This is a genomic window from Allobosea minatitlanensis, assembly GCF_964020775.1.
This window is the reverse complement of sequence record NZ_OZ224509.1, coordinates 61,014-516,000: the sequence shown is the minus strand read 5'-3', so window position 1 is coordinate 516,000 and position 454,987 is coordinate 61,014. Positions and strand designations below refer to the sequence as shown.

402 protein-coding genes, 4 tRNA genes and 3 pseudogenes (2 of these 409 only partly in view) are annotated in these 454,987 nt (G+C 68.9%); 235 read left to right on the top strand and 174 right to left on the bottom strand.

What is annotated here, in order from left to right; all coding sequences use genetic code 11:
• Window positions 1-738, bottom strand: the 5' portion of a protein-coding gene (locus tag ACWH43_RS02400) for a serine protease (RefSeq protein ID WP_260349373.1). Its footprint begins 690 nt before the window's first position; the window shows 738 of its 1,428 coding nt (coding positions 1-738); the start codon lies at window positions 736-738; its stop codon lies off the left edge, out of view.
• 259 nt (window positions 739-997) lie between these two features.
• On the opposite strand from ACWH43_RS02400, the gene ACWH43_RS02395 reads away from it, so the two are divergent.
• The gene (locus ACWH43_RS02395) at window positions 998-6,256 is read left to right on the top strand and encodes an alpha-2-macroglobulin family protein (RefSeq protein ID WP_448153397.1); all 5,259 of its coding nucleotides are present in this window, start codon (window positions 998-1,000) and stop codon (window positions 6,254-6,256) included.
• A 197-nt stretch (window positions 6,257-6,453) separates the two neighbouring features.
• Entirely contained in the window at window positions 6,454-8,574 is a 2,121-nt protein-coding gene (pbpC, locus tag ACWH43_RS02390) for a penicillin-binding protein 1C (RefSeq protein WP_417281632.1), read from the top strand.
• Window positions 8,575-8,731: 157 nt separating this feature from the next.
• Here pbpC and ACWH43_RS02385 read toward each other — a convergent pair whose 3' ends face one another.
• Both ACWH43_RS02385 and ACWH43_RS02380 read right to left on the bottom strand, forming a co-directional pair.
• Window positions 8,732-11,818: an efflux RND transporter permease subunit gene (locus tag ACWH43_RS02385; protein ID WP_158445910.1), complete on the bottom strand. Its 3,087-nt coding sequence runs from the start codon at window positions 11,816-11,818 to the stop codon at window positions 8,732-8,734.
• Window positions 11,818-12,900, bottom strand: a complete 1,083-nt coding sequence (locus ACWH43_RS02380; protein ID WP_158448294.1) for an efflux RND transporter periplasmic adaptor subunit — start codon at window positions 12,898-12,900, stop codon at window positions 11,818-11,820. The genes ACWH43_RS02385 and ACWH43_RS02380 overlap by 1 nt, the downstream gene beginning before the upstream one ends.
• A gap of 150 nt (window positions 12,901-13,050) precedes the next feature.
• Between ACWH43_RS02380 and ACWH43_RS02375 the strand changes: the two genes are divergently transcribed.
• The 5 genes from ACWH43_RS02375 (at window position 13,051) to phnE (ACWH43_RS02355) (ending at window position 17,508) form a co-directional block, all read left to right on the top strand.
• Window positions 13,051-13,698, top strand: a complete 648-nt coding sequence (locus ACWH43_RS02375) for a TetR/AcrR family transcriptional regulator (protein WP_260349374.1) — start codon at window positions 13,051-13,053, stop codon at window positions 13,696-13,698.
• A 141-nt stretch (window positions 13,699-13,839) separates the two neighbouring features.
• A complete protein-coding gene (gene phnC / locus ACWH43_RS02370; RefSeq protein ID WP_158445973.1) occupies window positions 13,840-14,658 on the top strand; it encodes a phosphonate ABC transporter ATP-binding protein in 819 nt (272 codons plus the stop codon).
• A gap of 60 nt (window positions 14,659-14,718) precedes the next feature.
• Complete coding sequence (gene phnD / locus ACWH43_RS02365; RefSeq protein ID WP_158445974.1) at window positions 14,719-15,633, top strand: phosphonate ABC transporter substrate-binding protein; 915 nt, start codon at window positions 14,719-14,721, stop codon at window positions 15,631-15,633.
• A 142-nt stretch (window positions 15,634-15,775) separates the two neighbouring features.
• Window positions 15,776-16,657: a phosphonate ABC transporter, permease protein PhnE gene (gene phnE, locus ACWH43_RS02360; RefSeq protein ID WP_158445975.1), complete on the top strand. Its 882-nt coding sequence runs from the start codon at window positions 15,776-15,778 to the stop codon at window positions 16,655-16,657.
• Window positions 16,654-17,508 carry a phosphonate ABC transporter, permease protein PhnE gene (gene phnE / locus ACWH43_RS02355; protein WP_375797030.1) on the top strand — a complete coding sequence of 285 codons (855 nt, stop codon included), beginning with the start codon at window positions 16,654-16,656 and terminating at the stop codon, window positions 17,506-17,508. Before phnE (ACWH43_RS02360) ends, phnE (ACWH43_RS02355) begins: the two co-directional genes overlap by 4 nt.
• A gap of 73 nt (window positions 17,509-17,581) precedes the next feature.
• Here phnE (ACWH43_RS02355) and phnF read toward each other — a convergent pair whose 3' ends face one another.
• Window positions 17,582-18,349, bottom strand: a complete 768-nt coding sequence (phnF, locus tag ACWH43_RS02350) for a phosphonate metabolism transcriptional regulator PhnF (RefSeq protein WP_158445976.1) — start codon at window positions 18,347-18,349, stop codon at window positions 17,582-17,584.
• Between the two features lie 116 nt (window positions 18,350-18,465).
• On the opposite strand from phnF, the gene phnG reads away from it, so the two are divergent.
• The 8 genes from phnG to ACWH43_RS02310 are packed head-to-tail and all read left to right on the top strand — an operon-like array spanning window position 18,466 to window position 25,085.
• Window positions 18,466-18,867, top strand: coding sequence for a phosphonate C-P lyase system protein PhnG (gene phnG / locus ACWH43_RS02345; RefSeq protein WP_158445999.1), 402 nt, complete (start codon window positions 18,466-18,468; stop codon window positions 18,865-18,867).
• Window positions 18,867-19,469: a phosphonate C-P lyase system protein PhnH gene (phnH, locus tag ACWH43_RS02340; RefSeq protein WP_158445977.1), complete on the top strand. Its 603-nt coding sequence runs from the start codon at window positions 18,867-18,869 to the stop codon at window positions 19,467-19,469. The genes phnG and phnH overlap by 1 nt, the downstream gene beginning before the upstream one ends.
• A gap of 22 nt (window positions 19,470-19,491) precedes the next feature.
• Complete coding sequence (locus ACWH43_RS02335; RefSeq protein WP_158445978.1) at window positions 19,492-20,646, top strand: carbon-phosphorus lyase complex subunit PhnI; 1,155 nt, start codon at window positions 19,492-19,494, stop codon at window positions 20,644-20,646.
• On the top strand, window positions 20,643-21,695 hold the full coding sequence (locus ACWH43_RS02330; protein WP_260349376.1) for an alpha-D-ribose 1-methylphosphonate 5-phosphate C-P-lyase PhnJ: 1,053 nt from the start codon (window positions 20,643-20,645) through the stop codon (window positions 21,693-21,695). Before ACWH43_RS02335 ends, ACWH43_RS02330 begins: the two co-directional genes overlap by 4 nt.
• 4 nt (window positions 21,696-21,699) lie before the next feature.
• Window positions 21,700-22,506 carry a phosphonate C-P lyase system protein PhnK gene (phnK, locus tag ACWH43_RS02325; protein WP_158445979.1) on the top strand — a complete coding sequence of 269 codons (807 nt, stop codon included), beginning with the start codon at window positions 21,700-21,702 and terminating at the stop codon, window positions 22,504-22,506.
• Between the two features lie 49 nt (window positions 22,507-22,555).
• Window positions 22,556-23,254, top strand: a complete 699-nt coding sequence (gene phnL / locus ACWH43_RS02320) for a phosphonate C-P lyase system protein PhnL (RefSeq protein WP_158445980.1) — start codon at window positions 22,556-22,558, stop codon at window positions 23,252-23,254.
• The gene (locus tag ACWH43_RS02315; protein ID WP_158445981.1) at window positions 23,254-24,393 is read left to right on the top strand and encodes an alpha-D-ribose 1-methylphosphonate 5-triphosphate diphosphatase; all 1,140 of its coding nucleotides are present in this window, start codon (window positions 23,254-23,256) and stop codon (window positions 24,391-24,393) included. Before phnL ends, ACWH43_RS02315 begins: the two co-directional genes overlap by 1 nt.
• Complete coding sequence (locus tag ACWH43_RS02310) at window positions 24,390-25,085, top strand: DUF1045 domain-containing protein (protein WP_260349377.1); 696 nt, start codon at window positions 24,390-24,392, stop codon at window positions 25,083-25,085. Before ACWH43_RS02315 ends, ACWH43_RS02310 begins: the two co-directional genes overlap by 4 nt.
• On the opposite strand, the gene phnN is transcribed toward ACWH43_RS02310, so the two are convergent.
• The gene (gene phnN, locus ACWH43_RS02305) at window positions 25,082-25,684 is read right to left on the bottom strand and encodes a phosphonate metabolism protein/1,5-bisphosphokinase (PRPP-forming) PhnN (protein ID WP_158445983.1); all 603 of its coding nucleotides are present in this window, start codon (window positions 25,682-25,684) and stop codon (window positions 25,082-25,084) included. The genes ACWH43_RS02310 and phnN overlap by 4 nt on opposite strands.
• On the opposite strand from phnN, the gene ACWH43_RS02300 reads away from it, so the two are divergent.
• Window positions 25,683-26,306 carry a chloramphenicol acetyltransferase gene (locus ACWH43_RS02300; protein WP_158445984.1) on the top strand — a complete coding sequence of 208 codons (624 nt, stop codon included), beginning with the start codon at window positions 25,683-25,685 and terminating at the stop codon, window positions 26,304-26,306. The two genes, phnN and ACWH43_RS02300, sit on opposite strands and share 2 nt — an antisense overlap.
• A 128-nt stretch (window positions 26,307-26,434) precedes the next feature.
• On the top strand, window positions 26,435-28,000 hold the full coding sequence (locus tag ACWH43_RS02295; protein ID WP_158445985.1) for a globin-coupled sensor protein: 1,566 nt from the start codon (window positions 26,435-26,437) through the stop codon (window positions 27,998-28,000).
• 165 nt (window positions 28,001-28,165) lie between these two features.
• Here the strand turns inward: ACWH43_RS02295 and ACWH43_RS02290 are convergent, their stop codons facing one another.
• From ACWH43_RS02290 to rpsU, 7 genes are all read right to left on the bottom strand, one after another.
• Entirely contained in the window at window positions 28,166-28,828 is a 663-nt protein-coding gene (locus tag ACWH43_RS02290) for a class I SAM-dependent methyltransferase (protein WP_158445986.1), read from the bottom strand.
• On the bottom strand, window positions 28,825-29,979 hold the full coding sequence (locus tag ACWH43_RS02285) for a glycosyltransferase (RefSeq protein ID WP_158445987.1): 1,155 nt from the start codon (window positions 29,977-29,979) through the stop codon (window positions 28,825-28,827). Before ACWH43_RS02285 ends, ACWH43_RS02290 begins: the two co-directional genes overlap by 4 nt.
• 47 nt (window positions 29,980-30,026) lie before the next feature.
• Window positions 30,027-31,505 carry a S8 family serine peptidase gene (locus tag ACWH43_RS02280; protein ID WP_158445988.1) on the bottom strand — a complete coding sequence of 493 codons (1,479 nt, stop codon included), beginning with the start codon at window positions 31,503-31,505 and terminating at the stop codon, window positions 30,027-30,029.
• Between the two features lie 62 nt (window positions 31,506-31,567).
• Complete coding sequence (locus tag ACWH43_RS02275) at window positions 31,568-32,263, bottom strand: hypothetical protein (protein WP_158445989.1); 696 nt, start codon at window positions 32,261-32,263, stop codon at window positions 31,568-31,570.
• 48 nt (window positions 32,264-32,311) lie between these two features.
• Window positions 32,312-32,872 (bottom strand): sigma-70 family RNA polymerase sigma factor, encoded by a 561-nt coding sequence (locus ACWH43_RS02270; RefSeq protein ID WP_158445990.1) that lies wholly within the window; start codon window positions 32,870-32,872, stop codon window positions 32,312-32,314.
• Between the two features lie 217 nt (window positions 32,873-33,089).
• Window positions 33,090-33,464, bottom strand: coding sequence for a DUF6481 family protein (locus ACWH43_RS02265; protein WP_260349380.1), 375 nt, complete (start codon window positions 33,462-33,464; stop codon window positions 33,090-33,092).
• Between the two features lie 85 nt (window positions 33,465-33,549).
• The gene (rpsU, locus tag ACWH43_RS02260; RefSeq protein WP_158445991.1) at window positions 33,550-33,813 is read right to left on the bottom strand and encodes a 30S ribosomal protein S21; all 264 of its coding nucleotides are present in this window, start codon (window positions 33,811-33,813) and stop codon (window positions 33,550-33,552) included.
• Window positions 33,814-34,081: 268 nt separating this feature from the next.
• Between rpsU and proB the strand changes: the two genes are divergently transcribed.
• The 11 genes from proB to tenA all read left to right on the top strand — a co-directional run bounded on the left by proB (window position 34,082) and on the right by tenA (window position 43,953).
• Complete coding sequence (gene proB, locus ACWH43_RS02255) at window positions 34,082-35,206, top strand: glutamate 5-kinase (protein WP_158445992.1); 1,125 nt, start codon at window positions 34,082-34,084, stop codon at window positions 35,204-35,206.
• A gap of 211 nt (window positions 35,207-35,417) precedes the next feature.
• Entirely contained in the window at window positions 35,418-36,659 is a 1,242-nt protein-coding gene (locus tag ACWH43_RS02250; RefSeq protein WP_158446001.1) for a glutamate-5-semialdehyde dehydrogenase, read from the top strand.
• Between the two features lie 18 nt (window positions 36,660-36,677).
• Window positions 36,678-37,289 (top strand): nicotinate-nucleotide adenylyltransferase, encoded by a 612-nt coding sequence (locus ACWH43_RS02245; RefSeq protein WP_158445993.1) that lies wholly within the window; start codon window positions 36,678-36,680, stop codon window positions 37,287-37,289.
• Between the two features lie 81 nt (window positions 37,290-37,370).
• Window positions 37,371-37,769 (top strand): ribosome silencing factor, encoded by a 399-nt coding sequence (gene rsfS, locus ACWH43_RS02240; RefSeq protein ID WP_375797032.1) that lies wholly within the window; start codon window positions 37,371-37,373, stop codon window positions 37,767-37,769.
• Between the two features lie 6 nt (window positions 37,770-37,775).
• A complete protein-coding gene (gene rlmH, locus ACWH43_RS02235) occupies window positions 37,776-38,255 on the top strand; it encodes a 23S rRNA (pseudouridine(1915)-N(3))-methyltransferase RlmH (protein ID WP_158445995.1) in 480 nt (159 codons plus the stop codon).
• Window positions 38,256-38,431: 176 nt separating this feature from the next.
• Entirely contained in the window at window positions 38,432-39,736 is a 1,305-nt protein-coding gene (locus ACWH43_RS02230) for a murein hydrolase activator EnvC family protein (protein WP_260349382.1), read from the top strand.
• Window positions 39,736-41,124 (top strand): S41 family peptidase, encoded by a 1,389-nt coding sequence (locus ACWH43_RS02225; protein ID WP_158445997.1) that lies wholly within the window; start codon window positions 39,736-39,738, stop codon window positions 41,122-41,124. The genes ACWH43_RS02230 and ACWH43_RS02225 overlap by 1 nt, the downstream gene beginning before the upstream one ends.
• A 115-nt stretch (window positions 41,125-41,239) precedes the next feature.
• A complete protein-coding gene (locus ACWH43_RS02220) occupies window positions 41,240-42,478 on the top strand; it encodes a divergent polysaccharide deacetylase family protein (RefSeq protein ID WP_260349383.1) in 1,239 nt (412 codons plus the stop codon).
• Window positions 42,475-42,984 (top strand): RNA pyrophosphohydrolase, encoded by a 510-nt coding sequence (locus ACWH43_RS02215; RefSeq protein WP_158447035.1) that lies wholly within the window; start codon window positions 42,475-42,477, stop codon window positions 42,982-42,984. The genes ACWH43_RS02220 and ACWH43_RS02215 overlap by 4 nt, the downstream gene beginning before the upstream one ends.
• A gap of 152 nt (window positions 42,985-43,136) precedes the next feature.
• A complete protein-coding gene (locus tag ACWH43_RS02210) occupies window positions 43,137-43,283 on the top strand; it encodes a hypothetical protein (protein WP_260349384.1) in 147 nt (48 codons plus the stop codon).
• Window position 43,284: 1 nt separating this feature from the next.
• The gene (tenA, locus tag ACWH43_RS02205; protein ID WP_158447034.1) at window positions 43,285-43,953 is read left to right on the top strand and encodes a thiaminase II; all 669 of its coding nucleotides are present in this window, start codon (window positions 43,285-43,287) and stop codon (window positions 43,951-43,953) included.
• A 58-nt stretch (window positions 43,954-44,011) separates the two neighbouring features.
• On the opposite strand, the gene ACWH43_RS02200 is transcribed toward tenA, so the two are convergent.
• The 8 genes from ACWH43_RS02200 to ACWH43_RS02165 form a co-directional block, all read right to left on the bottom strand.
• Window positions 44,012-44,605 carry a hypothetical protein gene (locus ACWH43_RS02200; RefSeq protein ID WP_158447033.1) on the bottom strand — a complete coding sequence of 198 codons (594 nt, stop codon included), beginning with the start codon at window positions 44,603-44,605 and terminating at the stop codon, window positions 44,012-44,014.
• A 106-nt stretch (window positions 44,606-44,711) separates the two neighbouring features.
• Window positions 44,712-45,515 carry an HpcH/HpaI aldolase/citrate lyase family protein gene (locus ACWH43_RS02195; RefSeq protein WP_158448357.1) on the bottom strand — a complete coding sequence of 268 codons (804 nt, stop codon included), beginning with the start codon at window positions 45,513-45,515 and terminating at the stop codon, window positions 44,712-44,714.
• Window positions 45,512-46,366, bottom strand: a complete 855-nt coding sequence (locus ACWH43_RS02190; RefSeq protein WP_448153396.1) for an FAS1-like dehydratase domain-containing protein — start codon at window positions 46,364-46,366, stop codon at window positions 45,512-45,514. The genes ACWH43_RS02195 and ACWH43_RS02190 overlap by 4 nt, the downstream gene beginning before the upstream one ends.
• A gap of 85 nt (window positions 46,367-46,451) precedes the next feature.
• A complete protein-coding gene (locus ACWH43_RS02185) occupies window positions 46,452-48,113 on the bottom strand; it encodes a TRAP transporter large permease (RefSeq protein WP_158444628.1) in 1,662 nt (553 codons plus the stop codon).
• Window positions 48,114-48,265: 152 nt separating this feature from the next.
• Window positions 48,266-48,865 carry a TRAP transporter small permease subunit gene (locus tag ACWH43_RS02180; RefSeq protein WP_158444620.1) on the bottom strand — a complete coding sequence of 200 codons (600 nt, stop codon included), beginning with the start codon at window positions 48,863-48,865 and terminating at the stop codon, window positions 48,266-48,268.
• Window positions 48,862-50,235 (bottom strand): FAD-binding oxidoreductase, encoded by a 1,374-nt coding sequence (locus ACWH43_RS02175; protein ID WP_260349360.1) that lies wholly within the window; start codon window positions 50,233-50,235, stop codon window positions 48,862-48,864. The genes ACWH43_RS02180 and ACWH43_RS02175 overlap by 4 nt, the downstream gene beginning before the upstream one ends.
• Before the next feature lie 165 nt (window positions 50,236-50,400).
• Complete coding sequence (locus ACWH43_RS02170) at window positions 50,401-51,147, bottom strand: glucose 1-dehydrogenase (RefSeq protein WP_448153395.1); 747 nt, start codon at window positions 51,145-51,147, stop codon at window positions 50,401-50,403.
• 147 nt (window positions 51,148-51,294) lie between these two features.
• A complete protein-coding gene (locus ACWH43_RS02165) occupies window positions 51,295-52,275 on the bottom strand; it encodes a LysR family transcriptional regulator (RefSeq protein WP_158444617.1) in 981 nt (326 codons plus the stop codon).
• Window positions 52,276-52,517: 242 nt separating this feature from the next.
• Here ACWH43_RS02165 and ACWH43_RS02160 point away from each other — a divergent pair, with 242 nt between their 5' ends.
• Together ACWH43_RS02160 and ACWH43_RS02155 are read left to right on the top strand one after the other, a co-directional pair.
• A complete protein-coding gene (locus ACWH43_RS02160; RefSeq protein WP_158444616.1) occupies window positions 52,518-53,741 on the top strand; it encodes a CoA transferase in 1,224 nt (407 codons plus the stop codon).
• Between the two features lie 8 nt (window positions 53,742-53,749).
• On the top strand, window positions 53,750-55,411 hold the full coding sequence (locus ACWH43_RS02155) for an acyl-CoA dehydrogenase family protein (protein ID WP_158444615.1): 1,662 nt from the start codon (window positions 53,750-53,752) through the stop codon (window positions 55,409-55,411).
• A gap of 151 nt (window positions 55,412-55,562) precedes the next feature.
• Here ACWH43_RS02155 and ACWH43_RS02150 read toward each other — a convergent pair whose 3' ends face one another.
• A complete protein-coding gene (locus tag ACWH43_RS02150; protein WP_448153655.1) occupies window positions 55,563-56,651 on the bottom strand; it encodes a TRAP transporter substrate-binding protein in 1,089 nt (362 codons plus the stop codon).
• A gap of 161 nt (window positions 56,652-56,812) precedes the next feature.
• Between ACWH43_RS02150 and ACWH43_RS02145 the strand changes: the two genes are divergently transcribed.
• The 4 genes from ACWH43_RS02145 to ACWH43_RS02130 all read left to right on the top strand — a co-directional run bounded on the left by ACWH43_RS02145 (window position 56,813) and on the right by ACWH43_RS02130 (window position 62,856).
• Window positions 56,813-58,240 carry an aldehyde dehydrogenase family protein gene (locus ACWH43_RS02145; RefSeq protein ID WP_158444614.1) on the top strand — a complete coding sequence of 476 codons (1,428 nt, stop codon included), beginning with the start codon at window positions 56,813-56,815 and terminating at the stop codon, window positions 58,238-58,240.
• A gap of 29 nt (window positions 58,241-58,269) precedes the next feature.
• Window positions 58,270-59,241, top strand: coding sequence for an NAD(P)-dependent oxidoreductase (locus ACWH43_RS02140; protein ID WP_311734866.1), 972 nt, complete (start codon window positions 58,270-58,272; stop codon window positions 59,239-59,241).
• Window positions 59,242-59,284: 43 nt separating this feature from the next.
• Window positions 59,285-61,981 (top strand): 2-oxoglutarate dehydrogenase E1 component, encoded by a 2,697-nt coding sequence (locus ACWH43_RS02135; RefSeq protein WP_158444612.1) that lies wholly within the window; start codon window positions 59,285-59,287, stop codon window positions 61,979-61,981.
• A 92-nt stretch (window positions 61,982-62,073) separates the two neighbouring features.
• On the top strand, window positions 62,074-62,856 hold the full coding sequence (locus tag ACWH43_RS02130; RefSeq protein ID WP_158444611.1) for an IclR family transcriptional regulator domain-containing protein: 783 nt from the start codon (window positions 62,074-62,076) through the stop codon (window positions 62,854-62,856).
• A gap of 101 nt (window positions 62,857-62,957) precedes the next feature.
• Here ACWH43_RS02130 and ACWH43_RS02125 read toward each other — a convergent pair whose 3' ends face one another.
• The 8 genes from ACWH43_RS02125 to ACWH43_RS02090 form a co-directional block, all read right to left on the bottom strand.
• The gene (locus ACWH43_RS02125; RefSeq protein WP_448153394.1) at window positions 62,958-64,652 is read right to left on the bottom strand and encodes a putative bifunctional diguanylate cyclase/phosphodiesterase; all 1,695 of its coding nucleotides are present in this window, start codon (window positions 64,650-64,652) and stop codon (window positions 62,958-62,960) included.
• 942 nt (window positions 64,653-65,594) lie between these two features.
• Window positions 65,595-66,401: a siderophore-interacting protein gene (locus ACWH43_RS02120; protein ID WP_158444609.1), complete on the bottom strand. Its 807-nt coding sequence runs from the start codon at window positions 66,399-66,401 to the stop codon at window positions 65,595-65,597.
• Entirely contained in the window at window positions 66,398-68,368 is a 1,971-nt protein-coding gene (gene fhuB / locus ACWH43_RS02115; protein ID WP_158448186.1) for a Fe(3+)-hydroxamate ABC transporter permease FhuB, read from the bottom strand. The genes ACWH43_RS02120 and fhuB overlap by 4 nt, the downstream gene beginning before the upstream one ends.
• Entirely contained in the window at window positions 68,361-69,137 is a 777-nt protein-coding gene (locus ACWH43_RS02110; protein WP_260349357.1) for an ABC transporter substrate-binding protein, read from the bottom strand. The genes fhuB and ACWH43_RS02110 overlap by 8 nt, the downstream gene beginning before the upstream one ends.
• 116 nt (window positions 69,138-69,253) lie before the next feature.
• Window positions 69,254-71,920 (bottom strand): TonB-dependent siderophore receptor, encoded by a 2,667-nt coding sequence (locus ACWH43_RS02105; RefSeq protein ID WP_260349356.1) that lies wholly within the window; start codon window positions 71,918-71,920, stop codon window positions 69,254-69,256.
• Window positions 71,865-72,941 carry a FecR family protein gene (locus ACWH43_RS02100; RefSeq protein ID WP_158443968.1) on the bottom strand — a complete coding sequence of 359 codons (1,077 nt, stop codon included), beginning with the start codon at window positions 72,939-72,941 and terminating at the stop codon, window positions 71,865-71,867. Before ACWH43_RS02100 ends, ACWH43_RS02105 begins: the two co-directional genes overlap by 56 nt.
• 50 nt (window positions 72,942-72,991) lie before the next feature.
• Window positions 72,992-73,873, bottom strand: coding sequence for a sigma-70 family RNA polymerase sigma factor (locus ACWH43_RS02095; protein WP_260349355.1), 882 nt, complete (start codon window positions 73,871-73,873; stop codon window positions 72,992-72,994).
• 196 nt (window positions 73,874-74,069) lie between these two features.
• On the bottom strand, window positions 74,070-74,630 hold the full coding sequence (locus ACWH43_RS02090) for a metallophosphoesterase (RefSeq protein ID WP_260349354.1): 561 nt from the start codon (window positions 74,628-74,630) through the stop codon (window positions 74,070-74,072).
• A 51-nt stretch (window positions 74,631-74,681) separates the two neighbouring features.
• Here ACWH43_RS02090 and ACWH43_RS02085 point away from each other — a divergent pair, with 51 nt between their 5' ends.
• From ACWH43_RS02085 to ACWH43_RS02065, 5 genes are all read left to right on the top strand, one after another.
• On the top strand, window positions 74,682-74,981 hold the full coding sequence (locus ACWH43_RS02085) for a hypothetical protein (RefSeq protein ID WP_260349353.1): 300 nt from the start codon (window positions 74,682-74,684) through the stop codon (window positions 74,979-74,981).
• Between the two features lie 271 nt (window positions 74,982-75,252).
• Complete coding sequence (locus ACWH43_RS02080; RefSeq protein ID WP_260349352.1) at window positions 75,253-75,645, top strand: hypothetical protein; 393 nt, start codon at window positions 75,253-75,255, stop codon at window positions 75,643-75,645.
• A complete protein-coding gene (locus ACWH43_RS02075) occupies window positions 75,593-76,141 on the top strand; it encodes a hypothetical protein (RefSeq protein ID WP_260349351.1) in 549 nt (182 codons plus the stop codon). The genes ACWH43_RS02080 and ACWH43_RS02075 overlap by 53 nt, the downstream gene beginning before the upstream one ends.
• Window positions 76,138-76,422, top strand: coding sequence for a hypothetical protein (locus ACWH43_RS02070; RefSeq protein ID WP_260349350.1), 285 nt, complete (start codon window positions 76,138-76,140; stop codon window positions 76,420-76,422). The genes ACWH43_RS02075 and ACWH43_RS02070 overlap by 4 nt, the downstream gene beginning before the upstream one ends.
• A complete protein-coding gene (locus tag ACWH43_RS02065) occupies window positions 76,419-76,640 on the top strand; it encodes a hypothetical protein (RefSeq protein WP_260349349.1) in 222 nt (73 codons plus the stop codon). The genes ACWH43_RS02070 and ACWH43_RS02065 overlap by 4 nt, the downstream gene beginning before the upstream one ends.
• Window positions 76,641-76,734: 94 nt before the next feature.
• Here the strand turns inward: ACWH43_RS02065 and ACWH43_RS02060 are convergent.
• The 9 genes from ACWH43_RS02060 to ACWH43_RS02020 form a co-directional block, all read right to left on the bottom strand.
• Window positions 76,735-76,811: transfer RNA gene (locus tag ACWH43_RS02060), tRNA-Arg, on the bottom strand.
• Between the two features lie 242 nt (window positions 76,812-77,053).
• The gene (locus ACWH43_RS02055) at window positions 77,054-77,998 is read right to left on the bottom strand and encodes an SMP-30/gluconolactonase/LRE family protein (RefSeq protein WP_158443965.1); all 945 of its coding nucleotides are present in this window, start codon (window positions 77,996-77,998) and stop codon (window positions 77,054-77,056) included.
• Between the two features lie 32 nt (window positions 77,999-78,030).
• Complete coding sequence (locus ACWH43_RS02050; RefSeq protein ID WP_260349348.1) at window positions 78,031-79,125, bottom strand: amidohydrolase family protein; 1,095 nt, start codon at window positions 79,123-79,125, stop codon at window positions 78,031-78,033.
• Window positions 79,126-79,240: 115 nt separating this feature from the next.
• Complete coding sequence (locus ACWH43_RS02045; protein WP_158443964.1) at window positions 79,241-80,473, bottom strand: ABC transporter substrate-binding protein; 1,233 nt, start codon at window positions 80,471-80,473, stop codon at window positions 79,241-79,243.
• 39 nt (window positions 80,474-80,512) lie between these two features.
• A complete protein-coding gene (locus ACWH43_RS02040; protein ID WP_158443963.1) occupies window positions 80,513-81,220 on the bottom strand; it encodes an ABC transporter ATP-binding protein in 708 nt (235 codons plus the stop codon).
• Complete coding sequence (locus ACWH43_RS02035; protein ID WP_260349347.1) at window positions 81,198-83,003, bottom strand: branched-chain amino acid ABC transporter ATP-binding protein/permease; 1,806 nt, start codon at window positions 83,001-83,003, stop codon at window positions 81,198-81,200. Before ACWH43_RS02035 ends, ACWH43_RS02040 begins: the two co-directional genes overlap by 23 nt.
• Before the next feature lie 3 nt (window positions 83,004-83,006).
• The gene (locus ACWH43_RS02030; protein ID WP_260349346.1) at window positions 83,007-83,942 is read right to left on the bottom strand and encodes a branched-chain amino acid ABC transporter permease; all 936 of its coding nucleotides are present in this window, start codon (window positions 83,940-83,942) and stop codon (window positions 83,007-83,009) included.
• Window positions 83,943-84,341: 399 nt separating this feature from the next.
• Complete coding sequence (locus ACWH43_RS02025) at window positions 84,342-85,547, bottom strand: acyl-CoA dehydrogenase family protein (RefSeq protein ID WP_158443961.1); 1,206 nt, start codon at window positions 85,545-85,547, stop codon at window positions 84,342-84,344.
• Between the two features lie 13 nt (window positions 85,548-85,560).
• A complete protein-coding gene (locus ACWH43_RS02020; protein WP_158443960.1) occupies window positions 85,561-86,517 on the bottom strand; it encodes a hydroxymethylglutaryl-CoA lyase in 957 nt (318 codons plus the stop codon).
• A 139-nt stretch (window positions 86,518-86,656) separates the two neighbouring features.
• Here ACWH43_RS02020 and ACWH43_RS02015 point away from each other — a divergent pair, with 139 nt between their 5' ends.
• Window positions 86,657-87,847, top strand: coding sequence for an NADH:flavin oxidoreductase/NADH oxidase (locus tag ACWH43_RS02015; protein WP_260349345.1), 1,191 nt, complete (start codon window positions 86,657-86,659; stop codon window positions 87,845-87,847).
• 22 nt (window positions 87,848-87,869) lie between these two features.
• Window positions 87,870-88,757 (top strand): MBL fold metallo-hydrolase, encoded by an 888-nt coding sequence (locus tag ACWH43_RS02010; RefSeq protein WP_158443959.1) that lies wholly within the window; start codon window positions 87,870-87,872, stop codon window positions 88,755-88,757.
• Window positions 88,758-88,782: 25 nt separating this feature from the next.
• On the opposite strand, the gene ACWH43_RS02005 is transcribed toward ACWH43_RS02010, so the two are convergent.
• Both ACWH43_RS02005 and ACWH43_RS02000 read right to left on the bottom strand, forming a co-directional pair.
• Window positions 88,783-89,700: an IclR family transcriptional regulator gene (locus ACWH43_RS02005; RefSeq protein WP_158443958.1), complete on the bottom strand. Its 918-nt coding sequence runs from the start codon at window positions 89,698-89,700 to the stop codon at window positions 88,783-88,785.
• Entirely contained in the window at window positions 89,697-90,518 is an 822-nt protein-coding gene (locus ACWH43_RS02000) for an IclR family transcriptional regulator (RefSeq protein WP_158443957.1), read from the bottom strand. The genes ACWH43_RS02005 and ACWH43_RS02000 overlap by 4 nt, the downstream gene beginning before the upstream one ends.
• Window positions 90,519-90,677: 159 nt before the next feature.
• Between ACWH43_RS02000 and ACWH43_RS01995 the strand changes: the two genes are divergently transcribed.
• The 16 genes from ACWH43_RS01995 (at window position 90,678) to ACWH43_RS01920 (ending at window position 106,177) form a co-directional block, all read left to right on the top strand.
• Window positions 90,678-91,913: a CaiB/BaiF CoA transferase family protein gene (locus tag ACWH43_RS01995; RefSeq protein ID WP_158448185.1), complete on the top strand. Its 1,236-nt coding sequence runs from the start codon at window positions 90,678-90,680 to the stop codon at window positions 91,911-91,913.
• Window positions 91,910-92,431, top strand: a complete 522-nt coding sequence (locus ACWH43_RS01990) for an FAS1-like dehydratase domain-containing protein (protein ID WP_158443955.1) — start codon at window positions 91,910-91,912, stop codon at window positions 92,429-92,431. The genes ACWH43_RS01995 and ACWH43_RS01990 overlap by 4 nt, the downstream gene beginning before the upstream one ends.
• 39 nt (window positions 92,432-92,470) lie before the next feature.
• Window positions 92,471-93,691 (top strand): acyl-CoA dehydrogenase family protein, encoded by a 1,221-nt coding sequence (locus ACWH43_RS01985; RefSeq protein WP_260349363.1) that lies wholly within the window; start codon window positions 92,471-92,473, stop codon window positions 93,689-93,691.
• Complete coding sequence (locus ACWH43_RS01980; protein ID WP_158443953.1) at window positions 93,688-94,581, top strand: alpha/beta fold hydrolase; 894 nt, start codon at window positions 93,688-93,690, stop codon at window positions 94,579-94,581. Before ACWH43_RS01985 ends, ACWH43_RS01980 begins: the two co-directional genes overlap by 4 nt.
• Before the next feature lie 168 nt (window positions 94,582-94,749).
• Entirely contained in the window at window positions 94,750-95,265 is a 516-nt protein-coding gene (locus ACWH43_RS01975; RefSeq protein ID WP_158443952.1) for an acyl dehydratase, read from the top strand.
• 144 nt (window positions 95,266-95,409) lie between these two features.
• Window positions 95,410-96,594: an ABC transporter substrate-binding protein gene (locus ACWH43_RS01970; RefSeq protein WP_158443951.1), complete on the top strand. Its 1,185-nt coding sequence runs from the start codon at window positions 95,410-95,412 to the stop codon at window positions 96,592-96,594.
• A gap of 308 nt (window positions 96,595-96,902) precedes the next feature.
• Window positions 96,903-97,769: a branched-chain amino acid ABC transporter permease gene (locus ACWH43_RS01965; RefSeq protein WP_158443950.1), complete on the top strand. Its 867-nt coding sequence runs from the start codon at window positions 96,903-96,905 to the stop codon at window positions 97,767-97,769.
• Window positions 97,770-97,771: 2 nt separating this feature from the next.
• Window positions 97,772-98,035: a hypothetical protein gene (locus tag ACWH43_RS01960; RefSeq protein ID WP_260349344.1), complete on the top strand. Its 264-nt coding sequence runs from the start codon at window positions 97,772-97,774 to the stop codon at window positions 98,033-98,035.
• The gene (locus ACWH43_RS01955) at window positions 98,032-98,787 is read left to right on the top strand and encodes a branched-chain amino acid ABC transporter permease (RefSeq protein WP_311734867.1); all 756 of its coding nucleotides are present in this window, start codon (window positions 98,032-98,034) and stop codon (window positions 98,785-98,787) included. Before ACWH43_RS01960 ends, ACWH43_RS01955 begins: the two co-directional genes overlap by 4 nt.
• The gene (locus ACWH43_RS01950) at window positions 98,774-99,532 is read left to right on the top strand and encodes an ABC transporter ATP-binding protein (RefSeq protein ID WP_158443949.1); all 759 of its coding nucleotides are present in this window, start codon (window positions 98,774-98,776) and stop codon (window positions 99,530-99,532) included. The genes ACWH43_RS01955 and ACWH43_RS01950 overlap by 14 nt, the downstream gene beginning before the upstream one ends.
• Window positions 99,532-100,224 (top strand): ABC transporter ATP-binding protein, encoded by a 693-nt coding sequence (locus tag ACWH43_RS01945; RefSeq protein WP_158443948.1) that lies wholly within the window; start codon window positions 99,532-99,534, stop codon window positions 100,222-100,224. The genes ACWH43_RS01950 and ACWH43_RS01945 overlap by 1 nt, the downstream gene beginning before the upstream one ends.
• 4 nt (window positions 100,225-100,228) lie before the next feature.
• Window positions 100,229-101,023 (top strand): enoyl-CoA hydratase/isomerase family protein, encoded by a 795-nt coding sequence (locus tag ACWH43_RS01940; RefSeq protein ID WP_158443947.1) that lies wholly within the window; start codon window positions 100,229-100,231, stop codon window positions 101,021-101,023.
• An 8-nt stretch (window positions 101,024-101,031) separates the two neighbouring features.
• The gene (locus ACWH43_RS01935) at window positions 101,032-102,564 is read left to right on the top strand and encodes a class I adenylate-forming enzyme family protein (RefSeq protein ID WP_158443946.1); all 1,533 of its coding nucleotides are present in this window, start codon (window positions 101,032-101,034) and stop codon (window positions 102,562-102,564) included.
• A gap of 172 nt (window positions 102,565-102,736) precedes the next feature.
• Window positions 102,737-104,323, top strand: a complete 1,587-nt coding sequence (locus tag ACWH43_RS01930; RefSeq protein ID WP_158443945.1) for an ABC transporter substrate-binding protein — start codon at window positions 102,737-102,739, stop codon at window positions 104,321-104,323.
• Between the two features lie 22 nt (window positions 104,324-104,345).
• A complete protein-coding gene (locus ACWH43_RS01925) occupies window positions 104,346-105,293 on the top strand; it encodes an ABC transporter permease (protein WP_260349342.1) in 948 nt (315 codons plus the stop codon).
• Window positions 105,293-106,177, top strand: a complete 885-nt coding sequence (locus ACWH43_RS01920; protein ID WP_158443944.1) for an ABC transporter permease — start codon at window positions 105,293-105,295, stop codon at window positions 106,175-106,177. Before ACWH43_RS01925 ends, ACWH43_RS01920 begins: the two co-directional genes overlap by 1 nt.
• An 8-nt stretch (window positions 106,178-106,185) precedes the next feature.
• Here the strand turns inward: ACWH43_RS01920 and ACWH43_RS01915 are convergent, their stop codons facing one another.
• Window positions 106,186-108,474: a CaiB/BaiF CoA-transferase family protein gene (locus ACWH43_RS01915; RefSeq protein WP_158443943.1), complete on the bottom strand. Its 2,289-nt coding sequence runs from the start codon at window positions 108,472-108,474 to the stop codon at window positions 106,186-106,188.
• Window positions 108,471-109,286: an enoyl-CoA hydratase/isomerase family protein gene (locus tag ACWH43_RS01910; RefSeq protein WP_158443942.1), complete on the bottom strand. Its 816-nt coding sequence runs from the start codon at window positions 109,284-109,286 to the stop codon at window positions 108,471-108,473. Before ACWH43_RS01910 ends, ACWH43_RS01915 begins: the two co-directional genes overlap by 4 nt.
• A gap of 506 nt (window positions 109,287-109,792) precedes the next feature.
• Here ACWH43_RS01910 and leuB point away from each other — a divergent pair.
• The 6 genes from leuB (at window position 109,793) to ACWH43_RS01880 (ending at window position 116,439) form a co-directional block, all read left to right on the top strand.
• Window positions 109,793-110,872: a 3-isopropylmalate dehydrogenase gene (gene leuB / locus ACWH43_RS01905; RefSeq protein ID WP_158443941.1), complete on the top strand. Its 1,080-nt coding sequence runs from the start codon at window positions 109,793-109,795 to the stop codon at window positions 110,870-110,872.
• A 290-nt stretch (window positions 110,873-111,162) separates the two neighbouring features.
• The gene (gene dctP / locus ACWH43_RS01900) at window positions 111,163-112,182 is read left to right on the top strand and encodes a TRAP transporter substrate-binding protein DctP (RefSeq protein WP_260349341.1); all 1,020 of its coding nucleotides are present in this window, start codon (window positions 111,163-111,165) and stop codon (window positions 112,180-112,182) included.
• Window positions 112,183-112,301: 119 nt separating this feature from the next.
• Window positions 112,302-112,856 (top strand): TRAP transporter small permease subunit, encoded by a 555-nt coding sequence (locus tag ACWH43_RS01895; RefSeq protein WP_158443939.1) that lies wholly within the window; start codon window positions 112,302-112,304, stop codon window positions 112,854-112,856.
• Window positions 112,849-114,159, top strand: a complete 1,311-nt coding sequence (locus ACWH43_RS01890; protein ID WP_158443938.1) for a TRAP transporter large permease — start codon at window positions 112,849-112,851, stop codon at window positions 114,157-114,159. The genes ACWH43_RS01895 and ACWH43_RS01890 overlap by 8 nt, the downstream gene beginning before the upstream one ends.
• Window positions 114,160-114,168: 9 nt before the next feature.
• Window positions 114,169-115,158 (top strand): quinone oxidoreductase family protein, encoded by a 990-nt coding sequence (locus ACWH43_RS01885; protein WP_260349340.1) that lies wholly within the window; start codon window positions 114,169-114,171, stop codon window positions 115,156-115,158.
• A gap of 60 nt (window positions 115,159-115,218) precedes the next feature.
• The gene (locus ACWH43_RS01880) at window positions 115,219-116,439 is read left to right on the top strand and encodes an MFS transporter (RefSeq protein ID WP_260349339.1); all 1,221 of its coding nucleotides are present in this window, start codon (window positions 115,219-115,221) and stop codon (window positions 116,437-116,439) included.
• Here the strand turns inward: ACWH43_RS01880 and ACWH43_RS01875 are convergent.
• The 7 genes from ACWH43_RS01875 to ACWH43_RS01845 all read right to left on the bottom strand — a co-directional run bounded on the left by ACWH43_RS01875 (window position 116,393) and on the right by ACWH43_RS01845 (window position 124,938).
• Entirely contained in the window at window positions 116,393-117,130 is a 738-nt protein-coding gene (locus ACWH43_RS01875) for a GntR family transcriptional regulator (RefSeq protein WP_260349338.1), read from the bottom strand. The genes ACWH43_RS01880 and ACWH43_RS01875 overlap by 47 nt on opposite strands.
• Window positions 117,131-117,225: 95 nt before the next feature.
• Complete coding sequence (locus ACWH43_RS01870; protein WP_260349337.1) at window positions 117,226-118,245, bottom strand: aminopeptidase; 1,020 nt, start codon at window positions 118,243-118,245, stop codon at window positions 117,226-117,228.
• A gap of 259 nt (window positions 118,246-118,504) precedes the next feature.
• Entirely contained in the window at window positions 118,505-119,284 is a 780-nt protein-coding gene (locus tag ACWH43_RS01865) for a glutaredoxin family protein (RefSeq protein ID WP_260349336.1), read from the bottom strand.
• Between the two features lie 82 nt (window positions 119,285-119,366).
• Window positions 119,367-120,974, bottom strand: coding sequence for an ABC transporter substrate-binding protein (locus ACWH43_RS01860; RefSeq protein ID WP_260349335.1), 1,608 nt, complete (start codon window positions 120,972-120,974; stop codon window positions 119,367-119,369).
• Window positions 120,975-121,022: 48 nt separating this feature from the next.
• Window positions 121,023-121,928, bottom strand: coding sequence for an ABC transporter permease (locus ACWH43_RS01855; protein ID WP_260349334.1), 906 nt, complete (start codon window positions 121,926-121,928; stop codon window positions 121,023-121,025).
• The gene (locus ACWH43_RS01850) at window positions 121,925-122,878 is read right to left on the bottom strand and encodes an ABC transporter permease (protein WP_158443932.1); all 954 of its coding nucleotides are present in this window, start codon (window positions 122,876-122,878) and stop codon (window positions 121,925-121,927) included. The genes ACWH43_RS01855 and ACWH43_RS01850 overlap by 4 nt, the downstream gene beginning before the upstream one ends.
• Window positions 122,879-122,889: 11 nt before the next feature.
• A complete protein-coding gene (locus ACWH43_RS01845; protein ID WP_448153393.1) occupies window positions 122,890-124,938 on the bottom strand; it encodes an ABC transporter ATP-binding protein in 2,049 nt (682 codons plus the stop codon).
• Window positions 124,939-125,277: 339 nt separating this feature from the next.
• On the opposite strand from ACWH43_RS01845, the gene ACWH43_RS01840 reads away from it, so the two are divergent.
• Complete coding sequence (locus ACWH43_RS01840; RefSeq protein ID WP_158448183.1) at window positions 125,278-126,012, top strand: SDR family NAD(P)-dependent oxidoreductase; 735 nt, start codon at window positions 125,278-125,280, stop codon at window positions 126,010-126,012.
• A gap of 33 nt (window positions 126,013-126,045) precedes the next feature.
• Here the strand turns inward: ACWH43_RS01840 and ACWH43_RS01835 are convergent, their stop codons facing one another.
• From ACWH43_RS01835 to leuC, 7 genes are all read right to left on the bottom strand, one after another.
• A complete protein-coding gene (locus ACWH43_RS01835; protein ID WP_158448182.1) occupies window positions 126,046-126,675 on the bottom strand; it encodes a flavin reductase family protein in 630 nt (209 codons plus the stop codon).
• Between the two features lie 144 nt (window positions 126,676-126,819).
• Entirely contained in the window at window positions 126,820-127,668 is an 849-nt protein-coding gene (locus ACWH43_RS01830; protein ID WP_158448181.1) for an alpha/beta fold hydrolase, read from the bottom strand.
• 12 nt (window positions 127,669-127,680) lie between these two features.
• Window positions 127,681-128,085: a Zn-ribbon domain-containing OB-fold protein gene (locus ACWH43_RS01825; protein WP_260349332.1), complete on the bottom strand. Its 405-nt coding sequence runs from the start codon at window positions 128,083-128,085 to the stop codon at window positions 127,681-127,683.
• 11 nt (window positions 128,086-128,096) lie between these two features.
• Window positions 128,097-129,227 (bottom strand): thiolase family protein, encoded by a 1,131-nt coding sequence (locus ACWH43_RS01820; RefSeq protein ID WP_158448180.1) that lies wholly within the window; start codon window positions 129,225-129,227, stop codon window positions 128,097-128,099.
• A gap of 67 nt (window positions 129,228-129,294) precedes the next feature.
• The gene (locus ACWH43_RS01815) at window positions 129,295-130,206 is read right to left on the bottom strand and encodes an SMP-30/gluconolactonase/LRE family protein (protein ID WP_158448179.1); all 912 of its coding nucleotides are present in this window, start codon (window positions 130,204-130,206) and stop codon (window positions 129,295-129,297) included.
• A 248-nt stretch (window positions 130,207-130,454) separates the two neighbouring features.
• On the bottom strand, window positions 130,455-131,045 hold the full coding sequence (gene leuD / locus ACWH43_RS01810) for a 3-isopropylmalate dehydratase small subunit (protein ID WP_158448178.1): 591 nt from the start codon (window positions 131,043-131,045) through the stop codon (window positions 130,455-130,457).
• Between the two features lie 2 nt (window positions 131,046-131,047).
• Window positions 131,048-132,481, bottom strand: coding sequence for a 3-isopropylmalate dehydratase large subunit (gene leuC / locus ACWH43_RS01805; RefSeq protein WP_375797029.1), 1,434 nt, complete (start codon window positions 132,479-132,481; stop codon window positions 131,048-131,050).
• 429 nt (window positions 132,482-132,910) lie between these two features.
• On the opposite strand from leuC, the gene ACWH43_RS01800 reads away from it, so the two are divergent.
• Genes ACWH43_RS01800 through ACWH43_RS01780 form a run of 5 tightly spaced genes read left to right on the top strand, consistent with a single transcriptional unit; the run spans window position 132,911 to window position 136,999 of the window.
• Complete coding sequence (locus tag ACWH43_RS01800) at window positions 132,911-134,221, top strand: CaiB/BaiF CoA transferase family protein (RefSeq protein WP_260349330.1); 1,311 nt, start codon at window positions 132,911-132,913, stop codon at window positions 134,219-134,221.
• Window positions 134,218-134,745 carry a MaoC family dehydratase gene (locus ACWH43_RS01795; RefSeq protein WP_260349329.1) on the top strand — a complete coding sequence of 176 codons (528 nt, stop codon included), beginning with the start codon at window positions 134,218-134,220 and terminating at the stop codon, window positions 134,743-134,745. Before ACWH43_RS01800 ends, ACWH43_RS01795 begins: the two co-directional genes overlap by 4 nt.
• 26 nt (window positions 134,746-134,771) lie before the next feature.
• On the top strand, window positions 134,772-135,542 hold the full coding sequence (locus ACWH43_RS01790; protein WP_158448175.1) for an alpha/beta fold hydrolase: 771 nt from the start codon (window positions 134,772-134,774) through the stop codon (window positions 135,540-135,542).
• Window positions 135,543-135,550: 8 nt separating this feature from the next.
• Window positions 135,551-136,141 carry a DUF4286 family protein gene (locus ACWH43_RS01785; RefSeq protein WP_158448174.1) on the top strand — a complete coding sequence of 197 codons (591 nt, stop codon included), beginning with the start codon at window positions 135,551-135,553 and terminating at the stop codon, window positions 136,139-136,141.
• A gap of 54 nt (window positions 136,142-136,195) precedes the next feature.
• Window positions 136,196-136,999, top strand: a complete 804-nt coding sequence (locus tag ACWH43_RS01780; protein ID WP_158448173.1) for an alpha/beta fold hydrolase — start codon at window positions 136,196-136,198, stop codon at window positions 136,997-136,999.
• Window positions 137,000-137,008: 9 nt separating this feature from the next.
• Here the strand turns inward: ACWH43_RS01780 and ACWH43_RS01775 are convergent, their stop codons facing one another.
• Genes ACWH43_RS01775 through ACWH43_RS01765 form a run of 3 tightly spaced genes read right to left on the bottom strand, consistent with a single transcriptional unit; the run spans window position 137,009 to window position 140,395 of the window.
• Window positions 137,009-138,157 (bottom strand): iron-containing alcohol dehydrogenase, encoded by a 1,149-nt coding sequence (locus ACWH43_RS01775; RefSeq protein WP_158448172.1) that lies wholly within the window; start codon window positions 138,155-138,157, stop codon window positions 137,009-137,011.
• A gap of 32 nt (window positions 138,158-138,189) precedes the next feature.
• The gene (locus tag ACWH43_RS01770) at window positions 138,190-139,296 is read right to left on the bottom strand and encodes a D-2-hydroxyacid dehydrogenase family protein (protein WP_260349328.1); all 1,107 of its coding nucleotides are present in this window, start codon (window positions 139,294-139,296) and stop codon (window positions 138,190-138,192) included.
• Window positions 139,223-140,395, bottom strand: a complete 1,173-nt coding sequence (locus ACWH43_RS01765; RefSeq protein ID WP_448153392.1) for a CaiB/BaiF CoA transferase family protein — start codon at window positions 140,393-140,395, stop codon at window positions 139,223-139,225. The genes ACWH43_RS01770 and ACWH43_RS01765 overlap by 74 nt, the downstream gene beginning before the upstream one ends.
• Window positions 140,396-140,694: 299 nt before the next feature.
• On the opposite strand from ACWH43_RS01765, the gene ACWH43_RS01760 reads away from it, so the two are divergent.
• The 10 genes from ACWH43_RS01760 (at window position 140,695) to ACWH43_RS01715 (ending at window position 152,540) form a co-directional block, all read left to right on the top strand.
• The gene (locus ACWH43_RS01760; RefSeq protein WP_158446555.1) at window positions 140,695-141,699 is read left to right on the top strand and encodes a dihydroxyacetone kinase subunit DhaK; all 1,005 of its coding nucleotides are present in this window, start codon (window positions 140,695-140,697) and stop codon (window positions 141,697-141,699) included.
• Complete coding sequence (locus tag ACWH43_RS01755; protein WP_158446554.1) at window positions 141,696-142,295, top strand: DAK2 domain-containing protein; 600 nt, start codon at window positions 141,696-141,698, stop codon at window positions 142,293-142,295. Before ACWH43_RS01760 ends, ACWH43_RS01755 begins: the two co-directional genes overlap by 4 nt.
• A gap of 131 nt (window positions 142,296-142,426) precedes the next feature.
• Window positions 142,427-143,062: a GntR family transcriptional regulator gene (locus ACWH43_RS01750; RefSeq protein ID WP_158446553.1), complete on the top strand. Its 636-nt coding sequence runs from the start codon at window positions 142,427-142,429 to the stop codon at window positions 143,060-143,062.
• Between the two features lie 344 nt (window positions 143,063-143,406).
• Window positions 143,407-144,597 (top strand): CaiB/BaiF CoA transferase family protein, encoded by a 1,191-nt coding sequence (locus ACWH43_RS01745; protein WP_260349326.1) that lies wholly within the window; start codon window positions 143,407-143,409, stop codon window positions 144,595-144,597.
• 11 nt (window positions 144,598-144,608) lie between these two features.
• Entirely contained in the window at window positions 144,609-145,826 is a 1,218-nt protein-coding gene (locus ACWH43_RS01740) for a CaiB/BaiF CoA transferase family protein (RefSeq protein ID WP_158446551.1), read from the top strand.
• Window positions 145,823-146,989, top strand: coding sequence for a thiolase family protein (locus ACWH43_RS01735; protein ID WP_158446550.1), 1,167 nt, complete (start codon window positions 145,823-145,825; stop codon window positions 146,987-146,989). Before ACWH43_RS01740 ends, ACWH43_RS01735 begins: the two co-directional genes overlap by 4 nt.
• Window positions 146,990-146,997: 8 nt before the next feature.
• On the top strand, window positions 146,998-147,405 hold the full coding sequence (locus ACWH43_RS01730) for a Zn-ribbon domain-containing OB-fold protein (RefSeq protein WP_158446549.1): 408 nt from the start codon (window positions 146,998-147,000) through the stop codon (window positions 147,403-147,405).
• A gap of 162 nt (window positions 147,406-147,567) precedes the next feature.
• Complete coding sequence (locus tag ACWH43_RS01725; RefSeq protein WP_448153391.1) at window positions 147,568-150,156, top strand: CoA transferase; 2,589 nt, start codon at window positions 147,568-147,570, stop codon at window positions 150,154-150,156.
• Between the two features lie 287 nt (window positions 150,157-150,443).
• Window positions 150,444-151,052 (top strand): hypothetical protein, encoded by a 609-nt coding sequence (locus ACWH43_RS01720; RefSeq protein WP_158446548.1) that lies wholly within the window; start codon window positions 150,444-150,446, stop codon window positions 151,050-151,052.
• A gap of 3 nt (window positions 151,053-151,055) precedes the next feature.
• Window positions 151,056-152,540, top strand: a complete 1,485-nt coding sequence (locus ACWH43_RS01715; protein WP_260349324.1) for a M48 family metalloprotease — start codon at window positions 151,056-151,058, stop codon at window positions 152,538-152,540.
• Window positions 152,541-152,651: 111 nt separating this feature from the next.
• Here the strand turns inward: ACWH43_RS01715 and ACWH43_RS01710 are convergent, their stop codons facing one another.
• The 6 genes from ACWH43_RS01710 to ACWH43_RS01685 all read right to left on the bottom strand — a co-directional run bounded on the left by ACWH43_RS01710 (window position 152,652) and on the right by ACWH43_RS01685 (window position 159,821).
• Window positions 152,652-153,248 (bottom strand): CarD family transcriptional regulator, encoded by a 597-nt coding sequence (locus ACWH43_RS01710; RefSeq protein ID WP_158446546.1) that lies wholly within the window; start codon window positions 153,246-153,248, stop codon window positions 152,652-152,654.
• Between the two features lie 378 nt (window positions 153,249-153,626).
• Window positions 153,627-153,962 (bottom strand): ferredoxin FdxA, encoded by a 336-nt coding sequence (gene fdxA, locus ACWH43_RS01705; protein WP_158446545.1) that lies wholly within the window; start codon window positions 153,960-153,962, stop codon window positions 153,627-153,629.
• A gap of 170 nt (window positions 153,963-154,132) precedes the next feature.
• Window positions 154,133-154,441 (bottom strand): RNA-binding S4 domain-containing protein, encoded by a 309-nt coding sequence (locus ACWH43_RS01700; RefSeq protein WP_158446544.1) that lies wholly within the window; start codon window positions 154,439-154,441, stop codon window positions 154,133-154,135.
• 21 nt (window positions 154,442-154,462) lie between these two features.
• Window positions 154,463-157,792: a helicase-related protein gene (locus ACWH43_RS01695; protein ID WP_377785415.1), complete on the bottom strand. Its 3,330-nt coding sequence runs from the start codon at window positions 157,790-157,792 to the stop codon at window positions 154,463-154,465.
• A gap of 419 nt (window positions 157,793-158,211) precedes the next feature.
• Window positions 158,212-158,658, bottom strand: coding sequence for a MerR family transcriptional regulator (locus ACWH43_RS01690; protein ID WP_260348179.1), 447 nt, complete (start codon window positions 158,656-158,658; stop codon window positions 158,212-158,214).
• A gap of 188 nt (window positions 158,659-158,846) precedes the next feature.
• Complete coding sequence (locus ACWH43_RS01685) at window positions 158,847-159,821, bottom strand: KpsF/GutQ family sugar-phosphate isomerase (RefSeq protein ID WP_158447018.1); 975 nt, start codon at window positions 159,819-159,821, stop codon at window positions 158,847-158,849.
• A gap of 171 nt (window positions 159,822-159,992) precedes the next feature.
• Between ACWH43_RS01685 and ACWH43_RS01680 the strand changes: the two genes are divergently transcribed.
• Window positions 159,993-161,522, top strand: coding sequence for an outer membrane beta-barrel protein (locus tag ACWH43_RS01680; protein ID WP_158448171.1), 1,530 nt, complete (start codon window positions 159,993-159,995; stop codon window positions 161,520-161,522).
• A gap of 88 nt (window positions 161,523-161,610) precedes the next feature.
• On the opposite strand, the gene ACWH43_RS01675 is transcribed toward ACWH43_RS01680, so the two are convergent.
• The gene (locus tag ACWH43_RS01675; protein WP_158448170.1) at window positions 161,611-163,467 is read right to left on the bottom strand and encodes a M3 family oligoendopeptidase; all 1,857 of its coding nucleotides are present in this window, start codon (window positions 163,465-163,467) and stop codon (window positions 161,611-161,613) included.
• Window positions 163,468-163,672: 205 nt separating this feature from the next.
• Between ACWH43_RS01675 and ACWH43_RS01670 the strand changes: the two genes are divergently transcribed.
• The 3 genes from ACWH43_RS01670 (at window position 163,673) to ACWH43_RS01660 (ending at window position 169,314) form a co-directional block, all read left to right on the top strand.
• Window positions 163,673-165,169 (top strand): sigma-54-dependent transcriptional regulator, encoded by a 1,497-nt coding sequence (locus ACWH43_RS01670; protein WP_158448169.1) that lies wholly within the window; start codon window positions 163,673-163,675, stop codon window positions 165,167-165,169.
• A gap of 106 nt (window positions 165,170-165,275) precedes the next feature.
• The gene (locus ACWH43_RS01665; protein WP_260348181.1) at window positions 165,276-167,267 is read left to right on the top strand and encodes a L,D-transpeptidase family protein; all 1,992 of its coding nucleotides are present in this window, start codon (window positions 165,276-165,278) and stop codon (window positions 167,265-167,267) included.
• A 313-nt stretch (window positions 167,268-167,580) separates the two neighbouring features.
• Entirely contained in the window at window positions 167,581-169,314 is a 1,734-nt protein-coding gene (locus tag ACWH43_RS01660) for a DUF882 domain-containing protein (protein ID WP_260348182.1), read from the top strand.
• Between the two features lie 55 nt (window positions 169,315-169,369).
• On the opposite strand, the gene ACWH43_RS01655 is transcribed toward ACWH43_RS01660, so the two are convergent.
• Window positions 169,370-170,368, bottom strand: a complete 999-nt coding sequence (locus ACWH43_RS01655) for a LysR family transcriptional regulator (RefSeq protein WP_158447030.1) — start codon at window positions 170,366-170,368, stop codon at window positions 169,370-169,372.
• A gap of 194 nt (window positions 170,369-170,562) precedes the next feature.
• On the opposite strand from ACWH43_RS01655, the gene ACWH43_RS01650 reads away from it, so the two are divergent.
• Complete coding sequence (locus tag ACWH43_RS01650; RefSeq protein ID WP_260348183.1) at window positions 170,563-171,150, top strand: nitroreductase family protein; 588 nt, start codon at window positions 170,563-170,565, stop codon at window positions 171,148-171,150.
• A gap of 125 nt (window positions 171,151-171,275) precedes the next feature.
• On the opposite strand, the gene ACWH43_RS01645 is transcribed toward ACWH43_RS01650, so the two are convergent.
• Window positions 171,276-171,518 carry a DUF2312 domain-containing protein gene (locus tag ACWH43_RS01645; protein WP_047574439.1) on the bottom strand — a complete coding sequence of 81 codons (243 nt, stop codon included), beginning with the start codon at window positions 171,516-171,518 and terminating at the stop codon, window positions 171,276-171,278.
• Window positions 171,519-171,750: 232 nt separating this feature from the next.
• On the opposite strand from ACWH43_RS01645, the gene ACWH43_RS01640 reads away from it, so the two are divergent.
• From ACWH43_RS01640 to pyk, 3 genes are all read left to right on the top strand, one after another.
• Window positions 171,751-173,055 carry a glycerate kinase type-2 family protein gene (locus tag ACWH43_RS01640; RefSeq protein WP_158448167.1) on the top strand — a complete coding sequence of 435 codons (1,305 nt, stop codon included), beginning with the start codon at window positions 171,751-171,753 and terminating at the stop codon, window positions 173,053-173,055.
• Between the two features lie 2 nt (window positions 173,056-173,057).
• Entirely contained in the window at window positions 173,058-173,504 is a 447-nt protein-coding gene (locus ACWH43_RS01635) for a DUF1036 domain-containing protein (protein WP_158447022.1), read from the top strand.
• Between the two features lie 65 nt (window positions 173,505-173,569).
• Window positions 173,570-175,009, top strand: a complete 1,440-nt coding sequence (gene pyk / locus ACWH43_RS01630) for a pyruvate kinase (RefSeq protein ID WP_158447021.1) — start codon at window positions 173,570-173,572, stop codon at window positions 175,007-175,009.
• Window positions 175,010-175,083: 74 nt separating this feature from the next.
• On the opposite strand, the gene ACWH43_RS01625 is transcribed toward pyk, so the two are convergent.
• Complete coding sequence (locus tag ACWH43_RS01625; RefSeq protein ID WP_158448166.1) at window positions 175,084-175,722, bottom strand: tetratricopeptide repeat protein; 639 nt, start codon at window positions 175,720-175,722, stop codon at window positions 175,084-175,086.
• Between the two features lie 137 nt (window positions 175,723-175,859).
• Entirely contained in the window at window positions 175,860-175,985 is a 126-nt protein-coding gene (gene ykgO / locus ACWH43_RS01620; RefSeq protein WP_055726794.1) for a type B 50S ribosomal protein L36, read from the bottom strand.
• Window positions 175,986-176,241: 256 nt separating this feature from the next.
• Here ykgO and ACWH43_RS01615 point away from each other — a divergent pair, with 256 nt between their 5' ends.
• The 3 genes from ACWH43_RS01615 (at window position 176,242) to ACWH43_RS01605 (ending at window position 177,223) form a co-directional block, all read left to right on the top strand.
• Window positions 176,242-176,451 (top strand): hypothetical protein, encoded by a 210-nt coding sequence (locus ACWH43_RS01615; RefSeq protein WP_158448165.1) that lies wholly within the window; start codon window positions 176,242-176,244, stop codon window positions 176,449-176,451.
• A gap of 167 nt (window positions 176,452-176,618) precedes the next feature.
• On the top strand, window positions 176,619-176,999 hold the full coding sequence (gene hisE / locus ACWH43_RS01610) for a phosphoribosyl-ATP diphosphatase (protein WP_260348184.1): 381 nt from the start codon (window positions 176,619-176,621) through the stop codon (window positions 176,997-176,999).
• Between the two features lie 147 nt (window positions 177,000-177,146).
• Window positions 177,147-177,223: transfer RNA gene (locus ACWH43_RS01605), tRNA-Arg, on the top strand.
• A gap of 2 nt (window positions 177,224-177,225) precedes the next feature.
• On the opposite strand, the pseudogene ACWH43_RS01600 reads toward ACWH43_RS01605, so the two are convergent.
• The 10 genes and pseudogenes from ACWH43_RS01600 to ACWH43_RS01555 all read right to left on the bottom strand — a co-directional run.
• Window positions 177,226-177,439: pseudogene (locus tag ACWH43_RS01600) on the bottom strand (transposase); the annotation flags it as partial.
• A 346-nt stretch (window positions 177,440-177,785) separates the two neighbouring features.
• Entirely contained in the window at window positions 177,786-178,271 is a 486-nt protein-coding gene (locus ACWH43_RS01595) for a hypothetical protein (protein WP_260348185.1), read from the bottom strand.
• Between the two features lie 177 nt (window positions 178,272-178,448).
• The gene (locus tag ACWH43_RS01590; RefSeq protein ID WP_158443987.1) at window positions 178,449-178,931 is read right to left on the bottom strand and encodes a hypothetical protein; all 483 of its coding nucleotides are present in this window, start codon (window positions 178,929-178,931) and stop codon (window positions 178,449-178,451) included.
• Window positions 178,924-179,124: a hypothetical protein gene (locus ACWH43_RS01585; RefSeq protein WP_158443988.1), complete on the bottom strand. Its 201-nt coding sequence runs from the start codon at window positions 179,122-179,124 to the stop codon at window positions 178,924-178,926. The genes ACWH43_RS01590 and ACWH43_RS01585 overlap by 8 nt, the downstream gene beginning before the upstream one ends.
• A gap of 33 nt (window positions 179,125-179,157) precedes the next feature.
• On the bottom strand, window positions 179,158-179,403 hold the full coding sequence (locus ACWH43_RS01580) for a hypothetical protein (protein WP_158443989.1): 246 nt from the start codon (window positions 179,401-179,403) through the stop codon (window positions 179,158-179,160).
• A gap of 50 nt (window positions 179,404-179,453) precedes the next feature.
• Window positions 179,454-182,303 (bottom strand): NHLP bacteriocin export ABC transporter permease/ATPase subunit, encoded by a 2,850-nt coding sequence (locus tag ACWH43_RS01575; RefSeq protein ID WP_448153390.1) that lies wholly within the window; start codon window positions 182,301-182,303, stop codon window positions 179,454-179,456.
• Between the two features lie 13 nt (window positions 182,304-182,316).
• A complete protein-coding gene (locus ACWH43_RS01570; RefSeq protein ID WP_158443991.1) occupies window positions 182,317-184,497 on the bottom strand; it encodes an NHLP family bacteriocin export ABC transporter peptidase/permease/ATPase subunit in 2,181 nt (726 codons plus the stop codon).
• Window positions 184,494-185,744, bottom strand: a complete 1,251-nt coding sequence (locus ACWH43_RS01565; RefSeq protein ID WP_158443992.1) for an NHLP bacteriocin system secretion protein — start codon at window positions 185,742-185,744, stop codon at window positions 184,494-184,496. The genes ACWH43_RS01570 and ACWH43_RS01565 overlap by 4 nt, the downstream gene beginning before the upstream one ends.
• Before the next feature lie 49 nt (window positions 185,745-185,793).
• Window positions 185,794-186,063, bottom strand: a complete 270-nt coding sequence (locus tag ACWH43_RS01560; RefSeq protein WP_158443993.1) for a hypothetical protein — start codon at window positions 186,061-186,063, stop codon at window positions 185,794-185,796.
• A gap of 614 nt (window positions 186,064-186,677) precedes the next feature.
• On the bottom strand, window positions 186,678-188,918 hold the full coding sequence (locus ACWH43_RS01555) for a sensor histidine kinase (RefSeq protein ID WP_260348187.1): 2,241 nt from the start codon (window positions 188,916-188,918) through the stop codon (window positions 186,678-186,680).
• On the opposite strand from ACWH43_RS01555, the gene ACWH43_RS01550 reads away from it, so the two are divergent.
• On the top strand, window positions 188,904-189,605 hold the full coding sequence (locus ACWH43_RS01550; protein WP_260348188.1) for a response regulator transcription factor: 702 nt from the start codon (window positions 188,904-188,906) through the stop codon (window positions 189,603-189,605). The genes ACWH43_RS01555 and ACWH43_RS01550 overlap by 15 nt on opposite strands.
• A gap of 425 nt (window positions 189,606-190,030) precedes the next feature.
• Here the strand turns inward: ACWH43_RS01550 and ACWH43_RS01545 are convergent, their stop codons facing one another.
• From ACWH43_RS01545 to ACWH43_RS01525, 5 genes are all read right to left on the bottom strand, one after another.
• Window positions 190,031-190,600: a peroxidase-related enzyme gene (locus ACWH43_RS01545; RefSeq protein WP_158443996.1), complete on the bottom strand. Its 570-nt coding sequence runs from the start codon at window positions 190,598-190,600 to the stop codon at window positions 190,031-190,033.
• Window positions 190,601-190,676: 76 nt separating this feature from the next.
• Window positions 190,677-192,989 (bottom strand): molybdopterin-dependent oxidoreductase, encoded by a 2,313-nt coding sequence (locus ACWH43_RS01540; protein WP_158443997.1) that lies wholly within the window; start codon window positions 192,987-192,989, stop codon window positions 190,677-190,679.
• The gene (locus ACWH43_RS01535; RefSeq protein WP_158443998.1) at window positions 192,986-194,227 is read right to left on the bottom strand and encodes a CaiB/BaiF CoA transferase family protein; all 1,242 of its coding nucleotides are present in this window, start codon (window positions 194,225-194,227) and stop codon (window positions 192,986-192,988) included. The genes ACWH43_RS01540 and ACWH43_RS01535 overlap by 4 nt, the downstream gene beginning before the upstream one ends.
• A 33-nt stretch (window positions 194,228-194,260) precedes the next feature.
• The gene (locus ACWH43_RS01530) at window positions 194,261-195,010 is read right to left on the bottom strand and encodes a CoA transferase (protein WP_158443999.1); all 750 of its coding nucleotides are present in this window, start codon (window positions 195,008-195,010) and stop codon (window positions 194,261-194,263) included.
• Entirely contained in the window at window positions 195,007-195,822 is an 816-nt protein-coding gene (locus ACWH43_RS01525) for a CoA transferase subunit A (protein ID WP_260348189.1), read from the bottom strand. Before ACWH43_RS01525 ends, ACWH43_RS01530 begins: the two co-directional genes overlap by 4 nt.
• Before the next feature lie 257 nt (window positions 195,823-196,079).
• Between ACWH43_RS01525 and ACWH43_RS01520 the strand changes: the two genes are divergently transcribed.
• The 8 genes from ACWH43_RS01520 (at window position 196,080) to ACWH43_RS01485 (ending at window position 204,623) form a co-directional block, all read left to right on the top strand.
• Window positions 196,080-197,222, top strand: coding sequence for an ABC transporter ATP-binding protein (locus tag ACWH43_RS01520; protein ID WP_158444000.1), 1,143 nt, complete (start codon window positions 196,080-196,082; stop codon window positions 197,220-197,222).
• Window positions 197,219-199,000, top strand: coding sequence for an ABC transporter permease subunit (locus tag ACWH43_RS01515; RefSeq protein ID WP_158444001.1), 1,782 nt, complete (start codon window positions 197,219-197,221; stop codon window positions 198,998-199,000). Before ACWH43_RS01520 ends, ACWH43_RS01515 begins: the two co-directional genes overlap by 4 nt.
• Before the next feature lie 34 nt (window positions 199,001-199,034).
• Window positions 199,035-200,126 carry an extracellular solute-binding protein gene (locus ACWH43_RS01510; RefSeq protein WP_158444002.1) on the top strand — a complete coding sequence of 364 codons (1,092 nt, stop codon included), beginning with the start codon at window positions 199,035-199,037 and terminating at the stop codon, window positions 200,124-200,126.
• Window positions 200,127-200,221: 95 nt separating this feature from the next.
• Complete coding sequence (locus ACWH43_RS01505) at window positions 200,222-200,977, top strand: IclR family transcriptional regulator (protein WP_158444003.1); 756 nt, start codon at window positions 200,222-200,224, stop codon at window positions 200,975-200,977.
• Between the two features lie 62 nt (window positions 200,978-201,039).
• Window positions 201,040-202,035: an MDR family oxidoreductase gene (locus tag ACWH43_RS01500; RefSeq protein ID WP_158444004.1), complete on the top strand. Its 996-nt coding sequence runs from the start codon at window positions 201,040-201,042 to the stop codon at window positions 202,033-202,035.
• Window positions 202,036-202,110: 75 nt separating this feature from the next.
• On the top strand, window positions 202,111-202,797 hold the full coding sequence (locus ACWH43_RS01495) for a class II aldolase/adducin family protein (RefSeq protein WP_158444005.1): 687 nt from the start codon (window positions 202,111-202,113) through the stop codon (window positions 202,795-202,797).
• Window positions 202,798-202,872: 75 nt separating this feature from the next.
• Window positions 202,873-203,829: a carbohydrate kinase family protein gene (locus tag ACWH43_RS01490; protein ID WP_158444006.1), complete on the top strand. Its 957-nt coding sequence runs from the start codon at window positions 202,873-202,875 to the stop codon at window positions 203,827-203,829.
• A gap of 47 nt (window positions 203,830-203,876) precedes the next feature.
• On the top strand, window positions 203,877-204,623 hold the full coding sequence (locus ACWH43_RS01485; protein ID WP_158444007.1) for an SDR family NAD(P)-dependent oxidoreductase: 747 nt from the start codon (window positions 203,877-203,879) through the stop codon (window positions 204,621-204,623).
• 30 nt (window positions 204,624-204,653) lie between these two features.
• Here ACWH43_RS01485 and ACWH43_RS01480 read toward each other — a convergent pair whose 3' ends face one another.
• The 4 genes from ACWH43_RS01480 to ACWH43_RS01465 all read right to left on the bottom strand — a co-directional run bounded on the left by ACWH43_RS01480 (window position 204,654) and on the right by ACWH43_RS01465 (window position 210,508).
• On the bottom strand, window positions 204,654-205,487 hold the full coding sequence (locus ACWH43_RS01480) for an ABC transporter permease (protein WP_158444008.1): 834 nt from the start codon (window positions 205,485-205,487) through the stop codon (window positions 204,654-204,656).
• Window positions 205,488-205,518: 31 nt separating this feature from the next.
• Entirely contained in the window at window positions 205,519-206,499 is a 981-nt protein-coding gene (locus ACWH43_RS01475) for an ABC transporter permease (protein ID WP_158444009.1), read from the bottom strand.
• 3 nt (window positions 206,500-206,502) lie between these two features.
• The gene (locus ACWH43_RS01470) at window positions 206,503-208,044 is read right to left on the bottom strand and encodes an ABC transporter substrate-binding protein (protein ID WP_260348190.1); all 1,542 of its coding nucleotides are present in this window, start codon (window positions 208,042-208,044) and stop codon (window positions 206,503-206,505) included.
• A 175-nt stretch (window positions 208,045-208,219) separates the two neighbouring features.
• Complete coding sequence (locus ACWH43_RS01465) at window positions 208,220-210,508, bottom strand: molybdopterin-dependent oxidoreductase (protein ID WP_260348191.1); 2,289 nt, start codon at window positions 210,506-210,508, stop codon at window positions 208,220-208,222.
• A gap of 116 nt (window positions 210,509-210,624) precedes the next feature.
• Here ACWH43_RS01465 and ACWH43_RS01460 point away from each other — a divergent pair, with 116 nt between their 5' ends.
• A complete protein-coding gene (locus tag ACWH43_RS01460) occupies window positions 210,625-211,956 on the top strand; it encodes an NAD(P)/FAD-dependent oxidoreductase (protein WP_158444011.1) in 1,332 nt (443 codons plus the stop codon).
• A gap of 65 nt (window positions 211,957-212,021) precedes the next feature.
• On the opposite strand, the gene ACWH43_RS01455 is transcribed toward ACWH43_RS01460, so the two are convergent.
• Genes ACWH43_RS01455 through metC form a run of 5 tightly spaced genes read right to left on the bottom strand, consistent with a single transcriptional unit; the run spans window position 212,022 to window position 217,503 of the window.
• Entirely contained in the window at window positions 212,022-212,921 is a 900-nt protein-coding gene (locus ACWH43_RS01455; protein ID WP_260348192.1) for an MBL fold metallo-hydrolase, read from the bottom strand.
• An 11-nt stretch (window positions 212,922-212,932) separates the two neighbouring features.
• Entirely contained in the window at window positions 212,933-214,507 is a 1,575-nt protein-coding gene (locus tag ACWH43_RS01450) for a class I adenylate-forming enzyme family protein (protein ID WP_260348193.1), read from the bottom strand.
• A gap of 13 nt (window positions 214,508-214,520) precedes the next feature.
• Window positions 214,521-215,378: a sulfurtransferase gene (locus ACWH43_RS01445; RefSeq protein WP_158444014.1), complete on the bottom strand. Its 858-nt coding sequence runs from the start codon at window positions 215,376-215,378 to the stop codon at window positions 214,521-214,523.
• 29 nt (window positions 215,379-215,407) lie between these two features.
• Entirely contained in the window at window positions 215,408-216,319 is a 912-nt protein-coding gene (locus tag ACWH43_RS01440) for a VOC family protein (protein ID WP_260348194.1), read from the bottom strand.
• The gene (gene metC, locus ACWH43_RS01435; protein WP_158444016.1) at window positions 216,316-217,503 is read right to left on the bottom strand and encodes a cystathionine beta-lyase; all 1,188 of its coding nucleotides are present in this window, start codon (window positions 217,501-217,503) and stop codon (window positions 216,316-216,318) included. Before metC ends, ACWH43_RS01440 begins: the two co-directional genes overlap by 4 nt.
• A gap of 179 nt (window positions 217,504-217,682) precedes the next feature.
• On the opposite strand from metC, the gene ACWH43_RS01430 reads away from it, so the two are divergent.
• The 3 genes from ACWH43_RS01430 to ACWH43_RS01420 all read left to right on the top strand — a co-directional run bounded on the left by ACWH43_RS01430 (window position 217,683) and on the right by ACWH43_RS01420 (window position 221,369).
• Complete coding sequence (locus ACWH43_RS01430; RefSeq protein ID WP_158444017.1) at window positions 217,683-218,483, top strand: enoyl-CoA hydratase-related protein; 801 nt, start codon at window positions 217,683-217,685, stop codon at window positions 218,481-218,483.
• A 90-nt stretch (window positions 218,484-218,573) separates the two neighbouring features.
• On the top strand, window positions 218,574-219,527 hold the full coding sequence (locus ACWH43_RS01425; protein WP_260348198.1) for a LysR family transcriptional regulator: 954 nt from the start codon (window positions 218,574-218,576) through the stop codon (window positions 219,525-219,527).
• Between the two features lie 477 nt (window positions 219,528-220,004).
• Window positions 220,005-221,369, top strand: a complete 1,365-nt coding sequence (locus tag ACWH43_RS01420) for an FGGY-family carbohydrate kinase (protein ID WP_158444019.1) — start codon at window positions 220,005-220,007, stop codon at window positions 221,367-221,369.
• On the opposite strand, the gene ACWH43_RS01415 is transcribed toward ACWH43_RS01420, so the two are convergent.
• Window positions 221,358-222,173, bottom strand: coding sequence for a DeoR/GlpR family DNA-binding transcription regulator (locus ACWH43_RS01415; RefSeq protein ID WP_158444020.1), 816 nt, complete (start codon window positions 222,171-222,173; stop codon window positions 221,358-221,360). The two genes, ACWH43_RS01420 and ACWH43_RS01415, sit on opposite strands and share 12 nt — an antisense overlap.
• A 195-nt stretch (window positions 222,174-222,368) precedes the next feature.
• On the opposite strand from ACWH43_RS01415, the gene ACWH43_RS01410 reads away from it, so the two are divergent.
• The 5 genes from ACWH43_RS01410 to ACWH43_RS01390 all read left to right on the top strand — a co-directional run bounded on the left by ACWH43_RS01410 (window position 222,369) and on the right by ACWH43_RS01390 (window position 229,727).
• Window positions 222,369-224,483, top strand: a complete 2,115-nt coding sequence (locus ACWH43_RS01410; RefSeq protein WP_158448164.1) for a bifunctional rhamnulose-1-phosphate aldolase/short-chain dehydrogenase — start codon at window positions 222,369-222,371, stop codon at window positions 224,481-224,483.
• Window positions 224,484-224,486: 3 nt separating this feature from the next.
• Window positions 224,487-225,782: an L-rhamnose catabolism isomerase gene (gene rhaI, locus ACWH43_RS01405; RefSeq protein ID WP_260348199.1), complete on the top strand. Its 1,296-nt coding sequence runs from the start codon at window positions 224,487-224,489 to the stop codon at window positions 225,780-225,782.
• 78 nt (window positions 225,783-225,860) lie between these two features.
• Window positions 225,861-226,871: an extracellular solute-binding protein gene (locus ACWH43_RS01400; RefSeq protein WP_158446855.1), complete on the top strand. Its 1,011-nt coding sequence runs from the start codon at window positions 225,861-225,863 to the stop codon at window positions 226,869-226,871.
• An 82-nt stretch (window positions 226,872-226,953) separates the two neighbouring features.
• Window positions 226,954-228,036 carry an ABC transporter ATP-binding protein gene (locus ACWH43_RS01395; RefSeq protein ID WP_158446854.1) on the top strand — a complete coding sequence of 361 codons (1,083 nt, stop codon included), beginning with the start codon at window positions 226,954-226,956 and terminating at the stop codon, window positions 228,034-228,036.
• On the top strand, window positions 228,036-229,727 hold the full coding sequence (locus ACWH43_RS01390; RefSeq protein WP_158446853.1) for an ABC transporter permease: 1,692 nt from the start codon (window positions 228,036-228,038) through the stop codon (window positions 229,725-229,727). Before ACWH43_RS01395 ends, ACWH43_RS01390 begins: the two co-directional genes overlap by 1 nt.
• Before the next feature lie 359 nt (window positions 229,728-230,086).
• Here the strand turns inward: ACWH43_RS01390 and ACWH43_RS01385 are convergent, their stop codons facing one another.
• Genes ACWH43_RS01385 through ACWH43_RS01370 form a run of 4 tightly spaced genes read right to left on the bottom strand, consistent with a single transcriptional unit; the run spans window position 230,087 to window position 234,093 of the window.
• Complete coding sequence (locus ACWH43_RS01385) at window positions 230,087-230,479, bottom strand: amidase family protein (RefSeq protein WP_260348201.1); 393 nt, start codon at window positions 230,477-230,479, stop codon at window positions 230,087-230,089.
• Window positions 230,457-231,854: a flagellar biosynthesis protein FlgA gene (locus ACWH43_RS01380; protein ID WP_158446851.1), complete on the bottom strand. Its 1,398-nt coding sequence runs from the start codon at window positions 231,852-231,854 to the stop codon at window positions 230,457-230,459. Before ACWH43_RS01380 ends, ACWH43_RS01385 begins: the two co-directional genes overlap by 23 nt.
• The gene (locus ACWH43_RS01375) at window positions 231,851-232,801 is read right to left on the bottom strand and encodes an amidohydrolase family protein (protein ID WP_158446850.1); all 951 of its coding nucleotides are present in this window, start codon (window positions 232,799-232,801) and stop codon (window positions 231,851-231,853) included. Before ACWH43_RS01375 ends, ACWH43_RS01380 begins: the two co-directional genes overlap by 4 nt.
• Window positions 232,798-234,093, bottom strand: a complete 1,296-nt coding sequence (locus ACWH43_RS01370; protein ID WP_158446849.1) for an MFS transporter — start codon at window positions 234,091-234,093, stop codon at window positions 232,798-232,800. Before ACWH43_RS01370 ends, ACWH43_RS01375 begins: the two co-directional genes overlap by 4 nt.
• A 178-nt stretch (window positions 234,094-234,271) precedes the next feature.
• Here ACWH43_RS01370 and ACWH43_RS01365 point away from each other — a divergent pair, with 178 nt between their 5' ends.
• Window positions 234,272-235,015, top strand: coding sequence for a GntR family transcriptional regulator (locus tag ACWH43_RS01365; protein WP_260348202.1), 744 nt, complete (start codon window positions 234,272-234,274; stop codon window positions 235,013-235,015).
• 125 nt (window positions 235,016-235,140) lie between these two features.
• Here ACWH43_RS01365 and ACWH43_RS01360 read toward each other — a convergent pair whose 3' ends face one another.
• Window positions 235,141-237,309 (bottom strand): TonB-dependent receptor, encoded by a 2,169-nt coding sequence (locus tag ACWH43_RS01360; RefSeq protein ID WP_260348203.1) that lies wholly within the window; start codon window positions 237,307-237,309, stop codon window positions 235,141-235,143.
• 134 nt (window positions 237,310-237,443) lie between these two features.
• Window positions 237,444-238,439, bottom strand: coding sequence for a helix-turn-helix transcriptional regulator (locus tag ACWH43_RS01355; RefSeq protein ID WP_158446746.1), 996 nt, complete (start codon window positions 238,437-238,439; stop codon window positions 237,444-237,446).
• A gap of 283 nt (window positions 238,440-238,722) precedes the next feature.
• Between ACWH43_RS01355 and ACWH43_RS01350 the strand changes: the two genes are divergently transcribed.
• From ACWH43_RS01350 to ACWH43_RS01280, 15 genes are all read left to right on the top strand, one after another.
• A complete protein-coding gene (locus ACWH43_RS01350; RefSeq protein WP_260348204.1) occupies window positions 238,723-241,263 on the top strand; it encodes an ABC transporter ATP-binding protein/permease in 2,541 nt (846 codons plus the stop codon).
• Window positions 241,260-242,981 carry an ABC transporter ATP-binding protein gene (locus tag ACWH43_RS01345; protein ID WP_158447083.1) on the top strand — a complete coding sequence of 574 codons (1,722 nt, stop codon included), beginning with the start codon at window positions 241,260-241,262 and terminating at the stop codon, window positions 242,979-242,981. The genes ACWH43_RS01350 and ACWH43_RS01345 overlap by 4 nt, the downstream gene beginning before the upstream one ends.
• Window positions 242,982-243,602: 621 nt before the next feature.
• Window positions 243,603-245,225, top strand: coding sequence for a cytochrome-c oxidase, cbb3-type subunit I (ccoN, locus tag ACWH43_RS01340; RefSeq protein WP_158446108.1), 1,623 nt, complete (start codon window positions 243,603-243,605; stop codon window positions 245,223-245,225).
• Window positions 245,226-245,234: 9 nt separating this feature from the next.
• Window positions 245,235-245,966, top strand: a complete 732-nt coding sequence (gene ccoO / locus ACWH43_RS01335; protein ID WP_158446095.1) for a cytochrome-c oxidase, cbb3-type subunit II — start codon at window positions 245,235-245,237, stop codon at window positions 245,964-245,966.
• Window positions 245,967-245,976: 10 nt separating this feature from the next.
• Window positions 245,977-246,129: a cbb3-type cytochrome c oxidase subunit 3 gene (locus ACWH43_RS01330; RefSeq protein ID WP_158446096.1), complete on the top strand. Its 153-nt coding sequence runs from the start codon at window positions 245,977-245,979 to the stop codon at window positions 246,127-246,129.
• Window position 246,130: 1 nt separating this feature from the next.
• Window positions 246,131-247,000 carry a cytochrome-c oxidase, cbb3-type subunit III gene (gene ccoP / locus ACWH43_RS01325; RefSeq protein WP_158446097.1) on the top strand — a complete coding sequence of 290 codons (870 nt, stop codon included), beginning with the start codon at window positions 246,131-246,133 and terminating at the stop codon, window positions 246,998-247,000.
• Window positions 247,001-247,089: 89 nt separating this feature from the next.
• Entirely contained in the window at window positions 247,090-248,649 is a 1,560-nt protein-coding gene (gene ccoG, locus ACWH43_RS01320; protein ID WP_158446098.1) for a cytochrome c oxidase accessory protein CcoG, read from the top strand.
• A complete protein-coding gene (locus ACWH43_RS01315) occupies window positions 248,646-249,140 on the top strand; it encodes a FixH family protein (RefSeq protein ID WP_158446099.1) in 495 nt (164 codons plus the stop codon). Before ccoG ends, ACWH43_RS01315 begins: the two co-directional genes overlap by 4 nt.
• Window positions 249,137-251,407, top strand: a complete 2,271-nt coding sequence (locus ACWH43_RS01310; RefSeq protein WP_158446100.1) for a cation-translocating P-type ATPase — start codon at window positions 249,137-249,139, stop codon at window positions 251,405-251,407. The genes ACWH43_RS01315 and ACWH43_RS01310 overlap by 4 nt, the downstream gene beginning before the upstream one ends.
• Window positions 251,404-251,580 carry a cbb3-type cytochrome oxidase assembly protein CcoS gene (gene ccoS, locus ACWH43_RS01305; RefSeq protein ID WP_158446101.1) on the top strand — a complete coding sequence of 59 codons (177 nt, stop codon included), beginning with the start codon at window positions 251,404-251,406 and terminating at the stop codon, window positions 251,578-251,580. The genes ACWH43_RS01310 and ccoS overlap by 4 nt, the downstream gene beginning before the upstream one ends.
• A gap of 302 nt (window positions 251,581-251,882) precedes the next feature.
• Entirely contained in the window at window positions 251,883-252,650 is a 768-nt protein-coding gene (locus ACWH43_RS01300; RefSeq protein ID WP_158446102.1) for an IclR family transcriptional regulator, read from the top strand.
• Window positions 252,651-252,695: 45 nt separating this feature from the next.
• Window positions 252,696-254,009: an MFS transporter gene (locus tag ACWH43_RS01295; RefSeq protein WP_260348205.1), complete on the top strand. Its 1,314-nt coding sequence runs from the start codon at window positions 252,696-252,698 to the stop codon at window positions 254,007-254,009.
• A gap of 226 nt (window positions 254,010-254,235) precedes the next feature.
• Window positions 254,236-255,255, top strand: coding sequence for a ketopantoate reductase family protein (locus tag ACWH43_RS01290; protein ID WP_158446103.1), 1,020 nt, complete (start codon window positions 254,236-254,238; stop codon window positions 255,253-255,255).
• Window positions 255,252-256,004: an SDR family NAD(P)-dependent oxidoreductase gene (locus tag ACWH43_RS01285; RefSeq protein WP_158446104.1), complete on the top strand. Its 753-nt coding sequence runs from the start codon at window positions 255,252-255,254 to the stop codon at window positions 256,002-256,004. The genes ACWH43_RS01290 and ACWH43_RS01285 overlap by 4 nt, the downstream gene beginning before the upstream one ends.
• A 13-nt stretch (window positions 256,005-256,017) precedes the next feature.
• Entirely contained in the window at window positions 256,018-256,923 is a 906-nt protein-coding gene (locus tag ACWH43_RS01280) for a polysaccharide deacetylase family protein (protein ID WP_260348206.1), read from the top strand.
• Window positions 256,924-257,237: 314 nt separating this feature from the next.
• Here ACWH43_RS01280 and ACWH43_RS01275 read toward each other — a convergent pair whose 3' ends face one another.
• Window positions 257,238-259,547 carry a molybdopterin guanine dinucleotide-containing S/N-oxide reductase gene (locus tag ACWH43_RS01275; protein WP_260348207.1) on the bottom strand — a complete coding sequence of 770 codons (2,310 nt, stop codon included), beginning with the start codon at window positions 259,545-259,547 and terminating at the stop codon, window positions 257,238-257,240.
• 298 nt (window positions 259,548-259,845) lie between these two features.
• Here ACWH43_RS01275 and ACWH43_RS01270 point away from each other — a divergent pair, with 298 nt between their 5' ends.
• On the top strand, window positions 259,846-260,073 hold the full coding sequence (locus ACWH43_RS01270; protein ID WP_375797005.1) for a hypothetical protein: 228 nt from the start codon (window positions 259,846-259,848) through the stop codon (window positions 260,071-260,073).
• A gap of 78 nt (window positions 260,074-260,151) precedes the next feature.
• On the opposite strand, the gene ACWH43_RS01265 is transcribed toward ACWH43_RS01270, so the two are convergent.
• Window positions 260,152-260,868: an MgtC/SapB family protein gene (locus tag ACWH43_RS01265; RefSeq protein WP_158446106.1), complete on the bottom strand. Its 717-nt coding sequence runs from the start codon at window positions 260,866-260,868 to the stop codon at window positions 260,152-260,154.
• A gap of 223 nt (window positions 260,869-261,091) precedes the next feature.
• On the opposite strand from ACWH43_RS01265, the gene ACWH43_RS01260 reads away from it, so the two are divergent.
• Both ACWH43_RS01260 and ACWH43_RS01255 read left to right on the top strand, forming a co-directional pair.
• Window positions 261,092-262,327, top strand: a complete 1,236-nt coding sequence (locus tag ACWH43_RS01260) for an alpha/beta hydrolase (RefSeq protein WP_260348208.1) — start codon at window positions 261,092-261,094, stop codon at window positions 262,325-262,327.
• A gap of 16 nt (window positions 262,328-262,343) precedes the next feature.
• A complete protein-coding gene (locus ACWH43_RS01255; RefSeq protein WP_158448163.1) occupies window positions 262,344-263,498 on the top strand; it encodes a lyase family protein in 1,155 nt (384 codons plus the stop codon).
• Here ACWH43_RS01255 and ACWH43_RS01250 read toward each other — a convergent pair.
• A complete protein-coding gene (locus ACWH43_RS01250) occupies window positions 263,480-264,352 on the bottom strand; it encodes a helix-turn-helix domain-containing protein (protein ID WP_260348209.1) in 873 nt (290 codons plus the stop codon). The two genes, ACWH43_RS01255 and ACWH43_RS01250, sit on opposite strands and share 19 nt — an antisense overlap.
• A 127-nt stretch (window positions 264,353-264,479) precedes the next feature.
• Between ACWH43_RS01250 and pobA the strand changes: the two are divergent.
• The 6 genes and pseudogenes from pobA to ACWH43_RS01220 form a co-directional block, all read left to right on the top strand.
• Window positions 264,480-265,649, top strand: a pseudogene (gene pobA, locus ACWH43_RS01245) (4-hydroxybenzoate 3-monooxygenase); the annotation flags it as partial.
• A 150-nt stretch (window positions 265,650-265,799) separates the two neighbouring features.
• On the top strand, window positions 265,800-266,966 hold the full coding sequence (locus ACWH43_RS01240; RefSeq protein WP_158444253.1) for an ABC transporter substrate-binding protein: 1,167 nt from the start codon (window positions 265,800-265,802) through the stop codon (window positions 266,964-266,966).
• Between the two features lie 202 nt (window positions 266,967-267,168).
• Window positions 267,169-268,038: a branched-chain amino acid ABC transporter permease gene (locus ACWH43_RS01235; protein ID WP_158444246.1), complete on the top strand. Its 870-nt coding sequence runs from the start codon at window positions 267,169-267,171 to the stop codon at window positions 268,036-268,038.
• Window positions 268,035-269,045 (top strand): branched-chain amino acid ABC transporter permease, encoded by a 1,011-nt coding sequence (locus ACWH43_RS01230; RefSeq protein WP_375797006.1) that lies wholly within the window; start codon window positions 268,035-268,037, stop codon window positions 269,043-269,045. The genes ACWH43_RS01235 and ACWH43_RS01230 overlap by 4 nt, the downstream gene beginning before the upstream one ends.
• The gene (locus ACWH43_RS01225; protein ID WP_158444244.1) at window positions 269,042-269,815 is read left to right on the top strand and encodes an ABC transporter ATP-binding protein; all 774 of its coding nucleotides are present in this window, start codon (window positions 269,042-269,044) and stop codon (window positions 269,813-269,815) included. The genes ACWH43_RS01230 and ACWH43_RS01225 overlap by 4 nt, the downstream gene beginning before the upstream one ends.
• Complete coding sequence (locus ACWH43_RS01220) at window positions 269,802-270,518, top strand: ABC transporter ATP-binding protein (RefSeq protein ID WP_158444243.1); 717 nt, start codon at window positions 269,802-269,804, stop codon at window positions 270,516-270,518. Before ACWH43_RS01225 ends, ACWH43_RS01220 begins: the two co-directional genes overlap by 14 nt.
• A gap of 82 nt (window positions 270,519-270,600) precedes the next feature.
• Here the strand turns inward: ACWH43_RS01220 and ggt are convergent, their stop codons facing one another.
• On the bottom strand, window positions 270,601-272,277 hold the full coding sequence (ggt, locus tag ACWH43_RS01215) for a gamma-glutamyltransferase (RefSeq protein ID WP_158444242.1): 1,677 nt from the start codon (window positions 272,275-272,277) through the stop codon (window positions 270,601-270,603).
• Window positions 272,278-272,471: 194 nt separating this feature from the next.
• Here ggt and ACWH43_RS01210 point away from each other — a divergent pair, with 194 nt between their 5' ends.
• Window positions 272,472-272,972, top strand: coding sequence for a MarR family winged helix-turn-helix transcriptional regulator (locus ACWH43_RS01210; RefSeq protein WP_158444241.1), 501 nt, complete (start codon window positions 272,472-272,474; stop codon window positions 272,970-272,972).
• 9 nt (window positions 272,973-272,981) lie between these two features.
• Here the strand turns inward: ACWH43_RS01210 and ACWH43_RS01205 are convergent, their stop codons facing one another.
• Together ACWH43_RS01205 and ACWH43_RS01200 are read right to left on the bottom strand one after the other, a co-directional pair.
• Window positions 272,982-275,342, bottom strand: a complete 2,361-nt coding sequence (locus ACWH43_RS01205) for a xanthine dehydrogenase family protein molybdopterin-binding subunit (RefSeq protein WP_260348212.1) — start codon at window positions 275,340-275,342, stop codon at window positions 272,982-272,984.
• Between the two features lie 136 nt (window positions 275,343-275,478).
• Window positions 275,479-276,252: a ferredoxin--NADP reductase gene (locus ACWH43_RS01200; protein WP_158444240.1), complete on the bottom strand. Its 774-nt coding sequence runs from the start codon at window positions 276,250-276,252 to the stop codon at window positions 275,479-275,481.
• 615 nt (window positions 276,253-276,867) lie between these two features.
• Between ACWH43_RS01200 and ACWH43_RS01195 the strand changes: the two genes are divergently transcribed.
• The 4 genes from ACWH43_RS01195 to ACWH43_RS01180 all read left to right on the top strand — a co-directional run bounded on the left by ACWH43_RS01195 (window position 276,868) and on the right by ACWH43_RS01180 (window position 281,626).
• Window positions 276,868-278,085: an ABC transporter substrate-binding protein gene (locus ACWH43_RS01195; protein ID WP_158444239.1), complete on the top strand. Its 1,218-nt coding sequence runs from the start codon at window positions 276,868-276,870 to the stop codon at window positions 278,083-278,085.
• A gap of 189 nt (window positions 278,086-278,274) precedes the next feature.
• Window positions 278,275-280,134, top strand: a complete 1,860-nt coding sequence (locus tag ACWH43_RS01190; RefSeq protein ID WP_158444238.1) for an ABC transporter permease — start codon at window positions 278,275-278,277, stop codon at window positions 280,132-280,134.
• Entirely contained in the window at window positions 280,131-280,916 is a 786-nt protein-coding gene (locus ACWH43_RS01185; protein WP_158444237.1) for an ABC transporter ATP-binding protein, read from the top strand. The genes ACWH43_RS01190 and ACWH43_RS01185 overlap by 4 nt, the downstream gene beginning before the upstream one ends.
• The gene (locus tag ACWH43_RS01180) at window positions 280,916-281,626 is read left to right on the top strand and encodes an ABC transporter ATP-binding protein (protein WP_260348214.1); all 711 of its coding nucleotides are present in this window, start codon (window positions 280,916-280,918) and stop codon (window positions 281,624-281,626) included. Before ACWH43_RS01185 ends, ACWH43_RS01180 begins: the two co-directional genes overlap by 1 nt.
• A 148-nt stretch (window positions 281,627-281,774) precedes the next feature.
• On the opposite strand, the gene ACWH43_RS01175 is transcribed toward ACWH43_RS01180, so the two are convergent.
• A complete protein-coding gene (locus ACWH43_RS01175; protein WP_260348282.1) occupies window positions 281,775-282,101 on the bottom strand; it encodes a hypothetical protein in 327 nt (108 codons plus the stop codon).
• On the opposite strand from ACWH43_RS01175, the pseudogene ACWH43_RS01170 reads away from it, so the two are divergent.
• The 6 genes and pseudogenes from ACWH43_RS01170 to ACWH43_RS01145 form a co-directional block, all read left to right on the top strand.
• Window positions 282,046-282,366, top strand: a pseudogene (locus tag ACWH43_RS01170) (sugar ABC transporter ATP-binding protein); the annotation flags it as partial. The gene ACWH43_RS01175 and the pseudogene ACWH43_RS01170 sit on opposite strands and share 56 nt — an antisense overlap.
• A gap of 206 nt (window positions 282,367-282,572) precedes the next feature.
• The gene (locus tag ACWH43_RS01165; RefSeq protein ID WP_158444235.1) at window positions 282,573-283,790 is read left to right on the top strand and encodes an alpha-hydroxy acid oxidase; all 1,218 of its coding nucleotides are present in this window, start codon (window positions 282,573-282,575) and stop codon (window positions 283,788-283,790) included.
• Entirely contained in the window at window positions 283,787-285,100 is a 1,314-nt protein-coding gene (locus ACWH43_RS01160) for an NtaA/DmoA family FMN-dependent monooxygenase (RefSeq protein WP_260348215.1), read from the top strand. Before ACWH43_RS01165 ends, ACWH43_RS01160 begins: the two co-directional genes overlap by 4 nt.
• Window positions 285,101-285,138: 38 nt before the next feature.
• On the top strand, window positions 285,139-285,981 hold the full coding sequence (locus ACWH43_RS01155; protein ID WP_158444234.1) for an amidohydrolase family protein: 843 nt from the start codon (window positions 285,139-285,141) through the stop codon (window positions 285,979-285,981).
• Window positions 285,982-286,144: 163 nt separating this feature from the next.
• Window positions 286,145-287,101 (top strand): LysR family transcriptional regulator, encoded by a 957-nt coding sequence (locus tag ACWH43_RS01150; RefSeq protein ID WP_260348216.1) that lies wholly within the window; start codon window positions 286,145-286,147, stop codon window positions 287,099-287,101.
• A 34-nt stretch (window positions 287,102-287,135) separates the two neighbouring features.
• Window positions 287,136-288,113 (top strand): flavin reductase family protein, encoded by a 978-nt coding sequence (locus ACWH43_RS01145; RefSeq protein WP_260348217.1) that lies wholly within the window; start codon window positions 287,136-287,138, stop codon window positions 288,111-288,113.
• Between the two features lie 219 nt (window positions 288,114-288,332).
• Here the strand turns inward: ACWH43_RS01145 and ACWH43_RS01140 are convergent, their stop codons facing one another.
• The 7 genes from ACWH43_RS01140 to ACWH43_RS01110 form a co-directional block, all read right to left on the bottom strand.
• A complete protein-coding gene (locus ACWH43_RS01140) occupies window positions 288,333-289,055 on the bottom strand; it encodes a 4-carboxy-4-hydroxy-2-oxoadipate aldolase/oxaloacetate decarboxylase (protein WP_158444231.1) in 723 nt (240 codons plus the stop codon).
• 61 nt (window positions 289,056-289,116) lie between these two features.
• Window positions 289,117-290,073, bottom strand: a complete 957-nt coding sequence (locus ACWH43_RS01135; protein ID WP_158444230.1) for a branched-chain amino acid ABC transporter permease — start codon at window positions 290,071-290,073, stop codon at window positions 289,117-289,119.
• Complete coding sequence (locus ACWH43_RS01130; RefSeq protein ID WP_158444229.1) at window positions 290,070-290,963, bottom strand: branched-chain amino acid ABC transporter permease; 894 nt, start codon at window positions 290,961-290,963, stop codon at window positions 290,070-290,072. Before ACWH43_RS01130 ends, ACWH43_RS01135 begins: the two co-directional genes overlap by 4 nt.
• Window positions 290,960-291,691: an ABC transporter ATP-binding protein gene (locus ACWH43_RS01125; protein WP_158444250.1), complete on the bottom strand. Its 732-nt coding sequence runs from the start codon at window positions 291,689-291,691 to the stop codon at window positions 290,960-290,962. Before ACWH43_RS01125 ends, ACWH43_RS01130 begins: the two co-directional genes overlap by 4 nt.
• Entirely contained in the window at window positions 291,684-292,430 is a 747-nt protein-coding gene (locus ACWH43_RS01120) for an ABC transporter ATP-binding protein (RefSeq protein ID WP_260348219.1), read from the bottom strand. The genes ACWH43_RS01125 and ACWH43_RS01120 overlap by 8 nt, the downstream gene beginning before the upstream one ends.
• Window positions 292,431-292,459: 29 nt before the next feature.
• Window positions 292,460-293,626: an ABC transporter substrate-binding protein gene (locus ACWH43_RS01115; protein ID WP_158444228.1), complete on the bottom strand. Its 1,167-nt coding sequence runs from the start codon at window positions 293,624-293,626 to the stop codon at window positions 292,460-292,462.
• A gap of 600 nt (window positions 293,627-294,226) precedes the next feature.
• Window positions 294,227-294,302 (bottom strand) — tRNA-Ala (locus ACWH43_RS01110).
• A gap of 118 nt (window positions 294,303-294,420) precedes the next feature.
• Between ACWH43_RS01110 and ACWH43_RS01105 the strand changes: the two genes are divergently transcribed.
• The gene (locus ACWH43_RS01105; protein WP_158444227.1) at window positions 294,421-294,711 is read left to right on the top strand and encodes a YggT family protein; all 291 of its coding nucleotides are present in this window, start codon (window positions 294,421-294,423) and stop codon (window positions 294,709-294,711) included.
• A gap of 118 nt (window positions 294,712-294,829) precedes the next feature.
• Entirely contained in the window at window positions 294,830-296,425 is a 1,596-nt protein-coding gene (locus ACWH43_RS01100; RefSeq protein ID WP_260348220.1) for a gamma-glutamyltransferase, read from the top strand.
• 68 nt (window positions 296,426-296,493) lie between these two features.
• Here ACWH43_RS01100 and ACWH43_RS01095 read toward each other — a convergent pair whose 3' ends face one another.
• Entirely contained in the window at window positions 296,494-298,074 is a 1,581-nt protein-coding gene (locus ACWH43_RS01095; RefSeq protein WP_158444225.1) for an ABC transporter substrate-binding protein, read from the bottom strand.
• A gap of 49 nt (window positions 298,075-298,123) precedes the next feature.
• The gene (locus ACWH43_RS01090; protein ID WP_158444224.1) at window positions 298,124-299,617 is read right to left on the bottom strand and encodes an amidase; all 1,494 of its coding nucleotides are present in this window, start codon (window positions 299,615-299,617) and stop codon (window positions 298,124-298,126) included.
• Window positions 299,618-299,734: 117 nt separating this feature from the next.
• Between ACWH43_RS01090 and ACWH43_RS01085 the strand changes: the two genes are divergently transcribed.
• Together ACWH43_RS01085 and ACWH43_RS01080 are read left to right on the top strand one after the other, a co-directional pair.
• Window positions 299,735-300,091 carry a DUF167 family protein gene (locus tag ACWH43_RS01085; protein ID WP_158444223.1) on the top strand — a complete coding sequence of 119 codons (357 nt, stop codon included), beginning with the start codon at window positions 299,735-299,737 and terminating at the stop codon, window positions 300,089-300,091.
• 71 nt (window positions 300,092-300,162) lie between these two features.
• On the top strand, window positions 300,163-300,861 hold the full coding sequence (locus ACWH43_RS01080) for a carbonic anhydrase (RefSeq protein WP_158444222.1): 699 nt from the start codon (window positions 300,163-300,165) through the stop codon (window positions 300,859-300,861).
• A gap of 75 nt (window positions 300,862-300,936) precedes the next feature.
• On the opposite strand, the gene ACWH43_RS01075 is transcribed toward ACWH43_RS01080, so the two are convergent.
• Window positions 300,937-301,866: a site-specific tyrosine recombinase XerD gene (locus ACWH43_RS01075; protein WP_158444221.1), complete on the bottom strand. Its 930-nt coding sequence runs from the start codon at window positions 301,864-301,866 to the stop codon at window positions 300,937-300,939.
• The gene (locus tag ACWH43_RS01070) at window positions 301,867-302,019 is read right to left on the bottom strand and encodes a histidine kinase (protein WP_158444220.1); all 153 of its coding nucleotides are present in this window, start codon (window positions 302,017-302,019) and stop codon (window positions 301,867-301,869) included.
• A gap of 196 nt (window positions 302,020-302,215) precedes the next feature.
• On the opposite strand from ACWH43_RS01070, the gene ACWH43_RS01065 reads away from it, so the two are divergent.
• A complete protein-coding gene (locus ACWH43_RS01065; RefSeq protein WP_158444219.1) occupies window positions 302,216-302,815 on the top strand; it encodes a shikimate kinase in 600 nt (199 codons plus the stop codon).
• Complete coding sequence (gene aroB, locus ACWH43_RS01060; RefSeq protein WP_158444218.1) at window positions 302,812-303,966, top strand: 3-dehydroquinate synthase; 1,155 nt, start codon at window positions 302,812-302,814, stop codon at window positions 303,964-303,966. The genes ACWH43_RS01065 and aroB overlap by 4 nt, the downstream gene beginning before the upstream one ends.
• A 57-nt stretch (window positions 303,967-304,023) precedes the next feature.
• Here the strand turns inward: aroB and ACWH43_RS01055 are convergent, their stop codons facing one another.
• Window positions 304,024-305,844: a glucan ABC transporter ATP-binding protein/ permease gene (locus tag ACWH43_RS01055; protein WP_158444217.1), complete on the bottom strand. Its 1,821-nt coding sequence runs from the start codon at window positions 305,842-305,844 to the stop codon at window positions 304,024-304,026.
• Between the two features lie 142 nt (window positions 305,845-305,986).
• On the opposite strand from ACWH43_RS01055, the gene ACWH43_RS01050 reads away from it, so the two are divergent.
• Together ACWH43_RS01050 and ACWH43_RS01045 are read left to right on the top strand one after the other, a co-directional pair.
• Window positions 305,987-306,757: a motility protein A gene (locus ACWH43_RS01050; RefSeq protein WP_158444216.1), complete on the top strand. Its 771-nt coding sequence runs from the start codon at window positions 305,987-305,989 to the stop codon at window positions 306,755-306,757.
• 14 nt (window positions 306,758-306,771) lie between these two features.
• A complete protein-coding gene (locus tag ACWH43_RS01045) occupies window positions 306,772-307,596 on the top strand; it encodes an OmpA/MotB family protein (protein ID WP_158444215.1) in 825 nt (274 codons plus the stop codon).
• A gap of 166 nt (window positions 307,597-307,762) precedes the next feature.
• Here ACWH43_RS01045 and ACWH43_RS01040 read toward each other — a convergent pair whose 3' ends face one another.
• The 7 genes from ACWH43_RS01040 to ACWH43_RS01010 all read right to left on the bottom strand — a co-directional run bounded on the left by ACWH43_RS01040 (window position 307,763) and on the right by ACWH43_RS01010 (window position 313,332).
• On the bottom strand, window positions 307,763-308,059 hold the full coding sequence (locus tag ACWH43_RS01040; protein ID WP_158448162.1) for a hypothetical protein: 297 nt from the start codon (window positions 308,057-308,059) through the stop codon (window positions 307,763-307,765).
• A 5-nt stretch (window positions 308,060-308,064) separates the two neighbouring features.
• On the bottom strand, window positions 308,065-309,075 hold the full coding sequence (locus ACWH43_RS01035; protein WP_158448161.1) for a WD40 repeat domain-containing protein: 1,011 nt from the start codon (window positions 309,073-309,075) through the stop codon (window positions 308,065-308,067).
• 202 nt (window positions 309,076-309,277) lie between these two features.
• Window positions 309,278-310,240 (bottom strand): CobW family GTP-binding protein, encoded by a 963-nt coding sequence (locus ACWH43_RS01030; RefSeq protein WP_158445445.1) that lies wholly within the window; start codon window positions 310,238-310,240, stop codon window positions 309,278-309,280.
• 173 nt (window positions 310,241-310,413) lie between these two features.
• Complete coding sequence (locus tag ACWH43_RS01025) at window positions 310,414-311,355, bottom strand: metal ABC transporter substrate-binding protein (protein ID WP_158445444.1); 942 nt, start codon at window positions 311,353-311,355, stop codon at window positions 310,414-310,416.
• A gap of 36 nt (window positions 311,356-311,391) precedes the next feature.
• Window positions 311,392-312,267 carry a metal ABC transporter permease gene (locus ACWH43_RS01020; RefSeq protein WP_158445443.1) on the bottom strand — a complete coding sequence of 292 codons (876 nt, stop codon included), beginning with the start codon at window positions 312,265-312,267 and terminating at the stop codon, window positions 311,392-311,394.
• A gap of 154 nt (window positions 312,268-312,421) precedes the next feature.
• Window positions 312,422-313,156 carry a zinc ABC transporter ATP-binding protein AztA gene (gene aztA, locus ACWH43_RS01015; protein WP_158445442.1) on the bottom strand — a complete coding sequence of 245 codons (735 nt, stop codon included), beginning with the start codon at window positions 313,154-313,156 and terminating at the stop codon, window positions 312,422-312,424.
• Window positions 313,157-313,170: 14 nt separating this feature from the next.
• The gene (locus tag ACWH43_RS01010; protein WP_260348222.1) at window positions 313,171-313,332 is read right to left on the bottom strand and encodes a hypothetical protein; all 162 of its coding nucleotides are present in this window, start codon (window positions 313,330-313,332) and stop codon (window positions 313,171-313,173) included.
• A 251-nt stretch (window positions 313,333-313,583) separates the two neighbouring features.
• On the opposite strand from ACWH43_RS01010, the gene ACWH43_RS01005 reads away from it, so the two are divergent.
• From ACWH43_RS01005 to ACWH43_RS00995, 3 genes are all read left to right on the top strand, one after another.
• Window positions 313,584-314,552, top strand: a complete 969-nt coding sequence (locus tag ACWH43_RS01005) for a TAXI family TRAP transporter solute-binding subunit (protein WP_158445441.1) — start codon at window positions 313,584-313,586, stop codon at window positions 314,550-314,552.
• 96 nt (window positions 314,553-314,648) lie between these two features.
• Complete coding sequence (locus ACWH43_RS01000; RefSeq protein ID WP_158445440.1) at window positions 314,649-316,790, top strand: TRAP transporter permease; 2,142 nt, start codon at window positions 314,649-314,651, stop codon at window positions 316,788-316,790.
• On the top strand, window positions 316,787-317,152 hold the full coding sequence (locus tag ACWH43_RS00995) for a DUF1850 domain-containing protein (RefSeq protein ID WP_158445439.1): 366 nt from the start codon (window positions 316,787-316,789) through the stop codon (window positions 317,150-317,152). Before ACWH43_RS01000 ends, ACWH43_RS00995 begins: the two co-directional genes overlap by 4 nt.
• Before the next feature lie 201 nt (window positions 317,153-317,353).
• Here the strand turns inward: ACWH43_RS00995 and ACWH43_RS00990 are convergent, their stop codons facing one another.
• Window positions 317,354-317,593, bottom strand: coding sequence for a hypothetical protein (locus tag ACWH43_RS00990; RefSeq protein WP_158445438.1), 240 nt, complete (start codon window positions 317,591-317,593; stop codon window positions 317,354-317,356).
• 170 nt (window positions 317,594-317,763) lie between these two features.
• Between ACWH43_RS00990 and ACWH43_RS00985 the strand changes: the two genes are divergently transcribed.
• From ACWH43_RS00985 to ACWH43_RS00975, 3 genes are all read left to right on the top strand, one after another.
• Complete coding sequence (locus ACWH43_RS00985) at window positions 317,764-319,353, top strand: gamma-glutamyltransferase family protein (protein ID WP_158445437.1); 1,590 nt, start codon at window positions 317,764-317,766, stop codon at window positions 319,351-319,353.
• A gap of 4 nt (window positions 319,354-319,357) precedes the next feature.
• The gene (locus tag ACWH43_RS00980; protein ID WP_158445436.1) at window positions 319,358-320,554 is read left to right on the top strand and encodes an amidase; all 1,197 of its coding nucleotides are present in this window, start codon (window positions 319,358-319,360) and stop codon (window positions 320,552-320,554) included.
• Between the two features lie 224 nt (window positions 320,555-320,778).
• Window positions 320,779-321,720 (top strand): DUF6454 family protein, encoded by a 942-nt coding sequence (locus tag ACWH43_RS00975; RefSeq protein ID WP_158445435.1) that lies wholly within the window; start codon window positions 320,779-320,781, stop codon window positions 321,718-321,720.
• A gap of 4 nt (window positions 321,721-321,724) precedes the next feature.
• Here the strand turns inward: ACWH43_RS00975 and ACWH43_RS00970 are convergent, their stop codons facing one another.
• Both ACWH43_RS00970 and ACWH43_RS00965 read right to left on the bottom strand, forming a co-directional pair.
• Entirely contained in the window at window positions 321,725-322,747 is a 1,023-nt protein-coding gene (locus ACWH43_RS00970; protein WP_260348224.1) for a nickel/cobalt transporter, read from the bottom strand.
• The gene (locus ACWH43_RS00965) at window positions 322,738-323,388 is read right to left on the bottom strand and encodes a DUF1007 family protein (protein WP_260348226.1); all 651 of its coding nucleotides are present in this window, start codon (window positions 323,386-323,388) and stop codon (window positions 322,738-322,740) included. The genes ACWH43_RS00970 and ACWH43_RS00965 overlap by 10 nt, the downstream gene beginning before the upstream one ends.
• 290 nt (window positions 323,389-323,678) lie before the next feature.
• On the opposite strand from ACWH43_RS00965, the gene ACWH43_RS00960 reads away from it, so the two are divergent.
• The 11 genes from ACWH43_RS00960 (at window position 323,679) to ACWH43_RS00910 (ending at window position 337,909) form a co-directional block, all read left to right on the top strand.
• A complete protein-coding gene (locus tag ACWH43_RS00960) occupies window positions 323,679-327,218 on the top strand; it encodes an indolepyruvate ferredoxin oxidoreductase family protein (protein ID WP_158445433.1) in 3,540 nt (1,179 codons plus the stop codon).
• 95 nt (window positions 327,219-327,313) lie between these two features.
• A complete protein-coding gene (locus ACWH43_RS00955; RefSeq protein ID WP_158445447.1) occupies window positions 327,314-327,991 on the top strand; it encodes a Crp/Fnr family transcriptional regulator in 678 nt (225 codons plus the stop codon).
• Between the two features lie 168 nt (window positions 327,992-328,159).
• Window positions 328,160-328,372 carry a hypothetical protein gene (locus ACWH43_RS00950; protein ID WP_260348228.1) on the top strand — a complete coding sequence of 71 codons (213 nt, stop codon included), beginning with the start codon at window positions 328,160-328,162 and terminating at the stop codon, window positions 328,370-328,372.
• Between the two features lie 84 nt (window positions 328,373-328,456).
• A complete protein-coding gene (locus ACWH43_RS00945; RefSeq protein ID WP_260348229.1) occupies window positions 328,457-328,585 on the top strand; it encodes a hypothetical protein in 129 nt (42 codons plus the stop codon).
• A 418-nt stretch (window positions 328,586-329,003) separates the two neighbouring features.
• The gene (locus ACWH43_RS00940) at window positions 329,004-330,986 is read left to right on the top strand and encodes an AMP-dependent synthetase/ligase (protein ID WP_158445431.1); all 1,983 of its coding nucleotides are present in this window, start codon (window positions 329,004-329,006) and stop codon (window positions 330,984-330,986) included.
• Window positions 330,983-331,798, top strand: coding sequence for an ABC transporter ATP-binding protein (locus tag ACWH43_RS00935; RefSeq protein ID WP_260348230.1), 816 nt, complete (start codon window positions 330,983-330,985; stop codon window positions 331,796-331,798). The genes ACWH43_RS00940 and ACWH43_RS00935 overlap by 4 nt, the downstream gene beginning before the upstream one ends.
• Before the next feature lie 334 nt (window positions 331,799-332,132).
• Window positions 332,133-333,047, top strand: a complete 915-nt coding sequence (locus ACWH43_RS00930; RefSeq protein ID WP_158445446.1) for a branched-chain amino acid ABC transporter permease — start codon at window positions 332,133-332,135, stop codon at window positions 333,045-333,047.
• A gap of 13 nt (window positions 333,048-333,060) precedes the next feature.
• Window positions 333,061-334,140 (top strand): branched-chain amino acid ABC transporter permease, encoded by a 1,080-nt coding sequence (locus tag ACWH43_RS00925; RefSeq protein ID WP_158445429.1) that lies wholly within the window; start codon window positions 333,061-333,063, stop codon window positions 334,138-334,140.
• 101 nt (window positions 334,141-334,241) lie between these two features.
• Complete coding sequence (locus ACWH43_RS00920) at window positions 334,242-335,573, top strand: ABC transporter substrate-binding protein (RefSeq protein WP_158445428.1); 1,332 nt, start codon at window positions 334,242-334,244, stop codon at window positions 335,571-335,573.
• Window positions 335,574-335,660: 87 nt separating this feature from the next.
• Entirely contained in the window at window positions 335,661-336,506 is an 846-nt protein-coding gene (locus ACWH43_RS00915) for an ABC transporter ATP-binding protein (RefSeq protein WP_158445427.1), read from the top strand.
• Between the two features lie 170 nt (window positions 336,507-336,676).
• Window positions 336,677-337,909, top strand: a complete 1,233-nt coding sequence (locus ACWH43_RS00910) for a phenylacetate--CoA ligase family protein (protein WP_158445426.1) — start codon at window positions 336,677-336,679, stop codon at window positions 337,907-337,909.
• A 34-nt stretch (window positions 337,910-337,943) separates the two neighbouring features.
• On the opposite strand, the gene ung is transcribed toward ACWH43_RS00910, so the two are convergent.
• Both ung and ACWH43_RS00900 read right to left on the bottom strand, forming a co-directional pair.
• Window positions 337,944-338,642, bottom strand: a complete 699-nt coding sequence (gene ung, locus ACWH43_RS00905) for a uracil-DNA glycosylase (protein ID WP_158445425.1) — start codon at window positions 338,640-338,642, stop codon at window positions 337,944-337,946.
• A 10-nt stretch (window positions 338,643-338,652) separates the two neighbouring features.
• Window positions 338,653-340,176, bottom strand: a complete 1,524-nt coding sequence (locus tag ACWH43_RS00900; protein ID WP_158445424.1) for a bifunctional metallophosphatase/5'-nucleotidase — start codon at window positions 340,174-340,176, stop codon at window positions 338,653-338,655.
• A gap of 224 nt (window positions 340,177-340,400) precedes the next feature.
• Between ACWH43_RS00900 and hemH the strand changes: the two genes are divergently transcribed.
• A complete protein-coding gene (hemH, locus tag ACWH43_RS00895) occupies window positions 340,401-341,465 on the top strand; it encodes a ferrochelatase (protein WP_448153389.1) in 1,065 nt (354 codons plus the stop codon).
• A gap of 59 nt (window positions 341,466-341,524) precedes the next feature.
• Here hemH and ACWH43_RS00890 read toward each other — a convergent pair whose 3' ends face one another.
• Complete coding sequence (locus tag ACWH43_RS00890) at window positions 341,525-342,418, bottom strand: alpha/beta fold hydrolase (RefSeq protein WP_158445422.1); 894 nt, start codon at window positions 342,416-342,418, stop codon at window positions 341,525-341,527.
• A 45-nt stretch (window positions 342,419-342,463) separates the two neighbouring features.
• Here ACWH43_RS00890 and ACWH43_RS00885 point away from each other — a divergent pair, with 45 nt between their 5' ends.
• On the top strand, window positions 342,464-342,943 hold the full coding sequence (locus ACWH43_RS00885; RefSeq protein WP_158445421.1) for a MarR family winged helix-turn-helix transcriptional regulator: 480 nt from the start codon (window positions 342,464-342,466) through the stop codon (window positions 342,941-342,943).
• 53 nt (window positions 342,944-342,996) lie between these two features.
• Here ACWH43_RS00885 and ACWH43_RS00880 read toward each other — a convergent pair whose 3' ends face one another.
• From ACWH43_RS00880 to ACWH43_RS00865, 4 genes are all read right to left on the bottom strand, one after another.
• On the bottom strand, window positions 342,997-343,863 hold the full coding sequence (locus ACWH43_RS00880) for a TorF family putative porin (protein ID WP_260348231.1): 867 nt from the start codon (window positions 343,861-343,863) through the stop codon (window positions 342,997-342,999).
• A gap of 257 nt (window positions 343,864-344,120) precedes the next feature.
• A complete protein-coding gene (locus ACWH43_RS00875) occupies window positions 344,121-345,539 on the bottom strand; it encodes a L,D-transpeptidase family protein (RefSeq protein WP_158445419.1) in 1,419 nt (472 codons plus the stop codon).
• A gap of 197 nt (window positions 345,540-345,736) precedes the next feature.
• The gene (locus ACWH43_RS00870) at window positions 345,737-346,690 is read right to left on the bottom strand and encodes an acetyl-CoA carboxylase carboxyltransferase subunit alpha (RefSeq protein ID WP_158445418.1); all 954 of its coding nucleotides are present in this window, start codon (window positions 346,688-346,690) and stop codon (window positions 345,737-345,739) included.
• A gap of 216 nt (window positions 346,691-346,906) precedes the next feature.
• Window positions 346,907-347,665, bottom strand: a complete 759-nt coding sequence (locus tag ACWH43_RS00865; RefSeq protein WP_158445417.1) for a class I SAM-dependent methyltransferase — start codon at window positions 347,663-347,665, stop codon at window positions 346,907-346,909.
• Between the two features lie 142 nt (window positions 347,666-347,807).
• Here ACWH43_RS00865 and gloB point away from each other — a divergent pair, with 142 nt between their 5' ends.
• From gloB to ACWH43_RS00850, 3 genes are read left to right on the top strand one after another with little or no spacing between them, the layout of a single operon-like run.
• A complete protein-coding gene (gloB, locus tag ACWH43_RS00860) occupies window positions 347,808-348,572 on the top strand; it encodes a hydroxyacylglutathione hydrolase (RefSeq protein ID WP_158445416.1) in 765 nt (254 codons plus the stop codon).
• Between the two features lie 2 nt (window positions 348,573-348,574).
• Window positions 348,575-349,039 carry a cupin domain-containing protein gene (locus ACWH43_RS00855; RefSeq protein ID WP_158445415.1) on the top strand — a complete coding sequence of 155 codons (465 nt, stop codon included), beginning with the start codon at window positions 348,575-348,577 and terminating at the stop codon, window positions 349,037-349,039.
• Window positions 349,039-349,800 (top strand): GNAT family N-acetyltransferase, encoded by a 762-nt coding sequence (locus tag ACWH43_RS00850; RefSeq protein ID WP_158445414.1) that lies wholly within the window; start codon window positions 349,039-349,041, stop codon window positions 349,798-349,800. The genes ACWH43_RS00855 and ACWH43_RS00850 overlap by 1 nt, the downstream gene beginning before the upstream one ends.
• Window positions 349,801-349,939: 139 nt before the next feature.
• On the opposite strand, the gene ACWH43_RS00845 is transcribed toward ACWH43_RS00850, so the two are convergent.
• A complete protein-coding gene (locus tag ACWH43_RS00845; protein ID WP_158445413.1) occupies window positions 349,940-350,416 on the bottom strand; it encodes a DUF2938 domain-containing protein in 477 nt (158 codons plus the stop codon).
• 181 nt (window positions 350,417-350,597) lie between these two features.
• On the opposite strand from ACWH43_RS00845, the gene ACWH43_RS00840 reads away from it, so the two are divergent.
• The 4 genes from ACWH43_RS00840 to ACWH43_RS00825 all read left to right on the top strand — a co-directional run bounded on the left by ACWH43_RS00840 (window position 350,598) and on the right by ACWH43_RS00825 (window position 356,394).
• Window positions 350,598-351,680, top strand: a complete 1,083-nt coding sequence (locus tag ACWH43_RS00840; RefSeq protein WP_158448160.1) for an ROK family protein — start codon at window positions 350,598-350,600, stop codon at window positions 351,678-351,680.
• Window positions 351,681-351,946: 266 nt separating this feature from the next.
• A complete protein-coding gene (locus ACWH43_RS00835) occupies window positions 351,947-354,547 on the top strand; it encodes a DUF3772 domain-containing protein (RefSeq protein WP_260348232.1) in 2,601 nt (866 codons plus the stop codon).
• 4 nt (window positions 354,548-354,551) lie between these two features.
• Complete coding sequence (locus ACWH43_RS00830; protein ID WP_260348235.1) at window positions 354,552-355,076, top strand: CAP domain-containing protein; 525 nt, start codon at window positions 354,552-354,554, stop codon at window positions 355,074-355,076.
• A gap of 91 nt (window positions 355,077-355,167) precedes the next feature.
• Window positions 355,168-356,394, top strand: a complete 1,227-nt coding sequence (locus ACWH43_RS00825) for a winged helix-turn-helix domain-containing protein (RefSeq protein WP_158446539.1) — start codon at window positions 355,168-355,170, stop codon at window positions 356,392-356,394.
• A gap of 16 nt (window positions 356,395-356,410) precedes the next feature.
• On the opposite strand, the gene ACWH43_RS00820 is transcribed toward ACWH43_RS00825, so the two are convergent.
• The 4 genes from ACWH43_RS00820 to ACWH43_RS00805 all read right to left on the bottom strand — a co-directional run bounded on the left by ACWH43_RS00820 (window position 356,411) and on the right by ACWH43_RS00805 (window position 359,726).
• On the bottom strand, window positions 356,411-356,815 hold the full coding sequence (locus ACWH43_RS00820) for a (deoxy)nucleoside triphosphate pyrophosphohydrolase (RefSeq protein ID WP_260348236.1): 405 nt from the start codon (window positions 356,813-356,815) through the stop codon (window positions 356,411-356,413).
• 11 nt (window positions 356,816-356,826) lie between these two features.
• Window positions 356,827-357,345, bottom strand: coding sequence for a carboxypeptidase regulatory-like domain-containing protein (locus ACWH43_RS00815; RefSeq protein WP_158446537.1), 519 nt, complete (start codon window positions 357,343-357,345; stop codon window positions 356,827-356,829).
• A 105-nt stretch (window positions 357,346-357,450) separates the two neighbouring features.
• The gene (gene argJ, locus ACWH43_RS00810; protein ID WP_158446536.1) at window positions 357,451-358,701 is read right to left on the bottom strand and encodes a bifunctional glutamate N-acetyltransferase/amino-acid acetyltransferase ArgJ; all 1,251 of its coding nucleotides are present in this window, start codon (window positions 358,699-358,701) and stop codon (window positions 357,451-357,453) included.
• 158 nt (window positions 358,702-358,859) lie between these two features.
• A complete protein-coding gene (locus ACWH43_RS00805; protein WP_158446535.1) occupies window positions 358,860-359,726 on the bottom strand; it encodes a peptidylprolyl isomerase in 867 nt (288 codons plus the stop codon).
• Window positions 359,727-360,095: 369 nt separating this feature from the next.
• Here ACWH43_RS00805 and secA point away from each other — a divergent pair, with 369 nt between their 5' ends.
• The 5 genes from secA (at window position 360,096) to serA (ending at window position 366,551) form a co-directional block, all read left to right on the top strand.
• Window positions 360,096-362,885 (top strand): preprotein translocase subunit SecA, encoded by a 2,790-nt coding sequence (gene secA / locus ACWH43_RS00800; RefSeq protein WP_158448159.1) that lies wholly within the window; start codon window positions 360,096-360,098, stop codon window positions 362,883-362,885.
• Between the two features lie 194 nt (window positions 362,886-363,079).
• Window positions 363,080-363,595: an invasion associated locus B family protein gene (locus tag ACWH43_RS00795; protein WP_158448158.1), complete on the top strand. Its 516-nt coding sequence runs from the start codon at window positions 363,080-363,082 to the stop codon at window positions 363,593-363,595.
• A 145-nt stretch (window positions 363,596-363,740) separates the two neighbouring features.
• Window positions 363,741-364,721 (top strand): SPFH domain-containing protein, encoded by a 981-nt coding sequence (locus tag ACWH43_RS00790; RefSeq protein ID WP_158446496.1) that lies wholly within the window; start codon window positions 363,741-363,743, stop codon window positions 364,719-364,721.
• Window positions 364,722-364,737: 16 nt separating this feature from the next.
• Complete coding sequence (locus tag ACWH43_RS00785; RefSeq protein WP_158446495.1) at window positions 364,738-365,184, top strand: NfeD family protein; 447 nt, start codon at window positions 364,738-364,740, stop codon at window positions 365,182-365,184.
• A gap of 107 nt (window positions 365,185-365,291) precedes the next feature.
• Window positions 365,292-366,551 carry a phosphoglycerate dehydrogenase gene (serA, locus tag ACWH43_RS00780; RefSeq protein WP_158448157.1) on the top strand — a complete coding sequence of 420 codons (1,260 nt, stop codon included), beginning with the start codon at window positions 365,292-365,294 and terminating at the stop codon, window positions 366,549-366,551.
• 22 nt (window positions 366,552-366,573) lie between these two features.
• Here serA and ACWH43_RS00775 read toward each other — a convergent pair whose 3' ends face one another.
• Window positions 366,574-366,756, bottom strand: a complete 183-nt coding sequence (locus tag ACWH43_RS00775) for a hypothetical protein (protein WP_158446838.1) — start codon at window positions 366,754-366,756, stop codon at window positions 366,574-366,576.
• 207 nt (window positions 366,757-366,963) lie between these two features.
• Between ACWH43_RS00775 and ACWH43_RS00770 the strand changes: the two genes are divergently transcribed.
• Both ACWH43_RS00770 and ACWH43_RS00765 read left to right on the top strand, forming a co-directional pair.
• Window positions 366,964-367,971: an LLM class flavin-dependent oxidoreductase gene (locus tag ACWH43_RS00770; protein WP_158446837.1), complete on the top strand. Its 1,008-nt coding sequence runs from the start codon at window positions 366,964-366,966 to the stop codon at window positions 367,969-367,971.
• Between the two features lie 104 nt (window positions 367,972-368,075).
• A complete protein-coding gene (locus ACWH43_RS00765; protein WP_158446836.1) occupies window positions 368,076-368,522 on the top strand; it encodes a Fur family transcriptional regulator in 447 nt (148 codons plus the stop codon).
• 16 nt (window positions 368,523-368,538) lie between these two features.
• Here the strand turns inward: ACWH43_RS00765 and ACWH43_RS00760 are convergent, their stop codons facing one another.
• Window positions 368,539-368,811, bottom strand: coding sequence for a GNAT family N-acetyltransferase (locus ACWH43_RS00760; protein ID WP_158446835.1), 273 nt, complete (start codon window positions 368,809-368,811; stop codon window positions 368,539-368,541).
• A 4-nt stretch (window positions 368,812-368,815) separates the two neighbouring features.
• Window positions 368,816-370,492: a glucan biosynthesis protein gene (locus tag ACWH43_RS00755; protein WP_158446834.1), complete on the bottom strand. Its 1,677-nt coding sequence runs from the start codon at window positions 370,490-370,492 to the stop codon at window positions 368,816-368,818.
• A 272-nt stretch (window positions 370,493-370,764) separates the two neighbouring features.
• On the opposite strand from ACWH43_RS00755, the gene ACWH43_RS00750 reads away from it, so the two are divergent.
• The 4 genes from ACWH43_RS00750 (at window position 370,765) to ACWH43_RS00735 (ending at window position 375,578) form a co-directional block, all read left to right on the top strand.
• Window positions 370,765-371,316: a glyoxalase superfamily protein gene (locus ACWH43_RS00750; protein WP_158446833.1), complete on the top strand. Its 552-nt coding sequence runs from the start codon at window positions 370,765-370,767 to the stop codon at window positions 371,314-371,316.
• A gap of 765 nt (window positions 371,317-372,081) precedes the next feature.
• Window positions 372,082-373,227, top strand: a complete 1,146-nt coding sequence (locus ACWH43_RS00745; RefSeq protein WP_158446832.1) for a type III PLP-dependent enzyme — start codon at window positions 372,082-372,084, stop codon at window positions 373,225-373,227.
• Between the two features lie 227 nt (window positions 373,228-373,454).
• A complete protein-coding gene (locus ACWH43_RS00740) occupies window positions 373,455-373,991 on the top strand; it encodes a GNAT family N-acetyltransferase (protein WP_158448156.1) in 537 nt (178 codons plus the stop codon).
• Between the two features lie 150 nt (window positions 373,992-374,141).
• A complete protein-coding gene (locus tag ACWH43_RS00735; protein ID WP_158444830.1) occupies window positions 374,142-375,578 on the top strand; it encodes a homospermidine synthase in 1,437 nt (478 codons plus the stop codon).
• 75 nt (window positions 375,579-375,653) lie between these two features.
• Here the strand turns inward: ACWH43_RS00735 and ACWH43_RS00730 are convergent, their stop codons facing one another.
• The 4 genes from ACWH43_RS00730 to ACWH43_RS00715 all read right to left on the bottom strand — a co-directional run bounded on the left by ACWH43_RS00730 (window position 375,654) and on the right by ACWH43_RS00715 (window position 379,303).
• Window positions 375,654-377,063, bottom strand: a complete 1,410-nt coding sequence (locus tag ACWH43_RS00730; RefSeq protein WP_158444829.1) for an MFS transporter — start codon at window positions 377,061-377,063, stop codon at window positions 375,654-375,656.
• Window positions 377,060-377,731 (bottom strand): LON peptidase substrate-binding domain-containing protein, encoded by a 672-nt coding sequence (locus tag ACWH43_RS00725; RefSeq protein WP_158444828.1) that lies wholly within the window; start codon window positions 377,729-377,731, stop codon window positions 377,060-377,062. The genes ACWH43_RS00730 and ACWH43_RS00725 overlap by 4 nt, the downstream gene beginning before the upstream one ends.
• 17 nt (window positions 377,732-377,748) lie before the next feature.
• Window positions 377,749-378,648 (bottom strand): thioredoxin, encoded by a 900-nt coding sequence (gene trxA, locus ACWH43_RS00720; RefSeq protein ID WP_158444827.1) that lies wholly within the window; start codon window positions 378,646-378,648, stop codon window positions 377,749-377,751.
• A 115-nt stretch (window positions 378,649-378,763) separates the two neighbouring features.
• The gene (locus tag ACWH43_RS00715; protein WP_158444826.1) at window positions 378,764-379,303 is read right to left on the bottom strand and encodes a prolyl-tRNA synthetase associated domain-containing protein; all 540 of its coding nucleotides are present in this window, start codon (window positions 379,301-379,303) and stop codon (window positions 378,764-378,766) included.
• Between the two features lie 339 nt (window positions 379,304-379,642).
• Between ACWH43_RS00715 and ACWH43_RS00710 the strand changes: the two genes are divergently transcribed.
• The 15 genes from ACWH43_RS00710 (at window position 379,643) to ureG (ending at window position 393,339) form a co-directional block, all read left to right on the top strand.
• Window positions 379,643-379,717, top strand: a tRNA-Gly gene (locus tag ACWH43_RS00710).
• A 254-nt stretch (window positions 379,718-379,971) separates the two neighbouring features.
• A complete protein-coding gene (locus ACWH43_RS00705; protein WP_158444825.1) occupies window positions 379,972-381,423 on the top strand; it encodes an NAD-dependent succinate-semialdehyde dehydrogenase in 1,452 nt (483 codons plus the stop codon).
• 430 nt (window positions 381,424-381,853) lie between these two features.
• Complete coding sequence (urtA, locus tag ACWH43_RS00700) at window positions 381,854-383,152, top strand: urea ABC transporter substrate-binding protein (protein ID WP_158444824.1); 1,299 nt, start codon at window positions 381,854-381,856, stop codon at window positions 383,150-383,152.
• Window positions 383,153-383,319: 167 nt separating this feature from the next.
• Complete coding sequence (urtB, locus tag ACWH43_RS00695) at window positions 383,320-384,921, top strand: urea ABC transporter permease subunit UrtB (RefSeq protein WP_158444823.1); 1,602 nt, start codon at window positions 383,320-383,322, stop codon at window positions 384,919-384,921.
• On the top strand, window positions 384,918-386,057 hold the full coding sequence (urtC, locus tag ACWH43_RS00690) for an urea ABC transporter permease subunit UrtC (RefSeq protein WP_158444822.1): 1,140 nt from the start codon (window positions 384,918-384,920) through the stop codon (window positions 386,055-386,057). Before urtB ends, urtC begins: the two co-directional genes overlap by 4 nt.
• Window positions 386,058-386,061: 4 nt before the next feature.
• Complete coding sequence (gene urtD / locus ACWH43_RS00685; RefSeq protein ID WP_158444821.1) at window positions 386,062-386,826, top strand: urea ABC transporter ATP-binding protein UrtD; 765 nt, start codon at window positions 386,062-386,064, stop codon at window positions 386,824-386,826.
• A 223-nt stretch (window positions 386,827-387,049) separates the two neighbouring features.
• The gene (gene urtE, locus ACWH43_RS00680) at window positions 387,050-387,745 is read left to right on the top strand and encodes an urea ABC transporter ATP-binding subunit UrtE (RefSeq protein ID WP_158444820.1); all 696 of its coding nucleotides are present in this window, start codon (window positions 387,050-387,052) and stop codon (window positions 387,743-387,745) included.
• Between the two features lie 47 nt (window positions 387,746-387,792).
• Entirely contained in the window at window positions 387,793-388,629 is an 837-nt protein-coding gene (locus tag ACWH43_RS00675; protein WP_158444819.1) for an urease accessory protein UreD, read from the top strand.
• Between the two features lie 9 nt (window positions 388,630-388,638).
• Entirely contained in the window at window positions 388,639-388,941 is a 303-nt protein-coding gene (locus tag ACWH43_RS00670) for an urease subunit gamma (protein ID WP_158444818.1), read from the top strand.
• 38 nt (window positions 388,942-388,979) lie between these two features.
• Window positions 388,980-389,561: a HupE/UreJ family protein gene (locus ACWH43_RS00665; RefSeq protein WP_158444817.1), complete on the top strand. Its 582-nt coding sequence runs from the start codon at window positions 388,980-388,982 to the stop codon at window positions 389,559-389,561.
• Window positions 389,562-389,565: 4 nt separating this feature from the next.
• Window positions 389,566-389,871, top strand: a complete 306-nt coding sequence (locus ACWH43_RS00660) for an urease subunit beta (RefSeq protein ID WP_158444816.1) — start codon at window positions 389,566-389,568, stop codon at window positions 389,869-389,871.
• A complete protein-coding gene (ureC, locus tag ACWH43_RS00655) occupies window positions 389,871-391,583 on the top strand; it encodes an urease subunit alpha (protein WP_158444815.1) in 1,713 nt (570 codons plus the stop codon). Before ACWH43_RS00660 ends, ureC begins: the two co-directional genes overlap by 1 nt.
• A 7-nt stretch (window positions 391,584-391,590) precedes the next feature.
• Complete coding sequence (locus ACWH43_RS00650) at window positions 391,591-392,055, top strand: urease accessory protein UreE (protein WP_158444814.1); 465 nt, start codon at window positions 391,591-391,593, stop codon at window positions 392,053-392,055.
• Window positions 392,012-392,710 carry an urease accessory protein UreF gene (locus ACWH43_RS00645; RefSeq protein WP_158444813.1) on the top strand — a complete coding sequence of 233 codons (699 nt, stop codon included), beginning with the start codon at window positions 392,012-392,014 and terminating at the stop codon, window positions 392,708-392,710. The genes ACWH43_RS00650 and ACWH43_RS00645 overlap by 44 nt, the downstream gene beginning before the upstream one ends.
• On the top strand, window positions 392,707-393,339 hold the full coding sequence (ureG, locus tag ACWH43_RS00640) for an urease accessory protein UreG (protein ID WP_158444812.1): 633 nt from the start codon (window positions 392,707-392,709) through the stop codon (window positions 393,337-393,339). Before ACWH43_RS00645 ends, ureG begins: the two co-directional genes overlap by 4 nt.
• Before the next feature lie 42 nt (window positions 393,340-393,381).
• Here the strand turns inward: ureG and ACWH43_RS00635 are convergent, their stop codons facing one another.
• Window positions 393,382-395,247 (bottom strand): AI-2E family transporter, encoded by a 1,866-nt coding sequence (locus ACWH43_RS00635; protein ID WP_158448155.1) that lies wholly within the window; start codon window positions 395,245-395,247, stop codon window positions 393,382-393,384.
• Window positions 395,248-395,410: 163 nt separating this feature from the next.
• On the opposite strand from ACWH43_RS00635, the gene ACWH43_RS00630 reads away from it, so the two are divergent.
• A complete protein-coding gene (locus tag ACWH43_RS00630; protein ID WP_158447076.1) occupies window positions 395,411-396,448 on the top strand; it encodes a DmpA family aminopeptidase in 1,038 nt (345 codons plus the stop codon).
• Window positions 396,449-396,463: 15 nt separating this feature from the next.
• Here ACWH43_RS00630 and ACWH43_RS00625 read toward each other — a convergent pair whose 3' ends face one another.
• Both ACWH43_RS00625 and ACWH43_RS00620 read right to left on the bottom strand, forming a co-directional pair.
• On the bottom strand, window positions 396,464-397,714 hold the full coding sequence (locus tag ACWH43_RS00625) for an aminopeptidase (RefSeq protein ID WP_158448154.1): 1,251 nt from the start codon (window positions 397,712-397,714) through the stop codon (window positions 396,464-396,466).
• Between the two features lie 95 nt (window positions 397,715-397,809).
• A complete protein-coding gene (locus ACWH43_RS00620) occupies window positions 397,810-398,703 on the bottom strand; it encodes a GntR family transcriptional regulator (RefSeq protein WP_158446687.1) in 894 nt (297 codons plus the stop codon).
• A gap of 94 nt (window positions 398,704-398,797) precedes the next feature.
• Between ACWH43_RS00620 and ACWH43_RS00615 the strand changes: the two genes are divergently transcribed.
• The 3 genes from ACWH43_RS00615 to ACWH43_RS00605 all read left to right on the top strand — a co-directional run bounded on the left by ACWH43_RS00615 (window position 398,798) and on the right by ACWH43_RS00605 (window position 403,223).
• The gene (locus ACWH43_RS00615) at window positions 398,798-399,940 is read left to right on the top strand and encodes a C45 family autoproteolytic acyltransferase/hydolase (protein ID WP_158446686.1); all 1,143 of its coding nucleotides are present in this window, start codon (window positions 398,798-398,800) and stop codon (window positions 399,938-399,940) included.
• 101 nt (window positions 399,941-400,041) lie between these two features.
• A complete protein-coding gene (locus ACWH43_RS00610) occupies window positions 400,042-401,595 on the top strand; it encodes an ABC transporter substrate-binding protein (RefSeq protein WP_158446685.1) in 1,554 nt (517 codons plus the stop codon).
• Between the two features lie 86 nt (window positions 401,596-401,681).
• A complete protein-coding gene (locus ACWH43_RS00605; protein WP_158446684.1) occupies window positions 401,682-403,223 on the top strand; it encodes an ABC transporter substrate-binding protein in 1,542 nt (513 codons plus the stop codon).
• 15 nt (window positions 403,224-403,238) lie between these two features.
• On the opposite strand, the gene ACWH43_RS00600 is transcribed toward ACWH43_RS00605, so the two are convergent.
• The gene (locus tag ACWH43_RS00600; protein ID WP_158446683.1) at window positions 403,239-403,925 is read right to left on the bottom strand and encodes a GntR family transcriptional regulator; all 687 of its coding nucleotides are present in this window, start codon (window positions 403,923-403,925) and stop codon (window positions 403,239-403,241) included.
• Window positions 403,926-404,031: 106 nt separating this feature from the next.
• Between ACWH43_RS00600 and ACWH43_RS00595 the strand changes: the two genes are divergently transcribed.
• Genes ACWH43_RS00595 through ACWH43_RS00575 form a run of 5 tightly spaced genes read left to right on the top strand, consistent with a single transcriptional unit; the run spans window position 404,032 to window position 410,042 of the window.
• Window positions 404,032-404,916, top strand: coding sequence for an alpha/beta hydrolase (locus ACWH43_RS00595; RefSeq protein WP_158446682.1), 885 nt, complete (start codon window positions 404,032-404,034; stop codon window positions 404,914-404,916).
• Window positions 404,917-404,971: 55 nt separating this feature from the next.
• Window positions 404,972-406,513, top strand: a complete 1,542-nt coding sequence (locus tag ACWH43_RS00590; RefSeq protein WP_260348241.1) for an ABC transporter substrate-binding protein — start codon at window positions 404,972-404,974, stop codon at window positions 406,511-406,513.
• A 57-nt stretch (window positions 406,514-406,570) separates the two neighbouring features.
• Complete coding sequence (locus ACWH43_RS00585; protein WP_158446680.1) at window positions 406,571-407,515, top strand: ABC transporter permease; 945 nt, start codon at window positions 406,571-406,573, stop codon at window positions 407,513-407,515.
• Window positions 407,516-407,565: 50 nt separating this feature from the next.
• Entirely contained in the window at window positions 407,566-408,384 is an 819-nt protein-coding gene (locus ACWH43_RS00580; protein WP_158446679.1) for an ABC transporter permease, read from the top strand.
• Window positions 408,381-410,042: an ABC transporter ATP-binding protein gene (locus ACWH43_RS00575; protein ID WP_158448153.1), complete on the top strand. Its 1,662-nt coding sequence runs from the start codon at window positions 408,381-408,383 to the stop codon at window positions 410,040-410,042. Before ACWH43_RS00580 ends, ACWH43_RS00575 begins: the two co-directional genes overlap by 4 nt.
• A gap of 161 nt (window positions 410,043-410,203) precedes the next feature.
• Here the strand turns inward: ACWH43_RS00575 and ACWH43_RS00570 are convergent, their stop codons facing one another.
• From ACWH43_RS00570 to ACWH43_RS00560, 3 genes are read right to left on the bottom strand one after another with little or no spacing between them, the layout of a single operon-like run.
• Window positions 410,204-411,400 carry an ABC transporter substrate-binding protein gene (locus tag ACWH43_RS00570; RefSeq protein ID WP_158443486.1) on the bottom strand — a complete coding sequence of 399 codons (1,197 nt, stop codon included), beginning with the start codon at window positions 411,398-411,400 and terminating at the stop codon, window positions 410,204-410,206.
• A 35-nt stretch (window positions 411,401-411,435) separates the two neighbouring features.
• Complete coding sequence (locus tag ACWH43_RS00565; RefSeq protein WP_158443483.1) at window positions 411,436-412,470, bottom strand: amidohydrolase family protein; 1,035 nt, start codon at window positions 412,468-412,470, stop codon at window positions 411,436-411,438.
• A gap of 2 nt (window positions 412,471-412,472) precedes the next feature.
• On the bottom strand, window positions 412,473-413,219 hold the full coding sequence (locus tag ACWH43_RS00560; RefSeq protein WP_158443482.1) for a glucosamine-6-phosphate deaminase: 747 nt from the start codon (window positions 413,217-413,219) through the stop codon (window positions 412,473-412,475).
• 132 nt (window positions 413,220-413,351) lie between these two features.
• Here ACWH43_RS00560 and ACWH43_RS00555 point away from each other — a divergent pair, with 132 nt between their 5' ends.
• From ACWH43_RS00555 to ACWH43_RS00505, 11 genes are all read left to right on the top strand, one after another.
• Window positions 413,352-414,536 carry an ROK family protein gene (locus ACWH43_RS00555; protein WP_158443481.1) on the top strand — a complete coding sequence of 395 codons (1,185 nt, stop codon included), beginning with the start codon at window positions 413,352-413,354 and terminating at the stop codon, window positions 414,534-414,536.
• Window positions 414,537-414,679: 143 nt separating this feature from the next.
• Window positions 414,680-415,861: an ABC transporter substrate-binding protein gene (locus ACWH43_RS00550; protein WP_158443480.1), complete on the top strand. Its 1,182-nt coding sequence runs from the start codon at window positions 414,680-414,682 to the stop codon at window positions 415,859-415,861.
• A 12-nt stretch (window positions 415,862-415,873) separates the two neighbouring features.
• Entirely contained in the window at window positions 415,874-416,893 is a 1,020-nt protein-coding gene (locus tag ACWH43_RS00545) for a Gfo/Idh/MocA family protein (RefSeq protein WP_158443479.1), read from the top strand.
• A gap of 155 nt (window positions 416,894-417,048) precedes the next feature.
• Window positions 417,049-418,071 (top strand): Gfo/Idh/MocA family protein, encoded by a 1,023-nt coding sequence (locus ACWH43_RS00540; protein ID WP_158443478.1) that lies wholly within the window; start codon window positions 417,049-417,051, stop codon window positions 418,069-418,071.
• 161 nt (window positions 418,072-418,232) lie between these two features.
• A complete protein-coding gene (locus ACWH43_RS00535) occupies window positions 418,233-419,747 on the top strand; it encodes a xylulokinase (protein WP_158443477.1) in 1,515 nt (504 codons plus the stop codon).
• Window positions 419,748-419,758: 11 nt separating this feature from the next.
• Window positions 419,759-420,580 (top strand): SDR family NAD(P)-dependent oxidoreductase, encoded by an 822-nt coding sequence (locus ACWH43_RS00530; protein WP_260348243.1) that lies wholly within the window; start codon window positions 419,759-419,761, stop codon window positions 420,578-420,580.
• 5 nt (window positions 420,581-420,585) lie between these two features.
• Window positions 420,586-421,542 carry an ABC transporter permease gene (locus ACWH43_RS00525; RefSeq protein WP_260348244.1) on the top strand — a complete coding sequence of 319 codons (957 nt, stop codon included), beginning with the start codon at window positions 420,586-420,588 and terminating at the stop codon, window positions 421,540-421,542.
• A gap of 62 nt (window positions 421,543-421,604) precedes the next feature.
• Window positions 421,605-422,531, top strand: coding sequence for a sugar ABC transporter substrate-binding protein (locus tag ACWH43_RS00520; protein ID WP_260348245.1), 927 nt, complete (start codon window positions 421,605-421,607; stop codon window positions 422,529-422,531).
• A gap of 34 nt (window positions 422,532-422,565) precedes the next feature.
• Window positions 422,566-423,330 (top strand): ATP-binding cassette domain-containing protein, encoded by a 765-nt coding sequence (locus ACWH43_RS00515; protein ID WP_158443474.1) that lies wholly within the window; start codon window positions 422,566-422,568, stop codon window positions 423,328-423,330.
• 1 nt (window position 423,331) lies between these two features.
• Complete coding sequence (locus ACWH43_RS00510; protein ID WP_158443473.1) at window positions 423,332-424,261, top strand: nucleoside hydrolase; 930 nt, start codon at window positions 423,332-423,334, stop codon at window positions 424,259-424,261.
• A gap of 11 nt (window positions 424,262-424,272) precedes the next feature.
• Window positions 424,273-424,794, top strand: a complete 522-nt coding sequence (locus tag ACWH43_RS00505) for a hypothetical protein (RefSeq protein WP_158443472.1) — start codon at window positions 424,273-424,275, stop codon at window positions 424,792-424,794.
• Between the two features lies 1 nt (window position 424,795).
• On the opposite strand, the gene ACWH43_RS00500 is transcribed toward ACWH43_RS00505, so the two are convergent.
• Window positions 424,796-426,616: an ABC transporter ATP-binding protein gene (locus ACWH43_RS00500; protein ID WP_158443471.1), complete on the bottom strand. Its 1,821-nt coding sequence runs from the start codon at window positions 426,614-426,616 to the stop codon at window positions 424,796-424,798.
• 150 nt (window positions 426,617-426,766) lie between these two features.
• Between ACWH43_RS00500 and ACWH43_RS00495 the strand changes: the two genes are divergently transcribed.
• On the top strand, window positions 426,767-427,903 hold the full coding sequence (locus tag ACWH43_RS00495) for a DSD1 family PLP-dependent enzyme (protein ID WP_158443470.1): 1,137 nt from the start codon (window positions 426,767-426,769) through the stop codon (window positions 427,901-427,903).
• A 43-nt stretch (window positions 427,904-427,946) separates the two neighbouring features.
• On the opposite strand, the gene obgE is transcribed toward ACWH43_RS00495, so the two are convergent.
• From obgE to ACWH43_RS00480, 3 genes are all read right to left on the bottom strand, one after another.
• Window positions 427,947-428,990, bottom strand: a complete 1,044-nt coding sequence (obgE, locus tag ACWH43_RS00490) for a GTPase ObgE (RefSeq protein WP_158443469.1) — start codon at window positions 428,988-428,990, stop codon at window positions 427,947-427,949.
• Between the two features lie 190 nt (window positions 428,991-429,180).
• Entirely contained in the window at window positions 429,181-430,047 is an 867-nt protein-coding gene (locus ACWH43_RS00485; protein WP_158448152.1) for a LysR family transcriptional regulator, read from the bottom strand.
• Complete coding sequence (locus tag ACWH43_RS00480; protein WP_158447058.1) at window positions 430,047-430,226, bottom strand: hypothetical protein; 180 nt, start codon at window positions 430,224-430,226, stop codon at window positions 430,047-430,049. Before ACWH43_RS00480 ends, ACWH43_RS00485 begins: the two co-directional genes overlap by 1 nt.
• Between ACWH43_RS00480 and ACWH43_RS00475 the strand changes: the two genes are divergently transcribed.
• Window positions 430,225-431,130: a DMT family transporter gene (locus ACWH43_RS00475; protein ID WP_158447057.1), complete on the top strand. Its 906-nt coding sequence runs from the start codon at window positions 430,225-430,227 to the stop codon at window positions 431,128-431,130. The two genes, ACWH43_RS00480 and ACWH43_RS00475, sit on opposite strands and share 2 nt — an antisense overlap.
• A 22-nt stretch (window positions 431,131-431,152) precedes the next feature.
• On the opposite strand, the gene ACWH43_RS00470 is transcribed toward ACWH43_RS00475, so the two are convergent.
• Genes ACWH43_RS00470 through ACWH43_RS00460 form a run of 3 tightly spaced genes read right to left on the bottom strand, consistent with a single transcriptional unit; the run spans window position 431,153 to window position 436,253 of the window.
• On the bottom strand, window positions 431,153-434,377 hold the full coding sequence (locus ACWH43_RS00470) for an efflux RND transporter permease subunit (RefSeq protein WP_158447056.1): 3,225 nt from the start codon (window positions 434,375-434,377) through the stop codon (window positions 431,153-431,155).
• 11 nt (window positions 434,378-434,388) lie between these two features.
• Window positions 434,389-435,603, bottom strand: coding sequence for an efflux RND transporter periplasmic adaptor subunit (locus tag ACWH43_RS00465; protein ID WP_158447055.1), 1,215 nt, complete (start codon window positions 435,601-435,603; stop codon window positions 434,389-434,391).
• Window positions 435,600-436,253: a TetR/AcrR family transcriptional regulator gene (locus ACWH43_RS00460; protein WP_260348248.1), complete on the bottom strand. Its 654-nt coding sequence runs from the start codon at window positions 436,251-436,253 to the stop codon at window positions 435,600-435,602. Before ACWH43_RS00460 ends, ACWH43_RS00465 begins: the two co-directional genes overlap by 4 nt.
• A 253-nt stretch (window positions 436,254-436,506) precedes the next feature.
• Here ACWH43_RS00460 and ACWH43_RS00455 point away from each other — a divergent pair, with 253 nt between their 5' ends.
• Both ACWH43_RS00455 and ACWH43_RS00450 read left to right on the top strand, forming a co-directional pair.
• Window positions 436,507-437,307: a glutamine amidotransferase gene (locus ACWH43_RS00455; RefSeq protein WP_158471814.1), complete on the top strand. Its 801-nt coding sequence runs from the start codon at window positions 436,507-436,509 to the stop codon at window positions 437,305-437,307.
• A complete protein-coding gene (locus tag ACWH43_RS00450) occupies window positions 437,304-438,545 on the top strand; it encodes an NAD(P)/FAD-dependent oxidoreductase (RefSeq protein WP_158446655.1) in 1,242 nt (413 codons plus the stop codon). The genes ACWH43_RS00455 and ACWH43_RS00450 overlap by 4 nt, the downstream gene beginning before the upstream one ends.
• A 151-nt stretch (window positions 438,546-438,696) precedes the next feature.
• Here the strand turns inward: ACWH43_RS00450 and ACWH43_RS00445 are convergent, their stop codons facing one another.
• From ACWH43_RS00445 to ACWH43_RS00425, 5 genes are all read right to left on the bottom strand, one after another.
• The gene (locus ACWH43_RS00445) at window positions 438,697-439,494 is read right to left on the bottom strand and encodes a succinate dehydrogenase iron-sulfur subunit (protein WP_158446654.1); all 798 of its coding nucleotides are present in this window, start codon (window positions 439,492-439,494) and stop codon (window positions 438,697-438,699) included.
• Window positions 439,495-439,505: 11 nt separating this feature from the next.
• A complete protein-coding gene (gene sdhA, locus ACWH43_RS00440; RefSeq protein ID WP_158446653.1) occupies window positions 439,506-441,338 on the bottom strand; it encodes a succinate dehydrogenase flavoprotein subunit in 1,833 nt (610 codons plus the stop codon).
• A gap of 4 nt (window positions 441,339-441,342) precedes the next feature.
• Window positions 441,343-441,735, bottom strand: coding sequence for a succinate dehydrogenase, hydrophobic membrane anchor protein (gene sdhD / locus ACWH43_RS00435; RefSeq protein WP_260348250.1), 393 nt, complete (start codon window positions 441,733-441,735; stop codon window positions 441,343-441,345).
• Window positions 441,736-441,746: 11 nt separating this feature from the next.
• On the bottom strand, window positions 441,747-442,148 hold the full coding sequence (gene sdhC, locus ACWH43_RS00430) for a succinate dehydrogenase, cytochrome b556 subunit (protein ID WP_260348251.1): 402 nt from the start codon (window positions 442,146-442,148) through the stop codon (window positions 441,747-441,749).
• Window positions 442,149-442,568: 420 nt separating this feature from the next.
• Window positions 442,569-444,278, bottom strand: a complete 1,710-nt coding sequence (locus ACWH43_RS00425; protein ID WP_311734805.1) for a serine/threonine dehydratase — start codon at window positions 444,276-444,278, stop codon at window positions 442,569-442,571.
• A gap of 92 nt (window positions 444,279-444,370) precedes the next feature.
• Between ACWH43_RS00425 and ACWH43_RS00420 the strand changes: the two genes are divergently transcribed.
• The gene (locus ACWH43_RS00420; RefSeq protein ID WP_448153388.1) at window positions 444,371-445,246 is read left to right on the top strand and encodes an HpcH/HpaI aldolase/citrate lyase family protein; all 876 of its coding nucleotides are present in this window, start codon (window positions 444,371-444,373) and stop codon (window positions 445,244-445,246) included.
• Between the two features lie 58 nt (window positions 445,247-445,304).
• Here ACWH43_RS00420 and ppa read toward each other — a convergent pair whose 3' ends face one another.
• Window positions 445,305-445,841, bottom strand: coding sequence for an inorganic diphosphatase (ppa, locus tag ACWH43_RS00415; RefSeq protein ID WP_158446650.1), 537 nt, complete (start codon window positions 445,839-445,841; stop codon window positions 445,305-445,307).
• Window positions 445,842-445,993: 152 nt separating this feature from the next.
• Between ppa and ACWH43_RS00410 the strand changes: the two genes are divergently transcribed.
• The gene (locus ACWH43_RS00410) at window positions 445,994-446,716 is read left to right on the top strand and encodes a fused DSP-PTPase phosphatase/NAD kinase-like protein (protein WP_260348252.1); all 723 of its coding nucleotides are present in this window, start codon (window positions 445,994-445,996) and stop codon (window positions 446,714-446,716) included.
• A gap of 1 nt (window position 446,717) precedes the next feature.
• Here ACWH43_RS00410 and ACWH43_RS00405 read toward each other — a convergent pair whose 3' ends face one another.
• From ACWH43_RS00405 to ACWH43_RS00395, 3 genes are all read right to left on the bottom strand, one after another.
• A complete protein-coding gene (locus tag ACWH43_RS00405) occupies window positions 446,718-448,085 on the bottom strand; it encodes a hypothetical protein (RefSeq protein ID WP_158446649.1) in 1,368 nt (455 codons plus the stop codon).
• Window positions 448,086-448,304: 219 nt separating this feature from the next.
• The gene (gene hutX / locus ACWH43_RS00400; RefSeq protein ID WP_158446648.1) at window positions 448,305-448,826 is read right to left on the bottom strand and encodes a heme utilization cystosolic carrier protein HutX; all 522 of its coding nucleotides are present in this window, start codon (window positions 448,824-448,826) and stop codon (window positions 448,305-448,307) included.
• Window positions 448,827-448,836: 10 nt separating this feature from the next.
• On the bottom strand, window positions 448,837-449,184 hold the full coding sequence (locus tag ACWH43_RS00395) for an antibiotic biosynthesis monooxygenase family protein (protein ID WP_158446647.1): 348 nt from the start codon (window positions 449,182-449,184) through the stop codon (window positions 448,837-448,839).
• A 347-nt stretch (window positions 449,185-449,531) separates the two neighbouring features.
• Here ACWH43_RS00395 and ACWH43_RS00390 point away from each other — a divergent pair, with 347 nt between their 5' ends.
• The 4 genes from ACWH43_RS00390 to ACWH43_RS00375 all read left to right on the top strand — a co-directional run bounded on the left by ACWH43_RS00390 (window position 449,532) and on the right by ACWH43_RS00375 (window position 453,037).
• Window positions 449,532-450,458, top strand: a complete 927-nt coding sequence (locus ACWH43_RS00390) for a heme/hemin ABC transporter substrate-binding protein (protein ID WP_158446646.1) — start codon at window positions 449,532-449,534, stop codon at window positions 450,456-450,458.
• A gap of 23 nt (window positions 450,459-450,481) precedes the next feature.
• Window positions 450,482-451,561: a FecCD family ABC transporter permease gene (locus tag ACWH43_RS00385; protein ID WP_158446658.1), complete on the top strand. Its 1,080-nt coding sequence runs from the start codon at window positions 450,482-450,484 to the stop codon at window positions 451,559-451,561.
• Window positions 451,554-452,378: a heme ABC transporter ATP-binding protein gene (locus tag ACWH43_RS00380; RefSeq protein WP_158446645.1), complete on the top strand. Its 825-nt coding sequence runs from the start codon at window positions 451,554-451,556 to the stop codon at window positions 452,376-452,378. The genes ACWH43_RS00385 and ACWH43_RS00380 overlap by 8 nt, the downstream gene beginning before the upstream one ends.
• A 131-nt stretch (window positions 452,379-452,509) precedes the next feature.
• Window positions 452,510-453,037, top strand: coding sequence for a L,D-transpeptidase (locus tag ACWH43_RS00375; RefSeq protein ID WP_260348254.1), 528 nt, complete (start codon window positions 452,510-452,512; stop codon window positions 453,035-453,037).
• Between the two features lie 102 nt (window positions 453,038-453,139).
• Here the strand turns inward: ACWH43_RS00375 and ACWH43_RS00370 are convergent, their stop codons facing one another.
• On the bottom strand, window positions 453,140-454,087 hold the full coding sequence (locus ACWH43_RS00370; RefSeq protein ID WP_158446644.1) for a 2-hydroxyacid dehydrogenase: 948 nt from the start codon (window positions 454,085-454,087) through the stop codon (window positions 453,140-453,142).
• Window positions 454,088-454,316: 229 nt separating this feature from the next.
• Between ACWH43_RS00370 and ACWH43_RS00365 the strand changes: the two genes are divergently transcribed.
• Window positions 454,317-454,634, top strand: coding sequence for a DUF2853 family protein (locus tag ACWH43_RS00365; protein WP_158446643.1), 318 nt, complete (start codon window positions 454,317-454,319; stop codon window positions 454,632-454,634).
• Window positions 454,635-454,842: 208 nt separating this feature from the next.
• On the opposite strand, the gene ACWH43_RS00360 is transcribed toward ACWH43_RS00365, so the two are convergent.
• Window positions 454,843-454,987, bottom strand: the end of a protein-coding gene (locus ACWH43_RS00360) for a class I SAM-dependent methyltransferase (RefSeq protein WP_158446642.1). Its footprint extends 1,160 nt past the window's final position; 145 of the gene's 1,305 nt are visible here — the last part of the coding sequence; the start codon falls outside the window, past its right edge; the stop codon is at window positions 454,843-454,845.

Below are 454,987 nucleotides of genomic sequence, written 5' to 3'. Positions count from 1 at the left end.
GCTGGCCGCGATGGCGATGACCAGCTTGTCGACCGTCGCGGCCAGCGCCTTGTCGTAGCCGATCGAGAAGCCGCGCAGGCCCTCCGGCCCGGCCGACAGGCGGCGGTAGAAGCGGCCGCCCGGCGTCTCGCCGGTGACGACGAAGAAGTCCGGGCGGAGCAGCTTGTAGGTGATCTTGCGCGGGCTGTTCGGGCTGACGGCGATCGCCTTCTCGAACAGCGCCGCGAGGTCGTCGCCCGGCGGCGAGGCGGAGGTGTCGAGCGTGATCTTCTCGTCGGCGCTCTGCCAGCGGCTGCCGCCGGAGGGCGTCGCGGCGCGCTTCGGCAGCAGCTTCGCCGGAATGCCGATGCGCACCCCGGTCCTGTCGTCATCGAGCAGCCTGAAGCCGGCCGCGTCGCGCGCCGCCTGCGCCGCCTTGGCGAGCGCGGCGCGGTCGGCCGGTGTCAGGATGCCGTCCGCCGGCCCGCGCCCGCCCTTCAGCGCGTTGATCGCCCGGAAGGTCAGCGGGCCGAAGGAGCCGCTGACCGCGCCGTTGAACTGCCCCGCCCAGATCAGGTCGGTCTGGATCGCCTTGCGCTCGGCCTCGGGCAGCGCCTCGAACCGCGCCTGCGCCGCCGCCATCTGCGGATGGGGAGCCTGCGCTCGCGCGCCGGAGAGCGACGCCGCCAGCAGCATCAGCCCGAGCGCGGCGGCGCCGGCCAGCTTGATTCGCGGTCGTCTGTCTCGGGCAGGCAGCATGATCTCGTCCTCTCAGGCAGGCGGAGCGGCTGCATTGAGCGTCAGAACGCGCGGCGCTGCAACCGTGAGACCGCCATTGAAAGCGGCCATTGAAAGCGGATCGAGATCCATAGGCCGGCCCCACGCGCCGGCGCATCCTTTACGCGCATGACTTGCACGCGATTCCCGCGGTGGTAGCCTGCGCGCCGTTCAGCACCGTCATCAGCCCGAAGCCTGCGCCGGCGATGCTGGAGCCTCCGGCCGACGAAGAGGATCGACGATGAGCCTGCTTTCCCGCCTCCTGCTCGCGCTCTGCCTGACCTTCGCGGCGGCGCCGGCCTTCGCTCAGAAGGCCTATGTCCGCAACGATCTCGCTGCCGACGGGCTGAGGCTGGAGGAGCGGCTGAAGCGCGAGGTCACGGCTGGCAACCGTTCGGTCGTCGACCTCGTCCGCGCCGGCGACATCGTGCTCGGACGCGGCGATGCCCGCGGCGCCCTGCCGCTGGCCAATGCCGCCGTCGTCGCGGATTCGAGCAATGCCGCCGCCTGGCGCCTGATGGCGCGCGCCGCCATCGGCATCGAGCCGCGCGACTATCGCGAGCGTTGGGAACTGCGCGAGCGTGCCATCACAGCCGCCTATCTCGCCTACCAGCGCGCCGCCAACCGCACGGAGGAAGCCGCCTCCCTGGGCGTGCTCGCCCAGACCTTCGAGAAATACGAGCTCTGGCGCCCTGCGCTGACGACCTATCGCCTCAGCCTCGATCTCGCCGCCAACGCCTCGCTGCAGAAAAGCTATGAGGAGCTGCGCGAGAAGCGCGGCTTCCGCCTGCTGGCGAACCAGGTCGATTCCGACGCGGCGAGCCCGCGCGCCTGCTTCGAATTCTCCGAGCCGCTCGCCCGCGGCAATCTCGATTTCGCCCCTTACGTCGCGATCTCGGGCGGGTCAGGCGATTTCGCCGTCAGCGGCGAGGAGCGCCAGATCTGCGTCGACGGCCTGCGCCATGGCGAGCGCTACGCCATCGTCATCCGCCAGGGCGTGCCCTCCGCCATCCCCGACGAGACGCTGCAGAAATCCGCCGATTACGAAATCTATGTCCGCGACCGCACGCCCTCCGTGCGCTTCACCGGCAAGAACTATGTCCTGCCGCGCACCGGCCAGCAGGGCATTCCGGTCGTCTCGGTCAACACCGGCAAGCTCGATCTCGAGGTGATGCGGATCGGCGACCGCAACCTGATCAACTCGGTCCAGTCCGAGGACTTCCTGAGCCAGCTCGGCTCCTGGTCGGCCCGGCAGATCGCCTCCGACAAGGGCCAGCGCGTCTGGACCGGAACGATGGAGGTGAAGCCCGAGCTCAACAAGGACGTCGTCACCGCCTTCCCGGTGGTCGAGGCCGTCGGTTCCCTGAAGCCCGGTGTCTATGTGATGTTCGCCAAGCCTTCGGGCGGCCCCGCCCCGGCGCCGAACGACGACGCCAGCGATTCCTATGACGACGGCACCACCCGCGCGACGCAATGGTTCGTCGTCTCCGATCTTGGCCTGACCTCCTTCTCGGGGCCGGACGGCGTGCATGTGCTCGCCCGCTCGCTCGCCGACGCCAAGCCGATCCCGAATGCCGAGCTGCGCCTGATCGCCCGCAACAACGAGGTGCTCGGCACGGCGAAGACCGACGCCAACGGCTATGCCCGCTTCGACGCCGGCCTCGCCAAGGGCGAAGGCGGCAATTCGCCGGGCCTCGTCACTGCGGCGCTGGGGGAGGATTACGGCTTCCTCGACCTGAAGCAGACGGCCTTCGACCTCTCCGACCGTGGGGTGAAGGGTCGCGTCGCCCCCGCAGGGCTCGACGCCTATCTCTACACCGAGCGCGGCGTCTACCGCTCGGGCGAGACGGTCTATCTCACGAGCCTGCTGCGCGACGCCAAGGGCGCCGCCGTCACCGGCCTCCCCCTGACCATCGTGGTCAAGCGCCCCGACGGCGTCGAATATCGCCGTCGTCAGGTCGAGGATCAGGGCGCGGGCGGGCGCGCCCATTCGATCCCGCTGATCTCCGGCGCCGCCACCGGCACCTGGCGCGTGCTCGCCTATGCCGACCCGAAGGGGCAGGCCATCGGCGAGACCTCCTTCCTTGTCGAGGACTACGTCCCCGAACGTCTCGAACTCACCCTGACGCCCAAGGCGCCGGTGCTGCAGGCCGGCGAGCCGGCCGAGCTCGACGTCAACGCCCGCTATCTCTACGGCGCGCCGGGCTCCGCCCTCGACGTCACCGGCTCGATGACGCTGCGGGCCGCGAGCGCCAGCGCCATCCCCGGCTTCAAGGATTATCAGGTCGGTCTCACCGACGAATCCTTCGATCCCGTCCAGACCGAGTTCGAGGAGAGCGCCACCACCGACGCCGCCGGCAAGGCGACGATCTCGAATCCCGTCCAGCAGGCCGAGACCAACCGGCCGCTCGAAGTCGAGATGACCGTGCGCGTCGGCGAGCCGGGCGGGCGCGCCATCGCCCGTTCCGTCACCGTGCCGATCGTGCCCAAGGGCGCCGCCATCGGCGTGAAACAGACCTTCAAGGACGGCGAGCTCGGCAACAACCAGACCGCGACCTTCGACGTCATCATGGCGACCGGCGACGGCAAGCGCATCGCGCGGCCGCACGTCAAATGGGTGCTGTCGAAGGTGCGGCGCAACTATCAGTGGTTCTTCAAGGACGGCCGCTGGAACTATGAGGGTGTCACCACCACGCGGCGCGTCTCGGACGGAGAGGTCGCGGTCTCCGCGACCGAGCCGGCGAAGATCGCCGCCCCCGTCGACTGGGGCAATTACCGCCTCGACGTGACCTCCGACGGCGCCGAGGAAGCCGCTACCGCCGTCTCCTTCAGCGTCGGCTACGAGAGCGACAAGACGGCGGATACGCCCAATGTGCTCGACGTCGCGCTCGACAAGGCCTCCTACGCCAATGGCGAGACCATGCAGGTCCGCCTGTCGCCGCGCTTCTCCGGCAAGGCGACGCTCGCGGTGATCAGCGACAAGCTCGCCGATATCCGCACGATCGACATCGCCGAGGGCGGCACCACCGCCTCGATTCCGGTGAAGTCGGAATGGGGCGCGAGCGCCTATCTCGTCGTGCTCGCGCACCGGCCGATGGACACCGCCGCCAAGCGCCTGCCCGGCCGCGCGATCGGTCTGGCATGGTTCCAGATCGGTAAGGACGAGCGCACGCTCACCGTCGATCTCGGCGCGCCAAAACTGGTGCGGCCGCAATCGACGCTGTCGCTGCCGGTGAAGCTCAGCGGTCTCAAGGCCGGGGAGGACGCCTTCGTCACGGTCGCCGCCGTCGATGTCGGCATCCTCAACCTCACCCGCTACGAAAGCCCGGACCCGAGCCAGTTCTTCTTCGGCCAGCGCCAGCTCGGCCACGACCTGCGCGACCTTTACGGCTACCTGATCGATGGCATGCAGGGCACCCGCGGCACCATCCGCACCGGCGGCGACGCCGCGCCCCAGCTCGATGGCGAAAAGCCGACGCAGGAGCCGCTCGCCCGCTATTCCGGCGTGGTCAAGGTCGGGCCGGACGGCACGGCGAAGATCGATTTCGACCTGCCCGCCTTCAATGGCACGGTGCGCGTCATGGGCGTCGCCTGGTCGGCCGGGCGCACCGGCCAGGCCAGCGCCGACGTGATCGTGCGCGACCAGATCGTGGCGCAGGCGACGCTGCCGCGCTTCCTCGCCATCGGCGACCAGTCGCGCTTCCATCTCCAGGTCGACAATGTCGAGGGGCCGGCCGGCGCCTATACCGTCGATCTCGACGTGAAGGGCCCGGTGCTGGTCGCCGCCGATGCGACGCATCGCACCGTGCAGCTCGCGGCGGGCGCCAAGACGCAGATGACGATCCCCGTCACCGCCGCCGGCCTCGGCCGCGCCGAGTTCGACGTGCGCGTCTCCGGGCCGAACGGCATCGGCACGGTGCAGAACCTCGCGGTCAAGGTGCAGCCCTCGGCCGCGACGCTGGCCCGCCGCATCGTCCGGGCGATCCCCGGCAATGGCGGCGCGATCACCGTCTCCTCCGACCTCATGGCCGATCTCGTGCCGGGCTCGGGGCAGGTCTCGGTGTCGGTCTCGCCCTTCGGCTCGCTCGACGTGCCGGCCCTGCTCAAGGCGCTCGACCGCTACCCCTATGGCTGCACCGAGCAGACCGTCTCGCGCGCCCTGCCGCTGCTGGCGGTCAACCAGCTCGCCTCGATGGAGAACCTCGCGCTCGACGACAATGCCGACGAGCGCGTGCAGAAGGCGATCGAGCGCGTGCTCGCCCGCCAGGGCGGCAACGGCTCCTTCGGCCTGTGGAGCGTCGGCGGCGACGACCTCTGGCTCGATGCCTTCGTCGCAGACTTCCTGACGCGGGCCCGCGAGCGCCAGTTCGACGTGCCGCAGACCGCCTTCAACATGGCGCTGGACCGGCTGCGCAACCAGGTCGTCAACACCGGCGACATCAACAGGGAGGAGGCCGCCGGCATCGCCTATGCGCTCTATGTGCTGGCCCGCAACGGCCGGCCGGTGATGGGCGATCTGCGCTATCTCGCCGACAACAAGCTCGGCGATTTCGGCACCCCGCTCGCCCGCGCCCAGATCGGCGCCGCGCTCTCGGCACTGGGCGACAGGGCGCGGGGCCGCGCCGCCTTCGGCAGCGCGCTCGGCCTGTTGCAGCAGGCGAGCGATGACGGGCTCTCGCGCCCCGATTACGGCTCGCGCCTGCGCGACGGTGCCGGCGTGCTCGCCCTGATCGCGGAATCGAACGGCGAGCGCGCCGATATCGGCCGCGCCGTCTCGATCCTCGACGCCACCCGCAACAGCGCCCGCTACAGCTACACCTCGACGCAGGAGCAGATGTGGATGGTGCTGGCGGCGCAGGCCATGTCCAAGGAGGCCGAGGGCATGTCGCTGACGGTCGACGGCACGGCCCGCAAGGGCGCCTTCTACCGCACGGTCACGGCCGAGGCGCTGGAGGGCAAGCCGCTGACCATCGCCAATCCCGGCGCGGCCAATGCGCAGGCGGTGATCACCGTCGCCGGCATCCCGACCACGCCGGAGCCGGCGCTGAACCAGGGTTTTGGCCTGGAGCGCGTCATCTACACGATGAAGGGCGAGCGGGCCGACCCTGCCCGCCTGCGCCAGAACGAGCGCTATGTCGTAACCCTCACCGTGACGGAGGGCGCGCCGCGCTTCGGCCGGCTGCTGCTGGTCGATCCGGTGCCGGCGGGGCTGGAGATCGAGAACGCCAACCTGACCGAGGGCGCCTCGACCGCCGGCCTCGACTGGCTGAAGCAGGAGGTCTCGCCGGTCCATACCGAGGCGCGCGACGATCGCTTCGTCGCGGCTTTCGAGCGCGCGGGCTCGCGCAACGACAAGCTCTCCTACACCGTCGCCTATATCGCCCGGGCCGTCTCGCCCGGCCGCTATGTCGCGCCGGCCGCCGTGATCGAGGACATGTATCGGCCGGATCGCTTCGGCAGGACGGGCTTCGGCGCGGTGGAGATCAGCGCGGCGCGGTGATGGGTGCGCAGTCGGAAAAGACGGGCGCGACGGAACCCCCTCTCCCACCCATCTCGGGCTCGCCCGAGATGGGCACTTCAGAGTGTCAAAGTCGGCAACAGCCGACTTTGACTGGGGAGAGGGTTGGGGTGAGGCCCGGCGCGACGTGCGTTCGTTTCTCCGCTCGCCTGACAGCCCTCATTCGTCAGCGCTTCGCGCTGCCACCTTCTCCCCCGAGGGGAGAAGGAGAGCCGCGGCCACGTTTTCGCAAGCTGAAAATCGCCAGCGGTATCTGCGCGCTCACGCTCGCCGCAGCCACCACCGCCCTCGCCCTCTACATCCACGCCCTCCCCCCGCTCGACCTTTCGGCCGCAGCCGACCGCTCGACCGTGGTGCTCGACCGCGAAGGCAGGCTGCTGCGCCCCTTCCTCACCGCCGATGGCCGCTGGAAACTTCCCGTCACCAGCGACGATGTCGACCCACGCTACCTCGCCATGCTCAAGGCCTATGAGGACAAGCGCTTCGATACGCATTCCGGCATCGACCCGCTCGGCCTGGCCCGCGCCGCCGCCCAGATGCTGCGGCATGGCCGCATCGTCTCGGGCGGCTCGACGCTGACCATGCAGGTCGCCCGCCTGCTCGAACCGCGCGACGAGCGCAACCTCGCCGCCAAGCTCCGGCAGGCCGTGCGCGCCGTCGAGCTGGAACATCGCTTCGGCAAGAAGGAGATCCTCGACCTCTATCTCAACCTCGCGCCGTTCGGCGGCAATCTCGAAGGCGTGCGCGCCGCGAGCTTCGCCTATTTCGGCAAGGAGCCGAAGCGGCTCTCCACCGCCGAGGCGGCGCTGCTCGTCGCCCTGCCGCAATCGCCCGAGACGCGCCGGCCCGACCGCTTCGCGGAAGCCGTGCGAAAAGCCCGCGCCCGCGTGCTCGCTCGCGTCGAGCGCGCCGGGATCGCCACGGCCGGCGAGGTCATGGCGGCAGGCGAGGAGGAGATTCCGACCGCGCGCCGCTCCTTCCCGAATCTCAGCCCGCATGTCGCGGAACAGATCGTGGCGGAAGCGCCGGCGCAGCGCGTCCATCGCCTCAGCCTCGATGCGCGCCTGCAAAAGAGCCTGGAGTCCCTCGCCCGCGAGCGCAGCATGGGGCTCAGCCCCCAGGTCTCCATCGCGATCCTCGCCGTCGACAACGACACCGGCGCGGTCCGCGCCTCGGTCGGCGGCGTCGACTACTTCGCCGCCGAGCGCGCCGGCTCGCTCGATCTGACGCGGGCGCTGCGCTCGCCCGGCTCGGCGCTAAAACCCTTCATCTATGCGCTCGCCTTCGACAACGGCATCGCCCATCCCGAAACGATGCTGGAGGACCGGCCGGCGCGCTACGGCGCCTATGTGCCGGAAAACTTCGACAGGGAATTCCAGGGCATGGTCAGCGCGCGCAAGGCGCTGCAGCTCTCGCTCAACGTGCCGGCGGTGGAGCTGCTGTCGGCACTCGGGCCGCAGCGCTTCCTGTCGCGGCTGCGCGATGCCGGCATCAGCATCGCCATGCCGAAGGAGGGCGGCGCGCCCGGCCTCGCCGTCGGCCTCGGCGGGCTCGGCATCACCTTGCAGGACCTGACCCGCGCCTATGTCGGCCTCGCGCGCGGCGGGCAGATGCTGCCGCTACGCTTTCGGGAGGAGCCACCGGCCGCCAACGCACCGCCGATCCGTCTCGTCGAGCCGGTCGCGGCCTGGTATGTCGCCGACACGCTGCTCGGCGCGCCGCCGCCGCTCAACGCCGTGCCGGGACGGATCGCCTACAAGACCGGCACCTCCTATGGCTATCGCGATGCCTGGGCGGTCGGCTTCGACCGCAAGCACACCATCGGCGTCTGGGTCGGCCGGGCCGATAACGGCGCCGTGCCCGGCCTCGTGGGCCGCGCAGTGGCGGCACCGATCCTGTTCGACGCCTTCGCCCGGCTCGGCATCGATCCGCACCCCTTCCCGCAGCCGCCGGACGCCATCGTCGCGAGCACGAACCACCTGCCGCCGCCATTGCGGCATCTGCGGCAGGACGTGCCCAAGACCGTGGCGGCGATCGCGACCCCCGCGCTCAAGCTCGCCTTCCCGCCCGACGGCGCCCGCATCGACCTCGCGGCCGACAGCCTCGACAGCCGGGGCCAGCTCAACCTCAAGGCCGCGGGCGGCTCGCCGCCCTTCACCTGGCTGGTCGACGGCGCCCCGGTGACCGGCCCGCTGCGCCGGCGCGAGGCCGCCTGGCAGCCGCCGGGCAAGGGCTTCATGCGGATTTCCGTGGTCGATGGGACGGGAGCGAGCGAGAGCGTTTCTGTCCGGCTGCAGTAGCAGCGCGCTCGCAGCGTCATCCCGCACGCGCTGCGGCACGCGGTGCTGCTGAGCAGATGCGGGACCGTACTCGCATAGGGCGCCCTCTCGGCACGCGGACCCGTGTCTGCGCAGCAGCGCTATGCGCCGCAGCGCGCACGGGATGACGGCGGGTATCCTACTCCGCCGGCTGCGGATGGGCGCCGTGCGCCTCCTCATGCCCGCCATGGCGCGAGGCATGGACCTTGCGCGCCAGATAGCTGTAGGCGACCGGCACCACATAGAGCGTCAGCAGCGTGCCGAAGGTCATGCCGCCGACGATGACCCAGCCGATCTGCGAGCGGCTCTCGGCGCCCGCGCCATGCGCGATGGCGAGGGGCACGGCGCCGAGCACCATGGCGCCCGTGGTCATCAGGATCGGGCGCAGGCGCAGCTCCGCGGCTTCGACCAGGGCGTCGATCGTCTCCTTGCCCTCCTCGCGGAGCTGGTTGGTGAACTCCAGGATCAGGATGCCGTGCTTGGTGATGAGGCCGACCAGCGTGATCAGGCCGATCTGGCTGTAGACGTTCATCGTGCCGCCGGAGAGGTAGAGCGCCGCCAGCGCGCCGGTCAGCGAGAGCGGCACCGAGACCATGATCACCACCGGATCGACGAAGCTCTCGAACTGCGCCGCCAGCACCAGATAGATGAAGCCGAGCGCCAGCAGGAAGACGATGAAGATACTCGCGCCCGACTGCTTGAACTCGCGGCTCTGGCCGGAATAGTCGACCTGCACCGAGGAGGGCAGCACGCGGGCCGCGCCGTCCTCCAGCACCTTGAGCGCGTCGCCGAGCGAATAGCCCGGCGCCGGGATCGCGGTGATCGTCGCCGAGCGGAGCTGGTTGAAGCGCACCAGCTCCTTCGGCGCGACATTCTCCTCGATCTTGACCAGGCTGGAGAGCTGCACCACCGTCCCGCCCCGGCCCATCAGATAGATCGACTGCAGCGCCTGCGGCGTGTTGCGCTCCGTGCCCTCGACCTGCAGCACGACGTCGTATTGCTTGCTGTTCATGTTGAAGCGCGTCACCTGCCGGCCGCCGAGCAGCGTCTCCATGGTGCGCCCGACGATGTCGACGCCGACGCCGAGATCGGCGGCGCGCTGGCGGTCGATCGAGACCTTGATCTGCGGCTTGTCGAGGATGAGGTTGGTCTCGACATTGGTCAGGGCCGGCGAGCCGGCGACCTCGGCCATCAGCCGGTCGACATAGCCCCTGATCTGCGTATAGGGCTCCGACGAGCGCAGCACGAACTCGACCGGCTTGCTGTTGGCGTTTCCCTGGCCGAGCGAGGGCGGATTGGTCGCGAACATGCGGATGCCGGGAATCTGCGACAGCCCCTTGTTGATCTCGGCGACGATGTCCTGCTGCTTGCGCTCGCGCTGCTCCCAGGGCTTGAGCCGGGCAAAGCCGATGGCCCGCGTCACGTCGGGGAAGCCGACGATGACGAGATAGGTTTCGACCTCCTGGATGTTCTTGAAGTAGTTTTCGACCTGCCGGGCGTAGTCGGCGGTGAAGGACAAGGTCGCGCCTTCCGGCGCCACGCCGACGGCGGTGATGGTGCCGCGATCCTCGACCGGCGCCAGTTCCGAGCGCAGATGCGTGAAGAAGAAATAACCGGCCCCGGCGACGCCGACCGCCAGCAGGACGACGAGCGGGCGGACGCTGAGCGCACCGCGCAGCGAGGCCTTGTAGCCGCGCGACAGCGCCTCGAAGCCGCGCTCCAGCAGGTTGAACAGCCAGCTATGCTTGTCGTGATGGCGCAGCAGCTTGGCGCACATCATCGGCGTCAGCGTCAGCGCGACGAAGCCGGAGACCAGCACCGCGCCCGCCAGCGTCAGCGCGAACTCGATGAAGAGCTTGCCGGTGCGCCCGGTCGAGAAGGCCATCGGCGCATAGACCGCCACCAGCGTCAGCGTCATCGCCACCACGGCGAAGGCGATCTCGTTGATGCCGCGGATCGCCGCGGCGGTCGGCTTCATGCCGTCCTCGATATGGCGGTGGACGTTCTCCAGCACCACGATGGCATCGTCGACGACGAGGCCGATGGCGAGCACCATCGAAAGCAGCGTCAGCGTGTTCACGGTGAAGCCGAGCGCATACATCAGCGCGAAGGAGCCGATCAGCGAGACGGGGATCGTCACCAGCGGGATCAGCGTCGCCCGGATCGAGCGCAGGAAGACGAAGATGATCAGCACCACCAGCACGATCGCCTCGAGGATCGTCTGGAAGACCGCCTTGATCGAGCGGTCGATGAAGACCGAGGTGTCGTAGGATTTGGCGATCGACATGCCCTGCGGCAGGTCGTCGATGATGCCGGGCAGCGCCTCCTCGATGCCGGCCGAGACGTCGAGCGGATTGGCCGTCGCCTGCTTGACGATGCCGATCGTCACCGAGGGCGTGCCCTTGAACCAGGCGGCGTTGCGCTCCTCGCGCGCGCCGAGCTCGACCTTGGCGATGTCCTTCAGCTTGACCGGGAAGCCGTTGGCGTCCTTGACGACGATCTCGCGGAACTCCGCCGGCGCGGTCATGCCGGTCTGCGAGAGCACGGTGAATTCGCGGTCGTTGCTTTCGATGCGGCCCGACGGGATCTCGATGTTCTGGGCCCTGACCGCGGCCTCCACATCCTGCACGCTGATGTTGTAGGCCGACATGCGGGCGCGATCGAGCCAGATCCGCATGGCGTATTGGCGCTGGCCGAGAATCCGGACCTCGGCGACGCCGGTGACGTTCTGCACGCGGTCGGAGATGAAGCGGTCGGCGAAGTCGGTGAGCTCGAGCGGCCCGTGCCGCGAACTGGTCAGCGAGAGATAGAGAATCGGCTGCGCGTCGGCCTCGACCTTGGCGATGACCGGCTCGTCGATCTCGTCGGGCATGCGGCTGCGCACGCGGCTGACGCGGTCGCGCACGTCGGAGGCCGCGACGTCGGGATCGACGTCCGGCCGGAAACGGACCTGGATGAAGCTGCGCTCCTGGCGGCTCGTCGAGGAGATGATCTCGATGCCCTCGATGCCGGCGATCGAGTTCTCCAGGATCTGCGTCACCTGCGTCTCGATGATCTCGGCCGAGGCGCCGCGATAGTCGGTCCGCACCGAGACGATCGGCTCGTCGATGTTCGGATATTCGCGGACCGTCAGGCGGCCATAGGAGACGATGCCGATCAGGATGACGAGCAGGCTCATCACCGTCGAGAGGACGGGCCTGCGGACGAAGAGCTCGAACAGGCTCATCAGAGCTGACTCGTCTGGACGACTTTGTCCTTGATCGCGATCGCACTGCCGTCACGCAGCCGCATCTGGCCGGCGGTGATGATCTGCATGTCGGGCTTCAGCCCGCTGACGATCTCGACCTTGCCCGGCAGGCGCTTGCCCAGTTCGACGCTGACGCGCCGCGCCTTGCCGTTGTCGACGACATAGACCATCTTGCCGACCGCGTCGGGCACCACCGCCATCTCCGGCACGACGATCGCGTTCGGGCGCTGGTCGACGGTGATGGCGAGGCGGGCGAAGAGGCCCGGCTTCAGCGCGAGATCGGCGTTCGGGATGTTGGCGCGCAGGCGGATGGCGCGGCCATTGACGTCGACCACCGGATCGATGGCGAAGATCTGCCCGGTGAACTTGCGGTCCGGCACGGCATCGACCCGCATCTGCACCGGCTGGCCGACCTTGAGGCGGCTCAGATAGATCTCGGGCACGCGGAAGTCGATCTTGATCGGGTCGATGCTGGTCAGCGTGATCAGTTGCTTGCCGACCGGGACATAGTCGCCGACGCCGACGGAGCGCAAACCGACCACGCCGTTGAACGGCGCCAGGATGGTCGACTGCGCCAGCTTGGCCTTGGCGAGCTGCACCCGCGCCTCGCTGGAGGCGAGCTTGGCGACGGCCTCGTCGAGCGCGACCTGCGTGCCGGAGCCGCGCTGCACCAGCGCGCGCAGCCGTTCGGCCGTGTCGCGCGCCAGGCCGAGATCGGCCTGGGCCTGCTTGAGCTCGGCGTCGAGGATGGCGGTGTCGAGCCTGACCAGCGCCTGCCCGGCCCTGACCGGCTCGCCTTCGCGGAAGCCGAGCGCGACGACGCGGCCTGCGATCTCGGGGGCGATCACCACGGATTCGTCGGCCGCCAGCGTGCCGAGCGCCTCGACCTCCTCGCTCACCGCCATGACCTCGACGGCGGCGACCTCGACCGGCACGGCCACGCGCGCGGCCGGCGCCGCGCTGGCCTGCGCCTGCTCGCCGCTGGCATGGAGATGGCGATAGCCGTAATAGCCGCCGGCGGCGAGGCCTGCGATCAGGAGAAGGAGGACTAACCGCTTCATAGGACTGGACGCTCCGATACCGCCCGACTATCTTAGACTGGACGGTCCAGTTTGATAAGAGGTCTGGTGGGCGCAGCCATGGCTGAAACCCCCACATTCCGGCACCACCCCGCAGCGCGGAACGGCTCGCCCGAACTCCAAGCAAAAGGCTTGCCGAAGCCCTCGCCGCGAAACGGAGCCGGGTCGCATCCGGCCGAACGCTCCCGCCCCGACAAGCACGACGCCATCACCCGCGCCGCCTCCGAAATGTTCCTCGCCGAAGGTTTCGAGCGGGCCAGCCTCGACCAGATCGCGCACCGGGCCGGCGTCTCCAAGCAGACGATCTACAGTCATTTTGCCGATAAGGAAGCGCTCTTCAAGGCGATTTGTACCGAATTGACCGAGAAGCTGACGATTCCGCTGCGGCAGCCATCCGCCGATATCGACCTGCGCGGCGCTTTGACCCGGCTCGGCGAGGATACGCTCGCGATGATGCTGCGCCCGGCCTCGCTCGACCTGCACCGCCTCGTGACCAGCGCCGCCCATCGCTTTCCCGAACTCGGCCGCGTCGCCTATGAGGCCGGCGGGAAGCGGATGATCGCCGACGTGGCGGCGCTGCTGCTCGCGCGTTCACGAATCGGTGATGGCCTGCCGCGTCCGCTGACCCCGCCGCAGGCCGAGACGCTCGCCGAGCAGTTCGTCGGCATGCTGCGCGGCTTCCACCAGTTGCGCGGGCTGCTGGCGGTGCGGCCGCTCCCCTCGGCCCGGCGCAAGGCCTATGTCGCCGCCTGCGTCGACCTGCTCCTGCGCGGCGCCTGAACCGGCCATCCTGGCGGCCGGGCGGCGTCACGCCCCTGTCATCTGCGGCCGATAGCGCTCTTTCTCGTGCGTGCCCCATGGCTCCGGCGGCTTCGGCCACCGGCGCCAGCTCATGCGACCCGTCATGTGCGAGAACCTTTCATGTTGCGCATCGAAGGCCTGACCAAGCGTTTCGGCGACAGGAACGCCGTCGATACCGTCTCGCTGTCGATCCCCCATGGCGAGATGGTCGGCATCATCGGCCGGTCCGGAGCCGGCAAATCGACGCTGCTGCGCATGCTCAACCGCCTGGCCGAGCCCAGCAGCGGGCGCATCCTCTGCGAGGAGCGCGACGTCACCGCGCTGAAGGGCACGGCGCTGCGGCGCTGGCGCCGCGACACGGCGATGATCTTCCAGCAGTTCAACCTCGTCGGCCGGCTCGACGTGCTCACCAACGTGCTGCTCGGCCGGCTCAACCACCGCTCGGCCGCGCTGACCCTGGTGAAGAGCTTCTCCGAGGACGACAAGATCCGCGCCATCGCGGCGCTGGAGCGGCTCGACATGGGCCATCTCCTCGCCCAGCGCACCGAGACGCTCTCGGGCGGGCAGCAGCAGCGCGTCGCCATCGCCCGCGCGCTGGTGCAGGAGCCGCGCATCATCCTCGCCGACGAGCCGATCGCCTCGCTCGACCCGCGCAACACCCAGGTCGTGATGGATGCGCTGTTCCGCATCAACCGCGAGCACGGCATCACCGTGATCTGCAACCTGCACGACCTCGATATCGCGGCGAAATACTGCGACCGGCTGATCGGCATGGCCGCCGGCAAGGTCGTCTTCGACGACACCCCGCAGGCGCTGACCCGCGAGGTCGCGGCCGATCTCTACGGCATCGAGGCCAAGGACGCCGGGGCCGAGGCCCTGGACGCGCTCGACGCCATCGCGGCCTCGGAAGCCCGGCGCGCCAAGCAGAAGATCGCCTGAGCGGCACCCCGCCGCCGGACGAGCCCGACCCTGAGACGATCCACAGAAGGAGCAACCCGAATGCTGACCCGTCGTCATACCCTGAAGCTGGCGGCCGCCGGCCTCGCCGCCGCCGCTGCCCCGGCCTTCGCGCAGGACTGGAAGGCGAAGTATCCCGAGCTGGTCTTCGCCATCATCCCGGCCGAGAACGCCTCGGGCGTCGTCGAGCGCTACACCCCCTTCGTGCAGTATCTGCAGAAGGAGCTCGGCACCAAGGTCACGCTGCGCGTCGCCAACGACTACGCCGCGATCATCGAGGGCCAGCGCGCTGGCAACATCCACATCGCCTCGTACGGCCCGGCCTCCTTCGCCCGCGCCCGCATGACCGGCGTCAAGACCGACGCCTTCGCGATCGAGACCAATCTCGACGGCACCAAGGGCTATTATTCCGTCTTCTACGTGAAGAAGGATTCGCCCTACCAGAAGATCGAGGATCTGAAGGGCAAGAATCTCGGCCTCGTCGACCCCAACTCGACCTCGGGCAACAACGTGCCGCGCTTCGCGCTGAACGGCATGAAGATCGACCCCGAGAGCTTCTTCTCCAAGGTCGTCTACACCGGCAGCCACGAGAACGCGATCATCGCCCTGCAGCAGGGCACGGTCGACATCGCCGCCAACTGGTGGAACGACGAGCAGGAATCCAACCTGCAGCGCATGGCCCGCAAGAACATGGTCAAGGCCGACGACTTCCGCATCATCTACAAGTCGGCCCAGATCGTGAACTCGCCGCTGGCCTATCTCACCGACCTGCCGGAGGATCTGAAGGCCAAGGTCCGCGACGCGGTGCTCAACCTCGCCACCAAGGACAAGGCCGCCTTCGACAAGATCTACGAAGGCAAGGCCGGCCCGCTCGTCGCCGTCGACAACGCCGCCTACGACCCGATCATCGACCTGAACAAGTTCGTCGACGACCTGCGCAAGAAGAAGTCGTCGTAAGCCAGCACGCCGTCATGCCCGGGCCTGCCCCGGGCATCTCCAGCCGGAGATTCCCGGGCCTGCGCTTCGCCTCGCCCGGGAACGGCGTCCTTGTCCGGAGCCGGCATCGGCCGGTCCCGCGACCTCCCGGAAGCGCGTCTCCATGACCCTCGCGATCGACCGCAACGACCCGGCCATCCGCGCCTATGCCGAAAGCTACCGGCAGGCCGCGGCGGGCAAGCGCCGGCAGACGCTGATCGGCATCGCCGTCTTCGCCGCCTGCATCTGGCTTTCCGCCCTCGGCGCCGAGGTCGATCTCGGCAGGTTGTTCGAGAATATCGGCCGCTTCCCCAACTATCTCTGGCAGACCCTGCCGACCTTGCGCCTTTCCAGCCTCGGCGCCGACTTCGCCGAATGGTACTGGGGCCTGTTCCGCTGGCTGAGGCTGCTCTGGCAGACCGTGCTGATCGCCTATGTCGGCACCATTCTCGGAGCGACCGGCGCCTTCCTGCTCTGCTTCGCCGCCGCCGCCAATCTCGGCCGCGCCCCCTGGCTGCGCTTCGCCGTGCGCCGCTTCCTCGAATTCTGCCGCACCGTCCCCGAGATCGTCTTCGCGCTGATCTTCGTCATCGCCTTCGGGCTGGGCCCGCTGCCCGGCGTCCTCGCCATCGCGATCCACACCATGGGCGCGCTCGGCAAGCTCTTCTCCGAAGTGGTCGAGAACATCGACCTCAAGCCGGTCGACGGCGTCACCGCCACCGGCGGCAATTGGTGGCAGGTGGTGCGCTTCGCCGTCGTGCCGCAGGTGCTCTCCAATTTCGCCAGCTACGCGCTGCTGCGCTTCGAGATCAATGTGCGCGGCGCCTCGATCATGGGCTTCGTCGGCGCCGGCGGCATCGGCCAGGACCTGATCGAGGCGATCCGCAAATTCTACTACACCGACGTCAGCGCCATCATGCTCCTCGTGATCCTGGCCGTGATGCTGATCGATCTCGGCACGGAGCGGCTGCGCCACGCCCTCCTCAGCCTGGAGAGCCGTTCGTGAGCTTCGCCATTCCCGCCGCCGAGCGCGACGATATCCTGCAGCGCCACGCCGCCGCCATCCGCGGCTCGCTCGGGACCAGGCTCGCGACGATCGGCGCCGTCGCCGCCGTCCTCGGCCTGCTCGTCTACGGGCTGACCACGCTGGAGACGACGCTGTGGCGCGTGCTCGCCGGGCTCGGCAATCTCGGCAGCTTCGTCGTGCTGATGCTGCCGCCCGATCCGGGCTCCTGGGCCCGCGCCGGCATCTTCGTCCATGCGCTGTTCGAGACGATCGCCATCGCCTTCCTCGGCACCGTGCTGGCGGCCTTCCTCGCCCTGCCCTTCGGCTTCCTGGCCGCGCGCAACGTCGTCGCCAACCGCATCGTCCATTTCCTCGCGCGCCGCTCGCTCGACACGGTGCGCGGCGTCGATGCGCTGATCTGGGCGCTGATCTGGATCAACGTCGTGGGGCTCGGCCCCTTCGCCGGCATGCTCGCCATCATGACCAGCGATTTCGGCGCCTTCGGCAAGCTCTATTCCGAGGCGATCGAGGCCGCCGACCGCAAGGCGGTCGAGGGCGTCGCCTCGGTCGGCGGCAGCAAGGCCCATCAGATCCGCTTCGGCCTGCTGCCGCAGGTGCTGCCGGTGATCGCCAGCCAGGTGCTCTACTTCATCGAATCCAACACCCGCTCCTCAACGATCATCGGCATCGTCGGCGCCGGTGGCATCGGCCTCTACCTCGCCGAGACGATCCGAACGCTGGAATGGCAGCAGACCTCCTTCCTGATCCTGCTGATCCTCGTCGCGGTCTCCGCCATCGACTTCCTGTCGGGGAAACTGCGCTTCGCGATCATCGGCAGGCGCGCGGTCTGAGGACGGGGCCGCATCGTCATTCCGGCTCGCCCCGCGCGCGCCGGAATGACGGGATGGTTCCTCGTCTCCGGCCTCAATCCCCGAACGGCTCGATCACCATCTCCATGCGCTCGCCGGCGAAGACGCTCGAGACGAGGTGGATCGGCGTCAGATCCGGCAGCGCGTCAATGGCCGTCGAGATCATCACCGCGGAGTCCGGCGCGATCTGGAGCAATTCGGCTTCGGCCTCGTCGGCCAGCCTCGCGGCGAGGCGTGTCGACAGGCGCACATAATCGGCGATGCCGTAGCTCCTGAACGCCGCCGTGATCGAGCCGGCCGCCTCGCGATAGGCCCTGTCGAATTCCGGGAAGCGCTCGACCGCGAGCCAATGCGTGCCGGTGCCCATCGGCACGCCGTCGGCCAGGCTTACGCCGCGCACGCGCCAGAGCGGCGTCCCGGCCTTCAGGCGAAGCGCCGTGCAGGCGGGTGCCTCGCCAACGACGATCTCGGCCGAGAGCATGCGGCTTGTGCCGGTGATGCCGAGCTTGCCCATATTGGTGCGCATGCTGACGCGCCGGCCGATCGGATAGGGCAGGCGCGGCGTCGTCACCTGCGTGCCGCGCCCGCGCGACACCGTCACCAGCCCGAGATCGGCGAGATGACGGAAGGCCTGCCGCACCGTATGGCGATGCACGCCGTAGCGCTCGGCCAGCGCGACCGAGGCCGGCAGCGTGTCGCCGAGCCGGTACTCGCCACGCTCGATCGCGGCCGCCAGCTCGTCGGCGATGCGCCGCCAGACCGTGCCGCCCTCGCCCTCCGGCGCCGCGCCTTGCGCGATGCCCTGCGCCGCTTCTTGCGTCATCAAAAATTCATCCAAAAAGTATAGACATTCATCGCCATCAGCGACATCATAGTCTAGACCTTTGAAGCTGACCAGCGAGCCGGCGGATGAACCCCAAAACACCCCGACAACAATGGATGGCGACCCTGGCGCGCGCCTCCCGCGACGAGATCGCGACGCTTCTCGGCGCCCTTCCCGAGCATGAGGTGCTGAAGGCGCCCGAGACCGGCACGGTGATGGTGGAAGGCCGAGCCGGCGGCGCCGGGCGGCGCTTCAATCTCGGGGAGGCGACCGTGACGCGCTGCGTCGTGCGCCTGCCGAACGGCCGCATGGGCTTCTCCTACGCGCTCGGCCGCGACCACGGCAAGGCGCGGCTCGCCGCCTTGCTCGACGCCCGTCTCCAAGACGAGGCCACCGACGGCGAACTCGCGCAAGGCGTCGCGACGCTGGCCGCGCGGCAGGCCGCGGCCCGCGACCTCGCCTCGCGCAAGGCCGCGGCGACCAAGGTCGACTTCTTCACGCTGGTCAGGGGCGCGTGATGACGGCGCAGGACATGATCTCCCCCGGCTTCTCCGATCCGGTCTTCCAGTCGCAGGCCGCCTTCCGCGCCTTGCTCGCCGCGCTCTCCGAGCCCGGCACAGGGCAGCGCGTCGCGGCCGAGATCGCGCCGCCCGAAGGGCTCGCGAGCGCAACCGCGACCGCGCTGCTGACGCTGGCCGATTACGAGACGCCGGTCTGGCTGCCGGCAGCCCTGCGCGACGGCGCGGCCGGCGCCTGGCTGCGCTTCCATTGCGGCGCCACCCTCGTCGACGATCCCGCCGAGGCAGCCTTCGCCGTCATCGACGGCGCGGCCGACGCGCCGAAACTCTCCGCATTCAATCCGGGCACGGACCAGTTCCCCGATCGCTCGACCACGGTGATCGTGCAAGTCGCCGGCCTGGAAGGCGGCGCGGCCTTCACGCTCTCCGGCCCGGGCGTTCCCGGCAACCGCCGGATCGCGCCGCAGGGCCTGCGGCCCGGCTTCACCGCGGAACTGCGCGAGAACGGTGCGCTCTATCCGCTCGGCGTCGATGTCGTTCTGACCCATGGCGACGGCCTGATCGGCCTGCCGCGCTCGACGCGGATCGGGGAGGCCCGCTGATGCCCCACCGGGAGACCCGCTGATGTATGTCGCCGTGAAAGGCGGCGAGGCCGCCATCCTCGCCACCTATGACCTCGTCGCCGAAGCCCGCCGGGGCGACCCCGCCGTGCCCGAGATCAGCGTCGCCCAGATCCGCGAGCAGCAGGCGCTGGCCTGTGCCCGCGTGATGAACGAGGGCTCGCTCTACGACAAGGACCTCGCCGCGCTGGCCCTGAAGCAGTCGCAGGGCGACGTGATCGAGGCCGCCTTCCTGATGCGCGCCTATCGCACGACGCTGCCGCGCTTCGGCTCCTCGCAGCCGCTCGACACCGCGACGATGGCGATCCGCCGCCGCGTCTCGGCGACCTACAAGGACTTGCCCGGCGGGCAGGTGCTCGGGCCGACCTATGACTACACCCACCGGCTGTTCGATTTCGAGTTGATGGAGGAAGAAGGGCAGTCGGCAATCGACAGTCGGCAGTCGGAACTTGCCGCCGCAGACGACTGCCGACTGCCCACTGCCGACTGCCTCGACGCCACCATGCCGCGCGTGCCCGATATCCTCGGCGCCGAAGGGCTGATGGAAACGGAGGAGCCGCCGGAAGGCGATCCGCGCCCCTTCGACCTGACGCGCGATCCCGTCTCCTTCCCGGCCGACCGCGATGTGCGCCTGCAGTCGATGGCGCGCGGCGACGAGGGTTTTCTGCTCGGCCTCGGCTATTCCGTGCAGCGCGGTTTCGGCGGCACGCATCCCTTCGTCGGCGAGGTCCGCGTCGGCGAGGTCGCGGTCGAGTTCGTGCCGGAGGAACTCGGCTTCGCCGTCGATCTCGGCGACGTCACCCTGACCGAATGCCAGATGGTCAACCAGTTCCAGGGCTCGAAGGAGGTGCCGCCTCAATTCACCCGCGGCTACGGCCTCGTCTTCGGCCATAGCGAGCGCAAGGCGATGTCGATGTCGCTGGTCGACCGGGCGCTGAAATCCCGCGATTTCGGCGAGGCGGCCGACTACCCGGCGCAGCAGGACGAATTCGTCCTCTACCATTCGGACAATGTCGAGGCGGCCGGCTTCGTCGAGCATCTCAAGCTGCCGCACTATGTCGATTTCCAGGGCGAGCTCGAGCTGATCCGCCGCATTCGGCGGGAGCGCGAGGAACGGCTCGCCCAAGAACGGGACGCCATGCCGGAGGCTGCGGAATGACCCTTCACCAGATGCCGGCGGAGGATGCAAAGCCGGCTTACAATTACGCCTATCTCGACGAGCAGACCAAGCGGATGATCCGTCGCGCCTTGCTCAAGGCGGTCGCGGTGCCGGGCTATCAGGTGCCGTTCGGCTCGCGCGAGATGCCCTTGGCCCGCGGCTGGGGCACCGGCGGCATCCAGATCACCGCCGCGATCATCGGCCCGGCCGACACGCTCAAGGTGATCGACCAGGGCGCCGACGACACCACCAACGCCGTCTCCATCCGCAAGTTCTTCGAGCGCACGGCGAACGCCCGCACCAGCGAGGCGACGGAGGAGGCGACGATCATCCAGACCCGCCACCGCATCCCGGAGGCGCCGCTCAAGCCCGGCCAGGTCATGGTCTATCAGGTGCCGATGCCGGAGCCGCTGCGCCGCCTGGAGCCGCGCGAGGCCGAGACCCGCAAGATGCACGCCTGGGCCGAATACGGGCTGATGCAGGTCAAGCTCTACGAGGACATCGCCCGCTACGGCGAAATCACCAAGACCTATGACTATCCGGTCCTGGTCAACGACCGCTATGTGATGGCGCCTTCGCCCATCCCGAAATTCGACAATCCGAAGATGCACATGTCGCCGTCGCTGCAATTGTTCGGCGCCGGTCGTGAGAAGCGCATCTACGCGCTGCCGCCCTATACCAGCGTGAAGAGCCTCGATTTCGAGGATCACCCCTTCCGCATCCAGAGCTGGAGCCAGCCCTGCGGGCTCTGCGGCGCGGCCGACAGCTATCTCGACGAGGTCGTGATCGACGATCGCGGCGGGCGCATGTTCGTCTGCTCCGACAGCCATTATTGCGAGACCCGCCGGGCGCAAGGCCATCGCGGCACCATGCTGGGCGACGCCGCCGCGAGCGGGCTTGTCCAACCCTCCAGCCCTCATCCTGAGGAGGCCGCGGGAGCGGCCGTCTCGAAGGATGATCCAGTTGTCTCCGGAGCCTCGACGAGCATCCTTCGAGACGCGCCTGACGGCGCTCCTCAGGATGAGGGCTCGCGTGAACAGAGGATGTAACCTCATGACCCTTCACGTCGCCCCCGCCGAACTCGACCTCGAACCCGCCCCCCTGCTCTCCGTCGCCGGCGTCGGCCGCTTTTATGGCGAGCGCATCGGCTGCGCCGATGTCTCCTTCGACCTCTGGCCGGGCGAGGTGCTCGGCATCGTCGGCGAATCCGGCTCGGGCAAGTCGACCCTGCTGCGCTGCCTCGCCGGCATCGACAGGCCAGACGAAGGCGAGGTGCTGTTCCGCGGCGGCGCGGAGCCGCTCGACATCTACTCGGTCTCCGAGCAGGAGCGCCGCCGCCTGATGCGCACCGCCTGGGGCATCGTCCACCAGAACCCGCGCGACGGCCTGCGCATGGACGTCACCGCCGGCGGCAATGTCGGCGAGCGGCTGATGGACCGCGGCGACCGGCATTACGGCCAGATCCGCGAGCGCGCCCTCGACTGGCTCCAGCGCGTCGAGATCGCCGGCGCCCGCATCGACGACCGGCCGCGCCAGTTCTCCGGCGGCATGCAGCAGCGCCTGCAGATCGCCCGCGTACTGGTTTCCGAGCCGCGCCTCGTCTTCATGGACGAGCCGACCGGCGGCCTCGACGTCTCGGTGCAGGCCCGCCTACTCGACCTGCTGCGCGTGCTGGTGCGCGATCTCGGCCTCGCCGCGATCATCGTCACCCACGACCTCGCCGTCGCCCGGCTCCTGACCGACCGGCTGATGGTGATGAAGGACGGCCGCGTCGTCGAGCAGGGCCTGACCGACCAGGTCCTCGACGATCCGCACCACGCCTATACGCAACTCCTGACCTCGGCGGTCCTGAGCGTGTGATGGCTCCCGTCACACCCTCGTCACCGCGAATCGGCAAGGCACTGACCCCATGACCACGATGATTCAGGTCGAGAACGTCGCCAAGACCTTCACCCTGCACAACCAGGGCGGAGCGCGTCTGCCGGTCTTCGACAACGTCAATTTCAGCGTCGAGGCCGGCGAGGCGCTGGTGCTGGCCGGCGCGTCCGGCGCCGGCAAGTCCAGCCTGCTGCGCATCCTCTACGGCAACTACAGGCCGACGGCCGGTTCGATCCGCATCACCCATGCCGGCCGGCCGGTCGATATCGTCTCGGCCGTGCCGCGCACCGTGCTCGACATCCGCCGCCGCACGCTCGGCTTCGTCTCGCAGTTCCTGCGCGTCATCCCGCGCGTCTCGACGCTCGACATCGTGCGCGACCCGCTGCTGGCGCGGGGCGCCGCGCCCGAGATCGCAACCGAAAAGGCCAAGGTCATGCTCGCCCGCCTCAACCTGCCGGAGCGGCTCTGGAACCTCGCGCCCGCCACCTTCTCCGGCGGCGAGCAGCAGCGCGTCAACATCGCCCGCTCCTTCGTCGATCCCTCGGCGGTGATGCTGATCGACGAGCCGACCGCCTCGCTCGACGCCGCCAATCGCGACGTCGTCGTCGAGCTCATCGCGGAGGCGCGCGCCGCAGGCTCCGCCATCGTCGGGATTTTCCATGACGAGGCGGTTCGCGAACGCGTCGCGACGCGCTATCTCGACATCACCGCTTTCCGGAAGGCCGCCTGATGCAGACCGTTCTCACCAACGCCAGACTGATCCTCGAGAACGAGGTCGTCACCGGCACCATCGCTTTCGACGAGAGCGGCATCGTATCGGTCGATCAGGGCAAGACCGCCCTGCCCGGCGCCGTCGACGCAGGCGGCGACTATGTCGCGCCCGGCCTCGTCGAGATGCACACCGACAACATGGAAAAGCACTTCATGCCGCGCCCCAAGGTCTTCTGGCCGAACGGGCTGGCGGCCGCGCTCGTCCATGACGCGCAGATGGCCGCGGCCGGCGTCACCACCGTCTACGACGCGGTCTGCGCCGGCACGCCCTTCTCGGCCAAGGACTACCGCAAGGACATCTTCGCCGATGTGATGAAGGCGCTGGCCGAGGGCAAGCGCGAGAACGTCTTCCGCATCGACCACCGCATCCATATGCGCTGCGAACTGACGAGCCCGAACCTGCTCGCCGATATCGCGCCCTATCAGGACGACGCGCTCGTCCAGCTCGTCTCGCTGATGGACCACACCCCCGGCCAGCGCCAATGGCGCAACCTCGAACACCTCAAGACCTATGCGGTCGGGAACGGCAAGACGGTCGCGGAGTTCGAGGAGGACGTCGCGGTACGCCAGCGCGACGGCGCCGCCAACGTCGCCAGGAACTGGCAGGCGGTGGTCGACATCTTCCGCGCGCGCGGCATCCCGCTCGCGACCCATGACGACACCCTTCCCGAGCATGTCGAGGAAGGCATCGCCTCCGGGGCGGTGATCTCGGAATTCCCGACGACCCTCGAGGCGGCCGAGGCCGCCAAGAGGCACGGCCTCGCCACCGTCGCCGGCGCGCCGAACGTGGTGCGCGGCGGCTCGCATTCCGGCGGCGTCTCGGTCGCGGAGCTGGCGGAGAAGGGGCTGCTCGACGGCCTCTCCTCCGACTACGTTCCCGCGAGCCTGCTCCAGGCCGTTGTCAGGCTCCACGCCAGCCACGGCATCGCCCTGCCCGAGGCGATGGGCATGGTGACCTGGAAGGTCGCGGACATCCTCGGCCTGAAGGATCGCGGCCATCTCAAGACCGGGCTGCGCGCCGATCTGGTCCGCTTCAAGGTGCTTGGCAGCACGCCGGTCCTCGCCGCGGTCTGGTCGAAGGGCGAGCGCGCATTTTGAGCAAGCCGCGCTACGCCGTCTATTACGCCCCCGCCGCCGACAGCGCCCTCTGGCGCTTCGGCTCGGCGGTGCTGGGCTATGACGCGCTGACGGGCGAGGATATCCCTTTCCTCGTCCCGCCCGGCTGCGACCCCGCGACATGGCCGGCGCTCACCGAGGAGCCGCGCCGCTACGGCTTCCACGCCACGCTGAAGGCGCCCTTCGAGCTGGCCGGCGGCCGCAGCGAGGAGCAGCTCCGGGCCTTTGCCCGCAACTATGCGGCAGGGCTGGAAGGCGTGACGCTCGCGGGCCTGAGCGTCGCCGCGCTCGGCTCCTTTATCGCGCTCATCCCATCCGAGCCGGGCGAGGAATTGCAGCATTTCGCCTTCGCGCTGGTGCAGGCCTTCGAACCCTTCCGCGCGCCGCTGGCGGAGGCGGATCGGGAGCGTCGCCTCAGGAGCCCGCTCACCCCGGCGCAGCACGCCTATCTCGAAGCCTATGGCTATCCCTATGTGGGCGATGCCTTCCGCTTCCACATGACCCTGACCGGCTCGCTGCCGGACGAACGGGTTGCGCCGGTCAGGCAGGCCCTCGAAACGGCCTCTGCCGCAGCGTTGCCGGCCGGCCCTGTCAGGCTCGATCGCTTCGCCCTGTTCAGGCAGGACGATCGCAAGAGCCGCTTCCGCCTGCTCGATTCCTACGTTTTCGGCTAGGAGCCATGACGCCCGAGCGCGCGCAGGACAGCGAGAAGCTCCTCCGCCGCCTCGGCCACGCTGCGGTCGTTCATGATCGTGACGATCTCGGCGCGCTCCGCGGTCAGCGGCGCCTCGCGCTTGAGGCGGGCCGCGATATCGGCCTCGCTTTCGCGCCCGCGCGCCGCCAGCCGCTGCGCCAGCACCGACACGGGGGCGGTGATGTTGAGCACCACCACGCGCTGCGCCAGCCGCTCCGCCGCCGCGATCGCCGCGCGCGAGACGTTGACGATCACCACCACACCCTCGGCGATGCCGGAAAGTTCCGCCGCCGGAATGCCGTAGCTCAGGCCATGCGCCCGCCAGCTCAGCGCCAGCTCGCCCCGCGCCTCGGCCTGCCGGAAGGCGGCCTCCTCGCAGGAATCGTGGTCCTCGGCGCCGGCCATGGCCGGGCGTGTGATCAGCCGCCGCGCGAAGCGGAAGCGCGGATCGCCGGCGAGCCCGGCCCGGCCCGCCTCCATCAAGGTGTCCTTCCCCGCCCCGGAAGGCCCGACCACGAGGACGAGCGCGCCCGCTGCTGAAACCGGGACCGCGGCGAGATCAGGAGAGTGCAAGGACATGGCTGGAAAGAAACTCGGACTGGAACCGGTGATCGACCCGACGGCGAAGGTCAGCAAGGCCACGCTCGGTCGCTACACCGAGATCGGCGCCCGCACCATCTTCGTCGAGTCGACGCTGGGCGACTACTCCTATGTCGTGAACGACGCGAATGTCATTTACACGACGATCGGGAAATTCTGCTCGATCGCGGCGATGACGCGGATCAATCCCGGCAACCATCCGATGCAGCGGGCGAGCCAGTCGCATTTCAGCTACCGCTCCTCCGCCTATTTCGACGACGCCGAGGACGATGCCGCCTTCTTCGACTGGCGCCGGGCCCATGCCGTGACCATCGGCCACGATGTCTGGATCGGCCACGGCGCCATCGTGCTGGCCGGCCGCAGCATCGGCACCGGCGCGGTGGTGGCCGGCGGCGCCGTCGTCACCAGGGACGTGCCGGCCTACACCATCGTCGCCGGCAATCCGGCCCGCCCGATTCGCCAGCGATTTCCCGGAAATATCTCGGATAGGTTGCAGAGCCTCGCCTGGTGGGACTGGGAGCATACGAGGCTGCGGGCAGCTCTCGACGATTTCCGCACGCTCCCGGTCGAAGATTTCCTCGCGCGGCACGAAGGGCATTGAGAAGAAATCGCCCTATCCCCATGGATTTCGTTCCGGGAAAGGAGTTTTCCGGCAGGGGCGGCGAGATCTCGCCGCATGACGGCCTCAACCGGCGCCGGGGCACACCCTCATAGGTTGTTAACCTCATTATGGGAGGATTTTGCCCTGGGGCGGCCGGATGCTGCCCGCTGGGGACTTTCCACATGTCGGCATCGGATCAACTTTCTAAACGGCTTGCCTTCATGCAGCTCGGCCCGGAGGCGCAGGCGCGCATCCGCGATGTCGGCGATGCGTTGAACGCCTCCGTTCCGGTCGCGCTCGACACCTTCTACGCGCAGTTGCGCTCCTTTCCGGAAACGAAGGCGTTCTTCAGCAACGAACAGCATATCGACAGCGCCAAGCAGCGCCAGAACAAGCACTGGAGCGGCATCGCGACCGGCCAGTTCGACGAGACCTATATCGCCGCCGTCACCCAGGTCGGCAAGATTCACGCCCGCATCGGCCTCGAGCCGCGCTGGTATATCGGCGGCTATGCGCTGATCCTGGAGAAGCTGATCGCCGGGGTGCTCGAAGCGCGCTGGCCGAAGAACGCGCTGGGCAAGCGCATGTCCGGCGCCGCCGCGCGCTCGGCCGAGATCGGCGCCATCGTCAAGGCCGCGATGCTCGACATGGACTATGCGATCACGGTCTATCTCGAGACCTCGGAGGAGGCGCGGCTCAAGGCCGAGGCCGAGGCCCGCGCCGTCGAGCAGGCCCAGGCGGCGGATCGCGACAAGGCGATCGCCTGCGTCAGCGAGAGCATGGCCGCGCTCGCCGATGGCGACCTCACCCACCGCATGAGCGCCGATATCCCCGCCGAATACGCCCAGATCCGCGACCATTTCAACGCGGCGATGGAGCGCCTGCAGGAGATGGTCTCGACGATCAAGGGCACCTCCGCCGCGATCGCCGCCTCCTCCCAGGAGATCAACAGCGGTGCGCAGGATCTGTCGATGCGCACCGAGCAGCAGGCTTCGGCGCTGGAGCAAAGCGCGGCGACCACCGAGCAGCTCGCGGCCTCGGTCAAGACCTCGTCGCAGGCCTCGCGCGATTCCGTGGCGCTCGCCGACGAGGCCGCCAATGTCGCGCGCACCGGCGGCGACATCGTCAAGGACGCGGTCGAGGCGATGGCCCGCATCGAGGGCGCCTCGAAGAAGATCTCCGAGATCACCGACGTCATCGACGGCATCGCCTTCCAGACCAATCTGCTCGCCCTCAACGCCGCCGTCGAGGCGGCCCGCGCCGGCGAGGCCGGGCGCGGCTTCGCCGTCGTCGCCGCCGAGGTCCGGGCGCTGGCCCAGCGTTCCGCCGATGCCGCCAAGGACATCACCGGCCTGATCGCCTCCTCGGATACGGAGGTGGCGGAAGGCGTGAAGCTCGTCCGGCAGGCCGGCGAGACGCTGGACCGGATCGTCGCCGCCTCCGCCAAGGTCTCGAGCACGGTCGAGGAGATCGCCTCGGCCTCCGGCGAGCAGGCCAACGGCATCGACGAGATGAGCCAGACCGTCAGTCATATGGACGAGATCACCCAGCAGAACGCCGCGCTCGCCGAACAGAGCGCGAGCTCGGCCCGCACCCTGCTCGACCAGACCGAGCAGCTCAACGAGCTGGTCGCCGCCTTCCGCACCGAGCAGGGCGTCGCGCCCGGCGGCCAAGCCCGACGGCGCGCGGCCTGAACCTGTGGCCACGGCTCGGATGAAGAGAACCGGAACCGCGCGGTCATCCCGGGCTTGACCCGGATCCATGCCGGAGCCTCTCCGGCAAAGGCTCGGCATGGATCCCGGATCTCCGCTTCGCTGCGTCCGGGATGACCCGCTTTTCTTCAGAAGCGCGGAAAAGCCCTACCCGGCGAGCCGCCAGACGGAACTGCGCTTGATCTCGGCGTCCTCGAGCGCGCGCGTCACCGGCACCTCATAGCTGGCGACGGCCTCGAGCCTGTCCTTGGGCAGGTAGCTGCGGCCGGGATCGCCGATCAGCACCGTCGCCCCCCGCCGGCCCAAGCCGCCGAGCCAGCCGATCACGGCCTCGGCCATGGCGCGCTCGTAGCAGACGTCGCCGGCGCAGATCACCTCCCAGCCCTCGTCGCGGCCGACCAGGTCTTCCAGCCGCGCCGTCACCGCAACGCCGTTGGCTGCGGCGTTGAGGCCGATCGCTGTCGCCGCGAAGGCGTCGATGTCGCAGGCCTCGACGCGGGCCGCGCCCGCCTTCATCGCCGCGATCGCGACGAGCCCGGAGCCCGAGGCGAAATCGAGCACGCGCCGGCCGGCGACGACCTCGGGATGGTCGAGCAGATAGCGCGCCAGCGCCTGCCCGCCGGCCCAGGCGAAGGCCCAGAACGGCGGCGGCAGGCCGATCTCCGCGAGCTCCTCCTCGGTCTTCTGCCAGAGCTCCGTCGCCTCCTCGGCGACATGCAGGCCGATCTCCGGCGCATGCGGCACCGGCAGCAGGCGGGTATGCGCGCGGATGAACGCCACGCGCGCCGGCTCGCCCTCCGGCCCGCTCATGCCGTGACATCCGTCACGGGCCGCTCCAGCAGGCCACGATAGAGCGCCTTCACCGCATTCATCACATCGCGCTCGGTATGGCCGTCGAGCAGCCGCGCGCGCGCATTGGCGCCCATCCGCTCGGCCAGCCCCGGCGCCCGCGCGAAGACCAGCAAGGCCCTGGCCAGGGCCGCGGCATCCTCCGCCGGCACGACCATGCCGTCCTGTCCCTCGCGCACGAAGCTGCGGCAGCCCGGCACGTCGGTGGTCAGGATCGGCCGGCCGCAGGAAGCGGCCTCCAGGATCGTGCGCGGCAGCCCTTCGCCGCCGCGCGAGGGCAGGACGCAGAGGTGATGCGCCTTCCAGACCGCCTCGATGTCGCGCGTCGGCCCGGCCCAGACGATGCCCGGACGCGCCGCCCAGTCCTTCAGCGTCGCCTCGGGAATGGCCTTGGGGTTGGAAGGATCGGGTGCGCCGTGGATGGTCAGCTCGACCTTCGCCCCTTCGGCGCGCGCCAGCCTCACCGCCTCGACGGCGAGGTCGACGCCCTTCGACCACAGCATTCTCGCCACGATCGCGACCTTCAGCGGCGGGGCCGGCGGCATCGGCGCCGGCATCAGGATCAGCGGATCGACCCCCGCCCCGCCGACGATGGCGACCTTGCCGGCATCCTGCGGGTCGAGTCCGAGGGTGACCGGATCGTCCGGGTTCTCGAACAGGAAACGCACCTGCGGGCCGTCGATCGCGCCGCGCAGCCAGGCCACGGCGGCGAAGCGGGCCAAGGCCGCCAAAGCCCCCTGCTTCGCCCCGAGGAAGCCGAGCCCGGTCAGCGCATAGACGCGCCGCTCGACACCGGCGAGCTTGCCGGCGAGGCCGGCGAGCGCGATCGGCTTCAGCGCGATGCAATGCAGGATGTCGGGCCGCTCCGCCGCGACGATGCGCTTCAGCGCCCGGACCTGCCGGAACAGCGCGCGCGGATCGAGGCTGCGCCGCTCGGCCTCGAGCGCGATCAGCCGCGCCCCGGTCGCCTCGATGACGCGGCGGTGGTGACGCTCGCGCGCGACGACCGCGACGTCGAGGCCGAGCTCCCGCGCCGCCCGCGCCATCGGCAGGAAATGCGAGGCGAAGAACCAGTCCTCGGTGGCGACGAACAGCAGTTTCGGACGCGGCATCGCGCCATCAGGCCGATGCGGCGGCGAAGGTCAAGAGCCCCGCGCCGCTAGGGCTGCGCCGTCGCGACCGGCAGCATGCGCGCCACGGCCGCCTCGGCGTCGACGCGCCCGGCCCCGAACAGGGGGTCGCGCCCCTTGGAGCCGAGGTCGACGGCGCTCTCCGCCAGGATCCTGCGGGCGCCGGCGAGGTCGAGATCGGCCTGCTTTTCGACGAGCAGCGCGACGATGCCGGCGACATGGGCCGCCGCGATCGAGGTGCCCGAGGTGAAGGCGTAGCGCCCGCCGGGCTCGGCCGTCAGCACGTCGACGCCGGGCGCCGCCACCGCGACATAGCCGCCGCGGCTCGCTTCCGGGAAAAGCTCGTCATCGGCGTCGGTCGCCGTCACCGCGATGACGTTCGGATCGGCGCCGGGATAGAGCGGGCCGGATTTCGGCCCGCCATTGCCGGCCGCGGCGACCACGATCAGCCCGCGCTCCTTCGCGCCGGCCAGCGCCTTGGACAGCAGCCGGTCCTGCGGGCCGGCGAAGCTGAGATTGATGATTTTCGCGCGCTGCTGCACCACCCAGTCGAGCGCCGTCAGGATCTGGAAGGACTTGCCGTTGGCGGAGGTCGCCTGCGTGCCGCCGAAAGCCCGGCCGACCAGGAGCCGCGCCGCCGGCGCCATGCCGTCCAGCTCGCCATGGGCGACGATCGCGGCCGCCATCGAGGTGCCGTGCGCATGCGGCGTCGCCTGCCCGTCGACGGCGTCGAGATAGCCGACGACCGAGCCGCGCAGCTCCGGATGCTCCATGTCGACGCCGGAATCGATCAGCGCGACGCGCACGCCCCGCCCCTGCGCCAGCTTGTGAGCCTGGGGGAGGTGAAGCTTGCCGACGACATATTGCGACGGCAGCACCCGGCGCGTCGTCATCGGCGCACGCGCCGACGGCGTCGGATCGGACAGCCGCCGCGTCGGCAGCGTCGACTGGCTGCGCGAATCGGAGGATGCGGTGCTCGGGCCCGCCGCGGCGCCCGGCGCCGGCCGGGAGCTCTCCTCCTGCAGGCCGAACAGGAAATTCGGCTGGGCGCCGGCGATGCTGGCGTCGTCGCCCATCTGCGTCAGCACCGCGCGCAGGTCGCGCCCGGCCTCGATCCGGGCGCGGATGACGGTGACGCCCGCGAGCTCGAAGCGCTGCCGGGCGATCACCGTCGCCCCGTAACGGCGCAGCACCGCCTCGGCATCGGCATGCGGCGCCAGCTCGAACAGCACCTCGTCGGGCACGAAGCGGGTCTCCTCGCGCGCCGGCACCAGCGCCCGCGCCTGGCGCGGCTGGAGCCAGGAGCCGGGCGGCACGCGCATCGAGCGGCTGGCTCCCCCGGCGGGAGACGGCTGGGCGTCCGATTCGCCGCGCTGGGCGGGGGCGCCCGCCGGCGCCGGCTGGGCCAGGGCGAGGCCCGAGCCGAGAACCAGCCCCAGGACGAACGGAGCGATGCCCGCGAGTCCGCGCCTGCGGGCGGCGCGCGCCGGCGGGAGGATCCGGTGCACGGCCTCATCCTCCCGGCCCGGCCGCTCCTGCCGCCGCGGGCGGCGGATCCCGAAGCCGGCCGTCACGGCGCGGCCGCGACGAAGCTGACGATGCCGCTTTCCGCCTTCATCCGGGCGGCGATCGCATCGACCTGGGCATCGGAGAGCGAGGCGTCGCCGACCCGCACCTTGAAGAAGCCGTTGGCGCGCGGTCCGTCGACCACCGAGGCGTCGAAACGCTTGAAGAAGGCGGCGATCTCGCCGGCCCGGGCCTCGGGCGCGAAGCTCAGCAGAACATAGCGCTCCGTGGCATGCGAGCCCGGTGCCGACGCCGTCCGGTAGCCGCCGCCGGCGTCGCGCAGCGCCAGCCCGGTGATCGCCACGCCCTGGAGCACGATCAGCGCGGCGGCGCAGGCGCCGGCATAGGCCAGGCGGCGCGGGGCCTGAGCCGCCAGCAACCCGCCGAGCCAGCCGATGAAGCCCTTGCCCAGCCCGTCCGTGGCGCGGGTCAGCAGCGGCGCCGGCTGCGCCTGCGCCTCGATGCCGGCCAGCAGCCTGTCCAGAACCCGCGGCGAGGGCGCGCCGAGCCGCTCGTTGAGCAGCACCGTCTCGGCCATGTCGTCACGGATGATCTCGAGCCGCGCCGCGAGATCGGCGTCCGCGGCCAGGGCGGCCTCGATGCGGGCCCGGTCCGCCGCGGCGATGCGGCCATTGGCGTAGAAGGGCAGCAGCTCCTCGAGCTCGCGGCGCTTCGGGTCGCTTGCGACGCTGTCGGTCATGACGCCACTCCTGCAGCGGCCGGGCCGCGCTTCACCAAGGGTTTCGTTTCACGGCCAGCCGCGGTCGATGCCGGCGGCCTTGAGCATCTCGCCGAGCTTCTTGCGGGCGTGGAACAGCCGGGTCTTGACCGTGTTCTCGGGGATGCCGACGATCCGCGCGGTCTCCTCGACGGAGGTCTCGTGATAATAGACGAGGTCGACGACCTCGCGGTGCTCGGCCGAGAGACGCTCCAGGCAGGCGCGGATGGCGAGACCCTTGTCCTGCTTCTGCAGCACGATCTCGGGCCCGTCCGACTCGTCCTCGATGTTCGCGGCGTAGTCGTCGTCCAGCGCGGCGTCGCGGCGCTTGCGCAATTGCGACCAGGCCTTGTTGCGGGCGATGGCGAGCAGCCAGGTCGCGACCGAGGCGCGGCCCTCGAAGCGATCCGCCTGTCGCCAGAGATCCATGAAGACGTCACCGATCACATCCTCGGCAAGCGTCTCGTCGCGGACGAGCCGCAGCACGAAACGGTAGACCCGCACCTGATGCCGCGAAAACAGCACCTTCATCGCGAGCCGGTCGCCCGAGGCGATCCGCTTGACGAGATCCTCGTCCGATTCCGTATGCATCGCCCCTCGAAGACCAGGCATCCCGGCTCGCACCCATTGGTCGCGGCGAGCGGGGGACAGGTTCAATCGGAGCGCAGATTAATCTGCACGGCCGGATTTGCCGATAGCATGCCGGGCGCTTCCGGTCACGTTTCGGCCATGATGGCCGGCGGAACGGGCGCGTCTCTGTGGAAACGGTAAAGAAAAACGAAAAGGGGCGCCGTGGCGCCCCAAATCATCAGCGGCGTTTGCCGGCCGATCGCATCTGCATGTATTGCACCGCTTCCAGCAGCACCTTGCGGGGACGCTCGGCATCGCGCTTGGCCTGCTCCGCCTTGCGGGCAGCCTCGCGGGCGAGTTCCTCCTGGCGCTTCTCTTCAGCGATGCGCTCGCGCTCGATCGCCTCCAGCCGCTCCTTCTCGGCGCGGATCTTGGCCTTTTCCGCCTCGCGCTCGGCACGGGCCTGCGCGATGGCTTCCCGCTCCGCGCGTCGCTGCACCATGACCGGGTCATCGGCCTTGGGCCGTGCCTTGAAACGCTCCAGGAGCGCCTGCTTGGCTTTGGCGGAGTTGGCCTGACGGTCGGTGAAGCTGCGGTCGTTCGGGTTCTTCAAGGGTGGTCATCTCTCATGTTGTTACAGGCCGTTGCTCGGCCTGCGCGGGCGACGTAATCCAGATCGCGGCGAATTGGTATCGAAATCAACGCGCAGGCGCTGCGCTTCCAGCGCGCGACGGGCGCGGTTTCGGCTTCGGCATCGCGACCAGCCCCTCGCGGCGCGCCTGCTTCAGCGCGGCCTTGCGGGCCCGGCGCACGGCATCGGCCTTTTCGCGGGCGCGGCGCTCGGAGGGCTTCTCATAGGCCCTGCGGCGCTTCATCTCGCGCATAATCCCTTCGCGTTGCAGCTTTTTCTTCAAGACGCGCAGCGCCTGGTCGACATTGTTGTCCCTGACGAGAACCTGCATGGCGGCCTCCTGACCAAAACGGATCGCGCGGCATCGCGCGCAGGGCGGCGGCACGGAGCGGTCCAGAGTGACGGAAAAGTCGCAGGGCACGCAAAAATAAAGCGGCGGGTGCGACCGGAGCGTGAACTCATATGGGGACGACATCCCCTTTCGTCAATCCCGGGCCCCCTATGCGCCGGTCCGGCCCCCGCCATCGCGGCGCCGCGCTTTACAAGCGCGCGGTTTTCCCCAACAGGCTTGGGCATCGCCGCAACCGGTCCCGTCGCCCGTGAACACGCCTGCCCTCTCCCAGTTCCGCCGCATCGTCGTGAAGGTCGGCTCCAGCCTGCTGGTCGACCGCGATCGCGGCCGGCTCCGCCATGCCTGGCTCGCGGCGCTCGCCGAGGACCTGGCCGAGCTGCACCGGCGCGGCGCCGACATCCTCGTGGTCTCCTCGGGCGCGATCGCGCTCGGACGCACCGTGCTCGGCCTGCCGGCCGGCCCGCTCCGGCTGGAGGAGAGCCAGGCGGCCGCCGCCGTCGGCCAGATCGCGCTCGCCCGCAACTGGGCCGCGGCGCTCGGCGCCCACGAACTGACCGCCGGGCAGATCCTGCTGACATTGGCCGATACCGAGCAGCGCCGCCGCTATCTCAACGCCCGCGCCACGCTCGGCCGGCTGCTCGACCTGCGCGCTATCCCCGTCATCAACGAGAACGATACCGTCGCCACCACCGAGATCCGCTATGGCGACAACGACCGGCTCGCGGCGCGGGTCGCGACCATGGCCGGCGCCGACCTGCTCGTGCTCTTCTCCGACATCGACGGGCTCTACACCGCGCCGCCTGCGAAGGACCCGGCGGCGCGGCACATCCCGCTGGTCGAGCGCATCACGCCCGAGATCGACGCCATGGCCGGCGGCGCGGCCTCGGAGCTTTCACGCGGCGGCATGCGCACCAAGATCGAGGCCGGCAAGATCGCCGCGGCCGGCGGCACGCATATGCTGATCGCCGACGGGCGCCCGAAGAACCCCCTCGCCGGCATCGCCGCGGGCGGGCGCTGCACCTGGTTCCTCACCGCCTCGACGCCCGCGACGGCGCGCAAGACCTGGATCGCCGGCTCGCTCGAGCCGCGCGGCACGCTGCATGTCGATGCCGGCGCGGCGCGCGCTTTGCGCGGCGGGGCGAGCCTTTTGCCGGTGGGGGTCAGCCGCATCGAGGGCGAGTTCTCGCGCGGCGACGCCGTGCTGATCCGCGACCCCGAGGGGCAGGTTCTCGGCCGCGGCCTCGTCTCCTACGACGCCTCGGAGGCGGCACTGGTGCTCGGCAAGGCCTCGCGCGACATCGAGACGGCGCTGGGCCATCCCGGCCGGGCCGAGATGATCCACCGGGACGACATGGCGCTCGGACTGGGGTAGGTTATGGCATTCTCCAAAATGCGCGCCGTCATCCCGGGCGACCGGAGGGAATCGGCGCCGCTGCGCGGCTTGTCCGGGACGACTGCGCGTTTTTGCGGGAATCCGCTATGCTTCGATCGACGGGCATCTGTTTGGGCTGAATGAAATGACGAGCGACAGCGCGCTGCGCATTATCGCGACGGGCGAGACCGATCAGGATATCGGCCGCGCCATGCAGGAGCTCGGCCGCCGGGCCCGCGCCGCCGCGCGCAAGGTCGCGCTCAGCTCCGCGCAGCAGCGCAACGCCGCCCTCCGCGCCATGGCCGACGCGCTGCGGACCCGCGCCCCGCGCATCCTCGCCGCCAATGCCCGGGACCTCGCCGACGGCAAGGCCGCGTCCTTGAGCGCCGCCTTCATCGACCGCCTCGCCCTCGACGGGACGCGCCTCGCCGCCATCGCCGACGCCGTCGCCGAGGTCGCGGAGCTGCCCGATCCGCTCGGCCGCGTGCTGGCGCAGTGGACCCGGCCGAACGGGCTGCGCTTCGAGCGCGTCGCGACGCCGCTCGGCGTCATCGCCGTGATCTTCGAGAGCCGGCCGAACGTCACCGCCGATGCCGGGGCGCTCTGCCTGAAGAGCGGCAATGCCGCGATCCTGCGGGCCGGCTCCGATTCCTTCCGCTCCTCGACCGAGATCGCCGCCGCCATGCGCGAGGGGCTGGAGGCCGCCGGCCTGCCCGCCGACGCGATCCAGCTCGTGCCGACGCGCGACCGCGCCGCGGTGGGCGAAATCCTCGCGGGGCTCGGCGGCACTGTCGACGTCGTCGTGCCGCGCGGGGGCAAGAGCCTGGTCGCCCGCGTCCAGAACGAGGCGCGCGTGCCGGTCTTCGCCCATCTCGACGGCAACTGCCATGTCTATGTCGATGGCGCCGCCGACCTCGCCATGGCGCGCGAGATCCTGCTCAACGCCAAATTGCGCCGCACCGGCGTCTGCGGCGCGGCCGAGACGCTGCTGGTCGACGAGGCCTGCGCCGCGACGCATCTCGCCCCGCTCGTCGCCGCCCTGCTCGAGGCCGGCTGCGCCGTGCGCGGCGACGCCGCCGCGCAGGCCGTCGACGCCCGCGTCACCCCGGCGACCGAGGAGGACTGGGCGACCGAATATCTCGACCGCATCATCGCGGTGAAGACGGTGCCAGGCCTCGATGCCGCGATCGAGCATGTCGAGCGCTACGGCTCGCATCACACCGACGCCATCGTCACCGCCGACGGGGCCGCCGCCGCCCGCTTCCTGGCCGAGGTCGATTCGGCCATCGTGGTCCACAACGCCTCGACCCAGTTCGCCGATGGCGGCGAGTTCGGCTTCGGCGCCGAGATCGGCATCGCCACCGGCCGGATGCATGCGCGCGGCCCGGTCGGCGTCGAGCAGCTCTGCTCGTTCAAATACCGCGTCCACGGCTCCGGCCAGACCCGGCCCTGACCAGCGAAGCGCGCGGGCATGGCGAACGAGCATCTGCGGCTGCCGCCCCATGCGCCGGGCCTGCGCATCGGCCTGTTCGGCGGCAGCTTCAACCCCGCCCATGACGGCCATCTGCTGGCCAGCCTGACCGCGCTGCGCCGGCTCCAGCTCGACCGGATCTGGTGGCTGGTCACGCCCGGAAACCCGCTCAAGGACAATGCCCGGCTGCCGCCGCTGGCCGAGCGCATCCGCCAGGCCCGGGACGTCGCCGGCTCGGCCCGCATCGACGTCACCGGCATCGAGGCGCGGCTGCGCACCCGCTACACCGCCGACACGCTGCGCGCGCTGAAGCGGCGCTGCCCGGGGGTGCGCTTCGTCTGGATCATGGGCTCGGACAATCTCGCCGGCTTCCACCGCTGGAACGAATGGCGCGCCATCGCCCGGATGATGCCGATCGCGGTCATCGACCGGCCGGGCTCGACCCACAGCGCCATGGCCTCGCCGGCCGCGAGCTGGCTGTCGCGCTGGCGCGTCCCCGAGAGCCGCGCCGCGACGCTGGCCCGCACCGCGCCGCCGGCCTGGACTTTCCTGCACGGCCGGCGCTCGTCCCTGTCCTCGACGATGCTGCGCCGGCAGGCCGGCCGCGATTGAAGTCCGGACCTTTCCGGCCTATTTTAGCTGCGTCGCGCGAAAGGCGCGTCTGATCGAGAGGATACGTCACTGAACCGTCAAATCCTTGGCGAAGCCGAGCCGAAGCCGCTTCCCCAGGCTGCTATCGCGGACAATCCCTCTGCCGATAGCATCGCCCTCGCCCTGCGCGTCCTGGACGAGATGAAGGCCGAGGATGTCACGGTGATCGACCTCGTGGGCAAGACCTCGCTGGCCGATGCGATGATCATCGCCTCGGGCCGCGTCAACCGCCATGTCGCCTCGATTGCCGAAACCCTGATCGAAGCCCTGAAGGATGCCGGGCTGCCCCCGCCGAAGGTCGAGGGCATGCCGGCCTGCGACTGGGTGCTGATCGATACGGGCGACATCATCGTCCACATCTTCCGGCCGGAAGTGCGCGAGTTCTACAATCTCGAGAAGATGTGGGGCGCCGACCGGCCGAACGAACGCCTCGTCGGCTGACGGGGCGTGCGGCTCGCGGTCATCGCCGTCGGCCGGCTCAAGGACGGGCCGGAACGGGAGCTCTGCGAGCGCTATCGCGAGCGCGCGCTGGCGCTCGGCCGCAGCATCGGCTTGAGCGGCCCCGACCTCGTCGAGATCGCCGAGGGCCGGGGCCGGCGCCCGGAGGAGCGCAAGCGCGAGGAGGCGCAGGCCATCCTCGGGAAGCTCCAGCCCGGGCTGGTCGTCGCGCTCGACGAGCGCGGAAGACATCTCGGCAGCGAGGCCTTCGCCCAGCGCCTTGCCGCCGCGCGCGATGCCGGCACCGGCCATGCCAGCCTGATCATCGGCGGCGCCGACGGGCTGAGCGAGGAGATCCGCGACAGGGCCGACATCACGCTCGCCTTCGGCGCCCTGACCATTCCGCACCAGATCGTGCGGGCCCTCGCGCTCGAGCAGCTCTATCGCGCGATGACGATCATCGCCGGCCACCCCTATCATCGCATATGAGCCTGCTCCGCTCCCTGATTCGCGCTGCCATGATTCCGGCCGTCCGGCTCCGGGCATTTCCGTCGTTGCGGGCCCCCGGGCCTCGCCTTCGGCAAGCCCGAGGACAGGGTCGGCGAAGCCATCCAGGGGGGCGTCGCCCTCTGCCCCTGGATGGCCTCGTCGCCGCGCTCCTCGCCATGACGGTTTGCGTCCTCGCCCTTCCCGCCCAGGCTCAGACCGCCCAGCCCGATCCCGAGGCGCTCCAGCGCGAGGCGATGCAGAAGCTGGTCGAGAAGCAGGCGCGCGAGGCCGAGCTGAAGGCGATCGAGCAGCGGCTGGCCGGCAACAAGGAGGCGCGCGAAAAGCTGGAAGGCGAGATCGCCGCGATCCGCGCCGACCGCGCCGCGCTCAACAAGGCCCTGCTCGACACCACCGCCCGCACCCAGGCCGGCGAGGAGAAGCTCGGCGAGCTCGAGAAGCGCCTGTCGCTGCTGCAATCCAGCGAGGCGGCGATCCGCCGCTCGCTCGAGAGCCGGCGCGGGCTGATCGCGGAGGTGCTGGCGGCGCTGCAGCGCATCGGCCGCCGCCCGCCGCCCGCCGTGCTGGTCCGGCCCGAGGACATCCTCGAGGCCGTCCGGGCCTCGATGCTGCTCGGCGCCGTGGTGCCGGATCTGCGGCAGGAGGTCGAGATCCTCGGCACCGACCTCGCCGAGCTGGTGCGGCTGCGCGACGGAATCGCCTCCGAGAAGGTCGGGATCGGCGCCGAGATGGAGCAGCTCGCCGGCGAGCGCCGGCGCCTCGCCGCGCTGATCGAGGCCAGGCGCGAGCGCGAGGCCAGCGCGGCCAAGGATGCCGAGGCGCAGAAGGCGATCGGCGCCGAGCTCGCCGGCCAGGCCCGTTCGATGCGCGACTTCGTCGAGCGGATCGAGAAGGAGATCTCGGTCGCCAGCAAGGCCGCCGACGACGCCCGCAAGGCGATCGAGCAGGAGACCCGCGAGCAGCGCGAGCGGATGACGGCGCTGGCCTTCCGGGACCCGGCGCGGCTCGCCCCCAAGATCGCCTTCGCCGACGCCCGGGGCATGCTTTCGCTGCCGGTTGCGGGTTCACGATTGCGTGGTTTCGGCGATCCGGACGGCGCCGGCGGCACGACGCGCGGAATTTCGCTGGAAACCCGTCCCGGCGCCCTAGTTTCGGCGCCTTCTGACGGTTGGGTCGTTTACGCGGGTCCGTTCCGCTCCTTCGGGCAGCTCTTGATCCTGAATGCCGGCGGCGGATACTACATGTTGCTGGCCGGAATGCAGCGGATCGATGTCGCCCTCAACCAGTTCGTCCTCGCCGGCGAGCCTGTTGCGGTGATGGGCGAAACATCGGAAGCTGCCGCGACGACAGTGGGAGTGGGAACCGGCCAGCCGGTTCTGTATATTGAATTCAGGAAAGACGGCGCCTCGATCGACCCGGCGCCGTGGTGGACGAAATCGCAAGGCGAAAAGGTTCGCGGATGATGCGCAAGGTTTCTCTCGTTCTCGCCGGCGCCATCATGGGCGCGGGCCTGACCGGACTGGCGACCCAGACGAGGCTCCTGAGTTCGACCAGCGCCGTCGCCGCCTCGGCCGAGGTCTATCGCAGCCTCAACCTGTTCGGCGACATCTTCGAGAAGATTCGCACCGACTATGTCGACAAGCCCGACGAGCAGAAGCTGATCGAGGCCGCGATCAACGGCATGGTCTCCTCGCTCGACCCGCACTCCTCCTATCTCGACGCGAAATCCTTCCGCGAGATGGACACCGACATGCGCGGCCAGTTCGGCGGGCTCGGCATCGAGGTGACGATGGAGGACGGCGTCCTCAAGGTCGCCAAGCCGATCAAGGACACGCCCGCCTCCAAGGCGGGCATCCTCGCCAACGACATCATCCGCCAGATCGACGGGCAGGAGGTCAAGGGCCTCTCCCTGACCCAGGCGGTCGACAAGATGCGCGGCCTGATCAACACCCAGGTGACGCTGAAGGTCGAGCGCCCCGGCAAGCCCGAGCCGCTCGACTTCACCCTGACCCGCCAGACCATCGTCGTCCCGGCCGTGGAGGAGCGCGTCGAGGGCGATCTCAGCTATATCCGCATCGGCACCTTCTCCGAGCAGACCTATGACGGGCTGCGCAAGGCGATCGAGAAGACCACGAGCGAGATCGGCGCCGACAAGATCAAGGGCTACATCATAGACCTGCGCAACAACCGCGGCGGACGCCTCGACCAGTCGGTGCTGGTCTCCGACGCCTTCCTGGAGCGCGGCAAGATCGTCTCGACCCGCGGCCGCAACGCCGAGGAGACCCAGGTCTTCAACGCCAAGGCGGGCGACCTGACCAAGGGCAAGCCGATCGTCGTGCTGATCAACGGCTCGACCGCCTCGGCGGCCGAGATCGTCTCGGGCGCGCTGCAGGACCACAAGCGCGCCACCATCATCGGCACGCGCTCCTTCGGCAAGGGCTCGGTCCAGACCGTGATCCCGCTCGGCTCCAATGGCGGCCTGCGCCTGACCACGGCGCGCTACTACACGCCGTCGGGCAACTCGATCCAGGCCAGGGGCATCACGCCGGACATCGAGGTCCTGCAGGACATCCCGCAGGAACTCAAGGACAAGATCGTCGACAACAAGGGCGAAGCCGCGCTGAAGGGCCACCTCAAGGCCGGCGAGGGCGAGGAGCAGTCCGGCTCCAGCTCCTATGTCCCCAACGATCCCAAGAAGGACACCCAGCTCCTCGCCGCGATCGACCTGCTGCACGGGGTCAAGAGGGACGCGACCGCCGCCGCGCCGAAGCCGGCCGAGGCTCCCGCCGCGACGCCCGCTCCGGCTCCGGCCGCCCCCGCGCCTGCAGCGCCGGAAGCGCCCAAGCCCTGATCGGGCGGGCGCGGCCCCGCTCCCCGGGGCTCGACGGCGGGCCGCCGAGGCGACAAGACTAGCGCGCGGGCCACTGATTCGGGTCCCGCGCGCAACCTTCGAGGACGGCTGACCTTTGGCCGGAACGCCGCTCACGGATCTCAACCGGCCGCTCGGCCGAGACAAACCCGCGCCTGCGGACAGGCCGTGGGCCCGCTGGCTCGCGACCGGCGCCGCCGGAACCGTCGGCCTCGCGGTGCTGGGCCTCGCCCTCGTCGCGGCCCTGCGCCGCGACCCCGACGGCGGCGAGCCGGTCGCCGTGGCCCGGATCGAGACCCGCCCCGCCCCGCCCGCCGCCCTGTCCGGCGGTCCCGACGCCAGGCCCGCCGCGGCCCAGGGCCCCGCCAGCGCCTCGCAGCTCGAGACCGAGGCGGGCGTCACCGTCTACCGGCCCGATGCCGAGGCGCCGGAAGCCATCATCGTCACCGTGCCCGACGAGGCCGGGGCGGTCAGGCTCGCCGCCGCGCCGGACAGCCGCCTCGTCGAGCGCACGCGCTACGGGCTGCTGCCGAAGACCGGCCCGGACGGCGCCACCCCGGCGCAGGTCTATGCCCGCCCGCCCGGCCCCGAGCCCGCGACCAGGCCGGCCGGGCGCATCGCCCTGATCGTCGGCGGGCTCGGCATCAGCCAGAGCGGCACCGCCGACGCCATCGCCAGGCTGCCGCCCCAGATCTCGCTCGCCTTCGCCCCCTATGGCACGGAGCTCGAACGCACCGTCCAGCGCGCCCGCGGCGAGGGCCACGAGGTCTTCCTCCAGTTGCCGATGGAGCCCTTCGACTATCCCGACACCGATCCCGGCCCGCATACGCTGCTGACCGGCCCGAAAGCCTCCGACAATCTCGACAAGCTGCACTGGTCGCTCGGCCGCTTCACCGGCTATGTCGGGGTGGTCAACTTCCTCGGCGGCCGGCTGACGGCGGATGAGGGCGCCCTCTCGCCGATCCTGCGCGATCTCGCCGGGCGCGGCCTGATGGTCGTCGACGACGCCTCCTCCGCCCGCAGCCAGCTCGCCGTCGCCGCCGGCCGCGCCCAGATCCCCGCCCTCAAGGTCGATCGCACCATCGACGCGGTGGCCCGCGCCGACGCCATCGACAAGGAGCTGGCCGGCCTGGAGGCGATGGCGCGCGAGCGCGGCATCGCCGTCGCCGCGGCCAGCGCCCTGCCGGTGTCGATCGAGCGGATCGCGCAATGGGCCCGGTCCCTCGAGGGCAAGGGGATCGTGATCGTGCCGGCGAGCGCGGCGCGCGGCTTCCGCAACCCCAGGACGACCGGCGCGCTCGCCACCGGCCCGGCCTCCCCCGGACCCACGCGATGACCGAAGCCGCTCCCGAAGGCTACCGCCCCTGCGTGGGGCTCGCTTTGTTCAATGCCGAGGGCCTCGTCTTCATCGGCCGGCGCGCCGACAAGACCAAGCGCGAGCATGTCGCGCCCGGCCATGCCTGGCAGATGCCGCAGGGCGGCATCGACAAGGGCGAGACGCCGCTGGAAGCCGCCCGGCGCGAATTGCAGGAGGAGACGAACGTCACCTCGATCGAGCTTCTGGCCGAGGCGCCGGGCTGGCTGAGCTATGACCTTCCCGCCGAGATCGGCCGGGAAGCCTGGAAGGGCCGCTGGCGTGGGCAGGCCCAGCGCTGGTTCGCCTTCCGCTTCACCGGCCCCGAGGAGGAGATCGACATCCTCCACCCGGCCGGCGGCCACAAGGCCGAGTTCGACGCCTGGCGCTGGGCGCCGCTCGCCGAGACGCCGGCGCTGATCATCCCGTTCAAGCAGGGCGTCTACCGCGAGGTCGCCCGCCGCTTCGCGCCCTTCGCGAAAATCTGAGCCGCATCGACCGGGCGTCTCCGAAGCGGCGCCGAGCGGCCTCGAATTGTTGTAATTCCTTATATTGCGCAAAGGGTTGAGCCGGTATCGCGGCAAGCCTAGGCTATTCCGGATTCGCGGGCGCCCCGGTGCTCCCTTCCGGAGACGAAATCATGAGCGAGCGTTTCACCGAGCGTCTGCGGCAGGAGAGCCACCCCGTCTGGTCGCAGGCGACGGAGCATCGCTTCGTGCGGGAACTGCTCTCCGGCACGGTTCCGGACGCCGTGCGTGCCTTCTTCGATTCCGCCGATGAGGACTGAGATGGATATCTTCGCCCGGCTGAAGGCCGCGGCCAGCAGCGACTGGCGCTCCTATGTCGACCACGACTTCGTCCGCCGGATGGGCGCCGGCACCCTGCCGCAGGAGGCCTTCCGCTACTATCTCGTGCAGGATTACCTCTTCCTGATCCAGTTCGCCCGCGCCTATGCGCTGGCGATCTACAAGGGCCGCAACCTGGCCGACATGCGGGCCGCCAAGGCGGGCCTCTGCGCCATCCTCGATCTGGAAATGGACCTGCATGTCCGGCTCTGCGGCCGCTGGGGCCTTTCGCCGGAGGCGATCGAAAGCGCGCCGGAGCACCAGGCCACCGTCTCCTATACCCGCTTCGTCCTCGATTGCGGCATGGCGGGGGACCTGCTCGACCTGCATGTCGCGCTCGCGCCCTGCATCATCGGCTACGCCGAGATCGGCCGCGATCTGGCGCCGGACGGTGTCGAGGCGCTGGCCGGCCATCCCTATCGCGACTGGATCGGCGAATATGCCGGCGCGGCCTATCAGCAGGTCGCGGCCGACGCCCGCAGCCATCTCGACGATCTCGCCGCCCGCGCGATGACGGAGCGCCGCTTCGCCGAGCTCGCCGCCCTCTTCGCCAAGGCCTCCCGGCTGGAAGCCGCCTTCTGGCAGATGGCCCTGAACGAGACCGGGGCCTGAGCCCTCCGGCCCGTATCGCGGCCGGCGGAAGGCCGGGCGGGGCCGTTGCGGCCTCGCCCTATCGGCCGTGCATCGCCGCGAGGATGCGCGCGACCCAGTAGAACTGATAGACGAGGTGGATGACGGCGATGCCGATCTGCAGCCGGCGGTTCGCCCAGATGCTGCCGACGAGGCAGAGCATGAGCCCGATCGGCACCTGCAGGAGGTAGTCGCCGCTAAGCCGGCTCCAGTGCTCCGCCCCCTTGATCAGGGTATCGACGACATCGAGCAGGAAGGCGACGGCGAGCAGCCCGAAGAACCAGCGCCGCCGCTTGATGAAGAAATCCTCGTAGCCGGCATATTCCGAGATGTTGTCCGGGAAGAGCAGCGCCGCGAGCAGATAGAGCACGATCGCGTAGGCGATCAGGAACAGGAAGACCTCGAAGCTCCAGACGGGGATCCGCGACAGGCCGAATTCCCACCACCAGAACAGCACCAGCTCCAGCAGCATCGAGCCGACCCAGAGCATGTGCAGCAGCGAGACGCGCTGCCGGCCCGGATGCTGGACGAAGCTCGCCACCCCGCCGAGCGTGCGCGCGATCCCGAGCCCGACGACCATGCCCATCACGATGCGGACATGGCTGAAAAGCTCCTGGGGCGTTCCGGTGTCCATCGCTCTGCATCGCTTGCCGGCGGTCCGGCGCCTGGAGCCCGTCAGACGGAGGCGGGCCATCGGCTCGGCAGTTTGCGGGAGGAACCTTACGCAAGTCTTGCCGGTCTCAGGGGCCTGCGGCCGGCTCCGCCCGCCGCAGGATGGCGCGCGCCCTGATGCGCACCGGCTCGTCGACCATCGCGCCGTCGACCGCCGCCGCCCCGTCGCCGCTCGCCAGCACCTTGCGCGCCCAGAGGATCTCGGCCTCGTCCGGGGCGAAGCCGGCGCGGATGGCCTCGATCTGGCGCGGGTGGATGCAGAGCTTGCCGCCGAAGCCGAGATCGCGGGCATGGCGCGCATCCTCCGCGATCTGGTCGCCGTCGTCGATCGCCGTCGTCACGCCGTCGATGGGCGCGGCGAGCCCCGCCAATCGCGAGGCCAGGACCAGCTCGCTGCGGGCCGCCAGCAGCGCCTCGCGGCTATGGGCGCAGCCGAGATCGGCGCAGAAATCGATGCTGCCGAAGGCCAGCCGCGCGAGATGGGGCAGCCCCGCGATCCGGCGCGCCTCGGCCAGGCCGCGGGCGCTTTCGACCAGCGCGATCACCGGCAGGGCGGCCTTCGCGCAGAGCGCGGCGAAGGCTTCGCTCGCTTCGGCCTTGGGCACCATCACGGCGGCGAATCCCCTGCCCGCCAGCGCCGCCATGTCGGCCTCGTGCCACGGCGTGCCGATGGCATTGACCCGCACCAGGACCGGCCCTGCGCCGAAATCGCTGCGCAACGCCGCCCGCGCCGCCGGCTTGGCCTGCGCGGCGACCGCATCCTCCAGATCGACGATGACGGCGTCCGCCCCGGCCGCGGCGGCCTTGGCGAAGCGCTCCGGCCGGTCGCCCGGCACGAAGAGCGGCACGGCGAAATCGAGGGCCGCGCTCATGCCCAATGCGCCTCAGCGCTCATGCAGAGCGGACCGTTCTGCCTGGCGCTCCAGAGCCTCAGGCCCTCGCCCTCCTCGCGGGCGTGAAGCACGAAGGCGTCGTCGTCGAAGAGCGGCGCCTGGCCGCGGAAGCTGTAGCGCTGCGGCGGGGCGCCGCGCAGCTCCGTGGCGAAGCCGTAGAGCAGCGCCGCCTGGAGCGGTCCATGCACCACCAGTCCCGGATAGCCCTCGACCTCCTGGGCATAGCGCCGGTCGTAATGGATGCGGTGCCCGTTGAAGGTCAGCGCGGAGTAGCGGAAAAGCAGCGTCGGGCCGGCTTGCATCGCGCGCCGATGGTCGCCTTGCTCCGCCCCCGCCGGCGCCTTGGCCGCGCCGCCGGGCACATCGGCGCCGCGATAGACCAGGTCCTGGCGCTCCTCGAGCACGGGCTCGCCCTCGGCCTCGATCCGATGCAGGACGGTGACGAAGCACAGCGCCCCGGTGCGGCCCTGCTTCAGCACGACATTGGCGATGCGCGACACCCGCCTCACCCGGTCGCCGACCCTGAGATCGCCGGAGAAGCTCAGCGCGCCGCCGGCCCACATGCGCCGGGGCAGGGGCACGGGCGGCAGGAAGCCGCCGCGGGCGGGATGTCCGTCCGGCCCGAGCAGCCCGGTCGGCACGGCCGGTTGCGCCAGGCAGAAATGGATCAGCCGCGGCGCGACCTCGCCGGGCTTCGGCGCCTCTCCGGGGAGCTCCAGCGTCGCATGGTATTTGCGCGCCAGATCCTCGCCGAGGACATCCGTCGCGACCTCCTCGCGGCCGATCCAGCCGCGCAGATGGTCGATATCGAGAGGGGTCTCTGCGCTCATGGCCTCCGCCTTTCCGCGCCGGCCGCCGGGCCGGTTCCGCCGTTGTGTCGCCGCGCCGGCAGCGGCCGCCTCGGATCGCGGCCCGTCACGGCTTTGGCGGGTCGAATGTTGGGGGCGCCGAGAAGTCGAATCCGCCGGGTCCTCCGATGGAGGGAACCTGGATGGAGTCGAACTGCTTGTCGATGGCCTTCTGGTCGAGCTGCACGGCGGAGGCCTTGTAGTGCATGACCATGCTGGGGAAGATCACGACCAGCGCCACCATGATGAGCTGGATCACCACGAAGGGCACCGCGCCCCAGTAGATCTGGCCGGTGGTGACCGGCTCCATCGTCCTGCCGGTGACGCGGTCCTTGTAGGCCGCCTTCGGCGCCACCGAGCGCAGGAAGAACAGCGCGAAGCCGAAGGGCGGGTGCATGAACGAGGTCTGCATGTTCACTCCCAGGATGACCCCGAACCAGATCAGGTCGATGCCGAGCTTCTCCGCCGCCGGCCCCAGCAGCGGCACGATGATGAAGGCCAGCTCGAAGAAGTCGAGGAAGAAGGCGAGGATGAAGACCAGCGCGTTGACCACGATCAGGAAGCCGGTCGACCCGCCCGGCAGCCCGACCAGCAGATGCTCGACCCAGACATGGCCGTTGACCCCGTAGAAGGTCAGCGAGAACACCCGCGCGCCGACCAGGATGAACAGCACGAAGGCCGACAGCTTCGCCGTCGATTCCGTCGCCTGCTTCAGCAGCTCGAAGGTCATCCGCTTCTTGCCCATGGCGAGCAGGATCGCGCCGGCCGCCCCCATGGCGCCGCCCTCGGTCGGCGTCGCCACCCCGATGAAGATCGTCCCCAGCACCAGGAAGATCAGCGCCAGCGGCGGCACCATCACGAAGATCACCTGCTCCGTCATCCGCGACAGCAGCTTCAGCCGCAGCAGCCGGTTCAGCAGCGCGATCGCGAAGGCGATCGCCACCATCAGCGACATCGTCAGCACGACGAAGTCGGAGCCGGCCTTCACCTGCGTGAACTCCTTCATGTAGCCATAGGCCAACGCGAAGGCGATCAGCGTCACCACCAGCAGCGAGACCCGGCGCGTCCTGCCGTCGGCGTCGCGCAGCGTCTGCGCCTCCGGCGGCAGGCCGGGCGCCCGCGACGGCGCCACGATGGTGATCAGGAAGACGTAGAGCGCATAGAGACCCGACAGCACCAGCCCGGGAATGAAGGCGCCCTCATACATGTCGCCGACCGAGCGGCCGAGCTGGTCGGCCAGCACGATCAGCACCAGCGAGGGCGGGATGATCTGCGCCAGCGTGCCCGAGGCCGCGATCACCCCCGAGGCCAGCCGCCGGTCATAGCCGTAGCGCAGCATGATCGGCAGCGAGATCAGCCCCATCGAGATCACCGAGGCCGCCACCACCCCGGTCGTCGCCGCCAGCAGCGCGCCCACGAAGATCACCGCATAGGCCAGCCCCCCGCGCACCGGCCCGAAGAGCTGCCCGATGGTGTCGAGCAGGTCCTCCGCCATGCCGGAGCGCTCCAGGATCAGCCCCATGAAGGTGAAGAACGGCACCGCCAGCAGCACGTCGTTGTTCATCGTGCCGTAGATCCGCTCCGGCAGCGCCTGCAGGAAGTTCTCCTGGAACAGCCCCAGATCGATGCCGATCACCGCGAAGAGCAGCCCGTTCGCCGCCAGCGCGAAGGCGACCGGGTAGCCCAGCAGCAGGAACACCACCAGCGTCGCGAACATCACCGGCGCCATGTTGACCCGCAGGAAATCGCCGATGCCGGCGGCATGGGCGTCGCCGGTATGCAGCCCGAAATAGGCCAGGACGGTCAGGGCCAGAACCAGGCCGGCCAGGCGCGGAAGGCGGGAAGCGTGCATGGGAAGGGTCCGACGGTCTTGCGGGCGGCTCACGAGGCGAGCCCCTGTTCCTTGGCCTGATCGAGCAGCCGCTGGGCTTCCGCCTCCGCCGCCGCGCCATGCCCGCCCGGCCCCTCCTCGTCGTCGAGGTCGCCGCGCATGATCGCCACCTGCTTGATGATCTCCGAGACGCCCTGCAGCGTCAGCATCGCGAAGCCGATCACCACCAGCCCCTTGGCCGGCCATTGCGGCAGACCGCCCGCCGACAGCGACTGCTCGTCGATCTCCCAGGAGCGCAGGAAGAACGGCCAGGAATGGTAGACGATCAGCACGCAGAACGGCATCAGGAACAAGAGATGGCCGAGCAGCTCGATCCATTGCCGCACCCGGCGCGGCAAGAGGCTGTTCACGATGTCGATCCGGATATGCTCCTTCACCTGCATCGTCCACGACGCGCACATCAGGAACACCGCGCCGAACAGCATCCACTGCAGCTCGAGCCACGCATTCGACGACACGTTGAAGATCTTCCGGACCAGCGCGTTCACCGCCGCAACGACGACCGCGACCAGGATCAGCCACGCAACCTTCCGCCCAACAAACCCGTTAATCAGGTCAATCAAACGGCTCAATCCTAGGAACTTCGTCATGCCTCGCCCTCCGCCGCCGCGATGAGGTCGGCGTCCAGCAGCTTGCCGGGATTCATCAGGTTCAGCGGGTCGAAGCAGCGCTTGAGCCGCGCCATCATCTCCAGCTCGAGATCGCTCTTGTAGCGCCGGATCTCGGCGATCCGCAGCCTTCCGACGCCGTGCTCGGCGGTGATGGAGCCGCCGAGCCCCGCCACGATGTCGTGGACGATCAGGTTCACCTCGGGCAAGCGGCCCTGCCAGGCCTCGGCAGGCTCGCCCGCGGCCTGGATCGGGTTGAAATGGATGTTGCCGTCGCCGAGATGGCCGAAGGCGAAGGAGCGGATGCCGGGGAAGCGCTGCGCCAGCGCGGCGTTCGCCTCGGCAATGAAGCGGTCGACCTGGGAGATCGGCACGGACACGTCGTGCTTGAACGATACGCCCTCGCGCCGCTGCCCCTCCGGTGCGCCCTCGCGGATGCGCCAGAGCGCCTCGGCCTGGGCCGCCGAGGAGGCGACGACCCCGTCGACGAGCTCCTGCGCCTCGAGTCCCGCCTCGAACACCGGCAGCAGCCTCTCCTCCAGCTCCTCCGGGGCGCCCTGCCCGGTCAGCTCGACCAGGAGATACCAGGGATGGACCGAGGCCAGCGGGTCCTGGATCCGGTCGTCGTGCTTGCGCGCGACCTCGACGCAGGCGCGCTCCATCAATTCGCAGGAGGTGATGGCCTCGCCCAGCGCGGCCTTGGCCCGCCGCAGCCAGGCAACGGCATGCGACGGCGACGGCGTGGCGAGGAAGGCCGTGACCGTCGCCTCCGGCAGGGGCAGCAGCTTCAGCGTCGCGCCGGTGATGATGCCGAGCGTCCCCTCGGCGCCGATGAAGACCTGCTTGAGGTCGTAGCCGGCATTGTCCTTGCGCAGGCCGCGCAGCCCGTTCCAGATGCGGCCGTCCGGCAGCACGACCTCGAGGCCGGCGACGAGATTGCGCGCCGTGCCGTAGCGCAGCGCCTGCACCCCGCCCGCATTGGTCGAGAGGTTGCCGCCGATCTGGCAGCTCCCCTCGGCGCCCAGGCTCAGCGGGAACAGCCGGCCGGCCTCGCGGGCCGCCTGCTGGATCGTCGCCAGGACGCAGCCCGCATCGACCGTGATGGTGTCGTTGTCGAGGTCGATCGCCCGGATGCGGTTCATCCGCGTCGTCGAGATCACGATCTCGGAATCGTCGCCATGCGGCTGGCTCGCCCCGGTCAGGCCGGTATTGCCGCCCTGCGGCACGATCGGCGTGCGCGTGCGATGGCAGATCGCGACGACCTCGGCCAGCTCGCTGGGGCTCGCCGGCTGCACGACGAGCGGCACCCGCCCGCTCCAGCCGTCGCGCCAGGCGACCATCAGCGGCTGCATCTGGTCGCGGTCGGTGATGACGCCGCGCGCCGACGACGGCGCGGATCGGCTCGAGAACCTCCCGGGCGAACCTCGCCGGGTCGCGCAGCAATCCGCTGCCGTCCTCGGTGCCTGCGATCTCAGACATGCTGTCTCCCTCCGGCAGGAGCGTGCGGAATGCAGGCGTCAGACGCTGCGGCCACCATCGATATCCAGGACGACGCCGGTCAGGAAGGAGGCTTCGTCCGAGGCGAGATAGAGCGCCGCATGGGCGACGTCTTCCGGGCGGCCGAGCCGGCCGAGCGGCACGATCGCGCGCATCTGCTCGCGCTTCTCCGCCGTGTCCTCGCCCAGGAAGGTCGCGAGCAGCGGCGTCTCGGTCGCCACCGGCGCCAACGCGCAGACCCTGATGCCGTCGGGCGCCAGCTCGAGCGCCAGCGTCTTCGTCACATTATGGACCGCGCCCTTGCTGGCATTGTACCAGGCCAGGCCGGGCCGGGGCCGGTTCCCGGCGGTGGAGCCGACATTCAGGATGACGCCGCCGCCCTGCCCGCGCATCACCGGGACCGCCGCGTTGCAGTAGTGGAACACCGATTTGAGGTTGACGGCGAAGATCCGGTCGAACTCGGCCTCGGACACCGTCTCGAACGGCCCCTTGCCATGGCTGGAGCCGGCATTGTTGACCAGGATGTCGAGCCGCCCGAAGACCCCGACCGCCCGCGCCACCGAAGCCTGCACATTGGCGGCCTGCGTGACGTCGGCCCGGACCGCGATGGCGGCGGCGCCGAGGCGGGCCGCTGCGGCGGCTGCCGCCTCGCCGTTCCAGTCGACCAGCGCGACCTTCGCCCCCTCCGCCGCGAACCGCTCGGCCATTGCCAGGCCGAGCCCGGACCCCGCGCCCGTGATGAGCGCGATCCGATCCTTGAGACGCATCGACGTTTCCCTTCTTCCCGCCTCGGGGCGGCTCCCAGCCATCCCGCTTCCGGACACGGGTTTCCCTCATCTGTGGGACGTCCGCGGCGGCGAACCAATCAAGCAGCGCAAATAGCAGCTATAAGGAAAGCGGATGGCGGGCTGCGATCAGCCGATCGGCTCGGGCGCCTCCCGCTCGCCGCGAGGCCGCGGCCGCGCGCCCTCCAGGTTGCGGGTGACGCCGCGCAGCACGTCGAGCGGCACGAGGCGCGCCACCTCGTCCTGCACGATCCGCATCACCGCCCGCGTCAGCGGCGTGAACGGCTTGTTGGCCGGCGTCGCCAGCACCAGCAGCGCCCGCATCGACGCGGAGCGGAAGGGGCGGACGCGCAGGCGCCCGTCGCGGACCTCGCGATGCACCGCGCCGAAGGGCAGCACGGTCGGCCCGACGCCGCGCTCGACCAGTTGCTTCAGCGCCGCGACGCAATCGACCTCGGTCAGCACGCGCGGCCGGACGCCCTCGGCGGCGCAGGCGGCGTCGACCACCCGGCGCAGCCCGTTCTCCGGCCCGGGCAGGATGCAGGCCCGGCTGGCCAGTTCCTGCAATTGCACCGGCTCCGTCGCGCCGCGGGCCGCGGGCGGCTCGATCATGAAGAGGTCTTCGAGCAGCAGCGGCGTCGCGACCAGGCTGGGGCTGCTGCGGGCGTCGTAGAGCACGGCGATGTCGACGCGCGCCGCCTCGGTCCATTCCAGGAGCACGGCGCTAAAGGCCTCGCGCAGCCGCAGCCGCGCCCGCGGGAACTCGGCGGCGAAGCGCAAGGCGAGGTCCGCGCCCATGCTCGCCGAGAGCGAGGGCGGCATGCCCAGCGTCACGCTGCCGGTATCGTCGATGGCGCCGGTGGCGAGCTCGGTGCGGACATCGGCCAGGCGCCGCACCACGTCCCGCGCCACCTCCTCGAAGCGCCGGCCGGCATCCGTCAGCGAGACGCCGCGGCCATGGCGGTAGAACAGGTTCTGCTGCAGCGAGGCCTCGAGATTGCCGATCTGCCGGCTGAGCGCCGGCTGGCTGATGCCGAGGCGGACCGCCGCCCGCGACAGGCTGCCCGCCGCGACCGTCTCCAGAAAATAGCGGATCTGCTGCAGGTCCATGGCCAGGCGTTTCCTCGCAAGCCTCTCCTTGAGAGTTCCTCCGTAGCGGTTATAGCTCTTATCTACCAGCCTGCATGGCCGATCCCGCCAGGATCGCTAGGTTGCGGCAAGGCCCGCCGGCCGGGACGCCCCGCGGCGAAGAACCGGCCGATGAGGAGGAAAACCGACGATGCTTCCCGCCCGCGCCGCTCCGCGCACCGGCCGTTCCCGCGCCGCCCTTTCCCTTTTCGCCGGCTGACGCGATGAGCACGATCCTGAACGGGCTTCGCATCGTCGAGGTCTCGGCCTTCGTCGCCGCGCCGCTCGGCGGCATGACCCTGGCGCAGCTCGGCGCCGAGGTGATCCGCATCGACCCGATCGGCGGCAATATCGACTATCGCCGCTGGCCGCTCGCACCCTCGGGGGCCAGCCTCTACTGGGCCAGCCTCAACAAGGGCAAGCGCTCGGTCGCGATCGCGCTCGACAGGCCGGAGGGCCAGGAACTCGCCCGCGCCCTGATCGCCCGGCCCGGGCCGGATGCCGGCATCCTCCTGACCAACCTGCCGACCAGCGGCTGGATGAGCCATGACGCGCTGGCGCAGAGCCGCGACGACCTGATCACGCTGCGCCTGACCGGCAATCACGACGGCAGCGGCGCCGTCGACTACACCGTGAACTGCGCCTCGGGCTTCCCGCTGGCGACCGGCCCGGGGCCGGCCCCGGTCAACCATGTGCTGCCCGCCTGGGACGTCGCGGCCGGGCTCTATCTGGCAACCGGGCTGCTCGCCGCCGAGCGGGCCCGCCGCCAGGACGGCAAGGGCCGGCAGGTCTCGCTCGCCCTCTCCGACGTCATGCTCGCGAGCGTCGGCAATCTCGGCTACATCGCCGATGTCCAGGTCAATGGCGCGGTGCGCCAGCCGATCGGCAACGATCTCTACGGAGCGCTGGGCCGCGATTTCGCCACCGCCGACGGGCGCCGCGTGATGATCGTCGCGATCTCCAACCGGCAATGGCGCGCGATCGGCCGCGCCACCGGCCTGGCCGACAAATTCGCGCTGATCGGCCCGATGATGGATGTCGATCTCGACACGGAAGGCGGCCGCTTCACCGCCCGCGCGGCGATCTTCGCCGTGCTCGAACGCTGGTGCGCCGAGCGCAGCCTGGCCGAGATCGCGGCGGCGCTCGACGGCACCGGCGTGCTCTGGGGTCCCTACCGGGATTTCGGGCAGCTCGTCCACGAGGACCCGCGCTGCTCGGTGGCGAACCCGATGTTCGCGACGATCGAGCAGCCCGGCGCCGGCCCCGTCCTCGCCCCCGGCTCGCCGCTGGCCTTCTCGGGCGGCACGCGGCTGCCGCCGCTGCCGGCCCCGCAGCTCGGCCAGGACACCGAGGCCGTGCTCGCCGAAGGGCTCGGCCTTTCGACGGCGGCGATCGGCAAGCTCTTCGCGGCCGGCATCGTCGCCGGCCCCTCGTCCCCCGCCTTCTGAGACCGATCATGCCGAACACCACCGACCACGACGCGCTGCTCGCGACCTGCGCCTCCCTGCTCGCGGCGGCCGAGACGCTGCACGCCGCCACCCGCGCCGCCGTCCTGCCGATGCTGGCGCCCGAGGGCCGCGTCGACGCCGGGCGCCTCGAGACGCACCAGTTCGCCGCGCATGGCTTCGCCTGGCAGGCGACCTATGTCGAGGCGCTGCGCCAGACCCTGTCCTGGGCCGACCGCCTCGCCACTAGCGGGCGCCTCGGCGTCGCGGAAGCGGCGATCCTGCATCTCGGCTTCGCCGAATACGGGGCGCAGCTCGCGGGCGGCATCGCCATGAGCCAGACCGAGACCGCGCGACCCACCGAGCTCGGCCTCACGCAGGACGCCGTCGCGGCCTTCGCCGCCGCGCCGGCCCTGGCCCGGCTCGCGCACGGCCCGGCCCTCGAAACCGCGCGGCGCGCGCTCGCCGGGGAGCTGGCCGAAGGCCGCTTCGGCGAGCCCGGCCTCGACGACGACATCCTGGAGGCGACGCGCGAACAGTTCCTGCGCTTCGCCGCCAGCGAGGTCGCGCCGCATGCGCCGGGCTGGCATGCGCGCGACGAGCTGATCCCGCTGGAGCTGGTGCAGAAGCTCGCCGATATGGGCGTGTTCGGGCTGACGATCCCGGAGGACTATGGCGGCACCGGCCTCGGCAAGGTGGCGATGTGCCTCGTCTCCGAGGCGCTGAGCGGCGGCTATATCGGTGTCGGCTCGCTCGGCACGCGCTCCGAGATCGCGGCCGAGCTGATCCGCCTGGGCGGCACCGAGGAGCAGAAGCAGCACTGGCTGCCGCGGCTCGCCTCGGGCGAGATCCTGCCGACGGCGGTGTTCACCGAGCCGAATACCGGCTCCGACCTCGGCAGCCTGCGAACGCGCGCGGTGCGCGACGGCGACGTCTATCGCGTCCACGGCGCCAAGACCTGGATCACGCATGGCTCGCGCTCCGACCTGATGACGCTGCTGGTGCGCACCGACCCGCAGGCCGAAGGCTATCGCGGCCTGTCGATGCTGCTGGCCGAAAAGCCGCGCGGCACCGAGGCCGACCCGTTCCCGGCGCCGGGCATGAGCGGCACGGAGATCCCGGTTCTCGGCTATCGCGGCATGAAGGAATACGAGATCTCCTTCGACGGCTTCGCGGTGCCGGTCTCCGGCCTGCTCGGCGGCGTCGAGGGGCAGGGCTTCAAGCAGCTCATGGAGACCTTCGAGAGCGCCCGCATCCAGACCGCGGCCCGCGCGCTCGGCGTCGCCCAGAACGCGCTCGAGCTCGGCCTCTCCTATGCGCAGAGCCGCGCCCAGTTCGGCAAGGCGATCCTGGCCTTCCCGCGCGTCCACGCCAAGCTCGCCTTCATGGCGACCGAGACGATGATGGCGCGTCAGCTCTCCTATTTCGCCGCCCGGCAGAAGGATGCCGACCGCCGCTGCGACATCGAGGCCGGCATGGCTAAGCTGCTCGCCGCGCGCGTCGCCTTCAGCAACGCCGATTGCGCACTGCAGATCCATGGCGGCAACGGCTACGCGCTCGAATACCCGATCAGCCGCGTGCTCTGCGACGCGCGCATCCTGTCGATCTTCGAGGGCGCGGCCGAAATCCAGGCCCAGGTCATCGCGCGCGGGCTGCTCGGCCGCTCGAACTAGACAGGTCGATCTTACGCGGGAACACGCGGTCATTCCGGTCAGGCCGCGTCCTCCCAAACGCAAAAAGCAAGAGCCGGAAGCGGGTTCCGCTTCCGGCTCTTGCTCAGTCGGGCGTCGCGCGCCCGGCCTTGCGGCCGACGCGCCGGTGCCGTCAGCGGCGGAGCGCCCTCAGCACGATGCTGTCGTAGGAATATTCCGAGACCTGGTTCCAGGTCGCGGAGTCCTGCTGGAAGCGCCGCGCGCTCTCATAGATCTTCTTGAACTCCGCATTGCTGGCGCAGAGCTCCTCATACAGCTCCTGCGACGCCTTGTAGGCGGCGTCGATGATCGGAGCCGGGAAGGGCCGCAGCTTGGCGCCGCTCGCCACCACCCGGCGCAGCGCCGGCGGGTTGAGGTTGTCGTAGCGCGCGACGGCGTCGATGTTGGCGAGCGCCGCGGCGGCGGTCAGCGCAGCCTGATAGTGCTTGGGCAGCTTCTCCCACTGGGCGGCATTGATGAAGAAGTGCTCCATCGAGGTGCCGTCCCAGAAGCCGGGATAGTAGTAATAGGGCGCGACGCGGTAGAGGCCGAGGCGCTCGTCGTCATAAGGCCCGTTGAACTCGGCCGCGTCGATCGTGCCGCGCTCCAGCGCCGGATAGATGTCGCCGCCGCCGACCTGCTGCGGCACCGCGCCGAGCTTGGCCAGGATGCTGCCGCCCAGCCCCGAGATGCGGAACTTCAGGCCCTTGAGATCGGCGACTTCGGTGATCTCCTTGCGGAACCAACCGCCCATCTGGCAGCCGGTGTTGCCGCCGGGCAGCGCGACGATGTTGAACTTGCGGAAGAAATCGTCGAGCAGTTTCTTGCCTTCGCCATCGTAGATCCAGGCGTTCTGCTGGCGCGTGTTGAGGCCGAACGGAACATGGGTGCCGAGCGCGAAGGTCGGGTCCTTGCCGACATAGTAATAGGCCGCGGTATGGCAGATCTCGACCGTGTTGTTCGAGACCGCGTCCATCGCCTGCAGCGCCGGCACGACCTCGCCGGCGGCGAAGACCTGGATCTGGAACTTGCCGTCCGTCGCCTCGGCCAGGTTCTTCGCCATGACTTTGGCGCAGCCATAGAGGACGTCGATGTTCTTCGGGAAGCTGGACACCAGCCGCCAGCGGATCGTGGGCTCGCTCTGGGCGATGGCGGGCGCGGCGATCGCCACGCTGCTCGCGGCGCCGGCCGCCGCCGTTTTCAGAAAATCGCGCTTCCTCATGCCTTCCTCCAGCTCCTCGCTCTCGATGATCGAGAGATTATTCATTGTATGAATTTACAATTCAAATCTAGCATGGTGATCGAGATGGTGCTAGTCGAATTTCATTCCCGGCCGCGCCGAAGCGGGCCGGACGGCGAAACCACCGATGGAGTGCTGCAGCGATGCTCGAGAAGAATCTGATTGGCGGAAACTGGGTCGGCGGCGCGCAGGCTCTCGAAATCCGCAACCCCTCCGACCTCAGCGACCTGATCGCGACCTATGGGCTCGCCGGCACCGGCGAGGTCGAGGCCGCCTTCGCCGCCGCCCGCAAGGCCCAGCCCGCCTGGGGCCGCGCCACGCTGGAGCAGCGCTCGCTGGTCCTCGAGGCGATCGCCCGCGGCATCTTCGACAACAAGGACAAGCTCGCCCAGATCCTGGCCCGCGAGGGCGGTAAGACCGTCCCGGACGCGCTCGGCGAGGTGATGCGCGCCGGCCATATCGCGCGCTTCTTCGCCGGCGAGGCGCTGCGCCTGCCCGGTGAGAAGCTCGGCTCGGTGCGGCCGAACGTCGATGTCGAGATCACCCGCGACCCGGTCGGCGTCGTCGGCCTGATCACGCCCTGGAACTTCCCGGTCGCGACCCCGATGTGGAAGATCGCCCCGGCGCTCGCCTTCGGCAACGGCGTGGTCTGGAAGCCCTCCGAGAAGACGCCCGGCATCTCCGTGGCGATCGCCGAGATCGTCGCCGCCTCCGGCATCCCGGCCGGGGTGTTCAACCTGCTGATCGGCGCCGGCCCGGATGTCGGCGCCGCCGTCATCGCCCAGGCCGACGCGATCTCCTTCACCGGCTCCTCGACCACCGGCCGGCGCATCGCCGTCGCCTGCGCCGAGCGGCTGATCCGCTGCCAGATGGAGATGGGCGGCAAGAACCCGCTCGTCGTGCTCGACGATGCCGATCTCGACCTCGCCGCCGACATCGCCGTCAACGGCGCCTTCTTCCAGCAGGGCCAGCGCTGCACCGCCTCGAGCCGCCTGATCGTGACGAGCGGCATCCACGACGCCTTCGTGAAGGCCTGCGCCGACCGCATCGCCAAACTGCGCGTCGGCCACGCGCTCAAGGCCGAGACCCAGATCGGCCCGGTGATCGACGACGCGCAGTTCCGCAAGAACCTCGGCTATATCGACATCGCCAAGAGCGAGAATGCCCGGCTGGCGACCGGCGGCGAGGCGCTCGAGCTCGACACCAAGGGCTACTACCTCGCCCCGACCCTGTTCGCCGACACCACCAATGCGATGCGCATCAACCGCGAGGAGGTCTTCGGCCCGGTCGCGACGGTGATCCGCGTCGCCGATTACGAGGAGGCGCTCGCCGTCGCCAACGACACCGATTACGGCCTGTCGGCCGGCATCTGCACCACCTCGATGAAGCATGCCCGGCATTTCCAGCGCAATGTCGAGGCCGGCATGACCATGCTCAACCTGCCCACGGCCGGCGTCGACTACCACACGCCGTTCGGCGGCCGGAAGGCGTCGAGCCACGGGCCGCGCGAGCAGGGGCGCTACGCCGTCGAGTTCTATACCCAGATCAAGACCAGCTACCTGCTCGCCTGAGCCCGGCCGACCAGAGCATCGGACCAGCAATGAGATCGATCATCATGCGTCCGAATGGACGCGTGATGATCCAGAGAAACCGGAAGGAAACGCCCATGAGCAACCCGAAAATCGGCTTCATCGGCCTCGGCCGGATGGGCCGCCCGATGGCCTCCAACCTGCAGCGCAAGGGCTTCGCGACGCTGTCCTACGACGTCAACCCGCAGGGCGTCGCGGCGCTCGTCGCCCTCGGCGGCCGCGGCGCAGCCTCCATCGAGGAGGTCGCCCGCGAATCCGACATCGTCTTCACCATGCTGCCGGCCCATCCCGAGGTCCGCTCCGTCGTGCTCGACGGCATCGTGCCTCATGCCCGGCCCGGCACGCTGGTGGTCGACATGAGCACCATCGACCCGCTCGCGACCGACGAGGTCGCGGCGGCGGTCGAGGCCGCCGGGCTCGGCTTCGTCGACGCGCCGGTCGGGCGCCTCGCGACCCATGCGGATCGCGGCGAGTGCCTGTTCATGGTCGGCGCCTCGGCGGAGAACTTCGCCCGCGTCAAGCCGATGCTCGAGGCCATGGGCACGACGATCCATCATTGCGGCCCGGCCGGCGCCGGCATTCGCATGAAGGTGGTCAACAACTACCTCGCTATCGCCGCCTGCCAGCTCAACGCCGAGACGCTGACGCTCGCCGCCCGCTTCGGCCTCGATGTCGAGCGCACCATCGACATCCTCAACGGCACCACGGCGAATAACGGCCATCTCAAGACCAACTTCCCGGTCAAGGTCCTCGCCGGCGACATCGAGCCCGGCTTCCAGATCGATCTCGCCCACAAGGATCTCGGCCTGGCCCTGACCTCGGCCTCGGCGATGAAGGTGCCGCTGGCGATGGGCGCGGCGGCGCGCGAATGCCTGCAGCTCGCCCGCTCGCGCGGCTTCGGCGGCAAGGACTTCTCGGCGCTGCTCGACGCCTGGTGCGACCTCGCCGGGGTCGCGGCGCCGCGCCTGCCGTCCAAGAGCTGACCCCGATCGCCGACGCCGCCACCGCCTCCCGAAAGCCGCCGACATGACTTTGCCCGTCGCGACCGAAAGCGCGTATCTCCTCGACATCTACGCGCGGTATCGGCGCGATCCGCTCTCGGTCCCGGCGGATTGGCGCGTCCATTTCGAGGAGACGGAGCCGGGACGGCCGGCGGCGCCGGCCGATGGCGATCAACTGGCCCTGCGGCTGATCGAGGGCTACCGGCGTTTCGGGCATCTCGAGGCGGCGCTCGACCCGCTCGGCCTCGCCGCGCGGCCGGCCGTCGCCGCGCTCGGGCGCCTGCGCGCCGAGGCGGCCGGACGGCCCGACCTGCCGGTCAGGGCGGTTCTGGCCGGAGCCGAACAGGAGACGACGGCGGCGGCGCTCGCGGCCGAGCTGCAGCGGCTCTATGCCGGCACCGTCGGCCTCGAGGCGCAGCAGGTCGAGGACGACGAGGCCCGCGACTGGCTGCATGCGGCCTTCGAGGCCCTGTTCGCCGCGGAGACGCCGGTCGATCTGGCGAACCGGGCGCTCGACGCCATCGTCCTGGCCGACACCTTCGAGACCTTCATCAAGGTCAAGTTTCCGTCGAAGAAGCGCTTCGGCGTCGAGGGGGCGGAAGGGCTCATCGTCTTCCTGCGCGAGCTGCTGCGCGAGGCCTGCCTCGCCGGTTTCGGCGAGACCGTGATCGGCGGCATGCATCGCGGCCGCCTCGCCACGCTGGCGACCGTCCTCGGCAAGCCGGTCGGCGTGCTGCTGGCCGAGATCAAGGGCCGCGACCTCACCGATGGCGGCCCCGACTTCACCGGCGACGTGCCCTACCATCTCGGCTATGCCGGCGAGGTCGGGCATGACGGCCGGCGCATGCGGCTCTCGATCGCGCCCCACCCCTCCCATCTGATGACCGTCGCCCCCGTCGTCACCGGCCTGGCGCGAGGCAAGCGCAGGCGCGGCGGCGACGACGTGCTGTGCCTGCTTCTCCACACCGACGCCGCCTTCTCGGGCCAGGGACTGGTCAGCGAGGTGCTGCAGCTCGGGGGGCTCGCCGGCTACGAGGTCGGCGGCACCATCCATCTCGTCGTCAACAACCAGATCGGCTTCACGACCAATGCCGGCGAGGGCCGCTCGGCCCGCTATTGCACCGATATCGGCAAGATGGTCGGGGCGCCGGTGCTGCATGTGAACGGCGACGATCCGGTCGCGGTCGCGCGGGCCGCCGCGCTCGCCCTCGCCTGGCGGCGGCGCTACCGCCGCGACCTGCTGATCGACCTCGTCTGCTACCGCCGCAACGGCCATAACGAGCTCGACGAGCCGCGCTTCACCCAGCCGCAGCTCTGGGCCGCGATCGACGGCCGCCCGACGCTGCGCGAGAGCTTCACCGCCGCCATCGCCGCTCTCGACGCCACGGCGCCGGAACGGGCCGCGGCGCTCGCGGAAGCGTTCAAGGCCGAGATGCAGGACGGATACGCCGCCATCGAGAGCCTGCGCCCCAATGCCGGCCCGGCCGGCGAGGAAGCCTGGGCCGGCATCGCGCGGGCCGGCCAGCCGGCGCTGCTTCTCCCGGTCGAAACCGGAGTGCCGGTCGAGCGGCTGCGCGAGATCGGGCGCGCCGCCAGCCGGATCCCGGCCGAGGCCAGGCCTCATCCCAAGGTCGCCCAGTTCTACAAGGCGCGCCTCGAGGCGATCGAATCCGGCACCGACATCAATTTCGCCACGGCGGAAGCCCTCGCCTTCGCCTCGCTGCTGGCGGAGGGCGTGCCGGTGCGGCTCTCGGGACAGGACTGCGTGCGCGGCACCTTCACCCAGCGCCATCTCGCCGTGCACGATGTCGAGACCGGCGAACGGACGCTGCCCGTGGCGGCCGTCGCGACCGGCGATGCCTGGTTGGAGGCCGTGAACAGCCCCCTCTCCGAATATGGCGTGCTCGGCTTCGAATACGGACACAGCCTCGCCGACCCGCATCGGCTGACCCTGTGGGAGGCGCAGTTCGGCGACTTCCTCAACGGCGCCCAGATCATGGTCGATCAGTTCATCGTCTCCGCCGAGGCGAAATGGGAGCTGCGCTCCGGCCTCGTCGTCATGCTGCCGCACGGGCTGGAAGGCCAGGGCCCGGACCACTCCTCCGCCCGGATCGAGCGGCTGCTCCAGCTCTGCGCCGGCGGCAACATCATCGTCGCCAACCCCTCGACCCCGGCGAACCTGTTCCATCTCCTGCGCCGGCAGGTGAAGGCGCCCTGGCGCAAGCCGCTCTTCGTTATCGCGCCCAAGGCGCTGCTGCGGCAGAAGGCCTGCATCTCGACGCTGGAGGCGATGGCGGCCGGGACCGCGTTCCGCCCGGTCGTCGACGAAGCCTCCGCGCGGCCGGCGCGTCGGGTCGTGCTGTGCTCGGGCAAGATCGGCTACGAGCTCGCCGCCGGGCGCGCCAGCCGCGGGCTGGAGCAGGAGGTCGCGCTGCTGCGCCTCGACCAGCTCTATCCCTTCCCGGCCGACGAGCTCGCCGGAGCCCTGTCCCGGCACGGCGACGCGCAATGGCTGTGGTGCCAGGAGGAGCCGGCGAATCAGGGCGCGCTCGCCTTCGTGCAGCAGCAATTGCGCAGCGACGCCCGTTTCGCCGGCCGCGAGCTGGCCGCGGTTTCCCGCCCGGCCCTGCCGGTCGCGGCGGGCGGCTCGATCGAGCGCCACGAGATCGAGCAGGCCGCGCTGATCGCGCGGGCGCTTGACCTGACCGCGGCCGATGCCTGAAGTGCCGGAGATGATGCCCGCCTCCCCGCCGCCGGTCCCGCCGGCGGCAACGATCCGTCCCCTGTCGCCACGAGGAGCCCGTCGACGCGTCCATGGCTTCCTTTGAACCCGTTCGCGCCATCACCCGCGGCCTGACGATCCTGCGCCTCGTCAGCGAGCACGGGCCGATCACCGCCACCGATCTGGCGCGGGCCGCGAAGCTGCCCCAGCCGACGGTCGTGCGGATCCTGGAGACGCTGATCGATGCCGGCTACGCCTATCGCCGCGCCGACAACGTGACCTTCGGCGTCACCGCGCGGACCAAGCTGCTGAGCAGCGGCTACGACGCGACCTCGCGGCTGCTCCAGCTCGCCGAGCCGCTGATCGAGAATCTGCGGGCCGAGATCGGCTGGCCGTCCAATCTGGCGACGCTGGAGGACGATGCGATGGTGATCATCTACACCAATCGCAACGCCAAGGGCCTCTCCATCCCCGGCCGGCTCGGCGCGCGCATCCCCCTGCTCGCGACCGGGGTCGGCATCGTGCAGCTCGCCGGTCTCGCGCCGGAGGCCTTGCAGGCCCAGCTCGCGCGGCTGCGGCAGTCGCAGGAGCCCTGGGACGCTTCGCCCGAGCTCTGGGAAGGGCTCGACGACCGGCTCGCCGCGGCGCGGCGCGACGGCTACGCCTTCGCGCATGAGCGCTATCTCGACGCCGTCTACCAGTCCCAGATCTGGGCCGTGGCGGTGCCGATCGTCGTCGAGGGCCGGACCGAGGCCGCCCTCAGCAGCCTCGTCCTGCGCGGCGCCGGCCCGCGCCAGCAACTGCTCGACAACATCCTGCCGGCCCTGCGCCGGACGGCGGCGACCATCGGCTCGCAGCTCTCCGCCGAAGCCTGATCCCAGGGACGCAGGACGGCCGGAGCGCTGAGCGCGCCTGCGCCGCGAAACCGCGGGCCCCTCATCCCGAAGCGAAGCCGGACAGGCGCGAGGTTGAACGGCTAGCCCATGCTTGTGCGCCGGTCCGAGGACCAGGACCGGATGATCCGCGGCACCTCTGCGCCGGACCGCGGCTCCGCATAGAGGCGGCCCTGGGCGAAATCGCAGCCGGCTTTCCGCAAGCGCTCTGCCTGCTCGATGGTTTCGACGCCTTCCGCCGTGGTGTGCAGGCCCATGGCATGGCCGAGATTGACGATCGCGGTGACGATCGCGGCATCGACGCGGTCGTCGATCAGATTCTGCACGAAGCTCTGGTCGATCTTGATGTGATCGACCGGGTATTGCTTGAGGTGGGTGAGCGAAGTGAACCCCGTGCCGAAATCGTCCAGGGCGATGGAGACGCCGGCCTTGTGCAGCTCGTTCAATATCGAGGAAGCCGTCGCCGTCCTGCGCCCGAGAAAGACCGTTTCGGTGACTTCGACCTCGAAGCAGGCCGGATGGACGCCTGCCTCCTCCAACATGCGAAGGATCCTCACCGCGAGGCCCGGATCGGAAAAATCGGCCGAGGACAGGTTTACCGCCACCAGGCCGCATTCGAGGCCCTGATCCAGCCATGACCGGACATTGGCGGCCGCCTGGCGGATCACCTCCTCGCCCAGCGCGATCGAAAGCTCGTGCTCCGCGAAGACGGAGCCGAAATAATCCGGAGACAGCAGCCCTTTCGCCGGATGCTGCCAGCGCGCAAGGGCCTCGAACCCGGCGATCCGTCCCGTCTTCAGGGAAATCCTGGGCTGATAGCCCGGGCGGAACTGCCGGGCCGCCAGCCCTTCGCGCACCTCGCGCGCGATCGTCACCCGGCGCTCCATCGCCGCTCTGGCCGCGCTGGTGTAGACGGCGGTCTGGCCGCGGCCTTGTTCTTTCGCGCGGTAAAGCGCGATGTCGGCATCCTTCATCAGCTCGACCGGCGCGCGATGATGCTCGGGGAAGGCTGCCACCCCGATGCTGGCGGCGACGGATAATTCCCGCCCCTCGTGGAAGAAGGGGGCTCTCAGGGCCTCCACGATCGCCGAAGCGCGCGTGCTCGCGTCCGAGACCTGGGAGATCTCCGCGAAAATGACGGCGAACTCGTCGCCTCCCAACCGCGCGACGGTGTCGTTCTTGCGGACGAGGCTGCTGAGCCGCAACGCCGTTTCCTGGAGGAGGAGGTCCCCGACCGCGTGGCCGAGGGTGTCGTTGACGTCCTTGAAGTCATCGAGGTCGAGCAGCAGCAGCCCCACCCCGGACCGGCTCGCTTCCGCATTCGCCAGCGCTTCCTCGAGGCGCGACTGGAACAGCGCCCGATTGGCCAGCCCCGTCAATGGATCGTGAGTGGCGGCGCGTCGAATGGCTGCTTCGGCGGATTTCCGTTCGGTTATGTCGGTAAAGGTACGCACCATCCCGCCATTGGGAAGGCGGTTCGTCCGAACCTCCAGAACCGTCCCGTTCGGCCGCTGCCTTTCATAGTCCAGGATTTCGACGTTTATGCCTTCATACTTGATGGCGCGAAGCAGCGATGCCGTGACCGTGCCGAATTCTCCCTGTTCCATCTGCCATCGCTTGACGTCTTCGAACAGAGGATTGGAGCGCATCAGATCAGGCGGCAGGCCCAGCAGGTCGATCGCGCGCTGGTTGCAGACGGCCACGCGGCCATCGGCATCGACCATCAGAATTCCCTGCTCGACATGTTCCAGGACCGCGCTCAGGAGAGCCTTTTCCATGGAAAATGGTGGAGTCATGCAGTCCGCCGTCAAACCTCGGCCCGTTCGCCAGCCGCAGGCTGAGCAGCCTATGACATCGGTGCTTTCAGAGTGCTAAAAATATATGAAGACCTGTCTCGGTAGACGACCGGAGCGGAGCGCGGATCGACTGAGAGCCGTCGCGTTGCTTACGCCCGGTCGGTGGAAAGCTTATCGTCCCAAACCGTTCGTGCCCCGAGCGACTGTCACCTGTGCCGCGGGGTCGATCTACCGATATGATCGGATACTGTCGACCATTGTCAAGTCATCGCATAATTTTCCGAGAATCGTTCTACAATACCAGCTATTGAGAAACGATTAAAGATAAGCTTTACCCAAAGCCATCCCGAATACGTATGTCGTGAAACGATACAGCATTGCCGCCAGATGCTGCGACGGCGCGACAGGCTGCCGATTTCCAACAATCGTGGGAGGTCCAATCGAAACCGCCATTACCAGCTCGCCTTGAGGCCACCTTTCCCAGGTCAGCGGCGTGCCCCAAATATCGGTCATCCCCGGCACCCGCGGCTCGGCTCTGTCATACCGATGATGCGCAGTTCCACGGCGGGATACTCTGCATAATAAACGGCCGCCAGTCCACGCCCGCCCCCCTCGCGGAAGGGTTCACGCAAATGCGTGCCGGCTCGGGACCTCAACTCGGCCATTTCGTCCCCAGCCACGTGATCGCCTCGGCCTAACGTTTGATCGTCGGCTACGATCTCAGGTTCGTCCATCCCTTCGACCCCAGGCGCTATCGCGCGCGCAATGCCATCGAGCTCGCAAGGAACTATCTGGCTTCGCTTTGCCTCGCAGCCCTCATCTCATGCTGGCTGCGTTGATTCTCAACCTTTGGGCACCAATATTGTATCGTAGAAACAGTATATATTGAAATATAATTAATAGCATATAAGTGTATTCAAATAATTATATCATCCGCCAGTAATTCACGATCTCGAACGCGTCGGGCTCAAAGCGTAGTACCTGGCGCACATGTCGGCGAACCGCGCGGGCGGGCGACGCCTCGCCACCGAACCAGATGAAGGGCGAGGTGCCGGCCGGCGGCTGCGTGCTTAGCATATGCTCGCACAGCGTGTGTGGATCGTCGGGCAGCAGCCACACCACCTTCAGATCCTGCGGGCCCACTAATGGCTGCTTCTCGTCCGGGTGGGGAATCTCGACGAAGGCCCGCCCCTGACGATCGGCGGGAAGCCGTTCAAGAATCCAGGCCAGGCCGGGCAGGCCGGTTTGGTCGGCTCCGAGCAGGAACCAATCGGCATCGGGAATACGCCGGCCATGCGGCCACCAGACGCCACAAGGATCGCCGGCGACGGCTCGGGCACCAAAGGACGCTCCAGGGCCGTCGCCATGCAGGACGACATCGATCGCGACCTCCGCCGACGCATGATCGACCCAGCGCAGGCTGTAGACCCGTTCGATCGAGGCGTTCGGTCCAGACGCTTTCCTTACGCGCAGACTGCTGTCGCCACGCAGGCGCGGCCAGAGCGGCGCCGTGATGCCGGGCGGCGGGATTTCGAGATGCACATGCGGAGCGAGACTGTCCGGCGGGCATTCGAAGAAAAAACCGTCCAATGGTGCGCCGCCCAGAACGAGGCGCCGCAGGCGTGGCGTAACCTGTTCGGTACGAACGACGCGCATCACCCGGAAATACGGCGAAAGGGTCTCGTCCTGCGGATTGATCGCCGGAAGCCCGGCTTCATTGGCTGTCATCATCGGTGTGGTGCCTTGTTGAGCAGAATCAGGAATGCGAGCGGCGGCCCGCCGACCAGCGCGGCGAGCAGCCCGGCGGGGATGTCGTAGGGAAACAGCAGGTTGCGGCCGAGCCAGTCGGCGACGACCATGATGCCGCCGCCGACGATCGCGGCCATCGCCGTCTCGCAGCCGGGGTTTCGCATGCCCAGCAGCCGGGCGATGCGCGGCGCAAGCAGGCCGACGAAGCTGAAGGGGCCGACGATGAGGGCCGCGCCGCCCGTCGCCAGCGCTGCGATCGTCAGGATCGTGCCGCGCGCTCGGCTATGATCGAGGCCGAGCGCGCGGGCGCTGCCGCCGAGCGGCAGCAGGCGCAGCCAGCGATCAAGGAGCAGCGTGATGGCGAGCGTCAGCAAGGCGAGCCCACAGAGCAGAGCAGCGTCGCTTGCCTCTGCGCGATAGGTCGAGCCCGACATCCAGACGATGAGCCCCATCAGTCGCGGGTCGCCGCTACTCGTCAGCGCGGTGGTCACGGCTGCCGAAAAGGTCGCGAGCGCAATGCCCGCGAGCAGCATGCGCTCGTCGGAGAAGCCATCACGGCGGCCGAAGGCGAGGAGCGCGGCCAGAACCGCGCCGGCGCCGCCGGCTGCGGCAATGAACCGCTCCGCGCGGCCGTAATCCGCAGCGACCAGCATCAGCAGGATGATGCCGAATGTCGCTCCCGCCCCGAGCCCCAGCAGCTCCGGGCTGGCGAACGGGTTGTTGGTGAGGCGTTGCAGCAGGCTGCCGGCCACCGCTAGCGCCGCACCGGCTCCGAGAGCCGCGAACAGACGCGGTCCGCGCCATGGCGACACGGCGGCCAGCGTCTCACCGAGATCGAGGTGCCAGCCCTCTGTGCCGCGGCCGGCGGCAAGCGATACGAAAATGAGGCCAACTAGGACGGCCAGCGCGATCGGCATGGCCTCCGCGGGGTAGAGGCCGGTCCATCCGCCCCCTGTTTCGACGAGTCTGTCGGCAGGTGACGGCGACCGAACCCTGCGGGTGAGCAGGAGCAGCAGCGGTGAGCCCAGTGCGGCGGTGATCGCGCCAGCTGGGATTTCGGAGGCCGATGGTAGAAGCTGCGCGAGGAGGTCGGCGAGGCTCAGGATCAGCCCGCCCAGAATCGGGGCGAGACCGAGACGGCTGGCATAGCGGCGCGCGCCGAGGGCGCGGGCGAGCTGCGGTGCGAGCAGCCCGACGAAGCCGATGACGCCGACGGCCGCGACGGCAATGGCGCTGAGACCGACAGCAAGCGAGAAGGCGAAGAGCCGCAACGACCCAACGCGGATACCCGCCGCGCGCGCAACCTCGTCGCCGAGCGCGATGAGTGCAAAGGGCCGCGCCGTCAGGAGCGCGGCCATGCAGGCGAGGATGAGCCAGGGGCCCATCATGGCGACGCCGCCCCAGCCGTTCTGAACGAGCGAGCCGGCATTCCAGGCCGAGAAACGCGACAGCGACTCGAAGTCCAGCAGCGAGAGAACGCTGCCGGCCGATCCGCAATAGAGCCCGATCAGCAGCCCGGCGAGGATCAGCGAGAGCGGCGAGAAGCGGCCGCGCCAAGCCAGGGCGAGAACCGCCGCCCCTGTGATGCTTGCCCCGCCGAGCGCGACCGGGCCGCTCCAGCCCGGCAGAAGCTCGGGCGCGAAGCGGGCCGTCAGCACAAGGGCGAGATAAGCTCCGGCCGAGACGCCGATGGTCGAGGGCTCGGCAAGCGGGTTGCGCAGCGCCTCCTGGAAGATCGTCGCGGCCAGCGCCAGCGCCGCCCCTGCGAGGAGCCCGGCCGCGAGCCGGGGCAGGATGGCTTCGGCCAACAGGATCGCTGCAAGGTCACCGGGAAGCGGGATAGCCGCGCCAGGCAAGATACCGATCCGGGCCGCAGCGAGCGCAGCCCAGAGCAGAGCGGCGAGCCAGCATAGCACCCGCAGCATTCCGGTACGCGGCTGCTCAGCCAAGGGATGTCCTGCCCGTCAGCGCTGCGCCGAGTTCGCCCGCGAAACGGCGCGCAGTCGCCAATCCGCCGAAGGCAAGCAGCGGCGGCAGCAACGCGACGCGGCCATGGCGGCTGGCCGGCAGGCTCGACCAGAGCCGGCTCGCGGCGACCTCTGCGAGCAGCGGTGGATGGGTGGGCCGCAGACAGACGATCCAGGCGTCAGGATGGCGCGCGAGCTGTTCGAGGCCGATCGTCACGACGGCATCGCGGTGCCTGCTCCAGGCGTTGACGAGGCCGAGCCGCGCCAGCACGTCGTGGAACAGGCTACCAGCGGCGAAGACCCAGGCATGGCTCTGATCGAGTAGGCTGACGATCTGCACCGAGGCCCCCTGCCGCGAGGCGAGTCTGGCTCGAATTTCGCGAAGCTCCCGCTCCGTAGCCGCAAGCGCCCGCCGTGCCTCGGCCTCGCGTCCGAGCCGGGCGCCGACCGCGAGCAGAGCAGCCTTCGCTTCCGCCAGAGGCGCGACGCTGCCATAAGCCGCGACGCTGAACACCGGAGCGATACGGGCGAGGCGCGGCAGGTCGACGCGCTGCCAGGAGGGGAGCAGGATCAGATCCGGCGCGAGCCGCTGGAGCAGCTCCAGATTGGGCTGGTCCCGGAGCCCGAGATCGACCGTTTCCGGCGGCAGCGCCGGGCCGGGGGTCTGGCGGCAATAGCCGTCCGGCTCCGCCACCGCGGCCACCGTTCCCCCCAGTGCCAGCACCGCATCGAGAATCGCCCAGTCGAGCACCGCGAGACGTGCCGGCGCGGCCGCCCGGCCGGGGCGGACCAGAGCGAGGCCGGCCGCGGCAGCAAGGCATCCTCGGCGCGACCATCCGCCTGCGCCGTGCCGCGGCCGGCAGCCGGTCACCATTTGTAGTTGAGGCTCGCCGTCACCGTGCGAGCGCCACCAAAGTAGCAGACGCCGGAGGAGCAATTGGCGATGAAGGTGCGGTCGAACAGATTGCTGGCGTTGACATTGAGCGTCAGCCCCTTCAGCTCCGGGTTGCGCTTGCCAAAATCATAGCTCAGCGCAAGATCGACGAGCGTGACGTCCGGCACGCGGATGGTGTTGATGTTGTCAGCGTAAAGACTCCCGCGATAGCGGATGCCCGCGCCGAGCCCGAGCCCTGCGAGCGGGCCGCCGCCGAAGGTGTATTTCGCCCAGAGCGCGGCCTGATGCTTTGGGATGCTCGGGACGTCCCGGCCCTGGACGGGAATGCCGCCCACGGTGGTGTTGCTCTGGGTCGTAACCGCGTCGGCGAAGGTGTAGGAGCCGATCAGGTCCCAGCCGTCGAGGAACGAGGCCTTGGCTTCGAGCTCGACGCCGCGCACGCGAATCTCGCCCTCCTGGATCTGGCTGAAGAGCGGTGCGTTCGGCCGGGTGTCGTCGGTGACGACGTTCTGCTGCTTCAGCTCGTAGATGGCGGCGCTCAGGAAAATCTTGCTTCCGGGCAGCTGGAACTTGATGCCGGCCTCGTATTGCTCGCCTGTCGTCGGCTCGAAGGGCTTACCTTCGAAGGTCGCGCCGGTGGCCGGCTCGAAGGAAGTCGAGTAACTGACATAAGGCGCAAGCCCGCTGGCAAAGAGATAGGACAGGCCGACGCGGCCGGTATAAGCGGTATCGGTCGTCTTCACCGGCACGGAAGGGGCCAGCATGCTGGCCGTCTCGGCCTCGGCCCAGTCGCGACGGCCGCCCAGCGTGAGCAACCAGTTGTCGCGCTTGATCTGGTCCTGGACATAGACGCCGAGCTGCCGCTGCGTGATCCTGTTGTCGGTCCAGGGCACCAGCGAGGGCAGGAGGGCACCGCGAACGGGGTTGTAAATGTCGATCGGCGGCGTCGGGCCGGTATCGCCGAAGAACCTGTCGCGGTCCCGCAGCCACTGATAGTCGGCTCCGACCAGCAGCGTATGGCGGGTGGGACCGAGCGCGAAGCGCGCCTCGATGTTGTTGTCCATCGTCAGGTTGCGGACATGGTCGTGGAAGCGCAGCGTCGAGCGGTTGAGCGTGCGCAAATCCACCGGATCAAGGCCGCTCGGGTAGAGGTTCGGCGCATCGACTTCGAGATCGGCATAACGCGTGCGCGAGCGGAAGATCAGATCCGGCGAGAAGCGATGCTCGAACTCGTAGCCGATCGCATATTGGTCGCGCCGGTAATGATCATAGCCAGGCTCGCCGACGAAAGTGCTGCGCGGGAACCGTCCGTTCGGATTGGGGCGCAGTGTACCTTCCATCGGCAGGAAGGTGCCGCTCCAGCCGTCGACATTGTCCTTCTGCAGATGCGAGAGGATGGTCAGCGTCGTATCGGCCGTCGGCGCATAGGTGAAGGACGGCGCGATGAACAGGCGCTGGTCGGTGGTCTTGTCGATCATGGTATCGGCGAAGCTGCCGGCGCCGATGATGCGGTAGAGCAGGGTCTTGTCGGGGGTGATCGCATCGCCGATATCGAAGGCGCCGGCGATGCGACCGGGATGGCCGGTGCCGATCTCGACCTCGCGCACCGGCGTCGCGCTCGGACGCTTGCTGACGAGGTTGATCATACCGCCCGGAACGTTCTGCCCGTAGAGCCCGGAGGTCGGGCCGCGCAGCACCTCGACCCGCTCCAGCCCGAAAGGGTCGATCCGGGCAATCGCATAGCCGCCGGCCGGGAATTTCAGGCCGTCGACGAACTGGAACTTGTCGACCTGGAAACCCCGCACGGTGAAATGGCCAAAGCGGACGTCATTGCCATAGGCTTCGGAATCGATGCCGGGCGTATAGCGCAGCGCCTCGCCGACCGTCGTCGCGCCCTGAGCGCGGATCTGATCGGCAGTGACGACCGAAATCGACTGCGGCGCTTCGATCAACGGAGCATCGGTCTTGGAGCCGGTGGCGCTACGGCTGGCGACGATGCCTTGTACGGGTCCCCAGGCGGATTCTCCCTGTACCTCGATCATGTCGAGCGCGATCGACCCATCCGGCGTGTTGACCGCGCCGGCGCTGCCGGGCTTGGCAATGACCACCGTGCGCGCATCTGTGAGGCGGTAGCCGAGGCCCGTTCCAGCGAGCAGTCGACCGAGTGCTGCCTGAGCCGTCAACGTCCCGGAGACCCCGGGCGAGCTCAAGCCCCGGACCGCCGCAGCGTCGACGGAAACCTGCAAGCCCGATTGCTGTCCAAAAAGCGTCAGGGCGTTCGGGAGCGATTGCGGGCCGATGCTGAAAGGCCTGCCTGCGCCCGCTGCCCGCCGCGATGGCGCCTGCGCCTCAGCGGTCGCCATTCCGGCAAGTGTGGCGAGCGCCGTACCCGCCAGCAGCAGTGCGGCAAGGGCCTTGCCGCCAAACCAACCCAACCCCTGAGCGTGCATTCGCAAGACCTCTTCGTTCCCGGGCGCGAAGGGCGGCGCGTTAGCGCCGCAACAAACCCTCGCTGAAAGAACGAAGCGGTCGCAGCGTTTTTCAGAAAAAGGCCGGAGAGCGATGTTCGCGAAACGACCGGCCTCACCAGCCGGACAGGACGAGCAGCCACGGGCCGACTCGGTGCAGGCGCGCGCCATGTGCCTGCGCGATCGCCTGGAGCGCATCGGCCGGCCGGCGCAGATCATAGACGCCCGTTACGCGCTTACTGGCGATTTCGCCGCCAGCGAGGAGAATCTTGCCGCGATAATGCCGCCCGATCTCCTCGACGACATCGGCGATCGCTCGATCCCTGACAGCCAGCATCCCGCTGCGCCAGCCACCGACCAGTTCCGGAAGATCCTTGCCACGCTGGACCGCGCCGTCCGATGCGACGCGGACCCAGTCTCCGGCGCCGAGGGGAGCCGCCAGTGCCGCCGCGGCGACCGGAGAGGCCACCGCCACGCGGCCGTGATTGACGGCGACTGAAACCGCGTCCGATCCCAGGCGAACGTCGAAAGCAGTGCCGAGCACGGTGCTATCGACTTCGCCGGCGGCAACCTGGAAAGGCCGTGTGGCGTCCGGTTTCACCTCGAAATAGGCTTCGCCAGAGAGCAGCCGCACATAGCGGCGTTTTGGCTCATAGGCCACATCGAGGGCGCTGCCGGCGCCGAGGACCGCAATGCTGCCGTCGTCCAGGCGGATCTCCCGGATCTCGGCAATGCCGGTGCTGTAGTCGGCGCGCAGCCAAACATCGATCGCCGGCTGGAACATCACGGCCAAACAGCCGGCGACGAGGCCGGCCGCCGCCACGACGAGGCGCCCGGATCGCAAGCGTCGCCGTGCCGAGACTGGCGAACGGGCGGTGCGGCCCTGCGGGAAGCGGGAGCGCGATGGCTGCGCCGTTTCCACCGGCCGGCCGGCCGGCGCGCGCGCTTCGCCCAGCACGCCCCACAGATGTTGTGCCTCCGTCCAGGCTTCGGCATTCCTCGGATCGCGCGCCAGCCACGCCCTGAAGCGAGCCTTGACGTCCGGATCATCGGCATCCTCCTGCCGCGCGATCAGCCACTGAAGGGCTTCCCGTTTGGGTGTGCTGTCGTCGTCCGCTCTAATCGGATATCTCCCAGGAGGCCTCGCCATTGCCGACCGACCGAACGATTCGCCGCTGGCGATGACGCTCATTTATAGAACGAATCGAAAGAAGAATTTTTCAGACAAGGTGGCGCCCGGATTCACGTTCCGCGCGACAGCCGCTCGCGACAATGCTCCAGCCCCTCATAGACAAGCGCATGGGCGAGGGCGACGGAGACGCCCAAGCGAGAGGCGATCTCCTTGAGCTTGAGACCGTCGAAACGGTGCATCTCGAGAGCTGCGCGCGTCCGCTCCGGCAGCTCCGCCATGGCCGCCAGCACGATACGCAACTCGTCGCGATGCGCCAGAGCCGCTTCCGGCGACGGGCGCTCCTCGACGATCGCCTCGTCGATGCCCGCCGGCGCCAGGAGCTTGCCTTCCCTCGCCAACCGACGAACCCAGTCTATGGCGAGGTTACGGATGATGCGCCGCAGATAGCCGACGAGCACGTCGATCGCGTCTTCGGCCCACGGGTAACGGGCCTTCAAGTCGAGCATCAGCGCGATCGGGTCGATCTCCAGCCGCTTCAGCGGAAGGGGGACGTTCTCGATCTTCAAGAACTCCGACCGCGGACTGTCCTTCCTGTCGCGCTGCGAGAGCGTCGGCTTGGGCAGGTGGTCAAGCGAGGGCACGACGACCAGCGTCCTCGGCGTCGGCTTGGCGAAGGCCCACGCACCCCGGTCCCGGTCGTCGGCGACGGCCTCGACGAGCGTGATCTCGTCATCGTCCTCGACGAGCACCCTCTCGGTCTCGCCGGCCTTGAGCCGCTCTTGATGCGCGGCCCAGCCTTCCATCCATGACGACATCGACGACTGCGTCGTCCCCGCACGATCTCGCATCTGGACATGGAGAGCGCTATGGCGGATCTGGCGCTGGACTGCTTCGTAAGTCATGCCCGAAGCTGTCTCGATAGCGGTTCGCAGCAGGCCGTCGCGGATCGAGGCGCGGGCTACGTTCGTGATCCGATCGAGAGCGCGAAGCACGCAGCGGCCGGCGGCCGGCTCGTCGCCCAGGTGCCACAGGTAGACATCGACGCGCTCGACGCACTCGTCGAGGCGGGCAGCCGATATTTCCAGCCCGCGCCGAAGACCTCGGGCCCAAGCACCTTGAGGTCGTCTTTGAGAGGCGGAAAAAGATCGCGTAGGACACCCATAGAGTGACCCTACGCGCACATGGTTATCAGACCGTCAACCCACCGGGTGTCACGGTCTCTTCGATATCAGCCGGCTGCTCGGGCCGGGGCCGGGCGTCCAGCCGGGCCTTAATCGTCGGCCAGCTGACGGGGGTAAATCCGTAGACATCTACGCCGACGTCCTCGCTGTGGTAGGTGCCCGGTAGGCTGCCATGCGAATGGCCGTAGAGGTGCACGGCGCCATGGTGGAGGCCAGCCCAGCTGCGGAGCGCGTAGTGGCACATCACGATGCGCTGGCCGTCGACCGAGGTCTCGCGGATCTGCGAGATGTCCGACCACTTCAGTTGCCGAGTATGCTCGTTGTCGTGATTGCCCTCGATCAGAAACTTCTGGCCGTGAAGCTGATTGAACACCTTCCTCGTCGACCGCGGGTCGGCGCGATAGGCGAAGTCGCCGAGGAAGTAGACCTGGTCCGACTTCGCGACGACCGAGTTCCAGTTGGCGATCATGCAGCGGTCCATCTCGTCGACTGACGAGAACGGGCGCTTGCAGATGTCGATGATGCGCGCGTGGCCGAAGTGGGTGTCAGCCGTGAACCAGGTTGCCATGTCGTCCTCCTGGATTCATCATTGAGCGGCGGCAAGCAAGGGACCAGCCCCGTGAACGACGACGATGGCTACGACCCGATGGCGACCCCCCGCTTCGCCGCCCTCGTCCGCGAAAGCAGCGATGACCTGCGCCGCGAGATGGGCAAACCCAGGCTCTCGGTCAACGACGCATTGACCGATTGGCAGGCCGGCAAGATCGACGAGGAGATGGCGCTCGCGATGACCGGCGCCACGACCAAGCGCGAGCTATACGTCTACTGTCTCTGGAGCGACGTCGAGATCGTCGACGAGATCTCCCCTGACGAGCGGCAGGCGATCGAGGCGCTGCGCCGGGAGCTCAGCGCGGCATGACAAATCGCACCCAGGCCGTCGTTTTGGGTGCAAGTTGTCATGTGGTTTGAAATCCGGGAAATTTCGCGAAGCTGAAATAGCCAGTATCTCAGCCACACATGACCCGACCAGAGGCGCACGTGGTGCGCACGTGAGGTGCAGCGGATTCCCCAAACGCATGACGGATCTCCGCGCCATGCATCGGACGCCGAGCCGAGCAGAAAGAAAACGAATCGGTATCATGGGTTGTCGGCAGAGGTCCGACGACGCTGCCCCTGCTTGAGGAGGCAGCATGGACAGGCGCTATTTCGACGACCACGGCAGGCGTTGGTTCCAGCCCGGCGACGAGGTCACCCGCGACGGCACGGACATTCATGTCGTCGTCGATACCAACGGCTGCGATAAGTATGCTCCGGACGGGATGACCGTCCGCTGCACCAAGGAGCCGCTCGGATATCTCAATGACGACGGCACGCGCTCCGACCCGTGGACCAAGATCGGCGAGGAGGAGTTCAATATTTGCTCGCGCTACGATTTCGTAGACCCGGCGATCGAGGCTCTTAAGCCGAAGCCGGAACCGCCTCGTAGAGGATACGACGCGCCTCGACTGGCTCGACGCCCAGACGGACGGCATGAACCGGGGCTACGGCACGACCTATGGCTGGAAATTCCATCGCAGCCATAACGGCATGAACATCAACGACAGCAACCTGCCGGCCCTGACGGTCCGGCAGGCGATCGACACCCAGCGCTTCCCGGGTCGCGAATTCGAGATCCTGCGCAGGTGCGATCGCGAGACCCAGCGGCGGGAGGAGTTCCGCAAGCGCTTCCCCGGCCAGAGCGAGAACGCGCGCAAGCACCTCGATCGCACTTGCGACGAGGATGCCGAGTCGTATGCCGAGACTTCCAACGTAGACCTTGCGGAGATGCTGCGTCGGATATGGCTGAATGCCTCGGGAGAACGGCGTGGGCTCGTCGCGCAGGCGATCCACCGGTTGGCGAAGGCTGACGCCGTGGAGGCCGCTCTGATCGAGGTCGCCGAGTTGTCCAAGGAAGCTGGGGAGAACGACGCGGCTCAGGAAACCGCCGAGGTCATGATCCGGGCCATCCTGGAGCGTGTCGGGCTGGCCTACCGCCTGCCGGGCAACCCGGACAAGGCCGAGGAGGCGGTGGCGTCATGAGGATCATCTCGCAGACCAGCAAGCGCTTCCACGGCACCCACAAGGGTTATGAGATCTCGATCTGGCTGGACGAGGACGACCTCGAAGAGGACGAGGTTCCGCGCTTCTACATCCAGGTCTGGTCGCTGAAGACCGGAGGTCACAACTACGACGGCTGGGCGCCCGAGAGCGTAACGACGATCGCCGAGGCGAAAAAGGAGGCCATTCGCGGTTCCTGCATCGACATGCCGAAATCGTGGTGGGCGAACCTGGGGAAGCCGAGCGCGGAGACGGCGCTTTGATCCGCGACTACCTTCCATGGCTCCTGTCCGCGATCACGATCTGGATGACCGTCCTCGCCGGAAACAAACATCGGTCGGCGTGGCTGGTCGGGCTCGCCAATCAGGCCCTCTGGCTAGTCTGGATCGTCTCCAGCGCTGCCTGGGGCCTATTGCCAATGAACTTGGCGCTCTGGATCGTCTACGCGCGAAATCACATGAAATGGAAAGCGGCCGCCTGAGTCTCCGACGACAATCCTGTCCAAATCCTGTCCAAATGGCCCTTCGCGAGAAATCTCGGAGGGCCATTTTTTGTCAAAAACTGAATGATTTCAATGGCGTCCCGGAAGGGATTCGAACCCCTGACCTACGGTTTAGGAAACCGTTGCTCTATCCGGCTGAGCTACCGGGACGGGAGGCAGGCTCCGAGGGAGGTCTAACGCAAGCGAATGCCGGGTCAAGGGGAAAGGTTGCGCAAACCCTCGGCATCTGCCGCCAGCGAGAGGAAAAGCCAGGGCCTTTCGAGCTGCTGCTGCGACGGAGTCCCGATCGGGCACCCATCGAGATGAACCAAGGCCCGCGGCGGCTCTGCCCCGCCAACAAACGGAGGCGCCCCGCGCGCGACGCGCCCACTTCCACCCCCACGATGTCGATACTAGGCGACTTCCCGGCCTCCCCCTTCGCTGCCGGCGAGCTTCAGTCCCGGCTCCGGCCAGGGCATCGCGATGAGTCGCCCCGTACCGGAAAGCGTGATGTAGGCGGTCTTGAGGTCGGGGCCGCCGAAGCAGATGTTCGTGGTGAAGAGGTCGCCGGTCGGGACCTGCCGGAGCAGTTGCCCTTGCGGGCTCACCACGGAGATGCAGCCGGAGACCAGCGTGGCGACGCAGATATTTCCGTTGGCCGAGACGGCCAGGCTGTCGAAACGCTGATAGCCCGGCAGGGTGCAGAGGATGCGCCCGCCATGCGGCGACGGAAAGGGCGCAGGACGGACCACGCCCGGCGCCTCGAGGTCGAAGGCCCAGAGGCGGCCCGTTTCCGTCTCGGCCGCATAGAGCACCGTCCCGTCGGGCGACAGGCCGGTGCCGTTCGGCATGATCATCGGATAGGCGATCTCGACGATACGCGAGCCGTCGGCCATGGCGTAGTAGAGCCCGCCATTGATCCGCATCCGCGGATAGGTCTTGCCCATATCGGTGAAGTAGAAGCCGCCATGGGTGTCGAAGACGAGGTCGTTGGGCCCGACCAGCGCGGTCTCGTCGCAATGGGTGTAAAGCACGCGCCGCTCGCCGGTCGCGAGGTCGAGCCGCTCGATCCAGCCGCCGATATAGCCGTCCGGCACGCCGGGCTTGGTCCGGTTGAAGCCGGAGAGCTTCTGGAACAGGAAACCGCCATTGTTGCAGATGTAGAGGGCTCCATCCGGCCCTAACGCCAGACCGTTCGGCCCGCCTTCGAGCTCGGCAACGATCTCGATACGCCCGTCGGCATGGACCCGGGTGACGGTCCTGCGCTCGATCTCGACGATCAGCACGGAACCGTCGGAACAGGCGATCGGCCCTTCCGGAAACTGCAGGCCGCTGGCCAGGAGACGTTGCTCGCTCATCCGTCGGGTCCTCTTCCAAGCCGCCTCCCCGCTCAGAGCGCGGGGAGCTCGTCGAGCCGGTAGAAGCTGCGGGCGTTGCGATAGAACATCGCCAGGCGCTCCTCGCCGGAGAAATCGGCGACCGCTGTCTTCAGCGCGTTCCAGAGCACGCGATAGCTGCAGGTCTGCCGGTCGACGGGGAAGTTGCTTTCCATGATGCAGCGTTCGGGGCCGAAGGCGTCGATGCCGGTCATGATGAAGGGCTTCCAGACCCGGGCGAGGGTTTCCGAATCGAGTGGGCCGGGCAAGGCGTGGAAGCCGAAGCCGCCATAGACCATGCCAAGCCCGCCGATCTTGAGATGGACGTTCGGATGCTTCGCCAGCTCCCGCAGCGACGCTTCCCAACGCGCGCGCTCCTCCTCGTAGCGGAAGGCGTAGCTGCCGATGCCGAGACGGCCGCCGACATGGTTCATAACGATCCGCGTATCCGGGAATGCCCCGGCCAGCCGGATGAGCTCGTCGAGCTGCGTATGGAAGACCCAGGCGTCGAAGCTCAGATCCCGCGGCGCCAGTTGCGCGAAGCCGCGCCGGAAAGCCGGGTCTTCGAGAATCCCTCGGTCATGGGCATGCGGCAGATACCGCGACAGCTCCTCCTCGGCGAGCCAGGTGGTGTTCTGGCGGATGCCCCGGAAGCGGCCGCCGCCCGCCTCGATATGGGCGTCGAGCACGGCACCCGTGGCGTCGCCCAACCGGAAATCTGTCTCGCCGACGATGCCCGCACAGACCTGTGCCGGGCCGTAGCCGCCGCTGGCCGACATCGCCGCGACGCCGCGCAGGAACTCGGTCTCGCCGAGGACGCGCAGCTCTGCGGGGCCCTTCGCGCGCAGCATCGAACTGGCCTGAACATGCACCGTGCCGAGGACGCGATGGCCGCCCGCCTCGATATCGGCCGCGATCTCGTGCAGCAGATAGCGGCCATTGGCATTGTCCCAGAGATGGTGATGCGCATCAATGATCGGCAGATCGGGATCGACCACCGCCTCCTTGCCGCCGCTGTCGCCGAGCCAGGCGTCGTTGTCGGTCAGCACGCGCGGGAAGTTGCCCCTGAAGAGCGGGGCGTTCTGCGGAACATAGACGTAATCGGACACGGGACGGGCTCTTTCCAGCGGCTGAGGCAGGGATCGAACGGGAGAGCCGGCGGGTTCCCTTCGCGCCGGAGCGGAAGCGAGGGGAGTCTCCGCCGGAGAGCGGTTTTCGGGCAGCCTATTTCTTCGGCCAATTCGCCTTGGTGTTGGCCCGGTCTGCCGGCGCGATGCTCTTCGGCTCGCCGTCCTGCCACTGGATCAGCACCAGCGGGGCGTCGACCCGGCGGCCCTTCTCGTCGAACTTGATGCCGCCCGGCAGGGAGAGCGCGGCGGGACCGTCCTTCAGATCCATCTTGCGGATCTCCTCCGCGACCTTGACGCGGTCGGCCGTGCCGGCGCGCTCGACCGCCTCCTTGAGGATCCACATCTCGGCGTAGCCCATCAGGCTGTCCTGGGTCATCCAGGGCTCGTTGGTGCGCTTCTTGTAGCGGGCGACGATCTCCTCCTGGCCCTTCATGCTCCAGGTGCCGACGCTGACGATCAGCCCTTCGAGCAGGTCCTTGCCGACGGTCTTGAGCAGTTCGGGCGCGCCCAGCGAGCCGCTGTTACCGACGACGGGCACGACGCCCTTGCCGAGGCGGAATTCGTTCATCTTCTCGAAGAGCAGCTTGTTGTCCGGCACGTTCGAGGGAATGACGAGCAGGAAGTCCGGACGGGTCGAGCGCACGCGCTGGATCAGCGCCGTCGCATCCGCCAGCGGCGGCGTGAACACCTCGTCCACGACGAGCTTGAGGCCGTTCTTCTCGGCTCCGCCCTCGCGCACCCATTTCGCGAAGCTGGCGGCGCCGGCCGTGTTGTCGCTGATCATGCCAACCGTCTTCGGCCGCTTGCCGGTCGCCTTCTCGGCGAAGTCCACAACCGTCGGCAGCGTCAGCTCCGACTGGCGGCTGGCGGTCGGCGAGAGCTGGAAGATGTAATGGAAGCCGCGATCGGTGAGCTGGTCGGAATAGGACAGGGTCAGCCAGGGAAGCTGCGCCCGTTCGGTCACCTCGGTGATCGCCATGGTGAAGGAGCTCAGCCAGGCGCCGGCGCCGCCGATCAGCTCGGGCTCCTGCGAGAGCAGGCGTTGCGCCGCGTTCTTGGCCTTCTCGGTGGTGTCGCCGGCATCGGCGATGACGAGCTGCATCTTCGCGCCGCCGAGCGCCTTGATGCCGCCCTTCTCGTTGATCTCCTCGATCGCCGTTTCCGCGCCGGAACGGACGAGCTCGCCCTGCCGCGCCCAGGGACCGGACAGCGGTGCGATCAGCGCCGCCTTCACGTCCTTCTGCTGGGCCCAGGCAGGTTCCGCTCGGGAGAGGATCAGGCCGGTGGCGAGCGCCGCCCCGGCCAGCAATACCGTGTGCAACTTCATCTGCTTCCTCCCGTCATATCGTTGATTCCTCCCTGCGCCTCAGAGGCCGAGATAGGATTGTTGCAGCCGCTTGTCGTTGAGCAGTTGCTGGTTGTCGCCCACCATCGCGACGCGGCCGGTCTCGAGGACGTAGCCGAGATCGCAGCTCTCCAGCGCTTCCGCCGCTCTCTGCTCGACCAGCAGGATCGTCAGCTCGCGCTCCTTGTGAATCTGCTGGATGCGGTCGAAGATCATGTCGACGACGGCGGGGGCGAGGCCCATGGAGGGCTCGTCCAGCATCAGCAGTTCCGGCACATTGGCGAGGCCTCGGCCGATGGCGACCATCTGCTGCTGGCCGCCGGACAAGGTGCCGGCGAGCTGCGTGCCGCGCTCCGCCAGGATCGGGAACAGCTCGTAGATCAGCTCCAGGCTGCGCTTCCACTGCGCCGCGGCGGCCGGCGCATAGGCGCCCATCTGGAGGTTCTCCAGCACCGTCATCGACGGAAACACCTGCCGATGCTCCGGCACATGGGCGATGCCGAGCGCCGGCCGCTGATGCGGCGGCACGGCGAGCAGATCGCGCCCCTTGTACTCGATCGTGCCGCCGCTGGGCCCGACCGTGCCGGAGATCGCCTTGAACAGGGTCGTCTTGCCGGCACCGTTCGGGCCGACGATCGCGACGAATTGCCCGGCCTCGACGTCGATCGACACCTTGTCGAGCGCGCAGAGTCCCCCGTAATGGACGCTAAGTTCCCGTATGCGCAGCACGTTCCACCCAACGTTTTCCGAGATAGGCCTCGATCACGCGCGGGTCGTTGAGGACCTGCTGCGGCGCGCCGTCGGCGATGACGCTGCCATGGTCGAGAACCGTGAAATGATGTGCCAGGCGTGCCATCGCCTGCATGGTGTGTTCGATGATGACGATGGTGACGCCCTGGTCGCAGAGCTGGCGCACCACGCTCAGGATGCCGTCGAGCTCGGCTTCGGCGAGCCCGGCCAGGGTTTCGTCGAGCAGCAGCAGCTTCGGGCGCGGGGCGAGCGCGCGGGCGAGCTCCATCAGCCGCAACTGCTTGGTGGTCAGGTTGCCGGCGGCGACATGCGCCTCCTTCGTCAGCCCGACGCGGTGGATCGCCTCCCACGCCCTCTGCTCGGCCTCCGCATCGCTCGTCGTGTTCACATAGGAGCCGACGACGATGTTCTGCAGCACGCTCATCCGGGCGAAGGGGCGCACGATCTGGAAGGTGCGGCCGATACCGAGCTTGCAGAGCTGATCCGGCCTCAAGCCGACGACCTCGCGCCCCTCGAAGCGGATCGAGCCGGCACTGGGAGCGAGAAAGCCGTTGATCGTGTTGAACAGGGTCGTCTTGCCGGCCCCATTCGGGCCGATGACGCCATGGATGGTGCCACGCTGGACGTTCAGGGCGACCTCGTTCAGGGCAAGCAGGCCGCCGAAGCGTCGGCTGACCCCGGAGAGCTGCAACATCGGCTCGGCGTTTTCCGACGCCTTGCCCCCGGCCTTGCCGACCGGAAGCGTGATCACCGGAGCAGCCGGCTCGGCCTCCGGTGCAGGGGCCGTTTCCGTAAGCTCCCCGCCGCGTCTGCCGCGCAGATAGTCGCGCACGCGCCAGTAGACGCCCTGCTGCGCGAACAGGATCGTCACGATGATGGCGAGGCCATAGACGACGCCCTGGATGCCCGGCACCTTGTCGCCGAACTCGCCGTGCAGCACCTCCGCCAGCGGGATCAGGATCGAGGCTCCGATCACGGGCCCCCAGATCGAGCCGATGCCGCCGAAGAGGGTCACGATCAGCGCCAGCGACGAGACGGCCACGCCGAACACGGAAGGCGGCGTTACGATCAGCAGCAGCACCGCATAGAGCCCGCCGGCCGCGGCCGCGAAGCCGCCGCTCAGCATGATCGCGAGCATCTTCCACTTCAGCGTGTTGATGCCGGAAGCCTCGGCCGCCCGCTCGTTCTGCTTGATGGCGAGCAGCGACATGCCGAAGCGCGAATGCTCCACCCGCAGCGCCGTGAACAGGCAGGCCGTCAGCAGCACGAGCGCCAGCACGCAATAGACCCGCGGGTCCTGGAACTGCATGTAGGCGACGGGGTTCTCGCGCTTGATCGGCAGCGAGACCTCCTGGAAGCCCATCCACTCGAACAGGTAGAGGATCGACAGCGGATAGGCGAGCATCGCCAGGGCGAAATAATGCCCGGTCAGCCGGAAGGTGATGCGCCCGATGATGGCGGCAGCGGTGACGCCGACGACGACGCCGAGCGGGATACCGAGCCAGGGCGAGATGTTGAAGAACACCATGCCCAGCGCGACGGTATAGGCGCCGAGCCCCCAGAAGACGGCATGCCCGAAGGAGACGAGGCCGCTATAGCCGGAGAGGATGTTCCAGGCCGCGCCGAGCGTCGCCCAGAGCACGACCTGCGCGATGATGAGCTGGTAATAGGAGCTCGGGACGAGCAGCGCGACCGTGAGATAGACGAGCGCGACGGCGACGATGAGCCATTGCTGGCGGCGATAGGACGAGAGCGAGGCCATCGGTCAGGTTCTCTCGCTGACGCGGCCGAACATACCCTGCGGCCAGAAGAAGATGATCAGCAGGAAGACGAGGAAGATCGTCGTGTTCTGCAGTTGGTAGGGCAGGAACAGGGTCGAAAGCTGCTGGACGAGGCCGATGGTCAGCCCGCCCCAGAAAGCGCCCATGATGCTGCCCAGGCCACCGAGCACGACGCCGGCATACATCACGATGACGAAGTCGATGCCGATATAGGGCTGGAACGATTGCGAGCTGGCGAGGAGCCCGCCCGCCACCGCCGTCACCGCGACGCCGAGCGAGAAGGCGATGCGGTGCGCCTTGGTGACGTCGACCCCCATATAGGTTGCGGCGACGGGATTGTCGGCCGCGGCCCGGAGCCCCCTGCCGATCCGCGAATAGGTGAGGAAGAGGTTGACCAGCGCCGCAATCCCGATCGCCGCGACGAAGGCGACGACCCTGGCCTGGTTGAGCAGGACCGTTCCCACCTCCCAGGACTGGCGCGACAGCGGCGTCAGCACCGCGATCGGCGTCGAGCCGAACAGGATCAGGCCGCCATTCTGCAGCACGAGCCCGATGCCGAGCGTCAGGATGAGCTGCGCGTAGCCACCGCCGCCATCCATATCGGCGACACGCGCGCCGGTGACCCGGCTGATCATCGTCTTGTGAAGCAGCCAGCCGAAGGCGAACAGGATCGGCCCCGACAGCAGCGCCGCGACGGCCGGCCCGGCATAGAGGCCGAAGACGCCGACCAGCGCCGATGTCGCCAGATAATAGGTGGCGTACATGCCGAGCATCATGAAATCGCCCTGGGCGAAGTTGATGACGCGCATGGAGCCGAAGATGATGCCGAGGCCGACGCACATCAGCGCGTAGGCCCCTCCGACCAAGATGCCGGTCGCAAGGGCTTGCGCGGCATCTTCGAGGAAGATTCCGAATTCCAAGGGCTGTTCCTCTAGGTGCCGTCTGTCGCGGACAATTTATATAATGCATTATATTTGCATGCTCGGCGCTGTCAATGGCATGCCTCCCCGACCAGGAAACCGACAGCCTCGGCCTCGTATTTCTCGCGAGGCTGCGTGCCGACCGCCGGCCGGGGCCGATCCATCCAGGAAACAGGCAGCGAACGCCGTCCGGCGCCAGACATCCCGCGCCCGCCGCACGGGATCGATGAAACAGCCTAAGGACTTACGCGGCGCGGGGGCATGCTCGCTGCGCAAAGCTGCCATACGGCAGCAGCGCATAGCACCGACAGAGCCGGCCCAAACGAGCGTTGCGCCGGCTGCGGTTTCGTTCCGGCCATCGGGGGCCGGCAACCGTCCGCCCGCTCACCCCACCGCTTTTCAGTACGATCGCGGCAGGCCCAGGACATGCTGGGCGACATAGGCCAGGACCATGTTGGTCGAGATCGGCGCGGTCTGGTAGATGCGGACCTCGCGCCATTTGCGCTCGATGTCGTATTCCTGGGCGAAACCGAAGCCGCCATGGGTCTGGAGGGCGGTGTCGGCCGCCTTCCAGGTCGCCTCCGAGGCGAGCAGCTTGGCGATGTTGGCGTCCTCCCCGCAGGGGCGGCCCGCCGCGAACAGCGCCGCCGCCCGCCGGCACATCATGTCCGCCGCTTCCAGCTCAGCATAGGCGCGCGCCAGCGGGAACTGAATCCCCTGATTCTGCCCGATCGGGCGGCCGAACACGACCCGCTCATTGGCATAGGCCACGCCCTTCTTCAGCAGCCAGCGTCCGTCGCCCACGCATTCGGAGGCCACCAGGATGCGCTCGGCGTTCATCCCGTCGAGGATGTAGCGGAAGCCCTGCCCCTCCTCGCCGATCAGGTTCTCCGCCGGCACCACGAGGTTCTCGATGAAGACCTCGGTGGTGTTGTGATTGATCAGCGCCTTGATCGGGCGGATATCGATGCCCTTGCCCTTCGCCTCGCGCAGATCGACCAGGAAGACCGAGAGTCCGTCGGTTCGCTTCTTCACCTGGTCGAGCGGCGTGGTGCGCGCCAGCAGCAGCATCAGGTCGGAATGGAGAGCGCGCGAAGTCCAGACCTTCTGGCCGTTGACGATGTAGTGGCCGTTGCCCTGCCGCTCGGCCCGCGTCTTGAGCTGCGTCGTGTCGGAACCCGTGGTCGGCTCCGTCACGCCGAAGGCCTGGAGCCGCAATTCGCCGGAGGCGATCCCCGGGAGGTAGCGCCGCTTCTGCTCCTCGCTGCCATGCCGCAGCAGCGTGCCCATGATGTACATCTGCGCATGCGCCGGGCTCGCCGTGCAGCCGCTGGCGTTGATCTCCTCGAGGATCACGGCCGCGGCCCGCAGGGGCAGGCCGGAGCCGCCATATTCCTCGGGGATGAGCGCGCCGAGATAGCCCGCCTCCGTCAGCGCCTTGACGAATTCCGTCGGGTAGCCGCTGCGGTTGTCGAGGTCGCGCCAGTATTCTCCGGGAAAGCCGGCGCAGATCCGCCGCACCGACTCGCGCAGCTCCGGATAGTCTTCCCCCAGCGCGACGACCACGTCGCCATCGAAGGATGTGGAAGGGTGATGGCTGGTCATCGCTCGTTCTCCGTCAGGCGCGGGGCATCTTGAACCGCGTCAGGGTTCCGCCCTTCATCACCTTGCCGGGCAAGGGATGGCCGACGAGATCTTCCGCCAGCTTGGCCGCCTCGACCAGCGCGTCGAGGTCGATGCCGGTCTCGATGCCCATCTCGCCGCAGGCGAAGACCAGATCCTCGGTGCAGACATTGCCGGCCGCGCCCTTGTGGCCGGCGAAAGGACAGCCGCCGAGGCCACCGACCGAGGAATCGAAGGTCGCGACGCCGAGCTCCATCGCCGCCACCGCATTGGCCACGGCGCAGCCGCGTGTGTCGTGCAGATGCAGGCTGATGTCGAGCTCCGGCCATTTGTCGCGGATCTTGCCGACCAGGCTCTTGATCTGGCGCGGCGTGCCCCAGCCCATCGTGTCGGCGAGCAGCAGCTTGCTCAGCGTGCTGTCGTTGTCGGCCATGAGCTGCATGGCGCGCGCGACCAGCCCGACGACCTTCTCCTCCGGGATATAGCCCTCGAAATTGCAGCCGAAGGCGGCCATCACGCCGAGCCCGTCGGTCGCGATGCCGGCCTGCCGGTAGCGCGCGATCCAGTCCGGCATCTCGGCGAAGGTCTCGTCGATGCTGCGGTTGGTGTTGCGCTTCACGAAGGTTTCGCTGGCGGTCAGCGTCAGCTTGCCGTCGATGTCGACCCGGCCGCTTTCGAGCGCCCGCTCGAGCCCCTTCGGATTGAGCCAGAGCGCCGTGTAGCGCACGCCGGGCCGCTTGCCGAGCTGCGCGAAGACCTCGGCCGTATCGGCCATTTGCGGCACCGCCTTGGGATTGACGAAGGAGCCGACCTCGATCTCGCCGAGCCCTGCCCCGGCCAGCGCATCGACCATGCGAAGCTTCTGTTCCGTCGAGAGAATCTTCGGCTCGATCTGCAGCCCGTCACGCGGCCCGACCTCCACCATCTTCACCTGCTTGGGCAGATCGAACATGCCTGATCCTCTTGCGCGCGTTCGTCCCGGGGAGGCCTCGTCGCGGGCCAATTCTCGCAATGCAAATAACCTATTCGCTTATTGAAATCCATCCCCGAAGCGTGTCTATTCGCGAAAACGACAATGACGAGGAAGCGCCGTGGATAGCTTGCTGTTCACCCCGATCGAGCTGCGGGGCATCCGGCTCAAGAACCGCATCGTGCTGTCGCCGATGCTGACCTATTCCTGCGTCGACGGGAATCTGAGCGACTGGCATCTGGTCCATCTCGGCAAATATGCCGCCGGTGGCACCGGCCTCGTCTTCATGGAATCGACCAAGGTCGACCCGCGCGGCTGCACCACCCCGGCCGACCCCGGCCTCTGGGACGACCGCTTCATCGCGCCGATGCGGCGCATCACCGCCTTCATCAAGCAGTTCGGCGCGGTCCCCGGCATCCAGCTCAGCCATTCCGGGCGCAAATCCCGCCATGCCCGCCCCTGGGAGGGGCGCGGCCCGCTGGACATCGTTCCGGACCTACCCGGCGGCGGCCCCTGGGAACTGGTCGCTCCCAGCGCCGTGCCGCACGAGCCCGACCATCCCGTGCCGAGCGCGCTGACGCGCGAGGGCATCCGCGAACTGGTCCAGGCCTGGGGCAAGGCGGCGGTCCGCGCCGACAAAGCCGGCTTCGAGGTCGTCGAGATCCACGCCGCCCATGGCTACCTGATCCACCAGTTCCTCTCGCCCGCGGCCAACCGGCGGGAGGACGAATATGGCGGCTCGCTGGAGAACCGGATGCGCTTCGCCGTCGAGGTGGCGACCGAGACCCGGCGCTGCTGGCCGGAGCACAAGCCGCTCTTCATGCGGATTTCCGCCATCGACAGCGCCGGCTGGGAGATCGAGCACAGCGTCGAACTGGCCAAGCGCCTCAAGGCCGTCGGCGTCGACGTCGTCGATTGCAGCTCGGGCGGGCTCGCCGACATGAACCATGTCGCGGGGACGTCCGGCGCGACCGGCTACGGCTATGGCTATCAGGTTCCGCATGCCGAACGCATCCGCCGCGAGGCAGATGTGATGACCATGGCGGTCGGTCACATCGTCCATGCCGATCAGGCCGAGGCGATCCTGCGCGACGGCCGGGCCGACCTCGTCGCGATCGGCCGCGAGATGCTGCACAACCCGAACTGGCCGATCGACGCCGCCCAGAAGCTCGGCGTGAAGCCGGGCTTCGACCAAATCCCCTCGGCCTATGGCTACTGGCTGGAGAAGCGGGCGCGCGCGCGCGTCGCCGTCCAGCCCTCGACCTGGCGCGCCGGCATCGATGCCCCCGGCGAGCGCCGCCCGTCCCGCTGACCGCTTCGAGAGAGAGATGCAGATGTCGAGACTTCCCGCCCGGCAGGTGCCTGCCGTCCACCATCGCCGCTTCGGCGACTGGCTGGTTTCCACCGTCAGCGACGGCTATGTCGACTCGCCCCCCGGCGCGATCCCGTCCCTCAGCCAGGAGGAGGTCGACCGCCTGATGGTGGCCGCGCAGGGCACGCCCGCGATCCGCACCTCGGTCAACATGTTCGCGCTGCGCGGGCACGGAAGAACCTATCTCTTCGATGCCGGCTCCGGCACCACCATGGGGCCGAGCTGCGGCCGGCTGCCGGAAACGCTCGAGGTCGCCGGAATCGCACCGGAAGACGTCGACGCCATCCTGCTCACCCATGTCCATCCGGACCATTCGAATGGGCTGACCAGTGACGAGGGCGAAGCCCTCTTCCCCCGGGCCGAGGTAATCGTCCACGAAACCGAGCTGTCGCATTGGTTCGACGATGCCGCGATGGCGGTCGCGACCGAGCGGTCGAAGACCCGCTACTTCGCCGCGGCGCGTTTCCGCCTCGCCCCCTATAAGGGCCGCCTTCGCACCTTCCGCGACGGCGAGGAGGTCCTGCCCGGCATCACCGGCATCCTCTGCCCCGGCCACACCCCCGGCCATGCGTCCTATCGCATCGCCAGCGGCCAGGGCGGGCCCGACCTGATGATCTGGGGCGATACCGTGCACATTCCGGAAATCCAGGTGCCGCGCCCCGAGATCACCATGCTCTACGACACCGAGCCGCCGATGGCGGCCGCCTCGCGCCGGATGATCTTCGAGACGGTGGTGCGCGACGGGCTTCTGGTCGCCGGAATGCATGTGCATTTCCCGGGCTTCGCCCGGATGGCGGAGGTCGACGGCCAGTACCGGCTGCTGCCGGAACCCTGGAGCTACGAGATCTGAAGCGGCGCGCTCGGTTTCGGGTGGCTCAGCCCCGACGGGGCGGCGAGGCCGCCGCCTCGAACGCGCGCAGATCGGCCTGCAGCTCGCCGGCCAGCTTCATCAGCTCCGGCACGATCACCTTGCGCAGGAAGGCGGGGCTGTGGGTCGCCGACGAGCCGGCACAGGTCAGCGCATAGGCCGGCAGGCCGTCCCGCCCGTAGATCGGCACGGCCGCCGTATTGTAGCTCTTGTGGAACACGCCGATATTGAGGATGTAGCCGCGTGCGGCGAAATCCTGCATCGCCTCGCGAAAAGCCGGCTCCACCTGGGGCCAGCGCGGGTCCGGCAAGGCGTGGGTCGCGATCAGCTTCTCGCGCTCCGCCTCGGGGAAGCCGGCGAGCAGCCCCCAGCCGGCCGCCGAGGTGATCAGTGACAGCCGCGTCCCGACGCGCAGGTTCATGACGAGCTGCGCCTCGCTCAGGCATTGCTGGACGAAGACGATCCGGCCGCCATCGCGTGCGGCGAGGCCGCTCGCGGACCCCGTGCTGTCGGCGAGCGCCTGCATGCGCGCCCGCGCCTTCTCCGCCAGCGGCACGCAGGCCAGCGCCGCGCGCCCGAGCTTCAGCACCGGAATGCCGGGACGCAGCTTGTCGCCCTCGGCCGGGATCAGATAGCCCATCTTGGAAAGCGTATGGCACAGCCGCCAGACGGTCGGCTGCGGCAGCCCGGTCATCGCCGCGAGCTGCGTGCCGCCGATCTCGGCCTTGCGCGGGCCGAAGCAGCTCAGGATCTCCAGCCCGCGCGCCAGGGCCGTGACGAACTGGCGATCGTTCTGATGGGCCTCGTCGTCGAGCAGCGACTCGCGGCGCTCCGGCACGCTCGCTGCCGCCCTGGCCGCCCTCGTGCCGTTGGCAGCCCCTGCCTTTGCGGGGCGCTTCCGCGGCGGTTTCACAGAGTCCGTCATGGCTTGCGCTCCGCCACGCCTTCCAGCATGCGGGCGAGGTCTTTGAGACGCGGTCCGACCTCGCCTTCGAGCACCGACATCGGCAGCAGCGAGGCCTCGCCGCCGCAATTGATCACGAAGGCGGTACGCCCGTCGCCATCCCGCACCGGGACGGCGGCCGTGTTGTAGCCGGGATGGAAGACGCCGGCATTGATGATGAAGCCATGCTGCCGGTAGCCCTCGCAGGCTTCGAGGAAGGCCGGCTCGGCGGCTTTCCAGCTTCGGCGGGCGACGTCGCTGTCGCCCAGCGCCGCCTCGCGCTCCTCGGGCGACAGATCCGCCAGATAACCCCAGCCGAGGGAGGAGGTTGCCAGCGAGACCCGCGATCCGGTCTGCAGGTTCAGCACCAGTTCGGAACCGCCCTCGCAGCGCATCAGGAGCCGCATGCCCCTGTCTTCGCAGACGGCGATGCCGGAAGCGGCGAAATAGCGGTCGGCGAGGTCCTGGAGATAGGGCTTGGCCAGCTCGGCGGTCGTCAGGTCCGACAGCACCATGTAGCCGAGCCGCAGCACCGCCAGCGCCGGGCGCAGCCGGTCGCCGGCATCGGCCGTCAGATAGCCGAGCTTGATCAGCGTGTGGCACAGCCGCCAGACGCTGGGCTGGGGAATGCCGAGCAGATGGGCGATCTCGGTCACGGTCAGGCTCGGGCGAGCCTCGCTGAAACAGCCGAGAATCTCGAGGCCGCGCGCCAAAGCCGCGACGAATTGCCGGTCCGGCACAGCGCCATGCTGTGCCGACTTCGTACGCCGCGCTTGTTTGGGAAGGTCCGGGCTTCGCATCGATTCGCAGTCCTATCCGCCATTTACAAGCAGCGCAAAAATCAATACGGTCGAAATTAGCGAGTGATCTACTCGCATAGCGAATAAATACCGTCAAGAAGCGGGCCTGAGCCGCCAGCCTCTTCGGCCGGAACAAAAACTACGGAGGAGTGCCAGGGCATGGCGGGGCCCCTTGATCACATCAAGGTCGTGGAGATCAGCGTCGCGATGGCGGGGCCATTCTGCGGGATGATGCTGGCCGATTACGGCGCCGAGGTCACCAAGATCGAGCGTGTCGGCAAGGGCGACGACAGCCGCGAATGGCCCCCGCATTTCGACGGCGAGATGTCGCATTATTACGCTTCGGCCAATCGCAACAAGCGCAGCGTCGCGCTCGACCTGAAATCGCCGGAAGGCGTCGCGATCGCGCTCGGGCTGATCGACCGGGCCGATGTCGTGATCGACAATTACCGCTTCGGCGCCCTGGCCCGGGCGGGGCTGGACTACGAGACCCTGTCGGCCCGCAACCCGCGCCTGATCTACTGCTCGATCAGCGGCTTCGGCGCCAGCGGGCCGCGGCGCGGGGATCCAGCCAACGACCTGTTCATGCAGGCCTTCAGCGGCGGCATGAGCATCACCGGCGAGATCGGCGGCGGGCCGATGAAGATGGGGCTGTCCGTGGCCGATCTCGGCGCCGGCTTCCTCGGCACCACCGGCGTCCTGATGGCGCTGGAGGCGCGGCATCGCACGGGACGCGGCCAGCGCGTCGACACCTCCCTGCTGGAAGGGCAGATCGCGATGCTGTCCTATCACCTGACCCGCTATTTCGCGAGCGGGCGGATCCCGCAGCCGAGCGGCAGCGGCGCTCCGCTCTCCGTGCCCTACCAGGCCTTCAAGGCCACCGACGACTGGCTCGTGATCGCGGCCTTCAACGACCGGATGTGGACGGGCTTCTGCGAGGCCGTCGGACGCCAGGACTGGGAGCGCGACCCGCGCTTCGCCCGCGCCAGCGACCGCGGCGACAACCGCGAGCTGCTGGTCGGCCTGATCGGCGACCATCTCGGCACGCAGCCGGCCCGCCATTGGATCGCGCGGCTCGAGGCCGCCGGCGTGCCCTGCACCCTCGTCAATCGCATCGACCAGATCGTCGAGGACGAGCAGGTGCGGGCGCGCGACATGATCGTCGAGATCGACGTGCCCGAGCTCGGCCGCATCAAGGTCGCGGGCTTGCCGCTGAAATTCTCGCAGACGCCGGGCGAGATCAGGCGCCACCCGCCGCATCTGGGCGAGCACACCGCCGAGGTCCTGCGCGAGCTCGGATACGACGAGACCAAGGTCGCCGCGCTGGCGGAACGTGGCGCGATCGGCCTGCGCAGCCTGCGCCGGCCCTCCCGACCCCGAGGAGAAACGCGATGAGCACCCTGCTGACCGATGAGATCCGAGGCTATATCGGGCTGAGAAGCGAAGCGATCACCGCCTGCGACGGCGTCGAGCCCGGCGCGGTCCGCCGCTATGCCCAGGCGATCATGGACGACGACCCGGACTATGCGCCCGGCGCCGGCAATGCGCGCCATCGCGGACCGGTGGCACCGCCACTCTATCCATCCTTCATGTTCCGTCGCCCCTTCGGCGAGCCCGATCCTCTGACCGAGCACGCCCGGGATCCCGATTTCGACGGGCTGTCGCTGGGAGCCGGCGACGGGCTGCCGGAACTGCCCTTGCCGGGGCTCGCCATGCTCAACGCCGGTTCCGAGGTCGAGTTCTTCCGCTACGCCCGCCATGGCGAGACGGTGATCCAGCGCTCGCATTACGCCGACATCTACGAACGCGTGTCGAAGAGCGGGCCGATGCTCCTCGTGGTCACCGAAACCGAATACCGCGCCGCCGACGGCGATCTGCTGCTGCGCGTGCGCAAGACCGCGATCCGGCGCTGAGCCGCCGAACGCCTTCATTCAGGGAGCGACCCCGTGAACATGCACTCCGCCCATTCGCGCGCCGAGGACGAGATCGGCGCCTTCCAGCTTCCGCCCTCGGTGCGTGAATATCGCGATCTCGCGCGCCGCATCGTGCGCGAGGAGCTGATGCCGCTGGAGCGCGAATTCCTGGCGAGCCCCAACCACGCCTATGGCCTGCCGCCGACGGTCAATATCCGCTCGGTCTTCGACAAGAAGACCGCCGACCGGCTCGAAGGCGTCGCGCGCGACAGCGGCCTGTTCAACGTGCTGGTGCCCGAGGCGTTCGGCGGGCCCGGGCTTTCGCTGCTGGCGCAGGTGGTGCTGGAGGAGGAGTTCAACTACTCGCCCGTGCCCTTCCCCTATGCCAGCGTGCCCAACATCCTCTACGAGTGCCGCGGCGACCAGATCGAGCGCTTCCTGAAGCCGGTCGTCAGCGGCGAATGGACCACCGCCTTCGCCCAGACCGAGCCCGGCGCCGGCTCCGACCCCGGCGGCATGATGACGACGCGCGCGACCCGCGACGGCGATGGCTGGCTGCTCAACGGCACCAAGATGTGGATCTCCAACGCCGGGGACTGCGAGCTGGTCATGGTCCAGGCCGTCACCGATTCCGAGAAGCGCCAGCGCGGCGGCATCACCATGTTCCTGGTGAGACGCGACAACCCCGGCATGAAGGTCGAAGTCCCGGGCATCGCCACCTGGCTCGGCCCGCGCGCCTCGCAGCACATCATCCATTTCGACAATTGCCGCGTGCCCGATTCCGACGTGCTCGGCGAGGTCGGCAAGGGCTTCGTGCTCGGCCAGCAATGGCTGACGATCCATGACCGGCTGATGCGCGGGCCCTATGCGCTCGGCAAGATGCAGCGCGCGCTGGACATGTCGACCGAATGGGCCAAGCAGCGCAGGACCTTCGGCAAGCCGATCGCCGAACGCCAGGCCATCCAGTGGAAGCTGGTCGACATGTTTGTCGACATCCAGGCGCTGCGCTCGATGACCTACGAGATGGCCGCCCGCGCCGATGCCGGCGAGGATGTCCGCGCCGAGGCGGCGCTGATCAAGATGACCTCGACCGAGTGGGGCGCGCGCTGCCTCGACCACGCCATCCAGATCCATGGCGCCATGGGCGAGTCGCTCGAGCTGCCGCTGACGCTGTTCTACCGCGTGCTGCGCCATGCCCAGATCGGCGGCGGCACCAGCGAAATCCAGCGCGTGCTGATCGCCCGCAAGCTGCTGGCATGAGCAGCAGCGTGCAGACCGACCGCCCGCGTAATGCGGCCCCGGACGACCCGGTGCCCTGGGCCGCCCTCGACGCCGCCGCGCGCCGGTTCCGGACGTCCTGCGGCGCAGGCGAGATGGTCTGGCGCTGCTGGGGCGAAGGCGGCACGCCGCTCGTGCTGCTGCACGGCGGCGCCGGAAGCTGGCTCCATTGGCTGCGCACGATCCCCGCCTTCGCGGCGGACCGGATGGTGATCGCGCCGGACATCCCCGGCCTCGGAAGCTCGGCCGCCCCGCCGGACTCCACCCCTGCGGCGATTGCCGGCGTCATTCTCGAAGGTCTCGAGCAGGTTCTCGGCCATGGTGTCCAGGACAAGGACCAGCGAGAGCGCTTCGATATCGCCGGCTTCTCTTATGGTGGCGTGCTTGCCGGTTTCCTCGCCGGGCAGGCCGGAGCGCACGCCCGTTCGCTGACGCTGGTTGGCTCCGGCGGGCTCGGCGTTCCCATCCACAAGATCGCCCTGGAAAGGGTCCGCGACAAGAACGGGGCGGAACGCGATGCCGCCAACCGGACCAATCTGCTGCGCTGGATGATCGCCGATCCGGCCCGGATCGACGCGCAGGCCCTCGCCATCCAGGACTGGAACAGCCGCCACGCCCGCTTCGACAGCCGGCCGATCGGCCGCGGCTCGCTCCTGCCCGACGAATTGCGCAAGCTCGGCATTCCCGTCACCGGCATCTGGGGCGAGCAGGACCATGCCGTGCGCGGCTTGCTGGGCGAGGTCGAGCGCACGCTGCGCGCGATCCGGCCGGAGATGGCCTTCCATACCATTCCCGCCGCCGGGCACTGGGTCGCCTATGAGGCGCCGAACGCCTTCGCGGCAATCCTGCGCGCGGTTCTCGGCCCGTGCTGACGAATTCACGGTGATTCGATCTTGACGATCCGGGCCGAGCATGGGATCGTGACCAATAACGAATGAATAATTCGCAATGCGAATAATGGGAGGCGCCAGGGTGATTGCAGAAGCATTGCCGCTCGGCCAGCCCGGGTTCCGTTCAGGACGAGCCGCAGGAGCGTGGCCATGAACCTCGCCGCCTCGGCTCCATTTGAGGGGACGGCCCGCCCTTTGCGCCGCGTCTTCGAGGACATCGCGGTCGGCGACGAGATCGGTCCGCTGTTCAAGGGGCCCCTGACCACGGCGCATCTCATGCGCTGGTCGGCCGCCATGGAGAACTGGCACAAGATCCATTACGATCTGCCGTTCGCGACGGGGCACGACAAGCTGCCGGGCCTCTTGATCAACGGCTCGCTCAAGCAGCAATTCCTCGCCCAACTCCTGAAGGACTGGGCCGGCCGGGAAGGCTGGCTCTGGAAGCTGCGCTTCCAGTTCCGGGCGATGAACCTCGTCGGCGAAACGCTGTCGGTCTGGGGCAAGGTCACGGCCCTGCGCGAGGCTGCGGAATACGGGCTCGTCGACCTCGATCTCGGCATCAGGAACGAAGCCGGCCTCGAATCCACGCCCGGCGCCGCCATCGTCGCCCTGCCGTTCCGCGACGGCCCGGCGGTTCCCTATCCATTCATGGCCCCGACCGGCTGAGCCGGTCGGCCAAGCGCCTGAAGCGCAGCTTGGCGCCGCATGCCGGCCGCCCGCCAACCAGCAAGGGCCTTTGCCTGGCTCGACAGAGTTCGGCCAATTCCGGCGCCTCCGCAGAAGACGCGCCGACCATCGGGAGGAAGATCAATGAAGTCCTTGAAGAAGACATTGTTTGCCGGCGCCGCCGCAGCGGCCCTGCTCGCCGCGACCCCCGTGCTCGCGGCCTGCGAGCTCAAGATCGGCGTCATCGGCGGCCTTTCGGGCGCGACGGCCCAATGGGGCCTGGCCCTGAAGGGCGCCGCCGAATACATCGCGGCAGAGGCCAATGCCGCCGGTGGCGGCGGCCTCAAGGTTGGGAGCGAGACCTGCAAGGTCACGACCATCGCCGTCGACAGCAAGGCGACGGCGGAAGGCGCCGCCTCGGCGACGAACCAGCTCGTCAGCCAGAATGTGAAGTTCATCCTCGGCCCGGTGGTGACGCCGGAAGCGACCGGCATCAAGCCGATCGCGCTGCGCAACAAGCTGCTGGTCTTCCAGAACAGCTTCGCCAAGGATGCGATCGGACCGCGCTGGCCGCTGGTGTTCCACGAAGGTCCCGGCCCGAGCGTCTGGGCGGGAGCGATCGCCAAGCTCGCCAAGGAGAAGTTCAACATCAAGAAGGTCGTGCTCGTGGCGCCCAACGACCAGGGCGGCACCGACATCACCTCGGTCGATATCGAGGCCTACAAGGCCAACGGTATCGAGGCGACGGAGGAGTTCTACCAGCGCGGCAACCCGAACTTCGCGGCGGTAGTGGCCCGCGTCCTCGCGCAGAATCCCGATACGGTCGACACCTCCTCGACGGCGCCGGGCGATGCCGGTGTGCTCGTCAAGCAGCTCCGCCAGGCCGGCTTCACCGGCACGATCGGCCGCCTCGGCGGCCCGGCGACCGACGAGATCCTGCGCGTCGCCGGCGGGCCGGAAGTGCTGAAGAACTTCTACTGGTACGAGAACGTGCCGCTCGAAGACCCCAACATCCGCGCCATCGCCACCGACTATAAGAAGCTGATGAACGCCGACCCGCCGGAGAACACGATGCTGTATCTCTGGGTCGGCGTCGGGCGCCTGCTGTTCAAGGCGATTTCGGATGCCGGCACGATCACGGATACCGAAAAGGTCGCCGAGGTGCTGCGCAAGCTGCCGATCGACGACAAGAACCTCGGCAAGGGCCGCTGGACCGGCAAGTCCTTCTTCGGCATTCAGCAGGAAGTCTCCTTCCCCTTCGGCATCGGCCTGATCGTCGACGGCAAGGTTCAGCCGATCCTGCGCGCCGAGGTGCCCGAGGTCGACTGACGAGGCGAGGCGCGGCCCGCAATGGCAGCCGGCGAGCCGCGCCAGCGTGTCCTCGCGAAGACGCAACGCCGCGAGCCGGATCGCGAAGCTGGTCTTTGCATCGTAAAAAATGCATGATGCATTAAAAATATCATGCATGCTCCGCCGGTCTGGATCGCCGGAGAGAGCGAGCAGGCCGCCAAGCCGGAGGATGCCGCCGGCCCGAGCGGCGAGAACGTGCCGGAAGAGCGCAGGGAAACGTCGCAACCAGTCCAGCGCCCGCAGCCCGACGCGCACGCTGGTCGAAACGGATCAGGGAGTAACGGCACATGGCCAGCTTCGTGTCGGCCGGCTTGATCGGCATCAGTCTCGGCGCGCAATACGCGCTGCTGGCGCTCGGCTTCACGCTGATCTTCGGCATCCTCGGCGTCGTCAACTTCGCTCATGGCGGCTTCTATGTCCTGGGCGGCTACGCCGCCTATAGCTGCGTCACCTTCCTCGGCCTGCCCTATCCCCTGGCGGTGGTCGCGGCGATGCTCGCCACGGGCGCCCTCGGCTACGTCTTCGAGCTTTTCGTGGTCGAGCGCGTCGTCGACGACCACCTCGCGACGCTGATGCTGACGCTCGGCCTCTACCTGATGATCGGAACCGGCATCCAGGCCGTCTACGGTCCCGAATCGCCGCAATTCGGTTTCCCGGTCACCGGTACGCTGCGCTTCGCCGGCTTCTACATGCCGCTCGAGAACCTCGTCGTTCTGGCCGTCTGCCTCGTCGCGATCGCCGGGGTCTACGCGCTGATGTACCGCACCGATCTCGGACGGGGCTTGCGGGCGCTGGCCGACAACCGCCAGGTCGCAGCCACGCAGGGCCTGCGCCCGAAGCTGCTCTTTCCTCTGGCCTTCGCGCTCTCCTGCGGGCTTGCGGGCCTGACCGGCGCGCTCGTCACGCCGATCCTGTCGCTCGGCCCCCTGGTCGGCGAGCCGGTGCTGGCCATGGCCTTTCTCACGGTCATCCTCGGCGGCTTCGGCTCGATCATCGGGGCGACCGTCGCGGCCTTCCTGGTCGGGCTGATCGAGGCCTATTCGGTCGTCTATCTCGGTGGCTCGAAGGGCGCGCTCGCGCTGTTCGTGCTGGTGCTCGTCGTGCTGATCGTGCGGCCCTCGGGCCTCTTCGGCAAAGAAGCCCGAGGAGCCTGACCATGGCGCGTCTCAATCAGTTCGGCGGCGAGATCGCCGCGATCGCCATCCTGGGCTTGAGCTTCCTCGTCCCCTTCGTCACCGACAGCCCCTTCGTCTACTCGACGCAGAACCTGATCGCGGTCGCGGTGACGGCGGCGTTCAGCGTCTACATCATGCTGCGCATGGACCTGCTGACCTTCGCCGTTCCGGCCTTCATGGCGATCGGCGGCTATGCCGCGGCCATCGCCGGGCTGAAGGGCGGCATCGTCACAGCTTCGCCCTGACGGCGCTGAGCTTCATCGCCCCCGCGCTCGTCGCCCTGCCCCTCGGCATCCTCATCCTGCGCCTGCGCGGCATCTATTTCGTGCTCGTCACCTTCCTGCTGACGCAGATCCTGCAGCTCCTGATCTTCGAGACGCCCGATCTCACCGGCGGCACCAACGGCCTCGTCGGCATGCCGGCGACGACCCTGTTCGGCATCGAGCTCGCCGACAACCGCGCGGTGCTGCTGCTGGCCATCGGCGTCGCGTTCGCCGCCGCCGTCATCACCGCCCTCGTTTCCGTCTGGCTCCGCCGGGAATTCGCGGCGATCGAGGAGAACGAGGTGCTGGCGCAAAGCCTCGGCCTCGTGGTCTGGCGCTACAAGGTGATCGGCTTCGTCGCCGCTGCGGGCCTCGCCGGCATGGCGGGCTTCTCGCTGGTCAACATGCTGCTGACCGCGCATCCGACATCCTTCTCACCGCAATCCTCGGTCAATTACATCGCCTACACCATCATCGGCGGCCGCGGCTCGATGCTCGGGCCATTGGTCGGCGCCACGCTGCTGGTCTGGATGTCGAGCATCTTCAGCACGCATGGCGAGTTCTCCGAAGGGCTCTACGGCCTTTTGATCGTGGTGGTGGTTCTGGCCGCGCGCGGCGGCATCGTCGGCACCCTGGCCGCGGGCTATCGCCGCCTGTCCGGGCAGTGGCGCGCCGGCGGCAGCGCCGCCCCGATCGTCGGCACGGTGAAGGAGGCCGCCCATGAGCGCGGATAACGCCCCGGAGCGGAGCGGCTCCCTCGACGTCAGGTCGATCACGAAGAGCTTCGGCGGCCTGCATGTGTTCAGCGATGTCAGCTTCAGGCTCGCGCCTGGCGAACTGATGGGCGTCATCGGCCCCAACGGAGCCGGCAAGACGACGCTGATCAACGTGATCTCGGGCAAGCTTCCGCCGAGCGCCGGCAGCATCCTGCTCGACGGCCGCGAGATCGGCGGCATGCCGTTCCACACATTGAGCCGGCTCGGCCTGGTGCGCAGCTTCCAGCAGACCAACACCTTCAAGAGCGCGACGGTGCGCGAGAATCTCGCCCGCGCGATCCGCTTCAGCGGCAGCCCGCCCTCGATCTGGGACAAGCTCGACGGCATGCTGAGGCAGTTCGACCTCGCGCCCCGCCTCGACATACCCAGCGACAAGCTGCCCTACGGCCTGCAGAAGATGCTGGGCCTGGTCCTGGCCTACACCACCTCGCCGCGCGTGCTGCTGCTCGACGAGCCCGCCGCCGGCCTGGAGCGGCGCGAGCGCCAGCAGGTCGACGCCTTCGTCCAGGCCGTCCAGGCCGACCATGGCTGCGCCGTGCTGATCGTCGAGCACGACATGGACCTGATCAAGCGGCTCTGCCCGCGCATCCTGGTGCTCGATGCCGGCCGCATCCTGGCCGAGGGCCCGCCCGCCGAGGTGCTGGCGCGGCCGGACGTCATCGCCGCCTATATGGGCATCGTCGAGGACGAGGAGGCCGCCTGATGCTTTCCGTCGAGGATATCGAGGTCCGCTATGGCGGCATCACCGCGCTGCACAAGGTCTCGATCGAGGTCGAGGAAGGCGAGACCGTCCTGCTGATCGGCGCCAACGGCGCCGGCAAGTCGAGCCTGATCAACGCCGTCATCGGCGCGACCCAGACCTGCGGCGGCCGGATCCGCTTCAAGGGGCAGGATATCGGCGGCCTCAGCGCCGACCGGCGGGCGCGTGCCGGCATCGGCTACTCGCCGGAAGGGCGGAAGGTCTTCGGCACGCTCTCGGTCGCAGACAACGTCCTGTCCGGCGCCTTCGGCATGGGCCGCAGGCACCAGAAGGAAGCCTTCGACTGGCTCAGCTCGGTCTTCCCGATCCTGGCGGAGAGAGCCGAGCAGCCCGCAGGGCAGCTCAGCGGCGGCCAGCAGCAGATCGTCGCCTTCGCCCGCGCCATGAGCTCCTACCCGAAGCTGCTCCTGCTCGACGAACCCTTCCTCGGCCTCGCCCCCGTCTGGATCCAGCGGATCAGCGACGCCATCCGCGAGATCCAGCGGCGCGGGACCACCATCCTGATGACCGAGCAGATGGCCCGCCCTGCGCTGAAGCTCGCCACGCGCGGCTACATCATGCGCGGCGGCGAGGTCAGGCGCAGCGGCAGCGTCGCCGATATCGGCGATGCAGCGTTGGTCGAGGAGTATCTTTAGAGCCATGCGCGACGCTTACGAAACGCTTCTGGTCGCCCGGCCGGAGCCGGAGGTCCTCCTCGTCACGCTGAACCGCCCGCAGGCGGCGAACGCCATGAACACCCGGATGGGGCTCGACCTGCTCGACATCTTCGAGACGATGCTGGCGGACCCGTCCGATTCCCGCGCCATCGTCCTGACCGGCGCCGGCGAGAAGGTCTTCTGCGCCGGTGGCGACCTGAAGGAGCGCAACGGCATGACCGATGCGGCCTGGCAGGCGCAGCACCACATCTTCGAGCGCATGGTGCGCGCGATCATCGACTGCCCGGTACCGGTCATCGCCGCCGTCAACGGCCCCGCCTATGGCGGCGGCTGCGAGACCGCCCTGTGCTGCGATTTCATCTATGCCTCGCGCAATGCCCGCTTCGCGCTGCCGGAGGTGACCCTCGGCATCATGCCCGGCGCGGGCGGCACGCAGAACCTGCCGCGCGCGGTGGGCGAACGCCGTGCCAAGGAGCTTCTCCTGTCCGGTAAGCCATGGTCGGCCGAGGAAGCCGCGAGCTGGGGCATGGTCAACCGTGTCTGCGAGCCCGAAAGCCTGATCCCGGAAGCGGTCGCGACTGCGAAGATCATCGCCGACAACGCACCGATCGCGATCCGGCAGGCGAAGCGCGCGATGCATCACGGCCTGTCGCTGAGTCTCGCGGATGGGCTGCTCTTCGAGATCGAGGCCTATAACCGGATGGTGCCGACCGAGGACCGGCGCGAGGGCGTCGCCGCCTTCGGCGAGAGGCGCAAGCCGCGGTTCCGGGGACGCTGACGCGGACCATGCCGGAGACCTTCTGCCACGGCGACAGCTTCGCCACGCTCTGCCAGCGCTTCGGCGACCGCATCGCGATCGAGGACGCCGGCGGCACGATCACCTATCGCGCGCTCGGAGAAAGGGCAGCGGCACTCGGCTTCGCGTTGGGGGAGAAGGGCATCGCACCCGGCGAGCCGGTGGCGAGCTTCGTGCGCAACGGCATTCCGGCCGTCTGGACCAGCATCGGCATCGTCATGTCGGGGGCGGCGGAAGTCGCGCTCAATCCCGGCCTCGCCGATGCCGATCTGCGCCACTGCATCGCGCTCGCCGGCCTGCGCCACATCGTGACGACACGCGCGCAGGCGCCCCGGTTCGAGCGCATGGGCGCGCAGGTGCATGCGATCGAGAGCATCGGCACCGCCACATTCGGCACCGGCAGCTTTCCGCATGTCCGGCTCGACGACTGGGCCCGGATCGGCTTCACCTCGGGCACGACCGGTCCGCCGAAGGGCATCGTCACCAGCCAGGCCGGACGCTTCGCCGCCAACCTGCTGCAGCGGGCAGCGATGCCGCACAAGCCCGGCCCCGACAGCCGCCTGCTGCTGATGACGCCGTTTTCGCACGGCGCCGGGCTGCTGACCTATGCCTATCTCGACCTCGGCGGCGCGGTGACGCTGCTCGACGGCGTCGACACCGATGCCGTGCTCGGCATCCTCGAGCGGGGCGAGGCGGACGAGATGTTCGCGCCGCCGACCGTGCTCGCAAAGATCGTCGCGGCGGCGAAAGGGCGGTCGCTGTCCGGCCTCAAGACGATCTATTGCGGCACGGCGACGCTTTCGCCGACGCTCTATGCCCGCGCCCGTGCCATCTTCGGCCCGGTCATCCGCGTCACCTACGGCAAGACGGAGGTAGTCAACCCGATCACGGTGCTCGAGCCGCCCGAGACGGACGCCTGGTATGCCGAGGGCGGCGCCGACGCTGATGCCTGCGTCGGCTGGCCGGCGCCCGGGGTCGAGGTCGTGATCCGGTCGGACGATGGCCGCCGGGCGGCTTGCGGCGAGGTCGGCGAGATCCTGCTGCGTGCTCACCAGATGATGGCCGGCACGATCACCGCGGACGGGGGCTATGCGGCACTGCCGCCCGACGCGTTCCACGAGACCGGCGACCTTGGCTATCTCGACGAGCGTGGTCGCCTTCACCTCGTCGGGCGCAGCGCCAACATGATCAAGACCGGCGGTTACAAGGTCGCGCCCGAGGAGGTGGAGCGGCCACTCGCGGCGGCGCTCGGCGGAGGCGAGATCGTCGCCTTCGGCCTGCCCTCGGAATATTGGGGCGAGGTCATCGTCGCCGTCGCAGAGAATCCGCCGCCGGGCTGGGAGGACAGGCTATCGGGCACCATCGCGGCGATGACCGGCTACAAGCGCCCGCGCGCCTTGATCGCCCTCGACGAATTGCCGCGCAACGCCATGTTGAAGGTCAGCCACAAGGCGGTTCGGGAACGCGTGCTGGCGCAGTACGCGCTGCTCGACGGCCCTCATCCCAAACTGGTGGCGCGCTAAGCCAGCTTTCGACCGCCTCGCGCGGCCTCCGGTCATGGTGCCGGGCCGCGCTTGACAGCGGCTGCCGCTCCCTCCAATCTTATTTCATATAAAATGCATCATCGAATGTCTGGCCGCCGGCAACGCCGCCCGGGACGGCATCGAACAGAATGCAACATGGGAGGAGTGCTCGATGGTCTTCAAACGCGCCATTCGGAAAATCGCGTCGGCATCGCTGCTGATCGCAGGAATCGCGGCGGCGGCCTGTCCGGCCCTGGCTTCGGACAAGACCTTGCGCGCCGTGGTCAACGCGGACCTCAAGATCATCGACCCGACCTGGTCGACGGCCTACGTCACGATCCGGCACAGCTATCTCGTCTATGACAACCTGTTCGCGCTGAACTCGAAATTCGAGCCGAAGCCGCAGATGGTCGACAGCTACACCGTCAGCCCGGACCGCATGATCTACAGCTTCACGCTGCGGAAGGGCATGAAGTGGCATGACGGTACCCCGGTGACCGCGGCCGACTGCGTCGCCTCGCTCAAGCGCTGGGCGCAGCGCAACGCCATGGGCCAGCACATGACCCGGGCGATGGAAGGCTACGAGATCGTCGACGACCTCACCTTCCGGATCAAGCTCAAGGAGAAGTTCGGCCTCGTGCTGGAAGCCCTCGCCGGCGCCGAGGCGCCGGCCTTCATGATGCCCAAGCGCATCGCCGAGCAGCCGATCGACAAGCAGATCACCGACCCGATCGGTTCCGGCCCCTTCATCATGAAGCGCGACGAATGGCAGCCCGGCGCCAAGGCGGTCTATGTCCGCAACCCGGACTACATCCCGCGCAACGAGCCGGCCGACTATCTCGCCGGCGGCAAGGTCGCCAAGCTCGACCGCGTCGAGTGGCTCTACATCCCCGACAACAACACGACGCTCTCGGCGCTGCAGGCCGGCGAGATCGATTATTTCGAGGCGCCGCCGCTCGATTTCGTCCAGTTGATGAAGAGCGACCCGAACATCACCGTCCTCACCATCGACCTGCTCGGCGTCCAGATGATGGCGCGCCCGAACTCGCTGTTCCCGCCCTTCGACAACTATAAGGCGCGCCAGGCCCTGCTCTACCTGACGAACCAGGCGGAAGCGATGCAGGCCGTTGTCGGCGACCCGGACTACTACCTCAAGAGCTGCGTCACCTATTTCATGTGCGGTTCCGAGAACGAGACCAAGGCCGGTGTCGTCGGGCTGACCGTCGACATCGAGAAAGCCAAGGCGCTGTTCAAGGAGGCTGGCTACAAGGGCGAGCCGATCGTCGTCATGCTGCCGACCGACCGGCCGCAATACCAGGCCGCCGAAAACGTCCTGATCGCCGCGATGCGCAAGGCCGGCCTCAATGTCGACGTCCAGTCGCAGGACTGGGCGACGATCACCGCCCGGCGCGCCAAGAAGGACGCCCCGGACAAGGGCGGATGGAACCTGTTCGTCACCTCGCAGGGCGGGCCGGACCCCGCTTCGCCGCTGGCGAACATCTGGTTCAACTCGCAATGCGACAAGGCCAATATCGGCTGGGCCTGCGACGAGGAGTTGACGAAGCTGGTCTCGGCCTGGGCGCAGGAATCCGATCCTGCGAAGCGCCGCACCATGGTCGACGCCATCCAGACCCGCGCCTTCGTTTCCGTGCCCTATGTGAATCTGGGGCAATACGTCCAGCCGATCGCCTTCCGCTCGAACATCAAGGGCGTGCTGAAGGCCGGCGTGCCGGTCTACTGGAACATCGAGAAGCAGTGAGCGGACGGGGGCCGGCCGTCCGATGATCAACTTCGTCCTGCGAAAAATCGGCTCGACCGCCATCGTCATGATGGTGGTCGCAGTCATCGTCTTCGTGATGATCCGCGTCGGCCCGGGCGATCCGGCCGCGGTGATCGCGGGCGATCACGCCACCAGCGAGGATATCGATCGTATCCGCAGGAGCCTCGGCCTCGACGAGCCCATGCTCTACCAGTTCCTGCATTGGATCGGCCGGCTGCTCGGCGGCGATCTCGGGCAGTCGCTGTTCAGCCGCAAGCCGGTGCTGGAACTGATCGCCGGCCGCCTCGAACCGACACTGTCGCTGGCGGCGACCACGATGACCTTCGCCGTGTGCAGCGCGATCCCGCTCGGCATCGTCGCCGCCTGGCAGGTCGGCCGCTGGATCGACCGGGCCGTCATGGCGCTGGCGACCGTGGCCTTCTCCTTCCCGATCTTCATCATCGGCTACGGGCTGGTCTGGGGCTTCGCGCTGAAGCTGCGCTGGCTGCCGGTGCAGGGCTTCAGGCCCTTGTCGCAGGGGCCGGCGCCGTACCTGACCCATCTCGTGCTGCCGTCGCTGACGCTCGGCCTGGTCTTCATGGCGCTGCTGACGCGCATGACCCGCTCGACCATGATCGAGGTGCTCGGGGAAGATTACATCCGTACCGCCCGGTCGAAGGGCCTCAGCCAGCTCCCGATCCTGTTCAAGCACGCACTGCGCAACGCCGCGGTCCCGATCGTCACCACCATCGGCAGCGGCATCGCCCTGCTGATCGGCGGCGTCGTCGTCGCCGAGAGCGTCTTCGCCATTCCCGGCGTCGGCCGCCTGACCATCGAGGCCGTGACCCAGCGCGACTATCCCGTGATCCAGGGCGTGCTGCTGCTCGCGTCGCTCGCCTATGTCCTGATCAACCTTCTCGTGGACCTCAGCTACGGGCTGTTCGATCCGCGCATCAGGAGCATCCCCTGATGACCAGCGCCGATATCGCAACGCCCCGGCTGGCCTTCTCGCGCACGAAACGGCATTGGCTGCTGCGCGGCGCCCAGCGCCATGTCACGGTCGTGATCGGCGGCATGCTGATCACGCTGCTCGTCGGCACCGCGCTCCTCGCCCCCGTGCTGGCGACGCATGATCCGCTCGCGCTCAATGTCGCGCATCGGCTCCGCGCGCCCAGCGCCGAGCACTGGTTCGGCACGGACAATCTCGGTCGCGACGTCTTCAGCCGCACAGTCTATGGCGGGCGCATCTCGCTTCTCGTCGGCCTCGGGGTCGCCGCGCTGACCACGCTGATCGGCAGCGTTCTCGGCCTGCTCGCCGGCATGTATCGTTGGTTCGACAGCGTGATCATGCGGATCATGGACGGGCTCATGGCGATCCCGGCCATTCTGCTCGCCGTCGCCATGATGGCGCTGGCACGCCCGGGGCTGCTCACCGTCGTCATCGCCATCACCGTACCGGAGGTGCCCCGCATGGTCCGGCTGGTGCGCTCGGTCGTGCTGGTGATCCGCGAATTGCCCTATGTCGAGGCCGCGACCGCGATCGGCGCCCGCATGCCGCGCCTGCTGCTGCGCCACATCCTGCCCAACGCGCTGACGCCGATCATTATCCAGGCGACCTATGTCTGCGCCTCGGCCGTGCTGATCGAGTCCTATCTCGGCTTCCTCGGCGTCGGCATTCCCCCTGAGATTCCGAGTTGGGGCAACATCCTCTCCGACGGCCGCAGCTATGTGCAGCTCGCCTTCTGGATCATCTTCTTCCCCGGCATGTTCCTCGGCTTCATGGTGCTGGCGATCAACATGCTCGGCGACGGCCTGCGCGACATGCTCGATCCAAGATTAGCCCGGCGGTTCTGAGGGGGCCCTCAGGACTTGCGCCAGCACTCCGCCGCCCCGGTCGCAACCAGTTCCGCGATCTCCTGCGCGGAAAAGCCGCCGATCTCGCCGAGCACCCGCGCCGTGTCGGCCCCGACATGCGGCGCATCGGCGAAGATCGACAGCGGCACATCATCGAAACGGAACGGAAAGCCCTTGGCGAGGCGCCGGCCCGGCCCCTCGGCCAGCGCGTCCCGCCAGCTTTCGCCGCGCCGCGCCAGAACCTCGGCCCCGTCGAGTACCGGCGCAGCCGCGATCCCCCGTGCGGTCAGCATCCGCGCGGCCTCCTCGCGGCTCATCGCGGCGATCCTGCCCGCCAGCGCCGCCGTGTCGAGGCCATTTCGCGCCAGTGTCGCGACCTGCTCCGACGACAGGCTGAGCGCGACCCAACCGTCGCGCGCCCGAAAGCAATCCTGCAGCGCATAGGCATTCTCGGCATTGCCGCGGCGCGGTTGCGCGGGAGGGCTCACGAAAGCTTCGCCGACGAGGAAAGCGGTGAGCTCGCGCTGTGAGATATCGAGATGGGCGCCCTGCCCGGTCCGCCGGCGCTGGAGCCAGGCGGCGGCCACCATGCCGGCCGCGAAGATCGCCACGACCTGGTCGGGATAGTTCAGATCCTTGCCGGAAACGACGGGCCCGCCGCCGGCATAGCCGGTGAGCCAGGCGAGGCCGGCCATGGCCTCCAGCGTCGTGCCATAGGAGACGTAGCCCGCCTCCGGACCGCTCTCCCCCTGGCTCGACAGGGAGGCGAAGATCAAGCCGGCATTCACGGCCTTCAGAGCGGGATAGTCGATGCCGAGACGGGCCATCACGCCGCGTCGGAAATTCTCCACCACCACGTCGCACCGGGCTGCGAGCCGGACGAACGCCTCGCGCCCGGCCGGCTGCTTGAGGTCGATGCTGGCACCGATCTTGTTGCGGTTGGTGTAACGGAAGAAGGTCGGCAGATCGCTGTCGACGCCGCCCTCACCGCCCTGCCAGGCACGGAAGGGGTCGCGATAGCCCGGGGATTCGATCTTGATGACCTCGGCACCGAGATCGGCCAGCAGAGCGCTGGTCGCCGCGCCGGCCGTGATGATGCCGAGGTCGAGAACCCGGCAGCCGGTCAGCGGCAGGCTGCGCTTGCCCGGAAGCGGACGCGAAGGTGCCTCCCGTTTCGGCAAGGCGGGCGAACGGGCAAGCGGTGTTCCGTCGCCGCCGAAGGGCGGCACCGGGCCGGGCGCGAGCACCTCGCCATCCCAGAGCACGGGCAGGCGCGGCCTCGTCAGGACGGTGCGCCCTTCGCCGAAACGAACCGTCTGCATGAAATTCCGTGCCACGAGATGCGGATCCGCGATCAGCTCGGCCACGCTGGAGACCGGCCCGAGCGGCAGCCGCGCCGCCCGCGCCAGCGCATGAATCTCGCTCCGGGTGAGCCCGCGCAGATATTCCTCGACGATGCGGCCGATCTCGCCGGTGCGCCCGGCTCGCCCGGCAGCGGTCGCCAAGGCAGGATCGGCCAGGCGCCGATCGTCGCCGGCGAGCTTCCGCAGCGCCGGCCAGTCGGCATCCTGATAGACCAGCGCGACCCAGCCATCGGCGCAGCGCACCACCGGCCAGTCGCCCGACTGGCCCGAGCGATGCGGCACCGGCTCTCCGGCCGCTGCGCAGGCCACGCTTTTCCAGTTCAGCCAGATCGCCGTCTCGAGAAGGCTGACCTGCACCCGTTCCGGAACGCCCAAACCATCCTCGCCGCGCGCCGGCAGGCATAGCGCGGCGACCAGGCCCGTCAGCGCCGAGAGACCGGCCGAATAGGCGAGCTGATGTCCACCCAGCCGCAACGGCTCGCGGGCTGGATCGCCCACGATGTCGAGCAGGCCGCTCAAAGCCATGACGGTGAATTCGCTGGCCGGCGTCTCCGGCGGCACGAGCGGGCCGAGAAGAGAGACCGCGACCATCGCGCCGGGACGATGCGACCGCAGCCCCGTCGCCGCGGCCTGCGCGAGCGCGGGAGAAGCGGCATCGCCGAGAACCGCGTCGGCGGCGCTCAGAAACTGTGCGAGCGTCTCAGGCTGGCCCTCTTCGAGGGGACAGGATTGTTTGCCGGCATTGAGGAAGGCGAAGGACCCATCGCCGCCATCGGCGCGCAGTGGGTCGCCGCCGGCCGGTTCGAGCTTCAGTACCGTCGCGCCGAGATCGGCGGCCAGGCGCCCTGCGAACGCCACGGCCAGGCGCTCGCCGGGCCGGGCCGTCGGCCCGGCGCATTCGACGATGCGCAGGCCGGCCAGCGGGCGCGTCAAGACTGCCTGCCCTGGCCTGGATTCTTTTCGCCGGCGGCGAACCGGCCGAGACCGTCACGCCGGGCGCTGCTCCTCGCACGGATGCCGGCATTCACCGACAGGCCAAGCTCGAAGCCGCCCGCGAGATCGCTGATCTGTCCCGGAACCAGGCCGAGCGCCTTGCGGCTTTCCGCCAGCGCCGTGGTGTCGAACTGGCCGATCCGTCGCGCCAGCGCATCGGCCTCGTCCAGCAGGCGTGCCAGCGGCACGCTCTTGTTGACCATGCCCCAGCGCTCCGCCGTCCGGCCGTCGATGCGGCTCGCCGTCAGGATCATATAGGCGGCATGCTTGGGAAGGAGGCGCAACTGGGTCGCCGGTCCGGCCATGCCGGGATAGGTGCCGAAGCCCATCTCCGGCATGCCGATTTCGGCTTCGTCGGCCGCGATCGCCAGGTCGCAGACATGGATCAGCGAGCTGCCGCCGCCCAGCGCAAAGCCGTTCACGGCGGCGATGAACACGGCCGGATGCCGGTGGATGGCCAGCAGCACCGACATCCATTCGCGCTCCAGCGCCTCGCGGTCATAGTCGGTGCCGGCCGCCTCGGCCGCTGCCGCCTCCTTGAGGTCGACGCCGCTGCAGAAGCCGGGTCCGTTGCCGGTGAGCACCACGACCTTATGAGTGCCGTGAAGCTGCGCCAGCCGCGCCAGAAATGCCTTGCGCGCGGCGGAATTCATCGCGTTGCGCTTGTCGGGACGGTTGAAGCGCAGCAGCGCGTATGCACCCCGATCCTCGAGCTGGATCAGGTCGTCGCCTGCACCCGGAAACTCAATCACGCCGCGCCTCCCCAAGCGCGACCGGAGCAAGGCTGCAATCGCCGCCAGCGCATCCCGCCGCCACCGCGGCGAACCCGATCCTCCATGCGTCGTCCCTCCTCCGTCATGTCGGCGCCCGCCAACTTTTCGATATAATATGCATCATGCATTATAACGAGCAAGCGCATAGCCTGAGCGGAGCGCGCACGGCCGAGCAACGCGGCCTTTGCATGTCAGCGCCGGAGATGCGGGGATAAGATCATCGCTCTCGCAGGGACGCACGGAATTCGATTGCACCTGATGCGCCCCTGACGCAGTCTCGACATAATTTATAAAATGCAATATGAGGCAGCTCAGCGAACAAGACGCCCTATCCGACGATCGGCGGCATGGAACGAAGCAGGCGCCCCGACCCCACGGGCGCGAGCCGCTATCCCGGCGCCCTGATCGATGGCTGGATGGCGCCGAGCGGACGAGCCCTTCCGCAACCGGGTTGCGGACATCATCAACGCCATCGGGAGACGAGCATGAAGATCGCGGTTCTGGCGGGTGACGGCATCGGGCCGGAGGTGACGGCCGAGGCCGTCAGGGTCCTGAAGGCCGTCGTGGGGGATTCCGCCGCGCTGGAACTCGTCGAGGCACCGATCGGTCAGGCCGGCGTCGACGCTGCCGGCGACCCGCTGCCACAGGAGACGCTCGCTATCGCGAGGAAGGCGGACGCCATCCTCTTCGGCGCGGCAGGCGTTCCGGGCGACGAGCAGATTCCCTATGCGATGCGGCCCGGCGCCAGCCTGCTGCGCCTGCGCAAGCATCTCGACCTCTTCGCCAATTTCCGCCCGGCCATCATGTTCCCTCAGCTCGTCGGCGCCTCGACGCTGCGGCCGGAGGTGGTCGAGGGGCTCGACCTGCTGATCCTGCGCGAGCTCACCGGAGACATCTATTTCGGCGAGCCCCGCGGCTTCCGCACCTCCGCCTCCGGCGAGCGGCAGGGCTTCAACACGATGGTCTACTCGGAATCGGAGGTCGAGCGGATCGCCCATGTCGGCTTCCGGGCCGCGCGTGGACGCCGCCGCAAGCTCTGCTCCGTGGAAAAGGCGAACGTGCTCGAATGTTCGCAACTCTGGCGCGAGATCTTCATCCGCGTCGGCCAGGAATATCCGGACGTCGAGCTGACGCACATGTTCGTCGACGCCGCCAGCATGATGCTGATCCGCGCCCCTAAACAGTTCGACGTCGTCGTCACGGGCAACATCTTCGGCGACATTCTCTCGGATTGCGCAGCCATGCTAACCGGGTCGATCGGCATGCTGCCCTCCGCCTCGCTGGCCGGCGGGAGTTTCGGCCTCTACGAGCCCGTGCACGGAACCGCCCCCGACATTGCAGGCAAGGACATCGCCAACCCGCTTGCCGCCATCCTCTCCGTGGCGCTGATGCTGCGCTACTCCTTCGACCGCCCCGATCTCGACGAGAAGATCCAGGCCGCGGTCAGCACGGTGCTTTCGGACGGCTATCGCACCACCGACATTTTCGAGCCGGGTTCGCGCAAGGTCGGGACCAGGGAGATGGGCGATGCCGTGGTCGCAGCGATACGGAATCCTCCGCGCTGAGGTTCTCGACAATCCCTCGCTATAGTGTCGACAGATATATGAACCACCCCCTCAAAGGGCGAGCCGTCGAATCCACGAGAATGGCGCTATTAACCAGAAATATCGCCATCTGCCAGCGTTTCGAGCATCGAGGAAGCAAGATCGGAAGATCAAATCGCCACTTTCGCCGGATTCCTTGCGATTCCAAGCATTTAAATGTCGACAGTTATTGACTGACCCACATGGACCATGAGAACGTCGCAGCACAATCGACCCGGCGGGAACGAACCGGAAGAACAAGGGAGGACAACATGAAGACGACCGCGTCTCTGGCCCTGGTCATAGCTCTCGCCATAGGGCTTTCCAGCACCGCTCAAGCGGAACGCCTTCGCTATGGCGATTATATGCCGCAAGGAGCCAACGAGTATTCCCGCACCGCCGAATGGATGGGTAACGAGATCAACAAGCGGGCGGCCGGCAAACATACGGTCACCATGCTGTGGGGCGGCACCGTCGCGAAAGTCGGCGAAATGCCGACGGCCGTCGAGAACCGAGTCATCGACATGGGCCCGCTCGTCACCCCCTATTTCCCCGACCAGTTCCCGATCAACAACGCCATTCCCTTCTTCTGGCCCCAACCGAAAACGCAGGCTCAGCTCGGCGCGCTCATGCTGAAATGGCATGACAAATATCCCGCCTTCGCCGACGAGCTCGCCAAGTTCAAGCTCAAGCTGGTCAGCGTCCGCCCCCTGCCCAGCTATGGCCTTATCTGCAACAAGCCCGTGCGGAGCATGGCCGATTTCAAGGGCCTGCGCATCCGCTCCTACGGCATCGCACTACCCGCGATGCTCGAGGCGATCGGCGCCGTGCCCGTCTCGATGGCCGATGTCGACGGCTACGAAGCGCTCAGCAACGGCATTCTCGACTGCTCGCCCGGCGATCCGCCTCTGACGGTCGGTTGGAAATGGACCGATGTCGCCAAATATTACATCGACGTCCCGATGGGTGCCTCCTGGGGCCACATCTTCGTGATGAATCTCGACAGATACAACGCCCTGCCGCCGGATTTGAAAAAGATCATCGACGACATGAAGCAGGACTATTTGGCGGAGTTCCTCTCGACTTACGAGAAGTCGATCAAGGACACGCTCGCCGATTGGAAGGCAAACGGCAAGGTCGAGGTCATCAAGATTCCCGAAGCCGAATTCACCAAGGCGACGCTGGAAAACCCAAAGGTTCAGGCCGTACGCGATAGCTGGATCAAGCGCGCGACGGCGGCGGGGATGCCCGAGGCCGACGCCAGACAAGTCGTCGAGGACATCACCCAATAATCCGCTGCGAACGGCGCGGCGACAGATCCGACCCAGATGGAACCCGCCGCCCGCAGCGCGGGCGGCCCCAACCGAATGACCGCGATGCCAGTCGCACCGGCCAGAGGGAGACCTCTTTCGTGAAGCACCACATGCTGGCGGCCCGACGCCTGATGGGCCGCATACTTTACGCCGCATCGCTGGCCGCCGGCGTCATCACCTTCGCCATGATGTGGCTGATCGACGCCAACGCCTTGTCGCGAAAGGTCTTCAACGCGCCCGTTCCGGCCGGCGTCGAGCTGACCCAATCCCTTCTTACCTTCGCGATCATGCTGCCTTTCGGCTACGTCCTGTACCGGCGCGAACATGTGAACACGATCTTTCTCACCTCGAATTTTCCGCGATCGGTCACGCGCTGGCTGCACGCCTTCTGGATGAGCACCGGCTGCATCGTCTTCGCAGCCGTCACCTACGGCACGTTCCTGTTCGCCTTGCGCTCCTACCATATGAACGAGCAGGTCTGGGGGGCGACCATTCGCTTCCCGCTCTATCCGGCCAAATTCGCGGTTTCGCTCGGCACCGCGCTGATTGCGATCCAGTTTGCGCTCGACGCCGTCCTGTCTCTGGTCACCGGTGACGACGGCGACCTGTCCGCGGCGGACCCCGATCCCGAAAAGGCCCTCCTCCATGTCTGATGTCGCCATCGGCTTCAGCGGCATCGCCGTCCTGCTGGGCTCCATCTTCCTCGGCGCTCCCATCATGCTGGCGCTGACGACCACCGGCTTTGTCGGACTGATCCTGCTCACCGCTCTGGGGCCGGCGCTGTCCATCCTTGGAACGATCTATTTCGACACCGTCAACTCGTTCCATTTCAGCGTCATCCCGATGTTCCTCCTGATGGGTTTCTTCGCCATGCAGGCAGGCATCGGCAACGACCTCTTCGACGCCTGCACCAAGTGGCTCGGCCGGTTGCCGGGCGGCCTGGCGGTCGCCACCACCGGCGCCGCGGCCTCCTTCGGCGCCGCATCGGGATCGAGCGTCGGCTCGGCCATGCTGTTCACCAAGCTCGCCCTGCCCGAAATGGCGGCGCGCGGCTATAATCGCGGCTTCGCCGCAGCCTGCATCGCCATCGCCGGCACGCTCGCCGTCCTGATCCCGCCCAGCGCCCTGATGGTCGTCTACGGCATCCTGACCAACTCCTCGATCGGCGAATTGCTGATCGCCGGCATCATTCCCGGCATCATCTTCTCAGCCCTGATCGGATTGACGATTCTCGCCGTCGCCACGCTCCGCCCGGCCTATGCACCCAGGCTCGACAAGCGCTATTCGTTGCGGGAGAAGCTCTGGTCGCTGCGCCTGATCATTCCGCTCTTCATCGTCATCCTGGTGATGATCGGAGGGCTCTACGGCGGCTATTTCACACCGACCGAAGCAGGCGGCATCGGCGCCGTCGTGACCTTTATCATGGCCGTGATCCGCAATCGCGGCCTTAAGCCCCGCATCCTTGTTCAAACGCTGCTCGAAACGGTCAACCTGACGGCGATGATCTTCGCGATCATCATCGGAGGCCTGCTCTTCGCGCGCTTCCTGGCGTTGAGCGGCGTCTCGGACGAGATCAAGAGCCTCCTGACGGATAACGGCCTCGATGTCTGGGTCGTCCTGCTGATCGTGACGGTGATCTACCTGATCTTCGGCATGCTGATGGATGCTCCCTCGCTCCTGGCGATCTCGCTTCCGATCACCCATCCGGTGATGATGAGCCTCGGCTTCGACCCGCTCTGGTTCGGCGTCTACGTCATCGTCCTGGCCGAGATCGGGGCCATCACGCCGCCGGTCGGCATGAACTGTTTCGTCGTCAAGGGGGCTGCCGGGGACCTCGTCCGCCTGGAGGAGATATTCCGCGGGCTCTGGCCGTTCATCGCCACCTGCGCGCTGATGCTTCTGCTGCTGGTGCTGTTCCCGCAGATGGCGACCTATCTTCCGATGTCGATGCGCTGACGGAGTGTCGTGATGAAGGCCGTACGGGTCCACGCCTATGGCGGGCCGGAGCAACTCCGCTATGAGGACATCGCGATCGGCGCTCCCGCCCCGGGCGAGGCGCTTATCCGGCATAGCGCCATCGGGCTGAACTTCGCCGATCTGCACAATCGGGCCGGGCGTTATCCCCTGCCCCACTTGCCCCATGTGCTCGGCGGCGAGGCAGCGGGCGTCGTCGCGGCCATCGGGCCGGGCGTGACGGCCGTGTCCGTCGGCGACCGCGTCGCCTATGCCGCCGGCGGTCCCGACTTCGCTCCCGGCGCCTACGCCGAAGAACGGCTCTTCCCGGCCGACAGGCTGATCCGCATCCCCGACGAGATCGACGATATCGTAGCCGGAGCGCTCTTCACCAAGGGCATCACGGCCCAATATCTGCTCAAGGCCGTGCATGCTGTCCGGCCGGGAGAAACCATCCTCGTCCATGCCGCGGCAGGCGGCGTCGGTTCCTTCATGACCCAATGGGCCCGCCATCTCGGCGCGCGCGTCATCGGCATCGTCTCCTCGGCCGAGAAGGCGGCGCTCGCGCGCGAGAACGGCTGCCACCATGTCCTGCTCGGCAGCGATCCCGAGACCCCCCGCCAGGTGCGGGCCTTGACGGCGGGAGAAGGGGTCCCGGTCGTCTACGATTCCGTGGGCAAGGATACGTTCGACGCTTCACTCGCCTGCCTGCGGCCGCGCGGCCTTCTCGTCTCCTTCGGCTCGGCGTCGGGGAACATTCCGCCTTTCGACCTCTTCACCCTCAACAGCCGGGGATCGCTTTTCGTCACCAGCGCAGCCTTCGCCTGGTTTGTCCGCGACCGCAACGAACTGCTCATGCGCGCCGCCGATGTGCTGGACGTCGTGCTGCGGGGAGCGGTCAAGGTCCATGTCGGCGCCACCATGCCGTTGAGCGAAGCCGCCGAGGCTCACCGGGCGCTGGAAGCTCGTCGCACCCTCGGCGCCACCGTCCTGATCCCCTGAACGATGAAGGCGGATTCCGGATCGGCCGGAGGCGGCAACGACTGGCTTGCGCCTCTGCTGATGACACTCGCGGTCCAGTCCGCCTGCTCGTTCCTGATCCGCCTGCCGCCGGTGGTGGCGCCCATCCTGTTCATGGACCGGGGTATCGACAGTTCGGCCATCGGCTATCTCGCCGGCATCGGCATGGTGGGCTCGATGACGTTCCTGCTGATGGGCGCGCTGCTGATGGCGCGGGTCGGATCGGTCCGCACGCTCCAGCTCGGCCTGGTCGGCGGAGCGCTCGGCGTCGTCCTGATCGCGATCCCCTCGCCCGCCCTGCTCATCGCGGGCGTCTTCCTGATGGGGCTGGGATACGGCCCTTCCGTACCGGCCAGCAGCGACATCCTGCGGCGCGCCGCGCCGCGGGATCGGCAGACGCTGCTCTTCTCGGTCAAGCAATCGGGCGTGCCGATCGGCGGCATGCTCGGCGGGGCGCTGCTGCCGCCGCTGATCGGGCTCGGCGGGCTCGCGGCCTGTCTCGTCGCCTCGGGCATCGTCGCGCTGGCGATCGCCGCCTGCATCGAGCCCGTCCGCAAGCACATCGAGCCGGAGGAGGCTGGCGGAGCCCCGCTGACGCTGCGCAGCTTTCTCTCGGCCGACAACCTGACGGTGCCCATCCGGGTCCTGCTCGGCACCGGCGGCCTCGTCCGCCTGTCGCTCAGCGGGCTGACGCTCGCGATCAGCCAGGGCGTCTGGCTCGCCTTCCTCGTCACGATCCTCGTCGAGAAGCTGGGCCTGAGCCTCGTCGCCGCCGGGACGCTGTTCGCGATCATGCAGGCCGCCGGCATCATCGGCCGGATCGCGCTCGGCTGGGTCTCCGACCGGATCGGCTCCGCCGCCGTGACGCTGAAGGCCGCCATCGCGCTCTCGGCGATCTGCACCCTGATCCTCGCGCTGATCGGACCGGGCACCTCCTGGCCTCTGCTCGTGATGCTCGCCCTCGTGGCCGGCGCGACGGTGACCGGCTGGAACGGGGTGCAGGTCGCGGAGGTGGCGCGTCTTTCGCCTCCCGGCCGCGTCAGGGAAGCCTCGGCCGGCGCGACGCTGCTGCTCTTCTCAGGCTATGTCGTCGGCCCTGCGCTCTTCGCGCTCGCGGTGAAAAGCAGCGGCGACTATACGGCCCCGCTGCTCGCCGTCGCGGCGCTGACGGCGGCTTCCATCCTGCTTCCTGGCGGCGCCAGGCCGCGGGGCTCGCTCACGCCTCTGGAGCCAGATGGCTCTCGAGCGCCGCCAGCGCATTGATGTGGTTGGACTGGATCAGCGCGGCCGCGAGCTGCGCATCGCGATCCTCATAGGCGGCGATCAGCCGGGCGTGATCGTCATAGGAGCGCGCCATCCGGCCCGGGCGCGCCAGGCTGAGCCGGCGTAGCCGCGCCGTGCGCAGCAGCAGTGAATCGAGGATGCGCTTCACCGTCAGATTACCGGCGAGCTGGGTGTTCAGCTCGTAGAAATCGACATTGGCCCAGACGAAGGCGTTGAAGTCGCCTGCCCGGTAAGCCAGCTCCATGTCCCGGAAGCCGGCCCTCAGCCGATCCAGCCCCTTCTGGTCGATCGAGCGCGCGGTCTCGGCGGCGACCATCGCGAAAAGCGTCGCCCTGGCGCGGTAGATTTCGCGGATCTCGTCGAGGCCTGGCGAGGCGACGCGCGGCCGCTTGCGCGGCGGCACGTCGACCAGCCCCTCCTTTTCGAGCAGCATCAGCGCTTCGCGGATCGGCGTCCGGCTGGTGCGGTAGCGCTTCGAGAGTTCGACCGAATTGAGGTCGTCGCCGGGCTGCCTGATCCCCTCGATGATCTCGGCGCCGACTTCGATCGCGATGCGCGAGACCAGCGACGGCCGGTCGTGACGCTCGGCGACGATACGCTGCACGAGAGCCTGGGCATGCGCCAGGGAGCGGCTGTCGATCTGGGCCTGCGTGGCTGCAGCCAGTTCCACCTGCGTTGCTATGACTCACCTCCCCGGAAGCATCGTCCCGACCCTACCAGCCCGAAAGTGCGGGCGGAAGCCGAGGAGCCGCCTCCGGTTGCGGCTCAGCCTTCGATGTCGACCAGGAAGCGGCCGTCCTCGATCCGCTTGACCCCGTCGACATAGAGCGTCGGGTGCAGGATCACGCCGTCCATATGGATCTTGGAGAAGATCGAGCCGCCGACATCGACATTGGTGCCGAGGCCGAAATGCATCGTCCCCATGATGTTCTTGTCCTCGCGCTGAATGCCGCGGATCACGGCCTTCGCGTTAACGCCGACCGAGGCTTCGGCCGGGCACATATAGGCGTTCTCGTCGCCATAGGCTTCGAGGAAGTCGCGCAGGATCCGGGCATCGGCGCCGCCGTCGATCTGGACCACCCGGCCCTTCCTGACGGTCAGCTCGATCGGGGTCGAAAGCCGGCCGAGATGATGCATCGTCAGGTCGATGACCAGCTTGCCCTCGGCGGTGCCTTCGTGCGGGGCGACGTTGAACTCCCCGGTCGGGTACAGGTAATAGTAGAGCTTGCCGGCAGGGCGGTTCTCGTCCTTCTGGAAGTTGATGATCTTGTAGGGATCGTAATCCGGCTTCGGCAGCGGCGGAATCCAGATCTGGCCGTCGACGCTGTAGGTGAAGTCGGTGCCGTAGCGCGAGGTGACGCGGCAGGTCTTCGCGCCCGCCCCGAAGACGCGCTCGCCGACATAATGCTTGCGCACGGCGATCTGGCGCATGTCGTCGGCGATGGCGCCGGACTGCAGCCATTCGAGCTGCATGCCGCCATCCAGGCAGATCGAGGGAATGCCGGCCTCCATCGAGCGCAGGCTCGCGGCGCAATGCAGCATCCCCGTCGATGCGATGAGGATGTTGGCATCCGACTTCATCATCGCCTCGCAGACGGCCGCCGGCGGATCGTAGTAGTCGGCCGGCCGCCGCTCGAAGAGCGTGACCGTCGTATCGGCACCGATCTCCTGCAGAATGCTCATCACCGCCTGCCAGACCCGCGGATCGTGCGCCGTGTCCGAGAGCACGAGCACCTTGTCGCCCGCCTTGATGTTGCGCACGAGCGGGCGACGCAGATGCTCCATGCTTCCCGTCATGAGTGAACCTGCCGACATTTCCGCTCTCCCTGGCCTGTGCAGGATTGCCACTCCGCCATTAATGTCGACAGCCAATCATATTGTGTACTGTTAGTGAAGCAAAATTGAGCATTAACCGACATAAGTGTGGACATTTATACAAACAGCGTCGAGGCGCAGCGCAAAGAAAGACGCCTCGCGCATCGCTTGGGCGAACGATGCGCGAAGAGCTGGAAGGTGCGCGGAAAAGCAGGAGACGGAAGGTAGCTTAAGCCCAAAGCGCCTTCGGCATCGGCAGGCCGTCATAAGCCTTCGGGTCGATCGGCCGCGCGACCGCGACGCCGAAGCCGTCAAGCACATGGTTAAGCTGGCGCGTATGCTGCGCCGAATGCCAGGTGCCGCGTTCGAGGATCTGGTGCAGCGGCTGCTCGCCGTAATAGGTGGCGATCAGCTTCTGTCCGGTCTGGTCGCTGCGCGCCCACCATTGCCGGTGCTGCTCGACGACGCCGCGGCCGAAGTCGAGGATCTGCTCGACCGTGGTCAGGTGGTCATAGATCGCGTTGTCGTAGTCGCGCGAATCGAGCGTGCGCCCCTCGGTCATCGCCATCACGCCCTCGGGAACCTGGAAGATGTGATAGGCGAGGTTGCAGACCGTGCGAGGGCGCCTGGCGATCGGGAACTCCGGCAGCCGCTCCGGCGGGATCTGCGCGATCAGGCCGAGCGCGGTGTCGAGGAAATACTGCCAGCGCTCGTAAAGCGCGGCTGGAGCCAGGCGCTGGACGTCGCGCGTCTTGCCGACGAATTTCGCGACATCCTCCAGCGACTGCGTGAAGAGGATCTCGTCGCCCTTGATCAGGACCGGCACGGCGCGGATACCGCGGCGGGTCAGTTCCGCGAGGCCTTCCTCGTCGTCGAGGATGTTGACGGAGTCGAAGTCGACCGCCATCTCGGTCAGCAGTTCCTTGACCCTGACGCAGCTCGAACAGCCGGGCTGCCAGAAGAAGCGGAATCGGTCGGCGCTCGGCGCCTGCGCTTTGCCTGAAGTCATCAGCCTTCTCCTTCGCTGTGGAAACAAACGCCCCCTGTGCGAAAAGGCCCTCCGCATGATCGCGCGGAAGGCCTGCAGCGGATCAAGCCAGCCAGACTTCCGCCAGATCCTGGTAGAGCATGTGGGTCGGCGACATGGTCCAACCCTTCACGGCGTCCTGCATCACCACGATGCGGCGCCACCACAGGATCGGCACCGTATATGCCTGCTCCATGGTCCGGGCCTCGAAGGCGCGCACCAGCTTGCGGCGCTCGGCCTTGTCGTTCGTCGCGCCCTGCCTGGCATAGAGGTCGTCGAGCTCGGGATCGTTGAACTTCGGCGCAGCGATCGGCCATTTCTCGGCCGACAGGAACTTCGGCAGTCCGGTGGTCGGGTCGTCGGTGTAGTCGGTGTAGCTGTCCATGACGACGTCGAAATTGTCGCCGCCGATCGAGGCGTACCAAGCCGCCGTCTCGGCATCGTGGTTCTCGACCGTCACGCCGATCTGGCGCCATTGGTCGATCAGGTAGATGCCTGCGGTGATGTAGGGCTCGATGGCGCGGTTGAGGAGCTGGATCTTCAGGTTCTCGGCACCCGCTTCCTTGAGCAGCCGCTTGGCCTCGGCGCGGTTCGCCGCCATGTCCTTGCCGAAGCCCGGCAGCTTCTCGAGTTCGGCTTCCGTCGCCGCCCACTGACCGCCCGGCATCATCACGCCGCCGATATCGCGCAGCACCGAGATGCGGCCGAGCGAGCGCGAAGCGCTCCAGCGATCGATCGCCAGCGAGAGCGCCCGGCGCACGCGTGGGTCGTCGAAGGGCTTGCGCTTGGGGTTGAAGCTGATGTCCTGATGGAGCAGCCAGCCTCCTTCCTGGACCTTCGCGTCGGCGCCCATGCCCTTGATCAGGCGATCGCGCTCCGCCGGCGAGAACCCGCGGAACTCCGCCTGGATCTGCTTGCCGACCAACGCGTTGACCGTCGCGGCCGGCGACATGGTGATGGCACGGAAGCCATCCAGGAACGGATAGCCCTGACGGAAATACTTCTCGAAACGTTTGCCGACCCAATGCGAGCCCGCGACGTGCTCGACAAACTCGAACGGCCCCGTGCCCATCACGTTGCGGATCGGCCAGGCGGGATCCTTTTCCAGCCGCGCGGCGCTGTAGATCGCGTTCCAGGGCGAGGCGGCGACCTCGTCGATGAAGGAGGAGGAGACCGCCGACATCTTGAAGACCACGGTCTGGGGATCCGGCGTTTCGATGCTGCCGACCTTGCCTAGCGAAGCCTGCCGCGACGACACCACGCCCTTGGGCGGGTTGCGGATGCGCTCGTAGCTCGCCTTGACATCGGCAGAAGTCATGGGCGTGCCGTCATGGAACAGCACGCCCGAGCGCAATTTGAAGGTGTGGGTCAGCCCATCGGGAGCGCTGGTCCAGCTTTCAGCGAGATCGCCGACGATCTCGGGATAGGCGCCGCCCTTGTAGCGCAGCAGCGTCGAGTAATGCGGTGCCACCCGCTGCATGACCGCGAAGGTCTGCGAGCCATGCAGGTCGTAGGTCGGCGGCTCGGCAGCGATGGCGAAGGACAGGATGCCGCCCCGCTTGGGCGTCTCCTGCGCGAAAGCCTGCGGCCCCGCAGCCATCAGCGCCATGCCCGCCGCACCGGATTGCAGCACGGCCCGGCGGCTCGGCCGGAATGCGGATAGATCGGTCATGATGGGTCTCCTCCTCTTGTTTTCTTATGATTGTCGGTCGTCGGAACCTCAGGTCTTCAGTCGCGGGTCGAGCCAGTCGCGCAACGCGTCGCCGACCAGGTTGAAGCCGAACACGGCAAGCGAGATGGCGGCGCCGGGGAACAGGATCATCCACGGCGCGGTCTGGTAGAAATTGGCGGAATTGCCCGAGAGCATCAGGCCCCAGGCCGGTGTGGGCTCGTTGACGCCCAGGCCGAGGAAAGAGAGCGACGCCTCGAGCAGGATCGCCTGCGCGATATAGGCCGTCAGCAGGATGAGATAGGGTCCGAGCACGTTCGGCGCCATGTGGCGCAGGATGATGCGGGCCGAGGAATAGCCGGCCGCTCGCGCCGCATCGACATAGGGCATCTCGCGGATCGACAGGCCGGCGGAGCGCACGACGCGCGCCGCGCGCGGGATGATCGGCACGGTGATGGCGCAGATCAGGTTGACGTCGATGCCGCCGACGCGGTTGCGGCCGACCATCGCCACCACCACCAGCGCGAGAACGATGATCGGGAAGGAAAGCAGGAGATCGATGCCGCGCTGGACGATCATGTCCCGCCAGCCGCCGTAATAGGCCGAGGCCAGCCCGATGAGCGCGCCAATCGTGCAGCCGATGAAGGAGGAGATGAAGCCGATCGTCAGCGCCGTGCGCGCGCCGTACATGATGCGGGTGAGGATGTCGCGGCCGAAGCTGTCGGTCCCGAAGGGATGCGCCAGCGAGGGCGGCGCCAGCATCGCCTCGAAATCGATCGCGACCGGATCGTAGGGCGCGATGAAGTCGGCAAGGACCGCGGCCACCACCATCGCCAGGACGGCAACCAGCCCGGCGACGCCGAGCGGCTGGCTGACGGCGAAGTCGACGACCGGATTGTCGCGCCAGCGACGGCGGGCTGGGCTGGGCCGAAGGGCGGTCTGGCTGAGCGTCGTCACTGGTTCGTCACCCGCGGGTCGAGCACGCCATAGAGCAGGTCGACGATCAGGTTCACGACGGCGAACATGACCGCGATCATCATCACGAGCGTCTGGATCAGAGTGAAATCGTTGCGCGTCACCGCCTCGACGAAGAGCCGGCCGATTCCGTTCAGGTTGAACACCTGTTCGGTCACCACCAGCCCGCCCATCAGAAAGGCGAGTTCGAGACCGATCACGGTGATGGCCGGCAGCAGCGCATTCGGCAGCGTATGGCGCACGATCACCAGCCGCTCGAACACGCCCTTGGCCCGCGCCGTGCGGATGTAATCTTCCTGCAGCGCCTCCAGCACCGAGGAGCGCAGCATGCGCGCCACGACCGCGGCATAGCGGTAGCCCACGGCCAGCGCCGGCCAGATCAGTTGCGAGAGATTGGCGATCGGATCGGTGAAGAAGGACGTGTAGGTCACCGGCGGCGACCAGTTGAACAGGCTCAGAAGCCCGAGGATGATCAGCATGCCGAGCCAGAAGGAGGGCACGGCCAGGCCTGCGATGGTGACGATCCTGACGAGGTAATCGATCCAGCTATCTCTGAACAGCGCCGAGACGGTTCCGAGCGGCACCGCGATGAGCACCGCGACGATCGCCGCCATCACCGCGACCTGCATCGAGAGCCCCAGCCGGATGCCGATCTCGCGGGAGATCGGCTGGCCGGTCCACATCGAGGTGCCGTAATCGAAGGTGACGATGCCCTTCATCCAGTCGCCGAACTGCACCACCAGCGGCTTGTCGAGCCCGAGCCGGACGCGCTCGCGCTCGATGACTTCCTGTGAGACGTTGCCGCCATCGGCGCGCAGCTTCACCTCCACGATGTCGCCGGGGATGACGCGCAGCAGGAAGAAGGTCAGCAGCGCCACCGTGAACAGCATCGGGATCATCAGGGCGAGGCGCTTGACGATGTAACGCAGCATGGCGGGGCCCCTCAGAGCTTGATGCAGGCGGCGAAATGGCCGGGGCGGACCTCCCGCAAGGGCGGCACGATGCCTGCGCATTCCGCTGTCGCCCGGGGGCAGCGCGTGTGATAGGTGCAGCCGCTCGGCGGGTTGAGCGGCGATGGAGGTTCCCCCTTCAGCACGCGCGCGGCCCGCTGTCTCTCGATCGTCGGATCGGGCACCGGCGCGGCATCGAGCAGCGCCTGCGTGTAGGGGTGCAGCGGCTCGCGATAGAGATCGTCGCAATCGGCCGCCTCGACGACGCGGCCGAGATACATCACCACGATGCGCTGGGAGATGTGGCGGACGACGGCGAGGTCATGGGCGATGAACAGGAAGGTCATGCCCAGCGAATTCTGCAGATCCGTCAGCAGGTTCATGATCTGCGCCTGGACCGAGACGTCGAGCGCCGAGACCGGCTCGTCGCAGACGATGAAGCTCGGCTGCATCGCGAGCGCGCGGGCGATGCCGACGCGCTGGCGCTGCCCACCCGATAGCTGGTGCGGATAGCGCGACGCCATCTCGGGAACGAGGCCGACGCGGCGCAGGAGCTCCGCGCTGCGCTCGTCCGCCTCGCGCCGGTTACGGGCCTTGCGATAGACGAGCTGCGGCTCGTTCAACGTATCGCCGATCGACATGCGCGGATTGAGCGAGCTGAACGGGTCCTGGAACACCACCTGCATCCGCAGGCGCAGCTTCCGCATCGCCTCGGCCGAGGCGGACGCGATATCGGTCCCCTCGAACAGCACCTCGCCGCTGGTCTGCGGCGTCAGTCTCAGGATCATCCGGCCAACGGTCGTCTTGCCGCAGCCGGATTCGCCGACCACCCCGAGCGTCGTCCCGCGTGGGACGTCGAAGGAGACATCGTCGACGGCGCGTACCAGCCCGTGGCGCCCCTGCCCGACCGGAACGTGGAAATCCTTGCGCAGCGCGCGAACCGACAGAAGCGGAGCCTCGCCATCGCTCGGCGCCGCCTCGGGCAGCGGGGGCGCCGCCGGCCGTGCCGCCAGCGCCTGCTCCAGCTTCGCATGGCGATGGCAGGCGCTGCGCTGCCCCTCGGCAAGGTCGAAGAGCGGCGGGTCGGCCTCGCAGGCGGCGGCGCGCAGGAAGCAGCGTTCGGCGAAGCGGCAGCCGGTCGGCGGGGCCAGTAGATTGGGCGGCAAGCCGTCGATGGTGTCGAGCAGGCCGGCACGAGGCCGGTCGAGCCGCGGCACCGAACGCAGCAGTCCCAACGTATAGGGATGGCGCGGCCGGGCGAAGAGCTGCTCGGCCGTGCCCTCCTCCACGACGCGCCCGGCATACATCACCGTCAGCCGGTCGGCGTAGCGGGCGACGATGCCGAGATTGTGCGTGATGATCACCAGCGCGATGCCGAGCTTCTGCGACAGCTCCTTCATCAGCTCCAGGACCTGGGCCTGGATGGTGACGTCCAGCGCCGTGGTCGGCTCGTCGGCGATGATCAGCTTGGGATTGCAGGTGAGCGCAATCGCGATCATCACGCGCTGGCGCATGCCCCCGGAGAACTGATGCGGATACTGGTCGAGCCGCCGCGCCGCATCGGCGATGCCGACCAAGCCGAGCAGCTCGATGGAACGCTCGCGCGCCTCCTGCGCATTCATGCCGAGATGGATCCTGAGCGGCTCGGCAAGCTGCATCCCGATCGACAGCACCGGGTTCAGGCTCGTCATCGGCTCCTGGAAGACCATGGCGATGTCGCGCCCGCGCAGCTCGCGCAACTGCGACGTCGACAGCTTGGTCAGGTCGCGGTCCCCGAACATGATCCTGCCGCCGGCCACCCGCCCCGCGGGCTTGGCCAGAAGACCCATCACGGCAAGGGCCGAGACGGATTTCCCGCAACCCGATTCGCCGACGATCGCCATCGTCTCGCCGGGGTAGACGTTCCAGCTCACGCCATCGACGGCACGGACCCGGCCGCGCGACGTGTCGAACTCGACCCGCAGGTTTTCAACGGACAGAAGCGGGGCCTGGGCCGAGGGCCGAGCCGCCACCGGCCTTGCGATATCGAGCGTGTTCAGCAAACCCGCCACCCTCCGGCCATGACGGAAAAGGCCGCGAGATCCTGCGCACCGACGGTAGACGGAATTCGAGTGTGGTTTGTCCGCACGCGTTCCTCTGCCCTGGCTTCGAGGCGCTCTAACCGACTGGCGCCTCTTGTTTTTCATTGTTTTTGTCAAGAATGTAAAATGCATTATATAAGATGAATTCGCCTCCGACAAGCGGACTCGCGATCCGTGGTCGCCGAGCCGGTCCCTGAAACCGCCGCGGGTTGGAAACGATGGTCGGCGGCACGAGAAGGGCAACGCCCCGGAATGAGTTTTGAGCGCCCGAAATGAGGGCCGATGGGAGAGAACGCAGGCATGGACAAGGTTCTTATCGTCACCGGCGGCAGCCGGGGGATCGGCGCGGCCACCGCGAAGCTGGCGGCCGAGCGCGGCTGGAGCGTCATGACGACCTATCTCGAACGGCGCGAGCCGGCCGAAGACGTGGTACAGGCGATCCTTGCCGCCGGCGGCAAGGCCGCGACCATGCAGGCGGACACCTCGAGGCCGGAGGACGTCAGCAAGCTCTTCGACGAGACGGAGAAGCGTTTCGGCCGCGTGACCGGCCTGGTCAACAATGCCGGCATGAATGGCGGCCCGTCGAACCTGATCGATACCCCGGTCGACGAACTGCGCCGCCTGATCGACACCAACATCTTCGGCTGCATGCTCTGCGCCCGCGAGGCGATCACCCGCATGGCCAGAAGCCGCGGCGGACAGGGCGGGGCGATCGTCAATCTGGGCTCGGTCTCGGCCCGCCTCGGCAGTGCCGGCGAGCGCGTGCACTATTCGGCCTCGAAGGGGGCGGTCCTGAGCTTCACCCAGGGCCTCGGCCGGGAAGCGATCAAGGAAGGGGTGCGGGTCAACTGCGTCAGCCCCGGCCTCACCGAAACCGAGATGAACCCGGCCGCGCGCATCGAGCGCATTCTGCCCGTCGTGCCGATCGGCCGCGTCGCGCAGCCGATCGAGATCGCGCAGGTGATCCTCTTCCTGCTCTCGGACGAAGCCTCCTACGTCACCGGCACGGAAGTCACGGTTTCCGGCGGGCGCTGAACCGCGCTGCTGCCCGGTCCCGCGCAGGCGCGCCTATTCGGCGATCTTGCCGGGGCCGGGGATGATGCGCGGGATTTCGAGCGCATCGGCGGTCCGGACGTACCAGTTGCCCTGCATGCGACCGAGCAGCCGCAATCCGGGCGTGTCGATATGATAGCGCGCAGCGTCGCGCACCGCCTCGTCGACCACATGCATCAGCACGATACGGCCGAGCACCAGGGAGCGATGCGGGCCCAGCTCGACGATCTGCAGCAGCTCGCACTCGAATGAGACCGGGCTGCCGCCGATACGCGGCGCCCTGACCATCTCGGATGGCACCGCCTCCAGCCCGGCCTCCGCGAACTCGTCGACTTCGGGCCGGAACTCGGCGGCGGTGATGTTCATCTCCTCCGCCTGGTGGTCGGCGACCATATTGACGACGAAGTCGCCCGTCTCCCGGATGTTGCGGCCGGTATCCTTGCGGTCGCCGGGGCGGCGGTCGTTGATCGCGAAGCCGAGAACGGGCGGGTCCTCGCCGAAAGCGTTGAAGAAGGAGAACGGGCCGGCATTCGGCCGTCCCTCAGCGTCACAGGTCGAGACCCAGGCGATCGGCCGCGGCACCACCGTCGAGGAGATCAGCTTGTAGCGCTCGATCGGGCTGAGCGTCGAGAAATCGAACTTCATGGCGTCCCCCTCGCCCGCAAATCATTTGCCGGCATAATTTCGTAATCTGCTGGATGCATTTGGAGCCGGCAGATGCGATATCCCATCCGGCACCGCCGATCGGCGGAGGCGAAGCACCCCGGGGAGGCCTTCCCGCAAAAGGAGCTAGTCGATCAGGCTCTCCAGCAAGGCGTTGAAGGCTTCCGGCCTCTCATAGGCGACCCAGTGCCCGGCATCCCGCACGAGGTTGAAGGAGACGTCCGGCCGGATCTCCCTGAGCAGCGCCTCGCGCTCGGCGAAACGGCCGCTGGCGACGACATCCTTGTCGCCCCAGATCGCGTTCAGCCGCCCCGGCCGCGATTGCCTGAGGGCATCGGTCAGCGAGGGCGAGTTGGCGAAGCGGCGGCTCTTCACCCGCGCGAGCCCGACATTGCGCGCCTGGATATCGATGGCGAGCGCGTCGATCCGGCTCTCGTCGGCGATCATCAGCATGGCGAGGTTGGCCCGGTTGGCCTCCCGCCGCGCAGCCTCCGACATCTCGCCGTCGGTCCGTTGCAGCACGATATTGCTGCGCGGCAGGCCGAGCGCGCCCGGCCCCACGAGCGTCAGCGAGGCGAGGGCGCGGGGAAATTGCGTGGCGGCATGGCCGGCGATGAGCGCGCCGAAGGAGAAGCCGACGAGATCGATCGCGTCCCCGGCCGGGATCAGTTCCGCCATTCCGGCGGCGACCGTCGCGCCGATCCCTGCGGGCGTCGGATCGTCGGCGTCGTCCGACTCGCCGAGGCCCGGGATATCGGGCACGAAGAGCCGGTGCGAGCGCTGGAAATGCGGAATGTTCCGGACCCAGTGCTGCCAGGAGCCGTAGCCGCCATGCAGCAGCACCAGCGGGCGTCCGGAACCCCAGATGCGCCAGACCATCCGCCCGGCGCCGCAGGCGGTTTCGGCGCGAGCGGCCGTCGCGTCGAGGCGCTCCAGAATGTCGGCCGGCAGGGCGTCGATGATCGAAGAAGCCATGCGTCGGCCGGCTCAGGCCGCCACGAATTTCGGCAAGGTGAGATGGTCCGACACCGCATCGAAGGCGACGCGCAGCGGCAGGCCCTCCCGCGCATTCTCCGGCCTTGGGCCGAGGAAATTGCTCATCAGCAGCGGCCCTTCCTCCAGCGCGACGAGGCAGACATCGTAAGGCAACTGCGACTGCAGCACGTCCCAATAGGCACGGTGGAACGTCACCCAGGAAATCAGCGTGGCCTTGCCGCTGACGACCTCCCAATCCTGTTCCTCCGAAAGGCAGGACGGGCAGACCGGGCTCGGCGGAAAGTGCCGGTCGCCGCAGTCGCGGCAGCATTGCACCGAGAGCCGGTGCTCGCGGGCGTTCTGCCAGAACGGCTCCATCAGCGGATCGCCGTCCGGAACCGGGGTACCGTAGCTCATCGATGCCTCCTTCAGGCCCGCGTATAGATGATCGAGCGCGTGCAGGGCGTGGTCGCGACATAATGCACGACCTCGCAACCGGGCACCTGGCGGATGCCGCATTCGCCACGCAACTGGCGCACCGCCTCGATGTTCAGCGCCCAGCCCTGCATGTAGGAATTGGAGAGGTGGCCGCCATCGGTATTGGTCGGCAGCGCACCGCCGAGCGCGAGGCGACCGCCCTCGACGAAGGCGCCGCTCTCGCCGCGCTTGCAGTAGCCGAAGCCTTCCAGGCTGAAGAGCACGGTCGGGCTGAAATTGTCGTAGCACATCAGCGCGTCGACATCATCCGGGCCGACGCCGGCCATCTCATAGACCTGGCGCGACGTGTCCTGCGCCTCGGTGAACCACATATCGGGATCGAAGTTCGCCACGGCCGAGCGGCGGAAGGCATCGCGCCCGCCGGCCCCGGTGATCAGCACCGGCGGCTTGCGCAGGTCCTTGGCCCGCTCGGCGCTGGTCAGGATCATGCAGACCGCGCCGTCGTTGATCAGGCAGTAGTCCAGGAGCCGCAGCGGCTCGGCGATGGGGCGGGCCTCCTCATGGTCGTCGATGGTCATCGGCTTCTTCATCACCGCGTCCGGGTTGAGGATCGCGTGCTGGCGGAAGGCGACGGAGACCTCGGCGAGCTGGCGCGTCGTCGTGCCGTAGCGCTGCATGTGCATGCGGAACATCATCGCATGCGCCGCGCCCGGCGAGGTGAAGCCCCACGGGTCCCAGACGCTGGCGGAATCGTCGCCGCCATAGTTCATCCGGCGCGACCGGCCGATATTGGTGTAGATCAGCGCGACATGGTCGGCGGCGCCGCTCTCGATGGCGAGCATCGCCTCGATGATCGCCATGCCGGACATGCGGCCATGGCCCGGCATGGCGAGCGTCCAGCGCGGATCGAGGCCGAGCACCTCGCCCATCCGGGCGTAATACGGAACGCGGCAGGTCACCAGCCCGTCGATCTCGTGCTTTTCCAGGCCGCTATCGACCAGCGCGGCCTTGAAGGCGTCGGCGCCGAGCGCATAGTCGCTCTTGTGCGGGAAATTGCCGTAGGGCGTGTTGCCGACGCCGACGACGGCGACCTTGTTCCTGAGATGGTTCATCGAAGTCATGGCATCGTCCGGGAGGATGGCCCGCGCCGCATGGCAGCGGAGAAGGCGGTTTCGGTCGTGTCCGGGTTCAGGGGTATTGCGCGCCGCGCTGTCCGACATAGACGGCGTAGACGCTCGAGGCGCAGGCGATGAACAGCCGGTTGCGCTTGGGGCCGCCGAAGGTGAGGTTCACGCATTGCTCCGGCAGGCGGATCTTGCCGATCAGCGCTCCGTCGGGCGCATAGCATTGGACCCCGTCTCCGGCGCTCGTCCAGACATTGCCGTCGGCATCGACGCGGAAGCCGTCCGAGATGCCCGGCTCGATCACCGCGAAGACGCGCGGATTGGCGAGCTTCCGGCCATCGACGACGTCCCAGGCCATGATGTGGTGATGACCTTCGGGGTCATGGGTGATCGAGGTGTCGGCGATGTAGAGGATGCTCTCGTCCGGCGAGAAGGCGAGGCCGTTCGGCTTGATCATCGCGGCCGTGGCGGATTCGAGTTCCCCCGTCGCCGGGTCGAGTCGGAAGACATGGTTGGCTCCGAGCTCTCCTTCGCCGCGATTGCCGGTGTAGTCGCTGAGGATGCCGTAGTCGGGATCGGTGAACCAGACCGTGTCGTCGGACTTCACCACCACGTCGTTGGGCGAATTCAGGCGCTTTCCCTGAAAGCGATCGGCCAGGACGGTGATGCTGCCATCGGGCTCGGTGCGCGTGACGCGCCGCCCGCCATGCTCGCAGGTAACGAGGCGACCCTGCCGGTCGCGCGTATTGCCGTTGGCATGGTTGGACGGCGAACGGAAGACGCTGACGCCGCCGCCGTCGACCCAGCGCAGCATGCGATCATTGGGGATGTCGCTCCAGAGATAATAGTCGCCATCGGCGAAGTAGACAGGCCCCTCGGACCAGCGCATGCCGGAATGAATCAGCTCCACGCGCGCATTGGCGACGATGGCCGATCTGAAGCGCTTATGGTCGATGATCTCGAATTCGGGGCTCATTCTGGCGTTTCCATTGGCGCGGGGACCCGGTTCCGGCTTCCGCCATGCGAGGCCGCATGAAGGGCGCAGACCGCAACCCGCGATGCAGGCCGAAACCTGCATTCGGAAGCCGGTCAGGCTCTATTTTATAAGATGCATTCTATTTGTGACCGCCGAACTGTCAAGCGTGCGGGCCGCCGGAGCGACCCCGGAAATGCCGCGCGTCAGGCACGGGCCAGGATCGCGTCGCCGATTCCCCAAGCCGGGGATCAACTCCCGTAAGATCTCTCGAAGGCGGCGATCTCTCCCGCCAGCCCGAGCGTGTAGCCGAGCTCGTCGATGCCGTTGACGAGGCAATGCTTGGCGAAGGGATCGACGGTGAAGGCGTGGCCCGTCCCGTCCGGCAAGGTCACCGTCTGCGCCGGAAGATCGACCGTCACCGATGCGCCGGGATAGGCGAGCAGCCCGGCGATCAGCCCGGTCACGACATCTTCGGGCAGGACGATCGGCAGCAGGCCGTTCTTCAGGCTGTTGCTGGCGAAGATATCGCCGAAGCTCGGGGCGATCACGGCGCGCATACCGTAGTCGTAAAGCGCCCAGACCGCGTGCTCGCGCGAGGAGCCGCAGCCGAAATTGCGCTCGGCCACGACGATCTTCGCCAACGCATAAGCCGGCTGGTTGAACGGCAGCTCGGGCGACGGCGTACCGTCCCTGCCCAGACGGCTGTCGGCGAAGAGATAATTGCCGAAATTGTCCGAGCGCGGCTTCTGCAGATAGCGCGCCGGGATGATCTGGTCGGTGTCGCAGTTGACCTGCGCGATCGGCAGGGCCACGGCCTCGAGACGGTCGAAACGTTCCATGATCAGCCCTTCGCCATCAGCCGGCGCACATCGCTCAGTCGTCCCGTCACGGCCGCGGCCGCGGCCATGGCCGGGCTCATCAGATGCGTCCGCGCGCCGGGGCCCTGCCGGCCGACGAAGTTGCGGTTCGAGGTCGAGGCGCAGCGCTCGCCCGGCGCGACCGTGTCGCCATTGGTGGACAGGCACATCGAGCAGCCGGCGAAGCGCCACTCGAAGCCGGCCCGGACGAAGACCTTGTCGAGACCTTCCGCCTCGGCCTGCGCCCTGACGAGCCCCGAACCCGGCACGACCCAGGCCTCGACGCCCTCGGCGACCTTGCGCCCCTGCACCACCGCGGCGGCCGCGCGCAGATCCTCGATGCGCCCATTGGTGCAGGAGCCGATGAAGACCCGGTCGATCGCCACCTCCTCCAGCGCCGTGCCCGGGCTCAACCCCATATAGGCCAGCGCGCGGCCCATCGCTTCGCGCCGTTCCGCCGTCGCGGCGGCGGCCGGATCGGGCACGCGACCATCGATCGGAGAGGCATCCTCGGGCGTGGTGCCCCAAGTCACCATCGGTGCGATGGCACTGGCGTCGAGCACGACTTCGCGGCTGAAGACCGCGCCCGGATCGGAATGCAGGCCGCGCCATTGCGCGACCGCGCGCTTCCAATCCGCACCCTGCGGCGCATGGGGACGTCCCTGGAGATAGGCGAAAGTCGTCTCGTCGGGCGCGATGACGCCGGCCCGTCCGCCGGCCTCGATCGTCATGTTGCAGATCGTCAGCCGCCCTTCCATCGAGAGCGCGGCAATGGTCGAGCCGGCATATTCGATGGCGTGCCCGGCGGCGCCCGCGACCCCGATATTCGCGATCAGCGCGAGCACCACGTCCTTGGCGGTGACGCCTTCGGGCAATCTGCCTTCGATCAGGACGCGCATCCATTGCGGCTTGCGCTGCCAGAGCGACTGCGTCGCCAGCACATGCCCGACCTCGGTGGCCCCGATGCCGAAGGCCAGCGCACCGAAGGCGCCATGCGTCGAGGTGTGGCTGTCGGCGCAGACGATGGTCATGCCCGGCAGGCTCAGCCCCTGCTCGGGCCCGACCACATGCACGATCCCCTGCCGCGGGTCGCCGAGCCCGAACATCTCGATGCCGGCCTCGCCCGCATCGCGCGTCAAGGCCTCGATCATCGTGCGCCGCTCGGGATGGTTCACCGCCGACATGTCGCGGCTATGGGTCGGCACATAATGGTCGGCCGTGCCGAAGGTCCGCGCCGGGGCATGGGGCTTCAACCCACGCGCACGCAGGATCTCGAAGGCCGGGGCCGTCACGTCATGGATGAAATGCCGGTCGATGAAGAGCAGATCCTGGCCGTCCTCCCGCGCGAGAATGCGGTGCCGATCCCAGATCTTGTCGAGGAGCGTCCGGGGTCCATGATCCGCTGCATCATCCACAATCCTGCCCTCCGGATTCCCGCGGCGTCGCACCGGAAGGCGGAGGCCACCGTTCCGAAAGCGCGATGCGGCGTCGAAGCCCTGTGTCGACAGGCCGGAACGACGTTCCAGCCAGCACCATGGCAGGGCCGCGTGAAAGATTGCATCATGCATAAAATTAGGAGAGACTGAAACGGCTTTTTGAGAATCGACCGGCGGTGATCGGGCCTTACACCCTTTCTCTCCGCTCGTGGGGTAGCTTGAGGGAGCTCTCCAAAGCTTGATAGTGCCTTTTGGGAGCCCTTAAAGTGTCGACACACTATGCGCTTGCCCGCCCAGACGCCAAGCCGCGCGGATGGCGGCGAAACTCCGAACAGGCGGCGAATCGCAGAAAGCGGCATGGCTCCGCCGAAGCCGCCGCAGAGTAGATTCTCCCATTCCGGACATCCCGCCTTGCCTCAGTCCGCACACCCGAACCGCGACGCCCCGGACAAGAGCCCGACCGGCTCGCCGCCACATCGGCCGGGCCCCCTGGCCGGCATCCGGGTTCTCGACATCGCCACCATGATCGCGGCGCCGCTGGCCGGCTCGATCCTCGGCGATTACGGCGCCGACGTCGTCAAGGTCGAGCTGCCGGGCACGGGCGACACCGTGCGCAAGCTCGGCGAGCAGCGCGACGGTGTCGGCCTCTACTGGAAGACGCTGAGCCGCAACAAGCGCAGCGTCGCGCTCGATCTGCGCCGCCCGGCGGGGCAGGAACTCTTCCTGCGCTGGCTGCCGCAATTCGACGTGCTGATCGAGAACTTCCGCCCCGGCACGCTGGATCGCTGGAATCTCTCTGAAGCCCGCCTGCGCGAGGTCAATCCCTCGCTGGTGATCCTGCGCGTCACCGGCTTCGGCCAGACCGGCCCCTACAGCACGCGGCAGGGTTTCGGCACGCTCGCCGAGACCATGAGCGGCGTCGCCTCGGTGCTCGTGCGCGACATGCGCGGCTTCCCGAAGGACCGGCCGGCGCTGACCTCCTTCCCGCTGGGGGACGTCTCGGCGGCGATGATGGCGGTCAACGGAACGCTCGCCGCCCTGGTCCAGCGCGAGCGCACCGGCAGGGGCGAGACGGTCGATCTCGCCATCTATGAATCGCTGCTCAAGTTCATGGAGATCGAGCTGCTGCAGCATGACGAGACCGCGCCGCCTTCGCCGAGCTTCGTCGAGGAGCGCTATGCCGATTCCGCGCCGCGCGGCATGTATCGCTGCAAGAACGACGAATGGATGGCCCTTTCGGGGAGCGCCCAGCCAGTCGCCGAACGCATCCTGACACTGGTCGGCGGCGAGGAACTCGCCCGCGACCCGCGCTTCGCCAACAATGCGCTGAGGGTCCGCAACATCGCCGCTCTCGACGCCATCATCCAGGACTGGTGCGCGCAATACAGCCGCGAGGAGGCGATCGCCCGCATGAGCGCGGCCGGCTGCGCGGCCGGGCCCGTCGAGACCGTCCGCACGCTCCTGTCCAATCCCCAGGTCCTGGCGCGGGAGGCGGTCGTGACCGTTCCCGACCCCGATCTCGGGCCGCTCCGCATGACCGGCGTGATCCCCCGCTTCGAGGGGCATGAGCGGCAGCCGCCGCGACCGGGGCCGACGATGGTCGGAGCCGACACCGCCGCCGTGCTGGCCGCGGATCTCGCTCTTTCCGCCGCGGAGCTTGCCGCGCTCGCCGCACAGGGCGCGATCGACCTCCCTCCTGATCCGCGAAAGGCCGCTCCGTGACCGACACCGCCATAGCCGCCCCGGCAGCCCGCTCGGAGAGCGGGCTCTTCTTCGAGGATTTCGCCGCCGGGCAGGTCTATCGCCATCCCTTCGGCCGCACCCTGACGGAGACGGACAATAGCTGGTTCTGCCTGCTCACCCTCGGCATGAACCAGGTCCATTTCAACGAGGACTATGCGAAACGCACCTCCTTCGGAAAGGCGATCATGCCGAGCCCGCTGACGCTGGCGGTGGTCACGGGGCTCTCCACCATGGATTTCGGCCAGAACACCATGGCCAATCTCGGCTGGAAGGAGGTGACGCTGCCGCGCCCGGTCTTCGCCGGCGACACGCTCTATGCCCGCACCACGATCCTCGCCGCGCGCCCTTCCGCCAAGCGCCCCTCGGTCGGCATCGTCGACGTCAGCACCCAGGGCTACAACCAGCACGGCAAGGTGGTGCTCACCTTCCTGCGCACCATGATGGTCTATCGGCGCGGCCATTCTCCCGCCGCCCACCTGCCGGACATCGTGCCGGACGCCTGACCCCGAACCCGTTCCGGACCATCGCGATGTCATCACCCTTGCTGGAATACGAGGTCACGGGCGACGATCGCCGCCTCGGCCTGCTGCTGCTGCCCCCGCTCGGCGCCGATCTGCGCTACTGGGACGCCTGCATCGCGCAATGGCGCGGCAAGATCAGTTGCCTCGCGCCCAATCTGCGCCACCGCGTCGACGGGCAGAGGCCGCGGCCGGTCACCCTGGAGGAACAGGCTTCCGACCTCGAAACGCTGCGCGCCGCGCTGGGCTTCGAGCGCGTGGTGCCTGTCGGCTCGGCGATCAGCACCATGGCCGCGGCCTGCTATGCCGCTCGCCATCCCGAGCGGACGGCCGCGCTGGTGCTCGCCAACGCGACCGCGCGCTCCCTGCCGCAGGCTGCGTCGATGCTCGCCGAGCGCGCGGAAGCCGTTCGCGCCGGCGGCATGGCCGCGATCCTGCCGCAGGCGGTGGAGCGCGCCTTCCTGAACCTGCCCAAGGACCGTCGCTACGACGCATACCTCGCCGCCTTCGGCCGGCAATCGGCGGAAGACTACGCCTTCGCCTGCCTCGCCAGCGCGACCTTCGACGCCAGCGCGCTGCTGCCCGCGGTCAGGTGCCCGAGCCTCGTCGTCGCCGGCGAGCACGACGTGCTCCTGACGCCGGCGCTCGGGCAGGAAGCCGCCGCGCTGATTCCCGGCGCACGCTTCGAGATCATGCAGGGCGCGGCCCATTTCCTTCCCTACCAGCGCCCCGAGGCCTTTGCCGCGCTGGTCGACAGCTTCCTGGCCTCGACATCCCGATGAGGTAGCCCATGTCCAAGAAAGGCTTTCTGCTGGTGCTGATGCAGCCCCCGGCGGCGATGGAGGAGGAGTTCAACGCCTGGTATGACGGCGAGCACCTGCCGGAGCGCCTGGCCGTGCCCGGCGTCGAGACCGCGAGCCGCTATTCCTCGATCGCGGGCGTGCCCGATTACCTGGCAATCTATGACCTGAGCGACAAAGCCGTGCTCGACAGCGAGGCCTATCTGCGGGTCGCCGGCGATCGCTCCAGCCCCTGGACCAAGCGCGTCACCGGGCGCACCCATGTCTACCGCTCGGTCGGCGACCAGGTCTATCCCGGCAACGCTCTCACGCCGATGGCCGCGCGCGTCACGATCGTCCGTTTCCGCGGCCTCGCCGCGTCCGACGAAGCCGGTGTCGTCGCCGCGATGCGGGCGGCCTTCGAGGACCGGCCCTCGACGGTCGGCGTCCGGGTCTTCGCTTACCCTAACGGCGGAACGGTCGACTATATCGGCTTCGTCTCCGCGGCCGTGCCGGACGACGCCCCCGTGGAGCCGCGCCTCTTCGCCGGGTTCTTCGGCGCGATCGACCTGTTCAACAGCTATGTTCCCCGGCCGCGATAGCAGTCGGAGCGACCCGACATCTCCCTCGTTTCACCGGCCATCGCGGAGGCGACCATGACCGCAGACCAGATCGTCGAGCAGCGCGGCCTCGCCTTCCGCTGCCGCGTCGACGGACCGGCCAGTGCCGATGCTCCCTGGCTCGCCTTCAGCAATTCGCTGATGACCGATCTGACGCTCTGGGACGATCAGGTCGCGGCCTTGTCCGACCGCTATCGCATCCTGCGCTACGATCAGCGCGGCCATGGCCTAAGTTCGGTGCCACCCGGTCCCTGCGATTTCGAGGCCCTGGCCCAGGATCTCGCCGGCCTGTTCGATGCGTTCGGGATCGCCCGCGCCGTTGTCGTCGGCGTATCGCTCGGCGGAATCACCGCGCTGCGCTTCGCCGGCCGCCATCCTTCGCGCGTCACGGCGCTGATGGCCTGCGACTGCACCGTCAAGGCCATGCCCGGCGCCGGCGCCGCATGGGACGAGCGCATCGGCCTGGCGCGGGCGGGAGGCATGACGGCGCTGGCCGGCCCGACGATCGAGCGCTGGTTTCGCCCGCACCATACGGATACGGCAGCCGCCCGGCGCGTCCGGCGCATGGTCGAGACGACCCCGTTCGACGGCTTCGTCCGCGCGGCGGAGGCGCTGCGCGCCTTCGACTTCACTAGCGACCTCGCCGGCCTCTCATGTCCCGCAGCAATGCTGGCGGGCGCCGGGGACGGCGCCCTGCCCGGCGTCATGCAGCAGATGGCCGAGGCCGCGCCCGGCGCGACCTATGTCGAAATTCCCGATGCCGGGCACCTACCCAATGCCGAGAACCCCGCCGCCTTCAACCGCGAGCTCGCCGCGTTCCTGGAGCGCACCGGCCCCTGAAGGGCGGCTTCAGGCCGCTTCGCGCAGGATCGCGCGAATGGCGTCGGCGTCGATGTCCTTGTCCTCGCCGAGCGGCAACTGGCCCGCCTCGGCGATATGCGAGACGACCGCCTCGATATCGACCTCGGCCATGTCCGAGGTCCGGATCGGGCACCCCATCCTGGCAAAGAAATCCGCCGTCGCGGCGATCGCCTTCTCGGCCGCCACGGCCTCGTCCTCTTCCTCGATGCCCCAGACATTGCGGGCGTAGCGCACCAGCATCGGCAGCTTGTCCGCCGCCTTGTGGCGCAGCAGGCTCGGCATCACCATCGAAAGCGTGCGTGCGTGGTCGATGTCGTAGAGGGCGGTCAGCGCATGGCCGATCATATGGGTCGACCAGTCCTGCGGGACCCCGGAGCCGATCAGGCCGTTCAGGGCCTGGTTAGCCGCCCACATGACGTTCTCGCGCGCTTCGGGCGTGTTCTTCTCGACCAGCACCGGACCCCACTCGATCAGCACGCGCAGGATCGTCTCGCTGAAGCCGAACTGCACCGGCGCGTTCACCGGCAGGGTGAGATATTGCTCTATGACATGGGTGAAGGCATCGACCGCGCCGTTCTCCAGTTGCCTGCGGCTGAGGCTCGCCATCGTCGTCGGATCGAGCACCGCGAAGCGCGGGCGCGCGCCGTCCTGCGCGAAAGGCAGCTTGAGATGGCGGCCCTTGTTCGAGATCACCGAAACGGGGTTGCTCTCCGAGCCGGTGGCCGGCAGCGTCAGCACGGCGCCGACCGGCAGGATCGTGGTGACCGCGCCGCCCCTGGCCAGATGCTCCCAGGGGTCCGTCACGTCGAGCGGCGCGACATAGGCGAGGAACTTGGCCGCATCGACGACCGACCCGCCGCCGACGCCCAGCACCCAGTTGCAGCCCGTCTCGCGCACCAGCGCGGCCGCCTTCATGATCGTCTCGTAGACCGGATTGGACTCGATGCCGCCGAACTCGACGACCTCGACATGGGAGAGCGCCTTCGTCACCTGATCATGGACACCATTGGCCTTGATGCTGCCGCCGCCATAGAGCAGCAGCACGCGAGCGCCGGCCGGGACGAGCGTGGCGAGCCCGGCGATCTGCCCGGCGCCGAACAGGATTTCCGTGGGATTGTTCAGGCGAAAACTGATCATGGTCTTTCCCTTTCAAGCGTCCGCTGCCGTTCTCATCGATCCGGTTTCAGCAGGCGGATCGGCGCCCCGTCCAGGAACGCCAGGACGTTCTCGATGCCCTGTCCGTAGAATTCGGCGAAGGTCTCGCGCGTGCCGTAGCCCAGATGTGGAGTCAGCACGGTGTTCGGAAGCCGTCGCAGCGGATGGTCCGAAGGCAGCGGCTCGCGATCGAAGACGTCGAGCGCCGCCACCAGCCGGCCGGCCGCGAGCGCCGCGATCAGCGCGGCCTCGTCGACCAGCGGTCCGCGTGAGGTATTGACGAGAATCGCCCCGGTCTTCATCAGGCCGAGCTCGCGGCTCCCCAGCAGGCCGCGCGTGCGATCCGACAGCACGATATGCAGGCTGACCACGTCCGCCTGGGCCAGAAGTTCATCCCTGCTGCGAAGCCGCGCGCCGGCGGTGGCGGCGCGGACCTCGGTGAGGTTGGGGCTCCAGGCCAGGACTTCCATTCCGAGCGCCTGTCCGTAGCGGGCCATATGCGAGCCGATCCGCCCGAGCCCGATCAGCCCGAGCTTCTTGCCGGCAAGCACCGGCCCTGCGGAGACTCCCTCCTGGAAGGAGCCGGAGCGGATGGCCGCATCGCCGCGCGGAATGTTGCGCGCCGCGGCCAGCATCAGCCCGAGCGCGAGCTCGGCCGTGCCGTTCCCGGTTTCGCTGCCGCTGGTATAGGTCAGGGTGATGCCGCGCGCCGCCATGCCCGCGAGGTCGATCGTCGCACCGCGCTGGCCGGTCATCGCGAACAGCGTGAGCTTCGGCAGCCGCGCGACCAGCGAGGGCGGAAAGGCGGTGCGCTCGCGCATCGCCATGACGACATCGAAATCGGCCAGCTTCGCCGCTGCCTCGTCCTCGCCGGCGAAGGCCTCGTGAAAGAACACCACTTCGGCGCGGGCCTGGAGTGTGCTCCAATCCACGCTGGCCTCGGCAATGCGCTGCCAATCGTCCAGAACGGCAACCTTCATGACCGTTTCCTCGATTCGATTGCTGCCCGGCACCGCCTCGGCATCCGGAGGCAGGCCTTGTTTTGCCTCACTCCTCGAGAACGCCGTTGTGCTGCCCGAGCGCCGGAGCCCCAGAACGCGCGCGCGGACGCTTGCCGTCAAACGATAGCGGCATGCCGACGAGCTCGATGCCGTCGGACGAGGATTTCACAACCATGTCCAGAGCCTGCGTCTGCGGGTGCCCGGCGACCTGGGCGATGTCCAGGAGCGGCGCATTGGGAACGCCCGCCTCGTCGAGGCGCTGGCCGAGCGCCTCGACGGAAAAGCCGACCGTCGCCGCCGCGATCCGGGGGATCAGCCGGCCGCGATTGACGACACGGGCGGCATTGGTCGCGAAATCCGGATCGGTGGCAAGGCTTGGCAGGTTCAGCGCCTCGCACAGCTTGCGGAACAGGTTGTCGTTGCCGGCCGCGATCATCAGCCAGCCATCCGACGTCTCGAAGGCCTGATAGGGCACGATCTCCGCCGTGCCCGAGCCGAACGGCTTGCGCACCTCGCCGGATGCAGCATAGCCCGCGAGCGGCACCGTCATCCAGGCCAGGCCCGTTTCGTAGAGCGAGGTCGAGACCACCCGTCCCTCGCCCGTCTCCCGGCGGGCGATGAGACCGGCGAGCAGGCCGATGACGCTCCACATGCCCGAACCCATGTCGATCAAGGACACGCCGACGCGCACCGGCGGCCGGCCGCCCTCGCCCGTCACGCTCATGATGCCGGTCGAGGCCTGCGCCAGCGGGTCGTAGCCCGGCTTGGCGGCCAGAGGCCCCGTCGCGCCGAAGGCTCCGATATCGCACCAGATCAGCCCGGGCTTCCGGTCCCGCAAGGCCTCCGCCGTTAGGCCGAACCTGTCGAGGATGCCCGGCCTCAGATTCTGGATCACGGCATCGGCCTCGGCCAGGATGAAGTCCTTCAGCGCCCCGACCTTGGCCTCGTCGCGGAAATCGACGCTCACGCCTTCCTTGCCGCGATTCAGCGCGTGGAACGCCGTCGCAATCCCGTTCCAGAACGGCGGCCCCCAGCCGCGCGCATAGTCGCCCAAGCCCGGATTCTCCACCTTGACCACACGCGCACCGAGATCCGCCAGGATCAGCCCCGCATAGGGAGCCGCGACGCTGTGACCGAGCTCGACGACCGTGACACCGCTCAGCGGCTTCTCGGCGAGCATCGAGGAATCCGGCCGGTTCGATGACTGGGCATTTGTCATGGGCACCTTGCAGGGCACTGGTGGCCGAAGCTGCAGGCAGGGGCTCGCGCGGCCATGCATCGACCGGCCCAGCCGCTCGGAGAGGCGCTGCGGATCGGCTGGCGAACCCCATTCCCCTCACAGCCAGCCTCCGAGCGCCAGCCGCTCGATGCAGCCACCGCCGCTTCGCATCCCGGCGTCGCCAGAGCTTGCCTCCCTATCAACTCTACCTCTATTTTTATATAATGCATTATATGTAAAACTATGTTCGAAGGAGCCGTTTTGTCAAACGGCCACTGCGGCTGACGACGGGAGGAACCATGAAGAAACTGCTCAACGAGCCGAACGCCTATGTCGACGAGATGCTGGAAGGGCTCTGCGCCGCTCATCCGCAATATTTCCGCCGGATCGGCGAGGCCGGCCGGGTCGTCGCGCGGACCGACGGCCCGGTCTCCGGCAAGGTCGGCATCGTCTCCGGCGGCGGCTCCGGCCATCTGCCGCTCTTCACCGGCTATGTCGGCCGCGGACTGATCGATAGCTGCGCCATCGGCAATGTCTTCGCCGGTCCAAGCGTCGACGACTGCATCGAAGCGATGCGTGCCGCCGATGGTGGTGCCGGAATCCTGCGCCTCTACGGCAATTACGGCGGCGACCGCATGAACTTCGACATGGCCGGCGAGATGCTCGATATGGAAGGCATCGAAACGGCAACCGTGCTGGGCGCCGACGACGTCGCCAGCGCGGACGCCGCGGAACGGCACAAGCGGCGCGGCGTCGCCGGGCTGATCTATCTCTACAAGATCGCAGGAGCCAGGGCCGACCAGCCGGGCGCCACGCTGCGCGAGGTCGCGGCGGCGGCCGAGAAGGCCGGCCGGGGCTGCGCCACCACGGGCGTCGCGCTCGGTCCCTGCATCGTGCCGGAGGCCGGCAAGCCGACCTTCACCCTCGCCGAGAACGAGATCGAGATGGGGATGGGCATCCACGGCGAGCCCGGCGTCTGGCGCGGTCCGCTCAAACCCGCCGATGCGCTCGCCGGCGAAATGCTGGAGATGGTCGGAGCCGATCTCGGCCTCGGCCGGGGCGAACGCGTCTCGGTCCTGGTCAACTCGCTGGGCGCGACGCCGCATGAGGAACTCTACATCCTCTACCGCCATGTGGCGCGCGAACTCGCCGCCAAGGGCGTCACGGTCGTGCGGCCCCTCATCGGACGCTACGTGACCTCGATGGAGATGGCCGGCGCCTCGCTCACCGTGCTGAGACTCGACTCCGAGCTGGAGGCCCTGCTGGACGCCCCGGCCGACTGCCCGTTCTGGAGCGTGCCATGAGCACGGATTCCCGCATGCTGGTCGAGGCGCTGGGACGCTGGGCGGACCGCATGGAGCTCGCGGCGCCCGAGCTCAACGCTCTCGACGGACAGCTCGGCGACGGCGACCTTGGCGCCACGCTCTCCAAATGCGCCGCCAATATCCGCAAGGCCATCGCGCCGCCGCCCGCCGATATTCCCGGCATCTTCAAGGCCTGCGCCATCGCCTGCACCAAGGCTTCGGGCTCGAGCCTGGGCACGCTGCTGGCGGTCGCTTTCATGACGCTGACCAAGGAAACGGCAGGCAAGAACCAAATCGGCGATGCGGAATGGCCGGGCCTGCTGGCGGCGGTGCGCGATGCCCTTTCGGCGCGCGGCGGCGCCAGGCTCGGCGACAAGACGGTGCTCGATGCGATCGAGGCCGTCCGGCTCGGGCTGGAGGGAACCGGGCCTGAAGGCCGATTGTCGGCGGCGAAGGCCGCGCTGGAGGCCGCGATCGCCGATTTCCGCGGACGCGAGAATAGAATCGGGCGGGCACGCATCTTCGCCGAAAGATCGCGCGGACTCGACGATCCCGGCATGATCGCGGCCCGCCATATGCTGGAGAGCATCGGGTAATCTCGGAGGTCGGAGCGGCTGCATTGCATTGTGCAAACGCGATTGCCCTTCCAATCGACAGATGACATGGTCCGCCAGATTCAGCCTTCCGTCGGGATTCGACGCGGGCTACGACCTTAGCGAGCATACCCATGACATTCGAGACCAAGCAGGACTGGGTCAGCGACATCCTCCGCGAACGCATCATCGTCGGCTATTACGATCGCGGCGCGAAGCTCAAGCAGGCCGAGCTGGCCGAGCAGCTCGGGGTCTCGATCACGCCGGTGCGCGAGGCGCTGCTGACGCTCGAAGCGGAAGGCTACATCAAGGGCGTGCGGCACAAGGGCCTCGTCGTCCCCGAGCTGGTGCCCGAGCAGCTCGGGGAAATCTTCGAGCTGCGGCTGATGCTCGAGCGGGAGCTGACCGCCAAGGCGCTTTCCAAGCTGTCAGCCGACAAGCTCGAGGAGCTGAACGAGATCCAGCGCAGCCTCGCGAAAGCCATCGAGGCCGAAGACCTGCAAGCGGTCCGGACAGCCAATGTCCGCTTCCATTTCCGCCTCTATGAGCTGGCCGAGCGGCCGCAGACATTGCATTTCGTGCGCGTGCTCTGGGCGAAGTATCCCTTCACCCTGCAGGACATCAAGCGTGAGCGGCCGACGAGGATGCGGGCCGAGCACGAAAGCTTCCTTCAAAAGGCCACGCAGGGCGACCATGAAGGCGCCGTCGAAGCCATGGTGGAGCATATCCGCAACGGCTGGCGCGCCGCCAACCTCCCGAAGGCCGGCTAGGCGACCGCTGCCGGCGCCGCATATCGGCGGCGGGCCGTCGTTCCGCTCCCAAGGCGAGCGGCTTTCTCACGGAATCAGGATCACGGGCTGGGCGGCATCGTTCCGGCCTCGCTCCCCTGTGGGAGCCAACCCTCCACCCTCAGCGTCACGATAACCGCTGGGCCGACCGCCCCGCCCTGCGATTCTTCGCCTGCGCGCCGCAACGCGCGAGCCCGGGCAAGGTCGCGGCAGGGTTGCATTTGCTTTTTATATGATGCATTCTTTTGCCCAGAGCGAGAGCGACTCCGGGGCCGACCCCTCACGGCTCGGCGCCCTCGCGGCAAGTCGGGTGGCAAGGAATGGACATGTCTCAGGTACGCCCCTACGGCGGAACCCGCATCATCGACCTCACCCGGGAACTGGGCCTTTATGCCGCGCGCCTCTTCGCCGACCTCGGCGCCGAGGTCATCCGCATCGAGCCGCCTCAAGGCGGGCCGGATCGCCCGGTCCCGGCCGCGACGGGTGGCTCCGAGCAGGCGACCGCCACCGGCGTGCAGTTCGCTTTCCTGAACCTCAACAAGAAGAGCATCGTCATCGACCGGAAGACCCCTTCCGGCCGCGCCGTCTTCGAGGACCTCGTCGCCAGCGCCCAGATCGTGATCTGCGAGCCCGGCCCGGACGAGCCGGACCTCGTCGCCGAGCTGATCGCCGTTCCCGGGCACAGGGTCGTGACGGTCGTCTCCTATTTCGGCACGGACGGCCCTTATAGCGGCTTCACCGGATCCGATCTGGTCGTCCAGGCGCTCGGCGGCATCGCCTATCTCTCCGGCGAGCCGGGCAGGACGCCCTTGGCGCTGCCCGCGCGGCAAAGCCTCTTCGTGACCTCCCTCTACACAGCCGCGGCAACGGCCATCGCGCTCTGGGACAGCGAGCGCAGCGGGGGCAGCCATGTGCTCGACATCTCCGCGCAGGAATGCATCGCCCATTCGCTGCAGAACGCGGTCCAAGTCTACGATCTCGAGAACCGCATCCTGGCGCGCGGCGGCGAAGGGATCCGCGATGCGACGGAGAGCGCCTTCACCTGCAAGGATGGCTATGTCTTCCTGGCAGCCCCCCTGGCGCTGAGCGCCTCCTGGTCGGGCCTGCTGAAATGGATGGAGGAGGAGGGCTTCGACGGGCTGGCGCGGCTGCGCGAACCCGACTGGGCCGACCGGCCGACGCGGGCGCAGGCACCGATGCGGGCGGAGTTCCGCGCATTGTTCGAACGTTTCATCGCCGACAAGACCAAGGCCGAGCTCGGCGCCGAAGCCTTGCGCCGCAAGATCGTGATGGCGCCCGTCAGCCGCATCGCCGACCTGCACACCGACCCGCAGCTCGTCTTCCGCCGCTACTTCCAGAAGGTCGCGATGCCGGGTCTCGGGCGCGAGGTCTCCTTCCCCGGCGCGCCGTATCGGCTGTCCGAACCGGTCTGGCGGATCGACCGCGGCGCACCCGCTCTCGGCGAGCACGACGAAGACATCCTCGGGCGCGCCAGCTCGAAGATCGCGCATCGCTAGAGGCAGCCCTCATGCAACCCGATTTCCTCAAGGGCATCCGCTTCGCGGATTTCACCTGGGCCGGAGCCGGCCCGTTCTCGACCAAGCTCTTCAGCGATTTCGGTGCCGAGATCCTGAAGATCGAAGGCGTCTCCCGGCCCGACCCGGTGCGAGTCGGCGGCCCGTTCAAGGACGGCGTCTACGGCATCAACCGCAGCGGCTACTTCGCCTCCCGCAACACGGGCAAGCGCAGCGTCGCGATCAATCTCAAGAACGGGCAGAGCCGCGAGACGCTCTACGACATCATCCGGCAGTCGGATGTGATCAGCAATAATTTCGGCCCCGGCGCCATGGAGAGGCTCGGCTTCGGCTATGAGGACGTCAAGGCGATCAAGCCCGACATCATCTACCTGGCCATGCCGATGTATGGCGAGGACGGCCCGCTCGCGAACCTGCTCGGCGTCGGCATGACGATCAGCGCCGTGACCGGGCTGATGTGGCAGACCGGCTACGAGGGCGAAGGCCCCATCGGCCCCGGCACCCATTTTCCCGACCATGCGGCGAACCCCTATCACGCGGCTTTCGCCGTGATGGCGGCGCTGCGCTACAAGCGCGCGACGGGCAAGGGCATGAAGATCGACCTCTCCCAGGTCGAGTCGACCATCAACTGCATGGGCCTCGCCTATGTCGAGCACGCCGTCACCGGCGTCGAGCGCGAGCGGCTGGGCAATCGCTCGCCCCATTTCGCCCCGCACAACATCTTCCGCTGCGCCGGCGAGGATGAGTGGTGCGCGATCACGGTGCTGAAGGACAGCCAGTGGGCGGCGCTCTGCGAGGTCATCGGAGACCGTGAACTGGCGTCAGACCCGACGCTGGCCACCGCGAAAGGCCGCCTCGCCCAGATTGAGCGCGTCGAAGCCGCCGTCGCCGCCTGGACGGCCGCGCGCGATCCGGTCTCCGTCATGCAGGCGCTGCAGGCGCGCGGCGTTCCGGCCGGCCTGGTCGCGAGCTGCCGCTACCTGATGGACGAAGACCCGCAGTTGCGCCATCGCGGCTATTGGCAGACCGTCGACCATCCCGAGATCGGCGAAGCCCGCTTCACCTCCCCGCCTTTCCTCCTCGACGGCGAGCGCGTGTCGCTGAAGCGGCCGCCGCTCATCGGCGAGCATACGGAGGAGGTCCTGGCCGAGGTGCTCGGCTATGCGCCCGAACGGATCAGTGCCCTGCGGGCGGAAGGTGTCCTGGAATGACGACCGGCAATCTGGCCAAGGTCGGCGCCGTGATCGGCGTCGGCCAGAGCGACTATGTTTCGGACCATGCGAGGGTCCGCGCCGGCGAGAAGCCGCATGACTCCTATGGCTATGCCGCGATCGCCTTCCGCGCGGCGCTGGCCGATGCGGGGCTGACCCGCAACGACATCGACGGGCTGATCGTCGGCCCCACCGTCGCCTATGAGCGCGTCGGCGAGGTCCTCGGCATCAACCCGCGCTGGGGTTCGCAGGCCGATGCGATGCTCGCCGTGATCGAGGCCTGCGCCGCCATCAAGGCCGGCCTCGCGGAAACCGTCGCGCTGATCTACGGCAACGACCAGCGCTCGGCCGCCGTCCAGTATGGCGGGCCGGAAGCGATGGGCGGCAACCTCTTCCTGTCCTATGTCTACCATGCCCCCTGGGGCTACACCTCGCAGGGCGCGCTCTACGCGATGATGTTCCGCCGCTTCATGGAGGTGACCGGCATCACGGAGGCCGAGCTCGGCGAAGTGGCCGTGGCCCAGCGCCTGGCGGCGAGCCTCACGCCCCATGCCCTGATGCGCAAGCCGATCACGCTGCAGGACTATCTCGACTCGCGCTATATCTGCGAGCCGCTGCACCTCTTCGACTACTGCCTGATCAACGATGGCGGCGTCGCCCTGATCGTGACCTCGGCCGAGCGGGCGAAGCGCATCGCCAAGAAGCCGCCGGTCCTGATCCATGGCGTCGGCCGCTTCGACCTCAACCGCGGCGCGACCAGCCTCGAACCGCGCCTGCTGGACTTCTACCGTCCCGCCCAGGAGGCCTGCGCGAGCCAGGTCTTCAATATGTCCGGGCTTGGTCCGGAGGACATGGACGCCGTCCAGATCTACGACAGCTTCTCCTGCCATGTCCCCTTCGCGCTCGAAGGCTACGGCTATTGCCGCTCCGGCGAGGCCGGCCGGTTCATGCGCGAGGACGGCATCTCGCTGAAGGGCAAGCTGCCGGTCAACACCGCCGGCGGGCATCTCTCCGAAACCTACATGCAGGGCTGGAACCACCAGGTCGAGGCGGTGCGGCAGGTGCGGGGCGAATGCGGCGCCCGGCAGGTCGAGGATTGCCGCTTCGTGCACTACAATTCGGACGTCGCCGGCAAGGCCGTCTCCATCATCTACGGTCGGTGAGGCGCGCCATGGCGAATTCGCGAGCGTTCATCCAGTTCTACGATGAGCCGATGTGGGAGAGCATCCGCGCGCAGCGTTGGGCACTCCAGCAATGCGACGACTGTTCGCAATACCGCTATCCGCCGGGGCCCTGCTGCCCGCATTGCGTGGGGATGTCGGCGAGCTGGAAGCCCCTCTCGGGCAAGGGGAAGATCATCTCCTGGGTGGTGTTTCACCGTCAGTATTTCGACAACTACAAGCCTCCCTACAACGTCGTCGCGGTGCAGCTCGCCGAAGGCCCCCTGGTGATCAGCAACCTGGTCGGCCCGGAGCCGGAAGGCGGCTGGATCGGGCGCGAGGTGACGATCTGCTACGAGCCCGACGCGGAGCAGGGCAGCATTCCGAAGGTGAAGCTTTCCGCCCCGCCGGCGGCATGACCTCGCGGGAAGAGCGACGTCCCCCGGAAGAGCACCCGCCATCCTGAAGACGCCGCGCCCGGGAGCAGCCGGCAGCGCCGGAGCGGAAGGAACATGCCACGCTCGCGGAAGGCGGCAGGCAAGGACGGGCGGGACGATGAGCCCGCCGGCAGGGAGAAGACCATGGCTATGAAGGAAGCGGACGGGCAGGCTCTCAAGCCGGGCATGTTCGCCGGGCTGCGCGTCGTCGAGAGCGCCGACGAGCTGGGGGAATATTGCGGCCTTCTCCTGATGGGTCTGGGCGCGGAGGTCATCAAGATCGAGCCTCTGGAAGGCTCGCCGACACGCCGCTTCGGCCCCTTCCTCGACGACAAGCCCGATCCCGAAGCCTCCCTGCATTTCTGGGCCTATAACCGCGGCAAGAAATCGGTGGTCGCGCCGAACGCGGAGGCTGTGCTGTCGCTGATCGCCGGCGCCGACGTCCTCCTCGTCAGCGATGGCGGCCGCCTGCTCTCGACCTTCGGCATCGCGCTCGCCGAACTGAACAGCCGTTTCCCGCGGCTCGTCACGGCGCAGATCACGCCTTTCGGCGACACCGGCCCCTGGAAGGATTTCAAGGGTTCGGACCTGGTGCATCTGGCCCTTGGCGGCATCATGATGAACTGCGGCTACGACGCCGCCCCGGACGGCTATGACCTGCCGCCCATCGCACCCCAGCTCTGGCACGCCTATCACATCGCCGGAGAGCAGCTCGCCATCGGCATCGCGGCAGCCTTGCTGCATCGGCTGCGCAACGGCGAGGGACAGGACGTCTCGGTGGCCGTCCACGAGGCGGTCTCCAAGAACACCGAGCTCGACCTGATGTCCTGGGTGATGCGGCGGGCACCGCTCTTCCGCCAGACGGCGCGCCATGCCGTCGAGAAGCCCAATCGCACGCCCAATGTCAGCTACACCAAGGATGGCCGCTGGGTGATGAGCTGGGGAGTCTCGGCCAAGGACAAGCTGCAGCTCGTGCCGTTCCTCGACAGCTACGGCATGGCCGCCGACCTGAAGCCGCCGGCCGAGGGAGCAGACCTCACCGCCCGCAGCATCCCCGGCTCGACCGATAGCGACGAGGCCAGCAACCACACGCTCGACGTCATCCAGCGCTTCGTGCGCTCCTATCGCTACGCGGATGTGCCCTGGCGGGAAGCGCAGACCGCCGGGCTGCTCTGGGCCCCGGTCCGCAAGCCGCATGAGAACGCGATCGACGAGCACTGGCTGTCGCGGCAGGCCTTCACCGACATCGAGCATCCGGAACTCGGCCGCAGCTTCCGCTACCCCACCAGTAAATGGCTGAGCACGGCGACCTCCTGGCAGCCCGGCACGCGCGCCCCCCATATCGGGGAGCATACACAGGCGGTCCTTGCCGCAAGCTCGGCCTCCCGCCATGAGGAAACGCCCATCTTCGCGCAGGTCCGCTCCGATTCCGCGCCAGCGCAGACCCTCTCCCCCCACGGCAAGCCCTTCCCGCTCCAAGGTGTCCGCATCTTCGACTTCTCCTGGTTCCTGGCCTCGGCCGGCGGAACCCGCTTCCTCGCCTCGCTCGGCGCGGAAAGCCTCAAGGTCGAATGGAAGGCCAATCCCGATACGCGCCTGGCCGCCATGGCCCCGATCGGCGGCCGGGCGGCACGCGAGGCCGCGACGGCGCCCCTGCCCGGCGTCACCGATTCCGATATGGGCGGCCAGTTCAACAACAAGAACACCGGCAAGCGCGGGCTCTCGCTCAACATCCGCCATCCGAAGGGCCTCGCCATCGCCAAGGACCTGATCCGCGTCTCGGACGTGGTCGCCGAGGGTTTCTCTCCCGGCGTCCTCGAACGGCTCGGGCTCGGCTACGAGGTGCTGAAGGCGATCCGCCCCGACATCATCTACATCCAGCAATCGGGCATGGGCAGCATCGGCAAATACGGCCGCTTCCGCACCGTCGGCCCCGTGGCCGCCTCCTTCGCCGGCACGACCGACATGTCGGGCCTGCCCGAGCCCGCGATGCCGGCCGGCTGGGGCTATTCCTATCTGGACTGGGCCGGCGCCCATGGCTTCGCGCTCGCCATCCTCGGCGCGCTCTATCATCGCGAGCGGACCGGCGAGGGCCAGTGGATCGATTCCTCCCAATGCGAGGCCGGCATCTTCCAGACGGCGGTGCCCGTGCTCGACTGGTCCGCGAACGAACGGGCCTGGCAGCGCATCGGCAATCGCTCGCCCTACAAGCCGGCGGCCCCGCACGGCGCCTATCGCTGCCTCGGCGAGGACCGCTGGATCGCGATCTCCTGTTTCGACGAATTTGAATGGCAGGCATTCACGACCGTATCCGGACTGCAATCTCTGCGGGAGGATCCCCGCTTCCGCACCCTCGCCGACCGGCTGCATCATCAGGACGCGCTGGATGCGGCGGTAACGGAATGGACCCGCACCGTCACGGCGGAGGATGCCATGCAACGGCTGCAGCGCGCCGGCGTCGCGGCAGGGCCGTGCCAGACGGCGCAGGACCGCTGCGATCACGATCCGCAACTGGCGGCGCTGAACTGGATGACCGAGGTGACCGGCACCAAGATCGGCCGCTGGCCGGTGCCGGAATTTCCGGTCAAGCTCGCCGCCACGCCGTCCCATGCGGGCGGTCCGATCGGCCGCGGCGCCCCCTGCTATGGCGAGGACAACGCCATGATCCTGTCGACCATGCTCGGTTATTCGGAGGCGGAAATCGCCGCCCTCATCGAAGAAGGGGTGCTTTGACGGCCTGGCCCTACGCTTGAACCGCCAGAGCCCGAGAATCGCTCTTTCTCCCCGTCACCATCTGAAAGCCAGTCGCTCGGCCATCGAGCTACCCGCAGCCGCGACGCTTCCTGTAGGATATCGCGATGATGGTGAGACGGGTCCTTCTCGCCCTGTCGGTCCTGGGGGCGCCTCTATCCGCCGGCTCGGCGGCCGAGCCTTGCCGCGACGATGCGGCGGAGGCCGTTCCCGCGCGCCTTTCGGGCCTGGATGCGGCGGGGGATCCGCTGCTGGCCGATGGCCGCCCCTTGCGGCTGATCGGCCTGGCGCCCCGCCAGGACACGGCCGAGGAGATGCGCTTCCGGGCGGGCCTCGCGCCGTTCATCGGCCGGGACCTGCTCCTCGCCGTCACCGGCGAGAAGGATCGCTGGGGCCGCTGGCCCGCCCGGCTCTTCCTCGAGGCCGCTCCGGGCGGAAGCCGCCAGGATGTCGCAGCGCTGCTGCAGGCGAGCGGCGCCGCCCTCGCCATGCCCGAAGGGCAGGCTGCGGCATGCCGTCCGGGTGCCGGTCCCGTTCAGACAAAGTTCACCTCGGCCTCGCAACCTTTGGCCCCGCCGGCCGTTGACGGCCATGATCTCGCCGCCGTGAAGGAACAGGAGGGGCGTTACATCGTGCTCGAAGGCCGGATCGCATCCGTCGGCGAACGCGCGCAGCGGACCTATCTGAACTTCTCCCGCCGTCCGGCGGAGGCGGCCGCCATCGTCCTGCCGCGCAAGCTCTGGCGGGAGTTGAAGGCCGCGGGCTGGACCGCGGCCGGGCTCGGCGGTAAACGCTTGCGCGCCTATGGCGTGCTCGGCGGCCGCAACGGGCTTCTGCTCGAAGTCTCCTCGCGCGCCGCCCTGGAACTGATCGACTGAGGGATGCGGGAAGCCTGGCCAATATGGTTCGCGCCACGGGGAAGACGGCTGGCCGCCCTGGCCCTGCCGGCCCTGCTGCTCGCCGGCTGCCTGGGCGACCAGACCTCGCTGCTGCCCGGCAACGCCGCTCATGACGGCGAGATCGCGCCGCCCATCACCACGGTCCAGCGCGCCGCCGACCAGGAGCATCAGCGGCTCCTGGCGGCCTTCGGCGGCGAATACCGCGCGCCGCGCACCCGCGCCGCGCTCGACGAGATCGTCAAGCGCCTGGCCCGGACCAGCGACGGCCAGATCGGCGCCTACGAGATCACCATCCTGAACTCGCCGGCCGTCAACGCCTTCGCCCTGCCCAATGGCCGGCTCTACGTCACGCGCGGATTGCTGGCGCTGGCCAACGACACCTCCGAGATCGCCTCGGTCCTGGCCCATGAGATCGGCCATGTCACCGCCCAGCACGCCGCGCAGCGCGCCGAGAAGGAGGCCGAATCGGCGCTGGTCAGCCAGGTCGCCTCGCAGGTGCTGAAGAATCCGACGCAGGGCGCCGCCGTCCTGGCGGGCTCGAAGCTGTCGCTCGCCCGCTTCTCGCGCCAGCAGGAATTCGAGGCCGACCGCATCAGCGTCACCAGCCTCGCGCGCGCCGGCTACGATCCTTATGGCGCGAGCCGCTTCCTGACCACGCTCGGCCGCAACACCGCCTTCCGCGCCGCCGGCCAGAACCAGAGCGCCGAGGACAAGCGCCTCGACATGCTCGCCACCCATCCGCAGACGCCGGAGCGCATCGCCGCCGTGACCACCGCCGCCCGGCAGATCGCCGCGCCGGGCCTCGGCGAGCACGACGCCGGAAGCTGGCTCAACGCCATCGAGGGCCTCGCCTATGGCGAGGATCCGCGCGACGGCGTGGCCCGCGGGCGGCGCTACGTCAACAGCACGCTGCGCATCGCCTTCACCGCCCCGGAAGGCTTCAGCCTCGAGGCGGCGCAGGACATGGTCATCGGGGTGAGCGCCAATGGCGCCCAGGCGCTGCGCTTCGACTCGGTCAAGCTGAAGTCCGACCAGACGCTGGAATCCTACGTCGCGGCCGGCTGGATCGAGGGCGTCGCGACGACCGGCATCGAGAAGACCGAGATGGGCGGTCAGCCCGCCGTCACCGCCCATGGCAAGGGGACGGACTGGATGTTCCGCCTGGCGGCCGTGCAGTTCGGCGACCGGGTCTACCGCTTCATCCTGGCCGCCCGCGGCAGCAGCGACCCCGAGCGGCAGATGCGCAGCATCGTCGACAGCTTCAGGACCCTGACGCCGGCGGAGGCCCAGGCCGCCCGGCCGCTGCGCATCCGCATCGTTGCAGCCAACGCCGGCGACACCGTGGCGAGCATGGCGGAACACATGCCGGAGCAGGACCGGCCGGTCGAGCTGTTCCAGCTCCTCAACGGGCTCGATCGCGACGCCGCGCTGACGCCCGGACGACGCTACAAGGTCATCGGCGAATAGGGGCCGGGAGAGCCGCCGGCGAAACAGAGGCGCGGCAAAACAGGGGCCCGCAAACGAAAAACCCGGCGGTCGCCCGCCGGGTTCTGCATTTCGGGACCGCGAAGGAGCCGCTCAGGCAGCCTCTTCCTGCAGGTCGTCATTGTCGCCTTCGAGATCGGATTCCTCGGCGGCCTCGGCCTTGCCGGCGCGGCGCGGCGACTTGGCGAGCTGGCCTTCGATCTTCTTGAGCGCCTCGATCTCGGTCACGTCGTCGACGACGGCGATCTCGCGGACCATGCGGTCGAGCGCGGCCTCATAGAGCTGACGCTCGGAATAGGACTGCTCGGGCTGCGCCTCGGAGCGATAGAGATCGCGCACCACCTCGGCGATGGCGACGAGGTCGCCGGAATTGATCTTGGCCTCGTATTCCTGCGCGCGGCGCGACCACATGGTGCGCTTGACGCGGGCGCGGCCGGTCAGCGTGGCCAGCGCCTTGGCGACGGCCTCGCCATCGGCGAGCTTGCGCAGGCCGACGCTGGCGGCCTTGGCGGTGGGGACGCGCAGGGTCATCTTGTCCTTGGAGAAAGAAACCACGAACAGCTCGAGCTTGAAGCCCGCGACTTCCTGCTCCTCGATCGCCGTGATCTGGCCGACGCCATGAGACGGATAGACGACGTACTCGCCCGTCTTGAATCCCTGGCGCACAGCAGCTTTCTTCACAGTGGACATGCCGTTACGACTCCTGACCGGCCCGCCGGGGCGGGCACGCGATGATCCGTCCCCGTCCGGATGGCCGGAGACACTGCCTGACGCGACGCGTTGACGCGGCGCTTCACGCTCCCTCAGTCGATTGGTTCATCTCGTCCACCGACGCGAACAACGAAATGCTCCCGACGCAAGGGCCGCCGGGTCCGGTGCTGTTCGTCGTCTCTGGGGACGCCCCGTTTTGTGGGAACCTCGCAGGGGCATGCGGAACGAATTCGACTGAGCTTGCGTATAGCACAAAAAACACGCCGAATCAAAGGTTCCCGCAGGCAGCCGCCTGCGGCCGCGCCGAGCGCGGTCCCGGTCGGTGCGGGTCTGGTACGCTGGCGGCGGCGGCGCGGCTCAGTCGCCCTCGCCCGGCTCCGGCGAGAACATGGCGAGCTTGTCGGGAACGCCGTCGAACGCCTTCGCGTCGGCGGGCGGCTCCTTCTTCTGCGAGATGTTCGGCCAGCTACTGGCGTATTTCCCGTTGAGCTGGAGCCAGCTCTCGAGCCCCGGCTCGGTGTCGGGCTTGATCGCCTCGGCCGGGCATTCCGGCTCGCAGACGCCGCAGTCGATGCATTCGTCGGGATGGATGACGAGCATGTTCTCGCCTTCGTAGAAACAGTCGACCGGGCAGACCTCGACGCAGTCCATGTACTTGCACTTGATGCAGTTCTCGGTGACCACATAGGTCATGGGCCGGCCCTTCCAATGCTTCTAAACAACCTCATAAACCTCCGACGCGCGCAGGTTTCAAGGGTGTTTTCACCGGGCGCCGCGGAACTCTGCGCCCGTCAGGCAACCACTCGGGGAAATCCGTTCGCCGCAGCGCCGCATACCGGCGGCAGGGACGGCAGCGACCGGATTTAGTCGCCGCTGTCGCCCTCCGCAAGGGCCGTATCGTCGCCCCCGCCGTCCAGGCGCTCATAGAGCAGGCGGGCCGTGGCGAAGGGGCCGCGGCGTTCGGCGAAGGCCTGGATCCGCACCACGACGGTGGCATGCGGCAGGGCGATGGTCAGCACATCGCCGATCTTGATCCCCTGCGCCGGGTTCCCGGCGCGCCGCCCCGCGATGCGGACATGGCCGTCATCCACCAGCCGCACGGCCATGGGGCGCGTCCGGGCGAAGCGCGCGAACCAGAGCCATTTGTCGAGGCGTTGACGGTCATCCTGCAACGGCCGGCGCCTCCCCGGGGCTCAGCTCTTGCTGCCTTCCAACTGCGCCTTGAGCGCCGCGAGCTTGGCGAAGGGCGAATCCGGGTCCGGCTCGCGATTGGCCGGGCGCGGGCGCTGCGGCTGCTGGAAGCGCTCCGCCCCCCGCTCCTCGCGGCGCGGGCCGCCGGGACGGCCGTCGCGCTTGAAATCGGGCCGCGGGCCGCGGCCGCCCTCGGGCCTGCCCTGCCGCGGCTGGTCGTCGCGGCGCGGCCGCTCCTGACGCTGGACCGCAGCTCCCTCCCCGGCCGCGGCGGCCGGGCGGTTGTCGGGGCGGCCGTCGCGGCGCGGGCCCCCGGGACGGCCGTCGCGCTGCGCGCGGTCGCCGCCACGGCGCTCGCCTTCGCGGCGATTGCCGTCATGCCGGCCGCGCTGGCCATGCTCCGGCCGGCGCCCGCCCTGATGGCGATGCGGCCGCCAGACCTCGATCAGCTCGGGCTCGGCCGGTGCGGCCTCGGCGGCGGGCGCTTCCGCCACGGCCGTCTCGGCGGAGGCGGCTTCCGCCGCCGGCTCGTCCTGCGGAGCGGGAAGGACATCGGCCGAAACCGGCTCGCCGGCCTGTCCGCGCGCGGCGTCCGTCGCGGCCGGCGCATCCGCCGCCGCGGCAACGGGCGCGTCGGCGGCCGGGGCTTCGACCTCCGGCACCGTCTCCTCGCTCGGGACTGCGGCCGGCTCGACCGCGGCAGGCGCGTCCGGGGCCGCTTCGGCGGCCCCGACGGAATCGGCCTGCCCGGCCTCCTCGGCCGCGGCTTCTGCGGGCACGGCGTCCACACCCGTCTCGTCCGGCTTGGTCTCGACCGGTTTGGCCGGCTCGGTCGCGGCCGGGGGCGGGGCGAGCGGGACGGTGATCGCCGGGCCGGGGCGCTTCACCGAGACATAGCCGAGCGAGCGCAGGATCGAAGCGAAATCCTCGCCGGCGCAGCCGACGAGCGAGGTCATCGCGCCGGTGGCGACGAAGCCGTCCTGATCGGCGGCCCCGGCCGGCGGCACCCCTTGCGTCACGCCGGGGCGGTAGGCGATCGCCGGGCGGATCAGGTCGGCGAGGCGCTCGAGGATGTCGACGCGCACCGCCCGCTCGCCGCAGACGCGGTAGCCGGCGGCGCGGTAGAGCCCCTTCGGCACGGCCTTGTCGACCGGGAAGGAGGTGCGGCCCGAGGCCGCCAGATGCGCGATGTCGTCGAGCCCGGCCGTCTCCGGCCCGCCATGCTTCAGCGCCCAGAGCTGGGCGGCGAGCGCGCGCGGCGCCGGCTTCAGCAGGGCCGGCATGTAGATGTGGAAGGCGCCGAAGCGGATGCCGAGCTGGCGCAGCGCGGCACGGCCCTCCTGATCGAGCGCCTTCATCTCCTCGCCGACCTTGGCGCGCTCCAGCACGCCGAGCGCCTCGGCCGCCTGATAGGCGATGCCGCGGGCGATGCCGGTGACGCTCTCGGCCGCCTCGAGAATCTGGATGGCGCCGAGCAGGCGGGTGATGTGGTTCTTCAGCCAGAGCGCGAGCCGGGCCTCGACCTGCTCGCGCGCCGCGCCGGTGAGATGCTCCTCCACCAGCAGACGCAGCCGCGGCTCCAGCACCTTCTCGCCGGCGGTCAGCCGGGCCACCGGCTCGCCGGTCCAGCGCACCAGCCCGTCATGCGAGAGCAGGAAGGCATCGTCACCGGCCAGCACGACGCGCGCGGCCCGCGCTTCGATCTCGGAGCCGAGCGCCTTCATCGCCGCGAGGTTGAGGGCCTTGACCTCCGACCCGCCCGCCTTCGGGTCCGCCGTGAAACGGAAGCCCTGCAGCATCCCCACATGCTGGCCCTCGACGAGCACGTCGCCCGTCGCGGTGACCTCAGCCTCCAACATCGCATTCTCCCGCAAGCGGCGCATCAGGACACTGGTGCGCCGATCGACAAATCGGTGGGCCAGGCGCTCGTGCAGAGCGTCCGACAGCTTGTCCTCTACAAGACGCGCCATGCCCTGCCAATGCTCAGGATCGGGCAACCAGTCGGGACGGTTGGCGACATAAGTCCAAGTCCTGACCTGCGCGATCCGCGCGGACAGGGTGTCGATCTCGCCGTCGGTGCGGTCGAGCGAGGCGAGCTGGGCGGCATACCAGTCGGCATCGAGCCGGCCATGGCGCATCAGCCTGAGATAGAGCGTCGTCGCCAGATCGGCGTGCTGCATCGGCGAGATCTTGCGGTAATCGGGCAGGCCGCAGACCTCCCAGAGCCGCTCGACCGCCGCCCGGCCCCTGGCCAGGGCGGCGATGTCGGGGTCCCGCGCCAGCACCTCCAGCGTGGTCATGTCCTCGGCGATCAGCGCCCGCGTCAGGCCCTGCTCCGCCGGCTGGAGATTGAGCGTGTCGATGAGCCCGGCGACCGAGCGCAGGTCGAGATCGGAATTGCGCCACTGCATCTGGCGGATCGGCTCGAAGCGGTGATTCTCGATCGCCTCGACCAGCTCGGCATCGAAGGGCGGGCAGCGCCCGCTGGTGCCGAAGGTGCCGTCGCGCAGATGCCGCCCGGCGCGGCCGGCGATCTGCCCGAACTCGGCCGGGTTGAGCTTGCGGTAATGATGCCCGTCGAACTTCCTGTCCGCGGCGAAGGCGATGTGATTGACGTCGAGATTGAGGCCCATGCCGATGGCGTCGGTCGCGACCAGATAGTCGACGTCGCCGGACTGGTAGATCTCGACCTGGGCGTTGCGGGTCCGCGGCGAGAGCGCCCCCAGCACCACGGCCGCCCCGCCCTTCTGCCGGCGGATCAGTTCGGCGATGGCATAGACCTCCTCGACCGAGAAGGCGACGATGGCCGAGCGCGGCGGCAGGCGGGTGATCTTGCGGTCGCCTGAAAAGGCCAGCTCGGAGAGGCGCGGGCGCGTGACCACGTTGACGCCCGGCATCAACTGCTCGATCAGCGGGCGCATGGTCGCGGCGCCGATCAGCATGGTCTCGGCCCGGCCGCGCCGGTTGAGCAGGCGGTCGGTGAAGACATGGCCGCGGTCGAGATCGGCGGCGAGCTGGACTTCGTCGATCGCGACGAAATCGACGGCGAGGTCGCGCGGCATCGCTTCGACCGTGCAGACCCAGAAGCGCGGCCGCTCCGGCTTGATCTTCTCCTCGCCGGTGACGAGCGCGACGGCGTCGGGGCCGACCTTCTCGACGACGCGACTGTAGACCTCGCGCGCCAGGAGCCGCAGCGGCAGGCCGATCATCCCGGTCGGGTGGGCGATCATGCGCTCGATGGCGAGATGCGTCTTGCCGGTATTGGTCGGCCCGAGCACGGCGGTGACGCCGTTGGCGCGGGCGGCGGGAGGCAACGAACGAAAGAGCTGCAAGACGGGAAGCCGATCTTCTCGCCCGTCCGGCCGCCATGGACTCCGCTGGAGCCCCGGGCTGGCCGGGCGGGGGCGTGGACTGGGTCAGGAGCGGGGCCGGCGAGAACGGGCCCGGAACGAAGCGAGGCCGAATCGCTGACTCCGGCAGAATCGGGGTTTGTTCCCCTCGCCGGGCCGGAAGCCCGCCGACACATGCAATACCGGCATCACCCGCCCTCTTGCCAAACCGAAACGAGGACGGCGCTGAACCGTCCCGGCATGTCCTTTATGTAAGGCTTTCCGGCGCGGAAACGAGAGCAAATCCGTAACCTCCTCCCCCAAGGCGAAAACGCCGGGTCGCGCCGGGCCGAGCGAAGCGCGGACCCGGGATCGCCGCACCATGCGACGCGCCCCCGATGCGTCGGGTCGCAACGGCCGCCTCAATGATGGGCGTGGCTGCATTGCCGGTGGTCGGCCAGCGCCTCGATGATGGCGCAGTCGCAGGCCGCGACGCCGCCCGAGCAGGTCGTGGCGATGCGCTCCAGCTCCGTCTCCAGCGAGCGCAGCCGGGCGATCTTGTCCCGCACCTCCTGCAGATGCGCGACCGAGATCGCATGCGCCTCGTCGCAGGCGATGCCGGGCGTGTCGGAAAGCCTGAGCAGCGTGCGGATGTTGTCGACCGCGAAGCCGAGGTCGCGCGCGTGCTTGATGAAGGCGAGGCGCTCGGCATGGCGCCTGCCGTAGCGGCGCTGGTTGCCCTCGGAGCGCTCCGGCGGCGGCAGGAGCCCGACCTGCTCGTAATAGCGGATGGTCTCGACCTTGACGCCGGTGCGCTCCGCCAGCGCGCCGATCGGCATCACGCGTTCGAGCTTCTGCATCGCCGTCATCGCAGCCTCCAAAGCTGTAGTTCCTGGAGCTTCAGATAGGCAGGAAGGCGCCGGAAGCAAGGCTTCCGTCACGAGCCCGCGCCATGCCCCGCAAGCGCAGCGCCGATCCGGGACTCTCGGGCTGAGCGGGCCGGGGAACCGGCAGCGTCATGCGATGCCCGGGTCGAGCCCGAGCATGGCGGGGCGGGTTACGCCACGCCCATCGCCAGCAGGTCGTGGACATGGACGAGCCCGACCGGCCGCTCTTCCGCATCGGCGACGATCAGCGCCGTGATCCGCAGGCGGTTGACCAGCTCCAGCGCCTCGACGGCGAGCGTCTCCGGCCCGACGCGACGCGGATTGACGGTCATGATGTCGCGCGCCCTGAGCGCGGCTCCGCCCGCCATCGCCGCCTTACGGCGCAGATCGCCGTCGGTGACGACGCCGGCCAGCCTGCCGTCGAGGTCCATCACGACGGCGCAGCCGAAGCTCTTCTGCGAGATCATCGCGATCACGTCCGGCAGCGCGGTGTCGAGTCCGATCAGCGGCAGCTCCGCGCCGCGATGCATGATGCTCTCGACCGTCTTGAGCTGGGCGCCGAGCTTGCCGCCCGGGTGGTAGACGAAGAAATCCTGCCGCGAGAAGCCGCGCGCCTCCAGCAGCGCCACCGCCAGCGCGTCGCCAAGCGCGATCTGCATCGTCGTCGAAGTGGTGGGGGCGAGCCCGTTCGGGCAGGCTTCCGTCGCCTTGGGCAGGATCAGCGCGACATCGGCCTCCCGGCCCAGCGTGCTCTCGGGATTGGCGGTGAAGGCGATCAGCCCGACGCGGAAGCGCCGCGTATAGCCGACGAGCGCGGCAAGCTCCGCCGTCTCCCCGGACCAGGACAGCGCGATCACCACGTCCTCGGGCCGCACCATGCCGAGATCGCCATGGCTGGCCTCGGCCGGATGGACGAAATGCGCGGGCGTGCCGGTCGAGGCCAGCGTCGCGGCGAGCTTGCGCCCGACATGGCCGGACTTGCCCATGCCGGAGACGATCACGCGCCCGCTCGCGCCGAGGATCAGCGCCACCGCCTCGGCGAAGGGGTCTCCGAGCCCGTTGTCGAGCGCCGCATGGAGGGTGTCGAGCCCCTCCCGTTCGGTGGCGATGGTGCGGAGCGCGGAGGCGCGGATCTCGTCGGTCATGGCGGCGCTGTAGCACGGGCCGGCGCCGCATTTCCACCGCCGATGCGCCGGCCGCCGCCGCGTTGACGGGTCGTTAACCCTGTTCGTTCTAACTCCGTTAACCATGCGCCTTCCCCGGGGCGCGTGACCTGCCGCTGGCACTTTCTGCCACTCTGGAGCGCCGCAAAACCCGTGTCCGGCCGCGTCAAGACCCTGCTGATATCCGGCTGCGCGCTGGCGGGGCTGGGGCTCGCCGGCCTGCCGGCGGCCGCGCAGCAGCCGCGCAACGGCCTCCGGACCGGCACGCCGGACTACATCGCCCAGCCCCCGGCCGCGCCCGATCCCCCGCTGGCGCCCGTCTCGGCCGATCCGCAGGCGATCCGCGACCCCGCCTCGCTCATCCAGGACCAGGCCTCCGCCATCTCGTCGCGCCGGCCGCCCTATGCGAGCGTGCCGGTGCAGGCTCCGGCCTTGCGCGGCGTCACGCAGCGCCAGTTCCGGGCGCCGCCCCCCGCCGTGACCACCTTGCCCGTGCCGATGCCGGCCGCCCCGCCCCCGCGCCGGCGCACGGCCATCGAGGAGGATCCCTGGGCGGCGCTCGGCCTGCGCGTCGGCGGCGTCACGCTGAAGCCGGCGATCACCCCGTTCTTCGGCTACGACACCAACCCGGAGCGCAGCGCCACGCCCGGCACCAAGGGCTCGGCCTTCGGGCGCTACGAAGGCGAGCTCGCGGTGCAGTCGGACTGGCGCGTGCACGAGCTGTCCGGGCGGCTGCGCGGCGGCTATACCGACTTCTTCCGTAACCGCGAGGCTTCCCGCCCCGACGCCCAGGGCAATCTCGATCTCAGGCTCGACGCCTCGCGCGACACCCGCATCCTGCTCGAAAGCCGGCTCAACCTCGACACCCAGCGCCCCGGCTCGCCCGACCTCACGGCCAATGTCCAGGGCCGGCCTCTGGTCTGGCAATATGGCGGCTCGGCCGGGGTCACCCACGACATCAACCGGCTGCAGCTCACGCTGCGCGGCTCGGTCGACCGCAGCGACTACGAGGACGCCCGGCTCAGCAGCGGCGCGCTCCTCTCGCAGAAGGACCGCAACCTGACCGATTACGGCCTGCGCCTGCGCGCGGCCTACGAGGTCACGCCCGGCTTCAAGCCCTTCGTCCAGGCCGAGATCGACCGGCGCGATTTCGACGAGACCGTCGACAGCAACGGCTACCGGCGCTCCTCCGACGGCATGACGGCCAGGCTCGGCTCGACCTTCGAGATCAGCCGGCAACTGACCGGTGAGGTCTCCGGCGGCTACCAGAACCGGCGCTACGAGGACGGGCGGCTGAAGGACCTGCGCGGCTTCGTCGGCGACGCCTCGATCCTCTGGTCGCCGACGGCGCTGACAACGGTGACCCTGCGCGGCACCGCCGAGCTCGGCGACACCACCATCGCCGGCTCCTCCGGCACCACGGTCCGGCGCGCCACGCTGGAAGTCGCCCATGCGCTGCGCCGCAACTTCACCATCACCGGCTTCACCAATTTCAGCCGCACAGAATATGAGGGCCAGGGCCTGCGCGAGGACTACACGAATATCGGCGCCCGGCTCGAATACAAGCTGACCCGGACCTTCGCGATCCGCGCCAGCTTCACCCATGAGATGCTGAACTCGTCGGCGATCGGCGCCGATTATACCGCGAATGTCTCGCAGCTCGGCCTGAGGGTGCAGTTCTGAAGAGGGGCGGCCGGCAATAGGCAGCCGACGGTCGATTGCCCTGCGTTCCGCCTCCCGACTGCCGACTGCCCGAGCAGCGGCCGCTGCCCTACTCCATCCCTTCCAGCTCGACGATCATCCCCTCGATCATCCGAAGCCCGATCTGCCAGAAGCCGGGGTCCTTGGCGTCGAGGCCGAACGGCTGCAGCAATTCGCCATAGGGCTTGCTGCCGCCGGCCGCGAGCAGGGCGAAATAGCGGTCCTGGAAGCCCTCCGCCGCGCTCTGGTAGACGCCGTAGAGCGAGTTCACCAGGCAGTCGCCGAAGGCATAGGCGTAGACGTAGAACGGCGAATGGATGAAGTGCGGGATGTAGCACCAATACGGCTCGTAGCCGCTCGACAGCCGGATCGCCGGCCCCAGGCTCTCGGCCTGCACGCCCATCCACAGGTCGCATAGCGCCTCGGCGGTCAGCTCGCCTTGCCGGCGCGCCTCGTGGACCTTGCGCTCGAAAGAGTAGAAGGCGATCTGGCGCACCACCGTGTTGATCATGTCCTCGACCTTCGCCGCCAGCATCGCCTTGCGCTGCTTCGGATCGGTCGTGCCGTCGAGCAGGCGACGGAAGGTCAGCATCTCGCCGAAGACGCTCGCCGTCTCGGCCAGCGTCAGCGGCGTCGGCGCCATCAGCGCCCCGTTCGGCGCCGCCAGCACCTGGTGCACGCCATGCCCCAGCTCATGCGCCAGCGTCATCACGTCGCGCGGCTTGCCCTGGTAGTTCAGCAGCACATAGGGGTGCGCGGAGGGCACCGTGGGATGCGCGAAGGCGCCCGGTGCCTTGCCGGGACGCGGCGGCGCGTCGATCCAGCGCTGGTCGAAGAAGCGCCGCGCGATCTCGGCCATCTTCGGCGAGAAGGCGCCATAGGCCGAGAGCACCGTGTCGCGCGCCTCGTTCCAGGGGATGGTGCGCTGCTCGACCTGCGGCAGCGGCGCGTTGCGGTCCCAGAAATCCAGCGCCTCGCGGCCGAACCATTTCGCCTTCAGGCGATAATAGCGATGCGAGAGGCGCGGATAGGCCTCGCGCACCGCGGACACGAGCGCGTCCACCACCTCGCGCTCGACCCGATTGGCCAGATGGCGCGAATCCGCGACGTCCTCGAACTTGCGCCAGCGGTCGGAGATCTCCTTGTCCTTGGCGAGCGTGTTGGTGATCAGCGCGAAGATCCGCAATTCCTTGCGGAAGACCTTGCTCAGCGCCTCGGCCGCCTTGCGGCGCACCTCGCCATCGGCGTCCTGCAATTTGTTGAGCGTCAGCTCCAGCGTCAGCTCCTCGCCGTCGAGCTCGAAGCGCAGCGCCGCGATGGTCTCGTCGAAGAGGCGGTTCCAGGCGGCGGCGCCCGTCATCGACTTCTCGTGGAACAGCGCCTCCAGCCGGTCGTCGAGCTGGTGCGGCTTGTCCTTGGCGAGGTCGTCGAGCCAGGGCTTCCAGTGCGAGAGCGGCGCCTCCCCCGCGACCTTCGCCAGCACCTCCGGCTCGATCCGGTTGAGCTCGAGCTCGAAGAACAGCAATTCCGTGATCGCCGCGTTGAGCTTGTCCTGCGTGTCGCCGTAGAACTTGGCGCGCTTGGGATCGGTGGTGTCGCCGGAATAGACCAGCCCGGCATAGGCGCCGATCCGGCCGAGCAGATCGCTCAGGCTCTCATAGGCCCGGACCGCCTCGGCCAGCAGCGCGCTGCCGTCGGGCCGGCCGGCCAGTTCGGCGAGCTTGCCGCGATAGCGCCCGGCCAGCGCCTGCGCCTCGGTGAAGGCCCGGGCGAGATCGTCCTTGAAGGCGGCCGACTCCATGCCGGGATAGAGATCGTCCAGATTCCATTCCGGCAGTTCGCCCAGCGCCGCGTCGACGGCAGCGCCGCTGCCCTGCGCCGCCGCCTGGCCGTGAACAATCTGGGCTCGCATCGTCTGGAACAGCATGCTCTCTCCGTCTCGCCGCTCGGGGCCTCTCATCACTTAGGCCGGCATCCGCCGCTCGATCAATCTCGGCGGCGCGCCTCATCGTCCGGGGGCGGCGGATTTAAACTCCGCTTAACCCTTCTGGCCGACGATGCCCCAGAACGGAACAGGCGATTCCCCCGGAGCCATCGTCCCGCCGTCCCGTCGCGCCGTCTTTCGAGGTGTCATGACCGCCACCGTTCTCGTCGTCGACGACGATCCCGTCCAGCGCCGCCTTCTCGACGCGATGCTCAAGCGCTTCGGCTATGACGTCGTCGCGGTGGAGGACGGGCAGGCCGCCGTGACGCTGCTGGCCGGGCCGGACGGCGAGGCGATCGACGCCATCGTGCTCGACCTCAACATGCCGGGGCTGGACGGCATGGGCGTGCTCGCAGCCCTGCGCGAGCGCGAGATCGGCAAGCCCGCCATCGTGCAGACCGCGAACGGCTCGATCGAGACCGTGGTCGCGGCGATGCGCGCCGGGGCGGTCGATTTCGTGGTCAAGCCCGTCGGCGCCGAGCGCCTGCAGGTCTCGCTCAAGAACGCTCTGAAGCTCGGCGCCCTCGAACATGAATTGCGCCACATCAAGCGCCGCGCCTCCAACACGCTCGGCTTCCGCGACCTCACCACCAAGAGCCCGGACATGGCCCGCGTCGTCCGGCTGGCCGAGCGGGCGGCGAAATCCAACATCCCGATCCTGATCGAAGGCGAATCCGGCGTCGGCAAGGAGGTGCTGGCCCGCGCCATCCAGGGCTCGAGCGACCGCAGGGGCAAGCCCTTCGTCACGGTGAATTGCGGCGCGATTCCGCACAACCTCGTCGAATCCATCCTGTTCGGCCATGAGAAGGGCGCCTTCACCGGCGCCACCGAGCGCCATCTCGGCAAGTTCGTCGAGGCCAACGGCGGCACGCTCTTCCTCGACGAGGTCGGCGAATTGCCGCTCGACGCCCAGGTCAAGCTGCTGCGTGCCATCCAGGAGAGCGAGGTCGACCCGGTCGGCGGCAAGAAATCGGTGCGGGTCGACATCCGCGTCATCTCCGCCACCAACAAGAGCCTGCTCGACCAGGTCAAGCGCGGCGATTTCCGCGAGGACCTCTATTACCGCCTCAACGTCTTCCCGATCACGCTGCCGCCGCTGCGCCAGCGTCGCGAGGACATTCCCGACCTCGCCCGCGGCTTCCTCGCCCGCTTCGCGGCGGAGGAGGGCAAGAAGCTCGGCGGCATCACCGACGAGGCGATGACGCTGATCGTGCGCTACGACTGGCCGGGCAATGTCCGCCAGCTCGAGAACGCGATGTTCCGCGCCGTGGTCCTGGCCGACGGCCCCGAGCTCGGCCTCGCCGAGTTCCCGCAGGTCGCGGCGCAGATGGAAGGCTACGACGTCCAGATCCCGGCGGCGCCGGCCCAGCTCGGCCCGGCCGAGGGGCGGGCCGAGGCGCCGCCGCGCATCATCCACATGCCGGTGCGCGACCCGAACGCGCTCGAGCTGGTCGCCGGCTCCGACATGCGCCGGCTCGACGAGCTGGAGCGCGAGATCATCACCTTCGCCCTGCAGCACTATCGCGGCCACATGTCCGAGGTCTCGCGCAAGCTCGGCATCGGGCGCTCGACGCTCTACCGCAAGCTGAAGGATTACGGGCTGCTCGAAAGCGAGGGCAGGTCCGATGAAACCGATGCGGCCTGAGCCGCGACGGATGAAAAGCGGGAGGCTGTTGCGCCTCCGCACCTTGTCGAAGCCGGCCGAGTCACGCAGGAATGAGCGCGATCCGGCCTTTATCGGGAAAGCGACTATGCCTCGTCGCCACTGGGCGAACCTGACCTCGGCATCCGCCCTGGCCATCATGCTGAGCTGCGCCCCGGTGCTGGCCGAAAGCGCTCGCACCGTCGATCCCGCCGCCGGCGTGCCGCTGCCCGAGATGCCACAGCTCAGGCTGCCCGACGGCGAAGGACCCGGCCAGGCCGCGGCCGCCGCTCCGGCGCCGGAGAGCGACATCGTCACCGGCACCGTGGCGAGCGGCGCCAGGCTGCGCGGCACGGCCGAGATCGACGCCACCGCCCCCGTCGAGAACGAAGACGAGCCGGTCGCGCTCGACATCCCGCCGGTCGAGATGCCCGCTCTCGACCCGGCCCTCGTGCCGGCCTCGAAATCGGCCGAGCCGGCGGGCCCCGCCCCGGCCGAGGCCGCGCCCGTCCAGGCGGCTCCGGCCCAGCCCGTCCCGGAAACCGTCGCGCCGGCCTCGGTCGCGCAGCCGCCCGCCGAGGCCGCCCCCGGCCCGCTGCGGACGATCGAGGCGCTGACGCCGCCGCCCGAGCTGCCGAAGGTGGTGATCGCCGTGCCGCCGGGCCTCGCCTTCGCGGCCGACATCGCGGCGCAGGCCAGCGAGGCCGTCGCCGTCCGCCGCCTCGGCGAGCGCGAGCGTGCCGAGATCGTCGCCGCCTACCAGGCCAACGAGAACAAGCCGTTCTGGATCGACGCCAAGGGCTGGACCGCAGCCGGCAAGCAGATCGTCGCGCAGCTCGAGCGGGCCGCCGATGACGGCCTGCGCCCGACCGACTACGCCCTCCCCGTCTTCGAGCTGAGCGACAGGGCCAAGCTCGCCGCCGCCGATGTCCGGCTCTCGGCGCTCGCCGTGCTCTACGCCCGCGACGCGCGCGGCGGCCGCCTCGATCCGCGCCGGCTCTCCAAGCTGATCACGCCGACACTCTACCTGCCCTCGGCCACGGAGGTGCTCTCCGAGCTCGCCGGCGCCGCCGATGCGGGCAAGGTGCTCGCCGCCTACAACCCGCCGCACGAGCAGTACCGCCGCCTCAAGGCCAAGCTCGCCGAGCTGCGCGAGCATCTCGACGACACGCCGCTGGTGCGCATCCCGGCCGGGCCGACGCTCAAGCTCGGCATGCGCGACGAGCGCGTGCCGCTGGTGCGCGCCCGCCTCGGCCTCGGCCCGAGCGACGATTCGGTGTTCGACCGCTCGACCGCGCTGGCTCTGGCCGATTTCCAGAAGAAGGCGGGCCTGCCCGCCAACGGCATCCTCAGCGAGCGCACCGTCGCCGCGCTCGGCAAGCCGGCCGCGGCCCGCGGCGAAGAGGACATCATCGCCCAGATGGAGCGCTGGCGCTGGCTGCCGCCCGATCTCGGCGCCAAGCACATCATGGTCAACGTGCCCGAGATGCGCGTGCGCGTGATCCGCGACGGCCGCACGCTCCTCGACGCCCGCACGGTGATCGGCAAGCCCGGCTCGGCAACGCCGATCTTCTCACACAAGATGGACCATGTCGTCGTCAACCCGTCCTGGTACGTGCCGCCCTCGATCCTGAAGAAGGAATTCCTGCCCGGGCTCGCGGCCGACCCCGATTACGCGGCCAAGCGCGGCTACGTCGTCACCCGCACCAAGGGCGGCGGCATCTCGGTGCGCCAGCCGCCGGGCGAGCGCAACGCGCTCGGCTGGATCAAGTTCATGTTCCCCAACGAGCATGCGGTCTATCTGCACGACACGCCGAGCCGCCGTCTCTTCGGCGCCGACAAGCGCGCCTTCAGCCATGGCTGCGTGCGGGTGGAGAATCCCTTCGCCCTGGCCGACCAGGTGCTCGGGCCCGACTGGACCAGCGAGCGGCTGAAGAAGCTGATCGGCAAGGGCGAGCGCCGCATCAACCTGCCCGAGCCGCTGCCGATCCACCTCGTCTACAACACCATCGTCATCGGCGCCGACGGCCACGTCACGCGCTTCGACGACGTCTACGGCTTCCACCGCCTCGTGCGGCAGGCGCTGGAGCAGCAGGGTTGAGCCTTGTCCGCTCGGCGGAATTGCCACCCGCCGCCGCCGCGGACGACCATGCCGGACTGAAACGGCCCGGCGCCGGAAGGCGCCGTGGACAGCCCCGTCGATGAAGGAGCCGCCACGGAAAAGGCGCCTTTTCGCCACGATCCGCCTTTAGCCAACCACAATCAGAATTTCCTGGCGCGGGGTTCGACGGCTTGCTAACGAGTCGTTAACGCTTCTCCGCAACTGTTCGTTCACGTTCAACGCGCCGCTTCGGCGGGGGCACCGAGACGGGTCAGGCAGATTGGGCAGGATAAACGCCACGATTCCGGGTTGGTTGCGTCTCGGCTCCAGGCCAGCCCGCCATCGCGTCGCGACGCTCGGCCTCGCCGTGATCGCCTCCCTGCTCGGCATCCGCGGCACGCAGAACGCCGTCGCCAATGGCGAGACGCGCACCATCACCATCATGCACATGCATACCAAGGAGGAGACCACCGTCACCTTCAAGCAGGATGGCCGCTACGTCCCCGCCGCGCTGGAAAAGCTCAACTGGGCCCTGCGCGACTGGCGCACCGACGAGCCGATCCGCATGGATCCGCGCCTGTTCGACGTGGTCTGGGCGGTGCAGCGCCAGCTCGGCTCGGAGCAGCCCTTCCACGTCGTCTCGGCCTATCGCTCGCCCAACACCAACGCCATGCTGCGCCGCCGCTCGCGCGCCGTCGCCAAACACAGCCAGCACATGCTCGGCAAGGCGATGGACTTCTACCTGCCGGACGTTCCGACGGCCCGCATCCGCGAGGTCGGCATGCGGCTGCAGCGCGGCGGCGTCGGCTTCTATCCGAACGCCCACACCCCCTTCGTGCATCTCGACGTCGGCTCCGTCCGCTCCTGGCCGCGCATGACCCGCGACCAGCTCGTCAGGCTGTTCCCGGACCAGAAGACGGTGCACATCCCCGCCGACGGGCGCCCCCTCGCCGGCTATGAGCTGGCCAAGGCCGAGATCCTCTCCGGCGGCGGCGCGGTCGCCGGCTATGCGGTGGCCGATGCCGATGAAGGCGCCGTGCAGGCCTCGGGCGGCAAGAGCCTGTGGGCCTCGCTGTTCGGCGGCGACGACGAGGAGGCCGATGCGCGGCCGGTTCGCGGCGGTCGCGGCGGAGCGCGCCAGCAGCCCGCCGTGATGGCCTATGCCAATTCCGGCTACGGCGACAGCAACTCCGCCGATGGCGGCCGCTTCGCCGTCGCCCTCGCCCCGAATCCGGCGGTGCAGGCCATCGCGCGCGAGCGCTCGGAACGCCTCGCCCCGCAACCGGCGACGCCGCCGCCACCGGCCCCCGCGCCCGTCGCCGCCGCGGCGCCGGCACCGCCCGACAATCGCCCGCAGCTCATCGACGCCCCCCTGCCCCTGGCGCGTCCCCGCGGACTCAGCGCCCCGGCCGAGGAAGGGCCGGTCCAGCTCGCTTCCCTCCCCGGCCCGGCCGGGCCGCTCGCCTTCGCCCAGGCGGAAGCGGGCGCCAACCGGCTCGTCCTCGCCTCGCTGCCGCCGCGCCGCCCCGACGCGATGGCCGCCCCGGACGATACGCTCGTCGCCGGAACGCCGGTCCCGGCGCCGCTGCCTCCGATCCGGCCGACCGCCCTCGCCGATGCGGCGCTCGCGGCGCTGCGGCCCACCGCCGATGGCGGCCCGGCCGCCCAGCCGGGCCCAGGCATGCTCGTCACCGCCAGCCTGCCGCCGGCCCGGCCGCGCGAAGGCGGCGTCAGCTACGCCACCGCCACGCAGCGCTCGCTCCCCCTGGCCTCGGAGCCGGAGCAGCCGGACCAACCGGCCGGCATGGACCGCTCCGGCCTGGATGCGCTGTTCGCGACGGTGGCCCGGCCGGTGCGCGCCTCCGGCAAGCCCGTCACCGTCGCGACGGCGCGGACCCGTGCCGCCGCACCCTCGGCCGCGCCGATCGCCGGGCCGAGCCCGGCGGCCGCGCTCGGCTTCAGCCATGCGGACCCGGTCGACGCCCGGCCGGGCCGCTTCAGCGGCCCGGCAGTGCGCCCGCTGCCAACGAACTACGTCCAGAACTGAGCGGCCAGAGCATCGCTCCGGCCGCGGGCCTCGCGAAAGCGCGTGACGCCCCGGATCACGCCGGATGCGGGTCGGAAAGCTCCTCCGCCGGATGGGCTTCGCCGGGCTGTTCCCAGGCCTCCTCCAGGGCAAGCCCGCGTTCCTTCATCGCGTCCTGGCAAGGATCCCAATAGGGCGTAGCGCCGAAGCGCGCGACCAGGAGGTCGATCAACACCCGCACCTTGCCCGGGACGAAGGCTCCGGGCGGCCTCACGACGAAAAGCCCGCGCGCCGGCATCGGATAATCCAGCAGCACAGGCTCGACCTGCCCGGCGCGGATGGCGTCGGAGGCCAGGAAATTCGGAAGAACGGCGAGGCCGAGCCCGGCCGCGGCCCATTCCAGCAGGGTCTCGCCGCTATCGGAGCGCAGCCGCGCCGTCGGCCGGACCGGGACCCAGCGCCGGCCGGCTCGGAAGGTCCATTCCTGCTCGGCGCTGCCGGTGTAGAGCAGGCAGTCATGCTGGGCGAGGTCCTGCGGCGTCCGCGGCCGCCCCTTGCGCGCCAGATAGGCCGGACTGCCCAGCACCGAGGTGTAGACCGGCGCGAGGCGCCGTGCGATCAGGCTCGAATCCTTCAGCGTCCCGATGCGGATCGCCGCATCGAACCGTTCGCCGATCAGGTCGACGAACCGGTCGCTGGCGTGGACGTCGAGCTCGAGCCGCGGATGCTCCAGCGCCAGCTCGCGCAGCAGCGGCGCGACATGGCGGTTGCCGAAGGTCAGCGGCATCGCCAGCCGCAGCCGCCCCGTGACGCCGCCGGCCTGCGCCACCTCCTCGCGCGCCTCCTCCAGCGCCTCGAGGATGCGCTCGCTGCGGGCCTTGAAGACGATGCCGGCCTCGGTCGGGCTGACGCCGCGCGTGGTGCGGCTCAGCAGCCGCGCGCCCAGCTCCTCCTCGAGCTTGCTGACGCGCCGGCTGACGATCGATTTCGACAGCCCGAGAACCTGCGCCGCCCGCCCGAAGCCGCCGGTCTCGGCCACCGCGATGAAGCTGCGGATATCGTCCAGCTCGGCCATGCCGGCGTTCCTCGTGACGCAACAGTCTGGTGCCCAATATGGGCATTCTAGCGGCACAAGTGAACGGCTACCTCTCTCGCACGAACCATTCGGATCCACTCGCGCAGGAAGCGGGCCCCGGGATACGTCCCTCGGGGGAAACGAACCCGTCCCACCGGCCTGCCGGCGCGACCTGTGTCACAAACGAGGAAGTCATGCTCGACAAGCTCAAGAAGCGCCGCACGCAATATGCCCTCGGCAAGAATCTGCCGATCTCCGAAACCCAGGTCGATGCCCTCATCCGGGAGGCGATCCGCCTGTCGCCCTCCAGCTTCAACTCGCAGAGCTCGCGCGCCGTGATCCTGTTCGGCAATGAGAGCGACAAGTTCTGGAACATCGCCCGCGAGGCGCTGCGCGCGATCGTGCCGGCTGCCGATTTCGCGGGGACGAGCAAGAAGATCGACAGCTTCGCGGCCGGCGCCGGCACGGTGCTGTTCTACGAGGACGAGGAGCCGGTGAAGGCCCTCCAGGCCAATTTCCCGCTCTATGCGCACAATTTCCCGATCTGGTCCGAGCATTCGACCGGCATGGCGCAACTGGCGGTCTGGACCGCGCTCGCCGACGCCGGCATCGGCGCGAGCCTCCAGCACTATCATCCGCTCGTCGACGCGGAGACTGCCAAGACCTGGAACATTCCAGCCTCCTGGCAGCTCAAGGCGCAGATGCCCTTCGGCTCCAACGAGACCGGCTTCGCCGAGAAGACCTTCATCGACGACGAGCTGCGCTTCCGCACGCATCGCTGAACGAGGCTTGGGATCGGCCGGCGACGGCGGGCCGGGTCGAAGCACTTCGCCCGAGCGATCGCGCTGACAAGCAAAACGCCGCCCGAGACGTTCTCGGGCGGCGTTTTGGCCTTCTCGACGGAGGCTCAGGCCGTCTCGCCGACCGCCTGGAGATAAAGATCGAGGATCGCCTCCTCTTCCTTGCGCTCGTCGAGGTCGCGCTTGCGCAGTGCCACCACCTTGCGCAGCACCTTGACGTCGTAGCCGTTGCCCTTGGCCTCGGCATAGACCTCCTTGATGTCGTCGGCGATCGTCTTCTTCTCCTCCTCGAGCCGCTCGATGCGCTCGACGATGCTCTTGAGCTGATCGCCCTGAACCGGATCGTCCATGTCCTATCCTTCCGGGATCGAAAAATTCGGCCGGCAGCGTTCGCGCGGATGGGGGCCGGACGTCAAGCCGCATCGTCCCGCCCCCGCCCCGTCCTCAACAGTTGCGATGTCGCAGCACCTCTAAAAAGTATGACTAAATATCCACAAGCCTGATGACGCGGGGCCGGGCCCGGCCTAAGATTCCACCGAAACGGCCGCGGCTCGACCGGCGGCGGGGGAAACGGGACGCGGCGTGCGGCAATCATCCATCGACTTCTCCGGGCCCCGCGCGACGGCGCGGGCGATCTATGACGCCGCCGTGGCCCGCGCCCACCCGGCCGGCTGCCTGCTGCCGCATCTTCCGCCGGCGCCGGCGCGCGGCCGCCTGGTCCTGCTCGCCGCCGGCAAGGCCGCCGGCAGCATGACGGCGCTGGCCGAAGCGCATTATCTCGACGCCGGCCTGCCGACCGGGCGCCTCACCGGCCATGCCGTCGCCCGCCACGGCTATACCGCGCCGACGCGGCAGATTCCGATGGTCGCCGCCGGCCATCCGGTGCCGGACGCAGGGAGCGTCGCCAGCGCCCGGCGCGCCCTCGAGCTCGCAGCCTCCGCCACGCCCGACGATCTCGTCCTCGTGCTGCTTTCCGGCGGCGGCTCGGCCAACTGGGTCGCGCCGGCCGGCGCTCTCACCCTGGCGGAGAAGCAGGCCGTCACCCGGGCGCTGCTGCGCTCTGGCGCGCCGATCGGCGAGATGAACATCGTCCGCAAGCGGCTCTCGCGCATCAAGGGCGGCCGGCTCGCGCTCGCCGCCGCCCCGGCCCGACTGCTGACGCTCGCCATCTCGGACGTGCCCGGCGACGACCCCGCCGCCATCGCCTCCGGCCCGACCGTGCCCGACCCGAGCAGCATGGCCGACGCCCGCGCCATCGTCGCCCGCTACGGGCTCGACCTGCCGCCGGCCGCCCGCGCCTTGCTCGACGACGATGCCAGCGAGACGCCGAAGCCGGGGGACCCCGCCTTCGCCGGCAGCGACTACCGCATCGTCGCCCGCCCGGCCGATGCGCTCGCCGCGGCCCGCGCCGCCGCCGAAAGAGCCGGCTACGCGGTCCTCGATCTCGGGCCGGATCTCGAAGGCGAGGCGCGCGAGGTCGCCGCCGCCCATGCGGAGCTGGCCAGGCGCCTGAAGGCGGAAGGACGGCGCGCCGCCATCCTCTCCGGCGGCGAGCTCACCGTGACGCTGCGCGGCTCCGGCCGCGGCGGGCCGAGCCAGGAATACGCGCTGGCGCTGGCCGTGGCGCTGGCGGGCGAGCCCGGCATCGTCGCGCTCGCCGGCGACACCGACGGCACCGATGGCGGCGGCGGCGAGGCCACCGATCCCGCCGGCGCCATCATCGATCCCCAGACCTTGACGCGCGCGCGCGCAATCGGCCTTGATCCTGCCCGATCCCTCGCCGACAACGATTCGACCGGCTTCTTCGAAGCGCTGGGCGACTTGCTGCAGCCGGGACCGACCCTGACCAATGTCAACGACTGCCGCGTCATCCTGATCGAACCGTGAGAATGCCGGGATATCCTCGAACGGCCGCCTGCCTGGCCGCCGGCTGCGCCGCCGCCCTGCTGCTGGGCGCGCAGCCGGCGAAAGCCGATCTGCGCATGTGCAACACCACCGCCAGCCGTGTCGGCGTCGCGATCGGTTATCGCGACGCGCAGGGCTGGACGACCGAAGGCTGGTGGAACATCAGCCCGCGCGGCTGCGAGACGCTGCTGCGCGGAACGCTGGCCGCGCGCTACTACTACGTGCACGCCGTCGACTACGACAAAGGCGGCGAATGGACGGGAAAATCCGTCATGTGCGTGCGCAACAAGGAATTCACGATTCGCGGCATCGGCGATTGCCTGGCGCGCGGCTATGATCGCGCCGGCTTCTTCGAGGTCGATACCGGGGAACAGAAGAGCTGGACCATCCAGCTCACCGACACCACCGGCGCGGCGCCACCCCGGCCCTGAAGGCGGCCGGAGCAGACAGAAACCAGAGAATGGCGGCAGGGACAGGCCGGCTGCAGGGGAAGACGATGAAGCGCGAACGCCGGATCAAGATCATAGCGACGCTGGGGCCCGCCTCGGCGACCGAGGAGATGTGCGCCAGGCTCTTCGCCGCCGGCGTCGACGTCTTCCGCATCAATATGAGCCACACCCAGCGCGAGACGCTGGCCGAGAAGGTGGCGATGCTGCGCGGGCTGGAAACGAAGTTCCGCCGCCCGGTCGGCATCCTGGCCGATCTGCAGGGGCCGAAGCTGCGCGTCGGCGCCTTCGGCGGCGACGGCGGCGCCATGCTCGAGAAGGACGCCCGCTTCATCCTCGATTCCGACCCCGCCCCCGGCGATGCCCGGCGCGTCCACCTGCCCCATCCCGAGATCCTGAGCGCGCTCGAACCCGGCCACCATCTCATCCTCGACGACGGCAAGCTGCGCCTCGTCGTCGAGCAGGCTTCGCCCGAGCGGGCGGTGACCCGGGTGCTGGTCGGCGGCCGGCTCTCCTCGCGCAAGGGGGTGAGCCTGCCCGACACAACCATCCCCGTCTCGGCCATGACCGAGAAGGACCGCGCCGATGCCGCGGTCGCGGCCGAGGTCGGCGTCGACTGGATCGCGCTCTCCTTCGTGCAGCGGCCGGAGGACATGGCGGAATTGCGCAAGATCGTGCGCGGCCGGGCGCTGGCGCTGGCCAAGATCGAGAAGCCGCAGGCGCTCATCCGCCTGGAGGAGATCATCGACGCGTCCGACGCCATCATGGTCGCCCGCGGCGATCTCGGCGTCGAGATGCCGCTGGAGAAGGTCCCCGGCACCCAGAAGCGCATGATCCGCATGGCCCGGGGCAAGGGCAAGCCGGTCGTGGTCGCGACCCAGATGCTCGAGAGCATGATCACCAGCCCGGTCCCGACCCGCGCCGAGGTCTCCGACGTCGCCACCGCCGTCTTCGAGGGCGCGGATGCGGTGATGCTCTCGGCCGAGAGCGCCGCCGGCCAGTATCCGGTCGAGGCGGTCGCGATGATGAACCGCATCGCCGAGGAGGTGGAGAACGAAGCCGTCTACCGCTCGATCCTGGAAGCCCAACGCGCCGAGCCGGAAGCCACCGGCGCCGACGCCATCGCCAAGGCCGCCCACGAGATCGCCGAGACGCTCAAGCTGAAGGCGATCTGCGCCTGGACCACCTCCGGCTCGACCGCCTTCCGCATCGCCCGCGAGCGGCCGAACTCGACCGTGATCGCGCTGACGCCGAACCGTGCCACGGCACGCCGGATGACCCTCGTCTGGGGCGTGCACGCCATCGTCACCAAGGATGCCAGCGACGCCGACGACATGGCCTTCCGGGCCTGCAAGTTCGCCGTGCGCGAGCACTACGCCAAGCTCGGCGACCGCATCATCGTCGTCGCCGGCGTCCCCTTCGGCACGCCGGGGGCGACCAATATGGTGCGCATCGCCTTCGTCGCGCAGGAACACGTCGCCAAGGCCTGACGGGCTCCGCCAGATGGCCCCGGCCGCCTCGCCGGCCGGTCGTTGCCGGCAGCGGAAACGCAGCCGGCGGTCGCTCAGGTCTCGCGCCCGTCGACCTCGTATCGGAGGGAATCGACGGCTTTCTTGACCGCCTCGAATTCGGGATAGACCTCGAGCGCCTTGCGGAAGGCGACCATGGCGGCCTTGTCGTCGCCCTGCTGGCGCAGGATGAAGCCGAGCCCCATCATCGCGCCGTAATGGCGCGGCTCGCGCTTCAGCGTCTCGCCGATGTCGAGCAGCGAGCGCACCGAATCCCCGGCGAGATAGAGCGCGTTGGCGCGCTGGTTCCAGGCCTCGGCCCAGTCCGGCTGCAGGCTGACGATGCGGTCGAGCAGTTCGATCGCGAGATCGGTCTGCCCGGCCTTGAGCGCCTGCTGCGCCCGCGACATCAGCAGGTCCGCCGTAGCCGAGCCGGAGCGCGCCCAGCGCCGCTGGATCAGATTCGCGACGCCCTTCGCCTCCTCCGGCGACTTGGCGTCGTGCAGGCGCTGGAACAGCCGGTCGAGCGTCGCGGCCGGCGTGCGCGGGGCCTGGCTCTCCGGCTCCGCGGGGTTGTCCATCCTGTCCGAGGGCGCGACCGCTCCCGGCCGCTGAGGCGGCGTCGGCTGTGCCGACGCCCCGGCCGAGGTCAGCGCCAGAACCAGGAAGGCGGAGCTGATGCGGAACAGGCTCATGACCCCGATTCTAAACCGCCAGCCTCCGGCGTCAAATCACGCCGCGGCGAGGCAACGCAAAAAGCGGGAGCGCCGTCGGGCGTCCCGCCTTGCAAAGTCCCGGCCTGCCGCGCGGCATCGCGAGCCGCGCGAAAAGCTCAGCCCTGGCGCGCCTTGAAGCGCTTCTGGACCTTGTTGATGATGTAGATGCGGCCCTTGCGGCGCACCAGCTGATTGTCGCGATGGCGCGCGCGCAGCGACTTCAGCGAATTGCGGATCTTCATCGTACCAACTCCATCGGCCCGCCCTTGCAGGCGCGCCGGTCAAAAACCTACAGTCTGCGAAGCGGGCCTCGCGACCCTCACCGCCCATGACAATGGTGCGACTGATGCGATGCCGGCTGTATACGGATTTTTCCGTCGATCGCAAGGGGGATCCCCGCCCGGCCCTGCGAAAATCCGCTTTTCCTGACCGGAAACCCGGGCGACAAACCAGCCTGGCGATTCCCGTCCCCCGATTCCGCCCCATGGAGAACTCCAGATGCGCCTGTCTCTTCTCGCCTCCGCCCTGACCGCCGCGCTGGCGCTCGCAGCCTGCGGCAACACCGTCGAGCAACGCATCGGCGGCGCCGCGGTCGGTGCCGGCACGGGCGCCGCCGTCGCCGGCCCGGTCGGCGCGGTGGTCGGCGGCGCTGCCGGCGCCGTCTCCGGCCCCAGCGTCGTGCGCGCCACCCGCCGCGCCACCCGCTGACGCGCCGCCGCCCCACCCGCCGCCGCGGCGGCCGGCGTAAGGACCGGGCGAGGCGGAAGGCAGCCTGCCCTCCGCCTCGCCCGGCCCGCGGCGGCGGCCATTGCGGCCCGCTCCGCGCGTTGTGGCGGCACTGTCATCAAACTCTCATCCGGGCGCCTGACGCTCGGATGATGACTGATTCGGTCCAGAGGCTTCACGCCGCCATCGAGCAGGCCCGCGAGGGCGATCCGGCCCGGTCGCGGACGGCGCGCCTGTTCGGCGGCGGCATGCCCAAGATGGCGAAGAAGCTGGCGGAGGAGGCCGTCGAGATCGGCATCGCGGCCCTGCAGGACCAGCGCCGCGAGACGATCCTGGAGAGCGCCGACCTGATCTACAACCTGGTCGCCTTGTGGAGCGCCATGGACATCGCGCCCGACGACATCTGGGCCGAGCTCGATCGCCGGGAGCGGCTCTACGGCATTGCCGAGAAGCTGCCGAAAACCCGCTCACCCGACCGCTCCAAGCGCCAGCGTCCGCTGAAGCTCGCCATCGGCGAGACACGCCGCTGAGAGCCGCCGGCGCGGCCCCCGCCCCCCGGATATCCACAGCGGGAGCGGTCCGCACAGGCTCGTCATTTTCCGGTTGCCAAGACGAAAGCGAGCGGTTATGTCCCCCTTCATCAGGCCGGACGCGCAAGCGTCGTAACGCTCTGAGACGCGCCCGTAGCTCAGCTGGATAGAGCATCAGACTACGAATCTGAGGGTCAGAGGTTCGAATCCTTTCGGGCGCGCCATTCATCTTCCCATGCAGCGTCTTCACGTCGACCGCCAGAGCGGGCGCTGCGGCCTGTGTTTCACCGTCGAAGACGCCCGCAGCCCCGTCGAGAAGCTGATTGCACCACTGCGTGATCTGGCTCGGATGTACGTCGAACTGCCGTGTCAGCTCAGCTTGCGAGGGCCACTTTCGCCTTGAAGGCTGGCGCGTGGTTCCGCCGCGGTCGTTTTGCCATGGTCTCGCCTGTCGCGGCCATCATGCCGCCTTCAGGTAGAAACTCCACTTATCCGCACTGTCCAGTTTTCCCGAGCCAGCTCTGGTTTCAGGACTTTTCGCGACCTGAGAGGCGGGTGCAGTACGAGGCGCCCGGCCTGCTGTTCGGCGAGTCTCTCCGAAGGTTCCGCCTGGGCCGGCAGTCCGGGGATCTCGGCGGTGGAATGCGCTCGATGAGGACGAGAAATCCAATGCCCCAGGGCGGCCGGCGGCGAAAAACGACGGCTTTCGGGCGATTCCAGCGATCTCGGCCGAGCGGCAAGTAACGGGAGCGGCATTGCCGCTCCCGTCTGTTTTATAAACGCGTCTTACGAAAGAGCGTTTTTGATGGTTTGAGCGATGCCGCCAACCGCAGCGCCGCTGCCGGCACCCACAAGTCCGCCTCCGACGGCTCCGATCGTGGCGGTACCAATCACTTCGAAGGCTGCGCCGGCAAGTGCGAGACCAACGCCGCCCGTCACCGCTCCAAGGGCAAGCCCGGCGACCGCGCCGATTGCGACCCAGCCCCATCCCCCGCCGACCACTTCGCCCAATTCATTATCTCCGAGCGGCCGCTCTGCTCCTCCCTGATGGGGCAGCGTCCCGGCGAGTTCGTGCAGGGCTCCGTAGACAGTCTCCGCCTCGCTCGCACTAACGGCGATTCCCTTCTGGGAGAGATAGGAAGCAAACGTCTCTGGGCCATTTACAGTAGAGGCGAATTGCTTTGCTTCATCAGGGTCGGAGGCGAGCTTGGAAAGGACGCCCTGGAACCGGATGAACCGGGGGCTATCGGAAATAGCAGCTTGTTCTGTCATGTGCGGTGAATCCTTCTTAATAGAAAGAATGTTTTGGAGAAGAGGCTTCGTCGGGTGGCCGGTTACGTCGCCTCGACGGAGATCGGTAAACGCCCACTGTTATTGTGGACGTTCTGGAATCTGGCTTCCTGACGCATGAAAGCGAAGGATATCAACTATCCGATCAGGACAAGCGCTTCACGACTTAACGGCGTCGACCACCTTGTCCACGACGAGGCCAGCGCCGCCGCCGACCACGGCACCGGAAAAGGCCATCGCTCCGCCTGTTGTTGCCACGCCGGCAACGACGCCGCCCCACGTCGTGGTACCGGCGGCCACCGCGGCGGCTAAGAACCCGGTCCCCACGCCTGCCGTCAGAACCGTGACAGCCGCGATGCCAAGTGCCGCGCCGACGCCGACGCCGATGGCCGTGAAGCTGATGCCGCCGACCACTTTGTCCAGATCATCGTCACTCAGCTGATTCTGCATCTGGCTATAGGCAGCCCGCCCTTGTTCGAACAATTCCTCGGCCTCGATCTTGTCGAGAGGACAGCCGGCATGCGCGGCATAGGCGACAAGATCATCGGGCGTTTTCACCTGCGTGATAAAGCTTTCCAGCTTCGGCTGATCGCCGGCGATGGAGCGGATATGGTCCTGGAATTTCTCGACGGCTTCAGTCATGATCAACCTCGATTGCAAGTTTTACATTGGCAGGGCGATAGAGCGGGTCCCGTACGGCGTATTTGTGCGCCAGGGCCTCGACATTGACGGACCCGCGCGCTTGACCGACGCCGCCTACCGCGGCCTCCAGATCGTCGTCGGACAGCTTCATATCCAAGCGCTGTTCGTCGATCCTGGCTTTTTCCTTGTCCATGGCCTTCTCCATCAAGCGATTGGCGCCACCGCCTCAGCTCCTGCGGATGGCCGGAGCTTCGCAGTTATTGGCCCGGTCCCAGCGGATGTAGCCGCCATTGCCGTCCGGCCGCACGGAGCTTCTGTTCTCGCTCGGCCCGAAGAAGCCATGGGCGTCGCCGGGCACGGTGGTCACCCACATCGAGGACTTTCCGGTATGGTCCCAATGCCCATTGGCCCCTGCGCCGTGCACGTGGTCGAGCTCGGTCTCCTCGAGCTTGCGGTTGCTGCTGTCGGTCATGTCGGGTTCCTTCTTTGGTTTGCTGCGTTTCCGTCCGGCGGATGCCCGGTTCACGCGACCTGCCTGAGCGCCAGTTGGGCGAACAATCCGCCGCGCTCGAGCAACTCGCGATAGCTTCCCTCCTCGGCGACCCGCCCTCCCTGCAGCACATAGATGCGGTCGGCGTGCTGGATGGTGGACAGGCGGTGCGCAATGACGACTCGGGTGGCGTCGAGCCATTCCAACCCTTCGGAGACGATCTGCTGGGTGCGGTTGTCGAGGGCGCTGGTCGCTTCGTCGAAGAGCAGGATCCGCGGCCGGCGCACCACCGCGCGGGCGATCAGCAGGCGCTGGCGCTGACCGCCTGAGAGAAGTGTCCCGTCCTCGCCGACGAAGGTGTACATACGCATCGGCATGGCCCGGATGTCTGCCTCCAGCCCGGCGAGGCGCGCCGCCTCCCAGGCATCGGCCTCGGTCAGCGCGGCGCCGTTGAGGATGTTGTCGAGGATGGTGCCGCTCGTGGCGCGGCTCGATTGCAGGACGACGCCCATCTGGCGGCGCAATGCCCTCGGGTCGAGGCTGCCGAGTTCCTGGTCGTCGAAGAACACCGATCCGCTTTCCGGCGTCTCGAAGCCGAGCAGGACGCGCATCAAGGTGGATTTGCCGGAACCGGAGGCACCGACGATGCCGACGAACTCGCCCGCCTTGGCCTTGATCGACACGCCGTCGAGAACGGCAGGGCCTTCGCCGCGATAGCGGAACACCACGTCGCGGACCTCGATGCCGCCGCGCAGATCGTGCCGGGCGCCCTGTCGGCCAAGATTCTCCGGCAAGGCGGCGAGCAGCGGCGCGGCTCGGCCGTAAAGCGGCTTCAGCGACATCAAAGCGGGCAGGACGCTGCCCAGGGACAGGGTCGCCGAGACGAACTGGCCGTAGGCTGCGTTGAACGCGACGAAGCGGCCGATCCCGATCTCGATCCCGCCGAGGCCGACGATCCCGACCAGCAGCGCGGTCGAGGCGATGCCGAACGCGGTCCCGAACGCCGAGAAGCCGGACGACAAGGCCCCCTGGCGAAAGCCGAGCGCTCGCCTTGCGATGAACAGCGGCGACCACCTTGCGAAGGCCCGCGCCTCGGCACCGGCGACTTTCAGCTTCGCGATGCCCTGGATCAACTGAAGCGCAAGCGCCTGGAGCCGCCCGTCCGTCTCGAGCGCCTGCCGCTTCCAGCCCAGCATCCGCAGATTGACCGCGACCATCACGACCAGTTGGACGATGACGAGGCCGATCGCGACCAGAGCGAGGCGCCATTCGTAATAGAGGATCAGGGCGAGGCTGGAGACCGAGAACACCGCCGATAACAGCGAGCTGATCGCCGTGCCGCTCACCGCGTCTCGCATCTGGTTGATCGCCGCGGCCCGCAAGGCGAGATCGCCGGCGGTGTAGCTTCGGAAAAATCCGGCTGGCAAACGCAGAAGGCGGTCCCAGACGGCGCCTTCGAGGTCGGTGTTCAGCAGCGTGGACAGCCGCAAGACCAGCAAGCTGCGGACGAGTTCGAAGACCATGCCGCCCAGGCCCAGCGCCGCGATGCCGGCCGTGAGCTGAACCAGCTCGGCATGCGAGGCCGCCGGAATGACCGTCTCGAACAGGATCTCGGTCGCCATCGGCGTCACGAGCCCGAGCAGGCTTCCGGCCAGGCCGATGATGACGATCGCAACCAAGGCAGGCCAGGCCAGCGGGGCGGCGAAACGCAGCAGGCCGCGGCCATCCATCGCCGTATCCGGCAGGCGGCGCTGAACGATGTAGCCGTCCTGAGCCAGGGATGCCGCAACTCGGGCGTCGACAGGCCGATCGCGGCCGGCCTCGCGGATGCGATATCCGCCTCGCCAGCCGGTGCCCGCGATCAGCGCGACCGGCCCGCCACCATCCCGCCGGAAACCGATGATCGATTGCCCGCCCCGGCGCCACCAGCCCGGCTCCAGCCGGATGCGCCGAGCCCGCACGCCGGCCCAGCCCGAAAGCGCGTCGATCTGCTGCTCGACCGGCTGGCGCTCGTATTCGTCGGATGCGGACCAGGGCGTGTTGGGCAAGCCGACCGCAGAGGCCCGGGCGACGCTGCTGAACACCGACGCCAGCGAAGCGCCGTGCAGCGAGCCTGCCGCGGCGGGAGCCAGAAGCGGCGCGACCGTCGCAGCCAGGACAGCGCGATCGCGGTCGCCCTTGCCGGCGATGTACGCGGCTTCCTCGTCTTCCCGGCCGGCTTCCGCGAAGGCGAGCGCTTGCTTCACCCGCTCGTGATGGGCGAGGACGCCCCGCGAGAGCCCGCCCTCCAAGGCCAGCGCGACACTCGAGCGGCAGGTAATCGCCGCCGCGCGATCGACGGCCACGCCGGCCGCCGTCACCGGAACTGCGGGCATGGCCGGAAGAACCGGCGCGGCTCCCGGCAGTCCGGTCAGCAGCGCCGCATCGGCGGCCGAGGCCCAGAGAATCCCTTGCGCCGGCCGCGCCACGCGACCGGGTACCAGCGTCGCCTCTCCGGCCTCGAGGAGATGCATGGTCCCCGCCAATGGCCGGCCGGCGGCCTGAGCGGTGCGCTCGATCCAGCGCTCCGCCGCTTCGATCGCGGCGGGCTCGCCGGCATCGAGGCTTTTCAGAAACGGTTCGATCGCGAAGGAAGACAAGCGCGAGCCCGGCGCTGGAAAGGCGAGAAACCGCGCTTCCGCCGGCAGTTCCGAGAGGGGCGGCGTGAGCGAAAGCGGCAGGGCGATGTCATGGGCGTCAAGAGAGGCAATGCGTCGCCGCCGCCCCGCCCGGCCGGGCCAATCGAGATACAGATCGGCCGAGCCAACGTCGACGCGCAGCCCGGCGACCGAGACCGGGACGGCTCCGCACCGCTCGATGGGCGTCGTGCCGCTGCCGGCCATCCGCTGAGGGGCTTCATGCAGCACGGATGAGTTCTCCATAGGTGCCCGGCTGGTCGTAGAGCGCCTCATGCGATCCGCGCTGAACGATGCGGCCGCGATCCAGCACGAGGATCTCGTCGCAGTCGCGGATAGCGCTGAGGCGATGGGTGACCAGGATGATGGTGCAGCCCCGGCGTCGGAGGTTTTCGAGGATGGTCGCTTCGGTCGCGGCATCGAGAGCGGAGGTCGCCTCATCGAGCACGAGGATGCTCGGTTCGCCCACCAGCGCCCGGGCGATCTCCAGCCGCTGGGCCTGGCCGCCCGACCAGTTGCTGCCGCCTTCGCTGACCGGGGCATCGTATCCGCCGGGGCGCGCCGCGATGGTTTCGTGCAGGCCGGCGTCGCGGGCCGCCTCGACGATCGTGCGCTCGCTCACCCGCGGGTCCCACAAGGTCAGATTCTCGCGGACGGTGCCTTCCATCAGGACGACCGACTGCTCGACATAGGCGATGGAAGCCGCGCGGACGCCGGGCAGGATCCGGTCCCCCGGCTGGCCGTCGAACGCGATACTGCCGCCCCAGGGCTCGGCCAGCCCGACGAGCAGCCGCGCGATCGTGGATTTGCCGCTGCCGGAGGGGCCGACCAGAGCGATGCGGGAACCCGGCGCCACCTTCAGCGAAAAGCCATCGACCAGCGGTGGATCGAGCGGGTTGTAGCCGTAGCTCAGATCGGCGACATCGACGGCGCCGGAGAGACGACGCGGCGGCCCCTCGGCCTCGGGCGCGCATTTCGGGTCCAGGCGGCGGTCGAGCGGATAGCGCAGCACGTCGTCGACGCGCTCCATCGCGACCCGCAGTTCGCGCATGCCCGACGCGACGCCGACGAGACCGCCGACCTGCGACAGGAAGCTCGACAGGACGGTCTGGAAGGCGGCGAGCGTCCCGACGGTGATCAGGCCCTCCATGACGCGCCAGCCGCCGACGCCGAGGATCGCCGCCATCGTCAACGCGCCGAGCGCACGGGGGATCAGATCGAGGAATTGGAGCGGCAGTTGCGAGCGGTGCACCGCGTTCATGGTGCGCGCCTGAGCGTTGGCCCAGCGATTCAGGAAATCGTCCTCGGAAGCCGTCGCCTTCAAGGTCTCGATCGACTGGATGCCGCTGATGGAAAGGCTGCCCAGGGCCGCCTGCTCCCGCATGACGGTGCGGGCGGCATTCTCCTGCCGGCGCGCCATGAGGCGGGCGAACACGGCATTGAAGAGGGCAAGCGCCAGGCCGATGCCTGCCAGCACAGGGTCGTAGACCGCCATCAACGCCCCGTAGAACAACGCCGCGAGCCCTGTGACCAGCAGGGCGGAAACCTGGCTGCCGATCAGGTCGCAGGCCCGTTCCGTGGTCGCGAGCCGGCTCGCGATGTCGCCCGCATAGCGCTGCGCGAAGAAGCTCGGCGACAACCGCAGCAGATGCCATGTCAGTTTCAGGCCCAGCGACACGCCGAGCTTCCATTGCAGGCGCGCGAGGAAATAGCCCTGCAGCCAGTTCAGCAGCCCGCCGAGAAGGGCCGCGCAGGTGAGGCCAAGGAGCAGCGGCCGCATCCAGTCCGTCAGATGGCGAACGAGAATGTCGTCGACGAAGACCTTCGTCGCCGCCGGAACGAAGACGCCGGGCACGAGGGCGGCGATGCCGGCCAGAACCAGGAAGACGACGGCGCCGCGCGAGGGCGCGAGCTGGTCGCGCACCGCCCCCCAGACATTCGCCCGCGCGCCTGAAGGCCGAAACTCCGGCCCTGGCGCCATGGTCAGTATCACGCCGGTGAAGGCGCGGTTGAATTCATCATGCGTGACCGTGCGCGGGCCGCTGGCGGGATCGTTGATGTAGACGACCTTGCGGCCGATCCCCTCCAGCACGACGAAATGGTTGAATTCCCAGAACAGAATCGCCGGCAGCCGCTTGCCGGCGAGCTTGTTCGGCTCGGTGCGCCAGCCCTCGGCCGCCAGGCCGTAGCGCCGCGCCGCCTGCACCAGGTTCTTCGCCTTGCTGCCGTCGCGCGAGACGCCGCAGGCGACGCGCAGCTCCTCGAGCGGCACCCATTTGCCGTGATGGGCCAGGACCATGGCGAGACAGGCGGCGCCGCATTCGACGGCCTCCATCTGCAGGATGGTCGGGACCCGCTTGCGGCCGGTCTGCGGGAAGCGCAAGGGAGGCACCTTGCTCATAATCCGACGAACCTGCGCAGCGCCGGGATGAACAGGCTGATCGGCCGGCCAGACTTCACGGTCACCTGGCCCTCCAGAAGGGTGGTCGAGGCGAGCTCGACCTGCTCGCCGCGCTTGGAGGTCCAGGCGTAGCTGTCGGGGCCGTCGGAACCGGGATTGATCCGCACGACAAGCTGGAGCGGCGGCCCGGCGCGGGTGAAGAGGCGCGCGAGATCGGGGTTGCCGAGGCGCTGGGCCAGCGCCGCCTCGTTCTCCGGGCTGTCGTCGACCTGGATGACCGTGCCGATCAGCGAACCGTATTCCTCCTTCTTGGCGGTGGAGGGCGACAGGCGCACCTCCATGCCGAGCTTGACCTCCTTGCCGCTGTCCGCCGGCACATAGAGCAGCGCGTCGAGCCGCGGGCCGCCCTGCTCGATCACCATCAGCTTCTGGCCGGCGCTGACCAGCGCGTGGTCGCCGGCCTCGTTGGTGGTGATGGTGCCGTCGGAACGGGCGACGATAGTCGTCGCCAGGTTCTCGCTGAGATGGGTCTGGGCGCGCTGGCCCTCCGCGTCGCGCAACTGGCGATCGAGCGCCGCGCGCTCCTGGTCGGTCTGGTGGCGCAGGGTCTGGAGCGAGGCGTCGAGCGATAACAGCTCCGTCCGGGCCCTGGATATCGATTCGCGGGCGGCGAACAGCCTCTCGCGCGTCTCGATGATCCGGTCGGAGGGCATCAGCCCTTTCGAGAGCAGGCCTTCGCGCTGACCGAGCAGGGTATTGAGCGCCTCCACCCGAGATTCTCCGAGATCGATCGTCTCCTGCAGCGCCTCGCGCTTGCGCTGGGCCGCGATCGTCTCCTTGCGGATGCGATCCTCGATCTGCGCAGCGAGCGCTGCGCGCTGTTCCGTGAGCTGGGTGACGCGGCTATCGACGTCGGCGAGACGGGCTGCGTCCTCGGGCGCGCTGAGACGGGCGATCAGATCACCCTTCTTCACCTTGTCGCCGCGCTGTCGATAGCTGTCGAGCCACCCGGCCTTGGGAGCGTAGACGCTGACGAAGGCGCCTCCGGCCGGGACGAGCAGGCCCTGGCCGGAGACGGTGGTGCGATAGCTGCCGAAGATCGACCAGCCGAGACAGCCGGTTACGATCAGCAGCGCCGTGCCCAGCGCGGCCCAGCCCTGCGGAGAGGTGACGCGCACCATCTCGTCGAGCCGGTCAGGGCCCGCGAGATTGTCGAGCGCTTCCTTGCGGTAGAGAGCCGCCGTCATGTCGCGTTGTCTCGGAACGAAGGGTCGAACGAGGTGACCTCGATAACGATTATAGACCGCTGACCGGACCGTCTGAGTCCGGCGCGAATGCGCCCATGATCGCCCCGCCGATCACGCCGACAGCGCCCAACACCCCGGCCCCGACGGGGCCGCACATGGCACCCACGCCCGCAAGGCCGAGGCCGCCCGCGACGGCCCCCTTGAATGCATTGCCGACACCGGCGCCGTTCAGCGCCTCGAGTTCCTGCTCGCTGAGCTTCACGTCGGAGCACGGCGGCGGCTGCACAGAAGCATTGTCGGGGATGTCGTTATTGTTCATCGATCGAGTCTCCGGCTGATTATTGCGTGTTGAAGGTGATGTTCGAGAGGGGCGCATTCTTGAGGCTTATTCTGGCGTAATCGCATACTGGTAGTAGAGAAAACTTACAGAAGAACCATTTTACTTAGTATTAAAAATCGCCAATTTATTTGAGATTGCGCAATTATAACCAAATAATTGTGAATTATTTATTCAATTTAGTTTGGATACTACCTAATGCCGTTTACCGAAGCCGGTGCCTGCACCGTTTCGAGGGCAAGGAACCGAACTGACCAAAACAGCAAGGCAAAAAAGAAGTGCGGCGCGCATGTCGTCGCGCGAGACTCCATCTCATTTCCGAATTGGCGCGGTCTTTCGGACGGCGCTATCGCACCAGCTCCCCAGTGTGTTTCTGTGGAGATGACGTTCGTACGGGTGTCGCCCGCAATCAATATCCGAAAATGTAACGCTTTTTCCGCGATGTAATGCGATGTAACGATTTGCTTCGTCTGGGCGCTGCTTCTTTGAGGGACGGCGAAAAAAGTGTTAACTGAGCCCGGCTGGGAAGTGGACTGCGCGCCGTAAGGTGATTTTGGACGCCGCAGCCACCGGGCTGCCCCTGGTCAAAGATCTGTTCAGGGCTCTGTCGGCAGGACGACCCGCACCGTGGTGCCCACGCCTTCGCTGCTTTCGATCGAAACCCGGCCGTTATGGGCGGTGACGATCTTCTTCACCAGGAACAGGCCGAGGCCGGATCCTTCGACGGCCTCGGAATGCCGCCCGCGCGCCCCGAGCGCGAAAACCTCGGGAAGCTCGGAGGCCGGGATGCCGCAGCCGCGATCCGTGACGGTGACGACGACCTCTTCGCCCGCCATGGCCAGGGTGAGTTCGATCGGCTCGCTGCCCTTCAGCGCGGTGAATTTGACGGCATTTTCGAGCAGATTGATGATGACGAGTTCCATCATGCCCTCGTCGGCCGCGATCGTCGCCTGCGCGGCCCGCGGCTCGAGCAGCAGCTCGATCGTCGGGCCGCTGAGCAGGTCGCAGGCGCGCTGGTGGGCGGCGCTGACAAGGGCGCCGGCATTGATGCGGACGATGCGAGGGCGGAAGGACGGTCCCTGTATCCGGCTGCGCGCGAGATTGATCTCCAGCATCTCGACGAGCCGCGCAATGGCTCTGCGGATGCGCTCGATCCGGCCCTGGTTGGCGCCGTCGTCGGACGGCAGGGCCAGTCCGATGCTGTCGATGCTCGAGCGGATGGCGGCGAGTGGCGTCCTGTACTGATGCGACACCACTTCGAGGAAACGGACCTGCTGGAGTTGGGACTGCTTTTCGAGACGAAGCGCTTCTTCGGCGATGCGTCTGGCATCGACCAGCTCGCGCGTTCTCTCCTCGACCAATCCCGCCGCGATGTTCTCCGCAAGCTGCGCATGCCGCAGCGCCTCGTCCTTCATCCGCAGCGTAAGCGCCTCGGCGGCCCGCAGCCGAACCGCGAGGGCCCCCGTCAGCAGCACCGTGAGAAACAATCCGGCGATGCCGTAGCTGTGAACGGTCCAATGCGGCAGCCAGCTTGCTCCGAGACGCTGCGCCATCGTCAGAACGGCGCCGAGGCAAAGCGCCGCGAATGCCGCGCCCCTGAGACGGCTCGCAGTCCCTTCCTCGCTCCATTGCCGCAGGCCCTGCACCATGTTCACGCAGGCCATGACGATGGTCAGCACCGAGCCGATCGGTCCGAAGATCATGTTCTCGCCGGCAAAGGCGAAGCCCACACCGACGAGTCCGGCCAGGGCAGCGGCCTGATAGAGGCGACGCACCAGCGGCGCCCGATGGCGCAGATCGAGGATGTGCATGTAGGCGATCGCGCTCGCCGTCAGGCCGGCCCAGGCGTTGAAGCCGAGAAAAGCGTCGTTGGCGGCACCGTTGTCGGGAAAGAGATAGAGCCGGCTGTAGCCGAGATTGCCCATATAGATCAGCATGATCCCGAGCGTGCTGGCCGCCAGCAGCGGATACTGCGCCTTCCTGTCGAAGTAGAAGAAGACGAGCTGCGTCACCAGCAGCACGCCCATGCCGCCGAACCAGACGCCATAAAGGCTCGCACTCATGACGACCCGCGAGGTATGGTCTTCGATCGAACCGAGTTGCAGAAGCAGATAGGTCGCCGTGTTGCTGTTCAGGATGCGGATGAAGACGCGCGTCGTCGCGCCCTCGGTGAAATCGAGACGAACGGCATAGTCGAGCGCCGAAATGCCGTCCTGCGGCAGCGGGCGGCGGTCCCCCATCGCGTGTCGGACAAACCGTTCCGCGGAAAGAGGGGCATCTGGCGGGGCTGTGTAGATATCGACCTCGTCGAGGAAGTTCGGCGAGAGCGAGAGGATCGCCTGCGCGGATGTTCGGCTGGGCAACTCCAGCCGGATCCAGACCGGGGTACGGATGAAGCCGAAGTTGACACTTGTTCCCGGGATCGTTCGAAACTCGGCCTGCTTGGCCGAATCGAGTATCTCAGCCAACGACAGTGTCGAAGCGGGATCGCCCAGGATGGAGACCGTGCCGTGCAGCGAGGGCAGGGAAGCGGGCTCGGGCGGATGGTCCGCCGCCAAGGCAAGATGGATGATGCCGAAGACGAATAACGCCGCCAGCAGCGAGAAACACCGCCGGAGCCGGCCGCGTGGCGCCGCCGGGCTTCCGGCAGCCTCGCTGCCGGAACGCTTCGCTGTGGCCTCGCCGGCCGCAGATCGGGGCGCCGGAGCCGGCATCAACGGAATCTCGTCGCGATGGGGTGGATGCACATTATGATGGCGGAAGCGGCGGCCGGCCCGAAAGGTGCTGCACAGGAGTTCTCGCGAGACTTCAAAATCATTCTCGTGGAGGACGACCACGATCTCCGTCAGAGCCTTGCCGACTATCTAAGGCTGCGAAACATCCATGTCACCGAGGCGCCGTCCGGCATCGCATTCTACAAGGCGCTGCGGCAGGAGCGCTATGACATTGCCGTGCTGGACGTCAACCTGCCGGACGTCAGCGGGTTCGAGCTGGCCCGGGACCTGGCCGCGCAGCCGGGGATGGGCATCATCCTGCTGACCGCGCGTACCGGTCGCGACGATCGCGTGCGCGGCTATGCCGAAGGGGCCGATCTCTATCTCACCAAGCCCGTCGACACCGAGGAGCTGGCGCTGGCGATCCTCAACCTCGGCCGACGGATGCGCCGCGGATCGGACGAACCCGCAGGCGGGCGAGGAGCCACCGTCGTCGAGGCACCCGACGGGGCAGGCTGGCGGCTCGATCGGCAGACGCAGATGCTGCGCTCTCCGGACACCAGATCAGTGAAGTTGTCGGTTCGGGAGGTGATCCTGATCGAGCATCTGGCGGCGCGGCCGGACGAGACGGTTTCGCGGGATCTGATCATGGGCTTGTTCGGGCACGCCCGGATCGACCCCGAAAGCCGGCGTTTCGATGCGCTTCTGGCGCGCCTGCGTTCGAAGCTGAAAGCGGCGGGAATGGAGTGCCCCTTGCAGGTGGTCCACAGTGCGGGCGTGAGGCTGGTCAAGCGGATAGACATCGTCTGAGGCGCCCCGGACGATCTCGCGCTTCTCTCTCCTGCGTGCCGAGCTTAGTCATGGCGATCAGCTTGGCCGCCCGCGGGGCTCGTCCAGGCTGTTGGGCGGGGTCGGTCCCCGTTCACTCCGGAAGCCCCGCCTTGCGTCGAGCCTCTCGTAAACGCCGAATTACCCAGCGATCGAAGTGCCCTTCAATGTCTGGTCGGGCGCGCCATTTTTCCGCTCCTTCCGGAGCGCCGATCATCCTGCGCACCGCCTTGCGTGAGGCTCGGGAGCGCCGCGCGGTCCCTCGCACCGGAACGGCCGGACCAAGGGCGCCGGCCCGGCCAGCCAAACCCTCTCCGCCAGCCGCCCGCCCCTCGCCCCGCCACGAAAAGGACCGGCACTGGCACGTCCCCCGAAACGCTCCTTCTGTCCGGCCGGCTCCCGGACGCCTATCTCCCCAGCGTGTAGAACTCGTCGTTCGGGCGCATGCTCGTCACATTGGCGAGGCGGTTCGACATGCCGAAGAAGGCTGCGATCGCGGCGATGTCCCAGATATCCCCCTCGCTGAAGCCGTGCTCCTGCAGGGCGGCGATATCGTCGTCCCCGACCTCATAGGCCCGCGCCGAGACCTTCATGGCGAAGTCGAGCATCGCCTTCTGCCGGGGCGTGATGTCGGCCTTGCGGTAGTTGACCGCCACCTGGTCGGCAATCAGCGGGTTCCTGGCCCGCACGCGCAGGATCGCGCCATGGGCGACGACGCAGTACTGGCACTGGTTGGCATTGCTGGTCGCGACCACGATCATCTCGCGCTCGGCCTTGGTCAGGCCCTCCGCCTTGTTCATCAGCGCATCGTGATAGGCGAAGAAGGCCCGAAACTCGTCGGGGCGGTGCGCGAGCGTCAGGAAGACGTTCGGCACGAAACCGGACTTCTCCTGCACGGCCAGAATGCGTTCGCGGATATCGTCCGGCAGGGCGTCGATCGCCGGAACCGGAAAGCGGCTGATGGCAGGCTGCGTCATGTCTTCGATTCCTTCTTGCGCGAACTTTTCAGGTGCGGCGGGGAGCGCGGCTCTCCCTGCCCGGCGAGGGGGGAAGCTAGACGGCGACCAGCCGCTCCATCTGCTCGCGATACTGCTCGACCGCGTCTCCCGCCCGGCCTTCATAGGGCTCGACCCTGACCAGGCAGGTATGGGCCGAGCAGCCCTGGCCGAAGCGGGAGGTGCCGATGTCGACGGTGAGCACGTTCGGGTTGCCGGCGATGTCGAGGCCGCTATTGCCGGTCGGCGTGAACCAGGCGCCGGTCGGCAGCACGACGACCCTGCGCCGCACGTCGCCGGTCAGCCGGGCGGTGGCCAGACAGGCCCCGCGCTCGTTCCAGAGCCGGATCGTCTGGCCGTCCGCGATGCCCAGCGCGGCGGCGTCCTCGGGATGGAGGCGGGCCTGCTCGCGGCCGCCCCGCTTGGCGGCCATGCTGGCCGGGCTCGTCTCGAGCTGGCTGTGCAGCCGGCCCTCCGGCTGGTGCGAGATCAGGTGGAACTGCTCGGCCGCCCCGGCGGCGCCGAGCCATTCGATCGGCTCGATCCAGGCCGGGTGAGCCGGGCAGTCCTCATAGCCGAGCGCGTCGAGAGTCCGGCTGCCGAGGACGATGCGCCCGCTCTCGGTGCCCAGCGCATGCTCCTCGGGCCGCTCGCGGAACTTCGCGAGATAGGTATGCTCCGCCTCCGTCGGGCAGCGGGCATGGCCCTGGGCCCAGAAGGCGTCGAAATCCGGCATGGTGAAGCCAAGGCGGGCGGCGGCGTCCGCCCGCGTCGCCTCGTAGAGATGGCGCAGCCAGCCCATCTCGTCCCGTCCCTCGTCGAAGGCCCGGCCGACGCCAAGCTTTTCAGCGATGGCGCGAAAGATATCGAAATCGGAGCGGGAATCGCCGACCGGCCCGATCGCCTTGTGCATGGCGATGACGAAGTCCGAGCGCTTGTTGCCGGCGATGTCGTTGCGCTCGATCGAGGTGTTGGCCGGCAGCACGATATCGGCGCGCTGCGCGGTGGCCGTGAACATCGGGTCCTGGACGATGATCGTCTCCGGCCGCGTCCAGGCCTCGGCCAGACGGTTCAGGTCCTGGTGGTGATGATAGGGGTTGCCGCCGGCCCAGTAGACCAGCCGCGCATCCGGATAGGTCCGGGTTTCGCCCTCGTAGCTGTATTCGCCGCCGGGGTTGAGCAGCATGTCGCTGATCCGGGCGACAGGGATGAAGCTCTCCAGCGGCTTGCGCAACTGCGGCAGCGCCGGCGACTTCAACAGGTTGATCGGCGCCCCCACCCCGCCGAGCGAGGCATAGCCATAGCCGACGCCCCCGCCCGGGAGGCCGATCTGGCCCGTCATCGCCGCCAGCGCCAGGGCCGCCCAGAAGGGCTGCTCGCCATGATGGGCCCGCTGCAGGCTCCAGCTCACGGTCAGCATCGAGCGGGTTTCGACCAGGCGCAGCGCCAGATCGGCGATCCATGCGGCGTCGAGCCCGGTGATGCCGGCCGCCCAGGCCGCATCCTTGAGGATCCCGTCGCTGCTGCCGTCGAGATAGCCGATCAGCCGTTCCGCGCCGCTGGTGCAGCGTTCGAGGAAGGAGCGGTCGTGCCGCCCGTGCTTCAGGATTTCGCCGGCGAGCCCGAGCATCAGGGCGGTGTCGGTGTTCGGCCGGATCGGCCACCATTCGGCCCCGACCCAGTCCGGGATGTCGTCGCGCAGCGGCGAGACCAGGACGACCTTCACGCCCCGCGCGGCGATCCTGCGCAGATGCGTCTCGAGCGCGTGGCTCGCAATGCCGCCCGCTTCGTTCTGCGCGGTCCGCGGCGAGAGCGCGCCGAAGACGACCAGGGTTTCGGTATGCTCCGCGACGGTGTCGAGGGTGTTAGCCTGGCCGCCGCAGGCGCCGTCATCGCCCAGCGTGTGGCGCAGGATCACGGGGCCGGCCGCGATCGAATAGGTGTCGACATGGCCCGTATAGCCGCCGACGAGGTTAAGCATGCGCTTGAGCTGCGAGGGAGCGTGATGGAAGCGCCCGCAGCTCGTCCAGCCATAGGAGCCGGCGAAGATCGAGGCGTTGCCGAAACTCTGCGAGACCCGCCGGATCTCGCCGGCGACGAGCGAGGTCGCCTCGTCCCAGCTCACCGGCACGAAACGGTCGCTTCCCCGGCCGCGGCGGTCGCTCTTTTCGCGGCGCTCCAGCCAGCCCGAGCGGACCAGCGGCGTCAGGACGCGGCGCTCCGGGCTCGCCCAGTCGCGTACGGACTGGTTGATCGGCGACGGCGAAGGATCGTGCGCGAAGGGCTCGATCCCGACGATCCGGCCGTCCTCGACCAGGATCGTATAGGCGCCCCAGTGGCTGCAATGCGGGAAGCGCTGAACCCCGCTCATCCGCGCACCGCCGGCCTGCCGGCCGTCTCCGCGCCGATTTCGGGACCTTGCGCCTCGTCCGGCGGCGCGAAGCCCGGCAAGGCATCGGCGAAGAGCTCGCCCTGCACGCCGGCCTCCGCGAGGATCGCCGCAGTGTGCTCGCCGAAGCGCGGCGGCGCCATACGGTAGCTGGCCGGGGTCCGCGACAGCTTGATCGGGCTGCCGGTGCCCCGGTAGCTTCCGATATCGACCACCATTTCGCGGTGATGCGTATGCGGATCGGCCATCACCTGGTCGATGCTGCGCACGGCGCCGCAGGGCACGCCGGACTTGACCAGGCGCTCCGCCAGCGGGCCGCCGTCGAAACCGGCCATCGCGGCTTCGAGATCGACCTTCAGGGCATCGCGGTTGATGTTGCGGTCCTTGTTGGTCGCGTAGCGCGCATCCTCCGCCAGCTCCGGCCGGCCGACGACCTCGCAGAGCGTGGCGAACTGCCGGTTGTTGCCGACGGCGAGGAAGAGCGGCACGTCGCGCGTCGCGAAGACGTCATAGGGGGTGATGTTGGGATGGGCGTTGCCGGAACGCCCGGCGACCTTCCCCGAGAGATAGTAGTTCGGCAGATGCGGGTGCAGCAGCGAGACGCCGCAATCATAGAGCGTCGCCTCGACGAACTGGCCCTTGCCGCTTGAGGCCCGCTCCTGCAGCGCCATCAGGATGCCGATCACGGCGTTGAGCCCCGTCACCATGTCGACGACCGGCAGCCCGACCCGCAGCGGCGCGCCGCCGCGCTCGCCATTGACGCTCATGATGCCGGCGCTGGCCTGGATCGCGGCGTCGTAGCCGGGCAGGCCTCCGAGCGGCCCGTCCGCGCCGAAGCCCGAGACCCGGCAATGGACGAGCCGCGGGAAGCGGCGCTCCAGCTCCTCCCGGCCGAGACCCCAGCGCTCGAGCGTGCCGGTCTTGAAGTTCTCGATGAAGACGTCGGCGGTCTCCAGCAGGCGCAGCAGCAATTCCCTGCCGGCCGGCTGCGTCAGGTCGAGCGCCATGCCGCGCTTGTTGCGGTTGAGGCCGAGGAAATAGCTCGCCGCGCCGTCGAGGAAGGGCGGCCCCCAGCCGCGCGTCTCGTCGCCCGCCGGCGGCTCGATCTTGATGACGTCGGCGCCATGGTCGCCGAGGATCTGGCCGGCATAGGGCCCGCCGAGAACGCGGCTGGCGTCGATCACCTTGATGTCGGCGAGGGAGCCGGTGCGAGAAGTCATGTCCTGTCCTGCTGTCTCGGGCGGATCGTCGCGTCACGCATGGATCTCGCGCCGCATCTGGCTGGCGAATTCGGGATAGGTTTCGGCGAGCTCGTCCATGACCTGGCCGCGCAGAAGCTCGAGCGTCGCCCGGTCGGGCAGCGCGGTCTGGGGCGGCTGGCCGGCATGGTCGAAGCTGAAGCCCGTCGCATCGCGGACCTCCGCGAGCGCATGGCCGGGATGGAGGCTCTCCAGCGTGAAGCCGGGGCGGGCCTTGTCGAAGCGGAACAGGGCCTTGCCCGTCAGCAGCGCCACCGGCCCGCCGGTCCGGTGGATGCCGGGCTCGCTGACGCCGGGCGCGCTGGTGAAGTCGACCGTCTCGACGAGGACGCGCGGGCTGTGCTCCTCGCGGAAGAGGATGACGCGGGGCACGACGAAATAGAGATAGGCCGAGCCGAAGGAGCCCGGCCAGCGGGGCGCCGATGCCGGGTAGTCGCCGATGCCGACGAGGTTGATGTTGCCATGCCCGTCGATCTGGCCGCCGCCGAGGAAGAAGGCGTCGATCCGCCCCTGTCCGGCGCAGTCGAACAATTCGGCCGAGCCGTTCGTGAAGAAATTGTGCTCGACCGAGCCGAGGATCGAGATCCTGACCGGCGGCGCGCCGGCGCGCTGCTTCAGGGCGCGCAGCAGCATGGCGCCGGCGGCGGGGATCGGCGAGGAGGCGCCGACCGCGACATGCCGGACGCCGTCGAGCAGGCGCGCGATCGTCGTGATCAGGATCTCGCGGGGGTGGATGTCCGTCATCGTGCGGCTTCCTGCATCTCCCCGGCCGGCGCGGCGGCCATGTATCCGGCGAAGCCTTCCGGCGTGCGCGCGGCCTTGGCGTAGCGCTGGATCTCGGCCGTGTCGGTCGCGTACTCGCCCCACAGACCATAGGGCCAGGCGCCGCGGGGGGCCACCGCGATCCCGCTGACGTAAAGCGCCGGCAGGGTTCCGGCGGCGCTCATCTCGTTGCCGAGCAGGTTCTCCTCGACGATGCGCTCGACCGTGACCAGGGTCTGCGCCGCGGCATAGGCCATCGCGGCGAGCTCGCGCCGCCGCCCGATCCAGACATTGCCGTGCCGGTCCGCCGTCGGCGCATGGAAGATCGCGACGTCCGGCCGCGCGGCCGGGATCAGCACGATCGGGTCGCCGCCCTCGGCGAAGGGGTTGTCGATCACCCGCCAGTCCGGCCGGAAGCGGAGGATGTCGCTGCCGATGATGCCGCGCAGGGGCTGGAACGGATTGCCCTTCTGGGCGGCCATGAGCCCGGCATGGATCGCCGGGCAGGTCGCGTCCCTGACGACGATGCGCCCTTCCGCGATCGCCTGGTTGAAACGCGGGGCGCCGCCGGCCTCGCCGAGCGAGACGGCGCTGGTCTCGACCGACCGGACGAGCCCGGCGCCGACCAACTGGTCGACCTGGAGGCCGCCGGTGGGAACGCAGAAGAGATCGAGATCCCCCGCGCCATGCGCGATCAGGGCCCGGGTCATCGCCATCGAGACCCCGGCATAATCGACCGGCAGAGCCAGTTGCATCCCCGCCTCGACACGGCGCGCCATGCCCTGCAGGTCCATCGCGTCCCTCCGTCCCCCCGCGGAACCGCCCTCGGAATGCGGGTTCGATTGTGTTCTGAATTATAGAACAATATTCTGAAAAATAACGTAACGGCCTGCCCTTCGCCCTGTCAATACGGCGTTGGGCAAGGCCGTGCGGCGCCGCCCGCCGGCCGTCGGGGGCTGGTGACGAGACCGCTTGACAGCGACCCGATCAAGCTGATTATTGAAAGAAAACAGAATAGCGTTCTACATTTCAGAACATGGGAAGAAACGCGATGGTGACTGAACTGGCGTCTCTCGCCGAGCCGTCGGCGGATGCGAGGATGTCCGGGGCGGCGCGGACGCAGGGTGCGATCGGCGCCGGCATCACGCTGCGCGACGTGGTCAAGAACTACGGAGACTTCCGCGCGGCCGACCGCATCTCCCTCGACATCCGGCCGGGCGAGTTCATCACCCTGCTCGGCCCGTCGGGGAGCGGGAAGACGACCCTGCTCAACCTGATCGCCGGCTTCCAGAAGCTCGACGGCGGCGAGATGCTCGTCGACGGCGCGCCGATCGACCATGTGCCGACGCATAAGCGCGGCTTCGGCATGGTCTTCCAGAGCTATGCCCTCTTCCCGACCATGACGGTCGCGCAGAACGTGGCCTTCCCGCTGCGCATGGCCGGGATCGACCGCGCCACCGCGGAACGCCGCGTCGCCGAGACGCTCGAGATCATGCGCCTCTCGGAGCATGCGGCGAAGACGCCCGCGCAGATGTCGGGCGGGCAGCAGCAGCGCGTCGCCATCGCCCGCGCCATCGTCCGCCGCCCCCGGATCGTCCTCATGGACGAGCCGTTGAGCGCGCTCGACCGGCGGCTCAGGGAATCCATCCAGATCGAGATCCGCGAGCTGCACCGCGCCATCGGCAGCACCATCCTGTTCGTCACCCACGACCAGGGCGAGGCGCTGACGATGAGCGACCGCATCGCGGTGATGGATGCCGGGCGGATCGTGCAGATCGGCACGCCGGTCGACATCTACCGGCACCCCCGGAACCGCTTCGTCGCCTCCTTCGTCGGCGAGAGCAACCTGATCGAGGCCGAGATCGTCCAGCGCCGCGGCGCGACGATGGCGCTGCGCAACCGCGCCGGCTACGTCTTCGAGGCCGATGCCGGGCACGGCATCGAGGTCGGGCGCGCGACGGTGCTGGTGCGGCCGGAACGGATCGCCATCGCCGACGGTCCCGGGCCGCATGCGATGCCGGTCACGGTGACCTCGGCACTCTTCCTCGGCGAAATCCTGCGGATCGAGGCGCGGGCGGACAGCGGCGAGACGCTGCTGATCCGCTGCATGGACGCGGCCGGCCGGAGCCTGCCCGCCGCCGGGGAGCGCCTGCATGTGAGCTGGGGCGCGGCGGATTGCTGGGTGCTCGCGTGACCGCCGCCGCGACCGGCTTCGCCGGCCCAAGGCGCGGCAGCCTGCGCGGCAGGCTCGCCAGCCCGGTGCTGCTCCTGCTGCCGGCCGGCCTCTTCCTCGGCTTCATCTATCTGCTGCCGGTCATCGACCTGGTCCGCCTCAGCGTCAGCGGGCCGAGCTGGTCGAGCTTCTTCGAGCGGGTGTTCTCGGTACCGCTCTACTGGGATTCGCTCGTCAGGACGATGCAGATATCCCTCACCGTCGCGACCCTGTGCCTGCTGCTGGGCTATCCGACCGCGCTCCTCATCCGGCGCAGCTCCGGCATCACGCGGATCCTGGTCACGGCCGCGGTGATCCTTCCCTATTTCATCGCGATCCTGATCCGCACCTATGCCTGGATGGTGCTGCTCGGCCGCAACGGTCCGGTGAACAAGCTCCTGACCGGGCTCGGCCTCCTCAGCGAGCCCGCTCAGTTGCTGTTCAGCCGCGGCACGGTGCTGCTCGGCATGACGGCGGTGCTGCTGCCGATCATGGTGCTCAGCATCTATTCCAGCGTGTCGCGCCTCGATGCGGCGCTGCCCCGCGCCGCCCAGGCTTCCGGCGCAGGGCCGATCGCCACCTTCTGGCGCATCATGCTGCCGCTCACCCTGCCGGGGATGGGGGCGGGCTTCCTGCTCGTCTTCGTGGCCGCGCTCGGCTTCTTCATCACGCCGACCCTGCTCGGCGGACCGGGCGACCAGATGTTCGCGATGCACATCGTGCAGCAGGCCGACTTCATCAACAGCGAGGGCTTTCTCCAGGCGCTCGCGGTGGTGCTGCTCGTCATCACCCTGCTCTTCGTCGGCGTCGCCGGCCATTTCCTCGGCTTCGAGTTCATCTGGGGCGGCGGCAAGGCCGCCGGCCCCGCGGCGAAAGCTGCCGGCGCGGGCGCGGCCACGCCGCGGCGCAGCCTGCTGAGCGGTCTCGCCGACCGCATCGGCTGGCCCGTCCTGCGGCTGCTCGGCCGGCTCGGCCCCGCCTGGGGACGCTGGACGGTCCTCGTCCTCGCCGGCGCCGTGATCGCCACGCTGATCGTGCCCATCCTGGTGGTGATGGTGATCTCGTTCAGCAGCGCCTCCTACCTCACCTTCCCGCCGCCGGGATTCTCGCTGCGCTGGTACGAGAAGTTCTTCTCCGACCCGAACTGGATGGACGCCTTCCGGCATTCCGCGGTGATCGCCGCCGCCTCGGCCGTGATCTCGGTCCTGCTCGGAGCCTCCGCCGCGATGGGCATCGTCCGCAGCGAGATCCGCGGCAAGTCGGTGATCATGCTCCTGCTGGTGAGCCCGGTCATCGTGCCGCCGGTCGTGCTCGGCCTGTCGCTCTACGGCCTGTTCCTGCGCTTCGATCTGGTGGGCTCCGTCTGGGGCCTGGCCTCGGCGCATGCGATCGGCGGCATCCCGCTCGTCGTGATCATCGTCGCGGCCGCCCTGCAGGGCGTCGACCGGCGCCTCGAACAGGCGGCGGCGCTGCACGGCGCCTCTCCGCTCACCGTCTTCCGCACGGTGACCTTGCCGGCGATCGCGCCCGGTCTGGCGGCGGCGGGCTTCTTCGCCTTCCTGCACTCGTTCGACGAGCTGGTGCTGTCGCTGTTCCTGTCGAGCGCCCAGCTCAAGACGCTGCCGCTGATGCTCTGGGCCGACATCAACTACCAGCTCAACCCGGTCCTGGCGGTGGTCTCGTCGCTCGAGGTCCTGCTGGTCGTGATCGGGCTCGCGCTCGCGGGCCCGGTGCTCGCGCGGACGCGCGCCGGCGCCTGATCCGCATCCGATGAAAGAGGGAGGGAGGAAAGACATGGTGCAACGCATGACGATCTGGCGGGCGCTTCCCGCCTTGGCGGTCCTGGCCCTGCCGCTCTGCTTCGCGCAGGGCGCCGCGGCCCAGAGCAAGGAGGTGATCGTGCAGGATCCCGGCGGCGCCTATGGCGAAGCCCTGCGCAGGATCATGTACGGGCCGTTCGAGAAGGAGACCGGCATCAAGGTCGTGACCGTCCAGGAGGCGCGCAGCGGCCCGCGGCTGAAGGCCCAGGCCGAAGCCGGCAAGGCCTCCTGGGACCTCGCCTTCATCTTCGACCAGGAAACCAAGATCCTCGGCGACTGCTGCCTGGCGGAGATCGACTACAAGAAGCTCTCCGAATCCGCGCAGAAGACGCTTGCCGCGATGCCGGACAACCTCAAGCGGCCCAAGGGCGTGGCGCTCCAGGTCATCGGCGTCGGCCTCGCCTGGAACAAGGACAAGTACAAGGCCGGCGCCGAGCCGCAGAGCTGGGCCGATTTCTGGGACGTGAAGAAGTTCCCGGGGCGCCGCTGCATGCCGGCCTGGTCGCGCTTCACCTTCGAGGCGGCGTTGATGGCGGACGGCGTGCCGAAGGACAAGCTCTATCCGATCGACATGGAGCGGGCGCTGAAGAAGCTCGCCGAGATCAAGCCCCATGTGACCAAATGGTGGACCACCGCCGCCCAGCCGCCGCAACTGCTGCTCGACGGCGAGGCCGACATGTGCATGGCCTATACCGGCTCGATGAGCAAATTCGCGCTGGAGGGCGCGCCGGTCGCGATCTCCTGGAACCAGGGCTTCGTCTATTACGACTTCTTCTCGATCCCGAAGGGCGCGCCGAACTACGACAACGCGCTGAAGGTGCTGTCCTGGCGGCTCGACCCCAAGCGCGCGGCGGAGCTGACCTCGAACTTCCCGGTCGCGCTGCCCTCCTCCGTCGTCTTCGATGCCGCCGATCCGAAGATCAGCGGCTCCTGGGCCAACAACCCGAAGAATCTCGCCCAGGCGATCGAGTGGAGCCCGGACTATTGGGGCGCGATCTCGCCCGATGGCCGCTCGACCAACGAGGAGCACGGCCAGGAGAAGCTCAACGCGCTGCTGGCGCAGTAGCCGATCGCGCGGACGGCCGCCGGCGGGGCGGCCGTCTTCCCGCGCCGCACGGCCGGGAATAGAGGTAGCCAGGCTCAGGAGACCGGGTTTACACGATGGACAAGGCGTTCACGAAGGGGCTGCGGCTCCTCGAGGTGCTGGCGCGCAGCGACAAGCCTCGCGGGATCACCGATCTCGCGAAGGAGCTGGAACTCACCAAGAGCAATGTCCACCGCCTGCTCGCGACCCTGCAGGCCCAGGGCTTCGTCCGGCAGGTGCCGCCGAACAGCGCCTATGAGCTGACCCTGAAGATCTGGGAGCTCGGCAACCGCGTGGTTCGGCGCTTGGACCTCGTCGCGGTCGCCCGTCCGGCGATGGAGCGCCTGGCCCAGGCCACCGGCGAGACGGTCCATCTCTCGGTGCTCGACGACACCGACGTGGTCTATGTCGACAAGATCGAAAGCAAGCATCAGATCCGGGCCCATACCAGCGTCGGCATGCGGGCGCCGGCCTTCGCGATGGCGACCGGCAAGGCGATGCTGGCGCATGAGCCCGACGAGGCGCTCGAGCGCTTCCGGCCGCTCTTCAAACGCTACACCGACACGACGCGCGTGACGCTCGAGGAGCTTCTGGCCGACATCCGGCAGATCCGCCAGCAGGGTTACGCCACGGTCCTGCAGGGCGAGTGGCGCGACGGCATCGCGGCCTGCGCCTGCGCGATTCTCGGCCAGGCCGGGCATGTCGCCGGCGCGATCGGGATATCGGGCCCGGATTCCCGGCTGAAGCGCAAGGAGCTGAAGCAGTTTTCGGAAGCGGTCCGGGAGGCCGCCCGCACGATCAGCCTGGCGCTCGGACACCTGCCGCACCCCTGAACGCAACCCGGGCGCCCGGCGCGCCTTCCAGTCAAATCATCGCACAGCGACGAGGTCGAGCCATGAACGATAGCTTCCGCGCCATGATGATCGTCGATCGTGACGGCCGCCCGCATGCGGAGTTCCGCGATCTCACGACCGCCGATCTGCCCGATCACGACGTGCTCGTCGAAATCGCCTTCTCGACGCTGAACTACAAGGACGGCCTGGCGATCACCGGCAAGGGGCGGATCGCGCGCCGGCTGCCGATGGTCGCGGGGATCGATCTCGCCGGCACGGTGGTCGAAAGCCGCTCGCCCGACTGGGCGCCGGGCGACAAGGTGCTGGTCAATGGCTGGGGCCTGTCCGAGACGGAATGGGGCGGCTATGCCCGCTTCCAGAAGCTGAAGCCGCAATGGCTGACGCGATTGCCCGACGCCTTCACCTTCGAGGAGGCCATGGGGATCGGCACCGCCGGCTATACCGCGGCGCTCTGCGTCGACGCGCTCGAGGATTGGGGAGCGATCTCGCCCGGCGGCCGCGAGGTGCTGGTGACGGGCGCCGCCGGCGGCGTCGGCTCGACGGCGATCAGCCTGCTCGCCCGCAAGGGCTATGCCGTCACCGCGGCGACCGGCCGGCCCGAGGCGCACGCCTATCTGTCGGAGCTCGGCGCCACGGCCTTCGTCGATCGCGCCGCGCTCGCGGAGAAGGGCGGCGCGCTGCAGAAGGAGCGCTGGGGCGGCGCGGTCGATTCCGTCGGCTCCACCACCCTGGCCAACGTGCTGGCGCAGACGGCCTATGGCGGGGCCGTCGCGGCTTGCGGACTGGCGGGCGGCATGGACCTTCCGGCGACCGTCGCGCCGCATATCCTGCGGGGCGTGAGCCTGCTCGGCATCGACAGCGTGATGGCGCCGGCCGCCAGGCGCGAGCGCGCCTGGAAGACCCTGGCCGCGCATCTCGACAAGGCCCGGCTCGGCCGCATCGCCCGCGTCGAGCCGATGTCGGCCCTGCCGGCGCTGGCGGAGGAGATCGTCGCCGGCAAGGTCCGCGGCCGCGTGATCATCGACGTCAGCCGCTGAGCAGGGTCGGAGCACGGGCGAGGCGCGGCCCCGCCGCGCCGATGGAACGGCATTCTGACCAGGGAAGATGAGGCAATGAGCAGCCGGGACGATCGCGCATTGCGGCAATCCATCGTCATGGCCTGCCGCGAGATGACCGCGGCGGGCATCAACCAGGGCACGTCCGGCAATATCAGCATCCGCGTCGAGGGCGGCATCCTGCTGACCCCATCCGGCCTGGCCTATGACCAGATGACGCCCGAGGACATCGTCTTCATGGACTGGGACGGCGGCTGGACGGCGCGGGACGGCAACGTGCCCTCCACCGAGTGGCGCTTCCATCTCGACATCCTGAAGGCGAAGCCGGAGGCGGGTGCGGTCGTCCACGCCCATCCGACCTACTGCACGACCCTGGCCATCATGCAGCGCGGCATCCCCGCGATCCACTACATGATCGCCGCCGCCGGCGGAAACGACATCCCCTGCGCGCCCTATGCCCAGTACGGCACGGCCGAGCTGTCGCGGCTGGCGCTGGAGGCCCTGGCCGATCGCCGCGCCTGCCTGCTCGCCCATCACGGCCTGATCGCGACGGGGGCCAGCCTGCGCAAGGCGCTCTGGCTCGCGGTCGAGGTCGAGACCCTGGCGAAGCAGTATCACGGCTGCCTCCAGATCGGCACGCCGCCGCTGCTGCCGGACGCGGAGATCGACAGCATCCTGAAGCGCTGGGGCCAGTACGGCCTGCGCGAACGGAAACCGCAGGCCGCCCCGGCCGGCGGGGACTGACGCGACGCCGTCGCCGCAGCCTCCGCCATCGCCATCACCTCCCGCCTCCCGATTCGACCGCCCGAGAAACCAGCCATGTTGCCCACCCACGATGTCAGCGTCTGCGGCTCCTACATCCTCGATATCCTTGGCGTGCCGGTCAGCGACATCCCGCCCGGCGGCACCCGCTCCCTGATCGACGAAATCCGCCTCACCGTTGCCGGCACGGCCGGCGGAACCGTCGTGCCCTGCGCGCGGCTCGGCCTGAAGGCGCTCGCGGTCGGCGCGGTCGGCACCGACGAGAAGGCCGATTGGGTGCTCGACGCGCTGCGCCGCGAGGGCATCGACATTTCGATGATGGAGCGCATGGCAGGCAGCCCGACCTCGGCCACGATCCTGCCGATCCGCCCGGACGGGTCGCGACCCGCCCTCCACGCCCGCGGCGCCTCCGCCCGCTGGCGCATCTCGGAGGCCGCGCAGGCCCGTGCCTGCGAGGGGAGGATCGTCCATCTCGGCGGCGTCGGCTCGCTGCTGGCGATGGATGGCGAGCCTTCCCGGGCGCTGCTCGCCGACGCGCGCAAGGCCGGCCGCACCACGACGCTCGACCTGATCTCCGCCCGCCCCGAAACCCTGGCGCTGCTGGAGCCGCTCCTGCCCGAGGTCGATTTCTTCATGCCGAGCATCGACGAGACCGCCGCCATGGTCGGGACGGATGATCCGGCCGCCTGCGCCCGCTTCTTCCTGGTGCGCGGCGCCGGAGCCTGCGCGATCTCGCTCGGGGGCGAAGGGTCCTTCGTGATGACGCGGGATGGCCGGCACTTCACGATGCCGGCCTTCGAGGTGCCGGTGCGCGACACCACCGGCTGCGGGGACGCCTATTCCGGCGGCTTCATCGCCGGCCTTGTCCGCGGCTGGGAGCTCACCGCATGCGCCCGGCTCGCGACGGCGACGGCGGCGCTCGTCGCCACCGGACTGGGCTCCGGAGCGAACCTCGTCTCCTTCGACGACACCGTGCAGGCGATGAACAGCCTGCCGGTCCGCAAGGCCGCCTGAGCGCCGCGGCCGTCGCCATCCCTTTCCCATCTGAAGCGAGAACCGACATGACCAGACACGCCATCGTGACGGGGGCCAGCCGCGGCATCGGCCGAGCCATCGCCCTCGGACTAGCCGAGCGCGGTTACGATCTCGCGCTCACCGACATCTCCCCGCAGCAGGCCACCCTCGAGGCGGTCGCCGGCGAGGTCGCGGAACGCGGCCGGCGCTGCGTCACCATCCTGGCCGATGTCAGCGACCCCGAGGATTGCCGCCGCTCGGCCGCCGAGGCGGTGCGCGGGCTCGGCCATGTCGACGCTCTCGTCAACAATGCCGGCATCCTGAAGCTCGCCTCGATCGAGGAGCTGACGCCCGCGCTCTGGGACGCCACGCTCGCCGTCAACGCGCGCGGCGTGTTCCAGATGACGCAGGCGCTGATCCCGCATATGCGCGAGCGGCGCTACGGCCGCATCGTCAACATCGCTTCGCTCGCCGCGCGCACCGGCGGTCCGGGCCAGTCCCACTACGCCGCGTCGAAATCGGCGGTGGTCGGCTTCACGCGCGTCTCGTCGATGGAGCTCGGCCAGTACGGCATCACCGTGAATGCGGTCTGCCCCGGCATCATCCAGACCGAGATGGGAATGAACAACCTGCGCGATCCCGAGCGCGTCGCCTATTTCGAGAAGGTCACGGACCTGCACCGGCTCGGCAATCCGGAAGACGTGGTCGGTCCGGTCGCCTTCTTCGCCTCGGACGATTCGGCGTTCGTGACCGGCCAGGCGCTGAACGTGGACGGCGGCATTTTCTACAGCTAGCCCTCGGCACGGCTCGCCGCGCCGGGCGGGCTAGCGTTCCCGCCGCCTTGGATTGAGCGCATCGTTCAAGGCGTCGCCGATCAGGTTGAGCGCCAGTACCGTCGCGACGACCGCCGCCGCCGGCACCAGCGTCATGTACCACGCCGTGCGCAAGGACGGCCGCGCGGCGCCGATCATGGTCCCCCAGCTCATGGCGTTGGGATCCCCCAGGCCGAGGAAGGAGAGGCTCGCCTCGATGATGATGGCGGTCGCCACCAGCACCGAGGAGGCGACGATGATGGGCGCCACGCAATTCGGGAGGATCTGGCGAAAAATGATCCGCGCATCGGACATGCCCATCGTCCGGCACGCCAGGACGAAATCCAGGCTGCGCAGGCGCAGGAACTCGGCGCGGACGAGCCGGGCGACGGTCGGCCAGGACACCAGCGCGATCGAGCAGATGATCGTCAGCAGCGACGGCGTCAGCACCCCGACGATCACCACGGCGAAGAGAAAGGAGGGGATGGTCTGCATCGCGTCCGTGAAGCGCATCAGAGCATCGTCGATCCAGCCGCCATGGTAGCCGGCGAGAGCGCCGGCGGTAACGCCGACGAGCAGGGCGACAGCCGTGGCGGCAAGCCCGATCGCGAGGGACACCCGCGCCCCGTAGAGGAGGCCTGCCAAAAGGTCGCGCCCCATCGCATCCGTGCCCAGGAGATAGGCCCGCTCCTCTCCCGGCCACAGCGTCGGCGTGCCGTCCATCGGCCACGGGCCTTCGGGATACGCCGTGCCGGCGCTGGCGGCCATGATCAGGATCCCCGCCAGGAGGACAAGACCGACGAGGCCGCTCGGATGCTTCAGCAGCGCCTTGAATGTCCGCCTCATATCCGTTCCCCATCCGCTTTCGGCGATTGTTTCAAGCGAGCTCTACGCGCGGGTCGACCAGGCGGTAGATCAGATCGACCAGAAGGTTCACGCAGACGACGCCCAGCGACGACATGAAGAGAACGCCGAGCAGCATGTTGGTGTCGCGCTCCATCACCGCGTCGAAGGCGGTGCGGCCTATGCCGGGCAGGCCGAAGACGGTCTCGATCAGGACCGCGCCGCCCAGAAGCGAGCTCACCTGCAGGCCGGCCATGGTCACGATCGGCATGAGCGCATTCCGCAGGGCGTGGCGCCAGAGCAGGCTGCGTTCCGGCACGCCCTTGGCTCGGGCGGTCCTGATGAAATCCTGCGACAGGACCTCCAGCATGGCGGCGCGGCTCAGGCGCCCGTAGATGGCGGTGTAGAAGGTCGACAGGGCGATGACGGGAAGGATGAAGTGACGCCCGATGTCGAGGAGCTTCGCGAACCCTTCCAGATCCAGCCCCGGCGTGGAAATGCCCGCGGAAGGTAGCCAGGGCAGATAGACCGAGAAGCCGAGAATAAGCAGCAGGGCGATGATGAAGGACGGCGTCGCATAGAACAGCAAGACCACCAGCGACAGCCCGAAATCGGCGACGGTCCCGGCCCGGCGGGCGGCAAGAACGCCGACGGCGGTGCCGATCGCCACGGACAGGAAAAGCGACAGGAAGACCAGGGCCAGCGTCGTCGGCAGGCGCTCGAGCAGCACATTGACGACGGGTGCGCCCTGCCGGGGAGAAAACCCGAGGTCGAAATGCAGCAGGTTGCCGGCATAGCGCAGGAACTGCATCAGGAGCGGCTGATCGAGGCCGTAGCGCTGGCGCAGGGCGAGCGCCTGCTCCGGCGAGAGGTCGGTCGTCCCGCCGAGGACGTCGACCAGGTCGCCGGGCGCGAGCCGAATCAGCAGGAAGTTGCCGAGCACGACCACGAACATGACGAGCACCGCCTGCGACAGGCGGCGCAGGAAGTAGGACAGGCCGGGGCTGCCCGACATCGCTCAGGCCGCCAGCCAGGCTTTGGACTGGCTGTCGAACGGGCCGACGCCGCCCACCGTATGGTCGCGCAGCGTCTTGCGGGTGACCGTCACGCGATCGTTGAAGACCAGCGGCAGCGACGGCAGGTCGGCCATCGCGATCTGCTGGAACCTGACGAAGAGATCGCGGCGCTTGGACGGGTCGAGCTCGGTCTGGGCCGCTTCCAGAAGCGCGTCCACCGCGGGATTGGCGTAGTGCGAGCCGTTTGAAAACGCCACGCCCTTGATGAAGTTCTTCGACCAGTAGAAGCGCTGTACGCCGATCGTCGGATCGGCCGTCGTGCTCGCCGAGACGATGTTGATGTCGAAATCGCGATCCGTGTAGACGCGCTTGACGAAGGCGCCGAAATCCTGCGTGCGCACCGTCATCGCGATGCCGATCCTGCGGCATTGCTCGCGAATGTATTCCGCGGCGCGCAGCGGCTCGTCGCCATAAGGGAGCGGATCGATGGTGATGGTGAAGCGGACGCCGCCGGCGCCGCGCTTGAAACCCGCCTCGTCGAGCAGCGCTTCGGCCTTCTTGATGTCGTACGGATAGGCGGGCACGCCCTCGGTCGTATAGAAATCGGTCTGCTTGACGTGGATCGGCCCGGTCGCCGCCTTGCCGAAATTGCTCCAGACATTGCGCAGGATCCAGTTGCGGTCGATCGCGTGGGCGAGCGCCTGGCGCACCTTGAGATTCGCCAGATGCGGGTTGTCCAGGTTGAAGTCCATGAGCTGCATGCCGCAGGAATGCTCGTAACCGCGGCTTTCCAGCTCGATATCGGGCAGCTTGCCCAGCCGTGTGATGTCGGGAGCGTTCAGAAGCCCGTTCGGGACGATCTGTGCCTGGCTGGATTCCAGCATGGCGGCGCGCGTCGCCGCGTCGGGAACGAAACGGAACACGAACCGGTCGACATAGGGCAGCTCCTTGTCCCAGTAGTCCTCGTTGCGCGCCAGCACGAGATTGTCGCCGCGCTCGAAGGAGACGAACTTGTAGGGCCCGGTCCCGACCGGTTTCAGATTGAACGGGTTCTGCAGAATGTCGGTGCCGTCGTAGAGGTGAGCCGGCAGGATCTGCGATTCCGCCGAGAACAGCGCCTTCATGATGGCCGGCGCCGGGCGTTTCAGCACGAAGACCGCCGTGTTGTCGTCGGGTGTCTGCACCTCCGTGACATCGGCGAACGTGGAACGCCCCCGCCCATGCAGGACCTTCCACACCTTGAGCAGCGAAAACGCGACATCCTTGCTGGTGAACGGCGTGCCATCGTGCCAGCGCACGCCCTTGCGGAGATTGAACGTCATGCGCAGGCCATCGGCGCTGATGTCCCAGCTCTCGGCGAGCAAGGGCTGGGGCCGCATGTCGAAATCATAGCCGCAAAGCCCGTCGAAGATCTTGGCGCTGACCAGCATTTCGGTGCCTGCCGTGGTCGCCGCGGCGGTCAGCGTCTGGGGCGCGGGCCAGAGCACCGCAGTCAGGATTCCGCCGCGCCGCGGCGCGGCGCCAAGGGCGGCGGGAAGGCTCATGTCGAGAGACATTGCCGCACCTGCCAGAAGCAGATGACGGCGGTTCAGGCCAAAGCTGCTCATCCTCGTTCCCCTTTTATGACATAACATTTTTGCAGATTTAGCTGGCAAGATATGATTTATGTCAAGGCCAATTCATCCTCTTCCCCTCCCCGCTGCGGAGCACGCTGAGCCTCTACGCGGCCCCCAGCGGCGGAGGCGCGAAGATCGACAGCGCCGGGAGAGGACCGTCGAAGCGCTCGACCTCGACCAGGCAGGATTGCGCCGCGCATCCCTGTCCGAGCTGCGAGGTCCCCTTGTCGAGCGTCAGCACGTTGGCGTTGCTCGAGGCGTCGAGATACCCGTCCTGCGGATCGAAGCCCGCCCCCGTCGGCAGGCGCGCCACGCCCGGCAGCAGGCCGTCGTCGAGTTCGGCGCAAGCGAGGCAGGCTCCGCGGGCATTGTAGATGCGCACCATGTCGCCATCACCGATTCCCCTCGCGCGCGCATCGGCCGGGTGCAGGGTCACGACCTCCCGGTCATGCCGCTTGCCGGCGCGGCTGTGACGGCTGGCTTCCATCTGGCTGTGCAGGCGCCGCGGCGGCTGCGGCGTCAGGAGGTGCAAGGGGTAGCGTCTCGCCAGATCCGCCCCGAGCCATTCCTCGGGGTCGCGCCAGACCGGGTGGCCGGGCTGTTCCGGATCCTCCATCGCGGCCACAGACGGGCTGAAGACCTCGATCCGGCCGGAGGCGGTGTCGAGCCGCGCACCATCGGGATCCTCGCGGAAGCGTTGATACATGGTATAGGCGGCCGGCGGCTCCGGGACGCGGAAGTATCCATCTTCCCAGAAGCGGTCGAAATCGGGCGCCTCGATGCTGCGGCGTCCCAGCGCCGCGCGGCATCTGTCCCACATCACATGCAGCCAGCCGGTTTCGTCGCGCCCCTCGGTGAACGCTTCACGCGACTGCAGGCGTTCCGCCAAATCGGCGAAGATGTCGTAGTCGTTCCGGGATTGGCCGACGGGCGCGATGCCTTGGTGCATGGCGAGGACGAAGGCGTCGCGTGACGAGCCGCCGATGTCGTTGCGCTCGACGGGGGTCGTCGCCGGAAGGACGATGTCGGCGTGGCGGGCCGTCGATGTCCAGAACGGCTCCTGAACGATGACCGTTTCAGGCTTCCGGAAGGCGCGCCGCAACCGGTTCAGATCCTGGTGATGGTGGAAGGGATTTCCGCCGGCCCAATAGACCAGCCTGATGTCGGGATAGGTCAGGCTGCTGCCGTTGAACCGGATCGTCTCGCCGGGCGATAGCAGCAGATCCGCGACGCGCGCCACCGGAATGGCGATCCCGACCGGATTGCGCCCGGTCGAGAGGCCCGAGATCGGCGTCTCGTATCGGGGATTTCCCAATGCGTTGATCGAGCCGTAGCCGAAGGCGAAACCGCATCCCGGCTGACCGATTTGCCCCAGCGCGGCGGCGAGCGCGGCGATCGCCCAATAGATCTGCTCGCCATGCCGGGCCCGCTGCAGGCTCCACGCTGCCGTCAGCATGACCTTCTTGCCCGCCAGGCTGCGCGCGAGCGCGACGATGGCCTGTGCCGGCACCCCGGTGATCCCTTCCGCCCACGCCGCGTCCTTGACGACGCCGTCGCTCTTGCCGTTGAGATAGGCGACATAGGCGGGAAAGCCGACGGTCAGCCGATCGATCGCCGCTGTATCTTCCAGGCCTTCGGCGAACAGGATCTGGGTCAGCGCCATGACCAGGGCGGCGTCGGTATTGGGGCGGATCGCGACCCATTCCGCCGGATAGCCCTCGGGAAAATCGCGCCTGAACGGCGAGATATTGACGACCCTGACGCGGGACTCGGCGAGTTGCCGCAGATGCTCGGGATAGAGATGCCGGCCGAAGCCGCCGGAAATGACTTCCCAGTTCTTTTCGGGAATGCCTCCGAAGGCGAGCATGACGTCCGCATTCGTGCAGATCTCGTCCCACCCGGTCAGCAAGGCCCCGATGGCTTCGGCGTTGCCGAGCACCCGCGGCAGGAAGGCCATGGCCGCGCCGTAGCTGTAATTGGTGACCTGGCCGGTGAACCCGCCGATCGCATTGAGGAAGCGATGCGTCAATGTGCGCGCGTGATGCAGCCGGCCGGCGCTCGACCACCCGTATGAGCCGCCGAAGATCGCCTGGTTGCCGTGATGGCTGCTGACTCGCCCGAGCTCTCCGGCAACCAGGTCGAGCGCCTTGTCCCAATCGACCGCGACATAGTCATCCTCGCCGCGCTTCGCGCCGCGGTCCCCGTTCAGCCAGCCGCGGCGCACGAAAGGGGCGGCGATCCGCAGGGGCGAGGTGACCATTTCGGCCCATGCCTCGATCAGCGGCGTCGGATGGGGATCGTGCTCGAAGGGCTGGACCCCGACGAGTCGGCCATCCTCCACCTGCATCCGAAAGGCGCCCCAATGCGAAGCCGAACGAAGGATGCGTGCCACGGCGCCTCTCCCTGATGCGTTCTTTTATGAAATCACATTTATGGCTTAAATGCGAATAGAAAATTCTTGATGTTTATATCTTATGCGCTAGCGTGGCCCCCCGGTAGGAGATCGCGATGGTCCAGAATCTGCAGCCGGTCCTCTCGGATACCGAACAGCCCGCCGCTGTCGACGTCGTCGTCATCGGGGGCGGGATCATGGGGGTCTGCACCGCCTGGAACCTCGTCCGGGCCGGCGTGTCCGTGCTGCTTTGCGAGAAGGGCGTGATCGGCGGCGAACAATCCAGCCGCAACTGGGGCTGGGTCCGGAAAATGGGTCGCGACCACCGCGAGATGCCGCTGATGCTGCGCGCCATGGAGATCTGGGCCGGATTGAACGACGCGATCGACGGCGAGACCGGCTTCCGCGTCACCGGCATCACCTATTTTGCCGGAGGCGCGTCGGATATCGAGAAGTACCGAGGCTGGCTGGCGCGCATCTCCGAATTCGATCTCGACACGCGCGTGCTGTCCTCGGAGGAGGCCGCGCACCATGCCCCCGGGGCGACCCGGCGCTTCTATGGCGCGCTCCACACCCCGAGCGACGGCATGGCCGAACCGACGCTGGCGACATCGGCGATCGCGAGCGCGGCGCGGCGCGCCGGCTGCGTCATCCTTCAGCACTGCGCCGTCCGGACCGTCGAGATGCAGGGCGGACGGGTCGCGGGCGTGGTGACCGAGCGCGGCCGCGTCGCCTGCAGGCGGGTCGTGCTGGCGGCGGGAGGCTGGTCGAGCCTCTTCCTCGGGAATCTCGGCCTGCGCTTCCCCCAGCTCAAGATCCTGTCGCAGGTCATGCGCAGCGCGCCGATCGAAGCCGGCCTGGCGGGATGCGGCTCGGGCCCCGGCTTCGGCTTCCGCAAGCGGCTGGACGGCGGCTACAACATGTCGATGCGGACCGGCTATCCGGTCGATGTGGTGCCGGACAGCTTCCGCTTCTTCAAGGACTTCCGGCCCTCCCTGTTTTCCGAGCACAGCTCTCTCAAGCTGCGCCTCGGAAAGCGCTCCCTCGAGGAATTCGTCATGCGCCGCCGCTGGCGCGGCGACCAGGTGACCCCGTTCGAGAAGTATCGCGTCTATGACCCTGCACCGGGACGCCATGTCCTGGAAGGAGCCCGCAAGAGCTTCGACGCGATCTTTCCGGCGTTCCGGGACGCCCGGATCGTCGAAAGCTGGGGCGGGCTGCTCGATGCCACGCCGGACGCGATCCCCGTCATCTCGGGCATCGATAGCCATCCCGGCCTTTTCGTCTCGGCGGGATACTCAGGCCATGGATTCGGGCTAGGCCCGGCCGCCGGCCAGTTGATGGCCGAACTCGTGCAGGGAGCGAAGCCTTGTGTCGATCCCTCTCCATTCCGCTTCGGCCGCTTCAGTGACGGCACGAAGATCCAGTACTGGCCGATCGGCTTCTGAAGGGCGCGCGGAGCCGCTCCCGTGATCGCCCGCTCGACCCATCGTCGTGGAACGTCCGCCGGATGCTACCAGCGCGCAGTCGGAAAGGCGTCGAGCGGAATTTTCAGATAGCGGCATCCATTGGCCTCGGGCTCTGGAAGGCGCCCGCCACGCAGATTGACCTGGAGCGCCTGCAGCATGAGCTGGGGGATCGGCAGCGCGCGGTCGCGCGCCTCGCGCAAGGCGATGAACGCCTCCCGCCCCTTGCCGGCGATGTGCGGGTTGAGCCGCTTTTGCTCCGCGACGGTGCTTTGCCACAGAGCCTCGCGTCCGCCCGGGCGATAATCGTGCCCGGTGAACAGGCGGGTCTCGTCCGGCAGCGACAGGATCGTCTGGATCGAATCCCAGAGCTTCGCCGCGCTGCCGCCGGGGAAATCGGCGCGGGCCGTGCCGCTGTCGGGCATGAACAGCGTATCGTGGATGAAGGCGGCATCGGCGAGGCAATACGTCACCGAAGCGAGGGTATGCCCTGGAGAATGGATGACGCGCGCCTCGAGCCTCCCGATCGTGAAACGCTCGCCATCCGCGAAAAGCCGATCCCAGCCGTCGGTCTGCCCCGCCAGATCCGGCAGGTTGTAGATGTCGCTCCAGAGTTCCTGCACCTCGGTGACGCGCGCGCCGATCGCGGTCGGCGCCCCGGTGCGCTGCCGCAGATAGGCCGCGGCCGAGAAGTGATCGGCGTGGGGGTGGGTGTCGAGAATCCAGTCGATGGTGTAGCCGCGCGCGGCGATGTGAGCGAGGATCGCGTCCGCGCTGGTCGTCGCGACGCTCCCGGATTTCGGATCGAAATCGAGGACCGGATCGATGACGGCGCAGCGCCCGGTCCGCGGATCGGCTGCGACATATTGAAGGCTGCCGGTGCGGCTCTCGAAGAAGGCGGCGACGTCGACCGCAGGCGCTGCCTTCGCTCCCCGGCTCTCGCGCATCCTGTCCTCCCTCATCGTCCGGGTTTGGGGGGCGCGCTGAAACGCGCCCTCAGCTCGTTCTTCAAAACCTTGCCCATGGGATTGCGCGGAAGGCTATCGAGGACCAGCCATCGGCGCGGCACCGCATAGTCGGCGAGCGCAGCGGCGCAATGGCTGCGGAGCTCGGCCTCGTCCGCTCTTTGCCCCGGGCGAAGCACCACGGCCGCCCCGACATCCTCGCCGAGCTTGGCATGCGGCACGGCGACGACAGCCGCTTCGCTCACCGCCGGATGCGCGTGCAGCACATCTTCGACGGCGATGGAAGCGATCTTGAGCCCGCCCCGATTGATCACATCCTTCTTGCGATCCGCGAAGTGAAGGAAGCCCTCGGCGTCGAGCCTGCCAAGGTCGCCGGTCAGCACGCGCCTGCCGGAGAAGGCCTTCCGCGTCGCTTCGGGATCCCGGAAATAGCCGACCGCAACCGCCGGGCCGGTGATGGCGATCTCGCCGGTTTGGCCGGTTTCGACCGCCTGCCCGTCATCGCCCAGGATCTCGACCACGCAGCCCGGCATCGCCCGCCCGATCGAGCCGCGGCCCGCCTGCGCCTCCTCCGGCGCGAGAACCGTCCCGGTCGGGCCGCTTTCGGTCAGGCCGTAGATCTGGACGAGGTCGGCATGCGGCCAGGTTTCCGCCAGGCGGGCCGCGAGATCCGGCGGCAGGGCCGCGCCTCCGCTGGCGATCCGCCGCAAGCCGGACAGGTCGTGCCGTGCGGGATCGAAGCTGTCGAGCATGAAGCCCAGGACCGAGGGTACGCCATGATAGATGGAGGTGCCCTCGGCCGCGATGGCGGCAAGACGCCCCTCGTCGTTCAGCACGGATTCCAGGCAGAACCCGGCACCCGCTACCCAGCAGGCCATGCAGGCGATGTTCAGGGCCGCCGAGGTGAAGACCGGAAAGCCGGCCTGATAGACGTCGCCGGGGCGCAGGCCCAGCGCCGCCGCGCAGCAGGCCCCCGATGCGATCATGCCGGCATGCGAAGCCATCACCGCCTTCGAGCGGGCCGTCGTGCCGGAGGTGAAGAGCAGGGCCGCGATATCGCCGGCGCGAGGCGCCGCAGTTCCGGGCCCCCTTCCGGGATTCGACGGCGCCTCCTCTCCCGGACCCGAAGCGAAAACGTCTTCGCCGGCGACGGCGAGGCGCGTTCCCGCAGGAGCAAGGCCGCGAAGCCTTTCCGCGTGGGACGCCTCGACGACCACGAGGCCGGGCTCGGTCAGCGCGAAGGCATGGCGGATCTCTTCGTCGGAGGCGCGGGTATTGAACGGCACCACGATCGCGCCGCGCGCCACGGCGCCGAGCGCGGTCATGACGAATTCATACCCGGCATCGTTGGTCAGGAAGGTCGCCGCGCGGTCTCCGGCCGCCAGGCCGAGCGAGGCCAGTTCGACCGCCGCATGGTCCATGTCCCGCACGAGCCCGGCATAGCTGCGGCGCAGCCGCGCTCCTGAGACGGAGCGCGCCGAAAGCGCCAACTGATCGGGATATCGCCCTGCACCGTTCCGCAGCAGCTCCGGGACGGTCGCGGCACCAGGCAGTTGCAGAGGCGTCACGGCCTTGCCGACCTCAATCCGTCGTCGCGGGCAGATCGGAGCGGTGGCCCCATTCCTCCCACGATCCGTCGTAAACCGCGCATGGCTGGCGGCCGGTCAGTTCCAGCGCGAGCGCGAGAATGCAGGCGGTCACGCCGGAGCCGCAGGAGGCGATGATCGGACGATCCGGGTCGACGCCTGCCTTGCGGATCGCGTTCTCGATCGCTTCCGGCGGCGGAAACGTATCGTTGGCAAGCAGGAATTCGTTGCGGGGCAGGCTGATCGCGCCGGGGATATGGCCGTCCCGCACGCCGGGATAGTTCGCGGCCGTGCTGCCGCGGAACTGCTCCGGGGGGCGGACATCGACGAGCTGCGCTTCGCGCGTCTCGATGTTGCGCAGCACGGCCCGCCAGTCGCGCACGCCCTGATTGGCGGGTCGGACCGGCCAGGCCACGGCATCGCGCCGCCTCGGCGCGCCGGACTCCATCGGCCCGCCTGCCGCGTTCCAGGCCGGCAGGCCGCCCTCCAGAACCGAGATCGCCCGGTGACCGAAGGTCCTGAACATCCACCAGACCCGCGCCGAGCTGTACATGCCGACGGCGTCGTAGACGACGAGATGGGCCTCGGGCCTGAGACCGAGCAACCCGACCTGCTCGGCAAAGCGCTCGGCCGAGGGCAGCATCCGGCCCGGCGGCGGCGGTGCCGGATCGGCGACCGTATCGATGTCGAGCGGGATGGCGCCGGGGATATGGCCGGCGACATATTCCGCCGCCGCATCGCGCTTGCGGACCGGCAGATGCCAGCTCCCGTCGATGACCTGAAGATCCGCCTCGCCGAGATGCGCCTTCAGCCAGGCCGCGCTCACGACCGGCCCGACTCCTGCATTCGCCATGAAGACCTCCCTCTTCGACCCGCGCCGCCTCAATGCCAGGGCAGCTTTGCGCCGGGTTCTGCGAAATAGATGTGGCTGCCGAGCGCCTCGCCGCCGGCAACCGCGAGCCAGCCGGCACCCTGCCCCGAGAGCGCGACGCTCCTGGCCTTGAGGAACTGCACAAGCGCGTCCAGGTCATCGGTACCGAGCACATAGCCCGCGGTGCAGGGCGCCCCGGGCAGCGGGGCGAACAGCGCCGCCGCCTGTCCGGCCGGGAGAACGCTCAAACGACCGCGGGCCAGCGGGAGCGCCATCCCGATCGTCCCGGGCTGCGGCTCCACGCCGACATAGCGCGAGAGCCGTTCCACCGAGGCCGGCAGGTCGGCGGCGGCGTAGACAACCTCCTGCAGGCCGGTCACGCCGTTCGGATGGCCGAGCCAGCGCTCCTGCCACAGCAGCTCCGGGGTCTCGTGGCGGACCGTCAGAAGGCGCGCTTCCGGCACCAGCTCGCGCGGGGCGAAGGCCAGCGTGAAGCGGGCGAGCTGCTCGCTCCTGTCGGCGGCCTCGACCAGGCGCTGGTAGTTCATCAACGTGGCGGGCGCGAAGCCGGCCTGTGGCAGCCGCTCGGCCTGGAACGCAGGGTCGGGCGTCCCCAGCGCCAGCAGATGGACCCCGACATGGCGGGCGAGCGTATCCCGCAGGCCGCGCACGGCGGGCGTGTCGTCGAGAATGGCGCCGGACAGCTCGATATAGCCGCGCCCGAGCATGACGCAGTGATTGGCCATGCCGGTGCGGACGAGCTTGCCGTCGGCATCCGGCGCAAGCTGGTCCGAGCGCGGCGTCACCAGGAAACCGAGCGCGACCATGCGATCCCGGGCCCGCTCCAGATCGGGCACGGAATGATTGACGTGGTCCGGCCAAAGATCGCCCGGCCGCTCTCCGGCTTGCGTCGCGCTGCTCATGCCGCCTGGCTCTTTCCGCCGGCCTTCCTCAAGGCGGCCATGCCCTCCGCCAGGTCGGCGATCAGGTCGTCCGGGCTTTCGAGCCCGGCATGGATCCGGATCGACGGTCCTTGATACGGCCAGGACGTGTTCGGATGCAGCTTCCGCGGATCGGTCGGCAGGATGAGGCTCTCGAAACCGCCCCAGGAAAAGCCGATGCCGAACAGCCGGCGATGGTCGACGAGCGCGCGGATGCCTTCCTCGCTCACGCCGTCCCTGAAGACGACGCCGAACAGCCCGCTCGCGCCGCGGAAATCGCGCTTCCAGAGCGCGTGCCCCGGCGCGCCGGGAAGCGCCGGGTGGAGGACGGTCTCGACCTCTGGCTGCTGCGAGAACCAGCGAGCCAGGGCCAGGCCGGTTTCCTGGTGGCGCGGCATGCGCGCCGCCAAAGTGCGCAACCCGCGCAGCGCGAGATAGCAGTCATCGGCGCTGACGCAGATGCCGAGCCGCATGGCCTGCTGCTTGATGGCCGGGAACACCGCTTCGGTGCAGATGATCGCTCCCATCTCGCAATCGGAATGGCCGACGATGTATTTCGTCGCCGCCTGCAGGGAGACATCCACCCCATGCTCGAAGGGCCGGAAATAGAGCGGGGTCGCCCAGGTATTGTCCATCATCACCACCGCGCCGGCGGCATGGGCCGCTGCTGCGATCGCCGGAACGTCCTGGACCTCGAAGCTGTGCGAGCCGGGCGACTCGCACAGCACGACGCGGGTTTCCGGCCGGATCAGATCGGCGATGTCGCCGCCGAGGGAGGGCGGATAATACGTCACCTCCACGCCGAAGCGGGCCATGGTCTGGGCGAGGAAGGCGCGAACCGGATCGTAAACCGTGTCGACGACCAGGATGTGATCGCCCGTCTTGACCAGCGCCATCAGCGCGACGGCGATGGCGGCCATACCCGAAGGGCAGGCGATAGCCGCATACCCCCCCTCGACCTCGGCCAGAGCATCCTGAAGCGCGAAGGTCGACTGGGTGCCGAGGCGTCCATAGAGCAGGTTGCGGACGGGGTCCTTCTGAGCTTCCCGCAGAGCGGCAAGGGTCGAGAAGAGAACCGTCGAGGCCCGGTGGACCGGCGGGTTGACGATGCCGGCCGCCTTCGCTGCGTCGCGGCCGCTCGTCACAATTCGGGTTTCGAGGGTCAAGCCCGGCTCTCCTTCGAGGGATGCGATGGCGCAGGCTATGAAATAGTATTGAGGCAGTCAATGAGTATTGAAATGATTTTATATTATATCTAGGTTCGGCAGGCGCGGCGGGGGCGCCGCAGCATCGGGAATGTCGTCCCTGCCGCCTGTCGGCCGGGATCAGCGGGAGGGATAATCTGATGAGATTCACGCGTCTGAAGACGATCCGAACCGAGGCGGGGGTTCTCGAGGTCCGGCTTGCGAACGGCCCGGTGAATGCGGTCGACCAGCCAATGTACGCGGAAATCGCCACGCTGTTCCGCGATGTGGATGCCGTCGCGGCCGACATCCGGGCGATCGTGCTCTGCGCGGACGGCAAGCATTTCTGCGGGGGCAACGATCTCGACGAATTCGCCACGATGACCTCCGCGAATGGCGGGCAGCGGATGTGGCAGGTGCGCGAGGCTTTCTTCGCCATCTCCGAATGCGCCGTGCCGGTGGTCGCAGCCGTTCACGGGGTCGCGCTGGGGACCGGCCTCGCCATCGCCGGCTCCTGCGACGTCATCGTCGCCGCTCCCGATGCGCGCTTCGGGCTGCCCGAACTGACCGTCGGCGTCATGGGCGGGGCGCGCCACCTCGCCCGCTTTGCGCCGCAGCCGGTTGTCCGGCGCATGTTCTTCACCGGCGAGCAGTTGACGGCGAGCGAACTCCGGGCGGCAGGCGGCGCCGTGATCGTCGCGGCCGACGGCAGCCCTCTCGACCATGCCCACCGGATCGCCCTGCGCATCGCCGCGATGAGCCCGACGGCGGTCCGGGTCGGCAAGGCCGTGCTCGACCGGATCGAATGGATGGACCTGCGCAGCGGCTATGAATTCGAGCAGGCGGCGACCGTCAGGATGGCCGGCTTTGCCGATTCGAAGGAGGCGCTGGCGGCGTTTCGCGAGAAGCGAGAGCCGCACTATCTCCCGCTCAGCCGCAGCAACCCGCTCTATCCGGCGTGAAGCGGATTGCCGAGCGGCTAGCTCAGGGAACCCCTCGGTGTTATGAGCAAAGGTAATAATTCCATTGCTTCGCGGAAGGAAGCTATCGAGATGCCGCCGCCTCTGGCGATCGCCGAAACGCAGTCGTCCCGATCCGTTCCCCATCGCCTCAAGCCGCGGCAGATCGAAGCGTTCAGGGCCGTCATGCAGCTCGGCAACATGACGGCGGCCGCCAGGCAGTTGGGCATTTCCCAGCCCGCCGTCAGCCGGCTGCTGGCCGATCTGCAGGAGTCGCTCGGATACTCCCTTTTCATCCGCCGCCGCCATGGCATGGTGGCAACGGCGGATGCCCAGCGGCTGCATGCCGAGGTGGAAAGCGTCTTCATCGGGCTGGACGAACTCAGCCGGCGCGCGCTCGCCATCCGCGACCTCGAAGTCGGCGAGGTCCGCATCTGCGCCGTGAGTCTCTACGGCAACGGCCTGCTGCCGCAGATCATCGCCGAATTCGTCCGCAGGCATGCGGGCATCAACATCACGCTGGAAATCTGCCCGCACGACAAGGTCGTCGACTGGCTGATTTCACGGCGATGCGACATCGGCCTGACGACCGGCGGAGACGAAACGCCGGAGCTCGAAAAATACGTGGTCGCGGAAAGCCCCGCCGTTTGCGTGATGCCGGTGGACCACCCTCTCGTCGGCAAGAGCAGCATCCAGGCCGCGGATCTCGCCGGACTATCCTTCATCAGCTTTCCCAAGGACGCGATCTTCCGCTATCGGACCGACAATGTCTTCGATCGCCTCGATATCGAGCGCGACATGCGTGTCACGGCCGGCACGCACGAAGCTGTCTGCAACCTGGTTTCGTCAGGGCTCGGCCTCTCCATCATCAGCCCGTTCTCGCCTCACCTGCGGAACAATCCACGCCTGGCGTTTCGGCCGTTCAAGCCTTCGATCGATCTTGAAATCGGGGTGCTTTGCGACAGCGACCGGCTTTCCCTGGCGGCGCGGCATTTTCGCGAATTCACGATAAACTGGTTCAGGGACAACCGGGTTTCGATCCTTTAGCCGGCATCGCGACCGAAACGGGTTTCAAGAACCGGAGACAGGCGCACAGGCGCGTGCTTGCCTTCGGATGAATTCGCCGCGCGGCCCGACCTCCCCGATCTGGTGATGCGTCGGAACGCCGGCGGCACCGGACAACCGCGCCGCAGATGCGATGGAAGCCGTCGGGCGATGAGTGTGACGCAGAAAGCGCAGATGAATCTGCGGGCGGCGGAGACCGCACGGATTCTCCTGGAGGCGGCTCTGCCGTTTGCGGCGAGACCGGCCGCAAGCGGCCCGCTCTCTCCGCGCCCGTCAAAGGACCGGCCGCAACGACGTCGCGCCGAAACTCACGCCGAGACCCATGGCGCCTGTCGAGGATTCCGATACCCTGCCGGCCAAAAGGCGTTCGAGGCGGATCGGTTCCGCGAGGATCGGATCGGGATCGGCCCGCATAGGACAGTGTGCGGCATCCGTTTCGATGTCGCGGGGGGAGCGACCATGCATTCCGGCGTCACCGCCGTGCTCGACATCGGCAAGACCAACAGCAAGGTCCTGGCGCTCGACTCCGGTCTCGACCTCGTCGCGACCTACGACACAGCCTCGATCAGCGACGGCGCGCATCTCGACACGGCGCATGGCTGGGCCTTCATCCTGGCGAGCCTGAAGGAGATCGCGAAGCGGTTCCGCCTCTCCGCGATCGTTCCGGCGACGCATGGCGCGGCTTTCGCCGTTATGGGCAGGAACGGGCTGGCTCACCCCATCGTCGATTATGAAAAACCCGTTCCCGCGGCCGCTTCCGCCGATTATGACCGCTTGCGGCCGGATTTCGCGGAGAGCTTTTCGCCCGGCCTGCCTCTCGGCCTCAATGCCGGCCGGCAGCTTTTCGCGCTCGATCGCTCCGCCCCGGGTCTCTTCGACGAGGCTCGCGCGCTCGTCGCCTATCCCCGGTACTGGGCGTGGAAGCTCGGCGGCGAACTGGCTTCGGACGCCTCCTCGCTCGGCTGCCATACCGACCTCTGGGCCCCCTTGAAGGGCGCCCCGTCCTCGCTTGCCGCGGCCATGGGCTGGGACCGGCTGCTTCCGCCGGTCGCGCCGGCCTGGACGACGCTCGGCGAGCCCCGCCCCGCGCTCGGCCTGCCCGGCCGGTGCCGGGTTCTGGCCGGCATCCATGACAGCAACGCCGCCCTCCTGCGCTATATCGCCGGGTCGCGGGAGCCCTTCGCGCTCGTGAGCACGGGCACCTGGTTCGTCTGCTTCAACACGGCAGGCGACGTCTGCGGCCTCGCCGACGGGCGCGACACGCTGGCGAATGTCGACGCACTCGGCCGGCCCGTCGCCTCGGCCCGCTTCATGGGCGGGCGCGAATACGCCGCGATCGCGGGGCTCGAGGGAAAGGCGCGCATCGAGGATCTGCGCGCTGTCGTGGCCAAGGGCCTCTTCGCGCTGCCGTCCTTTGCCGCGGGCGGCCCTTTCCCGACAGCGCGCGGAAGCATGCGCGGAACGCCCTCCGGGCAGGCCGAGGTCGCGGCGCTGGCCGAACTCTATTGCGCCCTGATGACCTGCGAATGCCTTGCCCTGACCGGCCCCGTCCGCAAGCTCTACGTCGACGGCCCCTTTGCGACCCGCCCGCTCTACCTCGGGGCGCTCGCGACGCTTCTTCCCGGGACCCACATCCTTGCCGCGCAAGACCGGCACGGCACCGCGATCGGTGCGGCGCTGCTCGCTCATTGGCCGTCCGAGGCCGGGCTGCTGCCCGGCTACACCCTGGCGGCGCGGGACATTCCGGCGCTCGATCTCGATCTCGGCCCGTATCGACAGGCTTGGCGCGGAATGAGCGCCGAGCGGATGATTTCAGGAGGTTGAACGCATCGCCGAGGCCTTGCCGCCTGCTGCCGCTTCCATCACCCGCACATCGGGGCAGAGGCTGCGCAGCAGCGCGATCTCGGCCTCGCCGGCGCCGCTGTCGGTGATGACGATGTCGATGTCCTCGAGCGGGGCGACGAGCATCGAGGACCGCATCCTGAGCTTCGAGCTGTCCGCCAGCACCACGACGCGCTCGGCCCGGCGCACCAGCTTCTGCGCCGCGCGGGCGATGAGCGGGTCCATCTCGGTCGCTCCGGCGCGGCCGAGCCCGTAGCAGCTCATGAACAGGATTTCGCCGGCGAAGCTCTCGGTGCCGTCATGCTCGAAGGAGCTCAGGATGATGTTGTGCTCCGGATAGACGGTTCCGCTCGGGATCGTCACCCGGCAGCCCGGACGCGCAGAAAGCAGCTCGCTCGCGATCGAGAACGAGTTGGTCAGCACGTCGAGGCTGCGTCCGCGCAGCAGCCGCGCCAGCTCGAAGGTCGTCGAGCCGGCATTCAGGATCACGCTCATGCCGTCCTCGATCAGCATCGCCGCTTCGCGCGCGATCGCCTCCTTCTGCGCGACATTGACGTCGCGGCTCATGGCGAAGGGCACGCCGGCGAGCTGATGCTGGTGGCGCGGCCGCAACGCTTCCGCCCCGCCGCGAACCCGCCGCAATTCGCCGTTGCGGTCGAGCGCGGCGATATCGCGCCGGATCGTCGCCTCCGACGCATCCAGCATGTCGACGAGGTCGGATAGCGCGATGATCGATCGTTCGTTGGTCAGCTTGACGATCAGCCTGTGCCGTTCGCGTTCGAGCATCTTCTTCCGCTTTCTGCCCTCTCATGACGCCGGCCACGGTCGCCCGCGGCTTTATTTTATCACCCGCATACCCGTCTTGGGCTGCAAGACGATGACAGAAATTGATCGAACTTGACAATTCTTGATGGTTTACGATGAGATCATGGCAAGGCGGCCGCAAGAGCCCCTGCCGGAAACGTCGAAGCCGAGGATCTCATGGCCGATCACGCCAGTTCGGGCGGTTCGCCGCGCCTGCTCGCCAGCGCCTGGGACGAGAGGCTGGCGGAGACGCTTTCGCCGCAGGACCTGCTGGTCTATCGCTCGAACCTCCTCGGAGCCGACCGGCGCATCACCAATTTCGGCGGCGGCAACACCTCCTCGAAGCTGAGCCTGCCCGATCCCCTGACCGGCGCTCCCGTCGAGGTGCTGTGGGTCAAGGGCTCGGGCGGCGATCTCGGCTCGATCCGCCTCGACGGTTTCGCGACGCTCGACATGGCGCGCTTCCGCAGCATCCGTGAAAACTATGCCGGACCGGCGAGGGAGGACGAGGTCGTCGCGCTCTACCCGCATTGCACCTTCGGCCTGAATCCCCGCGCCGCCAGCATCGACACCCCGCTTCACGGCCTGATCGCCCATCCGCATGTCGACCATGTCCATCCCGATGCGATCATCGCCATCGCCGCCTCGGCCGATGGCGAGACGATCACGCGCGAAATCTTCGGCGACGATGTCGGCTGGCTGCCCTGGCGGCGCCCCGGCTTCGAGCTCGGGCTGATGCTGGAAGGCTTCGTGCGCGACAATCCGGACGCGCGCGGCGTGATCCTCGGCAGCCACGGCCTGTTCACCTGGGGCGGGACACAGCGCGCTTGCTACGAGACCACGATCGAGGTCATCAACCGGGCCATCGCCTGGCTGGCCGCGCAAGAGGCCGGAAAGCCCGCTTTCGGCGGCCCGGCGGTCGCCATCCGCCCGCCGGAGGAGCGCCGCGCGGCGGCCGCCCGCCTGATGCCCCTCCTGCGCGGCCTCGTCTCGGAGGGGCGCTCGAAGGTCGGCCATTACGACGATCGGGCCGCGGTGCTGGATTTCGTCTGCAGCAAGGACCTCGCCGCGCTCGCGCCGCTCGGAACCTCCTGCCCGGACCATTTCCTGCGCACCAAGATCCGGCCATTGGTGCTGGATGCCGGAGCCCTCCCGCCTGATGACGAGGAGCTGGCCGTCGCTCTGCGCCAGGCGATCGCGGCCTATCGCGCCGATTATCTCGGCTATTACGAGCGCTGCCGGCGCCCCGATTCGCCGCCCATGCGCGACGCCAATCCGGTCGTCGTCCTCGTGCCGGGAATCGGCATGCTCACCTTCGCCGCGGACAAGGCGACGGCGCGCATCGCCGGGGAGTTCTACGTCAACGCCGTCAACGTGATGCGCGGCGCCGAGGCGGCCTCGACCTATGTCGCGCTGCCCGAGCAGGAAGCCTTCGACATCGAATACTGGCTGCTCGAGGAAGCCAAATTGCAGCGTCTGCCCAAGAGCAGGCCGCTCGAGGGCCGGGTCGCGCTCGTGACCGGCGGGGCCGGCGGCATCGGCCTCGCCAGCGCCCGGCGGCTGCTCGGCGAAGGCGCCTGCGTCGTGATCTGCGACATCGACAGGGCCGCCCTCGACGAGGCCGAAGCGGCGCTGGTCGGGAGCCATGGCCGCGACCGCGTCGCCGCCTTTCCCGTCGACGTGACCGACGAGGGCAGCGTCGCCGCCCTGTTCCGCGAGGCGGCGCTCGCCTTCGGCGGGCTCGACATCCTGGTGTCGAATGCGGGGATCGCCTCGGCCGCGCCGCTCGACGAAACCAGCCTCGAACTCTGGCAGCGCAATCTCGACATTCTCGCCACCGGCTATTTCCTGGTCTCGCGCGAGGCTTTCCGGCTGATGAAGACGCAATCGCGCGGCGGCTCCATCGTCTTCATCGCCTCGAAGAACGCGCTGGTCGCCTCGCCCAACGCCGCGGCCTATTGCACCGCGAAGGCGGCCGAGATCCAGCTCTGCCGCTGCCTCGCGCTGGAGGGGGCCCCTCACGGCATTCGCGCCAATGTCGTCAACCCCGACGCGGTCCTGCGCGGCTCCCGCATCTGGGAGGGCGAGTGGCGGGCGCAACGGGCCGGCGCCTACAATGTCGCGCCCAACGATCTTGACGAGGTCTACCGGCAGCGCAGCATGCTGAAGCTGAACGTCTTCCCCGAGGACATCGCCGAGGCCGTCCACTTCTTCGCCTCGGAGCTTTCGGCGAAGTCCACCGGCAACATTCTCAACGTCGATGCCGGGCACGCGCCCGCCTTCACGAGATAGATCATGACGGAGCATCTGATCGATCCCGGCATTGTCGAAGCGCATAACCGGCGGAACGGAGACGAGCTCGCCCAGGACTACGAGGCGCTCGCGCGCGCGCTGTCCCGGCGGGGTCTCGATTGCGAGGCGCTTCTGGCGCGGGTCTCAGCGCTGGAGGTGGCGGTGCCGTCATGGGGCGTCGGCACCGGAGGAACGCGCTTCGCGCGCTTTCCAGGCCCGGGCGAGCCCGCCGACATCTTCGACAAGCTGGAGGATTGCGCCGTCATCCAGCAGCTCGGCCGGGCGACGCCGCGCGTCTCGCTGCATTTCCCCTGGGACGATACGGCAGAGATGGCTTCAGTGAAGGCGCGCGGAGAGGAGCTCGGCCTCGGCTTCGACGCGGTGAACTCCAACACCTTCCAGGACCGGCCCGGCCAGAAGCTCTCCTACAAGTTCGGCAGCCTGTCCCATGTCGATGCGGAGGTGCGGGCTCAGGCGATCGCGCATAATGTCGACTGCATCTCCAGGGGGCAGGCGCTGGGCGCGCGGGCGCTGACGATCTGGCTCGCCGACGGCAGCAATTTCGCGGGACAGAGCCATCTCGCGCAGGCTTTCGAGCGCTATGTCGAATCCGTCCGCGCGATCGAGGCCGCCCTGCCGGATGAAAGCTGGCGGCTGCTGCTGGAATACAAGAACTTCGAGCCGGCCTTCTACGCGACGGTGGTGCAGGACTGGGGCTCGTGCCTGCTGGCCGCCCAGGCCGTCGGCCGCCGGACGCGCTGCCTGGTCGATCTCGGCCATCACGCCCCCTCGACCAATATCGAGCTGATCGTCGCGCGATTGATCGCCGCCGGAAAGCTCGGCGGCTTCCACCTCAACGATTCCCGCTTCGGCGACGACGATCTCGATGCCGGTTCGGTCGATCCGTTCCGGCTCTTCCTCGTCTTCAACGAGCTTGTCGACGCCGAACAGCGCGGGGCCTGGGACGAAGCCCCGGCGCTGATGCTCGACCAGTCGCACAACGTCACCGACCCGATCGAGAGCCTGATGCTGAGCGCCGATGCCGCCCGGCGCGCCCATGCCCAGGCGCTTCTGGTCGATCGGGAGCAGCTCGCCGCATGCCAGGCGCGGAACGATGTCGCGATGGCGGCCGAGACCCTGCGCCGCGCCTACCGCACCGACGTGACGCCCCTGCTCGCCGAGGCGCGCCGCCGGATCGGCGGAGCGATCGACCCCGTCGGCGCCTACCGCGTCTCGAACTACCGCAAGACCGTCGCCGCCCGGCGCCCGCAAGCCACGGGGAGCGGCGGAATCGTCTGAACCTCGCAGGAACGAAGCGCCGCCGGATCGTTCGGCCGGCCGGCGCGCCATACAGAACGAACGCAGCGGAGGGACACCATGAACTCAGTCGTCAAAGCGATCATCGCGGGGGCCGTCGCCTCGCTTGCCCTCGGGGCGGGGGCGCTTGCGCAGGCCCCGGCCACCGAAGGCAATCTCGTCGTCTACGCTTCCCATCCTTCCGAGATGGTCGATCATTTCACCAAGATGTTCGGCGACAAGTACGGCATCCGCGTCACCACCGTGAAGGCGGGCACCGGCGAGCTCCTGAACCGCATCCGCGCCGAGCGCAACCGTCCGGCGGCCGACATCATGTGGGGCGGCTTCTCCGATACCGGCGCCTCCGCGCCCGACCTGTTCGACAAGTACAGCTCGCCCGAACTCGCCGATATCGAACCCAAGATGCTCGATGCCAGCGGCTACAACACGCCGTTTGCCGCGAGCACCATGGTGATCATGTACAACAAGAGCCAGGTGAAGCCCGAACAGGCGCCCAAGACCTGGGCCGATCTCGCCAAGCCGGAATGGAAGGGCAAGATCGTCCATGCCGACCCGTCGAAGTCGAGCTCCGCGCTGGCCGCGCTCAACACCTGGCTGCTGATCTACGGCCGCGACGACAAGGGCTGGGCCATGGTCGAGAACATGACGAAGAACATGAACATCATCCTCAAATCGAGCCTGGTGTTCCAGCAGGTGGGCCGCGGCGAATATCCGCTCGGCGTGACCTATGAGGAAGGCGCGTTCAACTACGTGCTCGCCGGCACCGCCGGCATCGTCTACCCCGCCGACGGGACGCTGCTGGAGCCGGAGGGCATGTTCATCGTCAAGGGCGCGCCGAACCCGAAGGCCTCGAAGCTGTTCGCCGATTTCCTGCTCTCGGCCGAGGCGCAGAAGGAGCTCACCGCCAAGTTCCCGGGCCGGCGGCCGACCCGCAAGGGCACGCAGACCCATGCCGAGATGAAGCCCGCCGCCGAGCTCAAGGTCATCGACTACGACTCGAAATGGGCCGCCTCCAGCCGCGCCGAGGTGCTCGACAGGATGCAGAAGATCATCGTCAGGACGCAGCAATAGACGCTGCCGCCGAGCCGATCCCGGGCGAGGGCACGAGCCCTCGCCCGCCTTTCATGACCAGCGCGACCGACCGGGTTTCCAGATGGCTTCCACCTCCGTCCGCATCGACACGGTGACGAAACGCTACGGCGATTCCATCGCCGTCGACGGCGTCTCCCTCGCTATTGCCAAGGGCGAATTCTTCACCCTGCTCGGCTCGTCGGGCTGCGGAAAGACGACCCTGCTGCGCATCGTCGCCGGCTTCCTGAAGCAGACGGGCGGGCGCGTCCTGTTCGGAGACACATGCATCGACGATCTGGCGCCTCAGCACCGCAATACCGGCATGGTGTTCCAGAGCTACGCGATTTTTCCCCATCTCAGCGTGGTCGACAACATCGCCTACGGGCTGCGCGCCCGCGGCCTCAAGGCCGCCGAGATCAAGCGGAAGGTCGACACCTATCTGGAGCTGACCCGCCTTTCCCATCTCGGCCACCGCAAGCCCCGGGAGCTTTCCGGCGGCCAGCAGCAGCGTGTCGTGCTCGCACGCGCCATGGTGATCGAGCCCGATGTGCTGCTGATGGACGAGCCGCTCTCCAATCTCGACACCGAGATGCGCATCCATCTGCGCACCGAGATCCGCGCCCTGCAGCGCAAGATCGGCGTGACCACGATCTATGTCACGCATGATCAGGAAGAGGCGCTGCTGATGTCGGACCGGATCGCGGTGATGCGCGGCGGCCGGCTGGAGCAGGTCGCCAGCCCGCACGACATCTACAACAGGCCGGCCACGCGCTTCGTGGCGAGCTTCATCGGCGAGAACAACTTCCTGCCGGCGGTGCATCGCGGCGAGGCCGGCCCCGGCCATGTCCGCCTCGAACTGCCGGGCGGCCAGTTCACGGCAAAGCTGCGCGGAGACCTGCCCGCCGGCGCGCTGGAAGCGGCTTTTCGCCCGCAGGATATCGAGCTGTGCCCGCCGGATGGCGGCGGCGACGGCCTGGTCGGCACACTGGCGGATATCCAGTTCCTCGGCGGCACCGTGCGCTACGCCGTCGATCTCGGCGGCGGCCACCTCGTCCAGGTCGCGGGCTCGAACCGCTCCGGCGTCGCGCTTCCGGCGATCGGGACCCGCTATCGTCTCGGCGTCTCGCCAGCGGCCATCGCGCTGTTCGCCCCCGAGGTCGCCTGATGAGCGCCTTGACCGATACCGCCGGCCCGCCGCGGCGCGGCGGCCTGGCGCGCCATCTCGGCTTCTGGCCGGTGGTCACGGCGATCGTGTTCGTCCTCATCGCCGGGCTCCTCCTGCTGCCGGTCGCCAATATCGTCGGCGTCAGCCTCTCGGCGGGGGCGAAGACGGGCGGCGTCTTCGAGAACTACGTCAGTTTCTTCTCGGAGCGCTTCTACTACCAGACGCTGCTGAACAGCTTCTGGGTCAGCTTCTGGCCGATGGTCTTCGCCGTCTGCCTCGGCGTTCCGGCCGCCTATTTCGTCAATCGCTACGAGATCTGGGGGCGCGGCTTCGTGCGGGCCGCGGTCGTCCTGACCTTCGTCTCGCCGCCCTTCATCGGCTCCTACTCCTGGGTGGTCCTGTTCGGGCGCAGCGGCGTCCTGACCCAGTTCTTCAGCTCGCTTGGCATCCCGCTGCCCTCGATCTACGGCGCGCCGGGCATCATCTTCGTCTTCACGCTGCAATTCTTCCCCTTCGTCTTCCTGCTCGTCTCCTCGGGCCTGAAATCGATCGACCAGAGCGTCGAAGACGCAGCCCGCAATCTCGGCTCCAGCGAGTTCCGCACCTTCCGGACCGCGATCGCGCCCCTGCTCGTCCCCTCGATCACGACGGGCGCGCTGCTGGTCTTTATCGCCTCCTTCACCGATCTCGGGACCCCGATCATCCTGGGCGAGCGCTTTCGCGTCCTGCCCGTCCTGATCTATGGCGAGTTCGTCAACGAATTCGGCGGCCGCCCGGTCCTCGCCAGCGCGCTCTCGGTGCTGCTCCTGCTGGTCACGACGGCGGCGCTCCTGCTCCAGCGCTGGCTTTCCGCGCGCTTCTCGCATGCGACGGCCGCGATCCGCCCGCTGCAGGTGCAGGAACAGCCTCTGGGCAAGCGCATCGCCGCGACCGCCTTCGTCTTCCTGCTGATCGGCTTCGCGTTGCTGCCGCTGGCGAACATCGTCGTCTCGTCCTTCCTGAAGTCGAACGGGCCGGTCCTGGTCGCGAGCTTCACGCTCGACAACTATGCGCGGATCATGGACCGGCTCGCGCTCCCCCTCTGGAACACGCTGTTCTACACCACCGTCGCCACGCTGCTCTGCGCGCTGGTCGGGACGGCGGTCGCCTATATCATCGTGCGCCGTCCGGGGCCGGTTTCGAGCCTGCTCGATACGGCGGTGATGTTCTCCTATGCGGTCCCGGGCATCGTGCTCGGCGTCGGGCTGGTCGTGACCTATCACGAACCGCCCTTCGCCCTGACCGGGACCGCGGCCATTCTCATCCTGGCCTATTTCATCCGCCGGCTGCCCTTCTCGGTCCGCTCCTCGGTCAGCATGCTCCAGCAGATCTCGCGCGATACCGAGGACGCCTCGATCAATCTCGGCGCCGGCCCGGGCCGGACCTTCCTCAGGATCACCGTGCCCCTGCTGGCGACCGCGATCCTGTCGGGCGCGCTCCTGACCTGGTCGAACACGATCCGCGAGCTCAGCGCGACGCTGATCCTGCAATCGGGAACGACGGCGACGGTCGCGATCGAGATCTTCAATGAAGTCGTGAACGGCAATTTCGGCGTCGCCTCGGCGCTCGGCACGGTGCTCATCCTGCTGACCTTCCTGCCTTTGGTCGTGCTGTTCACATTGCTCGGCAAGAAGGAGGAGGCCCTTGTCTGAGGGCTGGGCGGCCATCTGCGAAGCCGGCATGCGGCAGCGCAGGGGCTGACGCCGGTCCGGAACCTGAAGGCCGGCCGGGAAGGGGCCGCTCTGCCGGGCCCTTCCACTCCGGGCGCAAGCCTCTAATGGAGGGGCCGCGAAGCGCGGCCACCCGGGTTCGGTCGTCGCCAAGCTTCCAAGCAAGGATGAGGCCGTTGCTCACCCGGCAGCGCTGCCACCGGCACGACGCCGCACCCCCGTAAGCCGCGGCGGCTCTCCCGCTTCAGCCCCGCCGCCTCAGGTAACGCGGCTCCCACCGCGGTCCCGACGTCCTTCCGCCGGACGGTTTCGCACCGCGCGGCATGCCGACCGAATGCGCGCTACGGCGCCCAGAGGCTTTCCAACGATCGGGCAGCTTGCAGCAGGGCTCCGTCGCGGTGCGCGTCTGCCACGATTTGCAGCCCGAAACCCGGCGCTCCCTCGGCGACCGGAAGCGAAAGCGCCGGCACGCCCAGAAAGCTGAAAGCCGGCGTATAGGCCCCCAGGCGTGCGTTGAAATCGAGGATGGCGCCCGTATCGCGCCGCTTGTCATATTCGTCGCGCCTCGGTGGCAGAGACGGGCAAGTCGGCAGCAGAATGACGTCGACCTGCGAAAAAACGCTCCGGCTCAACGTCTCGAGATGCGTCTCTCCCATAATTTCAAGGTTGTTCGCTCCCGGCGACTGTTCGCTTCGGGTTTCCCGTTGGCGCTTACCCGGAGCGGTCTGCGGCAAAGAACAGCGCATCCTGCTCGCGGCGCATCCTGTAGAGCGGGGCCGCTTCGTCGATCCCGACATCCGCGAGGGTGACCGGCGCGTTCGCCGGGAGGTCTCGCAGAAGCCTGCGGTTGGCGATGAGATAATAGGGCGCGGGCCTGGCAGGGCCGAGGGGGGCTGCGTCGACCAGCTCCGGCCCGACCCCGTCGATGGTGTGGTGATGCCCCTCGGCCTTGAGCAGCGTGCCCTTCGCCAGCGCCTTCGTCGTCCGCCCGACCAGGTCCACCACCGGCTTCGGGCTGCCGGCCACCGAGACGCCGTTGACGACCGCGTCCAGCATGCTGATCGGCGCCTCGAGGCCGAGCAGATGCCGCGGCAGCCAGAGCATCGCCGCCTTGCCGTTCCGGCTGAGCGTGTGACCCTTGCCGGCCAGGACCTTCCAGGTTTCGGCGTCCTCGCAGCGCACGACGATGAAGACGCCGCCGGCGAAGGAGAGATCGCCTTCCGCCCGAAGGCAATTGAAGACATCGAGCCGCCGCTCGCCGCCCAGCAGGCCGCCATCGGCGCCGGTCGAAAAGATATCGGCGACCTCGACGATGCGCGCGATCGGCGCGTGGAAGGAAGCGACGTCGGGCTTCAATCCGGTCGCATTGGCGACCACCGCCATCTCGCACAGATCCGGCACCGCGAGCTGGGGCAAGGCCGCAGCCAGGCGGGAGCGCATCGCCAGCGTGTCGCGCAGCCCCTCCGCGCCGATCTCCCAGAGCCGCGCAAAGCCCGGCACCGGCGCCTGGCGGCTCTCGCTGCGCATGAGCTCGGCCGTCGCGTCGAAGACGAAGTCGTACTCGCTCGATTTGCCGGCCGCGATGATCGGCAGGCCGAGCGTTTCCGCCCAGGTCACCAGCCCGATGAGCAGCGCCGGCTGATCGCCGTCGACGGTGGTGCAGACGAGGTTGCGGTCGCGCGCCATCCTCGCGAGATAGGGGCCGACGACGGAATCGGTTTCCTTCGTCACCAGCGCGACATGCTTGCCCGCCTCGAGGCTCGCCCGCGCATGGACGGCGCCCGCCTCCGGATGGCCGCTGGCTTCGACGACGATGTCGACCGGCAGGCCCAGGACCACGTCGAGCGACCCGGCGGCCACCAGCTTGCCCGCCTCCCAGGCTGCGGCGGCTTCGCCGGCGCTGCCGCACAGCGCGATGCGCGCCGCTGCGCTGCCCGTTGCGGCGAAGGCGGCCGCGGCCTGCTCGGCCGTCAGATCGACCGCGACGCGGACATTCATCAGGGGCATCCGGGCGCCCTGCCCGAGCAGGGAGCGCCCGAAGGCGCCCGCCCCGATCAAGGCGACTTCAATCGGGCGCGTGGCCTTGGCGAAACGCTGATGGCTGTTCATGCGGTCGGCATTCCACGGTTGGCGTCGGAGAGTTCGGGGCGGTAGATGCGCAAGCCGGTCTCCCAGAACATCGCCCTTTGCTCGGCCGGGCTCCAGGACGAGGCGATCCGGCGAAAGCCGTCGAAGATCTCGCCGAAGCTGGCGCACAGCCCGTCCACCGGGAAGTTCGACCCGAACATCACGCGCTGCGGGCCGAACAGCCGCAGAATCGTGGCGACAACCTCGGCATTGTCGTCGACCGACCAGGCGCGCCCCGGAAGGCACAGGCCCGAGATCTTCACGACGACGTTCGGCCGCGCCGCCAGCGCCTCCATGCCCGCACGCCAGCCCGCCAGCGTCTCCGGCGAACGATCGCCCGGGACGCCGGCATGGTTCACGATCAGCGTGGTGCGCGGAAAGTCGCGGGCCAGCTCGGCCGCCTCGGCCAGGTTCCACCACGGCGTCTGCAGGTCGAAATGCAGGCCGTGGCGCTCGAGCAGCGCATAGCCGGAGCGCCAGCGCTCGTCGGACATCAGCGTCCGGCGGCCCGCCGCGACCTCCGCCGGAGAGGCCGCCCCTTCCGGCTTGTGGCGCACGCTGCGCACCAGGCCGAAGGCCGCCTGCCCGGCCAGGACCTCGCCGGCATCGTCGCGATGCAGCCAGGCCTGGGCGACGATCGCGTTCGGCAGGCCGTGTTCCCGCGCCAGCCCGCTGACATAGCGGGTCTCGCCGAGGGGATCGGCCGGGTCCCACTCCGCCTCGACATAGACGGTCGCGGCGATGTTCACGCCCTCGGCGTCGCGCCGGTAGTCGGCCGGCAGGTAGTCGCGCTTGACCGGCGTGTAGTCGCCATAGCGATGCGGGACGAGCAGCGCGCCGGAAAGCCAGGGGTAATTGTGCTTCCGCGGTTCCCAGACATGGTGATGGGCGTCGATGATCGGCCCGGTGTAGAGCTCGGCCCCGCTCATGCCGCGGCCCTCCCGGCGGCGGCCTGCGCCGGACGGAAATCGATCAGCAGCGAGCCGATCAGATAGACCACGGCGCAGCCGGTGAAATAGGTGATGACCGCATCGAAGCCGCCGGTCCACTGCACCAGGAACCCGATCAGGATCGGCGCCGCGATGCCGCTCGAGGTTCCGGCGAAGTTCATCACGCCGCCGACCAGGCCGATGCGCTCGCGCGGCGCCAGCATGGCGGGGATCGTCCAGTAGAGGCTGCCGAAGAAGTGGAAGAGCACGGTCACCGCGAGCAGCGCCACCGCGGTCACCGCGTCGCTGACATAGGGCAGGGCCAGCAGGCCGCCGAGCGCGACGAGGCCGGACAGGCCGAACAGCACCTTGAAGGCGAGGTCGCGCGGCAGATGCTTCTGGAGCCAGTCGGCGAGGGTGCCGGCGAAAACGGCGCCGACCGCGCCCGCGGCGAAGATGACGAAGGTCGCGTAGCCCATCGCCTTCAGGTCGAAGCCGCGCGCCGAGGACAGATAGTTCGGCCCCCAGGTCACCAGCCCGAAGAAGATCATCGTCCAACCGATCCGGCCGACGATCATCGCCGCGAAGGTCCGCCCCGACATCCGGCGCTTGCCATCGTCATCGGCGACGGCCTCGCTCTTGGCCGCGATGACCGCGAGCTCGGCCGGATTCACCTCCGGGTGCTCGTCCGGCCGGTTGCGCAACTGCCAGATCACATAGGCGCCGAACAGCAGCGTCAGGACGCCGACGCAGAGGAAGGCGAGCCGCCAGGAATCGAAGAAGACGATCAGCGAGGAGATGATGAGGCCGCCGAAGGCGGAGCCCAGCGGCGCGCCGGAATCGATCAGGGTGATTCCGCGCGACCGCTCGGTCGGCGGCAGCCAGGCGGCGACCAGCTTGCTCGCCGTCGGCATATAGGGCGCCTCGAACACGCCCAGGCCGATGCGGGTGAGCATCATCGAAATGCCGCCGACCGCGGCCGCCGCGAGGCATTGGAACGAGCCCCACAGGGCGGTAGACCAGCCGAGGACGCGCCGGCCGCCCCAGCGGTCCGCCGCCCAGCCACCGGGAATCTGGAAGCCGCAATAGGTCCAGAAGAACGCGGAAAGGATCAGCCCTTGCATCGCCGGCGAAAGCTCGAATTCCTTGCCGATGACGGGCAGGCCGACGGAAAGGGCGATGCGGTCGATGCAGTTGATCGTGTAGAGCACGAACATCAGCGCGACGACGCGCCAGCGGATGTTCGACGGCTTGGCGCCTGCGGACGCGGTTGAGGTGAAGGTCGTTGCCACTGACATAAGCTCCCATGCCTCGCGGGTTGCGGTCCCAGAGGGCAGTTTTGGTATACCAACATAAGGCAGGAACCGATGAAGCCGTCAAGGAATCAAATAAATCATTGTTTTTATTCGAATTTATCCCACACAGATTATTGTAAGCCACATCATTTTGGTATTCCAACGAGCCTGAACCATGGGCGAGCGGGATAACGGGCGGCGCGGCATGACCCATGTCGAACAAGGCATCGCAGCTCCGCCGGCGGCGCTCCTGTCCGAGACGATCGCCGACCGATTGCGGGATCTGATCGTCACGGAGGAGCTCCCGGCCGGGACCCCCCTGCGCGAACGGGCCCTGGCGGAACGGCTGGGCGTCTCGCGAACCCCTCTGCGCGACGCGCTGAAGGCGCTGGCGGGCGAGGGGCTCGTCGATCTCCAGCCCAACAGGGGCGCGGTGGTCGCCACGCTCTCCGAGGCGCTCATTGCCGAGAAGCTCGGCGTTCTCGCCGTCCTCGAGGGCTATGCCGGAGAGCTGGCGGCCGTCCGGGCTAGCGACGCCGAAATCGCGGAAATCTCCGCATTGCAGCACGAGCTCATGGCGGCCTTCGCCCGGCGCGATCGCGCCGCCTATTTCCGGCTGAACCAGGCGATCCACCACGCCTTCCTGGAAGCGGCCGGCAACGGCACGCTGACGGCGCTGCATTCCCGGTTGAACCACCAGCTCTTCCGCTATCGCTGGCAAGGCAGCGCCGATATTTCGCTATGGCAGACGGCCATCGCCGAGCATGCCCAACTGCTCGAGCTGCTGACGAAGCGCGACGGCCGGGCCCTTGCGGTCGCGCTGCGCGACCATGTCGGCAGCACCTGGAGGCAAATGCATCTGCGCCGGACCGATCCCGGGCAGGACGGGCCGCCGGACGCGGCCGACGGGCGCGGCTGAGAGCGCCGGCGCGCTCCGGCCGCGCGGCTCCGGGGGCTCCGGCCAAGCCGCGGCCGGAAGCGGCGAGACAGGGCTTCCGCGTCGCCGCCCCGATGCGGAGGCGGCCGGTCCGGCGACGCGGCCTCCTACCAGGTGACGGAGGTTCCGACGCCGATGACGCGCCCGCGCCCGACATAGGCCACCGTGGCGCCGGGCGCGTAGCTGAAGCTGTAGGAGAGCGGGCGCTCGTCCAGCAGGTTACGGCCGAAGGCGTAGACCTTCACAGTGTCGTTCTCCCAGCCGATCTGGCCGTTGACGATGTTGTACGCCTCCATCTTGGCGCCCTGGCTGTTCTGCACGTCGGCATAGCGGCTGCCGACGAACTGGTAGTCGGCCTTGACGGTGAAATAGCCCGGCAGGCCGACCGCGCCCGCGGCGACGCGGTACGACAGGCCGATATTGGCGGTGAAGGCCGGCACCTGCGGCACCTCGTTGCCGGCGTTGACGCCGCTCAGCAGCGAGGCCAGCGTCACGTCGACGATGCGGGACTTGATCCAGGCGCCGCCCGCGGTGAGCTCGAGCCCTTCCGCCAGCCGGGCATTGAGGCTGCCCTCGACGCCGTAGCTGCGGAAGGCCTGGTTGGTCAAGAAGGGCAGGAAGGTCGCGGGGTCGACGCCGGTGAGCTGGCCGTCCTTGACGTCGTTGTAGAACAGGGCGCCGCTCAGCCGCACGCCATCGGCGATCTCGGCCTTGGTGCCGAGCTCGTAGGTCCAGGACTTCGCCGGGCGGAACGGCGTCGAGAGCATGCCGAAGCCGGCATAGGAGGTGGTCTTCTCGAAGCCGCCCGAGGCATAGCCGCGCGCCGCCGAGACATAGCTCATCACCTTGTCGTTCCAGTGGTAGGACAGGGCGAGGCGGCCGGTCAGATAGGTGTCGTCGAAGCTGTTGCGCTGCGTGAGCGACGGGACCGTGCCGGGATAGCCGTTGGTGAGGTAGTTGCCGCGCAGCTTCTGCCGGTCGTGGGCGATGCGCAGCCCGCCCGAGAGGTCGAAGCCATGGCCGATCGGCACGGTCGCATCGGCGAAGGCGGCGATGGTCTCGCTCGCGATCTTGTTGTCGAAATGGCCGTTCAGCGTCGGCGAATAGGCCGTGCCGGCGTCGCGCTTCGTCTGATAGTCGGACCGGAAGTAGCTGGCGCCGACCACCCACTGGATCGGCGAGCCCTCATGCGAGTTCAGCCGCAGCTCCTGGTTGAAGATGTGCTCGCGATCCTCGAAATGGATCTTGTCCGTGTAGGGATTGTTGAAGATGAAGGCCGGCAGCCCGGTCGCGCGGCTGAACAGCATCGAATCGGTGAAGTCGCCGCGATTGGTGAGCGAGACGTCCTGGTAGCTCGTGGTCGAGGTCAGGATGAAGGGCGCGAAGCGCTTGGTGATCTTCAGCGAGCCGCTGGCGATCTCCTGCTGGTTGCTCGGCCGGATATCGGCGCTGCTGGTCGGGAAATGCGCCTGCTCCCGCAGGATGAAGGCGGAGTTGGTCCGCCGGTCCCGGTTGTAGTTGCCGGTCAGGTCGATGGTCAGGCTGTCATCGGGCGTGAAGCGCAGCGTGCCGCGCGCGGCGCTGAGACGCGCGCCGTTCTCGCGCCCGCCCACGATGATGTTCGGGATGTCGCCATTGTAGTTCTGCACGCGGATGGCGGCGCGGCCGGCGAGCTTGTCCTCGATCAGCCAGCCGCCCACCGTGCCCTGCACGAAGCCGTAGCCATGGCTGCCGCCCTCGGCGTCGATCTTGAACACGCGCTTGCCGTCGGCGGGAGCGCTGACCACGTTAATCGCGCCGGCGAAGGCGTTGCGGCCGAAGGTGGTGCCCTGCGGGCCGCGCAGCACCTCGATATGGTCGACGTCGAGAAAGGGCGCGCCGATGGCGGAGAGCGTCGTCGGCACGCCGTCCACCGAAAGACCGATCACGCTGTCGAGCGAGTTGAGCGCCGTGCCGAGCGTGCCGACGCCGCGCATCGTCATGTAGCTCTCGCCGAAGCGGCCGAAATCCATGAAGTTGGTGCCGGGCGACTGGCGCGCCACATCCGCGACCGCGTCGAGCGAGGATGGCGGCACCGCCTCCGGCGTCAGGACGGTCGTCGCCATCGGCAGGTTCGCATCGGCCTGCGGGCGCTTGGTGGCCGTGATGGTGATGGTGTCGAGCTCGATCGTTCCGCCGGTCGCCTGCGCCTGCGCCGCGCCCGACAGCCCGATATGGGCGGCGATCAGCGCCATCGCCGTACCGCCCACCCATCTTGCCCGAACAGCCCCATTCATCGTCGTCATCCCGGATTCGCGAACCTCAGCGACCAATACAGGCGCGACGCCGGCGACCGCCATGGCGGGACTGTCGTTCGAACGCGAAAAACATTCGCGAAAACAAATATATATTAGAGCGCTTCCAGAGTTCTCTAGGCGCCTTTACCTTGCCTGATCTCGGAGCGCGGCGAGCAGCCGAAGTATTTCCGGTAGGCGGCACTGAAGGCGGACGGGCGCGAGAAGCCGACGCGATGCGCGGCCTCGGCCACGCCCAGCCCATGCTCCTGCAGCAGGACACGCGCCATCAGCAGCCTCTGGTCGCGGACATGGCCGAAGATCGTGGTGCCGAACACGGCCTTGAAATTGGTCTGCAGCGTCGTGACGTTGACGCCGACGCGGCGCGCGAGCTGCAGGCTCGTCGGCGTGTTCACCAGGTCGGAATCGAGGATCTCGCGCGCTTCCAGCACCCGCTCGTACTGGCGCCGCCCCATCAGCGCGATCATGCGGCGTTCCCGCTTGAGGAGCTCCGCGACCTCGACGACATAGGACAGGGCGTTGCTTTCCAGGAAAAGCTCTCCGAGCTGGCCGCGATAGGGATGCTCGTGGCACAGGCGGGCGATCTCCAGCAGTCGGGCCGAGCGCGCCAGCGTCTCCATCCGGAATTCGCCGGTGACGAGCTCCTGCAGCGTCGCCAGCCCGTCATCCGCCAGGTCGTCTCCGAAACGCGCGAAGAAGGCCGGCTTCAGGAAGAAGCCGGCGGTCAGGAAGCGCTGGCCGCTGACGACGGGGCTGCGATAGCGCATCGGCACGCCGAACCCCATCAGATGGACCCGTTCGGGGCAGCGCGTGACGCGCCCGTAGCCGATCACCTCGGTCTCGGTGGTGCAGCCCTTCAGCATGACGCCGCAGAGCAGGGTCGGCTCGATATCGACGGTGAGGTCCTGGTTCGTGACATAGGTGATGTCGCTCGCCGTCACCGTCAGCCCGGGCTGCACCTCATGGGCCAGCAGGCGCCCGGTATAGAGCGGCGTGTCGAGCTCGCGCGGCGAGACGTCGACCGGCTGGGCCCCGAGCGAGAAGGCGGCGCCGAGGCGAACGATATCCGATGCCGTCATGCCGCCTGAGGGGATCAGATTCTGCAAGGCCATGGTAGCGCAAGGTCTTTCTTGATTAAGAACAGTTCCATCCTAGCGTATTCTCCAAGCAGCCTACCTCATTTTGGCGCATCGTGAAAATAGTCAATCGTGAAAAAGAGGCAAAACCCAGTCTTTCCCACCGTCTATTATTTGCGTTTACGATTGCCGGGGCCGACGCCGCCTGATTTGACAGGGCCAGCCGGGCTGTGCACCCAGCGACCGGCATTTGGAGGCAGTCGTGGCCGGTGGTTTTCAGAAGACGATGATGAAGGCCTTCGGGGCCACGGATCATCTCATGACCGTCGTTTCGGTCACGGACATCACGCCGGGCTTCCGGCGCATCCGCTTTTCGGCCCCGACGATGATCGACGGCCGCGAGACGCCGACGGCGAGCTATATCCGGCTCTGGGCGCCCGACCCGGCCGAGCCGGGCAAGGTGCACCAGCGCGGCTATACGCTGGTCGAGCCCGACGCGACGACGGGAGAGGTCAGCTTCGACTTCGTGCTGCACGAGCCGATGGGCCCGGCCTCGGGCTGGGCGGCGGCGGCGAAGCCGGGCGACACCATCGCCGCCTCCTACTACATGTTCCACAAATTCGACCCGCCGGAGGACCCGGAGGGCTACCTGCTGATGGGCGATCCCGCCGCGATCCCGGCGATCAACGCCATCCTCGGCGTGCTGCCGCCGGAGGCGCAGGTCGTGGTGATCCTCCAGGCGCATGCGCCCGACGACGCGCTGATCCCGATCGGGAAGCATCCCGGAGCCGAGGTGATCTGGACCGGCCCCGGCACCGGCGCCCTCGCGGCCGCCGTGCCGGTGCGCGACTGGTCGAACTGGTACGCCTGGTGCGCCGCCGAGAACGCCGCGATCAAGGAATTGCGCGCCGCGCTCAACCGCGTCCACGGCTTTCCGCTCAGCGACATCAAGCATGCCGCCTACTGGATCCGCGGCAAGGCGATGCGGCTGCGCAAGGAGACGAGCGGGCGAACCGACGAGGAGGCCGTCGAGGCGGCTCCCTCCGCATCCGCCGTGCCGTCGACCGCCGCCGCGCCATCGGCCGCCGCCGCGACGCGGTCCGGCCCCGCCCGGCGCCCGCGCTGGCGTTCGCAGGGGGGCGAGGAACTGCTGGCCTCCCTGCGCTGGAAGCTCCGCGCCGCCGGCCTGATGCAGGCGCTGGTCTCGCTGATGCAGCTCGCCCCTCTCCTCCTGATCGCCGAACTCGGCCGGCGGCTCCTGGCCGGCGAGACGCGCTGGGAGGCTCTGGCGCCGCTGATCTTCTGGGCGGTCGGCCTCTTCGGCGCGGCGGCGATGCTGTCGGCCGGGCTGATGCTCTGGCTGCATGCCGTGGATGCCCGCTTCGGCTACACGCTGAGGCTGTCGATCGTCGGCAAGCTGGTGCGGCTGCCGCTCGGCTGGTTCAGCGAGCGCAATGCCGCGGCCGTCCACCAGGCCGTGCAGGAGGATGCCGGACGGCTGCACTACATGGTGACCCATGCCGTGCCCGACATCGTCGCCGGCATCGTCACCCCGCTCGCGGTGATACTCTATCTCTTCACGGTCGATGCCGGCCTCGCGGCGCTGCTCTTCCTGCCGCTGATCGCCTTCGTCGCCCTGCTCAGCCACATGATGCGCGGCGTCGCCGACAAGCTCGCCGCCCATGCCGAGTGGACGAAGCGGGCCACGGCGGCGGCGAGCGCCTTCATCGAGGCCCTGCCGGTCGTGCGCGTCTTCGGCGGCGACGGGCGGGCCGTGCGGGGGGTGCTGGACGGGCAGGCCGCCTTCCTCAACGGCTGGCAGCGCCCCATGGCCGGGCGCAAGGTCGCCTCCCAGCTCGCGATCCAGCCGCCGGCCTTCCTGCTGCTGATCATGGCGGTCGGCTGCTGGCGCGTGGTCTCCGGCGGCCTGGCTCCGGCCGATCTCCTGCCCTTCCTTTTCCTCGGCACGGCCTTCGGCACGCAGATCATGGCGGCGATGTACGGCTTCGTGCCGATGCGCGAGGCCAGGCAGGCGGCGCGGCGCATCGGCAAGCTGCTGGAAGAACGGGAGCTCGACCGCAGCCTCGCCCATCGCGACCTGCCGCCGGGGCCGCTCGGCCTGCGCTTCGACGCGGCGAGCTTCGGCTACCGCCCGCGCAGGCCGGTGCTGCACGGGATCGACCTGCTGCTGGCGCCCGGCACGCTGACGGCGCTGGTCGGCCCGAGCGGCGCCGGCAAGTCGACGCTCGCCGGCCTGCCCGGCCGCTTCCACGACGTCACCTCGGGCGCGGTCCGCATCGTCGCCGGTGCGGAGGAGATCGACATCCGCGAATTGAAGCCGCAGGCGCTGCAACGCGCGGTCGGCTTCGTCTTCCAGGACGTGCGGCTGATCCAGGCCTCGCTGCGCGACAACATCGCGCTCGCCCGCCCGGGCGCGACGATGGCCGAGATCGAGGCGGCCGCCCGCGCCGCGCAGATCCATGAGCGCATCCAGGCCGCGCCGCGCGGCTATGACAGCGTCGTCGGCGAGGATGCGCGCCTTTCGGGCGGCGAGGCGCAGCGTCTTTCCATCGCGCGCGCCCTGCTCGCCGATCCGCCGATCCTGGTGCTGGACGAGGCCACCGCCTTCGCCGATCCGGAATCGGAGCATCTCGTCCAGAAGGCGCTGAGCGCGCTGCTCGGCCAGCGGACCGTCCTGGTCGTGGCGCACCGGCTGCATACCGTGGTGCAGGCGGATTGCATCGCGGTGATGCAGGCCGGCCGCATCGTCCAGCGCGGGCGGCATGCCGAGCTGCTGGCCCGGCCCGGCCTCTATCGCGACCTCTGGCAGGCCGGCGGCGAAACGAGGAAGGCATCATGATCGTCTCCGCCCTGCTTCCGGCGGAGGCCCGCCCCCGCCTCGTGCCCTATCTCCTCTTCGCCGCCGCCGCCGCGATCCTGCGCGCGGCCGCGGCGCTGCTGCTGGTGCCGCTGCTGGGCGAGCTGTTCTCGCCGGATCCGCGCGGCGCCTTGCCCTGGCTCGGCGCCCTCGCGGCGAGCGTCGTCGCCGGCTGGGTGCTGGAGCGCCATCTGGTGATGCGGGCCTTCGATCTCGGCTTCGCGATGATGACCTCGATGAACCGCCGCCTCGTCGACCACCTGCTGGCGGTGCCGATCGGCTGGTTCGGCGCCGAGCGCCAGTCCCAGGCGAAGCGGGCGCTCGCCGGCGCGGTGCCGGAACTGTTCGCCAGCACCGTCAACCTCGCGACCCTTGCCTCGATCAGCGTCATGCTGCCTCCGGCGATCGGCATCGGCCTGCTCTTCGTCGCCTGGCCGCTCGGGCTCGCCGCGCTCGCGGCGGTGCCGCTGCTGTTCGGCGCGCTGCTTCTCGCGGGGCGGCTGCTGCGCCAGGTCGAGGCGGATTACGCCGCCGTCTCGGAAGCCGCCGCAGCCCGCACCGAGGAATTCGCCCGCTCGCAGCTCGTGCTGCGCGCCGCGGGACGCATCGGCGTCGACGGCACGCCGCTCGGCGAGGCCCTCGCGGCGCAGCGCCGCAGCGGCCTGCGCCTGCTCTGGTTCACCGTGCCGGGAACGCTCGTCTTCTCGCTCGCGATGCAGATCACCCTGCTCGCGCTGGTGGCGATGCTGGCCTGGATGTTCGCCAGCGGCATGACCGACGCCGCGCGCACGGTCGCGCTGATCGTCGTGGTGCTGCGCTTCCTGGAGCCGCTCAACACGCTCTCGGAGCTGTTCCCGGCGCTGGAGGGAGCCTATGGCGCCGCGGGCCGCACGCTCGCCATCCTCGACGTGCCGGCCCAGACCAGGCCACAGATCGGCGCCAGGCCGGGGCCGCCGGCGATCGCGTTCACCCATGTCGGCTTCAGCCCGGACGGGCTGCGGGTCCTCGCCGACATCTCCTTCACCGTGCCCGCCGGCAGCACCACCGCGATCGTCGGCCCTTCGGGCGGGGGCAAGAGCACCATCCTGTCGCTGGTCGCGCGGCTCCACGACGCCGATGTCGGCGAGGTCCGCGTCTGCGGCCACGACGTCCGCAGCTACGATCCCGCGACGCTGATGGACCAGCTCGCCATCGTCTTCCAGAACGTCCAGCTCTTCGAAGGCGGCATCGCCGAGAATATCCGCGTCGCCCGGCCGGAGGCCAGCGACGCGGAATTGCACGCCGCGGCCGCGGCTGCCGGCGTCGTCGAGATCGTCGAGCGCCTCGGCGGCTGGGACGCGCCGGTCGGCGAGGGCGGCGCGGCCCTTTCCGGCGGCGAGCGCCAGCGCGTCAGCATCGCCCGCGCCCTCCTGAAGGACGCGCCGATCCTGCTGCTCGACGAGGCGACGAGCGGGCTCGATGCCTTGAACGAGGCCGCGGTGGTGACGGCGCTGAGCCGGTTCGGGCAGCGCACGGTTCTCATCGTGGCGCACCGGCTGGAGACCATCGCCCGCGCCGACCGGATCCTGTTCGTCGAAGAGGGGCGCGTGGTCGAGGCCGGTTCCCGCGATGAGCTGATCGCGGCTGGCGGGCGCTTCGCCGCCTATTGGACGCATCGCCAGGCGGCTCGGAACTGGACCTTCGCCCAGGAACATTCCTGAGCCGCCGAAGGTCAGCGCGCGAAACCCCACCCGCAGGCGGCCCCGGCGTATCGGCGATCGGCAGGGGCGCCCTTCGCGCGCGCCCTGATCAAGCGATCGGCTTGTCCCGGGGACCGCGACCTGCCGCCGAAGCGTCAGCGCCTGTCCTCGGTCTGCCGGCGAACCGCCTGGCGCAAGGCCTCGACGCCGCGCTCCGGCGCCGCACGGTCCTCCGGCGCCATCGCCCCCAGGATCGTCTCAGCCCGCGGCCCTACTCGGCGAAGGCCTGCTGGGACGGCGCCGGCCCCCCGACAAGCCTGGCGCAGGACGGATCATCGGGAGGTAAAACGGCCTCGATCCGGGGCAAGCGCTCCTTGTTGCCGCCGAGCGTCGCCAGTGAAGCCGCTCGCCGCGATAGCCCCGGCGCCCGCCGCGGCAGAGGGCCGCGGCCGCATTCCGCGCAGGTTTGATCTCGATCAAGTCCAGCCTGAGCGCCGGAACTATACCCTCGCGCCCAGGCGGGATCGGAAGGACGGGACATGGGCCCTCTGCGTGAGAGCGCCCTGGCAGTTTGGAAGATCTGACGAAAGGCCGGCACCGCGCGGTGCCGGCCATGAGGCATTTAGGCTTGGGGGCCGCTTCATGAAGCATGGCATAGGGATCGTCCTTTCCGGGGCGCTGGCTTTCATCGCCTTTCTGGGCGCCGCATTCGCGGTCGACGACCTGTTCCGGCAGCATATGTGGATCGTCTTCTTCGTGCTGATCGGCTTCACCGCCCTGCTGATGCGCAACGCCGATTTCGCGCCGGCCTCCCCCGCCGACGAGACGGCCTATCTCGACGAGCCGATCCGCTACGGCGTGATCGCCACCGTGTTCTGGGGCGTCGTCGGCTTCCTCGTCGGCGTGCTGATCGCCTTCCAGCTCGCCTTCCCCGACCTCAATGTCGAGCCCTGGTTCAGTTTCGGCCGCGTCCGCCCGTTGCACACCTCGGCGGTGATCTTCGCGTTCGGCGGCAATGCGCTGATCGCCAGCTCGTTCTACGTCGTGCAGCGCACCTGCCGCACGCGGCTGTTCGGCGGCGACCTCGCCTGGTTCGTGTTCTGGGGCTACCAGCTCTTCATCGTCATGGCCGCCACGGGCTATCTGCTCGGCATCACCCAGTCGCGCGAATACGCCGAGCCCGAATGGTATGTCGATCTCTGGCTCACCATCGTCTGGGTCGCCTATCTCGTCGTCTTCATGGGCACGATCCTGCGGCGCAAGGAGCCGCATATCTACGTGGCCAACTGGTTCTTCATGTCGTTCATCATCACGATCGCCATGCTGCACGTGATCAACAACATGGCGGTGCCGGTCTCGATCTTCGGCGCGAAGAGCTATTCCGCCTTCTCCGGCGTGCAGGATGCGGTCACGCAATGGTGGTACGGCCACAACGCGGTGGCCTTCTTCCTGACCGTGCCCTTCCTGGCCATGATGTATTACTTCGTGCCCAAGCAGGTGAACCGGCCGGTCTATTCCTACCGCCTGTCGATCGTCCATTTCTGGTCGATCATCTTTCTCTACATCTGGGCCGGCCCGCACCATCTGCACTACACGGCCGTGCCCGACTGGGCCCAGACGCTGGGCATGGTCTTCTCGATCATGCTGTGGATGCCCTCCTGGGGCGGCATGATCAACGGGCTGATGACCCTGTCGGGCGCCTGGGACAAGATCCGGACCGACCCGATCGTGCGCCTGATGGTGGCCGCCATCGCCTTCTACGGCATGGCGACCTTCGAGGGGCCGATGCTGTCGATCAAAGCGGTCAACGCGCTCTCGCACTACACCGACTGGACCATCGCCCACGTCCATGCCGGCGCGCTGGGCTGGAACGGCATGATCACCTTCGCCGCCGTCTACTTCCTGACGCCGAAGCTGTGGGGGCGCGAGCGCCTCTACTCGATCCGCATGGTCAACTGGCACTTCTGGCTGGCGACGCTGGGGATCGTCCTCTACGCCGCGGCGATGTGGGTGTCGGGCATCATGCAGGGCCTGATGTGGCGCGAATACGACGAGCAGGGCTTCCTGATCTACTCCTTCGCCGAAACCGTCGCCGCCATGCACCCCTACTACGTCATGCGCGCCACCGGCGGGCTGCTCTACCTCGCCGGCGGCTTCCTGATGGCGTGGAACGTCTACCAGACCATCCGCGGGCGCGTCCGCGACGAGGCGCCGATGGGCAGGGAACAGCCGGTGAGCGGCCTGGCCGCGCAGCCTGCCGAGTGAGTGTGATCCATGTCGATTCTGAAGAACCACGCCAAGCTCGAGAAGAACGCGACGCTGCTGCTGATCGCCTCGCTCGCCGTCGTCACGGTCGGCGGCATCGTCGAAATCGCGCCGCTCTTCTACCTCCAGAACACCGTCGAGAAGGTCGACGGCATGCGGCCCTACACCCCGCTCGAACTGGCCGGGCGCAACATCTACATCCGCGAGGGCTGCTATGCCTGCCACTCGCAGATGATCCGGCCGTTCCGCGACGAGGTCGAGCGCTACGGGCATTACAGCCTGGCCGCCGAGTCGATGTACGACCACTCCTTCCAGTGGGGCTCGAAGCGCACCGGCCCTGACCTCGCCCGCGTCGGGCAGCGCTATTCCAATGAATGGCATGTCCAGCATCTGGTCGAGCCGCGCTCGGTCGTGCCGGAATCGGTCATGCCGAGCTACGCCTTCCTCAAGGACAAGCCGCTCGACACCGCGGGCATCACCGGCCATCTCGTGGCCAATCGCCGGGTCGGCGTCCCCTATACCGACGACATGATCGCCAATGCCGAGTCGGACATGCGGACCCAGGCCGACCCGGACGCCGACGGCAGCGGGCTCGAATCCCGCTATCCCAAGGTCAAGATCGGCAATTTCGACGGCAAGAAGCAGGAGCTGACCGAGATGGACGCGCTGGTCGCCTATCTCCAGATGCTCGGCACGCTGGTCGATTTCTCCACCTATGACGAAACCGCGGGCTATCGCTGAGGGGGCTGCGATGGAGACCTACACCGCCATGCGGCATTTCGCCGACAGTTGGGGCCTGCTGGGCATGGCCCTGTTCTTCGTCGGCGCCGTGATCTTCGCCTTCCGCCCCGGCAGCCGCGCCAAGGCCGACGAGGCCGCCCGCATTCCGCTTCAGGATGACTGAGATGAGCGAAAAGGAAGTCGACCAGGTCACCGGCGTCTCCACGACCGGGCATTCCTGGGACGGGATCAAGGAACTCGACACCCCGATGCCGCGCTGGTGGCTGATCACCTTCTACGCGACCATCGTCTGGGCGCTGGCCTATATGGTCGCCTACCCCGCCTGGCCGCTGCTGCGCACGGCGACGACCGGCCTGCTCGGATATTCCAGCCGGGGCGAGATCAAGAAGGAGCTGAACGCCGCCCAGGAGGCCAAGGCCGGCTATATCGCGGCGATCTCCTCGAAGACGATCGACGAGATCATGGCCGACGACACGCTGCGCAGCTTCGCCGCCGCGGCGGGCGCCGCCGCGTTCAAGGTCAACTGCGTGCAGTGCCACGGCTCGGGCGCGCAGGGCTCGCCGGGCTATCCCAACCTCAACGACGACGAATGGCTCTGGGGCGGCACCGCCAGGGACATCCAGCAGACCATCGCCCACGGCATCCGCTACACCGAGGATCCCGACACCCGGATCTCCGAGATGCCGGCCTTCGGCGGCATGCTCGACTCCCGGCAGATCGCGCAGGTCACCTCCCATGTGCTGTCGCTGTCGGGCAAGGCGGACGGGGCGGCCCCGGCCGATCTCGCCGCCGGCAAGGCGGTGTTCGCCCAGAACTGCGCCGTCTGCCATGGCGAGGCCGGCAAGGGCAATCGCGAGCTCGGCGCCCCGGACCTGACCGACGCCATCTGGCTCTACGGCGCGACCCCGGCGGCGATCGCCGCGCAGATCAGGGCGCCGCGGCACGGCGTCATGCCCGCCTGGGCGGGCCGCCTCGGCGACACGCTCGTCAAGGAGCTGACGGTCTATGTCCACTCGCTCGGGGGCGGCAGGTAGCGGCGCGCGCGAGGCGATCGGGTCCCGCGCGGCCCCTGGAACGATGGCCGGCGCCTCCCGGGAGGAGGCCCGGCTAGGAGATCACGGACATGCTCAAAACGTCGGATATCGAGACGTTTGACGCAACGGCGGTCAATTCGGCGCGCGTGCGCCAGCCGCTCTACGCCGCACGCAAGAAGATCTTCCCCAAGCGGGCCGAGGGTCGCTTCCGGCGCTTCAAATGGCTCGTGATGCTGGTCACGCTCGGCATCTATTATCTGACGCCCTGGCTGCGCTGGGACCGCGGCCCGCACGCGCCCGACCAGGCGGTGCTGGTCGATCTCGCGAACCGGCGCTTCTACTTCTTCCCCATCGAGATCTGGCCGCAGGAGCTCTATTTCGTCGCCGGACTGCTGATCATGGCCGGCTTCGGGCTCTTCCTGGTGACCTCGACCATCGGGCGCGCCTGGTGCGGCTACGCCTGCCCGCAGACGGTCTGGGTCGATCTCTTCCTGGTGATCGAGCGCGCCATCGAGGGCGACCGCAATGCCCGCATCAGGCTCGATGCCGCGCCCTGGTCGGCCGGGAAGCTGGCGAAGCGGGTCTCCAAGCACGCGGTCTGGCTGGCCGTCGCGATGGCGACGGGCGGCGCCTGGATCTTCTATTTCGCCGATGCGCCGACATTGCTGCACGCGCTGGTGACCGGAAGGGCCGCCGCGGTGGCCTACATCACCGTGGCGATCCTGACCGCCACCACCTACGTCTTCGGCGGGCTGATGCGCGAGCAGGTCTGCACCTATATGTGCCCCTGGCCGCGTATCCAGGCGGCGATGCTCGACGAGAACTCGCTCACCGTCACCTATAACGACTGGCGCGGAGAGCCGCGCACGCGCCATGCGAAGAAGGCCGCCGCAGCCGGCCAGGCGGTCGGCGATTGCGTCGACTGCAATGCCTGCGTCGCGGTCTGCCCGATGGGCATCGACATCCGCGACGGCCAGCAGCTCGAATGCATCACCTGCGCGCTCTGCATCGACGCCTGCGACAGCGTCATGGACAAGCTCGGCAAGGATCGCGGGCTGATCGCCTATGCGACGCTGGCGGAATACGATTCCAACATGGCGCTGGCGACCGCGGGCGGAACCTCCGCCGTCGACCCCCGCCGGGTGCGCGGCGCCGGCGGCAGGCTCTCGGACAAGGTCGCCACCTTCCACCTCGGGAATCTGCTGCGGCCGCGCACGCTGATCTATCTCGGCGCCTGGTCGCTGGTCGGGCTCGGCCTGCTCTTCGCCCTGCTGACGCGGGACCGGCTGCAGATGAGCGTCCTGGCCGACCGCAACCCGCAATTCGTCGTCCTGGCCGACGGCGCGATCCGCAACGGCTACACGGTCAAGCTCCTGAACATGGTCCCCGAGCTGCGGACCATCACCATGTCGCTGGAGGGACTGCCTGGAGGCGAGATGACCATCGTCGGCATGAACCAGCCGGCCGGGCGCTCCTTCATCGTCGAGCTCGAGCCGGACAGGCTCAAGACCCTGCGCGTCTATGTGCGCCAGCCGCGCGGGGAGGTCGCCGGCGCGACGCAGCACGTCCGCTTCTCGGTCCAGGACAAGTCGAGCTCCGAAAGCGACCATTACGACGCCACCTTCGACGCACCGGAACCGAGCCCATGAGCCCTGTCGGCGGACGACGCGAACTGACCGGCCGGCATGTGCTGGCCATCATGGTCGCCTTCTTCTCGGTCATCATCGCCGTGAATCTGACGATGGCCTTCCTCGCCCGGTCGAGCTGGACCGGCCTCATCGTCGAGAACACCTATGTCGCCAGCCGCGACTTCAACGAGAAGGCCGCGGCCGGCCGCGCGCAGGCGGCGCTGGGCTGGACCTCCGCGCTCGCCATCGCCGACGGCCGGGTCAGCTACCGGCTGACCGACGGCCAGGGCCGGGCGGTGCCGGCCACCCGCGCCGCGGCGAGCTTCCGCCGCCCCGCCTACGAGTCGGAGGACCAGGACGTCACCCTGACCCTACAGCCGGACGGCGCGCTGGCGGCCCCGGTCGCCCTGCGCGACGGCGTCTGGATCGTCGAGATCCACGCCGAAGCCGGGCTCGACCGGCCCTATCACGACCGGAAGCGCCTGACCGTCCGCGGCGGAACGATCCGATGAGCTGCTGCGCGCCGGGTGCCGAAGCCTTCGCGGATGCCGGCAGCCTGTCGGCGGACGAACTGCGCCACGCCGCCCGCAGCCTCGGCGACGGGACGGCACGGATCGAATTGTCGCTTCCGGCGGTGCATTGCGGCGCCTGCATCCGCACCGTCGAGCAGGGGCTGTCGCGCCTGGAGGGCGTGACCGACGCCCGCGTCAACCTCTCGACCCGGCGCGTCACCATCCGCTTCACGGAGGACCGGCCGCCGCCGCTGGTCGAAACCCTGTCGGGGCTGGGCTATCCGCCGCATCTGTTCGACGAGGCCGATCTCGGCAAGGAGCGGACCCTCTCGGAGCTGCTGCGGGCGGTCGCGGTCTCGGGCTTCGCCGCCAGCAACGTCATGCTGCTGTCGGTCTCGGTCTGGTCCGGCGCCGACGGCCCCACCCGCGACCTGTTCCACTGGATCTCGGCGCTGATCGCCCTGCCCGCCTTGGTCTTCGCCGGCCGCATCTTCTACCGCTCGGCCTGGAGCGCGCTGCGCCACGGCCGCATGAACATGGACGTGCCCATCGCCATCGGCGTGACGATGTCCTATGCGATGAGCCTCTACGAGACCTTCAACCACGCCGACCACGCCTATTTCGACGCTGGCGTCTCGCTGCTGTTCTTCCTCCTCGTCGGGCGCACGCTCGACCATGTGATGCGCGACAAGGCCCGCTCCGCCGTGCTCGGCCTCGCCCGCCTCGCACCCCGCGGCGCGATCGTGATCGCACCCGACGGCAGCCGCGACTATCGCGAGACCGGCGAGATCGAGCCCGGCATGCGGCTGGCGGTGGCGGCGGGGGAGCGCATCTGCGTCGATGCGCGGGTGGTCGGCGGCGCCTCCGATCTGGACTGCTCGCTGGTCAATGGCGAGAGCTGGCCGAGGCGCGTCGGGCCCGGCGCGCCGGTGCAGGCGGGAACGCTCAACCTCACCGGGCCGCTGACGCTCGAGGCCACGGCGCGCGCCGAGGATTCCTTCCTGGCCGAGATGCTGCGCATGATGGAGGCGGCGGAGGGCGGGCGCACGCGCTACCGGCGCATCGCCGACCGTGTCTCGTCGCTCTACGCGCCGGTCGTCCATCTCGCCGCCTTCCTGACCTTCCTCGGCTGGATGCTCGTCGACGGCGACTGGCACAAGGCCATCACCATCGCCATCGCGGTGCTGATCATCACCTGCCCCTGCGCGCTCGCCTTGGCCGTGCCGATCGTCCAGGTGGTCGCGGCCCGCCGCCTGTTCGACCGCGGCGTGATGGTCCGCGACGGCGCGGCGATGGAGCGCCTGACCGAGATCGACACCGTCGTCTTCGACAAGACCGGGACGCTGACGGCCGGGCGCCCGAGGCTCACCAATGCGGTCGACATCGAGCCCGGCATGCTTGCCATGGCCGCCGCCCTGGGCGCACATTCGCGCCATCCCCTGTCGCAGGCGATCGCGCGGGCCGGTCGAGGGCGCCTCGGCGCCCCCGGCTTCGTCGCCATCGCCGAGCATCCCGGCTTCGGCATGGAAGGCCTGTGCGAGGGCGCCGTCTGGCGCCTCGGCCGCGCCGATTGGGCGCTCGCCGGCGGCGAGGGCGAACCGGGAGCCGCACGGCCCGGCACCGTTCTGGCGCGGGACGGCCGCGAATGCGCGCGCTTCCGCTTCCAGGATGCGCTGAGGCCCGGCGCGGCGCAGTCGGTCCAGGCGCTCGAACAGGCCGGCATGACGGTGGCGATGCTCTCGGGAGATACCGAGGCCGCCTGCCGCGAGGTGGCGGACAGCCTCGGCATCCGCCGCTATGCGGCCGCCCTGCTGCCCTCGCAGAAGGTGGAGCGCATCGCCGCAATGGCGGCCGACGGCCACCGGGCCCTGATGGTCGGCGACGGGCTGAACGATGCGCCGGCCCTCGCTGCCGCCCATGTCTCGATGGCGCCCGCGACCGCCGCCGATATCGGGCGCAACGCCGCCGACTTCGTCTTCCTGCACGACAGCCTGGAGGCCGTGCCCTTCGTCATCGCGATCTCCGCGCAGGCCGGACGGCTGATCCGGCAGAATATCGGCCTCGCCCTGCTCTACAACGCGCTGGCGATGCCGATCGCCATTCTGGGCTATGCCACGCCCCTGATCGCGGCCGTCGCCATGTCCGCCTCGTCGCTGGTGGTCATCGGCAACGCCTTGCGGCTGCTCCGCACGCAGCCGGCGGCCGCCGGGGACGCCAGCCCCGCAGCCGCGACCCCTGCCCTCGCAGCGACGGCGGAGCGGGCATGACCGTCCTGCTCTACCTCGTCCCGATCGCCCTGTTCCTCGGCTTCGCCGGCCTCGCCGCCTTCCTCTGGGCGCTGAGGAGCGGCCAGTACGACGACATGGACGGCGCCGGCGAGCGCATCCTCCTCGACGACGAGCCGCCGCCCGGCAAGCCCTCCTCCTGGCGGGGCGGGTAGGCGCAACAGCCTCCGGCCTTCGTCGCCGAGCGCGGCCGGCCATCGGCTTCTTCCGCCTTCCATTCGCCGCATCCGCATCCCGCCCGGTTCCCCGGACAGGGCACCTGCACGCATGAATGCGCCTCTCGCGAAAGCATGCGTCCGGATCCCGGGGCCGCGGCCGGCAAACCGCCTTGAACGATCACCCACGGCACGCCACCGGCCGCGCGGCTTTCCCGAGTCGGAACGCCTGCGCCCGGCCGGTTTGACATCGATCCGGCGCCGGCCTAGGAAGTTCACTATTCTGAATAAGGGTCATATATATGACCAGCACAGTCCGATCCGCCGCGCGGGTGCTCGACCTCCTGGAATATCTGTCCGGGCAGGAGGCCGGCGCGTCGCTGAGCGAGAGCTGCGAGGCGCTCGGCCTGCCGAAGAGCAGCACGCTGATGCTGCTGCGCACGCTGCTGGTGCGCGGCTACATCGTCCGCGACGAGGCCGACCGCTACCGCCTCAACGAGACCTTCCGCCGCCACGGCTTCGGCTGGGGCGGCCACCGCTATGCCCGGCTGATCGCGCTGGCCGAGCCGGTGATGGAACGCCTATGCGCGGAGGTCGAGGAAACCGTGCTGCTCGGCGCCGCCGATCAGGGCGCCGTCAAGATCCTGGCCAAGATCGTCGCCCAGCAGCCGATCCGCTACGACGTCGAGCTCGCCTCGACCTCGCCCTTCTACTGCACGGCGATGGGGCGGGTGCTGGCGGCCTATTCCTCGCAGGAACGCTGCGACGCGATGCTCCAGGCGGTTCCGCGCGCCAGGCTGACGCCGCTGACCGAGACCCGGCTGGACGCCCTGCGCAAGATCGTCGCCGCCGTGCGCGAGGCCGGCATCGCCGTCGTCGAGGAGGAGTTCGCCCTCGGCGGCACCGGCATCGCCGCGCCGATCTTCGCGCCCGACGGCTCCATCCTCGCCAGCCTCGACATCGGCTGCGTCACGCCGCGCTTTCAGATCAAGCGCGCCGCCATTTCCGCCGCGCTCTCGCAGGCGGCGACGACCCTCACCCGGAAATTGGCGCTTCAGGAGGCCCGCTGACGGCGTCCGGCGAACCAACGCGACCCCCAAGGAGGAAATAATCACATGACGGCAATCAGCCAGGCCGCCAAGCCCCCCGCACACGACACCGAGGCCGTGATGTCCGCCGGCAAACGGCGCCGCCAGCTCGTCGCGGCGTCGATCGGCAACGTCCTCGAATATTACGATTTCGTCGTCTACGCCTTCCTCGCCTCGACGATCGCCACCAAGTTCTTCCCGAGCGAGAACGAGGTCGCCGCCCTGCTCGCCTCCTTCGCCGCCTTCGGCGTCGGCTTCCTGGCGCGCCCGCTCGGCGGCGCGATCATCGGCCGGATCGGCGACAAGCGCGGCCGCAAGATCGCGCTGCTGATCACCATCTTCGGCATGGCCGTGGGCACGGTCGGCATCGGCATCCTGCCGTCCTATCAGTCGATCGGCATCCTCGCCCCGATCCTGCTGGTGGCGATGCGGCTGATCCAGGGCCTGGCCGCCGGCGGCGAATGGGGCGGCGCCACCGCCTTCATCATCGAATCCGCTCCGGAGGGTCGCCGCGGCCTGTTCGGCGGCATCGGCCAGGCCTCGATCGCCAGCGCCAGCCTGCTCGGCAGCCTCGTGGTCGCGATCGTGGCCGGCATCTTCACGCCTGAGCAGATGAACGACTGGGCCTGGCGCGTTCCGTTCCTGCTGGGCGCCATCCTCGTCCCGGTCGGCTTCTACATGCGCCGGAACATCGAGGAGACCCCGGCCTTCACGGCGGCGCAGGCCGAGCCCGCGGCCCGCAGCCACGATCTCGGCAGCCCGCTCGTCCTGATGGCGAAGGCCTTCGGCTTCACCATCATCTGGACGGTCTCCTACTACATCATGCTGAACTACATGCCGACCTTCCTAACCAAGCATGCCGGGATCAGCCAGAGCCAGGCGCTGTGGGGCAATTCGATCGCGCTGGTGGTGCTGGTGGCGACGACGCCGCTCTTCGGCGCGCTCTCGGACAGGATCGGCCGCAAGCCGCTGCTGCTGGCCTGCTGCGTCGCCTTCGTGGTGCTGCCCTACCCGCTGTTCCAGGTGATCCTCGCCTCGCCGTCCCTGGTGACGATCGTCGCGATCCAGATCGTCTTCAACCTGTTCATCGCCGCCTTCTCGGGAGCCGGACCGGCGGCCCTGTCCGAGCTGTTCCCGACGCATTCGCGCACCACGCTGATGTCGGTCGGCTACAGCGTGTCGGTGGCGATCTTCGGCGGCTTCGCGCCCTTCATCGCGACCTGGCTGATCGGCGCCACCGGCTCGCCGATCTCGCCGACCTATTATCTCATCCTCGCCGGAATCGTCTCGGCGGTGGTGATCTGGAACTTCCGCGAAACAGCGCATGAGCGCCTGCGCTAGATCATCGCGCGTCCTTACGGACGCGGCAACGACGATCTATCTCATTGCTGGTGCATCGGATTTTCCCGAAAAGGGGAGTCCACTTTTCGGCCCGATGCTCCAGCGCCCGACCCGGCCGGCTCGCCCGGCGGGCCGGCCGCGCCATCCGGCGCGATGATCGTCCCGCCGGCCGCCTTGCCGCGGCCGGCGGGACGCGCGACCATCCAAGCCTCTGGAGAAATACCCCATGTCCGAACCGATCCTGATCTGGGGCGCCGGCGCCATCGGCGCCACTTTCGGCGCCGCGCTGAAGCGGGCCGGCCGCGACGTGACCTTCGTCGACCTCGTCGAGGACCATGTCGCCGCGATTCGCGATCCCGCCCGCGGCCTGCGCATCACCGGCCCGGTCGATCCGATGACGGTGGTCGCGCCGGCCTTCATCCCGGCCGGGCTGTCGGGGCGCTGGCGGCGCATCTATCTCGCCGTGAAGGCCCACCACACCGAGGAGGCCGCGCGGGCGCTGGCCCCCCATCTCGCCGATGACGGCCATGTCGTCTCGCTCCAGAACGGGCTGTGCGAATCGCTCATCGCCGGGGTGGTCGGCGCGGAGCGCACCGTCGGCGCCTTCATCAATTTCGGAGCCGACTGGATCGGCCCCGGCGAGGTCCATTACGGCAACCGCGCCGCCTTCGTGGTCGGCGAAGTCGACGGGCGGATCACGCCGCGGCTCGAGGAGATCCTGGCCGAGGCGAAGCTGTTCGAGCCGGACGCGATCCTGACCGAGGACATCGGCTCCTATCTCTGGGGCAAGCTGGCCTATGGCTCGCTGCTCTTCGCGCAGGGGGTGGGCGAGCTCGGCATCGCCGACTGCCTCGCGCGGCCGGAGCTGCTGCCGCTCTGGCGCGGCCTGGCGACCGAGGTGCTCGCCGTGGCGAAGGCGGAAGGCGTGACGGCCCGCGGCTTCAACGGCTTCGACCCCGCCGCCTTCCAGGCGGATTCGACGGAGGAGGCCGCCCGGCGCAGCGTCGCGGCGATGGTCGCCTTCAACCGGCCCAACGCCAAGACCCATTCCGGCATCTGGCGCGATCTCGCCATCCGCAAGCGCCGGACCGAGGTCGACGCGCAGCTCGCCCCGATCGTCGCGCTCGGCGCGAAACATGGCATCGCCTGTCCCAAGCTGACGGCGCTGGTCGAGACGATCCACGCCATCGAGGACGGCAAGCGCCCGATGTCCGACGCCAATCTCGACGAGATGGTGCGCGCATGAGCCTCGACTTCACCGGCAAGGTCGTCGCGGTCAGCGGCGCGGCGATCGGCTTCGGGCGCGCCATCGCCCGGCGCTTCGCCGCAGCCGGCGCGACGGTCTATGGCTGCGACATCCTCGCCGACGATCTGCGGGCCGTCGCCGCGACGAACATCCATGCCGACGTGGTGGACCTGATGGACCGCGCGGCCGGCGGGGCCTGGATCCGCTCGGTCGAAGAGCGCGCCGGCAAGGCGATCGACGTGCTGGTCAGCAATGCCGGCGGCGTCGCGGGCCAGGGGCCGGTCCCGATCGAGGCGGTCGCGGACGCGGATTTCGACCGCGTCCTCCAGATCAATCTCGGCTCGGCGCTGACGCTCTGCCGCGCCGCCGCGCCCGGCATGAAGCGGGCCGGCGCGGGCGCGATCGTCACCATCACCTCCGGCGCGGCGCTGCAGGCCTCGCTCACCGGCGTCCAGGCCTATTGCGCCGCCAAGCATGCGCTGCTCGGCCTGACGCGCCAGCTCGCGCATGAGCTCGGCCCCGACGGCATCCGCGTCAACAGCGTGGCGCCGGGCTTCGTCCGCACCAATCCGGCGACCGAGCGCCAATGGGCCTCCTACAGCCCCGAGCGCCAGCGCCAGATCGTCGAGAGCGTCGCGCTCAAGCGGCTCGGCACCGCCGATGAGATCGCCAAGGCCGTGCTCTTCCTCGCTTCCGATCTCGCAAGCTTCGTCAACGGGCAGGTGCTGTCCGTCGACGGAGGCAAATGAGGAGACCTCAAAGATGACCGCAGACAACCCCGCCCGGATGGAACCCTGGCAGTGGCCGGAGCCGCATTGGCGCGCGCTCGTCAACCAGGTCCGGGCCGGCCGCAGCTATCGCCCGGCGAAATGGGCGAACGGCGCGCGCTGCGCCTTCGCGCTGTCCTTCGACGCCGACCACGAGACCAACGAGCTGCGCGACGGCGGCAAGTCGATCGGCCGACTCGCCTGGGGCCAGTACGGCCCGCGCGTCGGCGTCCCGCGCATTCTCGACCTGCTGCAGCGCCACGACGTCCCGGCCACCTTCTACGTCCCGGCCGTCGCCGCCTTGCTGCACGAGGACGAGCAGCGCCGCGTCGTCGCGGCGGGGCACGAGATCGGCATCCATGGCTGGATCCACGAGCTCAACTCGGTGCTGCCCTACGAGGCGGAACGCGACCTGATGCTGCGCGCCACGGATACGCTGGAGAAGATCACCGGCATCCGCCCCGTCGGCCTGCGCACGCCGTCCTGGGATTTCAGCCCGAACACGCTGCGGATCGAGAAGGAGATGGGCCTCCTCTACGATTCCTCGCTGATGGCCGACGAGGATTGCTACGAGCTGCTGCTCGACGGCGAGCCGACCGGCATCGTCGAGCTGCCGGTCGAATGGGTCCGCGACGACGCGGTCTATTTCATGATGCACCGGTTCCAGTCGCTGCGGCCCTACACGCCGCCCGAGGCCGTCTTCGACATCTTCCGGCGGGAGTTCGACGCGGCCTATGAGGAGGGCGGCCTGTTCCAGCTCACCACCCATCCGCACATCATCGGCTACCGCTCGCGCATCTGGATCCTCGACGAGCTGATCCGGCACGCCAAGTCCAAGGGCGATGTCTGGTTCGCCACCCACGCCCAGGTCGCGGCCTATGCCCGCGACAACGCCGCCTGACGCGGGCGGGCGCGCCAGCGGAGCACCCCTCGCCTCGACGGCTCGCGACGGGTCTCGTCAGGTCAGCGCCGCCCGGTTGCCCGGCGCGGCGCCCCGGCCCAGGAGCTCCGCCGTGTGCTCGCCATGTCCTTCGCACCGCAGACGGTGGGCAGCCATGTGCTGGCGATGCCGCGCGAGCGCGCGCTGGCCTGCGGTGGCCCGGCCCCTGCGCTGCCTGAGGCGCCCGCCCTGTCCCCTCCGGCCGCAGGAAGGGAAGGGGCCTCCCGGCGACCCCAGGCGGCGGCGGGCACAGCGCTCGCCGGCGCCCGCGACGCTCAGGCGAGGGCCGGCGGGTCGTAGGCCTGGATCGGCGGCAGATTGCCGTCGAAGCGCTCCACCTGCACCGTGGTGAGCTGGCCGGTGCAGCCCTGCGCCAGCGCCGAGGTGCCGATGTCGCGCGTCAGCACGTTGGGATTGCCGTGCACGCAGAGGGGCTTGTCCTCCTCCGGATCGGCGGGGTCGTACCAGGCGCCGGTCGGGAGCTGGATCACGCCGCGGCGGATGCCGTCGGTCAGGGCGACCCCGGCGAGGCAGGCGCCGCGCTCGTTGAACAGGCGCACGATGTCGCCCTCGCGGATGCCGCGCGCGGCGGCGTCGTCGGGATGCATCCGCGCCACCTCGCGGCCGCGATGCTTCGAGGCGCCGCTATGCCCGCCGAAATCGAGCTGGCTGTGGAGGCGCGTGCGGGGCTGGTTGGCGACGAGCACATAGGGCGCCGCCTCGTCCGGGACATGGACGGGGCCGAGCCAGGCCGGATGGCCGGGGCAGTCGGCCTCGCCGAAGCCGGCGATGGTCTCGCTGAAGATCTCGAGCTTGCCGCTCGGCGTCGCCAGCGGGTTGCGCTCCGGGTCCTGGCGGAAGGCCCGCAACCGGCCGCCATCGTCGGGCTGCTGCGGCAGCTCATAGCCCTCGCTTTCCCAGAACTCGGCGAAGCGCGGCGCCGGCAGGCCCCTGGCCGCCAGCGCCGCGCGCGTCGGCTCGTAGAGATGCTCCAGCCATTGGCGCACGCTGCGCCCTTCCGTGAAGGCCTCGCGCGCGCCGAGGCGCTCGGCGAGGTCGGCGAAGATCGCGTAGTCGTCGCGGGCCTCGCCATAGGGCGGCACGACCGGACGCATCGGCAGCAGCAGCGGATCATTCGAGCTGGCGCCGATATCCTCGCGCTCCAGCGTCATCGTGCAGGGCAGGACGATGTCGGCATGGCGGGCCGTCGCGGTCCAGGCCAGCTCGTGGACGACCAGCGTGTCGAGCCGGGCGAAGGCTTTGCGCAGCCGGTTCAGGTCCTGGTGATGGTGGAAGGGGTTGCCGCCGGCCCAGTAGACCAGCTTGATCGCGGGGTAGGTCCGGGTCTGGCCGTTGTAGCGATAGGGCGTGCCCGGATGCAGCAGCATGTCGGAGATGCGCGCGACCGGGATGTAGTCGCAGACGCCGTTGCGCCCCTGTGAGAAGGTCGGCACCGGCACGGCGTTGAAGCGGCGCCCGTAATAGGCGATCGCCCCGAGCGCATAGGCATAGCCGCCGCCGGGCAGCCCGATCTGCCCCAGCGCCGCCGCCAGCACCATGCCCATCCAGACCGGCTGCTCGCCATGCTCGGCCCGCTGCAGCGAATGCGAGACGACGACGACCGCCCGCTTGCCGGCGAGGCGCCGGGCCAGCGCGACGATCTCGTCGGCCGGCAGGCCCGTGAGCGGCGCCGCCCAGGCCGCATCCTTAGGCTGGCCGTCGGTCTCGCCCAGCAGATAGCGCTCGAAGACCGGCCAGCCGACCGTGTAGCGGTCGAGGAAGGCCCGGTCGTGTAGCCCTTCCGTCACCAGGGTGTGGACGATCGCCATCATCAGCGCGGTGTCGCTGGCCGGGATGCAGGACACCCACTGCGCCCGCACCTCGTCCGGCAGGTCGGAGCGCAGCGGGCTGACCAGCACGAATTCGCAGCCGCGTTCGGCCGCGCGCTGCATCGCGCCGCGCTCGACATGCTTGCTGACGCTGCCGCCGGCGACCATCGAATTCTTCAGCGCCATGCCGCCGAAGGCGATCACGATCTCGCTGTGCTCGGCGATCTGCTCCCAGGAGACGTTGCGCTTGGTCAGGTCCTCGTATTCGCCGATGATATGCGGCACCAGCACCTGCGAGGAGCCCGAGGAATAGCTGTTGACCGACTTCACATAGCCGCCGCAGGCGGTGTTGAGGAAGCGGTGGATCTGGCTCTGCGCGTGATGGAAGCGGCCGGCGCTGGCCCAGCCATAGGAGCCGCCGAAGATCGCGCCGGGGCCGAAGCCGTCGCGCACGCGCATGAGCTCGCTGCCGAGCAGGTCGAGGACGGCCGGCCACGCCATCGGGACATAGTCGTCGCGCCCGCGCCTGTCGTCCGGCCCGGGGCCGTTCTCCAGCCAGCCGCGCCGCACCATCGGCCTGGCGATCCGGGCGCGATGCCGCAGCGCCGCCGGGAAGTTCTCGAGGATGCCGTTCGGATCGGGATCGCCGGGATGGGGCCGGACCTCGAGCTCGCCATCGCGCATCCGCGCCGAGAACACGCCCCAATGGGAGGTGTGCGGCAGGAACCCGGCTTCGCCGGCGTCGCCCAGGGACATGTCGGTCGGCTCCATTCTATCGACCCCCGACGCGTCGAAGCGTGAGACGGCCGCGATGTCAACCGCCAGGCGCCGGCGGGGCCGGCGCCGCGACGGGAAAGAGCCTGAGCTCATCCGCCAGCCAGGCCCTGACGCCCCGTAAGGTCTGAAGCGGTGGGAGGCGATCGACGATAAATGGTTTGTCGGGAAGCCGGCGGCTGCCTAAGGGATCAGGTGGCCGCCGCACGCATTCGCCGCACGGAAACCCCAGACGGCGATACCGCCCCGCCCGATCCCTTCCTCCGGAAGCTTCGCGGCGATGCTGCTGCTGGCCCTGATGTGGGGCGTCTCGATCCCGATCACGAAGCTCGGCCTGCTCTCGCTGCCGCCGCTGACACTGACCGCCCTGCGCTTCGCCATCGCCGTGCCGCTGATGTTCGGCGACGCGCTCGGTCTCCTCTTCGTCCTGGGCGTCGTCCTGGTGCTCGGCGGCCTGGCGCTGACCGTGACCACGTCCCGCGGGCGCGAGGCTGCCGCCGCGCCGTGAACGCCGCCCGGCTCTTTGATTCTGCGATTCTGCGCCGGCTTTTCCCGAAAACCGCGTTCCGCTTTTCGGGCCGATGCGCTAATCCGACGTGCTGCTCTCCCAGGTCGCATGGGCGACGGCCGGCAGCCTCTCCAGCTTTTCCACGACGAGGTCGAGCTCCTTGCGGTCGACCGCGGTACTGATCAGCCGGGCGACGATGTCGACGGCCTCCTCGCTCCGCTCGATCGTGGTCACGTCGCTGACCGGGTACTGCGCCGCCTCCAATTGCTCGATCAGGACGTCGCGCGTTTCAGCGAGCGCGGCCGGCCTGGTGGTGACGACGACCTCATAGGTCGCCTCCAGCGCGCGCTCGTTCAGCGGGATGCGGTTGATCGCGTTGACCAGCGGGCGCAGCAAGGTGTTGCCGGCGATCACGAACAGCGTCACCAGCGCCGCTTCCGCGGCCATGTCGGCGCCGGTGCAGGCGCCGACCGCCGCCGAGCACCACAGCGTCGCCGCCGTGTTGAGCCCGCGCACATTCATGCCTTCCTTCATGATCACGCCCGCGCCGAGAAAGCCGATGCCGGAGACGACATAGGCGATCACGCGGATCGCGCCCTCCGCGCCGGCGAGCCGCATGGCGAGGTCGACGAAGGCGGCGGCGCCGACCGCCACCAGCACCGTCGTGCGCAATCCCGCGGTGCGCTGGCGGTATTGCCGCTCGGCGCCGATCAGCGCCCCGAGGACGAACGCCGCCAGCAGGCTGAAGCAGGTGTCGAGAAACGGAAAGAGCTCGAAAGTCTGGACGAAACGCATCAGGGGTCTCCGGCGCGATGCGAGACGCGGTCTCGCCCGGCAACATCGCGCCCGCATGAAGCCTGCGGGCGCGATGCCGGCCCGCTTTATCGCGCGCCGCGCCGGTTGTCGCCAGCCTTGCGAACGGGTCTGCGCGCTTGAGTGTGCGGATCAGCCCTGCCAAGAAGGAGAGGCGGCCTCCGCGGGCGGCCGCCTCGTGATGGCTCACGGCGAGAGAACGGTGATGACAGGACGCCTATCCGTTTCGGCTCTCGCCGGCACCCTGCTCCTGCTCGCCGGCTGCGCCGGCGACCCCAAGGGCACGCTGGTCCCCGTCGCCGCGGTTCCGCGCGACACCAGCAAGGTCTCGATGCTGGTCGTGACCACCCGCGCGCCCGACCAGGACCCCGGCGTCCTGTTCTCCGGCGAGCGGGGCGAGATGTCCTTCGCCGAGATCGTCGTCTCGATGCCGCCCGACGCGCGCCGGAAGGCCGGCGAGGTGCAGTGGCCGAGCCGCCTGCCGGGCAATCCGGAGACGGATTTCGTAACCGCGAAGGTGGAGAAGCTCGACCGCCGCCAGGCGGTGGCCCTCTTTCACAACGCCGTGCAGAAGGTGCCCAAGCGGCGCGTCCTGGTCTTCATCCATGGCTTCAACAACCGTTTCGAGGACGCGGTCTACCGCTTCGCCCAGATCGTCCACGATTCGCGCGCCGAGGCCGTGCCGGTACTGTTCACCTGGCCTTCGCGCGGCTCGATCTTCGCCTATGGCTATGACCGGGAGAGCGGCAACTACTCCCGCGACGCGCTGGAGAACCTGCTGCAGACGCTGGCGCGCGACCCCGCCGTAGGCGAGGTCTCGATCCTCGCCCATTCGATGGGGAACTGGGTGACGCTCGAGGCGCTGCGCCAGATGGCGATCCGCAACGGCCAGATCCCGGCGAAGATCGCCAATGCGATGCTGGCCGCCCCCGATGTCGATATCGACGTCTTCCGCAAGCAGGTCATGGAGATGACCGGCCGGCGGCCGCGCTTCACCATCTTCGTCTCGCAGGACGACCGCGCGCTCGCCGTCTCCCGCCGCGTCTGGGGCAGCACCGCCCGGCTCGGCGCCATCGACCCGGATGCCGAGCCCTACCGCACCGCGCTGGCCAGCTCCGGCATCACCGTGCTGAACCTGACCAAGCTGCAGACCGGCGACCGCCTCAACCACGGCAAGTTCGCCGAGAGCCCGGAGGTCGTGCGCCTGATCGGCTCGCGCTTGATCGAGGGGCAGCCGATCACCGATTCCCGCATCGGCCTGGGCGACCGGCTGATCCAGGTCACGGCCGGCGCGGCGAGCGCCGTCGGCACGGCCGCGGGCCTCGCCGTCTCGGCCCCGCTCGCCGTCATCGACCCCCAGTCGCGGCAGGGCATCGCCGACCATACCGAGGAGCTCGGCCGGTCGCTGCGCGACGCCTCCGACGCGGTGACGGCACCGTGAGGCAAGCGAGGCCGGAATGAGCCAGTTGCTGCGCACCCGCCCGGCGACCACCGACGCCATGCTCGCCGTCTTCGACGACGCCGCGACGCTGCGGCACGCACTGGCCTTCGAGGCGGAGCTCGCCCGCGCCGAGGCGGCCGAAGGGCTGATCGGCGCGGCGGAAGCGGAGGCCATCGCCGCGCTCTGCGCCGGCATCGCGCTCGACCCCGCCGCGCTCGCCGGCGAGGCCGCGCTCGCCGGCACGCTCGCCATCCCGCTGGTGGCGCGGCTGCGCCGGGCCCTGCCGGAGGCCGCGGCCGGGAGCCTGCACAAGGGCGCGACCAGCCAGGACGTCGCCGATACGATCCTCGTCCGGCAGATCCGCGAGGGACAAGCCTTGCTGGACGCCGATCTGGCGCGGACGGCCGGCGCCCTCGCCGCCCTCGCCCGGCGGCACGCGGCGACGCCCGCCATCGGCCGCACCCTGCTGCAGGATGCCCTGCCGATCGGGTTCGGCCTGCGCATCGCGCAATGGCAGGCCGGCATCGCCGATGCGGCCGAACGCCTGCGGCGGGAGGTCGAGCAGGGCGCCGTGCTCCAGTTCGGCGGCGCCGCCGGCACCCGCGCCGGCCTCGCCGGCAGGGGCGCGGCCGTGGCCGCCCGCCTCGCCGCCGCGCTCGGCCTGCCCGATGCGGCGCCCTGGCATGCCCGCCGCGGCGGCATGGCCGGCATCGCGGCCGCGCTGGCGATCGTCATCGGCGCGCTCGGCAAGATGGCGCGCGACGTCTCGCTGCTGGCGCAGAACGGCGTCGGCGAGGCGCGCGAGCCGGCCATTCCCGGCCGCGGCGGTTCCTCGGCGATGGCGCATAAGCGCAATCCGACCGGCTGCCAGGTCGCGCTCTCCGCTGCGCTGCGCGCGCCGGGCCTCGTCGCCGGCCTGCTCGCCGGGCTGCCGGCCGAGGAGGAGCGCGGCCTCGGCGGCTGGCAGGCCGAGGGTCCCGCCCTGGCCGAGCTCTTCCTGCTCGCAGCCGGCGCGGCCGAGGCGATGGCTGTCATCGCGGAGGGGCTGGAGATCGACGAGGCCGCCATCGCCCGCAATCTCGCCGCCGCCGGGCCGGGCGTCGACATCGGCGAGAGCGAGGCCCTGACCGAAAGCCTGCTGACCGCCCGGCCTCAGCCATTCGCCCGGTAGTCGGACGGCGCGTGCCCCGCCCGCTTGGCGAAGAAGCGCGAGAAATAGGCGGGGTCGGAAAAGCCGAGGCGGAACGAGATCTGCGCGATCGTCAGCGAGGTGTAGACGAGGTCGCGCCGCGCCTCGATCATCAGCCTGTCCTGCAAGACCCGCGATGCCGAACGGCCAAGCGCCTCGCGGCAACTGCGCGACAGATGCGGCACCGAGACGCCGAGCGCACGCGCATGCTCGCTCAAGGGCTCGTGGCTCTGGAAGCGGGTTTCGACCCGCTCGATGAAGCGCCGCACCAGCCCGGCGCGCCGGTCCTTCGCCGGCTCCGCGCCGGCATGGGCGCCGCGCGCCGCCCGCGAGAACCAGGCGGCGATCAGGTCGGCATAGGCGGCGAGGGCGAAGGCGCGGTTCGGCCGGTTGGCCCCGAATTCGCGCATCGCCAGCCGCATCAGCGTCGCCAGCGCCTGCGTCTCCGCCGCCTCCGGCGTGGTCTGCAGCAGCGCCGGCGCCGCGAGCAGCGAGCGCGCCTCGGGCTCGGCGTCGAACAGCCGCCTGAGCGAGGTTTCCGCGACGCTGGCGACGAAGCCCTCCGTGTCGACGATGAAATCGAACTGGTGGATCGTCGAGGGCGGCAGCAGCAGGGCCGAGCCCGGGCGGAGCTCGCGCTCGCGCCCGTCGATCCGGGTCCGGCCGCCGCCGCCGATGACGAGGAAGAACTGGAAGAGCTGGTCGTGGAAATGCGGCTGGATCGTCCAGCCATGCAGGGCGCTGCGGGCGACGATCGGCTCGATATGCAGCGCATCCGGGAAGCGGTCCGTCAGGCGCTCGCCGTAGAGCCAATAGGCGGGAATGGTGGCCGGCATGCCCCCTCGCGATCGATTTGTCCAAGAGACTGCGCGAATCCTCCATTCCGTCAACCCTGCCGGCATGCGTAGCCTGCGGCACGAAATGGCGGCACCAGATCGCCATCGCCGCGGGGGAACGCGAAGAATGCGCACGCAGGTCGCCATCATCGGCGCCGGGCCGGCCGGGCTTCTGCTCGGGCAGCTCCTGTCGCGCGCCGGGATCGATAATGTCATCCTCGAGCGCCGGAGCTGCGCTTACGTGCTGTCGCGCATCCGCGCCGGCGTGCTCGAGCAGGGCATGGTCGACCTGCTGCGCGAGGCCGGCGTCTCGGACCGGCTCGACCGGGAGGGGCTGGTGCATGAGGGCGTCAACCTCGCCTTCGGCGGCGTGCTCCACCGCCTCGACCTGAAGCGGCTCACCGGCGGCAGCACCGTCACCGTCTACGGCCAGACCGAGGTCACGCAGGACCTCGTCGAGGCGCGCCGGGCCCTCGGCCGGCCGACGGTCTACGAGGCGGAAGAGGTCGCCCTGCACGGCATCGACACGGCCGCGCCGCGCGTCAGCTTCCGGGCGAACGGCACGCAGCAGGAGCTGCGCTGCGACTTCATCGCCGGCTGCGACGGCTATCACGGCGTCTCGCGCGGCGCGATTCCCGCGGGCGCCCTCGCCACCTTCGAGCGCGTCTACCCCTTCGGCTGGCTTGGCCTGCTGGTCGACCGCCCGCCCGCCGCCGAGGAATTGGTCTATGCCCGGCACGAGCGCGGCTTCGCGCTGTGCTCGATGCGCTCGGCCGCGCGCAGCCGCTATTATCTCCAGGTCCCGCTGGAGGAGCGCGCCGAGGACTGGACCGACGAGGCCTTCTACGACGAGCTGCGCCTGCGGCTGCCGGCCGAGGTCGCGGCAGCCCTGCGGACCGGCCCCGCGCTGGAGAAGAGCATCGCGCCGCTGCGCAGCTTCGTCGCCGAGCCGATGCGCTTCGGCCGGCTGTTCCTCGCCGGCGACGCCGCCCATATCGTGCCGCCGACCGGAGCCAAGGGCCTCAACCTCGCGGCGAGCGACGTGCGCTATCTGTTCGACGCCCTGCGCGAGCATTACCGCGACGGCTCCGACGCCGGCATCGCGGCCTATTCCGCCCGCGCCCTCGCCCGGGTCTGGAAGGCCGAGCGCTTTTCCTGGTGGATGACCGGGCTGCTGCACCGTTTCCCCGGCAGCAGCGCCTTCGAGGACCGCATGCAGCAGGCCGAGCTGGACTATCTGGTGAGCTCGCCGGCGGCCTCGGCCGCGCTGGCGGAGAACTATGTCGGCTTGCCTTACCACGGGGAAGCGGGCATTGGCCCTCTGCAGCCTTTCCGAGACGGCTCCGGGCCGCCCGGCAGGTGACGGCAGGAGCCGAACGCGCGACAAAAGCAGGGTCAGGGAACGGGAGGACGGCAGATGATGAACAGGCGCATTTTCGGCAGGCTCATGCAGGCGGGGGCTCTGGTGCTGGCGGGGGGCCTCGGCCTCGCCGGCGCGGCCGCGGCCGACACCGTCAAGGTCGGCATCATCGGGCCCTTTTCCGGCCCCTTCGCCCTGCAGGGCAAGAACTTCCAGGCCGGCGTCGAGGCCTGGCTGGCGCAGAACGGCAAGTCGGTCGCCGGCCATGACGTCGAGATCGTCTATCGCGACCTGCCCGCCGCCAATCCGCAGCAGGCCCGCGCGCTGGCGCAGGAGCTGATCGTCCGCGACAAGGTGCAGTATCTCGGCGGCGTCTACTTCACGCCGGACGCGATGGCGATCACGCCGCTGCTCAAGCAGGGCAACGTCCCGCTGGTGATCTTCAACGCCGCGACCTCGGCGATCATGACCTCCTCGCCGCTGGTGGTGCGGACCTCCTTCACCACGGCCCAGACCACGACGCCGCTCGGCAAGGCGGTGGTCGATCGCGGCGTCAGGAAATTCGTCACCGCCGTCACCGATTACGGCCCCGGCGTCGATGCCGAAATCGCCTTCAAGAAGGCGGTGGAAGCCGCCGGCGGGCAGGTCGTCGAGACCATCCGCATGCCGCTCAACACCACCGAGTTCAGTCCGATCATGCAGCGCATCCGCGATGCCGGCGCGCAGGGCGTCTTCGCCTTCCTGCCGTCCGGCCCGCCGACGCTGGGCTTCGTCAAATCCTTCAACGACACCGGGCTGAAGCAGGGCGGCGTCAAGCTCTTCGCCACCGGCGACCTGACCCAGGAATCCGACCTGCCGGCGCTGGGCGAGGCGGCGAGCGGCATGATCACCGGGTTCCACTACGCCGTCTCGCACGATTCCGACGCCAACCGGCGCTTCGTCGCCGCCGCCGAAAAGGCGATCGGCGGCCCCGGCCAGCTCTCCTTCCCGGCGGTCGGCGCCTATGACGGCATGTATGTGATCGCGAAGATGATCGCCGCCACCGGCGGCAAGCAGGATGCCGAGAAGGCGGTCGAGGCGGTGAAGGGCCTCGCCTGGGAAAGCCCGCGCGGCCCGGTCAGGATCGACCCCGAGACCCGCCACATCACCCAGACCATCTATCTGCGCGAGGTCGCGAAGGACGACAAGGGCCACTGGATCAACAAGGAGATCCAGAGCTTCCCCGAGCAGGCGGACCCCGGCCTGGCGAAGTAAGGCAGCCCCCGCAGCCTCCGTCACTCCGGGCGCGGCGAGGCGAAGACCGGGATCCATCGTGGAGCGGCAGGCCCTTCGATGGATTCCGGAGCGGCGCCGCGGAGCCTTTCCCGGGCCGACCGAAGGAAGGCCGGGCCCGGAGGCGGCTTGCCCGCAATGACGCCATGCACCTGTTCGACGTTCCGACGAGGCCCGACCATCCATGCAGACGGCCCTCAGCATCGCCCTCGACGCCTTCGCCTACGGCATGGCGCTGTTCATCATCTGCATCGGCCTGTCGCTGACGATGGGGCTGATGCGGCTGGTCAATCTCGCCCATGGCGCCTTCGCCATGATCGGCGGCTACATCGCCTCCTATGCGGCGCGCGATCTCGGCCTCGGCTACGGCTACGGCTTCGGCATCGCGCTCGCCGTCGCCGGCACGGTGCTGATCGCGGTGCCGCTCGAACGCCTGCTCTTCCGCCGCATCTATGACCGCAGCGCGCTCTCGCAGGTGCTGATGACCATCGGCATCACCTTCTGCGTCATCGGCATCACCAATTATGTCTTCGGCCCAACGCTGAAGACCATCCCCCTGCCCGCCGATCTGGCGCGGCCGATCGATCTCGGCTTCCGCAGCATCGCCGGCCACAGGCTCTTCGTCATCGCCAGCGGCCTCGCCGTCGCCGGCGGACTCTGGTTCCTGATCGAGCGCACCGGCTTCGGCATCAAGCTGCGCGCCGCCGTCGAGAACGCCCCGATGTCGCGCGCGCTCGGCGTCCGCACCGAGCTGATCTACGCCGCGAGCTTCGCGCTTGCCGTGGCGCTCGCCGCCTTCGGCGGCGCGGTCGGCGCCGAATTCCTGCCGATCGAGCCCTATTACGCCCTGCGCTACATGGTGACCTTCCTCGTCGTCGTCTCAGTCGGCGGGGCGGGCTCGATCCCCGGCGCGCTCGCCGCCTGCCTGCTGCTCGGTGCGATCGACGTGACCGGGCGCTACCTCATGCCCGATTTCGGCAATTTCTTCTTCTACCTCGCGGTGATCCTGGTGGTCTGCGCCTTCCCGCGCGGCCTGATGGGACGGGCCCCGTGATGGCGCAGGCTTCCGCCCCCATGGCAGCCGCCACGCCCGCCCGCGACCTCGGCCGCGACCTCGCCGGGCTCGCGCTCATCCTCGCCGCCGGACTCGCGGGCTACTGGCTCTTCCCCGACAACCTCTCCTTCCTGACCCGCCTGATCTCGGTCGCGCTGCTGGTGCTCTCGCTCGACCTGATCGTCGGCTATTGCGGCATCGCCTCGCTCGGCCAGGCGGCCCTTTACGGCGCCGGCGCCTATGCCGCCGGCATCGCCTGCCTGAACGGCGTGACCGAGCCCTTCCTGCTGATCCTGATCGGAGCGGCGGCCGGCGCCGTCACCGGCCTGCTGATGGGGACGGTGATGCTGCGGGCACACGGGCTGCCGCAGCTCGTGCTCTCCATCGCCATCGTCCAGCTCCTGCACGAGGCCGCCAACAAGGCCGCCTGGCTGACCGGCGGCAGCGACGGCCTCGCCGGCATGGTCCCCGCCCCGCTCTTCGGCCTGTTCGAATTCGATCTCTGGGGCCGCGCCGCCTATCTCTTCGGGCTCGGCCTGCTCGTCGCCGTCTTCGTCGCGCTGAAGCTCCTTGTTCGCTCGCCTTTCGGCATGGTCTGCCGCGGCCTCAAGGAGGACCCGCTGCGGGTGAGCGCGCTCGGCATCTCCGCTTTCCCGGTGCTGCTTCGGATGTTCGTGATCTCGGGAGCCGTCGCCGGCATGGGCGGCGCGCTCGGCGCGATCTCGACCCAGGTCGTCGGGCTCGACAGCGTGAGCTTCGAGCTCTCCGCCAACGCGCTGGTCATGCTGGTGCTCGGCGGGCTGGGCAATCTCTACGGCGCGCTGATCGGCACCGTCGTCTTCATGGCCGTCGAGCATGTCGTCGCCGCGATCGACCCGTTCCACTGGATGACGCTGGTCGGCGCGCTGCTGATCGCCATCGTGCTCTTCGCCCCGCGCGGTCTCTCCGGCACGCTCGACGAGGCCGCCCGCATCCTGGCGCGCCGCCCGCGGAGGGCAGGGCCATGAATCCGGCTGCCGCCAGCCCCGTCTTCGCGGTCGCGCATCTGTCGAAGTCCTTCGGCGGGCTCAAGGTCAACCACGACGTCTCGATCGCCATGGCGCCGGGCGAGCGCCTCGCCCTGATCGGTCCTAACGGCGCCGGCAAGACCACCTTCGTCAACCTCGTCACCGGCCGCATCCGGCCGAGCGCCGGCACGGTTCGCCTGGGGGACGAGGACATCACGCGCCTCGGCGCCGTCGCGCGCGTCCGGCGCGGCCTCGTGCGCACCTTCCAGGTGACGCGGCTCTTCCCGGATATGACGCCGGAGGAGCATGTCGTCATGGCGATCCTGCAACGGCAGGGCCGCGCCACCCGCATCCTCGCCCGCTTCCACGGCGCCGGCGCGGCGGCCGACGAGGCCGCCGACATCCTCGCCACGCTCGGCCTGACGGAGGTCGCCCGCCGCAAGGTGGTCGAGATCGCCTATGGCCAGCAGCGGCTGCTCGAGATCGCCATCGCCATGGCGCAGCGGCCGAAGGTCTTGCTGCTCGACGAGCCCGCCGCCGGCGTGCCCTCCACCGACACGCCGCTGATCGAGCGCGCGCTGGAGCGCCTGCCGGCCTCGCTCGCCGTGCTGATGATCGAGCACGACATGGATCTGGTCTTCCGCTTCGCCCGGCGCGTCACGGTTCTGGCGGCCGGCGAGCTGATCTTCCAGGGCCTGCCGGCCGACGTCGCCAGGGACGACAGGGTCCGCGAGGCCTATCTCGGGAGCTATGCTCATGCCGGCCGCTAGCCTCGACGTCCGCGGCCTGAGCGCCGGCTACGGCCAGACCCATGTGCTGGAGGATGTCTCCTTCTCCGTGCCGGCCGGCGGGCGCCTCTCCATCCTCGGCCGCAACGGCATGGGCAAGACCACGCTGATGGCGACGCTGATGGGGCTGACCCGGCGCTATGCCGGCAGCATCGGCGTCGATGGGCGGGACGTGACGGGCCTGCGCACGACCGGCCGCGCGCGCGGCGGCATCGGGCTGGTTCCGCAGACCCGGGAGATCTTCAAGGGGCTCACCGTCGAGGAAAACCTCTTCGTCGGGCTGAAGGATCGCCCGCGCCGGGCGATCGAGGAAGCCTATGCGCTCTTTCCCCGGCTCGGAGAGCGCCGCCGCAATCTCGGCTCGCAGCTCTCGGGCGGCGAGCAGCAGATGCTGGCGACCGCCCGCACCATCCTCGGCCAGCCCTCGATCCTGCTGCTCGACGAGCCGCTGGAGGGCCTCGCCCCGGTGATCTGCGACATGCTGATGGCGGCCTTCGCGCAGCTCGCGTCGAGCGGCGCGATGACGATCCTCTTCGTTGAGCAGCGGCTCGAAAGCGCCCTCGACTTCGCCGAGGAGGTCATCATCCTCGAACGCGGGCGGATCGTCTGGGCGGGAGCGTCAGCGGCCCTGCGCGCCGATGGCGCCGTGCTCGAACGCTATGTCGGCGTCGGCGGGCTGCACTAACACAGCAGCCTTCGAGACGGCCCTTCGGGCCTCCTCAGGATGAGGGCTCGGATGGGACGTCGGACCGCCGAATCGCTGCCCGTCAAAGACTGAACCGCGCCCCGGCCCGCGCCAGCCCGCCCGAGATCGCGACCGGCGTGCCGTCCGCCCGCCAGCAGGCGGCGCCGGTCAGCGTGCCGTCCGCGTTGAAGGCGATGGCGTTCATGCCGCCGGCCACGCGCGGCGAGCGCATGATCCTGTGCCCGCGCGCCGCGAGGCCCTCGGCCACCGCCTCGGGAATCGCCTCCTCCAGCTCCAGCACGCCGCCCTCGGTCCAGACGCGCGGCGCCTCGACCGCCTCCTGCAGGCTCATGCGGTGGTCGATCAGGTTGACGATCGCCTGCAGGGCCGAGGGGAAGATGCGCAGAGCGCCGGGCAGGCCGAGCGCATAGGCGATCCGCCCCTCCTTCAGCACCATCATCGGCGCCATCGAGGTGAAGACGCGCTTGCCCGGCGCGATCGAGAGCGCGCGGCCGGGATGCGGATCGAAATTGAACATGTAGTTGTTGGCGATCATGCCCGTGCCGGGGATCTGCACGCAGGCGCCGAACAGCCCGTTGATCGTCTGCGTCGCGCTGACGACGTAGCCGTCGGCATCGGCCACGGTGACATGGGTGGTGTCCGCCGATTCCCCGCCCGAAAGCCCCGCCGTCCAGCTTTTGGCCCGGCCCGTCTCGATCAGCGCGCGCCGCTCGGCGGCATAGCCCTTGTCGATCAGCCGCGCGACCGGGACCCTGACGAAGGCGGGATCGGCCGTCGCCACGGCGCGGTCGGCGAAGGCGATCTTCAGCGCCTCCGCCAGCAGATGCACCGCATCGACCGAGCCGAAGCCGAGCGCGCCGATCTCGTAGCCTTCGAGGATGTTGAGCATCTGGGCGATGTGCACGCCCGAGGAGGAGGGCGGGGGCGGGCCGACGATCTCGTAGCCGCGATAGGAGCCGCGGATCGGCTCGCGCGTCTGGGTCCGGTAATCCGCCAGATCCTCCGGCCCGATCAGGCCGCCATGCCTCGCCATGTAGCCGGTGAGCGCCGCCCCGAGCGCGCCGCCATAGAGCGCCCGCGCCCCCTCCCGGGCGATGAGCCGCAGGCTCTGCGCATAATCGCCCTGGACCAGCCTGTCGCCCGGCTGGAGCGGCGTCCCGCCCGGCAGGAGCATCGCCGCGAGACCCGGATCGCGGGCGAGATCGGCGGCTTTGTCGGCGATGCAATTGGAAAGATAGGGCGTGACCGTGAAGCCCCGCTCGGCCAGCGCGATCGCCGGCTGCAGCACATCCGCCAGCTTCAGGCTGCCGAAGCGCTCCAGCGCCTCGCACCAGCCCTTGAGCGCCCCCGGCACCGCCACCGCCTTCGCCCCGACGAGATTCTCGCGGTCGCGCGTGTCGCGCTGCCTGCCGATCTCGTCGGAGAGGCAGTCATACATCCCCGGCGTGGCCCGGCCGGGCGCGGTCGAGAGATTGTCGATGATGCGATGGCTGCCATCGGCGAGGCGGATATGGCTCAGGCCCCCGCCGAGGACGCCGACCATCATCGGCTCGGCCACCGTCAGCGCGAACAGCGCGGCGACCGCGGCATCGACGGCGTTGCCGCCGGCCAGCAGCATCTGCGAGCCCGCGGCCGAGGCGAGCGGATGGTTGGTGACGACCATGCCGCGCGAGCCGGTGGCCGGCTTCTTCTCGCAGGTGAAGTCGGCGACGCGGCGGGCGGGAGCGGAGAGGGTCATGCCCGCAATTGAGCGCGTGTCGCGGCACAGGTCCAGACGGCTTCCCGCGGGACGGTCCACGCGCGGGCCGCATGGCGCCTTTTCCCCGGATCCCGTTCACCCGGCGGCACCCGGACGTTGCGCCGGCCGCCGATCCGGATATCACGAGGGACAGGCTGCGAGACGCCCCGGAAGAACAGGGCTCGAGGACACCGATGAGCGCAGAGAAGCGCCCTGCCAAGGTCCGGAGGAAACCGGCCGCCAGATCCGCTCCGCCGGAGCCGGACGGCATCCAAGCTCCGTTCGGCTATGTGCTGGAGGAGCAGTACGGCTTCCTGCTCCGGCGGGCCCAGCAGCGCTATCTCCCGCTTTTCCAGGAGATGATGGGTCCCGGCGGACCGACGCCGACGCAATTCGCGGCTCTGTGCAAGCTCGCGGGCGGGGCGGAGATCTCGCAGAACCGGCTCGGCCGCCTCACCGCCATGGACCCGGCCACGATCAAGGGCGTGATCGGCCGCCTCGCCGAGCGCGGGCTGGTCGAGCGCCTGCCGGACCCGAACGACCAGCGCCGCCTGCTGATCCGGCTGACCGAAGCGGGGCACGCGGCCATGCCGGAATTGTTCGCGAAGGCGAAGGCCATCACCATCGCGGCGCTGGAACCGCTCTCGCCGGCCGAGGCGAGGCAGATCGTCGCCCTGCTGACCCGGATGAGCTGATTCGGCGCCTCAGGCGGCCGCGCCCTGCCGGTGGATGGCGCGCCAGATCGCCAGCGGCGTCGCCGGCATGTCGAGATGCGTCACGCCATGGGGCGCGAGCGCATCGACGATCGCGTTCATCACCGCGGGCAGCGAGCCGGCGCAGCCGGCCTCGCCGCAGCCCTTGGCGCCGACCCGGTTGGTGCCGGTCGGGACGCCCTGGCTGATGAAGGAGAAGAACGGCACGTCCGACGCGCGCGGCATGGCGTAGTCCATATAGGAGCCGGTCCTGAGCTGGCCGTCCTCGTCATAGGAGGTCAGTTCGCAGAGCGCCTGGCCGATGCCCTGCACCACGCCGCCATGGAGCTGCCCCTCCACGATCATTGGATTCACCAGCGTCCCGAAATCGTTGACCATGACGTAGCGCGCGATCGCGACCTGCCCGGTCTCCGGGTCGATCTCGACCTCGGCGATATGGCAGCCATTCGGATAGGCCGAAGGCGCCGCCTTGAAGACGTGGTCGACATCGAGCGTCTGCGGCAGGTTCTCGGGCAGGGCCGGTCCCGTCCGCAGCCTTTCCGCCAGCTCCATGATGCCGATGCCGCGGTCGGTCCCGGCGATGCTGAAGCGGCCGGCGGCGAACTCGATATCGCCGACGCCGGCCTCCAGGACATGCGCAGCGAGCAGCTTGCCCTTCTCGACGACCTTGTCGCTCGCCTCGATGATCGCCGAGCCGCTCGCCATGATCGACTTCGAGCCGCCGGTGCCACCGCCGGCGATCAGCCGGTCGCTGTCGCCCTGCGCCAGGCGGATCCTGTCGAAGGGCACGCCGAGCTGGCTGGTCAGCACCTGGGCGAAGGGCGTCCAGTGCCCCTGTCCGTAATCGAGCGTGCCGGTGACGATGGTGACCGAGCCGTCCGGCTCGAAATGGATGCCGCCCATCTCGTTGCCCGGCGGGGCGGTGACCTCGAGATAGCAGCCGATGCCGCGGCCGCGCAGCTTGCCGGCCCTGCGGCTGGCGCGCTCGCGGGCCCGGTAGCCCTTCCAGTCCGCCGCCTCCAGCGCGCGGGCGAACAGCGCCGGGAAGTCGCCGCTGTCGTAGAGCGTCCCGACCGGCGTGGCCCAGGGCAGCGCCCGGGCCGGGATCAGGTTGCGCCGGCGCAGCACGGCCCTGTCGATCCCCATCTCGCGGGCGGCCGTGTCGATCAGCCGCTCCATGAAATAATTGCCCTCGGGGCGCCCGGCGCCGCGATAGGCCGAGATCGGCACGGTGTTGGTGACGGCGCAGCGCGTCCGCACCTCGACCAGCGGCGTGCGGTACATGCCGACGCTGTTCTTGCCGATGTTGAGCGTCGCCATCATCGGCCCGACCGGGGTGAGGTAGCCGCCCAGATTGCCGAAGCCGGTGAAGCGCGTCGCCAGAAAGCGCCCGCGCGCATCGAGCGCGAGCTCCGCCTCGAACACCATGTCGCGGCCGTGATGGTCGGAGACGAAGCTCTCCGAGCGCTGGTCGGTCCATTTCACCGGCCTCCGCAGCAGGCGGGCCGCATGCAGCAGCACGACATATTCCGGGAACACCGAAGCCTTCATGCCGAAGGAGCCGCCGACATGGCCGGTCACCAGCCGCATCCTGTCCTGCGGCACCCCCATCGCCGCCGCGAGGCTGTTGCGCATGCCGAAGGCGCCCTGGCTCGGGGCGTGAAGCGTGTAGCGTCCGCTCTTGCGGTCATGGCTGGCGATCGCGGCGCGCGGCTCCAGCGGATTGACCACGATGCGGTTGTTGACGATCCGGAGCCTCGTGACATGCGCGGCCGCGGCGAAGGCGGCGGCGACCTTGCCGGCATCGCCGGACTGATAGTCGACGATCAGATTGCCCGGCACCTCGTCGAAAAGCTGCGGCGCGCCCGGCGCCAGCGCCTCTTCGACCGCGGTGACGGCGGGCAGGACCGCGATGTCGAGCCCGACCGCCTCGGCCGCGTCGCGGGCCTGGACGGCGGTGCGGGCCACGACCATGGCGACGGGATCGCCGACGAAGCGGACCTTGCCCGCCGCCAGCGCCTGCCGCGGCGGGCGCCGCATCGGCGTGCCGTCGCGGCTGGGCAGGTCGACATTGCACTTCAGCGGGCCGTAGCCCTGCCCTTCGAGGTCTCCGGCCGTGTAGACCGCGACGACGCCCTTCATCGCCCTGGCCGCCGCGACGTCGATCCCCTCGATCACGCCATGGGCGTAGGGGCTGCGGACGAAGGCGGCGTAGAGTTGTCCCTCCACGGCGAGATCGTCGGTGTAGCGGCCGCCGCCGCGCACGAGAACGGCATCCTCGTTGCGCGGAAGCGACTGGCCGATGCCGGCCTGCGCCGCAGGCGGGCGGGGCTGGGAGGCATGCATGTTCATGACGGGCACCGCGGTCGAAACTGAGCGCGGCTACACTGACCGAAAACCGCCGTCCCCGCTGTGCAGATGCCGCATGGTCGATATCCGCATGGCGGGTGCAGGCCCGGCTCGCCCCGTCAGGCTCGTTTCTCCGGGCTCACTTCTCGACGAAGGCCTTCTCGATGACATAGTCGCCGGGCTCGCCGTGATTGCCCTCCGCGAGCCCGCGCTCGGCGAAGATCGCCTTGAGGTCGACCAGCATCTGCGGCGAGCCGCAGAGCATGAAGCGGTCGCCGGCGGCATCGAAGCCCGGCTCGCCGATATCGGCATAGAGCTGGCCCGAGGTCATCAGATCGGTGATCCGGCCGCGGTTGCGGAAGGGCTCGCGCGTCACCGTCGGATAGTAGACGAGCTGCCGGCGGATCATCTCGCCGAGGAACTCGTCCTGCGGCAGATCCCGGGTGATGCGCTCGCCATAGGCCAGCTCGGCGACCTGGCGGCAGCCATGGACGAGCACGACCTTCTCGTAGCGCTCATAGGTCTCGGGATCGCGGATCAGCGAGAGGAAGGGCGCGAGGCCCGTGCCCGTGCCGAGCAGGAAGAGCCGCCGGCCGTTCTTGAGATTGTCGAGGACGAGCGTGCCCGTGGCCTTCTTGCCGACGATGATCGCGTCGCCGACCTGGAGATTTTGCAGACGCGAAGTGAGCGGGCCGTCCGGCACCTTGATCGAGAAGAATTCGAGCGTCTCGTCGTAATTCGTGCTGGCGACGCTATAGGCCCGCACCAGCGGCCGCTCGCCGACCTTGAGCCCGATCATGGTGAACTGGCCGTTCTTGAAGCGGAAGGAGGTGTCGCGCGTCGTCGTGAAGCTGAACAGCGTATCCGTCCAGTGATGGACGCTGAGGACCTGTTCCTCGTAGAAGTTGCTCATCGCATCGTCCTTGGCGGCTCGGTTCCGGCTGTCTAGCGGAGATATCCGGCCGCCGGCGCCGGTGGATAAGCAGAAATCCGCGCCGAAATCAAAATATTCCTCTTTCTTCTCATTGGAGGCATTCCAACGGAACGTTCCGAATGCGCATGCGGATCGCGGGAGAACTTTCAACCCCGCCGGCGAGAATCCGCACCGCCCATTGGCGCCGCGCTTCGGGAGGCGCTTCCCCCGCGTCCCGCGCCCGCCCCGGCCGCTCCCGGCCCCGCATGCCCGGCGAGCAAGGCCGCCCGGCTTTTTCGCATCGCCATGCCGGACGGGAGGGGGTACAGATGTTTGCTGCGCTGCGCCATGGAAGCGCATTCGCCTCCGTCGGGGGCCGGCGGAAGGACCCTCGCGGCCCTGCCCCCGTCCGGGCCGGCCCTGGCCGCCGGCACCGGCTCCGCCGCCCGGCAGTTGACAAGCCTTCCGGCTCCTCGCAAATTCATATGTGTACAAACAATCTTCCAGCGACCGGCGCCATCCGGGCACCGGCGTGGAACGATCGTGAAACGGGTCCGGTAAGGCGATCGGGGCGACCCGGGCGCCGCGCAGCCGCATCCCTCGAGGACGACAGCGATGACAATCGACCGCAGGCGTTTCCTGGCAGCCGCCTCCGGCGGCGCGGTGGCGCTCGCCGCTCCCTCCCTGGTCCGGGCGCAGGGCGCCGGCGCGATCCGCATCGGCGAGATCAACAGCTACACCGCGCAGCCGGCCTTCCTGAAGCCCTACCGCCAGGGCTGGGAGCTGGCGCAGGCCCAGGTCAACGCCGCCGGCGGCGTGCTCGGCCGCAAGATCGAGACGATCTTCCGCGACGATGCCGGTAAGCCGGAAGACGCCGTGCGCCATGCCGGCGACCTGATCAATGCCGAGAAGGTCGATCTCCTCTCCGGCGGCTATCTCTCCAATGTCGGCCTCGCCATCGCGGATTTCGCGGCACAGAACAAGCGGCTCTACGCGGCATCCGAGCCGCTCTCCGACGCGCTGGTCTGGTCGAAGGGCAATCGCTACACCTTCCGCCTGCGGCCCTCGACCTATATGCAGGCGGCGATGCTGGTCGAGGAAGCGGCCAGGCTCAAGGCCCGCAAATGGGCGCTGGTGGCGCCGAACTACGAATACGGCCAGTCGGCGGTGAAGTGGTTCAAGGAGCTGCTGAAGAAGGCCAGGCCCGATGTCGAGTTCGTCGCCGAGCAGTATCCGGCGCTGGGCCGGATCGACGCCGGAGCGACGGTCCAGGCGCTCGAAGCCGCGAAGCCCGACGCCATCTTCAACGTCACCTTCTCGGCCGACCTGACCAATTTCGTCCGCCAGGGCAATACCCGCGGCCTGTTCGAGGGGCGCGACGTCGTCTCGATGCTGACCGGCGAGCCGGAATATCTCGACGCGCTCGGGACCGAGACGCCCGAAGGCTGGATCGTCACCGGCTATCCGCATGCGGATCTGGCGACGCCGGAACATGTCCGCTTCCGCGACGCCTACCAGGCCCGCTACAACGACTATCCGCGGCTGGGCTCGGTGGTCGGCTTCGACACGATGAATTCCATCGCCGCCGCGCTCGCAAAGGCGGGCACGACCGACAACGAAGCGCTCGTCGCGGCGATGGAGGGGCTGACATTCCCCTCCGCCTTCGGCTCGGCCGAATATCGCGCCATCGACCATCAGGCGACGCTCGGCGCCTTCGTCGGCAGGACGGCGCTGAAGGACGGCAAGGGCGTGCTGGTCGACTGGCGCTATGCCGACGGCGCCAAATACCTCCCCTCCGACGACGTCGTGAAGACGCTGCGCCCGGCCGGCTAGCGGTCACCGTCAGCGCGAGGAGCGCGGCGACGAGGCCATCCAGGAGCGGCAGGGCTGAACGGTCGCGCCAAGCTCCCTGGATTGCTTCGCTGCGCCCGCGATGACGGCCCGGCTTGATCCTGCCGGTTCCCCGGTTAAGCCTGCAAGCGTGCCGGCGGCGTCCCGCGCCCGGCCTCGATACGGGTTCGCATGCTCGATCTCATCCTCACCCAGACGCTGAACGGGCTCGCCTCGGCCTCCTCGCTGTTTCTCGTGGCGTCGGGGCTGTCGATCATCTTCGGCGTCACCCGCATCGTGAACTTCGCCCATGGCTCGCTCTACATGCTGGGCGCCTATCTCGGCTGGACGCTGGTCGCCTGGCTCGGGCCGGCGAGCCCGCTCGGTTTCTGGGGCGGCGTCGTGCTGGCGGCGCTGCTCGTCGCCGGCATCGGCGCCTTGATCGAGATCGCGATCCTGCGGCGGATCTATCCGGCGCCGGAGCTGTTCCAGCTTCTCGCCACCTTCGGCGTCGTGCTGATGATCCAGGACATCGCGCTGGCCGTCTGGGGACCCGAGGACAAGCTCGGCCCGCGCGCGCCGGGCTTCAGGAGCTTCGTCATCCTGTTCGACAGCCGTTTCCCCAGCTATGAGCTCCTGCTGATCGCGATCGGGCCGGCGGTGCTGGCGCTGCTCTGGTTCCTGTTCCGGAAGACGCGCTGGGGCACGCTGGTCCGGGCCGCGACGCAGGATCGCGAGATGGTCGGCGCGCTCGGCGTCAACCAGCGCCTGCTCTTCACCTCCGTCTTCGCCTTCGGCGCCGGGCTCGCGGGCCTCGGCGGCGCGCTTCAGCTCCCGCGCGAGGCGGCGACGCTGCATATGGACCTGTCGATGATCGCCGAGGTCTTCGTCGTCGTGGTCGTCGGCGGCCTCGGCAGCGTCGCCGGCGCCTATCTCGCGGCGGTGCTGATCGGCGTTCTGCATGCCTTCGGCATCCTGATCTTCCCCAAGATCACGCTAGTCCTGGTCTTCCTCGTCATGGCCGTCGTACTGGTGGTCAAGCCCTACGGTTTGCTGGGCAGGCGTCCGGCCGGACAGCCGCGCGCGACGGCGGTCGAGCCGCTGCTGCGGCCGGCCGACCGGGCGACGAAGCGCGCGGGGCTGCTCGCTCTCCTGCTGCTCGCCGCCCTGCCGCTGGCCGCGCCGGACTCCCTCCTGCTGATCCTGACCGAGCTCCTGATCTTCACGCTCTTCGCCGCCTCGCTGCATTTCATGATGGGGCCGGGCGGCCTGGCTTCCTTCGGCCACGCCGCCTATTTCGGGCTCGGCGCCTATGGCGCGGCGCTGGCGGTGAAATGGCTCGGCGCGCCGATGGAGCCGGCGCTGCTCTTCGCACCCTTCCTCGCCGGCATCGCCGGCGTGGTCTTCGGCTGGTTCTGCGTCCGGCTGTCGGGCGTCTATCTCGCCATGCTGACGCTGGCCTTCGCCCAGATCGCCTGGGCGACCGCCTTCCAATGGGTCGAGCTCACCGGCGGCGACAACGGCATCCTCGGCGTCTGGCCTTCGGCCTGGGCCGTGTCGAAGACGGCCTTCTACTATCTCGCGCTCGCGATCTGCGCGGCTTGCGTGCTGCTGCTGCGCGTCATGATCTTCTCCCCGCTGGGCTATGGGCTGCGCGCCGCGCGCGACAATGCGCTCCGGGCCGAGGCCATCGGCATCGACACGATGCGCGTGCAATGGGCCGCCTTCGCGATCGCCGCCCTGGCGGCCGGCGTCGCGGGCGGGCTCTTCGCCTTCTTCAAGGGCTCGGTCTTCCCGACCTATCTGGCGATCCCGCGCTCGGTCGACGCCCTGCTGATGGTGCTGCTCGGCGGGGTCCAGACCGTCTCGGGGCCGATCGTCGGCGCCTTCGCCTATGCCGGCCTCAGCGAGCAACTGGCGAAGCTCACCCTGTACTGGCGCTTCGCGCTCGGGCTCGCGATCGTGCTGCTGGTCATGCTCTTCCCGCGCGGGCTGGTCGGCGGCTTCCTCGCCTGGCGCGAACGGCTCGGCCCCGGGGCGGGTGCGCGATGAGCGCCCCCGCCCCCTCCGCGGCCGCCCCCGTGCTGGCGGTACGCGATCTCGCCAAATCCTTCGGCGGCGTGCATGCGGTGCAGGGCGTGTCCTTCACCGTCGAGGCCGGCCGGATGGTCGCGCTGATCGGGCCGAACGGCGCCGGCAAGACGACCTGCTTCAACATGCTGGGCGGCCAGCTCAGGCCGGATCGCGGCGAGATCGCCCTGAAAGGCCGGTCGATCGCCGGACTCCGGCCCCGCGAAATCTGGCGCCTCGGCGTCGGCCGCACCTTCCAGATCACCGCGACCTTCTCCTCGATGACCGTGAGGGAGAACGTGCAGATGGCGCTGATCTCGGATGCCGGGGGCATCTGGAGCCCGTTCCGGGCGGCGCGGGCGCAGCATGCCGCGGCCGCGGAGGCGCTGCTCGCCCAGGTCGGCATGCTGGAGCAGGCCGAGCGCGCCTGCGGCGTGCTGGCCTATGGCGACCTGAAGCGCGTCGAGCTCGCGGTCGCGCTCGCCAACCGGCCCGGCCTGCTGCTGATGGACGAGCCGACCGCCGGCATGGCGCCGCGCGAGCGCGTCGCGCTGATGGCGCTGACCGCGCGGATCGCGTCCGAGACGGGCATCGCCGTGCTGTTCACCGAGCACGACATGGATGTGGTCTTCGCCCATGCCGACCGGGTGATCGTGCTCGACCGCGGCCGGCTGCTCGCCGAGGGGCCGGCCGAGGCGATCCGGCAGGACCCGCAGGTGCGCGCGGTCTATCTCGGCTCCGGCACGGTCTCGGGAGGCCATTGATGAGCGCGCTTCTCGCGATCGCCGGGCTCGATGCCTATTACGGACGCGCCCATATCCTGCAGGGCGTCGGCTTCGACATGGGCCGCGGCGAGGTGCTTGCCCTGATGGGCCGCAACGGCGCCGGCAAGTCGACGACCATGAAGGCGGTGATGGGGCTGGTGCCGCCGGCAGGCGGCACGATCCGCTTCGACGGGCAGCGCATCGAGGGGCGCGAGCCCTTCGCCATCGCGCGGCTCGGCATCGGCTATGTGCCGGAGGAGCGCCGCATCTTCTCCGAGCTGACGGTGATGGAGAACCTCGCCGTCGGCCGGCGCCCGCCGCGCGAGGGTGCGCCGCACTGGACGCCGGACAGGCTGTTCGCGCTCTTTCCCAATCTCGGCCGCATGCGCGACCGGCCGGGCGGGGCGATGTCGGGCGGCGAGCAGCAGATGCTGACCATCGCCCGCACGCTGATGGGCAATCCGCGGCTCCTGCTGCTGGACGAGCCGTCCGAGGGCCTTGCCCCGGTCATCGTCGAGGCGATGGCGGCGACCATCCTCCGGCTGAAGGAGGAGGGCATGAGCATCCTGCTCTCCGAGCAGAACCTGCATTTCGCCGGCAATGTCGCCGACCGCGCCGCCATCATCGAGAAAGGCGTCATCCGCTTCACCGGCACGATGGACGCGCTCAAGGCGAACGAGGCTGTCCGGACGCAGTATCTCTCGGTGTGACGGAGCGTGGCGGCCGGCGGAGCCTTCTCGGGCCGGTGCTGGGCCGACCAGATCTGGCTGTCCGAGGTCGAGCGGACATGCTGGACGAGGAATTCGTTGAACACCCGGATCTTGGCCGGCAGGTCGTCGCGATTCTGATAGGCGATGTTCATCGTCGGCATCGGCAGTTGCCAGTCGAGCAGAACTGGCACCAGCCGCCCGCCTCGATATCGGCCTGCACGATGTAGAGCGGCTGGATCAGGATGCCGAGGCCGGCGATCGCCGCCTGGCGGATCACCTGCCCGTCATTGCATTCGAGGGCGGCGCTGATCGCCGGCCTCGGCGAAACCGATCTCGACACCAATGCAGGGAGGCTCGAATGAGGAATTTCGACCAGAACAGCATCACCCATGCGGTGCTGGAGCGCGTCGCCGCCGCCGAACCAGAGCGTCGGGCTGCTCTCCAGCGGCAACCAGCAGAAGGTGGTGATCGGCAAATGGCTCGCGGCCGGAACCCGACTGTTCATCTTCGACGAGCCGACCCGCGGCATCGATGTCGGCGCCAAGTCCGAGATCTTCGCGCTGATCGACCAGCTCGTCGCCGACGGCGCGGCGGTGCTGATGATCTCCTCCGAACAGGCCGAGATCGTCCATGTCTGCGACCGCGCCTACGTCATGCGCGGCAAGCGCATCGTCGGCGAACTCTCCCGCGCCGAACTCTCCGAAGAGAACATCGTCAGAATGGGGATGCATGAAGAATGATCAGGCCGTCTCCTCTGCCGCGCCGCGGCGCGAACACGCCCGCGATCGGAACCTGCGGCTTTCCCGGAACGCCCCGGCCGCCGCGCCACAACCATCGGATAAAAAGACAGGAACTATCAGAATAAAGCGTTTTCTATCACCCCTGTCGATAGATAGATTTTTCCGGCAGATGCTCGAAGGCATCAAGAATTCGCCGGACAAGATCCATGAAAATCGAGAGCGCGATCAATATAGACGACGTCGCCAAGCTCGCACGAAGCTATCTCCCCAAGATCGCCTATGACTTCATCGATGGCGGCGTCGACGGCGAGGACGGCCTGATCCGCAACCGCGATGCTTTCGGGCGCTATCGCCTCGTCCCGCGCTATCTGGTCGATGTCGAGAAGCGCCACCAGCGCGCCACCCTGTTCGGCCACGACTATTCGTCGCCCTTCGGCATCTGCCCGATGGGGATCGCCGGCTTCTTCCGGCCCGGCGCGGATCTGATGCTGGCGCGCGCCGCCGCAGCCTTCGACCTTCCCTACATCATGTCGAGCGCGAGCTGCGATTCCATCGAGGCCGCGGCGGCGGCCGGCCCGAAGACGACCTGGTTCCAGATCTACGGCACGCGCAGCCCCCATATCACCGCCGGGCTGGTGCAGCGGGCCAGGGCGCTCGACGTCAAGGTCCTGATCCTGACCGTCGACACGCCGGTCATGGGCAAGCGCGAGCGCAACATCCGCAACGGCTTCCGGCGCCCGATGAAGATGACCCCCCGGGTGATCCTGCAGGGGCTGAGCCGCCCGGCCTGGACCTATCGCTACCTCACCGGCGGCGGCATTCCGATGATGGAGAACTGGCGCCCCTATGCCGGCAAGGACGCCGACGCCAACGCGGTCGCCGATCTCTACGGAAGCGAGACGCCGGCGCCGGCCCAGAGCTGGGACGTGCTGCGCGCCGTGCGGAAGGCCTGGCCCGGCCCGCTGGCGGTCAAGGGCATCCTGCACCCGGACGATGCGCGGATCTGCCTGGAGCTCGGCGCCGACGGCCTCCTGGTGTCGAACCATGGCGGGCGCCAGCTCGACAGCGCGCCCGCGCCGCTCGACATGCTTCCGCTGATCGCCGACGCGGTCGGGCACAAGATGGAAATCCTGATCGACAGCGGCTTCCGGCGCGGCGCCGATATCGCGAAGGCGCTCTGCCTGGGAGCCAAGGCCGCCTTCTTCGGCCGGCCGGCGATGTTCGGGGTCGCGGCGGCCGGCGAGGCCGGTGCCCGCAAGGTCCTCGACATCTACCGGCAGGAGCTGAACCTCGCGATGGGCCAGATGGGCTGGACCGATGTGGGCTGCGCCGGCCCCGAAGCCATCGTCGACCTGAGCGATCCGAGGCTGTTCCGCGAGCGCCCCCGCAGCGCGCCCATTCGCCTCGAGCGAGCAGAGGGATGACGATGACCAAGCGGATGCATCTGATCAGCTTCAACATGCACAGCCCGATCAACCACAGCGTCATGAGCTGGGCCGATCCGGAGGACGAGCGCCTCGAGGGCCTGGCCTCCTTCGACCATTGGAAGCATCTCGCCAGGACGCTCGAGCGGGGCCGGTTCGACGCCATGTTCTTCGCCGACACCCCCGGCGGCTTCGATCGCTACAAGGACAGCTTCGACGACTATGTCCGCTACGGCGTGTGCTGGCCGTGCCACGACCCGATGGCGCTCGCGGGTGTCATGCTGGCGGAGACCAAGCATCTCGGCCTGGCGGTGACCCTGTCCACCTCCGGCACCTATCCCTACATGACCGTTCGCCGGCTCTCGACGCTCGACTATATCAGCGGCGGCCGGGTCGGCTGGAACATCGTCTCCGGCCATCTGCGCGGGGAGCATCGGGCGCTGGGCGTGCCGCAGCTCGAGCATGACGAGCGATACGATCATGCCGACGAATATATGGAGATCTGCCACGCGCTCTGGAACGGCGTGAAGCCGGGTGCGATCAAGGCGGACAAGCAGCGTGGCATCTATGCCGACCCCGCGCAGGTCGATGTCGTCGCGTTCGCCGGGCAGCATTTCAACTGCCGCGCCGTGCCCCCCACCCTGCCCTCCGCCCAGGGCCGGCCGGTCCTGTTCCAGGCCGGCTCCTCGGGGCGCGGGCAGCAATTCGCGATGAAGCACGCCGACGTCGTCTTCGCGATCCAGCCGCGGCTGAAGGAAATGGCGAATTTCGTGAAGAAGCTCGGCGAGGCGGCCGCCGCGGCCGGCCGCGACGCGGCGCCGAAGGTCGTGTTCGGCGTCCAGTGCATCCTCGGCGGAACCGAGGCCGAAGCCAGGCGCATCCAGGCCGAGATGACCGAGCGCATCCCGCTCGATGCCGCGCTGAGCCGCATGTCGGGGACGCTCGGCATGGATTTCAGCAAGATGGATCTCGACCAGCCGCTCAGCGGCAACGACACCCAGGCCTCGCGCGGCATGCTGCAGATGCTCGCGAACCTCACGGGCGACGGAAACTCGACGATCCGCGACGCCGCGAAGGTCTTCGGCGCCTCGACCGGCATGACGCAGATCGTTGGCACGCCCGAACAGGTGGCCGACAGGCTCGAAGAGCTCTGGCGGGAAAGCGGCTGCCACGGCTTCAACATGACCCCGGCGACCAACATCCGCAGCGTCGAGGACTTCGTCGACCAGGTCGTGCCGCTGCTGCAGAAGAAAGGCATCTTCCGCCGCGAGTACGAGAGCACGACGCTGAGCGGCAACCTCGCGAACTGACCGCTCCCCCCAAGTCACGCAGCAGGAAAGAGGCGACGATGTCCACGACGCCCAAGCGAGCCCCCCGGCTCAAGGCGCCTGCCGGCGCTTGCGACACCCATATGCACGTCTACGACAGCGCCTATCCGACCTCGTCGAAGGCGTGGTTGTTTCCGCCGGACTTCCTGCTGGCGGATTACAGGAAGGTCCAGGAGCGGCTCGGCCTTGAGCGGATGGTCCTGGTCCAGCCGGTCAGCTACGGCTTCGACAATCGCTGCATCCTCGACGCCGCCGCGGCGATCGGCGACGCCGCGCGCACCGTCGTGACGGTGCCGACCACGATCTCCGACGCCGAGCTCGACAGCCTCTGGAAGCGCGGCGCCCGCGGCGTGCGCTTCCACCAGATGCGCGGCGGCATGATGGAATGGCGCGAATTGCCGGTGATGGCGCAGCGCCTCGCCGGCAGCGGCTGGCACGTCCAGGTGCAGCTCGACGGCATGGAGCTGCCGCAATACGAGGCGTTGATCGCGCGCCTTCCGGGAACCGTCGTGCTCGACCATATCGGGCGCTACTCGCAGCCGGTCCCCCCCGATCACGAAGCGTTCCGCTCCCTGCTGCGGCTGGCCGCTCAAGATAACGTCTACGTCAAGATCTCGGGCGCCTATCACATCTCCAGGCGCGGCGGCCCGGACTATGCCGACGTCGTTCCGCTGGCGGCCGCGCTGGTGCGTCAATCCGCCGAGCGCCTCCTCTGGGCATCGGACTGGCCGCATCCGACGCATCTGAACGAGCATGCGCCCGACGATGCGGACCTGCTCGACTTCTTGCTCGCCTGCACCGATTCCGACGCCGATCGCAAGGCGATCCTCGCCGATAATCCGGCGCGCCTCTACGGCTTCTGAGGAGCGATCGCGGATGCGGACGGTTCCCCACACTGCGAAGCCTGCGACGGGAATCCCCGGCGGAAACGGCGCCGCCGGGCCTCGCGAGCGCCGGCAACTTCCTCGTGGCATGCCGGATCGTTCGCGCTATCACCGTGCCCGGTTCTTTGGAGGGAGCACGGACATGATCAACAGGATGACCCTGGATCAGCTCCTGATACTCATCACCGTGTCGGAGCTGGGCAGCTTCTCGGCGGCGGCGCGCAAGCTCAACCGGGTCCAGTCCGCGGTCAGCCAGTCGGTGCAATCGCTCGAGGATGCGCTCGAGCTGCAGCTCTTCGACCGCTCGCACAAGCTTCCGCAGCTCACCGACGCCGGAAAGGCGATCCTTGCCGATGCCAAGCGCATCGTCAGCAGCGCCGACGCCCTGCGCGCCCGCGCGAAAAGCATCGGCACCGTCGCCGAGCCGGAGATCAGCCTCGCGATCGAGCAGGTCTTCCCGAACGACGTCCTGATCGCCGCGCTGGACGATTTTCGCGCCAAATACCCACTCGTCTCCGTCACCCTCTTCGCCGAGGGGCTGGGAGCGCCGGAGCAGTCGCTGCTGGAAGGCAATGCGCGCCTCTCGATCTATTCGCCGGCCTTCAATGGGCTCCCCGGCATCCAGTTCCAGTTCCTCGGCAACGTGCCCGTGTCGCTGGTCGCCTCGTCGCAGCACCCGCTGGCCTCGATATCGGGACTGATCCCGCAATCGGAGCTCGACGAGCATGTCCAGCTCACCCTGACGGACCGCACCCGGCGCTATCAGGGCGTCGTGATGGGAACGAAGTGCTGGAGCTTCGTCGACCAGTTCAACCGTCTGGATTTCGCGCTGAACGGCTTCGGCTGGTGCGTGATGCCGACGCATCTGGCCCGTCCCCATCTCGAGGCCGGCCGGCTCGTCGAGCTGCGGCTCGCGATCCACCAGGACCGGCCGCTGCTCTTCCCGCTCTATGCGGCCTACCGCGTCAACGAGCCGCCCGGGCTGGCGGCCCAATGGCTGCTCGACAACCTTCGCGAGCGGTTTTCCCAATGGCTGGAACGGCAGGCGCGCCGGACCGAGAACGGCATCCAGATCAGGATCACCCCCGCAGCGCGCTGAAACGACGCCGCGGTCCGACCAAAGGACGGCAACGATGAAATCACCCGTTGAAAGCGGCACTCCGGCGGCGGATCGGGGCGCCTTCCGGCGCACGCTCGGAGAGTTCGCGACCGGGGTGACGGTCATCACCACGACGGTCGATGGCGCCTCCTACGGGCTGACCTCCAACTCGTTCAGCTCTGTCTCGCTCGACCCGCCGCTGGTTCTCTGGTCGATCCGGCGCGAGAGCCAGAGCTTTGCCGCTTTCGAGGCCTGCACGCATTTCGCCGTCAACGTGCTGGCCGACGACCAGATTGCGCTTTCGCAGCTCTTCGCCAAATCGGCGCCGAACAAGTTCCAGGACCTCGTGCACGGCAGGGGCCGCGGCGACGCGCCGCTGCTCCACGGCATCGCCGCCAGCTTCGAATGCCGCCGGACCTGCGCCTATGAGGGCGGCGACCACCTCATCCTGGTCGGGGAGGTCGAGACATTCTCGCGCTATGATCGCGCGCCGCTGATCTTCTCCAAGGGACGCTACGCCGTCACCGCGAACCATCCCGATATCGAGGCGCTGGCGGTGGAGACGCGCGCGTCGAGCCAGGAGGGCGAGAGCGAAGTCCTGTCGAATCTGATGATCCGGGCCTATTCGCTGATCGCCGCGGAGGTGGAGAGAGCGCGGATGAAGGCCGGCCTCGGCCTGACCTTGATGCAGGCGCGCCTGCTGCGCGCCTGCGCGGCGAACCCCGGCAGCACCCTCGAAGCGCTGCTGCCGGAACTGCTGCTTGACTTCAACGCCAGCCAGAACGTCCTGGGAGCGCTGATCTCGCTGGGGCTGGTGACGGCGGACAGCCAAGGGCGCGTCCGGCTCACCCCTGCCGGCGAAGTGCGCGTGAAGGAGATCATCGCGCATGCGCGCCAATGCGAGGAACTGCTGTTCCGCAACGTGCCGGCGGAGGAGCTGGCGACGATGAACAGCACGCTCTCGCGCATCATCGACGGCAACGAGGCGGCCCGGCGGGCCGCGGCGGGCTGAAGGAAGCGCTCGGAAAACGAAACGCCCGGATCGCCATGCGATTCGGGCGCCTCTGTCGCTGAAACCCGTCGGAACCGGGATGGCAGGCCCCCGACCGCCGGGTGGCCCCTGATCCTGCACGCTAAGGGGCGGTTCATCTCGACGAGGCCGCGCGGGCGGCCGCGATGGGAACCGCCGTCCGGAGCGTTCTCCAGCCGATCGCCCGGTCGGAAGCGGCGCTCAGCGCTGGCCGCCGGCCAGGCCCGGACAGACCCCGTCGACCACGGCGATATCGGCCGCATCCACGTATTTCTGGATGTTCATGATCTCGAACAGCGTCTTGCCCGCCCTGATCTGCTTGCGGACCTCCTGCTCGGTTTCGTTGCGGCGCCTGGCCCGCGCGGCGGTTTCGGCCGCCAGGCGGACCGGGATGACGAGGACCCCGTCGTCATCCGCCGCGATGATGTCGCCGGGCTCGATCAGCACGCCGTCGCAGACGACCGGAATGTTCACCGATCCCGGTCCGCGCTTTTCCGGATGAGCCGGCGAGACGATCGTCGACCAGACGTTGAAGCCCATCGACCGCACCGCATCGGTGTCCCGCACCGGGCCGTCGGCGACGACGCCGGCGATGCCCTTCTCCATCGCGAAGGTGGTCGCGACATCCCCCCAGAGGGCGCCTTGCGATACGCCGCCATTGACCAGCACGAGCATGTCGCCGCGCTGCGCGACCTTGAGCGCGGCATGGATCATCAGGTTGTCGCCGGGGTAGTTATAGGAGGTCACCGCCTGGCCGACCGCCCGCTGCGACACGCCGATCGGGCGCATCCGGGGGCTGAGCAATCGCATCCGGCCCTCGATCGCGCCCAGCGCCTCGTGCAGGTCGGCGACCGGAAAGGCGGCGATCTGGTCGAGAAGGTCGCGAGCGCATCGCGGGATCTGCGTGTAAATCACGGACGACATCCTGGGTCTCCTTCGTGCAAGACGGCCTGGGTGAAAGCGCGCCGGCCGGGGCCGCAGCCCCTCAGCCGGAGCGGAGCCTGCTCCCCGTGCCCTTGAGCCGCGCCGCGATCTCGCCGACCGCGCCGCGCGGCAGGAACAGCAGGGCGCCGCCATAGAGCACGCCGAAGATGAGCTGGCTGTATTCGGCGTAGCTGCCGAGGCTGTGCGAGACCCAGACCAGCAGCACGGCCCCGACCAGAGGCCCCCAGAGCGTGCCGATGCCTCCGACGACGAGGATCGCCATCAACTGGATCATGACGCTCAGGTCGAAGAAGGTGCCGTTTACATAGTTCAGGAAATGCGCGTAGAGGCTCCCCGCCAGGGCCGCGTAGACGGCGCTCAGCACGAAGATCTGGATGCGGCACCGCACCACGTCGACGCCCAGCGAGGCGGCGGCCGCCTCATGGGCGCCCAGCGCCCGCAGCGCCCGGCCGAAGCGGGAATCGACGATCCTGAACGAGAGCAGGAACAGCACGATCGTCACGAACCAGATGAGATAGTACATCTTCTGCTTCGTATCGAAGGCGAAGCCGAGGATGCTGAAATCGGGCACGCCGGGGATGCCGGTCAGCCCGCCCGTGACCTCGGTCCACCGCGTGCTGACGATGATGACGATCTGGGCGAAGGCCAGCGTGATCATCGCCAGATAATGCCCGCGCACGCGCAGGATTGGCGCCCCGATCACGAAAGCCACCAGCCCGCTGCCGGCGGTGGCGGCGAGCATGGCCGCCAGCGGCGACCAGTCATAGGTCACCGTCAGAATCCCCGAAGCATAGGCTCCCAGCGCCATGAAGGCGTTGTGGCCGAAGGAGATCTTTCCGGCGTAGCCGACCAGGAGATTGAGGCCGATCGCGACGATGGCGTAGAGGCCGCCCAGCGCCATCACCGTCGTCGCGGAGGCGCCCCCGAAAAACGGGAAGGCCACGACGGCGGCGATCAGGACGAACACGCTCTGCGTATGGTTAGGACGCCAGCTCATATCTCTTCATTCTTCAGTTCGATGAGAGGGCGGAACAGTCCGTGCGGCCAGACGACCAGGAGGCCGAACAGCACGGCGTAGGTCACCGCGTCGCCGTAGACCGACGAAATGAAGGCCGTGCTGATCGACTGCAGGATGCCGATCACCAGGCCGCCGACGATCGCGCCGCGCATGTTGCCCATGCCGCCGATGATCGCGGCCGCGAAGCCGTTGAGGGTCATCGAGACGCCGGCGTCGAACTGCGTGCTGATCAGGGGCGTGAAGACCACGCCGCCGATGGCGCCCAGCAGCGCGGCGAGGCCGAACGACATCGCGACCATCTGCTCGACGGCGATCCCCAGCCAGGCGGCGACGCGGCGGTTGATCGCCGTCGCCTTCATGGCCTTGCCCAGCAGCGTGCGGTCGAAGAAGCCCTGCAGGGCGAAGAACACGGCCACCGTCACCAGCAGCACCCAGAGGGCCTGGCTGCTCAGGGTCACCGACCCCAGTTGTACCGCGGGCAGCCCCCCGAAGGTGGGAAAGGTCAGGGGATCGCGTCCCACGCCCAGCATCACCAGATTGGGCAGCACGGTGGCCACCGCGAATAGCATGAAGACATAGGTCCAGTCCTTCGCGCCGCGCCGCCACAGCGGCCGGATGAAGAGCCGTTCGGTCAGCAGGCCGACGACGACGGTCAGGGCCACGCCGCCGATGATCGCGACCAGCAGAGGCAGGCCGGCCTGGCCGTAAAGGCAGGCCGTCAGCATGCCGCCGAGCATGATGAACTCGCCCTGCGCGAAGTTGATGATCCCCGTCGTGTTGTAGACGAGGCCAATGCCGATGGCATTGATGGCGTAGATTGCGCCGAACACGACGCCGTTGACCAGCAGAACCGGCAGCAGGTCCATCATGAGGATTTTTCTCCCGAGCCGAGATAGCTCTCCTCGACCAGAACCAGGCCGCCCTCTCGCAATTCGGAACTCGATCCTTCCATGATGACCTGACCGGTTCGAAAAACGTAGCTTCGGCTGGTGGTTTCCAGCGTGACATGCGCGTCCTGCTCCACCATCAGGCAGGCCAGCCCTTCCGCATGCAGCCGCCGCAAGGTGGCGAGGATCTCCGCGAAGACCATCGGCGCCAGCCCGAAGGAGGGCTCGTCGAGAAGCAGGAGGCGCGGCCGGCTCATCAGCGCGCGGCCGATCGCCAGCATCTGCTGCTCGCCGCCCGAGAGCGTCGCCGCGAGCTGCCGGGCGCGCTGGCGCAGGATCGGGAACAGGTCGAGGATCATGTCCCGGTCCCTGGCGATCACCGCCCGGGCTTCGGCGCGGCGCTGATAGGCGCCGAGCTCCAGATTCTCCATGACGGTCAGCGGGCCGAGCACCTGCCGGCCTTCCGGCACGATGGCGATGCCGCGGCCGACGCGCAGATGCTGCGGGAGGTGCGTCACCTCCTCGCCGTCGAAGACGACGCTGCCGCCGCCGGCCCGCACCGCCCCCGAAAGCGCCATCAGAAGCGAGGTCTTGCCGGCGCCGTTGGCGCCGATCACCCCGACGAACTCGCCGCGGCCGACCTGGATCGAGACGTTCTTCAGGGCTTCGATCTGACCGTAGGAAATTTTAAGATCCCGGACCTCAAGCACGATGCTCACCGCTCCCGAGATAGGCTTCGATCACCTTGGGGTTGCGACGGACTTCGTCCGGGCTGCCATTGGCCAGCCTGCGGCCGAAGCTGAGGACGGTGATCTGATCGCAGATCTTCATGACCAGGCTCATGTCGTGCTCGACCAGCACCAGCGTTTTTCCCTGTGCGCGAATGGCGATCAGCAGATCGGCGAGGCGCGCCGTCTCGTTCGCATCCAGCCCGGAGGCCGGCTCGTCCAGCAGCATGACGCGCGGATCGGTGACCAGGCCGCAGGCGATCTGCAGCAGGCGCTGATGACCGAGCGGCAGGGCGTCGGCCGGCGCTTGCGCCTGCCTCCCCAGCCCGACGAAGGCCAGCGCGGCCTCGGCCGCCTCCCGAAAGCGCCGCTCCTCGGCCTTGACCGCGGGAAGGCGCAGCATCGCCGACAGCATCCCGGCGCCGCCGCGCGTATGGCAGCCGACCATCACCGATTCGAGGACCGTCATTCCGTGGAAGGGGTGGATCTTCTGAAAGGTCCGCACCATGCCGAGGCGCACCCGCGCATGCGGCTGGAGCCCGTTCAGCCGCTTGCCGTCGAAGCGGATTTCGCCGCCATTGCCGGGAAGCACGCCCGTCAGCACGTTGAAGAAGGTCGACTTGCCGGCTCCGTTGGGGCCGATCAGCCCGGCGATCCGGCCGGGCGCCACGGAGAAGTCGACCTTGTCCAGGGCCGTGACGCCGCCGAATGTCTTGGTCAAGCCCTGTACGTCGATCAAAAGGCTGGGGGTCACTTCGACACCAGAGCCACGTTTCCGTTCCTGATCTGCGCGACCACCACGCCGCTGACGCCGGAATGGTGCCCGGGCGCGTAGCTGTAGGTGACGCCGAGAACGCCCTGCTGGCTCTGGATGTCCTCGAGCGCCTTCTTCAGCGTCTCGCCGGTGACCTCGGGACCCGCGCGCCTGATGCCCTCGGCGAGCAGCATGCCGATGTCGTAGTTCTGCGCCACCCACCACTGGGCCGGCTCGGGATACTGGCCGTACTTGGCCTTGAAGGCTTCGCGGAAATCCCCGATCGTCTTGGCGCGCGGATCGTCGCTGGGGAAGGTGTCCCAGACCGAGAAGGGCACGGCGGCGAAATAGGTGCCCTCGACGGCGGCCGGTCCGCCGATCTGCATCAGGGCCGAGAGCCCCGCCACCGGGAAGGTCGTGCTGCCGAAGACCTTGGCGGCGTAGCCGATTTCCGCCTTCTGCTTCAGGATCAGGCCGGCCGCGGGGCCCGCGCCGGTGACCAGGATCCAATCGGCGTTGGCCGCCTTAAACTTGGACAATTGCGGGATGAAGTTCTTGTCGGTGGCGGAGTTGTAGCTCTCCGCCGCGACCACCGTCAGACCCTGCTTCTTCGCCTCGGCGGCCCAGACCTGCCCCAGCGTCCTGGCCCAGACGTCGATGGCGCTCAGGATGGCGACCGACTTGGCCCCCTGCTGCTTCAGGAAGGCGATGGCGACGGGGGCTTCCTCTTCGGGTGTCGGCGCGGTCGCGAAGGCGTAGTCGGACTTGGTCGGCAGGATCGTCGAGCAGACCATGTTCACGACCCGGTTCTTGATCATCATCGGCGCCACGGCCTCGACGATGTCGCTGCGCACCGGCCCGACGACCGCCAGCGTCTTCTCGCCCTCGATCATCTTGACCGCAAGCGGAACGCCCTTCGTCGCGTCCGATTCGTCGTTCAACTGGACGACCTCGACCTTGCGGCCGTGAATGCCGCCGGCGCTGTTGATCTGGTCGATCGCCAGCATCAGGCCGTCACGCCCGCCGAGGCCCATATTCGCGACATAGCCCGACAGCGACGTCAGCATGCCGATCTTGTAGGTATTCTCGGCAGCCTGAATGCTGCCGGCAGTGAGGCCCGCGGCCACGCCCAGCAGAATCCCCGAAATACTGCGAACCCTCATCCTCTGTCTCCTCCGGATTTCTTGTTCGCTCGCCTCGCCGGTTGGATCCGACCTTGTTGCGAGCCGTTTTTGTGATGAATCGCGATTCCGATTCGGTAAAAATGGAATTCGCCGGGGCGAAATCTGCGTCTGTCGGGCCTCTCGCCCCGCAATCGGAAGTAATGAATCCCCCTCTGACTCACGCAAGACCGCGGCGACGCGGGCGAAGGTTCAAGAAACGAGCACGAGACCGGGCATCGCGCCGGTGCCGGTCGAGGCATATCGCCCGCGCCGGCATATTGCGGCCCTGTTCGGCCCTTGAACCCAACTAAGCTATGACGAAGCCGGAGCGCGCGAAAACCGGCCAAATGTTGATATGACGTATCAGGAAATCCGATGAAACAAGCCTGAGCATGATCGACAAAGGCGAGGCTCGACCGAAGATGCCCGGTTCTGGCCGCCCGGCGGGATCTGGCCGCCCGACGGGCGCAGCCGGCCCCGCCTTCAACGGAACCGGATGCAGGCGCGTCATTCCGAACGGGTCCACATGCGCGGACCGCGGCGAGCACCCGGATTTCTCATATGCTGGCTTGCCGGACCGTCAACCACGCAGCGGGTGGCTGGTGGAGCTGAGGGGATTCGAACCCCTGACCTCTGCAGTGCGATTGCAGCGCTCTCCCAACTGAGCTACAGCCCCAAGGCGCTGGCCTTCTAGGCCGTGCGTCGCGTGGATGTCAATCGCTTCCGTTGCCTCTTTCGGCAGGTCTCGACGATATTCTGCGGCAACTCCCCGTACCGGCCCAAAAGGAAGACCGATGCGTGCCGTTCTCGACGTGGTCCTGCTCGCGCTGCAGATCTATGTGTGGATCCTGATCGCCTCGGCCGTTCTGAGCTGGTTGATCGCCTTCAACGTCATCAACACCCGCAACCAGTTCGTCGCGACCGTCTGGGACATGCTCTATCGCCTGACCGAGCCGCTGCTGCGGCCGATCCGCGAGCGGCTGCCCAATCTCGGCGGCATCGACATCTCGCCGATCATCCTGCTGCTAATCATCTACTTCATCCAGAGCGTGATCATCCGCTACATCTACCCGAACGTGTTCTGAGGCAGGCCGCGCGCCCGCGCCCTGCGCGGGACGCGACCCGAACGCGGGCAGGACGCATTCGACCTCGCATGCCCGCCCATGCAGTATGCCGCCGCCGACAAACCGCGGAGGCCGCCTCGTGTATAAGCCCGCCACACCCTATCGCACCCAGAACTGGACGCTGACCAAGCCCTCGGCCAGCGGCCGGAACGGCATCGTCGTCTCCCAGAGCCGGGAAGCGGCCGAGGCGGGCGCCGCGATCCTCGAGCAGGGCGGCAACGCCGCCGACGCCGCCGTCGCCACCTGCTTCGCGCTGGCGGCGGTCGAGCCCTGGAACAGCGGCCTCGGCGGCATCGGCTTCGCGGTCGTGCTCAAGGCCGGCGAGAGCCGCGCGCAGGTCGTCGATTTCGGGCCGGTCGCGCCGCGCCGGGCCAATCCCGCCGACTACCCCCTCACCGGCGAGATGAAGAAGGACCTGTTCACCTGGCCGGAGGTCGCCGACGACCGCAACATCCACGGCCCCCTCTCCTTCGTCACGCCCTCCTCGGTCGCCGGCTATGCCCGGCTGAAGGAGGCCTTCGGCTCGAAGCTGCCGCTCGCCGATCTGCTGGCGCCCGCGATCGCCCTGGCGAAGCGCGGCCTGCCGGCCGACTGGTACACGACGCTGAAGATCGCCTCCTCCGCCGCCGTCCTGCGGCTCTATGCGGAAAGCGCGCGGATCTATCTGCCCGGCGGCCTGCCGCCGGTGCCGCCCTATCAGGGCTCGCCGGGCTTCATGGTGCTGGGTGAACTGCCCGCGACGCTGGAGCGCCTGGCCCAGGCCGGGCTCGACGATTTCTACCGCGGCGACATCGCCCGGCGCATCGCGGCGGACATCGCCGCGGCCGGAGGCGTGGTCGATGCCGAGGACCTGGCGAACTGCCGGGCCGAGCTGCGCGAGGCGCCGACCATCGCCTGGCGCGACAGCCATCTGATCCACACCGCCGGCGGCCTGACCGCGGCGCCCACGTTCGAACGCGTCGTCGCCGGCATGGCCGATGCGCCCGTCGACGCCGCAGGCCCCTCGGCCGCCTGGTTCGCCGCGCTTTCGCGCGTGATGCGGCAGGCCTATCGCGAGCGGCTCGACGGGCTCGGCGCCGCGGCGGCGGCGAAGGAGCCGGGCGATACCTGCACGACGCATCTCACCGTCGTCGACCGCGAGGGCAACCTCGTCTCCGTCACCACCACCCTGCTGTCCTCGATGGGCAGCCGCGTCGTGCTGCCCGCGACCGGCGTGCTGATGAACAACGGCATGATGTGGTTCGACCCGCGCCCCGGCAGCGCCAACGCCATCGCGCCCGGGGCCCGGCCGCTCTGCAACATGCTGCCGGTCGTGGTCACGCCGAAGGATGGCGGCTGGCCGCGCCTCGCCGCCGGCTCCTCCGGCGGGCGGCGCATCCTCGCCAGCGTCTACCAGACCCTGGCCTGGCAGCTCGATTTCGCCATGGACACCGAGCGGACCGCGCACCAGCCGCGCATCGACGTCTCCGGCCCCGATTCGACCAGTGCCGACCAGCGCCTGCCGGCCGCGATCATCGCCGCGCTCGAAGCCGCCGGCCCGACCCTGCTCGCGGAGCATGCGGTGCTGCCGATCAACTATGCCTGCCCCAACTTCATCCGCGTCGGCCGCGACGGCGCCGAGGGGTCGAGCGACGCCGCCTCGCCCTGGTCGGCCGCGGTCGCGGCGCAGCGCTGACCCCGAACGCACCGGATCATGCAAGAAGGGCGGCCCCGCGGCCGCCCTTTCCCGTTCCGGCGCCGCGTTCAGGCGCGCTTCAGCCCCCAGGGATAGGGCGCCGAGCCGGGCAGCATGCCGGTCAGGGTCTTGCGATAGGCCGTGCGGATCACGAACTGGCCGAGCGGGATCGTCCCGACCTCCTCCAGCGCCAGCCGGCCGAGCGCGATCGCCTTCTGCTTCTGCGTCGCCTCGTCGGCGCCGTAGAGCCACTCCTCGGCCAGCGCTTCCGCCTTGTCGCTCTTCCACCAGCCGAACCAGCCCTTCTCGCCCTGGCCGCGCACGAGGTTCGACAAGGCGGGGTTGCCCCAGCCCGTGGCCGAGCCGGTGGTGTGGAAGATGCTCCAGCCGCCCTTCTCAACCGGCTCGCGGCTGTTGCGGCGCTGGATCACCGTGCCCCAGTCGCTCGCCGCCATCTCGACATTCATGCCGAGCTGCTTGAGCAATTCGAAGGTCACCTCGCCGAGCGGGCCGATATCCGGGAAGTCGGTCGGGTTGATGATCACGACCTTCTCGCCGTTATAGCCGGATTCCTTCAGCGCGGCCCTGGCCTTCTCCAGGCTCTGCGGCATCAGGTCCTCCTGCTCGCCGGTATAGTACGGTGTGCCGCGCCACCACAGGTTGCGGCAGGTCTGCCACATCGAGGTGTCGTCGCCCTGGGAGGCGCGCATATAGTCCTCCTGCTTCACCGCCATGCGCACGGCTGCGCGCACCTTCGGATTGTTGAAGGGCGGCTGGAGATGGTTGAGCCGGATGATCGCGCCGCGCCCGGCCGTGTCGATGACCTCGCGCTTGATGTCGGGGCTCTGCGCCAGCATCGGCTGGAGATCGGCCAGGGGCCGCTCCCACCAGTCCACCTCGCCGCGCGTCAGCGCCGCCGCCGCCGTCGCCGGGTCGGGCAGCACGTTCCACTCGATCCGCTTGAAATGCGCGACCTTGCCGCCGGCATTGCGGCTGGGCGCCTCGCTGCGCGGCTTGTAGCCGTCGAACTTCTCGTAAACGACCTTGCTGCCGGTGACGAACTCGCCCGCGACGAACGTGTAGGGGCCGGAGCCGACGACCTCCGTGACCTGCTTGTTGGCGTCGGTCTGGGCCAGCCGCTCGGGCATGATGAAGGGCGGGTTGTCGGCCTTGGACAGCAGGTCGAGCATCATCGGGAAGGGCCGGGTCAGCTTGATCTCGATGGTCCGGTCGTCGGCCGCGTTCCAGGCCTCGACGACCCTGGCGAGGAGCTGGCCGTAGGGATCGCGCTGGCACCAGCGCTTCATGCTCTGGATGCAGTCAGCGGCCCTGACCGGCGCCCCGTCATGGAAGGAGAGGCCCTCGCGCAGCCTGATCCGCCAGGTCTTCTGGTCGGCCGAGATCTCGTGGCCCTCGGCCATCTGCGGCTGCGGCTTCAGATCGAGGTCGCCGCCATAGAGCGTGTCGAAGACGTAGTAGCCGTGGTTGTTGGTCACCGTCGCCGTCGTCCAGATCGGATCGAGCGCGGTGAGGTTGGCCTGCGGCACGAATTTCATCAGATCCGCGCTTTGCGCCTGCGCCGTCCGTATCAGCGCCGGCCCGGCCAGGGCCAGCGCGCTCGTCCCCTTCAGAAAATCGCGTCGTTTCATGATCCCTCTCCTTGTTGTTGTGGTGGTGAAACGGGTCGCGGGCGCGCCGTCAGGCGAAGCCCATGAAATTCGGGCTCTCGCTGATCGGGCGCGCCCGGGCGAGCCGGTCGAGATCCGGCACCGGCCGCGCCGTCAGCGGATCGCCGGCGAGCGCCGCCTCCAGCGCCGCCGCCACCGCCAGCACCTTGGCGTCGCCGCCGCGCGGCCCGACGATCTGGAGGCCGAAGGGCATGCCGTTGCGGTCGAGCCCGACCGGCAGCGAGATCGCCGGATGGCCGACGATGGTGACGGCATAGGCGAGCGCGAGCCAGTGGAAATAGGTGCGGGTCGGCTTGCCGTCGATCTGCGCCGGGAAGAGCTCGGTCCAGGGCCGCGGGCTCAGCGTCACGGCCGGCGACAGGATGACGTCGTAATCGGCGAAGAAGCCCTGCCAGCGCTGATAGATCGCCGTCTGCTGCTTCATCGCCCGCGTCACGTCGAGCGCGGAATAGCCCAGGCCCTCCTCGACATTGGCGCGGACATTCGGCCCGACCATCTCGGGCGTATCGCGCACTTTGTCGAGATGGCTGGCGAGGAAATAGGCCGCGCGCAGGATCTCGAAGACTTCGTCAGCGCCCTCGCAATCCGGCGTCGCTTCCTCCGCCGCATGGAAGAGATGGCTGAAGGCGCCGGTCTTCTCGAAGAAGGTCTCGCGGATCAGCCGCTCGGTCGGGGCGAAGCCGAAATCCGGCGTCAGCGCGACCTTGAGCGAAGCCAGGTCGATCGCCTCCGGCCGGACGAAGTCCTCAGGCCGCCGCACCGTCTTGCCGTGGATCGTGGTGGCGAGCGCATCGGCTCCGTCGTCGGAGACCATGGTCGAGAGCAGCAGGCACAGATCCGGCACGTTGCGCGCCATCGGCCCGAGCACGGGAAGCGGGGACCAGCCGAGCAGCCGCTTCTCGCTCGGCACCAGGCCGGGCGTCGGGCGGAAGCCGACGATGCCGTTGAAGGCGGCGGGATTGCGCAGCGAGCCGCCGGTGTCGGAGCCGGTCGCGAGCGGCACCATGCCGGTCGCCAGGGCGACGCCCGAACCGCCCGAGGACCCGGCCGCGCTCTTCGACGGGTCGAACGGGTTGCCGGTCGCGCCATAGACGGCGTTGCGCGTATTGGCGCCGGCGCCCCATTCGGGCGTGTTGGTCTTGCCGGCGATGATCGCCCCGGCCCGGCGCACCGAGGCGACGACGCGCTGGTCCTGCTCCGGCACGAAATCGCGATAGAGCGGGCTGCCATAGGTGGTGCGCAGGCCCGCCGTGTTCTCCAGGTCCTTGATCCCGATGGGCAGGCCGTGCAGCACGCCGAGCCTGTCGCCGCGCGCGGTGGCCTCGTCGGCGGCGGCCGCGGCCTTGCGGGCGGCCTCGTCGTCGCGCGCCACCATGGCGTTGACGGCCGGGTCGACCGCATCCATGCGGCGGATGCAGCTTTCGAGCAGCTCGCGGGCCGAAAGCTTCTTCGCCCCGATCAGGGCGCGGGCGGCGACGGCGCCGAGGTCGCAGGGTTCGGTCAAGGCAGGCTCTCCATTGCGCGCGCGGCCTCCCAGGCGGTATGCCGGATCGGCCCGGGGCCAGCCTAGAGGCTGGGATCACGGCTGGACAAGGCGCGGACGCGACATAGGGGGCAAGACATGGGCACCCTTCCCCCTGCGGGAACGGCCGGGCACGAGCCGGCCCCGCCCTGGCGGGAGACCAGGGACGGCCTCGCCGTCGCGGTGCGGCTGACGCCGCGCGGCGGGCGCGACGCGCTCGACGGGCTCGAGACGCTCTCGGACGGGCGCTGCGTGCTGAAGGCGCGCGTCCGGGCCGCGCCGACCGAGGGCGAGGCGAATGCCGCCCTGATCGCCCTCATCGCCAGGGAATTGAAGCTGCCGCGCTCGCAGGTCGCCATCGCCGGCGGCGCCACCGCGCGGCTGAAAACGGTCGCCCTGCAGGGCGAAAAAGCGGCGCTGCTGGCGCGGCTGGAGCAGCGTTTCGCCGCGCGCTGAGCCGTATTTTCACCTGCCGCAGCGCAGCATTCCGCTTGACGGCTCCCTCGCTTTCCTGTTCCACAATGGCCATGGACAAGCCTGCGACGCCCTTTCCCCAGCGGCTCACGGAAGGCTATCGCGCCTTTCTCGACGATCGTTTCGTCCGCGAGCAGGACCGCTACGAGGAACTCGGCGAGCACGGCCAGACGCCGAAGATCATGCTCATCGGCTGCTGCGATTCGCGCGTCTCGCCGGAGGTGATCTTCGATGCGCGCCCGGGCGAGATGTTCGTGGCCCGCAACATCGCCAATCTGGTCCCCCCCTTCCAGCCGGACGACCAGCTCCACGGCACCTCCGCCGCGCTCGAATACGCGGTGCAGGCGCTCAGGGTCCAGCATATCGTCGTGCTCGGCCATGGCCGCTGCGGCGGCATTCGCGCTTTCGCCGACGACAGCCAGAAGGCGCTGTCCCCGGGCGACTTCATCGGCAAGTGGATCACCCTGATCGCTCCGGCGGCCGAGCGCACCGGCGGGCGCGGCCGCAACGAGAACTTCGACGACTATCTGCACCGGCTCGAGCTGGCCTCGATCCAGCAGTCGCTGATCAATTTGCGCACCTTCCCCTGCGTGAGGATCCTCGAGGAGAAGGGCAAGCTGCATCTGCACGGCGCCTTCTTCGCGGTGGCGACCGGCGTGCTGATGATCCTCGACCCCGCCACCGGGCAGTTCATCCCGGCGGTCGGCGAGATGCCCAAGCGCGTCCAGCAGATCCGCTGCGTCGAAAGCTGAGGCCTTCCGCGAGCCGTCATCGCGAGGAGCGAAAGCGACGAAGCCTCGCTCGCAATGACGGGCCGGCAAGCCGCCTCAGCCTTCGTCCGCCAGCGGGTGGAGGTCGCGCACCATGCTCTTCAGCCTTTCGTCGAGGACATGGGTGTAGATCTGCGTCGTGGCGATGTCGGCATGGCCGAGCAATTCCTGCACTACCCGGAGATCGGCGCCGTTCTGCAGCAGATGGCTGGCGAAGGCGTGGCGCAGCACATGCGGGCTCAGGCCCGCCCCCGGAATCCCGGCCGCCCCGGCCAGCGCCTTGAGTTCGCGCCCGAAGACCTGGCGCGCAAGATGGCCGCTCTCCCCCTCGGCCGGAAACAGCCAGCGGCCCTCCGCCTGCCCGGCCTCGCCCAGCGCCTCGAGCCAGGCGCGGGCGGCGGCGCGCGCCGCCTCGTTCAGCGGCACCAGCCGTTCCTTGTCGCCCTTGCCGCGCACGATCAGGAAGCGCTCCCGCGTCGTCGCGGCCGAGAGCGGCAGGGCGATCAGCTCCGAGACGCGCAGACCCGTCGCATAGAGCATCTCGACAAGGCAGCGCATCCTGAGCGCCCGCAGCCGGGCGGCCGGTGACAGCCCCTCCCGCTCGCAGGCCTCGCGCGCCGCGGCCAGCAATCGGTCGACGGCCTCCACCGAGATCACCTTCGGCAGCGGGCGCCCCTGCCGCGGCCCCTCGATCGCCGCGGCCGGATCGCTGCCGCAGAGGCCTTCGGTGTAGAGGAAGCGGTGGAACTGCCGCACCGCCGAGAGCCGCCGTGCGGCCGAGGACGCCTTCAGCCCGCGCGCCGCGAGATCGGCGATCCAGCCGCGGATATCGGCCGACGTCGCCTGCTCCAGCGGCTTGCCGGCGAGGAAGACGAGATAGTCGGAGACGTCGCGCTCATAGGCCTCGAGCGTGTTGCGCGCCGCGCCGCGCTCGGCCGCCAGCATGTCGAGGAAGGCGCTGAGGCGCTGGCGCGGAACCCGGCTCATCTAGGGTGTCTTGGGCTGCAGCCGGGCCGGCGGCACGATCTCGACCATCTCGCGCTGCACCGGCTGGACGAAGGTGACGAGCGCGACCATGCCCGCAAAGACCAGCCCGGCCAGGACCGCGAGGAAGAACAGGAACCGGAACAGGGTCGGCACGTCTGGCGAACTTTCGCTCTGGCCCGAACGAGGATGTCGGCGCCGATCGGTTATCCGCGATGCCGCTCGGCCGGCGCAAGAGGGGCCGCGCTACAGCGCTGCGCAAAACGCGCCGCCGCTGACGGCGGCAGGCGTGACAGAGGCATGACGGATGCTGCCGGTGATGCTACATCCCGCCGCGAGGATAAGAGCCAGCATGACCGCCGCAGCCATTCAAGCCCCGGAGACTGCCGATCTGCGCCATGCGCTCGGCGGCCGCGCCGTCGTGCTGGTCGGCATGATGGGCTCGGGCAAGAGTTCGGTCGGCCGGCGGCTGGCGGCCCGGCTCGGCATGAGCTTTCTCGACGCCGACACCGAGATCGAGACCGCCGCGGGCATGACCATCCCCGAGATCTTCGCCCAGCGCGGCGAGACCGAATTCCGCGACGGCGAGCGGCGCGTCATCGCCCGCATCCTGGCGACGCAGGCCCCGCTGGTGCTCGCCACCGGCGGCGGCGCCTTCATGAACGCCGAGACCCGGGCGCGGGTGAAGGAGCTCGGCGTCTCGGTCTGGCTGAAGGCCGAGCCCGACGTGCTGATGCGCCGGGTGCGCAAGCGCTCGAACCGCCCGCTGCTCCAGACCGCCGACCCCGAGGGCACGCTGCGCGCCATGCTGGCGCAGCGCGAGCCGGTCTATGCGCTGGCCGACCTCACCATCCAGTCGCGCGACGAGCCGCATGAGGTCATCGTCGGCGATATTGTCGCCGCATTGGAGCGCCATCTTGGCCTCGCGGCTGGCGGAGTCGCTGCATCATGAACGCTACCACCCCCGCCCGGACCGGGGCCCGCATCACCGTCCCCGTCGCGCTCGAGGGGCGCGGCTACGACATCCATATCGGCCGCCACCAGCTCTGCGAGGCGGCGGCCCTGATCGCCTCCCTCGCGCCGGGCGCCCGCGCCGCGATCGTCACCGACGAGAGCGTGGCCGCCCTCCACGGCGCCGCCTTCGAGACCTGTCTCGCCCAGGAGGGCATCGCCGCCACCCGCATCACCATCCCGCCGGGCGAGGCCTCCAAATCCTACGCCCGGTTCGTCGCGCTCTGCGATGCGCTGCTGGCCGCGAAGATCGAGCGCAACGACCTCGTCATCGCCTTCGGCGGCGGCGTCGTCGGCGACCTCACCGGCTTCGCCGCGGCGGTTCTGCGCCGCGGCGTGCGCTTCGTGCAGGTGCCGACCACCCTGCTCGCCCAGGTCGATTCCTCCGTCGGCGGCAAGACCGGCATCAACTCGCCGCATGGCAAGAACCTGATCGGCGCCTTCCACCAGCCCGCGATGGTCATCGCCGACACCGCGCTCCTCGACACGCTGAGCGAGCGCGAGTTCAAGGCCGGCTATGCCGAGGTGGTGAAATACGGGCTGATCGACGATCCGGGCTTCTTCGACTGGTGCGAGACGAACTGGAGCCGCGTCATCGCCGGCGGGCCGGAGCGCGACCATGCCGTCGCCGTCGCCTGCCGGGCCAAGGCGGCGATCGTCGCCCGCGACGAGCGCGAGGAAGGCGACCGCGCCTTGCTCAATCTCGGCCATACCTTCGCCCATGCGCTGGAGCGGCTGACGCATTACGATTCGAGCCGCCTCGTCCATGGCGAGGCCGTCGCCATCGGCCTCGCCCTGGCCTTCCGCTTCTCGCAGCGGCTCGAGCTCTGCCCGGGCCAGGATGCCGTCCGCGTCGCGCGCCATCTCGACCATGTCGGCCTGCCGAGCCGGCTGCAGCAGGTGCCGGGCGGGGCCGGCAGCGCCGAGGAGATCCTGGCGGCGATGGCGCAGGACAAGAAGGTGAAGCGCGGCGCGCTGACCTTCATCCTCGCCCGCGGCATCGGCAAGAGCTTCATCGCGCCGGGCGTCGCGGCCGAGGAGGTCAGGAGCTTCCTGGAAGCCGAGCTCGCCGCCAACGGCGCGGCGCACTGACCGGGGTGCCGGGAAGGGCCGGGGACGATCGGCTCGGGCCGCCGAGCCGGGACTGCGCTATCGCTCCGCCGAGAGCTTCTGCGCCAGCGGCCTCGGGGTTTCCGCCGCCGGCTCGGAGGCCGGCTTGTCCGCGACGAGATACTGCGCCCGCGCCAGCGCCGCGAAGCGCCCGCCCTTGGCGACCAGCTCGTCGAAGGTGCCCATCTCCTCGACCTGCCCCTGCTCGAAGACCAGGATGCGGTCGGCGTTGCGGATCGTCGCCAGCCGGTGCGCGATGACGAAGGTGGTGCGGCCCTTCATCACCTCCTCCAGCGCCTTCTGCAACTTGACCTCGGTCGCGGCGTCGAGCGCCGAGGTCGCCTCGTCGAGGATCAGGATCGGCGGGTTCTTCAGCAGGGCGCGGGCGATCGAAAGCCGCTGGCGCTCGCCGCCGGAGAGGGTGCGGCCGCGCTCGCCGACCAACGTGTCGAGCCCGTCCGGCTGGCGCGCCATCACCTCGGTCGCCTGGGCCCGGTCGAGCGCCTGCATCATCTCGGCATCGGTCGCGTCGGGTTTGCCGACCTGCAAATTCTCGCGGATCGAGCGGGCGAACAGCATCGGCTCCTGGAAGACGACGCCGATATTGCGCCGGAGCGACAGCAGCGAGATCTCGCGGATGTCGAGGCCGTCGACGGTGATCCGGCCCGATTGCGGGTCGAAGGCGCGGTGCAGCAGCCCCAGCGTCGTCGACTTGCCCGAGCCGGTCGAGCCGACCACGGCGATGGTCTCGCCCGGCCTCACTGCGAAGGAGACGTCGCGCACCGCCGCGCGCTTGCCGTCATAGGAGAAGGAGACGTCCTCGAAGGCGACCGCTCCGGTCAGCCGGCCGGGGTCGGGAGCGTTCGGCCGGTCCCGCACGGTCGGCAGCGTGTCGACGACCTCGAAGAACTCGCGCATCTTCGGCGCCTGCATGAAGATGAAGTTCACGAAGGAGACGATCTGCTCCAGCCGCCCGACCAGCATGGTGGCGAAGCCCATGAAGGTGACGATCTCGCCGACCGTCGTCTGGCCGTGCATCAGCAGCCAGGTGCCGACGATGAAGATCGCCAGCACCGTCAGCGTCGCCGAGGCGCGCGTCGCGACATTGGCGACGGCCCACCAGGACAGGACCGGGATCTGCGCCGCCAGCACATTGGCGATGGTCGAGCGCAGGCCGCGCACCTCGGCCTCGATGCGGGTGAAGCTCTGGATCACAGGCACGTTGCCGAGCGCGTCGGAGGCCTTTTCCGCCAGGCTCGAATGATAGGATTCGACATTGCGCTGGAGCTGGTCGGTGCGGCGCAGCACGAAGCCGGTGAGCGAGCCGAACAGTACGACGAGGACGATCAAAAGCAGCCCGAGCTGCCAGTTCAGCCAGAGCGTGAAGGGCAGCAGCACGAACAGCGCGAAGATCGAGGCGCAATGCTCGCGGAAGAAGGAGAGCCACAGGCCCCACATCGCGCTGGCGCCGTCGAGCATCACCTTGAGCACGCGGCCCGAATGCGTCTGCGTGTGATAGGCGAGCGGCAGCGTCAGCGCATGCTCGAAAAAGCGCGCCATCACCGCCAGCCGGCGCCGATGCGCCAGCCTGTCGGCATGCAGCGCGACGAAGACGCCGAGCCCGATATTGGCGAGGCCGAAGCCGACCCAGGCGAAGATCAGCGGATTGATGCCGCCCCAGGTCAGCGTGCCGCCGGAGGACTGGATCCTGGTCAGCCGGTCGATCAGCGCGCCGAACAGCATCGGCTCGGCGAAGGCGACCGCTGCCAGCAGGATATTGGCGAGCGCCAGCACGACGCCGAGCCGCTTTTCGGGGCCGAGCTCGCCGAGGACGCGGGCATAGAGCGAGAGAAGCGACATCGTCCGATCCCTGTACCGCAAGCCGCGCGCGCCGCGAAGCCAACAAGCTTAACGCTTCGTTCAATCCATGACTCTTATGGTTACCGCAACTGCGAATATTGAGGCGCCCCGGCTGCGGCGGCGGTCCCGCGAAGGTGGTGTCATGGATATCGCAACCGGCATCGGCATCATCGGCGGCATCGCCACCATCTGCGGGCTGATCATCATCGACGGCGGCAATTTCGCCGCCTATTGGGACAAGCACGCCGCGATCATCATCTTCGGCGGCTCGGCCGCGGCGACGATGCTGCGCTTCCCCTTCTCGGTCATCGCCCACGGCCTGCCGATGGGCGCCCGCTTCGCCTTCACCATGAGCGCGAGCCATCCGCGCGACCTGATCGAGGAGATCACCCGCGTCGCCGAGATCGCCCGCAAGAGCGGGCCGGTCGCGCTCGAGAACGTCGAGGTCTCGGACCCTTTCCTGGCGCAGGGGCTGCGCTACATCGCCGACGGCTACGACAAGGACTTCATCCGCGACACGATGGAGCGCGACCGCGACAATTTCCTGCAGCGGCTCGAAGAGGGCTCCAAGGTCTACCGCGCCATCGGCGACTGCGCCCCGGCCTGGGGCATGATCGGCACCATCATCGGCATGGTGACGATGTTCGCCAACATGTCGGACCCCTCGCGCCTCGGCCCCGCCATGGCGACCGCCCTGCTCGCCACGCTCTACGGCGCGATCGTCGCCAACATGCTCACCCTGCCGCTGGCCGACAAGCTGCACGTCAAGCTGGAGGAGGAGGAGATCTCCCGCACCCTGATCATCGACGGCGTGCTGCAGATGCGCGACGCCAAGTCGCCGACCCTGGTGCGCGAGATGCTGCTCGCCTATCTGCCCGACCACCACCGGGCCGAGATGGCGGAAGCGGCGTGAGCGGGCGCTAGGCCATGGCCAGGAAGAAGCGCGGCGGCCATGGCGGCCACGGCTGGTTCGTCACCTTCGCCGATCTGATGGCCCTGCTGATGAGCTTCTTCGTCATGGTCGCCGCCTATTCGAGCCAGGACAAGCAGAAGCTCCAGATCGTCGCCGGCTCGATGCGCGAGGCCTTCGGCACGCAGACCGATGTGCGCCTCGCCGGCATCGTCGAGCTCGACGGCATCCCGACCAAGACCCACATCAAGAACGCCTATATCCGCCCACTCCAGGACGCCTCCGACAACACCGCGCCCAACCACAACAACCAGAAGGAGGACGGGCTGATCTCGGCGACCTACGACCGAGGCTTCGCGCTCGCCGCCGCCTCGCTGCGTCAGGCGCTGCGCGACATGCCGGAGATCGCCGAGGTCTCGCGCAACGTCCTCGTCGAGGTCACCGAGGCCGGCATCGACATCCAGCTCGTCGACCAGGAAGGCCGCGCCATGTTCGCCGAAGGCTCGGCCCAGCCGAACGAGCGCATGCGCAAGGTGCTCGCCGCCATCGCCCCGACGCTGCGGCGGATGCCGAACAAGATCGCTATTTCCGGCCACAGCGCGACGCCGCGCCCCGGCCAGCCGCCGGAAGGCGATCTCTGGGGGCTGTCCATCGCCCGCGCCAACGCGGTGCGCGAGATCCTCGCCAATGCCGGCGTTCCCAACGAACGCTTCCTCTCCGTCACCGGCAAGGGCGACACCGAGCCGCTGATCAAGGACAACCCCTATCTGCCCTATAACCGCCGGGTCGAGCTCGTGCTCAAGGCCGACGCGCCGGTGCTGCCGCAGGGGCTGAAGCCCTGAGCGGAAGCGTCCGTTCCCGGAAAAACGCCGTCATCCCGGGCGCAGCGAAGCGTAGACCCGGGATCCATGCCGGAGCGTTTCCGATAAGGATCAGGCATGGATCCCGGATCGGCGCCGCTCACGCGGCTTGTCCGGGATGACACCGCATTTGTACCCGATCGCCTTGTCAGCGACCCGCGGGCATATCCAGCGCTTCCGCCAGCGCCTCCGCCAGCGCCTCCGCCGTCACCTCGGCCATCGCCATCTGCAGCTTGAAGGCCTGCGTCTTCGCGCCGGGCTTCATGACGAGGATCACCGTCTCCGTGCCGGGGCAGCCCGGATCGGCGCAGAGGATTTCATTGACCGCGATGGCGACCGTCTCGGACAAGCCGAGCAAGGCGCGCACCTGCCCTTTCAGGCTTTCGGCTGCGGCTTTCGTCTCGGCCTTCGCCGCATCGCCCCTGCCGAAGAGCCCGAAGCGCATCGCCGTCAGCCCGGCAGCGTCAGCACGCCGGCGGCGCCGTCCTCGGCCCCGAAGGCGAGGCGCTTGCCGGCCTGGTCCCAGGCGAAGGCGCTGATGCCGCTGTCGCGCGCGGCCGGCCGGACCAGCAATTCGGAACCGTCCGTCAGCCGGACCAGCAGGATGCAGCCGTCGTCATAGCCGATCGCCAGCACCAGGGCGGCGGGATGGAAGGCGACGCGGGTGACCCGCGCCCGGCGCACGCCGCATTCGCGCGGCGCCTTGCCCTGCGGGCCCTCGCCCTGGAAGGGCCAGACGATGGCGCCGTCGGCGCCGCTGGAGGCCAGCCAGAGCCCGTCATGCGACCAGGAGAGCGAGCGGGGCTTGGCCGGGTAGCCGGTCATCCGCATATGGCCCGGCCGGTCGCCGAGCTTCCAGCCATGCAGGGCGTTCTCCTGCATCGAGGAGACGATGAAGCGCCCGTCCGGCGACCAGGCGACGTCGAGATGCGAGCCCTTCCATTCGAGGAATTCCGGCTTCGCCTCGGTGTTCGGATACCAGAGCGAGACACCGTTCATCTGGGCAATGGCGAGGCGATAGCCCTTCGGCGCGAAGACGAGCCCCTGCGGCGTGCTCGCCGCCTCCAGGATGCGGACACGGCCCTTCTCGTCGCGGGCGCTGACGGTCTTGCCGGTATTCCAGGCGAGATGGCCGGCCGGCGACAGCGCGATCGCGTCGACCCAGCGGCGCTTCGGGTCCCTGGCCAGCTCTTCCGGCGCGCCCGCGATGCGGGTCGCGACGATGCGGCCGTCGTCGCCGCCGCTGACGATGCGCTCGCCGTCGCCCACAGCACAGAGGATGCCGCCGGCATGGGCCTCGACGGTATCCGCCGCGCCGTCGCGCCAGCGCAGCACCCGCCCGTCGGCGAGCGCGAGGACGAGCCCCTGCTTCAGCCAGCGGGCCGCGACGACATGCGCTTCCGCGGCGATCGGGACGACATGCTCGCGCAGCGAGACGGGTTGGGCGGCGGTGGTATTCATGCGAACGGTCTAGCGCAGCTTTCCTGCGCGGGGAACCACGCCGTCATTCCGGGGCGCGCTGAAAGCGCGAGCCCGGAACCCAAGAACACCGTCCGGCATAGAAAAGGGCGATCAGGCAGCAGCTTCATAAGGCGCTGGCGTGTTCATGGGTTCCGGGCTCTTCGCTGCGCGAAGCCCCGGAATGACGGCAGTGGATGACCCCTCACGCCGCGCAGGCTTCGAAGCCCTTGCGCAATTCGTTCTCGTTGAGCCCGCGCCCGATGAAGACGAGGCGGCTCTCGCGCCTCTCGCCGGGCTTCCAGTCGCGCTGGAGGTCGCCGTCGAGGATCATGTGCACGCCCTGGAAGACGAAGCGGCGCGGCTCGTCCTTGAAGGCGAGGATGCCCTTGGAGCGCAGGATGTTCGGCCCCTGGATCTGGGCGATGTCGTTGATCCAGGGCATGAACTTCTCGGGATCGACGTCGCCCGGCACGGTCAGCGAGATCGAGCGCACATCCTCGGCATGGTGATGGTGATGGCCGGCCTCGAGGAAGTCCGGCTCGATGTCGAGGATACGGTCGAGATCGAAGGCCTTGCGGTCGAGCAGGGCCGCGATCTCGACATTGCAGCGCTCGGCCTTCTCCAGCCTGGCATAGGGGTTGATGGCGCGGATCGCCGCCTCGACCTCGGCCAGCTCCTCCGGCGTCACCAGGTCGGTCTTGTTGAGGATGATGACGTCGGCGAAGGCGATCTGGTTCTTCGCCTCGGGCGCGTCCTTCAGCCGGTCCTTCAGCCACTTGGCGTCGGTGACGGTGACGACGGCGTCGAGGCGGGTGGCGTCGCCGACATCCTGGTCGACGAAGAAGGTCTGGGCGACCGGCGCCGGATCGGCGAGGCCGGTGGTCTCGACGATGATCGCGTCGAACTTGCCCTTGCGCTTCATCAGCCCGTCGAGGATGCGGATCAGGTCGCCGCGCACGGTGCAGCAGATGCAGCCGTTGTTCATCTCGAACACTTCCTCGTCGGCGCCGACGACGAGGTCCCCGTCGATGCCCGCCTCGCCGAACTCGTTGACGATGACGGCGAACTTCTTGCCGTGATCCTCGGTGAGGATGCGGTTCAGAAGCGTGGTCTTGCCGGCGCCCAGATAGCCGGTGAGCACCGTGACGGGGATTTTTTCGGACATGGTCTGACCTGATTTCCTGATCGCAAATCCGTCCTCGGCCTTGCGGGCGAACGACCTGGGCCATCCCGGCCGGAGCGCAGCGGAGACCGGGGATCCGTGCCGGAACGGTTCAGGCAAGGATCCCCGGTCGACCTGCAGTCGCCCGGGATGACCGGCGGTTCACGCGAAAGCCCTTAGGCCGGGCCGGCGGCGAGCGCCTTCTCGATCTCGCTTATATTGTGCTTCATCATCCGGATGTAAGTCCCCGCCGGCCCGCTGGCGTCGGAGAGCGCGTCGGAATAGAGCTTGCCGCCGACCTTGGCGCCGCTCTCGCGCGCGATCTGCTCGACCAGGCGGGGATTGGTGACGTTCTCGAGGAAGACGGCCGGGATCTTCTGCGTCTTCACCTGCCGGATGATGCGGGCGACGTCCTTGGCGGAGGCCTCGGCCTCGGTCGAGACGCCCTGCGGCGCGATGAAGTCGATGCCGTAGGCCTTCACGAAATAGCCGAAGGCGTCATGGGTGGTGATCGCCTTGCGCCGCTCGGCCGGGATGCGCGCCACCGCCGCCTTGACCTCGCCTTCGAGCGCATCGAGCTGGGCGAGATAGGCCGCGGCATTGGCCTCATAGGCCGCCTTGCCGGCCGGGTCGGCGGCGCTCAGCGCATCGCGGATATTGGCGACGTAGACCTTGGCGTTGGCGATGCTCTGCCAGGCATGCGGATCGTCATGGCCATGCGCATGACCATGGCCCGCCTTGCCGTGATCCTCGTGATCGTCATCGGCCGCCAGCGGCGTGATGCCCTTCGTCGCCTCGGCCAGCGGCGCCTTGGTGCCGGAGGATTTGACCAGCCGGGGCAGCCAGCCCTCGAAATGCAGGCCGTTCACGACGACGAGCTTCGCCGCCGCGAGGGCTTTGGCGTCGGCCGGCGTAGGCGAGTAGACATGCGCGTCGCCGTCCGGGCCGACCAGCGTCGTCACGCCGACGCGGTCGCCGCCGACCTGCTTCACGAAATCGGCAAGCACCGAGAAGCTCGCCACCACCGGCAGCTTCTCCTGCGCGAAAGCCGCCGAAGGGAGCATGGCGAGGGCAAGCCCGGCAGCGAGATAGGCGGCGAGGTCGCGACGATTGGGCATGGTGGTCTCCGCTCGGAATGAAACGATATAACGTTTCTACCGTTCGAGATGTGACCAGATCAAGGCACGCCGCGCAAGACCGCCCTGCGAGCCGAGCAGGAGCGACAGGAGATAGACCACGCCCGCCGCCAGGATGACCGCAGGCCCCGCCGGCAGGCTCGAACCGGCGGCATAGGAGACGACGAGGCCGGCATAGCCGGAGAGCATGCCGAAGCCGGCGGCGAGCATGAGCAGCCGGGTGATGTCGGCGGTCCAGAAGCGGGCGGCGGCGGCGGGCAGCATCATCATGCCGACGGCCAGCAGCGTGCCGAGCGCGTTGAAGCCCGCGACGAGGTTGAGCACGACGAGGGCGAGGAAGGTGAGGTGCACGAAGCCGCCCGAGCGGCTGACCGAGCGCAGGAAGCCGGGATCGACGCATTCCAGCACCAGCGGCCGGTAAAGCGCCGCCAGCGCCAGGAGCGAGACGGTCGCCACGCCCGCGAGCAGGATCAGCACGCCGTCGTCGAGCGCCAGCACATTGCCGAAGAGGACGTGCAGCAGATCGATGGCCGAGCCGCGCAGCGAGACGATGGTGACGCCGAGCGCCAGCGAGATCAGATAGAAGGCGGCGAGCGAGGCGTCCTCCTTCAGCACCGTCGCCCGCGCCACGGCGCCGGCCAGCAGCGCCACGGCGAAGCCGGCCGCAAGCCCGCCGATGGTCATCGCCGGCAGCGAGAAGCCGGCGACGAGATAGCCCAGCGCCGCGCCGGGCAGGATGGCATGCGCCATGGCGTCGCCGGTGAGGCTCATCCGCCGGAGCATCAGGAAGACGCCGATCGGCGCGCCGGAGACCGACAGCGCCATCACGCCGACGAGCGCACGACGCATGAAATCGAATTCGGCGAAGGGGCCGATGAAGAGATCGTAGAGCATGGAGTCAGCTATCCAGCGGCCGATCGCAGCGACGTCATTGCGAGGAGCGAAGCGACGAAGCAATCCAGGAGGACTGGGTCCAACATCTCACCCAATCCTCCTGGATTGCTTCGCTGCGCTCGCAATGACGGAAAACCGGATCGCCGAGACTGTCTTAGGCCGCGTCGCGACGGCAGGGAGCGGCGTGGCTGTCGAAGGATTCGACCATGCGCCGCGCCGCGAGCAGGTTCTCCGGCGTCAGCACATCGGCGGTCGCGCCCCAGGCCACGGCCTCGCGCGCCAGCAGCAGCGTCTGCGGGAAGGCTCGGCGCACCGTCTCCATGTCGTGCAGCACGGCGACGACGGTGCGGCTCTCGCCATGCCAGCGCCGCACCAGCGCCAGCAGGTCGGCGGTCGTGCGCGCATCGATCGCGGTGAAGGGCTCGTCGAGCAGGATGATTTCGGCGTCCTGCAGCAGGAGCCGGGCGAAGAGCGCGCGCTGCATCTGCCCGCCGGAGAGCGTGCCGATCGGCCGGCGCTCAAAGCCCGTCAGGCCGACGGCGGCGATGGCATGCTCGACCTTGTGGGCGGCCGCCGCGCCGATGCGTCCGAAGATGCCGGCCCGGTTCCACAGGCCCATCGCGACGAGATCGTAGACATGGATCGGAAAGGAGCGGTCGAGCTCGGCCGATTGCGGCAGATAGGCCAGCCGCTTGCCCTTGGCGAGGGCAATGCCGCCGGAAAGCGGGGCGAGCGTGCCGGTGATGCCCTTGAGCAGCGTCGACTTGCCGGCGCCGTTCGGCCCGACGATGGCGATCAGGCTCCCCGCCGCGATCTCGCCGGAGAGATGATGCACCGCCGGGTGGCGGTCATAGCCGAGCGTCAGATCGGTGAGGCGAATGGCGGACAACGCGGACTTCCCTCTCAGACGATCACGGCCAACGTCGCGATCCACAGCAGCGCGACGACGATACCGGCCAGCCCCACGCGGCTCCAGGCCGACAGACGCAGCAGCGACCAGCCCGGATCCTCCGAGACGGCGTGCAAGCCGGCGTGACTGTGGCCATGGTCGTGCGCGTGAGCCATGTGCGACGATATAATATTACATCGAGGCCGGCACAAGCGGACTTCGCAGGCTTATGCACGCCGGCATCCGGCCGCGGCGCCGCGGCTCGATCCCACCGGCTCTCCGCGCATGGTCGAAAGCCGGCAGCGCTCGCCGATTGGGCTAAAGACGAAAGAGAAAGCGAAGTCTTGCGCTTTTCCTTCGCGGCGAACCTGCTCTACAACGTCAGGCAAACCGGCCGCTCAAGCCGGGGCCGTCCAGGGAGTTTCTCATGAAAACGCTGTTCCGTGCCCGGCGCCTCGCCGGTCTTGCCGCCGCTGTTCTCCTCGTTGCCGCGCCGGCGGGCGCCCGCGCCCAGGAGTTCATCAATATCCTCACCGGCGGCACCTCGGGCGTCTATTACCCGATGGGCGTCGCGCTCTCGAAGATCTATGGCGAGAAGATCCCGAATGTCCGCCCGACCGTGCAGGCGACCAAGGCCTCGGTCGAGAACCTCGTGCTGCTGCAGCAGGGCCGCGGCGAGATCGCCTTCACGCTCGGCGACTCGCTCGACGCCGCCTGGAAGGGCGATGAGGAAGCCGGCTTCAAGGCCCCGTTGAAGAAGCTGCGCGGCATCAGCGCGATCTATCCCAACTATGTCCAGATCGTCGCCTCGAAGGAGAGCGGCATCAAGACGCTCGCCGATCTCAAGGGCAAGCGCCTCTCGGTCGGCGCGCCGAAATCGGGCACCGAACTCAATGCCCGCGCCATCCTCGCCGCGGCGGGGCTCTCCTACAAGGACCTCGGCAAGGTCGAATACCTGCCCTTCGCCGAGTCGGTCGAGCTGATGAAGAACCGCCAGCTCGACGCCACGCTGCAATCGGCCGGCCTCGGCGTCGCCTCGCTGCGCGACCTCGCCACCTCGGTCGAGATCAACGTCGTCGAGGTGCCGAAGGCGGTGATCGACAAGGCCGGCGCCCCCTTCGTCAGCGCGACCATTCCGGCAGACACCTATACCGGCCAGACTGCCGCGGTGAACACGGCCGCCGTGGTCAACTACCTCGTCACCCATGAAGGCGTGAAGGAGGATCTGGTCTATCAGATGACCAAGAACATCTTCGAGAATCTCGGCGATCTCGCCGCCTCCCATGCGGCCGGCAAGGAGATCAAGCTCGACAAGGCGCTCGAGGGCATGCCGGTGCCGCTGCATCCGGGCGCGGCCCGGTACTTCAAGGAAAAGGGCCTGAAGGTCGGCTCGTAAAGGCGTGCATGAAGCGCGTCATCCCGTGCGCGCCGCAGCGTGCAACGCTGCGGCGCAGATGCGGGGCGACACCATGACACCGGCAGGATCTGGACGATGACCACCACCGCCGAAACCGACCAGTTGGAAGCCCTCTCCGGCGCCAGGCCGGGCGAGGTCGCGCATGCCGATCTCGACAATTTCGAGCACGGCTTCCCGCCCGGTTTCGGCCCCGGCGGCTGGGGCATCCTCGCCTATGTCGTCGGCCTCGCCTTCGCCGCCTTCCAGATCTTGATCTCGGCCTGGAACATCCTGCCGAGCCAGGCGGCCCGCGGCATCCATGTCGGCTTCCTGCTGCTGCTGACCTTCGGCCTGATCGCCAATTTCAAGGCGCGCAACGCGGCCGGCCGGGCTCTCGGCTGGATCCTGGGCCTCGTCGGCTTCGGCGTCGGCCTCTATCAATGGGTCTTCTACAGCGACCTGATCCTGCGCGACGGCGATCCGTCCACGATGGACCTCGTCGTCGGCACGCTGCTGATCGTGCTGATCTTCGAGGCGGCGCGCCGGCTGATGGGCAATGCCCTGCCGATCATGTGCGGAATCTGCCTGCTCTACTGGTTCTTCGGACAGTACCTGCCGGCGCCCTTCAACCATCGCGGCTACGGCTTCGACCAGATCATCGGCCATCTCTCCTATGGCACGGAGGGTTTCTACGGCACGCCGATCTACGTCTCCGCCACCTATATCTTCCTGTTCATCGTCTTCGGCTCCTTCCTCGAAAAGGCCGGGATGATCCATCTCTTCAACGACGTCTCGCTCGGCATCTTCGGCGGCACGCGCGGCGGCCCGGCCAAGGTCGCGGTGTTCTCCTCCGGCCTGATGGGCATGATCTCCGGCTCCGGCGTCGCCAATGTCGTCACCGTGGGGCAGTTCACCATCCCGCTGATGATCAAGTTCGGCTACCGGCGCGCCTTCGCCGCCGGCGTCGAGGCCACCGCCTCGATGGGCGGCCAGATCATGCCGCCGGTGATGGGCGCCGTCGCCTTCATCATGGCCGAGACGCTGGGCGTTCCTTACGCCGAGATCGTCAAGGCGGCCGCGATTCCCGCGATCCTTTATTTCGCCTCGGCCTTCTGGATGGTGCATCTGGAGGCCGGCAAATACGGGCTGAAGGGCGTCGAGCGGGCGCTGCTGCCGAGCCCGCTCAAGGCGCTGCGCGAGCGCTGGTATCTCGCCTTGCCGCTCGCCGTACTCGTCGTCATGCTGTTCCATGGCTTCACGCCGCTCTTCGCCGGCACGATGGGCCTGGCGCTCACCGTCGGGCTGCTGCTCGGCGCCGGCTTCGCCGCGGGCCTGAGCACGCAGACCCTGCGCATCGTCTTCTGGATCGGGCTCGGGCTCATTGCCGCCGCGCTCTTCCGCGAAGGGCTCGACATCCGCTATGTCGCGGGGCTGATCGCGCTGCTGGTGCTCGCCAACGCCTTCACCCTGGGCGGGCGCACGACGCTGGCGATCAGCCGCGATGCGCTCGCCGACAGCGCCAAGACGGCGCTGCCGGTCGGCATCGCCTGCGCCATCGTCGGCACCATCATCGGGCTGATGACGCAGACCGGCATCGGCACCACCTTCGGCGCCTGGATCATCGGGCTCGGCCAGTCGAGCCTGTTCCTCGCCCTGATCCTGACGATGATCCTCTCGATCCTGCTCGGCACCGGCATCCCGACGATCCCGACCTACATCATCGTCGCCGCGCTCGCCGCCCCGGCGCTGGAGAAGCTCGGCGTGCCGCTGATCGTCAGCCACATGTTCGCCTTCTACTACGGCATCATGGCCGATCTCTCGCCGCCGGTGGCGCTCGCCGCGCTCGCCGCCGCGCCGATCGCCAAGGAAAACCCCGACAAGATCGGCTGGGAGGCGATGCGCGTCGCGCTCGCCGGCTACGTCATCCCCTTCATCGCGGTCTATGCGCCGGCGCTGATGCTTCAGCCGGGCGATCCGATGGCCAATGTCATCGGCTTCTGGCCGGCGGTGATCTACGCCACCTTCAAGGCCTCGGTCGCGATCGGCCTCTTCGGCATGGTGGCGATCGGCTACCTTTTCGGGCGGCTGACGCTGATCGAGCGGGTGCTGTGCTTCGTCGCGGCGGTCATGCTTTTCGGCGAGTTCGCCTATAGCGACCCGCTCGGCTATCTGCTGGCGGCGGCGATCGTCCTGCGTCACTGGTTCGCCGCGCGCAACGCCGCGCCCGCGCCGGCATGAGCCTGTGCCTCGCGGCCGGCGCGCTCGTCGTGGCGCTGGGCCATGGCGAGATCACGCTCGGCTGGCGTCATTCGGTGCAGAAGACGCTATGGGAGGAAGTCTGGCGCGAGACGCCGAAAGGGCTCGCGCTGGTCGAGGCCCGGATCGAGGGCTCCGGCGCCGGCATGGACCCGCCCGACGGCGCGCAGTTGATCAACGGCTTCTGGCGCTGGCATCCGGACCTGCCGGCGCTGCGCGAGGTGGTGATGCGCCGCTCCGGCGCCACCGCCGACTGGCGCATCTGCATGGACGGCGCCTGCAAGCCGATGGGCGCTTACCTGCCGGCCGAGGCCGATCCGGTCACGCTGAAGATCTGCCGGTAAACGGGACCGATAGCGTGAAATCACGCCGTCATTCCGGGGCGGCCCGTAGGGCCGAGCCCGGAACCCATGAACACCGCGGCGGCCAGGGAAGGCTGTTCCGAAGGGGCGCTCAACAGGGCAGGACGGTGTTCATGGGTTCCGGGCTCATCGCTATGCGATGCCCCGGAATGACGGCGGCGTTGCGTGATCGCGCGGGCAGCTTCAGTCGACCGTGGTCAGATGTTCGATCTTCAGGACCCGGCGCATCAGATTGACCATGCCATAGGCGGCGAAGATCGAGAACACCGCCATCATGATATATTCGAATATCGTGCCGAGCTCGAACAGGCCGGCGATGGCCCAGCCGGCGGCGAGCGCAACGCCGAACAATTCGACCGCGATCAGGATGCCGAGCGAAACCACGATGGTCAGGCTGCGCCAGTTGGTGTGCCGTCCGGCCATGCTGTCCTTCCTTCGCATGCCTGCTTCCTGCAGGCACATTCCGCGCGCACCCCGTCTCGGGGCCATGCGCTCAACGCACCTAGCGGAGCCTGCCGCTCCATGCAACAAAATCGCGCCCGACTGGCGCCTTTCGGCCAGATGGGGATGGCCCGGGAGATTGCAAAGTCCTGATGATCGAGACGCCTGCCTTCGCTTCGGCCGCGGTTGCGGCGCCCCACCACCTCGCCTCCGAGGCTGGCCGCGCCATCCTGGCCGAAGGCGGCAACGCCATCGAGGCGATGGTCGCCATGGCGGCGACGATCGCGGTGGTCTATCCGCATATGAACGGCATCGGCGGCGACGGCTTCTGGCTGGTCCATGAGCCCGGCGGCCGGATGCACGGCATCGAGGCCTGCGGAGCGGCCGGGTCGCTGGCGACGATCGAGCGTTATCGCGCCAAGGGCCATAACGGCATCCCGGCGCGCGGACCCGAAGCCGCGCTGACGGTCGCGGGAGCCGTCGGCGGCTGGCGCCTCGCCCTCGACCTCGCCGCCGCGCTGGGGGGGCGCCTGCCGCCGCGCGAATTGCTGGCCGATGCGATCCGCCATGCCCGCGAGGGCTATGCCATCTCGGCGTCGGAATGCGCCGGCAAGCCCCATGAGCTGGAAGCGCTGAAAGCGGCGCCGGGCTTCCTGGAGACCTTCTGGCCGGAGGGCGAAGCGCCCAAGCCCGGCACGCGGCGCAAGATGCCGGCGCAGGCGGAGACGCTGCAGCAGCTCGCCGATGCCGGGCTCGACGATTTCTACCGCGGCGATGTCGGCCGCGAGATCGCCGCCGATCTCGAACGCCTCGGCGCCCCCGTGACCCGCGCGGATCTCGAACGCTACCGCGCCCGCTCCGTCGCGCCGCTCTCGCTCGCCCTGCCCGGCCTCACCGTCTGGAACCTGCCGCCGCCGACGCAGGGCCTCGCGGCATTGCTCATCCTCGGCCTGTTCGAGCGGCTCGGCCGGGCCGGGCTCGATTCCTTCGAGCACCATCATGGGCTGATCGAGGCGACGAAGCGCGCCCTCGCCATCCGCGACCGCCACGTCACCGACCCCGCCCATGCCGCCGGCGACCCGGCGCGCTTTCTCGGCGAGGCGGCGCTGGCGCGCGAGGCTGCGGCGATCGGCGCCGGGCGCGCCGCGCCCTGGCCGGTTCAGCAGAGCCATGGCGACACGGTCTGGATGGGCGCCATCGACGGCAGGGGCCTCGCCGTCTCCTACATCCAGTCGGTCTACTGGGAATACGGCTCGGGCTGCGTGCTGCCGGCGACCGGCATCCACTGGCAGAACCGCGGCACCTCCTTCTCGCTCGACAGGGCTTCGGCCAACCCGCTGATGCCGGGCCGCAAGCCCTTCCACACGCTGAACCCGGCCTTCGCCCGCTTCGAGGACGGGCGCATCCTCGCCTATGGCGCGATGGGCGGCGACGGCCAGCCGCAGTTCCAGGCGCAGATCCTGACGCGCTACCGCCTCGGCCAGAGCCTTGCAGATGCGGTCGACGCGCCGCGCTGGCTGTTCGGCCGGACCTGGGGCTCGGCCTCCACCGCGCTGCGGGTCGAAAGCCGCTTCGACCCCGGCCTGCTGGCGCGGCTCGCTGCGGCCGGCCACCCGGTCGAGGAGAGCGGCGCCGCCTATTCCGAGGGTTTCGGCCATGCCGGCATGCTGGTGAAGCAGGCCCGCGGCCCGGTCGAGGCGGTGCATGATCCGCGCTCGGACGGCGATGCGAGGGGGATCTGACGCGATGACCTATGACGACCCGTTCCGCTGCTTCCTGCCCTATCCGGACGCGCCGGTGCGGCACAGCCCGACCGGCGCGCTCGCGGGCCTCACCCTGGCGGTGAAGGACCTGTTCGACGTCAAGGGCTACCCGACCGGCGCCGGCTCGCCGATGGTGCTGGCGCAGTCCGGCATCAAGGCCAAGACCGCGCCGATCGTGAAGGAGCTGCTGCGCGCCGGCGCTCGTTTCGTCGGCAAGACCCATACCGACGAGCTCGCCTTCTCGCTCAACGGCAAGAACGCGCATTTCGGCGCCCCGGTGAATCCGGCCGCGCCGTCCCGCATCGCCGGCGGCTCCTCCTGCGGCTCGATGGCGGCGGTCGCCGGCCGCCTCGCCGATATCGCGCTCGGCTCCGACACGGGCGGCTCGGTCCGCGCGCCGGCGAGCTATGGCGGGCTCTTCGGCATCCGCCCGACACATGGACGGCTCTCGCTGAAGCGGGTCTGGCCGCTCGCGGCGAGCCTCGACACGCCGGGCTGGTTCGCCCGCGACGGCGAGACCTTCGCCCGCGTCGGCCATGTCCTGCTGGGCCGGGACCGGACGGAGCTGCCCGCCACGCCGCGGCTTCTCCTCGCCGAGGACATGTTCGCCCAGGCCGTGCCGGAGGCCGAGACGATCCTGCGCAACGTCGTCCAGCGCGCCCTGCCGAGCGTCGGCCAGCCGGAGAGCCTGAAGGTCGCCCGCGACATCGACGCGCTCTACTGGGCGTTCCGCTGGATCCAGGGCCGCGAGGCCTGGATCGCGGACGGCCCGATGATCGAGCGCTTCGCCCCGCCGCTCGGGCCGGGCGTCAGGGAGCGCTTCGCCTTCTCCCGGGCGGTGACGGACGCCGAATACGCCAGGGGCGAGGCGGTGCGGAAGACGTTCCGGGCGCGGCTGGCCCGGCTGCTCGGCCAGGACGGCGTATTGATCCTGCCGACGGTGCCGGACATCGCGCCCCTGGTCAGCGCCGAGGAGGCCGAGCTCGAGGACTTCCGCAACCGGGCGCTGCGACTGCTCTGCCTCGCCGGGCTCTCCGGTTTTCCGCAGGTGACGATTCCGGTCGCGCAGCGGGAAGGCGCGCCGCTCGGCCTCTCGCTGATCGGCCCGCGGGGCTCCGACAGCTCGCTGATCGCCTTCGCGCTCGCCTATGAGCACGCCACGCGGGTCAGGATCGCCTGAGAGCAGGACGAGCCGCGAAGCCGGTTCCAGCCCGGCTTCGCGCATCGGCGCGACCGCGGCCGGCCGCGCGACAGGCGACATTGGCGCCGAAACTGCTATCCTGAGCCGGCTCGATATCGAGGCCGGTGCATCGCTGTGTCCGGGGAGGCCGCCTCCGCGGGGCCGTCGATCATCAAACTGAAAAAGAACGCCGGCATGGCGTCGTCGCAACCTGGGAGAGCCCGATGAAGACGAACCTCGCGACCGGACTGCTCGCAGCCGCCCTTTTGACCGCCAACGCGGGCCTCGCCGCCGACCCGGCCCTCGACGATCTCGTCCCGAAGCTGACGCGCGCGACGCAATGGCAGCGGAAGGCGGCGGTGACGCTGCAGTTTCCGACATTCCACCCTCAGGGCATGGTCAAGGTCGGCGACGCCTTCTTCGTCTCCTCCGTCGACATCCGCAAGCAGACGAACCGTTTCCCCTCCCCTCAGAACGGCTATGACCGCGACACCGGCGAGGGCGTCGGCCATCTCTTCAAGTTTGACGCCGAAGGCCGCCTGCTGGCCGACCTCACGCTGGGCGAGGGATCGATCTACCATCCCGGCGGCATCGACTATGACGGCCGGCACATCTGGGTGCCTGTGGCCGAATACCGGCCCAACAGCCATTCGATCATCTACAAGGTCGATCCGACGACGATGAAGGCGACCGAGGTCTTCCGCTTCAAGGATCACATCGGCGGCATCGTCCACAACACCGACGACGCTTCGCTCCACGGCGTCAGTTGGGGCTCGCGGCGCTTCTACAAATGGCCGCTCGACGCCGAGGGCCGGATCACCAATGCCGATGCGGCTCCCGAGGCGCTGCGCGTCGCCAATCCGGCGCTCTACATCGACTACCAGGACTGCCATTTCATCGGCCGCGGCCGGATGCTCTGCTCCGGCCTCAACACTTACCGCACCGGCCCCGACGCCCCCCTCTTCCGGCTGGGCGGGCTCGAGATCGTCGACCTGCGCGACAACCGGCCCGTCTACCAGCTCCCGGTCGAGCTCTGGGCGCCCTCGGGCCTGCCGATGACCCAGAATCCGTTCTGGGTCGAGCCTGCGGCAGAGGGCGTGCGGGCCTATTTCATGCCGGACGACGACAAGTCGACGCTGTTCGTCTACGAGGCAGCGGCGCGCTGAGCGCTCAGCTCCCCATCCCGCCGATCCAGAGGCCGGCGAAGAGCGCGGCGCCGAGCACCGCGACGAAGGCGGCGGCGAGCAGTTCCAGCCCGGCGAGCAGCCGGACCGAGCGCAGGCTGCCGCCGCTGGCGAATTTCAGCGCCGCGAACTTGAAGAAGACAGCGAGCGCCGCCAGCGCCCCCGTCGTGATCGCCGTGCCGAGCCCCATGGCGAGCGCGGCGGCGATGCCGGCCCAGTAGAGCCCCTGCGTCGCGGCGAAGACGAGGATGATCAGCGCCCCCGCGCAGGGCCGCAAGCCGGCCGCGAGAACGACGCCGGCCATGTCGCGCCAGTCCCGGAGGCGGGCGATCTCCTGCGCATCCGGCAGGTGGACATGGTCGCAGGACGCGTCATGCGCGGCGCCGTCCTGCCCGAGCGCGGCGAAGCTGCCCGCCTTGCGCCAGAGCACCAGCAGGCCGACCAGCGCGACGAGCAGGAAGCTGCCCTGCTCGATGGCGCTGGTCGCCATGTTCATCTGCGCCGCCGTGGTGCGGAAGATCAGCGTCGCGACCGAGACGATCGCGATGGCGACGAGCGCCTGCAGGATCGCCGCCGCGAAGCTGAGCACCAGCCCGCGCCCGAGGCTGCGGTTGTCGGCGACGATGTAGCCGGAGATCACCGCCTTGCCATGGCCGGGGCCGGCCGCGTGGAAGACGCCGTAGCCGAAGGAGAGGCCGAGCAGCCCCCAGATCGCGGCGGGCGTCTGGGCGATCGCCTTCAGCGTCGCGGTGAGCTCCCGGTAGAAGCTCGACTGCCAGGCGATCAGCACCGCGCCGATGCCGGTCGTCGAGGGCAGGGCCTCGCGCGGCAGCGCGGTCCCGAACGGGTTGCGCGGCGGCGGCGGCGCCGGCGGGCTCCAGAGCGAGACGGCGAAAGCGAGCAGCGCGAGTCCGCCGGCGACGACGGCCAGGGCCAAGGCGCAGAGCAGCGCGCGGCGCACCCAGCCCGGCCCGACCGGCATCGCGCTCTCAGCCGGGTTCAGGGACATGCCACCAGCGCCCGGGTCGTGACCTCGTAGCCGCTCATGTCGGGCGTCGCGGTGATGTCCTCCTGCGCCAGCTTCTGCGCCACGTCGTCGTCGAGCTTCGGCGGGCGGTTGACCCGGACGATGCAGCCGGCCGGCGCATCGCGCGTCACCACGGCGTCCGGCGCTTCGACGATCTCGAAGGCGACGAAATAGGTCGGGTCGCCGATCTCGATGCCGAAGGAACGGCTCTTCGGCGGCGGGTTCTTCAGCGGCAGGGTGTAGGTCAGCGTCAGGATCTTGTTGTCGAAGACGAGGCCGGCCTCGTCCGGCGTGCCGAATTCCTGCTTGCGGCCATTGATCTTGGCGATGGTGAAGAACTCGACCTCGGGCAGCGAATCCATGTTCACCTTGGCGAGCTCGGCCAGCTCGTCCGGCGTCAGCTTGCCGTCGCCGTTCTTGTCGAGCCCCTGAGTGATATAGGCCGAATAGGCCTCGTCGAAGCTCCAGTGGTGGCGGATCGCCCGCACCCTGCCGTCAGGCGCGAACAGGATCTCGGCCTTGGCCTTCACCCAGACATGCGGATGCGCCTGTGCCGGCCCGGCCAGGAAGGCGCAGAGCAGGCCGATGCCCGACAGGGCCGAAAGAAGCGCGCGTCCCGTCAAGAACGGTATCCTCCACAGATCCGGGGCCGAGAGCGATACGGCCGCCGCGCGACGATCGCGCGACCGGGCCGCGAAGCCATCGCCGCGAATCGGGGCCAAATCGCGGCGCAGGCATTTCGCGCAGCCCGGCCCGCGCCGGCAAGCCTGGACCCGCGGAGAAAAACTGGAACAATGCCAATCTGATTGACCGCCACCGGCAACCATGTCAGCCTTGCTGACATATCTTGCAGCGAGACAGGTCGCGAGGCCGGATCAACCGGCCCGAGGGAACGTTGATCGGGAGGCCGGCCATGGCCGAGGCAACGCGCAGTTCCGGCGCCGGAGCGGATGGGCTCCGCCCCGTCGCGCTCGACGACAAATACGACCTGGCCAAGCGCGAGGTCTTCCTCACCGGGACCCAGGCCGTCACCCGCATGCTGCTGATGCAGCGCGAGCGCGACCGGCAGGCCGGGCTGAACACCGCCGGCTTCGTCTCGGGCTATCGCGGCTCGCCGCTCGGCGGGCTCGACCAGCAGCTCATGCGCGCCGGCAAGGCGCTGAAGGCGGCGCATATCGTCTTCCAGCCCGGGCTGAACGAGGACCTCGCCGCCACGGCGGTCTGGGGCTCGCAGCAGGCCGAATTGCAGGGCGAGGGCCGATATGACGGCGTCTTCGCGCTCTGGTACGGCAAGGGGCCGGGCGTCGACCGCTCCGGCGACGTCTTCCGCCACGGCAACATGGCCGGCACCTCGCCCCATGGCGGCGTGATCTGCCTGATGGGCGACGACCACACCGCCGAATCCTCGACCAACGCCCACCAGACCGAATTCGTCCTGGTCGACCGGATGATGCCGATCCTCAACCCGGCCGGCGTGCAAGAGATCATCGATTACGGCCTGCACGGCATCGCGCTCTCGCGCTTCGCCTCGGTCTGGGTCGGCATCAAATGCGTCAAGGACAACATCGAATCGACCGCCTCGGTCGACGGCGCGCTCGACCGCGTGAAGATCGTCACGCCGACCGATTTCGCCATGCCGCCGGGTGGTTTGAGTATCCGCCGCGAGCTCGACTTCATCGCGCAGGAGCGCCGGCTGCATATCGACAAGCGCGAGGCGGTCCTGGCCTATCTGCGCGCCAACCGGCTGAACCAGACGATCACCTCCGGCGGCCAGGCGCCGCGCCTCGGCATCATCACCGTCGGCAAATCCTATCTCGACGTCCGCCAGGCCTTCGAGGATCTCGGCCTCGACGAGGTCCGCGCCAACGATCTCGGCATCCGCCTGTTCAAGCTCGCCTGCCCCTGGCCGCTCGACCCGCAGGAGCTGAAGGATTTCGCCAAGGGCCTCGACCTCGTCATGGTCGTCGAGGAGAAGCGCTCGCTGATCGAGGTCCAGCTTCGCGAGGAGCTCTACGGCACGCCGCACCAGCCCATGATCGTCGGCAAGAAGGACGAGAACGGCGAATGGCTCTTCCCGCCCCATGGCGCGCTCGACCCCAACGACATCGCCATCGCGCTCGCCGCGCGCCTGCTGCAATACCGCGACGACCCGGCCCTCCGCGCGCGCCTGGAGGAGATCGCCAAGGCCCAGGGACGGCTCGCCGAGGCGCAGGAGATCGCGCGGCGCACGCCCTATTTCTGCTCGGGCTGCCCGCATAATACCTCGACCGTGGTGCCCGAGGGCTCGCGCGCCTATGCCGGCATCGGCTGCCATTTCATGTCGCTCTGGATGGACCGCGACACCGCCGGCTTCACCCAGATGGGCGGCGAGGGCGCCAACTGGATCGGCGAGGCGCCGTTCTCGACGCGCGGGCACGTCTTCCAGAATCTCGGCGACGGCACCTACACCCATTCCGGCTCGCTCGCGATCCGCTGGGCCGTCGCCAGCGGCGTCACCATCACCTACAAGCTGCTCTACAACGACGCCGTCGCCATGACCGGCGGCCAGCAGGCGGAAGGCCATCTCTCGCCCGACCAGATGGCCCGCCAGGTCGCGGCCGAGGGCGTGAAGCGCATCGCCGTCGTCACCGACGAACCCGGCAAATACCCCGCCACCACGCAATGGCCGGCCGGAACCACGCTGCACCACCGCGACGAGCTCGACGCCGTCCAGCGCGAGCTGGCGGCGACCTCCGGCGTCTCTCTCCTGCTCTACGACCAGACCTGCGCCACCGAGAAGCGCCGGCGCCGCAAGCGCGGCGCCTATCCCGATCCCGACAAGCGCGTGATCATCAACGAACTTGTCTGCGAGGGCTGCGGCGATTGCGGCGTGCAGTCCAACTGCGTCTCGGTGCAGCCGCTGGAAACCGAATTCGGCCGCAAGCGCCAGATCGACCAGTCGAACTGCAACAAGGATTTCTCCTGCGTGAAGGGTTTCTGCCCTTCCTTCGTCACCGTCCACGGCGCCAGGCCGAAAAAGGCCGAGCCGATGCGGCTCGATGCCGGCGCGCTCGCGGCCGGCGACATCCCCGAACCGGCCGTCCCGGCCCTCGATCGCAGCTTCGCCGTCATCGTCACCGGCGTCGGCGGCACCGGCGTCGTCACCATCGGCGCCATTCTCGGCATGGCCGCGCATCTCGAAGGCAAGGGCTGCGGCATGATCGACATGGCCGGCCTCGCCCAGAAGGGCGGCGCCGTCTTCAGCCATGTCAAGCTCGCGCCCCGGCCGGAGGACATCCACGCCATCCGCGTCGCGGCGGGACAGGCCGACCTCGTCCTCGGCTGCGACCTCACCGTCACCGGCTCGAAGAAGGTGCTCGGCGCGATCCGCCCCGCGGGCGGCACCGTCATCGTCAACACGGCCGAGAGCCTGCCGGGCGACTTCACCCGCAACGCCGATTTCTCGCTGCCGACCGAGCGGCTGAAGCGCGCCATCCTCGCTACGGCGGGGCGCGACCACACCCGTTTCCTCGACGCCACCGCCGCGGCCGTCGCCTTCCTCGGAAACGCCATCGCCGCCAACATGCTGATGCTTGGCCATGCCTGGCAGCTCGGCGCCGTGCCCTTGTCACGGGAATCGCTGCGCCGGGCGATCACGCTCAACGGCGAGGCCGTGGCGATGAATCTCGAGGCCTTCGAGCTCGGCCGCCGCGCCGCGCACGACCCCGCCGCGCTCGAGGAACTGCTGGCGCAGGCCAAGGCCCCGACGGCGGCGCGCCATCTCTCGCAGAGCCTCGACGAGATCATCGCCCGCCGCGCGGCTTTCCTCACCGCCTATCAGAACGCCGCCTATGGCGCCCGCTACCGCCACCTCGTCGCCCGCGCGCAGACGCGGGAGGCGGCCGTGACGCCGGGCCAGAGCGGGCTCAGCGAGGCCGTCGCGCGCAACCTGTTCAAGCTGATGGCCTACAAGGACGAATACGAGGTCGCGCGCCTCTACAGCGACGGCGCCTTCCGCCGGCAGGTCGCCGCGACCTTCGAGCCGGAAGGCGCGGGAGGCGGGAAGCTGCGTTTCGAGTTCCATCTGGCTCCGCCCCTGCTGGCGCGGCGCGACCCGAACACCGGCCTGCCGCGCAAGCTGAGCTTCGGGCCGTGGATGATGGGCGCCTTCGCGCTGCTGGCGAAGCTCAAGGGCCTGCGCGGCACTGTTTTCGACCCCTTCGGCCACACGCGGGAGCGCCGCACCGAACGCAAGCTGATCGCGGATTACGAAGCCCTGCTGAACGAGCTCCTGACCCGGCTGACGCCGGAGAACCACGCGCTCTGCGTCGCGCTCGCGGCGATCCCGGACAGGATCCGCGGCTTCGGCCACGTCAAGGAGCGCCATCTCGCCGCCGCCAAGGCGGAGGAGGCGGCGCTGCTCGACCGGCTGCTGAGCGGCTCCGCCGCGGCCCTGCCACAGGCGGCGGAATAGGGTGCGGCGCCCCGCGCCCTCTTTCGTCCAACTTGAGCCGGGATGCCGTCGCGGCCCATACTGCCCCGAGCAGCTCCATTGCCGGAACCACCGCCATCTCGATCGCCCCTGAAGAACTGCGCGCCATCGCCTCCTGGTCCCGCGATCTGTCGGAGGCCGAGTTCGAGGAAGCGCGGCGCGGCATCGCCTTCAAGAGCTATGGCAAAAACGCCTCGATCTGCCATGTCGGCGACCGGCTGGAATCCTGGACCGGCGTGGCCGAGGGCCTGGTCAAGATGGCGACCACCTCGAAATCGGGCAAATCGGCGACGCTGGCCGGGCTGCGCGCCGGCGCCTGGTTCGGCGAAGGCACCGTGATCAAGGCGGAACCGCGGCGCTACGAGCTGGTGGCGCTGCGCGACACCCGGCTTGCCCTGATGCGGCGGACGACCTTCCTCTGGCTGTTCGAGCATTCGGCCGCGTTCAACCGCTTCCTCGTCCACCAGTTCAACGAGCGCCTCGCCCAGTTCATTTCGCTGGCGGAGACGGAGCGTACGCTGGATTCGACCGGGCGCCTCGCCCGCAACCTCGCCTGGCTGTTCAACCCGATCCTCTATCCCGATCTCGACCGGACCCTGACGATCTCGCAGGAGGAGCTCGGCATGCTCGCCGGCATCTCGCGGCAGATGGCCAATCAGGGGCTGGCGAAACTCGCCGCGCTCGGCCTGATCGAGCTCGGCCATGGCAGCGTCACCATTCGCGACCTCGAGCGGCTGGCCCGCTACGAAGCCTAGAGCATCGGTCCGGAAAGCGGAGCGCGGTCTTCGGGAAAAGCCGATGCAAGATCACAGCGGTGGACCAAGGCGGGATGCCCGGCCGCTTGCGCAACGGCGCGACGGCACCAAATCCCGTTTCGCGCGTTGATATGGAAAGCCGCCGCGGGCGGAGGAGGATCGACCGAGATGTCCGGCCTTTTGGGAAAGATCGTGAAGCGCATCGACGACCGGCTGGCGGCCTATGCCGCACGGCAGGCGCAGATCGTCCGGCACGCCTTGGCGGCCTGGCATGAGGCGATGAAGCCGGTCAGGCCGGTCAGGGTCCGCATCCTCTCCCTGCGCGAGGCGCAACTGCACCGGCTCGCCTGGCAGAGGGCAGCCGCCCGCCACGACGGCTGAACGCCGGCCGAACGCGGCGTTCAGCTCCCTTCCGCTCCGGCCTGCTTCCTGCGCGGACCGAAGGATGCAAGGAAGAAACGTTCGATGCGCAGGCTTCTGATTGCCGCCGGCCCGGCCCTGGCCGCTTTCGCCGCGAGCCCGGCCAGCGCCGCGCCGCAGAGCGCGCCGCCGGCGGCGCTCGGCGCCACGCTGGACAAGCTGCCGGCCGCATAGGCGCGCCACCGCATGGAGCACCGGCGCGTCTATCGTCATCATGGCTCCTGCAGCCACCGGCACCATCGCCGCGGACCGCCGCACCACGCCCAGCGCCGGCACCATCACCGCGACGGAACCGGCCCGATCCGGTTTCCGAAAGCCCGCCGCCCTTCCCGGAGGGCGGGCTTTGCACATGAGCAAGCGGCGCCGGAGCGGCGAACCAAGAGGCTGAAAAGATTGAAGGAAAAGCGCTCGTTGCGCGAGAATAATTCTCCGGCGCGAACTTCGGCGGGACAATAGTCACCAAAAGGAGAATTGTCTGTCAAGCACCTCCTTGCGAAGATGCGGGGCGCCTGCAAGGCTTGCATGAGAACGAGGCCTCAACGGCCCGCATTGAAGTCGCCGCGACGGACGGCGACTCGACAGGGAGAACGCAATCGTGGCGAACGGAACCGCCGGTGAGGCGGATACCTTTCCGAAATTGCTGTTGCGCAACGCCCGCGAACGCGCCGGGCGCGTGGCCTATCGGCACAAGGATCTCGGCATCTGGCAGTCCTGGACCTGGGCCGAGGTCGCCGATCATGTCCGCAGCTTCGCCAAGGGGCTTCAGGATCTCGGGCTGAAGCGCGGCGAGAAGGTCGCGATCGTCGGCTACAACCGTCCGCGGCTCTACTGGTCGATGTGCGCGGCCCAGTGGCTCGGCGCCATCCCCGTGCCGGTCTATGCCGACAGCGTCGCCGATGAGATGGCCTATGTCCTCGACCATGCCGAAGCCGTCTTCGCCGTGGTGCAGGACCAGGAGCAGGTCGACAAGATCCTCTCCATCGCCGACCGCCTGCCGCATCTCAGGCACATGCTCTATGACGAGCCGCGGGGCCTGCGCGACTACGACCACAGCAAGCTCCACGCCATCGAGGCGGTGATGCAGGCCGGCGCCGGGGCGCTGCGGGACCCGCAGGCCGCGGCCGCGCTCCAGAGCGAGATGGAGCAGGGCCAGGGCTCCGATCTCGGGATCATCCTCTATACCTCGGGCACCACCGGGCGGCCGAAGGGCGTGATGCTCTCGCATTACAACGTCCTGATCGCCGCCGAGATCGGCTGCGGCTTCGACGGGCTCAACGACAGCGACGAGGTCATCGCCTATCTGCCGATCGCCTGGGTCGGCGACCACGTCTTCTCCTATGCGCAGGCGATGCTGGCGGGCTTCTGCGTCAACTGCCCGGAGAGCCCCGACACCGTCATCGACGACCGCCGCGAGGTCGGCACCACCTACGCCTTCGCTCCGCCGCGCGTCTTCGAGACGATGCTGACCATCACCATGGTGCGCATGGAGGATGCGGGCCGCCTGAAGCGCAGGATGTTCCACTATTTCCTCGATGTGGCGAAGCGCTATGGCGAGCAGATCCTGAACGGCGAGAGCGTGCCGCTGAAGGGCCGGCTGCTCTACAGGCTCGGCGACATCCTGGTCTACGGGCCGCTGCGCAACCGCTTCGGCCTGACCAACATCAAGGTCGGCTACACGGCGGGCGAGGCGATCGGCCCCGAGCTCTTCCGCTTCTACCGCTCGATCGGCGTCAACCTGAAGCAGCTCTACGGCCAGACCGAGGCCGGGGTCTACATCACCATGCAGCCGAACGGCGAGATCAAGGCCGACACGGTCGGCAAGCCGGCGCCGCTGGTCGAGATCCGCATCGACGACAATGGCGAGGTGCTCTACCGCTCGCCCTCGATCTTCGGCGGCTACTACAAGGACCCCGAGAAGACGGCGGAGACCATGACGGCCGACGGCTATGTCCGCTCCGGCGATGCCGGCTTCTTCGACGAGGGCGGCCACCTCAAGATCATCGACCGCGCCAAGGATGTCGGCAAGCTCGCCAGCGGCGAGCTCTTCCCGCCGAAATACATCGAGAACAAGCTGAAATTCTATCCGAACATCAAGGAGGCGGTCGCCTTCGGCCAGGGCCGCGACTACGTCACCGTCGCGCTCAACATCGACCTGACGGCGGTGGGCAACTGGGCCGAGCGCAACAACGTCGTCTACGCCTCCTATCAGGAGCTCGCCGGCCACGACCTCGTCTACGACATGATCGCCAGGCACGTCGACGAGGTGAATCGCTCGCTGGCCAACGAGCCGATGATGGGCGGCGCGCAGATCAAGCGCTTCCTCATCCTGCACAAGGAGCTCGACGCCGACGACGGCGAATTGACCCGCACCCAGAAGGTCCGCCGCGGCTTCATCGCCGAGCGCTACGCCCCGCTGGTGACGGCCCTCTATGACGGCTCGGAAGCCGCCGACATCTCGACCGAGGTCACCTTCGAGGACGGGCGCAAGGGCGTGATCTCGGCCCGCGTCAAGGTCCGCGAAGCCAGGACCTATCCCGTCGCTCAGGAGGCGCCGGCCTCGGCGAGGGCAGCATGAACGCGGAACCTATCAACGTGACCGGCACACCGATCCGCGAGAAGGGCGAGGTCCTGCTCTCGGTCGAGAACATCTCGCTGCGCTTCGGCGGCGTGAAGGCGATCACCGACGTCTCCTTCGACATCCGCAAGGGCGAGATCCGCGCCATCATCGGCCCCAACGGCGCCGGCAAGACGTCGATGCTCAACTGCATCAACGGCTTCTACCAGCCGCAGGAAGGCCGCGTCGTCTTCAAGGGCGAGCGCCGCGCCAAGATGCGCCCGCATCGCGCCGCCGCCGGCGGCATCGCCCGCACCTTCCAGAACGTCGCGCTGTTCAAGGGCATGTCGACGCTCGACAACATCATGACCGGGCGCACCCTCAAGATGCGGAAGAACTTCTTCTGGCAGGCGCTGCGCCACGGCCCGGCGATGCAAGAGGAGATCGCGCATCGCCGCGTCGTCGAGGACATCATCGACTTCCTGCAGATCGAGCACATCCGCAAGCTGCCGGTCGGCAAATTGCCCTACGGCCTGCAGAAGCGCGTCGAGCTCGGCCGCGCGCTCGCCATGGAGCCGGAGCTGCTGCTGCTCGACGAGCCGATGGCCGGCATGAACCTCGAGGAGAAGGAGGACATGTGCCGCTTCATCCTCGACGTGAACAACCAGTTCGGCACAACCATCGCTTTGATCGAGCACGATATGGGGGTGGTGATGGACCTCTCCGACCGCGTCGTCGTGCTCGAATACGGCCGCAAGATCGCCGACGGCACGCCCGACGAGGTCAAGCGCGACCAGAAGGTCATCGACGCCTATCTGGGAGTGGCGCATTGATGAGCCTCTCCGGTCTTCAAACCCATGCCGTCATCCCGGGCGAAGCGAAGCGCAGACCCGGGATCCATGCCGGAGCCTTTCCGGAAGGGCTCAGGCATGGATCCCGGATCGGCGCCACTTCGTGGCTTGTCCGGGATGACCGCGCGTTTGGGTCGAGGCGCAAGGAAGCGAACCCATGAGCGACATCGCCACCCGCCCCGCGCCGAATCTCCTCGCCAGCCCGCTGGTCAAGTTCGCCCTGGTCCTCGTCGCGATCGTCGCGGCGCTCGCCATCGGCATTCGCTTCGATTCCTCGAACACGCTCTACGCCATCTTCGTCGACCCCTTCCAGCAGATGGCGCAGGCGCCGGACCTGCTGGTGCAGACGATCTGGGAGGGCCTCGTCGCCGGCGTGCTCTATGCCCTGATCGCGCTCGGCTTCGTGCTGATCTTCAAGGCCTCGGGCGTGTTCAACTTCGCCCAGGGCATCATGGTGGTGTTCGCGGCGCTGACGCTGGTCGGCCTCTACGAGAAGGGCGTCCCGGCCTTCCTCGCCGTGATCCTGACGCTCGGCGTGATGTTCGTGCTCGCCCTCGCCATCGAGCGCGTCGTGCTCAGGCCACTGGTCAACCAGCCGGACATCATCCTGTTCATGGCGACCTTCGGCATCACCTATTTCCTGATCGGCTTCGGCGAGGCGCTGTTCGGCGGCAATCCCAAGCAGATGATCGCCGATCAGCTCTATCTGCCAAGGGGCGCGCTCGACCTGCAGATTCTCGGCGGTCTGGTCTCGCTCCAGAAGATCGACATCGCGGCGGCCGTCATCGCCTCGCTGATGATCGGACTGCTCGCCCTGTTCTTCCAATACACCCGCATCGGCCGCGCCCTGCGTGCCGTCGCCGACAGCCACAAGGCGGCGCTCTCGGTCGGCATCTCGCTCAACCAGATCTGGGTCATCGTCTGGTTCACCGCCGGCATCGTCGCGCTGATCACCGGCATCATGTGGGGCGCGCGCTCGGACGTCTCCTTCGCGCTGGAGATCGTGGCGCTGAAGGCCCTGCCCGTGCTGATCCTCGGCGGCTTCACCTCGATCCCGGGCGCCATCGTCGGCGGCCTGATCATCGGCATCGGCGAGAAGCTCGGCGAGTTCTACTGGGGGCCGCTGGTCGGCGGCGGCATCGAGAGCTGGCTCGCCTATTTCATCGCCCTGGGTTTCCTGCTGTTCCGGCCGCAGGGTCTCTTCGGCGACAAGATCATCGAACGCATCTGAGGAGCCGGACGACATGCTCTACCGCGAGGCCGGCCAGTACAAATCCAGCTATGCCGCGGACATGGCCGTCTTCCCGCTGCGGGAAGACCGGATCGGCATCGCCGTCATCCTGGCCATCGCCTTCGTCGCGATCCCCTTCTTCGGCAGCGACTTCTTCATCGCCTCGGTGATGATCCCCTTCCTCGTGCTCTCTCTGGCGGCGATCGGGCTCAACATCCTCACCGGCTATACCGGGCTGATCTCGCTCGGCACCGCCGCCTTCATGGGGGTCGGCGCCTATGCCTGCTACAAGCTGACCACGCTCTTCCCCGACGTGAACATCATCGTCCTGATCCTGCTCTCGGGGCTGTTCTCGGCCGGCATCGGCGTGCTCTTCGGCCTGCCCTCGCTGCGGATCAAGGGCTTCTATCTCGCCGTCGCGACGCTCGCCGCCCAGTTCTTCCTGCAATGGGCCTTCGTGCGCATTCCCTGGCTGTTCAACTACAACGCCTCGGGCGCCATCGAGGTGCCGCAGCGCACGCTGTTCGACATTCCGCTGACGGGCGCCTCCGCGACGCCGGAGACGCGCTATTTCGTCTGCCTCGGCCTCGTCGTGGTGCTGACCTGGTTCGCCTCGAACCTGGTCCACGGCAAGCTCGGCCGCTCCTGGATGGCGGTGCGCGACATGGACATCGCCGCCGAGCTGATGGGCATCAAGCTGCTCAACGCCAAGCTGATGGCCTTCGCCGTCTCCTCCTATTTCGCCGGCGTCGCCGGCGCGATGATGATTTTCCTCTGGTACGGCGGCGGCGAGGCGGCGGACGTGTTCTCGATCCGCCTCTCCTTCAGCATCCTGTTCATGGTCATCATCGGGGGACTCGGCTCGCTGATCGGCTCCTTCTTCGGCGCGGCCTTCCTCTCGGTGCTGCCGACGGCGCTGAAATTCGGTCTGCCGGCGCTCGGCATCCCGCTCTCGGGCGCCACCGCCGAGCATGTCACCTACATGCTGGTCGGCGGGCTGATCATCTTCTTCCTGATCGTCGAGCCGCACGGCCTCGCCCGGCTCTGGCAGATCGGCAAGCAGAAATTGCGGACATGGCCCTTCCCGTACTGAACCGGGACGGAGCCCAAGAAACGACCGGCACGACAGAAGCGCCGGCGGAAAGCAGAACGGGACGGCTGGAACCGCCCGGAGGAAACGAACGGAGAGAACCGATGACAAGCAGGAAGCTGATGAAGGGTGCGGCGCTCGGGGCCTTGCTGGCGGCGACCGCCCTCGCCGCCCCGGCCATGGCGCAGGACAGCGTCTATTTCGCCAACAACGCCTATCGCACCGGCCCGTTCTCCGGCTCCGGCATCCCGATCGGCGACGGTATGCGCGACTACATCACCATGATCAACGAGCGCGACGGCGGCGTGAACGGCGTCAAGATCGTCTATGAGGAGTGCGAGACCGGCTACGACACCAAGAAGTCGATCGAGTGCTACGAGCAGGCCAAGTCGAAGAACACGATCCTCTACTCGCCCTGGTCGACCGGCGCGACGCTGGCCGCGATCCCGCGCGCCCATGTCGACAAGATCCCGATCCTGTCGATGGCCTACGGCCTTTCGGCCTCGGCCGACGGCAACAGCTTCCCCTGGGTCTTCATCCCGCCCTTCACCTATTGGGACGGCGCCTCCGTCATGGTGAAGTACATGGCCGACCAACTCGGCGGCTTCGACAAGCTCAAGGGCAAGAAGCTCGGCCTGATCCATCTCGACGCGCCCTTCGGCAAGGAGCCGATTCCGGTGCTCGAAAGCCTCGCCAAGAAATACGGCTTCGAGCTGAAGCTCTATCCGGTGCCCGCCGCCGACATGCAGAACCAGAGCTCGCTCTGGCTCGGCATCCGCCGCGACCGGCCGGACTTCATCTACAACCAGGGCTGGGGCGCGATGAACCCGACCGCGGTGAAGGAGGCGATCAAGAACAACTTCCCGATCGGCAAGATGGTCGGCGTCTGGTGGGCCGGCGGCGACGACGACGCCCGCGCCGGCGGCGACCAGGCCAAGGGCTACAAGTCGCTGAGCTGGGCGCTGAGCGGCACCGACGCCCCGGCGCTGCAGGACATCCTCAAATACGTGGTCGACAAGGGCAAGAGCACGACGCCGAAGGACAAGGTCGGCGAGGCGCTCTACAACCGCGGCGTCTACAACTCGATGCTGGTCGTCGAGGGCATCCGCAACGCCCAGAAGATCACCGGCAAGAAGGTGATCAACGCCGAGGACATGCGCCGCGGCCTGGAATCGCTCAACCTCACCGAGGCGAAGCTGAAGGAGATCGGGCTCGGCGGCTTCGTCACGCCGACGACGATCACCTGCACCGACCATTCCGGCCACAGCAAGATGTTCGTCTCCGAATGGGACGGCAAGAAATGGACGAAGAGCACGGACTGGACCGCGCCGCTGGAGGACCAGGTCAAGCCGCTGGTCGACGCCAACGCCAAGGACTATGTCGAGAAGGCCGGCAACTGGCCGAAGCGCACCGAGCCCTGCGAGAAGTCGTCCTGATCTGACGGCAGTCGGCAGTGGGCAATCGGCAGTAGACCCTGCCGATCCCGACTGCCGACTGCCTATTGCCGACTGCCGGAGGCACCGATGTCCACCTCTACCCTCGAGAAGCCCGCCGCGACGACCACGAGCGACACCATCCTGTCGCTCAACAACATCGAGGTCATCTACGACCATGTCGTGCTGGTGCTGAAGGGCGTTTCGCTCACCGTGCCGCGCAAGGGCATCGTCGCGATCCTCGGCGCCAACGGGGCCGGCAAGACCACGACGCTGAAGGCGATCTCCAACCTGCTCAAGGCCGAGCGCGGCGAGGTCACCAAGGGCTCGATCGTCTTCGACGGCGAGCGCGTCGACACGCTTTCGCCCAACGAGCTGGTGCGGCGCGGCTGCATCCAGGTGATGGAAGGCCGCCATTGCTTCGGCCATCTCTCGATCGAGGAGAATCTGCTGACCGGCGCCTTCACCCGCCGCGACGGCAACGCCGCGATCCGGCGCGACCTCGAGAAGATCTACACGCTGTTCCCCCGCCTGAAGCAGCGGCGCTCCTCCCAGGCCGGCTACACCTCCGGCGGCGAGCAGCAGATGTGCGCCATCGGCCGGGCGATGATGTCGAACCCCAAGATGATCCTGCTCGACGAGCCCTCCATGGGGCTGGCCCCGCAGATCGTCGAGGAGATCTTCGAGATCGTCCGCCGGCTCAATGCCGATGAGGGCGTCTCCTTCCTCGTCGCCGAGCAGAACACCAACATGGCGCTGCGCTATGCCACCTATGGCTACATCATGGAGACCGGCCGCGTCGTCATGGACGGCGAGGCGAGGATGCTGCGCGAGAACGAGGACGTGAAGGAGTTCTATCTCGGCGTCGCCGAGGGCAACAAGAAGTCCTTCCGCGAGGTGAAGAGCTACAAGCGCCGCAAGCGCTGGCTGTCATAGCGGCACGCATTGTCCCTGGCCGTGCCATCCCGGGCAGGCGGCGAAGCCGCGCCGATCCGGGAGCCGTGCCGGGACATTGCCGACGAGAGTTCAGGCATGGATGCCGGGTCTGCGCTTCGCTTCGCCCCGGACGGCCACGCCGGTTTACAGGTGACCCGAGGACGCTTCCGATGACCGAGCATGACGACGCGCTCGAAACCCGCTCGCCGGCGGAGCGCGAGGCCGATCTCTTCGCGCGTTTGCCCAAGCTGCTGAAGGCGGCGATGCAGGCGCCCGCCTATGCCGAGCGGCTCGCCGGCATCGAACCGGACGCGATCACCGACCGCAAGGCGCTGGCCGGCCTGCCGGTGTTGCGCAAGGCCGATCTGCCGGCGCTGCACAAAGCGTCTCTGCCCTTCGGCGGCCTCGTGCCGGGGGCGCCGGGCAGCTTCGGCCGGCTCTTCACCTCGCCCGGGCCGATCTTCGAGCCGGAAGCGGCGGCCGGGGATGCCTGGGGCGCGTCGCGCGGCCTGCGGGCCGCCGGCTTCCGGGCCGGCGAGATCGTACTCAACACGCTGAGCTACCATCTGACGCCGGGCGGCTTCATCATGGACTCGGCCGCCCGAGCGCTGGGCTGCGCCGTCATCCCCGCCGGGCCGGGCAACACCGAGCAACAGATGGAGGTGATCGGCGCCTACCGGCCCGCCGCCTATGCCGGCACGCCCGATTTCCTCAAGATCCTGATCGAGGCGGCGGAAGCCCGCGGCGTCGACATCTCCTCGATCCGGCGCGCCGTCGTTTCCGGCGCCGCCTTCCCGCCCTCGCTCCAGGCCTGGGTCCGGGAGCGCGGCATCGACGCCTACCAGCTCTACGCCACCGCCGATCTCGGCGTCATCGCCTATGAGACCTCGGCGCGCGAAGGCATGGTGCTGAACGAGAACCTGATCGTCGAGATCGTCCGGCCCGGCACCGGCGACCCCGTGCCCGAAGGCGAGGTCGGCGAGGTCGTCGTCACCAATCTCGACCCGCACCATCCGCAGATCCGGCTCGCGGTCGGGGATCTCACCGCCGTGCTGCCGGGGCTGAGCCCCTGCGGGCGGACCAATACCCGCATCAGGGGCTGGCTCGGGCGCGCCGACCAGACCGCGAAGATCAAGGGCATGTTCGTGCGCCCGGAGCAGGTCGCCGAGATCGCCCGGCGCCACGCCGAGATCGCCAAGCTGAGGCTGGTCGTCGGCCGCGCCGACGAGACCGACACCATGACCCTCAAGGCCGAGATCTATGCCGAGCCGGCCGGCTTCGTCGACGCCGTCTCCTCGACCCTGCAGCAGGTGACCAAGCTCAAGGGCAAGGTCGAGGTGCTGCCGCTCGGCGCCCTGCCCAATGACGGCAAGGTCATCGCCGACGAACGCCCGGTGGGCTGAACATCGGGCGCCGCCCGCCGGGCCGGCGGCGGCCTCACCAGTCGACGGGCTTCTCCCCCTGCGCCGACAGCCAGGCATTCGCCCGGCTGAACGGCTTCGAGCCGAAGAAGCCGCGCCGCGCCGAGAGCGGCGAGGGATGCGCGCTGGCGATGACCAGATGCCGGCTCTCGTCGATCAGCGGCCGCTTCGCCTGCGCCGGCCCGCCCCAGAGCAGGAAGACGACATGCGGCCGCTCGCGCGAGACGGCGGCGATGATCTCGTCGCTGACCTTGCCCCAGCCGAGCCTGAGATGCGACCCCGCCTTGCTGGCTCCCTCGCGCACGGTCAGCGCCGTGTTGAGCAGCAGCACCCCCTGCGCGGCCCAGCGCGTCAGGTCGCCATCGGCCGGAGGAGGCTTTCCGAGATCCGCGGCGCGCTCCTTGTAGATGTTGACGAGCGAGCGCGGCAGCGGCGGCGGACCGACATAGGAAAAGGCCAGGCCGTTGGCATGGCCCGGGGTCGGATAGGGGTCCTGCCCGAGAATGACCGCCCGGACCGCGGCGAGCGGCGCCAGGGCCAGGGCGGCGAAGACGCGCTCGGGCGCCGGAGCGACGACATGCCCGGCCGCGCGCTCGGCGTCCACCGCCGCGCAGGCGCGGGCGGCCGGCCCGCCCGGCGCGAAGGCAGGCAATGCGCGCCAGCCTTCGGCGCCCGGCGAGGCGAGAAAGGCGGCGAGCGCCGCGACGCAGGTCACGCGGACGGCCTCACTTGATCACCGCCCGCCCCTCGACCCTGGCCTCGACCGTCCCCAGCCTGCGCAGATAGACCATCATCTCATTGGCCATCAGCTTACCGTCGGTGGCGCCGATCAGGGTCCTGCCGCGCCCGAGCGCGGCATAGCCGTCGCCGCCTTCCAGCATGAAATTGTTCGTGGCGACGGTGTATCGGCCGGCGGGATCGATCGGCGTGCCGTCGCTGAGGGAAAGCGCGACGACGCGGGAGCCGGCCGGCCGCTTCACATCCGCCTCGAAGCGCAGGCCGGCGACGACGGGAAACTTGCCGGAGCCCTGGGGCGCCGGCGAGAGCCCGTTCTCCAGCGCGTCCCTGACGTCCTTGCCGGTGATCTCGACCATCGCGGTGGCGTTGCCGAAGGGCAGTTCGTTCAGCACGTCGCGCCGCGTCAGGGTATAGCCGGCCGGATATTGCCTGTTGGCGCGGATGCCGCCGGCATTGGTGATGGCGAGCTGCGCGCCGGTCGAGGCGCGCAGCGCGTCGGCGACGAGGTTGCCGAGCGCCGTCTCCTGCGTGCGGATGACGCCGGTGCGGGAATCGAGCGGCACGGCGAGACGGGCGAGGTCGACGTCGAGCTCCTTCGACAGCTCGGCCTCGTAGCCCCTGACGATGGCGGCGACCTCCGGGTCCGGCGTCGCCGAGCGGGAATCGTTGACGCGGAAGGTCGGCGTCCAGCTCACCTGCCGCGCCGCCCCCTCGCCCTTGACCGTGGCGGCGATGTCGATGGCGGTGACGTAATTGCCCTCCTCGTTCGACTCCACCATCACCACCTTGCCGTCATAGGCGATGGCGAGGTCGTGGTCGTGCCCGGTGAGCAGGATGTCGACGATCCGCGAGCGGACGATCTCGTTGTCCGTCGCCCGGTCGGCATGGACGACGGCGACCAGGATGTCGGCGCCCTGCCCCTTCAGGGCCTTGGCCTCGCGCCTGAGCGCCTCCAGGGTCGAGGAGAATGTCAGATCGCCCGGAAACGAGATCTGCGGCGTCAGGTCGTAGGCCGTGCCGATCACGCCGACCCGGATGCCGCCGAGATCGAAGATCTGGCTGTCCCTGTGGCCGGGCAGGGGCTCGCCGTTCGCATCGCGCAGATTGGCGGCGAAGGTCGGGTAGGTCTGCGCGGCGGAGAGCTTGAGGTAGTTCTCCTTGCCGAAATCGAACTCGTGGTTGCCCGGCACGAAGACGTCGATGCCCATCCGGTTCTGCATCGCGACGATATGGGCGCCGTGGTCGAAGCCCGACATCAGCGAGGGCGAGTAGCAGTCGCCGGCATGGCAGAACAGCAGCGGCACGCCTCTGGCCCGCTCGGCTTTGGCGATGCCGGCCGCGCGGGCGAAACCGCCGCGGCCCTTGTCGTCGCTCATCTTGTAGATGTCGTTGAGCAGCAGCAGGGTGAAGCTCGGCGCCGGCTGCTGCGCCAGCGCGACCGGGGCGGTCGCGGCGAGAGTCGCAGGAGCGGCGAGGACGCCGAGGGCCTTGCGGCGGGTCAGCTTGGTCATGGCGGCCCCCTGTCCGGAACGACTCCAGACTAGCAAGAGAGCCGTCGCGCTGCCAGAGCCGTTCCGGGCCGGCGGCCGCGGTCGGCAGTGTCGCACCCCGCCTTCCGGACGGCTTCAAGGCTGGACGAAAGCGCGAACTCGTCTAAATCACGAACGCGAGACCTTTGAATTAGAGACGGATTCCCCGACCCGGTCGGCTCCGGCTCTAAGGAGAGCCTGCGCCCATGACTGCTGACATCGCCGCGGCCCCGGCCGGCCAGGCCGTTCCGCTCCCGCCGGACCATCCGAAAGCCGGTTCGGGCCGCATCGGCGTGCTGCTGATGAATCTCGGCACGCCGGAAGGCACCGGCTACTGGCCGATGCGCGCCTATCTCAAGGAGTTCCTCTCCGACCGGCGCGTGATCGAGGAGCCGCGCTGGAAATGGTGGCCGATCCTCAACCTGATCGTGCTGTCGACGCGGCCCGGCCGCAAGGGCAAGGACTACGCCACCGTCTGGAACAGGGAGCGCGACGAAGGCCCGCTCAAGACCATCACCCGCTCGCAGACCGAGCAACTCGCCGAACGGCTGAAGCCGCTCGCCGGCGACCGCATCGTCGTCGACTGGGCGATGCGCTACGGGCTGCCCAACGTGAAGAGCCGGCTCCAGGCCCTGCTCGACCAGGGCTGCGACCGCATCCTGATGGTGCCGCTCTACCCGCAATATGCCGCGCCGACCTCGGCCACCGCCTGCGACCAGGCCTTCCGCGCCCTGATGCAGATGCGCTGGCAGCCGACGGTGCGCGTCTCGCCGCCCTATCACGACGACCCGGTCTATATCGACGCGCTCGCCCGCTCGATGCGCGCCTCGCTGGCGAAGCTCGATTTCGAGCCCGAGGTCATCCTCTGCTCCTTCCACGGCATGCCCAAAGCCTATCTGCTCAAGGGCGACCCCTATTACTGCCAGTGCGTCAAGACCTGGCGGCTGCTGCGGGCCGAGCTCGGCCTTTCCGAGGAGCGCTTTCCCCTGACCTTCCAGTCCCGCTTCGGGCCGGACGAATGGCTCAAGCCTTACACCGACGAGACGGTGAAGGCGCTGGCGCTGGCCGGCCGCAAATCCATGGCGATCGTGGCGCCCGGCTTCTCGGCCGACTGCCTCGAGACGCTAGAGGAGCTCGACGGCGAGAACCGCGAGATCTTCCTGCACAATGGCGGCGAAAGATTCGCCTATCTGCCCTGCCTCAACGATTCGCCCGAAGGCATCGACGTCATCGCCGCCGTCGTCCGGCGCGAATTGATGGGCTGGATCTGAGGCGGGCCGTGGCACGTCGATAGATCGCCGCGACCGCATCCCGTCGGACCCGCGCCGATCTACGGCGCCTCGGCGCGGACGAAGCGGGTGACGCTGTCGATCACCGGCTTCGCCTGCAGGATGCGCCGGTGCCCGAAGCCCTGCGTCTCCTCCAGCCTTGCGAAAGACCCCGCCGCCGCCAGCGCCTCGGCATGGTCGAAGGCGAGCTCGCGGTCCTGCCGGTCATGGACGATCAGCGTCGGAAGCCGGATCGCGGCAAGCTGGGCGGAGCCGTCGAAGACCTCGACCGGATTGCCGGCGACGGCATGGATGCGCCGTTCCAGCGCCGCCTGGCCGCGCCGCCCGAGCCCGATTCCGGCCCCGAACCGCCGCGTGATCCGCTTCACGGAGGACGGCGCCGCGATCATCGCGAGGCGCCCCGCGCTGACCGGCGGCTGGCCGGGAACCGAGCCCGCCAGCGCCGCGAGCGCGATCAGCCCGCCGAAGGAATGGCTCACCACCGCATGGATCGGCCCGAACGCCCGCGCCACCGCCGCAAGGCTGGCGACGCCGAGCGGCATGTCCAGCACCCGCCCGGTCGAGGCGCCATGCGCCGGCAGGTCGAAGGCGACCACCCGGAAGCCGGCCTCGCGCAGCGGGCTGACGAAAGCGGTCATGAAAGCCGCCTCGCTGCTCCAGCCATGCACCAGCAGCACCGTGCCGCGCCGCCCGGCGCCGTCCGGGTCGAAGACATAGGCCTGCGCGCTGCCGCAGGGGAACGGGACCGACGCCGCCTGCGCCCCGGCCAGCCGCCTGCCGGGGCCGGCCGCGCCGCGCCCGGCGTTTTCACGTCGCACCCGGCGGCGCGGCGGGGTACAGAAGAGGCGAAAGGCGAGCTTGCCGGCCGGGCCGGGCGCCAGGAAACTGGCGGCCCGGACCAGCGGGCGCAGCAGATGGAACGCGGAAACGGTCATGGCGTCGACCCCGATCTGTTCAACCCTGAACGAATATGTTCAGCCATGAACAAAAAGCAAGCTTCTTCCGCCCTCTCGCCGGAACGTGAACGCCTGCCCTGGGATCTGCCGCGCTTCCGCAACTGGGTCGCGGTCGCCCGCGTGCACACGCTCTGGGAGAAGGCCTTCGGCGAGGCGCTGGCGCCGCTCGGCATCCAGGTCGCCCATTACGACGTCCTCGCCAATATCTTCCACCAGCCCGGGCTGACGCAGCAGGCGCTGGCCGGAAAGCTGCTGGTCGGGCGCAGCGCCATGAGCATGCTGCTGCCGGTGCTGGAGCGGCGCGGGCTGATCGAGCGCCATGGCGACGACGCCGACCGGCGCGTGCGGCGCCTCTGGCTGACGGCGGAGGGCGAAGCCCTGACCCGCAAGGCCATGGCGATCCATGTCGCCGAGATCGAGGCGATGATGACGGTGCTGAGCGATGCCGAATGCAACGCCATCGGCGAGATGATGCGGCGCGTCGCCAAGGCGCTCGAGCCCTGAAAGCCGGCAGGACCGCCCGTGCGGGCGGCCCCGGGAGCGCCCGGCAGAACCGCTCACGGCTGCGCGAAGACGCCGAGGCTGCTCGCCGTGATGTCGAAGGAGAGCGTGCCGACCACGGCGGCGCCGCACCATTTCGAGCGGCCGGAGCCTGAGGCGATGCCGCCCGGATCGGCGGTCAGCGCGAAGCATTCCGTCTTCGACAACGTGGTGTCGTGGTAGCGCAGATCCGCCGTGACGTTCTTCCAGTTATAGGACAGGCCGGCGTTCCAGTAGGTGTAGTCGGGCAGGTTGGTCGGCGGGGTGGTCGACCAGATCGCCTGGTTGGTCCGGCCGAGCCAGTAATGGCCGAGCTCGCCCGACACCGAGAGGCCCTCGAGGAAAGGCAGCGCATATTTGGCGGTGACCGAGGCATAGGTGCCGTCCGCCCCGGTGCCGAGCCAGTCCCAAGCGTAGAAGACGTTGCCGCCGAGCGTCAGACTGCCGGCGAACACGTAGGAGACCTTGCCGTAGACCTCGGTGAAGTCGGTGTTCTTGGGCGTCCAATAGACGCCGGTCCAGTCGATGAGCTGCTTCTCGCGCGGATAATAGTACTGCATGACGCCGAGATCGAAGGCGAGATCGCCGAATTTCGGGCGGATGCCGCCGTAGAAATCCACCTCCGCGCTGGGGCGGGTCGCCAGGTCGACGCTGGAGCCGTAGATGCCGGCATAGAACAGGTTGTCGTAGATCTGCAGCTCCGCGCCGCCGCCGATGCCCGGCTTGCGATCCGTCTGCGAGATACCGCGGAAATTGTAGTCGGTCTGCCCCTTGATGTTCACCGCGATGTCGAACCAGGTCACCGTCGGCACGGCCGGCGGCGGCGCCCCCTTCTTGTCCGCCAGATCGGCGCCCTGCGCGGCGGCGGCCAGCGAGGCCGACAAGGCAAATCCCAGAATCGAAGACCGGAAACCATCCGAAGCCATGGCCAGAACCCCTCTGTCGCGCTGTGATCGCGCTTTCATCGCGATCAAGCGGGCCGAAGAGGCATTTCGGCAAGGCGAGCTTTTCGGCAGCCTGCCCGGGCCATGAGCAAAGGCCCCCGAAACGGGGGCCTTCGCGCCTGCAAAAAAGGCAGGTCCTATTTCGCCGGGAACTGTTGCAGTTCCGTCACATCGCGCAGGCGCCGCGGGACGCCCCGTCAGCGCGTCGCGGGCTGACTGGCATAGGCCGCCGGCGACTCGTCAAGCCTGCTGGTGCGCAGATTCGTCGCCCGGCGCGGCGGCAGCGGCGCGCGGATATTGGTCTGCGTCGCCGGCGCCGACACCACGACCGGCGCCTCGGCCGAGGCCGTGGCCTGCCCCTCCGAGCTGGAGGAAGAGGAGGAGCCGAACATCGGCATGAAGCTCAGGGCGCGCTGCAGGAAGGGCTTGCTCTCCTCGGCGGGCATCGACGACGCGCTCGCCAGCACCGGAGCCTGCTCGGCCTTGCCGGGCTGGATCCGCGCGATCTGCGTCGTCGCGGGGGCCGCCGCAGGCCTGGCCGGCTCGGATCTGGCCGGCTCGGGCTTGGCGGCCTCCACCGGCGGGGCGGCGGCGATGGCGGCCATCACCGCGCTGTCCTCGGCCGAGGCGGCGCGCACCGTCTCCCGCACCTTGCCGCGATCGTCGAGCACGACCACGCGCGGACCGGCCGCCAGGGCGTCCTCGCGGCTGATGCCGACATCCCGGGAGGCCCAGGAGGCCGAGCGGTTCAGCGCCGCCGAACCGCCGGACATCAGCGTCTGCTTGAACGAGGAATGCTGGTCGCCGTCGTCATAGACGAGCTGGATCGCCGGCGTGCCCTTGGCGACGAGGGAAGCCACCTCGACGGCGTCCTGGCGCTGCTTCTGCGCCACCGCCGCCGGCGCCGCGCCGCCATTGAAGACATAGCGCCCGCCGGCCACCGAAACGGCCGGCTCGTCATGCGTCACCTCGAAATAATCCGAGCCTTCCTTCAGGTTCTTCCAGAAGGCGATGTTCGGGTCGAGCCGGTGCTGGGCGAAGTTCTTCGCCGTCATGCGGAAGGGGAAGGCCTGCATCTGCACGGCCCGCTGGCCGGCGTTCTGCGCCTCGCGCACCAGCGCGTAGATCTCGCCGATCTGGTCGTCGGTCATCGAATAGCAGCCGGCCGAGGAGCAGGCGCCATGCACCATCAGATGCGCGCCGGTGCGGCCGAGCGAGCGGTCATAGGCGTTGGGATAGCCCATGTTGAACGAGACGTAATAGGCCGAGTTCGGGTTCATCTGCTGGGGCGTGATGGCGTAGAAGCCCTCCGGCGCCATGCGGTCGCCCTCGCGCTTCTTCGGGCCGAGCTGGCCCGACCAGCGGCACATCGGATAGGTCTTGAGCAGCGCGTACTGGCCGTCGGCCTTGCGCTTCCACACCTCCAGCTCCGATTCCTTCTTGTAGGAGCGGATCAGGATCGGCTGGTCCTTGCTCATGCCCTTCTCGGACATCAGCGCATAGGTCGCCGCTGGGATCGGGATGTTGTGGCGGGCGGAGCCGCGATAGCGCTCCTCCTCGCAGGCCGCCAGGGTCAATGCAACAAAAGCCACGAGCGCGAGTTGCTTGAGTGCCACGTCGTCATTCCCATCGAACGGCAGGCCGGATGAGCGACCTGTGACTTTGCAAGACGGCCAAATTGTGCCCGTCGCCCTGTTGTAGAAGCGTTAGGCTTGAGGGTTCCTTACCATAGGCTCCCTGAGTTTGGCCACATGGTCAATGGCCGGTAAAAGGCGACCCGTTTCGCAAGCGCGAAATTAACCGGCGGCCCCGCTCAGAGGTGGCGGCCGATCCCGAGGAACTTCTCGGCCCGCTTCTCGGTGATCGCGGCCGCGTCCATGCCGGAGAACTCCGCCAGCGCCGCCGCGATGGCGTCGCCCGCCCGCATCATCGCCAGCGCCTTGTCGCGATGCGCTCCGCCGGTGGGCTCGGCGACGATGGCGTCGATGACGCCGAATTTGAGCAGGTCCTGCGCCGTGATCTTCATGCCGGTCGCGGCGTCCTGGGCGCGGGCGGTGTCGCGCCAGAGGATCGAGGCCGCGCCCTCCGGCGAGATCACCGAATAGATCGCATGCTCCATCATCAGCACGCGGCTCGCCGCCGCGATCGCGATGGCCCCGCCCGAGCCGCCCTCGCCGATCACCAGCGCGACGCTCGCCGTCGGCAGGCCGAGCCAGGCATCCGTCGAGCGGGCGATCGCCTCCGCCTGGCCGCGCTCCTCGGCGTCGATGCCCGGATAGGCGCCGGCGGTGTCGACGAAGCTCAGCACCGGCAGGCCGAAGCGCCCGGCCATCTCGACCAGCCGCGCCGCCTTGCGATAGCCCTCGGGCTTGGGCATGCCGAAATTGTGCCGGATGCGGGTCTCGGTCGAATCGCCCTTCTCCTGGCCGATGACGCAGACCGCCTCGCCGCGGAAGCGGCCGAAGCCGCCGACGATGGCCTCGTCCTCCCCGAAGGCGCGGTCGCCGGCGAGAGGCGTGAACTCCTCGATCAGCGCGGCGCAGTAATCCTTGAAATGCGGGCGCTGCGGATGGCGCGCCACCAGCGTCTTCTGCCAGGGCGTCAGCGCCGCGTAGATCTCCTTGAGCGCCTGGTTCGCCCTGGCGTCGAGCTTGCCGATCTCCTCGGACAACGAGATGCCGTCGCCGCGCGCCTCCAGCGCCCGCAGCTCGTCCGACTTCGCCTCGAGTTCGGCGACCGGTTTCTCGAAATCCAGATAGCTACGCATCGTGATCCAGTTCAACTTCCGCACCGAGATCGGCGCGGATCGGCGGTTTCGGGGGAAACCGGGGCTAGAGCATTTTCGAGCGAAATGGGCACCGGTTCGCGTGAAGAAAATGCGACAAGACAAGGACCTAATGGATTTCCGCATCTCCGGGAAACGCGGAAATCCATTAGAAAAGCGGCGGACCTTGGCCGCGCCCCGGCGAAATTGTCAACCCGTTCACGGCGCTTCCGGCGGGTTTGCCGCGCGCGGCGTCGGCGCCGGCTGCGGCAGCAGGACGGGCCTGAACGCGAAGCTGCGCCGCGTCGCGCGCAGGGGCGCGCGCCGGTAGAACTGCTTGGTCGCGTCGATGACGTGGACCCCGGCGAAGGGCAGGGACAGGCCGAGCCCGACCCGCTCCCAGACGGACGCCGAGCGCATCAGCAGCCGCCGCTGGAGCGGCGGCACATAGAGCACCTCGGCCCAGTGCTCGGGCGAGAACTCGGCGGCGCGCAGCAGCGCCGAGAGCTGCCGGCGGCTGAAGGGACGGCCCTGGCCGAAGGGCGTGCCGTCCATCCGCGCCCAGAGGCCGCGCCGGTTCGGCACCACCAGGATCATCCGGCCGCCGGGATTGAGCACGCGCGAGACCTCCTCCAGCAGGTCGTCCGGGCTTTCCGTCTCCTCCAGCGCATGGACGAGCACGGCCCGGTCGATCGAGGCGGTCGGCAGCGGCAGCAGCGTCGGCTCGACCAGCGCCGAGGCGGAGAATCCCGGCGAGGGCCAGTTCACCACGCCCTGCGCCGCCGGCATGAAGGCGATGGTCCGCTCCGCCCGCATGCCGAGCACGGAGAGATAGGGCGTCGAGAAGCCGAGCCCGAGCAGACGCTGGCGCGCGCAGTCGGGCCAGAAGCGCAGCATCGCCCGGCCGATGAAGCGCCGCGCCACATGCCCCAGCGGGCTGGCGTAGAAGGCGCGCAGGTCGACGACGTCGAGAGGCATGGCGCCTGACATGGAACGCCGGAGGGGCGAAGGCAAGGGCAGCCCCGGCGGCAGCGCACGGCGACCGTGCGCTGCCGCCGGGTTGATCGACGCTGCCGCATGGCTCATGCAGGAGGTCCGCCCGCTTCCGCAGGAGTCCGCCATGCCGCTCGACCTCCACGTCTTCCGCACGCTCAGCGACAATGCCGGAGCCCTGCTCCACGACCCCGCCACCGGCGCCTGCGCCGCCGTCGACGTGCCCGATGCCGGCGAGATGCTGGCCGCGGCGAAGGCGAGGGGCTGGACGATCAGCGACGTCTTCGTCACCCACGCCCATCACGACCACACCCAGGGCGTGGCCGCGCTGAAGCAGGCGACGGGCGCCACGGTGGCCGGCCCGGCCGATGCGCGCACCATGGCCCCGCTCGACCGCGTCGTCGGCGAAGGCGACAGCGTGACCCTGGCGGATGAGCGCTTCGAGATCTGGCACACGCCCGGCCATTCCGACGGCCATCTCAGCTATGTCGGGCTCGGCAGCAAGATCGCGCTGGTCGGCGACGTCGTCTTCGTCATGGGCTGCGGCCGGGTCCAGCCCGGCCAGATGGGGCGGATGTGGACCTCGCTCTCGCGCATCATGGCGCTGCCGGGCGATGTCCGCCTCGTCACCGGCCATGACTACACGCTGGCCAATGCCCGTTTCGCCCGCTCCGTCGATCCGGCGAACGCCGCGCTCGCCGCCCGCTTCGCCGAGGCCGAGAGAGCCAGGGCCGAGGGGCGCTTCTGGGCGCTGACCACGGTCGCCGAGGAGCAGGCGACCAACCCCTTCTTCCGGGCCGGCGACCCGGCGCTGGCGGCGGCCGTCCACCTCGCCGGGAAACCGGCCGACCAGGTCTTCGCGGCGCTGCGCGAAGCCAAGAACAGGTTCTGACCATGCCCCATCGCCTCGACGGGCTGACGGCGGCGGAGGTGATCCGCCTGCTCGGCCTCCAGACGCACCCCGAAGGCGGGCACTATCGCGAGACCTTCCGCGACCCGGAAGGGCCGGAAGGGCGCGGGCATTCGACGGCGATCTACTATCTGCTCGATACGGCTGAGACCTCGGAATGGCACCGTGTCGACGCCGCCGAGATCTGGCATCACTATGCCGGAGCGCCGCTGGTCATCACCGTCTCGCCCAACGGGCACGACGCCTCGGCCTATCATCTCGGCACCGATCTCGCCGCCGGCCAGCGCCCGCAATTCGTGGTGCCGGCGGGCTGGTGGCAGAGCGCAACCTCGCTCGGCGCCTGGACGCTGGTCGGCTGCACGGTGGCGCCGGGCTTCGCGTTTTCGGGCTTCGAGATGGCGCCGCCGGGCTGGCGGCCGACGCCGCGCAAGCCCTCCGGGAGACGTTGATGCCGACGACGAACGAGGACGCCCGGCTCGCGCAGGAATGCGAGCGGCGGATCATCAATGCCTGGCCGGCGCTGTCGACGCTGGTGGTCGGCGACTGGGTGCTGCGCTTCGCCAACGGCTATTCCGGCCGCGCCAATTCGGCGACGCCGCTCGCCTACGGGGCCGAGCTCGACGACGCGATGCTCGACATGCTCGAGGAGCTCTATCGCGCCGACGGCCTGCAGCCGGCGATCCGGCTGACCCCGCTCGTCGCCGAGGCGACCCGCGCGGCGGTGCTGGCACGCGGCTACAGGGTCCGGGACCGCTCCTTCGGCATGATCGCCCCGCTCGCCGACATCCCGGTCTCGGAAGAGGCCGCGTTCCGGATCGAGGCCCGGCCCGAGGCCGAATGGGTCGCCGGCGTCGCCGCGCTCCAGAGCGGCATCAAGAGCCATGCCGGCAATCTCGCCGCCATTCTCGAGCGGATCCGGCTGCCGGCCGCCTTCGCCTCCTGGCTGGTGGAAGGCGAGCCGGTGGGCTTCGGCATGGCGGTGGCGGAACGCGGCATGGCCGAGATCGGGCTGATCTGCCTCGATCCCGCCCATCGCGGCAAGGGCATCGGCCGCAGGATCGTCGCCGGACTGATGGGCTGGGCCGGCGCCACCGGCAGCCACAGCGCCTATCTCCAGGTCGAGCAGGGCAACGCCGTCGCGCTCAACCTCTATCGCAGCCTCGGCTTCCGCCGGCTCTACGCTTACGAGACGCGCCTCCTCGAAGGCTGAGAACCGCCAGCCTGCCTTCGTCGTCGCGAGGAGCGGCGAGCGACGAAGCAACCCGGGGCGGCAGGGCCGGGCCGTTCAACCCGGTCTTCTCGGGGTGCTTCGCTGCGCTCGCAAGGACGAGCCGCGCTTCGTCGCGCGATCAGCGGATCAGCAGCGCCGTGCCGTAGAGCCCGATGGCGAAGACCGTATGCCCGACGATGTTGAACAGGCGGATCTGGCCGGCATTCGGCTTCTTCGCGGCGGCGACGCCCATTCCCATCCCGGGCTGCAGGATGAACCAGCCGCAGCCCACCGTGGCGAGCCCGACGATCAGCGCCGGCAGGAATGTCGGGTTGCGCGCCCAGCCCATGCCCCAGACCGCCAGCACGACCCCGGCGAAGACGATGCCGACGAGATAGTGGAAGAGCCAGCCCAGCGCGACCTCGCCCGCGACCGGCGCCGCCTTGCCGATGTCGTCATGCAGGAAGCGCCCGCGCAGCGCATGCGCGAACCAGCGTCCCGGCGGCCCCCAATTCGGCTTCGGCATGCCGAAGAGCCTGAGGAATTGCGCCCAGAGGTCGAACAGGATCGTCGCCCCGACCCCGATGACGACCGCATGCCAGATCAGATCCGCCAAAATCCCCTCCCCCCGGACCGCCGCGCTTCGTTTCCGTTGGAGCGGCGATCGCCCCTCCGGTCAACCGCCCGGAAACGCCTCCAGCGCAGCGGCGGCCTGCGGGCGGCGCATTCGCACCCGCGTCGGAACCTCGCGGCCGCTCCGGCCGTTGCCCCCGGAAGGCATGGCGAGAGGAGCGGGAATGGCTGGGTCGACGACGGACAAGGCGCGCAGCGCGCCCGGAGCGGGAGCGCATGGCGCGGCGGAGCTGCCTTCCGTCATCGTCACCAGCTACAATCTCGAGGTCCGCGACGAGGACGGCTTCGTCGGCGACAAGGCGAGCCGCAGCGCCTTCATCGGCCATCTCGACACGCTGCGGACCCATCTCAAGCGGAACGGCGAGGATCCGCTCGATGGTGCGACGGCCGCGATCGGCAAGAAGGAGCTGGACGCGCTGCTGAAGGATGGCGATGCGGCCGAGGCCGCCCTGGTGCTGAGCGCGGTCGAGGACTTCGCCCAGTCGCTCGCCTTCGTCATCCGCCGCTTCGCCCGGCTGAAGAGCTGGGCCGAGATCGCGCGCATCGTCGTCGGCGGCGGCTTTCGCGAGAGCCGGATCGGCGAGCTCGCCATCGCGCGCGCCGCCATCATCCTGCGCGTCGACGGGCGCGACATCGACCTCGTTCCCATCAGCCACCATCCGGACGAGGCCGGGCTGGTCGGCAGCGCCCATCTCGCGCCGAAATGGATCTTTTCCGCCTTCGACAGCCTCGTCGCCGTCGACATCGGCGGCTCCAACATCCGCGCCGGCATCGTCGAACTGCGGCAGAAGAAGGCGCCGGATCTGAGCAAGGCCCGGGTCTGGGCCTCGGAGCTCTGGCGCCACGCCGACGAGGAGCCGGGCCGCGACGAGGCGATCGAGCGCCTCGGCAAGATGCTCAGGGCCCAGATCGCCGAAGCCGAGAAGAAGGGGCTCAGCGTCGCGCCCTTCATCGGCATCGGCTGCCCCGGCCTGGTCGAGCCCGACGGCAGCATCGAGCGCGGCGCCCAGAACCTGCCGGGCAACTGGGAGAGCAGCCGCTTCAACCTCGTCGACAGCGTGCGCGAGCTGGTGCCGCAGATCGGCGGGCACGACACCGAGATCGTCATGCACAACGACGCCGTCATCCAGGGGCTGAGCGAGATGCCGGCGATGCAGGACGTCGAGAACTGGGGCGTCCTCACCATCGGCACCGGCCTCGGCAATGCGAGCTACCGCAACCGGGAGACGGCGCGGAAAAAGCGCTGACCGCCGGCGGCGCTCCGTCCGGTCGCGCGCCATTCGGCGAAGCTTCGCCATCTTCAGGTCGCCTTTGCCGGTGAAGAGGCGGCACCGCTCCCGCTCCGGGCGCGGAGCAGCGCAGGAAACGCAGGAGTCTGACCTTGCCGGCAGCGGAAACGCCGTCTTCGTCTTGCACCCGGCCCGATCCTGTGTCGAGGGTCGGCAGGAAGCCGAATCACCTGGGACGGGGCGGCCCGCGCATGGCAACACGTCTGATACGAGCATCGGCCCGGATGGGACGGAGCGGCCGCAGCCTCGCGGCGCTGTGCCTCCTGATCCTGACGCTGGCGGCCGGCGTCGCCCACGCGCCGGCCCAGCAGCCGCCGGCGGCCCCCGCAGCCGCGCCGGCCGCGCCGGTCGATCCGAAGAGCCCGCGCGGGCGGCTCGATTCGGTCAGGCTCGAGCTCTCGCAGATCGAGACCGTCCTCGCGCGGCCCGACCTCGGCGACGACGAGCTCATGCGCCAGCGCCTGCGGCTGCAGCCGTCGCTCGACCAGCTCCGGCTGATCGTCGATCAGCAGGCCCCGCTCGTCGAGCAGGCCAAGCTCAAGCTCGACCAGCTCGGCGCCAAGCCCGACGACAAGGCCCCGCCCGAATCCGCCGAGATCGCCCGCGAGCGCGAGCTCCGCGCCAAGGCCTATGCCGATGCCGACGAGACGCTGAAGATCGCCCGCGCCTCCCTGCTGCAGGCGGAGCAGTTGCAGAGCACGATCGCCGACAAGCGCCGCGACATCTTCGCAGCCCAGCTCTTCGCCGCCGGCCCGTCGGTGCTCAGCCCCACGGTCTGGAGCAACGCGGTCGCCACCGCGCCCGAGGATCTGCGGGCTTCGGGCTACGTCTTCGGAAGCTGGCTCTCGGGCGTCACCGACTCGCTGACCGGCGCGCGCGGCGGCATCCTCGCGCTGTCGCTGGTCGGAACCGGCCTGCTCTACTGGGCCCGCGCCCGCTACATGCCGCGCTTCAAGGCCCGCTACGCCGTCATCCAGGAGACCAGCACCGGCAGCCTCCACGCGCTCTATGTGGCGCTGGCGCGCATCATCGCCGGAGTGGCGCCGCCGGCGCTGGCGAGCTGGCTGATCTACAAGGCGCTCAGCACCACGGGACTGCTGCCGGAGCGCGTCCGGCCGGTGATCTGGACTGTCGTCGTCGGCCTGGGCTTCGTCGCCTTCGTCAAGTCCCTCGCCAATGCGCTGTTCGCGCCGACGAGCCCGCAGCGCCGCCTGATCCGAGTCATGGACGACACCGCCCACAGCGTGGTCTGGATCGCGAGCGCCCTCGCGCTGGTCATGGCGGTCGGCAAGGTCTTCGAGGCCTGGCTCCAGGCGATCGCCGCCGGGCTTTCGATCTCGATCATCGTCAAGGCTCTGTTCGCGATCCTTTTCGCGCTGGCGCTGATTGCCGGGCTCTACCGCATCCGCGACGACGAGGACGTCGAGCAGGAGGCCTGCCTCGGCCCCTATGTCCCGGTCGACGGGGCGAGCCTCGGCCCGCTGCGCGTCCTCGGCTGGCTCATCGGCCTCGCCATCATCGGCGCGGCGCTCAGCGGCTATGTCGTCTTCGCCTCCTTCATGGCCCAGCAGACCCTCTGGCTCGGCATCGTCGCCTGCCTCTATCTGCTGGCGCACCAGTTCATCGAGCTCGGCATCCCGCATCTCCTCACCGGCCGGGGGCGGCTGGCGCTGACCCTGCGCGCCGGGGTCGGCCTGCGCGCCGCCACGCTCGACAAGCTCGCCGTGCTGACCGCCGGGCTGCTGAAGCTGCTGCTGCTCTTCGTGACGCTGCTGCTCGTGCTGGCGCCCTGGGGCCTCGAATCGGCGGATTTCCTGGCCTCGCTGCGCGCCGCCTTCTTCGGCTTCCAGGTCGGCGGCGTCACCATCTCGGTGTCGACGATCGTGATCGCCGCGATCATCTTCGCCCTCGGCATCGCCGCGACCCGGACCGTCCAGCGCTGGCTCGACAGCAAGTTCCTGCCGACGACGCAGCTCGACCCGGGCCTGCGCAACTCGATCACCACCGCCACCGGCTATGTCGGCTACATCGCCGCCGTCGCGCTGGCCGTCTCGGCGGTGGGGCTGAGCCTCGAGCGGCTGACGCTGGTGGCCTCGGCGCTGTCCGTCGGTATCGGTTTCGGCCTGCAATCGGTGGTGTCGAACTTCGTCTCGGGCCTGATCCTGCTCTGGGAACGGCCGATCCGCGTCGGCGACCAGGTCGTGATCGGCGATGTCGAAGGCATCGTGAAGCGCATCAATGTCCGTTCCACCGAGATCGCGACCTTCGACCGCGCCAGCGTCATCGTCCCCAACTCGAACCTCGTCTCCGGCGTCGTGCGCAACCGGGTGCGCAACGACCGCAGCGGCCGCGTGCTGATCTCCCTTTCGGTGACGCGCCTGACCGATGCCGGCGCGGTGCGGACCATGCTCCAGGAGGTCGCCGACAACCATGGCGACGTGCTGAAGAAGCCGCCGCCGGCCGTGCTGTTCAAGAAGCTCGGCACGGCGACGATGGATTTCGACCTGATCTGCGTCGTCGAGGATCTCGACCAGGCCGGCCGCGTGACCAGCGACCTGAATTTCGCGATCCGCAAGCGGCTGGCCGAGATCGAGGTCTTCGGCACGCCGCAGCTCGAGGTGAAGGGTCTGGCCGGCGTCGAGCAGTCGCTCGACGGCATCGCCGGCGCCGTCGAGCGCGCCCGCAAGGCCGCCGCGCGAAAGCCCGAAGCCCCGGCCGCCCCGCAGCCGCGCCGGAAGGCCGAGGCGCCGGCGGAGAAGTCCGAAAAGACAAAGGCCGCGCCGGCCGCTCGCCCGAGCAGGACGGCCGGGAACGACAAGGAATGACCGGATGCCGAAGCTTCTGCGCCGCCTCGCCGGCCCGCGCGCCATGACCTGCCCCGCCGCCCTCGCCGGCGCGCTCGCCCTGTTCGGCATCGCCGGCTGCACCGAACCGCAGCGTCAGGCCCAGCCGGCCTTCTACCGCGACCTCGGCTCGAGCACGGCCCGGGTCGATGCCGAGCAGGCCCGCGCCATGATCTCGGCCTATCGCATGAACGCCGGCCTCGGCGCGCTTGCGCTCGACCCCGCCCTCGACGCGGCGGCGCAGCGCGAGGCCGCCATGATGGCGCGCTCGGACAAGCCGGCCCAGGCCGATGCGGTGAAGGCGCGCCTCGCCGGGGCGGGCATTCCCGGCGCGGAGGCCAATCTGTCGGCCGGCTACCGGCGGCTCGCCGAGGCCTTCTCCGGCTGGCGCGACTCGCCCCAGCACGACCGCGTCATGAAGGATGCGAAGGCGAAGCGCATGGGCATCGCCACCGCCTATGCCCCGGGCTCGAAATACCAGGTCTACTGGGCGCTGATCGTCGCGCCCTGAGACGGCGCGGCTTCGGGCTCCCGCCAGCCCCTGTCAGCGGTCGCGCGCCCGCCCTCTTACGCGGCGCGGGCGAGGGGGCTAGCCTTCGGCCATGCCCCCTCGCCCGCGCAAGCCGCCTTCCCTTTCCGCCGAGCAGGCCCGCCGCCTCTGGCTCCACGCCCAGCGGCTCGACCGGCGCGAGCCCTTCGGCGCCGGGCCGGCGGCGACGCGCGCGGCGGTCGAGCATCTCGGCTATGTCCAGATCGACACGATCAACGTGATCGAGCGCTGCCACCACCACATCCTCTACGCCCGCATTCCCGCCTATCGCCGCAGCGACCTCGCCCGGGCGCAATCGGTCGAGAAGAGCGTGTTCGAATACTGGACGCATGCGCTCTCCTATGTGCCGACCCGCGACATCCGCTATTTCCTGCCGGAGATGAAGGCGCATCGCGAGGAGCCGAAGCGCTGGTCCGCCGTCGGCGCGCGCGAGGAGACGCGCAAGCTGCTCCGCCGCATCCGCAGGGACGGCGCGCTGACCATCCGCGACATCGAGGAGGAGCTGGTCGAGAAGGCCCATCTCTGGGCCAGCAAGAAGCCGTCCAAGGGCCTGCTGGAGCGCGCCTTCTACGATGGCGACCTCGCCATCTCCGCCCGGTCCGGCATGGTGAAGACCTATGAGCTCTTCGACCGGCATTTCCAGTGGGAGAAGCGCCCGGCCCCGGCGAGCGAGCGGCAGGTCACCGCCTACAAGCTCGACCGGGCGCTGAGGGCGCAAGGGTTGGTCAGCCTCGATTCCGCCTGCCATCTCGACGCGCCGAGCAAGAAGGCCGCGGCGGCGCTGATCGCGGCCCGGGTGAAGCGCAAGGAACTCGTCCCCCTCGCGATCGAAGGCGCCGGCAAGACGATCCACTGGGCGCGGCCCGCAGCGCTGGAGGCGGTGCCGGAGCCCGAGCCCGATCTCATTCACATCCTCTCGCCCTTCGATCCGCTGGTGATCCAGCGCAAGCGGTCGAAACTGTTCTTCGACTACGCCCATGTCTTCGAGGCCTATCTGCGCCCCGAAAACCGCGTCTACGGCTATTTCGGCCTGCCGGTCCTGGCGGGCGACCGCATCGTCGCCGTGCTCGACCTCAAGACCGACCGGGCCGCCGGCAAGCTGCTGATGCAGCGCTGGACCTGGCTCGACGGCTACGAGACGCCGGCGCTCAAGGCCGCCATCGAGGACGAATTGCAGCGTTTCGAGCGTTTCCAGCTCGGCCGCGACGAGACGGTTCCCGCGGTCCCGGCCCCCGAAGCGCCTCGTTCCGGACAGGCCGCGTCAGCACCGCCGCTATAGCCGCCGGGAAGCGGCCTCACGCCCCCAGCAGATCGACCAGCGGCGGGATCAGCGGCTCGTCGGCCGGCGGCATGGCGAGATCGCGCAGCTTGCCGGGGCGCACCCATTTCAGCGCCTGCGCCTCTTTCGATGCGGGCGTGCCCTCCCAGCGACGGCAGATATAGAGCGGCATCAGCAGGTGGAAGTCCGGATAGGCGTAGCTGGCGAAGGTCAGCGGCGCGAGGCATTCCTCCTTCACCGCGATGCCGAGTTCCTCATGCAGCTCGCGGATCAGCGCCGGCTCCGGCCGCTCGCCGGCTTCGAGCTTGCCGCCGGGAAATTCCCACAGCCCGGCCAGCGCCTTGCCTTCGGGCCGTTGGCTGACGAGGACGCGGTTGTCGGCATCGATCAGGGCGCAGGCGACGACGAGGAGGAGCTTCACGGGAAGGGGACTCAATTGCCGGAGAGGATGACGTCGATGGGCTCGCTCTCCTTGCCCGTCACGGTGACGAGGTCATAGACCGAGCCGCCCTGGCGGGTGAAGGCCGCTTCATCGCCCCAGACCACCTGGGTCGTCACGAAATAGCGGCCGGGCGCGACTTTGTCGAAGCTGAAGCGGCCGTTCGATTCCGCCTTGGTCGTGCGGGTGTATTCGGCATAGGCCGGATCCGCCTTGTCGTCGCGCGGATAGTTCTGGTACGGCACGAACTTGCGGTCGCCATAGAGCTGCTGGAAACGCTCGCGCGCATAGGCTGTCGCCGGAACGAGGCGAACCACCTCGCCGGCCGCATGGACGACCGTTCCGCTCGGCCTTGTGCGGAAGGCGTGGCCGGTGATCGTCGCGGCCCCGGGCTTCCTGATGAAAGCCGCCTCCTCGGCCGAGAAGGCGACGGTCGCGGGCGGGCGGCTCGCCTGGCAGCCGCCGATGATGGTGCCGGCCAACGCCGCCGCCGCGAATATCCCGGTCCTCATGCCGCCCCCACCCTGCGCGGCGCCATCATCACGATGACGCCGGCCGGGATGATGCAGCCGCCGAGAGCTGGCCGCAACTCCGGAACCTGCGCCGGGGCGAATGCCTCAGGAGCGATAATCGCCATTGATCTCGACATAGGCCTTGGTCAGGTCGCAGGTCCAGACCGTGGCCTTGCCGCGTCCGAGGCCGAGATCGGCGGTGATGACGATGTGGTCGCCCTTCATATATTCGGACACCGCGGCCTCGTCGTAAGAAGGAGCCCGCGCGCCCTGCTTCGCCACGAGGATGTCGCCGAAGCCGATATCGAGCCTGTCGCGATCGGCCGGCTCGCCGGCCTTGCCGACCGCCATGACAACGCGGCCCCAATTGGCGTCCTCGCCGGCGATCGCGGTCTTGACCAGCGGCGAATTGGCGATCGAGAGCGCGACCCGCTTGGCCGAACGGGCGGAGGCCGCGCCGGTGACGCGCACCTCGACGAATTTGCGGGCGCCCTCGCCGTCCTTGCAGACGAGATGGGCGAGCTCCAGCAGGATGGCATTCAGCGCCCGCTTGAAGCCGGAGAGACGGGCATCGTTGACCTCGCCGATCTCCGGAACCCCCCGCGCGCGCGCCTTGCCCGTCGCGAACAGCATCAGCGTGTCGGAGGTCGAGGTGTCGCTGTCGACCGTCACCGCGTTGAACGAGCCCTTGACGCCCTTCGACAGCAGCGCCTGCAGCACGGGGGCGGCGATCGGCGCGTCGGTGAAGACGAAGGAGAGCATCGTCGCCATGTCCGGCGCGATCATGCCGGCGCCCTTGGCGATGCCGGCGATGACCACCTCCTTGCCGTCGATCTTGGCTTTGCGGGTCAGCGCCTTCGGGAAGGTGTCGGTGGTCATGATCGCGCGGGCGGCGTCGATCCAGGGACCGTCCGCGGCGCGTCTGGCGCAATCGTCGAGCACGCCCTTGAACTTGCTCGCATCGAGCGGCTCGCCGATCACGCCGGTCGAGGCGACGAAGACTTCTTCAGGCTTGCATCCCGCGGCCTTGGCGGCGATCTCGGCGGTGAGCTTCACCGCCTCACGCCCCTTCAGCCCGGTGAAGGCGTTGGCATTGCCGGAATTGACGACGACGGCGCGGGCCGAGCCCTGCTTCAGGTTCTCGCGGCACCAGTCGACCGGTGCGGAGGGGCACTTGGAACGGGTGAAGACGCCGGCGACCTGCGTGCCCGGATCGAGCAGCGCGAACCAGACATCGGTGCGGCCCTTGTAGCGGATGCCGGCCTCGGCGGTGGCGAAGCGCACGCCCGGGACCGGCGGAACCTTGGGCTGGCGCTTCGGCGCGAGCGGGGAAACGGGAACATCCTTGCCGGCCATCGGGGCTCCTCCTGCGGGACACGGCTCGCAGGACCGGCGAATCGTCCGCCCGCCGCGCCATGCGCCTTATCCAGCAGCCTCTGCCGCAGGCCGATGACGAAAACAAGAAGGGCGGCCGCAAGGGCCGCCCGCAAAATCGCCTGACGCGAGGCGAAAGCTCAGTTCTTCTTCGGCTCGGCGGGCTTCGCCGCATCCGGGGCAGGCGCCACCGGGGCGGCAGGCTCCGCCGGCTTGTCGAGGCGCTCGACCTTGGCCTTCTCGCGCAGCGCCAGCACGGTGTCCTGCTGGGCCTTGCGCTCGAGATACTGCTCGATCTGCGGCTTCACGGCGGAATATTCCGGCAGCGGCTTGGTGCGCTTGTCCTCGAGCTTGATGACGTGCCAGCCGAACTGGCTCTTCACCGGGTCGGAGACCTCGCCCTTCTTGAGCTTGAAGGCGGCCTCGGCGAATTCGGGCACCATGCGGTCCTTGGTGAACCAGCCCAGATCGCCGCCCTCCTTGCCGGAGCCGGGATCCTTCGAGACGTCGGCGGCGACCTTGGCGAAATCCTCGCCCTTCTTCAGCCGCTCCTCGACCGCCTTGGCCTGGTCCTCGGTCTCGACCAGGATGTGGCGGGCATGCGCCTCCTCCTCGGGAGCCATCGCCTTGGTGGTGTCCGCGTAGAGCTTCTTCGCGGCCTCCTCGGTGACCGCCTTCTTGCCGATGCCGGTGAGATACTGGTCGAGCAGCACCTTCTCGCGGTAATAGGCGAGGCGGGCGGCGAAATCCGGCGTCTCGGCGATCTTGGCCTCGGCCGCCGCCTTGGCGCCGAGCTTGAGGTCGACAAGATAGTTGATCACCTCGTCGCGCTTGCGCTCGTCGGGAAGCTGGGCGAGGCGCTCGCCCAGATCCTCGGTCGCGAGGTCGACCTCCTGCTGCGTGATCGGGATGCCGTCGACCTTGGCGACGACCTTGTCGGCCTGGGCGAAGGCCGGCCCCGCCAGCAGGACGAAACCGAGAGCGGCGATAAAACGGGTGGACTTCATGAAGACGGCCTTTCCAAGGAGAGCCGAAGACGCGGGGGTCGCGCGCTGCACTGCCAGTTGAACACGGCAAAGGCAAGGCGATTCAGGGCCATCCGGCGCTGCGGGCCCGGCGCCGGTCGAGGCCTGCCTCGCGGCGGCCGTGCCGCCTCCGGGCGGGCACCTCCCTTGGCAGCGGCGCCGCGCCACCCCACATCCACGGCGGATTCCTGGCCGCTTCGCCGAAGATCGGGCGAAACGCGCGCTGGACCCTGCCCGCGCACGCGTCTAAACACGCGGTCGCAATTCGAGAATACCGCGGCCTTTCGGCCCGGGCGCGACACCCAGGACCGCGCCGGCCGTCAGACCCAGACATCACCTGAAAGGCCCAACATGCTTGGCGCGCTCGCAAAGAAACTCTTCGGCTCGTCGAACGACCGCCGCGTCAAGGGCTACCAGCCCCGCGTCGCGGCGATCAACGCGCTGGAAAAGGAGGTGGCGGCGCTCAGCGACGAGGCGCTGAAGGCGCGTACCGACGAATTCAGGCAGCAGCTCGCCAACGGCGCCAAGCTCGACGACCTGCTGGTGCCGGCCTTCGCCACGGTGCGCGAGGCGGCCAAGCGCGTCCTCGGCCAGCGGCCCTACGACGTCCAGCTCGTCGGCGGCATGGTGCTGCACGAGGGCGCCATCGCCGAGATGAAGACCGGCGAGGGCAAGACCCTGGTCGCGACGCTCCCGACCTATCTCAACGCGCTCGAGGGCAAGGGCGTCCACGTCGTCACCGTCAACGACTACCTCGCCAGGCGCGACGCCGAGTGGATGGCGAAGCTCTACAACTTCCTCGGCCTGACCGTCGGCATCATCGTGCACGGCCTCGACGACGAGGAGCGCCAGCGCGCCTATGCCTGCGACATCACCTACGGCACCAACAACGAGTTCGGCTTCGACTATCTGCGCGACAACATGAAGTACGAGACCGCGCAGATGAGCCAGCGCGGCCACCACTTCGCCATCGTCGACGAGGTCGACTCGATCCTGATCGACGAGGCCCGCACGCCGCTGATCATCTCCGGCCCGCTCGACGACAAGTCCGAGCTCTACGTCGCGATCGACAAGGTGCTGCCCGGCCTCGTGCCCTCAGACTATGAGGTCGACGAGAAGCAGCGCACCGTCGCCCTGACCGAGGACGGCAACGAGCATATCGAGGAGCTGCTGCGCCAGGCCGGCATCCTGACCGAGGGCGACCTCTACGACGCCAACAACGTTACCATCGTCCACCACGTTAACCAGGCGCTCAGGGCGCATACGCTGTTCACCCGCGACAAGGACTACATCGTCCGCAACGACGAGGTGGTGATCATCGACGAGTTCACCGGCCGCATGATGCCGGGCCGGCGCTATTCCGAGGGGCTACACCAGGCGCTCGAGGCCAAGGAGCACGTCACCGTCCAGCCCGAGAACGCGACGCTGGCCTCGATCACCTTCCAGAACTATTTCCGCCTCTACAGGAAGCTCGCCGGCATGACCGGCACGGCCGCGACCGAAGCGGACGAGTTCTTCCAGATCTACAAGCTCGAGGTCGTCGAGATCCCGACCAACCTCCCCGTCTCCCGCAAGGACGAGGACGACGAGGTCTACCGCACCTTCGAGGAGAAGGTCCGCGGCGTCATCCGCGAGATCAAGCAGGCGCAGGAGAACGGCCAGCCGGTGCTCGTCGGCACCACCTCGATCGAGCGCTCGGAGCTCATCGCCGAGATGCTGGAGAAGGCGGGTTACAAGCTGCTCGACTTCACCGACCCGAAGGCGCTGGAGCCGGTCTACGCCGCCGCCCGCAAGGGCGAGACCGTCAAGGCCTTCGCCGTGCTGAACGCCCGCTTCCACGAGCAGGAGGCCTATATCGTCGCCCAGGCCGGCGTGCCGGGCGCGATCACCATCGCCACCAACATGGCCGGCCGCGGCACCGATATCCAGCTCGGCGGCAATGCCGAGATGCGGATCAATCACGATCTCGCCGGCATGGAGGAGGGCCCCGAGCGCGACGCCAGGGCCGCCGCCATCCGCGCCGAGGTCGCCGATTTCAAGCAGCGCGTGCTCAAGGCCGGCGGCCTCTACATCGTCGGCACCGAGCGCCATGAGAGCCGCCGCATCGACAACCAGCTCCGCGGCCGCGCCGGCCGCCAGGGCGACCCCGGCCGCTCGAAGTTCTTCCTGTCGCTGCAGGACGACCTGATGCGCATCTTCGGTTCCGACCGGATGGACGGCATGCTGCAGAAGCTCGGCCTCAAGGAGGACGAGGCGATCGTCCATCCCTGGATCAACAAGGCGGTCGAGAAGGCGCAGGGCAAGGTCGAGGCGCGCAACTTCGACATCCGCAAGAACATCCTGAAATACGACGACGTCATGAACGACCAGCGCAAGGTCGTGTTCGAGCAGCGCCGCGACTTCATGAACCAGCCGAGCGTGCGCGAGACCATCGACGACATGCGCCACGGCGTCGTCGAGGACCTCGTCGCCCGCCACATCCCGGAGGAGGCCTATCCCGAGCAATGGGACACCGCCGGCCTCAAGCAGGAGGTGATCCAGTACCTCAATCTCGACCTGCCGGTCGAGGACTGGGCCAAGGAGGAGGGCATCGCCGATACGGAGCTGCGCGAGCGCATCCGCAAGCTCGCCGACGAGGACTATGCGGCCCGCATCCAGCGCAACACCGAAGAAGTGATGACCTATGTCGAGAAGCAGGTCCTCCTGCAGACCCTCGACCATCTCTGGCGCGAGCACCTCGTCACGCTCGACCATCTGCGCCAGGTCATCGGCTGGCGCGGCTATGCCCAGCGCGACCCGCTGCAGGAATACAAGGCCGAGGCCTTCGAGCTGTTCGGCGGGCTGATCGGCCAGTTGCGCCAGCAGGTCACCGGCCATCTCTCGCGCGTCGAGGTCCGCTTCGAGCAGCCGGAGGAACAGGCGCCGCTCCAGGTTCTGGACGGGGCCGCCGCCCCGGCGGGCGGCTTCGGCAGCGGCGACTATGGCGGGGGCGGCGTGCAGTTCGCCGCGCTCGACGCCGATGCGGCCGTGCTCGAGCGCGACCCCGCCGATCCCGCGAGCTGGGGCAAGGTCGGCCGCAACGAGCCCTGTCCCTGCGGCTCGGGCAAGAAATACAAGCACTGCCACGGGCAGTTCGCCTGAGACCCGGCCACCGCTTTCTCCCTCGATGCCCGGCCTCGCGCCGGGCATCGTCGTTTCGGAGGCGCCTCCTCCGCCGCCCTTCCTCGGGGCTCCGGCCGGCCTGCGCCGGATCGACGCACAGATTCGTGAGGTCTTGTTTACGCCTCGGTAAGGCTCTGCTTTCCAAGTTGCGCGCTGCGAAAGGAGATGAACGGATGATCAAGACAACGCTTTCGGCTGTCTGCCTGGCTCTGCTGGCAACCACCGGTGCTGAAGCGGCTTCGGCCAAATCGCTCGGCCAGTTCAACGCCTGGAGCGCAGCCACCTATGAAAAGGGCAATCTGACCCATTGCTTCATCATGAGCAGCCCCGCCTCCCAGGAGCCTTCGAGCCTGCGCCATGGCGAGGTGTTCTTCTTCGTCCAGACCGGGAATGACGGAGCGAATACCGAATCGAGCTTCCAGACGGGCTACGACTTCGCCGCGAACTCGACGGTCACCATCACCATCGGCGACGAGGAGTTCCGCATGCTGACCGAGGGCAACAACGCCTGGCTCGAGAAGATCGAGCGCGAGCCGGCCCTGCTCGCCGCGATGCGCGCCGGCAACGACATGGTGCTCCAGGCGCGCTCCGGCCGCGGCAACAGCACGCGCTACACCTTCTCGCTCACCGGCGTCACCGCCGCCTCGCGCCTGCTCCAGCGCTGCAACGCGGCCGCGACGCAGAGCTGAGGCCGGCCGCGCGCGTCCGGGGCGGGCCTGCCGCGCCGGGATTCGGTCGGCGGTCGCGGCTCTGCGCTTGCATCCGCACGCCCGAGCCGCCAGTTTGGGCGCCGCGGGCAAGGGCGGGCCTCGCGGCCGCCGCTAGGGGAACGGAATGGATCTGTCGGGTTTCAACATCGCCGTCATCGTCGTCGTGGCGCTGGTCATCCTGACCATCGCGCGCGGCGTCCGCACCGTTCCGCAAGGCTACAACTACACCGTGGAGCGCTTCGGCCGCTATTCGCGCACGCTGAGCGCGGGCCTCGGGCTGATCGTGCCCTATATCGACCGCATCGGGCACAAGGTGAACGTCATGGAGCAGGTGCTCGACATTCCCTCGCAGGAGGCGATCACCAAGGACAATGCCGGGGTGCGCATCGACGCCGCCGCCTTCTTCCAGGTGCTCGACGCCGCCAAGGCCTGCTACGAGGTCCACTCGCTCAGCGAGGCGCTGATGGTCCTGACCATGACCAATATCCGCACCGTCGTCGGCTCGATGGACCTCGACCAGCTTCTCTCCCATCGCGACGAGATCAACGAGCGGCTGCTGCGCGTCATGGACGCCGCCGCCTCGCCCTGGGGCGTCAAGGTCACGCGCATCGAGATCCGCGACATCATCCCGCCGGCCGACATCGCCGGGGCGATGAACCGCCAGATGAAGGCCGAGCGCGAGAAGCGCGCCGCGATCCTGGAAGCCGAAGGCCTGCGCCAGGCCGAGATTCTCAAGGCCGAAGGGCAGAAGCAATCGCAGATCCTCGCCGCCGAGGGCCGCAAGGAATCGGCGCTGCGCGACGCCGAGGCCCGCGAGAGGCTGGCACAGGCGGAAGCAGCGGCGACCGCCGTGGTGTCGGAGGCGATCGGCAAGGGCGACATCCAGGCCGCCAACTTCCTGATCGCCGAGCGCTACACCGACGCGCTGAAGGCGATCGCCGGCAGCCAGAACAGCAAGGTCGTGATCGTCCCGATCGAGGCCGCCGCGCTCGCCGGCACGGTCGGCGGCATCGCCCAGCTCACCAGGGCCGTCTTCGGCGAGGAAGCCGCGACAGCCCGGCGCAACCCCGGCTCAGTGCCGTTGTCCGGCCGCACGAGCGGTTAGGCGGGCGCAAACGATCATGTCGAGCTGGCTGGGGATTCACGGCGGATGGCTCTGGGCCATCCTGGGCCTGCTGCTGATCGGCGGCGAGATTCTCGCGCCCGGCGTCTTCCTGATCTGGCTCGGGCTCGCCGCGCTGCTGACCGGCGCGGTCGTCGGCCTCGCCGGCCTCGGCTGGCAGGCCGCCTGCATCGTCTTCGCGGTCTTCGCCGTCGCCTGCGTCGTCGCCGGGCGGCTGCTGACGCGCCGCCGCGGCGAGGAGCCCGACGCCGCGACCGGGCTCAACGACCGCGGCCGCCAGCTCGTCGGCAAGGTCTTCCGGCTGGAGGCGACGATGACCGGCGGCGAGGGCCGCATCCGCGTCGGCGATTCCTCCTGGCGCATCACCGGGCCGGAGCTGCTGGCCGGCACGGAAATCCGGGTCGTGCGCGTCGAAGGCGCCACACTCGTCGTCGAGAAGGCATGAGGTTTTTGCATCCGCTGCGACGTTTTGTGCGTCCGCATTGCGTCTAAGGCGTTGGACTCGCGCGCCGCGAGGACTATAGCAACCGCTCCCTCACGAGCGCGACCTCCATGACCTCTGCCAGCGAACGCCTCTCCCTTCCCAAGAACCGCATCAAGGTCCTGCTGCTCGAAGGCATCAACGACTCCGCCGTCGCGCTGCTGCAGCAGGCCGGCTACACCAATCTGGAACGGCTGCCCAAGGCGCTCGACCGCGAGGCGCTGGTCGCCAAGATCAAGGGCGTGCATGTGCTCGGCATCCGCTCGCGCACCCAGCTCACCCCGGAGATCTTCGCCGCCGCCGACCGGCTCTTCGCCGTCGGCTGCTTCTCCGTCGGCACCAACCAGGTCGATCTCGAAGCCGCCCGCCATCGCGGCGTGCCGGTGTTCAACGCGCCCTTCTCCAACACCCGCAGCGTCGCCGAGCTGACCATCGGCGAGATCGTCATGCTGCTGCGCCGCATCCCGGACCGCTCGCGCGCGGCGCATGACGGCGACTGGGACAAATCCGCCAACGGTTCCTTCGAGGTGCGCGGCAAGACGCTCGGCATCGTCGGCTACGGCAATATCGGCAGCCAGCTCTCGACTCTGGCCGAGGCGATGGGCATGCGCGTGATCTACTACGATCACACCGACCGCCTGCGCCATGGCAACACCGAGCCGGTCGACAGCCTCGACACCCTGCTCGCCGGCGCCGACATCGTCTCGCTGCACGTGCCCGAGACCCCGCAGACCGCCGGCATGATCGGCGCCGCGCAGATCGCCCGGATGAAGCCCGGCGCCTATCTCATCAACAATTCGCGCGGCACCGTGGTCGACCTCGACGCACTGGCGGCGGCGCTTCGGGAGGACCGCCTCGCCGGCGCCGCCGTCGACGTCTTCCCGGTCGAGCCGGCCTCCAATGCCGAGCGCTTCGTCTCGCCGCTGCAGGGCTGCGCCAACGTCATCCTGACGCCGCATATCGGCGGCTCGACCGAGGAGGCGCAGGAGCGCATCGGCGCCGAGGTGGCGCGCAAGCTGGTCGATTATTCCGATGTCGGCTCGACGGTCGGCGCGGTCAACTTCCCGCAGGTCCAGATCCCGGCACGCGCCGTCGGCACGCGCTTCATCCATGTCCAGCGCAACGTGCCCGGCATGCTCCGGCGCCTCAACGACGTCTTCGCCGACCGCCAGGTCAACATCGCCGCGCAGAACTACCATACCGACGGCGAGGTCGGTTACGTGGTCATCGAGGCCGACGGCGTCACCAGCGCGGAAGCGCGCGAGATCCTGCGCGAGATCCGGGCGCTCGACGGCACCATCCGCGCCCGGCTGCTCTACCAGCGCGATTGAGAGCCGGGGCGCGACCGGCACCTCAGCCCTTCTTCCGGCCCCCGGGCTTGATCGGCGTCTGCGTCGCGACCGGGTCGCTGGCCGGGAAGGTTTCCTTCAGCGCCTCGTCCAGCGCGTCGTCCCCGTCGCGCTTGCGCGCGGCCTCGCGCTGCTGCTTCTGCTCCTTGCGCAGGCTCTCCTTGGCGGGATTGGGCGTCGCGGTCATGGGGCTCCCCCTTCTGCTGCCGCCGCGCCGATGCGCGGCCGTTGGCCGAGCAACGCGGCAGCCCCCGCCGGCGTTCCGCCAGAACGCCAGCGCAGCCATGCCATGAGGCGGCGCGCCCGCCTCTGGACCCCGGGGCCGATCCTTCCCATCTGGTGAAGCCACGCCATCGCCGCCGGCGCGTTCCGGCGCCAACCAGCAGAGGCCGCCATGGTCGCGATCTCCGTCCTCGATCTCGTTCCCGTCATCGAAGGGGAAGGGCCGCGCGACGCGCTGCTGAAATCGATCGAGCTCGCCCGCCACGCCGAGGCGCTCGGCTTCACCCGCTACTGGGTGGCGGAGCATCACAACATGGTCGGCATCGCCAGCGCCGCGACCGCGGTGGTGATCGGCCAGCTCGCCGCCGCGACCCGGACGATGCGGATCGGCGCCGGCGGCATCATGCTGCCGAACCACGCCCCCCTGGTCATCGCCGAGCAGTTCGGCACGCTTGAGGCGCTGTTCCCCGGCCGCATCGATCTCGGCCTCGGCAGGGCGCCCGGCACCGACCAGCTCACGCTCAGGGCGCTGCGCCGCAATCCGATGTCGGCCGACAGCTTCCCGCAGGATGTGCTGGAGCTGCAGGCCCTTTTCGCCCCGTCCGGCCCCAACCAGGCGGTCCGCGCCGTCCCCGGCGAGGGGCTCCAGGTGCCGCTCTGGATCCTCGGCTCCAGCCTGTTCGGCGCCCAGCTCGCCGCCGAGCTCGGCCTGCCCTATTCCTTCGCCTCGCATTTCGCCCCCGACGCGCTGATGCAGGCGCTCGCCATCTATCGCGAGCGCTTCAAGCCGTCCGGGCAGTTGCAATCCTCCTACGCCATGCCCGGCATCAACGTCGTCGCGGCCGAGACCGACGCGGAGGCGCGCTATCTCGCCACCTCGCTCCAGCAGCGCTTCGTCGGCATGGTGCGCGGCGCCCGCGGCAAGCTCCAGCCGCCGATCGACGACATCGAGCCATACTGGTCGCCGGCCGAGAAGGCCCATGTCTCGCAGATGCTGCGCTATGCCTTCATCGGCTCGCCGGAGACGCTGCGGCGCGAGCTCGGCGCCTTCGTCGCCAAGACCGGCGCCGACGAAATCATGGTCACGGCCCCGATCTTCGACCATGAGAAGCGCAAGCGCTCCTACGAGATCGTCGCCGGCCTCGCGCCCGAGCTGGGGAAAGCGCGCGGCGCGGCCTGACGGGGCGCCGCCCGGCCCGGAAGGGGCGCCTTCGCATTTGCAGCAATAATGCAAATGAGAAGCCGCTTTTTGCAAAGCGCCGCGCCGGTTGCTATGGGCTTGGCATGAGCGAGACCGACCGGCGCGTTGCCGTTTTCGAAGCCCAGCTAAAGGATGCGGGGCTGCGCATGACGCAGCAGCGCCGCCTGATCCTGCGCGTGCTGGCCGAGGCCGACGACCATCCCGATGCGAAGGGCATCTTCACCCGTGCCTTCGCGCAGGACCCGACGCTGTCGCTCTCCACGGTCTACCGCACGATGAAGCTGCTCGAATCGCAGGGCGCCATCGAGCGCCACGCCTTCGAGGACGGCATCTCGCGCTACGAGCATGCCGCGCAGGAGCATCACGACCATCTCATCGACGTCGACACCGGCGCCGTGATCGAGTTCTCCTCGGATGCGATCGAGGAGCTGCAGCGGCGCATCGCCGCCGAGCTCGGCTACGAGCTCGTCCGGCACCGGCTCGAGCTCTACGGCCGCAAGAAGCAGCCCGCGCGCAAGGGCCGTTCCTGAAGGGGCGCCGCGCCCGTCAGCCGTCGATGATGTCGTCGTATTCCCCGTGCCTGGCGACCCAGGCCTTCAGGAACGGGCAGCGCACCACCGCCTTGCGCCCGCTCGCCCGGATCAGCTCGAACACGCCCTTGGCGAGCCGCGAGCCGACGCCCTGGCCGGCGAACCGCTCGGGCACCTCGGTATGGATCAGCACCAGCCGGTCGCCATCCCTGCGATAGGCGACGACGGCGGTGCCGCCCTCGAGGGCCAGCTCGAAGCGATCCTGCGCGGGCTTCTCGACGACATCCATTGCATCACTCCTTGGCGGGCGGCTGGGACGGTTGCGGGGCGGGAGCAGGAGCGGAGGCCGGCTCGGCGGGGGCAGGCGCAGGCGGCGGCTCCTTCGCCTCCGCGCGCCAGGGATAGCTCCAGGTCTCCGTCAGGGTCTTGTTGCCGCGCTTCAGGAAGGCGCGCATCTCGGCGAGCTGCCCGGGCTCGCCGGTCACGTCGATGAAGGCGCGGAACCCGTCGATCCGCGGATTGGGCACGAGGAAGGCCCGGTCGACCTTGCCGCGGGTGATCGACGGCACGATCTCGACCTTGTCCGGCTGCTTGAGATGGTAGTCGAGGTCGCCGCCGGCGAAGTCGACGATGAAGCGGCGCGCGCCCTCGGCGACGGCCTCGGCGGAACCGAGCGCCTTCGGCGCGGCCTGATAGGTGTTGACCACCCGCCCGCCGGGGTGGAGATCGCCGGAATCGAGCATCGCCGTCAGCCGGTAGCCGAAGGAGAATTCCTTGCCCGGCTCCAGCGGCGTCTTCGGCGTCCAGAGCGCAACGACATTGTCGTTGCTCTCGTCCGCCGTCGGCATCTCGATCAGCTCGATCACCCCTTCGCCCCAGTCGCCCTGCGGCTCGACCCAGTAGGAGGGGCGGCGCTCATAGGCGAGGTCGAGATCCTGGTAATGGTCGAAATTGCGGTCGCGCTGCATCAGGCCGAAGCCGCGCGGGCCGCGCTCGCCGAAGGAGGACACCGCCTGCTGCTTCGGGTTGCGCAGGGGCCGCCAGAGCCATTCGCCCGAGCCGGAATGGATCATCAGCCCATCGGAATCGTGCAGTTCCGGGCGATAATCCTCGAAGAAGCGCCGGTCGTTCTCGCCGGTGAAGAACATCGAGGTCAGCGGCGCGAGCCCCAGCTTCTCGATCGGCTTGCGCGGGAACAGGGTCGCGGCGACCTCGACCACCGTGTCGACCTCCGGATAGATGGTGAAGCGGTAGGCGCCCGTCAGCGACGGCGAATCGAGCAGCGCGTTGACGACGATGCGCTCGGCCGCCGCCGCCGGCTGCTCGACCCAGAATTCGCGGAAGACCGGGAATTCCTCGCTCCCGGTGCCGGCGCCGATGGCGATCCCGCGCGCCGAGAGCCCGTAGCGCTGCTCGCGCCCGAGCACCCGGAAATAGCTCGCGCCGATGAAGGAGATCAGCTCGTCGAGGACGCGCGGATCGTTGAGCGGATAATGCAGGCGGAAACCGGCGAAGCCGAGATTGACCGGCAGCGGCTTCTCGAACCTGACCTTGCCGTAGTCGAACAGGTTGGCGGCGTAGGGCACCGGCGTCGGCACGCCGTCGCGCACAACATTGACCGTGATCGGCCGGGTGAACAGGAAGCCGGGATGGAACATCTGCATCCGGAAGGGCGAGCCGTTCTGCGCGAGCAGCGCCCGGTCCGGCCGGAAGCGGATGTCGCGCCAGGAATCGTAGTCGAGCCGGGCGAGCGGCTCCGGCAGGGCGGCCGGCGGCTCATAGGCCACCGCGGCGACCTCGCGCGCCCGGCGCTGCACATCCTCGAAGCCGAAGCGGGGCTGCGGCGGCGTCTGGGGCGGCGGCGGATTCGGATTCTGCGGCTGCTGGGCCAGCAGGATCGACGGCGCGGCGGAAAGGCTCAGCGCGGCGGAAAGCCCGGCCAGGACTCGGCGGCGGTCCAGCATCGTCATCTTATGTCCGTCTTCTCGTCGCCTGCTGCGACAAACATGCGTTGCCCCAGCGACTTAAGGCCATGAAATGAGGCCCGTCTAGGGCAGCCCGATTGACAATGCATGAAGATGCGGCATCCTGCCGCCCGGCCGGATGCGGCCAGCCGCTCGCGCCCTCGGGGCTAGGTGAACGCATCCCTTCAAGTCCCTGTCCTGATCCCGATCGTTTCGTGGACGGATATCGGCAAGGCGAGCCCCCGATCCCACCCGTCCGCACGAGAAGGATCGAGACGATGCGAAGCTTCCGCGACGCGAAACTCATGGCCCGGAGCCTGCGCGAGGCAATGGCCGCCCGGCAGGTGCCGCTCTCCCATGCCGAAACCCTGGAGATCGTGGCGCGGCAATTGGGCTGCCGCGACTGGAACGTGCTGGCCGCGCGAATCGGCGAGGACGTCCCGCCCGCCCCGCCGGACGAGGCGGTCAGGCTCCGGCAGGGCATCCCGATCCTGCGGATCTTCGACGAGGCCAAGGCGAAGCAGTTCTATCTCGACTTCCTCGGCTTCCGCATGGACTGGGACCACCGCTTCGCGCCGGACCTGCCGCTCTACATGCAGGTCTCCCGCTCGGGCCTCGTGCTCCATCTCTCCGAGCATCACGGCGACGCCAGCCCCGGCTCGACCGTCTTCGTCTGGATGGAAGGCATCGACGCCCTCCATGCCGAGCTGATCGCCAAACGCTACACCTATTCCCGGCCGGGCATCGAGGAGGACGGGCCGGGCGGCCGGACGCTGCAGGTTCCCGACCCTTTCGGCAACCGCATCCGCTTCTGCGAGAAGCGCGACTAGGCCGCTCCCGTTTGTGCCGGAATCACACCGTCATTCCGGGGCGCCGCGCAGCGGCGAGCCCGGAACCCATGAACACGACAGCGATCGACATGCGCCGGCCCGAAGGGTTTCTCGTCCGATCCGATGTGCATGGGTTCCGGGCTCTTCGCTGACGCGAAGCCCGGAATGACGGCGCGGTTCCCGACCATCCCTTAACCCATAGCCGGCGAAGGGTTTTCGCCCGTTTTTCGTTCGCGGAATCCCGCGGATCGGCCCTGCAAAAAAATCGGACCCGGGCGCGCAAAAAACTCTTGTGGTCGCGCCCGGCCATCCGTATATCGCGGTCACCCAATTCGCACGTGCCTGTGGCCGCGTGCCGGTCGGTGGGCATCCGGACAAGAGGCCGGACAGCCGCCAGGGGTCGGAAGACGGATGGAGGGGATGGATATCCCTCGAATCACGCTTCCCGGTTCTCGCAAGGGAACCGCTCCCCGACACAGACCGGCAGCCGGAGGCAAAACCGGCGAACCCCGCATCTCCACGGGGGACGCAGCTTAAAGCAACGACGGAGCGGGCTTTTTTGGTCTCGTTGGCTTTCCAAAGGCCAACACCGAAGAGGCTTGTCCTTCATTGCCGGCCGTGCGGGGTCTTCCCCAATCGAACGGTGTTTCGGGTCCGGACGTTTCGTCCGCTGTCGCAGGCGTCTCCAAAGCGCCGCGCGAACGCGACGTTTCTTCCGGCGATACATCGCATCGACGCCGCTTGCGTCGTAGGGGAGTCGCGCCGATGACCGAGCGCATCCGTGAGTTTCTTCGGGCCCGACGCGAGGACGGCCCCTGCGTCGTCATCGACCTCGATGTCGTGCGCGACAACTACCAGGCCTTCTCCCGCGCCCTGCCCGACACCCGCGTCTTCTACGCGGTGAAGGCGAACCCGGCGCCGGAGGTGCTTGCCCTTCTGGCCAAGCTCGGCTCCTGCTTCGACTGCGCCTCGGTCGTCGAGATCGAGCTCGCGCTCGCGGCCGGCGCCACCGCCGACCGCATCTCCTTCGGCAACACCATCAAGAAGGAGCGCGACGTCGTGCGCGCCATGGAGATCGGCGTGCGCCTCTTCGCCGTCGACTGCGTGGCCGAGGTCGAGAAGGTCGCCCGCGCCGCCGAGAAGACCGGCGCCCGGGACGCGCGCATCTTCTGCCGCATCCTCTGCGACGGTGCCGGCGCCGACTGGCCGCTCTCGCGCAAGTTCGGCTGCGTGCCCGAAATGGCCGCGGACGTGCTCGAGCACGGCCATCGCCTCGGCCTGCAGGCCTATGGCATCTCGTTCCATGTCGGCTCGCAGCAGGCCAATGTGAACGCCTGGGATTCGGCCCTGGCCTCGGCCTCGGCGATCTTCAAGGAATGCGCCACCCGCGGTCTCTCGCTGTCGATGGTCAATCTCGGCGGCGGCTTCCCGGCGCGCTACCTGAAGCCGATTCCGGGCGTGCCGTCCTATGGCGACGCGATCTTCCGGGCGCTGTCGAAGCATTTCGGCAACCGTCTGCCCGAGACGATCATCGAGCCGGGCCGCGGCATGGTCGGCGAGGCGGGGCTGATCGAGGCGGAGGTCGTGCTGATCTCGAAGAAGGCCGAGGCGGACGAAGTCCGCTGGGTCTATCTCGACATCGGCAAGTTCAACGGCCTGGCCGAGACCATGGACGAGGCGATCCGCTACCCGATCCGCACCCTGCGCGACGGCGATGCGACCGTGCCTTGCGTGCTCGCCGGCCCGACCTGCGATTCGGTCGACGTCCTGTACGAGAAGACCCCGTACATGCTGCCCTTCTCGCTGGAGATCGGCGACAAGGTGCTGATCGAGGGCACGGGCGCCTATACGACGACCTATTCGGCCGTCGCCTTCAACGGCTTCCCGCCGCTGAAGCAATACGTCATCTGACGTTGGAGGGAACGCGAGTTCCCTCCTGACCAATCGGGTCCGGCGAAGCGCCCTGTCGGAAACGGCGGGCTGCCCGGGAAATCGGGCGGAGCGTCCGCGTCTCCAGAACAGAGCGCGCGGGCGTGGCTCCCGCCGGACCCTCTTCCCACATCCCCGATTGCTTGTGGCCGCCCTCGGGCGGCGCCGGGAAGGCCCGTGAGAATGGGCGCTCCGGCAGGAGGTGCGTCATGATCACGATCCGCGACGAGATCGCCAGCGACATTCCCGCCCGCGAGGCGCTGCTCGACCGCTGCCTCGGCGAGCGCCGCACCGCCAAGTCGAGCGAGCGCCTGCGCGAAGGCCGCCTGCCGGCCGAAGGGCTGGCGCTGACGGCGGAGCGCGACGGCGAGGTCGTCGGCACGGTCCGCCTCTGGCATGTCGCCGCCGGCGGCGTGCCGGCGCTGCTGCTCGGCCCGCTCGCGGTCAAGCCCGAATTGCAGGGCGAGGGGCTCGGCAAGGCGCTGATGCGCGAGGCGCTCTGGCGCGCCGCCTGCCGCGGCCACGGCGCCGTCCTTCTGGTCGGCGACGCGCCCTATTATGCCCGCTTCGGCTTCGACGCCGGGCTGACGCGCGACCTCGCCATGCCCGGCCCGGTCGAGCGCGGGCGCTTCCTCGCCGTCGCCCTGCGCGCGGGCGCGCTCGACGGCGCCAGCGGCGTGCTGGTCGCGACCGGCACGGTCCTTCCCACGGTCACCGCATCCGAGCCGGTGGCCCAGGCCGCCTGACCCTTTCGTTCCGCCGTCATCGCGCCGTCATCGCCGGGCGCCTTCCATGTGCCGGCCACATGGAAGGCTCTCGTCGCGATTGACGGCGCAAAGGCGCGCCCATACGAGCTTTTCCACCTTTTTGTTCCCGGAACCCAGGAGTTTGGAAGAATGACGAATTGGCCCGTCTACGGCGAGATCACCGGCCCGGTCGTGATGATCGGTTTCGGCTCGATCGGCCGCGGCACGCTGCCTCTGCTCGAGCGGCACTTCAAGTTCGACAAGAGCCGTTTCGTCGTCATCGCTCCGGACGATACCAACCGCCATCTGCTCGACGAGCGCGGCATCCGCTTCATTCAGAAAGCGCTGACGCCGGCGAATTACAAGGAGATCCTGGAGCCGCTGCTGACCGCCGGCGGCGGCCAGGGTTTCTGCGTGAACCTGTCCTGCGACACCGGCTCGCGCGACCTGATGGAATTCGCCTCCAGCCTCGGCGCGCTCTATATCGACACCGTCAACGAGCCCTGGCTCGGCTTCTATTTCGACGACAGCAAGGGCCCGGCCGAGCGCTCGAACTACGCGCTGCGCGAGATGACGCTCGCCGCCAAGCGGGCGCGGCCGGCCGGCACGCCCACCGCGGTCTCCTGCTGTGGCGCCAATCCCGGCATGGTCTCCTCGCTGGTGAAGCGGGCGCTGATGAACATCGCCGCCGATATGCGCCTCAACGCGCCGGAGCCGACCAGCCGCGAGGAATGGGCCGGGCTGATGCAGCGCGTCGGCGTCAAGGGCATCCACATCGCCGAGCGCGACACGCAGCGCTCGAAGAACCCGAAGCCGCCGGGCGTCTTCGTCAACACCTGGTCGGTCGAGGGCTTCATCGCCGAAGCGGTGCAGCCCTCCGAGCTCGGCTGGGGCACGCATGAGAAGTGGCTGCCGGCGAACGCCCATGGCCACGAGACCGGCTCGCAGGCGGCGATCTACCTGATGCAGGCCGGCGCCGAGACCAAGGTCCGGAGCTGGTGCCCGACGCCCGGCGCCCAGTACGGCTTCCTGGTGACGCATAACGAGTCGATCTCGATCGCCGACTACTTCACCGTCCGCGACGAGACCGGCAAGGTTGTCTACCGGCCGACCTGCCACTACGCCTATCACCCGCCGAACGACGCCGTGCTCTCGCTGCACGAGATGTTCGGCAATGCCGGCCGGCCCCAGACGGAGCACCACATCCTCGAGGAGGACGAGATCGTCGACGGCATCGACGAGCTCGGCGTGCTGCTCTACGGCCATGAGAAGGGCGCCTACTGGTTCGGCTCGCAGCTCTCGATCGAGGAGGCCCGCGCGCTCGCGCCCTACCAGACCGCGACCGGCCTGCAGGTGACCTCCTCGGTGCTCGCCGGCATGGTCTGGGCTTTGGAGAACCCGCGCGCCGGCATCGTCGAGGTCGAGGAGCTCGACCACAACCGCCTGCTCGCGATCCAGCAGCCCTATCTCGGCCCGGTGAAGGGCTACTATACCGACTGGACGCCGCTCGACGGCCGCCCGGGACTGTTCCCGGAGGATATCGACGAAAGCGACCCCTGGCAGTTCCGGAATATCCTGGTTCGCTGAAGCGCGTCATATGAAGGGTGTCATCCCGCATCTGCGCAGCAGCACTTCGTGCTGCGGCGCGCGCGGGATGCCCCCTTACGATCGACGGACGACCCTCACCCCCGCCAGCAGCCAAGCACCGGCCAGGAAGAACAGGATCAGCACGGCCAGCCCGGCCCGCTGGCTCGCGAAGGCGCTCGTCGCCAGCGCGACCAGCGTCGGCCCCATGAAGGAGGTGACCTTGCCCGACAGGGCGAACAGCCCGAAGAACTCGCCGATGCGCCCCTCCGGCGCGAGCCGCGCCATCAGGCTGCGCGAGGCCGCCTGGAGCGGGCCGGCGACGAGGCCGATCAGCAGGCCGAGCCCGAGATAGACCTTCTCGGGCAGCGAGTCGTAGAGTCCGCCGCCGGGGACGGAAGGCGCGGCCGGGACGACGAAGAGAATGTGGTCGGCTCCGAGCGAGAGGATGCCGAGGCAGGCGACGAGCAGGCAGGCGATCGCGCCCAGGATGACCGGCTTGCCGCCGATGCGGTCGTCGAGCTTGCCGCCGAGCCAGGCGCCGAGCGTGCCGGTGACGGTAAGCAGGATGCCGAACACGCCGAGCTCGATGGTCTGCCAGCCGAAGACGCCGGCCGCATAGATGCCGCCGAAGGCGAAGAGCGCGACCAGCGCATCCTGATAGATCATGTTGGCGAGCAGGAAGCGCCCGAGCGCGGGCAGCTTCGGCAGCTCCGCCAGCGTCGCCCTGAGCCGGCCGACGCCGCCCTGCGCCGCCTCGGCGAGCCTCAGCCCGGTCGGCGGCGAATCCGGCGTCAGCAGGAACATCGGCGTGACGAAGACGACGAACCACAGCGCCGTCAGCGGCCCCGAGAAACGATCGCCCTCGCGCGCCGCCGCATCGAGCCCGAGGATCGGCGCCATTCCCGCCAGCGTCTTGCCGGTCTGCGGATCGGCGGCGAGCAGGCCGAGCGTGATCGCCAGCGAGAGCAGGCCGCCGAGATAGCCCACCGCCCAGCCCGTGCCCGAGAGCCAGCCCAGCCGCTCCGGCGGCACGAGGCGCGTCATCATCGCATTGTTGAAGGTCGTCGCGAACTCGGCGCCCACCGTCGCCAGGACGAAGCCGGCGAGCGCGACCGACACCGCCCAGGGCGAGCCGGGCACCGCGAACCAGAGCATCGCCGAGCCGATCACCAATAGCGCCCCGAAGGCCGCGATCCACGGCTTGCGCGGCCCGGTCCGGTCGGCGATGCCGCCGAGCAGCGGCGAGAGCAGCGCGATGCACAGGCCCGCGAGCCCGGTCGCATAGCCCCACAGCGCCTGCCCCTGCGCCGCGTCGCCGGCGAGAGCGGAGGCGAAGAACGGGGCGAAGACGAAGGTGGTGATCAGGGTGAAGAAGGGCTGCGTCGACCAGTCGAAGAGGATCCAGGCCGCGACCGCGCGGCGCGGCGGCCAGGCGGCCGAAGGCGCGGCCCCGGCCGGCGCGCAAGGGGATGCGGCGGCAGTCACTGCAGGGTGGTGTCCGGATCGCCGCCGCCGCGCGCCAGCTCGATCTCGGTGATCGCGACCAGGACCGCGGCCCGCTCCCGCAGGCTCTCCGCCTCGAGCAGCGCCTGCTTCTCGCGCGGCCCGAAGGGGCACATCATCGCCAGCGCATTGACCAGCGCCTCGTTCGGCGCCTCGTTCACGCCCTTCCAGTCGATCTTGAGGTCGTTGACCTTGGCGAAATCCCGCAGCGCCCGCAGCAGCCCGTCGCGATCGACCTCCTCCTCCCCGGCCCGCGCGACGAAATCGCGGGCGAAGGGCGCGTAATCCACCCGGGCCTGGCGGTAGGGCGTCGCCACGGAGAGTTCCTCGGCGACGCGGAAGCGGCTGATCCCGGTCAGGGTGACGATGTAGCGGTCGTCGCCGGTCTCGGCGAACTGGGTGATCCGGCCGAGGCAGCCGACCTTGAGCAGTGGCGGGATCTCGGGGCTGCGCCCGTCATCCGGGACGGGCTGGATCATGCCGATGACGCGGTCGCCCCGGATCGCGTCGTCGATCATCGCCAGATAGCGCGGCTCGAAGATGTTGAGCGGCATCTGCCCGCGCGGCAGCAGCAGCGCGCCGGTCAAAGGGAAGAGCGGAATCACCTGCGGGCAATCCCCGGCCCCTTTGTACACGGCGTTCATGCTCATCCGCAGCTCCTCCCGCGTCAGGAAAACAGCAGGGTCGACAGTTTCCGGCGCCCGGCCACGCTCGCCTCGTCCATCGGGCCCCAGGCCTCGAAGAACTGCAGCAACTGCTTGCGGGCGCCGTCCTCGTTCCAGGTCCTGTCGGCCCTGATGATGGCGATCAGATGGTCGACCGCCTCGTCGCGCCTGTCCCTGGCGTTCAGCGCCAGCGCCAGGTCGAAGCGAGCCTGGTGATCCTTCGGGTCGGCGGCGACCTTCGCCTCCAGCTCCGCCGTGTCGCCGAGCGAGGCGGCCTGCTCGGCGAGCTCGATCGCGGCGCGCACGGCCGCGATCGCCGGGTCGCCCGCCTTGTCCTGCGGCGCCATGGCGAGGATGCCCTTGGCACCCTCGACGTCGCCGGTGTCGAGATGCAGCCGGGACAGCCCGGCGATGGCGGCGAGGTTGTCCGGCTCCATCTGGAGCACATGGGCGTAGAGCTCGCTCGCGCCGGCAGCGTCGCCCGCCGCGATGGCCTCCTGCGCCGCCGCGACCAGCGCTTCGGCCTCGCCCGGCCCGACCGGCCCGACGAGGCGCTCGATGAAGGCCTTCACCTGGCTCTCGGGCTGCGCGCCCATGAAGCCGTCGATCGGCTGGCCCTGCTTGAAGGCGATCACGGCGGGAATCGACTGGATGCCGAGCTGGCCGGGGATCTGCGGGTGCTCGTCGATGTTCATCTTGACGAGCTTGACCTTGCCGCCGGCCGCCTTGACCGCCTTCTCGATGACGGGGGTGAGCTGCTTGCAGGGGCCGCACCAGGGCGCCCAGAAATCGACCAGCACCGGCTGCTGCATCGATTCGGAAACGACGTCCTGGCGGAAGCCCTGGGTGGTGGTGTCCTTGATCAGGCCGGATTGCCCGGCCGCCTCGCCATTGACCAGCATGGGTCGCCCTTCGTGATGCCGTCGTTCCGGATCCCGGGCCTGCGCCGACCCGTTCGGAACCCTGTGTCTGCGTCCTTGGCCCGCCGCGGCAGGCCGCCATCATAGATGGGGAGCTTTAGCCGTTCTGTCCATCGGGCGGCACCGGCAAATCCACGATCAGCGGCTCGTGCCCGGTGGCGCGCAGGAAGGCGATGAGGTCGTCGCGCGCCAGGCGCAGCGTCGCGGTATTGACCAGCGGGTGGAAATTCACCTCCTCGCCGGTCGTCAGCGCCGCGTCGAGCACCATGGTGACGGCCCGTTCGCGATCGTTGATCACGGCGAAGGCCGTGACGGAGCCGGGCGTCACACCGAGCTTCTCCAGCAGCAGCTCGGCCGAGCCGAAGGAGAGCCGGCCGCTGGCGCCGATCGTCTCGTGCAGGCGCTTCAGGTCGATGCGGGCATCCGACCGGGCCGAGACCAGGAAGAGCCTGCCCTTCTTGTCCTTGAGGAACAGGTTCTTGGTCTGCAGCCCCGTCATCGCCGCGCGATGCGGCGCGGTCTCGGCCACCGTGAACACGGCCGGATGATCGGTCCGGTGAAAGGCGATGCCGCTCGCGGCAAGGCGCGCGCAGAGTTCCTCCGGAGTGAGAGGGGCGATGCGGGGCGGAGCGCTCATGACGGATTCGGACAGACCAGGCGGCGCGGGAACAGGCGGATGCGGGCAGCGGCCCTCGCCGCGCCTGCGACGGCCCGATGCGCCACCGGACCGGATCCTGCTCTAGATCATCGGCGCAAAAAACGAAACGCCGCGCCCCGTCGGCGGAGACAGTCTTGGTAGGTGCGCCGCCACGGCGATCCGGGTCTCGGCCAGTTCCGCCGCGGTTCCGCTGACAGGAGAAGGGCGTCCGCCAGGGCTTTATCGACAGGCGGCAAAAAACTTTGCGCAGACGCTTGCGCTTCGCAACGCTTTGAGGCAATAACCCGACCGCGCCGCCACGGCGCGACTGTCTCGGATGCGGGTGTAGCTCAGGGGTAGAGCACAACCTTGCCAAGGTTGGGGTCGAGGGTTCGAATCCCTTCGCCCGCTCCAGACAATCTCAAGGCTTGAGAGGCACGCAAGCGTCGGATCTTCCGGCGCTTTTTGCTTTTCGGCCGCGGTCGCTCCAGGACACTGCCGAGAGGCGCCATCTCGCGGACCCAGTTCGGCTCTCGCAACGATCGCGCGGTTCCGGGCGAGATCGCGTTTTCCCGGCTGACACGCCCGGCATCGCGACAACCCTCTCGACAACCCTGCCGAAAGCGGCTTTGTCCTCTCCCGCCCGAGCCCCCCACCGGATATCCGATATGCTGAAGCTGAACGACACCTCCCTGCTGAAAGCGCAATGCCTCATCGACGGCGGCTGGACCGGCGATGGCGTCGATGCGGTCGAGAATCCGGCGACGGGCGCGGTATTGGCCAAGGTGCCGCGCTTCGGCGAAGCCGAGACGACCGCCGCCGTCGAGGCCGCGGCGCGCGCCTTCAAGCCCTGGGCGAGGAAGAGCGCCAAGGAGCGCTCGCAGATCCTGCGCAAATGGTTCGGGCTGATCATGGCCAACCAGGAGGACCTGGCCCAGATCATGACGGCCGAGCAGGGCAAGCCGCTGGCGGAAGCGCGCGGCGAGGTCGCTTACGCCGCGTCCTTCGTCGAGTTCTATGCCGAGGAAGCCAAGCGCATCTATGGCGAGACCATTCCCTCGCCCTTCCCCGATTCCCGCATCATCGTCCAGAAGCAGCCGGTCGGCGTCTGCGCCGCGATCACGCCCTGGAACTTCCCGGCCGCGATGATCACCCGCAAATGCGCGCCGGGCCTGGCCGCCGGCTGCACCTTCGTGGTCAAGCCCGCGCCGGACACCCCGCTGACCGCGCTGGCGCTGATGGAGCTCTCGGTCCGCGCCGGCTTCCCCGAGGGCGTGCTCAACATCGTCACCGGCGACGCGGTCGCGATCGGCAAGGTCATGACCTCGCATCCGGCGGTGCGCTTCATCGGCTTCACCGGCTCGACGCCGGTCGGCAAGCTCCTGATGCAGCAGGCCGCCTCGACCGTGAAGAAGGTCGGGCTCGAGCTCGGCGGCAACGCGCCCTTCATCGTCTTCGACGACGCCGATCTCGATGCCGCCGTGCAGGGCGCGATCGCGGCGAAGTTCCGCAATATGGGCCAGACCTGCGTCTGCACCAACCGGCTCCTCGTCCAGGACGGCATCCACGACGCCTTCGTCGAGAAGTTCGCCGCGGAGGTCGCCCGCCTCAAGGTCGGCAACGGCATCGAGGTCGGCGTCGTGCAGGGGCCGCTGATCAACGCGCGCGCGGTCGAGAAGGTCGAGCGCCACGTCGCCGATGCGGTGGCCAACGGTGCGAAGGTGGTGGTCGGCGGCCAGCGCCACGCGCTCGGCCGCAGCTTCTACGAGCCGACCGTGCTGGCGGGCGTGACGACCAAGATGCTGGTGACGCGCGAGGAGACCTTCGGGCCGATCGCGCCGGTCTATCGCTTCACCAGCGAGGACGAGGTGGTCGCCATGGCGAACGACACGCCCTTCGGCCTCGCGGCCTATTTCTACACGAAGGATCTCGGCCGCGCCTTCCGCGTCGCCGAAGAGCTGGAATACGGCATGGTCGGCATCAACGCGGCCATTCTCGGCACCGAGGTCGCGCCCTTCGGCGGCGTCAAGGAATCGGGCCTCGGCCGCGAGGGCTCGCTCCACGGCATCGAGGAGTTCGTCGAGATCAAGTACATGCTGATGGGCGGCCTCGGCCGGTAAGCCCGACGAAGCCGGAGGCAGCCGCCCTTGGCGGCGGCCGCCTCGCGGTTGCGTTCCCGCGCGTTTTTCTGCGAGTCGGTGCTACCTCCCGATCGCGCTCGACCCTGAAAACAGCGAGCCGGGCGCATCGCCTTGGCGGTTCCGGCGGCATGGGCATCGCCGCGCGGCGCGGCAGCCAAATCTGCCCAAAACAGCAGCAATTGCGTCCGCACGCTCCATGTAGGTCAGAAAATAGGCAATATCCGCATGGCGATCCGCAGCCGGCGCTGCGTCAGAGCTTTCGACGCCGCGGCGGAGCCCTGAAAACCGCCGTCCTGGCGGCGGGAGCGCGCCTGCGCGCGCGGTTGGCACATCGCTTGCGAAGCATGGTTCACGGGCCTTGAGGCACGTCGGCGTCAAGGGGGCGCCGTCAGCAACCTTCCTTCGGGAGATGGCCGTGAACAGCAACCGTCGCGAATTCCTCGGCACCGCTCTGGCCGGCGCCGCTTTCCTCGGCTCTTCCTGGCGACCTGCGGCGGCGCAGCAGGAGACCATCAAGATCGGCATCCTTCATTCGCTTTCGGGGACGATGGCGATCTCCGAGACGACGCTGAAGGACGTCATGCTCATGCTCGTGGAGGAGCAGAACAAGAAGGGCGGCGTGCTCGGCAGGAAGCTCGAGGCCGTGGTCGTCGACCCCGCCTCGAACTGGCCGCTCTTCGCCGAGAAGGCGCGCGAGCTGATCACCAAGGACAAGGTCGCGGCCTGCTTCGGCTGCTGGACCTCGGTGTCGCGCAAATCGGTGCTGCCGGTCTTCAAGGAACTCGACAACATCCTGTTCTATCCCGTCCAGTACGAGGGCGAGGAGAGCGAGCGCAACGTCTTCTACACCGGCGCCGCGCCGAACCAGCAGGCCATCCCCGCCGTCGACTATCTCGCCAAGGAGGAGAAGGTCGAGCGCTGGGTGCTGGCCGGCACCGACTACGTCTATCCGCGCACGACCAACAAGATCCTCGAAGCCTATCTCAAGTCCAAGGGCGTGAAGCCCGACGACATCATGATCAACTACACGCCCTTCGGCCACTCCGACTGGCAGACCATCGTCTCTGACATCAAGAAGTTCGGCTCGGCCGGCAAGAAAACCGCCGTGGTCTCGACCATCAACGGCGACGCCAACGTGCCGTTCTACAAGGAGCTCGGCAACCAGGGGATCAAGGCGACCGACATTCCGGTCGTCGCCTTCTCGGTCGGCGAGGAGGAGCTCGCCGGCATCGACACCAAGCCGCTGGTCGGCCACCTCGCCGCCTGGAACTATTTCGAGTCGATCGACACGCCCGAGAACAAGGCCTTCATCAAGCAGTGGCAGGCCTTCACCAAGAACCCGAAGCGCGTCACCAACGACCCGATGGAGGCGCATTACATCGGCTTCAACATGTGGGTGAAGGCGGTCGAGAAGGCGAAGTCCACCGATCCGGACAAGGTCATCGACGCCCTGCCCGGCATCGAGGCGCCGAACCTCACCGGCGGCACCTCGAAGATGCTGCCCAACCACCACATCACCAAGCCGGTCTTCATCGGCGAGATCAAGGATGACGGCCAGTTCGACGTGGTCTGGAAGACGGACGGCCTCGTCGCCGGCGATGCCTGGTCGAAGGAACTCGAAGGCTCCAGGGACCTGATCGGCGACTGGGTCGACAAGAAATGCGGCAACTTCAACGTCAAGACCAACAAATGCGGCGGCGGCGCATGAGGTCATGAGGGGAAGGGGCGGCACGGGAAACATCCCGGCCGCTCCTCGTTTTTCGCTGCCCGAGAAGCGGCCATTCATTCGAGCCCTCGTCCTGAGGAGCGAGCAAGGCTCGCGTCTCGTCAGGATGAGGGCTGGAGCCAAGCCCAGCCGTGAAGCGGACCGATTTGATGTCCTTCTTTTATCGCCTGCTGCATCTGGGAGTGATCCTCGTCGCGCTGGTCGCGGCCTCGGTCGCCTCCTTCGCGCAGAATGCCGACGAGGCGTTCCGGCGCCTCGCCGCCGACAGCTATTCCGACACGACGCGGGCGGTCGAAATCCTCGTCGCGAGCGCCCATCCCAACGCCGGGCTGATGGTCGAGGCGCTGGGCGACGGGAGGCTGCTCGCGGGGCCGGGCGGCGTCGTGGTGAAGACGGCCGCCGGCGGTCTCGTCGATGCCCGCACCGGCCAGACGCTGGCCGCCGCGCCGGAGGGGCTGAAGGCGGTGCGCCTCAACAACTCCGTTCGGCGCGCCGTGCAGGCGGCGCTCGGCGGCTTGAGCCTCCTCAATCCCGATCCGGGCAAGCGCGCCGCGGCGGCCGAGGCGGTCTTCAAGTCGCGCGACGCCGGCCTGCTGCCGATCGTCGAGACCGCGATCGGCAAGGAGAGCGACCCGCGCGCCCTCGCCGCGCTGCGTCAGGCGCAGGCCGCGATCCTGGTCGCCAAGCCCGATGCCCAGCCGCTCGACCGGCTGGCCGCCATCGACGTGCTGCGCGAGCGCGGCGACCAGGAGGCGCTGGCGACGCTGCGCGCGCTCTCCGGCGAAGCGACACCGGCCCTGAGGGATGCGCAGGCCAAGGCGATCTCCGCCATCGAAGGCCGCCTGCGGCTCTGGGATATCGCGCAGAACCTCTGGTACGGGCTCTCGCTCGGCTCGGTGCTGCTGCTCGCCGCGATCGGGCTTGCCATCACCTTCGGCGTGATGGGCGTCATCAACATGGCCCATGGCGAGATGGTGATGCTCGGCGCCTATACCACCTTCGTCGTGCAGGAGGCGATCCGCGCCAACGCGCCCTGGCTGTTCGACTGGTCGCTGGCGATCGCGTTGCCGGCGGCTTTCATCGTTTCCGGCGCGGTCGGCATCGCCATCGAGCGCGGCGTCATCCGCTTCCTCTATGGCCGCCCGCTGGAGACGCTGCTCGCGACCTGGGGCATCAGCCTGATCCTGCAACAGACGGTACGCACCGCCTTCGGCCCGACCAACCGCGAGGTCGGCGCGCCCGCCTTCATGTCCGGCGCCTTCGATCTCGGCGGTCTGGCGATCACCTATAACCGCCTCTGGATCATCGTCTTCACGGCGCTGGTCTTCCTCGCGCTGCTGGCGATCCTGAAGCTGACGCCGATGGGCCTGCAGATGCGCGCCGTCACCCAGAACCGGCGCATGGCCTCAGCCATGGGCATCCGCACCGGCCGCATCGACGCGCTGACCTTCGGGCTGGGTTCGGGCGTGGCGGGGCTCGCCGGGGTCGCGCTCTCGCAGATCGACAATGTCAGCCCCAATCTCGGCCAGAGCTACATCATCGACTCGTTCATGGTCGTGGTCTTCGGCGGCGTCGGCAATCTCTGGGGCACGCTGGTCGGCGCCATGACGCTCGGCGTCGCCAACAAGCTGCTGGAGCCCTATGCCGGCGCCGTGCTCGGCAAGATCGCGCTGCTCGTCTGCATCATCCTCTTCATCCAGAAGCGCCCGCGCGGCCTGTTCGCGCTCAAGGGCCGGGCGGTGGAAGCATGATCGCCCGCTTCTTCCTCCAGAACATGGACCGACGCGGTGGCATCTTCCTCGCCATCGTGCTGGCCTTGGCTCTTCTGGTGCCGCTCTCCAACCTGCTGATGCCGGCAGGCTCGGCCTTCCATGTCCCGACTTCGACCATGTCGCTCTGGGGCAAGTATCTCTGCTACGCGCTGCTGGCGATCTCGCTCGATCTGGTCTGGGGCTATTGCGGCATATTGAGCCTCGGCCACGGCGCCTTCTTCGCGCTCGGCGGCTATGCCATGGGCATGTACCTGATGCGCCAGATCGGCTCGCGTGGCGTCTATGGCAATCCGGTCCTGCCCGATTTCATGGTCTTCCTGAACTGGCAGGAGCTGCCCTGGTACTGGTACGGCTTCTCCTCCTTTCCCTTCGCCATGCTGATGGTGCTGGCCGTGCCGGGGCTGCTCGCCTTCATCTTCGGCTGGTTTGCCTTCCGCTCGCGCGTCACCGGCGTCTATCTCTCGATCATCACCCAGGCGCTGACTTATGCGCTGCTGCTCGCCTTCTTCCGCAACGATATGGGCTTCGGCGGCAATAACGGGCTGACCGATTTCAAGGACATCCTCGGCTTCGAGGTCCAGGCGCAGGGCACGCGCGCGGCTCTGTTTTCGATGACCTGCGTGATGCTCGCCGCCGGCTTCCTGATCGCGCGCGGCATCGTCGTCTCGAAGCTCGGCAAGGTGGTGATCGCGATCCGCGATGCCGAATCGCGGATCCGCTTCCTCGGCTACCGGGTCGACCGCTTCAAGCTCTTCGTCTTCACCGTCTCGGCCTGCATGGCGGGGATTGCGGGCGCGCTCTACGTGCCGCAGGTCGGCATCATCAATCCCAGCGAGTTCGCCCCGGCCAATTCGATCGAGACCGTGATCTGGGTCGCGGTCGGCGGGCGCGGCACGCTGGTCGGTGCCGCGCTGGGGGCGGTCGTCGTCAACTGGGCCAAGACCGTCTTCACCTCCGGCTTCATGGCGCCGTATTGGCTGTTCGCGCTGGGCGGGCTCTTCGTCGTCGTCACCCTCTTCCTGCCCAAGGGCATTTTGGGCACGGCCGAGGCGCTGTGGGCGCGCCGCCGCAGGCCAGCCAGCGCCCCGGCCGCCGAGCCGGCCCCGGCTGAGTGACGCGATGAACGCTCCCGTGCCCGGCGCGTTGACCTCCTCGCTGCTCTATCTCGACGGCGTCAGCGTTTCCTTCGACGGCTTCAAGGCGATCCGCGGCCTGTCGCTGACCATCGCGCCCGGCGAGATGCGCGCCATCATCGGCCCCAACGGCGCCGGCAAGACCACGATGATGGACATCATCACTGGCAAGACGAAGCCCGATCTCGGCACGGTGATGTTCGCCGGCACGGTTGACCTGACCCGGCTCGACGAGGCGGCGATCGCCAATCTCGGCATCGGCCGCAAGTTCCAGAAGCCGACCGTCTTCGACTTCCACAGCATCGAGGACAACATCCTGCTGGCGCTGAAATCGAAGCGTACGGTCGGCAGGACGCTGTTCTGGAAGACGGAAAGCGCGCAGCAGAAGCGCATCGACGAGATCCTCGGCATCGTGAAGCTCGCCGACAGGCGCGACCGGCTCGCGGGCTCGCTCTCGCACGGGCAGAAGCAATGGCTCGAGATCGGCATGCTGCTGGCGCAGGACCCGAAGCTCCTGCTCGTCGACGAGCCCGCCGCCGGCATGACCGATGGCGAGACGGCGCAGACGGCGGTCCTGCTCAAGGAGATCGCGCAGGATCATTCGGTGATCGTGGTCGAGCACGACATGGGCTTCATCCGCGAGCTCGGCGTGAAGGTCACGGTGCTGCACGAGGGCTCGGTGCTGGCGGAAGGCCCGCTCGACCAGGTCAGCGCCAATGAGCGGGTCGTCGAAGTGTATCTGGGGCGGTGAGGATGGCTGCGTCTCGCCCCTCGGTTCTCCTCCGCCGTCATCCCGGACAAGCCGCCCTCGGGTCCGACCTTCGGTCGGCCCAAGGACAGGCTCCGCGGCGCCGATCCGGGATCCATGCCGGAACGCATCCGAAAGAAGTTCAGGCATGGATCCCGGGTCTGCGCTGCGCTTCGCCCGGGATGACCCGCACCTTTTCCCGCAAGGTCATGGCGGAGGTGACTTCATGCTGACCGTCGACACCATCGACCTGCATTACGGCGCCGCCCGGGCGCTGCGCCATGTCTCGCTTCACGCCGAGACCGGCAAGGTGACCTGCGTGATGGGCCGCAACGGCGTCGGCAAGACCTCGCTGATGCGCGCCATCGTCGGGCATCAGCCGATCTCGTCAGGCCATATCCGCCTCGATGGCGAAGACATCTCCGGCCTGCGCAGCGAGGACCGTGCGCGGGCCGGCATCGCCTATGTGCCGCAGGGGCGGGAGATCTTCCCGCTGCTGACGGTGAAGGAGAATCTGGAGACCGGCTTCGCGCCGCTGAAGCGCCGCGAGCGCTTCGTCCCGGATGAGCTCTTCGACCTCTTCCCCGTGCTGAAGACCATGCTGGGCCGGCGCGGCGGAGACCTCTCGGGAGGCCAGCAGCAGCAGCTCGCGATCGCGCGGGCGCTGGTCACCCGACCCAGGCTGCTGGTGCTGGACGAGCCGACCGAGGGCATTCAGCCCTCGATCATCAAGGATATCGGCCGCGCCATCGACTATCTGCGCCAGAAGGGCGGCATGGCGATCGTGCTGGTCGAGCAGTATTTCGATTTCGCCCGCGAACTCGCCGATACGATGTTCGTGATGGATCGCGGCGAGGTCGTGCTGTCGGGGCCGATGAACGAACTCGACGGCGCGCAGGTCCAGCGCTTGATTCAGGTCTAGATGCAGCGTCTTCTGCAAGCCCCGCTGCCTGGAAAACGGCCCTGACGATGCTGGCGATCGACCATCTCCAGAATCCAACGCCGACACGGATGCAGCGCGCCCACGGGCAGGCGCGCGTCTCCTTCCGCTCGCGCGACGGCCGGACCGGCCTCGACCGCCTGTTCCAGGAAGGCTGCGCCAAGCTACGCTTCCCCCGGCCGCTCGGAGCCGACGATCCCCAGGCGATTCTCATCAACACCGCCGGCGGGCTGACCGGGGGAGACCGCTTCGGCGCGGAGGTCGAGCTTGCGGCAGGGACCCGGGCCTGCCTCACCACGCAAGCCTGCGAGCGCATCTATCGCTCGACCGGCGCCGACGCCGTCGTGACCAACCGCCTGCGGCTCGCGGCCGGGGCGCGGCTGGACTGGCTGCCGCAGGAAACGATCCTCTTCGACGGCGGCAGGCTGTCCCGTCGTCTCGATGTCGATCTCGAAGGCGATGCCGAGCTGGTCGCGGTCGAGGCCGTGCTGTTCGGCCGGCAGGCGATGGGCGAGACGCTGCGCAGCGGCCATTTGCACGATCGCTGGCGCATCCGGCGCGGCGGACGCCTGCTCTTCGCCGACGATCTGCGCGTCGAGGGGGATATCGCCGCGCGCCTTGCTCCGCAGGCGGCGCTGGCCGGCCATCATGCCATGGCGACGGTGCTGTTCGCCGGGGCGGCACCGGAGCGCTTTCTGGATCAGGCCCGCTCGATCATCGGCCCGGCCGGCGGCGCCAGCGCCTGGAACGGCAAGTTTCTCGCGCGGCTGGTCGCGGAGACCGGGCTCGCGCTCAGGCGGCGGCTGGAGCCGCTGCTCACCTTGCTCATGGGCGGCCGGGCGCTGCCCAAGGTCTGGCAACTCTAGGATGGCCCGATGAACCTGACACCGCGCGAGAAGGACAAGCTCCTGATCTCCATGGCGGCCATGGTCGCCCGGCGCCGGCTCGAGCGCGGGGTGAAGCTCAACCACCCCGAGGCCATCGCCCTGATCGCGGATTTCGTCGTCGAGGGCGCGCGCGACGGCCGCAGCGTCGCGGAATTGATGGAAGCCGGCGCCCATGTCGTGACCCGCGCGCAGGTCATGCAGGGCGTCGCCGAGATGATCCACGACGTCCAGGTCGAAGCCACTTTCCCGGACGGCACCAAGCTCGTCACCGTCCACGAACCGATCCGTTGAACCTGCCGATCCGTTGAGAACCCGAGCCGGAGGCCGCCATGAAGAGACTGTCGATCGCCCTGATTCTGAGCGTCGGAGCCGCGAGCCCGGCCTTCGCCCATCTCAACCCGGCGGAGCACGGCTCGTTTGCCGCCGGCTTCTCGCATCCGCTCTTCGGTGCGGACCATATCCTGGCGATGGTCGGCGTCGGCCTCTGGGCCTTCCTCGTCGGCGGACGCGCCGTCTGGGCGATCCCGCTCGCCTTCGTCGCCACGATGATGCTGGGCTTCGGCGCGGCGCTCGCGGGCGTCTCGCTGCCCTTCGTCGAGCCGGTGATCGCGGCTTCGGTCGTCGTGCTCGGCCTGCTGGCGCTGGTCGCCTTGCAGGTGCCGACGCCGGTCGGCATGGCCATGGTCGGCTTCTTCGCGCTGTTCCACGGCTATGCCCATGGCGGCGAGATGGGCGCGGCGACGAGCCTGCCCTTCATGGTCGGCTTCGCGCTCGCCACGGCCTTGCTGCATGCGGTCGGCGTCGGCATCGGCGTCGCCGGGAATGCGCTCTCGCATCGCGGGCGGATCGCGGCGCGCATCGCCGGCGGGCTGACCGCGCTCGGCGGGCTCTGGCTGGTCGCGGGAGCCTGAGGCCATGATCCCCGGAGAGGTTTTCCCGGCTGCCGGGGATATCGTCCTCAATGAGGGGGCGGAGCCGGTCACGCTGCTGGTCGCCAATACCGGCGACCGGCCGATCCAGGTCGGCTCGCATTACCACTTCTTCGAGACCAATGCGGCGCTCGACTTCGACCGCGCGCAGGCGCGCGGCATGCGGCTCGACATCGCCGCCGGCACGGCCGTGCGCTTCGAGCCCGGCCAGCAGCGCGAGGTCCGCCTCGCGCCGTTCGGTGGCGGGCGCGCCGTCTACGGCTTCCAGCAGAAGGTGATGGGAAAACTCTGATGCCGGCCACGCTCTCCCATGCCGCTTACGCGCAGATGTACGGGCCGACGGTCGGCGACCGGGTCCGTCTCGCCGATACGGACCTGATCATCGAGGTCGAGAAGGATTTCACCCGCTATGGCGAGGAGGTGAAGTTCGGCGGCGGCAAGGTCATCCGCGACGGCATGGGCCAGAGCCAGGCGAGCCGGGCCGAGGGCGCGGTCGACACCGTCATCACCAATGCGCTGATCGTCGACCATTGGGGGATCGTGAAGGCCGATATCGGCCTGAAGGACGGGCTGATCGTCGCCATCGGCAAGGCCGGCAACCCGGATACGCAACCCGGTGTCACCATCGTCATCGGACCCGGCACCGAAGCGATCGCCGGCGAGGGCAGGATCCTCACCGCCGGCGGCATCGACGCCCATATCCATTTCATCTGCCCGCAGCAGATCGAGGAGGCGCTGATGTCCGGCGTCACCACCATGCTCGGCGGCGGCACCGGCCCGGCCCATGGCACGCTGGCGACGACCTGCACGCCCGGCCCCTGGCATCTGGCCCGCATGATCCAGTCCTTCGACGCCTTTCCGATCAATCTCGGCCTTTCCGGCAAAGGCAACGCCTCGAAGCCGGCCGCGCTCGTCGAGATGATCGAGGGCGGCGCCTGCGCGCTCAAGCTCCATGAGGACTGGGGCACGACGCCGGCGGCGATCGACAACTGCCTCAGCGTCGCCGACGATCATGACGTCCAGGTGATGATCCACACCGATACGCTGAACGAGAGCGGCTTCGTCGAGGACACGGTCGCGGCCTTCAAGGGCCGCACCATCCACGCCTTCCACACGGAAGGCGCAGGCGGCGGCCATGCGCCGGACATCATCAAGGTCTGTGGCTTGAGCAACGTCATCCCCTCCTCGACCAACCCGACCCGGCCCTATACGCAAAACACCATCGCCGAGCATCTCGACATGCTGATGGTCTGCCATCACCTGTCGCCCTCGATCCCGGAGGACATCGCCTTCGCCGAGAGCCGTATCCGCAAGGAAACGATCGCGGCCGAGGACATCCTGCACGATATCGGCGCCTTCTCGATCATCTCCTCCGACAGCCAGGCCATGGGCCGCGTCGGCGAGGTGCCGATCCGGACCTGGCAGACCGCCCACAAGATGAAGCTCCAGCGCGGACGCCTGGCGGACGAGACCGGCGACAACGACAATCTGCGCGTGCGCCGCTACATCGCGAAATACACGATCAACCCCGCCATCGCGCAGGGGCTGTCGAAGCATGTCGGCTCGGTCGAAATCGGCAAGCGCGCCGATCTCGTGCTCTGGAACCCGGCCTTCTTCGGCGTGAAGCCGGAAATGGTGCTGGTCGGCGGCATGATCGCGGCGGCGCCGATGGGAGACCCCAACGCCTCGATCCCGACGCCTCAGCCGATGCATTATCGGCCGATGTTCGGCGCCTATGGCCGCGCGCCGGCCGCCTCTTCCGTCACCTTCGTCAGCCAGGCCGCCATTGCCAACGGGCTGAAGGACAGGCTCGGCGTCGCCAAGGGCATGGTCGCGGTCGAGAACACGCGCGGCGGCATCTCCAAGGCCTCAATGATCCTCAACGACGCCACGCCGCGGATGGAGGTCGATCCCGAGACCTATGAGGTGCGCGCCGATGGCGAGCTCCTGACCTGCGAACCCGCGACCGTGCTGCCGATGGCGCAGCGCTATTTCCTGTTCTGAGGCCGCCATGCTCCGCGCCGTTTCCCACAGCCATGGCGGAGGCGAAGAGCCTGCCGGCACGATCAGGCTCGACCATGCTGCTCGCCATCTGCGCCGCAAGCGCGTCACCACGGATCAAGGCGAGGAGGTGATGGTCGACCTGCCGGAGGCCGTTCTCTTCGCCGATGGCGATCGGCTCGTGCTGGAGGATGGTCGCAGCATCGCCATCGTCGCGGCCGAGGAAGAGCTTTACGAGGTGCTGCCGGGAACCTGCCCGCTGCGCCATCTCGCCTGGCATCTCGGCAATCGCCACCTGCCGGCGCAGATCGACGAGGGCCGTATCCTGATCCAGCGCGACCACGTCATCCGGGCGATGCTGGAGGGGCTCGGCGCTTCCGTGCGCGAGGTCGTGGCTCGCTTCCAGCCTGTGCATGGCGCCTATCACGCTCATGGACACGCGCATGGTCACGATCACCACCACCATCATGACTGAGACCGCCACGCTCGCCCGGCTGATGACATGGCTGTCCCCGGCCTTTCCGGTCGGAGCCTTCGCCTACAGCCATGGGCTGGAGCGGGCGATCCATGACGGGTTGATCCGGGATCGCGCGAGCCTGACCGCATGGCTCGAAACCCTGCTGGAGCAAGGCTCCGCCTGGAACGATGCGGTGCTGCTGACCGAGGCCTGGCGCCGCGCGACCGTGGGCGAGAGCATCGGTGCCGTCGCGGAGCTTGCCGAAGCCATGTCCGGCTCGCGCGAGCGCCATATGGAGACGACACTGCAAGGCGCTGCCTTCGCTGATGCCATGGCCGCCTGGAGCGGCGAGCCGTCGCGGGGCGGGGAGGGGGCTGTCGCCTATCCGGTCGCCGTCGGCGCGGCTGCCGCCCGCCACGGCGTCGGGCTCGACGATGCGCTCGTCGCCTATCTCCACGCCTTCGCCGCGAATCTCGTCCAGGCTTGCGTCCGCCTCGTCCCGCTCGGCCAGCGCGACGGGGTGGCGACGCTCGCCGCGCTGGAGCCGGTCGTCCTGCGCAGCGCCCGGCGCGCCGCCGGCTCGACGCTCGACGATCTCGGCGCCTGCACGATCCGCGCCGACATCCTGTCGATGAACCACGAAACGCAGTATTCGAGGATCTTTCGCTCGTGAACTCCCCCCATGGCCCGCTCCGTGTCGGCATCGGCGGCCCGGTCGGCGTCGGCAAGACGACCCTCACCGAAAAGCTCTGCAAGGCGATGCGGGACCGCTATTCGGTCGCGGTCGTCACCAACGACATCTTCACCAGGGAGGACGAGCTGATCCTCAACCGGCTCCAGGCCTTGCCGGAGGAGCGCATCATCGGCGTCGAGACCGGCGGCTGCCCGCATACCGCGATCCGCGAGGACGCCTCGATCAACCTCGCCGCCATCGCCGAGATGCGCCGGCGCTTTCCCGATCTCGATGTGGTCTTCATCGAATCCGGAGGCGACAACCTGGCCGCGACCTTCTCGCCCGATCTCGCCGACCTCACGCTCTACGTCATCGACGTCGCCGGCGGCGAGAAGATCCCGCGCAAGGGCGGGCCCGGCATCACCCGCTCGGATCTGCTGGTCGTCAACAAGATCGACCTGGCGCCCTATGTCGGCGCCGATCTCGAGGTGATGCGGGCGGACACCGAGAAGCAGCGCGCCGGAAGGCCCTTCGTCTTCGCCGATCTGAACCGCCTCACCGGAGTGGACGAGATCGTCGCCTTCATCGAAAGGCATGGCGGCCTCCTGCCGCGATCCCGGGCCGGTTGAGCGAGCCGGCTCGTGCAGGCGCGTTTCGCCGGCGGCACGGCCTCAGGCCACCCGCTCGCTGCGCTCCGGCGCACCGCCGCCGGCGATCGCCGCCGCCAGCGCGCCGAGACCCTGGGCGACGAAATCCGCTTCCGGGATCGGGGCAGGCCCGGCGGCGGGCGCCTGCCCGGCCGGGTCGGGCCAGATCAGCAGCCCGACCCGCGCCTGCGGCCATTGGCGCTTCAGCCGCCGCACCAGGAACCGGCCGCTGCGGATCGAGGCCGGATTGAGCAGGCAGACGGCGATCGTGGCGATGTCGGAATGGCGGTCCGCGGGGGTCGAGCCGACCATGCCGCGGGTCGTCGCGACGGCGCGGTGGCCCTCCACCGCGAGGAGCTGGGCCAGCATCGTCGCGCTGACGTCGTCGAGCGCGCTGCGGCCGCCGACGCAGAGCACGGCCCCGGCCCGCTTGTCCGGGCGGCTCCCCGCCGGCGCAGGCTCCCCCTCCTCCGCCGGCTCGATCTCATCCGCGAGGTTGTCGACCACTTTTCGCGCCGCCGCGGACACCGTCCTGAGCTGGTCCTCGGCCATCACCCCGCGCTGGCGGTCCCGGTCCGCCAGGACCAGCGCCGGAATCGCCACCTCGCCATAGATCTGCGGCAGGGTCCGCTCCTCCAGCAGCTCCTCGAGCTGGTCTGTGGCCTCGTTCGGATCGTTGGCGAGCAGCCGCTGGTAGAGCCGCATCTCGGGGTCGAGCACCGGCTCGTTGCCGAGCAGCACCTCGAAGAACTGGAATTGCGGGACATGCTTGCCGAGCACGACCAGGCAGACGGTCAGCGGCGTCGACATCACCAGCCCCACGGGCCCCCACAGCCAGGTCCAGAAGATCGCCGCCACGATGATGGCGAGCGGCGACAGCCCGGTGCGGGAGCCGTAGAGCCAGGGCTCGACGACATTGTTGATCACCAGCTCCATGACGAGGAAGAGCGCCCCGACCCAGAGCAGCAGGCTCCAGCCCGGCGAGACAGCGACGGCCAGGAAGAGCGGCAGGACCATCGAGACGGCCGGCCCGATATAGGGCACGAAGCGCATCACGATGGCGAGCGCGCCCCAGAGCGCCGCATTGGGGATGCCGATCCACCACAGCCCCAGCGCGACCGGCACGCCATAGGTCACGTTGACGACGAGCTGCATCAGCAGATACCGGCCGACGCGGCTGCCCGCCTCCTGCAGCGCCTCCGTCGTCCGGTGCAGGTCGCTGTAGCCGACGAGGCGGATGAAGCGGTCGCGCAGATCCTCGCGCTCCAGCAGCATGAAGATCACCACCACGATGACCAGGCCGGCCGTGGCGAGCGGGCCGACCAGCGGCGCGATCATGCTGGTCAGGATCTGGATCGGCTGCTCGGGCGAATAGATCTGCACCAGCATCGGGCCGTTGCCCTCGCCCTCGCGCTGTCCCGGGGCGGCATCGCCGGCACGGCCGATTTCGCGCCCGACCCGCTCGACTGCCTCGGTGATCTGCGCGACGAGGCCGTGGCCGGCGCCGGCATCCTTGAGGCTGCGGACCTTCTCCAGGATGTTGGCCTGATAGGTCGGCAACTGCCCGGAGAGCTCGCTCAACTGGCTGACCACGAGGAAGCTGAAGGCGGCGATCCCGATGAAGGCCGCTGTGACCACCGCCAGCACGGCCGGGGTGCGCGGGACGCCGACGCGGCGGATCAGCGAAACCAGCGGCGCCAGCGCGAAGGTCAGCAGAACCGCGATCGCGAGCGGAATGAAGACCTCCCGCGCGACGAAGAGCACGGCGACGACGCCGAGCAGGGCAACGATCTGCGGCCAGTTCGCCGGAAGCCCGGCATGGACGCCCGCGCCGCCCTCAAGCTTCGGCCGCCCGGCGGCATCGGCCTCCATCGCCTGGTCCGGTTTCATGGTCTCTCCCTTTTCGCGCCAAGCTTAACGCGCCCGGGCGCCGTTTGATCCGAAGCCGGCCGCGACGCCTGGCGAAACCTCCGGCGGGGCATGCGGCAGCCCGGCTCCCCTCGGCGGACGGGATGGTCTATGGCCGTCGCGTCAGTCGTTCAGGATCGCTTCCATGACCCAGCGCGCGCGCGATTTCGGCCTCATCTGCGGCGTCATGCGGCCGGGCCCGCTCAACGCCATCACCGATGTCGCCGGCGTGACGCTCGGCCACCGGACCCTGAGGAAGGGCGGCCTTCTCACCGGCTTCACGGCGCTCCTGCCGCATGAGGGCAACCTCTTCCGCCAGAAGGTCCGGGCCGCGGTCGACGTCATCAACGGCTTCGGCAAGAGCGCGGGGCTGATGCAGCTCGCGGAGCTCGGCCAGATCGAGACGCCGCTGCTGCTCGGCAACACGCTTGCCGTCGGCACCGGCTTCGACGCGCTGGTGACGCGCGCGCTCGCCGCCAATCCCGACATCGGGCGCGAGACCGGCACCGTCAACCCGGTCGTTCTCGAATGCAATGACGGCTATCTCTCCGACATCCGCGCCCGCGCGCTGACGCAGGAACACGCCTTCGCCGCGCTCGACGCCGCGGCGCCCGGCCCGGTCGCGGAAGGCGCGGTCGGCGCCGGCGCCGGCATGAGCGCCTTCGGCTTCAAGGGCGGCATCGGCACCGCCTCGCGCCGATTCGATCTCGACGGCGCGGCCTACACGCTCGGCGTGCTGGCGCTCGCCAATTTCGGCAATGCCGGCGACCTCGTCCTGCCCGACGGCCGGCGGCCCGTCCCGCCGGAAAGCCGGCCGCAGGGCGAGCGCGGCTCGGTCATCCTCGTCGTCGCGACCGACGTGCCGCTGGAATCGCGCCAGCTCCACCGCATCGCCCGGCGCGGCGGCGCCGGCCTCGCCCGGCTCGGCGCCTTCTGGGGCAATGGCAGCGGCGACATCGCCGTCGCCTTCTCCACCGCCGATCCGATCGCGCACGACCAGCCGGCCGACCTCGTCCCGCTGCGGGCGCTCAACGAGAACCGGATCGACACGCTCTTCCGCGCGGCCGCCGAGGCGACGCAGGAAGCCGTGCTCAACGCCATGATCGCCGCCCCCGCCACGACCGGGCGGGACGGCCATCACCGCCCCTCCCTCGGCGATTGGCTGCGCGCGAACCCGGCTTGAGGCGAGGCGGCCCGCTCAGGCCCACTCGCCCTTGCGGAACACCGGCACGCGGCGCCCGTCGGCGTGGACGCCGTCGATATCGACCTCGCCCGAGCCGATCATCCAGTCGATATGGATCAGGCTCTTGTTGCCGCCCTGCGCCGCGATCTGCTCCGGCGTGAGATTGGCGCCGTCGACGAAGCATTTCGAATAGCACTGCCCGAGCGCGACATGGCAGGAGGCGTTCTCGTCGAAGAGCGTGTTGTAGAACAGGATGCCGCTCTTCGAGATCGGCGAGGAGTTCGGCACCAGCGCCACTTCGCCGAGCCGGCGCGCGCCCTCGTCGGTGTCGAGCACCTTGCTCAGCACCGCCTCGCCGCGCGAGGCCTTGGCCTCGACGATCCGGCCGCCCTCGAAGCGCACGCGGATGTCGTCGATCAGCGCGCCCTGATGGGAGAGCGGCTTGGTGCTCGAGGCATGACCCTCGACCCGGCGCGCATGCGGCGTGGTGAAGACCTCCTCGGTCGGAATATTCGGATTGCAGACGATGCCGTTCTTGGCCGGCGAGGCGCCGCCCTGCCAGTCATGCCCGTCCGCCAGCCCGACCGTGAGATCGGTGCCCGGCCCGGTGAAATGCAGCGCCGCGAAGCGCTGGCCGTTCAGCCAGTCGCGCCGGCTGCGCAAGGCGGCGTTATGGGCCTTCCAGGCCGCGACCGGATCGGCCTCGTCGATGCGGGAGGCGGCGAAGATCGCCTCGGCCAGCTTGCGCACCGCGACATCCTCGCCATCGTCCGGGAAGACCTGGCGGGCCCAGGCCGCGCTCGGGAACGCGACGATGTTCCAATTGATGTCGAAGCCGGCGATCTTTTCCAGCGCCGGCTGATAGGCGAGCGAATTCGCCTTGGCGGCGCGGCCGACCTTGGCCGGATCCTCATTGGCGAGCAGCATCGGGTTGTCGCCGACGATGGCGAGCCGGGCGGTATTCTCCGTGAAGGCCCTGGCGACGCCCTGATAGAGCCAGCCCGGCGCCTTGTCGAAGCTGGCATCCTGCGCGTGGCGATAGCGCGCCAGGGTCACCCCCTCGTCGGAGAGCAGCGGCGTGACGATGCCGGCCCCGGCCTTGTAGGCGTGCTCGGCAATGCGCCGGACCAGCGGCAGCGCCGCGACCGGCGCCGTCAGGAACAGGTCCTGCCCCGGCTGGAGATTGAGGCCGACGCGGATGGCGACCTCGGCCAGCTTGTCGAGCCTGGTGGAGTCGATGGCTTCGGGGTGTTGATGAAGGGTCATGGCGGTCAACCTGTCGGATTCGCGATTGCCGCCATTGCTCGCCCAAATCGCGGCCGGGTCAACCGCCGCGGCGGCGGCACCGCCTCGCGATGGCGTCACGACGCCGCGGCGCCGGCCAGCCGCAGGCCGAGATCGAGCTTGCTCGCCCGCAGCAGATGGCTGCGCATCAGCGCCGAGGCGACCTCATTCTCCCCCGCCTCCAGATGGTCGAGCATGGCGATATGCTCGGTGCAGTTCACCTGCACGCGCTCGAAGCCCAGGCCCCAATCATAGTTCGACAGGCGCCGGAGCTGGTTCTGCCGCCGCACCGCCGAATGGAAGAAGCGGTTCTGCGTGGCGGCGGCCAGGCCCTCATGGAAGGCGGCGTTCATTTCGTAGAAGGCGATGCTCGAGGAATCGCGCCAGGGCCGCTCCAGCGCCTCGACATGCCGCGCCCGCATCTCCGCGATCCAGCCGGGCTCCAGCCGGAAGCCCGGCTCGAGCAGCCCGAGCGGCTCGATCACCAGGCGGAAGCGGTAGCTTTCGTCGCGCAGCCGCCGGTCGCGCGGCGCGTGCAGGAAGCGCCAGCCATAGCCGGGCTTGCGCTCGACCATGTCGAGACCGGCGAGCCGGGCGAGCAGCTTCTGCGCCTCCGGCCGGCCGAGGCCGTAGCGCCGCATCACCTCCTGCTCCGAGACCTCGTCCGGCAGGAGCCCATTCTCCCGCTCATGCGCGAGGCGGACCATGGCGAGCTCGATCTCTTCCGGCGGCAGGGCGGTGTCGGCCGCCACCGGCAGGCTCAGGATCTCGATGCCCTTGTTGAGGTGGCGCCGCACGACCCCCTGCGCGGCCAGATGGTCGAGCGCGGCGCGAACCGGCGTGCGCGAGACGCCGAGGCGGCGCGCCGTGGCGTTCTCGTTGAGCCAGGCCCCCGGCGCGAGTGCATCCTCGCGGACGAGGTGCAGGATGCGTTCCGCGATCTCTTGCTGGAGCCGTGTCGGCGCTGTCATCGGAGGGCCTTGATTGTTTTAGCTGACGATGAAATACAATAAACCATGACCGTTCGCCAGCGTTCCTGGCCAACATACCGGAAAGGCCCCCGTCATGGTCCAGCCCTGCCCTTTCGTCGACGTCTCCGGCACGCCCTATGAGCGCGGCCGCCAGCACGGGGCGGCCGTGCCGCAGCGGGTCAGGCGCTCGATCGAGCTCTATGGCGGCCAGCTCGGCGAGCTCGGCTACGACGCTGCGGCCAAATCCGCGCTGATCGGCGAGTTCGCCCGCGAGATCGAGGCCTTCGGCGCCCATTACATCGAGGAGATGCGCGGCATCGCCGACGGCGCCGGCGTCGCGCTCGAAGACATCATCATGATCAATGCCCGCACCGAGGTCATCGCCAAGGCGCGGCTGGTGAAGAACCGGCCCGTCGAGGCCACGGACGAGCATGACGACGGCTGCACCGGCGCCATCATCCTGCCCGAGCGCAGCGCCAGCGGCGAACTGATCCACGGCCAGAACTGGGACTGGCGCGCCGAATGCGCCGAGACCGCCATCGTGCTGCGCGTGCGCCGCGACGACGGCCCGGATTTCCTGACCTTCGTCGAGGCCGGCGGCCTCGCCCGCTGCGGCATGAACGCGGCCGGCATCGCGATCACCGCCAACTATCTCGAATCCGAGCGCGACTTCACCCGGACCGGGGTGCCGCTCGCCCTGATCCGCCGCAAGGTGCTGGAGCAGGAGCATCTCGCCTTCGCCATCAAGGCCGTCGCGACGACGCCCAAGGCCTGCTCGAACAACATGATGCTCTCGACGGTGAAGGGGTTCGGCATCGACTTCGAATGCGCCCCGGACGAGGCCTTCCCACTCTATCCGCAGGACGGGATGATCGTCCACGCCAACCACTGGGTCGGCCAGATCGCGCTGACCAAGATCAGGGACACCGGCACCCCGCGCGTGCCGGAGAGCTTCTACCGCGACTGGCGGGTGAAGAAGCTGCTCGACGAGGCCGGCCGCAAGCTGACCGTCGACGATCTCAAGCAGGCCTTCTTCGACGATTTCCTCTCGCCCTATTCGGTCTGCCGCCCGGCCCGCCCGAACGAGGCCGGCAATCTCTCCGCCACCGTCGCCATGGTGATCATGCAGCCGGCGAAGGGCATCATGGAGGTGGCTCCCCTGCCGGCGCAGAACCGCGTCTTCACCCGCTACAGCCTGACCGAGGATCCCGTCCTGCTCGCCGAAGCGGCCGAATAGGCCGGGCGCGCCGCATTTTCGAGCGAAGCGACCTCCGCTCCGCATGAAAAAATGCCCAGCAAAGCCACCGCGTCACAACCGAAAAACAACAGGGGAACATGATGCGTCGAACCACCGTAACCGCCCTCGCCGCCGCGCTCCTGTGCGGCGGCCTCGGCCAAGCCGCCGCGGCGAGCACGCTCAGGATCCAGTTGCGCGCCGACATCCGCTCGATCAATCCCGGCGTCAACCGCGACGCCAATACCGACGGGGTCGTGCTGCAGATGGTCGAGGGCCTCGTTGCCTATGGCGAGGACGCCCTGCCGAAGCCGCTGCTGGCCGAGAAGATCGCGATCTCGCCGGACGGAAAAACCTACAGCTTCACCCTGCGCCAGGGCGTGAAGTTCCATAACGGCGCGCCGCTCACCGCGGCCGACGTGCTGTGGAGCTGGAACCGCTACATGGACCCGAAGACCGACTGGCGCTGCCTCTCGGAATTCGACGGCCGTGGCCTGGTCAAGGTCGAGAAGGTCTCGGCGCCCGACGACAGGACGGTCGTCTTCGCGTTGGACAAGCCGAGCGCGCTCTTCCTCTCCTCGCTCGCCCGCACCGACTGCGCCATGACCGGCATCCTGCACCGGGATTCGGTCAAGGCCGACGGCTCTTTCGACAAGCCGATCGGCACCGGCCCGTTCAAGTTCGCCGAATGGAAGCGCGGCGAATACATCCGGCTGGAGCGCTTTGCCGACTACGCCTCCCTGCCCGGCAAGATCGACGGGCTGACCGGAGCCAAGAGGCCGCTGGTCGACGAGGTGCGCTTCCTGGTCATTCCCGACAACGCCACGGCCAAGGCGGCGCTGCTGCGCGGCGACATCGATATCGTCCCCGACATCGCCAACACCGACATCGCGGAGCTGAAGAAGAACGACAAGGTCGGGACCTCGGTCGTCACCAGCATGGGGCTGGTCGGGCTGATCATCCAGACCCGCGACCCGCTGCTCGGGAACGTCAAGCTGCGCCAGGCGATCGCCGCCGCGATCGACACCAGGGAGCTGGTCGCGACCATCACCGACGGCATCGGCACGCCGAACAATTCGATCGTGCCGGCGCTCTCCGCCTATCACGGCCCGGTCGAGAAGCAGGGCTGGACCTATGATCCCGCGGCCGCGAAGAAGCTGATCGCCGAAGCCGGCTACAAGGGCGAGAAGATCGTGATGCTCGCCAACAAGCGCTATCCCGAGAGCTTCGACGCCGCCGTCGTCGCCCAGCAGATGCTGCAGGCCGTCGGCCTCAATGTCGAGATCGAGGTGCTGGAATGGGCGACGCAGCTCGACCGCTACAGCAAGGGCAACTACACGATGCAGGCCTTCCCCTATTCCGGCCGCATGGACCCGGCGCTGAGCTATGAATCGATGACGGGGCCGAAGGACAAGCAGCCGCGCAAGCTCTGGGACAACCCGCAGGTCCAGGCCCTGCTCGACAAGTCGATGGTCGTCAACGACCGCGCCGAGCGCCAAAAGATCTTCGACGAGCTGCACCGGCGCTTCCTCGCCGAGGTTCCGATGGTGATGCTCTATAACGGCATCGTCGGCGGCGCGATGAGCGCCAAGACCAGGGGTTATATCTCGACGGTGATGTCGCTGCCGCGCGCCTGGGAAGTCTCGCTCGGCGAATAGCGGCCTCGCGGCCCGCCCGGCGGGCTGCCGCGCAACCGCATGCCCGCCCAGGGCATGCCCGACGACCAAACCATAGGGGAACGGGAATGATCCGCTTTTCGGCCGCCGCCCTCGCGCTCGCCCTGATCGCTGGCGGGGCGCAGGCGCAGACCGTGAATGTCGCGCTGAACGCCGACATCCGCAGCACCAATCCGGGCGTCAACCGCGACGACAACACCGATGCCGTCGTTCTGCACATGGTCGAGGGCCTCGTCGGCTACCGCGAGAACGGCGCCGTCGCGCCGCTGCTGGCCGAGGCCGTCGACATCTCGCCGGACGGGCTGACCTACAGCTTCCGCCTGCGCAAGGGCGTCAAGTTCCATAACGGCGCCGAAATGACCTCGGCCGACGTGCTGTGGAGCTGGAACCGCTACATGGACCCGAAGACCGACTGGCGCTGCAAGGCGGAGTTCGACGGCCGCCTCGGCCTCAAGGTCACGGAAGCCTCGGCCCCCGACGCCGCGACCTTCGTGATGAAGCTGGAGAAGCCGAGCGCGCTCTTCCTCGACACCATGGCCCGCACCGACTGCGCCATGGTCGCGGTCCTGCACCGGGATTCGGTCAAGCCCGACGGGAGCTGGGACAGGCCGATCGGCACCGGCCCGTTCCAGCTCGCCGACTGGCGCCGCGGCGAATATGTGCTGCTCAAGCGCTTCGACGGTTACGTCTCCCCGCCGGGCGACAAGCGCGACGGCTATGTCGGCTCCAAGCGCCCGCTGGTCCCGGAGGTCAAGTTCCTCGCCATCGCCGATGGCGCGACCGTCAAGGCCGGGCTGGTCTCCGGCGCCCTCGACGTCGCCGACATCCCGGACGAGGAAGTGGCGGAGATGAAGAAGAGCGGCCTGCGCGTCCTGACCGCGCCCAGCGCGACCAAGCACGCCATCCTGCTCCAGAGCCGCGATCCGCTGCTGTCCAACGTGAAGATGCGGCAGGCCATCGCCGCGGCGCTCGATCTCGACGAGATCGTCGGCTCCGCCTCGAACGGCCTCGGCCAGACCAACAATTCGGCCGTCTACGTCACCTCGCCCTTCTACGACGACGTCCAGAAGCAGCGCTACACGCACGACCCGGCGCGGACGAAGGCCCTGCTGGCGGAGGCCGGCTACAAGGGCGAGACGATCAGGCTGATCGCCAACAAGCGCTCGACCGTACCGAGCTATCCGGTCGCGATCATGGCGCAGGCGATGCTGCAGGCGGCCGGCATCAAGGCCGAGATCGAGATCCTGGAATGGGCGACGCAGCTCGACCGCTTCGCGAAGGGCAACTACCAGATGATGTCCTTCAGCTACTCGGCCCGGATCGACCCTGCCCAGAGCTACAACCAGTTCTCCGGCCCCAAGGACAAGCTGCCCTCCAAGGTCTGGGACAACCGCGAGGCCGACGCGCTGATCGAGAAGGCGACGCTGGTCGGCGACCCGGCCGAGCGCAAGGCGATCTTCGACCGCCTCCACAGGATGATGCTGGCCGATGTGCCGCTGATCTTCCTCTACAACCAGGTCGACACGGCCGTCGTCTCGAAGCGCCTGCAGGGCTTCGCGCCCTGGGTCGCGTCCAAGCCGCGCCTCTGGGAGGTCGGCATCGCTCCGTGACGAGGCCCCTGCCGGTCAGGCCGAGAGCTTCGGCGCCGCGGCCGGCTCGGCCGGGCGGGCCGCCGGCACGGCCCCCTTGGTGACATGCCTCGCCACCAGCGCCGCGAGCCCGGCGGCATCGCCGGCCCTGAGGGCCGCCATCATCGCGTGATGCTCGCGGTCGCTGGCCAACAGCGCCTCATGCGAGCTCCAGACCGTGATCTGCGAGCCGCGCCCGCGATCGCGCAGGGCCCAGATCGTCTCCTGCAGCACCGCATTCCCGCAGAAGGAATACATGAGCTGATGAAATGCGCGGTTGATCTCGCTCTGCTCGGTGCGGCTGCCGGTCAGCACCGCCGCCGAGAATTGCGCCGCCAGCGCGTCGAGCCGCGCGATTCCCGCGCCGTCGATGCGCGCCGCCGCGCTCTCCGCCGCCGCCGTCTCGAGCATGACCCGGATCGCCAGGATCTCGCCATAGGTCTTCAGGTCGATCTCGGCGACGCGATAGCCGCGATTGGGGACATGCTCGATCGTCTTGCGCACGGCGAGCTCGTCGAGCGCGCGGCGCACGTCGAAGCGCGTCGCCTGGAAGCGCTCCTCCAGGTCGATCTGGCGCAGCCATTCGCCGGGCCGGAACAGCCGCAGCCGGATCGCCTCGGCGATCTCGTTGGCGAGGTCGGCCCGCCGGGTGCTGGTGTTTCTGCGTTTCCGCTTCGGCGTCATGGAAGGCTCTCTAGCAGGATTCCGCCGCGCCACAGAAGCTGGTTGCAGGGCGAACCATCATGTGCAACATAATTGGCGCCAATATTTTTACCAGAGGAGAAGGCCCGTGAGCGCCGTCGCGAACCAGACCGGCAAGCCGGAAGACGAGGCGGCCGCGCGCGGCAGGGCGCTCTACGAATACGGCCCGACCTCGATCTACGCCTCGCGGCACGATCCGCGCTTCCCCTATTGCCTCTATGTGCCGCCGAATCTCGGCCAGACCGGCGAGAAGCCGGAGCTGATCGTCGCGATGCACGGCACCGGCCGCGGCTTCACCGGCTATCGCGACGCCTTCTCGGCCTTCGCGCGCTGGCACAACTGCGTCATCCTGGCGCCGCTCTTTCCGATCGGCGTGATGGGCGACGGCTATCGCGACGGCTTCAAATACATGCGCGAGGGCGATCTCCGCTACGATCACCTGCTGCTCGCCATCGTCGATGAAATCTCCGAGCGCTATCGTCTCTCCTTCGAGCGCTTCGGCCTGTTCGGCTATTCCGGCGGCGGCCATTTCGCCCATCGCTTCCTGCTGCTGCAGCCGCACAGGCTCTGGGGCGTCTCGATCGGCGCGCCGGGCTCGGTCACCCTGCTCGATCCGACCCGCGACTGGTGGGTCGGCACCCGCAACATCGGGGAGCTTTTCGGCCAGGAGCCCGACATTGCGGCGATGCGGCAGGTCGCGGTGCAGATGGTCGTCGGCGCCGCCGATCTCGAGACCTGGGAGATCACCCACAGGCCGGGCGGCCGCAACTGGATGCCGGATGCCAACCATGCCGGCCGGAACCGGCCCGAGCGGCTGGCGGCCCTGCGCGATTCCTTCACGCAGAACGGCATCTCCGTGCGCTTCGACCTCGTGCCCAACACGCCGCATGACGGGCTGAAGGTCGTGCCGACGGTCGAGGACTTCTTCGCCGCCGAGCTGGCGAAGCTGCGCGGCGCCCGCAAGGCCGCCTGACGGCGGCACGGAAAAGAATGTCGATCACGACAGCAACGACAACAGGGGAAAACCGATGAACCGTCTGCTCGTCTCCGCCCTCGCGCTCGGTCTCTCGGCCGGCGCGCTCCACGCGCAAACGCTGACCGCCGTGCTCAATGCCGACATCCGCTCGACCAATCCGGGCGTGAACCGCGACGGCAACACCGACGCCGTCATGATGCACATGGTCGAGGGCCTCGTCGGCTACGCCGAGGACGGCTCGGTCGGCCCGCTGCTCGCCGAAAAGGTGGAGATCTCGCCGGACGGCAGGACCTACACCTTCCATCTGCGCAAGGGCGTCAAGTTCCACAACGGCGCCGAAATGACCTCGGCCGACGTGCTGTGGAGCTGGAACCGCTATATGGACCCGAAGACCGACTGGCGCTGCCTCTCGGATTTCGACGGGCGCAACGGCCTCAAGGTCGTCTCGGCCAAGGCGCCCGACGCCGACAGCTTCGTCATGGAGATCGACAAGCCGAACGGGCTCTTCCTCGACTCGCTCGCCCGGGCCGATTGCGGCGGCACGGCGGTGCTCCACAAGGATTCGGTCAAGGCCGACGGGAGCTGGGACAAGCCGGTCGGCACCGGCCCCTTCATGCTCGGCGAATGGAAGCGCGGCCAGTCGGTCCAGCTCCTCGCCTTCGACCGGTACGTCTCCCCGAAGGGCGACAAGCGCGACGGCTATATCGGCTCGAAGCGCCCGCTGGTGAAGGAAGCCCGCTTCATGGTCATCCCCGACGCGGCGACGGTGAAGGCCGGCCTGCTCGCGGGCTCGCTCGACATGGCGCTGATGCCGGCATCGGACGTGCCCGACCTCAAGAACGCGCCGAATGTCGCGCTCGCCATCGCGCCGAACCCGGTCCGGCACAGCCTGATCATCCAGACGCGCGACCCGCTGATGAAGAACCAGGCCCTGCGCCAGGCGATCGCCGCGGCGATCGACTTCCCCGAGCTCGTCGCCAATGTCTCGAACGGCCTCGGCAAGCCCAACAACTCGCCGATCTACATGACCTCGAAATATTATGGCGAGGTCGAGAAGCAGGGCTTTACCTACGACCCGGCCAAGGCCAAGGCCTTGCTGCAGAAGGCCGGCTACAAGGGCGAGAAGATCACGATCCTCGCCAACAAGCGCTCCAGCGTGCCGAGCTTCAACACCGCCGTCATCGCCCAGGCGATGATGCAGGCGGTCGGCATCAATGCCGAGATCGAGGTGCTGGAATGGGCGACGCAGCTCGACCGCTACAACAAGGGCAACTATCAGATGCAGGCCTTCTCCTATTCGGCCCGCTTCGACCCCGCGCTCGGTTTCGAGCAGATCGCCGGCCCCAAGGACAAGCAGCCGCGCAAGATCTGGGAGGACCCCGAGGCCCTCGCCTTGATCGACAAGTCGATGGTGGCGACCGACCCGGCCGAGCGCCAGAAGATCTTCGACGACCTCAACAAGCGCTTCATCGAGCAGGTGCCGAGCATCTTCACCCATAACGATCTCGACATCATCGCCCACAACAAGCGCGTGACCGGCGTGACGCCCTGGGCCTCGCAGTTGCGCCTCTGGGAAGTGAGCGTCGCCAGGTAGGTCGGCAGTCCGGCTCCGCGCGGCGCGGGGCCGGCACGAGGCTTGGGAGGGCCTTCGATGTTTCGCTTTGCGCTGACGCGGATCGGGATGGCGCTGCCGACGCTGCTGATCGTGGCGGTCTCGGTCTTCGTCCTGATCCGGCTGATCCCGGGCGACCCCGCCCAGTTGATGCTGGGCGATCTCGCGACGCCGGCGAGCCTGGCCGATCTGCGGGCCCGGCTCGGGCTCGACCAGAGCCTTCCCGTCCAGTTCGGCATCTGGTTCGGCAATGTGCTGACCGGCGATTTCGGCCAGTCGATCTCGTCGCAGCAGGCGGTGCTGCCGCTGATTTTGCAGCGCTTCGCGGTCAGCGCCCAGATCGTGCTGGCCGCCGTCTTCCTGGCGAGCCTGTTCGCGGTGCCGGCCGGCGTCGTCGCCGCCTGGAAGCAGGATTCCGCGCTCGATATCGGCCTCGTCGGCGCGGCGACGCTGCTGCTCTCGATCCCGACCTTCTGGCTCGGCCTGCTGCTGCTGCTGTTCTTCGGGCTGAAGCTCGGCTGGCTGCCGGTCGTCGGCTATGTCTCGATCGCCGACGACTGGAAGGCGGGGCTGCTCTACCTCGTCATGCCGATCATGACGCTGTTCCTGCACGAGATGGGCGTCATCCTGCGCATGGCCCGCGCCTCGACGCTGGAGGTCTTGAGGCTCGACTACATCACCCATGCCCGCGCCAAGGGCCTGTCGGAAGGCGCGGTGCTCTGGCGCCACGCCTTCAAGAACGCCTTCGGCCCGACCTGGACCCTGATCGGCCTCGTGCTCGGCAACCTGCTCGGCGGCATAGCGGTGGTCGAGACGGTCTTCACCATCCCGGGATTGGGCCGCCTGCTGGTCGATGCGATCTTCGCCCGCGACTATCCGGTGATCCAGGGCTGCATGCTCTTCGTCGCCTTCACCTATGTGCTGGTGAACCTCGTGATCGACCTCTGCTATCCGATCTTCGACCCGAGGGTGGCCGCACAATGAGCAGCGACAGCACCGTGAGCGCCGGCGGCGCCATGAAGAGGGACCGCCGCATGAAGCTGCCTGCCCCCAACGCGCTGGTCGGCGGCACGCTGATCGCCATCCTGCTCGCCGCCGCCGGCACCGGGGCGCTGTGGACGCCCTACGATCCGCTCAAGCTCTCCTTCCGCGAAAAGCTCGCGGCGCCCTCCGCGCTGCACTGGCTCGGCACCGACGAATTCGGCCGCGATGTGCTCTCGCGCCTGATGGCGGGCGCGGCGACCTCGGTCTGGATCAGCATCCTGACCGTGACGCTCGCCGTGGTGATGGGCACCGCGATCGGCCTCGTCTCCGGCTATCTGCGCGGCTGGGCCGACCGCGTCATCATGGCCTTCAACGACGCGCTGCTCGCCTTCCCCGGCATCCTGCTGGCGCTCGGCCTGCTCGCCGTGCTCGGCGCCAACAAATACGGCATCATCGTCGCGCTCGGCATCGCCTACACGCCCTCGGTCGCCCGCGTCGTGCGCGGCACGGTGCTGTCGCTGCGCGAGCGCGAGTTCATCGCCGCCTCGCGCGTCATGGGCAATGGCGAGGGCTTCACCATGCTCCGCCACATCCTGCCGAACTGCATCGCCCCGCTGACCGTGCTCGCCACCTCGATGTTCGGCTATGTGCTGCTGGCCGAGAGCGCGCTCTCCTTCCTGGGCCTGGGCGTGCCGCCGCCGGCCCCGACCTGGGGCAACATGCTGGCGGGCTCTCGGCCCTATATCGACCAGGCCGCCTGGCTCGGCATCTTCCCCGGCCTGTGCATCTCGCTGACCCTGCTCGGCATCAACCTGCTCGGCGACGCGCTGCGCGACAAGCTCGACCCGCGGATGAGGGGCGCACGATGACCACCACGGCCCCTCTCCTCGACGTCGCCCATCTCACCCTGACGATCGGCACCGCCGGCCGCCGCGTGGTCGACGACGTCTCCTTCCAGGTCTTCCCGGGCGAGATCGTCGGCATCGTCGGCGAATCCGGCTCGGGCAAGACGCTCGCGGCAAGGGCCGTGATGGGCTTCGTCCCGCCGGCGGTCCGGCTCGCCGGGGGGAGCATCCGCTTCGAGGGCCGCGACGTGATGGCGATGTCGGGCAAGGAGCTGCGCGCCATGCGCGGCGCCAAGGTCGGCATGGTCTTCCAGGAGCCGATGACCTCGCTCAACCCCTCGATGCTGATCGGCCGCCAGCTCGACGAGGGGCTGGCGCTGCACCGCGGGCTCGACGCCCCCGCCCGCCGGGCGCTGATCCTCGACATGCTGGAGCGCGTCGGCATCCGCGATCCCGAGGGCGCGCTCGACGCCTATCCGCACCAGTTCTCCGGCGGCATGCGCCAGCGCATCATGCTGGCCTCGGTGATGCTGCTGAAGCCCGCTTTGCTTCTCGCCGACGAGCCGACCACCGCGCTCGACGCCGTGGTCCAGCGCGACGTGATGGAGCTGATGGTCGAGCTGACCCAGGCCAACGACACCGCCGTGCTGCTGATCTCGCACGATCTCGGCATGGTGGCGCGCTATTGCAGCCGCATCGTCGTGATGTGCCGGGGCGAGGTGGTCGAGCAGGGCACGGCCGAGGACATCCTCGCCCGGCCGCGGCACCCCTATACCCGCAAGCTGCTGGCGGCGATGCCGCAGCGCCTGCCCGCCCGCTTCCTGCCGCAGGGCGAGACCCCGATCGTCGCCGTGCGCGACCTCGTCGTCGACTATCCCGGCCGGCAGGGCTTCTTCCGCAGGAGCGCGCCGAAGCGCGCGCTGCACGGCATCAGCATCGCCGTGCAGCCGGGCGAGGTCGTCGCGGTGGTCGGCGGCTCGGGCTCGGGCAAGACCACGCTCGGCCAGTCCATCGCCGGGCTGGTGAAGCCTGCCGGCGGCGAGATCCTGTTCAACGGCAAGCCGATCGCGAAGAGCGACACGGCCTATTGGGACTACCGGCTCAACTGCCAGATGGTCTTCCAGGACCCCTATTCCTCGCTCGACCCGCGCATGACGATCCGCCAGCTCGTCGGCGAGCCGCTCAGGCTGGTCGAGGATATGGACGCCTCCGCCAGGCAGGCCCGCATCGCCGAGGTGCTGGCCGAGGTCGGCTTGAGCGACGGCTTCGCCGAGCGCTTTCCGCACGAGCTCTCCGGCGGCCAGCGCCAGCGCGTCGCCATCGCCCGCGCCATCGTCCGCCGGCCGAGCTTCGTCATCGCCGACGAGCCGGTCTCCGCGCTCGACGTCACCGTGCGCGCCCAGGTGCTCGCCCTCTTCGACGAACTCCAGAAGAAGCACGGCTTCTCCTGCCTGTTCATCAGCCACGATCTCGGCGTCGTCGAGCAGGTCGCCGACCGCGTCGTCGTCATGCAGGACGGCCGCATCGTTGAGGAAGGCCCCCGCGACGCCATCTTCGACGCCCCCCGCCACCCCTACACCAGGAAGCTCCTCTCCGCCGTCCCAGGACTCGAAGCCACCGGCGACGGCGGCGTCAGGCTGTTCTGGCGGCTCGGCGAGGGCGAGGCGACGGCGCCGGCGTGAACCGCCGCGCTCCGCGGAATCGCGCGTCATCCCGGACGAAGCGGAGAGCCGGGATCCATGCCTGAGCCGTTGCCGGAAGGATTCCGGCATGGATCCCGGGTCGAACCCGGGATGACCATATGGTGTTGCGCCGGATCACCGCCGGCAGCAGGAGCGGAGGGTCAGCCCTTGCGCTGCTTGGAGCCGACCAGCTCGTCCCATTTGCGGAAGGCGACGACCATCCTGTCGGGCTTCAGCGGCAGCTCGATCGGGTTGTTGGCGATGAGGTCGGCATATTCCGGCCGGCCGAACTCGGCGATGACCTCCTGGCTGCGCTGCGGCGCCAGCGAGAGCGGCACGTTCTTCACCGCCGGGCCGGGATAGAGATAGCCCTCGTCGTAGGAATAGGCCTGCATCTTCGGCTGCAGCACATGCTTCATGATGTCGAGCACCACGGCGAGCCGGTCGTTCGGCAGCCCCTTCGGGACGCACATGAAGAAGGCGTCCGAGACCCAGTGGAAGCCCTTCAGTGTCTGGATCTTGGCTTCCTTCGGCACGATGCCGAGCGCGCGCGGATTGATGTCCCAGCCCGTGGTCGAGATGATGATGTCGCGCGAGCCGTCGCCGAACTCCTTCATCGTCGCGCCGGTGCCGGCCGGGTAATACTCGATGTACTGGCCGAGCTCCTGCAGATAGGCCCAGGTCTTGTCCCAGCCGCCGACCGGGTCCTGCGGATCCTTGTCGCCGAGGAGATAGGGCAGGCCCATCATGAAGGTGCGGCCGGGGCCGGAATTGGTCGGGCGCGCATACATGAACTTGTTGGGGTTGGCCTTGGCCCAGGCCAGCAGCTCCTCAGCCGTGGTCGGCACCTGTTTGACGCGATCGGGCATGTATTCGAGCAGCGGGCCGGAGGGATAGTAGTTCACCACCACGCCGAAGCCCGCGCCCTGCGCCTTGTGCAGGTTGAGCGCCGCCGGCTCGTAATTCTCCTCGATGCCGGGGAAGACCTCGGCGAAATCGGGGAAGATCTTCAGCCAGAGATTCTGCTCGAGCCCGGCGGCGAGGCCGTCGCTGCCGGTCAGAACGAGGTCGAGATCGGAGCGGCCGGCATCCTGCTGCGCCTTGATCTTGCTGGCCAGCTCCGGCGCCGGCGCCTTCACATAGGTGATGCGCGAGGCGCGCTTCGGGTTGGCGGTGCGGTAGTCGTCGAAGGCCTGCTGCATCAGCGCCAGCGCCCCGCCGACATCGATGATGCTGATCGCCACCGGCGCCGAAGGCAGCGCCGGAGCCGCGGCGAAGGCGCCGCCCGCGCCGGTCGCCAGCGCGCCGAGGCCGCCGAGCACCGCGCGGCGGTCGATTCCCGTCTTGAACTGCGTCATGGTCATTCCCCTCTCTTGCTTTGATAGTGACGTCTTCAGGCTGCCGCGGTGGCGGCGAAGTCGCGGGTGACGTCGCCGACACGCAGGCGCGCGACCCGCAATTCCGGCGACCAGTCGATCGCGCTTTCCGGCAGGACGATGCCGGCCGTCTCCAGCGCGCCGGCGATCGCCGCGAGCGCATGGGTCGAGGCCATGGCGACCGCCTCCTCCGGCGTGGCGATGCCCCAGGCGACGACGTTGCGCACGGCCTCGTCGAGCCTGAGCGCCGAGCCGGCGAGCGAGACGCCGCCGGGCTGGCGCACCGAGCCGTCGGCGGCGAGATCGACCGGCATGCCGGCGAAGCTGTAGCGTCCGGGCGCGGCGCCGGCCGCGACCACCGCGTCGGTGACCAGGATCGAGCGCGCCAGGCCCTTGGCCCGGATCAGGCTCTTCAGCGCCTTGGGGTGGATATGGATGCCGTCGGCGATGAAGCCGGCCATCAGGCGGTCCTCGGCGAGCTGCGCGAAGAGCGGATTGACCAGCTTGTGCATCTGCTGCGGCAGGCCGTTGCCGAGATGGGTCGAGAGCGTGGCCCCCGCATCGGCCGCCGCCGCAACGATATCGAACTCCGCCGCGGCATGGCCGATCGCGACGACCTTGCCCCGCGCCGCCAGCGCCGCCGTGGCCGCGATCCCGCCGGCCATCTCCGGGGCCAGCGTCACCATCAGGATCGGGCGCCGCAGGCCTGTCTCCAGCCGCGCGACCAGCTCCGCATCGGCCGGCGTCATCGCCCCGGGCGGATGGCAGCCGGCATAGCCGCCGGCCGGGTTCAGGAACGGCCCTTCGAGATGGTAGCCCGGGCACATCAGCGGCCCGAGCCGGCTCTGCGACACCGCCGCGTCGAGCGCCGCGAGGCGCGCCTGCAGCTCGTGCGGATGGGCGGTGATGACGGTCGGCAGGCAGGTGACGACGCCGGTCGCCAGCATCGCCTCCAAAGCCCGGTCGAGCTCCGCCGCGGTGATCGCGGCGGAATTGAAATCGACCCCGGCGAAGCCGTTGACCTGGAGATCGACGAGGCCGGCGGTGCGCATCCTCAGCCCTTCCGCGTCAGCAGCGAGGCGGCCGGCGGATCGATGAAGAGCACCGTGCGCGGATGGTTCTGCAGGATCGAGGCCGGAGCGAGGTTGCTCACCGGCCCCTCCAGCGCCGCCTGCGTCGCCTGCGCCTTGCGGGCATCGGAGACCGACAGCACGATCAGCTCGCTCTTCATGATCTGGCGGATGCTCATCGAGATCGCCTGCCGCGGCACGGACTCGAAGTCCGGGAACCAGCCCTCGCCGAGCTGCTGGCGCCGGCAGGCCTCGTCCAGCGTCACCACGATATAGGGGTCCTCGGTCTCGAAATCGGCCGGCGGATCGTTGAAGGCGAGGTGGCAGTTCTCGCCGATGCCGGCGAAGCAGACCGCGATGCGCCGGCCGGCGAGCAGTCCGTTGAGCTTCGCCACATTCGCCTGCGCGTCGCCCTCGCCGTCGACCGGCACGAAGCGCGGCGCATCCTTCAGCGGCGCCAGGAAGCGCTCGCGCAGATAGCGCCGGAAGCTCGCCGGATGCGTCTCGGGCAGGCCGACATATTCGTCGAGATGGAAGGCCGTGACCTTCGACCAGTCGATGCCCTCGGCCGCGACCAGATGCGTCAGCATCTCGAACTGGCTCGCCCCCGTGGCGACGATGATCGAGGCCGCGCCGTCGCGGGCGATCGCCGCCCGGATCGCCTCGGCGCCCAGCGCCGCGGCCTGGCGGCCGAGAACGTCCTTATCGGCGGCGACATGCATCTCGATCATGGATTTTTGAACCTTTTACGCTGGGAATTTTCCGATATTCTGGAACCGAGCTTCACCAAGGTCTCCCGGAAACGCAATGATTAATTTTGAACGAAACCGTTCCGAAAGATCGGGCCGCGCCGGGAAGAGCCGATGAGCCTGGTCGCGCTCGACGAGACGCGCTTCGCATCGGCGCATCAGCGCGACCGGGCCCGCGCCTATGGGCTGATCCTCGCCGGCCGGGCGCATTCGCGCGGCGAGCTCAGCCGCCTGCTCGGGCTGCGCTCGACCAGCACCTCCCGCGTCGTCGCCGATCTGGTCGCCAGCCGCCTCGTCATCGAGACCACCGGCGAGACCGCCGGGCGCGGCCGGCCCGCGGCGATCCTGCTGGCCCATACCCGGCGGATCGGCGCTTCCGTGATCCATGTCGCGAGCCGGTCGCTCTCCGGCGCCCTGGTCGACCTCAACGGGCAGATCGTGGCGGAGCGGCGCAGGCTGGTCGAGGCGCAGGCCGGAAACGCGGCCATCGCCGAGGCCATGGCCGACCTCGCCCGGAGCCTGCTCGACGCGATGCCGGCCGGCATGAGCCATGCCGGCACCGCCGTCTCCCTCTCCGGCCTGATCGACCTGCGCCGCGGCCAGTGGCTGCTGGCGTCGCGGTGGCCGCGGATGCGCGGGCTCGATATCGCGGCGGTGCTGGCGCCGATCGCCGGCCCGGTCGAGATCTGCCGCAATCTCGACGCCGAACTGCGCGCCCGCGCCGCGCGCGAGCCGGAGCCGTTCAGCGGCGGCACCCTGCTGCTGCACTGGGGCTGGGGCATCGGCCTGGCCTATGCGCAGGACGGCAGGCCCTTCGCGCCGGCCGGCTCCTTCGGCGAGCTCGGCCACTGGCGGCTCGCCGCGCTCGGCGGCCGGCAATGCGGCTGCGGCAACACCGGCTGCCTCGAGACCGGGGCGGCGCTCTGGGCCCTGCTGCCCGCCCTGCGCCGCCACTGGCCCGCTCTCGACGAGGACGAGAAGCGGCTGGCGCGGCAGCTCGCCCCGCTCGACCTCGTCGCCCTGCCGGAGATCGACATCGCCTGCCGCTCCCTGGCCCGGGCGCTGGCCAATGCCTGCCGCCTGCTGTTTCCGGCCCGCATCGCGGTGAGCGGCCCCTTCGCCGCCAACCCGCAGCTCTGGGCGCATTTCAACGCGCTGTTCCGCGCCGAGGGCACCATGGACGGGTTTTCGGTCCCGGACCTCGTCAGCGTCGATGCCGGCCAGCTCTACGAGATCCACGGCGCCGCCGCCCCGCTGCTCGGCCGCGCCGCCGAAGCGCTCCTGCTCGCCCGGGGCTGACGCCCGCCGGACGCCCGAAAGCGGGCAGCGGCCATGCCGTCGATAGCGCTTGGCATCCGTGAAAGTGGTGCACTAGTATCCCAGGAAAGGCCGACGGCGCCCCTGACGGCGCCGGAAGAGAGCCGCGAACCCAGGGAGAGATCATGACCCATCCGACACGACGCGCCCTCATGGCCGGCGCCGCCGGCCTCGCCGCCCTGAAGACGGGGGCAGCCTTCGCGCAGGGGGCCGCCGGCCCCGTCGCGCTCAACATCATCGACGTCGCCGGCAATCTGCAGCTCACCCAGGCGGCGATCGAGCGTTTCGCCAAGGAGAACCCGAAGCTCGTCTCGCGGCTGAATTTTTCGCGCGCGCCTTCTCCGGAACTGCCCGGCAAGCTCAAGGCGCAGCAGGCGGCCAACCGCGTCGACATCGACCTGGTCCTGACCGGCCCCGGCGCGATGTCGGACGGCATCCAGCAGGGCCTCTGGGTCGATGTCTGGAAATCGCATGCCGCGAGCCTGCCGAAGCAGGAAGAGGTCTATCACGAGCAGGCGCTGATGATGCAGCGCAACTTCGGCCAGAACGAGGGGGTCGCGGTGGTCTACTCGCCCTCCGGCCCGCTGTTCGAATACATGCCCGATCGCCTCAAGACCGTACCGAAGACGGCCGCGGAACTGCTCGCCTATGTGAAGCAGAATCCCAACCGCTTCACCTATGCCCGGCCTGTCAATTCCGGACCCGGCTGGACCTGGCTGATGGGCCTGCCCTACATCCTCGGCGATTCCGACCCGGGCGACCCGATGAAGGGCTGGGACAAGAGCTGGGCCTATCTCAAGGAGCTCGGCACCGGCATCGACTATTACCCCGGTGGCACGACCGGAACGATGAAGGAGCTCGGCGAGGGCACGCGCGACGTCATCGTCTCGACGCTGGGCTGGGATATCAATCCGCGCGCGCTCGGCATCGTGCCGAAGGAGGCCAAGGTCTTCGTCCTCGACAACACCCACTGGATCCCGGACACGCAGTTCATGTGCGTCCCCAAGGGCGTCCCGGCCGAGAAGATGCCGGCCCTGCTGGCCCTGATGTCCTACATGCTGAAGCCGGAAGCCCAGGCCTACACCTTCGACAAGGGCTATTTCTATCCCGGCCCGGCGGTGAAGGGCGTGACCCTGGCCCAGGCGCCGCAGGAGAGCCGCGACGTGCTCGCCGAATTCGGCCGCCCCGAATACGACAAGCTGATCGAGAGCCTGCCAACCCGGCCGCCATTGACGCCCGAACGCCTCGTCGCCGCCTTCCGCCGCTGGGACCAGGAGATCGGCGCCGGCCACGGCGCGCCGCAATAAGGGCTGTCCAGCATGCGTTTCGCGGCCATCGGCCTCGACCATCGCCATGTCTACCACATGGTCGGCGGTCTCCTCGAAGCCGGCGCGCAATGCGTCGGCTTCGACCCCGCGACCAGCGACGAGCGGGTGCTCGCAGGCTTCCGCGAGCGCTTTCCGGCCCTGCCGGAACGCAGCGCGGAGCGGCTGATCGAGGATCCCTCGATCGACCTCGTCCTCTGCGCCGCCATCCCCTCGGAGCGCGCCGCCATCGCCATCCGCGCGATGCGGGCGGGCAAGGACGTGATGGTCGACAAGCCCGGCGTCACCGATTTCGACCAGCTCGCGGCGGTGGAGCGGGCGGTTGCCGAAACCGGCCGCATCTTTTCCGTGTGCTTTTCCGAACGCTTCATCGTTCCCTCGACCATCATAGCCGGCAAACTGATTGCGGATGGCGCGATCGGCCGCGTCGTCCAGACGATCGGACTCGGACCGCACCGCTTCAACCGCGCGATCCGGCCGGGCTGGTTCTTCGACAAGCGCCATTACGGCGGCATCCTGACCGACATCGCCTCGCACCAGATCGACCAGTTCCTGCACTTCACCGGCTCGGACGACGCCGGAATCGTCGCCTCGGGCGTCGGCCATTTCGGCGATCCGGATTTCCCCGATTTCGAGGATTTCGGCGAGGTCCTGCTGCGCAGCGACCGGGCCGGCGGCTATATCCGCGTCGACTGGTTCACCGCCGACGGCCTGCCGACCTGGGGCGACGGGCGCCTCGCCATCCTCGGCACCGAAGGCACGATCGAATTGCGCAAATATGTCGACGTCGCCGGCCGTCCCGGCACCGACCACGTCTTCCTCGTCGACAGGGCCGGCACCCGCCATATCGACGCCTCGCAGGAGCCGCTGACCTACTTCCGCGACCTGATCGCGGATATCGGCGCCCGCGGCGAAACCGCCATGAGCCAGCGCCACGCCTTCACCGTCTGCCGCCTCGCGCTGGAAGCCCAGGCGAAGGCGGCCTGGCTGCCGGCGCGGCCGCAGCCAGGCTGAACCCGCTCGTCCCGGGCGACCGAGGGGAGCCCGGGACCCATGCCTGCCCCCGCCGGAAACGCTCCGGCATGGGTCCCGGATCGGCGCCGCTGGCGCGGCTCGTCCCGGATGACCGCGGTGGAAACCGATCGAGCCACAATTGGGAAGCGCCTGACATGACACGCAAGCTCGGCATCGCCGTGATCGGCCTCGGCCCCGCCTCGCTGCCGCATTCCAAGAGCCTTCTCGACCTCGCGGACCGCGCCGAAATCCGCTGGGCGGTGAGCCGCACCCCGGACCGCGCGAAAACCTTCGCCGCGCAGTTCCCGTTTCCGACCACGACCGATCTCGGCACCGTTCTGGCCGACCCCGCTGTCGACGCCGCCATCGTCCTGACGCCGCCCTCGAGCCATCTCGACGTCTCGGCGCTCTGCCTCGAAGCCGGCAAGCATGTCCTGGTCGAGAAGCCTCTGGAACTGACCAGCGCGCGCGGCCGGCGCCTCGTCGACACGGCCCGCCGCGCCGGCAGGACCTTCGGCGTCGTGCTGCAGCACCGTTTCCGCCCGGCGAGCCTGCGCCTCAAGGCGGCGCTCGATTCCGGCGAGCTCGGCAGCATCGAAGCGGCCTTCCTCAACGTGCCCTGGTGGCGCCCGCAGAGCTATTACGACGAGCCCGGCCGCGGCACGCTTGCCCGCGACGGCGGCGGCGTGCTGCTGACGCAGGCGATCCATTCGCTCGACCTGTTCCGCGCGCTGGTCGGCGTCTCCAAGGTGGTCGCCGCGCAGGCCCGGACCACGGCGCTGCACCGGATGGAGACGGAGGACTACGTCTCCGCCCTGCTCGAGACCGGCCATGGCGCGCCCGCGACCCTGATCGCCACCACCGCCGCCTATCCCGGCTATCCCGAGCGCATCGAGATCACCGGCACGAAGGGCTACGCCTCCCTGATCGGCGGGCGGCTGCGGCTCGCCTTCCTCGACGGGCGCGAGGAGATCGTCGAGGCCGAGGGCTCGACCGGCAGCGGCGCCAACATCATGGACTTCCCGCACGACGCCCACCGCGCCGTCATCGCCGACTTCCTCGATGCGATCGAACAGCGCCGCGACCCCGTCGTCACCGGCGAGGAAGCCCTGGCCTCGCAGGAGCTCGTCGACGCCATTCTGAAGGCGGCGCAGGCAAACGCGCCATCGCGTCCTTGACTTCGCCGCGATTTGGGGTGTGTTGCGGGTGATGAACCGCCGTCATTCCCGGCTCGGCCCGGAATCCATCGCAACGCGCTGCGCCCTATGATGGATTCCGGATCGGTGTCGCTTTGCGGCTTGGCCGGAATGACGAGCGTCCTGCAATCCCCATGGTCCCGATGAGCGTCGTCCTCGCCTGCGATCTCGGCGGCAGCAGCTTTCGCGCGGCGCTGATCGACCGGCACGGCGAGACCCGCGCCGAGCAGGCCGTCTCCGGCCCGGCGCTGGACGACCATCTCGATCGCTCCGAAGTCGCGGCGGAGGCCTGGTGGGCGCTGCTGCTCGAAGCGGCGGGCCGCCTCGCCCGCGAGGCCCCCGCCCTCTTCGCCCGGATCGAAGGCATCGCGATCTGCGGCGTGACGCGCACCCAGATCTTCATCGGCCATGACGGCCGGGCGCTGCGCCCGGCCCTGACCTGGAAGGACGCCCGCGCGGGCGAGGCCGCCGCGCGCCTGCGCGGGAAGCTGGGCGATCACCCCGAGGCCGGCCGCATCAACGCCTTCCACCCGCTGGCCCGCCTCGCCTGGCTCGCCGAGGCCGAGCCCGAGCGCTTCCGCGCGCTCGCCCGCGTGCTCGAGCCCAAGGACTATCTGAACGACCGGCTGACCGGCCGGCAGGCGAGCGACCCGGTCTCGATGGCCCGGCTCGTCGCCTGCGCGCGGCCGGGCGCGGCCTCCCCGCTCGCGACGCTCGGCCTGTCCGCCGCCGTGATCCCGACGCTGCTCGCCGCCTGCGATCGCGTCGACCCGGTGCGCGCGGGCCTGCCGGCCCCGTTCGACGCGCTCGCCGGCATACCCGTGTTCTGCGGCGGCAACGATAGCTGGGCCGCCGCCGCCGGCCTCGGCGCGCTGCGGGCAGGCTATGCCTACAACATCTCCGGGACCACCGAGGTGCTGGGCGTTCTAGGCCCGGAGGAGGTCGAGGCCGAGGGCCTGATCACGGTCGACTGGGGCGGGCTCTGGCATCTCGGCGGGCCGAGCCAGAACGGCGCCGACACCGCCGCCTGGCTCGCCGGCCTGCTCGGCGGCTCCGGTCCCGTCGGCGCGCGCATCGAGGAACTGCTCGCGGGCTCGCGCGATCCGCAGCCGCTGATCTTCCTGCCCTATCTGCAGGGCGAGCGTGTGCCCTACTGGAACCCGGACCTGCGCGGCGCCTTCATCGGCCTCAACCGCCGGCACGGCCCGACCGACCTCGCCTATGCGGTGCTCGAGGGCGTCGCCTGCCTCAACCGCATCGTGCTGGAGCGGGCCGAAGCGGCGCTCGGCCGGAGCGTGGGCGAGATCCGTTTCGGCGGCGGCGCCGCGGCCAATCCGGTCTGGGCGCAGATCAAGGCCGATCTCTGCGGCCGCCCCGTCGTCGTCGGCAAGGCCCGCGAGGCCGGCCTGCTCGGCGCGGCGATCATCGCCTGGACCGGGCTCGGGCATTTCCCCTCCCTCGCCGCCGCGCAGGAGGCGCTGGCCGGCACGGACCGGCGCTACGCGCCCGATCCGGCCCGGAAGCCCGCCTATGACGCGCTCTACGCGCTCTTCCGGCGCAGCGAGCAGGCGCTCGCGCCGATCTCCGCCGCTCTCGCCGCGCTGGCGCAGGACCCCGGCCCGCTGCCGGGCCTCGCCGCTGCCCGGCCGATGCCTTAATGGACCCTGCCATGGCCGCCGCCCCGCTCAGCCCCTCCGCGGGCACACCCGCCCCGAAAGCGCCCGTGACGCTGCTCACCGGCGCGTCCGGCGGCATCGTCGGCGCGCTCGCGGCGATCCTGGCGCGCGCCGGCCACCGCCTCGTGCTGTCCGGGCTCGACCAGCCCGGCCTCGATGCCGTGGCCGCCGGGGTCGCCGCCGCCGGCGGCGCATGCGTGACGCTTGCCGGCGACCTGCGCGAGCCCGGCTTCGCGCACACCCTCGTCGCCCGCGCCGTCGAGGCCCATGGCCGCCTCGACCATCTCGTCAGCGGCGCCGGCGCCTCCCGCCCCGTCCCGCTGGTCGAGATGGAGGACGAGGAATGGGACAGGCTGGTCGACCTCAACCTCTCGGCCGTCTTCCGCCTCTCGAAAGCCGCCGCCCGGCAGATGATCGCCCAGGGCGAGGGCGGCGCGATCGTCCACATCTCCTCGATCGCCCACAGCAATGGCGGCGCCAATCTCGCCTATGGCGCGGCCAAGGGCGGCGTCGCGACCCTCACCTACGGCATGGCCCAACAGCTCGGCCCGCATGGCATCCGCGTGAATGCGGTTGCGCCCGGCATCATCGATACGCCAATGGTGCGCCATGGATTCGCTCGGCAGTTCGACGCGCTGGTCGAGGGCGCGGCGCAACGCACGCCGCTGGGGCGGCTGGGACGGCCGGAGGATGTCGCCAACGTGATCGCATTCCTGCTTTCGGAGGGCGCCGCCTTCGTCACCGGCGCGCTGATCCCGATCACCGGCGGCATCGAGATCCTGTCGCCGATCTCGACCATCGCGAAAGGGACCTGAGCCGCATGGGGGGTCTCGACCTGCGCGAATTGATCGGCCGCTACGGCACGGCGATCGCCGGGCTGGCGCTGATCGCGTTCTTCCTGATCTTCGCGCCGAACTTCGCCACCGCGACCAACATCGTCAATGTGCTGAAGGATACGAGCTTCCTCGCCATCCTCGCGCTCGGCTTCACCCTCGCCTTCATCGTGGCGGAACTCGACCTCTCCGTCGCCGAGGTCGCGAGCCTTGCCGCGGTGGTCTGCGGCTGGCTGATCAAGCTCCAGTATCCGCCGGCCGCGGCGGTCGCGGCGGCGCTGGCCGTCGGCGTCGTCTTCGGCACGCTCAACGGCCTCGGCATCACGAAGCTTCGCATTCCCTCGCTGATCATGACGCTGAGCACCGGCGCCATCGCGCGCGGCTGCGCCTTCATGATCACCCAGGGCGTCGCCTTCACCGGGCGCTGGCCGGTCTCCTTCACCGGGCTGGCGCGCGGCGTCACCTTCGGCATCCCCAATCTGGTGCTCTGGCTCGCCGGGGCGACGCTCTTCGCCTGGGGGCTGGTCAAATGGACCCGCACCGGCGCCCATATGGTCGCGACCGGCGAGGCCGACGAGGCGGCTCGCCTCGCCGGGATCGCCACGGCGCGGATGAAGCGCATCGGCCTGCTCCTCGCCGGCCTCTTCGCCGGCATCATGGCGGTGCTGCTCGCCGCCAACCTGTCCTCGGCGGCGCCGAACATGGCGGGCGACTACCTGCTCTATGCCATCGCAGCCGTCCTGCTCGGCATGACCATGTTCGAGCCCGGCAAGCCCAATGTGCCGGGCACGGTCTTCGCGGCGCTGGTCTTGAAGGTGCTCGGCAACGGCTTGGTCCTGCTCGGCGCCGCCTATTACGTTCAGGACATCATGCTCGGCGCGATCATGATCGGCTCGGTCGCCTTCTCGGCCAGCGCGATCCGCAAGGTGGCGTTCAAGGTCTGATGCCCGGACATCACGGTCGCAGAAACGAAAGAAGGGGAGTTCACATGTTCGGTTTGCGGAAAATGCTGGTTGCCGCCGCGGCGCTGCTGGCGCTCGGCCAGTCCGCCGGCGCCTTCGAGCTCGGCATCATCGGCTTCCAGTTCTCGTCGGAGACGCATGCCCGCGTCGCCAACGCCGCGGCGGCCGCCGCCAAGGCCAGGGGCTGGAACGTCACCCTGCTGAACTCGGAAGGCGCGCTGCCCAAGCATGCCGAGCAGTTCGACGCGCTGATCGCCAAGAAGGTCGACGCCATCGTCATCGCCATGGGCAAGCCGGTCGAGGCCGACGCCCAGTTCAAGGCGGCCAGGGACGCGAAGATCCCGGTCATCACCGTGCAGTCGGGCTCGAGCCCGCATGCGCTCTTCGACATCCAGTCGAACGAGTACAAGATCGGCGCCGATGCGGCGCTCTACCTGCTCGGCCAGCTCGGCTATCGGGGCAACATCTTGACCTCGCGCTTCGACCTCAACGTCGCCTCGCGCATCCGCGGCAAGATCCTCGACGCCGTGCTCTCCGAGAACCAGGCGGTGAAGGAGCTCGGCAAGTTCTCGATGGGCCGCACCCAGAGCTGGCGCGACGACGTCCGCTCCGGCATGCAGGCGCTGCTCCTGCAGAACCAGGGCAAGGTCAACGGCATCTGGGCCTCCTTCGACGGGCAGGCCTACATCATCGACGACCTGCTGCAGGCGCAAGGGGTGAAGAAGGGCGAGATCCCGCTCGTCTCGGTCGATGGCGGGCAGGAGAGCTACGAACGCATCGCCGATCCGGCCTCGACCTTCATGGCGACGGTCTCGATCCCCTTCGAGGAGATGGGCAAAAAGGCGGTCGACGCGATCCAGGCCATCGTCGTCGACAAGCAGCCGAAGGAGAGCGTCGCGAGCGGCCCCTATCTCTTCCTGGACGCCGTGCTGGTCGACAAGAACAACGTCCAGCAGTTTTTGAAGAAGTGACGGCGCCGCCGTCATTGCGAGGCGCGAAGCGACGATGACCTCTCCCACCCCCCTCCTCTCGCTGCGCGGCATCGGCAAGAGCTACGGCGCCGTCGTCGCCGTGCGCGAGGTCGATCTCGACATCTTCCCCGGCGAGGTGGTGGCGCTCTGCGGCGACAACGGCGCCGGCAAGTCGAGCCTGATCAAGGTGATCTCCGGCGCCGAGGAGGCGACGAGCGGCACCATCCGCATGCGCGGCGAGCCGGTGGTGTTCGGCTCGCCCCATGACGCGCTGGAGCATGGCGTCGCCACCATCTACCAGGACCTCGCGCTCGCGCCCCGCCTCTCCATCGCCCAGAACGTCTTCATGGGCTCGGAGCTGACGAAGCCGATGCTGCTGCCCTTCCTGCGCGTGCTCGACAAGAAGCGGATGATCGCGGAATCGCGGCGCTACCTGTCGCAGCTTTCCGCCGCCGTCACCGACATGACCCGGCCGGTCGAGCGGCTCTCCGGCGGCCAGCGCCAGGCGGTGGCGATCTCCCGCGCACTGCGCTGGAACGCCGAGATCATCATCATGGACGAGCCGACGGCGGCGCTCGGCGTCAAGGAAAGCGCCCTGGTCCTCGACCTCATCCGCAAGCTCAAGGCGAACGGGCGCACCGTCATCCTGATCAGCCACAACATGCGCGACGTGGTGGCGCTGGCCGACCGCGTCGTCATCATGGGCGCGGGCCGCAAATATGTCGACCGGCCGCTCGGCGACCTCCAGCCCGACGACATCGCCCATATGATCATGGCCGGCAACGCCAAGGCCGCCTGACATGCGCGAGGCCATCGTCATCGACACCGATCCGGGGCAGGACGACGCCGTCGCGCTGCTCCTCGCCTTCGCCAGCGCCGACCGCCTTGAGCTGAAGGCGATCACCACCGTCGCCGGCAACGTGCCCGTCGCGCAAACGACGACCAACGCCCTGCGCATCCGCGACCTCGGCGGGCGCGGCGACATCCCCGTCTTCCGCGGCGCGGAACGGCCGCTCGTCGTCGCGCTCGAAACGGCGGAATTCGTCTGCGGCCCGGATGGCCTCGCGGGCGCGGATCTTCCCGCCCCGGCGAGCGAAGCCGCACCCGGCCACGCCGTGCAGGCAATCGTGGACCTCTGCCGCGCCGCGCCCGATGACGGCATCACGCTCTGCCCGCTCGGACCGCTGACCAATCTCGCGCTCGCCTTCCGGCTCGCCCCCGACATCCTGCCCAAGGTCGGGCGCATCGTGCTGATGGGCGGCGCCGTCGGGCTCGGCAACATCACCCCGGCGGCCGAGTTCAACGCCTATGTCGACCCGCATGCGGCGGCGGTCGTCTTCGGCTGCGGCCGGCCGATCGTGATGTTCGGCCTCGGCGTCACGCTGCAGGCCATCGCCAGCCACGACCAGATCGCCCGCATCGGCCGTCTCGGCAACGCGGCCGGAAAAGCCGTCCACGGCATGCTGACGCGCCCGCGCCCCGGCGGGCTCGGCAGCGACGGCCACCCGATGCACGACCCTTGCGTGATCGCTTACCTGCTCTGGCCCGCGCTGTTCGAGGGGCGCGACTGCTTCGTCGCGGTCGAGACCGGCGACGGTCCCCTGCGCGGCCGCACCACCATCGACTGGAACGGCCGGCTGAAGCGCGCGCCCAACGCCCATGTCGTCGCGACCGTGAAGGCCCATGAGCTGTTCGAGCGGATGATCGAACGCCTCGCCACCTTGCCCTGAGGAACCGCCCCATGCCGCATTTCGTCGAAGCCTTGCAGCAGGAGGCGACCGAGGCCATCGCGCAGATGCGGGAGGCGGCGCTGCGCGCCCGCCACGCCCATGCCCGCGCCGAACTGATGCGCCACATGCTGACCACCGCCCGCAAGGTCAAGGACCGGCCCCGGGCCGAGGCGATCGAGACCGTGGTGCGCGAATGGATGGAGGCCTGGAACCTCGCCCGCAGCGACTGGCCGCATATCGCCCGCGAGATGGAGGCCTTCACCGCGGCCTTCCACGACTATGCCAACGATCCGAGCGACGCCCATGACGCGCATTTGCGCGAGGCCTGCGCCGCGCTCGATGTCGTGCTGGAGCAGGAAGGCACCTCGATCTCCGACCAGATGGCCTTCCGCTCGCAATGCGCCCATGGCTGGTGGGAGCTGGTGAAGCCGGTGCCCGCCGGCCTGCCCGGCCGCAAGCCGCGGCCTTCGGTTCCCCTTCTTGAATCCGGCAAAGCATTCTGGGAAGCCGGCTGCGCCGATTTCTGCCGGTAGCTCAGCTCTCGACGAACTGCATCCGGTGCAGCCGCGCATAGGCGCCGTCGCGCGCCAGCAGATCCTCATGGCTGCCGGTCTCGACGATCTTGCCCTCGTCCATCACCACGATCAGGTCGGCCTCGCGGATGGTCGAGAGCCGGTGCGCGATGACCAGCGTGGTGCGGCCCTTCATCAGCGTCGCCAGCGCCTGCTGCACCAGGCGCTCCGATTCGGTGTCGAGCGCGCTCGTCGCCTCGTCGAGCAGCAGGATCGGCGCATCCTTCAGGATCGCGCGGGCGATCGCGATGCGCTGGCGCTCGCCGCCCGAGAGCTTGTGGCCGCGCTCGCCGACCGAGGCGCCGTAGCCGCCCGGCATCGCCATGATGAAGTCATGCGCCGCCGCCGCCTGCGCCGCCGCGACGATCTCGCTCTCGCTGGCGCCCGCCCGGCCGAAGGCGATATTGGCGCGCACCGTGTCGTCGAACAGCACGACATCCTGGCTGACCACGCCGATCTGGTGGCGCAGGCTCGCGAGCGAAACCTCGCGCAGATCCTGCCCGTCGATCTCGATGCGCCCCTCGCTCGGATCGTAGAGCCGCGGCACCAGCGCGAGCAAAGTCGACTTGCCCGAGCCCGAGCGGCCGACCAGCGCCGTCGTCCTGCCGCCCTGCGCCACGAGGTCGACGCCTTCCAGCGCGCGCTGGTCCTCGCGATAGCGGAAGCGCAGATGCCGGAAGGCGATCTCGCCGGAAGCGACGGCGAGCGTCTTCGCGCCGGGCCGGTCGACGATCAGCGGCTTCTCGTCGAGCAGCGCGTAGTAGCGCTTCAGCGAGGCGCCGGCCTCCTGCACGATGGCGTTGAGATTGCCGAGCGAGCGCAGCGGTTGGGCGGCGAGCAGCAGCGCCGAGACATAGCCGGTGAAATCGCCGACCGTGGAGGCGCCCGAGGTGATGCGCACGCCGATCGCGGCGAGAACCCCCGCGACGGCGATGCCGCCGCCCACTTCCAGCAGCGGGTCGAGCCGGCCGCGTGCATTGGCGGATTTCATCTTCAGCGCCCGGATCGTCTCGAAGGCGCTGGCCGCCCGCTGCTTGAGGTAGGGCTCGAGCGAATCGGTCTTGGCGACGCGCGCGCCCTGCAGGCTCTCGGTGACGAGGCTCGCCATGATGCCCGTCTGCTCCTGCTGGGAATTGGCCATGCGCCGGAGCTTCTTGCCGATCCGCCCGATCGGATGGGCGATCACCGGCGCGATCAGCAGCACGACCAGCGTCATCTGCCAGTCGATCCAGAACAGAGCGCCGATCAGCGCGATCGCCGTCACCACGTCGCGGATGGCGATGTTGACGATGCGCGTCAGCGCCTCCTTCACGAAGGTGAAGTCGGTGGTGAAGCGCTGGGTGAGGGAGGCCGGATTTTCCTTCTGGAGCTGGGCGAGGTCGGCGTCGATCAGGTGGCCGTAGAGCTCGGTCTGCATGTCGGCCTCGATCCGGCTGACAACGGTGTTGGTCATCACCGTCTGCGCCAGCAGCGAGAAGCCCTTGATGGCGGTGACGATGACCACCACGGTCGCGACCGCGTTGATGACGCCGATATCGTAGTTGATCGATTTCGAGACCAGCCGTTCCATGCGCCGCACGAAGCCGGTCGATTCGGCCGTCAGCGGGTCGGCGAAGGCGTCGAAGGCCGCCTTGATCAAGAGCGGATAGAAGCTCGTCGTCGCCGCGATGACCACGACCAGCGCCAGGATCATCGCCATCTGCGGCAGGTAGCGGCTGATCTGCTCGCGCCAGACGCGGGCGAAGAGCGCGAGGGTGTCGTCGGTGACGCGGCCGATCTTCATGGGCGGCGACGTAACATGGCGAATGGCGAGTGGCGAGTGGCTTCGCGCCACCCATTCGCCATTCGCCATTCGCTACTCGCCACTCGCCCACAGGGTCTTGCTCCCGACACGAAGCTGTCATCCCATGGGCGCAACGACTCAGGAGACTCCATGCCTTCCACCCCGCCGGCGCAGCCGGGCCAGAGCTTTGCCGAAATCGACACCCCTGCCCTGGTGCTGGATCTGGACGCCTTCGAGCGCAACCTCGTCGCCATGGCGGCTTTCAGCGAAGCGCGCGGCATCCGCCTGCGCCCCCACGCCAAGACGCATAAGAGCCCGGAGATCGCGCTGCGTCAGATCGCCCATGGCGCCGTCGGGCAGTGCTGCCAGAAGGTTTCGGAGGCGGAAATCCTCGTCGCCGGCGGCGTCGGCGACGTGCTGGTGACCAACGAGATCGCCAGCCCCGCCAAGCTCGACCGCCTCGCCATCCTCGCCCGCACCGCACGGATCGGCCTCTGCGTCGACCATCCCGACGGCGTGCGCGACGCGGCCGAGGCCGCCGCCCGCCACGACGTGGTGCTCGACGTCATGGTCGAGATCGATGTCGGCGGGCGCCGTTGCGGTGTCGCGCCGGGCGAAGCGGCGGTGCGCGTGGCCGAGGCGGTCGCGCGCTCGAACACGCTGCGCTTCGCCGGGCTCCAGGCCTATCACGGCGCCGCCCAGCACATGCGCTCGATCGACGAGCGCAGCGAGGCGATCGAGCGCGCCGGCCTCGCCGCGCGCAACACCGCCGAGCGCCTCGCCCAGGCCGGCCTCGAATGCCCGATCATCAGCGGCGCCGGCACCGGCACCTACGAGCTCGAGACGCAGTCGGGCATCTGGAACGAATTGCAGTGCGGCTCCTACATCTTCATGGATGCCGATTATGCCCGCAACCGCCAGGCCGACGGCTCGCCCTTCCGCAGCTTCGAGCACGCGCTCTTCATCCTCGCCGGCGTGATGAGCAAGCCGGTGCCGGACCGCGCCATCCTCGACGCGGGGCACAAGAGCGCGGCGGTCGATTCCGGCATGCCGGTGCCGTTCCAGCGCGAGGGCGCGATCTACACCAAGCCCTCCGACGAGCACGGCATCCTGACCGGCGACCCGATCGCCCTGCCGCATCGCGGCGACCGCGTGCTGCTGATCCCGGGCCATTGCGACCCGACCGTGAACCTGCACGACTGGTATGTCTGCGTGCGCGGCCTGCACGGCCCGGACGCCCATGTCGAGGCGGTCTGGCCGGTCGCGGCGCGCGGCGCCGTGACCTGAGCGCGGCCGCTCCCGGGTTTCGGGGCCGCGGACCGGCGAAGGCTCAGGGCCGCCAGCCCTCTTCCGCGGCCGGCGCCGTCTCCGCCTCTTCCTCGCGGCGCGCCTGCTCGACCACGGCGAAGAGCGCCCTGAGCGCGGCGTCGACGCCCTCGCCCGAGGCGGCCGAGAGGATGATCGGCATGCGCTTCGCCGCCCGCTTCAGGCGCGCCACCTGCTCCTTCAGCAGTTCCGGCGTCAGCGCATCGGCCTTGGAGAGCGCCACGATCTCGGGCTTCTCCGCCAGGCCTTCGCCATAGGCCTCCAGCTCCTCGCGCACGGTCTTGTAGGCCTTGCCCGCATGCTCGCTGGTGCCCTCGACCAGATGCAGCAGCACGCGGCAGCGCTCGATATGGCCGAGGAAGCGGTCGCCGAGGCCGTGGCCCTCATGCGCGCCCTCGATCAGCCCCGGAATATCCGCCAGCACCATCTCGTGCCCGTCGACGCGCACGACGCCGAGACCTGGATGCAGGGTCGTGAAGGGATAGTCCGCGATCTTGGGCTTGGCCGCCGTCACCGTCGCCAGGAAGGTCGACTTGCCGGCATTGGGCAAGCCGACCAGCCCCGCATCGGCGATCAGCTTGAGCCTGAGCCAGACCCAGCGCTCCTCGCCCGGCAGGCCGGGATTGGCGTGGCGCGGCGCCTGGTTGGTCGAGGTCTTGAAATAGGCGTTGCCGAAGCCGCCATTGCCGCCCTTGCACAGCACGAAGCGCTGGCCCGGCTCGGTCAGGTCGGCGATCCTGGTCTCACCGTCCTCGTCGAGGATCTCGGTGCCCGGCGGCACCTTCAGCACCACCGCCGGCGAATTGGCGCCGTGGCGGTCCTTGCCCATGCCGTGCTCGCCGGTCCTGGCCTTGAAATGCTGCCGGTAGCGATAGTCGATCAGCGTGTTCAGCCCCTGCACGCATTCGACGACGATGTCGCCGCCGCGCCCGCCATCGCCGCCATTGGGGCCGCCGAACTCGATGAATTTTTCGCGGCGGAAGGAGACGCAGCCGGCGCCGCCGTCACCCGCCTTCACATAGATCTTGGCCTGGTCGAGGAATTTCATGCCTGTCAGTCTTCAAAAATTCCGCCGTCATCCCGGACAAGCCGCGTCAGCGGCGCCGATCCGGGATCCAGGCCTGAACCGTTCCGGCATGGATCCCGGGTCTCCGCCACGCTACGCCCGGGATGACGCCAGAGGGGAATAGGGTTCCTTAGGCTTTAGGCCCATGCAGGCTGCCGGGCAATGCGTCACGTCACGCCGCCGCGCGGAAAGCGCTCATCTCCTCGCGCAGGGCATCCGCGAAGCGCTGCGCCGCCAGCCCCGGCCGCGGCGCCATCAGCAGGCCGACGGTGAGCTCGAACAGCGGCGGCAGCCCCTCCGCCGCGCCGAGGCGGCGCAGCGAGGGCGGCACCGCGCTCTCGGTGATCGCCGTGACGCAGAAACCGCCCTCCACCGCCGAGAGCACGCCGGAGGTGTGCGAGCAGGAGAACACCAGCCGATAGGGCTTGCCGGCGCCGTTGAGCGCCGCGAGGATGCGCGCGCGCGCCCGGCAGCCCTCGGAGAACAGGGCGAGCGGCAGCGTCTCCTGCAATTCCGGCCGATGCCCGCGCGCCGCCACCCAGATCATCGGCTCGCGCCGCAGCACCTCGCCCACCGGCCGGCTCGGATCCTGCGACACCACGGCGAGATCGAGCTCGCCCGCCTTGAGCGCCGGCTCGATCCATCGCGACAGGTCGCAATGCACCTCGAGCTCGACCTTGGGATGCTCCACCGCGAAGCGCGCGATCAGCGGCCTGAGATAGGCGTCCATATAGTCGTCGGGAACGCCGATGCGCAGCCGCCCGGACGGGGTCGCGCCGCCGAGATCGGCCAGCGCCTCGCGCTCGACCGCGAGCAGGCGCCTGGCATGGGCGATCAGGCGCTCGCCGGCATCGGTCGGCGTGACGCCGCGCCGCGAGCGCTCCAGCAGCTTGTGGCCGAGCTGGCGCTCCAGCTCCTGGATGCGCACCGAGATCGCCGATTGCGTGCGGCCGAGCCGCGCGCTCGCCGCGGTGAAGCCGCCGGCCTCGGCGACCGCGACCAGCATGCCGAGCGCGGCGAGGTCGAAATGACCGTTCATCAGGGAGCCTCCGCGAGACGCAGATCGTCCATCGATTTTAAGAATGGCTGAATCAATATAATCCGTTTTTCCAATGCCAGAAAGCGCTCTATAGCAGCGCGGAAGCGGCAGGCCGGCCGATGCGGGAGGGCGAAGGAAGCTCTCCGGGTCAGGCCGCCGGCGCAGAAGCTGTCGACCATGTCCGCTCCCGCCATTCCCGTCCGCCCGGCCTCGCCGGCCTTCGCCATGTTCGCCGCGCTGCTCGCGGGCGCGACCTTCATCGGCTTCTCCGGCATCTTCGTGCGCCTCGGCGATGTCGGCCCGGCCGCCGCCGGCTTCTGGCGGATGGTCTTCGCCATGCCCGTCCTGTTCGCCTGGACCGCGTTCGAGCGGCGCGGGCCCTCCCGCCGGAAGCCGCTGCGCGGCGGCGCCTTCGGCGCGATCGCGCTGGCCGGGCTGGCCTTCGGCGTCGATGTCGCGCTCTATAACGGCTCGCTCGGCTACACCACGATCGCCAACGCCTCGCTGCTCGGCAATCTCGCCCCGGTCGGCGTCGTTCTCGGCGGCTGGCTGTTCCTCGGCGACAGGCCGTCTCGCCGCATTCTCGGCGCGCTGATGCTGGCGATCGCCGGCGCGCTCCTGCTGGTGCTGCCGAAATTCACCGGCAACCCCGCCGCATCCGGCAATCTGTTCGGCGATTCCCTCGCCTTCGGCGCGGCGATGTCCTACGCCGCCTATATCCTCGCCGTCGGCCGGGCGCGCCACCATGCCGATGCCGGTCTGGTCAGCCTGATCTCCAGCCTCGTCTGCGCCGCCTTCTGCCTGCTCGCCGCGCTGGCCCTGCGCGAGCAGATCCTGCCGGCGAGCTTGCAGGGCTGGCTCGCGGTGATCGGTCTCGGCCTCGTCTCGCACGCGCTCGGCCAGGGCCTGATCACGCTCGCGCTCGGCAGCTACGGCGCCGGAGCCGCCTCGCTGGTCATGGTCTGGCCGGCTTTGGTCAGCGTGCTCGCCGCCTGGGCGATCTTCGGCGAACAGCCGACGCCGCTGCAGACCTTCGGCGGCGTCGCCATCCTGGCGGCGGTGCTGATGGTGCGGCGCGGCTGAAAGGCCGGCGCCCGGCCCTCGCTCACTCCGCCGCGAGCCGCGGCATCTTGCGGCCCATCGCCTCCGCCGTCGCGGCGCCCGGCGTGGCGTGCTCGGCCTCGTGGATCGGCTCCCAGGTGCTTTCGTCCTCGGCCTTGCTGAAGAAGCGGCCGAACAGGCGCCCGACGAGCTGCGAGAGATCGTCCATCACCGCATAGAAGGACGGCACGAAGACGAGCGAGAGCACCGTCGAGACGATCAGCCCGCCGATCACCGCGATCGCCATCGGCGCGCGGAACTCGCCGCCGTCGCCGACGCCATAGGCCGAGGGCATCATGCCCGCCGCCATGGCGATGGTCGTCATCAGGATCGGGCGGGCCCGCTTGCGGCCGGCCTCGAGCAGCGCCGTCATCCGGTCCTTGCCGCGGCCGACCTCCTCCACCGCGAAATCGACCAGCATGATCGCGTTCTTGGTGACGATGCCCATCAGCATCAGCAGCCCGATATAGACCGGCATCGAGACGGCGTTGTGCGTCGCGAGCAGCGCGATCACCACGCCGCCGAAGGAGAGCGGCAGCGAGAGCAGGATGGTGATCGGCTGGAAGACCGAGCCGAACAGCAGGATCAGCACCGCCAGCACCAGCATCAGGCCGGTCGTCATCGCGGTGATGAAGCCGTCGACGACCTCGCCCTGGATCTCGGCATCGCCGGTCGCGGCGACGCGGACGCCGGCCGGCAGCCCGACCTCCTTGACGATCTCCTCGAACACGTCCTGCGCCGTTCCGAGCTCGAAGCCGCGCTTCAGGTCGGCGCCGATCTGGGCGCGGCGCAGCCGGTCGTAGCGGTCGATCGAGCTCGGGCCCTCGCCGAAGCCGACATCGGCGACGGCGGTGAGCGGGATCGAGACGCCGCTGGCATTGGTGACGCGCAGCGCCGCTATGTTGCGCATATCGGTGCGCGCCGCCTCGTCGAGCTGCACCCGGATCGGCACCTGTCGGTCGCCGGCGTTGAACTTGGCGAGGTTGGCGCCGACATCGCCGATGGTCGCGACGCGCACGGCTTCCGAGATCGCCTCCGGCGTGACGCCGAGATTGGCGGCCTCCTCCAGCTTCGGCGTGACGCGCAGCTCCGGCCGGCTCAGCGAGCCGGCGGTCGCGACGTTGAGATAACCGTCGACCTGGCGCATCCGCGCCTCGATCTTCGCCACCGCCGCGTCGAGCGCATCGCCGTCCTTGGAGAGAAGCGAGAAGGCCATCTCGCGCTCGCCGCGCTCGTTGACGTACCAGGCACGGACATCGGGCACGCTGGCGAGCTTGTCCGCGATGGTGACCTTGAGCTCCTTCTGCCGGATATCGCGCTCAGCCTTGGGTTTGAGCAGGATGAAGACGGCGGCGCGCCGCACCTCGCGCTGGCCCGTCGGCGAGGAGCCGCCGAGCACGAAGACGTCGCGCACCTCGGGGATGGTCTCCAGCGCGTCGACGATGCGGTCGGTGGTGGCGGCGGTGTCGTCGAGCGTGGCGCCCGGCGGCAATTCGACCGAGGCGACGACGCGCGAGGTGTCCTCGTCCGGGACAAAGCCGGTCGGCAGGAGCTGCGTCGCCTGGATCGAGCCGAACAGGAAGAGGAAGCCGATGATCAGCGTCGCATAGGCCGTGTTGAACGGCAGCGTCCGCCACCCGCCCGAGCCGTCGAAGCGCGGGAAGAACGGGATGCGCCGCCGCTTCAGCGTACTCTTCAGCAGCCCGACATAGGCGCCCATGATGGCGCCGTCCCTGGCGTCGGCATGTTTCACCGGCCGCATCAGATAGGCGGCCATCATCGGCGTGATCAGCCGCGCCACCAAAAGCGAGAACAGCACGGCGACCGCGACGGTCAGGCCGAACTGGCGGAAATACTGCCCGGCGATGCCGCCCATGAAGGAGACCGGCGCGAAGATCGCGACGATGGTCAGCGTGATCGCGATGACGGCGAGCCCGATCTCGTCGGCCGCCTCCATCGCGGCGCGATAGGGCGATTTGCCCATCTTCATGTGCCGGACGATGTTCTCGATCTCGACGATCGCATCATCGACCAGGATGCCGGTGACCAGCGTGATGCCGAGCAGGCTGACGAGGTTGAGCGAGAAGCCCATCAGCTCCATCGCCCAGAAGGTCGGGATGGCCGAGAGCGGCAGCGCGATCGCGGTGATCAGCGTGGCGCGCCAGTTGCGCAGGAACAGGAAGACGACGATGACGGCGAGCGCCGCGCCCTCCAGCAGCGTCTCCATCGCCGCCTTGTAGTTGCCGTGGGTATAGGCGACGGCGTCGTCGATCGGCGTGATCCTGATGTCGGGATAGCGCTTGTTGAGCTCGTCGATGCGCTGCTGCACGACCTCCTTCACCGAAAGCTCGCTCGAGCCCTTCGAGCGGAACACGGCGAAGGTGACGACCGGGTTCTTGTTGAGGCGGCCGAAGGCGCGCGGCTCGGAATTGGAATCCTCGACGCGGCCGAGATCCTTCAGCCGGACCTCGCGGCCGCCGCTGAGCGTGATCTTGGTCTCGGCCAGATCGGCGACCGTCTTCGCGCCGGCGAGCGTGCGGATCGCCTGCTCCTGTCCGCCGACCTCGCCGCGCCCGCCGGCGAGGTCGACATTGGTCGCCCGCACCTGCCGGTTGACCTCGCCGGCGGTGATGCCGAGCGCCAGCAGCCGGTCGGGATCGAGTGAGATCCGGATCTCACGATCGACGCCACCATAGCGCTCGACCCGGCCGACGCCCTTGAGCCCCTGCAATTCGCGCGCGATGACATCGTCGACATGCCAGGAGAGCTGCTCCAGCGTCATGCCGGGCGAGGCTGCGCCATAGGTCAGGATCGACTGGCCCTCGACATCGATGCGCTGGATCACCGGCTCGTCGATGGTGAGCGGCAGATCGGCCCGGATCTTGGCGATGGCGTCCTTGACGTCGTTGACGGCGCGATCGGTGTTGGTTTCGAGCCGGAACTCGATCAGCGTCAGCGACTGGCCGTCGGTCAGCGTCGAGGTGACGTGCTTGACGCCGGGAACATTGGCGACCGAATCCTCGACGCGCTTGGTGACCTGGCTCTCGAGCTCCGCCGGGGCGGCGCCCGACTGCGTCACCGTCACCGAGATCAGCGGGATGTCGATGTTCGGGAAGCGCGTCACCGGCAGCTTCGAGAAGGCGAGCAGGCCGAGCACGCACAGCACGACGAAGAGCAGGATCGCGGGAACCGGCTTTCGGATCGACCAGGCGGAGAAATTGATGCGCATCGCCCGGCCCGTCAGTTCATCGCGACCGGCGTGATCAGGTCGCCGTCGCGCACGAAGGTGCCGGCGCGCGCCACCACCGTCTCGCCCGCGGCAAGTCCCGTGGCGATCTCGGCCCGCCCGCCGCCGCTGAGGCCGAGCGTGACCTTGCGGGTCGCGATCTTGCCGTCCTTGACGGTCTGCACCGTCGGCCCGCTGCGCGTATAGGTGATGGCCGAGAGCGGCAGCGTCACCGCGTGCTTGCGGCCGGTCTCGATGGTGCCGCGCGCGAAGGAACCGATCGCGACGGGCGGATTGCCGTCGAGCGCGACCCGCACGCGGCCGAGCCGCGAGGCCTTGTCGACCTCCGGCGCGATCAGGCGGATCGTGCCCTTGAGCGCCTCCTTGGCGCCGGCCGGCATCACCGCGACCGGCTGGCCGGGCTTCAGCGACGGAATATCGACCTCGGCGACCTGCGCCTCCAGCTCGACGGCGCCGTCGGCGATGATCCGGTAGAGCGGCTCCGAGGTGGGCAGCATGCTCGCCGTCGCGCCGAGCTTGGCCGTGCGGCGGCTGACGATGCCGCCCTGCGGCGCCTTGATCTCGGTGCGCGCCAGCCTGACCTCGATATCGCGGCCCTGCGCCTTGGCCAGAGCGAGATCGGCCGTGGCGATGGCGAGCGCCTGGCGGGCGGAATTGGCGCGGGCCTGGGCCGAACGGGCGGCGGCGGCGCGCTGGTCATAGGTCTCGGCGCTGGCATTGCCGCTGTCGCGCAGCGATTTCGTCCGGTCGAAGGCGTTGTTGGCCTGCACCAGATTGGCGTCGGCCTCGGCGATCTGGGCGTTGGCCTGGGCGATGGCGGCTTCGGAGCGGGCGATCTGGGCGTCGTTCTGGGCCTTCTGCACGTCGAGGCTGGTGCGGTCGAGGCGGGCGAGCACCTGGCCCTGCGCCACCCGGTCGCCTTCCTCGGCGAGGATCGCGACGATCGACAGCCCGTCGACCTGCGGCGAGACCAGCACCTCCTCGCGCGCGATCATCGAGCCGGCGACGAGGACGCTCTGGACGATCTCGGTCGTCCTGGCTTCGGTGACCGTCACCGACGGTCCCGCGGCCGCGGGCTCGGCCAGGGCCGGTCCCGCCGCAACCGCGATGACGGCCGCCGGCGGCAGCGCGCCGGCGACGGGGAGGAAGAGCTTCGTCAGCGCGGCCGCAACGGCGAGGCGGCGTCCGAGGCTGGGCGCGCGGGTCACGACTGCGTCTCCGTGGCGGGCGCCGCGGCGGCCGGAAGCGGCATGGCGCGCGCCAGAGCGCGCATGCTGCGGAACAGGACCTCGCCGCCGGCTACGGCGTCGAAATCCGGCTCGATGGCCCGGCGGCAGTAGAAGCCGTCGGCCATCATCGAGATCGCCAGCAGGAAGCGCTGCTCGTCGAGATCGGCCGGAAGCTCGCCGTTCCGCTTGGCTTCCGCCAGCGCGGCAATCAGCCCTCCGATCAGGGTTTCCTCGATCCCGGCGCACATCCGCGCCATCTCCTCGTTGCGGGCTGCTTCCGCCCAGATCTGCAGGGCGATCACCGCCTTGTCGCGGGGCTGGCGGATGAGATGCTTGCGACCGATCTCCTCGAGCTGGTCGAGCAGCGCCCCGCGGCTCGGGCAGAGCGCGGCGAAATCGGCGGCGATGGTGGTGCGGTCGCGCTCCGCCATGCCGGCGATGATCGCGTTCTTGGAGCTGAAATAGCGGTAGAGATTGCCCGGGCTCATCCCGGCCGCCGCGGCCACGTCCTGCATCGTCGCGGCATGGAAGCCGGCCCGCGCGAAGACCTCCTCGGCGGCGTCGAGGATGCGGATATGGCGCTCCGAGAGCGTGGTTTCGGGCTGTATGGCGGCGGCGGATGACGACATGGGCGGCCCGAAACGAGAATGAACGTTCATTTTCATCGCAAGCGATTGTGGCGAGGTCAAGGAAGCGCCTCCGTCGCGGCCCGGCCCCTTCGCCGCGCCGGATGCGCGAAAGCCGCAGCCGTCAGGCAGTCCGAACCGGAAGGCCACGCATAAATCGCTTGCTTCGTTCCGTCTGGAACTTCATGCTGACCGTGTCCGCCACGACTGCGCGCCCCTGCCGGTGGACCGCGCGCAAGCGAGCCCGACGCTGGTGATGAACGACCACGCCTTTCCTCCCCCCTCGGCCCGCTGCGCCCGCCCCCTCGCCGGGGCCGCCCCGGCCCGGCCGCCGAAGCCCGTCCTGATCGTGCTCCATCAGGAGCATTCGAGCCCCGGCCGCGTCGGCCGGCTGCTCCAGGCGCGCGGCCATGCCCTCGACATCCGCAAGCCGCGCTTCGGCGACGCGCTGCCCGGGACGATGCGCGACCATGCCGGCGCCGTGATCTTCGGCGGCCCGATGGGCGCCAACGACCCCGATGATTTCATCAAGGCCGAGATCGACTGGATCGGCACCTGCCTGAAGGAGGATGCGCCCTTCCTCGGCATCTGCCTGGGCGCGCAGATGCTGGCGAAGCATATGGGCGCGCGGGTCTACACCCATGGCGAAGGCCGGGCCGAGGTCGGCTATTACCCGCTCGCGGTGACCGAGGCCGGCCGGAACCATGCCGAGTCCGCCGGCTTCGTCTGGCCCGAGACGGTCTATCAATGGCACCGCGACGGCTTCGACTGCCCGGCGGGAGCCGAATGCCTCGCCACCGGCGGCGACTTCCCGACGCAGGCGATCCGCGCCGCCTCGCGCGTCTACGGCATCCAGTTCCACCCCGAGGTCACGCCCGCGATGATGTATCGCTGGTCGGTGCGCGGCCATGAACGCACCCTGATGCCCGGCGCCCAGCTCGGCCACACCCATGTCCCGGGCTGGTTCCTGCACGACCCGGCGATCCGGCTCTGGCTCGACGCCTTTCTCGACCACTGGCTGCAGCAGCCGGCCGATACCGCCACGGAGCCTCTGTGACCCGCACAGCCCTCGTCCTCGGCGCCGGCATGCTCGGCGTCTCCTGCGCGCTCGCGCTCCAGAAGCGCGGCATCGCCGTCACCCTGATCGACCGCAGGGAGCCCGGCAGCGAGACCTCCTATGGCAATGCCGGCGTCCTCGCCAGCTCCTCGATCGTGCCGCTCAACAATCCCTCGCTCTACGCCAGGATCGCCGGCTATCTCGGCAACCGCGACGCCGCGCTCAACCTGAGCTGGCGCCGCGCCCTGACCCGCCCGGGCTGGCTGCTGCGCTTCCTCTGGGAGGCTCGCCCCTCGCAGGCGGCCGCCCGCATCGCCGCGCTCCAGGCGCTGACCGAAAGCACGGTCCCGCGCCATCGCGCCCTGATGGCCGAGGCGGGCGTGAGCCACCGCCTGCGCGAGAACGGCACGCTGAAGCTCTGGCGCAGCGAGGCCGGCCATGCGGCCGCGCAGGCCGAGCACGATTTCCTCAGGCGCCACGGCATCGCCTCGCAGATCCTCGACCGGCAGGGCATCTCGGCGGTCGAGCCGGGCCTGAACCCGATCTTCCCGGTCGGGCTCCTGATTCCGTCCGTCGGCTCGGTCGATTCCCCCGGCGCCGTCACCGCCGCCTATGCCGCCCTCTTCGTCGCGCGCGGCGGGCGCATCGAGCAGGCCGAGGTGACCGGCCTTGCCCGGCGGGGCGCGGTTTGGCAGGCGAGCACGGCGGCAGGCGCCTTCGCGGCCGATATCGCGGTGGTCGCGCTCGGCCCCTGGAGCGGCGACCTGCTCAAGCCGCTCGGGCTCGATCCCTGGCTCGACGTCGAGCGCGGCTATCACCGCCACCTGCGGCCGCAGGACGGCGCGCGGCTGGCGCGGCCCGTCTACGATGTCGACGGCGCCTATTACATGGCGCCGATGGAGCAGGGCCACCGCATCACCAGCGGCGTCGACCTCTCCTTCCGCGACGCGCCCGACGACCACCGCCAGATCGACAGCGCCACGGCCTCGGCCCGCGAGGCGTTTCCGCTCGGCGAGGTCGTTGGGGAGACCTGGCGCGGGGCGCGGCCGACCTTGCCGGATTCCTTGCCGATGATCGGCGAGGCGCCGCGCAATCCCGGCCTCTGGCTGGCCTTCGGCAGCCAGCATATCGGCTTCTCGACCGGCCCGATCACCGGCGAGATGATCGCCGCCATGGTCTGCGGCGAGGAACCGCCGATCGACCCGACGCCGTTCCGGCCGGGGCGGTATATTCGTTGATGTCAGGTGTCATCCCGCACGCGCTGCGGCACGAAGTGCTGCTGCGCAGATGCGGGACCGTCATCAGAAAAGGCGCCTTCTTGTCATACGGTCCCGTGCCTGCGCCGCGGCATTCCCATGCCGCAGCGCGCACGGGATGGCACCTTCATCATCAGACCTGGCGCGCCACCATCATCTTCTTGACTTCCGCGATCGCCTTGGCCGGGTTCAGGCCCTTCGGGCAGGCATTCGCGCAGTTCATGATGGTGTGGCAGCGATAGAGCCGGAACGGGTCTTCCAGATTGTCCAGCCGCTCGCCGGTCGCCTCGTCGCGCGAGTCGATCAGCCAGCGATAGGCCTGGAGCAGCGCGGCCGGGCCGAGATAGCGGTCGCCGTTCCACCAGTAGCTCGGGCAGGAGGTCGAGCAGCAGGCGCAGAGGATGCACTCATAGAGCCCGTCGAGCTTCTCGCGGTCGTCCTTGGCCTGGCGCCACTCCTTCTCGGGGGCCGGCGTCGTGGTCTGGAGCCAGGGCTCGATCGAGGCGTGCTGGGCGTAGAAGCGCGTCAGGTCCGGAACGAGGTCCTTGACCACCGGCATGTGCGGCAGCGGGTAGATCGTGACCCGGCCCGCAGCCTTGCCGGTGCCGCTGCACTCGTCGATGCCGGTGGTGCAGGCCAGCGCGTTCTTGCCGTCGAGATTCATCGCGCAGGAACCGCAGATGCCCTCGCGGCAGGAGCGGCGGAAGGTCAGCGTCGGGTCGACCTTGTTCTTGATCCAGATCAGCGCGTCCAGAACCATCGGCCCGCAATCGTCGCGGTCGACGTAATAGGTGTCGGTGCGCGGATTGGCGGTGTCGTCCGGGTTCCAGCGATAGATCTTGAACTCGGTGACGTTCTTGGCGTTGGCCGGCTTCGGCCAGGCCTTGCCCTCGGTCAGGCGGGAGTTCTTCGGAAGATTGAATTCAGCCATCGCAAGAGTCCTCAGTACACCCGCGCCTTGGGCTTGATGTACTCGATGTCGTTGGACATCGTGTAGGTGTGCACCGGCCGGTCATCGAGCGTGACCGTGCGCTTCTCGTCGTCGATCCAGGACAGGGTGTGCTTCATCCAGTCCTTGTCGTCGCGGTTCGGATAGTCCTCGCGGGCATGGGCGCCGCGGCTTTCCGGCCGGTTCAGCGCCGAATCCATGGTGACGACGGCCTGGGTGATCAGGTTGTCGAATTCCAGCGTCTCGACGAGGTCGGAGTTCCAGATCAGCGAGCGGTCGCGGGTGCCGATATCGGCGATGCCGGCCCAGACCTCGTGGATGAGCTTGGAGCCTTCGGCGAGCGTGTCGCCCTCGCGATAGACGGCGCAGTTGTTCTGCATCGTCCGCTGCATGCGGTCGCGCAGCACCGCGGTCGGCGTGCCGCCCGAGGCGTTGCGGTACTTGTCGAGGCGGGTCAGCGCGAGGTCGGAGGAGCCCTTCGGCAGCTCCGGCTGCTTCTCGCCGGCCGTCACCGTCTCGGCGCAGCGCAGCCCGGCGGCCCGGCCGAAGACGACGAGGTCGATTAGCGAGTTGGAGCCGAGTCGATTGGCGCCGTGCACCGAGACGCAGGCCGCCTCGCCGAGCGCCATCAGGCCCGGCACCACCGTGTCCGGATCGCCGCCGACCTTGGTCAGCACCTCGCCGTGGAAGTTCGTCGGGATGCCGCCCATGTTGTAATGCACCGTCGGCAGCACCGGGATCGGCTCGCGCGTCACGTCGACGCCGGCGAAGATCTTGGCGCTCTCCGAGATGCCCGGCAGGCGCTCATGCAGGATCTTCGGATCCAGATGGTCGAGATGCAGGTAGATGTGGTCCTTGTTCTTGCCGACGCCGCGGCCGGCCCGGATCTCCATCGTCATCGAGCGCGAGACGACGTCGCGCGAGGCGAGGTCCTTGGCCGAGGGGGCATAGCGCTCCATGAAGCGCTCGCCCTCGGAGTTGGTCAGGTAGCCGCCCTCGCCGCGCGCGCCTTCGGTGATCAGGCAGCCGGCGCCGTAGATGCCGGTCGGGTGGAACTGCACGAACTCCATGTCCTGCAGCGGCAGGCCGGCGCGCAGCACCATGCCGCCGCCGTCCCCGGTGCAGGTATGGGCCGAGGTCGCGGAGAAATAGGCGCGGCCGTAGCCGCCGGTCGCCAGGATCGTCTGCTGGGCGCGGAAGCGGTGCAGCGTGCCGTCATCGAGCTTGAGCGCGATCACGCCGCGGCAATGGCCTTCCTCGTCCATGATCAGGTCGATGGCGAAGAACTCGATGAAGAACTCGGTGTTGTAGCGCAGTGCCTGGCCGTAGAGCGTGTGCAGCATGGCGTGGCCGGTGCGGTCGGCGGCGGCGCAGGTGCGCTGGGCCGGCGGCCCCTCGCCGAACTCGGTGGTCATGCCGCCGAAGGGGCGCTGGTAGATCCTGCCGTCCTCGGTGCGCGAGAAGGGCACGCCCCAATGCTCCAGCTCGTAGACCGCGGCCGGCGCGTTGCGCACCAGATATTCGATGGCGTCCTGGTCGCCGAGCCAGTCCGACCCCTTGACGGTGTCGTACATGTGCCACTGCCAGGTGTCCTTGCCCATGTTGCCGAGCGAGGCGGCGACGCCGCCCTGGGCCGCGACGGTGTGCGAGCGGGTCGGGAAGACCTTGGTGATGCAGGCGGTGCGCAGGCCGGCCTGCGAGCAGCCGACCGTGGCGCGCAGCCCGGCGCCGCCGGCGCCGACGACGACCACGTCGAAGGTGTGGTCGGTGATGGGATAGGCGGTGCCGGTATAGGCCGGGACCGGACGGGATTTTGTGATCGCCATCGGATCAGCCTCCAAAAGACAGCTTCAGCACCGCGTAGACGCTGGCCGCGCCGACCGCGATGGCGAAGAAGGTGTTGGCCATGACGGCGAGAATCTTCATCCCCTCCTCATGGACATAGTCCTCGATGATGACCTGCATGCCGAGCCGCATATGGATGCAGGCGGAGAGGATGAAGAGCAGCATCAGGATGGCGACGAGCGGGTGCGACAGCAGCGCGATCGCGGCCGGGTAGGGCTTCCCGACGAGCGCCACGACGATGAAGACGAAGATCACCGTCAGGATGAGGTTGGCGACGGCGGTCAGCCGCTGCAGCCAGAAATGCCCGGTGCCGGACTTGGCGGAGCCGAGGCCGCGGACGCGGCCGAGCGGGGTGCGCATCGAGGAGTTGGATTGCATCGCAGGTCTCCTCAGCGGGTCGCCAGCACGACGACCCAGATCAGGATCGTCAGCGCCGCCGAGATGACGAGGGTGAACTTGGCCATGGCCATGCGCGTCTGCGGCTCGTAGCCCTTGCCCATGTCCCAGACGAAATGGCGCAGCCCCCCGACCATGTGGTGCATCAGCGAGAAGCTGTAGAGGAAGAGCACGAGCCGGCCGAGGATGGAGCCGGCGATCCACTGCGCCGTGTCGAAGGCGGCGGGGCCGGAGGCGGCGGCGACGAGCCAGGCGGCGATCAGAACCGTGCCGAGATAGAGCCCGGTCCCGGTGACGCGGTGGGCGACGGACATCGCCATCGTCCAGGACCAGCGATAGATCTGCAGATGCGGCGAAAGCGGGCGAGCTGCGGGCTTGACCTCGGCCAATATCATTCTCCGATCAAGCGGCCCGTCGGACGGCGGCGGACCCATTTGGGATCATTCTAGAGTGACTGGTTCTCTAGCGAAACCATCCCCGCGCTGCAATGCGGCATGCGCGGAACAAAGTTACAGATTCTGAAATTCGTCATTTTATCGGAAAAGCCGGACCGGGCGGCAGCGCCCGGCCGTCGCGTCCGGAAATCGTCCCGGCCGCATCCTGCACGCCTTGCATGCGGGCACGAGCCGCGCAAGGCAAGCCCCGAATGGCCGGGCGCCGGAACCGGAGCGGGGCGGCCTCGCCGCCCGCCCCGGAATCGCGGCGCATGCCGGCCTCCCGCTGAGGTCATGCGCGGTGGCGGCAACCGGCGCCGCCCGGCGCCGATCCCGGATCGCGATGATGCGAGCGCCCTCGCCCCGCCGGCCGCGGCACGTTCACCCCGCGATCGCGGCGAGCTTCGCCAGATCGACATTCGCCCCGCAGACCAGCACGCCGAGGCGCTCGCCCTTCGCCGGCCTGTAGGCGCCGCTCGCCAGGGCGGCGAAGGCCGCCGCCCCGCCCGGCTCGACGGCCAGGCGCATATCGCGCCAGAGCGCCGCCTGCGCCGCCGTGATCGCCGCATCCGGCACCAGCGCGACGTGGTCGACCGTGCCGTTGCAGGCCTCGTAGACGAGCCCGCCGACATTGCGCGCGCCGAGCGAGTCGGCGGCGACCGAGGCGACATTGACCTCGACCGGCCCCTTCGCCTCCAGCGCCGCCTGCAGGGCGCGCGAGCCTTCCGGCTCGACGCCGACGACCTTGACCTTGCTGCCGGCGAACCAGCTCGCGATGCCCGAGATCAGCCCGCCGCCCCCGACCGCGACGAGGACCGTATCGAGATCGGACTCCTGGAGATCCCATTCGCGGCCGAGCGTCCCCTGCCCGGCGATCGTCTCCTTCGCGGCGAAGGGATGGATCTTGAGCGCGCCGGTCTCGGCGACGAAACGGTCGCAGGCCGCCTGGGCGTCGTCATATTGCGCGCCGCCGACCACGACCTCCGCGCCGAAGCGGCGGATCGCCTCGATCTTGGCCGCCGGCGAGATCTCAGGGACGAAGATCGTCGCCTTCACGCCGCGCTTCATCGCGGCATAGGCGACCGCGGCGCCATGATTGCCGCCCGACGCGGCGGAGACTCCCGCCGCCGGGACCGCGAGCGAAAGCAGGTTGTTGAAGGCGCCGCGCGTCTTGAACGAGCCGGCATGCTGCAGGCATTCGAGCTTGAGCGAGACATCCGCCGCCGTGCCGAGCGCCCCGGGCCCCAGCCGCATCACGGGGGTGACCCGGGCCTGGCCGGCGATGCGGGCGGCCGCCTCCTCGATCATCGGGCGGGTGACGGGGCGTTCGCTCATGGCTCGGTCCTGTGTCGGCCGCGGCGCGGACGAAAAGGTCCAGATCGCGACGGGCAGCCCGTGGCTATCGCGTCCCGGCGGATCGGGGAAGGGCTTTCCGCGCCCGGCGGCAATGTGCCGGGCGACGACCAGCGCGGCCAGCGCATCGAGCAGGTCGTCGGCCGCCGCCCCGCGCGGCGGGCGCGCATCTACGGCCGCCGGCGCGATTCCGGCCGCCCGCAAAAGGGCCTGCCGCTCGGCCATGCCCGCCGGATTGACCACGCCCCCGATCTTCTTCGGATGGGCGAGCGGCTCGCCCTTCATCGTCCGGAAGGCCAGTTCGGGATGGACCTCGAAGACCCGCTCGCGCCATGCCGGCTCCGCCCGCAGCAGCGCATCGATCTCGCGGATCTTCGGGAAAAGGTGGAAGCCCTGCTTGGAGACCTTCCGGGGCGGCTGCGAATGGGCGAGCGCCAGCGCGCAGGCCTGCGCGTAATCGCCAGCCTCCACGGCCCGGCGCGCGGGGATCGAGAACACCGAGGATTGCCGCTCGCCCAGCAATGCCCGCACCGCCTGCTCCGGCCCGCGCCCGGAGCCCGTCACCCGGTCCGGCAATCCGATCGGCATGTCGACGGCGAGGAGAGCGGGCACGATCTCGCCCGCGAACAGATCGGCGAAGCGCGCCGCCACGCGGATCAGCGGCACTTCGCCTTCCGTCGCCGCGATGGCCGCGATCCAGCCCGCCTTGCAGCCGTCGACCCCGGCCAACCACACCATGCCCCGCCTCCTCCGCCCGCGCCGCGCTGGCCTCGCCCCCGCATTCGGCTATTCTGCGCCGCCGCGGGAAGCCGGCCCCGCCAGGAGAGACCATGACCGACATCCGCCCCCGCCGCAGCGCCCTCTATATGCCCGGATCGAATGCCCGCGCGCTGGAAAAAGCACGCGAGATCGCGGCCAACGTCCTGATCCTCGACCTCGAGGACGCCGTCGCCCCGGACGCCAAGGCGATGGCGCGCGCGCAGGTCTGTGCCGCCGTGACGGCCGGAGGCTATGGCCGGCGCGAACTCGTCATCCGCGTCAACGGTGCCGACACGCCCTGGTTCGCCGAGGACCTCGCCGCGGCGGCGCAGGCGCGGCCGCAGGCGATCCTGATCCCGAAAGTCTCGGCGCCGGACACGCTGCACGCGATCGGCGGGCGATTGACCGGCCTCGGGGCCGATCCCGCCATCGCGCTCTGGGCGATGGTCGAGACGCCGCTCGCCATCCTCGACGCCGAGCGCATCGCCCGCGCCGCGCGCGACCCGGCCACCCGGCTCGCCTGCTTCGTCATGGGCACCAACGACCTCGCCAAGGAGACCCGCGCGCGCTTCGTGCCGGGCCGCGCGACCATGCTGCCCTGGCTGACCGGCGCGCTGCTCGCCGCCCGCGCCCATGGCATCGACATCCTCGACGGCGTCTACAACGACATCCGGGACGAGGCCGGCTTCCGCGCCGAATGCGAGCAGGGGCGCGATCTCGGCTTCGACGGCAAGACCCTGATCCATCCCGCGCAGGTCGGGCCGGCGAACGCGGCTTTCGCGCCCGACGCAACGGAGCTGGAGCGGGCGCGGGCGATCATCGCCGCCTTCGACTTGCCTGAGAATGCGGGCAAGGGCGCGATCCAGCTCGACGGCCGCATGGTCGAGCTGCTCCATGCGGAGATGGCGCGCCGCACCGTGGCGCTGGCGGAAGCGATCACAGCCTGAAATGAAAAGGGCCGCCCATGGCGCGGCCCTCAACCCTGGTCGGGGTTCGGAACGCCGCTCAGCCTTTGGCGGCCTTGGCCCGATCGATCGCCTCGACGATCAGCTTCTTGGCCATGGCGGCATCGCCCCAGCCCTTGAGCTTGACCCATTTGCCGGGCTCGAGGTCCTTGTAATGCTCGAAGAAGTGCTGGATCTGGTCGAGCGTGATCTTCGGCAGGTCGGTGTAGTCGTGGACGTGCTCATAGCGCTTGGTCAGCTTCGGCACCGGCACGGCGAGGATCTTCTCGTCGCCGCCGCTCTCATCCTCCATCAGCATCACGCCGATCGGCCTGACCGCGATATAGGAGCCGGGCACGAGCGGGCGCGTATTGGCGACGAGCACGTCGCAGGGGTCGCCGTCTTCCGAGAGCGTATGCGGGATGAAGCCGTAATTCCCCGGATAGCGCATCGGCGTATAGAGGAAGCGGTCGACGAAGAGCGTTCCGGCCTCCTTGTCCATCTCGTACTTGATCGGCTCGCCGCCGATCGCCACCTCGATCACAACATTGACTTCTTCGGGCGGGTTCTTGCCGATAGAGATGGCGTCGATGCGCATGGTGGAGCCTGTCGCTTGGATATTTTGCCGGGCCTTATGCAAGTTCGCGGCGAAAAGTCCAACCCCTTCCGGCATCGCGGGCCATCAGACGATTTGCGCATGGGCGCCGCCGCTGCTATCGGGCGCCCCATGAACAGCCCCGAGACCAGGCCGTGCTGAGCCGCCTGCGCCCCGATGAAGAACGCTATGCCCGCCGCATGGCCCGCATCGCCCGCTGGGACCGGCCGATCGAGGGCCGCGGCCAGCGCCTGCGCGCCTGGGCCAACATGCTGCTGGTCGACCATGGCATCTTCCGGCTCGCCTATCTCAACGCCCATCGCGTCACGCCGCGGCTCTGGCGCTCGGCCCAGCCGGCGCCGGGCCAGATCGCGGCCTTCGCCCGCAAGGGCGTCAAAACCATCGTCAACCTGCGCGGCGGGCGCGAGCACGGCTCCTGGCCGCTCCAGAAGGAGGCCTGCGAGCGCCACGGCATCGCCCTGGTCGATTTCGTGCTGCGCTCGCGCGGCGCGCCGGAGCGCGAGACCATCCTCGGCGCCAAGGCCTTCTTCGAGAGCCTTCGGGAGCCGGCGCTGGTCCATTGCAAATCGGGAGCCGACCGCGCCGGCTTCTTCTCGGCGCTCTATCTGCTGATCCGCGAGGAGCGCCCGCTCGACGAGGCGATGCGCCAGCTTTCGCTGCGCTACGGCCATTTCCGCTTCGCCAAGACCGGCATTCTCGACGCCTTCTTCGAGGCCTATCGCCGCGAGGGCGAAGCCCGCGGCATCGCCTTCCTCGACTGGGTCGCGACAGCTTACGATCCGGCCCGCCTCGAGCGGGAGTTCAAGCCCGGCCTGCTCTCCTCGCTGATCGCGGACAGGCTCATCCGCCGCGAATAGCTCAGGGCTTCGCGGCGGAGGCCGCGAGCGCGTCGTCGGCATGGCTCTCGGCCTCGCCGAGATGCAGCCAGATGAAGGCCACATAGAGCAGCATCCGGCCGATGGAGACCAGTCCGATCGCATAGAGCAGCGCCGGCGTCAGCGCGCCGTGCCAGAGCATCACGCCGAGCATCCCGGCGAGCGCGAGCGCATTGATCAGCACCTGCCACAGGGGCTGGCGCGAGAGGCTCGCGATTTCCTGCAGCGGCCCGACCAGGGCGATCCCGCAATAGAACAGGCTCATGATGGCGACGACGTCGCCGACCCCGCTCCATTGCGATCCGTCGAGGAAGCTGTCGCCGACCGAGCCGACGAGCGCGATCGCCGCGAACAGGACCGCGGAAGCCGCGACGAGCCCCAGCATCATCACCCGCACCCAGAAGCGCCGGCGCATGCCGGCATAGCCGCGCAGCCGGTTCAGCGCGAGCGGGATCGAGACCGTGCCGAACATCTGGGTCGGCATGTCGAGCAGGCGCATCGCCAGCGCGACATGCGCCGCCAGCAGCGCGTTGGAGGCATAGGGCAGCGCCAGAATCGGGGCGATGCTGAAGCCATAGGCGAGGAGCGCCGCCGGCAGCAGGGCGCGCGGCGCATCGCGCCAGCGGTGGCCTGCCGCCACGAGGCTCCCGACGCTCCAGGCGCCGGGCTCGACCAGGGGCAGGAGCGGGCGGAAGCGGCGGCGCAGCAGATAGAGCGCGGCCAGGACATGGCCGCAGGCATCGGCCATGAAGAGCGCCAGCGCCTTCGGCCCGAACAGGCCGATCAGGACGAGCATGAGCACCGGCTGGACCAGCGCCTGCACGACGTTGCTGTTGCCGATGGCGCGGAAATCGCCTTCGGCGGTCGCCTCGGCCCAGATCAGGCGCAGCACGGAACGGGCGGCCAGCGAAACCAGAAAGAGGAATGCGACCGCCGGGGCGACCCAGCCCGCCAGCGCCAGCCCGGCCAGGACGAGCGCGCAGATCACGAGAAAGGCGGCACCGACTGCTGCGGCGAGCCGAAAGGCCAGGCCCAGGCGAACCGGATCGCTGCTCCGGAAGAACACGGCCTCGAGCCTGAGCAAGGAGGCGGTCGAAACAAAATTGACGGCGGCGGAGAACACCGCGAAGGCGGCGAAGACGGCAGGCGGGCATAGCGCCGCCGCGACCACCAGCCCCCAGACCGAGATCAGCCGCGCCTGCACGAAGCGCATGCCCAGCAGGATCGCGGAGCCGAGGCTCGAGCGCAGGATCGGCGCCCGCGCCGCGACGAAGCGCCGGCCCGCGGCCAGCGACAGAGACGGCCGGCTCGGTGGGAACGTCGCCCTTTCCATGACGACATGCGCGGCCATATCGACATCCACGGCTGGAGCATCGGGCAAGCCGGCCTCGCGCGCGGCCGCATGCCCATGCTGATGGGTGCGATCGGCCGACATCACGAGAACGCGGCTCTCAGGCGGTCAGGCTGCGCCTTTATGGTTAACGAATGGTAAACGAGGCTCATCGCGGATCGTCGGTACGGGCCCGCCGCGCGGGCGCGACACGGCAATCGGATCGCGCCCCCGGCAGCCTCAGACGAAGCTCGTCTTCAGGCCCTCGAACCGCTTTAGCTGATCGGGCAGCAATGCGCGACTGGCATCTCGCCGCACGAAGATCTTGAACATGACCTCGCCTGCGGCATTGAAGAACTGCACGGAGCAGGCTCGCCGCCCCTGCGCCGTGGCGCGGTCGACGAGATAGATCGCCCGGCAGTTCCCGGCCTTGATGTGCCCGCCGATCGGGCTGTCGCCATGGATGTTGTAATAGCCATGGCCGAAGCTTCCGACCGGCAGCGAGCCTTCGACCTCGAGCACGATATCGGGCGTGTGCATCAGGAACAGCACCGTGCCCCAGCTCGCCAGCTCCTGCCACAGCGCTTCGAAGCGCTCCGGCGCCACGAAAAGCCGCTGCTCCGCCGGCAGCAGCTCCAGCGCGGCCTGCGTCGAAACGCCCGCCTCGCGGGCGATCGCCTCGATCAGCCCGTCCGGCTTGGCCGCCAGCAGGGCTCGGGCCTGCTCGATCGGGTCGCGGGCCGCGACCTCCGCCGTCGTCATCGGCCGCTCCTCACTCGGCCGCCTGGCGCGGCTGATGCGGATTGACCTCGCTCAGCACGGTCTCGAAGCCCTCGAACTCGGGATGGCCGAGATAGATCGGCTTCGGCCGCGGCTGGCCGGCATTGCGGTGCGACTCGCGGAACTGTTCCGACTTCGTCCAGGCGAGGAAATCCTCCTTCGAGGCCCAGCTCGTATGCGAGGAATAGAGGGTATGGTCCTCCTTCTCCGGCCCCTTCAGCAGGTGGAAGGACAGGAAGCCCGGCATCTCGTCGAGCCGGCTCTTGCGCGAGGACCAGACCGCCTCGAAGGCGGCCTCCTCGCCCCTGACGACCTTGAAGCGATTCATGGCGATGAACATCGGACGATCCTGCACTGAAAAGGCCATCGCTGGCCGAATGGAACGGCATCGACGGCAGACGGCTTCGGCCCGTCGAAGCGACGCGGAGCCGGCATGACCATCCGTCGGATATCACGATCCGGCCATGCAGCGCGATGCCGCGGAGGAAACCGACACCGCCTCGCGCGCTGCCCTTGACCGCTTGTAGTAAAGCCTAATATCTGCGTCAATAACGGTCGAAACGATGCTAGTTTTTAACGATTAAAAACTGGCATTTACTCGATTGGAATAGCTTTAAGCTACCCGAAGCAACGGATCTTCACATGCGGCAGCGGACAGGCCCGGGACGCCCGGCGGGAGTCGCATCCATGTCTGGCGAAACCTCCCTCGTGACCTCTTCCTCGCAGCCGAGCCGCCGCCTGTTCCTGGCGGCTTCCGGCTTCGCGCTTCTCGGCGGCGCCGGCCCGGCCTTCGCGCAGGCCGCGGACAGGATCGTCGTCGCAGGCGGCGTCGTCACCGAGATCCTCTACGCCCTCGGCCTGCAGGACCGGATCGTCGGCGTCGACTCGACCAGCCAGTTCCCGCCCCAGGCGCTCAAGGACAAGCCGAATATCGGCTATGTCCGCGCCCTCTCGGCCGAAGGCGTCCTGTCGCTGAAGCCCTCGCTGATCATGCTGATCGACGGCGCCGGCCCGCCGGACGCGGTTGCGCTGCTGAACGAGTCCGGCGTCAAGGTCGCGCATATCCCCGACGGGCTGACGCCGCAGGGCGTCGCCGCCAAGATCGTCGCGATCGGCGCGGCGGTCGGTGCGCAGGAGCCCGCGGCGAGGCTGGCGGCGCGGACGAGCGCCGGCTTCGCCGAGCTTTCCGCGTTGCGCGCCGGGCTTCCGAAGCCGAAGCGCGTGCTGTTCGTGCTCTCCCTGCAGAACGGACGCACCCTGGTCGGCGGCCGCAACAGCTCGGCCGACGCCGTCATCTCCCTCGCCGGCGGCGTCAACGTCGCCACCGAGATCGAGGGCTACAAGCCGATGACCGACGAGGCCGTCATCGCCGCCGCCCCCGATGTCGTGCTGATGATGGGCAATGCCGGCGCCCACGCCATCCCGCCGGAGGAACTCTTCGCGCTGCCCTCCTTCTCGCAGACGCCCGCCGCGGCGGGCAAGCGGCTGCTGCGCATGGACGCGCTCTATCTGCTCGGCTTCGGCCCGCGCGCGCCGAGGGCCGCGCGCGACCTGATGGCCGCGCTCTATCCCGAGGCCGCCATCCCGCCGCTGAAGGCGGCCGACGCCCCGTGACGCTCGCGGCGCCCGTGCCCGCCATGGCCGCCTCCCTGTCCGGGCTGATCGCCGGCCGCCGGCGGATCGGCCTGTACGTGCTGGGCGGGCTCGCCTTGGCCTGCCTCCTGCTCGCCGTGGTCGCCATCGGCCAGGGCGCGATCGGCATCCCGCCGGGACGGGTGACCGAGATCCTCTGGGCAAGGCTCACCGGCGACGGCGCCCTGCTCGAAGGCCGCGATGCCCTCGTGGTGCTGAACATCCGCCTGCCGCGCGTCCTGCTCGGCCTGCTGGTCGGCGCCGGCCTCGCCGTCTCGGGCGCGCTGATGCAGGGCCTCTTCCGCAATCCGCTGGCGGATCCCGGCCTCGTCGGCGTCTCGGCCGGGGCGGGGCTCGCCGCGGCGGCGACCATCGTGCTCGGCGACCGCTTCCTCGCCGGCACGCTGATGAAGCTGCCCTTCGCCATGCTGCCCTTCGGCGCCTTCTGCGGCGGGCTGATCTCGACGCTGGTGCTGTATCTCATCGCGACCCGCGACGGCCGCACCTCGGTCGCGACCATGCTGCTCGCCGGCGTGGCGCTGGGCGCGCTCTCCGGGGCGCTGACCGGCCTGCTCGCCTTCGTCTCCGACGACCGCCAGTTGCGCGACCTGACCTTCTGGTCGCTCGGCAGCCTCGGCGGGGCGAGCTGGTCGAAGCTGTCGATCGTGGCGCCGATCATCCTGCCGCTGCTGCTGACGATGCCGCTGCTCGCGCGCGGGCTGAACGGGCTGATGCTGGGCGAGGCCGAGGCCTATCACCTTGGCATCCCGGTCCAGCGCATCAAGGCGCTGGCGATCCTGCTGGTCGCGCTCGCGGTCGGCGCCAGCGTCGCTGCCGCCGGGCTGATCGGCTTCGTCGGCATCGTCGTCCCCCATCTGATCCGGCTCTCCGTCGGGCCCGACCACCGCCTGCTGCTGCCGCTTTCGGCGCTGGGCGGCGCGATCCTGCTGGTCGCGGCCGACATCGTCGCGCGCCTGATCGTCGCCCCGGCCGAGTTGCCGATCGGCATCGTCACCGCCGCCATCGGCGCGCCGTTCTTCCTCTGGCTGCTGCTGCGCCGGGCGGGGGGAGCGCTCGATGTCTGAGGCCGCGCCCGTCCTGTCCGCCCGGAATCTCGGCTTCCATGCCGGCGGCCGCGCGCTGGTCGCGGAAGCCTCCCTCGACCTCAGGCCCGGCTCGACCACGATCCTGATCGGCCCCAACGGCGCCGGAAAGTCGACGCTGCTGAAGCTGCTGACCGGCGAGCTCGCCGGCTCCGGCGGCGGCGTCCGCATCGGCGACGAGGCGCTCGGCGCGATTCCCGCCTGGCGGCTGGCCTGCCTGCGGGCGGTGATGGCCCAGCACAGCCGCCTCGCCTTTCCCTTCAGCGTCTACGAGGTGGCGCGGCTCGGCGTCGACGGCGTCGGCCGGGCGCTGACGCGGCAGCGGCGCGAGGCCATCGTGGCGGAAGCCCTGGCGGCGGCCGGGGTGCTCGACCTCGCCGCGCGGCGCTACCAGACGCTTTCCGGCGGCGAGCAGCAGCGCGTGCAGTTCGCCCGCGTGCTCTGCCAGCTCGAGGCCGGGCGCAGCGTCGCCGAGCGCCAGATCCTCTTCCTCGACGAACCGATCGCGAGCCTCGACCTCTGCCACCAGCTCGCCCTGCTCGACATGGCCCGCACCATCGCGGCCCGCGGCGTCGCCGTGCTGGTGGTGCTGCACGACCTCAACCTCGCCGTCACCTATGCCGACCACCTCGTGGTGATGGACCGGGGCCGGATCATCGCGCAGGGGCCGCCGGCCGAAACGCTCGACGACGCCCTGCTCCGGCAGGTGTTCCGCGTCGGGCTGTCGCTGAGCCGCGCCCCGGCGCCGGGCCTGCCCTTCCTGCTGCCCCAGCAGCATCGCAGCCGGCAGGCGGGCTGAATCCGCCGGCCTGCCGCTTCACCATCGATTCATGGTGAATCCCGGCGACACGCGTCTTCACCATATCGCTCAACCGCCGGTTCACGGCTGCGGCACGATGGCTCCCGCCAGTTCCAACGGGAGGCTCCGCCATGTCGAGACAGGTTGCGACCATGCGCTTCGCCCTGGCCGCGCTCGCGCTTTGCGCCGCCGGGCCGGCCGTGACGCCGGCGGCGGCGCGCGAGGTCGTCGAGATGCCCGATACGCGCTACGATCCCGGCACGATCGTGATCCGCACCAACGAGCGCAGGCTCTACTACGTCGTCGCGCCGGGCGAGGCCATCCGCTACACCATCGCCGTCGGCAAGGCCGGCAAGCAGTGGCGCGGCGTCAAATATGTCGAGGAGATGCAGGTCGACCCGGCCTGGAGCCCGCCGGCCGAGGTGAAGCGCGACAATCCCCGCCTGCCCGACGTCATCCCCGGCGGCTCGCCCCGCAACCCGATGGGCGCGCGCGTCATCGGGCTCGGCCCCGGCGGCGAATACGCCATCCACGGCACCAACATGCCGCGCACGGTCGGCACCGCCGCCTCCTATGGCTGCTTCCGCATGCACAACAGCGACGTGATCGACCTCTATGCCCGCGTGCAGATGGGCACACCGGTGGTGGTGCTTCCCTAGAATATCGGACCGAACATCGCATTCATTCCGATACTCCAGCTCTTCGATTCTGCATCGGCTTCATGGTCACGGAAGCGGCGCTCCGGAACCGGAACCGGGCGATCAGAGCGGAACGGGCGACGGCAGCGGCTCGCCGGCGAAGAAGGCCCGCAGATTGCCGAGCAGGACCTCCTGCTGCGCGGCCTGCGCCGAATCGGAAGCGGCCGCGATATGCGGCGTCAGCACGACATTGTCGAGCGCCTTGAGCCTGTCGGAGATCTGCGGCTCGTTCTCGTAGACGTCGAGCCCGGCCCCGGCGATGACGCCGGCCTCCAGTGCCGCGCACAGCGCCTCCTCGTCGACCGCGATGCCGCGCGAGACGTTGACGAGATGCCCGCGCGGGCCCAGCGCCTCCAGCACGGCGGCGTCGACGGCATGGCGGTTCTCGGCGCTGGCCCTGGCCGACACGACCAGGATATCGGCCCAGTCCGCCAGGCCGAGCAGGCTGTCATGATAGCGATAGGGCATATCGGCGCGCCGGCTGCGGTTGTGGTAGCCGATTTCCATCTCGAAGGCCTCCGCCCGGCGCGCGATGCGGCTGCCGATCGCGCCGAGCCCGTAGATCCCCAGCCTGCGCCCGGCCAGCCCCGGCACCGCCGGCATGCGCTCGACCGAATTGCCTTTCCAGCGTCCGGCCCGGACGAAGCGGTCGGCCTGCGGAATCCGGCGGGCGGTGGCGAGGACGAGCCCCATGGCGAATTCGGCGACGCTCGCGGCATTGGCCTCGCCGGCATTGCCGAGCGCGATGCCGCGCGCCTTTGCACGAGCCCGGTCGACGCCCTCGACGCCGGTGCCGTAGCAGCAGATCAGCCGGAGCTTCGGCAGCGCCTCGATGAGGGCGGCGCCGGTGCTCAGGCTGCCCATGGTGAGCAGTGCCTCGGCGTCGGCCGCGCCGGCAGGAAGCGCCTCCGGCGTCGAACGCTCCATCGGGCCGAGCACGGTGTAACGTTCGCGCAGCCGGGCGACGAGCGCCTCCGGCATCCGCGGCACCATCACGATGGTCGGCTTCATGGATCGGCTCCGAGCGATGCCGCATCGCACCATCGGTCCGGCGTCCGCTCAAGCCCGTCTGCGGCAGGGCCGCCATCCGCCGGATGCAGGGCGCGCCCGCCGGCGGCCCGCCAAAAGGCCAAAGATCGGCGGACGCCATTTCCCTCGCCTGCGGCGAGAAAGCGCGTTAGCTTCGTCCCGCGACACGCAACGCGCCCGCGCGCGAGCCGGGCCAACAAGGGGCTACCCGATGGATCACCTTGCCGACGTCAAGAAGTTTGCCAAGAAGCCGCTGAACGAAGCCGCCTTCGCCGGGATGGCGAAAGCCTATGCGCTCGTCATGAGCAAGCCGGACACGCGCTACGTGGCCTGTTCCGATCCGGCCGAGCTCGAGCGCGTCCGCGAGAATTTCCTGAAGAAGAAGCTCGGCCTGAAATCCGGCGATCTCGACGGCTCGATCAAGACCGTCTGCGAGCAGATGAAGGACGACCGGACCAAATCCCGCCTGACCTTCTACTACCTGCTGGCCGAGCACCACGGAAAGCTCGACCTCTTCGTCAAGAAGTAAGACCGGCCCGTCTTCCGGACGGGTTCCCGGGGGGACCTTCCCAACCACGGCGAACGATGCGGCCGGCCTGCGATCGCCAACGCGCCCGGCCGGGCGCGGCAGCCGCGATCGATGGCTCTGCCGTTCTATCGGAGCTTTCCGAAAAGTGGATCCCACTTTTCGGTCCGATGCCGTGGAGGCCGGCCCGAGAGCCTGCCTCTCCGAACGGTCAGTCGCGATAGAGGTCTGCGCGCGTCAGCGGCAGGCCGGACGGCCCCTTGCGCCGCTTCGAGACCAGCGTCTGGTTGATCAGCGCCCCGCCCCGCTCGAAGGCGAGCGAGCAGCCGGCGAGATAGAGCAGCCACATCCGGGTC

Coding starts and splice junctions, on each gene's coding strand:
- ACWH43_RS02395 (WP_448153397.1), top strand. CDS start 998: ATGAGCCTGCTTTCCCGCCTCCTGCTCGCGCTCTGCCTGACCTTCGCG.
- ACWH43_RS02385 (WP_158445910.1), bottom strand. CDS start 11,818: ATGAGCCTGTTCGAGCTCTTCGTCCGCAGGCCCGTCCTCTCGACGGTG.
- ACWH43_RS02380 (WP_158448294.1), bottom strand. CDS start 12,900: ATGAAGCGGTTAGTCCTCCTTCTCCTGATCGCAGGCCTCGCCGCCGGC.
- phnC (WP_158445973.1), top strand. CDS start 13,840: ATGTTGCGCATCGAAGGCCTGACCAAGCGTTTCGGCGACAGGAACGCC.
- phnD (WP_158445974.1), top strand. CDS start 14,719: ATGCTGACCCGTCGTCATACCCTGAAGCTGGCGGCCGCCGGCCTCGCC.
- phnE (WP_158445975.1), top strand. CDS start 15,776: ATGACCCTCGCGATCGACCGCAACGACCCGGCCATCCGCGCCTATGCC.
- phnF (WP_158445976.1), bottom strand. CDS start 18,349: ATGACGCAAGAAGCGGCGCAGGGCATCGCGCAAGGCGCGGCGCCGGAG.
- phnG (WP_158445999.1), top strand. CDS start 18,466: ATGGCGACCCTGGCGCGCGCCTCCCGCGACGAGATCGCGACGCTTCTC.
- phnH (WP_158445977.1), top strand. CDS start 18,867: ATGACGGCGCAGGACATGATCTCCCCCGGCTTCTCCGATCCGGTCTTC.
- ACWH43_RS02335 (WP_158445978.1), top strand. CDS start 19,492: ATGTATGTCGCCGTGAAAGGCGGCGAGGCCGCCATCCTCGCCACCTAT.
- ACWH43_RS02330 (WP_260349376.1), top strand. CDS start 20,643: ATGACCCTTCACCAGATGCCGGCGGAGGATGCAAAGCCGGCTTACAAT.
- phnK (WP_158445979.1), top strand. CDS start 21,700: ATGACCCTTCACGTCGCCCCCGCCGAACTCGACCTCGAACCCGCCCCC.
- phnL (WP_158445980.1), top strand. CDS start 22,556: ATGACCACGATGATTCAGGTCGAGAACGTCGCCAAGACCTTCACCCTG.
- ACWH43_RS02315 (WP_158445981.1), top strand. CDS start 23,254: ATGCAGACCGTTCTCACCAACGCCAGACTGATCCTCGAGAACGAGGTC.
- ACWH43_RS02300 (WP_158445984.1), top strand. CDS start 25,683: ATGGCTGGAAAGAAACTCGGACTGGAACCGGTGATCGACCCGACGGCG.
- phnN (WP_158445983.1), bottom strand. CDS start 25,684: ATGTCCTTGCACTCTCCTGATCTCGCCGCGGTCCCGGTTTCAGCAGCG.
- ACWH43_RS02295 (WP_158445985.1), top strand. CDS start 26,435: ATGGGAGGATTTTGCCCTGGGGCGGCCGGATGCTGCCCGCTGGGGACT.
- ACWH43_RS02290 (WP_158445986.1), bottom strand. CDS start 28,828: ATGAGCGGGCCGGAGGGCGAGCCGGCGCGCGTGGCGTTCATCCGCGCG.
- ACWH43_RS02285 (WP_158445987.1), bottom strand. CDS start 29,979: ATGCCGCGTCCGAAACTGCTGTTCGTCGCCACCGAGGACTGGTTCTTC.
- ACWH43_RS02275 (WP_158445989.1), bottom strand. CDS start 32,263: ATGACCGACAGCGTCGCAAGCGACCCGAAGCGCCGCGAGCTCGAGGAG.
- ACWH43_RS02270 (WP_158445990.1), bottom strand. CDS start 32,872: ATGCATACGGAATCGGACGAGGATCTCGTCAAGCGGATCGCCTCGGGC.
- rpsU (WP_158445991.1), bottom strand. CDS start 33,813: ATGCAGGTTCTCGTCAGGGACAACAATGTCGACCAGGCGCTGCGCGTC.
- ACWH43_RS02250 (WP_158446001.1), top strand. CDS start 35,418: ATGCAGGAGCTCGGCCGCCGGGCCCGCGCCGCCGCGCGCAAGGTCGCG.
- ACWH43_RS02245 (WP_158445993.1), top strand. CDS start 36,678: ATGGCGAACGAGCATCTGCGGCTGCCGCCCCATGCGCCGGGCCTGCGC.
- ACWH43_RS02230 (WP_260349382.1), top strand. CDS start 38,432: ATGACGGTTTGCGTCCTCGCCCTTCCCGCCCAGGCTCAGACCGCCCAG.
- ACWH43_RS02225 (WP_158445997.1), top strand. CDS start 39,736: ATGCGCAAGGTTTCTCTCGTTCTCGCCGGCGCCATCATGGGCGCGGGC.
- ACWH43_RS02215 (WP_158447035.1), top strand. CDS start 42,475: ATGACCGAAGCCGCTCCCGAAGGCTACCGCCCCTGCGTGGGGCTCGCT.
- ACWH43_RS02210 (WP_260349384.1), top strand. CDS start 43,137: ATGAGCGAGCGTTTCACCGAGCGTCTGCGGCAGGAGAGCCACCCCGTC.
- tenA (WP_158447034.1), top strand. CDS start 43,285: ATGGATATCTTCGCCCGGCTGAAGGCCGCGGCCAGCAGCGACTGGCGC.
- ACWH43_RS02200 (WP_158447033.1), bottom strand. CDS start 44,605: ATGGACACCGGAACGCCCCAGGAGCTTTTCAGCCATGTCCGCATCGTG.
- ACWH43_RS02195 (WP_158448357.1), bottom strand. CDS start 45,515: ATGAGCGCGGCCCTCGATTTCGCCGTGCCGCTCTTCGTGCCGGGCGAC.
- ACWH43_RS02190 (WP_448153396.1), bottom strand. CDS start 46,366: ATGAGCGCAGAGACCCCTCTCGATATCGACCATCTGCGCGGCTGGATC.
- ACWH43_RS02185 (WP_158444628.1), bottom strand. CDS start 48,113: ATGGCGCCGGTGATGTTCGCGACGCTGGTGGTGTTCCTGCTGCTGGGC.
- ACWH43_RS02180 (WP_158444620.1), bottom strand. CDS start 48,865: ATGACGAAGTTCCTAGGATTGAGCCGTTTGATTGACCTGATTAACGGG.
- ACWH43_RS02175 (WP_260349360.1), bottom strand. CDS start 50,235: ATGCAGCCGCTGATGGTCGCCTGGCGCGACGGCTGGAGCGGGCGGGTG.
- ACWH43_RS02170 (WP_448153395.1), bottom strand. CDS start 51,147: ATGCGTCTCAAGGATCGGATCGCGCTCATCACGGGCGCGGGGTCCGGG.
- ACWH43_RS02165 (WP_158444617.1), bottom strand. CDS start 52,275: ATGGACCTGCAGCAGATCCGCTATTTTCTGGAGACGGTCGCGGCGGGC.
- ACWH43_RS02160 (WP_158444616.1), top strand. CDS start 52,518: ATGAGCACGATCCTGAACGGGCTTCGCATCGTCGAGGTCTCGGCCTTC.
- ACWH43_RS02155 (WP_158444615.1), top strand. CDS start 53,750: ATGCCGAACACCACCGACCACGACGCGCTGCTCGCGACCTGCGCCTCC.
- ACWH43_RS02150 (WP_448153655.1), bottom strand. CDS start 56,651: ATGAGGAAGCGCGATTTTCTGAAAACGGCGGCGGCCGGCGCCGCGAGC.
- ACWH43_RS02145 (WP_158444614.1), top strand. CDS start 56,813: ATGCTCGAGAAGAATCTGATTGGCGGAAACTGGGTCGGCGGCGCGCAG.
- ACWH43_RS02140 (WP_311734866.1), top strand. CDS start 58,270: ATGAGATCGATCATCATGCGTCCGAATGGACGCGTGATGATCCAGAGA.
- ACWH43_RS02135 (WP_158444612.1), top strand. CDS start 59,285: ATGACTTTGCCCGTCGCGACCGAAAGCGCGTATCTCCTCGACATCTAC.
- ACWH43_RS02130 (WP_158444611.1), top strand. CDS start 62,074: ATGGCTTCCTTTGAACCCGTTCGCGCCATCACCCGCGGCCTGACGATC.
- ACWH43_RS02125 (WP_448153394.1), bottom strand. CDS start 64,652: ATGGAAAAGGCTCTCCTGAGCGCGGTCCTGGAACATGTCGAGCAGGGA.
- ACWH43_RS02120 (WP_158444609.1), bottom strand. CDS start 66,401: ATGATGACAGCCAATGAAGCCGGGCTTCCGGCGATCAATCCGCAGGAC.
- ACWH43_RS02105 (WP_260349356.1), bottom strand. CDS start 71,920: ATGGCGCGCGCCTGCACCGAGTCGGCCCGTGGCTGCTCGTCCTGTCCG.
- ACWH43_RS02100 (WP_158443968.1), bottom strand. CDS start 72,941: ATGAGCGTCATCGCCAGCGGCGAATCGTTCGGTCGGTCGGCAATGGCG.
- ACWH43_RS02090 (WP_260349354.1), bottom strand. CDS start 74,630: ATGGCAACCTGGTTCACGGCTGACACCCACTTCGGCCACGCGCGCATC.
- ACWH43_RS02080 (WP_260349352.1), top strand. CDS start 75,253: ATGGACAGGCGCTATTTCGACGACCACGGCAGGCGTTGGTTCCAGCCC.
- ACWH43_RS02075 (WP_260349351.1), top strand. CDS start 75,593: ATGAACCGGGGCTACGGCACGACCTATGGCTGGAAATTCCATCGCAGC.
- ACWH43_RS02070 (WP_260349350.1), top strand. CDS start 76,138: ATGAGGATCATCTCGCAGACCAGCAAGCGCTTCCACGGCACCCACAAG.
- ACWH43_RS02055 (WP_158443965.1), bottom strand. CDS start 77,998: ATGAGCGAGCAACGTCTCCTGGCCAGCGGCCTGCAGTTTCCGGAAGGG.
- ACWH43_RS02045 (WP_158443964.1), bottom strand. CDS start 80,473: ATGAAGTTGCACACGGTATTGCTGGCCGGGGCGGCGCTCGCCACCGGC.
- ACWH43_RS02035 (WP_260349347.1), bottom strand. CDS start 83,003: ATGGCCTCGCTCTCGTCCTATCGCCGCCAGCAATGGCTCATCGTCGCC.
- ACWH43_RS02025 (WP_158443961.1), bottom strand. CDS start 85,547: ATGACCAGCCATCACCCTTCCACATCCTTCGATGGCGACGTGGTCGTC.
- ACWH43_RS02020 (WP_158443960.1), bottom strand. CDS start 86,517: ATGTTCGATCTGCCCAAGCAGGTGAAGATGGTGGAGGTCGGGCCGCGT.
- ACWH43_RS02010 (WP_158443959.1), top strand. CDS start 87,870: ATGTCGAGACTTCCCGCCCGGCAGGTGCCTGCCGTCCACCATCGCCGC.
- ACWH43_RS02005 (WP_158443958.1), bottom strand. CDS start 89,700: ATGACGGACTCTGTGAAACCGCCGCGGAAGCGCCCCGCAAAGGCAGGG.
- ACWH43_RS02000 (WP_158443957.1), bottom strand. CDS start 90,518: ATGCGAAGCCCGGACCTTCCCAAACAAGCGCGGCGTACGAAGTCGGCA.
- ACWH43_RS01995 (WP_158448185.1), top strand. CDS start 90,678: ATGGCGGGGCCCCTTGATCACATCAAGGTCGTGGAGATCAGCGTCGCG.
- ACWH43_RS01990 (WP_158443955.1), top strand. CDS start 91,910: ATGAGCACCCTGCTGACCGATGAGATCCGAGGCTATATCGGGCTGAGA.
- ACWH43_RS01985 (WP_260349363.1), top strand. CDS start 92,471: ATGCACTCCGCCCATTCGCGCGCCGAGGACGAGATCGGCGCCTTCCAG.
- ACWH43_RS01980 (WP_158443953.1), top strand. CDS start 93,688: ATGAGCAGCAGCGTGCAGACCGACCGCCCGCGTAATGCGGCCCCGGAC.
- ACWH43_RS01975 (WP_158443952.1), top strand. CDS start 94,750: ATGAACCTCGCCGCCTCGGCTCCATTTGAGGGGACGGCCCGCCCTTTG.
- ACWH43_RS01970 (WP_158443951.1), top strand. CDS start 95,410: ATGAAGTCCTTGAAGAAGACATTGTTTGCCGGCGCCGCCGCAGCGGCC.
- ACWH43_RS01965 (WP_158443950.1), top strand. CDS start 96,903: ATGGCCAGCTTCGTGTCGGCCGGCTTGATCGGCATCAGTCTCGGCGCG.
- ACWH43_RS01960 (WP_260349344.1), top strand. CDS start 97,772: ATGGCGCGTCTCAATCAGTTCGGCGGCGAGATCGCCGCGATCGCCATC.
- ACWH43_RS01950 (WP_158443949.1), top strand. CDS start 98,774: ATGAGCGCGGATAACGCCCCGGAGCGGAGCGGCTCCCTCGACGTCAGG.
- ACWH43_RS01945 (WP_158443948.1), top strand. CDS start 99,532: ATGCTTTCCGTCGAGGATATCGAGGTCCGCTATGGCGGCATCACCGCG.
- ACWH43_RS01940 (WP_158443947.1), top strand. CDS start 100,229: ATGCGCGACGCTTACGAAACGCTTCTGGTCGCCCGGCCGGAGCCGGAG.
- ACWH43_RS01935 (WP_158443946.1), top strand. CDS start 101,032: ATGCCGGAGACCTTCTGCCACGGCGACAGCTTCGCCACGCTCTGCCAG.
- ACWH43_RS01930 (WP_158443945.1), top strand. CDS start 102,737: ATGGTCTTCAAACGCGCCATTCGGAAAATCGCGTCGGCATCGCTGCTG.
- ACWH43_RS01925 (WP_260349342.1), top strand. CDS start 104,346: ATGATCAACTTCGTCCTGCGAAAAATCGGCTCGACCGCCATCGTCATG.
- ACWH43_RS01920 (WP_158443944.1), top strand. CDS start 105,293: ATGACCAGCGCCGATATCGCAACGCCCCGGCTGGCCTTCTCGCGCACG.
- leuB (WP_158443941.1), top strand. CDS start 109,793: ATGAAGATCGCGGTTCTGGCGGGTGACGGCATCGGGCCGGAGGTGACG.
- dctP (WP_260349341.1), top strand. CDS start 111,163: ATGAAGACGACCGCGTCTCTGGCCCTGGTCATAGCTCTCGCCATAGGG.
- ACWH43_RS01890 (WP_158443938.1), top strand. CDS start 112,849: ATGTCTGATGTCGCCATCGGCTTCAGCGGCATCGCCGTCCTGCTGGGC.
- ACWH43_RS01880 (WP_260349339.1), top strand. CDS start 115,219: ATGACACTCGCGGTCCAGTCCGCCTGCTCGTTCCTGATCCGCCTGCCG.
- ACWH43_RS01870 (WP_260349337.1), bottom strand. CDS start 118,245: ATGGAGCATCTGCGTCGCCCGCTCGTGCGCAACATCAAGGCGGGCGAC.
- ACWH43_RS01865 (WP_260349336.1), bottom strand. CDS start 119,284: ATGACTTCAGGCAAAGCGCAGGCGCCGAGCGCCGACCGATTCCGCTTC.
- ACWH43_RS01860 (WP_260349335.1), bottom strand. CDS start 120,974: ATGACCGATCTATCCGCATTCCGGCCGAGCCGCCGGGCCGTGCTGCAA.
- ACWH43_RS01850 (WP_158443932.1), bottom strand. CDS start 122,878: ATGCTGCGTTACATCGTCAAGCGCCTCGCCCTGATGATCCCGATGCTG.
- ACWH43_RS01840 (WP_158448183.1), top strand. CDS start 125,278: ATGGACAAGGTTCTTATCGTCACCGGCGGCAGCCGGGGGATCGGCGCG.
- ACWH43_RS01835 (WP_158448182.1), bottom strand. CDS start 126,675: ATGAAGTTCGATTTCTCGACGCTCAGCCCGATCGAGCGCTACAAGCTG.
- ACWH43_RS01830 (WP_158448181.1), bottom strand. CDS start 127,668: ATGGCTTCTTCGATCATCGACGCCCTGCCGGCCGACATTCTGGAGCGC.
- ACWH43_RS01825 (WP_260349332.1), bottom strand. CDS start 128,085: ATGAGCTACGGTACCCCGGTTCCGGACGGCGATCCGCTGATGGAGCCG.
- ACWH43_RS01820 (WP_158448180.1), bottom strand. CDS start 129,227: ATGACTTCGATGAACCATCTCAGGAACAAGGTCGCCGTCGTCGGCGTC.
- ACWH43_RS01815 (WP_158448179.1), bottom strand. CDS start 130,206: ATGAGCCCCGAATTCGAGATCATCGACCATAAGCGCTTCAGATCGGCC.
- leuD (WP_158448178.1), bottom strand. CDS start 131,045: ATGGAACGTTTCGACCGTCTCGAGGCCGTGGCCCTGCCGATCGCGCAG.
- ACWH43_RS01790 (WP_158448175.1), top strand. CDS start 134,772: ATGTCATCACCCTTGCTGGAATACGAGGTCACGGGCGACGATCGCCGC.
- ACWH43_RS01785 (WP_158448174.1), top strand. CDS start 135,551: ATGTCCAAGAAAGGCTTTCTGCTGGTGCTGATGCAGCCCCCGGCGGCG.
- ACWH43_RS01780 (WP_158448173.1), top strand. CDS start 136,196: ATGACCGCAGACCAGATCGTCGAGCAGCGCGGCCTCGCCTTCCGCTGC.
- ACWH43_RS01775 (WP_158448172.1), bottom strand. CDS start 138,157: ATGATCAGTTTTCGCCTGAACAATCCCACGGAAATCCTGTTCGGCGCC.
- ACWH43_RS01765 (WP_448153392.1), bottom strand. CDS start 140,395: ATGACAAATGCCCAGTCATCGAACCGGCCGGATTCCTCGATGCTCGCC.
- ACWH43_RS01760 (WP_158446555.1), top strand. CDS start 140,695: ATGAAGAAACTGCTCAACGAGCCGAACGCCTATGTCGACGAGATGCTG.
- ACWH43_RS01755 (WP_158446554.1), top strand. CDS start 141,696: ATGAGCACGGATTCCCGCATGCTGGTCGAGGCGCTGGGACGCTGGGCG.
- ACWH43_RS01750 (WP_158446553.1), top strand. CDS start 142,427: ATGACATTCGAGACCAAGCAGGACTGGGTCAGCGACATCCTCCGCGAA.
- ACWH43_RS01745 (WP_260349326.1), top strand. CDS start 143,407: ATGTCTCAGGTACGCCCCTACGGCGGAACCCGCATCATCGACCTCACC.
- ACWH43_RS01740 (WP_158446551.1), top strand. CDS start 144,609: ATGCAACCCGATTTCCTCAAGGGCATCCGCTTCGCGGATTTCACCTGG.
- ACWH43_RS01735 (WP_158446550.1), top strand. CDS start 145,823: ATGACGACCGGCAATCTGGCCAAGGTCGGCGCCGTGATCGGCGTCGGC.
- ACWH43_RS01730 (WP_158446549.1), top strand. CDS start 146,998: ATGGCGAATTCGCGAGCGTTCATCCAGTTCTACGATGAGCCGATGTGG.
- ACWH43_RS01725 (WP_448153391.1), top strand. CDS start 147,568: ATGGCTATGAAGGAAGCGGACGGGCAGGCTCTCAAGCCGGGCATGTTC.
- ACWH43_RS01715 (WP_260349324.1), top strand. CDS start 151,056: ATGCGGGAAGCCTGGCCAATATGGTTCGCGCCACGGGGAAGACGGCTG.
- ACWH43_RS01710 (WP_158446546.1), bottom strand. CDS start 153,248: ATGTCCACTGTGAAGAAAGCTGCTGTGCGCCAGGGATTCAAGACGGGC.
- fdxA (WP_158446545.1), bottom strand. CDS start 153,962: ATGACCTATGTGGTCACCGAGAACTGCATCAAGTGCAAGTACATGGAC.
- ACWH43_RS01690 (WP_260348179.1), bottom strand. CDS start 158,658: ATGACGGCGATGCAGAAGCTCGAACGCGTGATGCCGATCGGCGCGCTG.
- ACWH43_RS01685 (WP_158447018.1), bottom strand. CDS start 159,821: ATGACCGACGAGATCCGCGCCTCCGCGCTCCGCACCATCGCCACCGAA.
- ACWH43_RS01675 (WP_158448170.1), bottom strand. CDS start 163,467: ATGCTGTTCCAGACGATGCGAGCCCAGATTGTTCACGGCCAGGCGGCG.
- ACWH43_RS01670 (WP_158448169.1), top strand. CDS start 163,673: ATGACCGCCACCGTTCTCGTCGTCGACGACGATCCCGTCCAGCGCCGC.
- ACWH43_RS01665 (WP_260348181.1), top strand. CDS start 165,276: ATGCCTCGTCGCCACTGGGCGAACCTGACCTCGGCATCCGCCCTGGCC.
- ACWH43_RS01655 (WP_158447030.1), bottom strand. CDS start 170,368: ATGGCCGAGCTGGACGATATCCGCAGCTTCATCGCGGTGGCCGAGACC.
- ACWH43_RS01650 (WP_260348183.1), top strand. CDS start 170,563: ATGCTCGACAAGCTCAAGAAGCGCCGCACGCAATATGCCCTCGGCAAG.
- ACWH43_RS01645 (WP_047574439.1), bottom strand. CDS start 171,518: ATGGACGATCCGGTTCAGGGCGATCAGCTCAAGAGCATCGTCGAGCGC.
- ACWH43_RS01635 (WP_158447022.1), top strand. CDS start 173,058: ATGCCGGGATATCCTCGAACGGCCGCCTGCCTGGCCGCCGGCTGCGCC.
- pyk (WP_158447021.1), top strand. CDS start 173,570: ATGAAGCGCGAACGCCGGATCAAGATCATAGCGACGCTGGGGCCCGCC.
- ACWH43_RS01625 (WP_158448166.1), bottom strand. CDS start 175,722: ATGAGCCTGTTCCGCATCAGCTCCGCCTTCCTGGTTCTGGCGCTGACC.
- ykgO (WP_055726794.1), bottom strand. CDS start 175,985: ATGAAGATCCGCAATTCGCTGAAGTCGCTGCGCGCGCGCCATCGCGAC.
- ACWH43_RS01615 (WP_158448165.1), top strand. CDS start 176,242: ATGCGCCTGTCTCTTCTCGCCTCCGCCCTGACCGCCGCGCTGGCGCTC.
- hisE (WP_260348184.1), top strand. CDS start 176,619: ATGATGACTGATTCGGTCCAGAGGCTTCACGCCGCCATCGAGCAGGCC.
- ACWH43_RS01595 (WP_260348185.1), bottom strand. CDS start 178,271: ATGACAGAACAAGCTGCTATTTCCGATAGCCCCCGGTTCATCCGGTTC.
- ACWH43_RS01590 (WP_158443987.1), bottom strand. CDS start 178,931: ATGACTGAAGCCGTCGAGAAATTCCAGGACCATATCCGCTCCATCGCC.
- ACWH43_RS01585 (WP_158443988.1), bottom strand. CDS start 179,124: ATGGACAAGGAAAAAGCCAGGATCGACGAACAGCGCTTGGATATGAAG.
- ACWH43_RS01580 (WP_158443989.1), bottom strand. CDS start 179,403: ATGACCGACAGCAGCAACCGCAAGCTCGAGGAGACCGAGCTCGACCAC.
- ACWH43_RS01575 (WP_448153390.1), bottom strand. CDS start 182,303: ATGGCCGGCAGCGGCACGACGCCCATCGAGCGGTGCGGAGCCGTCCCG.
- ACWH43_RS01570 (WP_158443991.1), bottom strand. CDS start 184,497: ATGAGCAAGGTGCCTCCCTTGCGCTTCCCGCAGACCGGCCGCAAGCGG.
- ACWH43_RS01565 (WP_158443992.1), bottom strand. CDS start 185,744: ATGACGGCGGCTCTCTACCGCAAGGAAGCGCTCGACAATCTCGCGGGC.
- ACWH43_RS01560 (WP_158443993.1), bottom strand. CDS start 186,063: ATGAACAATAACGACATCCCCGACAATGCTTCTGTGCAGCCGCCGCCG.
- ACWH43_RS01545 (WP_158443996.1), bottom strand. CDS start 190,600: ATGACGCAGCCTGCCATCAGCCGCTTTCCGGTTCCGGCGATCGACGCC.
- ACWH43_RS01540 (WP_158443997.1), bottom strand. CDS start 192,989: ATGAGCGGGGTTCAGCGCTTCCCGCATTGCAGCCACTGGGGCGCCTAT.
- ACWH43_RS01535 (WP_158443998.1), bottom strand. CDS start 194,227: ATGACTTCTCGCACCGGCTCCCTCGCCGACATCAAGGTGATCGACGCC.
- ACWH43_RS01530 (WP_158443999.1), bottom strand. CDS start 195,010: ATGACGGACATCCACCCCCGCGAGATCCTGATCACGACGATCGCGCGC.
- ACWH43_RS01525 (WP_260348189.1), bottom strand. CDS start 195,822: ATGGACCTGCAGGGCATGGCGCGCCGTGTCGAGGCGGGGATGCAACTG.
- ACWH43_RS01520 (WP_158444000.1), top strand. CDS start 196,080: ATGGTGACTGAACTGGCGTCTCTCGCCGAGCCGTCGGCGGATGCGAGG.
- ACWH43_RS01510 (WP_158444002.1), top strand. CDS start 199,035: ATGGTGCAACGCATGACGATCTGGCGGGCGCTTCCCGCCTTGGCGGTC.
- ACWH43_RS01505 (WP_158444003.1), top strand. CDS start 200,222: ATGGACAAGGCGTTCACGAAGGGGCTGCGGCTCCTCGAGGTGCTGGCG.
- ACWH43_RS01500 (WP_158444004.1), top strand. CDS start 201,040: ATGAACGATAGCTTCCGCGCCATGATGATCGTCGATCGTGACGGCCGC.
- ACWH43_RS01495 (WP_158444005.1), top strand. CDS start 202,111: ATGAGCAGCCGGGACGATCGCGCATTGCGGCAATCCATCGTCATGGCC.
- ACWH43_RS01490 (WP_158444006.1), top strand. CDS start 202,873: ATGTTGCCCACCCACGATGTCAGCGTCTGCGGCTCCTACATCCTCGAT.
- ACWH43_RS01485 (WP_158444007.1), top strand. CDS start 203,877: ATGACCAGACACGCCATCGTGACGGGGGCCAGCCGCGGCATCGGCCGA.
- ACWH43_RS01480 (WP_158444008.1), bottom strand. CDS start 205,487: ATGAGGCGGACATTCAAGGCGCTGCTGAAGCATCCGAGCGGCCTCGTC.
- ACWH43_RS01475 (WP_158444009.1), bottom strand. CDS start 206,499: ATGTCGGGCAGCCCCGGCCTGTCCTACTTCCTGCGCCGCCTGTCGCAG.
- ACWH43_RS01470 (WP_260348190.1), bottom strand. CDS start 208,044: ATGAGCCTTCCCGCCGCCCTTGGCGCCGCGCCGCGGCGCGGCGGAATC.
- ACWH43_RS01460 (WP_158444011.1), top strand. CDS start 210,625: ATGGTCCAGAATCTGCAGCCGGTCCTCTCGGATACCGAACAGCCCGCC.
- ACWH43_RS01455 (WP_260348192.1), bottom strand. CDS start 212,921: ATGCGCGAGAGCCGGGGAGCGAAGGCAGCGCCTGCGGTCGACGTCGCC.
- ACWH43_RS01445 (WP_158444014.1), bottom strand. CDS start 215,378: ATGGCGAATGCAGGAGTCGGGCCGGTCGTGAGCGCGGCCTGGCTGAAG.
- ACWH43_RS01440 (WP_260348194.1), bottom strand. CDS start 216,319: ATGAGCAGCGCGACGCAAGCCGGAGAGCGGCCGGGCGATCTTTGGCCG.
- ACWH43_RS01430 (WP_158444017.1), top strand. CDS start 217,683: ATGAGATTCACGCGTCTGAAGACGATCCGAACCGAGGCGGGGGTTCTC.
- ACWH43_RS01425 (WP_260348198.1), top strand. CDS start 218,574: ATGCCGCCGCCTCTGGCGATCGCCGAAACGCAGTCGTCCCGATCCGTT.
- ACWH43_RS01420 (WP_158444019.1), top strand. CDS start 220,005: ATGCATTCCGGCGTCACCGCCGTGCTCGACATCGGCAAGACCAACAGC.
- ACWH43_RS01415 (WP_158444020.1), bottom strand. CDS start 222,173: ATGCTCGAACGCGAACGGCACAGGCTGATCGTCAAGCTGACCAACGAA.
- ACWH43_RS01410 (WP_158448164.1), top strand. CDS start 222,369: ATGGCCGATCACGCCAGTTCGGGCGGTTCGCCGCGCCTGCTCGCCAGC.
- rhaI (WP_260348199.1), top strand. CDS start 224,487: ATGACGGAGCATCTGATCGATCCCGGCATTGTCGAAGCGCATAACCGG.
- ACWH43_RS01400 (WP_158446855.1), top strand. CDS start 225,861: ATGAACTCAGTCGTCAAAGCGATCATCGCGGGGGCCGTCGCCTCGCTT.
- ACWH43_RS01395 (WP_158446854.1), top strand. CDS start 226,954: ATGGCTTCCACCTCCGTCCGCATCGACACGGTGACGAAACGCTACGGC.
- ACWH43_RS01390 (WP_158446853.1), top strand. CDS start 228,036: ATGAGCGCCTTGACCGATACCGCCGGCCCGCCGCGGCGCGGCGGCCTG.
- ACWH43_RS01380 (WP_158446851.1), bottom strand. CDS start 231,854: ATGAACAGCCATCAGCGTTTCGCCAAGGCCACGCGCCCGATTGAAGTC.
- ACWH43_RS01375 (WP_158446850.1), bottom strand. CDS start 232,801: ATGAGCGGGGCCGAGCTCTACACCGGGCCGATCATCGACGCCCATCAC.
- ACWH43_RS01365 (WP_260348202.1), top strand. CDS start 234,272: ATGGGCGAGCGGGATAACGGGCGGCGCGGCATGACCCATGTCGAACAA.
- ACWH43_RS01360 (WP_260348203.1), bottom strand. CDS start 237,309: ATGAATGGGGCTGTTCGGGCAAGATGGGTGGGCGGTACGGCGATGGCG.
- ACWH43_RS01355 (WP_158446746.1), bottom strand. CDS start 238,439: ATGGCCTTGCAGAATCTGATCCCCTCAGGCGGCATGACGGCATCGGAT.
- ACWH43_RS01350 (WP_260348204.1), top strand. CDS start 238,723: ATGACCGTCGTTTCGGTCACGGACATCACGCCGGGCTTCCGGCGCATC.
- ACWH43_RS01345 (WP_158447083.1), top strand. CDS start 241,260: ATGATCGTCTCCGCCCTGCTTCCGGCGGAGGCCCGCCCCCGCCTCGTG.
- ccoN (WP_158446108.1), top strand. CDS start 243,603: ATGAAGCATGGCATAGGGATCGTCCTTTCCGGGGCGCTGGCTTTCATC.
- ccoO (WP_158446095.1), top strand. CDS start 245,235: ATGTCGATTCTGAAGAACCACGCCAAGCTCGAGAAGAACGCGACGCTG.
- ACWH43_RS01330 (WP_158446096.1), top strand. CDS start 245,977: ATGGAGACCTACACCGCCATGCGGCATTTCGCCGACAGTTGGGGCCTG.
- ccoP (WP_158446097.1), top strand. CDS start 246,131: ATGAGCGAAAAGGAAGTCGACCAGGTCACCGGCGTCTCCACGACCGGG.
- ccoG (WP_158446098.1), top strand. CDS start 247,090: ATGCTCAAAACGTCGGATATCGAGACGTTTGACGCAACGGCGGTCAAT.
- ACWH43_RS01315 (WP_158446099.1), top strand. CDS start 248,646: ATGAGCCCTGTCGGCGGACGACGCGAACTGACCGGCCGGCATGTGCTG.
- ACWH43_RS01310 (WP_158446100.1), top strand. CDS start 249,137: ATGAGCTGCTGCGCGCCGGGTGCCGAAGCCTTCGCGGATGCCGGCAGC.
- ccoS (WP_158446101.1), top strand. CDS start 251,404: ATGACCGTCCTGCTCTACCTCGTCCCGATCGCCCTGTTCCTCGGCTTC.
- ACWH43_RS01300 (WP_158446102.1), top strand. CDS start 251,883: ATGACCAGCACAGTCCGATCCGCCGCGCGGGTGCTCGACCTCCTGGAA.
- ACWH43_RS01295 (WP_260348205.1), top strand. CDS start 252,696: ATGACGGCAATCAGCCAGGCCGCCAAGCCCCCCGCACACGACACCGAG.
- ACWH43_RS01290 (WP_158446103.1), top strand. CDS start 254,236: ATGTCCGAACCGATCCTGATCTGGGGCGCCGGCGCCATCGGCGCCACT.
- ACWH43_RS01285 (WP_158446104.1), top strand. CDS start 255,252: ATGAGCCTCGACTTCACCGGCAAGGTCGTCGCGGTCAGCGGCGCGGCG.
- ACWH43_RS01280 (WP_260348206.1), top strand. CDS start 256,018: ATGACCGCAGACAACCCCGCCCGGATGGAACCCTGGCAGTGGCCGGAG.
- ACWH43_RS01275 (WP_260348207.1), bottom strand. CDS start 259,547: ATGTCCCTGGGCGACGCCGGCGAAGCCGGGTTCCTGCCGCACACCTCC.
- ACWH43_RS01270 (WP_375797005.1), top strand. CDS start 259,846: ATGCTGCTGCTGGCCCTGATGTGGGGCGTCTCGATCCCGATCACGAAG.
- ACWH43_RS01265 (WP_158446106.1), bottom strand. CDS start 260,868: ATGCGTTTCGTCCAGACTTTCGAGCTCTTTCCGTTTCTCGACACCTGC.
- ACWH43_RS01260 (WP_260348208.1), top strand. CDS start 261,092: ATGACAGGACGCCTATCCGTTTCGGCTCTCGCCGGCACCCTGCTCCTG.
- ACWH43_RS01255 (WP_158448163.1), top strand. CDS start 262,344: ATGAGCCAGTTGCTGCGCACCCGCCCGGCGACCACCGACGCCATGCTC.
- ACWH43_RS01250 (WP_260348209.1), bottom strand. CDS start 264,352: ATGCCGGCCACCATTCCCGCCTATTGGCTCTACGGCGAGCGCCTGACG.
- ACWH43_RS01240 (WP_158444253.1), top strand. CDS start 265,800: ATGCAGGCGGGGGCTCTGGTGCTGGCGGGGGGCCTCGGCCTCGCCGGC.
- ACWH43_RS01235 (WP_158444246.1), top strand. CDS start 267,169: ATGCAGACGGCCCTCAGCATCGCCCTCGACGCCTTCGCCTACGGCATG.
- ACWH43_RS01225 (WP_158444244.1), top strand. CDS start 269,042: ATGAATCCGGCTGCCGCCAGCCCCGTCTTCGCGGTCGCGCATCTGTCG.
- ACWH43_RS01220 (WP_158444243.1), top strand. CDS start 269,802: ATGCCGGCCGCTAGCCTCGACGTCCGCGGCCTGAGCGCCGGCTACGGC.
- ggt (WP_158444242.1), bottom strand. CDS start 272,277: ATGACCCTCTCCGCTCCCGCCCGCCGCGTCGCCGACTTCACCTGCGAG.
- ACWH43_RS01210 (WP_158444241.1), top strand. CDS start 272,472: ATGAGCGCAGAGAAGCGCCCTGCCAAGGTCCGGAGGAAACCGGCCGCC.
- ACWH43_RS01205 (WP_260348212.1), bottom strand. CDS start 275,342: ATGAACATGCATGCCTCCCAGCCCCGCCCGCCTGCGGCGCAGGCCGGC.
- ACWH43_RS01200 (WP_158444240.1), bottom strand. CDS start 276,252: ATGAGCAACTTCTACGAGGAACAGGTCCTCAGCGTCCATCACTGGACG.
- ACWH43_RS01195 (WP_158444239.1), top strand. CDS start 276,868: ATGACAATCGACCGCAGGCGTTTCCTGGCAGCCGCCTCCGGCGGCGCG.
- ACWH43_RS01190 (WP_158444238.1), top strand. CDS start 278,275: ATGCTCGATCTCATCCTCACCCAGACGCTGAACGGGCTCGCCTCGGCC.
- ACWH43_RS01185 (WP_158444237.1), top strand. CDS start 280,131: ATGAGCGCCCCCGCCCCCTCCGCGGCCGCCCCCGTGCTGGCGGTACGC.
- ACWH43_RS01180 (WP_260348214.1), top strand. CDS start 280,916: ATGAGCGCGCTTCTCGCGATCGCCGGGCTCGATGCCTATTACGGACGC.
- ACWH43_RS01165 (WP_158444235.1), top strand. CDS start 282,573: ATGAAAATCGAGAGCGCGATCAATATAGACGACGTCGCCAAGCTCGCA.
- ACWH43_RS01160 (WP_260348215.1), top strand. CDS start 283,787: ATGACGATGACCAAGCGGATGCATCTGATCAGCTTCAACATGCACAGC.
- ACWH43_RS01155 (WP_158444234.1), top strand. CDS start 285,139: ATGTCCACGACGCCCAAGCGAGCCCCCCGGCTCAAGGCGCCTGCCGGC.
- ACWH43_RS01150 (WP_260348216.1), top strand. CDS start 286,145: ATGATCAACAGGATGACCCTGGATCAGCTCCTGATACTCATCACCGTG.
- ACWH43_RS01145 (WP_260348217.1), top strand. CDS start 287,136: ATGAAATCACCCGTTGAAAGCGGCACTCCGGCGGCGGATCGGGGCGCC.
- ACWH43_RS01140 (WP_158444231.1), bottom strand. CDS start 289,055: ATGTCGTCCGTGATTTACACGCAGATCCCGCGATGCGCTCGCGACCTT.
- ACWH43_RS01135 (WP_158444230.1), bottom strand. CDS start 290,073: ATGAGCTGGCGTCCTAACCATACGCAGAGCGTGTTCGTCCTGATCGCC.
- ACWH43_RS01130 (WP_158444229.1), bottom strand. CDS start 290,963: ATGATGGACCTGCTGCCGGTTCTGCTGGTCAACGGCGTCGTGTTCGGC.
- ACWH43_RS01115 (WP_158444228.1), bottom strand. CDS start 293,626: ATGAGGGTTCGCAGTATTTCGGGGATTCTGCTGGGCGTGGCCGCGGGC.
- ACWH43_RS01105 (WP_158444227.1), top strand. CDS start 294,421: ATGCGTGCCGTTCTCGACGTGGTCCTGCTCGCGCTGCAGATCTATGTG.
- ACWH43_RS01095 (WP_158444225.1), bottom strand. CDS start 298,074: ATGAAACGACGCGATTTTCTGAAGGGGACGAGCGCGCTGGCCCTGGCC.
- ACWH43_RS01085 (WP_158444223.1), top strand. CDS start 299,735: ATGGGCACCCTTCCCCCTGCGGGAACGGCCGGGCACGAGCCGGCCCCG.
- ACWH43_RS01080 (WP_158444222.1), top strand. CDS start 300,163: ATGGACAAGCCTGCGACGCCCTTTCCCCAGCGGCTCACGGAAGGCTAT.
- ACWH43_RS01075 (WP_158444221.1), bottom strand. CDS start 301,866: ATGAGCCGGGTTCCGCGCCAGCGCCTCAGCGCCTTCCTCGACATGCTG.
- ACWH43_RS01065 (WP_158444219.1), top strand. CDS start 302,216: ATGACCGCCGCAGCCATTCAAGCCCCGGAGACTGCCGATCTGCGCCAT.
- aroB (WP_158444218.1), top strand. CDS start 302,812: ATGAACGCTACCACCCCCGCCCGGACCGGGGCCCGCATCACCGTCCCC.
- ACWH43_RS01055 (WP_158444217.1), bottom strand. CDS start 305,844: ATGTCGCTTCTCTCGCTCTATGCCCGCGTCCTCGGCGAGCTCGGCCCC.
- ACWH43_RS01050 (WP_158444216.1), top strand. CDS start 305,987: ATGGATATCGCAACCGGCATCGGCATCATCGGCGGCATCGCCACCATC.
- ACWH43_RS01045 (WP_158444215.1), top strand. CDS start 306,772: ATGGCCAGGAAGAAGCGCGGCGGCCATGGCGGCCACGGCTGGTTCGTC.
- ACWH43_RS01040 (WP_158448162.1), bottom strand. CDS start 308,059: ATGCGCTTCGGGCTCTTCGGCAGGGGCGATGCGGCGAAGGCCGAGACG.
- ACWH43_RS01035 (WP_158448161.1), bottom strand. CDS start 309,075: ATGAATACCACCGCCGCCCAACCCGTCTCGCTGCGCGAGCATGTCGTC.
- ACWH43_RS01030 (WP_158445445.1), bottom strand. CDS start 310,240: ATGTCCGAAAAAATCCCCGTCACGGTGCTCACCGGCTATCTGGGCGCC.
- ACWH43_RS01025 (WP_158445444.1), bottom strand. CDS start 311,355: ATGCCCAATCGTCGCGACCTCGCCGCCTATCTCGCTGCCGGGCTTGCC.
- ACWH43_RS01020 (WP_158445443.1), bottom strand. CDS start 312,267: ATGCTCTACGATCTCTTCATCGGCCCCTTCGCCGAATTCGATTTCATG.
- ACWH43_RS01010 (WP_260348222.1), bottom strand. CDS start 313,332: ATGGCTCACGCGCACGACCATGGCCACAGTCACGCCGGCTTGCACGCC.
- ACWH43_RS01005 (WP_158445441.1), top strand. CDS start 313,584: ATGAAAACGCTGTTCCGTGCCCGGCGCCTCGCCGGTCTTGCCGCCGCT.
- ACWH43_RS01000 (WP_158445440.1), top strand. CDS start 314,649: ATGACCACCACCGCCGAAACCGACCAGTTGGAAGCCCTCTCCGGCGCC.
- ACWH43_RS00995 (WP_158445439.1), top strand. CDS start 316,787: ATGAGCCTGTGCCTCGCGGCCGGCGCGCTCGTCGTGGCGCTGGGCCAT.
- ACWH43_RS00990 (WP_158445438.1), bottom strand. CDS start 317,593: ATGGCCGGACGGCACACCAACTGGCGCAGCCTGACCATCGTGGTTTCG.
- ACWH43_RS00985 (WP_158445437.1), top strand. CDS start 317,764: ATGATCGAGACGCCTGCCTTCGCTTCGGCCGCGGTTGCGGCGCCCCAC.
- ACWH43_RS00980 (WP_158445436.1), top strand. CDS start 319,358: ATGACCTATGACGACCCGTTCCGCTGCTTCCTGCCCTATCCGGACGCG.
- ACWH43_RS00975 (WP_158445435.1), top strand. CDS start 320,779: ATGAAGACGAACCTCGCGACCGGACTGCTCGCAGCCGCCCTTTTGACC.
- ACWH43_RS00970 (WP_260348224.1), bottom strand. CDS start 322,747: ATGTCCCTGAACCCGGCTGAGAGCGCGATGCCGGTCGGGCCGGGCTGG.
- ACWH43_RS00960 (WP_158445433.1), top strand. CDS start 323,679: ATGGCCGAGGCAACGCGCAGTTCCGGCGCCGGAGCGGATGGGCTCCGC.
- ACWH43_RS00950 (WP_260348228.1), top strand. CDS start 328,160: ATGTCCGGCCTTTTGGGAAAGATCGTGAAGCGCATCGACGACCGGCTG.
- ACWH43_RS00945 (WP_260348229.1), top strand. CDS start 328,457: ATGCGCAGGCTTCTGATTGCCGCCGGCCCGGCCCTGGCCGCTTTCGCC.
- ACWH43_RS00935 (WP_260348230.1), top strand. CDS start 330,983: ATGAACGCGGAACCTATCAACGTGACCGGCACACCGATCCGCGAGAAG.
- ACWH43_RS00930 (WP_158445446.1), top strand. CDS start 332,133: ATGGCGCAGGCGCCGGACCTGCTGGTGCAGACGATCTGGGAGGGCCTC.
- ACWH43_RS00925 (WP_158445429.1), top strand. CDS start 333,061: ATGCTCTACCGCGAGGCCGGCCAGTACAAATCCAGCTATGCCGCGGAC.
- ACWH43_RS00920 (WP_158445428.1), top strand. CDS start 334,242: ATGACAAGCAGGAAGCTGATGAAGGGTGCGGCGCTCGGGGCCTTGCTG.
- ACWH43_RS00915 (WP_158445427.1), top strand. CDS start 335,661: ATGTCCACCTCTACCCTCGAGAAGCCCGCCGCGACGACCACGAGCGAC.
- ACWH43_RS00910 (WP_158445426.1), top strand. CDS start 336,677: ATGACCGAGCATGACGACGCGCTCGAAACCCGCTCGCCGGCGGAGCGC.
- ACWH43_RS00900 (WP_158445424.1), bottom strand. CDS start 340,176: ATGACCAAGCTGACCCGCCGCAAGGCCCTCGGCGTCCTCGCCGCTCCT.
- hemH (WP_448153389.1), top strand. CDS start 340,401: ATGACTGCTGACATCGCCGCGGCCCCGGCCGGCCAGGCCGTTCCGCTC.
- ACWH43_RS00890 (WP_158445422.1), bottom strand. CDS start 342,418: ATGACCGTTTCCGCGTTCCATCTGCTGCGCCCGCTGGTCCGGGCCGCC.
- ACWH43_RS00885 (WP_158445421.1), top strand. CDS start 342,464: ATGAACAAAAAGCAAGCTTCTTCCGCCCTCTCGCCGGAACGTGAACGC.
- ACWH43_RS00870 (WP_158445418.1), bottom strand. CDS start 346,690: ATGCGTAGCTATCTGGATTTCGAGAAACCGGTCGCCGAACTCGAGGCG.
- ACWH43_RS00865 (WP_158445417.1), bottom strand. CDS start 347,665: ATGCCTCTCGACGTCGTCGACCTGCGCGCCTTCTACGCCAGCCCGCTG.
- gloB (WP_158445416.1), top strand. CDS start 347,808: ATGCCGCTCGACCTCCACGTCTTCCGCACGCTCAGCGACAATGCCGGA.
- ACWH43_RS00855 (WP_158445415.1), top strand. CDS start 348,575: ATGCCCCATCGCCTCGACGGGCTGACGGCGGCGGAGGTGATCCGCCTG.
- ACWH43_RS00850 (WP_158445414.1), top strand. CDS start 349,039: ATGCCGACGACGAACGAGGACGCCCGGCTCGCGCAGGAATGCGAGCGG.
- ACWH43_RS00840 (WP_158448160.1), top strand. CDS start 350,598: ATGGCTGGGTCGACGACGGACAAGGCGCGCAGCGCGCCCGGAGCGGGA.
- ACWH43_RS00835 (WP_260348232.1), top strand. CDS start 351,947: ATGGGACGGAGCGGCCGCAGCCTCGCGGCGCTGTGCCTCCTGATCCTG.
- ACWH43_RS00830 (WP_260348235.1), top strand. CDS start 354,552: ATGCCGAAGCTTCTGCGCCGCCTCGCCGGCCCGCGCGCCATGACCTGC.
- ACWH43_RS00825 (WP_158446539.1), top strand. CDS start 355,168: ATGCCCCCTCGCCCGCGCAAGCCGCCTTCCCTTTCCGCCGAGCAGGCC.
- ACWH43_RS00815 (WP_158446537.1), bottom strand. CDS start 357,345: ATGAGGACCGGGATATTCGCGGCGGCGGCGTTGGCCGGCACCATCATC.
- argJ (WP_158446536.1), bottom strand. CDS start 358,701: ATGGCCGGCAAGGATGTTCCCGTTTCCCCGCTCGCGCCGAAGCGCCAG.
- ACWH43_RS00805 (WP_158446535.1), bottom strand. CDS start 359,726: ATGAAGTCCACCCGTTTTATCGCCGCTCTCGGTTTCGTCCTGCTGGCG.
- secA (WP_158448159.1), top strand. CDS start 360,096: ATGCTTGGCGCGCTCGCAAAGAAACTCTTCGGCTCGTCGAACGACCGC.
- ACWH43_RS00795 (WP_158448158.1), top strand. CDS start 363,080: ATGATCAAGACAACGCTTTCGGCTGTCTGCCTGGCTCTGCTGGCAACC.
- ACWH43_RS00790 (WP_158446496.1), top strand. CDS start 363,741: ATGGATCTGTCGGGTTTCAACATCGCCGTCATCGTCGTCGTGGCGCTG.
- ACWH43_RS00785 (WP_158446495.1), top strand. CDS start 364,738: ATGTCGAGCTGGCTGGGGATTCACGGCGGATGGCTCTGGGCCATCCTG.
- serA (WP_158448157.1), top strand. CDS start 365,292: ATGACCTCTGCCAGCGAACGCCTCTCCCTTCCCAAGAACCGCATCAAG.
- ACWH43_RS00775 (WP_158446838.1), bottom strand. CDS start 366,756: ATGACCGCGACGCCCAATCCCGCCAAGGAGAGCCTGCGCAAGGAGCAG.
- ACWH43_RS00770 (WP_158446837.1), top strand. CDS start 366,964: ATGGTCGCGATCTCCGTCCTCGATCTCGTTCCCGTCATCGAAGGGGAA.
- ACWH43_RS00765 (WP_158446836.1), top strand. CDS start 368,076: ATGAGCGAGACCGACCGGCGCGTTGCCGTTTTCGAAGCCCAGCTAAAG.
- ACWH43_RS00760 (WP_158446835.1), bottom strand. CDS start 368,811: ATGGATGTCGTCGAGAAGCCCGCGCAGGATCGCTTCGAGCTGGCCCTC.
- ACWH43_RS00755 (WP_158446834.1), bottom strand. CDS start 370,492: ATGACGATGCTGGACCGCCGCCGAGTCCTGGCCGGGCTTTCCGCCGCG.
- ACWH43_RS00750 (WP_158446833.1), top strand. CDS start 370,765: ATGCGAAGCTTCCGCGACGCGAAACTCATGGCCCGGAGCCTGCGCGAG.
- ACWH43_RS00745 (WP_158446832.1), top strand. CDS start 372,082: ATGACCGAGCGCATCCGTGAGTTTCTTCGGGCCCGACGCGAGGACGGC.
- ACWH43_RS00740 (WP_158448156.1), top strand. CDS start 373,455: ATGATCACGATCCGCGACGAGATCGCCAGCGACATTCCCGCCCGCGAG.
- ACWH43_RS00735 (WP_158444830.1), top strand. CDS start 374,142: ATGACGAATTGGCCCGTCTACGGCGAGATCACCGGCCCGGTCGTGATG.
- ACWH43_RS00725 (WP_158444828.1), bottom strand. CDS start 377,731: ATGAGCATGAACGCCGTGTACAAAGGGGCCGGGGATTGCCCGCAGGTG.
- trxA (WP_158444827.1), bottom strand. CDS start 378,648: ATGCTGGTCAATGGCGAGGCGGCCGGGCAATCCGGCCTGATCAAGGAC.
- ACWH43_RS00715 (WP_158444826.1), bottom strand. CDS start 379,303: ATGAGCGCTCCGCCCCGCATCGCCCCTCTCACTCCGGAGGAACTCTGC.
- ACWH43_RS00705 (WP_158444825.1), top strand. CDS start 379,972: ATGCTGAAGCTGAACGACACCTCCCTGCTGAAAGCGCAATGCCTCATC.
- urtA (WP_158444824.1), top strand. CDS start 381,854: ATGGCCGTGAACAGCAACCGTCGCGAATTCCTCGGCACCGCTCTGGCC.
- urtB (WP_158444823.1), top strand. CDS start 383,320: ATGTCCTTCTTTTATCGCCTGCTGCATCTGGGAGTGATCCTCGTCGCG.
- urtC (WP_158444822.1), top strand. CDS start 384,918: ATGATCGCCCGCTTCTTCCTCCAGAACATGGACCGACGCGGTGGCATC.
- urtD (WP_158444821.1), top strand. CDS start 386,062: ATGAACGCTCCCGTGCCCGGCGCGTTGACCTCCTCGCTGCTCTATCTC.
- urtE (WP_158444820.1), top strand. CDS start 387,050: ATGCTGACCGTCGACACCATCGACCTGCATTACGGCGCCGCCCGGGCG.
- ACWH43_RS00675 (WP_158444819.1), top strand. CDS start 387,793: ATGCTGGCGATCGACCATCTCCAGAATCCAACGCCGACACGGATGCAG.
- ACWH43_RS00670 (WP_158444818.1), top strand. CDS start 388,639: ATGAACCTGACACCGCGCGAGAAGGACAAGCTCCTGATCTCCATGGCG.
- ACWH43_RS00665 (WP_158444817.1), top strand. CDS start 388,980: ATGAAGAGACTGTCGATCGCCCTGATTCTGAGCGTCGGAGCCGCGAGC.
- ACWH43_RS00660 (WP_158444816.1), top strand. CDS start 389,566: ATGATCCCCGGAGAGGTTTTCCCGGCTGCCGGGGATATCGTCCTCAAT.
- ureC (WP_158444815.1), top strand. CDS start 389,871: ATGCCGGCCACGCTCTCCCATGCCGCTTACGCGCAGATGTACGGGCCG.
- ACWH43_RS00650 (WP_158444814.1), top strand. CDS start 391,591: ATGCTCCGCGCCGTTTCCCACAGCCATGGCGGAGGCGAAGAGCCTGCC.
- ACWH43_RS00645 (WP_158444813.1), top strand. CDS start 392,012: ATGGACACGCGCATGGTCACGATCACCACCACCATCATGACTGAGACC.
- ACWH43_RS00635 (WP_158448155.1), bottom strand. CDS start 395,247: ATGAAACCGGACCAGGCGATGGAGGCCGATGCCGCCGGGCGGCCGAAG.
- ACWH43_RS00630 (WP_158447076.1), top strand. CDS start 395,411: ATGACCCAGCGCGCGCGCGATTTCGGCCTCATCTGCGGCGTCATGCGG.
- ACWH43_RS00625 (WP_158448154.1), bottom strand. CDS start 397,714: ATGACCCTTCATCAACACCCCGAAGCCATCGACTCCACCAGGCTCGAC.
- ACWH43_RS00620 (WP_158446687.1), bottom strand. CDS start 398,703: ATGACAGCGCCGACACGGCTCCAGCAAGAGATCGCGGAACGCATCCTG.
- ACWH43_RS00615 (WP_158446686.1), top strand. CDS start 398,798: ATGGTCCAGCCCTGCCCTTTCGTCGACGTCTCCGGCACGCCCTATGAG.
- ACWH43_RS00610 (WP_158446685.1), top strand. CDS start 400,042: ATGCGTCGAACCACCGTAACCGCCCTCGCCGCCGCGCTCCTGTGCGGC.
- ACWH43_RS00605 (WP_158446684.1), top strand. CDS start 401,682: ATGATCCGCTTTTCGGCCGCCGCCCTCGCGCTCGCCCTGATCGCTGGC.
- ACWH43_RS00600 (WP_158446683.1), bottom strand. CDS start 403,925: ATGACGCCGAAGCGGAAACGCAGAAACACCAGCACCCGGCGGGCCGAC.
- ACWH43_RS00590 (WP_260348241.1), top strand. CDS start 404,972: ATGAACCGTCTGCTCGTCTCCGCCCTCGCGCTCGGTCTCTCGGCCGGC.
- ACWH43_RS00585 (WP_158446680.1), top strand. CDS start 406,571: ATGTTTCGCTTTGCGCTGACGCGGATCGGGATGGCGCTGCCGACGCTG.
- ACWH43_RS00580 (WP_158446679.1), top strand. CDS start 407,566: ATGAAGCTGCCTGCCCCCAACGCGCTGGTCGGCGGCACGCTGATCGCC.
- ACWH43_RS00575 (WP_158448153.1), top strand. CDS start 408,381: ATGACCACCACGGCCCCTCTCCTCGACGTCGCCCATCTCACCCTGACG.
- ACWH43_RS00570 (WP_158443486.1), bottom strand. CDS start 411,400: ATGACGCAGTTCAAGACGGGAATCGACCGCCGCGCGGTGCTCGGCGGC.
- ACWH43_RS00565 (WP_158443483.1), bottom strand. CDS start 412,470: ATGCGCACCGCCGGCCTCGTCGATCTCCAGGTCAACGGCTTCGCCGGG.
- ACWH43_RS00560 (WP_158443482.1), bottom strand. CDS start 413,219: ATGATCGAGATGCATGTCGCCGCCGATAAGGACGTTCTCGGCCGCCAG.
- ACWH43_RS00555 (WP_158443481.1), top strand. CDS start 413,352: ATGAGCCTGGTCGCGCTCGACGAGACGCGCTTCGCATCGGCGCATCAG.
- ACWH43_RS00550 (WP_158443480.1), top strand. CDS start 414,680: ATGACCCATCCGACACGACGCGCCCTCATGGCCGGCGCCGCCGGCCTC.
- ACWH43_RS00545 (WP_158443479.1), top strand. CDS start 415,874: ATGCGTTTCGCGGCCATCGGCCTCGACCATCGCCATGTCTACCACATG.
- ACWH43_RS00540 (WP_158443478.1), top strand. CDS start 417,049: ATGACACGCAAGCTCGGCATCGCCGTGATCGGCCTCGGCCCCGCCTCG.
- ACWH43_RS00535 (WP_158443477.1), top strand. CDS start 418,233: ATGAGCGTCGTCCTCGCCTGCGATCTCGGCGGCAGCAGCTTTCGCGCG.
- ACWH43_RS00530 (WP_260348243.1), top strand. CDS start 419,759: ATGGCCGCCGCCCCGCTCAGCCCCTCCGCGGGCACACCCGCCCCGAAA.
- ACWH43_RS00525 (WP_260348244.1), top strand. CDS start 420,586: ATGGGGGGTCTCGACCTGCGCGAATTGATCGGCCGCTACGGCACGGCG.
- ACWH43_RS00520 (WP_260348245.1), top strand. CDS start 421,605: ATGCTGGTTGCCGCCGCGGCGCTGCTGGCGCTCGGCCAGTCCGCCGGC.
- ACWH43_RS00515 (WP_158443474.1), top strand. CDS start 422,566: ATGACCTCTCCCACCCCCCTCCTCTCGCTGCGCGGCATCGGCAAGAGC.
- ACWH43_RS00510 (WP_158443473.1), top strand. CDS start 423,332: ATGCGCGAGGCCATCGTCATCGACACCGATCCGGGGCAGGACGACGCC.
- ACWH43_RS00505 (WP_158443472.1), top strand. CDS start 424,273: ATGCCGCATTTCGTCGAAGCCTTGCAGCAGGAGGCGACCGAGGCCATC.
- ACWH43_RS00500 (WP_158443471.1), bottom strand. CDS start 426,616: ATGAAGATCGGCCGCGTCACCGACGACACCCTCGCGCTCTTCGCCCGC.
- ACWH43_RS00495 (WP_158443470.1), top strand. CDS start 426,767: ATGCCTTCCACCCCGCCGGCGCAGCCGGGCCAGAGCTTTGCCGAAATC.
- obgE (WP_158443469.1), bottom strand. CDS start 428,990: ATGAAATTCCTCGACCAGGCCAAGATCTATGTGAAGGCGGGTGACGGC.
- ACWH43_RS00485 (WP_158448152.1), bottom strand. CDS start 430,047: ATGAACGGTCATTTCGACCTCGCCGCGCTCGGCATGCTGGTCGCGGTC.
- ACWH43_RS00475 (WP_158447057.1), top strand. CDS start 430,225: ATGTCCGCTCCCGCCATTCCCGTCCGCCCGGCCTCGCCGGCCTTCGCC.
- ACWH43_RS00480 (WP_158447058.1), bottom strand. CDS start 430,226: ATGGTCGACAGCTTCTGCGCCGGCGGCCTGACCCGGAGAGCTTCCTTC.
- ACWH43_RS00470 (WP_158447056.1), bottom strand. CDS start 434,377: ATGCGCATCAATTTCTCCGCCTGGTCGATCCGAAAGCCGGTTCCCGCG.
- ACWH43_RS00460 (WP_260348248.1), bottom strand. CDS start 436,253: ATGTCGTCATCCGCCGCCGCCATACAGCCCGAAACCACGCTCTCGGAG.
- ACWH43_RS00455 (WP_158471814.1), top strand. CDS start 436,507: ATGAACGACCACGCCTTTCCTCCCCCCTCGGCCCGCTGCGCCCGCCCC.
- ACWH43_RS00445 (WP_158446654.1), bottom strand. CDS start 439,494: ATGGCTGAATTCAATCTTCCGAAGAACTCCCGCCTGACCGAGGGCAAG.
- sdhA (WP_158446653.1), bottom strand. CDS start 441,338: ATGGCGATCACAAAATCCCGTCCGGTCCCGGCCTATACCGGCACCGCC.
- sdhD (WP_260348250.1), bottom strand. CDS start 441,735: ATGCAATCCAACTCCTCGATGCGCACCCCGCTCGGCCGCGTCCGCGGC.
- sdhC (WP_260348251.1), bottom strand. CDS start 442,148: ATGATATTGGCCGAGGTCAAGCCCGCAGCTCGCCCGCTTTCGCCGCAT.
- ACWH43_RS00425 (WP_311734805.1), bottom strand. CDS start 444,278: ATGGTGTGGTTGGCCGGGGTCGACGGCTGCAAGGCGGGCTGGATCGCG.
- ACWH43_RS00420 (WP_448153388.1), top strand. CDS start 444,371: ATGACCGACATCCGCCCCCGCCGCAGCGCCCTCTATATGCCCGGATCG.
- ppa (WP_158446650.1), bottom strand. CDS start 445,841: ATGCGCATCGACGCCATCTCTATCGGCAAGAACCCGCCCGAAGAAGTC.
- ACWH43_RS00405 (WP_158446649.1), bottom strand. CDS start 448,085: ATGGCCGCGCATGTCGTCATGGAAAGGGCGACGTTCCCACCGAGCCGG.
- hutX (WP_158446648.1), bottom strand. CDS start 448,826: ATGACGACGGCGGAGGTCGCGGCCCGCGACCCGATCGAGCAGGCCCGA.
- ACWH43_RS00395 (WP_158446647.1), bottom strand. CDS start 449,184: ATGTTCATCGCCATGAATCGCTTCAAGGTCGTCAGGGGCGAGGAGGCC.
- ACWH43_RS00390 (WP_158446646.1), top strand. CDS start 449,532: ATGTCTGGCGAAACCTCCCTCGTGACCTCTTCCTCGCAGCCGAGCCGC.
- ACWH43_RS00385 (WP_158446658.1), top strand. CDS start 450,482: ATGGCCGCCTCCCTGTCCGGGCTGATCGCCGGCCGCCGGCGGATCGGC.
- ACWH43_RS00380 (WP_158446645.1), top strand. CDS start 451,554: ATGTCTGAGGCCGCGCCCGTCCTGTCCGCCCGGAATCTCGGCTTCCAT.
- ACWH43_RS00375 (WP_260348254.1), top strand. CDS start 452,510: ATGTCGAGACAGGTTGCGACCATGCGCTTCGCCCTGGCCGCGCTCGCG.
- ACWH43_RS00370 (WP_158446644.1), bottom strand. CDS start 454,087: ATGAAGCCGACCATCGTGATGGTGCCGCGGATGCCGGAGGCGCTCGTC.
- ACWH43_RS00365 (WP_158446643.1), top strand. CDS start 454,317: ATGGATCACCTTGCCGACGTCAAGAAGTTTGCCAAGAAGCCGCTGAAC.